The following is a 461373-nucleotide window of genomic DNA, read 5'->3' as shown; positions in this document are numbered from 1 at the left end:
GCGTGAGGAACTCGTTGACGTGGCCGAGTTCCTGCGCGTTGATGCCGTGCCACATCCCCGTGTAGAGGACCTTGGTCAGCTTCACATGGGAACGGCACCAGGCCAGCGAGTACTCGACCTTGTCCGGTGTGATCACCGGATCCTGCTGGTCCCTTCCCCAGAAGAGCTGCAGTGTGCCGTCGAGCTGGTCGTCCTTGAAGTAGTCGTCCCCGGCAGCGTCCACCACGAAGCCGGAGAGCCCGACGACGGCGGCGAAGTCGCCGGGGCGGTGCCGGGCGAGGGTCGTCGCCAACGCCATGCCCATGGAGAACCCGAGAAGCGTCACGCTGCGGAAGGTGCCGCGGACCCCGTCGAGCCAGCCAAGGACGTAATCGGCGGCCGCCTTCACAGCATCAACGCTGTATTCGATCGACGCCGTCAGCGGGAACCAGGAGTATCCGGCCCCTGCCGGCAGCGGGGCGCGGATCGCCGCCACCGTGAATTCGGGCGGCAGCATCGACGCGAGGCCGAACAGGTCCTCCTCGTTCGCGCCGTAACCGTGGAAGAGCACCAGCAGATCGGTGCCCTCACGCTCGGATTCGGGCCGGGACCAGAGAACAGTGGGCTCAGTGTCAGGAATCTTCGCAGCCATGAGCCCATTCTCGCATACCAAAACTTGAAGATTAAAGTAATTGCCGCCATGAACCTACGGTGGCGTAGCCAGCCGCCCCGGGTGGAGGATGAAGCAGTGAGTGAGCTGCGTATCAACAGTACCGATGAGGAGATTGCCTCCCCTGGCCACCCGTGGAACCGCTACGTCGCCCTGGGCGACTCGTTCACCGAGGGCATCGGCGACCCCGAGCCCACCAGCCCGGGCGGCCACCGGGGCTGGGCGGACCGCGTCGCAGAGGAGCTCAGCCGCGGCCACGGCGATTTTGCGTACGCCAACCTGGCAATCCGCGGCAGGCTGCTGCAGCAGATCCTCGACGAGCAGCTCGCCCCGGCGCTGGCCCTGAAACCGGACCTGGTGTCGCTCTCCGCCGGAGGAAACGATTTGATCCGGCCCGGCGGCGATCCTGACATTCTTGCCGCCAAACTGGATCCCGCCGTGGAGGAACTCACCCGCGGCGGCGCGACAGTCCTGCTCTTCAACGGCCCCGACATCCGGGACACCCCCGTGCTGGGCCGGATCCGCGGCAAAACCGCCATCTACAACGAGAACCTGCGCATCATCGCCGCGCGGCACGACGCCGTGATCGCGGACATGTGGGCGCTGCGCGAGCTCATGGATCCGCGGATGTGGGCCAGCGACAGGCTCCATTTCTCCCCGCTCGGCCACCACACGATCGCCGCGATGGCCCTGGATTCGCTGAACGTACCGCACACCCTCGAGCCGCTGCAGCCCAAGCCTCTGCCTGCGCGTCCTTGGCGCGAAGCGCGCGCCGAGGATTTGGTCTGGGCCCGCGAATTCTTCGTCCCCTGGGTGGTCCGCCGCATCCGCCGCCGGTCCTCCGGCGACGGAATCCTGCCCAAGCGGCCGACAGCGGGGCCCGTGTTCGGTCCCGGAATGCCGCCCGGCGCCGGGGTATAGGCCCCGGCCGGCCGGCCTGCGCGGGGGGCGGCTAAGCCGTGAACACGGCCCGGCGCAGGGCCGGCCCGAGCTGGCCGATCTCGGTCAGGAACCCGTCGTGGCCGATCGCGGCGTCGATCCTGTGCACCTCGACGGCTCCCGGCAGGGCCCGTGCCAGCTCCTCGGACTGCTCCGGGAAGTACAGCCTGTCCGAGTTCACCGCGGCGAGGAAGAACTCCGCCTTGGTGCCGGCGAGCGCCTGCGGCAGGCCTCCGCGTCCGCGTCCCAGGTCGTGGCTCATCAGCGCCTCGGTGATGGCGAGGTAGCTGTTGGCGTCGAACCGGTCCACCAGCTTGCGGGCCTGGTGGTCCAGGTAGCTCTCCACCTGGTACCGGCCGCGGGCGGCGAGCGCCGGTGCCTCGAGCGGGTTCTCGGCTCCCTGCGCCCGCCGCCCGAAGCGAAAGGACAGCTCGGGCTCGGAGCGGTAGCTCAGATGGGCGATCCGGCGCGCCAGCCCCAGCCCGGCCTCGGGCTGCGGGCCGCCGTAGTAATCGCCGTCGGCGAAGTGCGGATCCTGCCGGATGGCAAGGATCTGGGCCTGCGCCAGCGCGATCTGCTCCGCAGTGCTGTACCCGCCGATGGCGACCGCGACGCAGTGCCGCACCCGGCCCGGATGAATGACCGCCCATTCCAGGGCGCGCGCGCCGCCCATCGAGCCGCCGACGACGGCGTGCCAGCGGCGGATGCCGAGCCTGTCCGCCAGCCGGGCCTCGGCGCGAACCGAGTCCCGGATCGTGACCAGCGGGAAGCGCGACCCCCACGGAGCGCCGTCCGGGTCCGGCGAGGCCGGCCCGGTGCTGCCGTAGCAGCCGCCGACGATGTTCGGCGCGACGACGAAATACTTGTTCGTGTCCACGGGCATACCGGGCCCCACCAGCGTCTCCCACCAGCCGGGCTCGTCGGTGTCGCCCTGGGTCACGTGCGTGCTGCCGGTCAGCGCGTGCTCGATGAGCACCGCGTTGGATGCGTCGGCGTTGAGCGTGCCCCAGGTTTCGAAGGCCAGCTCAACCTCCGGCAGCGCTCCACCGGCCTCGAGCTGCAGCGAGCCGATGCCGATCGTGCGCAGGTGGCCGTCGGTGCCGGCGTTGGCCCGTGCGGGGGCCGGGTCCGCCTGCTGGATGGCGCCGGCGGGGTGGTGCAGGCCGTACAAGCGGTGCGTTGCGTGCGTCAACTCCACGGTCACCTTCGCTCAGGCTCCCTTGGCCGCCCGGAATCCGGCTTCCAGGTCGGCGATGATGTCGTCGATGTTCTCAATACCCACGGCCAGCCGGACCAAGCCGGGCGCGACGCCGGCGATTTCCTGCTGCTCGGCGGTCAGCTGGCTGTGGGTGGTCGACGCCGGGTGGATCACCAGCGAGCGAACGTCGCCAATGTTGGCCACGTGCGAATGCAGTTCGAGGCCGTCCACGAAGCGCTTGCCCGCCTCGAGGCCGCCGGCAATGTGGAACGCGATAACGGCCCCGGTCCCGCGCGGACCGTACTTGCGGCCGCGCTCGTACCAGCGGCTGGACGGAAGCCCGGCGTAGGCGACCGCCTCGACGTCGTCGTGCGCCTCCAGCCATTCCGCAACCTTCTGCGCGTTGGCCACGTGGCGCTCCACGCGCAGGCTGAGTGTCTCCAGGCCCTGGGCGATCAGGAACGCGTTGAACGGGGCAACGGCTGAACCGAGGTCGCGCAGCAACTGCACCCGCGCCTTGAGGATGTAGGACAGGTTCGCGCCCAGCGCGCCGCCCTCCCCCAGGTCCCGCGCGTACACCAGGCCGTTGTAGCTCGGATCCGGGGTGTTGAAGCCCGGGAACTTGGCCGCGTCCTTGCCGAAGTCGAACTTGCCCGAGTCCACGATCACGCCGGCGATCGCAGTGCCGTGGCCGCCGAGGTACTTCGTGGCCGAGTGCACGACGATGTCCGCGCCCCACTCGATCGGCCGGATCAGGTAGGGAGTGGCCAGCGTGTTGTCCACGATCAGCGGCACCCCGGCGTCGTGCGCGACGGCGGAGATGCCCTCGATGTCCAGCACGTCCTGGCGCGGGTTGGAGACGACCTCGCCGAAGAAAAGCTTGGTGTTCGGCCGGACCGCCTCCCGCCACTGCTCGAGGTTGTCGGGGTCCGCCACGAAGGTGACCTCGACGCCGAGCTTGCGCAGCGTGTGGGCCAGCAGGTTGTAGGTGCCTCCGTACAGGCTCGGGCTCGCGACGACGTGGTCCCCGGCCTCCGCAATGTTCAGGATCGCGAAGGTGGCGGCAGCCTGGCCGGACGCGAGCAGCAACGCGCCCACGCCCCCTTCGAGGTTGGCGATGCGCTGCTCCACCACGTCCTGCGTGGGGTTGCCGATGCGTGTGTAGATGGGCGCCAGTTCAGCGAGGGCGAAACGGTTGGCGGCGCTCTCCGCGCTCGGGAAAACGAACGACGTCGTCTGGTAGATCGGCAGGGCACGAGCGCCGGTTTCGGCGTCGGCCGTCTGGCCTGCGTGGATCTGGCGGGTTTCGAAGGACCAGGCATTGGACATTGTCGACTCCTATTTTCAGGGGCCCACGTGTCCATGGTCAGCCGTCAGGCCCGCGCTTGCCGTCCGCCGGGTGGCGGAAAGCCAGGTCCTCACCCGGGGCACCCCGCCGCGGCGGAGGGTTGCCGGCCAGTAAGCCGGGGCTTGTTACTGGCACTCATGACCTAGGTCTAGTGTTGGGTACTGTGGCCGATTCGCGCAAACAATATGACGCAAACATGACGAGCTCCGGCGCAGCGCTCGACGCTGCACCGCCGGAGGAGGGCAAGAAGTCCAGCACCGTGACTGTGGTGTTGGCGCTGGCAGCCAACCTCGCCATCGCCGTCGCCAAGACCGTCGCGTCGCTGCTCACCGGCTCAGCCTCAATGACGGCCGAGGCCGCCCACTCCTGGGCCGACGCCGGCAACGAAGTCTTCCTGGTGGTGGCCGACAAGCGCTCGCGCAAGCCCCGGGACAAGAACCACCCGCTGGGTTACGGCCGCGAGGCGTACGTCTGGTCCATGTTCGCCGCCTTCGGCCTGTTCACTGCCGGGGCCGTCGTGTCGATCATGCACGGCATCCAAGGCCTCATTGCGCCCGAACCTGCCCAGGATTTCCTCATCGCCTACATCGTGCTGGGCATCGCATTCGTGCTGGAGGGGGTCTCCTTCACCCAGGCGCTGCGCGAGGCCCGCTCCACCGCGGCGCGCTACCGCCGACACACCCTCGACTTCGTGGTGCGGGGGTCCAATCCCACCTTGCGTGCGGTGTTCGCCGAGGACGCGGCCGCCCTGGTGGGCCTGCTGATCGCCGTCGCCGGCATCGCGGCCCACCAGCTCACCGGGTCTCCGGTGCCGGACGCGATCGGCTCGATCCTCGTGGGCCTGCTGCTGGGCGTCATCGCGGTCGTCCTCATTGAACAGAACCGTCGCTTCCTGGTCGGCCAAAAGCCCGATGACGAAATTGAACAGCTCGCCGTGGAGGAACTGCTCACCCACCCCGAAATCGAACGGGTCACCTACCTGCATCTGGAGTTCATCGGCCCGGGCAAACTCTTCCTGGTCGCCGCCGTGGACATGACCGGCAACCAGCCCGAGGATGAGGTCGCGGTGGCGCTGCGCCGGGTGGAGAAGGAGATCGAGGAAAAGCACCTGATTGAAGAGGCCGTGCTGACCTTGTCGACCCCGGATCAGCCCACGCTGGGCTCGCGATCAGGCGCCAAATCAGGCTCCTCACGCGGTTAGGCAACCCTAAGTCGAGTTGCAGATCACAAAGTGCAAGGATGGGCCCATGCGCATGGATCACGTTTCTTACGCCTGTGAAAACGACGGCCTGGCCGCCACAACTGAGCGTATTTCGTCTGCCCTCGGCATCGAGGCAGTGAAGGGCGGGGTACACCCCCGCTTCGGCACCCGCAATATGATCATCCCGCTCACGGACCACCACTACGTTGAGGTAGTAGAGGTTCTTGACCACCCCGCATCGGACAAGGCCCCCTTCGGACAGGCTGTCCGGGCCCGCTCCCAGGCGGGCGGCGGCTGGATGGGCTGGTGCGTCGAAGTTGACGACCTGGGCCCGTTCGAGCAGCGCCTCGGCAGGTCCTCCGTCCCGGGCAACCGGAAGTTCCCCGACGGCCAGGAACTGGTCTGGAAGCAGATCGGCATCAAGGGCCTCATCGCCGATCCGCAGGTCCCCTACATGCTCAAGTGGGAGGGCGACCCGGCCCTGCACCCGTCCAATGCCCGGCCGAGCGACGTCCGCCTGGCCAAGCTGACGATCGCCGGGTCCGCCGAGCGGGTCACCGAGTGGCTTGGTGAGCCGGTGGAGAAGCCGCTGGAGGACGTGTCCGTGGAGTGGGTATCCCCGAAGGGCACCCCCGGCATCATGTCCGTGACCTTCGAAAGCCCTCGCGGAACCGTCACGATCTAGTCCCCTTACGTGTCGTCAAACGGCGCCCGGTCCCCGCGGACCGCGGCGCCGTCTGCGTTAACGGCGCGCCCTGCACCCGCGCCGTCACGCGCAGGCCGCGCCACAGGCATCCAGCCTGGGCCGTGCGGCGGCCCGCCTGCGTTGCGCCACCCGACGGCCCGGGCGGAAGACAACAGCAGCAGCCGCGCGAATGGCGCTGCCCGTGCTGCGGGCGCGGCTGGCCGCGGCGCGGAAGCGCGCCTCCTGGGCGGCACCGGCGGCCAGTGCGGCAGTGAGTTCGGCGCGGTGCTGACCGTCCAGGCGGAGCAGATCTTCCGCTGACAAGAGGTTCACGACACTTTCCCTTCCTTATTGACGATGATCGATAAAGAGGAGTCTGCCGCGCTCATCGATGACTGTCAATATCTACGGACATCAATACTGGGCCCCGGTACCCGGCGTCCCCAAAACAGGTAGTCACCCCTCGTGCCCCTGGCCGATGAGGGCCATACTCTAGGGACCGGTGGCCGGTCTGTGGACATCGCCTTTCGCCCGGACCGCCGAACCGGACACGCTCAGAGGGGGCAATAGTGACCCGTGGCAGTGCTGCAGCCAGGACCAGCGCACGACAACGACGGATAACCGCGGGAGCAGCCGCCTGCCTCATAGCCGGTTCGGCGCTGCTGGTGCCCGCCAGTGCCCTCCCGCGGACGCTTGAGGGTGAGAGGCATGCTTCCCTGCCGCCGGCTTCCCTTCCCCGGGTTTCCCTTCCCGACCCGCGGGTCAGCGCCCGGGCCTTTGTGCCGGACACGCGTCCTTTTGTGCGCATCGAGAGCCCGGTTGCCCGCCCCGGCACGCGCTCCGGCACCAGCCCGGCCATCCGCGCTTCCATCGCCGTCGGCACACTCAGCACCACGCTGTCGTCGATCGTGGCGAATGCCTACGAGGGCCTCGGACATACGTATGTGTGGGGCGGGACCAGCCCCTCCGACGGCTGGGACTGCTCGGGGTTCGTGCAGTGGGCATACGCTTTGGCCGGGATCGACCTTCCCCGCACGGAACAGTGGGAGGCGCTCACCCGGACCAGCACCCCCTCTCCCGGGGACCTCGTGGTGCAGAATCCTGACGGCCCCGGTCACTGGTCCCATGTGGGGATCTACGTGGGCGACGGCATGATGATCAGCGCCCTGAACCCGTCGGTGGGCACTGTGCTGTTGCCGACCTGGGCCACCGGAACCTCCGCCTACTTCACACTGGGCCAGCCCGGCGCCTCCGTCCCGGTCAACGCCGGCCCTCTCGGCGTCGCACCCGTGCTTCCGCCCTTCATCCCGGCAGATCCCGCACCCGAAGCGCCCGCACCCGAAGCGCCCGCACCGGCACCGCCGGCACCGGTGCCGCCACGGCCCGCCGTCGCCGCACCGGCACCGACGCAGATCCGGAAGCCGGCTCCGGTCCCCGCCGCGACGCCCACACCGACCGCGACGCCCACCGCTACCCGCACACCTTCTCCCACCCCGACGCCTGCTCCCAGCACTCCGGCAACGCCGTCGCCCACCGCGACGCCCACGCCTGAGCCCACGTCCCCGACCGCCCCCGCCACGCCGTCGCCCACCGCGACGCCCACGCCGTCGCCAACCGCGACGCCCACGCCGTCGCCAACAGCGGCGCCCACGCCGTCCCCGACCTCCCCCGCCACACCGACGCCGTCCCCGACCAGCGCGGCGCCGCAAACCGCCGCCGGTGCAGCCGAGGCCCTTGTGCCGGTACTGGGAGCACCCGCCACCGCGGCGGACGCGGCCCCGTCCGCTGTCGCCGCCGCCTTGCGCAGCGCCGGAGTCGTCGCAGGGAGCGTCCGGCGGATGGGGACCACAGGCGGCGTCGCCTACTTTGCAGGAGCGACGGCGGCCGGGGAGCTCTGCCTGGCCGCTGGTTCCGCGGCAGGAGTACAGCTTGGCTGCGCCGGCCTCGACGAGTTCGGCACGGCGGGCCTGCGACTGAGCGGAGACGGCGACGTGCCCGGGGCATGGCTGAAACCGGCGGCCCTGCCGCTCAGCGAGGAGCAGGCAAGCCGCTGGACAGCCCTCTCGGCCAGCTTCCTCGTCCGGAATTGAAGGAGAAGGATCAGCCGAGACCGATCGCCTTGCCGAACAATGAGAAGCCGACAAAGGCGACGATGTCCAGCAGGGCATGAGCAATCACCAGCGGCATGACCCGACGGGTGCGGGTGTACACCCAGGCGAAGACCACGCCCATGACGGCGTTCCCCACGAACGGCCCGAACCCTTGGTACAGGTGGTAACTGCCGCGCAGCAGGGCACTGACGAGGATCACCGCCGGCATCCGCAGCCCGAAGCGCGGCAGCCGGTCCAGCAGGTAGGCCACCACGATGACCTCCTCGACGATGCCGTGCCGCACCGCCGAGAGGATCAGCACCGGCACAGTCCACCAGTAAGCGTCCAAGGCGCTGGGGATGATCGAGGTCGTGATGCCCAGCGCCCTGCCGACGGCGTACAGGCCCAGGGACGGGATGCCAATCAGGGCAGCCAGCCCGAGGCCGCGCAGGCTGTCCGAACCAGGACGCTCGAAGGTGAACCCGAACTTCCTGAAGCCGTTGACACCTCCGGAGGCGAGGAGGAAGAAGACCAGCGCCACGGGCACCAGGGCGAAGAAGATCCCCAGCAGCTGGTACATCAAGTCAAAGTACTCGCGGGTGCTTTGCGGCTGGTTGAGCGTCGAGGTGGCCTGCCCGAGCGGGCCGCGGGTCATCTTCTCTGCCAGCTGCACCACGGAGTAGACGGCCGACTGCCCGAGCGAGAGGCCCAGCACGATCAGCACCTCGGTGCGCAGCCTCGTCCGGGCGGCGGTGTCCACAGTCATGGCACCATTCTGCCGCGCCTCAGATCCCCAGTTTTGCCAACGACTCCCGCAGGGCCCCGGCCGAGCGGTGCAGCGCCTCCGTCTCCGCCTCGTCCAGCGTCATTTCCACCACGGAATGCACCCCGCGCGCCCCGACCACGCTCGGCGCCGACAGGGCCACATCAGTGATCCCGTACTCGCCCTGCAGCATGGTGGAGACCGGCAGGACGGCATTCTCCGCCCGCAGCATCGCCTCCACAATCCGCGCGCCGGCCAGTCCGATGGCGTAGTTGGTGGCACCCTTGCCGGCGATCACCTTGTACGCGGCGTTGGTCACCTCGCTGGCCACCGAGCCGAGGTAGTCCTCGGTGAAGACCCTCTCCCCCGCAACCTTCCACTCACGGATGGGCACCGGCCCGATGGAGGCGTTGGACCAGACGGGGAACTCGGTGTCGCCGTGCTCACCGATGATGGAGGCATGCACGCTGGAGGTGGAGACCCCGCCGCGCCGGGCCAGCAGCCAGCGCAGCCGGGACGTGTCGAGCACGGTGCCGGAGGAGAGCACGCGGGAGGCGGGCAGTCCCGAAATCCGGCGCGCCGCCACCGTCAGCACGTCGCACGGGTTGGTCACCAGGACATACACCGCGTCCGGGGCCTGCTCCAGCAGGCGGGGCAGCAGGTCTTCGAGGATGCGCACGTTGGTGCCCGCCAGGTCCAGGCGCGTCTGTCCGGGGGCCTGTTTGGCGCCTGCAGTGATGACGACGACGTCGGCCCCGGCCATCGTCGTTATGTCCCCGCCTCCGGTGATGCCTGACGACGCGGAAAACTGGGTGCCGTGCGCCAAGTCGAGCACCTCGGCCTCGGCCTTGGCCGCGTTGACGTCGTAGAGAGCCACCTCGTGGGCCGAGCCGCGGATCAGCGCAGCATAGGCGAGCGACGTGCCGACGCTGCCCGCCCCGACGACGGCGAGCTTGGAGCCCGCGCGCGGCTCCCAGCTGTCGGCCGCTTGCGGTTCCTGCTGTCCTGGCATGCTCATGGCTGGCCCTCCGTGTGCTGGATTCTGCTGTGCCGGGCTTCCGCCTGCCGGATCGGCGCTGCGTGTGCCGGCTTGGTCCGCGGTGCCTAAGCGCACTATAGGTGAGGCCGGGCCGCAGCAGAAGGGAATTCGGGCTCAGGCGACGCGTTCTCCTGCGCGCCAGACAGCGGCCGTCAGCGGCACGCCTGGACGGTACGCCAAATGGGTGGCGGACGGAGCCCGCAGCAGCTGCAGGTCCGCCCGGTGGCCGACGGCGAGGGAACCGACCGCGCCGGATCCGGCGTGCACGCCGAGGGCCAGCGCCCCGCCGTAGGTCGCGGCCCGGACGGCCTCGTGCACGCTCAGGCCCATCTGCAGCACCGCGGTCGTGACGCAGAAGTTCATGGACGTGGTGTAGGACGTGCCGGGATTGCAGTTCGAGGCGAGTGCCACCGGAACCCCGGCGTCGAGCAGGCGCCGCCCTGGCGCCAGCGGCTGCCGGGTTGAGAGGTCGCAGGCGGGCAGGCAGGTCGCCACCGTGCCCTGCCTGCCGGAGCCGGTAGCCGGATCCCAGCCGTGCCAGCTTGCGGCGAGCGCGGCCACATCCTCGTCGGAGAGGAAGTTCACGTGATCCACGCTGGCGGCGCCGAATTCCACCGCGAGCCGGGCCCCGGCGCCGGGGCCGAGCTGGTTGCCGTGGACCCGCAGGCCGAGCCCGGCCTCGCGGCAGGCGGCGAGCACGCGCCGGGACTGGTCCTCGCTGAAGGCCCCCTGCTCGCAGAACACGTCCGCCCACCGGGCGTAGGGTTTGACCGCTTCGAGCATCGGCCCGCAGACCAGGTCCAGGTACTCGTCCGCGTCCGCTCCCGGCGGCACCAGGTGCGCCCCGAGGTAAGTCACCTGCTCCACCAGCCCGGCGGCCACGCGGGCGCTGCGCTGTTCGTCGGCCACGGTGAGCCCGTACCCGGTCTTCGTTTCCAGGTAGGTCGTGCCCTGGGCCTGTGCCTCGGCGACCCGGGCGCGGAGCAGGTCCGCCAGCTCCTGGTCCGAGGCGGCGCGCGTGGCCTGGGTGGTGACGGCAATTCCTCCGGCCGCGTAGCTCTCCCCCGCCATCCGCGCTTCGAACTCGGCTGTGCGGTCCCCCGCGAACACGAGATGGGAGTGCGAGTCCACCCATCCGGGGAGCACCGCCCCGCCGCCGGCGTCGAACCGGTTGTCGGCTGCGGGCGCCTCCCCGGCGGGGCCGATCCAGGCGACGCGCCCGTGCTCGACGACGACGGCGGCCCCGTGCAGGACGCGGTGCTCCAGGTCCTGCGTCATCAGTTCGCCGATGTTGGTGATCAGCAGTGACGCCGGCGCTTCCGGTAGGGGGGTCATGGAGCTCCTTGGGCGGGAAGGGCGAATGGGGCCGCTTCCAAGTAAACCGCGTACGGGTGCCGGGGCCGGCACAGACAAGCAGGGCCGGTGTCCGGCATTCCGGACACCGGCCCCGCTTGAGGAACCTGCGCGATGACGATCGCAGCTGCTACATCTGGGTGAAGGCAGCGGTCGCCGGGTCCGCGCCGATCCGGTTCCCGGATTCGAGGGCGGTGATGCTCGCCAGTTCGTCGCTGGTCAGCGTCAGCGCGGCCGCGGCAAGGTTCTGGCGCATGCGCCCGGAGTCCGCGGACTTCGGGATCACGATGTTGCCGGTGCCGAGGTGCCAGGCCAGCACGATCTGGGCCGGTGTTGCGTCGTACTTCGCCGCCAGCTCGGTGACGGCGTCAGCCGAGAGGTCCGCGCCCTGCCCCAGCGGACTGTATGCCTCCACCGCGATGCCGTGCGTGCGGCTCTTGGCCGCCACAGCTTCCTGCTGGAGTGTCGGGTGCAGCTCAATCTGGTTGACGGCGGGCACCACGGACGCGTCAGCCAGCAGGGTCTCGAGGTGGTCCTCAAGGAAGTTGGAGACGCCGATCGCCCGGACGGCACCCTCGGCCTGCAGCTTCTCCATTGCCTTCCACGCGTCGACGTACAGGCCCGCGGAGGGGACGGGCCAGTGGATCAGGTAGAGGTCCACGACATCCAGGCGGAGCGCCTTGCGGCTGTTCTCGAACGCTTCAGCGGCGGTGGCCTGCTCGCCGTTGCGGAGCTTGGTGGTGATGAACAGGTCCTCGCGCGGAATGCCGGAGGCCGCGATGGCAGCGCCGACGCCTGCTTCGTTGCGGTAGGCGGCCGCAGTATCGATGTGCCGGTAACCGGCTTCCAGAGCGTCCTCGACGACCTTCTGGGTTTCCCCCGGCGGGACCTGGAAGACTCCGAAGCCGAGCTGCGGGATGGAGACGCCGTTGTTCAACGTCAGTTCCGGGACGGTCACATTGGGCGAAGCGGACATGGCGGCCTCTTTCCGGGTTGTGGTTCACTTGATGCGGTTTGGCCGCCGACGGCGGCCTTGGTCCCAGCCTAGGCACTCGCCGTCTCGCCCGCAGGCAGCCAGGCTCTCCCACCGGATCCTAGGACCAGCAGTCCTACCCTCGGTCTAGGTTGCACCCCGCGGACCGGGCAGAATGAAGGCCATGGGTCAGAGCGCAGAATTTGGACGATTCCTCAAAGCGATGCGGGCGCGGCTCACCCCCGAGGATGCCGGCGTCGTCGACGTGCCCGGCGCCCGGCGGGTGCCGGGGCTGCGGCGGGAGGAGATCGCCCAGCTGGCCGGAGTCAGCACGGACTATTACACGCGGCTTGAACAGGGCCGGCACATCCACCCCTCACGGGCGGTCCTGGAATCCGTGGCGCGGGCGCTGCGGCTCGATGCCGGCGAGCGCGCCCACATGATGGACCTGCTGCAGAACTGCGCCGGCACCACCAAGACGCCCACCCCCGCCCAGCGCGTCCGGCCGGCCCTGCGCCAGCTGCTCGACGCCGTCGGCGATGTCCCGGCCCTGGTGCTTGGGCGGCGCACCGACGTGCTGGCCGCGAACCGGATGGCCGGGCTGCTGTTCGCGGACTTCCCGGCGATGGCAGCGCAGGAACGCAACCTGACCCGCTGGCTGATCCTCGAGCCGGAGGCCCGCACATTGTTCCGGGACTGGAAGACGGTGGCAGCCGATGCCGCCGGAGCGCTGCGGGTCGACGTCGGCCGGCACCCCGACGACCCGCAGGCCAGCCAGCTGGTGGGCGAACTCGCCGTGCACAGCGAGCACTTCCGGCACTGGTGGGCCGGCCACCGCGTCGCCTCGCGCGCGGCAGGAACGGTCCGCCTGCACCATCCGGTGGTCGGCGACATCGAGCTGGATTTCGAGAACCTCTCGCTGCCCGACGACGCCGACCAGAGCCTGCGCATCTACTCGACCAAGCCGGGCTCGCCTTCCAGCGACGCCCTGAAGCTGCTCAGCAGCTGGGACGGGGACGCCTCCGGGCCGTCCTCGGCCGAGCGCAAGGCCCTCCCGGAGGACATCGTCGGCCGCTGACGCCACCCACCGCATCTGCAGGACCAACGCCTCTGCTGGATCAACGACTCTGCTGGACCAACGACTCTGCTGGATCAACGACAAGGAAGTTACTGACATGCAGTACACCCATCTGGGCCGTTCCGGCCTGAGCGTCTCCCGTCTCTGCCTCGGCACCATGAACTTCGGGCCGCAGACCGAGGAAGCCGCCGCCCACTCGATCATGGATTCGGCGCACGACGCCGGCATCAACTTCTTTGACACGGCCAACGTGTACGGCGGCGTGGAGCACCGCGGCTGGACCGAGGAAATCATCGGCCGCTGGTTCGCCAAAGGAGGCGAGCGCCGCGAGAAGACGGTGCTGGCCACCAAGCTGTACGGCACGATGACGGACCGGCCGAACGAGTCGAAGCTCTCGGCGCTGAACATCCGCCGCGCGCTGGACGCCAGCCTCAAGCGGCTTCAGACGGATTACATCGACATCTACCAGTTCCACCACATCGACCGGAACACCCCGTGGGATGAAATCTGGCAGGCCATCGAGGTGGCCGTCCAGCAGGGCAAGATCCTCTACTCCGGCAGCAGCAACTTCGCCGGCTGGCACATCGCGCAGGCCCAGGCGGCCGCCGCGCGGCGCAACTACACCGGGCTGGTCAGCGAACAGTCCATCTACAACCTGCTGACCCGCAGCGTCGAACTGGAAGTCATTCCGGCTGCCCAGGAATTCGGGCTCGGCCTGATCCCGTGGTCCCCGCTGCACGGCGGCCTGCTGGGCGGTGTGCTGCGGAAGGAGCGCGAAGGCGTCCGCCGCACCGAGGGCCGCGCCGCGGAAACCCTCAAGACGCACCGGGAGCAGATTGAGCAGTACGAGGACTTCGCCGCCGAACTCGGCCACGAGCCCGGCGACGTCGGCCTCGCCTGGCTGCTGCACCAGCCCGCGGTGACGGCGCCGATCGTCGGCCCGCGCACGCAGGAACAGCTCGACGCGGCGCTCCGCGCCCTCGACGTGCGGCTCGACGAGGACGCGCTCAAGCGCCTGGATGCGATCTTCCCCGGCCACCGCACCGCCCCCGAAGACTACGCCTGGTGAGCGCCGTGGGAGCGAGCATCCTGTTCGTCGGGGGCACCGGCGTCATCAGCGCCGCGTGCGTCGAACACGCCATCGAGCACGGGCACCGGCTGACCATCCTCAACCGCGGGAAATCCGCGCAGCATCCGGTGCCGGACGGCGCGGAGCTGATCACCGCGGACGTGCGCGACGCGGCCGCCGTCCGCGACGCCCTGCGCGGCCGCGAGTTCGACGCCGTCGCCGATTTCCTCTCCTTCACGCCGGACCAGGTTCAGGCGGGGATCGGGCACTTCAGCGGCCGGACCGGCCAGTACGTGTTCATCAGCTCCGCCTCCGCGTACCAGAAGCCGCCGGGCCGGGTGCCGGTGCTGGAGTCGACGCCGCTGCGCAACCCGTTCTGGCAGTACTCGCGGGACAAGATCGCCTGCGAGGACCTGCTGCTGGAGGCGTACCGCCGCGATGGCTTCCCCGCCACCATCGTGCGGCCCTCGCACACCTACGACCGGACGAAGATCCCGCTGCTGGGCGGCTGGACGGATATCCACCGGATGCGCGAAGGTGTCCCTGTGGTGGTGCACGGCGACGGGACGTCACTGTGGACGCTGACCCACAGCCGGGACTTCGCCAAGGCCTTCACCGGCCTGCTCGCTCGCCCGCAAGCCATCGGCGAGGCCTACACGATCACCTCGGACGAGTACCTGCCGTGGGATGCCATCTACCGGATCTTCGCGCAGGCGGCCGGCGCGCCGGAGCCCGAACTGGTGCACGTCGCCTCGGACACCATTGCGGCGGCGGACCCTGAGCGGGGGCCGGGCCTGGTCGGGGACAAGGCGCACTCGGTCATCTTCGACAACACGAAGATCAAGTCCCTGGTCCCGGATTATGCCGCCACGATCCCCTTCGCTGAGGGAGCGCGCGAGATCGTCCAGTGGTACGAGCAGCACCCCGAGGAACAGGCGGTGGACAAGGGGTTCATGGAGCTCAGCGACCGGCTGGTGTCCTGGGCCCGCCGCCCGGTCTAGGGGGTTCCGCTCAGCGGTGCCGGGGAGCGAGGGCCGCGGCGACCTCGTCGGTGCCGTCCGACTCGCCGAGGATGAGTCCGGTCGCGAGGTCGGCCATCGCCGCCGAAGTCTGGATCCCGTAACCGCCCTGCCCGGCGAGCCAGAAGAAGCCCGGCGCTTCCTGATCGAATCCGACCACGGGCAGCCCGTCCGCCGGGGTGGTGCGCAGTCCCGTCCAGGCCCGGCGGATTCCGCTGATGCCCAGCGTCGTCACGCGGTTCAGCCGGGCCACCAGCTTCTCCACATCACCCGGGAAGGGCCGGGCGTCCTCGGCGATGCTGGGCACGGACTCGCACGGCGAGATGAGCAGGTCGGTGCCATCCGGGCGGTAGTAGAACGAGTCGTCGGCCGCTGCGATCATCGGACCTGCCGGATCCGCCGGACGGGCGGTCGCCGCGATGGCGGCGGTGCGGCGGTGCGGCTGCAGGCCCTGGTTTTCGACGCCGAAGAGCACCGCGAGCGGGTCCGCCCATGCCCCGGCGGCGTCCACCACGGTGCCGGCGGTGATCCCGAGCTGTCCAGCCCCGACGCTCCACCCGGCACCGGTGCGCTGCGCGGTGTGCACGGGACTTCCGCGGTGAATGGCCGCCCCGGCCTGCACGGCCTGCCGCTCGTAGTAGCCCAGCAGCTCCGGGACCTTCACCTCCAGCGCCGAACCGTCGAGGCAGGCCGCTTCGAAGGAGCCCGGGGCCAGGTCCGGGCTGAGCCGCAGCGCCTCCGCGTGCGTGAGCGGAGCAAGGAAGCTGTTCGCTGCGGTCAGCGCCGCCACCTGCTGCCCGGAGCCGATGAAGATGAGCGGCCGCGGGCTCAGAATGTCCAGGCCCGCGGCCGCCTTCAACCCCTGGACCCGGGCGATGGTGCGCCGGGTCAGTTCCTTCACCGGTCCGGGACCGTAGCTGGGCTGCATCTGCCGGGCCGAACGGGATGAGGTGTGGTAGGCCAGCTCCGCCTCGGCCTCAACGAGCATCACCGAGCAGCGGCCGGCCAGCACGGACGCCAGGGACAGCCCGGCGATCCCGCCGCCGACGATCAGCACATCGCAGTTCATGCCCCAAGCTTCCTTCCCCCGGCTCCCTGCTGGCAACAAAGAGCCGGGGGAAGGCCTCGGTGCGCTTACGTGGTCAGCCGGAGGGTACGGATCTCCCACGGCTCCAAGGTGAAGCGGTACCGGCCGGCAGCGCGCTCGGCGGCGATCTCCTCCCCGCGCAGGTCCACCGTGGCGACGGAGCTGAAGGCCCCCTCCAGGACGACGTCCCCGGCAGTGTCCGAGAGCAGGACGACGCGCGCTTCCACCGCCGGGCCCGCCGGCCTCAGGCTCGTGACCGCGACGTCCGTTCCGGCCACCCGCAGGCCACTGCGCGGTTCCGGAAGGGCGCTGTTCCGTTCCGCCGTGCCGCGGAAAACAAGCGGCTCAGCATTGAACTGCTCGGCCTGGCGCACTGCCCCGGCGTCCTTGTAGCCGCGGGAGGAGGCCGCGACGGCCAGTTCCACGTCCACCAGGGTGCCGGGTTCCTGCCCGCCCGGGATCGGGATCTCCGAGGCGGCGGGCTCGTCCCGGAGCGGGTGCACATTGACACTGATCGACCCCACCGCGCGCACCAGGGTCAGGGCCAGTTCCTTCCCGTCGACCACGTCGTACTCCGTGGCCTCGCGGACAAGGACCGTCGCCGGCCCGGCGGACACGAAGCTGTAGGCGGGGAAGGTCGGCAGCGGGAATTCGCCGCCGCCGCCTTCGGCCGTCAGGCCGCGCGTCGTCACCGAGAACTGCCCTTCCGACGCCGATGAGGTCACCGCCTCGGGCAACGGGACGTGCAGCCGCAGCCGGTGGTCCGCGGCAGCGTTGGTGAACTGGACGCGCAGCCGCACGAACGGTTCGCCCTGCCGCAGCTCAACGAAGGTGTTGGTGCGCACTTCGGCCGTTTCGGTGCTGCGCAGGTCCGGGTCAGGGCCCAGGGCGACCGGCCACCGGTAGCTTCGGCTCACCACGGCCAGCGCGCGGACCGGGCCGGATTCGAGGATCCGCACCTCGGTCTCCTCCGGCTCCTCCACCAGCAGGTCCGCCGCCGGGGGCCCGTAGTTGTAGCTGTCGCCGCGGTCCCCGCCGTCGACGAGGCGGCCGATGCCGCGAAGGACCGTGCCGTCCTGCCCGGTGAGGTTCACTGTGCCGTCGTCAAGGATCTCGGCGGAGACGAGTCCGTTGTGCAGGACGCGCCCTTGGACACGGGTTCCCTCCCGTTCCGGCCGTGCCGGGCCCTGAAAGACACGGAACGGCGTGGTCCCCATGGCCGCCACGGGCACGCTGACCAGCACCTTGCGCCGCGGCTGGGCTTGGATCCGGACCTTCCAGTCGCCGGGGTGGTGCTCGACGGCGGCCTCCAGTTCGGTTCGGAACACCGCGACGTCGAACTGCTCCGATGACGGTACCTCGGCCACGTCGAATTCCACCCCGTGCGGGGTCACCCGGTACCCGTCGATCAGCTGGCCGAAGAGTTCCCGCCCGTGGATCCGGTTCAGCATCCGCTCCACCAGGACGCCGGAGTCCATCGATTCGTCGCCGAGCAGGGTCGGTGCCTCCCCGATCTCCTGCACCGGCAGGCGCGCGCCGTCCGCAGTCTCCGCGAGGACCGCGGCGACCGGGTCAGGGGCCGGGACCTGGAGTTCGACCGTCATGGTCCGGTCCGTCGTGAGCGTGTTGACCGCGACGTAGGAATCGCTGGGCACCTTCACCGCCAGGCTCCGGCCGACCTCGTCCCGGACGGCCCGCGCGATCTGGGCGGCCTCCTGCAGCCGCGCCTCGACCTGTTCGACGGTCTCGTCGGTACCGGAGCCGACCACCGAGTCGTGCGCGGTGGATTCGATGATGCGGCGCCAGGACATCCGGAAATAGGGGTCGAGGCCCTGCTGGCCGTGCTCGGCGGCCAGCCTCTCGGCGTCGAGCACCGTCCGCTCGGCCCGGGCCATGGCGATCTTCAGGTTCCTCCTGATCGAGAACACGCCGGGGAGAATGTTTCCCCGGTGGTGGGAGCGCAGTTCGCCCCGGACGGTGGCCAGCGGAGCCTCCGGGTCGAACTGGCCCAGGTATTCCTCGAGGGTGTTGACCGCGATGGGCCCGTGGACGCCGTCGAAGCGGCGCACGTGCTCCATCAGCCGGGGATCCGGCGCCATATGGTCGGTGCCCACCATGCCCAGGATCTGCTCGCCGTGGTACCGGGTGTCGGTGTCCTGGCGGTACTGCGCAATGTTCTGCGGGATGTGCTCGGGGATGGCCAGGATGTCCAGCGCGCTTCCGTACCCGTCAAAGAGGTATTCGGTGCGCACGGCAGAGCCGTCCGGAGCTTCCCACCGGAAGGCGTGCTCGGTCACGCTGGAGGGAACACCGCGCCACAGGCACGCGTGCCGGATGCCCGCGCGCCGGAGGATCTGGGGCATCTGGGCCACATGGCCGAACATGTCCGGGAGGTAGCCCACGTCCATGTGCCCGCCGAGGGCATCCGCACCCGCCATCCCCATCTGCAGGTTCCGCACAATGGTTTCGCCGGAGCAGAGGAATTCGTCCAGCAGGATCTGCCAGGGGCCCAGGGCCAGCTGGCCCCGGGCCACCATGTCCCTGACCCGCTTCTCGTTCTCGGGGCGGACTTCAAGGTAGTCCTCGATGGCGGCCGTCTGCCCGTCCAGCGTGAAACGGAACCGGGGGTCCGCTTCGGCCGTGGCGAGCACGGCGTCGAACATCTGGACCAGTTTGAACCGGAAGACCTGGAACGGCTCGTACCATTCGCGGTCCCAGTGCGTGTGCGGCACCAACGCGATGCCGGGGTCGTTTTCGGGGTTCACAGCTCGGAAGCCTCTCCGTTGATGGTGGTGCCCAGGGACCGTGCGAGGGCGCGGGCAATGAGCTGGCCCACCTGCACATCCGCGTAGCCCTCCGCGATGCCGGTGGGCGCGGGGACTCCGTCCCGGACCAGCGCGTGGAAGGCGGCGAGTTCGAGTTCGAAGGCCTCGGTCACTTCCCGCAGGGTCCGCCGGGACTCGCCGTCGCCGGCCTTCTCGGTCAGGCGCAGCGTGGTGGGGGCGTTGAGCAGGTAGGGGACGGTGAACCCGAGTTCGGCGGAGCCGCGCGTGTGGTGCATGGTCAGCGTCTCCCGGTAGGCCGGGTAGTCGGCCAGGAAATGCCAGTTCAGGTGAACCCGGGCGCCCTCGCCGATGGTGCCGCTGATTTCCAGCGAGCCCGGGTTGTCCTGCTGCGCCCAGTAGTGTGCGGCGTCGACCGTGCGCACCGGGCCGAACAGCGAACGCAGCAGCGCAATATCGTGGATGAGGCTTCCCAGCACCACGTTCGCGTAGAGCTTGCGCAGCTGGGCGGGCGCGTCCGCCCCCAGGGCCGCATCCAGGCACCGCTGGTCGGCGGCCAGCAGCGGCTCCAGCACCTCGCCCGGGATGTCCCCGGCCGGCGGACGGAGGTTGGCATAGGCAAGCTGGGATTCCCCGCTCGGGTGCAGGACCTCGACGTTGACGTACCGGATGTCTTCCGGCGCCGGCATGCACGCCTTCAGCGCACGCGTCGCCGGGTCGTACTCCTTCATATAGCCAAGCAGCAGCATCGGCCGGCCCTGCTCGGCCTCGGCCTTGCGCAACGCATCGATCTCGCCCAGCGAGAACGCGAGAGGCTTCTCGCAGAAGACGGCCACCCCCGCCTCGATGGCTTCCAGCGCCGCGGCCCCGTGCGAGCCGGAGGTCAGCAGGACGACGCCGTCCAGCGACTCCTGCGCGAGCATCTCCCCGAGGCTGCCGTAGCGGTGGACGTCCGGGACGCCGAACTGGGTGCCGACCTGGGCCAGCAGGGAGGGTGAAAGGTCCGCCACCGCTGCCAGTTCGAACAAGTCCCAGCGGCGCTGGATCAGGGGCAGGTGGACGGACTGGGCGACCGCGCCAAGCCCGGCGACGCCGATCCGCAGCGGCGCGCTCACGGGATCCACCGCCGCAGGGCCTCGCGGTTGGCGGCGTGGTCCCGGTCAGTGGAGTCGATGGTCTCCCCCGCTGCCGGGATCTTGTCCTGTTCCAGGACGAGCCAGCCGTCAAAGCCGGCGGCCAGCAGCTCATCCATGAAAGTCTCCAGGTCCAGGTCCCCCTCCCCGAGCGGAACGAAGGCTTTCCCTGCCCAGACGGCGCGCATGTCGCCCTTGTCCCGGACGACGGCGTTCAGCACGTCGACGCGGGCGTCCTTGATGTGCACGTGGTTGATGCGTGCGCCCCACTGCCGCAGCCCGGTCAAGGGATCACCGCCGCCGAGGATGAGGTGGCCGGTGTCCAGGGTGATGCCGACGTCGGTGCAGGCCAGGAAGCGGTCGATTTCCTCGGGTGTCTCGACGAAGGTGCAGGCGTGATGGTGGAAGGTGGGCTCCAGGCCGCGGCTGCGCACCAGGCCGGCCGCCGTTTCCATGTTGCGCGCGAAGGCGTCCCAGCCGCGGTCGTCCAGCCCCAGGCCGGGGCCGCCCCCCGGGTTGGCCCGGCGGCTCTGCGAGCCGCTGTCGGCGAGCGTCGGCTTGGGCGGCCGCGCCGGATCGACCGGGACAGCCTCGACGAAGTTGTCCAGGGCTTCCTGCAACACCGGCAGCGCCCGCGCGAAGGCGTCGTCGTCGCTGAAGGGCAGGTCCACCCAGCCGCCAGCGAGCGCCAGGCCGTAGCGGCGCAGCCGCTCGCGCAGTTCCTCGTCCCGGCCCAGGAACCCGATGGGTCCCAGGTCGACGCCGCTGTAGCCGCGGCGCTGCAGGACCTCGCACAATTCGTCGGGACCAGGCAGGACGGCGCCCTCCGCTGGTCCAAGTTCAAAGACGCCGAAGCTCACGGGGGCGCCAGCAAGGGAAATCATGCCGTCTCCATTTCAATGTTGTTCAGGTTGTTCAAAGTGTTCAGTGGCTTTTTCATTGGCACAGCGCTTCATTGACAGAGGGCTTCATTGACAGAGGGCTTCATTGACAGAGGGCGAGGACCGCGCGGTCGGCGGTCTCCAGCCGGTAGGGCCCTGCTGCGGCGGCTTCCACGGATTCGCGCGCGCTGCGGATGACGCGGCGGCGGCCTTCGAAATCCACCAGCAGCGCCCCTTCCGCGTCGATGGCCACCAGCTCGCCGTCGACCCGCAGCAGTACCGGCGCGCCGGTCCCCATGCTCAGGGCAGTCCGGCCGGCGGCCATCGCGGCCAGCAGGGCTTCTTCACCCGGTTCCTCGGCTGCCACCCAGGTGGTCGGCAGGCCGGGCGGGTGGCCGCCGGACTCGCGGTGGAAGTCTCCGCCGCCCAGCGGGATGGTGTCGGTGCCCCAGGCGTTCCACCAGGCCCAGATGCTCGTATCCGCGAGGTCCGGGAGCCAACTTTCATGCATGATTTCGGCGTGCGAGGGCTTGCGGGCCAGCGGCCACTGCCAGGAGCAGTCGCCGGAGACCGGATGGTTGATGGACAGGAAGCCGCCGCGCGTTTCGGTCTGCGTGACCCACTGGTCCGGGTGCTGCCTGAAGTCGACCCAGCCGATCCGGCCGTACGCGTTGGCGTGGCCCCGCGCCGTGGTGACTTCCTGCCCGGGGAGCAGGGAAATCCCGTAGGCCGCGCCGACGCCTGCCAGGTGCGGGTGGTGGCTGACCGTGTTGTGGTCCGTCACCGCCAGGAAGTCCAGGCCGCGGCCCGCCGCGCAGGCGGCCAGCTGGGGCAGGCTGAGGGCTCCGTCCGAGTGCAGGCTGTGGGCGTGGCAGTCCCCGGCGAACCACGTCAGCCCGGGGGCCGCCGGCAGCTGGCGGCGGGTGCTGGCGGGCACCGTCCCGGCCGGACGGCCGGCCGCCGGCTCGGGCTCCACCGGCCCGGTGGCCGGCGTGTTGATCCTCAGCTGCACCCGGACGCCCTCGGCCGGAACCTTGTGCAGCCCGAGAACCACCTTCCATTCGCCGTCTTCGAGCTCACCGGGGCAGTAGCCACCCGACGCCGCCTCCGGCGTGATCACGAAGCGGCTCTTCGCGCCCCCGGACCAGCCGCGCCAGCCCGCGGCGCCCATGCAGCCGAGATCGATGACGGCGCGCGAGGTGTCGTAGTCCAGCAGGACCTCGACCGAGCGCGCCGCGGCCAGTTCGAACGGCACCTCGAGGTAGGGCGTGGCCGCCCTGTCCTCGGGGGTGAGCGTCCTGACGATGTCCACGCTCAGTCCCCGATCCGCAGGCCTTCGGAGTCGAACAGCAGGGTGCGCCGCGGTTCGGAGGTCACCCAGACGGACGTCCCGATGGCGGGTTCGAAGTCCTCGCCCACCACCACCTGGACGTCCTGGTCGTGGCCGTCGAGCTGGACGGTGAGCAGCACCGCGGCCCCCAGGTTCTCCGAGACGGTGACGGATCCTGCGAGCGAGCCGGCCTTCGTCGACGTCGCGACGTCCAGGTATTCGGGCCGGGCGCCCCAGGTGACGGTCTGTCCCTCCCCGGCCAGCCCGGCGGCGCTCTGCGGCAGCGGAACGGCGGAGTTGCCGATCTGCACCTGGCCGTCCCGGACGGTTCCTTCCAGCAGGTTCATGGGGGTGGATCCGACGAAGGAGGCGACGAAGGTGTTGGCGGGGCGCTGGAACACTTCGCGGGGCGTGCCCAGCTGCTGCAGCTTCCCGGAGCGCATCACGGCGATGCGGTCCGCCAGCGCGAGCGCCTCGGCCTGGTCGTGCGTGACGAAGACGGTGGTGACGCCCAGGTCCAGCTGCAGTTTCTTCAGGAATGTCCGGGCCTCCAGGCGCAGCCGCGCGTCGAGGTTCGAGAGCGGCTCGTCGAACAGGAACACGTCCGGCCGGCTGCTCACCGCGCGGGCCAGGGCCACGCGCTGCTGCTGTCCCCCGGAGAGCTGGCCGGGCCGGCGCTCGAGGAGGCCCTGCAGGGAGAGCTTGCCGCCGACATCCTCGGCGCTGGTGCGGCGTTCCTGCTTGGAGACCTTCTGGATCTTCAGCGGGTACGAAATGTTGTCAGCGATCGACATGTGCGGGAACAGCGCGTAGTCCTGGAACACCATCGCGACGCGGCGCTGGCCCGGCTCCAGGTTGGTGACCTCCCGGTCCCCGATCCGGATGCTGCCCGACGTGGACTTCTCCAGGCCCGCGATCGTGCGCAGGAGGGTGGTCTTTCCGCAGCCGGAGGGGCCGAGCAGGGCGAAGAATTCGCCGTCGTTGATGGTCACGTCCATTTCGTCGACCCCGCGGACCCCGCCCGGATACTCCTTGACGAGGGAGTTCGTGGTGATGCTGGCCATTAGCTTTTGATACCTCCATGGAAGCGGAATCCGTAGCGCCGGTTGACGAAGAAGTACATGGCGATCACGGGAACAGAAAAGAGCAGGGAGAAGGCGGAGATGAGCGCCAGGTTCGGCTGGCCGCCTTCGGTGTAGAAGGTGTACATCACGACGGCGGCCGGGGATTTCGACGGCGAGCGCAGCAGGATGTACGGAACGAGGAAGTTGCCCCACACCTGCACGACGGCCCATACCGCGATGGTGGCCAGGCCCGGCCGTGCCAGCGGGATGACGACATCCCAGAGGATCCGCAGCGGCCGGGCGCCGTAGAGGCGGGCGGACTCCTCGTAGGACTTCGGGGTCGAGTCCATGAAGTCCTTGAGGATGAAGATGACGGTGGGCAGGATGCCGCCGCTGAGGACGAGGATCACCCCGAACTGGGAGTCGATCAGCCCGAGCTTGACCATCAGCAGGAAGGTCGGAACCATCGCCGCCGTGCCGGTGATGATCGAGGAGAGCAGCAGCAGTGTGTACAGCAGCACGTCCCGGCCCGGAATCCGTACCCGGGAAAGCGAATAGGAGGCGAGCGAACCCAGGACCAGGACCAGGACCATCGACCCCAGCGCCAGGATCAGGGAGTTGCCCAGGGAACCGATGGCGTTGGGGTTCGCCAGCAGGACCTTGAAGTTGTTGAAGGTGAACTCCGGCAGCTTCACATTCAGGCTCGGGTGCGCGTCGAAGGGCGCGAACACCAGCCACAGGACCGGGATCACGAAGAAGGCCAGCACCAGGGCGGTGAACACCGTCTTGCCCATGAGGCCGAGGAAGTGCCCCAGCATGTTGCGGCCTTCCCTTGCCGGGGTGGCACCTCGCTGTTCCGCGGTCATGATTTCCTCTCCTTGAGCAGGCGCAGGTACACGGTGGCAATGACGAGGTTGATGACGATCATGATGAGCGAGATCGCCGCGCCCTGTCCGAGCGCGCCGTCGTTCAGCGCCAGCCGGTAGATGAAAATCGGAAGGATGTTGGAGCGGTCGTCCGGGCCGCCCGCGGTCAGCAGGTACGGGGTGAAGGTGTTGAACGTCCACAGCGTGATCAGCAGCGTGTTGGTCAGGGCATGCCCGCGGATGTGCGGGAAGACCACGTCCCGCAGCTGCGCCCAGGTGCCCGCGCCGACCATCCGGGCGCTCTCCATCTGTGACGGAGGCACCGAGGCCAGCGCCGAGCTGAACAGCAGCATCGAGAACGCCGTGCCCACCCAGGTGTTGAAGACGATGATGCTCTGCAGCGGGTACTGCAGCAGCCAGGCCATGTGGCCTGTCGACAGCATCGCGTTCAAGGTGCCGTTGCTGCGGTCCAGCAGTGCGTACCAGAGGAAGGTCGTGACCGAGCTGGGGATGATCCAGGCCAGGAGCACGAAGAACTCCACGACGGCGCGCACCGGCTTCCTGACCCGGGTCATCGTCCAGGCGATGCTGAAGCCGAGGACGGACTGGCCGACCACAGCGGAGGCGAAGACAAAGACAATGGTCAGCCCGAGCGAGTTCAGGAACCGGTCATCGGAGAGGGCGTTGATGTAGTTGTCCAGCCCGACGAATTTGGGGTTGCGGGCGGCGGAGCCGCTGAGCCGGAAATTGGTGACCCCGAGGTAGAGCGTCCAGAGCGCGGGGAAGACGAGGAAGACCGAGATCAGCAGCAGGGCCGGCGCCAGGAACGCGGTGGCCCTGGCCTTTCCGAGGCCCGCCACGTCGCCGTCGTCGGCCACTTTCTTCTTCCTGGCCGGCCGGCCTGCGGCCGCCGAAACGGCGGCCGCAGGGGTTGACTTCAGTTCGTCACTTGGAGATCTTGTCGCTACCACCGACGATTCCTTCCAAGGCCTTTTCGTATCCGCTTCCAGCGTCCTGTGCCGACTTTCCGGAGGCAACCTCACCGGTGGCCTTCTGCAGCGCGGCCGACACCTGGGTGTAGTCCGGCAGGGCAGGGCGGTAGGCAGTGATCGGGAGGACTTCGGTGGAGATGAACTTCAGGAGCGGGTCAGAGGACAGGATCTCGGCGTTGACGTCGTCGCGGGCGGAGATCTGCGGGTTGGACCCGATCCGGGCCTTGATGGCGTCGGCCGAGCTCATGAACTGCAGCAGCTCCCACGCCTGCTGCGGGTACTTGGTCTTCGGATTGATGACCTCCGCGGACCCGCCGGACATGCTGACGAACCCTGCACCGTTGGGGCCCTTGCCTGCGGATTCGGCAGGAATCTTGGCCCAGCCGACCGTGGAATCCCGGTCGGCCATCGGGTCGATGCCGGTCTTCGGGTTGATCACCGAGCGCCAAAGGTAGTCGCTTTCGATCAGGATGCCGAGCTTGTTCTGCGAGAACTCCTGGAAGGACTTGTCCCGGCCCTTCGCGTCCTGCTGCAGCAGCGGGTCGCCGAGCTTCTCCGGCCCGTACACCTTGGAGTAGAAGTTCAGGACGTCCTGGACCTGCTGGCTGTCGCCCTGCCACTTCCCGTCCTTGTAGATGGACTGCCCGGTGCCCTGCAGCAGCGGCAGGAACCCCTGCATGGTCGCCGCCTCGCCCATGGCGGTTCCGGCGTTGATCTGCAGCGGCGTCACGCCCTGGAGGCTCTTGAGCTTGCGGGCGGCGTCCAGGATGTCGTTCCAGCTCTTTGGCTGCCAGTCGGAGGGAAGGCCGGCCTGGGCGAAGAGCTTCTTGTTGAAGTACACCACCCGGCCGTCGGTTCCGTCCGGCACGCCGTACAGGTTGCCGTCGTAGGTGGTGACCTGCTGGACGGCGGGCTTGATCTGCTTCCAGCCGTCCCACTGCTGGACTTTGTCCTTGCCGACGACGTCGTTGAGCGGCTTGATGTAGCCCGCATCGGCGAACTCGCCCAACCAGATGCCGTCGACCGCCACGACGTCGGCGCCTTGGCCGGTGGACAGGTCCAGGGAGATCTTCGTCTTGTAGGCCTCGTCGTCGACGCCGTTGGGCTGGAAGTTCACTTTGGCGTTGACGCCCTTGGCCTTCTCCGCCTCCTCGAACTTGGGGATCACGTAATTAGTGATCCAGTCCGCACCCGCTGCGTTCTTTCCGCCGGAAATCTCGTTGCCGGTGATGGTCAGGGTGACGTCCTTGGCATCCCCGTTTTGGTTGGCGTTCGAAGCGCCGGAGTCCGAGCCGCCGCAGGCCGTCAGGGCCACAGCGCCCATCAGCAGACCCGCCGTTGCAGCAATAATTCTCTTCCCAGTCATATCAGGGTTCCCCTGGAGTGAAGGCTCCGCGAAGCGAAGCATGATCGGTAGATTGTCCGCACTTACTAACAATGTCGTGTGACGCAAGCCACTATAACAACGACAGGATAGACTTAGTCAACTTAGTTGAGTTAGGGGGTCCCATGTCGCGTGGGTCAAATCTTGAACGGGTCGGCACGTTCAACCAGGCCGTCATCCTGGACATCGTCCGGCGGTCGGACAGCGGCGTCAGCCGCGTCGAGCTCGTCCAAGCCACGGGGCTCTCCACCCAGACGGTTTCCAACATCGTGCGCAAGCTGCTCGACCTGGGATTGATCAACGAGACGGGCAAGGTGTCCGGCGGCACGGGCAAACCGCGGACAGTGCTCAACATCGACCCGAACAGCAGATACGCCGTCGGAATCCACCTCGACCCCTCGGTCATGACCTTCGTCCTGCTGGATCTGTCCGGGACCGTGGTGGCCCGCTCGCATGTGTCGGTCCAGGCTGTGGCGGACCCGGAACGGACCATCCAGAAGATGGCCACAGCGATGAGCGGCCTGATCGAGGAGGCGGAAGTGCCCCGGGAGCGGGTGCTCGGCGTCGGGATCGCCGCACCGGGGCCGATCGATCTTCAACGCGGGGTGGTGGTCGGCCCTCCCCTGCTGACCGGCTGGGACCGCGTGGAGCTGCGCGAATCCCTGGGCGCCGCCACGGGTTTTCCGGTGTTCCTGGACAAGGATTCAACGGCCGCCACGCACGCCGAGCTGTGGATCAGCGAGAACCCGTCCGCGCAGAACTTCGCCTTCATCTATCTGGGAACGGGCCTCGGGGCGGGCCTGGTGGCCGACGGGGCGGTAGTGCGCGGCTCCTCGAACAACGTCGGGGAGATCGGGCATATTGCCACCGGCCCCGGCGGCGCGAAGTGCAGCTGCGGCCGGAACGGGTGCGTCGGGGTGTCGATCATGCCGGTCCATCTCGTGCGCGAGGCAGTGGCACGCGGGGTGATCGACGGCTCGTTCGACGACGCCGACCTGCAGGGAATTGCCGCCCGGTTCCGCCAGCTCGCGGACCAGGCGGACCGCGGCGACACCCGCGCCGCGCGGATCCTCGACGGCGCAGCCGCCAGGCTGGCGCGCGCGGTCGAGGACGTCGCGAACCTGATGGACGCGGACCGGATAGTCTTTGGCGGCCCGTCCTGGTCACCGGTCAGCAAGCGCTACCTGGGAATCCTGCGCTCGGCGCTGGCCACGCGGCTGGCGGTGGGTTCGATTCACCAGGTGGAGCTCGTGGGCTCGGTCCTCGGGGAGGACATCGCCGCCATCGGTGCCGGCTGCCTCGTTTTGGACCACGTGCTGTCCCCGCGGCCCGGCGGCCTGCTGCTGGAAAAGCAGTCCGGGAGCGCAGCCGCGGCCCACTAAATCATTCAAATGGATTTAGTCAGCCGGCTTTGTCCTCGATGTCGGTCACGGAGATCATCTCCACGCCTTTCACCAGGTTGAGCGAGATGACCGAGTTCTCGACCGCGCGGGGCGAGCCGGTCAGCTTCAGCACGATGTCCTGGTGCCGGATGCCCTGCTCGCCGCTGCCCCGGCCAAAGAGGTCCGTCCGCATTTCGAGGTCGCTGACCTTCAGCCCGTGTTCGGCGATCGTCATGATGATGTGCCGCAGCACGCCCTGCCCGTCGACGTAGCGGATCATCAGCGCCCGTCTGGACGTGCGGGAGTGCGGCATTCTGCGGGTGAGCGGGCCGATGCCCATCGTGACGAGCAGGTAGGCAACGACGACGCCGGGAGCGACCACGAACATCCCCGCGCCGGCCGCCATGCCAACGGCAGCGACGAGCCAGACGCTGGCTGCGGTCGTCAGGCCCCGGACGGTGTCGCGGCGGACGAAGATCAGCCCGGCGCCGATGAAGCCGATGCCGGAGACCACCTGTGCCGCCACCCGCGAACCGTCCACGGAGTAGCCTGCCAGCCGGAGTGTGTCGTCGAAACCATACTTGGAAATGACCATGAACAGGGCCGCGCCCATCCCCACCAGGGTGTGCGTGCGAAGGCCCGCGGATTTCTGGTGGAACTCCCGCTCGAGTCCGATCACCATTGAGAGCACCACGGCCAGGCCGATGTGAATCAGGTAGTAGGACTCGGGTTGCACCGGCTTCCCCTTTCGCTGCTCATGGTGTCGCTGCTCACCGTGCCGGGACGGGCCGGTACTTGAGGATCGCGGTGCCGCCCTCGTCGCCGTCGTCGGGCGCCACCCAGAGCAGCGGCACGCCCCCGGCATCGGTCAGGGCAAACGGGTTGCGGGTGAGGACATGGCCGGCGCGCGAATACAGCGGGAGCGGGAATTCCGCGGCGACGCGGCCGCCGGCGGCGTCGACCAGGCCGATCCCGCCGAGCTCGAACGGGCCGGACGGCCCCGGCAGGATCTTGATGCCGCCGCAGGCCACCATGCCCCCGCCGATCGACTGGCAGTCCTGGTAGTCAATGAAGGAGTGGGGGTTCGGCCAGCGGCCCACCTCGTGCCCGTCCGCCGTCCAGGTCCGGAACGCGCGGGTGCCCCAGCTGCCGCCGTGCACCAGGCCGGTTTCCGGGTCCCGGGTGACCCAGCCGACGTGATCGTCCACCCGGAAGCGCTCCCTCGGTTCGAGGGTGTCGGCATCGACCGCGTAGATCATGCTGCGGCCGCCGGGCCGGTACTCGGCCACCGGGACCCACACCGCCGAGCCGTCGAAGTCGATGCCGCCCGGGTGGTAGAGGTCGCCGCTGCCGAGGCACACGTCGTCCAGGAGCGTTCCCGCGGTGTCGAGGACGAACAGATGGGCCGTTCCGCGTCCGGGCGTGCGGCCCCCGGCAGCCGTCTTCCGCGGGGCCTCGGCTACCTCAACGGAGGAAAGGAAGATCCGGTCTCCGGCAATCGCGATTCCTTGCGGATGGTGGGTCGGAAAGCTCAACGGCATCGTGCCCGCCGGCTCCCAGTCCGTCGCAGGGCTGAGCGCATCGAGCAGGTCTGCCGCGGCCCTCACGTCTCGTTCCGGATGCCCGCGCGCCACAAGGTGTACAGCTCCTCGGCAACCCCCGGTGCCGCGGCGAGGATCCCGCCCTGGGCGGGAAACAGGTTCTCGTTGCCGTCTTCGTCGAGCACCACTCCCCCGGCCTCGCGCACGATCAGCGCGGCCGCCAGGTGGTCCATCGGACCGAAGGACCCGATGACGGCGCCTGCACCTCTGCCGGCAGCGATGCCTGCCAGGGTGAGTGTTCCCGACCCCATGATCCGCAGCGTCGCATGCCGGCGGCCGGCCTGCTCGAGCAGACTGAGCATGCCCGGCCAGGGCAGGTGCTGGGCAAGTTCGGTGAGCACTACTGCGCCTGCGAGCGAGGTGAACGGCTCCCGTCCCTGGTCGATCCGGAGTTCTGCCCCGTCCCGCCGGGCACCGTGGCCCGCGACGGCTTCGAGGATTTCGCCGCGCCATGGGTCCGCGACGACGGCCGCATACGGGGTGCGGTCGACCGCCAGTGCCAGTGAGAACGCCGTCCACGGAACTCCGTTGGCCAGGTTGGTTGTCCCGTCCACCGGGTCGAGGTACCAGCACGGGACGCCCTTGACGGCGGCTCCGCCGTATTCCTCGCCAACGAAGGCATGGCCGGGGAAGCGAGCCTCGACCACTTCCCTGACGTGACGCTCGACAGCCAGGTCCACCGCGGTCACCAGGTCCGCCTCGTTGGCCTTCGTGGAGATGGTGCCGCGCTCCGCGGTCCGGGTGAAATCGACGGCCCATTCGGCGAGCTCGCGCATCGTCAGGTGTGCCTCGAAGAGCTCCTCCCCGGTCAGCCGGCCCGGCGGCTCCGGCGCGTCCCAGGCCCCGGGGCCGGCGTCGACCGTGCGCTGCAGCAGGCCCAGCCTGTTCGTGGTGACCGCGTCCGCCCCGAGGCGGAGCACCCACTGCATGTCCGCTTCATCGTCCACCGTCCAGCAGGAGACCCGGTAGCCGGCGTCATGGATCGCTTCCACCATGCCCTCGCTCAGCACGACGTACTCGGAGTTGACGAACTCGGGCCGGAGCTCATTGAGCAGCTCGCGCGGAGGTGCCACCCGCCGGTTCCACGGGAGCCAGATCCGGGCGTCCCCGTCGACGGACCGGATGGTGCGCATCGCGTCGATGTGCCCGCACCAGGCGACGTCGGCGCCGGTGGCCTGCACGACGGCGGCAGCAGCCGCGGCAGGTGCGGCTTCGTCCATGTCGATGAGCAGCGTTGATCCGGACCCGCGCAGGAGCTCCAGGGCCTCGCTCAGGAGCGGGATCGTGTCCGTGCCGGAACCGAGCCCGGCCAGCTGTGCGTACGTCTGCGCGGAGACCAGTTCGTCCCGGCCCCACAGCCGCAGCAGCGAGGCGTCATGCAGCAGGACGACCTGCCCGTCGGCGGTGACGCGGACGTCCACCTCCACGAAGTCGGCGCCGGCGTCTCTGGCCGACTCGATGGCGGCGAGAGTGTTCTCCCGGTACTTCTCCGAGTCCCCGCGGTGCGCGGTGACGCAGGCCAGGCGTTCGGGGGCCCTGCGCAGCGCGCCCATCAGGCCTGTCCCCCGTTCACAGGCTGGTCGGCGTCCACGCGCTGGTCGCCGCGGAAGGTCATGGCACGGGTGATCAGTGCGTGGCCCGCCTCCCCGACTGCCGGGGACTCGCCGGAGGCGAAGCTGCGCAGCAGCGCGTCTTCGCGGCGCAGGAACAGTTCCTGGAAATGCCCCCGGGGCACGACCCTTTCGACCACCGCCGGAAGGGAGCCGGGTACGGGCTCGCGGGAGAACTTCACATCCTCCGGGCGGACCCCCACGACGTCGGAACCGTCGCTGATCCGCCCGTCCCGGTAGCTTCCCTCAAACCGGTTCAGGCTGCCGACGAACGTGGCCACGAACTCGGTGCGCGGCCTGGCGTAAAGGTCGGCGGGTGTGCTGAACTGCTCAATCTTCCCGGCGTTCATCACCGCGATCCTGTCCGAAATGGACATCGCTTCTTCCTGGTCGTGCGTCACGATGACCGTGGTGATCCCCAGCCGCTGCTGGATGCCGCGGATGTCCTCACGGACCTTGACCCGCAGCTTCGCGTCGAGGTTGCTCAAGGGTTCGTCGAGCAGCAGCAGCTGCGGTTCCTGCACCAGGGCCCGCGCGAGCGCCACCCGCTGCTGTTCACCGCCGGAAATCCGCGCCGGTCGGGACTGCTTGTGGTGCAGGAGGTTCACCAGCTCCAGCACAGCGTCCACCCGCTCCTCGATCTCCTTCTTCGGCCGCTTGCGCAGCTTGAGCGGGAACGCGACGTTCTTGAAGACGGTCATGTGCGGCCACAAGGCGTAGTTCTGGAAGACCATCGCGCTGGGCCGTTTCTCGGCCCCGAGGTGGGAGACCTCGCGCCCGTTGACCTGGATGGAACCGCCGTCGGGGTCCAGGAAGCCTGCGATCATCCGCAACGTGGTCGTCTTGCCGCAGCCGGAGGGACCGAGCAGCGAGACCAGCTCGCCCTCGTTGACCTGCAGGTCCAGATTGTCGATGATCGTCCGCCCGCCCAGGACCTTGTGCAGCCCGCGGACGGTCAGGCCTTCCCCGGATGCGGCGCGGTTCCCACCGTCGCCGGCGGGGGCTCCGCCGAGTGCGGGTTCTGTCGTTGTGCTCACTTCGGTCTCGTCTCGTGTGGAAAACAGCGTCATTTGATCTGGAAGCCTTCGGCGAGGTGGCCGCCGGCAATGTGCTTGTGGGCCGCCGTCATCAGGGCCACTGACGGAATCGCCAGCAGGATGGAGAACACGGCCGCCACCTGGTTCGGATAGTTCAGCACCAGGCTGTACATCTGGGTCGGCATGGTCATGAAGACCGGGGCGCCCACCAGGTACGTGCCCTGCGCCTCGTCGAAGGAGGCCAGGAAGGACATCACCATCGCCACCAGGATGCCGGGGAAGGCCATCGGGAGGGTGACGGAGGTGAGCACCCTCAGCTTCGATGCGCCGGCGTCGCGCGCTGCCTCCTCCAGGCTGCGCGGCACTGCCGCGAAGGCAGCGGCCGGGATCCAGGTCATGAACACGACGGTGCCCAGGATGTGGATGATCAGGACGCCGGTGATGGTGTTCATCAGGTTCAGTGCGTAGAACAGGGAGGCGATGGTGACGAACAGCCCCATCTTCGGGAACGCGTTGGTGGCGAAAAGTCCGATGAGGAAGGTCCTCCTCCCCCAGAACTCGTGGCGCGCGAAAGCGTAGGCCGCGGGCAGGCAGATGATCGAGGAAAGAAGCACTGTCATCGGCGCGAAGAACAGGGAGTTCTGCACGGCCACACCCAGCGACTTGTCGCTGAGCACAACCTGCCACCACCGCATCGTCCACGACGACGGCAGCAGGTTCGGATAGCTCCAGCTCTCCGAGAAGGCGTGCAGGCCAAGCCAGACCAGCGGCCCGATAATGAAGATGGTCATTAGCAGCACGAACAGGCCCACCAGGAGCATCACGGCCGGCCCGGGTCCGCTCTTCCGGCGGCGGGGCGTCACGGTCGCCGTCATGCTTTCCCCTGTTCCTTGGCCGAACGGAAGTTCGCCCAGACATAGAGCGCCGCGAGTCCGGAGGCGATCACGAAGACAGCGAAGGCCATCACCACGGACTGCTGCGGCTGGTTGAAGGACGAGAAGTAGTTGGACATGTCCACGCCTAGCATGTTCGGCGAGTTCGGCCCCAGGAAGTACGGCACGGTGAACGAGCCGACCACGCCGATCGCGGTGAACGTCGTCGCGATGATGATCGGGATGAACGCCATCGGGACGATCACGGACAGCACGATCCGCACGAACCCGGCGCCGGCGTCGCGCGCGGCCTCGATCATCGCGTCCGGAACGGCCTGCAGCCCGGAGGTGATCATCAGCGTGGCGAAGGGCAGCGAGGTCCAGACGGAGCCGATGATCACGGCGACCATGGTGAAGGACCACACCGGGAACTCGACGCCGAGGTGGGCGAAGAAGCTGCGCATGAAGCCGTCACCGGAGTAGAACGTCAGGATGGCCCACGAGGAGATCACCACCGGGATGAACAGCGGAACGATCGCGAGCCCCGAGAGCAGCCGGGCGATCCTGCCGCCGCGCAGTTTCAGGAACAGCCCGATGCCAAGAGCGAGGCTGATCACGAGGACGGTCGCCAGCACCGTCACCAGCACGGTGACGCCCAGGTCCGTCAGGAACCGCTGGTTGGAGAAGACCTCCTGGTAGGCAGCGAGGGTGCCGAAGCCGCTGGTGCTCTCGTGCACGTTCTGGCCGATGATGGCGACCGTGTGGTTCAGGCCGCCGGTGAAGCCGAGGCTGAACCCCAGGGCCAGCACAATCGGAAATCCGACGAAGACGAGGATCAGCAGCACCGGCGGCAGCGCCAGCAGGAACCCGACCGGCCGGAACGTCCGGCGCTTGCGCACCGAGGTCGTTCCGGCGTCGGCCGTACGCTCAGGGAGCGTGACTGTCACTGGCCCGGGACCTTCTGGTCCCACAGGTTGTTGATGTCCTTGCCCATCTGGTCGTAGTAGCCCTTGCGCAGGTTGTTGGTGTCGGCGTTCTTGAACTTGGCCTTCACCTCGGACGGGAGCTTGTCGAGCGAGATGGCCGGGAACCCGGAGATCTGCTTGACGATGGCAGCCTGGGCGTCAGGGGTGAGCACGAAGTTCGCGAGCTTCAGGGCCGCTTCCTGGCGGGGCGAGCTGGCGGGGATGCCGAGATAGGCGGCGCCGCCGGTGAAGGACGGGTCGGAGATCTGCGTGACGTCAACCGAGTCGGGGATCTGTCCGTTGGTCTTGCCCGTGATGAACTGGTCCGACCAGACGGGAGCCATCGAGATCTGGCCGCTGGCCAGCAGGTCCAGCGTCTGCTGGTTGCCGTTGGGGTACACACCCTTCTGGTAGACGTACGGGTTCAGCGACTTGAGGGTCGCGAAGCCCTGGTCCCAGTAGCTCTCGAGATCCTTCTCGTAGCCGACGGTCATCTTCTGCCGGGCATCGGCGGGAACGTACTTGTCCAGCACTGTCGCGACGAAGGCGCCGCCGGAGCCGCCGGACTTCGGCGAGTTATAGGTGAACTTACCCGGGTGGGCCTTGATCCATGCCAGGAGATCGTCGAGGGTCTTCGGGGGCGTGGGTACCGTCTTCGTGTCGTACGCCAGCAGCACCGCCGAGCCGCGGTAGGGAATGCCGCCGCTGCCTCCGGCCTTCACCACATCGGCCGGGATATCCGAGAGGGCGGAAATGGAGGACGGGCTGACCGGGGTGAGCAGGTTGGCGGCCGAAGCCTTGGCCACGAAACCGGCATCCACCAGGTCGAAGCCCGGGTCCTGCTTTTGTTCATGGGCACTGGTCAGTTTGGCGAGCGTCTGTGCGTCGTGTTCGCCGTGCAGATCGATGTTGATCTTCACGCTGTAGCCGGGGTTCGCCTTTTCAAAGGCGGGGACGAGGGCCTTCTCCCAGAGGTTCTGGACGTTGGCATCGCCGCTGATGAAGACGGTGACGGTCTTGGAATCGGAGCCACCGCCGTTGCCTTGGGACGCGGCGGTGCTGCTCTGCGCACACCCCGTCGTTGTCAGTGCGGCCGCGGCGACGACGGCGGCGGCCGGGATGAGACGCTTGAGTACCACGTGGATTCCTTACGCAGAAGTGAGTTGGATCACGCAATCCCGAGGGATTGCACCGATGGTACAAGTCAGACCTACTGATGTAAATATGTCCTGACGTTCTAATGAACTCGGAGTTACGGCCAGGCGAAGCGACGACGGCTGCGCGCGGTCCGCGGGCAGCCGTCGAAGACGCGTTCACGCGCCAAAGGTTTCAGCGTCCTTCCAAGGCCGCCCGGCTGGCAGTGAAGGCCTGCACGCAGGCTTCGACGTCGTCGGCGCTGTGGGCCGCCGAAAGCTGGACCCGGATGCGGGCCGCGCCGCGGGGCACCACCGGGAAGCTGAACGCCGTGACATACACGCCGTGCTCGAGCATCGCCTCGGCCATCCTGCCCGCGAGTACGGCGTCGCCGAACATCACCGGGATGATGGCGTGTTCGCCGTCGAGCAGATCGAAGCCCTCCTCCGTCATCCGCCGGCGGAAGAGCGCGGCGTTGGCGCGCAGCGTCTCCCTCAACTCCCCGCTTCCCGCTACGAGGTCCAGCGCCTTCAGCGTCGCTGCGGCGATGGCCGGGGCGAGGCTGTTCGAGAAAAGGTAGGGCCGCGCCTTCTGTCGGAGCATGGCGATGACCTCCGCACGGCCTGAGACGTAGCCTCCCGAGGCCCCGCCGAGCGCCTTGCCGAAGGTGCCGGTGTAGATGTCCACGCGGTCGGAAACGCCGGCGTCTTCGGGTGTGCCCGCTCCGGTGGCCCCGATGAAGCCGACGGCGTGCGAGTCATCGACCATGACCATGGCGTCGTACTTCTCGGCCAGCTCGCAGATCTGCCTCAGCGGCGCGAAGTAGCCGTCCATGGAGAAGACGCCGTCGGTGACCACCAGCTTGCGCCGGGCTCCGGAGGCTTCCTTCAGGCGCTCCTCGAGTTCGGCCATGTCCCGGTTGGCGTACCGGAACCGCCGGGCCTTGCTGAGCCGGATGCCGTCGATGATGGAGGCGTGGTTCAGCGCATCGGAGATCACCGCGTCCTCGGCGCCGAGCAGGGATTCGAAGACCCCGCCGTTGGCGTCGAAGCAGGAGGAAAAAAGAATCGTATCCTCGGTGCCGAGGAAAGCCGAGACCCGGGACTCAAGCTCCAGGTGCACGTCCTGGGTGCCGCAGATGAAGCGCACCGAGGCCATGCCGAAGCCGCGCTCGTCCATCGCGTGCTTGGCCGCCCGGATGATCTCCGGGTGGTCGGCCAGGCCCAGGTAGTTGTTGGCACAGAAGTTCAGCACCTCCTTCGCCGGGCCGTTGCCCGCGACGGAACCGGCGGAGATGTGGCTGGACTGCGGGGAGGTGATCCGCCGCTCGGCCTTGAACAGGCCGGAACTGCGCAGTTCCTCCAGCTCGCCGGCCAGCTGGGTCTTGATTGCTGAGTACATCTCTCTCCTGCCCTAGATTTCTGTCCAGTCGAGCACAACCTTGCCGCCGACGCCCTGCCGCGCCAGGTCGAAGCCGCGCTCCCATTCCGCTGCCGGCAGCTTGTCGGTGACCACGCTGGAGACCGCCGCGTGCAGCCGCGCGTCGGACTGCAGGATGGCACTCATCGCGTTCCAGGTCTCGAACATTTCGCGGCCGTAGATGCCCTTCAACGTGAGCATGTGCGTGACCACAATGCCCCAGTCGATGTCGACGGGCGACGACGGCAGGCCCAGCATCGCAATCCGGCCGCCGTGGTTCATGTTCCTGATCATGTCGGGCAGCGCGGCCGGATGCCCGGACATTTCCATGCCGACGTCGAACCCCTCCTTCATGCCGAGGCTGCGCTGGGCTTCGCTGACCGACGTCGTGCCGACGTTGATGGCCAGGTCCGCTCCCATGGTGCGGGCCAGGGCGAGCCGGGGCTCGCTGACATCGGTGATCACAATGAAACGGGCGCCGGCGTGGCGGGCGACGGCGACCGCCATCAACCCGATGGGCCCGGCGCCGGTGATCAGCACGTCCTCGCCCACGAGCCGGAAGGTCAGGGCGGTGTGCACGGCGTTGCCGAACGGGTCGAAGATGGCGCCCAGCTCCGGGGTGATGGCCTCATGGTGGACCCAGACGTTGCTTTCCGGGAGCACGACGTACTCGGCGAACGCGCCGTCCCGCTGGACGCCCACGGAAACCGTGTGGATGCACAGTTGTCGGCGGCCGGCCCGGCAGTTGCGGCACAGGCCGCAGACGATGTGGCCCTCCCCGGAGACCATGTCCCCCACCGTGACGTTGCGGACTTCGTCTCCGGTTGCGGCCACCTCGCCGTAGAACTCGTGGCCGGGGATGACGGGGGGCGTGAGCATGGCCTGCGCGGCCTTGTCCCAGGACTGGATGTGCAGGTCGGTGCCGCAGATTCCGGTGGTGATGACCCGGATCAGCACGTCCGCGGGGCCGGGTTGCGGCACCGGACGGTCGACCAGTTCGAGGCCGGCCTGTGGGCCGGACTTGTAGAGCGCCTTCACTCGTGGCTTCCTTTCAGCGCGTCGTTGCGCTGGGGTTTCGGTACCGGCCCGCTGAGTGACCGGTCGGTCAGTTCAACCATAAGGGTTGGGCGGTACCATCGGCTCATGAAGCCGTTCCTGCTGCTCGCGTGCCGCCCCGAGGACGCCGCCGGCGATGACGAGTACCGGGCGTTCCTCGAGTACGGCGGTCTGCATGAGCGGGACCTGCACCGGGTGCGGATGGAGGCCGGCCCCGTGCCGGAACTGGACCTGGACCGCTACAGCGGCGTCTTCCTCGGCGGCAGCCCGTTCAATTCCAGCGACCCCGAGGAGCGCAAGTCCGCCGTGCAGCGCCGTGTCGAGGCGGAACTGGGCGCGGTGCTGGACCGCCTGGTACAGCTGGATTTCCCGTTCCTGGGCGCGTGCTACGGCATCGGCTCGCTCGGGCGGCACCAGGGCGCCGTGGTGGACCGCACCTTCGGTGAACCGATCGGGGCGGTCGAGGTGACAGTGAGCGCCGCCGGCCGCGAGGATCCGCTGCTGCGCGGGCTTCCGGCGTCCTTTCCTGCTTTCGTGGGGCACAAGGAGGCCGTCCGGCAGCTGCCGGCCCACGCCGTCGTACTTGCTTCTTCGGCCGCATGCCCGGTGCAGATGTTCCGGGTCCGGCAGAACCTGTACGCCACCCAGTTCCACCCCGAACTGGACGTGGAAGGCATCCTCACCCGGATCGACGTGTACCGGCATGCAGGGTACTTCCCGCCGGAAGAGGCTGATGCGCTCAAGGAGTCGCTGCGGCCGCTCGAGGTGGAGGTGCCGAAACGGATCCTCTCAGCATTCGTGGCCCGCTACGGGAGGTAACGGGCCACGGGAATGCCATTGGTGCCGAAGGCGTCAGGAGGAGAAGACTCCCGGCAGGGCACTCGGTGAGGGCGACGGCGACTGCTGTTGCTGCTGATCGTCCGAGTCCCCGTCCTGGCGGTGCATGCCGCGCATGCCGCCCATGCCGTGCCGGCCCTGGGCGTTCTGGCCGAATCCGCCGAGCTTGCCGTCCACGATGTTCGTGGCGGTGACGCCGCTGCCGGACTTGTCGCCGACGATGCGGACCTCGTCGCCGGACTTCAGGTCCGACGCCGAGACCTTGGCGGGCCGCTGCGAGGACGTGGTGTCGACCTTGCGGATGACGGTCTTGTCGTTGATCGCATAGGTCTGGCTGAACCCGTCAGCGCTTTTGACAGTGATCGAGGTGCTGCTGACGGCGTCGACCGTGCCCTTCTGGAGCAGGACCGTGACGTAGCTGCCGTTGCGCTGGACCACGAACTCGCCGTGCAGGGCGTTCATCATGCCGCGCAGGCCCTTCATCGGCCCGCGCATGCCGTTCTGCTGGCCGGGCGTGGCCGACGGCGAGGGCGAGGGTGTGGCGGTGTTGGTGGCGGCGAAGACCGCGGCCGCGCCGGCGCCGGAGAGGGCGACGGTGACGCCCCCGGCAATGAGCAGTGTGCGCAGGCGCCGGTTCTTCGGAGCCTCCGGGCTGTTCAGAGGTGACATTGACGACATTGAAAAATCCTTTCGCAGTGCCCCAGGGTGCCGGCTGTATCACGCCGACATCTCGATTGTGGGGTCCGTACCTGTGGCGGCCCTGTGAAACACCTCAAGAACTCCCGGCGGACTGCGGCGGGGCCGGGGGCGGACCACATGCGCGACTTTGCAGGCCCCGGAGACGCCGGCGGGCCGCCCCTTTGGGAAAGGACGGCCCGCGGTGCGCCTGTGAGGGCTGACTGAGGTGCTAAACGCCGAGGCGCTCCAGGATGAGCTCCCGGACGCGGCCGGCGTCGGCCTGGCCCTTGGTCGCCTTCATGACGCCGCCCACAATCGCTCCGATTGCCTGCACCTTTCCGCCGCGGATCTTGTCCGCGACGTCCGGCTGGGCGGCCAGCGCGGCGTCGATCGCCTCGAGCAGCGCGCCGTCGTCGGACACCACGGCCAGGCCGCGCTTGTCCACGACCTCTGCGGGGGTGCCTTCGCCGGCGAGGACGCCGTCGAGCACCTCGCGGGCCAGCTTGTCGTTGATCTTGCCGGACTCGATCAGCCGGTTCAGGTCCACGATGGTCTGCGGGCTGACGCCCAGATCCGCCGGGTCCACTTCGGCCAGCTTGGCGCGGCGGGCGATCTCGCCCATCCACCACTTGCGGGCGACGGCGGCCGTCGTGCCGGCGGCGATGGTTTCCTCGATCTCGTCCAGCACGCCGGCGTTGACGACGTCGCGGAACTCCAGGTCGGAGTAGCCCCAGGCTTCCTTCAGCCGCTTGCGGCGCTCGGCCGGCGGCTCGGGCAGCTGGGCGCGCAGTTCCTCGACCCATTCCCGGGACGCCACGACCGGAACCAGGTCCGGTTCCGGGAAGTACCGGTAGTCGTCCGCGTCGGACTTGGGCCGCCCCGCCGTGGTGGAGCGGGTGTCCTCGTGCCAGTGCCGGGTCTCCTGCACCACGGGCTCGCCGGAGTCCAGCACGGCCGCGTGCCGCTGGATCTCGTACCGGACCGCGTGCTCGACGGCGCGCAGAGAGTTCACGTTCTTGGTCTCCGAGCGGATCCCGAAACGCTCCTGGCCGTGCGGGCGCAGCGACACGTTGGCGTCGCAGCGCACGTTGCCGCGTTCCATCCGCGCGTCGGACACGCCGAGGTTCTTGACGATCTCACGGATCGCCGCGACGTACGCCTTGGCCAGCTCCGGAGCCCGCCGGCCCGCGCCCTCGATGGGCTTGGTGACGATCTCGACCAGCGGGACGCCGGCACGGTTGTAGTCCACCAGCGAGAATTCGGCGCCCTGGATGCGCCCGGTGGCCCCGCCCATGTGGGTCAGCTTGCCGGCGTCCTCCTCCATGTGCGCGCGCTCGATGGCGACCGTGAAGACGGTGCCGTCCTCCAGTTCGATGTCGATCGAACCGTCGTAGGCGATCGGCTCGTCGTACTGCGAGGTCTGGAAGTTCTTCGGGGTGTCCGGGTAGAAGTAGTTCTTCCGGGCGAAGTGGCTCTTGTCGGCGATCTTGCAGCCCAGGGCCAGGCCGATCTTGATCGAGGACTCGACGGCGGTCTTGTTCACCACGGGCAGGACGCCGGGCAGTCCCAGGTCCACCTCGTTGACGTTGGTGTTCGGCTCGTCGCCGAAGACGTTCGGCGCAGAGGAGAACATCTTGGTCCTGGTGTTCAGCTCGACGTGCACCTCGAAGCCCAGGACAGGGTCGTACTTCTCCATGGCTTCATCGAAGGACAGAATCTGATCGCTCATCAGCGCGAACCTCCCAGCACGGGGGCCTGGGCCAGCAGCGGGCCGCCCCACTTTTCCTCAAGCAGTGATTCCAGCACGGCGCCCACCCGGTACAGGCGGGCATCCTCGCGGGCCGGGGCGAGCAACTGCACGCCCACCGGCAGGCCGTCTTCCTCGGCGAGGCCGCCGGGCAGCGACAGTCCGGGCACGCCGGCCATGTTCGCGGGGATGGTCGCGACGTCGTTCAGGTACATCGCCAGCGGATCATCCAGCTTCTCCCCCAGCTTGAACGCCGTGGTCGGCGCGGTCGGGGAAATCAGCACGTCGGCCTGCGCGAACGCGGCGTCGAAATCGCGCTGGATGAGCGTGCGGACCTTCTGCGCCGAGCCGTAGTACGCGTCGTAGTAGCCGGCGGAGAGGGCGTAGGTGCCCAGGATGATCCGGCGCTTGACCTCGTCGCCGAAGCCGGCGGCGCGGGTGGCACCCATGACGCGCTCGATGGTCATCGGCCCGTCCTCGGGCAGGACCCGCAGGCCGTACCGGACGCCGTCGAACTTTGCCAGGTTGGAGGACGCCTCGGAGGGCATGATCAGGTAGTAGGCGCCGAGGGCGTGCTCGAAGTTCGGGCAGGAGACCTCGACGATCTCGGCCCCGGCGCCGCGCAGCAGCTCCAGCGCCTCGGCGAAGCGTGCCTGCACGCCGGGCTGGTAGCCCTCCCCGCCGAGTTCCTTCACGACGCCGATCCGCAGGCCCTTCACGTCCCCGCGCTTGGCGGCTTCGACGAGGCTGCCCACCGGATCCGGCAGGGAGGTCGAGTCGAACGGGTCGTGGCCGCCGATGACTTCATGCAGCAGCGCCGAATCCAGCACCGACCGGGAGACCGGGCCGATCTGGTCCAGCGAGGACGCCATCGCGATCGCGCCGTAACGGGACACGCCGCCGTAGGTCGGCTTCACGCCCACCGTGCCGGTGACGGCGCCCGGCTGGCGGATGGAGCCGCCGGTGTCCGTGCCCAGCGCCAGCGGCGCTTCGAAGGCCGCGACGGCGGCAGCGGACCCGCCGCCGGAGCCGCCGGGGATGCGGTCCAGGTCCCACGGGTTGCGGGTGGGGCCGAAGGCGGAGTGTTCGGTGGAGGAGCCCATGGCGAACTCGTCCAGGTTGGTCTTGCCCAGGATGGGCATCCGGGCGGCGCGCAGCTTCTTCACGACCGTGGCGTCGTACGGGCTGTGCCAGCCCTCGAGGATCTTCGAGCCGGCGGTGGTGGGCTGGCCGACGGTGACGATGAGGTCCTTGACCGCGATCGGCACCCCGGCGAGGGCGTGCAGTTGCTCGCCCGCCGCGCGGGACTTGTCCACGCCGGCCGCGACGGCCAGCGCTTCCTCGGTGTTCACGTGCAGGAACGCGTTCACGTCCCCGTCGACGTCGGCGATCCGGTCCAGGTGGGCCTGGGTGACCTCGACGGCGGACACCTCGCCCGCGGCCAGCTTCGCAGCCAGGACCGCGGCGGAATTCTTGATCAGTTCAGACATGCTCGCGCCTTACTCCTCATCCAGGATTGCGGGGACCTTGAAGCGGCCGTCCTCGGAGTCCGGCGCCCCGGAGAGTGCCTGCTCGGCGGTCAGGGTGTGGCCGACCACGTCCTCGCGGAAGACGTTGCTCAACGGGATCGGGTGCGAGGTGGCCGGCACGTCGTCCCCGGCCACGGCGCTGACAGCCTTGACTGCGTCCACGATGACGGCCAGTTCGCCCGCCATCCTGTCCAGTTCGGCGTCGCCCATGTCGATGTGAGCCAGCCGTGCGAGGTGCACGACGTCCTCACGGTTGATTTCAGCCATGAATCTCCCCTGGAAGGTGAATCGGAAAGTGGGTTCCCCGCTAGTCTACCGGCGCCCCGGTGCGCCGTTTCGCGGGCGTGCGCCGTCGTCGTCGTCCTCGCGGCCCCGCGACTGTGCAGAACATGCCGCCTCCAGGGCCGCCGAGGCGTCATTGTGTGCAAACCCGCGGGCCTTGGGCGCTCCGATCTTCACGCCAGGAGGCGAAACCGGCTGAAGCCAGGGCTTCGCGTGCGAAGGGCCTGTTTCTCCTCCCCTGCCGAAGACTCTCCAGCTCAGAGCGCGAGGCGGAAGACGAGCAGCCTGATGTCCGTGCCCGGCACCAGCCAGTCGCGTTCGGGCACGCGGTCAAAGCCCAGGGTTTCGTAGAGCCGGTGGGCCCGCACCATGTCCGTCCCGCTGGTGAGGGACACAGCGCAGATGCCTTCGGTGCTGCGGGCATGGTCGACGACGGCGTCCACCAGCGCCCGGCCGATCCCGCCGCGCTGCACGGCCGGGTCCACCGCGAGCATGCGGAATTCGACCTCGTCCCCGCGCGCAATGTCCGCGTACGGGTTTCCGGCCGTGACGACGGTGACCGATCCGGCGACGGCTCCGTCCGCCTCGGCCACCCAGACATCCGCCACCGCGGCCCGGCTGGCCACGTCCTGCAGGTGCTGCATGTAGGGGTGCTCGGCGCTCTCGAAGTACCCGGCCGCGAGGTAGGCGTCCCGGGTCAGGCGGGCGACGTCGTCGAAGTCGGCGGCGGAGGCAGGGCGGATCAGGACATGCGGGGAGGAGGTCATCGGGACAATTCGTTCGAGGTTGCGGCGGGGCGTCACTGCCAGCGGGCGTCGGCCGAGCCGGTGCCGCGTGCGGGCAAATGCCATTCAATCCTAGTGCCCGCGAAGTGCACCGGCGGTTCCAGCCTCAGGGCCGGCCCCCAGGCCGTCTCCTCCGGCGTCGAGCGGAAGCTGGCCGCCGGAGGCACCGAGGTGCCGTCGTCCAGGCCGGCGCCGTGAACGGCGAGCAGCTCCGTGGCGGTTCGCGCAAGGGACAGCCTGGCCTGGAACACACGGCCGCCGAGCCGGGCGCTCCACGCGTTCAGGGCCGCGGCGGCCAGCAGGTGCCCGGTCGCATGGTCCAGCGCCTGCACCGGCAGCGGCCGGGGCACAGCGGAGACGGTGGCGCGCATGCCGGCGTCAGCGATGCCGCTGCTCATCTGCACGAGCGAGTCGAATCCGCGGCGGTCCGCCCACGGCCCCGTCCACCCGTACGCGTTCAGCGACAGGTTCACCAGCCCGGGGTGCCGTTCGGCGAGCTCGTCGTCGCCGAAACCGAGGCGGTCCAACGCCGAGGGCCGGTAGCCGTGCACCAAGATGTCCGCCTCCGCGAGCAGCCCGGAGAAAATCTCCCTGTCCCCGGGAACGGTCAGGTCCAGCCTGGCGCAGCGCTTGCCGAGGGTGGTGTCCGGTTCGATCGAGGGCTCGGACCAGCCGGGCGGGTCGATGCGCAGCACGTCCGCCCCGAGACCGGCGAGGAACCTGGTCGCAACGGGCCCGGCCAGCACGCGCGTCAGGTCAAGCACCTTCACCCCCCTCAGCGGCCGCTCGGGAGTGCCGGTGGCGGCCCGGGGCTCCCGCGGCGCGCGTTCGCGCCAGTGGACCAGCGGCTCGGAGGCGACGGCGGAGCCCTGCGGGTGGGCCCTCCACTGGGCCTTCGTGAGCATTCGCGCGGCGCAGCCCCCCGCGGCCACGACGGCCTCCTCGAGATCCTTCGCCCGCCAACGCGCGACGACGTCGGCAACCTCCGTCCGCGACGCGGTGTCGGCCGGCAGGCCAAGCGCCGCCAGCGCGGCGCGGCGGTGGTGCGCGGCATTGGTGTGCAGCCGGATCCAGCCGCCCGACGTCGGGTAGTCCCCCGCCAGCGCATCCCATGCGGGCGGCACCTTCCAGCCCTGCGGGATCAGGCTCGTGCCGAACCAGTGCGCGGTCAGTCCGCGGTCGACCGTCACCGCTGCCGGCGCGGCTCCCAGCGCCCGGGCCAGCGCGGCCGCTGCGAGACCGGCCGTGCCGACGGATGCTGAGCAAAAGTCAGCCACTGGGAACACCGACGGCAGCACGGTCGTGCCTTCGATGAGCAAGTAGCCGGCGTCATTCGGGTGTCCGCCGGTCGCCTCGACCCAGCGTTCCACCCAGTCGCGGACGACGTCGTCTCTGCGCGGATTCATCGGCTTCCCTCCGGACTGCCGGTTCTCCGGCGTGGTGGTCAGGCGCTGCGCCAGTACTGGCTACCGTCAGGATCCCGCTGCAGGAAGCCGAAATCAACAAGTGCCCGCCGCAGGGTGGGCACGTCGGTGGTCACCGTGGCGAGCAGCCGGTTCACCCACGCCTCGTCCAGGACCTCCTCGGCGCCGAAGAGCCGCACGGCCAGATGCCCAAAGAGCTCGTCCCGGTCCTCCTGCTTGCGCGGAATGCCCAGGATGCGCCCGTCGTGGAAAAACCTGTCCACGCCGGCCGGCTTTGGCCGCGCGGAGGCCGCCAGGACCTCCTTGAACATGCCGGGTGCGACCCGGTACCCGTCCTCGGCGTGCTCCAGCAGGCCGACGGCAGCGAGCTTGCGCAGCTCAGTGTCCCCGGCACCGCCGTAAATGCCCAGCACCCATTCGGCGTACACCTGGCGGAGGCGGTCGTTGGCCAGGGCCGCGAAAACCTGCTGCCAGGCCACCGTCATCGAACGGCCTCCCGGAGGCGCGCCTCCAGATCCGGGGCGCAGGCCATCAGCCACGAGTTGAGCCGCTGCTCGTCGCGCTCCTCCTCGGGCAGGCTCGGGTCGAGCACCGGACGCCACACGGCGGCGCCGGCCTCCTCAGCGATCAGGGCCCCGGCGGCGAAGTCGTGTTCATTGAGGCCGCGTTCGATGTAGGCGTCATGCGTGCCGTCCGCCACCAGGCACAGGTCCAGGGCGGCTGAACCGAGGCGGCGCAGGTCCCCGAACCCTTCCATCAGCCGCGGCAGCTGACGGTACTGCCCCACCCGGGTGGCCGGATCGTAGGAGAGGCCGGTGGCCAGGATCTTGCCCCGGCGCCCCGGCTCCGGACCGGTCAGCCGGCGCACTCCGGACCTGGATTCGCACCAGGCCCCGCCGCCGCGCACCGCCCAGTAGCGCCTGCCGAGGACCGGCGCCTGGACCACCCCGGCCAGCCATTCGCCGTCCTCCGTGACCGCGGCGACCGACGTGCAGTAATACGCGATGTCGCGGATGAAGTTGGTGGTGCCGTCCAGCGGGTCCACCGACCAGCGGACCCCGGAGGATCCCTCCGCGACTGTGGTTCCCAGTTCCTCCCCGGTAACCGAGTCGTGCGGACGGCGCTCTGCCAGCACGGCCCGCACCGCTTTCTCGGCGGCGACATCGAATTCAGTGACCCAGTCGCTGTCCGAAGCCTTGTTGCTCGCCGCCAGGGCGCCTTCCGGCCTGCCCTGCAGGACCGCGGCTCCCGCGGCCGCCGCCTCCGTGGCCACCGCGAGCAGTTCCTGCAGGAGCCCGTTCCCGGCGCTCATTCCGCCTCCTCCGCCGGCACGGCATCCTCCGCCGGCACGGCGTCCTCCGCCGGCACGGCATCCTCCGCAGTCGGGGCTTCCCCGCCCGGCAGCTCTTCCTCCGCGGGCACCGCTTCCTCCGTCACCGGGCCCTCCGCGAGCAGGCGGGCGAAGCCGGCCTCGTCCAGGACCGGAATGCCCAGTTGTTCGGCCTTGTCCAGCTTGGTGCCGGCGTTCTCCCCTGCCACCACGTAATCCGTGTTCCTGGAGACGGATCCGGCCGCCTTGCCGCCGCGGGTGATGATCGCTTCCTTCGCCTCGTCCCGGCTGTAGTTCTCCAGGCTTCCGGTGACGACGACGGTCAGGCCCTCCAGGGTGCGCGGAGTGCTCTCGTCCACTTCGTCGCGCATCCGCACGCCGGCGGCGGCCCAGCGGTCCACGATCTCGCGGTGCCAGTCCTCGGCAAACCATTTGACCAGGGCGGCCGCGATGGTGGGTCCGACGCCGTCGACCTCGGCGAGCTGCTGCTCGCTGGCGGCCCGGATGGCGTCCATGGAGCCGAACGCCGTCGCCAGGGCGCGCGACGCCGTCGGGCCGACATGCCGGATGGACAACGCCACCAGCACGCGCCAGAGCGGCTGCGACTTGGCTTTTTCGAGCTCCTGGAACAGCTTGACCGTGGTGGCTGTCGGCTCGGAGGGCTTCTTGGCGGTGCCCTTGGTGTAGAAGTACGGCACCAGCTCGAACTGGCCCGTCGGGACACCCTTGGCCTTCTTCTCCCGCTCGATGCGCACCCCGGCGAGATCCTCCGGGGTGAGGTCGAACACCGCGGCTTCGGAAGTCAGCGGCGGGGTGGCGGGCTCGGCCGGCTGGGTCAGCGCGATGGCTGCCTCCCAGCCGAGCGCTTCGATGTCGAAGGCGCCGCGGGATGCCAGGTGGAACACGCGCTCGCGCAGCTGCGACGGGCAGGAACGGGAGTTGGGGCAGCGGATGTCCACGTCCCCTTCCTTGGCGGGTGCGAGCTTGGTGCCGCAGGCCGGGCAGTGCGTGGGCATCACGAAGTCCCGCACCGGCGGGTCCTGCTGGTCCCGCAGCGCGACGACGGGACCGACGATCTCGGGGATCACGTCGCCTGCCTTGCGCAGCACCACGATGTCGCCGATTTTCACACCCTTGGCCTTGACCACCTCCTGGTTGTGAAGGGTGGCCATCTCCACCGTCGAGCCGGCCACCTTCACCGGTTCCATCAGGCCGTACGGGGTGACCCTGCCGGTCCGGCCGACGTTGACCCGGATGTCCAGCAGCTTGGTGTTGACCTCTTCCGGCGGGTACTTGTAGGCAACCGCCCACCGCGGCACCCGGGACGTGTAGCCCAGGGCCCGCTGAGTGGCGAAACTGTCCACCTTCACCACGATCCCGTCGATCTCGTGGAGCAGGTCGTGCCGGTGCGTGCCGTAGTGCGCGATGAACTCGAGCACCTCGTCGAGGTCCGGCAGCACCTTGTAGTACGGGCTGGTGGGCAGGCCCCACTCCTTCAGGTACGCATAGGTCTGCGACTGGGTGGCCGGTTCCAGCCCGTCGCGCGCGCCGATGCCGTGCACGTACATGCTCAGCGGGCGCTGTGCCGTGACGGCCGGGTCCTTCTGCCGCAGCGACCCGGCGGCGGCGTTGCGGGGGTTGGCGAACGGCGCCTTGCCCGCCTCCACCATCGTCTCGTTCAGCTGCAGGAACGCCTTCGAGGGAATGAACACCTCTCCGCGGACTTCCACCTCCGCGGGCACGTTCCCGCCGGTGAGCTGCTGCGGGATGTCCTTGATGGTGAGCGCGTTGTGGGTGATGTCCTCACCTGTGGTCCCGTCGCCGCGGGTGGCCGCACGGACCAGCTTGCCCTCGCGGTAGAGCAGGTTCACCGCCAGGCCGTCGATCTTCAGCTCCGTCAGCCATCGCAGGCCGCCGTCGTCGCCCACCTTCGCCACGGATGCCTCGGCCTTGCGAACCCAGGCCTCGAGCTCCTCCAGCGAGAAAACGTCCTCAAGGCTGTACATGCGCTGCAGGTGCTGCACCGGTGCGAACGCCGCGGAGACCTCCCCGCCGACCTCCTGGGTGGGCGAGTCGTTGGCGACCAGCTCCGGGTGCAAACCTTCGATTTCCTCGAGCCGGCGGTAGAGGGCGTCGTATTCGGCATCGGAGATCAGCGGCTGGTCCTCGCCGTAATAGGCGAAACGGTGCTTGCGCACCTCTTCGACGAGGCCCTCGTATTCCTCCCGCAGAGCCTCGGGCGGCGGGGTGCCCTCCACCCGCTCGGACTTGCGGGCCGCCGCGATGCCGGCCTTCCTGGATTCGTTCGCCTCTTTGACTGTGCTCACAGTCCTATCTTGCCTCACACCCCCGACGGGGCGGGGGGCTCAGTAGGTGCGCGCGCCCCGCCGCCGCAGTCCCATGGCCAGGGTGATGGCGCCGGCCCCCAGGATGACGACGGCACCGAGGATGAGCGCGACGAGACCGACCGGTCCGGTCTGGAACGCCCCCATTCTGTTGTTCAGTGAGGCCTGCACGGCGGCATTCTGACTCGGATCTGCGCCCTGCGGGGTGGTCCAGCCGGAACCGGCCGTGAAGCTCGACGTCGGCAGGCCGTAGGTCGGGGCCATGACGGGAGCCACAGTGGGTGGGACATCAGTGGCCGGCGCCGTGGGAGCCGGCGCGGCGGTCGTCGCCTGCGGTTGTGCGGGTTGCGGCGCGGGGGCGGGTGCGACCGGCGCCTGGACCGGCGCCGGTGGCTGGGCCGGCGCGGCCGCGGTGGTTGAGGGCGCCGGAGCAGGTGCGCTCACCGGGGCCGGGGCCGGCGACGTCGGGGCGGGGCTGGCAGGAGCCACTGCCGGCGTCGGCGACTCCACAGCGTAGCCCGGGGCGGCGCCCAGCATCGCACAGGCGGCGAAGGCTGCGGTGCCTGCCGCGGCGGCGAAAGCGACGCGGGCGCGCGCAAATGCGGTCATCCGGACCTCCGGGACTTCTGTGGGTCGTAACATGTCAGACTTCTGGCGAAAGTTTGGTACACCCGCCTGCGGTTTGCAAAATCCGGATGTGCCTCCCGGGGCACAAAGCCTCTTCCCCGGCGACCCGGCGGACGGTTGGCTGGGGCCATGGCTGAGGAAGTTCCGGTCCGGCTGGAGGGCCTGACGAAGCGGTTCGGGGGCACCACCGCGCTCGACGGCGTGAGCCTGTCCATCGGGGCCGGTGAGGTGTTCGGCTATCTTGGCCCCAACGGCGCCGGCAAGACCACCACGATCCGTCTGCTGATGGGGATGCTGCGTCCGACGGCGGGCCGGGCGCAGGTGTTCGGGCTGGACGGCTGGGACCGCGCCGTGGAGGTCCACCGGCTGGTCGGCTATGTTCCGGGCGAACCCGTGCTGTACGACCGGCTGACCGGCCACCAGCACGTCCGGTATTTCTCCCGGCTCCGTGGCCGCGACGACGCCGCCCGAGCCGCGGCGCTGGCCGGCCGGCTGGAGCTGGACCTGGCCAGGCCGGCGAAAGCCCTCTCCCGAGGCAACCGGCAGAAGCTCGCAGTGGTCCTCGCCCTCATGTCCGAGCCCCGGCTCCTGATCCTGGACGAGCCCACCAGCGGCTTGGACCCGCTGGTGCAGCAGGTGTTCCAGACCCTCCTCCGCGAGCACACCGGCCGCGGCGGCACCGTGCTGTTCTCCTCCCATGTGCTCGGTGAAGTCCAGCGCGTGGCGGACCGGATCGGCGTCGTGCGCCGCGGAAGGCTGATTGCGGTGGAACGGTTGCAGGAGCTGAGCGCGAAGTCCCTGCACCGTGTGCGGGCTACCTTCACCGATGACGTTTCGGCGGCGGACTTCGGCGGTATCGCCGGGGTGCGGGACCTCGCCGTCAACGACCACACCCTCACCTGCAGCGCCCCGCAGACGTCCCTCGACGCCCTGCTCAAGCGCGTCAGCTCCCGTTCCGTGGATGACTTCGAATGCGCCGAGGCCGAGCTGGAGGAGACTTTCCTGACCTACTACGGGACCGGGGCGGACCATGCTGGCTAACGTGTTCCTGAAGACCCTCCACGACCAGCGCCGCAGCCTGCCCGCCTGGATCATCGCCGTCGCGCTCCTGGTGGCGACCTACGTGGCGCTCTGGCCCAGCATCAAGGGCCAGCCCTCCATGAACGAGTTCCTGGCGCAGATGCCCGAGGCATTCCGGTCCCTGTTCGCGACGTCCGGGGCGGACATGTCGACGCCGGTGGGCTACATCCAGATCGAACTGATGTCCTTCATGGCGCCGATCGTCGTGCTGATCTACACCATCGGAGCCGGGTCCGGCGCCGTGGCCGGCGAAGAGGACCGGCACACGATGGAGATGCTGTTGGCCAACCCCGTGGGCCGGACCGCCGTCGTGCTGGAGAAATTCGCCGCGATGGTGGTGGGATCCGCCCTGATCGCCGTTTTCACCGGGGCCTCGCTAGTGCTCGAAGGCGCCCTGGCGGACATGAGCCTGCCCGCAGGCAATGTCGCAGCGGCGATGGTCCACCTGTGCCTGCTCGGGCTGGTCTTCGGCTCGCTGGCCCTCGCACTCTCCGCCTGGACCGGGCGGACCGGCATCAGCAAGGGCGTCCCGGCGGCAGCTGCGATCGTGGGTTACATCGTCAACGGCCTGGCCCCGCTGGTTGACTGGCTGAAGCCGTCGCAGAAGATCTCGCCGTTCTATCAGTACATTGGCCACGATCCGCTGCGTGCAGGATTGTCCTGGGGCAGCATCGGGATCGCGGCGGCCACCGTGGCCGTGCTGGTGGGCGCGGCCGTCGTCGGCTTCCGGCGCCGTGACGTTGGCGCCTGAGCCCCGCCCCTAGCCCTGCGGCAGCAGGCCGCGGATTGTGTTCTGGACCAGCTCGACGTCGGTCGCTTCGGTCTCGGGCACGACGGTCCAGTACACGCCGGCGTCGGCCTTGTTCAGCCGCAGGCTCTCGGCTGTGTCGGCGTTGTGCCCGGCGTAGAACAACCGGAAGAGCCGCTGCCCGTCCCCGCTCTCACCGACTGCCGTGATCCGGAAGGGCTGGCCCTGCCAGCGGCAGGTGGCGTTGAGCTCGAACAGATCGTCCAGCTCTCCGACCGGAACTTCCCGCCGCCAGCAGCCGCGGCCGGTGCGGGTAAAGCCCGTCACCCCTGCGGGTGGTTCGCTGAGGGCGGCCAGGACGACGGCGGTGTTGTCCTTGACCGGGTCGGCGCTGAAGCGGTACCCGTCCCAGACCGCCACCCAGCCCATGATGATCTCCGGGATGTTCTCCCGCGGCGCGTCCAGCGGGGCGCCTTCGACGACGGCCCAGCCGGCTGCGACGTCCCGGTAGACGGCCAGCAGCTCCTCGGGGTGATCCGTCCTGATCCGCCACAGCTCGGCCCCGGCGGGAATGCGCGCCTCGTCAAGGAAGTACAGCGGGGCCACGCCGTCGCCGTTCCATGTAGTGAATCCGGTGCCCGTGAAGGGCGGACGGTCCACGAACTCCGGCGTGACCGGCGCGTGAAGGTAGATCGCCGGAGGCTCGCTGAAGCGCAGGACGTCCAGGTACTCGGGCTGCACGCCAGCCCACGGGGAACCGGGGAACCCAAGTCCATGAGCCTGGAAGAGCGCAGCCGGCGTCATGGCGCCGCGCACGTCCGAAGCGTTCAGGACGAATCCCGAGACCGTGTCCCGGTTGCCTTCGACCAGCATCGACACCTGCGCCGGGCTCAACGCCTTCTGGAAAATCATCAAGTTCCTCACCTAGTCCTGGACCTAGTCAACCATGCTCATCACCGATGGTGCGGGGCCCCCGGCAGCGCGAACGGAGCGATCTCGTCCCGGATCCCGGTCAGCCCGGCGAAGGCGATGCCGCCGTATAGGAAGCCTTGGATCGAGGAGCTACCACGGGAGGGGGAGTTCTTCCATTTCCTGTCGGACATCTGAAATCTCTGCCCATGGCAGGACGCCCACCACGGATCGGCCGCGGTCCCACGGGGGCATGGTCCTGGCGGCCTTGCACGACCCAAGTGCCCCGACAAATCACGGTAACCGGGGAATCAATCTCCGAGCGGGGAACTTTTCGCCAGTACACGTCCGGGATGGGAAATTCGCGGTGGCTGCTTACCTTTTCGAATCCCTCAGGGGCGTTCTCCCCATGGTGTTTGAGGACGACGGTTCCGTCCGCTTGGACCGGCCCCAATTCGTACTCTGCGCCCCGCCAACGGCCGTACGCTCCCTGCAGCCGGGTGCCGTCAGGAAGACGCATGTGCCTGCCCGGCCGGAGGATTCACCACGGCAGCGGCTCTTCCTTCATTTCCTGGCGGACGTCGGAGAGCTCAGCCCACGGCAGGAGGCCCGTTACGCTGCGCCCGCGGTCCGATGTCTCCAGGCGCGGAGCACCTCCGGCCTCAATCAGGTCCGCAAGTTCCTGGCCACCGCCCCAGGTCATGACCGTGCCGTCCTCGACATACTTGCCAAGAAGGAATTCAAACCCGTGCCACATCCCTTTGGTGGTGACTCGAACGTAGCGTTCAATCTCATCCCGCGCGATCTGCCGGCGGAAGGTGGACAACCCCGAACGGGGGTCGTACGAGCCGGGGCGGGTTTCCCAGCCCTGCGGCGCGTGACCGGCTTCGCGGTACTCAAGCCACACGTCGGTGCCGATCCTGTAATACTCGTACAAGGTCCCCCGCCACTGCAGGTAGCCGCCGGACGCCCAGGTATCGCCGGGGTGACGGATAAACTCCTCAAGCTCTTCCGGCTCCGACGATGCCGCCTGCTCCGGCGTCAACGGCGGTACGGCGCGCAGTCTAGTCAACTGAGCTCAACACCCTTCTCCACTCGCCGGCTTTACCGAAATTCCGGTCGAAAATCCCGACCAGGACTTCCCGTCCGGACTTGTTGATCTCCCACATTTCAGCGCCGTGCTGGAAGAAAGCGCCCCCATCCACCTTATATTCCGGGACCAGGGGCGCGTGGTCCACGGTGCTCCCGGTAAAGCCATGGCCCATGTTCGGGGTGTAGTCGAGGCCGGGGTGACCGGGCGCAAAGTCCGAGCCGCCAGGCGCTTTGACATCGACGCCGCGCCTGGCCAGTTCATCGAGGAGGCGCTGGTCCGCGACGCGGAAAGTGTTCACGTCGTCGGTCCGGAACCGAATGGCGTACACGGGATTCTCGTTGTCCGGCCGGAAGGAGCGCTGGTCAACGGGCACGTGGTTCTCGTAGTCGAGCCGCAGGCCGTCGTGGACCTCGGCCGGCGTCGTCAAAGCTGACGTGTGGTCCGCCTTGCTGACGTAGCCGCCAGCACTGCGCCGGTACTTGTTGTTGAGGTCGAACATCGACAAGGCGCCACGGTGATGGGTGATCTTCTGCATGATCGTCCCCGCGTCCGGGGCCGGGATGGAACGGCGCACTTCCAGCAGAGCCCGCAGGTCGGAAGTGGACAGGTTTTCCGCCTCGTGCCCGACGACGCCGCGCAGCCAGTTCTCGTCCTTGCCGACGGCGTGGAGGCCGCCGCGCAGGTCCTCCATGGCTGTGTGCCCGGGCAGCTTGTCCAGGGACGTAGTCACCTCGAAGGTGGTGCCGTCGCGGAACACAACCTGGCCGGGAGCCCCGGAAGCATCGCGGACGAGCCGTCCCGCGCGGTTGTCCACTGGATCCGCTCCGTGCGGTTCCGTGGACTTGGGGTCCTCACCATGCGGGTCCGCCGAATGCGAGGCCTCGTTGTGGTGCGCTGCGTCCGGGTGGTGCACGGGGGCGTTCTGCTCAGGGGCGTGCTGCTCAGGAGCGTGCTCGGCGGCGTGCCGGGGACGGGCGTCATCCGGTGCGTGGTGCGCGGCAGCTGCCGGGCGCCCGGGTGCGTGTTCCGGCGCATCGTGGATCGGCCCGTGCGCCGGGACGGAGCCGGCGGGCTTGGGTGCCTCGGCGTCGAACCGTGACACATGGGGACGGGAAGCGAAGTGTTCCGCGGTGGAGACCGGACTCATCCGCGGGGCGCCGGCGAAAGCGGGCTCCCGGATGAGGCCGGTTTCGCCCAGGTAGTGCTCGACCTTCGCCGGCAGCGCGCCGACCTTCCCGATGACGGTCCTGCCGGCGTCGGTCACGATGGTGATGGACTTGATCTTCAGCGACTGGCCGATGTCGATCGCCTTGACAGTGAGACCGGCCGCCTTGGTGATCTTCGCAGCGTTGAGCACCTCGGCGACCTTGCCCGAAGCGTTGCCGATCTCCGCAACCTTGCCCGCGATCGAGCCGGTCTTGGCGACGGCACCGCCGCCGGCGGTGAGCAGGATGGTGGCCAGGTCGAAGCTGGTGGCTCCGGCGGCGTACGCCGGATCCCGCTTCCAGTCATCCCAGTGGATCGCGGCCTTGCCGACGGCGAGCAGCTCGGTGCCGGCCTTGTCCACGATGTCTGAGTGGCCGGTCGCCCGCAGGGCAATCTGCGCCACCGGGGAGCTGACGATCGCCACGTTGAAGGCCAGCTTTCCCAACCCCGTCCACGTCGCCTTGAAGGTGTCCATGTCGGTGACGTTCACCATGTTCCAAAGACCCGACACGGTGCCCGTGATGCCGCTCCAGACGCCCTTGCCGAAGGAGGAGATGCCGTCCCACGCGTCGCGGTACCAGGGTTTATCCCACTCGGTGGGCTTGCCCCACGGAATGTTCCCCTCGGCGGCAGCGGAGTTCAACTGCTCTTTCGTGTAGCCGTAGGCGATCTGCCCGGCCTTGGGCCCTTCCTGCGTGGTGAGCACGTAGGTGGGGCCGCCGTAAACGCCGTTGATCGCGTTCGCGCAGTCGCGCTGGGCTGCCGTCAGGTCCGCGTACAGCCCGTCGAGGCCGTCGATGATCCCCTGTTCCTCGGCCACCAGGTCCTGGTCGTCGTCCCAGTCGTCGCGGGAGCGGCCGGCGATCTTCGACTCAAAGGACGCGGCGCTGGCTTTGATGTCGTTGAGCCGGATCTTGAGCGTGTCGACCACGTGGGCGTAGGCGTCGGTCGCCGTCTTGACGGCGGCGACGTCGTCCTGGAGGTCCTGGGCCGCGGAGGTGACCGGGACGAACGCGCTGAAGACGATCTCGTCCCCCGGCGCCGAGTACACGCCTGCACTTTTGAGCTTGTTCCAGCTCGCGGAGGAGGCGTGCGCGGCGGTGTGGATCTTGCCGGCGGTTGCCTTCAGGGCCGTGCCGGCGCTGCGGACGGTTTCGGGGTCCGGCAGGTTCTCTTCGAATTTCGCGATGTCGTAGGTCATCGGACCCGGCTGCTTCCCGGACCGGAGGCCACGGGCTCGGGCGCGTCGTCCGCCTTGGCCTGCGCGGCTTTGGCCGCCGACTGCCGTGCCGTCGCCGACATGTGCTGGTCTGCCGAGGTGAGGATGCGCAGCACCTCGTTGACGGCGTTCACCGCGTTTCCGGTGCGCCCGGCGACGTTGCTCATGGCGGGCTGGAAGGCCTTGCCGGAGACACCCTGCAGCGCGGTGCCGACGGGTTCGGCTTTGGTCGCTTCAGCCAGCGCCTGGATGTTCTCGCCGAAAGTCTGGAACAGTTCCTGGTAGGACTGCAGCTTCGGGTTCACTTCGTTGAGCACGCCGACGACGGCGCTGGTGGACACGTCAAACGACACGGTCTTCCTTCCTCGGGCCGGCCGGAGGGGCCGGGGGGCTGCTAGCCGATGTTCTGGACCGCGGTGCGGGCCTTCTGGCCGGCGCTGGCGGCGGTCTGGTCATTCAGGTCCAGCGTCTGCCGGATCAGGGCGATGATGTTCTTCACTTCGCCGGCGGCGCTCTTCCAGCGGTTCTCCACCACCTGGTACTCGTCCGAGACGCCGTCGGCCTGGTAGTCGGCCATCGCGGCTGCGACGGCCTTCTCGCGCTCGGCGATCAGCGCCTCAAGCTGGCCGATGGTGGACTGGATGTCCGACTGGACGGAACTGGAAACGGACGTGTCATACGAAATGCGGTCCACGGTAGGTCCTCTCAACGTTCGCGGCCGGCGCGGCCGCAGCTAACGGAATGCGGGAAAGTGTGTTGCTCTAGCGACGGGACTTGAAGTCCGCGGCGCTGAAGTCCGCCTGGCCCTGGGTCTGCGAGGCGTTGTCCGCGGACTCCTGGTCACCGGTCTGGAAGGCGGTGTTCATGTCACCCTGGCCCTGGAGGATGGCGGCGAGCGCGCTGTTGAGCTCGTTGGCCACCTCGTCCGCACGGTGCTTGAACTCGTCGAACTTGGCGCGGCCTTGGCCGTTGAACTTGCCTTCCAGCGGCGCGACGTCGTTGACCAGCTTGCGGACAAGCTGCCCGAGGTCCTGGTTGGACGTGCCGGTCTGCTGGGTCAGTGTGGACAGGGTCTGTGCGCCCATGTCGAATTTCATCGGTGCCACCTTCATAATCGCTGCGGGTCGGGCCGGCGGCATGAAGGAGAAGCAGGGTCCAGGCGTTCCCCCAACTGCCGGTATATCCATCGAACAGCACGCGGCCAAGCAGGGCAACCGCCTCTGATGGGGAGTTCTACCCATCAGAGGCGGCCCCGGAGGCGGCGGAGGAAGCGCAATTGATGTAAGGATATGGAGCGGAACATGTTCAGGAAGGGGGCCTGCGTGCCGAACGACTACGACAATCAGCTGATCGAATCCGTGGCTGTGCGCCGCGGCAGGCTAACCACCGCGCTGCTCTACGGCAGCAACCCCTTGCAGCGCCGCTGGCAGGACAGCGTACGGCTGTTCCTTTTCAGCGTCGCCGTCGCGGCCCTGATTGCCGCAGTGTGCGTGGGCTATTCCTTCATCAGCAACCTGTTGGCACAGCAGCACCAGCAGCAACAAAGGAGCCCGTCGTCCTTGGAACAGACACACCGTCCCGGCGAGGATCCGCTGAGCGCGGCCCGGACAGGGGCTTGAGCCTGATGGCCTTCGCTTTCACCAGGGTGACCCTGCTCGGATCGAGCCGGCATCTGGACCTGCTGCTGCCCTCGGAACAGCCGGTGGGCCTGCTCGTGCCCCAGATCCTCAACCTGCTGCAGGACAGCCCGCGCCAGGAGGTGGCGGAAAAGGTCCTCGTCACCTCGGCCGGCGACCCGCTCGATGCCGGCGCCACGCTGCAGGAGGCCGGCGTCCTCGACGGCGCGGTGCTGACCCTGTTCAACGCCGCCGATGCTCCCCCGCCGCCGGTGATCTACGACGTCACGGACGCCGTCGTCGAGGAAGCCGACGCGGTCGCCGGCCGCTGGGCCGACCGTTACCGCCGGGCAACCGCCGCAACCGTCGCCGCCGCCTCGCTCGCGGGCGCCTCCTGCATCCTGCTCGGTCTTGCCGGGGCGCAGGCCTGGTGGCTGCTGCTCGCGCTCGGGGTGCTGTTCCTGGCGGCCGGCGCCGCAAGCGGACGCAGCTTCCCGGCGCTGGGCCGCTCCCTGATCGGCGCCGGCTGGCTCACCAGTCTCGGCGGCACCCTCCAGCTGGCCGCGCCGGGACCGGAAAAGGCGATCCTCATTGCGGCATTGAGCACCGTTGCCCTGGCGGCGCTGGGCCTCGCCGCGCGCCGGCCGCGGCCGCTCTTCAGCGCCGCGTCCATCCTCGCTCTGCTCACCGCCCTCTGGGCAGTGACCGCGCTGCTGGCCGGCGACGGTCCGAGGTCAGGCGGGGTGGCCGCACTGCTCAGCATCCTGGTCCTGGGCCTGCTGCCGCGCATGGCGCTCTCCAGCTCCGGCTTGGCGGCACTGGACGACCGCCGCGCGAACGGGGGCCTGCCCGGCCGTGTTGACGCGCTCACCGCCATCCAGTCCGCACACCGCAGCCTCACCTTGGGCACCGTGCTGTGCGCCGCATCGATTGCCATCGGCCTGCTGCTGCTCTCCGGCGGCGCCGGGGCGCGCGCCTGGAGCCTGCCGCTCCTGCTGGCCCTCACCCTGGCGACGGCGCTGCGGGCCCGTGCGTTCCCGCTGGCCGCCGAGCGGCTGAGCCTCTACGCCGCCGCCGGCGCCGGGACGGTCGGGCTCGCCCTGGCGCTGCCAGCGTTCCTTCCGGCGCTGCCCTGGCTGCCCGCTGTCCTGCTGGTCCTGCTCGCGGCCGGCATGATGACGGCGATGCAGCTGGATCTGCCGGACCATGTCAGCGCCAGGTTCCGGCTGCTGGCCAACCGGCTGGAGAGCGTGGCCGTCCTGGCGTCGGTTCCGCTGCTGATCGGCATGTTCGGTGTCTTCGCCCAGCTGGTTCGAAGCTTCGGGTGAGGCCCGAAAGACAGGAAAAGGACAGCCATGACTGATCCGTGGAGCTCCCCGCCACCCCGCCGGCAGGACCTGCGCGCTTCGCGCGGCGCGGCCGGCACCGGTGTGGCCGACGATGGTTTCGAATCCGGCAGCGACCGGCTGCGCCGCGTGCTGCGGACCAGGCCGGCCGAACCCCGGGGCACGGTGCTGCTGCGCTCGCTCGCGGGCACCTTCCGGTCCGACGAGTACCCGCAGTTGCTGGCGGAGGCGGCAGCCGGCGCCCAGATCCCCGTCACCACCGGGCGTCGGATCGCCGTGCTCGGCACCCGCGGAGGCTCGGGACGCACCACGGTGACGGCCCTGCTCGCCCGGGTTTACGCGTCGCTGCGGCAGGACGGCGTCGCCGCCGTTGACGCGACCTTCGGCCGTGGCACCCTGGGCCTGCGCCTGGGCCTGGACGCCCTGCCGGACGTGCGGGACGTTTCCGCGGCGCTGGGAGGGCGGCTGCCCGCCGACAGGGCCGAGCTCGGACGGCTGCTCGCGGCCGCCGAGGACAATCTCTGGGCCGCCGGAAGCGGCCCGGGCTCGGAGCCGTTCCTGCCCGAGGTGAGCAGTGCTCTCTCCCGCTACTGCCCGATCACCGTCGTCGACGCCGGCAGCCCCCTGACGGCCGGAGGCATCCTCGCCACCGCGCACGCCGCTGTCTTCGTGGCCCCCGCCAGCGTCGCCGGCTTGGCCGATGCGCGGTGGCACGCCCGCGCCTGGGCAGCCGACCCGCAGCGCGCCCGCATCCCGCTGCTGACCGTCCTGGGCGCCACCGACGCGGCGTCGCCCTTCAACGCCGCTGCCGAGGCTCGCAGGCTGGAGCGCGAGGGCACGCCGGCGATGCCGTTGAGCTACGACCGGCACCTGGCCGGCGGCGTCGAACTCGACCCGTCATTGCTTTCCCGCGCCGTGCGTTTGGAAGCGACCGGGCTTGCTGCCGGCGTGCTGCGCGCGGCGGCAGGCACCCGATGAGCGTCAAACTCGTCCACCGGCCCGCGCGGACCACCGCCCCGGACCGGCAGCTGGAGCCCTTCACCCTCGACGCGCCGCCGCCGATGGAAAAAGGCAAGGGCGGCATGAACATGATGTCGTTGGTCCCCCTGCTCGGGGCCGGCGTCTCGATGACCGTCATGATGCTCTTCCGCGGCTCGAGCCTGGCGGCCATCGGCGCGCTCATGATGATCGTCACGGTCCTGGCGTCGATTGTGATGCTGCTCAGCCAGCGGGGCCGCCAGGGCCGGGTGCGCCGGGAACAGCGCGAGAACTACCTGGACTACCTTGAACGCTCCCGCGCCCAGCTGCGCCGCGAGGAGCAGCAGGCCGCACGCGTGGCACGGGTCGGCAGTCCCCCGCCGGGCGCGCTCTTCGACATCGTCCGCAACCCGCAGCGGCTCTGGGAGCGCCGGCGCGCCAACGAGGACTTCCTCGAGGTTCGGCTGGGCACCGGCGCCCGGAAAGCGCGGGACATCCGCGTCGCCGACGCCGGATCGGCGCTGCAGCAGGGTGACGCGTTCATGACCACCGAGCTGGAGATCCTCAAGCGCCGCTATGAATCCTCCCCGGACCTTCCGGTCACGGTGCCGCTGGACTCGGCCGGGACCGTGAGCGTCGTGGGCTCGCGCAGCTTCGTGCTCGCCGTCGCCCGGAACCTGGTGCTGCAGTCCTGCGCCTTCCACTCCCCGGAGGACCTGCACCTGGCGCTGGCCGCCGGCGAGGACAGCCGCACCGACTGGGAGTGGGCCGGCTGGCTGCCGCACCTGGCCGACCAGCGCCGGACCCACAAAACGGGACCGGTTCGCCGCTTCGCCCGCAGCGTGGACGAGCTCTCCGACCTGCTCGCCGAGGACCTGCACTCCCGCTCCACCCAGGCAGCGGAAGCCCGGAAGAACTACCTCGCCGGCGGCGTCGGCAACAGCCTGCCCCGGCTGCTGGCGGTCTCCGACAGCTACGGCGCCCTCCCTGCCGCGCTGCACATCCCTGACCAGCAGACGGCCGCCGGTGCCCTGGGCATCACCACCGTGTACCTCGTCGCCGACCGCGGCCAGGAACCGGGCGAGGTGTCCCTGCGCATCACCGAGGACGACGACGGCGGCTTCCTGCTGGAGAACTACCGGCAGGACCCGCTCGCCCCGGTCCGCGAACGCGGCACGCTCGACGAGCTTCCGGTCGCCACGGCTGCCGCCCTGGCCCGCGAGCTGGCGCCGCTGCGGCTCTCCCCCGACTCCCTCGAACACGACAGCGCCGCCAGCTCCGTGGGCTTCCTGGACATGCTCGGCCTCTCGCCGCAGCTGGACGCCGCCGACATCCGCCGGCTGTGGCAGCCGCGCAGCGAAGTCGACTTCCTCCGGGTGCCGCTCGGCCCGGACGACCGCGGCCGGCCCGCGATGCTGGACTTGAAGGAATCCGCCCAGTTCGGCATGGGCCCGCACGGGCTCTGCGTGGGGGCCACCGGCTCCGGCAAGAGCGAGATGCTGCGCAGCCTCGTCCTCGGGCTGCTGGCCACCCACTCCCCCGATGTGCTGGCCATGGTGCTCGTGGACTACAAGGGCGGCGCCACCTTCGCCCCCTTCGCCGGGGCGCCGCAGGTGGCCGGGGTCATCACCAACCTTTCCGACGACGTCAGCCTGATTGAACGCGTCTACGCCAGCCTTGCCGGCGAAATCCAGCGCCGCCAGGAAGTGCTCAAGGCCGCCGGCAACCTGGCGAACATCACGGACTACCAGCTGCACCGCCGGGAGGCCGAGGCCCGCGGCGAGGACCTGCCGCCGCTGCCCCACCTCGTCGTCATCGTCGACGAATTCGGCGAACTGCTCACCGCGCGCCCGGACTTCATCGAGCTGTTCCTCTCGATCGGCCGCATCGGCCGGTCCATCGGCGTCCACCTGCTGCTCTCCAGCCAGCGGATCGAGGGCGGCAAACTGCGCGGGTTGGAAACCTACCTGTCCTACCGGATCGGCCTGCGCACGCTCTCCGAATCCGAGAGCCGAACCGTGCTGGACACCCCGGACGCCTTCCACCTCCCGCCGGTGCCCGGCTTCGGCTACCTGAAGGTGGACACCACCACCTACACCCGGTTCAAGGCCGGGTACGTGTCCGGCCCCTTGGAATCACTCGAGGAGCCGGAGGACGAGCCCGAGGAGCAGCCCGAAGTCCTGCCGGCACCGCGCTACGCCGCCACCCTGGAAGATGCCGCCACCGCCGCGCGCCGCGCCGCCCCGCTGTCGACGGCGGCTTCCCAGCGCACCACCGGTCCAACGGTGCTCTCCACGCTGATGGAGACCCTTTCGGCCTTCCCCCGCTCGGTGGAACCGATCTGGCTCCCGCCGCTGCCGCGCGGGGCGGCGCTGGACACGGTGGCCGAAGCCCCGCTGACCACGAGCCAGGGCATCCGGCTGCCCGCCGGCGGCAACCTCCGGGTGCCGGTCGGCCTGCTGGATGACCCGGCGCGCCAATGGCAGGGTGTCTGGGAGCTGGACCTGACGAGCGCCGGGGGCAATGTCGCGATCACCGGCGGCCCGCACTCGGGCAAGAGCACAGCGCTGCGCACCATCGCGGCCAGCCTGGCGCTCACGCACAGCCCGGCCGAAGTGGGCATCTACGCGGTGGACCTGCTCGGCAGCTCGCTGCTCCCGCTCGAAGGCCTGCCGCACGTCGGTGGCGTCGCGGTGCGCACGAACCGCGAAGTGGTCCGGCGCACGGTCGAGGAAATCATGGGCATGCTGCGCCAGCGGGAGGAGCTGTTCGAGCGCTACAACGTCGACTCGCTGCCGACCCTGCGCCGGTTGTGCGCCCAGGGCCGGATCCCGGAGCTGGGCAGCGCCGACGTCGTGCTGCTCCTGGACGGCTACGGCCAGCTCGCGGACGAGTTCGAGGACATCGAAAAGACCGTCCACGCGCTGATCTCCCGCGGCGGCGGCTACGGCATCCACGTGATCGCGACCTCCACCCGGATGAACGAGGTCCGCATCGCCCAGCAGAGCTTCTTCGGCACCCGCATTGAACTGCGGCTGGGCGACCCGGCCGAATCCGCCCACGGGCGCAAGCTCGCCGAGAGCATCAGCGCCGAGCGTCCCGGCCGGGCGTTGACCGAGCGGAAGCTGCTGGGCCACTTCGCCCTGCCGCGGATCGACGGCGACGACGACCCCGACACCGCGGTGCAGGGCCTGCGTGACCTGGTGGCCGCCGTCGCCGCGTCCACGGACTCCCGCGCCATGCAGGTCCGTGTGCTGCCGCCGCTGGTGCCTGCCGGCTCCGGGAACGGTGCCTCGCGGCGCGGCATGCTGCCGCTGGGGCTGCGAGAAACGGATCTGGGCACCGAACAGCTGGACCTGGAGGGCCGCGACCGGCACCTGGTGGTGCTCGGCGACGACGGCTGCGGCAAGACCAACCTGCTGCGCACGGTGATCCGCAACCTCACCGAGCAGTACGCGTCCGAGGACCTTGTCTTCGCCGTCTTCGACCCCCGCCGCACCCTGGCCGACGAGGTCCCGGACGCCTACCTCGGCGGCCATGCCACCAGCGCCGCGCGGGCCGAGCAGCTCGCCACGGCCGTCGCCGGGGAACTGGCCGAGCGGGTGTCCGATCCGCAGAAGGCCGCCGCGGCGCCGAAGGTTGTGCTGCTCATCGACGACTACGACATCCTCACCGCCGGCGGCTCGTCGCCGCTGGGCCGGCTGACGCAGTACCTCCCGCTCGGGGCCGAGATCGGCCTGCACGCCGTCCTCACCCGCCGGGTCCGCGGAGCCAGCCGCGGGCTGTACGAGGCGTTCTTCACGGCGTTGCGCGACTCGGGCAGCACCGGCCTGCTGATGTCCGGCGACCGGTCGGAGGGCGCACTGATCAACGGTGCCCGCGCGCGGCTGCTGCCCCCGGGCCGCGCCCAGCTGCTGCAGGCGGGGCGCCCGGCCGAGACGGTGCAGCTGTTCTTCAACGAGCCGGCGGCCGAGCCGGGCCGGGACCTGGACCGTGGCCGGAGGGTGGAGGCGCAATGAGCGCAGACTGGACCATCGCCTGCGCGCGGGAACCGCGCCAGGAGCTGATTCTCGGGTCCGTGGCCGCCGTGATGCCTGAGCACTACGTGCGCGAGAGCACGGACGGGCTGCTGCTGGAAATCCTCGACGGCGGCGGCGACGACGGCGGCGGGAGCACGGTGATTGCCATTGAGCTGCCGCGGCTGGTACGGGTCGCTGCGGAGCTGGACCGTCTGCTGCACGGGGCTACGGTCACTGCCCCCGCCGGCGGAACCGTGCCGCTGGCCCTCACCGCTGACGCCGGCGCTGAGGCGCGGGAGCAGCCGGTGTGGTGGCTGGACCTGCATGCCACGGCCCCGGCGGCCGGTCCGCTGGCGGACACACTCGCGCATACGATCGCCGGAACCTGCGACGGCGCGGTCGTCGGCCCGCGCGGGGAGGCCTGAGATGACCGAACCGGTCTTCGATTTCGCCAGCGGGAGCACCGCCGTCCTGTTCCAGGACAAAGAGACTGCCTACCGCTCCAGCTGGACCGCCCGGGCCTGCGCCGTGGCCGCCGAGTCCGGCCGGGAGTTCGCGCTCCTCACGCCCGGCGACGCCGCGCTGACCCTGCCGCTGGCGGACATGCTCAGCCAGCCCGGGCGCCGCTGGCTCGCCACCCAGCCGGACGGCACCTTTTTCGACGGGTTCACCGGACAGGTTGTCGAGTGGGACGGCGAGACATTCCGCGGCGTTGACAGGCTGGCGGAGGAGTTCCTGCAGTCCCCCGCCCGGCCGGACGGCATGATGCATGTGCGCGCCGAGACGGTGCACCCGGCAAGCCTGGGCGCGCGCATCGGTGTGCTCGCCGAGCGCGCCTTCCGCGAAGTAACCGGCAGCGCGCCGGCGGGCTGGGGCCTGCACGAGCCGGCCACCGAGCCGTGGGACCCCGCCGCTGTGACAGCGTTTTGCTTCGACCGGGCCCCCTCCGACGCCTCGCTCGTCGTCGTCGGCGCCCCGCGTCCCGGCACGGAGGCGGCGTCGGTCGGGGTCCTGACCGTGCGCCGCACCGCCAGCGGCGTCCACGAGTCCCTGGAGCTGCTGGCCGAAGCGGTGGATCCGCTCGACGCCGCGCAGCTGGACTCCTTCGGTGCGGCCATGCACGCCGCCCGGGCCCGGACGGCCCTGCTGGGGCATGCCCTCGGCTTCCGGCGTCTGGCCCGGCCGGCCCGGTTCACCGGCGTGTCCGTGCCCGGCTGCGCCGTCTTCGGACCGGAGACGCTGAAAGCCTGCGGCGCGCCCGAGGCGCTCGGGGAAGCCGGCGCGCGGTCCCGGCTGCTCGGCGTCGCCCCGCACCAGTCGCTCCTGGTCAGGTACCCGCAGGAACCCGTGCCCGGGGAACCGCACCCGCTGGAGGATTACGCGCGGCTGGTTCAGGTGCTCTCCGGACGCTAGGCGTACTCCTCCGCCAGGGGAGGTGAAACAGCGGTTTCAGGCGCGAAGGCGGCTGTTTCGCGCGTTTTACCTCCCGGCGCGGAGACCCGAGCGGCGCAGTCACACGTCGGGAGGATCCGCGCGCGGAGCTGGCTGCGGCGTGAAGGAGACTTTGGCCCCTGCCTGCGGGTCGCCCGGCAGGGGATGCTGAAGGAAATCGCTCATGGCCGTCGAGGACATCCGGGAGGTGACATGGCGCGACTGAGCATCCTGGACCGTTTCCGGCCGGCCGGCGCTCCCGGTTCGGCCGGGCCGGCCGGAGTGCCCGCTTCCGACGTGCAGGGCCCCGAAGCCGAACTGGCACCGGTGTTCGCCGCGCTGGAGGCCGACGTCGCGGCCTGCACGGCCACGGTCGAGCAAGCGCGCCAAAAGGCGGAGGATGACGTTGCCCGCGCCCACGCGGAGGCGGCCGCGGTCGTGGCCCGGGCCCTGCTCAACGCAAACGCCGAACGCGCGAATGCAGCCGCCCGCATCAAAACGGCTGCCCTCGACCGCGATGCGCGGGTGCTTGCGCAGGCACGCCAGGAAGCGGCAAAGCTGGAACGGTCCGGCAGGGCGGGCATACCCGCCGTCGTCGATCAAGTCCTCGAGTCGCTGATGGCTCCGGAAAGCACCGGCCTGCCATGAAAGCGGACTGGGTCGCCGCCTCCGTGCGGGCGCGCTCCATGGCGCAGCGTCGTTCGGGGGCCGGGACGGCCCGCGCGATTGCGGCGCTTCCGACGTTGGAGAGCGCTGTCGCAGCCCTGCACGGGTCGAGCTACGCGGACCGGCTCAGCGGAACGGCGGGACTGGGTGCTGCCGAGCGAGCCATTCAAGAGGCCGTCCTCTGGCAACTGCGGGTGCTCGCGGGCTGGCTCCCGGCGTCGGGCACGGCTCTTGCGCGGGCGGCGGCGGGGACCTTCGAAATTGAGAACATCACGGGACTGGCCCGCCGACTCGCCGACGGAACCCTGTCCGGGGAGCCCTTCCAGCTGGGCGCCCTGGCGACCGCATGGACCCGTGTGCGCGAGGCGGCCTCGGCGGATGAACTCGTTTCCGTCCTGCGCACCACGGCTTGGGGCGACGTGGGCACGGCGCAGAGCGGTACGCTCAGGGACGCCCTGACGGTGTCCTGGGCCCGTCGCTTGGCGGCCGTGGCCCCCTCGGCGCGGCCGTGGTGCGACGCCGTATGCGTCCTCACGGCGGCACGGGCGCTAATGGTGGATTCCCACCTGCCGTCGGCGCCGGTCCTGCATCATCTGCGGCCGGTCCTTGGCAGCGCCTGGGAGTCCGCCAGCACCCTCGCCGGCTTTTCCGACGCCCTCCCGCCGTCCCTGCGGAAGGTGGTCCTCGGAATCGACTCCCCGCAGGAGCTTTGGCGCGCCGAAGCCCGCCTGCGCGCTTCCGTACAGGCAGCGGGCTTCCGGCTGCTCCGGGCGTCGATGCCGGGACCGGACGTCGTGCTGGGGGCGATTGCCATCCTGTCCGTCGACGCGTGGCGCCTCTGCGCCGCACTGGCTGCCGCTGCCGCGGGAGCAGGGGGCAGCGAGGTGCTCGATGCGGCGGCTTGAGGCACCGGGACCGGTCCGGATGGAGCGGGTTGCCCTGGTGGTGCGCGAACCGGACCTGCGCCGCCTTCTCACCGAACTGGCACGCAGCGCCGCCGTCGAACTGGATCTTCCCTACGAGCCCGGACACGGCGCGGACGAACTGGACAAAGCAGCCGGGGCCGCCGTCGTCTCCGGTCCGTCGGCCGCCTTGGCGGGGTGGATGCCCCGGCACGAGGTCCCGGCCCTTGCAGCAACCCTGGCCCCGATGGGAGCCGCTGTCGCCCCGCTGCCCCGGCCGCGCTGGGTCCAGCCCCCGACGTTGCTCGGCGGGAGCCCCAGGTCGGTTGCCCGAACGTTGGTGGATACCTACGGGACGGTTCCCTACGCCGATCTGGATCCTTCCCGTCTGGCCGGGGTGGCGTATGTGCTCATGTTCGGCATGATGTTCGGCGACGTCGGCCACGGCGCCGTCTTGCTGGCCGCCGGGCTGCTGATCCGGGGCGGCCGCATCAGGATACTGGCCAGGCTTCAGAAAACCTGGCTTTTCGTCAGCGGAGCAGGGCTGGCCGCCATGGTGTTCGGGGCCCTGTACGGAGAAGCCTTCGGCCCTACAGGACTTGTGCCCGTCCTGTGGCTGGAGCCTTTGGCGGACCCGGTGCCGCTGCTGCTGGCAGCCCTGGGTGTGGGGGCCTTCCTGCTTGCCGGCGCGTACGCGTACGGCACCATCAACCGGATCAGGGAAGGAGGCTGGGGCTACGCCCTCTACGCCCGCTCCGGAATCGCCGGCTCCTTGTTGTTCCTCGCCGTCGCACTCCTCGTCTGGGGGCTCGGAACGGACACCGGACTGCTGACCGCAGCCGCCACGGTGGTCTCTCTCGCCGCGCTGGTCTTCATCTTCATCGGCCTTTTTGTCGAAGCCGGAGGAGGAGGCACGGGCGTCTTCCAAGCCCTCATCGAACTGGTCGATACGGTCATCCGTCTGGGCTCCAACCTCGTCTCCTTTGCCCGCCTCGCCGCCTTCGGCCTGACGCACGCCGCCCTGCTGACCGTGGTCTGGAATGGAACGACGGCGCTGTGGGCTCCGGATTGGCGCGCGGGCGCCGCCGTCCTGCTCTTCGTGGCGGGCAATGCCGTGACCTTCGCGCTCGAAGCATTGGTGGCAGGGATCCAGGCCTTGCGCCTTGAGTATTACGAACTGTTTTCGCGCATTTTCCAGTCCGAGGGGCGTCCGTTCAAACCGTGGTCGCCGGAGCTCGCCCCCGGCGCGGACCCGGGGCCCGCGCTTCCGGGCACCCGTTCCGCGCCGTTGGCTGAAAGGCATGCACCGTGAATCTCTGGCTTGCCGCCGTCCCCGCTTTCCTTCTTACTGCCGCCGGGACCATCTTCCTCGTCAAGCGCCGGAAGAGGTCCGCACTGAAACTCCTCGCGGCCCTCAATCTGCTGCTGATGGGGGGAGCACTGATCTTGTTGACCGGAGCGTTGGCCGCCGGCCCGGCTGCGGCCGCAGGGGCTGGCGCGGCCCTCCCTCCGGCGCCGGCCCAAACGCCCGCGGGTGCCGGCGGCTCGGCCCTGATCGCTGCGGCCATCGCGGTGGCCGGGTCCTCGATCGGGGCTGCGTTCGCCGTCGCGTACACCGGGTCGGCTGCCCTCGCTGCGATGAGTGAACGCCCGGAACTATTCGGTCGGGCGATGGTGGTGGTCGGGCTGGCGGAAGGGATCGCCATCTATGGACTGATCATTGCGATCATCCTTATCGGCAGGGCGTGAGGGAGGAGCAGCGGAGATGACGGCGGCGATCGCGGCGATCGGCGAGCAGGCCGTGCTGGACGGTTTCCGGCTCGCCGGCGTCGGCGTCTTCGCGGGGTCCACCACCGAGGATTTCCTGCGGGCATGGACCGCGCTGCCCGCGGGCACGACCGTCGTCATCCTCACCCCGGCTTCCGCGCATGCGTTGGAGTCAGTGGCGGCCGACCCACGCTCCCCGCTGACGGTGGTGCTACCCTCATGACCGCTCTAGCTCCGGAAGCCAATGCCGCTTTGGAACCGGTCCGCAAGGCGCTCCGGGCGGCGGCAGAGGAGGAGGCCGCCGGGATCCGCAGTGCCGCGCGCCGGGTGGCGGACAAGGAGCTGGAAGCGGCGCGGACCGAAGCAGCGCGGATCCTCGCCACGGCGGCCGCCGAGGGCGAGGCCGCCGCCGCAGCCGAGGCCGCTGCACGCTCGGCGCGGGCGCGCCGGCAGGCCCACGAACTGGTCCTGGGTGCCCGCACGGCAGTCCGGGTGGAACTGCGCCGCCGGGTGCGGGAAGCGGCAGCCGGGCTCGCCGAGGACCCGCGCTACCCGGAACTGATGACACGGTTGAGGGAGAAGTGCCACGAACTGCTGGGGCCAGACGCCGTGGTGTCCGAGAGCCCTGAGGGAGGCGTGGTCGCCGTCGCGGGTGCACGTCGGCTCGATCTGACCCTCCCGGTGTTGGCGGAGTTGAGGTTGGACTCACTGCCCGAGGCAGGTGCGCAGTGGAGCGCATAGCAGGCGGCCGCGACGGGGCGATCGTGCGCGTCAGCGGTCCACTGGTAGAAGTCGAGGGTGCCAAGGACCTCTCGATGCTCGAACTGCTCGCCCTGGGACCCCGGAGCATCAGCGCTGAGACGGTGGCGATCGCCGGAACACGCGCCACGCTGCAAGCGTACGAATACACCGGCGGTTTGAAGGCCGGCGACCGCGCGGCGCCGACCGGCGGTCAGCTGTCAGCGCTATTGGGCCCCGGGCTGCTCGGCCAGGTTTTCGACGGGCTGATGCGTCCGCTGTCGTCGGCACCGCTGTGGCTAACGCCCGAGCGGGCGGAGTCAGCCGCTGAACCGACCGTGCTGACAAGGGAGTGGACTTTCAGGCCGGAGGCATCGACCGGTACCCGTGTGGGCACCGGCGACGTGCTGGGCACCGTGCCGGAGTCAGGGGCGGTGGTCCATCGGGTCCTGGTACCGGCGGGAGTGTCCGGGGAGCTCAGCTGGTTGGCGGCGGAATGCCGGGTCCATGTGCTCGATACGGTGGCTGTGGTGGACGGCCGCAACGTGTCTCTGGCCGAGCCCTGCCCGGTGCGCAGGCCCCGGCCTTTCCGGTCCAGGCTCAGCGACACGGTGCCGCTGCACACAGGTCAGCGGGTGCTGGACCTGATGTTCCCGGTGGCGAGGGGAGCCGCTGCCGCTGTTCCGGGCGGCTTTGGGACCGGCAAAACGATGATGCTGCAGCAAATCGCAAAGTGGAGCGACGCCGACGTGATCGTCTATGTGGGCTGCGGTGAGCGAGGCAACGAAATGGCGGATGTCCTCGACGGGCTCTCGCAGCTCGAGGACGGGCGCACCGGCGGGAAGCTCATCGACCGGACCGTCATCATCGCCAACACATCCAACATGCCGATGATGGCGCGCGAGGCGAGTATCTTCACCGGGATCACGGTGGCTGAGTACTACCGCGACATGGGATACAACGCCGTCGTGATCGCTGATTCGACCTCGCGCTGGGCTGAAGCGCTGCGCGAGTTCGCCAACCGCAATGGTGACCTTCCCGCCGAGGAGGGCTATCCCGCGAACCTCGCCTCCGAACTCGCTGCCTTCTACGAGCGTGCGGGCCGGGTGACGACGCTCGGTGGAACAACGGCGTCCGTGACCGTCATCGGCGCTGTCTCGCCGCCGGGCGGCGACATGACCGAACCCGTGACGACAGACTCCCAACGGTTCGTTCGGTGCCTCTGGACCCTCGACCGTGATTTGGCCTATTCCCGGCACTATCCCGCGGTGAGCTGGACGGGCTCCTTCGCCCGGGACGCGGACGCCGTTGGCTCCTGGCACGCCGCCAACGGAGATCCAGGCTGGGCTGGGCGCCGGGCGAGGGCCGCCGCCCTCCTGGCGGAGTCGGACCGGCTGGCTGAACTGGCGGACATCATCGGGGCCTCGTCGTTGCCAGGTCACGAGCGGGTGGCTCTGCTCGGAGGCCGCCTGCTGCGGGACGGCGTACTGATGCAGAACGCGCTGAGCCCAAATGACGGGTTCTGCTCCGCGGGAAAGGGCGCGGCGCTGCTGGACCTCGTGCTCGACGTCGTCGACGCCTGCCAGGCGCTGGTGGCGCGGGGAGTGGCAGCCACCACCATCGAACAAACCGACCTCGGCCCGGTCCTGCGGGCCCGGGAGGATGCGGGACCCGCGGATGCGGCCGCTGTCAGGGCGCGGCGGGACGAAGTGCTCAAGGCGCTGGAGGTGCTGCGGTGAGCCCGGCGGCCGTCCCCGGGTCCCCGGATGGCGCACCCGGACCGTGGTTGCGGGACATCGCCGCGCAGGTTTCCCACGGCGACGTCCGGGAGCTCCGCGGCCCCCTGCTCATTGCCGGCAGCGCCGAGGGTGTCGGGTGGGACGAGTTCGCCACTGTCGACCTGGACGGCGGGGAGCAGCGCCACGGCCTGGTCCTGGAAGTGGACCGGGACCTCGTTACCTTGCAGGTGCTTGAAAGCACCGACGGCATGTCTTTGGGCGGGATCGGGATCCGCTTCCAAGGGAGGCCGCTTCACCTCCAGGTAGGGACGGGATGGCTTGGCCGGGTCTGCAACGGCCGTGGCGAACCGCTCGACGGCGGTCCGCCGGTGGCGGGCACGGACCTGCGTCCGGTCAGCGGCTGGCCGCTGAATCCGGTCCGGAGGGAACCCCCGCAGGAGCCCGTCCTGACGGGCATCTCCGTCATCGACGCTCTGACAACCTTGGTCCGGGGGCAAAAGCTCCCAATCTTCTCGGTGCCGGGCCTGCCGCACCTGACAGTGGCCACGCAGATTGCGGCGCAGGCCACATCGAGCGGCCAGTCCTTCCGGGTGGTCTTCGCAGCCATGGGTCTGACCCATGCCGACATCGCTTATGTCCGGGACCGCCTCGAAGAGCGCTCCGCCGCGGAGGAACTGGTCCTGCTCCTTAATGCGGCCGATGACCCGGTCATCGAACGGATCCTCACGCCGCGGATTGCGCTGACTGTTGCCGAGTACCTCGCCTACACCGAAGGGCACGATGTCCTCGTGATCATGTCAGACATGACCAGCTACGCCGAAGCCGTCCGTGAAGTTTCGGCGGCACGGCGGGAGATCCCGGCGCGGCGCGGCTATCCCGGCTACCTGTACAGCGACCTGGCGACCCTGTACGAGCGTTGCGGTCGCATCAAGGACCACGACGGCTCGGTGACGATAGTGCCGGTGCTGACGATGCCGGCCGGGGACATCACGCACCCCGTACCGGACCTGACCGGCTACATCACTGAAGGACAAATTGTCCTGGCACCGGAAATCGACGCGCGGGGGGTCTACCCGCCGGTGGACGTCCTCTCCTCGCTTTCCCGGCTGATGCGCAGCGGCGCGGGAACAGGCCGGACCCGCGAAGACCATCTGGATGTTGCTGCCCAGGTGCTTGCCGCGCTGGCGCGCGCCCGTCAGGCGGCGGAACTGGCTGAGTTGGTGGGCGCGGCCGCCCTGAGCGAAACCGACCGCAGCTACATCGCCTACCAGGACATGGTGGAGAAGGAGCTCTTCAACCAAGGACAGGCCGAGCTCAGATCCCTTGAGGACACACTTGGACGGGCGTGGGCGGCCTTGGCAGCCCTCCCGGAGCAGGAGCTGACCATGCTGTCGACTGCCCTGCTGGCCCGTTACCTTCCGCGTCAGGCCGACCGGCCATGACCAGCACGGGCCGGGCAGGCAAAGTCCGGGTGGAACGCCGGCTGGCCACGGCCCGCCACGGGGCGCGGCTGCTGGACCGCAAGCAGCGCATCCTGGCGGACGAGCTGGAGCGCCTTCAGCTTCAGTCAGAGCTGTCCCGCACCGAGTGGGAGGATCTGGCCCGCGACGCTGCGTGCTGGCTGCGGCGGGCAGCGGCGTTGGATGGTGCCGCGAGGGTGACAGCCGCTGCCCCGCCGGAGGCCGCCGAGGTCCGGATCCGCTGGGGCGGGGCCATGGGTGTGGCCTATCCGCAGGACCCCGAGTGCCAACTTCCTCCGCTGCACCGGAGCGGAGGAAGCTCGGCTTTGTCCTACGTGGCCGCGGTCCACCGCAAAGCCCTCGAAGCGGGTGTGCGGTACGCCGTCGTCCGGCGCGCCGAAATGTTGCTGACGGCCGAACTTGCGGCAACCCGCACCCGCCAGCGGGCAGTGGAAGAGCGCTGGATCCCGCGGCTGGAAGACGAACTGCGGGGCATCCGGCGCCAGCTCGACGCCCAGGAACTGGAAGAAAACCTGCGGCTGCGCTGGGCCGCCGACCGCAACCCCGCCGGGCCGGGCAGTCCCGGCGTTCCCAGGATTCCGGAGACCTCCAGGACTCCCCCGGCGGAAGGATTGTCATGAGCGAGGTCGTCCTCGTCGCGGTGAATGATTCGCGGGCAGCTTTCCGCGCCGCCGAAGTCGCCGTCGACTACGCGCGCAGACTCGGCGCCCGCTTGCGGGTGGTGACGGTCCAGGACCCGGCCGCGCTGGTCAAACACCCGGGCGCCATCGACCCGGCAACTCTGGCCCGGCACACCGGCCTGGCCGCCGACGCAGCGCACAGCCATGTGGCGGCTCTGGCAGCCGGGGCCGGGGTGGAAGCGTCATTCGTCCAGCGCTCCGGGCGCGTGGCCGCCGAAATTTTGGCCGAGGCTCGTGCGGTAGAGGCGTCCTTGATCGTCATCGCCCTGGTGGACCGCCCGGGCGCAGCCACGCCGTATATCGGCAGCCACACCCTGCGCGTCCTGGAATTCTCCAGTGTCCCCGTGCTGGTTGTGCCGATTCGGGAGCCCTAAGGGCACGCCGTCACGCTCCAGCAGACGGCGTACTCCTGCGCCCGGGGAGGTGAAACAGCGGTTTCAAGCGCGAAGGCGGCTGTTTCGCGCGTTTTACCTCCCGGCGCGGAGACCCGAACGGCGCAGCCCCAGCCTACGCGTCGTCGTCGTCCGCAACGGCGTCCAGCAGGGGCAGGTCATCCGCGGTGACCAGGTGCGAGGTGATGGCGTGCTCCACCAGCCGGGCGCGGCGGTTGGTGGCGAGCTTGCCGCCGGCTCCGCGCAGGCCGGCGACGCCGACCCGGTCCAGCTTGTCGCAGACGTTGTCGAGCTTGCGGTTGAAGCGCGTCAGCGGCCACCCGAGCCGTTTGGCGGCCTGCGCCGAGGACGGGATGGTGCTGAAGCCGGTGCCGCCGCGGCGCAGCACGGGCTCGGCGAGGGCGACGATGATCGCCTTCTGGCTCGGGGTGAAGACAACCGGTCCGATCGTGGTCGCCCCTGCACTGTCCGTTTCGCGCGGGTCGTGCCGGAAGGCCGGCGTGCGCACGTGCACCGCGAAGTCATAGGTGGTCGGCCCGGCGGTGAACACAATGTTGGTGTGCCCGAACACCAGCGGAAGCCGCGCCCCGGGTGCGAGCCAGGCCTGCATGCCGCCGGAGCCGTCCGCCACAGTCGCCGAGATCCGGCTGCCGACGTTGGAGAGCCACCAGATGCCGTCGTACTTGTCGATCTGCAGGAATTTCCGGTGCAGGTAGGGGTTGTCGTCGATTTCGAGGTCGCCCTCGCGGCCGATGGTGAAGGGGGCCCCCTCGGTTGGTTCGTGCCATTCGCCGCAGAAGTCGATGGCGAGGTCGCCGCCCGCGCCCGGCTGCCCTGTCAGGCCGGTCATGTCCGTCATGTCAGTCCTCTGTTCCCCGTCCATCAGCCCAGGCATTTCCGGGGCGGGTCCGCGGAGGCCTGGCCGTCCGCGCGGCGCAGCTGCACCTCGAGGCAGGTCCGCCCATCGGAGGCCTGCGGCACGGTCACGGTCGTCTTCTCCAGCGTCTTGTACGGCCCGTCTTTCCCGTCGGCGGTCACCGTGCGGACCATGTACTTGTCGCCCGGCTTCGGTGCCGGGTTCTTCCAGCTGAACACCACCGTCCCCGCTGCTCCTGTTCGGGCGGTAAGCCCGCTCACCTCGGGGATGAAGCCGCCGGCGTCGAGCGCGTCGGCGGGCGCCCTGCTGATGGTCACGGCAGGCCGGACCGGAGGGGCAGCCTGCGGCGAAAGGACGACGACGGCGGCTCCGGCGGCGGCGAGCACCGCGGCACCGGCGGCGACGGCCGGCCAGATCCTGCGCCGCCGGCCCTGCGGACGGTCACGGGTCGGCTCCGCGTCCGGGACCGTGGTGGTGCCCTCTGCGGGGTGGGCGCCGGCGCGGAGGTCGCGCAGCGGACGGGTGGGCGCGTCGGGATCGATCGTGAGCACGTCACGGACCTTGGTGGCCTCGGCGTCCTCGTCCTCCCCCACGTCCTCCGGGCGGCTGTCGTCGATGACCTCGAAGCTCGTCACCGGGTAGTTCAGTTCCGCCTGGATGCGCTGCAGGGCCAGTGCGAAGGCGCGCGCGGAGGGGTAGCGCGATGCCGGGTCTTTCGCCATCGTTGCGGCCAGCGCCGCCTCCAGCGAGGACGGGACGTCCGGACGCCCGAGCTGCGGCAGCGCCGTCGTCGTGATCCGGGAGATCAGGGCGCGCTGCGAGTTGTCTCCGCCGGGCAGCACGAACGGCGAGCGGCCGGCCAGCAGGGTGTAGAGCGTGGCGCCGAGGGCCCACACGTCCATCCGGACCCCGTCGCGGCCGGTGCCGGTGAAGGCTTCCGGCGGCGACCACGGGATCGACATGCCCGTGTCCGTGTCCGGTTCGGCGTCGGTGGTGCCGGAAATGCCGAAGTCGGTCAGGGCCGGCCTGTTGTAGTCGGTGACAAGGATGTTCGCGGGTTTGATGTCCCGGTGCGCGATCCCGGCGCGGTGCGCGGTCTCGACGGCACCGGCGACCTGCACCCCGATGGCCAGCACCTCGTCGACGCCGAACCGTTCACGGCGGTAGCGCACATCCAGGCTTGGCCGCGAGCAGTACTCCATGGCCAGGTAGGAGTGCCCGTCCGGGGTGATCTCGGCTTCGAAGATCGTCACGATGTACGGGTGGGAGGACAGCTGGGCCATCAGGTTGGCCTCGGACTCGAACCGTCGCCGCGCGTCCGCGGTCTTCAGGTCCGCCGCGAGCACCTTGACGGCCACCAGACGGCGGGGCCGTTCCTGCTCGTACAGATAGACGTCCGCGAACCCGCCCGAACCAAGCGACCGGACGAAGGTGAAGCCCGGCAGCTGAGGGGGCGGGGCGGACGCGCGCCTGGGGCTCACGGGACGCCTTCGAACCGGACGGTCACGTTGTCGCCGAGGTCGACCACGTCGCCGTCGAGGATCATGGCGGTTTCGCCGTGCCCGAGGCGCCGCGGTGGCTGTCCGTGGCGGACCAGGACGGTGCCGTTGGTGGACTTGAGGTCGCTGACCAGCACGTGCCAGCCGTCGAGGGCAATCTGCAGGTGGGACCGGGAGATGTCGCCGCTGGCGCTGGGCACCTGGACGAGCCGGGGCATGCCGCTGCCCTGCACGCGGGCGACAGCGGGCTGCCGGCCGACGATGACGGACCGGTCCAGGCCGATGCGTTCGCCGGTGGAGAGCACGATGCTGCCGAGAGCGGGCCGCTTCATCTGGTGGGGCGTTTCCTCCAAGGTGCTGCCGCAGACGAAGCACGCGGCGGCCACCGGCGGGTTCGCATGGCCTCGCAGGCAGGCCTTGGCGAGCACCACCGGACCGGTCGGCAGCGGACCAGCACCCGCCGGTGCCGGTGCTGCCGCGGCGGACGGGAGTTCGCTCCGCAGGATGGTGTCCCCGTCGTGGTCCCCCGCCGGCTCCGGCGCTGGTCCCGGCTCCGAACCGGGTGCGGGCGTGGACTCCGGGCCGGGTGTCGCCCGGCGCAGCCAGGGCACGGCGTCGATCAGGCTGGGGGCCGTTGCCGGCGTTGCCGGGGCCACCGGCTCCACCCGCGGCGCGGGGGCCGGCGCGCGTTCCGGCGCGGCTTCGGTGGCCAAGGCCGGTGACGGTTCCGGGATGATCGTCCGGTCCAGGTCCTCGCCCGGAGCGATGGTGTCCTCGGTCCAGGAGCCGGGTTCCGGCTCAGCGACGGGTGCAGGCACGGCGGCCGCCCGCGGCGCGGGCGCCCGTTCCGGGACCGGCGTGGGCAGCGGAGCAGGCCCAAGCGCAGGCGCCGCCTCGCCGCCAGCTGCGGTCCCCAGGCTCACCTCGAGGCCGGACAGCCGCACCACGCCCTCCAGCAGCGGAAGCCGCACGCCGTCGCCGGAAGCGGGCGTCCCCAGGGCCAGCGCCAGGCGCTGCTGGTCCGCGAGCAGTCGTTCGCTCCAGGTTGCCACCCGTTCGCCGCTGACCTGTGTCTCCGTGCCGTCGACGGCGCGGCAATTCAGCACCAGCGGCCCGCGGAGCAGCACGTGCATCTCCCTGGAGAGGCCCAGGATGGCAAACGAGGGCAGCGCCGTAATGTCGGCCCCCAACGCCGTGGTCAGCGCCCCGAGGGCCGCGGGGACCCCGCGGGCTTCCTGCAGCGAGTTCCAGATGCGTTCGACGGCGGCGTGGTCGGAGCCCGGGGGCAGCACGACGGCGATCCCGGAGCGGACGATGCCGAGCCAGTCTCCCGGGCGGTAGCTCAGAGCGACCATGTCCGGCCTCCTGCCGTGCCGTTCGAGCCTTGCTGCGGGCTCCTGAGGCCGCGCGGCAGCGTGTCGGAATCGGCTTCGTCGTCCTCGGCGGGAGCCGTCACCTCGGAGCTCCGGTGCACGCCGGGACCGGCCGCGTCCACAACGATGACCGTGATGTTGTCCCGGCCGCCGGAGCGCAGCGCGGCTTGGACGAGCTCCTCGCAGGCGCGGCCGGCGTCGTGCACTTCGGCGAGGATCCGGGCGATCTCCTCGTCCGGCACCTCCGAGGTCAGCCCGTCGGAGCAGATGAGGATGCGGTCCCCGTCCTCGACCGGGTTGAGCCAGAAGTCCGCCTCGGCGTCGCTGCCGGTGCCGAGGGCGCGGGTGACAACGTGCCGGCGCGGATGCACCAGGGCCTGCGCCGGCGTAATGCGGCCCAGGTCCACCAGCTCCTGGACCTCGGAGTGGTCAACCGTGATCTGCTCCAGTCCCCCGCCGCGCAGCCGGTAGCAGCGCGAGTCGCCGACGTTGAAGAACAGCCAGTACGGGTTGCCGCTCTCCTCCACCAGCACCACCCCGGTCACGGTGGTTCCGGCGCGCGAGCCGGTGGCCTCGCGGATGGACGCGTCCCCGGCGGCGAGGGCCAGCGCAACGTCCTCGGCACGGGTGTGCCCGGTGAGCAGCGCGCTGGCGGCGAGGGCCTCCACGCAGAGCCGGCTGGCGACCTCGCCGGCCTCGTGGCCGCCCATCCCGTCCGCCACGGCGAAAAGCGGATTCCGGGCGAGCAGCGAGTCCTCGTTGATCAGGCGGCGGAGTCCTCGGTCGGTGGCGGTGCCGAAGCGCAGTTCGATGCGGCCGGGCGTCGCGGCTTGTTGTTTCATGCGCGGCCCACCAGGAAGTGCCGGTCCCCGAAGTGCACGGTCGAGCCGTTGACCGCCAGTGACGGGCTGTCGGCGGCCAGGGCGGTGCGCACACCGTCCGGGGTGGTGATGGCGCTGCCGTTGGTGGAGTTGCGGTCCGTGACCCACAGTCCGGACGGGTCGGCCTGCAGGTGGAGGTGGGTCTTGGACACGGAGCGGCCCATGTCGGCGTAGTCGATCAGCTGCGCCACGTCCTCGCCCGGGGCCGCGGCGGGGTTCCGGCCGAGCAGCGCACTGCCGGTGATCTGCACCCGCGAGCCGTCGTCGAAGGCCGCCAGCCAGGCGGTGTCCGCGGCAGGCCGGGCCATCCGGGTCGCCTGCAGGTCATCATCAGGGTGGGCAGCCGCGTGCGGCGCGGGAGAGGAGGGCACGGGGGCTGCCTGGGCCGAGGACCAGCCGGCGGGCGACGGCGGCTGCACCGGCGCGTAGGCAGGTTCCCGACGGGACTCATCGAGTGGCTCGTCCTGGAGCTCGTCCTGGGGCGCGAAGCTTTGCGGCCCGTACAGCCCGCCGGTGGTCAGCGGGTCACGGCCGGCCTTGACGTCGCAGACCAGCGTGCGGGCCACCTTGTCGTGCCAGCCCTGCCGCTGTCCGTTCCGGTCCCACAGGTTGGACACCAGGACGACGGCGGGTCCGGCCACCGGAACAACGCCGGCAACCGCGAGGATCAGCCCGCGCAGGAAGACAGCGGCCCAACCCGGCACCTGGCCGGCTTCGTTGGTGGTCCGCAGCCCGAGGGCCAGGTTGCCGGGGGTCTTGCCGTGGGTGGCCTCCCAGCCCCACAGCCAGATGCCGTAAGCGCCGGCCAGGACCAGTCCGGCCACCAGCCACAGCAGCAGCGCGCCAACGGAGTCCGCGGCCGAAGCCAGCAACAGGCAGATGGCCCACACGGCAAGGGCAGGCAGCACATCGATCACCTTGGCGGCCAGCCGCTTGCCCGCGGAGGCGCTGACCAGTTTGAGATTAGTCGGCACTGGGACGGTCCATCCTGTTCTCCCGGGTCCCGGCGGCCTTCGGTGTTCCCGTCCTACGGGCAGATGATTCCACCCTACGAAGGTACCCTGCCGGTTTCGCCAGCGGCGAGGCTCCACGCCGGGCAAGTCTGCTTCGGGCGTCCAGCAGCAGCGAACGCGGCGAGAAGCGCGCCCGCTGGCGCTGCCACCAGCCCACGGAGTTGCGCAGTTCGGCCAGCGAGGAATCAACGTCGTTCCAGTAGGCGTCGATCTCCTCCTCCGTCGGGTGGCCCGCCCCGAAAATGGACGCATCAGCGCGGTGTGCCAGCGCCGTCGCCGACTGCCGGCTCGGCGGGAAGGCGGTCCCGATGGCGGCCGCGGTTTCCCGCCGCGTGCCCTTCGGGTCCAGCCCGGCGCCCATGTCCGTGGCCAGGCTGAACAGTTCCTTCCAGCCCCCGCCGAGGCGCTGGGCGGGGTGGCCCTCGGCGTACCGCCGGCGCCGGCGCCGGAGCTTCAGGAACACGATCAGCAGCAGCGGCAGCGCAACCACCGCCACCGGCACGAGGGCGATTCCGATCGCGGCCAGGATCGGGCCCCAGAAGAGCCACGGGTCCTGGCGCTGCTTGTCGGCGTCCAGCGCGTCCGGCGCGGAATCAGGCGGCAGCTGCGCCGGTTCCTGCGCAGGGGGCGGCGGCTGCAGCACCTGCGGCTTCGGGGTGGAACGGGGTTCCGGGTCCGGCGGGGTGGGCACGTTGTCCTTGTCCGGCGTCGGGTTGAAGGCCACCCAGCCGGCCTTGTCGAAGTCCACCTCAACCCAGGCGTGCACATCCTTGCCCTTGATCTGGACGGTGGGGGCGCCGTTGGCCGGGTCTTTGGGGTCCGGGTAAAAGCCCATCACCACGCGGGCCGGGATGCCCAGCTCCCGTGCCATCAGGGCCATCGCAACGGCGTACTGCTCGTCGTCGCCGACCATTTCCTTGCCTGTCAGCAGCGCCTTGATCCGGGCCGCCGTGTGGCCGGAGAGGCTGCGGACCTGCCCCTGCTCGACCAGGCCGTTGCTGAACTTGCCGAATTTCTGCAGGTACCGTTCGAGTGCGCGCACCCGGTCGATGGGCGTGCCGGCGTTGGCCACCAGGTCCGCGGCCTTGGTGTCCACGACCTGGGGCACGTTATCCGGCTTGGGCAGCGACACCGAGGCGAAGTCGTACTGGGCCAGCTGCGAGTCCTTGTACCGGGCGGGCTCCTCGACGTTGACGGTGTAGTTTTCCGGCGCGCTGACGCCGTTCACGCTCAGGGCGGTGTCGCTGCCGGAGTTGAAGAACAGGCCCTTGGCGGCGGAATCCTCCGCGTCCGCGAAGCCGAAGCCGCGGGCGATGTGCGCGCCCGGCAGCCAGACGCCCTGGTAGCCCTGGATACTGACCTTCAGCTGGTAGCTCTGCCCCGAGCCGGAGTCCGCGCCGCCGGCGAGGGCCCGCGCGTCCCCGACCGGCGCGAAGCTGCCGGATCCGGAGTTGTCGCTGACGTTGTAGACGGTGCCGTCGTAGGCGTCCATCGCAGCAAGCCTGACCCTGCCGTCCTTCGGCAGGCCGGAGACGGTGAACAGCACGTCGTCCTTGCGGTCCTTGACGTACTGCCGGAAGCTCATCAGCGGGCTCGGGTAGTCCTGGATGTCGAACGGCGGGTCGATCGTGTCCCTGAGCACGCGCCGGTCATCCCCCGCGCTGAGGGCCGGGCCCGCGGCCATCGCAGCGGCCGCGGAGACGACAAGGATGCCCGCGCCGAACCCGAGCCGCCGAAGGCTACGCGCGCGGTCCGGCCGCGGCCCGGAGGCACCGGCGAGGGCTGGCTGCCGGCGGGCGGTCTCGCGGCGGTAGGCCAGCCATGCGACCAGGCCGGCCGCGGTGAGCGCGCCGCGCGGGACGGCCCAGAAGGCCTCGCTGGTGCCGAAGGCGATGCCGGCCACAAAGAGGGCCAGCACCGGCAGCGCCGCCCAGTAGGGGTGCCGGGCCCGCCAGGCCAGCGTCCCGGCCACCAGTGCGCACAGCAGGGACGCCAGGAACGGGACCACCAGCATGCCGCCGGACACCCCGACCGGCGCGGCGACGGTCAGCAGGTCCTTCCACGAAGTGACAATGCCGGCCAGGAGCAGCCGCAGCGAAACCAGCGAGGGCAGCACTCCGAACAGCGCTTCCCGCGGAGCCGCGAGCGCGCTGCCGAACAGCAGGTAAGCCGCCGCGGCGGTGCCGGCGGTGGCGGCCGCGCCGAAGCGGCGCCGCGCGGCGAGGGCGGCGACACCCAGGCCGAGCAGGATGCCGCCGGCGCCGGCCAGAAGGTAGCGCGGGTCGGACCCGAAGGTCGGTGCGAATCCGAGCAGCCCGGTGGCCAGCAGCAGCGCGAGCACGGCGGCGTCGAGCAGGGCCCCTGATGCTTCCCGGAGGGCTGGGCGGCCGGCTCGCGGGCGCCGGGGTGCGGGAGCGCTCATGCCGCAGCCTTCCGCAGCACTGCTCCGAGTTCGCGCAGGTCCCCGACGGTGAGCACGTTCAGGTCCGCGATGGCGGACCTTGCAGCACGCGCACCGGACTCGCAGCGAACGGCGAAGCAGCGGACCCCCGGCGGCACCGACGCCGCGCAGCTGCGCAGCTGCGCGGGAGTGACGTGGCTGCCGACGACGAAGAACACCACCGAGGCGTTCGGCACCGCGTCGCTGAGGTTCCGGGCGACGTCGACGGCGCCCGCACGCATCGCGGCCCCTTCGAGCCGGGTCAGGTCATCGAGCAGGTTCCTGCCGGAACTGCAGCGCAGCGGCCCGCGCTGGGTCATCGCGCTCAGTTCCCGCTGCTCACTGATCGCCTGCCGCCCGATGGAGCCGGCCACGGAGACAGCCAGCTCGAAGGAGTCCTCGCCGTCATATTCGTCGGTGTTGGTGGACAAGGCGATGGCCAGGTGCGCGCGCCGCGTCTCCTCGAACTGGCGGACCATGAGCTTGCCGGTGCGCGCCGTCGTCTTCCAGTGGATGTGGCGGCGGTCGTCCCCCGGCACGTAGTCGCGCAGCGCGTGGAAGGATACGTCCGCGCTGGAGAGCTCGGTCGTGGGCAGGCCCTCCAGGTCACGGATGAACCCGGCGGCGGAACCCGCCAGCGCCGTGGTGCGCGGGTGGACATACAGGTCGGTCGGTTCGGTCCAGAGCATCTGGCGGCGCAGCAGGTGCAGCGGGTCCGCCCGGACCGAGCGCACCGGGCCGACGACGATCACGGCGCGGCGGGCGGTGGGGATGGTGAAGAGGTCCTCGTGCACCTGTCCGGGCTTCATCCGCGGCAGGTGGAACACCGCCGTCGCACCGCCCACCGGCAGCTCAAGCGACGCGGGCAGCAGGGCCTTGGCGGAGGCGTTCGCGACGCTGATGCTGCCCACGGCCCGCTCCCCCACGGCCACCCGGCTGCGGGCAAGGTCCAGGTCGACTCCGTAGGCGGAGCGGCCCACAATGAACCCGGCCGCCATCAGCAGGAGCAGGGCCGCGGCGAGGGCGGCAACCTGCGCTTCTTCCCAGCCGTAGCTCGACCCCAGGACCCAGAGCACAAGGGCGCCCCCGGCCACCATCCAGCCGAGCGGGCTGACAATCCCGAGGACAGGCACCGCGAACCGGCGGTAGAGGGCAGCGGCCCGGGCCGCGGCGGGCTCGAGGGACAGCCGAGCCACCTTCACTGACTCGGACAGCAGGGATGCCATTCCTAGGCGGACGCGCGCTGCTGCGGCGCCGCGACGTCGGCCAGGATCCGCGCCAGCACGGCCTCCGGGGTGGCGCCGGAAAACTCGGCCTCCGGGTCCATGACGAACCTGTGGGTCCAGACCACGGGGGCGAGCTCCTTGACGTCGTCGGGCAGCACGTAGTTCCGGGCCTGCGAGGCGGCCCAGACCTTGGCGGCCCGGACCATCGCCAGGGCGCCGCGGACGCTCACGCCCAGCCGCGTCTCGGGCGCCTGGCGGGTCTGGGCGCACAGCCGGGAGATGTACTCCAGGACGGCGGTGTCCACGTGGGTGCCGGCAGCCAGGTCCGCCATGTCCGCCACCGCTTGCGTGGTGATGACAGGGCTGAGCTCCCGGGAACGGTCCCGGACGGTGGCGCCGGAGAGCAGCGCCACCGTCGACTCGTGGTCCGGGTAGCCGATCGACGTCTTGACCAGGAACCGGTCCAGCTGTGCCTCCGGCAGCCGGTAGGTGCCGGCCTGCTCGATCGGGTTCTGGGTGGCGAGCACCATGAAGGGCCGCCCTGCTTCGTAGGTGGTGCCGTCCACGGTGACCCGGGATTCCTCCATGACTTCCAGCAGCGCCGACTGGGTCTTCGGCGAGGCGCGGTTGATTTCGTCGGCGAGCACGATGTTGGCGAAGATCGGGCCCTTGTGGAACTCGAACTGCTGGGTGCGCTGGTCGTAGATCGTCACGCCGGTCACGTCCGAAGGCAGCAGGTCCGGGGTGAACTGGATGCGGGAGTCGGAGCCCTGGACCGTGGCAGCGAGGGCGCGGGCGAGCGAGGTCTTCCCGGTGCCGGGGGCGTCCTCGAAGAGCACGTGGCCCTCGGCGAGCATGGCCATCAGGGTCAGCCGGACCACGTGGGCCTTGCCCAGCACGGCGTGGCCGACGTTGGCGACGAGCTTCTCGAACGTGTCCGCGAACCACGCAGCCTGCTCTGCGGTCATTGCCATGGGTTGGTGTTCCTTACTGTGTGGGTGGGTGCGGGGAGGCTCGACGGCGGTATGCGGCGGTGGCTGTCAGCCGCAGCCGATGGCCGGCCCGTTGACGTCCACGGTATCCGTCCGGACCCAGCGGCTGCTCTGCGGCCCGCTGGTCATGTGGTACCACGGCGTGTTGTTGGAGCCGAAGATGTGCGAGCACCTGTCGATGTCGACCCAGCCGTCCGCGTAGTCGAGCCAGTGGCCGCCCAGGTTGTTGTTTCCGCCGGGCGACGGGTAGCCGTCGCAGGTCGCGTTGGGTGGCGGCGTGTAGGCTCCGTCGCTGCCGTTGGTGGTGCAGGAGTGCCACGTGCCCGCCTGGACCCGGACCGTCGTCTTCGGCGGCGGCGGCTTGGAGCCGCTGCTGGCGGTGGCCGAGGCAATCGGCCCGGCGGTGCCGACCGAGTTGATGTTCTGCACGTCCAGCCGGTGGGTCGTGGAGTAGTCGCCGGTCCCGAAAGTCCGGCTGCCGGAGGAGTTCACCGACTCCCAGGCGCCGCCGTCGAACCGGATCCGGGTGCTGGCGATGTCCCGGTTCGAGGGTGCGGACCACGAGAAGCTCACCGACTGCTGCCCGCTGCCGCCGTTGGAGCCGGAGACGCCGGGCTGGCCGGGGTTGCCGTAGGGCCGGGTGGCGGCACTCGGACTGCTGGCGTCCCCGGTGAGCGAGCTCGCCGCGGAGTGCGCCGTGATCGTGATGCGCGTTGCGGTGCCGTTGGTGAAGCCGCCGATCACGCCGCCGCCGGCCGGTATGGGCCCGGACTGCCCAGTGGTGGCGATGTAGCTGTAGCTGATCTCGGCGGCGGTGGCGCCGTTGCGCTGGCTGGCCGTGAGCGGCTGGAAGGTGACATCGAGCTCGTGCCCGCTGGCTCCCGTGTTGGCCGGCGTCGCTGTCGGAGTCCCCACCGTGCCGGGCTTGCCGCTGGCCCGCAGCGCCGCGGACTGCGGGCTGTCCGGGCCGTTGCCGGCCTTGTTCTCGGCCGAGACGGTGAACGTGTAGCTGGACTCCGAATTCGGCGCCGTCACCGTGGTCGTGGTGGCGTTGCCGGGCACGTCGACCCGGTCCACGACGGCGCCGCCGCGGAGCACCTTCACGTGGTAGGTCTTGATCGGGTCGCCGTTGATGAAAGGCTGTGTCCAGTTCACCTGGATCTGGCTCTGCGACCCCACGGAGGACACCGAAGCCGCCGTCGGCGCCGCCGGCCTGCCGGGCAGCCCGGCAGGAGTGTCAGCGGCCGAATACGCGCTGAAATCCGACGGCGTCGGAGCGTCGTTGCTGGCCTGCACCCGCACCTTGTACGCCACACCGTTCTGCAGCCCGGTCCAGCTGTAGCTGTTGCCGGTGACCTTGTTGCGCGCCGCGACGCCGTCCGGGGCCGGCGGTGAGAGTTCGAGGTTGTAGTTCTTCACCGGGGACCCGGCGCTGCGCGGCGTGGTCCAGGTGACGGCCAGGCTCTTGTCCCCGGCCTTGACGGTCGGGGCGGCCGGGGTGTCGGGCTTGACGTCGGGGCGCACCTGGTTGGAACTGACGGAAGCCGGCGAAGTGCCGACAGCGTTCGTGGCGGTGACAGTGAAGGTGTAGGGCACGTTGTTGGTCAAGCCGGTCAGGGTGCAGGTGGTGGCGGCGCAGTCCTGCCGGAACCCGTTGCTTCCCTGGACGGTGTACTTCGTGATCGGCGAGCCGTTGTCCGCCGGCGGCTGCCACGTCAGTACCGCCGACTGGTCACGGACGTCGCTGGCCCGGGGCGCGGAAGGAGCGTCGGGCTTGCCCTTGACGGTCAGCCGGATCCGGCCGTCGGCGCGGCGCAGCGGGTCCCCTGTCTTATCTTCCACGGTGTACCGGACCACCATGACCCCTGTGTAGCTCTCGGCCGGGGTGACGCTGACCGAGGATCCGGAGACGCTTGGGGCTCCGGTGGTGTTGCCGGTTTCGACCTGCGCGCTGACGATCTTCAGCGCCGATTCCGGGAACGGGTTGAAGTCGTTTGCGAGGACATTCACCGTCTCGGTGCGGCCCGCGTGCGCGTCGGCGACGACGTCGTCGTTGGCCACCGGCAGCGGCTTGTTCGAGGCGACAACTGTCAGGTTGACCGTCGCCTTGGCCTCGTTGCGTCCGTCGGAGACCTTCAGCGGCACGCTCGCCCGGGTCCCCACCGCGGCGGCATCATTGGCCGTGGCCCGCAGTGTGCTGCCGTCGAGGGAGAGCCCGAACCCGGCCGGCCGGGCGCCGTCGAAGTCGAACTTCAACGTGTCGCCCTGGTCCGGGTCGGTGGCCAGCGCGGACAGGTCCAGGGTGGCCGGTTCGCCCTTGGGCACGTCGAGTTCGCTGCCTTGGAACACCGGCGGGTGGTTGGCATTCGGGTCCGGGATGACCTTGGTGAGGATGGTCAGGGTGGACTTGAGCCCGGCGTTGTCGTCCGGGCCGGTGCCGTCGGTGACTTCGAATGTCACCGAGCCGGGTCCGGCGTAGTCCGGCAGCGCCCGGTAGGTCAGCGCTGTCCCGTTGGCGGCGATGACGTCGGTGGCCGAACCGCCGATCACCTTGATCCGGTCGGCCTGGGTCAGCCGGGGGCTGCGGCCCTGCCGCACGACGACGTAGTCGTTCAGGTTCAGCGTCACGGCCTGCCCGGCCTTGACCTCCACCGGTCCCGACTTGGAGAGCGTCGGGTACTGCTGGCCCTTGCCCGGGACCCAGATCACTGCGGTCGCGTCCAGGTTGTCGATGTCCGTCACCGTGTACGGGATCAGCTGCGGCTGGTCCGTGAGCGTGACGATCACGTTGCCGCTGCCGCCCGCGCGGGCCGTCTGCGGGTTGCCGGGGAAGCTGATTTTCAGCTGGTCCGTGGTGCCGTCCGGGTCCTCATCGTTCTTGAGCACGGGCACGTCCACAGCGGTCTTGCCCAGTGTTTCGGCTTCGGTGACATGGTCGTCCCGGGCGATCGGGGCGCGCAGCGGCGCGTTCGGGCTGACCGTGACCCGCAGGCTGGCCTTCGCGGGCGCCTTCTTGCTGTCGTGGATCGTGTAGCCGATGGTCTCGGTGCCCTCCGCCGACGGGGCGGTGAACACCACCCGGCCCTGGTCGCTGGCGTGCGCGCCCAGCTCCGGCTTGGCCGTGAAGCCGTTGGTGCTGAGGCTGATCGGGTCCCCGTCCGGGTCGCTGTCATTGGAGAGCACGTCGGCGGCCACCTGGCGGCCCGGCCGGACCGTCAGGAAGTCATCGACCGCGAGCGGCTTCTGGTTGACCTCCTCGGCGGGGGCGATGCCGACGACGACGGTGGCGGTGTTTTCCGCGCCGATTCGGTCCCGCACGCGGTACGTGAAGGTGTCCGTGCCGGAGGTCCCCGCTGCCGCGGTGTAGTCAATGAAGCCGCTGCCGGCCACGGCGGTGCCCATCGACGGCGCCTGGTCCACGCCGACGAGCTGCACCGAGTCGCCGTCGGGATCGATCCCGTCCAGCGGCACCGGCACGCGCACGCTCATGCCGGCGACGACGCGGCCGGTGAGGTTCTTCGGCTGCGGGCGGGAGTTGTGTTCGTCGTCGCGGGGCAGGATGTGGATGGTGACCTGCGCGGAGTCCTTCTGGCCCGACTCGTTGAGCACGTTGTAGACGCCGTAGACCGTCTTCGGGGTGTTCCCGGCGATGAAGCGCAGCGTGTTCTCGGCCGCGAACAGCCGCCCGTCCGCCCCGTCGACGGGCTGCGGCAGGGTCCGGTCCAGGGTGAGCTTGCCGCCGTTGGGGTCGGTGTCGTTGCCGAGCACGTCAATGGTGGCGACGTCGTTGACCCGGACGTTGATCTCGTCCGGTTTGGCCTGCGGGGGCCGCAGCTTCCCAGGGGCGGGCACGACCGCGATCGAAATGTCCCCCGTGGCGGAGGCGGTGCCGTTGGAGACGGTGTACTTCATGGACAGCTGGCCGGACGCGCCATTGGCGTCGGAGATCCGGACGACGTCGTGGTCGATCAGGGTGGCGGTGAACGGTGAGCCGGGCGGCACCGAAATGGACTGCGCCACCAGCACCCCGCCAGACGGGTCGGTGTCGTTGCCCAGCACGTCAACCAAGGTGCTTCCGCCGGCCGGGAGCAGCGCGACGTCGCGCACCGCCACGGGCGCGCCGTCCTCCTTGCCGGAGACGACGTCGACCCGGATCAGGCCGGTGGTGCTGGCCGGGCCGTTGGTGACCAGATAGGTCAGGTAGTGCGCTCCGACGGTGCCGGAGCGGAAAGTGAGGGTCTGCGAGTCAGCGTTCAGGGCCGTCTCAGCGTTCGGGTCCTGTGCCACCTGGGCCAGCCGGAGCGCCCCGGCGTTGGGATCGATGTCGTTCTTGAGCGGATTGATGACCAGGTCCTGGCCGGCGACGGCGGTCACGTGGTCGGCGTTGGCAACCGGGGCGAGCGCGCCGTCGGCCCGCACGTCGACGTAGACCTTGCCCTCGGCGCTGGCCGTCCCGTCCGAGACAGTGACCGTCACCGTGCGCCGGCCGGGTTTGCCGCCGCCGTCCTGGAAGGTGAGCAGCCCGTCCGGCCGGGTCTTGACCTCGTCCTGAGGATTGTCCGAGCGGGCGGACACCAGGAACATGTCATCCCCCTCCGCGTCGGCCCAGTCGGAGAGGATGTTCTGGCTCAGCGACTTGCCGGACTGCAGCGTGAACTTGGTGTCGCGCTTTTGCTTCGGCGCGGTGTTCTGTTCCGGCGGGATGACATTCAGTGACACCTGCGCCGTCCCTGTGCCGCCCCGGCCGTCGCTGGCCGTGTACCGGAACGCATCCGAGCCGGACTTGCCTGCCGGGACAGTGATCTGGAAGCCGGTCCCGCCGTAGACCTGCTGCAGGCTGCCGATCCCCGGGCCGTCACCGGCCACAGCGGTGGTGAGCAGGTCCCCGTCCGGGTCCGAGTCGTTGTCGAGGACCGGCAGCAGCGTGGTCTTGCCCGCACGGACGCCGTAGCTGTCCGGCTTGACCTCCGGCGGCCGGTTCGGCTTGGTCCGGTCCGGGAGCGTGGTCTGGTTGGTCTGGTCCGCCGATTCCTTGTCCTGCAGCTTGTCCGACTTGTCCGTCGGGGGAATCACGTCATCCCAGTTGTTCACCAGCTGCAGGTTCTGGTTGACCATCCACACGTTGCCGCTGTTGACGTCGTTGAGCACGACCACGCTGCGGTTGACCCGGAACACGAGCGAGGAGCGGGCCGAGGCCGAGGGGATGTCGGCTTTCTTGTTGTCCGCGCTGTTGAGGCAGTCGCGCACGTACTTGTTGGAGCCGGACCAGGCCGCGTGCACGCAGCCGTCCTGCTGCACAGGTGCCGTCGTCACGCCGGAGGCACCGACGTCGACCCTCGTCGCCGCGCTGCCGTCCAGAGGCTGCTTGAGCAGCGCCGACCGGGTGGCGACGGCCACGAAGGAGCTTTCCGGGCCGCTCTGCTGCAGCCGCGCGTCCGCGGCGTTGTCCACGTGGACCGTCCTGCCACCGGGAAGGTAGAGGGTGCCGGTGCCCGGGTCGAGCAGCACGGGCTTGCTGCCGACGACGGCCAGCTGCGGGTTGGAGGCGCCCTTGAGCCCTTCCAGGGTGCTCACGTCCTGGCCGGCGACGGCACCGCTTGCGTCCACGCGGGTGGCCCGGAGCTCGCCGGTCTTCACGTCCGCGCTGTAGATCACGTCGTTCTTCCCGACGGTGACCGCCGAACCCGGAGAAACGGATGCCACCGGGTCGGAAGCCTGCTCGCTGAACGAGCCCAGGGTGTCGGGTGTGGCCGCCCAGACCTTGCCGCGGGAGCGGTCCGAGATGGCGAGCAGGTCGGTGCCAAAGGACACCTCCGCGGAGCCGGGCAGCTTCTTGTCCGAGGTGAGCTTCACGTCCGGCACGTCGATCGGGTTGAGGATGGCCGAGGCCTGGTCGTCCATGAAGACGGTGCCGGCGTTCTGCAGCACGTCGAACGAGTTGCTCGCCGGAAGGACCGCGCCGTCGAGGACCTTGGACTGATAGTTCAGGTGGCCGATCGCGTTGTTGGTCTTGCTGGTGACCCAGACGCCGCCGTCGTTGAGGTCGACCTGGGCCGTCTTGAAACCCGGATACATGATGGCGCCGGCGACGAGGACGGCTCCGACGGCTGAGAAAGCGGTCGCGGACAGAGCGGTCCGCTGGCGCTTTCCGAGACCGCGCATGGAAAAGAGTCGTCTCACAGTGGATATTCCCCCGGCTGTACTGCTGCCCCCGTGTGCCCCCGCAATGGCGGCCACGGGCCAGTCTACGGAAAAGCGGCGCCGGGTGCGATGGGGAGATCTCCCCGGGCCCGATCCAAGAGGCCCGTCTCCAGGCGCGCCGTATGCAGGCGGCCGGCCTAGTCGAAGACCAGCCCTGCGCCGCGGCCGCGGGTGAGCCGGTACGGGTGGATCTCGCCGAACCCGCGGACCATCTGCACCTCCTGCGGGACCAGGACGAACCGCTCGTCCTGGCTCAGCGAGGCCGCCGTCACGCCGTCCACCAGGACCGTCCCGGGTTCGGCGAGCGCCGTCAGCCGGGCCGCCAGGTTCACGGTGGGGCCGTAAATGTCGCCCAGCCGGGACAGCACGCGGCCCCAGACCATGGAGACGCGCGCATCCGGCAGCAGCTCGTCCTCCGCCATCGCCTCGGCGAGCGCGAGCGAAATCTCCGCCCCCGCCACCGGGGTCTCGCAGTTGAAGAGCACTTCGTCGCCGACCGTCTTCACCAGGCGGCCGCCGCCGATCGAAATGATTTCGGCGCACTTGTTCTCGAAGCGCTGCACCAGCTGGGCCAGCGTCTTTTCGTTCATCCGGCGGGAGAGGCTGGTGTAGGAGACCAGGTCCGCGAAGCCGACGGCGCGGGCCAGCGGCAGCGGAGCGTCGTCCTCGTCGCCTTCGCGTCCCTCGGCGCTGGCCTCGAGGCCGGCCTGGGCGCGGACGGCCAGTCGCTGCACGCCGGCGCTGAGCTGGCGGCGCCAGGAGTAGACCAGCATCTTCTCCAGCGGCTCCACGAGCTCCGGCAGCTCCTCGACGAGTTTCTTGCGGGCGACGGCGTCGGGAATCCCGCGCTGGACCACCATGTCCTCGACCAGCGCCTCCACCTGCCAGACCACCATGCGGTCCGTCATCTGGCCGACGGCGCGGGTCACGGAGATGGCCGCTTCCTCGGTGAGCTTGCCCTCGCGGACCAGGTTGATCACTGTGGTCAGCGCCTCCAGGTCGGTCTCGGTGAACGCGACGTCGTCGTCGCCGAGGTTCGGGAAGCCCATGGCGCGCCAGAGTTTGCGGGCCGAGAGCAGCGAGACCCCGGCCGCCGCCGCGACCTCGCGGCGCTTGAGCGTGCGTTCGCCGCCGAGCAGCCGGGCTTCGAGTTCCCGCGCGGCACGGCGTTCATTGGTGGCCCGTTCGCTGGAGCCGCGCACGCCGGCCCCGGGCTCCGCGCTGCCGGACGCCGCGGGCGGTTGCTGGTGTGGTTGCTGGGGCGGTTGCTGGTCTGACAGGTTGGGCGCCAGGTCGGCCGGCATGCCGGACCGGCCCGATTGCTGCTCCGTCACTGTGCTTCGCCTCCCGTCCTGTTCCATGCGCTCTCCCCCGGGCCCTGCCGCCCGTCCGGGCCCTGCCGCCAGTCCGGGCCCTGCCGCCCGTCCGGGCCTGGGCCCTCGAACGGGCCGGCCGCGCCGTACCCATCAAACATAGCCGTCTGCGGCAGGTCCTCGATCGCCTCGACCGCAATGGCGCGGAACCTGTCGACTTCGGGGACGTCGGCGAGCACGCTGGACCCCTCGGCGCCGAGATCCATGACGAGATTCCCGCTGCGCAGGAACCGCTGCAGCAGGCTCTGCCGGCAGTCCAGGCTGCGCACCGCCGCGAGCGGGTACTGCTGCTCCGAGCGGCGCAGCAGCCCGCGGCGGGCAATCAGCCGCCGGCTGGTGAGCAGATAGCGCGTCCCGGCCCACTCCAGCAGCCGGCGCAGGCAGAAGAACAACAGCACCAGCACGGTGGCCGCCAGCAGCGCCAGGGTCAGGCTGTCGCGCGCATCAGCCAGGGCCGGGGCGGTCGCGGCCAGGTCCTTGCGGCGCAGCAGCGCAGCCGCGTAGGCACACAGCGCCGGGGCGAGCACGAACACCACGGAGGGCCAGACGAGCGAGCGGCCCTGCGGGCGGGTGACAACGATCGTTTGCTCCCCGGGAAGGAGGGCTCTACGCATCGCTGCCGTTGCCGCCGTCGTGCCGCCGCAGGTGGATGACGTCCCCGGCAGTGACGGTGTGCTCGCGGCCGGCGGCGTCCACGATCCGGAGCGCCCCCTCGTCGTCGAGCCGGTCCGCGATGCCGATGAGCTGGTGGTCCCCGGGCAGCTGGGCGCGGACGCTCTGGCCGAGGGTGACCATCACCTCGGTGACCCGGTGCTTCAGCGACGGGCCGCCGTCCAGACCAGCCGTTGCGTCGCCGTCGGCGCGGCAGAACGCCCGGTAGAGCCGGCTGAACTCGTGCAGATAGGCGTCAAGCAGCGCGGTACGGTCCAGCCGGGGAGCGGCTCCGGCCCCGGCGGAAACTTCCGCGAGCTCCGCACGCAGCGAGGTGGCAGTGGGCACCGGCAGGTCCGCAGGGGCGACGTCGACATTCAGCCCGGTGCCGACGACGACGGGCGGCAGGCCGTCGGCTCCGGCAGGACCGAGCTGGGCGAGGATGCCTGCCAGCTTGCGGTCCCCCACCAGAACGTCGTTGGGCCACTTCAGGGCCGCCGTGACCCCGGCAACGGACTCGACAGCAGCCACGGCCGCCAGCGCGGCGAGCAGGGAGAGCCAGGCGTAGGCGCGTACCGGCAGCGCGGCCCCGCCCGGGCCGGCCGGACGCAGCAGCACGCTGACGAGCATTGCGGAGCGGGCCGGAGCGGTCCAGGACCGGTCGAGCCTGCCGCGGCCGTGGGCCTGGTACTCGGCGGCAAGCACGCTCAGGTCGGGATAGGCGTCGGCGCCCTCGGCCGCGGCGCGCACCAGGTCCGCGTTGGTGGAATCCGTCTCCGCGACAACGTCAAGACGCGCAACGCCGTCCGGTCCGAGCACTCCGGAGCGGAGCCGGTCGAGGTCGAGGGGTGCGCGGGATTCCATAGCAACGATCTTAGCGATCCGTGCTGTGTCCCGGCCGGGAAGCGCGGGCGGGGCCGACTCTGCCCCGCCGAGCCCGAGCGGCCAGTTGCGGCGGCCTCCCGCGCCGGAAGGGCGCCACAACTGGCCGCTCGCGCTTCGGGGTCCGCAGTGCGCGGCGGGGCCGGGTCGCCAACTTTGCCCGCGCATGGGCCGCGGACCCGCCTCCGCGCCGGTGCAGGCGGCTCCTGGACCCGGCCCGCGGGCAGGATTGGCGGCGGACCCGCGCGTCAGCCCCGCAACCCGTCAGCCCCGCCTGGGCGCCCGGCAACCCGCCGCCCGCGCTCTCGTCAGAGGAAGATGTCCGGCAGCAGCCGGTCCTCGGGCGCGCCGTTCGAGTAGCCGCTGAAGTCGGTGACCCCTTCCTCCCGCAGCACCTGCTCATCAGTGAAGAAGTTGCCGCTGCAGTCCCGGCTGGGCCGGGTCAGGACGGCGTGCGCGGCGTCGGCCATGATTTCCGGGCTGCGGGAGGCGCGCACCAAATCGCTGCCGCCAGGCATGGCGCGGATGGCCGCCGTGTCGATCAGTGTGCAGGGCCAGAGCGAGTTGACCGCGACGCCGTCCTCCTTCAGTTCCTCGGCCAGGCCGAGAGTGGTCAGGCTCATGCCGTATTTGGCCATCGTGTAGCCCAGGTGCAGGCCGGCCCAGTGCGGGGTCAGGTTCAACGGCGGCGAGAGGGTGAGGATGTGCGGGTTGGCGGCCGCCTTGAGCGCATCGAGGCTGAACTTGGAGAGCATGAAGGTGCCGCGCACGTTGATGTCCGCCATCAGGTCGTACCGCTTCATGCTCAGGTCCGGTGTCCTGGACAGGTCGATCGCCGAGGCGTTGTTGACCACGATGTCGATGCCGCCGAAATGTTCGACGGCGGCTTGCACGGCTGCCGCCACATCCTCGTCCCGCCGGACGTCCCCGACCACCGGCAGCGCCTGGCCGCCGAGGTCGGACAGCGTCCGCGCCGCGGTGAAGACGGTCCCCTCCAGTGTCGGGTGCGGCTCGGCTGTCTTGGCCAGCAGCACGATGTTCGCGCCGTCGCGGGCCGCGCGGGAGGCAATGGCCAGCCCGATTCCCCGGCTGCCGCCGGACATCAACAAGGTTTTGCCGTGCAGGGACCGGCCGGCGTCATCGCTGGAGTTCATGGCAACAGGGTAGCCGAATCTTGTTACTCGCCGGTAACAAAGCGGCAGACCGGGCGCCCCGCGGCCGCGCGGGAGATAACCAGCCGCAGGGGAAATTGTGGACTTCCTACAACCTCGGCCGCGGAAGCCGTCATTAGACTGGGCAATACGCTCCCGGCTTTGTGTGAAACCTACTTAAGTGCGGAAGCAGCCGACAGCCGCCACGAGTACCGGAGACCAGATGAGCATCGATTCGAGCATTGATCTGCAGACGACGGCCGGCAAGATCGCCGACTTCCGCCGCCGGCAGGCACAGGCCGAGCAGCCCTCCGGGCCCGAGGCGGTCCAGAAGCAGCACGCCCGCGGCAAGAACACCGCCCGCGAGCGCATCGACCTGCTGGTGGACCCGGGCTCGTTCGTCGAATTCGATGCCCTCGCGGTGCACCGCTCCACCGCCTTCGGGATGGAGAAGAAGAAGCCCTTGGGCGACGGCGTCGTCTCCGGCTACGGCACCGTCGACGGGCGCCTGGTGGCCCTCTACAGCCAGGACTTCAGCGTCTACGGCGGTTCGCTGAGCCAGGTCAACGGCGAGAAGATCGTCAAGGTGCAGGAGTTCGCGCTGCGCAACGGCTGCCCGGTGGTGGGCATCAACGACGGCGGCGGCGCCCGCATCCAGGAGGGCGTGGCCTCGCTGGCCATGTTCGCCGACATCTTCCGCAACAACGTGCACGCCTCCGGCGTCGTCCCGCAGATTTCGCTGATCATGGGCCCGTGCGCCGGCGGCGCTGCCTACTCCCCCGCCCTCACCGACTACGTGGTGATGGTGGACAAGACCTCGCACATGTTCATCACCGGCCCGGACGTGATCAAGACGGTCACCGGCGAGGACGTGGACATGGAAACGCTCGGCGGCGCCCGGCAGCACAACTCGACCACCGGAACGTCGACCTACCTCGCCGTCGACGAGGCGGACGCGATCGAGTTCGTCCGCGAACTACTGGACTTCCTGCCCTCGAACAACCTGGCCGAAGCCCCCGTGGCCGAGCACGCGCAGGAACCGGAGCCCACCGACGAGGACGAGGCCCTCGATGCGCTGATCCCGGACTCGGCCAACCAGCCCTACGACATGCGCACCGTGATCGAAGCCGTGGTCGACGACGGGCACTTCCTTGAGATGCAGTCCCTCTACGCGCCGAACGTGATCATCGGCTACGGCCGGGTCGAGGGCCACACCGTGGGCGTGGTGGCCAACCAGCCCATCCAGTTCGCCGGCACGCTGGACATCGCCGCCTCGGAGAAGGCAGCCCGGTTCGTCCGGCACTGCGATGCCTTCAACATCCCGATCATCACCCTGGTGGACGTGCCCGGCTTCCTCCCCGGCAAGGACCAGGAGTTCCAGGGCATCATCCGCCGCGGCGCGAAGCTGCTCTACGCCTACGCCGAGGCCACTGTGCCCAAGCTGACCGTCATCACCCGCAAGGCCTACGGCGGCGCCTACATCGTGATGGGCTCCAAGAAGCTCGGCGCCGACATCAACCTCGCCTGGCCGACGGCGCAGATCGGCGTCATGGGTGCCCAGGGTGCCGTGAACATCCTCTACCGCCGCGAACTGGCCGCTGTCGCGGAGGCCGGCGGGGACGTCGAAGCCAAGCGCGCCGAGGTCATCCGGCAGTACGAGCAGGAGCTGCTCAACCCGTACCAGGCCGCGCAGCTGGGCTATGTGGACGCCGTCATCGCCCCGTCCGAGACGCGCCTGCAGCTGGTCAAGGGCCTGCGCGCCCTGCGCGACAAGCGCCTGGTGACGCCCGCCAAGAAGCACGGGAACATCCCGCTGTGAGCGCCGCGGCAGAACTTCCCGCGGCAGCGGACGGGAACACCCGGGCCGCTGCCGGCACCACCCCGGACCCGGCCCTGTTTTCCGTGGTCAAGGGCAACCCGGCGGAGGAGGAACTCGCGGCGCTGGCCGCCGTCGTGCTCTCCCTGGCCGCCGAGGAAGAGGGGGCACCGGCCCCCGCCTCCAGCCGGCACTGGGTCCGGCGCCGGCAGCTGCGACTCGCCCCCGTTCCGGGGCCCGGTGCTTGGCGGCGCGGCCTGTATTAGGGTCGACAGGGTGACTAACAACACCTCCCAACGGGCGCAGACCGCCATCGACGCCGTCGCTGACGCCCACACCGAAACCCTGCTGCAGCTCGACCCGGGCTTTGCCACCACCCTCGGCCTGCCCGGCCGCGAGACCGAATACAAGGACTACTCCCCCGCGGGGTACCTCGCCCTGGCCGAGGCCACCCGGGAGACGCTGGACCGGCTGGAGGACCTGGCGCCCGTCGACGACGTCGACCGGGTCACCCTCGACGCGATGCGCGAGCGGCTCGGCCTCTCGCTGGAGATCCACGAGGCCGGCCTGGACCTGATGGACCTGAACAACATCGCCTCGCCGGCCCAGGACATTCGCGCCATCTTCGACCTGATGCCCACCGACACCCCCGAGCAGTGGCGCCACATCGCCGGGCGCCTGCACAACGTGCCCGACGCCGTCTCCGGCTACATCATCTCGCTGCGCTCCGCCAAGGAGCGCGGGATGGTGGCCGCCCGGCGGCAGGTGAACATCGTCATCGAGCAGACCGGCAAGTACGCCGAGGACGGCGGGTTCTTCGACAAGTTCACCGCCGGAGCCACCGCCGGCGGTGAGGCCCTCCCGGAGGATCTGCAGGCAACGCTGCGCGCCGGATCCGCGGCTGCCCGGGACGCCTACGCCCGGTTGAGCAGCTTCCTCGCCGAGGAACTGCTCCCGGCTGCACCCGAAGCGGACGCCGCCGGGCGGGAGCGGTACGCACTGATGTCCCGCGAGTTCCTCGGCAGCGCCGTCGACCTCGAAGAGACCTACCAGTGGGGCATCGAAGAGCTGGACCGCATCATCGCCGAGCAGGAAGCGGTCGCGCAGGAAATCAAGGACGGCGCCACCGTGGAAGAGGCGATGGCGGTGCTCGACGCCGACCCGGCCCGCCAGCTGCACGGCACCGACGCGCTGCGTGACTGGATGCAGGGCCTGTCCGACAAGGCGGTCGCGGATCTGGCCGGCGTGCACTTCGAGATCCCCGAGATCATGCGCCGCCTCGAGTGCCGCATTGCCCCGACCGACGAGGGCGGCATCTACTACACCGGCCCGAGCGACGACTTCAGCCGCCCCGGCCGCATGTGGTGGTCCGTGCCCGCCGGCGAGGACTCGTTCACCACGTGGCGGGAAACCACCACGGTGTACCACGAGGGCGTCCCGGGCCACCACCTGCAGGTGGCGACGGCGACCTACCAGCGCGGGTTGCTGAACAACTGGCGCCGCAACGCCATCTGGGTCTCCGGCCAGGGCGAGGGCTGGGCGCTGTACGCCGAGCGCCTGATGGACGAGCTCGGCTACCTCTCGGACCCGGGCGACCGGATGGGCATGCTGGACGGCCAGCGCATGCGCGCGGCCCGCGTCGTGTTCGACATCGGCATGCACCTGGGCCTCGAAATGCCGGAGCGCTGGGGTTCCGGCGTGTGGACGGCCGACGCCGGCTACGAGTTCCTGCGCAAGAACATCGCGATCAGCGAGGGCCAGCTGAAGTTCGAGTTCACCCGGTACCTCGGCTGGCCGGGGCAGGCGCCGTCGTACAAGGTCGGACAGCGGCTGTGGGAGCAGATCCGCGACGAGGTGCGCAGCCGCGAAGGCGACGCGTTCGACATCAAGGCCTTCCACACCAAGGCTCTGAACCTGGGCTCGGTCGGACTGGACACACTCAAGCGGGCCCTGCTCGGCTGGGACTGACCCCGGCGCTCCGGAACCCCGTCGAACGGCCGCTAACGGCGACTTCGCCCCGCGAAAGGTCGCCGTTAGCGGCCGTTCGCGCGTCCGTGTGACCGGATCCACAGAACACTTTGTTGCCCTCAGTGCAAGATTGCACTTAGTGTAGGAATATGCAAGACGTCCGCGAACCCGCCGCCCCCCTGTCGCGGCGGGAGCAGAACAAGGCCGCCACCCGCGAAGCAATCGCCGACGCCGCGCTGGGCCTGCTGCGCAGCAAGGGCCCGGGCGGCTTCACCGTCGAGGAAATCGCCGAAGCGGCGGGCATCTCCCGCCGGACCTTCTTCAACTACTTCCCGAGCGCCGAAGCGGCCATCGCGAGCATCACCGAAAGCTTCCTCGACACCGCCATCACCCAGTTCCTGGACCGGCCCGACGGCGAACCGCTCCTCGAGTCCGCCCAGCAGGCCCTGATCGCCCTGGCCGACCCGATGCACCTGGCCGCCACCGCCGAAGTGTTCAGCCTCACCCGCAACGAGCCCCAGATGTCCCGTTTCCAGCTCGAGGCGTGGGACAACTGCACCTCGCGGGTCATCGACGCCGCGCGGCACCGGCTGGGCCCGGGCCCGGACCCGGATGAGCTCTACCTGCGCTCCCTCGTCGGCGCGGTCATGGCCTGCGGCCGCGCCGCCATGGACGTCTGGTTCAGCCGGTACGGCCCGGACGTGAGCCCCGCATCCCTGAAGAACCTGCGCCAGCTCCTGATCGACTCCATCGGCCATCTGCGCGACGGCTTCGCCCGCTAACAGCCGCGCACCCGCCGGCACCCGACTCCCACACCCCCCTCCCGCCACAACCCTCCCGGAAAGCACCTCATGGCTACCCTGCTCTACCGCCTCGGCCGCTTCGCGTACGACCGCCGCTGGCTCGTCCTCTCCGTCTGGATCGTCGTCATCCTCGCCGTGGGCGGCTCGGCCGCCGCGTTCCACGGCGCCATGACCAACACCTTCCAGATCCCCGGCACCGAGACGCAGCGCATGCTCGACAAGCTCAAGGCGGACCTGCCCTCCTCCGCTGGCGGCAGCGCCAGCATCGTCTTCGAATCGCCCGACGCCGCCATGACGGCCGGGCAGAAGCAGGCCGTCAGCGACGCCCTCGCCAAAATCAAGAAGCTCGACGGCGTCCAGAACGTCACGGATCCGTTCGCCGCCCAGGCCCAGCTCGACGGCGCGGCCCCCAAGCTCGCCAACGCCCGCAAGCAGCTCGACGCCGGCCAGGCGCAGCTGGACGCAGGCAAGCAGCAGCTCGCCGCGGCCGCCTCGCAGCTCGCGGCCAGCAAGGCCCAGCTCGACGACGGGCAGGCCCGTCTGGATGCCCAGAAGCAGGCCCTCGCCGCCCAAGGCGTGCCCGACGCCATGATCAGCCAGGCCACAGCCGGTGCCCAGGCGCAGCTCGACGCCGGCCGCGCCCAGCTCGCCGCGGGACAGGCCAAGTACGACGCCGGCAAAAAACAGTCGGATGAAGGTGCCGCCAAGCTCGCCCAGGCGAAGACGGACCTCGCCTTCGGGGAACGGCAGGCCAAAGCCACCGAGGGCCTGCGCTTCGTCTCCACCGACGGCAAGGCCGCCATCGCGAGCATCCAGTTCACAAAGTCCACCGATGCCCTGACGCCGGAGCTGCGCAAGCAGGTGCAGGACCTCGCCGGCCAGGTCCCGGGAGTGCAGGCCCACGCCAGCAAGGAACTCACCCAGGACATCTCGTCCCTGTTCGGCACCTCCGAGGGCATCGGCGTCGCCGTGGCCGCCATCGTGCTGCTCGTCATGCTCGGTACCCTGGTCGCCGCCGGCCTGCCGCTGCTGATGGCGCTGGCCGGCGTCGCGGTCGGCGTGGGCGGCACGTTCGCCCTGACCGGCGTCATCCAGATGAGCTCCACCACCCCGATGCTCGGCCTCATGCTCGGCCTGGCCGTGGGCATCGACTACTCGCTCTTCATCGTCAACCGGCACCGCACCCAGCTGCTGCACGGGATGGATCCGCGCGAATCGGTGGCCCGCGCCACCGGCACGTCCGGCAACGCCGTGCTCTTCGCCGGCCTGACGGTCATCATCGCCCTGGCCGCCCTGGTGGTCCCCGGCCTGCCGTTCCTCGCCGTCATGGGCATCGCTGCCGCCGCGACCGTCGCCGTCGCCGTGCTCATCGCGATCACCCTGCTGCCGGCCCTGCTCGGTTTCGCCGGGCGCCGCATCATCTCCAAGCGCCGCTGGGCGAAGGCGGACGCCGAGAACGCCCGGGCGGGCCACGAAGAGGACGAGGCCCGCCAGGACCTCGCCAAGGCCCAGCGCGGCTGGGGCGCCTGGGTCACCCGCCACCCGGCGGTCGCGCTCATCGCCTCCGTCGTGCTGCTCGGGGCGCTCGCCCTGCCGGCGTCCCAGCTCCGGCTGGCGCTGCCCGACGGCGGCTCCGAGCCCGTGGACTCCAGCGCCTTCAAGGCCTATGACGCCACGGGCAAGTACTTCGGCCAGGGCATGACCGGGCCGATCGTCGTCGTCGGGGAACTGCCGGCAGGCCTGGACGCCACCGCAGCGAAGACCAAGCAGCTCGACGTCGCGGATGAGCTGCGCTCGGTTCCCGGCGTGACCGCCGCCGTGCCGGTCGCCCTGAGCAACGACCGCCGGACCGCCGTCTTCCAGGTGATCCCGACCGACGGCCCCGCCAGCGCGAGCACCGTGCAGGTGGTCCACGACATCAGGGCCAAGGGCGCCCAGATCCAGTCCGGGACGGGAGTAGCCATCGGCCTCACCGGCCAGACCGCGGCCAACGTGGACGTCTCCACCAAGCTCGCGGACGCGCTGCCGCCGTACCTGGCGATCGTCGTCGGGCTCTCCCTCGTGCTCCTGCTGCTCGTGTTCCGCTCGATCCTGGTGCCGCTGCTGGCCACCGGCGGGTTCCTGCTCTCGCTCGGCGCGGCCTTCGGGTCCGTCGTGGCGGTGTACCAGTGGGGCTGGCTGGGCCAGGTGTTCGATGTGCCCCACCCGGGTGCTGTGCTGAGCTTCCTGCCGATCCTGCTCATCGGCATCCTGTTCGGCCTCGCCATGGACTACCAGGTGTTCATCACCTCCGGCATCCGCGAGGCCTGGGTGCACGGCCAGGAGGCGCATCTGGCGGTCCGCACCGGCTTCAGCCACGCCGCGCGCGTGGTCACCGCCGCCGCGATCATCATGGTGAGCGTGTTCGCCGGGTTCATCTTCAGCCACCTCACGATGATCCGGCCGCTGGGCTTCGCCCTCGCGCTCGGCGTGCTGCTCGACGCATTCGTGGTGCGCATGACCCTGGTCCCGGCCGTCATGCGGCTGCTCGGGAAGGGCGCCTGGTGGCTGCCGCGCTGGCTGGACCGCCTGCTGCCGGATCTGGACATCGAAGGTGCCAAGTTGGCGGCTCCCGCGGCTCCCCAGCAGCAGGCCGAACCGGCCGGCATGGCCGGGGCGGGCGCGGTGCGCCGCCGCTAGGATCACCACCTGCGGACACTCCGGGGTCCGGCCGCTACACTGTGATGCAGCCCACGTCGTCCGTGGGCTGCATCCGTGCATCTGCCATGAGGACACGTATGACGCCACCGCACCTCCGGCCCCCGGGCGGCCTGACCTCACCTGCCCTGCAGCGCCGCGCCTTCGCGGCGCACGACGCCCTCGACTCCGGCGGCACGCCCGACGGCGCCCTGCGCGAGGTCGTGAAGCAGTCCTGGGAGCGGTCGCTGCGGCACTTGTCGGGCCCGGAAGCGGCGGTGGCCCCCTTGGTGTTCGACGCCGGCGACCTGGAGGCGTACCGCAGCAGCCATCCGCTCGCCGCTGTCATGCCGGTGATCCAGCGCCTGTTGGTGGCGCCCAGCTACGAGAGCGGGCTGCTGGTGGCGGTCGGCGACGAGAACGGCCGGCTGCTGTGGGTGGACGGGGACGCCGCGCTGCGCCGCAAAGCCGAAGGGATGCTCTTCGTTTCCGGCGCGGACTGGTCCGAACACGCGGTGGGAACCAGCGCGCCCGGCACCGCACTGGCCCTCGACGCGAGCGTGCAGATCGCAGGTGCGGAGCACTTCAGCCGCAGCGTGCACCCGTGGAGCTGCACCGCTGTTCCGCTGCATGACCCGGATTCCGGATCCGTGCTCGGCGTCGTCGACATCACCGGCACCGAGGACGCCGTCGCCCTGCACACCCTGTCCCTGGTGGAGGCGACCGTTGCGGCGGCCGAGGCGCAGCTGCGGGTGCACCGGCTGCAGGACCGTACCAGGCCGGCCCGGCGCTCCGCCGGGCGTTCCGCGGATCCGGGGCGCCGGCTGTACCGCAACAGTCTGCAGATCCTTGGCCGCGAGCAGGGCGTGGTGAACCTGGCTGGCCGTTCGGTGGCCCTCAGCGAGCGCCATGCCGAGCTGCTGACCCTGCTGGCGCTGAACCCGTCGGGCCTGAGCGCGGAGGAACTCGCCGCGATGGTCTATCCGGGCGAGGCCGCGGTCGCGACCGTCCGGGCCGAGATGGTCCGGCTGCGCAAGCTGCTCCAGCGTTACGACGCCGCCGCGGTGCCCGATTCCCGGCCCTACCGGCTGCCGCAGGAACTCGTGGTGGATGCCCAGCAGGTGCTCAGCTACCTCAGCCGCGGCGCGCACCGGCTGGCGCTGAACATCTACCGCGGCGAGGTGTTGCCGCGCTCGGAGGCACCCGCCGTCGTCCGCTACCGCGAGAAGGTCAGCGCCCAGCTGCGCGAAGCCATTGTCGGCGACGCCGGCGTGGACGTGCTGCTGCAGTACCTGCAGCTGCCCGAAGCCGAGAACGACGCCGAGGCCTGGCGGGAGGCGCTCCGGCTGCTGCCGGCCCGGTCCCCGCGCCGCGTCGCCGTCGTCACCGAGCTCGAACGGCTCGAGGCCGAACTGCGCTGAGGCCGCTACGGCCGGGCCGCAGCGATGGCAACCTGGACCGCCGCGATAGCAGCCTGGACCGCCGCGATAGGAGCCCGGACCCAGGTGAGGGAAATTCCGCTAACCGGCGTCCGGGCTGCCAACGCGACCGCGGCCCGGCGCGCTCGCAACGTGGATGCAACGTTGCGGCTCCTAGCATGCAGACATGGACGACGACGTCCTGTGATGCTGAAGGAGCACGAACAATGACTGTTTACGCCCAGCCCGGCCAGCCCGACTCGAAGGCGACCTTCAAGAGCCGCTACGAGAACTGGATCGGCGGCGAATGGGTGGCCCCGGTTAAGGGCCAGTACTTCGAAAATGTCACTCCCGTCACCGGCAAGGCCTTCTGCGAGGTCGCCCGCGGCACCGCCGAAGACATCGAGCTCGCGCTCGACGCCGCGCACAAGGCGGCCCCGGCCTGGGGCAAAACCTCCGTCGCGGAGCGCGCCCTGATCCTGAACCGCATCGCGGACCGGATCGAGGAGAACCTGGAGATGCTCGCCGTCGCCGAGACCTGGGACAACGGCAAGCCCATCCGCGAGACCCTCGCCGCGGACCTGCCCCTGGCTGTGGACCACTTCCGCTACTTCGCCGGCGCCATCCGCGCCCAGGAGGGCGGCATCTCGCAGATCGACGACGACACCACCGCCTACCACTTCCACGAGCCGCTCGGCGTCGTCGGCCAGATCATCCCGTGGAACTTCCCGCTGCTGATGGCCACCTGGAAGCTCGCCCCCGCACTGGCGGCCGGCAACGCCGTCGTGCTCAAGCCCGCCGAGCAGACGCCGGCCTCGATCCTGGTGCTGATGGAACTCATCGGGGACCTGCTCCCCGCCGGCGTGCTCAACGTGGTCAACGGCTTCGGGGTTGAAGCGGGCAAGCCGCTGGCCTCCTCCAGCCGGATCCGCAAGATCGCCTTCACCGGCGAGACCACCACCGGCCGGCTGATCATGCAGTACGCGAGCCAGAACCTGATCCCGGTGACCCTGGAGCTGGGCGGCAAGAGCCCGAACATCTTCTTCGCCGACGTCGCCGATGCCAAGGACAGCTTCTACGACAAGGCGCTCGAGGGCTTCAACCTGTTCGCACTGAACCAGGGCGAGGTCTGCACCTGCCCGTCGCGGGCACTGATCCAGGAGTCCATCTACGACTCCTTCATGGCGGACGCACTGGCGCGCACCGCGCAGATCAAGCAAGGGAACCCCTTGGACACGGACACCATGGTCGGTGCGCAGGCCTCCAACGACCAGCTGGAGAAGATCCTCTCCTACATCGACATCGGCAAGCAGGAAGGCGCCAGGATCCTCACCGGCGGCGCCCGGGCGGAGTTCGACGGCGACCTCGCCGAGGGCTTCTACGTCCAGCCGACGGTGTTCGAGGGCAAGAACTCGATGCGGATCTTCCAGGAGGAAATCTTCGGCCCGGTGGTGTCCGTGGCGACCTTCGCCGACTACGCGGAGGCCCTGCACACGGCCAACGACACCCTCTACGGGCTCGGCGCCGGCGTCTGGTCCCGCAACGGGAACGTCGCCTACCGGGCAGGCCGCGACATCCAGGCCGGCCGGGTATGGGTGAACAATTACCACGCATACCCCGCGCATGCGGCCTTCGGCGGCTACAAGTCCTCCGGCATCGGCCGCGAGAACCACGGCATGATGCTGGACCACTACCAGCAGACGAAGAACCTGCTGGTGAGCTACTCCGAGTCCAAGCTCGGCTTCTTCTAAACGGGGGCCGGCCGATGATCCAGGCAGCAGCAACGGTCCCGGGCGAGGACTTCTCCCGGGTTGCCCTCAGCGACAGCGCGGTGGAGCTCCTGCGGAAGCTCTGGGACCAGCACGGGCCGCTGATGTTCCACCAGTCCGGAGGCTGCTGCGACGGCTCCTCGCCGATGTGCTACCCGGCCGGGGACTTCCTCACCGGCGACGCCGACGTCCTGCTGGGACTGTTCGACATCGCCGGTGAGGGATCGCCGGAGCCGATGCCGATCGAGTTCTGGATGTCGCGGGAGCAGTTCGCCTACTGGAGCCACACGCACCTGACCGTGGATGTGGTCCAGGGGCGGGGCAGCGGCTTCTCGGTGGAAGCGCCGGAGGGCAAGCGGTTCCTGATCCGGTCCGCCCTGATGGAGGCCTGGGCCTGAACCCGGGCCGCCCCGTCCGCGCCCGGGCACGGCGCGGGCGGGGCTAGGGTGGAGGCGTGACATCGCTGATTCTCGCCTCCGCCTCCCCCGCCCGCACGAAGCTCCTCACCGACGCCGGGATCGGCCACACCGTCCTGGTCTCCGACGTCGACGAGGACGCCGTCACCGCCCGCTACGGGGTCACGGACCCGCACGACATGTCCTTGCTGCTGGCACGGGCCAAGGCCGAGGCCGTCGCGGCGCTGCCGGAAGCCCGGGGCAGCCTCGTCCTCGGCTGCGACTCGGTCTTCGAATTCGACGGCAAACCCTACGGCAAGCCCTACACCGCGGAGGTCGCGCGCGAGCGGATCAGTATGATGAGCGGCAACGCCGGTGTGCTGCACACCGGCCACTGGCTGATTGACGCGCGGGGCGGCGGCACCGGAGCCACGATCGGGGCGGTGGCCAGTGCCTCCGTGCATTTCGCGGCCATGACGCCGGCCGAAATCGACGCTTACGTCGCCACCGGCGAGCCGTTGCAGGTCGCCGGATCCTTCACCATCGACTCGCTCGGCGGGGCCTTCATCTCCCGCGTCGACGGCGACCCGCACACCGTTGTGGGCCTGAGCGTGTTCACGTTGCGCGGCCTGCTCGGCCAGATCGATCTGGACATCACCTCGCTCTGGGCCTGACCCGGCCGGTTTGTAGCATCCCTACAAAAAACCGGGCCATCACACGCGGAAAACAGCATTCGACTGAGCGAAACCCTCACATCCGCAGTAGGCTCCGAAGTGATACGAAGGAGCTTCCGTGACCAGTCCCGATTCCCGCAAAACCATCTCCAAGGTCCTGATCGCCAACCGCGGCGAGATCGCCGTGCGCGTCATCCGCGCCGCCCGGGACGAGGGCCTCGCCTCCGTCGCGGTGTACGCCGACCCGGACCGGGATGCGCTGCACGTCCGCCTCGCCGACGAGGCCTATGCGCTGGGGGGCAGCACCGCGGCTGAGTCCTACCTGGTGATGGATAAGATCCTCGACGCCGCCGCCCGCTCCGGCGCCGACGCCATCCACCCCGGTTACGGCTTCCTTTCCGAGAACGCCGAGTTCGCCGCCAAGGTCATCGACGCCGGCCTGACCTGGATCGGACCTTCCCCCGACTCGATCGCCGCCCTGGGCGACAAGGTCCGCGCCCGCCACATCGCCGAAAAAGTCGGTGCTCCGCTCGTTCCCGGCACCGCGGACCCGGTGCAAAGCACCCAGGAGGTCCTCGACTTCGCCGACCAGTTCGGTCTGCCGCTGGCGATCAAGGCGGCCTTCGGCGGCGGCGGGCGCGGCATCAAGGTGGCCCGCACCCGGGAGGAAATCCCCGAACTGTACGACTCCGCGGTGCGTGAAGCGACGGCCGCCTTCGGCCGCGGCGAGTGCTTCATCGAACGCTTCCTGGACGCCCCCCGGCACGTGGAGACCCAGTGCCTCGCCGACGCGTACGGCAACGTCGTCGTTGTTTCCACCCGCGACTGCTCGCTGCAGCGCCGGAACCAGAAGCTGGTCGAGGAGGCTCCCGCGCCCTTCCTGACTGAGGAGCAGAACCGCCGCCTGTACGAGTCCTCGAAGGCGATCCTGAAGGAAGCCCGCTACCAGGGCGCCGGAACCTGTGAATTCCTCGTCGGCCAGGACGGCACGATCTCCTTCCTCGAGGTGAACACGCGCCTGCAGGTGGAGCACCCGGTCTCGGAGGAAGTCACCGGCCTGGACCTGGTGCGCGAGCAGTTCCGGCTGGCCCGCGGCGAGGAGCTCGGCTACGGGGACCCGGAAGTCCGCGGCCACTCGTTCGAGTTCCGCATCAACGGCGAGGACCCGGGACGCAACTTCCTGCCCCAGCCCGGCAGCGTCGAGACCCTCAAGCTTCCCTCCGGCCCCGGCGTGCGCGTGGACTCCGGTATCGAGGAAGGCGAGGTGGTGGGCGGCAACTTCGACTCCATGCTTGCCAAGCTGATCGTCACCGGCGCCACCCGTGAGCAGGCGCTGCAACGCGCCTCCCGCGCCCTGTCCGAGATGCAGATCGAGGGCATGCCCACGGTGCTGCCGTTCCACCGCGCCGTCGTCGTCGACCCGGCGTTCGCCCCGGAGGACGGCCGGCCGTTCAGCATCCATACGCGCTGGATCGAGACGGGCTTCGTCAACGACCTGCCGGCCTGGTCCGCAGCCGGCGCCCTGGCCGCTGCCGCCGAGGACGGCGAGCGCCAGCGGGTGACGGTCGAGGTCGGCGGCAAGCGGCTCGAGGTCGTGCTGCCCGCGGGCCTGGGCAGCGGCCTCTCCCGCGGCGGGGCGAAGGGTCCGAAGGCCAAGAAGGCCCGGGGCCGCAACGCGGTCGCTGCGGCTGCCGGGGGTGATGCCTTGGCCTCCCCCATGCAGGGCACGATCGTGAAGGTGGCCGTTGCCAACGGGGACCTCGTGGTGGAAGGGGACCTGATCGTGGTGCTCGAGGCCATGAAGATGGAGCAGCCGCTCACCGCGCACAAGGCCGGCACTGTCACCGGCCTGACCGCGAACCCCGGGGACACGGTGTCCGCCGGAGCGGCCATCGTGCTGATCGAGGACTAAGCGCCCCCAACTATGCCCGCGGACCCCGTCCCGGAGCCGGTGTAACCGGCCCGAGGCGGGGTCCGCCGCCCGTTAACGGGCAGAGTTGGCGAAGGAGTGGCTCAGGCCACGTTCGAGACGTAGTCCTGGTTCTTGGTCTCCTTGGTGAAGAACAGCGCCACCAGCGTGATGACTGCCATCGCACTCAGGTAGGCGCCCACCAGCCAGGTGCTGCCGCCGGCCAGCGTCCACAGCCAGACGGCGATGAACGGGGCCACGGCCGCGCCGAGGATGCTGGAGAGGTTGTAGGCCACCGCCGAACCCGTGTAACGGACGTTGGTCGGGAACAGCTCCGGCAGCAGGGCCCCCATCGGACCGAAGGTCAGGCCCATCAGGGTGAACCCGATGATCAGCAGCGCCATGGTGCCGACGACGCCTGCGCTGAACAGCGGCACGAACAGCAGGCCGAACACCAGGATGCCCGCGGTGATCCAGAGCAGCGACTTGCGGCGGCCGTACTTCTCGGCCAGCGGGCCGGCGACGAGGGTGAAGATGCCGAAGAACACAACCCCCACGATCAGCATGATCAGGAAGTCGTTGCGGCTGTAGCCCAGGCCCGGCACGAAGGCCGCCGGGTTGAACGCCTTGCCGGCCTTCGCGGCAGCCTTGGCGGCGGCACCGGCCGTGGCCGGTGTGGTCCCGTAGGTGAGCGTGAACGTGGTCATCAGGTAGAAGAGCACGTAGGTCGCCAGCATGATGAAGGTGCCTAGGATCAGCGGGCGCCAGCTGGTCTTGAAGACACGGCCGACGGGGAGCTTGGTGACCTCGCCGGCGTCGATGACCTTCTGGAAGGCGGGGGTTTCGACCAGCTTGAGCCGGACGTACAGCCCGATGGCCACCATGACGGCACTGAGCAGGAACGGCACGCGCCAGCCCCACGCCGCGAACTCGGCAGCGCTGAGCGAAGCGTTGAGCAGCAGGAACAGCAGGTTGGCAATGATGAAGCCGATCGGCGCACCGAGCTGCGGGAACGTGCCGTAGATGGCGCGCTTGCCCGCCGGGGCGTTCTCGGTGGCGAGCAGGGCCGCGCCGCTCCACTCGCCGCCAAGGGCCAGGCCCTGGGCGAAGCGCAGCAGCACCAGCAGTGCCGGCGCGAGGAAGGTCCAGCCCGAGATCTGGGCAGTCGGCAGGCAGCCGATCAGGAAGGTCGCGATGCCCATGGTCAGCAGCGAGGAGACGAGGGTGCCCTTGCGGCCGACGCGGTCGCCGAAGTGGCCGAAGAGGATCGACCCGAGCGGGCGGGCGATGAAGGCCACCCCGAAGACGGCGAACGAGCTCAGCAGCTGCGTGGTGTCGTCGGCGCCGGGGAAGAAGAGCTTGGGGAAGACGAGTACCGCCGCGGTGGCGTAGACGTAGAAGTCATAGAACTCGATGGAGGTGCCAATGAGGCTCGCCACGATCACGCGCCCCCGCGAGTTTGCGGAAACGGCGTCGACCCCCTTTGGCGACACAAGTGTAGACATGAATCAAACGGCTTTCCCTGGGCGGGGGCGCGCGAACAGGAGCCCCCGGGTGCGAAAATGAATGATCCCAGTCTAGTTCCCGCCGTCCATTGAATGGACAAACGTGTTCACAATGCGGACACCCCTTGAGGTGTCAGCTGTGCACGTGCAGGCGCCTCGATGCCTCCGCGATCGAGCCGCTCAGCGACGGGTACACCGTGAAGGTGCTGGCGACGTCGTCGACGTGCATCTTGTGCGTCACGGCCAGGGCCAGCGGGAAGATCAGTTCGGAGGCGCCGGGGCCGACGACGACGCCGCCGATCACAGTGCCGGAGCCCTTGCGGGCAATGATCTTGACGAAACCGTCCTTGACGTTGCGCATCTTGGCGCGGGCGTTGGTCTTCAGGGAAAGCTTGACGATGTCACCCTGGTACTTGCCCGCCAGCACGTCCGCCTCGGAGACGCCGACGGAGGCAATCTCGGGGGAAGTGAAGATGTTCGAGGCGACCTGGTTCAGCTTCAGCGGCTTGACGGCGTCACCCAGCAGGTGGGCCATGGCGATGCGGCCCTGCATGGCCGCCACCGAGGCGAGCGCAAGCACTCCGGTGCAGTCCCCCGCCGCGTAGATGTTCGGCGCAGTGGTGCGCGAGACGCCGTCGACTTTGATGTGCCCGGACTCGCTCACCGCGACCCCGGCCTCCTCCAGCCCGATGCCGTGGGTGTTCGGAATCGATCCCACGCAGACCAGGCAGTGGCTGCCGGCCACCTGGCGGCCGTCCGAAAGCGTGACCAGCACTCCGTCGTCGGTGCGCTCGACTCCTTCGGCGCGGGAACGCGAGAGCACCCGCATGCCGCGGCGTTCGAAGACTTCCTCCAGGACCTTTGCGGCGTCAGTGTCCGAGCCGGGAAGCACCTGGTCGCGGCTGGACACCAGGGTGACTTTGGACCCGAGTCCGTTGTACGCGGAGGCGAATTCGGCGCCGGTCACGCCGGAACCGATGACGATCAGGTCGGTGGGAAGTTCATCCAGGTCGTAGATCTGGGTCCAGTTCAGGATCCGTTCGCCGTCCGGCCGCGCCATGGGCAGTTCCCGCGGGTGCGCCCCCACGGAGAGCAGCACGGCGTCGGCGTCGACCGTGCGTGTGCCGTCGGCGGTGACGACCTCGATCGTGTTGCTGTCCAGCAGCCGGCCGCTGCCCAGGATGATCTCCACCCCGACGCGCTCAAGGCCGGCGCGGATGTCCGCGGACTGTTCGCGGGCCAGGCCCAGCAGGCGGGAATTGACGACCTTCAGGTCCGCGCGCATGGTCGGCTGGGCGTCGGAATCGCCGTCGCCGTCGACGTCGAAGCGGACACCGAGGTCGCTGGACTCCGCGGCGCGGGTCATCGAGTCCGCGGTGGCGATCAGCGTCTTGGAGGGGACGACGTCGGTGAGCACTGCCGAACCGCCCAGGCCGGCGCGTTCGATGATGGTGACCTTGGCCCCGAGGGACGCCGCGACCATGGCCGCTTCATAGCCGCCCGGGCCACCCCCGAGAACAGCAATCCGGAGGGCGTTGAAATCAAGTTGGCTCGTCACAGTAGCCAATTCTCGCCCATGGAGGCGGCAGGTTCCAAAGACGGGTAGGTTGTTGGCGTGACTTCAGAACCCTCCGCCATGTCAGAGCCCTTCGCCCTCGCCGAAGCCGCCGCCGAGTTCATCTCCAACGAGACCGGCGTGGACGTGCACGACGTCGCCCTGGTGCTCGGTTCCGGGTGGGCCGCGGCCGCGGACCTGATCGGCCAGACGACGGCCAGCATTCCGGCAACCGACATCCCCGGCTTCACGCCCCCGGGAGTGCAGGGACACATCGGCACCGTCCGTTCGGTGCTGACCAAGGAGGGCAAACGCGCGCTCGTGCTCGGCGCCCGCACGCACTACTACGAGGGCCGCGGCGTCCGCTCCGTGGTGCACGGGGTCCGGACCGCCGCCGCCTGCGGGGCCACCGCCATAGTGCTCACCAACGGCTGCGGCAGCACGCACGAAGAGGTCCGCCCGGGCACCCCCGTGCTGATCAAGGACCACCTGAACTTCACCGGGGTCTCCCCGCTGGAAGGGGCGACCTTCGTGGACCTGACCGACCTCTATTCGCCGCGCATCCGCGACATTGCGCGCCGGGTGGACCCGACGCTGGGCGAGGGCGTCTACGCGCAGTTCCCCGGCCCGCACTACGAAACGCCCGCCGAGGTGCGGATGGCCCGGACCCTCGGCGCGGACCTGGTGGGCATGTCCACCGTGCTCGAAGCCATCGCCGCCCGGCACGCCGGCCTGGAGGTCTTCGGCATGTCGCTGGTGACCAACCTCGGGGCCGGCATCAGCTCACAGCCCCTCAGCCACGCCGAGGTGCTCGAGGCGGGGCAGGCCGCGGGACCGCGGATCTCACGGCTGCTGGCGGAGATCATCGCCGGGATCTGAAACTCCTCGAGCCCCTGCGGACGATAGGTTTGTTCCATGACCCTTTCCGGCACGGACCTTAGCCAGCTGCTCGACACGGCCGCCCGGTGGGCCGCCGAGGACCCCGATCCGGCGACAGCCGCCCAGCTCACCGACCTGATTGAGCGCGGCAAGGGCGCCGGATCCGACGCCGCGGCGGCCCGGCAGGAGATCGCCGACAGCTTCGCTGGCACCTTGCAGTTCGGCACGGCCGGCCTGCGCGCGGCCCTCGGCCCGGGCCCTAACCGGATGAACCGCGTGGTGGTGCGGCGCACCGCGGCAGGGCTGGCGGCCTTCCTGCTGGCGCGCGCCGGCGGGGACTACACGCCGCGGATCGTGGTCGGCTACGACGCCCGGCACAACTCGGATGTCTTCGCGCGCGAAAGCGCCGCCATCTTCGCCGCCGCCGGCCTGGAGACCTTCTTGCTGCCCTCGGCCCTGCCCACCCCGGTGCTGGCCTACGCCGTCCGCGCGCTCGAGTGCGACGGCGGCGTGATGGTCACCGCCAGCCACAACCCGCCGCAGGACAACGGCTACAAGGTATACCTGGGTGGCAGGGCGGTCGAGGAGAGCGGCCGCGGCGCGCAGATTGTGCCCCCGTACGACGAGGAGATCGCTGCGCAGATCGACTCGGTGCCCGATCTGGCCGGGATCGAGCTCGCTGATTCGGGCTGGACGGTGCCGGGTCCGGAGTTGGAGCAGCAGTACATCGCCTCGGTGGCCGCACTGGCCAAACCGGCGCAGTTTCCGGCGCGGGACCTGAAGATCGTGCTCACGCCGATGCACGGCGTCGGCGGCAGCACCGCCCGGCAGGTGCTCGCCGCCGCCGGCTTCGACGACGTCACCCTGGTCACCGCGCAGGCCGAGCCCGATCCCGACTTCCCCACCGTCAGCTTCCCGAACCCGGAGGAGCCCGGGGCCCTGGACCTGGCGCTGCGCACGGCCGAGGAAACGGGCGCGGACCTGGTGCTCGCCAACGACCCCGACGCCGACCGCGCGGCGGTGGCCGCGAAGGACCCGGAGACCGGAGCCTGGCGGATGCTGCGCGGTGACGAGGTGGGCGCACTGCTCGGCGTGCACGCCGCGGCGCGGCTCGCGGACGACGGCGCTGCCGACGGCGTCTTCGCGAATTCCATCGTGTCCTCGCGGCTGCTCGAACGCATCGCGGCCGCGCACGGTTACGGCCATCAGCAGACGCTGACAGGGTTCAAGTGGATTGCCCGTGTGCCCGGGCTTCGATACGGCTACGAGGAGGCCCTGGGCTACTGCGTGGCACCGGACCTGGTCCGGGACAAGGACGGCATCTCCGCCGCCCTCCTGGTGGCGGAGGCGGCCGCGGCGGCGAAGGCTGCGGGGCGCACCCTGTTCCACACCCTGGATGACCTGGCCCTGCAGCACGGCCTGCACGCGAGCGACCAGCTCAGCGTCCGGGTGGCGGACCTGGGCCTGCTGGACGCGATGATGAACCGTCTGCGGGAGCACCCGCCGGCCGCCTTCGCCGGATCCGCGGTGGACGCGCAGACCGACTTGGCGCACGGCAGCCCGCAGCTGCCGCCCACGGACGGCCTGCTCTACCTGACCAAGGACGAGACCCGGGTGATCATCCGCCCGAGCGGCACCGAGCCGAAGCTCAAGTGCTACCTCGAAGTGATCCGGCCGGTGGGATCCGCTGCCGAGCTGCCGCAGGTCCGCGCCGAGGCCCGGTCCGCGCTGGACGCGGTGCTGGACGACGTGCGGGAGTGCCTGGGCCTGTAGCGGCACACCGGACGCGGCGGCGCCTCAGAGACTGCTTCGTCCGTCACGTCGGAATCGTCACGATCACGGGCCCGACGGCGCTCACTGGCAACCTCACCGTGAGACCACCGTCGGTCTTCTCAAGAGCCGCATCCTGTTCGGCAGGGATCCTGGCGGCATTGAGATCGAATCGAGCGGAACTCACCCTGAGGTCTGCTTCGGTCCGGCCCTCGCTGGCACAGACGAAGGCGACCAAGCCCTCCGGCCGCTCTAGCCATCGAATCCAGGGCTCATCGGACGGTGATGCGACATCTGCCGCGACCGGGCGCGCTCCCACCAGGTACTCCTTCCCCTTTGCCATCCACCGCCCAAGCTCGGTCAGGGAGCGGCGCTGGATGTCGGGAATCGTCCCGTCGGCCTTGGGCCCGACGTTCAGGAGGAAGTGGCCGCCACGGGAGACGACATCGACGAGGTGCTGGGCCAGCCGGTGCCCGCTGAGGGACTGCTCGGGGCCCTCGACCTGGTTGTAGCCGAAGGAAAAGCCGATCCCGCGGCAGTTCTCCCAGCGGGGCTCGCCCTCGTTCTGGCCCATGTGCTCGTACTCACTGGTGGCGTAGTCGTGGTGGGTCCCCTCACCCCAGCGGTCGTTGACGAGGCCCTCCGGCTGGGCCGAGTAGAAGTGCTGGAAGAGCCGGCCCAGCCCGTGGGCGCCGAAGTGCTTTCCACCGTCCGGCCAGTTGATGTCGTTCCAAAGGATGTCGGGCCGGTAGCGGTCAACGAGATCCCGGAGGTGCTCGTAGGCATAAGCTGCGTACTCGGTGTCCTGCGGACGGGCGCCGTGGACGCTGGCGAAGGTGGTGTGCGGCGGGAAGGGACGCACATGCCAGTCGAGGCCCCCTGAGTAGTAGACCCCGAAACGCATCCCCTCTTGCCGGACGGATCGTCCGATGTCCTCGATCAGGTCGCGCCGCGGGCCCCTGTGGACGGTATTTCGGGTACCCGTCCCGGGGGCGTCCCAGAGCGCGATTCCGTCATGGTGTTTGCTGGTCGGGATCACATAGTCGGCGCCGGCGCTGCGAAAGAGCCGGGCCCAATCGTCCGGATCGAAGCGCTCTGCCTTCCACTCGTCGAGGAAGGCGTCGTAGTCCTGTCCGCCGTGGACCGCCCTGTGGTGCTGCTGAGCCGGACTCCCTTCGATGCGGATGGTGTTGCAGTACCACTCGGCGTAGGGGTTGTGGGCGAACCACCGCCCGTCGCTGATGGTTCCGAGCGCTCCGATCGGTTCGGCCCAGGCAGGGACTGAGTAGGCCCCCCAGTGGATGAAGATGCCGAATGGCGCCTTCTCGAACCACTGCGGGACCGGCCTGCTGAATTCGCCCCATTGCCCGGGGACAGAGGTGTCAGTCATGATGCTCTTCTCTCGCGTGAATGACCATAGTCGCCAGATCCCGGGCACTCATCGGGTGACAGGGATCCAGACCCGCATCGCACCCGGATCGCCGTTGCCCCACGTGGCATAGGGGCGCAGACGCAGCATCGTGCGCTCCGCGGGCGGCCGTGTGCCTCCCCTCGGCGCATACAGCGCACCGGTGCCGCCCTCCCTGACCGCGCCGGCTGCCGCGAGTACCGGCCCCAGCTCAGTCGTGGTCTCCGTCTCGGCGAGGGGCTCCTCGAGGTCGAGGGTCGCGCGGTCGACGTCGGCGGTGTTGTCGCGTTGCTCGAGACAGTAGACGACGGGCCCCCGCCGCGCGGCGACGCAGCCGCGGATCGCGTCGATCCTTTCATCGGGAACCAGCACCTGCGGCGTCAGGTCGAAGTCGAGCACGACGACGGTGCCCGCCGCGAGCGCGCCCTCGAGCCGGAGCCACCCGTCGGTGGGTTCGACGTCGACGGCCGAGCCGTTGACGAGGGTGTTCACTCCCGAACACCAGCCCGGGACACGCAGGGCGAGCGCGCCCACCGGAGCGCCGACGGGGTACGACCCTCTCGTGGCCTCGATGACGGTGATCCGCACCCTTCCGTCGACGGGGTATTCCGTGTCCACGTCCACCACGCAACGCATGCCCTCCATCTCCGCCTCGATCCGCGAGCGCGTGTACTGCACGAGCTGGAGTTCGTCGCCGCGCACCCCCGCGAGATAGCCCTCAAGGCTTGCGAACGTGCGCATGAGATTCGGCGGGCAGCAGGCGCAGTAGTACCAGCCCAGCCGAGTGGCGGCCGCTTCCTCCTGCACGGAGAGGTGGTCCGCGCGCAGCTGCAGGGGGTTGCTGTAGAAGAAGGCGTCGCCGGATTCGGCCAGGCCGTCTGCGACCACGTTGTAGAGGGCGGTCTCGAAGAAGTCGGCGTACTTCGCGCCCCCGGTGGCCAGGTACATCCTCCAGGCCCAGTGCATGGCCGCGATACCCGCGCAGGTCTCCGCGTAGGCCCGGTCGCTGGGCAGCTCGTATGCGTCGCCGAACGCCTCGTCCCGATGCCGGGATCCGCTGCCTCCTGTGACATAGCTGCGGCGGGAGACCATGTCGTCCCACTGGGTCTCGAGGGCCGCGAGCAGTGTGGCGTCGCCCGTCTCCAGGTAGACGTCGGCCGCACCGCTGTTGAGATAGATAGCCCGCACGGCGTGGCCGCGCATGACCTCCGTGTCCCGCACAGGTGTGTCGTCCTGGTAGTAGACCTTCCCGAAGACGCCGTCGCCGAGCCATCCCCTGCCGCGCCGGTCGATGAAGGCAACAGCGGTGTTGAGATACTCCTTCTTCTCCGTGAGGCGGTAGAGCTCGACGAGCGCGTACTCGATCTCCGGGTGGCCCGGGTACACCGGTGACTCCGGTCCCCCGAACTCGCGCACGATGAGGTCGGCGAAGCGGGTCGCCACTTGGAGCAGGCGGTCGTCGCCGAGCGAACGGGCGGACGCCACGGCGGCCTGGATCAGATGGCCCGCGCAGTACAGTTCGTGGCCGAACGCGAAGTCTGTCCAGCGCTCGCGCACCGTGGCGTGGTCACGGCGTGGGGTCCGGTCCGCGTCAGCTGTCTGGTACGCGGAGTTGAGGTACCCGCTCTCTTCCTGAGCCTCCTGAAGGAGCGTGACTGTGTCGTCGTAGAAGAGGTGCAGAGCGTCGTCGCCGCCGTGTCCCAGCTCCCAGGCGATCGCCTCCAGCGTCTTGTACACGTCACTGTCGGCGAAGACCAGGCCGCGGAACGGCGCGTCCGACTGCCCGGCTGCACGGCGCAGGTTGTCGAGGTTCCCGACCGCCTCAAGCCGGTCGATGCCATGCGGGATCGTGCGCTCCTTGTTGCGCAGCTGCCAGCGGCCGAGCACCCCGTCGCCGAGGGCTGTTCCCTGGTTGAGCGGTGCCACGACGCCGAAGGCGGTAGCGGCCACCGGTGCAGCGGTCAGGGGGCGGGGGGTCGTGTGCATCGTATCTCCCTTCCCGGCCCTTGCGGGGCCGGGGTCGTTCGTCGAGGTCAGGCATTGTGCCCGGGGGTGGGACGGGCGAGGCAGGCTTCCCGTGGAACGCCAACCGTCGCGGTCAGCTCCCGTTGTCTGCTGGCATCGCATGCCTCCGCGTCCTGCACGCCTTCAATCGGAACGGCAGAAGCGCCCCGTCGACTCTCATGCAAGGCTCTGTTCGGAACGCTTCGACTGCTCGCCTACTCGGGTCCTCGCCGACGCCGAGCCCCAGGACCGAAGCGCCTCGCGCACGTCGTCGCGACGCTCGCTCACGAGGGCTGCACGGTAGGCGTCCTCGAGCACGCCGGCCAGCTCCACGGTGCGCCCGGTCGCAGCGGAGAGCACGGCGGCCTCGACCATCGCGAGGCTGTGGACGTTGGAGTGCACGTCACCGGAGGGGGTTTCGCCCGTGCGCAGGGCCGAGACGAACTCGTCGAGCGCTCCCGCGATCTCCGGGCGGATCGCCGGCACCTCGCCGATCTCCGAACGGTTTGCGGGCACCTCCCCCGCCGGGGCGCCGCCGTCATCGGCATGGGCGACGTCGGGATCGCCGTCGCCGTCCCACACCGCCGTGCCGCGGGCCCCGCTGACACGCCAGCTCCCGTTCCACGAGGTCTCAAGCCCGGGACTGCACCAACTACCGGCGTACGCATACCGCGTCCCGCCCTCGAACGTGAAGATCGCGTTGGCCGCAGCGTCGCCGCGGTACCAGCTCCAAGATGGGTTGAAGGTGCGGCAGTCCACGCTGACGGGATCGGCGTCAAGCAGGTAACGCACGGCGTCGAAGGCGTGGATCGCCATGTCCACGAGCAGGGGGTGCTCCATCTCGTCCCGGAAACCGCCGAAGTGCGGAGCCTTGAAGAACTCGGTGGTGACGATGCCGATGTCGCCGAGCGTCGCCGTCATACTCTTCAACTTGGCCAAGGCCGGGTAGTACCTGCGGGACTGGCTCGTCATGAGCAGCTGCCCGGACACTTCCTCCGTCGCGATAAGCGAGAGCGTCTCAGCGACCGTCGGGGCGATCGGCTTCTCGCACAGCACGGGCAGCCCGGCCATGAGCGCCTCGGTGTTGACCGCATGGTGCGCAGGCGGCACGGTCACGTCAACGACTGCCTGCGCCCCGGACTGAGCGGCGACCGTGGTGAGCGAGTCGCCGACCACGACGTCGAGCCCATTCTCGGTGGCCGCGCGATGCGCGAGGTCGAGGTCGAGGTCCACCAGACCGACGAGGCGCACGGTGGGCGTGCCCAGGATTGTCCTCAGCCACGCGCGGCCCATGTTTCCTGCCCCGACGAGGACGAGGCGAAGCGGTCCGTCGTCCGGCACCGGAGCGAACGAGCCCATCAACGCTCGACCCTGTCGCGCATCGCACCCTGGTAGCCGTGGCCGTTGAAGAAGTCGCCGGTCTCGTAGCGCAGCAAGACCGGCATCTCCCGCTTCTGGCGATCGCTGGCCGCCCATTGGACGCCGTTGGCGAGGACCCGCCGCACGTCCCTGTGGTGGTACACCGGGTAGTCCTGGTCGCCCGGGCTGAAATAGAAGATCTTCCCGTAGCCGCGCCGGAACGTGATGCCGCTGCGGAAGACCTCGCCGCCGGAGAACGAGCTGATGAAGACGATCTCGTCCGGTCTCGGGATGTCGAACTGCTCGCCGTACATCTCCTGCTGCGGGATGTCGATCGGGTGCGGGACGCCTTGGGAGATCGGGTGGGTCGGATCGACCGTCCACACGAGCTCGCGGTCGTTTTCGCTGCGCCAGCGCAGCGTGCAGGTGGTGCCCATGAGCTTCTGGAAGATCTTCGACCAGTGCCCGGAGTGCAGCACCACCAGACCCATGCCCTCAAGCACGTGCCGGTGCACGCGTTCGACCACCTCGTCGGAGACCTCGGCGTGCGCCGCATGGCCCCACCAGGTCAGGACGTCCGTCTGCGCAAGGCGTTCCTCGCTGAGACCGTGCTCGGGGTCGTCCAGCAGCGCGGTGGTGACACTGACCCGCTCGCCGAGATTCTCCTCGATTCCCTCCTTGATGGCGTTGTGCATGCCGGCCGGGTAGATCTCGGCCACGCGCGGTTCCGCCTGCTCATGCCGGTTCTCTCCCCAGACGACGACGCGCAATGGTTGTCCATCCGTGTTATTCATGGTGTCTCCTTCTGTCTGACGGTTGCCTGTTTCCGCACCCGGCGGAACTACTTGACGGCGCCGCCGAGCGCGCCGGCCGCAATGTACTTCTGTGCGATGACGAGCAGCACCCCCGCCGGGATGGATGCGATCACCGCCGTCGCCATGACCGGTCCCCACTGGGACACGTTGGCGCCGAGATAGTTGTAGATGCCCAAGGTGATCGGGCGGACGTCCGGGGTGCTGGTCAACGTCAGGGCGAACAGAAAATCCCCCCAAGCCCCGAGGAAGGCGAACAGCGCCGCCGTGATGATCGCGTTCTTGCTGATCGGCAGAACGATCGAGACGAACGCGCGGAAGTTGTTCGCGCCGTCGACCAGGGCCGCCTCGACGAGGGTCGACGGGATTGAGGTCATGAAGGCGCGCATCAGCAGTATCGAGAACGGGATCTGCGCCGCGCTGTCCGCCAGGATCAGGCCGATGTACGAGTTCAGCAGGCCGAGGCTGTTGAAGAGCGTGTAGAGCGCATTCGCGATCACGATCGTCGGGATCATCTGCGTGATGAGCAGAACGAACACGAATCCGGTCATCCCCCTCATCTTGAACCGTGCCAGCCCGTACGCGGCGGGCGTAGCGACGGCCAGGGTCAGCACGACGGTGCTCACCGAGACGATGAGGCTCGTTAGGAGGTTCCCGCTTTGTTGTTCGAAGGCGGCCTGGTAGCCCGCGAATGTGGGATGGATCGGGAACCAGTCCGTGTTCACCGCGCCCGAATTCGCCTGCAGGCTGCTGTTGATCATCCAGTAGACCGGGAAGACCATGATGGCCAGGAAGACGACCCCCAGCACGGTCATGGGCCATTTCCGCGAGGGCCGGTTGCGGTCCTTTCGCACCGCGCCCGGCGCGTGGATCGGTTGCGTCGCCGTCGTCATTCGTCGACCTCCTTACGGGTCATCGAGAGGTACACCAGGGCGAAGACGAGCGAGACGGCGATCAGCAGGTTGCTGACTGCGGCGCCCTGGCCGAACAGGAACTGCACGAACGAGCTCTGGTACGCCCACGTCGCAAGCGTCTGCGTCGAATTGGCCGGTCCCCCGCCCGTAAGGCCGAGGATGATGTCCACCACCTTGAGCGTGTAGACGACGCCGAGGACGACGACGACCCCCACCACCGAGCGGATGCTCGGCCACGTGATGTACCGGAATGCCTTCCACCCCACCGCACCGTCCAGCGACGCCGCTTCGTAGAGTTCCTCCGGCACGGCCTGCAGGCCGCTGTACAGGATGGTGGTGTTGAACGGGATTCCGAGCCAGATGTTCACGCCGATCACGGCGACCAGCGCCAGGCTGGGGCTCACGAGCCACGGCACCGGGCTGATGCCGAAGAGGCCGAGGAACTGGTTGAGCGCTCCGGAGCCCTGGTCCAGGATCCACTTCCACACCGCCGCGGACGCAATGAGCGGAAGCAGCCAGGGCAGGAGCAGGAGCGAGCGGAGGAACCCGCCGAGCGGGAAGTGCCGCTTGAAGAACAGCGCGAGCACGAGGCCGATCGCGAACTGGCACACAATCGAGCCCACCGTGAACAGCGCGGTGTTGAGCACCGTCGTCGTGAACAAGGGGCTCGTGAAGACATGCACGTAGTTCGCGAAGCCGACCCACGGTGCCTCGCCGGTGTAGAAGGTGGTGGTCGTGTAGTCCTGCAGCGACATCATCACGTTCTGCACGATGGGGTAGCCGAAGAAGACCAGCACGAAGAGGACGGCCGGCGCGACGAAGAGCCACCGGGCCACGTAGCGCCCGATGCGGGGCTTGCGCCGCGGCTCGGTCCCGCCGCTGACCGTGCGGCGGCGCCCTCGGTCGAGGCGGCTGTCCACCGGGGTCATATCACTCACTGAGGTCATGTCACGCTCCTTTGCGGATCGGGTACCGGGGGCGGGAGAGCCCGCCCCCGGGGGCCCGCTCTACTTGTTCTGCGCCTGTGCCTGCTGGAGGGCGTCCGCCGGCGAGGCCTTGCCCGTCAGGGCGTCCTGGACTGCCGTGTAGATGGCGGTCGCAGCCGTGGGCCACTTCGAGCCGAGTTCCGCCGTGCGCGCGCGAGCCGTCTTCACCGTCTTGACGAAAGACTCCACCTGCGGGTGGGACTTCGCCCAGTCAGCTGCCGCCGCTTCCTGGGCCGGGACGTTGCCCGAGACCCCTGCGATCTTCACCTGCATCGCCGGCGTGTTCATGCAATCGACGAACTTGGCCGCCAGGCCCATCTTCGTCTTGTCGCCGGTCTGCGGGACGTTGAAGGTCTCGCCGCCGAGCGGGGAGACGATCTGCTGGTCGCCCGTGCGGGTCGGGATCGGCACGCTCGCGAAGTTCAGACCCTTCTTGGCGTTGAGCGCGGGCAGCTGCCACGGGCCGTTGATCATCATGGCGGCCTTGCCGGCGAGGAACTGGTTGTTGACATCCTGCTGGCTCCACGTGACCGAGCTCTTCGACATCGAGCCGTCGTTCTGGAGGTCGACGTCGAGCTGGAGCGCCTGCCGGGCACCCGGGCTGTCCAAGCTCTTCTCGTCGCCGCCGTTAGTCCAGAAGAACGGCAGGAACTGCCACGTCCCCTCGTAGGTGTTGATGTTGCTCATCGCGAAGCCGTAGACGCCCTTGCCCGGATCGGTGAGCTTGGACGCGTCCGTCTTGAGCTCGTCCCACGTCTTGGGAGGCGTGATGCCGGCGGCCTTGAGCATGTCAACGTTGTAGTACAGGGCGATCGAGTTGATCACTGGCGCCAGGCCGTAGAGCTGGCCGTTGTACGTGCCCGCATTCACGACCGAGGGAACATCACCGGCCGGCGCGCTGACGCCGAAGTCCTTCAGTGGCGCGAGCGCGCCAGTCGCGGCGATCTGCTGCACGTCCGGGTTGTCGAGCATCAGGACGTCGGGCAGGGTCCTCGACGAAGCCTGCTGCAGGACCTTCGCGATCAGCGCCGCGCCGGCCACATGCACTGGATTCACGTTCACGCCGACCTGCGCCGCACAGTCCTTGTAGAGCGGATCGTACGTGGCGGTGTAATAGTCCTCGACCGTCAGCGTCTGCTTCCCGCCCGAGGCGGCGCTGGATCCCGATGAGCAGGCAGCCAGCGCGAGGGCGACCGATGCCGCTCCGGCGAGCGCCGCGACGACGCGTGAATTCTTCACAGAAAGCTCCTTTGCTTCGTTGCTGAAGTTCAAGGGGTGTCCCGCCTACCGAGTGCCTCCTCCGGAACTGAGCCGAAGTCGGCAAAGGCGGACGCCCCCTTGAGGTGTTCTCGTGTTCCGCGCGGCGGGCCGCTCGGGGTTGGACTATCAGAAGAGAAAATTGGTCAAGCGCTTTACCGAACTTTCCAAGAACCCTAGGGCCTTGGTGCCGGTGAATGGTTGTAATCCTCGTCACAGGCGCGGGGCCAAGTCAAGCGCTTTACCAAAATAAGTGAAATACTGTCCCCAGGAGCGGCGCGAAACAGCGCGGCCGAAGCAGCGGAAGAGGCCGGATCATGGTCACCATGCAGGACGTGGCAGCTCGGGCGAACGTCTCGATCGCGACGGTCTCATTCGTGGTCAACGGCACCAAACCGGTCTCTCAGCAGACCCGGGAACGGATCACCAAGGCGATCGAGGAACTCGGCTACCGCCGCAACGCCATGGCCAGGGCACTGGCCAGCAGGAAGTCGCGGACCATCGCTCTGATCTATCCGCTCCTGGAGCACCACAACCATCACAGCTTCGTCGCCTCGGCAGCAGCCGCAGCCGAGGAACGCGAATACCATCTCGTGCTCTGGCCCATCCACAGCGGCAACGCGACGGCAGAAATCGCATCCCTGGTCCAGACGGGAATGGCCGACGGGGTCCTCCTGATGGAGGTGCAGCTCGAGGACGAACGCGTGAACTATCTTCAGCAAGCCAAAGCACCGTTCGCGCTCATCGGGCGCACCCGCGAGCTGACCGGCATCGACTATGTCGACATTGACTTCGAGCATTCAACCGAGACCGCGATCGAGCGTCTCGCCGCGCTCGGCCACACGAACATCGCCCTCGTCATCGAGGACTTCAGTCGAACTCCGCTCGCCCAGTACAGCCCCCCGGTCAGGGTCGAGGAGGTATTCCGCACCGTCATGTCAACCAAGAGGCTGAGCGGAACTGTATTCCGTGTCTCGCACGACACCTCGGCGATGATGTCGCTGGCGGATGACATCTTGGGGACTGACCCGGAAACCACGGCGATCATCGCGATGCACGACGAAGCGGCGCTCGCCCTCGTGATGGCACTGCCAGAGCGAGGCATGCAAATACCGCAGGATATCTCGATCGTCGGCATCGCCTCGGCAACGACCATAGGTGCGGTAATGCATCCGCCGCTCACCACTTACGAGGCACCGGGCGCTGCGCTCGGCAGACTCGCTGCCGAGGCACTGATCGCCAGGCTCGAGGGCGGAGGCGGTCCGCCCACGCAAGTGCTTGTCCCATGCCCTCCTCACCTGGGGGCTTCCGTTGGTCCTGCCCCTTCGCAGGCACGCATTGAGGCGAAGGCCGAGGCAGCAGACTCGCCGTGATTGCCGGTAACCTCCGAGGGCGGCGGAGCAGGTCCCTCCCGGAGCTCAAGGACCTGCCGGCGATCCTGCCCGGTTCGGCGACGATCCTGCCCGGTTCGGCGACACTGACGCGTCCGCGGTCAAGCTTCGGGCATCACCAGGGTCATGCCGCCGCCTCCGCCTCCGCTCCCAGGGAAACCTGGATCCACCCGTCGGCCAGGCGCACGGCGAAGGTGGGCAGCCGCAGGGACGGGTCGGTGTAACACTCCCCTGTCGCCAAATCGTAGACCTGCTTGTGCAGCGGCGAGGCAATCGTGGGCCGGTCGCCCCGGGAGCCGACGATGCCGCGCGCCATCACTGCCGCCGCCGTGGCGGGATCGCGCTGGTCGACCGCGTAAACCTCAGGACCCGCCAGCTTGAACAGCGCCACCTGCACGCCGTCCACCAGGGCGGCCTCTCCCCACGAGTCTTCGAGGTCCTCGGTCCGGCAGACCCGGTGCCACAGCCGGGGTGCGCCCACGCCGAACGGTTGGTGCGCAGCGCGTCCCCAGGGCGTCGTCTCAGTCAAGGTCTCCGTCATTGTGCTGCCTTTCCGCGAGGTTGCCGGCTTTCCGCGAGGGTGCCGGTCTCCGCGAGGGTGCCGGCATGCTCCAACGCTAGGAGCCGGATGTTTCACCGCTGTCGGGAGGCAGTTTCGGGTCGGTAAAGAACACCTCACACGCCGCCGGGGCTCGTCCGTGAGCGAAGTTAATGGGAGGTTACCTCGCCGAAATGTGGGCGAAACGGCCGATTCCTAGGCTGGACGCACACGCTGACCGACGTGAAAGGCAACGGCCATGGCGATTCACCCTGTTTCTTCACCGCCCCCGGAGGGCACCCGCAGAATTGTGGTGGTGGGCGGCGGTCCGGCCGCGCACCGCTTCGTGGACGCCCTGGGCGCCCGGGACGGCGCCGGCAGCTTCGAGATCACGGTGCTTTCCGAGGAAGAGTGGTTCCCGTACGACCGGGTCGCGCTCTCCTCGGCTCTGGCCGGGGAAAAGGACCTCACCCTCGGCGCGCCCGGGTTCTGGGACCGGCCGGGCGTACTGCTGCGTTCCGGCCAGCGCGTCACCGCGGTGGACCCCGGGGGCCGCCGGGTGCGCACCGCTGCCGGCGAGACCGTCCCCTATGACGAACTGGTGCTCGCCACCGGTTCCGACGCCGCGCGGCCGCCGGTGCCCGGAGCGGATTTGTGCCGTGTTTACCGGACGCTCGACGACGTGCGGCAACTGGCCGCCGATGTGCCGCGGCTCGCGGCGGAACTCGGCAGGCGCCCCCGCGCCGTCGTCGTCGGCGGAGGCCTGCTGGGGCTGGAAGCGGCCGGCGGTCTGCAGAAGCTCGGCGCCGACTCCGCCGTCGTCCATTCCGGCAAGTGGCTCATGTCGGCCCAGCTCGACGAGGGTGCCGGGCAGGCCCTCGGCCGGCTGATCGAGGCGCAGGACATCACGCTGCATCTTGGTGTCCGGCCCAGCGCCTTCCACTTCGACGGACCCTCCGACGGGCCCTCCGGCGGGAAGGGAACGGGAGCACGGGCGACCGGGGTGGACCTGACCGACGGCTCCCGGCTGGACGCTGATCTGGTGGTCCTGGCCATCGGCATCACCGCCCGCGACGAGCTCGCCCGCGACACCGGCCTGGCCGTGGGCCCGCGCGGAGGCGTGGTGATCGACGCCGGCTGCGCCACCTCCGCCCCGCACATCTGGGCGATCGGCGAGGTCGCGAACTTCGACGGCCAGTGCGTGGGCCTCGTCGCCCCGGCCAACACGATGGCCGAGGTCTGCGTGGACCGGCTGCTCGGCGGCAGCGCGACCTTCCCCGGCTTCGACACCGCCACCAAGCTCAAGCTCTCCGGCGTCGACGTCGCCAGCTTCGGCGACGCCTTCGGGGCCACGGAACACTGCCTGGAGATTGTCTACGCGGACCCGGCGCGCGGGCTCTACCAGAAGATCGTCACCACCCGCGACGCCCGGACCCTGCTCGGCGGCATCTTCGTCGGCGACGCCGGCCCGTACACGACGCTGCGGCCTTTCCTCGGCCGCGAACTCGCCGCCGAGCCCGGGGCCTACCTCTCCGCTGCGGGGGGTGAGGCGCCGGAAACCGACCTGCCGGACGACGCGATCCTGTGCTCCTGCAACAACGTCGCCGTCGGCGGCATCCGGGACACGATCCACGCCGCCGGCAGCTGCGAGGGGGAGGCGCCGGTGCAGGACCTGGCGGCGCTGAAAGACTGTACCCGCGCCGGCACCCAATGCGGCTCCTGCGTGCCGATGCTCAAGAAGCTGCTCGAAACCGAACTGACCAGGTCCGGCATCGCCGTCTCCAAGGCCCTCTGCGAGCACTTCCCGATGTCCCGGCCCGAACTCTTCGAAGCCGTCCGTGTCCTGGAACTGTCGTCCTTCGAGGACATCCTGGCCCGCTTCGGCACCGGCGAGGTGGCCACGGCCGGCCGCGGCTGCGACATCTGCAAGCCCGTGGTCGCCTCCATCCTGGCCAGCCAGCGCAACGAGTACGTGCTCGACGCCGGCCGCGGGGCGCTGCAGGACACCAACGACCGTGCCTTGGCGAACATGCAGAAGAACGGCACCTATTCGGTGGTGCCGCGCATCCCCGGCGGCGAGATCACCCCGGAGAAGCTGGCCGTGATCGCCGCCGTCGCGCAGAAGTACAGCCTGTACACCAAGATCACCGGCGGCCAGCGCATCGACCTCTTTGGCGCGCGGCTGGAGCAGCTGCCGGAGATCTGGAAGGAACTCGTCGACGCCGGCATGGAGTCCGGGCAGGCCTACGGCAAGAGCCTGCGCACGGTGAAGAGCTGCGTCGGTTCCACCTGGTGCCGCTACGGCGTGCAGGATTCGGTGGGCATGGCGGTGCAGCTGGAGCTGCGCTACCGCGGCCTGCGCAGCCCGCACAAACTCAAGGTCGGCGTCTCCGGCTGCGCCCGCGAATGCGCCGAGGCCCGGGGCAAGGATGTCGGCGTCATCGCCACCGCGGACGGCTGGAACCTGTACGTCGGGGGCAACGGCGGTGCCACGCCGGCCCACGCCCAGCTGCTGGCCAAGGACCTGGATGACGAGACGCTCGTCCGGTACATCGACCGCTACTTCATGTACTACATCCGCACGGCCGACCGGCTGCAGCGCACGGCCCGCTGGCAGGAAGAGCTCGACGGCGGCCTGGACCACGTCAGGGACGTCATCGTCAATGACTCCCTCGGCATCGCCGCGGACCTCGAAGCGGCCATGGCCCGGCACGTGGACAGCTACGAGGACGAATGGGCAGCCACGCTTAAGGATCCCGAGCGGTTGCGCCGTTTCCGGTCCTTCGTCAACGCCCCGGACGAGGCCGATCCGACCATTGTCAGCGTCCTGGAGCGCGGGCAGCCCCGGCCCGCCACCGCCGAAGAATCCGCCGCCGGCCCGGTGCACCTGAGCGGCCCCGTCATCCCCGTCCGAAAGGCCTGACCGATGCAGCTGACCCTTGACCTCACCGGCCGCAGAGTGCTTGTCGCCGGCTCTCCCGCGGCCGCCCGACGCGCCGTGCGCCGGTACCTCGCCGCGGGTGCGGCCGTGGCGGAGATCGGCGCGCCTGCCGGGTTGCGGCCGGACCAGCTCGACGGGACCGCTTTGGTGTCCCTTGTCGATGACGGGCAGGACTGGGCCCCGCTGGCGGCGCGCTGCGCCCGGGCAGGCATCCCGGCGACCCGCGAAGCCGCCGCTGCCCCGGGAGGCGCGGTCACCCTGGTGGGAGGGGGCCCCGGCACCGACAAGCTGCTGACGGCCGCGGCCCTCGACGCGCTGCGGGAGGCCGACGTCGTCCTGTTCGACCGGCTCGCCCCGCACGCGAACCTGGACCGGCTCGCCCCCGGTGCCGAGCTGGTCGACGTCGGCAAGCGTCCGGGCCACCACCCCCTGGGCCAAAGCGCCATCGAGGACCTGATGGTCGCCCGCGCGAAGGCCGGGGATCATGTGGTGCGGCTCAAGGGCGGGGACCCGTTCGTCTTCGGCCGGGGCGGCGAGGAAGTGGACCGCTGCCGCTCCGAGGGCCTGCCCGTGACCGTCGTCTCCGGCGTCACGAGCGCCATCTCGGTGCCCGCGGCGGCCGGCATTCCCGTGACCTACCGCGGCGTGAGCCACCTGTTCACGGTTGTCTCGGGCCACGCACCGCTGACCGACGACGAGCACCGGCACCTGGCTGGCCTCGGCGGCACGATCGTGGTGCTGATGGGGGTCAACACGCTGCCGGACCTCACCGCGGGGCTGCGCCGCTCGGGGATGCGGCCGGACATGCCGGTGGGGATCATCGAGCGGGGCTACAGTGACTCGCAGCGGACCACCGTTTCCACCCTGGGAGGCATCGTCACGGCCGCCGGCGCCGCGCGCTGCAAGTCCCCCGCGGTGCTGGTCGTCGGCGACGTCGTCCGGCAGGCGGCGGGCTCGGAGCTGCGGACGCTGGCCGATACGCTGGCCGCATCATGACCATCCCTGCGAAGCGTTCCGTCGAGGACTTCAGCACCAGCCAGCTGGCCGGCTTCAGGATCGGCGTCACGTCCGACCGGCGCTCCGAGGACCTGATCCTGGCCCTTGAGCGCCGGGGAGCCTCGGTGCTGCACGCTCCGGCCTTGAAAATTGCCCCCGTCGAGGAGGACATCCAACTGGTTGCGGACACGCGTGCCGTCATCACCGACCTTCCGGACATCACGGTCGTCACCACGGCCTACGGCATGCGCCGCTGGCTCGAGGGCGCCGACGCGGCCGGACTCGGCGACGCGCTGGTCCGCGCGCTCGACGCCTCCTGGATCTACGTCCGCGGGCCCAAGGCGCGTGGCGCTGTGCGCGCGGCGGGCCTGAGCGACGTCGCCATCAGCGACGACGAACGCACCTCCACCCTCGTGGACATGCTCCTCGAAGAGGGCGTCGCCGGGCGCACGATCGCCTTCCAGCAGCACGGCTACACCGACGCCAGCCAGCTCGCGCGGCTGCGCGGCGCCGGGGCGAAGGTGCTCACTGTCACCCCCTACCGGTGGGTGAAGCCCGAGGGAGCCGAGCGGCTGCCACGGCTGATCGAGGCGGTCTGCGCCAGGCAGCTGGACGTGGTGACCTTCACCAGCGCCCCGGCGGTCGATGCACTGTGGAGCACCGCGCACGAAATGGGCTGCTACGACGCGCTGGTCGCCGCGATGCGCGCCGACGTCGTCCCCGCAGCGGTGGGCCCGGTCACTGCGCGGCCGCTGCAGGACGCGGGGCTGGCCCCGATCATCCCGGCGCGGTTCCGGATGGGCGCCCTGATCCGGCTGGTGTGCGAGCACCTCACGCTCCATCAGGTGCGGCGGGTCGAGACCGCCAGCGGGCTCCTGGAACTGCGCGGACGGTCCGTGATGCTCAACGGAGTCTCGGCCGACATGGCGCCCACCGCGATGGCCCTGCTGCGGGCGCTGGTGGATGCGGACGGGACGGTGCTCCCCCGGGCGGCACTCCAGCAGTTCCTGCCCGAAGCCCCCGGCGAGCACGCCCTCGATATGGCGATCAGCCGGCTGCGGCAGTCGCTGCCGGACCCGCGCCTTGTGGCCACAGTGATCAAACGGGGCTACCGGCTGAACGTGTGAAGGCGCGGGCGCCGGGCGGCTGGTTCCTAGCCCTCCGCGGGCACCGCGGGGTGCGCTGCGAGGTGCGCGGAGTGGCCGGCCGCGAGGTGGTCTTCCATAGCCTGGAACTGCTCCATCGCGCGGCTGCACTCGGCGCGGTGGTCGGGGGTGACGTTGTCATTCACGGTCCGGCGGAGCCAGGACGAAAGGGAGCGGGCGGAATTGGTGGGTACTGACATTGCGGTGCCTCCGGCGTCGTCGTTGACGGGATTGTTCCCTGCAGGATCCGCTCGGCGGGGACAGGTGCTGAAGGTACCGCTCCCCGCCGTCGCGAAGCTGTGCCTTCGACAGTAGGGGGCCGTTGCTTGAACCCTCAACACTTTGTGAGCAAGCTCGCAGGGCCGCCCCGGCGCGGAAAGGATGTGTGACAAGATGTTGCTTTCCCCCGATCCCGGGCCCGCAAAGCCGGAAAGGACCGTCATGTCGGAAATCCCGAACATCGCCTCCTACATCGACCACACCCTGCTGAAGCCGGAAGCCAGCGAGCAGGACGTGCTCACGCTCTGCGCCGAAGCCGCGCAGTACAAGTTCAAGTCGGTGTGCGTGAATCCGGTGTGGGTCAAGACGGCGCACAACGCCCTGCGCGGCACCGGCGTGCTGACCTGCGCCGTCGCCGGTTTCCCGCTGGGAGCGACGCCCACCGACGTGAAGGTCTTCGAGGCGCGCGGGGCGAACCTCGACGGCGCGGACGAAGTGGACATGGTCATCAACATTGCGGCGGCCCGGGCCGGGGACAAGGGCGCATTGGTCGATGACATCCGTGCCGTGGCGGAAGCCGTGCACGCGGGGCGGGCGATCCTGAAGGTGATCATCGAAACGGCGCTGCTCACCGACGAGCAAAAGGTCCTGGCATGCGAGGCCGCGGTCGAGGCGGGGGCGGACTTCGTCAAGACGTCCACCGGCTTCAACGGCGGGGGCGCCACCGTCGAGGACGTGGCCCTGATGCGCCGCACTGTCGGCCCGTTGCTCGGGGTGAAAGCCTCCGGCGGCGTGCGGTCCCTGGCCGACGCACAAGCTATGATTGCGGCAGGAGCAACCCGCATCGGCGCCAGTTCAGGGGTAGCGATCGTGAAGGGCCTTGAAGGCACTTCCTCGTACTGAAGCTGAGCCCAGAACTTCAGGAGGAACCTTGTCCAAGCACCCGGTATCTGATGGTGAAAACAACGTCGTCGTCAGCGCAGTGCTCTTCATTCTCTGCTTCGGCATCTTCGCCGCGGGCCTGTACGCCCTCTCCTTCATGACGTTGAGCAACCCGTGGCCGATGGCCGTCTGCCTGGCCTGCGCCTTCGTGGCTTTCGCCCTGCCGCAGCACGTCCTTGGCTGGCTGGACCGCGGCGAGCGGTAAGCCCCGCCGCGCACCCGCCTGTGCGCCAACTCTGCCCGCGGACCCCGTCCCGGAGCCGGTCACACCGGCCCGGAACGGGGTCCGCGGGCCGTTAACGGGCAGGGTTGGCGCCGGGCAGGGCTGCGCGGATCACCCGTGCGCCGGTTGCGCGAGCGCTTCCCGGACGCAGGCCAGGACATAACCGGACCGCGCCATCACCATTTCGAACGTGAAGCGCAGCACGGGCAGCCCTGCGCAGGTCAGCGAGTTCCACCGCAGCCGGTCCCGCCGATAGTCCTCGCGGGCGGAGTGGAACTCGAACCCGTCCAGCTCCACCACGACCCTGCCCTCCACCAGCAGGTCCACGTGGCCGACGCCGGGGAAATACACCTGGGACTGCACGCTGTACCCCGCCTCCATGAGCAGCCAGCGCGCGACCGTCTCCAGCAGTGACTGCGCCTGCGGGTCAATAAGCCGCGCGATGTTCCTGCCGGCCGGAAAGTCGAGCGCCCGCGACATTCCCGCCGCACTGAGCAGCCCCTTGGCTACACATGACTCCGCGATGACGAGTGCTTCCAAAGCGGGCAAGCAGTGCGCGGCCTGCCGCACCGTCTCGGGGACGTCCACGATTCGGGGCGTCCTGCCGGTCCCGTCATGCCGGTGCGGTACGAGGCTTCCCTGGCGGCCGCGGCGGACCAGCAGGTGCGGTACCTCCGGTTCGCGCAGGAGCCACAGGCCGTGCGCCCGGGCCGAGCTGAGGCAGGTCAGGCTGCCGGGCGTCACGCAGGCAGCGAGGTGGTCAGCAGGCGCGTCGGGCAGCGCGAAGCAGCCGTAGGCCGGCCGCAGCACCTGCCCCCGTTCGCAGGCGCGCCGCAGCTCAGACCGTGAGGCGCCTGCGGCCAACAGCTCACCGAGGCGTGCTGCACCGTGGAGTTGACGCAGGATCTCGACCACCATGAGCCCACCTTGGACCGCGATGGCTTCCGCCCGCACGGGCCCGGCTCAGCATGTTGCCGGCGGCAGCCGCGGCTGACCCTGTGGAGGACGCTAGCCGGCGCCCCGGTGCGCCAACTCTGCCCGCGGACCCCGTCCCGGAGCCGGTCACACCGGCCCGGAACGGGGTCCGCGGGCCGTTAACGGGCAGAGTTGGCGCCGGGCAGAGTTGGCGTCAGCCCTTGGCGAGGACTGCGTCCACGAGCTTGACCAGCTCGGGGGCCGAGCCGGGCGTGACGGCGGCGCCCATCTTGATGGCGCTCGCTCCGAGGGTGCTCTTGGAGCCGGAAACCACCAGGGTGGTCACCTTGTCGCCCGTGGGCGTGGTCTGGGTGATCAGCACCCCGGCGGAGTGGTCCCCGCTCGTCGTGACCGCCAGCGGCTGGACATGCGCCTTGAGGGTCATCCCGCCGGCCTGGACGGTGAAGTTGGAGCACTTGCTGTACATGCCGGCCATCTTGGTCGTGTTACCGGCAAGCAGCGCCGGCGACTTGGCCCCCACAGCCGAGACGACGGTCAGCGTCTCTTCCTTCATGGAGATGCTCTCGCCCGCGGCATAGGTCGTCCCTTCGGGGATGCCGTTATTGTTGGCGGCGAGGTCGGCGCAGGCGGCCGGCGTGACGACGGCGTTCTGCCGCAGCTCCTTGGCCTTGACCAGGCCCTGGTCGATCTGCGCGGCGGGCATGACCGTCATGGGCTGCCCGTTCGCGTCCTCGAGCTCAGTGATGATCGCCGCGAGCTGTTTGTTCGTGTAGGTCTTCACCGGCGTCGGTGTCGGCGTCGGAGTGGCCGCGGGCTTGGGTGTGGAATCGGTGGCGGCTTTCGTGCTGGCCCAAACGGATGCGGCGTTGCCGGTCGCTGCCCCGCCCGCGCATCCCGTCAGTGCCAGCGCTGCGGACAGCAGGATCCCTGCCGACACGTGCTTCTTGTTCAATTGTGGTCCCCCGGTTCCAGATGCAGCTGCCGGACCCCAGGCCGGCTCCCCCGCGCGTACATGACGGTTGAAACAGTAAACGATCCGGGGCGGAACGTCTGCAGATGGCTCGCGACCCGCCCGGCTACTCCTTGAAAATCGCGTCGATGACGCCCTGCGCCCATTGCAGCACCTCGGCGTCCGCCAGGTCGCGGCCGCCGATCCGGGAGGTCTTCGGCTTCGGGATCAGCACTGCGTTCAGCGCGGGCTTGACCGAGGAGCCCGGGTACATCCGGTTCAGGCGCATCGTCTTGGACTCCGGCAGTGCCGCCGGGGCGAACTTGATGAAGTTGCCCTGCAGCGCCACGTCGGTCAGACCGGCCGAGCGCGCCTGGACCCGGAACCGGGCGACGGCGATCAGGTTCACCACCGGGGCCGGCGGCTCGCCGTAGCGGTCCACCAACTCCGCCAGCACCTCGTCGATGGCCTCGTCCGTGTGGGCCGAGGCCAGCTTGCGGTAGGCCTCCAGGCGCAGCCGCTCCCCCGGAACATAGTCGTGCGGCAGGTGGGCGTTGACCGGCAGCTCGATCTTCATCTCCGCCGCCTTCTCCTCGGCCTCGCCGCGGTAGTCCGCCACGGCCTCGCCGACGAGCCGGATGTACAGGTCGAAACCGACCCCCTGGATGTGCCCGGACTGTTCCCCGCCGAGCAGGTTGCCGGCCCCCCGGATCTCAAGGTCCTTCATGGCCAGCTGCATGCCGGCGCCGAGCTCGTTGTGCGCCGCGACCGCCTTGAGCCGCTCCAGCGCCACCTCGCCCAGGGGTTTCTCGGACGGGAAGAGGAAGTAGGCGTAGGCCCGCTCGCGGCCGCGGCCGACACGCCCGCGCAGCTGGTGCAGCTGGGACAGACCGTACTTGTCCGCGCCGTCGACAATCAACGTGTTGGCGTTGGAAATATCCAGCCCTGTCTCGATGATGGTCGTGCAGACCAGCACATCGAATCGCTTCTCCCAGAAGTCCACGATGATCTGCTCCAGGCGCGCTTCGCTCATCTGCCCGTGGGCGACCTCCACGCGCGCCTCGGGCACCAGTTCGCGGATCTTCGCGGCCGTGCGCTCGATGGTGCTGACCCGGTTGTGCACGAAGAACACCTGGCCTTCGCGCATGAGTTCCCGGCGGATCGCGGCGGACGTCTGCTTGTCCGTGTACGGCCCGACGTAGGTCAGCACCGGGTGCCGTTCCTCCGGCGGGGTGGCCAGGGTGGAGGTCTCGCGGATGCCGGTGAGCGACATCTCCAGGGTGCGCGGAATCGGCGTCGCACTCATCGCCAGCACGTCCACGTTGGTGCGCATCTTCTTCAGCGCCTCCTTGTGCTCGACGCCGAAGCGCTGCTCCTCGTCCACGATGACCAGGCCCAGGTCCTTGAACTGCACCTCCTTGGAGAGCAGTCGGTGGGTGCCGATGGCGACGTCGACGGCGCCGTTCTTGACGCCCTCGGAGGTTTCCTTCGCTTCGGCCGCGGTCTGGAAGCGCGAGAGCGGCTTCACCCGCACCGGGAACCCGGAGAACCTTTCGCTGAACGTCTCGTAGTGCTGCTGGGCGAGCAGCGTCGTCGGCACCAGCACGGCAACCTGCTTGCCGTCCTGCACGGCCTTGAACGCGGCGCGGACCGCGATCTCGGTCTTGCCGTAGCCGACGTCGCCGGAGACCAGGCGATCCATCGGGATTTCCTTCTCCATGTCCGCCTTGACCTCGTTGATGGTCGTCAACTGGTCCGGCGTCTCCACGTAGGGGAAGGCTTCCTCAAGCTCGCGCTGCCACGGCGTGTCCGGTCCGAAGGCGTGCCCGCGCGAAGCCATCCGGGCCGAGTAGAGGCGGATGAGCTCACCGGCAATCTCCTTGACGGCCTTGCGCGCCTGGCTCTTGGTCTTGGCCCAGTCCGAGCCGCCCATCTTGCTCAGCGACGGCGTGTCCCCGCCCACGTAGCGGGTCACCTGGTCCAGCTGGTCGGTCGGAACGAACAGCCGGTCCCCCGGGGCGCCGCGCTTGGACGGCGCGTATTCGAGCACCAGGTACTCGCGGACCTGCTTGGCCTGGCCGGCGCCGGTGGAGCGCTGGATCAGCTCCACGAACCGGCCGATGCCGTGCTGCTCGTGCACCACGAAGTCCCCGGCCTGCAGCTGCAGCGGGTCGACGGCGTTGCGCCGCTTGGAGGGCATCCTCCGCATGTCCTTGGTGGACCCCGGGGAGGTGCGGCCGAGCAGGTCCGCTTCGGTGAGCAGCCCCAGCTTCAGGCCGTCCAGCACGAAGCCGCGGCCCGCGGCGGCGGTGGTCACCTCGATGATGCCCGGCTGCGGCAGCTCCTCCAGCGAGTCGACCCGCGCGGCCGGAATGTCGGCGTCGTGGAAGAGTTCGGCCAGGCGCTGCGCCGGTCCGGGTCCGTCCGTGGCCACGACCAGGCGCCACTGGTCGCGCACCCGGGAGCCGATGAAGTCCAGCATCTCGCCCACGTCGCCCTGGTAGCCGCGCGGCTCGCGGGCGGCGATGGTGAGAACGTCGACGTCGAGGACCAGTTCGTCGTCGGGGTTCAGCGAGGTGATGGACCACCAGCCCACCTTGTTCTCGGCCGCGGTGGCCCGGGTCTGCGCCAGCGTACGGAAACTGGCCGCCTCGAGGTCCACACCGGCAAGGTCCAGCGGCGCGGAGCCGCCGTCGGAGGCGGTGGACCAGGCCGCTTCGAGGAATTCCTCGTTGGTCGCGGTGAGGTCGTGGGCCCGGGTGCGCACCTTTTCGGGCTCGATCACGACGGCGAGCGAGCCTTCGGGGAACTGGGCGAGGAAGGGTTCCATCGAGTCCACCAGGGCGGGGGCGAGCGACTCCATCCCCTCGACGGCGATGCCGCCGGCGATCTTCTCCAGCATCGATGCCGCAGCCGGCCACTCGTGCTGCAGCTTCGCCGCGCGGGACATGACCGACGGGGTGATCAGCAGTTCGCGGCAGGGCGGCGCGTAGAGCTCCGTCGGGTGCTTGAGGCCGGGAGAGGACAGCGAGCGCTGGTCGGCGACGGCGAACCAGCGCATCTGCTCCACCTCGTCGCCAAAGAAGTCGATGCGGACCGGGTGGTCCTCAGTCGGCGGGAACACGTCGAGGATGCCGCCGCGGACGGCGAACTCGCCCCGGTGGGTCACCATGTCCACGCGGGCGTAGGCGGCAGCGGCGAGGCGGCGCACCAGGTCGCTGAACTCGACGTCGTCGCCGACCTTCACGGACACCGGTTCAAGGTCACCGAGCCCCTTGACCAAGGGCTGGACGACGGCGCGCACCGGTGCGACGACGACCTGCAGCGGCGAGCCTTCCGGGTGGGTGAGCCGGCGCAGCACGGCCAGGCGCCGGCCGACGGTGTCCGAGCGGGGCGAGAGCCGCTCGTGCGGGAGGGTCTCCCAGCTGGGGAACTCCGCGACGGCGTCGGCGGGGAGGTAGCAGCGCAGGGAGTCCACGAGATCTTCGGCTTCGCGGCCGGTCGCGGTCACCGCCAGGACGACGCCGCCGCCGGACTCCTGCAGGCCCGCAGCCATTTCCGCGAGCAGCACCGGGCGCATTCCGGACGGCGCGCCGACCTGCAGTTCGTCGCTGCGGCCGCCGAACGGCCTCGAGGCCTGTTCACGGACCCGGGAGAACGAGGTGTCCTGCTCCAGCGCGCGCCGCAGACCATTCAGACTCATGACAAACTCCCTCAGCCCCGTCAGGGCACAACACGAATACCCGAAGTTCTGCCAGAACCCCGGGATTACGCTTCCACTTTAGGCTTCCCGGCGCCCGGCCTCCAACCGCACGGCGGTCTTTTCGGCGTTGCTAAGCTGGCTGAACAAGCGCGTCCGACGGCGCGGTTCCGCCACCGTGGAGGAGGAGACCGGAGATGCCTGTGGAGGGAAATCCCGCGGAAAACCGGGGCTCAAGGACGGTACTCGTCACCGGCGCGACCGGGTACATCGGCGGCCGGCTCGTGCCCCGGCTGCTCGAGGCCGGTTTCCGGGTGAAGGTCCTCGTTCGCTCCCCGCGCAAAATAGCCGACGTCCCCTGGCACGACGAGGTGGAGGTCATCGAGGACCGGCTCGACGACGAGGAGGCGCTGCGCGGCGCCCTCGACGGGGTGGACACCTTCTACTACCTTGTCCACTCAATGGCCTCCGGGAGCGGCTTCGAGCAGAAGGAATCCGCGATGGCCCGCATCGCCGCCTCCGCCGCCAAGGCAGCCGGAGTCCGGCGGATCGTCTACCTGGGCGGGCTGCACCCGCAGAACGTCGGGCTTTCCACGCACATGCGCTCGCGCACCGCCGTCGGCGACATCTTCCTTGCCAGCGGCGTGGACTCGGTGGTCTTCCAGGCCGGCGTCGTCATCGGGTCCGGCTCGGCATCGTTCGAGATGATCCGGCACCTGGCCGAGACGCTGCCGTTCATGCCGGCGCCGAGCTGGGTGCGGAACCGGATCGAGCCGATCGCCGTCCGCGACGTGCTGTACTACCTCGTCCGCGCTGCCGGGCTCGAGGAACCGCTGAACCGGACCTTCGACATCGGGTCCCGGGAGGTGCTCACCTACGCACAGATGATGAAGGAGTACGCCGCCGAGGCCGGGCTCCCCCGCCGGCCGGTGTGGGCGCTGCCGATTCCCGCCCCGCGCCTGGCCGGACTCTGGGTCGCGCTGGTCACGCCCATTCCGCTGTCCATGTCGCTGCCGCTGGTCGAGTCGCTGCAGCAGGACGCCGTCGCCGCGGAGCACGACGTCGACCGTTACATCCCGCAGCCCGACGGCGGCCTCACCCCGTACCGCCGGGCCGTGGCGCTCGCGCTGGACAAGGAACGCGACGGGCAGGTCGAGACCACCTGGGCCAACGCTGCGGGGCTCTCCCCGGAGGCCAATCCGCTGCCCAGCGACCCGCAGTGGGCCGGGCACAAGGTCTATGTGGACGAGCGCACCTACCGCTCTTCGGTGGAGGCCAGGTACGTCTGGGAGGTGATCGAGGGCATCGGCGGCCGGAACGGCTGGTATTCGCTCCCGCTGGCCTGGGAGGTGCGCGGCTGGCTGGACAAGATCACCGGCGGCGCGGGACTGATGCGCGGCCGCCGGCACCCGCGTCACCTGAACGAGGGTGAAGTGGTCGACTGGTGGCGCGTGGAGCGCATTGACCGGGGCAGGCTGCTGCGCCTGCACGCCGAGATGCGGGCGCCCGGACGGGCCTGGCTGGAACTGTCCGTCGAGCCCTCCGGCAGCGGCAGCATCTACCACCAGCGGGCCATCTTTTTCCCCAAGGGCCTTAGCGGCCGGCTCTACTGGCTGGGCGTGCTGCCCTTCCACAGCATCATCTTCCCGGCCATGTCCCGCAACATCGCCGCGGCGGCCAAGGCACTGGCCGACGATAGGATGGAAGGCGCACCATCCCAAGACCCGGAGGAATTATGGCCCTGAGCGCTACCACCACACTGACCGCCGACGTCCAGCGAGTGACCGAAGTTTTCGTCAACGAGGACTTCCTGCGCCAAACGTCCGAGCACGTTGGCGGCCGGCTCGAATCGGTGGCTGTGGACGGCGACACCGCCGGCGCCTTCAGCACCACAGTGGTCCGCACCCTGCCCACCACGCGCCTGCCCGAGATCGCCCGCAAGTTCGTCGGGGAGGAACTCAAAGTCACCCAGGTGGAGAAGTGGGAGGCGCCCGCAGCGGACGGTTCCCGCACCACCCACATCAGCCTGAAGGTCGCTGGCGCCCCGCTGGACGTCGCGGCCGTGCAGCGCCTGGTGCCCGAGGGCGGCAGCACCCGCGTGGACCTCGAAGGCAACGTCAGCTCGTCCGTGCCGTTCCTGGGCGGGAAGATCGCCGAGGCCGCCGAGCCCATGGTCGGCAAGGCCCTGAACATCCAGTCCCAGCAGGCGCAGGCCTGGCTCGACGGGCACTGAGCCATGCAGCTGCCCGTCGCACTGTCCCTGGTGCTCATCCTCGCCGGCGTCTGGTCGCTGGTCGTCTGGCCGCCGTTCCTGCGCCGCGTCCTCAAGGACCCTCGCGCCCGGGACGAGTCCGGCAAGCCGACCCGGTTCATGACCGTGCACATCATGCTCGTGAGCATTTCGATGGTGCTCGGCCTGGCAACCGCCGTCGTCGGCCTGCGGACCCTGTTCGCCTAAGCCGCCTGGCTGAACCGCGTGGCTGAACCGCCGGGCTGAACCGCCGGGGTCCCTTATGGGACCGCGGCGCGAATCTACGGATGATGCCGTCTCGGACCCCTCCGAGGCGGCATCATCCGTCACGTCGCGGAATGCGGTGCGGCGGCTCAGGGACGACGACGTCGTTGGGACGACTGGACCTTCGCCTGGGGAGGCAGAACCGCCCGCACAGGCCCCTTCGCGCGCGGAACCGCCGCTTCACCTCCCCCGGCGCAGAACCAGCCCGCCAACCCTGCGCGAATCTACAGATCATGCCGCCCAGGGCAGTCGCGGAGCGCCCCCTCACCGGCCGGGGCCGGCCGGATAGACTGGTACCAGGTGAGCCGGGAAGTCTGGTCGGCACGACCATCAGCAACCCCTGGACCCGGAGGGCCTCCGTGAACCACCTGCGCATCTTCAGCCGCTCCAGCTACCCCGAGCATCTGCGCATCACCGAAATCCTCCGCAAGGAAACCGTCGGCGGCGCCCTGCTGCTCGCTGCCACGCTCGCTGCCCTGGTCTGGGCGAATTCGCCCTGGGCCGCAGGTTATACCGCGCTGCGGGACCTGCGGTTCGGCAGCGCCGCCCTGCATCTGGACCTCAGCGTGGGCGAATGGGCCGCGGACGGCCTGCTGGCAATCTTCTTCTTCGTTGCGGGCCTCGAACTCAAGCGCGAGTTCGTCGCCGGGGACCTGCGCAAACCCAGCCGCGCGGTCGTCCCGGTCGCCGCGGCCGCCGGCGGCGTCGTACTCCCGGCAGTGCTCTACGTGCTGGTCAACCTCGGCGCGGGCGGCGCGGTGCTGAAGGGCTGGGCCATCCCGACGGCCACCGACATTGCGTTCGCCCTGGCCGTCCTCGCCGTGATCAGCACCCATCTGCCGACGGCACTGCGCACCTTCCTGCTCACCCTCGCCGTGGTGGATGACCTGATCGCCATCGCGATCATCGCGTTCTTCTACTCCAGCGGCGTGCAGCCCGGCCTCCTCGCGCTCGCTTTCCTCCCGCTGGGCCTGTTCACCTGGCTGGTGCAGAAGCGGGTGCGCAGCTGGTACCTGCTGCTGCCGCTCGCCTTTGCCACATGGGCGCTGGTGCACGCCTCCGGTATCCACGCGACCGTCGCCGGGGTGCTGCTGGGCTTCGCCGTGCCGGTGCTGCGCAGCCGGAAAGCCGGGGGTCCGGAGGCCGGGCCCGGCCTCGCCGAGCATTTCGAGCACCGGTTCCGTCCGCTCTCCGCCGGCGTGGCGGTGCCGGTTTTCGCCTTCTTCTCGGCCGGCGTCGCGCTGGGCGGCGCGTCCGGTTTGGGCGCCGCGCTGGCGGACCCGGCCGCTGCCGGCATTGTGCTGGCCCTGGTCGCGGGCAAGCCCCTCGGCGTTTTCGGCGCGACCTTCCTCGTCACGAAGACCACCCGTGCCTCGCTGGACGAGGGCCTCGCCTGGGTCGACGTCGCGGGGCTGGCCCTGCTGGCCGGGGTGGGTTTCACCGTGTCGCTGCTGATCTCCGAACTCAGCTTCGGCACCGGATCCGCACACGGGGAGCACGCCAAGCTCGCGATCCTGGGCGGTTCGCTGGCCGCGGCCTTGGTCGCCGCCGTCGTCCTGCGGATCCGCAACCGGCACTACCGCCAGGTCGAGGAACTCGAATTGCGCGATTCCGACGGCGACGGCGTGCCGGACGTCTTCGAGGAGCGCTGAGATTCCCTCATCCCGCGGCGGCGGCACGCACCGCCGGTCCGCGCGCGAGCAGGTCGCGGTAGAGCCGCAGGTGGTCGCGGACCATCCGGGTTGCTGTGAACCGCTCCTCCACGGCCGCACGGCAGGCCCGACGGTCCAGCCGTGCCGCGCGCGGCAGCACGGCAGCCAGAGTGTCGAGATCCGCTGAGAGGTAGCCGGTGACGCCGTCGTCGACGATCTCGGGGGCCGCACCGCGGGGCGTGCCGACCACGGGAGTTCCCGCGGCGAGCGATTCGATCATCACCAAGCCGAACGGCTCAGCCCACTGGATCGGGTTCAGCAGCGCGACGGCACCGCCCAGCAGCGCGTACTTCTCGGCGGCCGTGACCTCTCCGCACAGCTCCACATCCGGCCCGAGCATCGGTTTGATGACGTTCGCGAAGTACTCGAGTTCGGTGCGTTCGCGCATCTTGGTGGCGATTTTCAGCGGGATGCCGGCGGCGCGCGCGATGCGGATGGCCTCCGCCGGGCCCTTATCCGGGTTCATCCGGCCCAGGAAGCACACGTAGCCTCCGCGCCCGTCGCCCACCGGCACATCCGAGATGTCGAGGCCATGGTGGATCACCCGGGCAAAGTCGATCGCCGGCGCGTTCGCGGCCTGGTTGCGCGAGATGGCGACGACTGCGGTCTCCTGCGCGGCGACGCGGTAGATCTCGGCCAGGTCCGGCGTCAGCAGGTTGTGCACGGTGGTTACCACCGGGGTCGCACGCGGCCGGTAGAGGTACAGCGGCCCGGCGAGCGTGTGGTCGTGGATCAGATCGACGCCGTCGAGGGCGCGGTAGGCGCGGATCACGTGGTGCAACTCGGAGCGCGTCCACCCCAGCAGGTCGGCGTCGGCCCGCTCCAGCCCGGGCACCTGCGGCACCGGGCAGCGGCTGTCCGCTGCGGCCGCGAGCAGCACCTGGTGGCCCGCGTCGGCAAAGCCGCGGGCCAGCAGGTCCACGACGGATTCGGTGCCGCCGTAGCCTGTCGGAGGCACCGGGAACCACGGCGGCGCAATGAGCCCGATCCGCATCTCAGCGGCCGCCCGTCCTTGCCCCTGGGCCGCCGTCCGAGTCGGTGGCGAGCACCTTCGGCAGCGCCGGACGCGGTTCGTGGCGCAGGGCGACCCCTGGGGGCAGCCCCTCAACATTGAGCTGCCCGTTGGAAACGCTAAGGCACAGCCGCGAATGGGCGAGGAGCAGGTTGTCCGCCCGGAAGTTCCCGAATTCGCGCGGCAGCACCGGCGCCAGCCAGACCTCGTGGTGGGTCAGCAACGGGTCGAAACGGAGCAGCGAGCGGATGAGCTGGATGGGTGCGGCCGAAGCCCAGGCCTGCGGCGAGCACGACGTCGGGTACGGCACCGGCTCCCCGTAGGTCTCCCTGTCGAAGCCGCAGAACAGCTCGGGCAGCTGGCCGTCGAAATGCGCGGCGGCGGCAAAGAGCCCCGTCGCTATCTTGCGTGCGTCTTCGACGAAGCCGTACCGCATCAGGCCCGCGGCAATGAGGGCATTGTCGTGCGGCCACACGGACCCGTTGTGGTAGCTCACCGGATTGTAGGCGCCCATGTTGCTGGCGAGCGTCCTGACCCCCCAGCCGGTGAACATCTGGGGGGACATCAGCATTGCCGCCACCGAGCCGGCCTTGTCCTCGTCGATAAGCCCGGTCCACAGACAGTGACCGATGTTGGATGCGCACGAGTCGACCTGCCGTTTGTCCTTGTCAAGGGCGGTGGCGAAGCAGCCCTTGTCCTCCATCCAGAAGTCCTTGTTGAACTTTTCCTTGAACGCCGCGGCTCTGTCCGCCCACTCAGCTGCACGCACAGTGTCGCCCTCGGTCTGGGCGAGCAGGCCGCGGGAGATGTAGGCGGCGTAGACGTAGCCCTGGACTTCGCTCAGCGCAATCGGCGGCGCGGCCAGGGTACCGTCGGCGAAGTTGATGCCGTCCCACGAGTCCTTCCAGCCCTGGTTGATCAGGCCGTGCTCGTTGGCGCGCAGGTATTCGACAAAGCCGTCTCCGTCCCGGTCCCCGTAGTCGCGGATCCAGTCCAGTGCGCGGTCCGCGTGCGGCAGCAGCGCCCGCCGCGTTTCCTCGGCCAGGCCCCACCGGTTCAGCTCGCCGAGTACGGCGACGAAGAGAGGTGTCGCGTCCGCCGTGCCGTAGTAGGCCTTTCCCTCGCCCAGGGTGACACCGGCGTCGAGGCCGAGACGCACCTCGTGCAGGATCCTTCCCGGTTCCTCCTCGGAGGCGTTGTCCACCTTCTCTCCCTGCATCTCCGCCAGCGTCTGCAGGGTACCCGTAGCCAGGGAGGGGTCGATCGCCAGCGCCATGTAGGAGGACAGCAGCGAGTCCCGGCCGAAGAGTGCCATGAACCAGGGCGCTCCGGCGGCGACCACCACCCGGTCGGGATGGTCCGGGTCGAAGATCCGCAGGCCGCCGAGATCCTCGGAGCTGCGGCCCAGCACCATCTGCACGGCCTTGTCGTCGAGGGTCAGCTGCGGGATGTGTTCCTCCCAGGCTTCATGCCGGCGGACTGCTTCCCGTTCCAGGACCTTCTTTTCGTGCGAGAACGGCTCCGCCGGCTTCTTGTCCTGCACCAGAGGAGTCACGATGATCGTCGTCGACCACCGACCGCGGGCCGGGATGGACACATGAAAGGTGAGCGAATGTTCGTCGATGTCCGCGTCCGGTGCCTGAATCACCACCGACCGTTTATGGACCCGCCGCACCGCCTCAATGCGCAGTTCGCCTTTACCCACCGTCCGCGTCAGATGGACCGGCGTGACATGCCGGCCGCCTTTGACGTCGAAAAGGTCCGCGAAGTCCGCGTCGAGCGTCACTGTCAGGACGAACTCGGCATGGCCCCGGGAGTAGTTGCGCACGCCGATCTCGTCCAGCAGTCCGGCCCCGATGTGCCGCTCATGCTCGACCACCAGCGGGTTGTCGGCGCGGTCGTCCATGTGCTGGGCCCTGCCAAGGAAGACGGCCCGGAAGGGCTCCTCCGTCCGGGCGCTGAGCGGTTCGAGGGGCTGGCCGTCAATGGTAAGCCGCCAGCGGGAGATGATGCGGGTGTCCTGGTAGAAGACGCCCTGCGGCTGCCCCGGCTGGATGTCACCGCTGTGCGAGGAAATGCAGAAGGAGGCGCCCTGAACCACTGTCACTGCCCCGAGCCCGGCTGAGCCGGCACCCGTGTCCATGTTCCATCCAGTCATTGCTCCGCTTTCAGCCGGGACCTGTGCGGGAGTGCAACGCGGCCCCGGCTCCGGCGCTTCCTGCCTGTGGACGATCATGTGCAGGAGCGCGGACGGGCGGCTAGGGGCGAACGGCCCTGCCCCGCCCTGCCGGCGGGTGTCCGGCGCCGGCTTCGGGCGCCGGCTTCGGTCAGTGCGCGAGCCGGTAGCCGACGCCGCGCACGGTCTCCAGCCAGCGCGGGCTCTTCGGATCGTCGCCGAGTTTGCGGCGCAGGTTGCCCAGATGCGCCTCGACAGCCCGTTCGTCCATGGTGCTCACCCAGGAGCGGGAGTCCTCGGGTTCACCGCGGAGCGCGCGCACCAGGTGGATGCGGGTGCGCACCTCCCGTCCTGACTCGAGCAGGCAGCGGAGCAGGTCGAATTCCGTGCGGGTCAGCTCCACCGGCCGGCCGTCCACGGTCGTGGCATAGCCGGCGGCGTCGAGTTCGAGCCCGCGGTGCCGGATCAGCGCGCAGTGGGTCCCCGAGGCTGGGGCGTCGGAAGCTGCTGCCGCGCCGCGCGGGCGCCGCTGCAGGCTCTGTACCCGTGCCCGCAGCTCCGCGGGGCGGAAGGGTTTGGTCAGGTAGTCATCGGCCCCGCTCTGCAGGCCGAGCAGGACGTCCAGTTCCTCCCCGCGGGCGGAGAGCATCAGGATGTAGGCGTCGCTGAAGGTCCTGATCCTTCGGCTGACTTCCAGCCCGTCAATGTCCGGGAGGCCGACGTCGAGCGTGACGACGGTGGGCCGCTCGCTGCGGGCAAGCTCCACCCCTTCGGTGCCGCTGCCGGCGGAGCTGACCTGGAAGCCGGCCTGGCCGAGCACCAGGCCCACCAACTGGCGGATCTCGGGATCGTCCTCGACCACGACGGCGACCGGCCGCTGTCCGTGTGCTGCCGCGGGACTGGACATCCGAAGCATTCCTTCAGCCTCCCTGCTGCGCCCTGGCAATTTCCTCCAGTGTGGGCGCGCGGACTCAAGGTAGCGTCCGGTTTCGGCTCAGGAATGGCTCAACTTCGCGCCGGGCGTCAGGGGGCCAGCTGGTAGCCGACGCCGCGCACGGTCTTGAGCCAGCGCGGCGAGCGGGAGTTGTCGCCAAGCTTGCGCCGCAGGTTGGCCATGTGCACCTCGATGGTGCGCTCGTCGGCCTCGCTGATGTAGCCGCCCGTGTCGTACTCTTCCATGCGCAGCCGGCGGACCAGGTCCGCCTTCGTGCGCACCACCTTCCCGCTCTCCATCAAGGCCTGGAGCAGGTCGAACTCAGTGCGGGTGAGGTCCAGTTCCTGGCCCTGCACCATGGCGGTGCGGGTTCCTCCGTTGAGCACCAGGCCATTGTGTTCCAGGCTCCCCGGCTCGGGGGCGCTGGCCCGGGGTTCCGCGGGGTCGGCGGCGGCGACGGCGGCCGGTACGTCGCTGCCCACGGCCACCGAGCCGCGGGGCCTGCGCAGCATCGCCGCCACCCGGGCGCGCAGTTCGCGCGGCCGGAACGGCTTGGTCAGGTAGTCGTCCGCGCCCGATTCCAGGCCCATCAGGGTGTCCAGTTCCTCGGCACGGGCGGTGAGCATGATGATGTAGCTGTCGCTGAACAGGCGGATCCGCCGTGCCACTTCAAAACCGTCGATGTCCGGCAGGCCGAGGTCCAGTGTCACCACACTGGGATTGTGCTCGCGGACAGCTTCCACGCCGTCCTCGCCGCTGTCCACGGCATGGACCTGGAAACCCGATTGGGTGAGCACGACATTGATCAGGTCACGTATGTCCTTGTCGTCCTCGATGATGACAGCAATACGCCGAGTGTCCATCCCCTACCTAACTCCCCGAAATACCAAGCCCCAGCCCCGGTTCGGGCACATTCCGCAGTATACCTGCGGCATATAATGACGGAATCCAATAGGCGCATATCGTTTTGGCCTCAACGCCGCGGGCTGGGGGAAGGTTCGTGAACATGGGATGTCGCACCGCTGCTCGTTGGTGCCGTGGCTAGCGTCGCGGGGCGTCCGGCTCTCTCGACGCATTTCTACCAGCTCGGGTTACAGGCAAAGGTCGTTCTGAGCCAGCTCCCGCTGCTTGCCACGAGTATCGTCGCTGCCGGCATCTCCGGACTGATCCACCCGCCGTCGCTCTTCTCGCCCGGGATCCAGTGGGGCCTGGCCCTGCAGATCCTGCTGCTGATCCCGTGCGCGGCCATCCCTTGGCGGCGGCTGCCGCGCGGCAGCTTCCTGGCCGTACCGGTGCTGGACTTCGTCTCGGTCGCGCTGCTGCGCGAGGGCGTGGTCCCCGCGATGATGGGCGTCGGCCTGCTGGCCGTCTTCCCCGTCGTCTGGCTGGCCGGGTCGAACATCGCCCCGCGGACCGCTGTCGCCGCCGGCGGCCTGCTCACCCTCGCCACGGTCTGGGTGCCCCTTTTCCTCAGCGGCACGGCCACGTTCGATGACCTGGCCCGGCCGTTCCTCGTCCCGCTGATCATGGTCGGGGTGGGGATTTCCGCCCAGGTGGTCACCTCGAGCATGGAGGCCCAGCGCACCGCCCTGGAAGAGAAGGACCAGGCGCTGACTGACGCCCTGGACGCGAGCCGGCGCCGCGAGCAGCTGCTGGATGCGATTGTCGACACGGTCGGCGTCGGCCTGCTCGCCGTCGACGACCACGGCCACGACATCCTGATGAACCGGCAGCAACGCAAGTTCCACGCCCTGGCCGCCCCCGACGGCGTCCCGGACCCGAACGAAACGCAGCTGATGATCTTCGAGGCGGACCGTGCTTCGGTGATTGCGGCCGAGGAACGCCCGGTGCGCCGTGCGGTGCTGGGCGAAACCTTCGCGGACCGGCTGATCTGGCTCGGGAGCGGGACGGACCAGCGGGCCGTGTCCGTGTCGGCGAAGCCCTTCCGGGACGACTCGGGAAACTTCGCAGGCTCCGTCGTCACCTTCTCGGACGTGACGGACCTGGTGACGGCGCTGTCGATGAAGGATGACTTCGTCTCGAACATCTCGCATGAACTGCGTACGCCCCTTACTTCGATCCTGGGATACCTGGGCCTGGCGCTGGACGAGTCGCCGCTGCTGCCGGTGGAGGTGGTCCAGTACCTGAAGGTGGCCGAACGCAACGCCGAACGGCTGCTGGACCTGGTCTCGGACCTGCTCTCGATCGCCTCGCACCAGATGGGCATCCAGCCCCGGCGCACGGACCTTGCGGAGCTGATCCTGCTCAGCATCGATTCCGCGGCGCCCCGGGCGGCGGAGAACAACGTTCGGATCGAGAACCTGGCTACGGAACCGCTGACAGCCTGGCTCGACGGGGCGCGCATCGGCCAGGTGCTCGACAACCTGCTCTCCAACGCGATCAAGTATTCGCCCGACGGCGGCACTGTCAGCGTCCGCGCCTGGACCGGCCCCGGGACGGTGTCCTTCGAGGTCTCGGACACGGGCATGGGCATGGACGAAGCCGAGCAGGCCCAGGCCTTCACCAAGTTCTTCAGGTCCGGGGCTGTGCGGCGGACCGCCATTCCCGGTGTTGGGCTGGGCCTGTTGATCACCAAAACGATCGTCGAAAGCCACGGCGGCAGCATTGAGCTCAGGAGTGCCCGGGGCGTGGGGACCACCTTCACTGTTACGCTGCCGGCGGGCGCACCTGAAGGTGACGCCGACGGCGACGGCGGCACACACCCGCTCCAGGTTCCGGCCGCCAGCGACGGCGGACGGTGAGGGCCGCTGCGCGGCGGCTGCTGCCGCTGGGGCTCTACCTGGCGGCTCTCGCGGTCATCGCCTATTGGCCCACGCACGTGGACGCCCCGGTCCGCGGCCAGCTGTTCGCCGTGCTGCACCTCCTGCACCTGGACGGCGTGCCGGGTTTCATTGACTATGCCTTCGTCGAGTCCCTGGCCAACGTGCTGCTCTTCGTTCCGCTGGGCGCCTGGGCCGGCTGGCTTCCGCGGCGGCCGCGGCCGCTGGCACCGGCGCTCGCAGGGCTGGCGGTCTCCTGCCTGATCGAGGCGGGCCAACTGCTGTTCCTGTCCGGGCGCACCGCATCCTGGGCGGATGTGGCTGCGAACGTCGCCGGCGCCGTCGTCGGCGGCACGGCGGTCTACGCGCTCCGCCGGGCCCGCGACGGAAACCCGGCCCGCGCGGCCGTAGAGACGGACCGCTGACAGGTCAGCCGGACGCGCCGCCGGAGGCCCTGCCTACTGCGTCCTCGGCAGCGACCCAGGCGAGCATGGCGCACTTCACGCGGGCGGCATAACGGGATACCCCTGCGAACGCGGCGGCCTCGGCGAGGACCTCCTCATCCGGCTCGATTTTGCCGCGGGAGCGCATCATTTCCCGGAAGGCGCCTGCGAGGACACCGAATTCCGCGAGTTCCATCCCCTCGGCGAGATCCGACAGCACTGAGGCGGAGGCCATCGAGATCGCACAGCCCGCGCCGTCCCACCGGAGTTGCCGGATGCGGCCGCCCTCCACGACGGCCCGGAGCGTGATCTCGTCCCCGCAGACCGGGTTGAGCTGGTGGGACACCGCCTCGGCGCCGGCGGGCGCCGGCGTGTCCAGTCCGCTTCCGTGGCGGGCCTTGGAGTGGTCCAGGATGATCTGCTGGTACAGCGCGTCCAGCCCGCTCATTCGCCGGCCCGGAAATAGCCGCGCACCTCGGACACCGCGGCGAGGAAGGCATCGATCTCCGCGGTGGTGTTGTAGAGGTAGGTGCTCGCACGGGTGGTCGCAGTCAGCCCGAGACGGCGATGCAACGGCTGGGCGCAGTGATGGCCGACCCGCACCGCGATCCCCCGGTCGTCGAGGAACTGGCCGACGTCATGCGCGTGCACGCCGGCGACGTCGAAGGCCGCGAGGCCGATGCGCTCCTGCCCGGGGGCCGGGCCGAGGACCCTGACGCCGTCGATGGCAGACAGCCCCTCCACGAGGCGCCGTCCGAGAGCGGTCTCCCAGGCGTGGATGCGCTCCATGCCTGTCTCCCGGAGGTAGTTCACGGCTGCGGCAAGCGCGATAGCCTGCGAAATGCGCTGGGTGCCGGCTTCGAAGCGCTGGGGGGCCGGAAGGTAGCCGGCACCCTCCATGGTGACCTTGGTGATCATCGACCCTCCGGTCAGGAACGGCGGCAGCGCATCAAGGAGCTCCTGCCGGCCGTACAGCGCTCCGATGCCGGTGGGCCCAAGCATCTTATGGCCGGAGAAGACGGCGAAGTCGACGTCGAGCGCTTTGACGTCGAGCGGCAGGTGCGGGGCGGACTGGCAGGCGTCGAGCACCACCAGCGCGCCGGCCCCGCGGGCCAGCGCCACGAGTTCAGGGACCGGGTTCACCGTCCCCAGCACGTTCGAGGCATGGGTGAAGGCGAGGATTTTGGTACGAGGGCCGATGATGGCCGCCGCCTCTTCCATACGGAGCGCACCGTCGTCGTCGACCGGGATGTAGCGGAACGTAGCACCCGTGCGCGCAGCCAGCTCCTGCCACGGGATGAGATTGGCGTGGTGCTCCATCTCGGTGGCAACGATCTCGTCTCCGGGCGCGAGAGCGAACCGCGCGGCGGCCTCGCCGCCGCGGCCCAGCGACGCGTTCGAGAAGGAGTAGGCCAGCAGGTTGACCGCCTCGGTGGCGTTGGAGGTCCAGACAATTTCCTCGTAGCGGGCGCCGACGAAGGCGGCCACGGCCTGCCGCGCATCCTCGAAAGCCTCGGTCGCTTCCACGGCGAGGTGGTGTGCGCCGCGGTGGACGGCGGCGTTGCGCTGCTCGTAGAACTCCTGTTCGGCTTCCAGCACGCTGAGCGGGTTCTGGGAGGTAGCGCCGGAGTCCAGATAGATCAACGGCCTTCCGTTGACCTCCCGGCCCAAAACGGGGAAGTCGTTGCGGATGCGCAGCACTTCGGCGTCATCCAGGGAATCAGCGGAACGCCGCAAGGCGGCTGGGATGCTGGCCACGGCCACGGCAACAACTCCTTAGGGCCGCGGGGTGCGGCAGGGAAAAATCCTGCCACCCATTTTACCTGCTCGGCTTTACCTGTTCGGCCCGCGCGCATCCTGCCGCGCTGCAGCGGGCTCAACTGCGCCAGGAGAGCCGGATCCCCGCTTCGCGTTCGAGCGCCCGGTCAAAGGGGTCGAAATAGTCCTCCAAGTCCCGCCGAAGCGCAGGATCCAGCGGTTCGCGCGGCTGTGCATTCCACACGCCCACCTTCTCCGGCTGCCACGACGGCAGGCCGAGCCAGCGCTGGATGGCGGCGAATTCCTCGTGCGGCGCGGCAAAGAAGCGGTTGGCATCGACCAGGTAAAGGCGCTCCGGGCCCACCAGCCGGTGGATCTGGAGAACCTGGTCTATGTACCGGCTGCGGCCCAAGTAGGAGTGGTGCCGGTGGGAGTAGCTTTGGTACCCCGGTTCTTCCAGCATCCGTTCGACCTCTCCGGCCAGCCGCGCGGGTTCCAGGTCCAGGGCCCGTTCGAAGGATTCAGTCTCGAATCCCCTGTTGAACTCATGGCGGTGGGCCGAGTAGGCGCGGTCCACCGGCTCACGCAGCATCATCAAGAGCTTGACCTCGGGCAGGTCCGCGGCCAGCCGCCGCACCGCCAGCGGGTGGTACGAGTAGTACCCGCTGCTTTCGAAGGTCACCGCCCCGGCCGGGCGCTGCCGGGCCAGCGGGAAGTGGCCCTGGTACCAGCGCATGCCCCGGTCGTAGTTCACGTCGAAGTAGCCGATGCCCTTGCTTGCCGTGGGGCGCAGCACCGCGGGGTGGCTGGAGAGCATCCGGTACAGCGTGGTGGTGCCGCTGCGCTGCGCGCCGATGATGATGACGGAGGGCAGCATGCGCAGCGGAGCGCTCACCGTCCCCCACCATTCAACGCCTTGTCGGGCCGCGTCGAGGACGGGGTCCGGGGCGTTGGCACCCGCCCAGCGGGTCAGCGTGCGCAGCCCGCTAGCCACGGACTGCTCCGCCCGGACGGGCAGCAACGGACTGCAGTACCTGGAGCATGATCAGGCTCTTCTCTCTGATGGCGTCCCCTCCGGGACCTTCGGCCCCGCGCAGGTAGCGCAAAGTGATGGAACACAGGTAGGCGTTCGCAAGCAGGGCGTCCGCCGAACCTGGTTCCTCGAAACGCGGGGCGCCGGCCCGCAGGCCCGCGAGGACGGTGCCGGTTGTGGCGCCCCGCACCCGCACCAGCGTGTTCAGTGCGTAATGGACCGCATCCAGCCCGACCGGCACTCCGAGTTCGAAGCGTTCCCAATCCCACAGCTGCAGCTTGCCGCGCCGCACCGCCATGTTCCACGGCGTGCAGTCGCCGTGCCAGGCACCGGCGTTGACAGGTACGGCGCCGAAGCGCCGCCCGGTGCGGTCGAGGGCGTCGGTGAACGCGGCGCGCAGGCCGGAGTCGCCCAGCTCCTGCGCGCCGTAGCGCAGAGCCGCCCAGAACGGCGTTTGCTCCAGTGGCATCCGGCCGGCGGGAAAAGCCGCCGACAGTTCCTGCAGCGCGGCCGAACGGAGCCTCCGGAACCGCTCGCCCCCGGCCTGCGGGCCGGTCGGCAGGACGGACATGACGAGCACCGTCATGTCTCGCCAGCTACCGACGGAGATCAGCTCGGGGACCGCCAAAGTGGCAAACTGATCCCTGCTGAGGGTGCGCAGAGCCTCCGCCTCCCGGCCGACATGCTCCGCTGCCGTCGCCGAATCCCCCACCTTGACGAAGGCCAACGGCCGGCCGCGGCCGTCGAAGGCCTCCAGCACCGGTTTGCGGTTCGCGCGGACGGGGCCGATGGTCAGGCTCACACTAACCGGCTGGCCGAGGATCCCGCCCAGGTAGGCGCCAATGTCCCGGGCGCCGGGGGCCCCGCCCGGCGACGAGGGCCGCACCATGACCCTGTCCGGCAGCAGCGTCTGCCCGGCCCGCGCGGCCAGGCCCGCCGAGAGCACGAGCCGCTGCGCTGTCTCGCGGGCCGAGATCGCCGCGCTGTACCGGCGAAGGGAGGCAGCCGCCGCTGCTGCCGGACGGGCGGGGATGAGCATCCGGGGGGCGCGGGCGCTGGGCACCACGAGGAATTCGGTACCCCCCTCATGCCCGCCTCCGCCCCTGCAGAGGGCGGCTCCCCCGGAATCCGGCCACAAGTCACTGACCGTGCCCAGGAGCGGTCTCATCGGTCCGGCTGTCGTTGCCGCCGGGTGCTGCAGTGTCATGGGTGCGCTCGATTCGCTGTCGGGGAGCAAGTTGCCGGGACGGGAGCCGCGGACTGCCCGGGCTGCTGGGGGGCGGCGGCCTGGTCCAGGATCGCTTGGAACTCGTTGCGCTTGGTGCCGCTGCCGAGTTCCCAGGAGTTGCCGTTGGAGTTGAGGCTGCTGTCGAAGTAGGTGAACGCGACGCCGCCGGTGCGGCGCATCGCGGTGTAGGACTGTTCGAGCCAGCCGGGGTCGGCGGTGGCCGCGTCGTCGGTCAGGCCGGTTTCAGCCAGACCCCAGGCGGTGTGATGAGCACCGGCGAAGGCGGAGATTTGCGGGAAATAGGTCTGCCCCAGGTCCAGCATCGTCGTGTTCGCCTGGCCGTCCTTGAGGCTGCCGAACTCGTTGTAGATATCGAACCCCAGCAGGTCCACCATGCCGTCGCCGGGCCAGAGCGCTCCGAGGCTGAACTGCGGGTCGCCGTGGAACTGGTGCCAGCCGGTCAGAATCATGGTGAAGGCCACGTTCTGCGAGCCCTGGTGGACCATGGGGGCAAGGTGGCGCTGCATGGCGACCCAGTCGCCAATCTGGCCGTCCCCCTCGGGTTCATGATGGAAGGCAATCCAGACAGGCCCACGCAGGGCCGCGAGCCTGTCGACCAGGCTGGAGGCCCAAGCGTCGCCGTCGCCGTCGGCCATGCGCCGCCAGTCGTAGGGGAGCTTGAAGCTCAACCAGGGGATCCTGCCGGCCGAAATATCCTGCCGGGCTGCCGTCACCGCCTTGTCGACGCCGTTTGGTCCCCAGAAAGTGCGGCGGATCTGCAGGGTCTTGCCGAGGGCGGTCTCCAAGGGAGCCGGGTCGCTGTTCCCGCCGACGGCGGCGCCCACCAGCACGCCGCAGGCGGGTATTCCGCGGGAACTGGCCGCGCAGGGCGCCGAAGCCGGTGCCGGTGCGGACGCAGCGGCGGTGGCCGGCGGGCAGGTGACGGTCGCGGCCGAGCCGGGAAGCGCGGCGGCGAGCAGCACCAGGCCCGCGGCGAGCAGTGCGGCCGCCCTGCCGCGTCCCGTCCGCGGGGCGTCGGGACTGGTCTTCGGACTCATCCGGCGGCCGCCAGCGGGACCGTGACAGAGCCGGGCACCACATCGAAACGGCCGCCAGAGCCGCGGAACCGGCCGATGATGCCGGCGATGAACGCGGAATCCTTGGCCCGCAGCTTGTAGGAGGCCCCCCGCCCGTCGCGGATCATCGAGACGAATTCGGCGATTTCGTAGCGCAGACCGTCGCCGGCGTAGGGGAACCGCAGTTCCTGGTTCCGGCTCGGGTCCTCGAACCGCACGAGGACATCGGTGGTCTTCCACCACGGCGCCGGGACGTAAATGCTGCCCCCGGTGCCGCTGATGTTCAGGTGGCCTTCGCTTTTGGCGCCGATGGCCACCGTGGCGGAGGCGATGGCGGAGGGGTAGCGGAAGCTGATCCTGGTGAACCCGTCCACGCCTTCATCGAGCCCGAACGAGTCGAAACTGACCGTGTCAGGGGCACAATCGAGGATCTTGGAGATGGCCAACAGCGGGTAGCTGGCCAGCTCCGTCACGCTCCCGCCGTAGGGCGGCGCGAGTTCGGGCGCGCCGGGGAGTGCGAGTTTCGTGAAGGTCGCATCCACGCACTGGATCCGGCCGATCACCCCGCTGCGGGCCAGGGCGACGAGCCGGATGAAGCCCGGGCAGTAGGCCGTCTTGATGGCTTCCAGCAGTACCAGGCCGCGCTCTTCGGCAAGCGCGTAAAGATAGCAACTCTCCTCCGCGGACAGGGTGAAGGGCTTCTCGCAGAGCACGTGCACGCCGCTCTCCAGCGCCTGCTTCGCCTGCTCGAAGTGCTGCTCGTTCGGCCCGCACAGGTACACGGCGTCGACGGTCGCCAGCAGGTCGCCGTAATCGGCGCAGGCACGGGGGATGCCGTTCCGCTCCGCGAAGGTCCGGGCCTGCTGCGGGTCGGAACCGGCGACCGCTTCAAGCTCCAGTCCGCTCACGCGCAGGGCCTCCGCAACGAACCGGTCGGCGATGCTGCCGGTCCCGGCGATCCCGAGCCGCGTGATGCCCAGAGTCTCGGCCCTCAGCTGCGTGCTGGAAACGCCGGCGGTGCGCTCGAGGTAGACGACGCGGCAGTAGTCCGCGAGGTAGTCGAACTTGCCTTCCCAGTCCGAGCCGATGGCGAAGATCGCCGCGCCGTATTGCTGGATGTCGTTGACCTTTTGGCCGTCATAGTCCTCGATGATGATCTCGTCGGCCAGGCCGGTGGCCTGGACCTTGGAGATGCGGACCATGAGGCTGTCGCGGACGTTCAGCTTGCCCCGGTTGGCGTCGAACTGGTCGCTGGTGACCCCGACGATGAGGTGGTCCCCCAGCGCCTTGGCGCGCCGCAGCAGCCGCAGGTGGCCCTCGTGCAGCAGGTCGAAAGTGCCGTAGGTGATGACCTTGACCGGCTTGTCGTTCTCTTTCATCGTCCCCCTCGTTTCCGTTTGGTGCCGCTAGCGGCAGGGCAGTGAGCCGGCCAGCTTCTGGAGAGTGGTGATTCCCGGCCGGGCGGACGCGTCCGGGGCGGTGCGGGAATCGGCAGCCGCGGAGGCAGCTGTGCTCCATTGGCGGCGCACGTCGCTGATGCCGCTCACCACCGGGGCGAGGGCTGCGTCGCTGCGGGCCAGCGCTTCGACGTTGGCCGAGAATTCGTCCAGGCCGCCCAGCAGGTCCGGCAGCCCGTCCGGACCCGCCTTGCTGCCGGCCGCGCTGAACGAAATCAGCGTGCGGCGCACCGACGCGCAGGTTGAGACGGTATGCGGCGGGACAGCTGCGGCCTTCGCTCCCCCGGCCGCCGACTTGTCCCCGGCCGCCGACCCCGAGGCTGCCCCGGACGCCGCCGAAGGCTGCCCCGGGGCCGTCCCGGAGGTCCGGGCCGGGAGGGTGGGGGCCGCCCCGCCGGACACAGGGACAACGGCGCCAGCGGCGGCCGGGGGCTGCTCGGGAGCAGCGGAGGCGAGCCAGGCTCCCCCGGAGGCTGTAGCAGCGACCACCAACGCCACGGCGACTGCAGTGCGGTTCCTACCCATGATCTGCCTTCCTTGCTCTTCTTTCCTGGCTGGCATCTTTCCCGGCTGGCACTTTCCTGGCTGGCACTGCCGGTCGCGGCTACGAACCCGGCTGCAGGACGATGCTCCACAGCGCGACCTTGGCGGACGCCGTGCCGAGGGTGGCGGCGAGATTTCCTGCGGCGCCGGCGCTCACCGGGGCGGTGTCCCCGAACGCCGTGACGAGCTGGCCGCCGCCGGTCCCTCCGGTGGTGCCCCGGACGGTAACCCGCGGGTCAAGCGTCCAGCTGTCATCCACGCTGGTCTTGTCCGCCCAGAAGGAGACCAGCGTGCTGCCGGCCGCCGGCACCGTGACCTGCGGGGTGGAATGGGATGTGCCCAGCGTCTGGTCAATGGCCGAAGCCGAGGTGGCGAGCCAGTTCGGCCCGGTGATGCCGTGGTAGGCGGCGAGCTGGAGCGAGACTTTGGCGATCGCACTCAATGGCACGGTCAGGGCTTTGCCCGCGTCCCCGGCCGCGGCTGTCTTCACCCAGAGCACGGTCTGCATCGTCCCTGCCGCCTTGCTGTCCACAAGCCGCCAGCCAGTGACGCCGGTCGGGTCGGCCGCCGTGCTCGACGTCGTATTCACCGTGGCGATCAGGAGCAAGGCGTCGCCGGCCGCCACATCGGATGGCACGGTGACGGTTGGCGCAGTGCTGTTGACGTTGGTCTGCGCCCCGGAGCGGAAGCTCACGGCTGCCGCGGACGGCGCCGCGACCGTCACTGCCTGCGACGTTGTTCCGGTGGCTCCGGCGTCGTCGGTCGCGGTCAGCTTCACCGTGTAGGTGCCCGCCGCTGCGTAACTGTGCGAGGCCTTCACCCCCGTTGCCTTTGCTCCGTCACCGAAGTCCCAGGCGTAGGCCGCCACGGTCCCGTCCGCGTCGGTGGAAGCGGAGCCGTCGACGTCGACGCTCAGACCGGCCGTGGACGCTGAAAACTTGGCCGTTGGTGCCTGGTTTGCCGCCGGAGCCGTGACGCTCACCGTTTTGGTGAGGGCGCCGGTGGCCCCGGCGTCGTCGGTGACGGTGAGGGTGACCTGGTAGGACCCGGCCGCGCTGTAGCTGTGCGAGGCGGTCGCCCCTTGGCCGGTGGCGCCGTCGCCGAACTTCCACGCGTAGGCACTGACCGTGCCGTCGCTGTCACTGGAGCCGGTGCCGTCGAACTGCACCGCGAGGTCCTTGGCTGAGGCGGTGAAGGAGGCCGTGGGCGCACTGTTGGCCGCCCGGTCGGAGACCGTGACCTGGCGGGACACCGTCCCCGTGCCGCCGCGGTTGTCGGTGACCTTCAGCGTGACGGTGTATGTCCCTGCCGCTGCGTAGCTGTGCGAGGCAAGCACCCCGGTTCCGGTGGTGCCGTCTCCGAACGTCCAAGCATAGGAGGAGATCGTGCCGTCCGTGTCTGTGGATGCCGAGCCGTCGGCCTGCACGTCCAGGTACGAGCCGGCGGTGCTGAATGCTGCCGTCGGAGCGCTGTTCGTGCCGGCCCCGAGGTTGTAGTGCTCGGCGACGGTATCGGCACTGAGCGCGTAGGGGTACACAGCCGCTTCGTCGAGGACGCCGGAGATATACGGCGTCGTGACGTTCGCCCAGGCCTTGTCCCCGCCAACGCGCCAGTAGCCGGTGTAGTTCTGCGCCGCCGTCGTGCTGTTCTGACCGGCAAGGGCGCCGTCCACGTACAGCCGCATGCCCGCCGAGGACTGGGTGGCGACGACGTGGTGCCATGCGCCGTTGTTGTACGCCTTCGCTGTGGTGACGAGCACCCGGCTACCGGTATAGACGCCGAACACCAGGGTGCCGTCGTTCTGCATGTACACCTTCCGGTCGTGGGTTGTGGAGGTGCCGGTGGCCGCGTTGCCGAAGGAGATGAGTTCCCCGCCTGTCTTCGTGGTGGTCTTGAACCAGATTTCCGTGCTGTACACCGTCGGGTTCACGAAGCTGCTGTTGCTGGAAACGAGGCCGTTGGACCCGTTGAACGTGCCGGCTGTGTCTGACACCCCGGCCAGCGCCCCGGCGGTGCCGAGGGTCACCCCGCTGCGGTACGTGCCGGGCTTGTTCGAGGCGCTGGAGTCAGCCGCCGCGGTCCCGCTTTTCTCGCCCAGCCGCCAGTACAGCGTGGGCGAGATGTTGTAGACAGCACTGCCGTACGCGTCCGACGGCGCCACGGTTCCGGTGGCGGTGAGGTCGTTGCTGATCCGCACCACCCGTGCCGTCGAGGCACTGCGGCCCTTGGCATCGGTCAGGGTCAGCTTCACGGTGTACGTCCCCAGCGCCGCGTAGGCATGGCTGGCGGTCCGGCCTGAGGCCTTGGCGCCGTCACCGAAGTCCCAGGCGAAGGAGCTCAGCGGCGCGCTGGCCGTGGACGACGTCGCATCCACCGCGAGGGTACGCGAGGACAGCGAGGAGGTGAAGGCTGCCGAGGGGTCCGAAGCAGTTGCGGGTCCCGGCTTGGTCGGCCCGGCGAAGAGGAACGCATCGCGCGCACTCCAGTTGATGCCGTCGACGGAGGCGCCCGAGACGGTGGCCCGGGTGCCGGCCGACGGGAGGCCGGACGCGGAGTCCCAGGCCCAGCGGCTGAGGGTTCCGGTGCTGTCGCCCACGTACAGCGTGCTGCCGGAGAGGAAGAGCGAGCGCACCGCCCGCCAGTCCAAGCCGGACAGATTGGCACCCGCGGTGTAGCGCTCCGCGCCGACAATCGTGGCCTGGGTGCCGTAGTACCGGTAGTACAGGTGCCCGTCGTTCTGCAGCGTGAAGTAGATGCGGGAGGTGGCCGGGTCGTAGAACAGACCGGTCATCTGCTTCATCTCACTGGCGAACGCGGTGAGCCCGTTAAGGTTGATCGTGGTCTGGGCCCCCAGGGTCGTCCCGTCGAAGGACTGCATCCGGAAGGTCCCGTCCGCGTGGGCCGTGAAGAGGTTGCCGTCAATCATGAACGCTCCCCTGGTGTCGGAGAAGCTCTGGCCCACGTTCATGGTGCGCGAGGCGGTGACCGCGGCACCTGAGAAGCTGCGCTTCACCAAAGAGGTGGAAGTTACCGCGGCGCCGCTGTCATCCTTCGCCGCGCCCACCACGTAGACGTCCGCCGGCAGGCTCCCGGAGTTGTCCAGCGGCAGGTTGGTGCCCCCGCCAACCGGCATGAAGGCCATCCGTCCGTGGTACTGGTAGTTCGAGATCCGGTCCGTGTCGCTGCCGATCCACAGCCCGGTGTCGGTGGCCACAAAGGAGTAGACGCCGACGCCGCGGGTGCGGCCCGGATTCCAGGCCAGCGGCAGGCCGGTCCGCGGGTCGAGCGCGGCGAGCCCCTCGCGTTCGACGGCCCCGGGGCCGACGGCGTCGCCGATGAAGGGGTTGTTCAGATAGCTGAAGTGGCCGCCAATGTAGACGGCGGTGTTGGTGACCGCCACCCGGTTGGTGGTGTCGCCGCCGGTGTAGTCGACCCACTTGGGCTGCAGGCTGCCGCCGGTGGCCTTGAGGTCCCAGGCGGAGGCCGCGTCGCACATGGTGCCCGCGTAGTAGGCGCCGGTCGCGACGATCACGAAGTACGTGCCGTCCGGCGAGATGCTGATGTCCCGCACGTAGCTGTCAAAGGACGTGGCGTGGCAAAGCGGAACGAACCGCTCGGTGGACCAGTTCGCCACCGAGGTGGGCGATGTCGTCAGGTCCGCAACGAAGACCTGGGTGCGGGAGAGGCCGTTGACCGAGGTGAAGTTGCCGATGGCGACCATCTTGCTGCCGTCGGCCGTGATGTCCGCCCGCATGATCGACAGGGCCCCGCCGTTGCGGGGACCGCTCAGGTCCAGCCGCACATCGGGGAGCACCACACCGGTGGCGGGGTCCAGCCCCGCGAAGGACGTCTGCGGTTTGCCGTTGACGTTCAGGAACCGCCCGGTGACGTAGAGCTTGCCGTTGCTGAGCATCACTTGGTTGACCCGGCCGTCAAAGGCGTTGACGGCGAAGGAGGGGTCCCGCTGCCCGGTTGTCACATCGATCTTGGCCACTCCGCGGACCGTTTCCCCGTTGAGGCTGGAGAAGCCGCCGGCGATCCAGACGGTCTTCCCGTCCCCGGTAGCTTCCACATCCATCAGCTCGCCGTTGACGGCCGGAGCGAAGGAAGTGATCTCACCGGTGGAGAACTTGAAGGCGAAGATGTTCGTGCGCGGGATCTCGGTGGTGTCGGCAGCGGTCCGGACGGTGGTGAAGTTGCCGACGACCACGACGATGTCGCCCACCTGCGCGAACCCGGACACGTAGCCGTCGAGCACATGCGGCGTCGTCCTGATCGGGTTGTCGCTGACCACCACGGACTGCGTCCCTTGCTGAACCGCCGAGGCCGGAGGGGGAGCCGCCGCCAGGAAGCCTGCCGCGAGCGCGAGCGCCACGACCAGGTAGAGCCACCTCGCCGGGCCGTTCCGCAGCAATGCAGGAGGGAATATGGTCGAGCCAGCAGCGCCTGATAATTCACTCCGGAAAGGCTTCACTTTTCCTTCTTTCCGAGCCGCATTTCCCCCACTGAGGTATTTCTGGAGGAAATTCCAATGGAATATGTGCGCGCCCCCCGACGTGCGGATGAATGCAGTATGCCGGGCCACAAAAGGCCCGGAAACAAGTAGTTCTACGTGTAGGGAGGTGGTACCGGAATGGCTAGAGTCAGTCCCATTCCCCCGACAACCCGTGCCGGGGAGCAGGTTTTATCCGGTCTTGTGAATCCACCCAGGGGGATGTCAGCCTATGTTGACCATCGCGCCGCCCCAGCCTCTTCCCGCGCTGCGTTCGGCAGGCGGCCGGCCGCCGCGGTCAGCCGCACGGCGTGCGGCGTGGCCCGTTGTCGTCCTTTTCGCCGGATACCCGCTGTGGTGGCTGCTGGGCGTTGCCTCCTTCCTGCCGCTGGTCCTGGCCGTGCCGATGCTCGTGCAGCTCGTGCGCAACGGACGGATCCGCGTCCCGAAAGGCATGGGCTGGTGGCTGCTGTTCCTGGTCTGGGTCGTCGCAAGCGCCGCCATGCTGTGGACCGACGCGCCGGGGGCGGAGCCCGGCTCCACGCCGGACCGTCTCACGGTCTTCCTCTACCGCCTGGCGTGGTACGGAGCGTGCACTGTCGCCATGCTGTGGGTCGGGAACCTCAGCGAGGAGGAGGCCCCGTCGCGGCGGATTGCGCGCCTGCTGGGTTGGATGTTTGTCGTCACCGTGGCCGGCGGACTGCTCGGGGTCCTCGCCCCGAAGTTCGAGCTGACCTCCCTGATGGAATCGTTGCTGCCGGCCTCGCTGCGGAGCAACGGCTTCGTGCAGACCCTCACGCACCCGTCCGCCGCCACCCTGACAACCTTCCTCGGCCGCGAGGAGTACCGTCCGATCGCGCCGTTCGATTTTGCGAACTCCTGGGGCAGCAACCTCTCGATGTTCCTCCCGTTCTTCCTGCTCTCCTGGTTCGGCAAAGGTGCCGGGTGGCGGCGGTTCGCAGCTCCGTTCGTACTGGCCGTCTCGGTGGTGCCGATCGTCTATTCCATGAACCGCGGTCTCTGGGCATCGCTGGCGGTAGGTGCCGTGTTCGTCCTCGTCCGGCTTGCCTCCAGAGGCAACCGCCAGGCGCTCCTCGTCGTCATCGCAGCCCTGGGCCTCGCATTTGCCGCTTTCCTTGCGAGCCCGCTGGCCTCGCTCTCCTCGGACACCTTGGACAGCGCGCACAGCAACGACCGGCGCGGCGAGCTGCTGGTCAGGACGGTCCAAAGCACGTTGGACGGCTCACCTGTGCTCGGCTTCGGCAGCACCCGGAACGTCCAAGGCAGTTTCGCCTCCATCGCCGGAGGCTCCACGCCGGACTGCCCGGCCTGCGCGGTACCGCCGCTGGGGACCCAGGGCCACCTGTGGATGGTGATTTTCTCGCAGGGTCTGGTGGGGGCCGTGTTCTTCCTGGCCTTCCTGTTTGTCCGGGCGAAAACCCACTGGCGTTCCCGCACCCCGCTGGAAGCCGCCGGTTTCACCCTGCTGCTCTTCTTCGCCCTGCAGATGTTCATTTACGACACACTGGGCCTGCCGCTGTACACCATCATGCTGGGCCTTGGACTGATCTGGCGCGACCAGCAGCGCCGGCAGGGACCGGCTGCCTCCCGCTGCCTTGCCTCGCTGCTGCGCCCGGTACGCCGGTTCGCGCCCTTGCTGTTGGCCGGAGCGGTTGCCGGCGGCGGCGCCGGGGCCGCGCAGGCCGCCGCCGAGCCAACCACGTACGCGGCGCAGGCGACCCTGCTGCTTCCGCCCTCGCCCGTGTATCTCTATTCCGACGGCACCGAGAACCTGCGCGCCTCAGAGACCACCGTGGACACCGAAGCGGCATTGGTGCTCTCCGGCACGGCCCTGGCCAGGACGGCGTCGAGCGTGGGCCTGGGCGATCCCGGCGTCATTGCGGCACGGACAACGATCACGGCCGAGGCAACCACCCGGGTCATCAACCTCACCTACACGGACGCCAACCCGACCCGTGCGCGCGCTGTGGTGGACGCGTTGGCCAACTCGTATCTGTCGGTCCGAAGCGCGGATCTTACCCAGCGCCGCGACCACGTACTGACCGCCCTGCGCGAGCAGCTCGCTGGAATGCAGGCCTTCGACAGCACCCTCGTCCTCGACGTCGCCTCCGGCGACGCCGTGCGTGCCTTGCGCTTGCCGGACGCCTCCACCCTCGTGATGGACCAGATTGACAAGCTGTCCCTCGCGCCGAGCTCGGCCGGCGAGATCATCCGGGCCGCGCAGGTCACGCCGGTACGCAACCAGGCCGAGGTCAATATCGCTTCCGGGGCCCTGATGGGATTCCTGCTGGTGCTCACGGCAGCACTGGCTGCCGGCAAAATCCGCGCCCGATCACGTTTCCGTCTGCTTCGGTCGGCCATACCCCTGCACAGAAAGGTCTCCACAAGATCATGAACAACCCAACTCCCTATCTGGGCGTCCCGGACCCGGCGCCCGCGCCGCGCAGCAGCAGCCGGCCGGGGTTCTTTACCGCGTCCCTGCGCCGGTGGTGGCCGCTGCTGCTCGTCGGCCTGCTCGGCGGGGGCCTCGCGGGCTCCGGCGTGGCTGGCGGGATCACCGACACCCACTCGGCAAGCGCACTGATCCTGCTCAATCCCCTCGACGGCAACCCCTTCTACCCGAGCACGCGCGGCGAGCAGTTGGTAAACCTCGCGAGCGAATCGCAGGTGCTGCGGTCCAACGACGTGGCCAAGGCTGTCATTGCGGCTGCCGCCCCGGGGGCGAGCCAGAACGACCTCCTGAACGCGGTGACGGTCACCAACCCGACCAACACGCAGCTGCTCCAGGTGCACTACACGGACCCATCCACTGACGTCGCCGTCAAGCGCGCTCAGGCGTTTGCCGACGCTTACCTGACCTACCGCCGCAACCGGGCTGCTGCGTCGGTGGCCAACCAGGTCAAAGGCATCCAGGCCGAGGTGACCAAGTACGACCAGGAGCTGACCGCGCTGACCGCCCAACTGGTCAAAGCCCGCCCGGGGACCGCGCAGGCCGGGATGCTGAACGTGCAGGTCCAGTCGGTCGGCTCGCGCATCAGCCAGCTGAATGCGCAGATCAGCAACATCTCTTCCACCTCGCTCGACGCCGGGCACGTGGTGACCCCGGCCCAGGCCGACAAGGACAGCCTCGTCGGGCCGAAGCAAATCATCCTTGCCGCCGGGTTGACGCTCGGGCTGCTTCTGGCCGCGGGGCTGATCTTCCTGCTCTCCGGCACCCGGGCACGGGTCCGCTCCGGCCGCGAACTGCAGGCTATGGGTCTGCCGGCCTGGGCCGTGCTGCGCCGGCAACCGGATCCTTCCGACCTCCGGCTCCCCGTTGAATCCTCCCTTGACGAGGCAGCCCTGGCGCTGCGCGGGCAGCTGCTCGCCGCCCTGCGCCGACGCGCCGGCCATACAGTTCTGCTCGTGCCGGCCAGCCGGGCCGCAGCGGCTCCCGCGACCGCGGTACCGCTCGCCCGGTCCCTCGCCGCTGCCAACATCCGGACCATCCTGGTGGACACCACCGGAACTCTCCGGACCCCTGACGGGACCAGCGCGCCCGGCTTCGCGGACCTTCTCCAAGGCCGTGCCGGCCTGGCGGAGATCCTCGAGCCGGTCGCCCCGGGGCTGCAGGTCGTGGCGGCCGGCGCGTCCCTACGCCAAGCCCCGGGCATGCTGGACTCCCCGCGGACGGCCGCACTGCTGGAGGAGCTGTCCGGCCGCTGCGATGTGCTGCTCATCGCCTCCCGCCCGGTACAGTCGCCCGGCGTGCGCTCACTCGCGGCCGCGTCCGGGGCGGCCATGCTGGAGGTGGTTCGCGGCGGCACGCGCCGCCGCGAGGCCCAGGACAGCCTGCGCGCCTTCCAGGAGGCCTCCGCAGAAGTGCTGGGTGCCGTCATAGTCAAGGTCAACCGCTGGGCCGGCTGGCCAACGGCGAAGCCGGCACGCGCAGTGCGCACCGCCGGAAAGCCCGCCGCCGCCGCGACCGTGAAGGAACCGGCCAAGGCCTCGACGGCCCTGAGCGGAAGCGAACGTGCCTGAGCGGCTGAGCACGGCCACAGCCGACGCCCAGCTTGGCCGGATCGCCCGCAGCGGCTCACTGAACCTTCTGGGCGCGGCGATAGCCTCCATCGGCGGCTTCGTGCTCGTCGTTGTGGTGACCGACCGGTTCAGCCAGCCGGTCGCCGGCATGCTGTTCTCCGCCACCTCCGTGTTCCTGGTGCTGCTCGGCGCCGCGACACTGGGCACGGAGGGCGGGATGGCGCGGTTCCTGCTGCGGTACGAGGCCACGGGGAGGGACGCCGACATCCCCGAGTGCGTGCGTGTGGCCCGCCGTCCGGTGCTGGCGGCCAGCTGCGTGCTCGCTCTCGGCACGGCGGTGCTCTCCCCTTGGCTGGCCCCGCTGATCGGCCTCAACCATCCCAGCGGTCCGCTTATCCTGGTGCTGCTCGCCCTCCTGCTGCCGGTGGCCGCGCTGGGTGATTTCTCGCTGGGCGCGGCACGGGGGTTCGGCAGTGTCCGTAGCACCGTCCTGCTCGACAAGCTGCTCCGCCCCTCCCTGCAGCCAGTGGCGGCGCTCTTGGTGGCGCTCACCGGTGGTGGAATTGTCGGACTTACTGTCGGCTGGGCCGTCCCGTACGCGCTGGCCGGCCTGCTGTCCGCCTGGATCCTGCAGCGAATGCTCCGGCGGCGCGGCGCCGGAGCACCTCCCGTCACGGACCGCGCCGAACTGCGCCGCGAATTCTGGAGCTTCACCTGGCCCCGCGGACTGGCCCGGCTCTCCCAGATTCTCCTGCAGCGGGCGGACATCGTTCTCGTCGCGTCCCTGCTCTCTGTCCGCGACGCGGCGATCTACACGGCGGCCACCCGGTTTGTCGCCCTCGGCCAGCTCGGGGGCAACGCCATACAGCAGGTCCTGCAGCCGCGTTTCAGCCAGATGCTCGCCAGGAACCAGCAGGCGGAGGCCGGGCATATCTTCAAAATCTCCACGGCGTGGAACATGGCCGTCGCCTGGCCGATCTACCTCGTCACCGCCGGCGCGAGCGGGCTCTACCTGCTGATGTTCGGCGCCCGCTACAACGGCGCCGAGGCCGCGTCGGTCGTGGTGATCATGAGCGTCGCCATGCTGCTCGCGGTCGCCGCCGGACCGCTGGACACCCTGCTGCTCATGGCCGGCGGCAGCAGGACAAGTCTCTGGATCTCCCTGTCGGCCCTCGGCATCGACGTCCTCGGGTGCCTGCTGCTCCTTCCGGTGATCGGGCTCCCGGGCGCAGCCCTGGCCTGGGCGCTCTCGGTCCTGGTCAAGAACATCGCCACCTTCATCTGCGTCCGTTCCTCGTTGGCAATGAACCCGCTCAGCAGGGCCGCCGGCATCGTTGCCGGGGCCGCCTGCCTCTGCTTCGGAGCACCGGCCCTGATGCTTTCCCTGCTGCACCAGAAGGAGCCGCTGCTCTTCGCGGCCGTGCTCTCGCTCGGTGCCGCCGCCTACGCCGGCGCCCTATGGCTGGGGCGCCGTCCGCTGGAGCTCAAAGCACTGCGCGCACTCAGGAGCGGCACCCGCCGCCCGGAACCCGAAGGAGCCTGAACCATGCACACCCCTACCGTCATGTTCGAGAGCTGGCGGGGCCGCTACGCGGACAACCCGCGCGCAATCTCCGAGGAACTCTCCATACTGCGGCCGGAGCTTCGCCAGATCTGGGTCGCCGAGGAAACAACCGAACTGCCGGCCGGCGTCGAACGGGTGCGCCGGCACTCGCCGGAATATTTTGCACGGCTCTTGAGCTGCGACTTCCTGATTACCAATGACATTGTGAGCAAGCATTTGGTAAAAGGACCACGCGTTACCTATTTGCAGACCTGGCATGGAACTCCACTAAAAACCATGGGATTCGATGAGCACATGGCGCAATATCCCGGCGCGGCCGCCCATATGAAAAGAATGGTGCGGGATGTCAAGAAATGGGATTACCTGCTTTCCGCGAGCCCCGAGTGTTCCGGGCTCCTCCGCAGTGCCTTCCATTACGGCGGGCCCATCCTGGAAACCGGCTATCCGCGCAACGACATTCTGAATTCTCCGCAAGCCGGGGCGATCCGTCGGACGGTGCGGAGCCGGCTGGGGCTGGAGTCCGGACAACAAGTGGTGCTCTACGCGCCGACGTGGCGGGACAACTCGGTCGGGGCCGGCGGCATCGTCGACCCAGGAGCGCTCGACGTCGGTCTGCTCCGGCAGCTGCTGCCCGCAGGCACCGTGCTGCTGAACCGGCTGCACAGCGTTGTGCAGGCACGGCAGGGCAGCGACGACGGCTTCCTGCGCGATGTCAGCAACTACCCCGACATCGCCGAGCTGTACCTGGCCGCGGACGTCCTGGTCTCCGACTACTCCTCGGCCGTCTACGATTTCGCCGTGACCGGAAAGCCCATCGTGCTCTTCGCCTACGACCTGGCCGGCTACCGCGACGATGTGCGGGGCATGTACTTCGACTACGACCAGTGGGCACCCGGGCCGGTGGTCGCGGACACCGAGGCGCTAGCCGACGTCCTCACCGACGCGGCGGCCCATCAGCTCCGCTTGCGGGACCGCTACGACGGGTTCGTGCAGCGGTTCTGTCCGAATGAAGACGGCAAGGCGTCGCGCCGCGTGATCGAGGCGGTCTTCTAGACGGCAAAGGGGGTGCAGGGAACACGCGGGATGCGCTCCCTGCACCGCTCAAATACCCTTACCGTGCCGGTGCAGGGCGGTCATGACCGCTGCAGGTGAGACCCAGCCGGTGGCAACCCCGAGAGCCAGGAAAGCCCGCGGTTCCAGCGGGTTGCGGCGGATCGCGGAGGCGGCCCACCGGCAGGCTTCACGGCGGCTGGCCTGGGCAGCGTGCGCGAACGCGATCTGCCCGCGGATCCGCGCCGAGCCAGCCCGGACCGATTCGAACTCCGGATATTTCGCCAGCACATCAGCCAAGCCTGCGGACATCGTCTGCCAGCGCTGGAAGAAGAAAGACTGCGCGCCCCACCGTACGGTCACCCAGGGTTCCGGCACATGGGCGATAGGTGCCCGCCGGGCGGCACGCAGCAGGAACTCGTAATCCTCCCCGAATCCCCCTGGCACTGCCTCATCCACCAGACCGAACCCGTTGTGCGCGGCCTCCCGGCGGAACAGGAAGGTGGAGGGGTGCAGTTCGGTGTGCCGGTCCCGCAGCAGGTCTGCGAAGGTCACCGTGTGTCGTCGGAGGACGCGGTCGTGGCGGCGCCCGTCGTGCAGCACGGTGATGCCGCAGGTGGCGAAGTCCGCCGAAGGGTCCTCCTCGAGCCTGCTGACCTGCGCCGCGAGTTTGCCCGGGGACCAGACATCGTCGTCGTCGCAGAACGCGATGTACTCTCCCGCAGCCTCCTCGATCCCCGAGTTGCGAGCCCCTGCGAGCCCCGGCCGCCGCCCGTTGGCCAGGACGCGGACGGCCCGGTCCTGCGCGCTCAACTCCAGCGAAAAGTCTGGGTCGGACTGGTCGTGCACGACGAGCACTTCGATGCGGCCCGCATACGTCTGGGCCAGCACGGAACGCACGGCCTCGCACAGCAGGGCGGGCCGGTCGCGGGTGGCGATGACTACGCTGACCGTTGGACGCCGGGCTGGGACACCAGGCTGTGCTGCCCGGCCGGTCCGGGCCCCCGTGCCACCTGCGGGCCTGGCAGATCCAGTGAATTCCATGCTTCCTCCAACCTCCGGGATGTTTGCAGGGGCCTGTCACGCAGCAGCGCCGCGGAGACGTGCGCGTGCGGCACACCGCGCTGGCGCAGCGCTTCGAAAGCCAGCGGGCGCAGCGCCCGTCCGAGCGGGTCCGCGACGTCGTCGAGCCAGAGCACCCGCAGGTCGATTTCGCGGTTATGGGACAGGGCGCAGGCACGCAACAGGTCATCGCCCACGTCGACGACGACGTCAGCTCCGGAGACTTCGCGAGCGGCCCGGTAGAGAGCCTGGTAGTACGCGGTGTAGGCGGCCAGTTCCAAGCGGCGGGCGGGCGGCTCGACGGGCAGCAGGCTGCCCCAACGGCCCCGCGGCGCTTCGACTGCCCGCCGAGCCCCCTCGAGCCGGTCCGGGTCGACGTCGCGCCAGCCGCCGAAGGCCACCTTGCCCACGGCTTCCCAGAATTCGCACTCCACCAGGCTCTCCCCGCAGGCGCAGCCGGTGGCGGAAGGCCCGGTCCGCCACAGCCCGCGGACGTCGCCCAGCACGGCGGTCCCCTCCCGGCGCGCCACCGCGGCGGCGAGGCTCTGGCGCGCACCGGCGTCCGCGGCCCCCGCGAACAGCACCACAGGCGCACCCTCCGACGCCTTGTTCCCGCCGGACCGGTGCTTGTGCAGCAGCCGGGTCAGGTGCAGGACCGCGTCATCAGCATCTCCCGCGCCGCAGGGGTGTTCCAGCCGCGTGCCCGCCTTCCGCTCCGCACAGAGCGCGACCCGGGCCTCCAGTTCCTGCACGGACTCGACACAGACGACGAGTGAACGCTGCCCTGACCAGCGCGCGAAGCGCTGCTGATGGTCATCGACGTGCTCTCCCAGCCGGGGGTCCCGGGCCAGGACAAGCGGCAGGTGGCCGCTGGCGCGTGCCCCTGAAATGGTGGCGGGGCCGCCATGGCTCACGACGATGTCGCTTCCGGACATCAGCGCCGCGAGGTCCGCCGGCCCGAGGAAGGCCACACCGCTGGCTACGCGGGGCGCAGGGCTGTGCCCGTGCTGGACGACCACATCGTCCTGCGGGTTCCGGGCGGCCCAGGTGTCGGCCCAGTCCACGGCCCGCTGGAACGGGTGGTGGTCGGTCCCGACCAGGACGGCGATGGTGCGTCCGGCGCGGGCGTTCACAGCAGCCTCCCCACGAGGTGCGCGTCCCGGTACAGGCCGAGCTGGTCCTCCCACTGCACGCACATCAGGTCCGTGAAGGGCCGGCAAAGCCGCCCGGTCATCGTCGGGCTCTCGACCCGGTCAAAAACTTCAATGTAGATCGTAGTAGCCTCCTGGAGCCGGCCGAGGGCAAAGAACGGCAGGGCGCTCCCGGCCCCGGTGCTTACGACCACGGTGGGCCGGAACCTCCGGACCAGGCCCGCAGCGAGCGCGGTATTGCGCAACAGGTTCGGGACGTTGCGGGTCGTGGGCGAGTGGACCCAGGACACATCCGGCTCGTCCGCGAGCGCGTATTCGGCGTCCGGCGTCCGGAACGTCGCCCATGCCCGCTCGTGCCGGGACCACCAGGGGCGCAGCGACAGCAGTTGCGCCAGATGTCCCCCGCTCGAACCCACCAGCAGGATCCGTTCGCCGCCGGGCGCCGGCAGTTGCGTGGTCATTGTCCCTCCTCCGCCTCGTGCTGGGTGCTGGGTCGTGTCAGGCCTGCAGGATCATTCCTGCGCCAACCGTGTCGTGCGTCTGCTCGTCGATCAGGACGAAGCCGCCGGTCTCCCGGTTGCGCCGGTACTCATCCGCCAGCAGCGGCGTGGTGGTGCGCAGCCGGACCCGGCCGATCGAGTTCAGGCCCAGCTGTGAACTGTCCGCGTTGCGGTGAAGCGTGTTGACATCGAGTTCGTACTGGATGTCCTGCACCAGCGCCCGCGCGCTGCGGGTGGTGTGTTTGACCGCGAGTTTCAGGCCCGGCCGCAGCGGGCTCTCGCTCATCCAGGCCACCATCGCATCGATGTCCTGGCTGACCTTGGGCTGGTTGTGCGGCCGGCAAATCATGTCGCCTCGGGAGATATCCAGGTCATCCTCCAGCCGCACGGTGACGGCCATCGGGGCGTAGGCCTCCTCCACCGGCCCGTCGGCCGTGTCGATCGAAACGATCCGGCTCGGCAGCCCGCTCGGCAGCACCACGACGTCATCGCCCGGGCGCATCACGCCGCCGGCGACCCGTCCCGCGTACCCGCGGTAATCGGGGTACTCCCGGTCATGCGGGCGGATCACGTACTGGACCGGGAAGCGGCCGTCGACCAGGTTCCGGTCACTGGCAATGTGGACGTGTTCGAGGTGGTGCAGCAGCGACGCGCCCTCGTACCACGGCATATTGGGCGACCGGTCAACGACGTTGTCACCGTTGAGTGCCGAGACAGGGATCACTGTCAGGTCCGCAATCTGCAGTTTTGCGGCGAATTCGGAGAACTCGGCCCGGATGGCCTGGAAAGCCTCCTCGGAGTAGCCCACCAGGTCCATTTTGTTCACGGCGAGCACCAGATGGGGAACCTGCAGCAGCGAGGCCAGGAAGGCGTGCCGCCGGCTCTGCTCCTTCAGTCCCGTCCGGGCGTCGACCAGCACGATCGCCAGGTCCGCAGTGGACGCGCCGGTGACCATGTTCCGGGTGTACTGCAGGTGTCCCGGGGTGTCAGCGATGATGAATTTGCGCACCGCGGTGGCGAAGTAGCGGTAGGCGACGTCGATGGTGATGCCCTGTTCCCGTTCGGCGCGCAGGCCGTCGGTGAGCAGGGCGAGTTCGGTGTACCCGGCGCCCATGTCGCGGCTGGCCCGCTCCACTCCGGCAAGCTGGTCGCTCAGGACAGCCTTGGAGTCATACAGCAGCCGGCCGATCAGTGTGCTCTTGCCGTCGTCGACCGACCCGGCCGTGGCAAAACGAAGGAGGTCCATCAGAAGTAGCCTTCTTTCTTCCTGTCTTCCATGGCGGCCTCGCTCACCCGGTCATCGCCGCGGGTTGCTCCGCGTTCGGTGACCGTGGTGGAAGCGATCTCGGCCAGGACGAGGTCGACGGTGGTGGCCTCGGAACGGACAGCGGCGGTGAGCGTGGCATCGCCGACCGTGCGGTAACGCACGGACTCCACGAACGTCTTCTCCCCGTCGGCGGGCCGACAGAGGTCGTTGACGGCGAACAGCATGCCGTGGCGTTCGAAGACTTCCCGGCGCTGCGCGTAGTAGAGGTCCGGCACCTCGATGCCCTCGGCCGCGATGTATTTCCAGATGTCCAGTTCGGTCCAGTTCGACAGCGGGAACACCCGCATGCTTTCGCCGACGCGCACCTTGGCGTTGTAGAGGTTCCACAGTTCGGGCCGCTGCCGTTTCGGGTCCCACTGGCCGAACTCGTCACGGAACGAGAACACCCGTTCCTTGGCCCGTGATTTCTCTTCGTCGCGGCGGGCGCCCCCGAGCAGCGCGTTGAATCCGTGCTTGTCCGCTGTCTCCAGCAGGACGGGGGTCTGGATCCTGTTGCGGGAGCCGTTGGGTTCCTCCCGGACGACGCCGCGGTCGATCGCCTCCTGCACGGAGCCGACCACGAGATTCAGCCCAAGGTCGGCCACCACGCGGTCGCGGAAGTCGAGCACCTCCGGGAAATTGTGCCCGGTGTCGATGTGGAGTACCTGGAAGGGTATCCCGGCGGGGGCGAAGGCCTTGCGCGCCAGATGGAGCATGACGATCGAGTCCTTGCCCCCCGAGAACATCAGGGCCGGCCGTTCCACCTCCGCGGCGACTTCGCGGATGATATAGATCGCCTCGGACTCGAGCACCTTCAGGTGGGACAGCGTGCCCCGGGTCGTCTCCGCCATCTCAGTCTCCCGTCTTCCGGGCTGCGGCTTCGCTGAGCCGGGCCCTCTTGATGGTTTCCAGCAACCTGTCGCGCAGTTCCGGGCGGCAGACCAGCAGGTCCGGCAGGTACGGATCCGGCTGGTTGTACCGCGGCGCAGTGCCGTCGAGCCGGCTCACGTGCAGCCCCGCGGAGCGGGCCACGACCACAGGCGCCGCGGAGTCCCATTCGTACTGGCCGCCGTCGTGCAGGTAGCCGTCGACCTCTCCGCTGGCGACCGCGCAGACTTTGTATCCGGCAGAGCCCATCGGGATCAACTCGGCGCCGAGGTGCGCGGCCACGGTCTCGGCGATGCGCGGCGGCCGGCTCCGTGACACCGCCAGCCGGATCTTCCGGCCCGTGGACCGCGCCGGCGGCTGGGCGGGTGCTCCGCACACCAGCCCCAGCCGGGGCAGTGCCACCGCCCCGGCTGTAAGGTTGCCGCCTGACCACAGGGCCACATGCACCCCCCAGTCGCGGCGGCCTTCGGAAAACTCGCGCGTTCCATCCAATGGGTCAATGATCCAGACGCGTTTCGCGGACAGCCGCCTCGGGTCGTCCGCGGCTTCCTCAGAAAGCACCGAATCCTGCGGCCGGGTCCGGGCCAGGGCCTTGCGCAGGTATTCCTGCGATTTCCTGTCCCCCTCCGCTCCGAGACCGGCCGGCTCGCGGCCCTCGCCGGCCCGCAGGACGGCGGACTGGATCTTGAGCAGGCTCTCCCCGGCCTTGCGGGCGAGAGCCTCGGCGAGCTGCTGGTCGGTCAGGCCGCCTGCGGCGAGCGTGCCCAGTCTGTTCAGGAGGATCATTGCTTTCCGTTCCTAGTAGGCGCCGACGGGGTTCGTGAGCATTCTGGCGGTGCGCCACATGATCATGATGTCGCCGGTCAGGGACCAGTTTTCGACGTAGTACAGGTCAAGCCGGACGCTCTCGCGCCAGCTCAGTTCGGAGCGGCCGCTCGTCTGCCAGAGGCCTGTCAGGCCCGGCTTGATGTAGAGCCTGCGGTGCACATGGCTCTTGTATCCGTCCACCTCGCGCTGCAGTGGCGGCCGCGGCCCGACCAGGCTCATGTCGCCGACCAGCACATTCCACAGCTGCGGCAGTTCGTCGAGGGAGTACCGCCGCATCCAGGTGCCGACCTTGGTCACCCGGGGATCGTCGCGCATCTTGAACAGCACCCCCGCGCCTTCGTTCTGCGCCAGCAGGCCCGCGAGGTTGTCTTCTGCGTGGTCCACCATGGAGCGGAACTTCAGCATCCGGAAGGGCTCGCCGTCGCGGCCCACGCGTTCCTGCCGGAAGAGCACAGGCCCGGGGCTGTCGCGTTTGACCATTATGGCCAGGACAAGGAACAGCGGGGCCAGCGCGACGAGCGCGACGCCGGAGAGCACGATGTCGGTCAGACGCTTCAAGGCGTGCTTCGCCCCGGAGTACTGCGGCAACTCCACGTGCATCAGCGGCAGGCCTTCCACCGGTCGGGAATGGATGCGCGGGCCGGCAACGTTGGTCAGGCCGGTTGCCAGGACCAGTTCGGTGCCGGTCTCCTCCAGAAGCCAGCCAAGTTTGCGGATATACGAGCTGCCGCCCTTGAGCGGGCCTGCCACGATGACGGCATCGACCCCCGTGGTGCGCACGGCGTCGATGACCGAGTGGGCAGTGCAGACGACCGGGACCTGCCGAGCTCCCACGGCCAGGCTCAGTCTCGGGTCACCGGCCGGCAGCGCCGCACCCACCACCTCATAGGCGGCTCCGGATTTCTTGTCGATCTGGTTGATCACGTACGCGGCGTCCTTGCGGTTTCCGAGCACGATCACGCGGGAAAGGTAGTGGCCTTTCACCCGCTGGCGGGTGAGCCACTGGCGTAGCGCCCAACGTGAACCGAGCAAGCCCGACACCCCTAGCGGGAATGCCAAGGCAAAGAAGCCCCGCGCGACGTCGACCTTGAAGACCAGGCACACGATGCCGAGCACCCCGAGGACGGTGACGGTGGCGTTGACCACCCGTTTGTACTCGTCCGACCCGATGCCCACGACGCGGATGTCCCGGCTGCGGTAGGCGCCGAGGGCAAGCATCCAGACTGCGGCGATGACCACCGACATCACCGGGTATGCGATGCCCCACCCTCTGACGGGCGCATCGAGCTCGTGGAGACCGAAGCGGCCCACTTGGGCCGTGGCCACCGCAGCGATCAGGACTACGGCGTCGCTGAAGCCCAGCAGCCGCCGGTAGCGCCAGGCCCAGGCGAGCCCGGGCTTGACCGCTGTCCGCCGGCTGGTCCGGGACCGGGCCGGCGCGAAGCCGATGACCGGGCGTTCGAGCCGGGCTCCGACCGTCGCCTCCAGTCCGGTCATCGCTGGTCACCGGGGCGGAAGGCGGAGAAGGAGGGGCCGGCGACGGCTGGGGGGGAAGTCTCGGTCTCAGAAGACTCCACCGTCGCCGGTCCCGTACGGGGGGCCTGGCCGCCGAAGCGCCAGGCGTGCAGCACTGCTGCGGCATTGGTCAACATTCGAGGTGTGGCTTCATCACTCATCGGGGAGATCCGTTTCTTACCGTCGTATGGACTCAATACAAGGAGCGTAGGATCCGGAAAAGTCCGGCGCGTGAGTGGGTGCTACCCGACTTCCCGGCGCCGACTCTCCACTTTCCCGCAGCGGCTACTTGCCCGGCTCCTGCACGGATGCGGGTGCCTACTTGTTCGCGGGCCGCCGCCCTGTCGCGGGGCTGCCGATTACGCTGTGCCATGATGTCCGGCCGTGGCAGACTCGCGCCCATGGAGCTCACCATGGGTCTGGCAGCCTTCGGAGTCGGGATCGTCGTCGGTTTGACCGGCATGGGAGGTGGCGCGCTCATGACACCGGTCCTCGTCCTCTTCTTTGGCGTCCCGCCGCTCAGCGCGGTGTCCAGTGACCTGCTGGCAAGCGCCGTGATGAAGCCCGTGGGGTCCGCCGTGCATCTGCGCCACGGCACGGTGAACCTCGGCCTCGTCAAATGGCTGGCCCTGGGTTCGGTTCCCTCCGCTTTTTCGGCCGTGCTGCTTCTCAAACTGGCCGCGCCGGGAGAGGCGGTGCAGGAGCTGATCCAGGCGGGGCTTGGAGCAGCCCTGCTGCTGACGGTGGTGCTGCTGGCCGTCCGGGCGTACCTGCGCCTGGCCGACAGGGCACGTCGGCGCGACGGAAGCGTCCCGCGGCACCGCCTGTGCCGGCCCGCGGCCGCCGTGCGCCGCCTGCCCACGGTCCTGCTGGGCGTGCTTGGAGGCGCTTTTGTCGGCCTCACCTCCGTGGGGTCCGGGTCGATCATGATCATCGGGTTGATGCTGCTCTACCCGGGGCTCAAGGCCGGCCAGCTGGTCGGCACCGATCTCCTGCAGGCGGTTCCGCTGGTGGCCTCCGCCGCCGCCGGGCATGCCCTGTTTGGCGACCTGAACCTCGCTGTCACCGTGCCGTTAGTGATCGGCGGCATTCCCGGAGTCTTCCTCGGCGCCCAGCTCTCGGCTCGGATGCCGGGCGGCTTCGTGCGGCGCGCGCTGGCCCTCGTCCTGCTGGCGTCTGCGCTGAAAATGCTCGGCGTCGGCAACCTTTCGACGGTGCTGGTGCTGCTTGCCGCGCTGCTGGTGGGGACGCCGGTCTGGATGCAGCTTCGCCGCCGCCTTGGCTTCCCTGCCCTGGCCGGGCGACTCCTGCCGCGTCTGCTGCCCCTGCGGGTGGCGGCCGCTCCGCGGACGGGAGCGGACTCATGAGCTCACCCGGTCCCGCCTCGGAGCCGTTGGCGCTGCTGCGTCCGGCGCTGGCCCTGCAGCCGGCTGCCCTCGACGAGCTGGAACTGCTGCTCGGCGGCCTGTACTCCCCTGCGGACGGTTACTGCCTGCCAGCGCAGACGCCGGCGGGCTGGCCGGCACGGTTCACCCTCGAGGTACCGCTGCCGCTGGCCGCTGAGGCACTGCGCCACGGCGCGCTCGAACTGACCGACGCCGACGGCACGCCGCTCGCGGCCCTGGCGGTGCGGACCAGCGCCCCTGGCGGTCCGGACACCCTTTTCCTCGCCGGGCCGCTGAGTCCCTTGCAGCCCGCCGAACACCCGCCGGCGCGAACCCTGCGCCTGACCCGGCCGGTCGCCGCGGAAAACGGCGGACCGCTCGTCGTCGCGGCGTTCCGCGCGGAACCCTCCGCCGCCGCCATGGCGGCCGCCCTCACGTCGGCCGCCGGCGCCACGCTGCTGCTGGTGGCCGTCGTGCCGAGCCAGCGGCCGGGAGGCAACGCCGCGTCCGGGCTGCTGGCCGCCCTGCAGCGCTGCGCGGCGGAAGTGCCAGGCGCCCGCGTGGGCTTGCTGGTCGAACCTGTGGACCCGCGCGGCCCGCAGCCGGACGGAGGGCTTACCCGTTACGCGTTGGAGCGTCTCGGCGGCCGCACGGTGCTTGAGTTCAGCCCTGCCACGGACGCCGGTGCCGGGTCCGGTCCCGCCTGGGGTAGCCGGGGCCGGGAGGCATCCCGCCTGCAGCGGGCCGAGGGGCTCGTCGTTTTCTTCACCGGGTTGTCCGGCGCCGGCAAATCGACCGTCGCCCGCGCCCTTGCAGAGCGTTTGCAAGACGCCGACCCGCGCGCGGTCATTTTGCTCGACGGCGACGACGTGCGCCGTCTGCTCTCCTCCGAGCTGGGCTTCTCGCCGGCGGACAGAGACCTCAACGTGCGCCGTATCGCCTGGGTGGCAGCTGCCGTCGCGCGTTCCGGGGGAATTGCCATCTGCGCACCGATCGCCCCTCACGAGGCGACCAGGGCGCAGGCCCGGCTGATGGCCGAAGACAGCGGGACCTTCGTGTTGGTGCATGTCTCTACCCCTCTAGAGGTGTGCGAGGGACGGGACCGCAAGGGCCTCTACGCCAAAGCCCGGGCGGGCCTGCTCACCAGCTTCACGGGAATCGATGCTCCCTACGAGGTTCCGACGGATGCCGACCTGATGCTCGATACGGCCTCCATGCCGGTAGACGCCGCGGTGGATGCGGTCCTGGCGCTGCTGGCGCGGCGCTCCAGAGCTTAGCTCGGGCCAGCGGCGCGGGGGCAGCAGCGGCGCCCCGGAGGGAAGACGACTAGGCCGCGCCTGGGATCCCCGGGTTGCCATTCAAGTGGGACGCGGTCAGATCCTCGCGGCGGTTGATGCCCAGCTTGGAGAAGATACGGTAGAGATGGCCTTCGACGGTCCTCAAGGAAAGCGAGAGGCGTTCGGCCACTTCCCGGTTGGCGGCCCCGTTGAGCACAAGCGTGGCGATGTCCGTTTCGCGGCGGGTAAGCCGCGAGGTCTCCTGCGGCAGGGCGAGGAATGCGGTGGCGATCCCCTCGAGGCCCGGGCGCAACTGCTGCAACCGCTGCGAGGCAGCGCGCAGCTCGCGCCGGACGGAACCGGCCTGGAGATACCGCATCGCGTGCGCGGCGCACTCCGCCGCCACGAGAGGGTACCCGGCGTCGGCGGCGTCATCTCCGGTGCGCAGCAGTGCCGCGGGGTCGCGGTCCATGACGGCATGGGCGTAGTCGTTGAGCACCCCCTGGTAGCGGCCCTCGAGCCGCTTGGAGAGTTCCGCCAGACCCTCCCAGGCACCCTGCGCGCCGAGGCGGATCTCCAGCATGGCGATGTCCAGCGCGGCTGCCGGCAGGCCGTGACCAAGGGCTTCCTCGCGCAGCCTGCCCAGGCTTTCGAGTGTGAGGGAAACACTGTTCACCGCAGCCCCGGCCGCCAGCACGTGGGCCCTCGCCAGCAGATGCAGTTGCCGGCGTCCCGCGGCCGGCAGTTCCAGGAAGCCGGCGGTGTAGCGCTCGGTGAGGTCCCGCCGCCCCAGCAGCGATGCCGCGTAGGCCGCGGCGGATACGGCAAAGGGCTCGAGCTGGGCCAGATCGGAACACCGCAGCGCCTCGACTGCCACCACCAGTTTCTCCAACGCGGCACGCATCAGGCCGCGGCGGAGGTCCGCGAGCGCCTCCAGCAACTGGACCGTCCCGCCAAAACACACAAGGCTCAGCGGAGCCCGGTGCAGGTATCCGTCCAGCACCGCATCAAGTTCACTGAATCTCCCGGACTGCAGCAAGGAGAACGCGTGGCTGACGAGGACGCATTCGTCCTCCAGCCCTGCCGGGTCGGGGTGCTCGCCCAGCAGCTCCAGTGCCCTTTCGCTGGCTGCCGCGCCGGCGTCACAGCGGCCCGCGGACGTCAGTCCTTCCGCCAGCAGTGTCAGGGCAAGAACCCGGAACACGCTGTGCGGGCCCGCAACGAGCCGCTCGAGCCCTTCTTCAGCCTCCTGGTAGCGTCCGTCCAGCGCGAGTGCCTGCAGGTCAAAGACGGCGGCGGCGGATTCCGCTGCCGCGGCCGCCGCCACGTCGCCGGCCGCGGCGCACCGGCCCGCGGCCTGCTTCCAAGCCGCTGCGGCCAGCCTGAGCTCGCCGGGATCAGTCCCCTCGCGCAGGGCCACCCGGAGCCCGAGCAGGGCGCTTGCCTCAATCGTGGAAGGATCGGCAGCCGTCGAGGGAAGGCCGTGCAGCATCGCCGCCGCCTGGGCGCAGTCGCCGCGGTAGAAGTCCGCGCGCGCAAGCTCGACCCGTGCCGCCGCGGCGCCTTCCGGCGAGCAGACCAGCCCTGCCGCCCGCTTCGCCAGGCCGGTGTCAAAGAGCCGGTTGGCCTCCCGCGCAGCGCGGAGCAGGAGGGCTTCAGGCAAGATGGACCCGCCATCGAGCGACCAGGCGACGTAGCGCACGAGCGCGGGGCCGGTGAGCGTGCCGGTGTCGATGAGGGCACTCACCTGCCGGTGAAGGGCGAGGCTGCGGCCGGCGGGCACCAGCAGGCGGATCACCTCGGCATAGAGCGGGCAGTGCAGCGCCACCTGCCGCTCCGGCCCGGCAGAAACCTTGATCAGGCCGGCTTCCTCCAGGCTGTCGACAGCGCCGGGGCTGCCGGCGGCCAGCAACACCGAGAGCTGGACCGGCTCGGCCAGGGCTGCCGTCTCGAGGACCTCGATTTCGTCCTCCCCGAGCCGGAGGAGCTGCTCGCGGACCAGGTCGAGCAGGAAAGGGTTGACCGCCGGCCGGTGGTCAACGAGGATCCACACCCCGTTGGTTTCCCTGAGCCTGCCGAGCCTGCGGGCTTCGGACAGGTACGCGAGCAGGAACATCGGGTTGCCGCCGGCGGCATGGTGCAGCAACGCGGCGGAAGCGCGCAGCAGGGGGCCGCCAAGGACCTGTTCGCACAGTTCCCGGCTCTGCGCAGCGCCCAGCGGTGCCAGGTCGTAGCGCGCGAGCAGGCCGTCCCGCCACAGCGAGAGCAAAGCGGCCGGGGGCCCGGGCTGCGGCCGCGCGAGGGCAAGCAGGCGCACTCCCCCGGTCGCGACAAGCTGGGCGACGGCGCCGGCACTTCCTTCGTCCAGGTCGTGCGCGTCATCGATCACCAGGAGGGCTTCCTCGCCGTCGGCCAGTTCGGCGCGCAGATGTTCCAGCAGGGCGCCGGTCACGTGCCAGCCTGAGAGCGGTGCCTCAGCGGGCAGCGAGTCGAGGAACGGGGCGAGCGCCCCGAAGGGGACCGACGCGAGCGAGCGGCTGGTGGAGATCCGGAACGCTTTGAGCCTGGGCCCGAGCTCAGCCAGGGCCGCGCGCGCCAGGCCGGTCTTGCCCAGCCCCGCGTCCCCGATCACCAGCGTCCCCAGAACGCCGTCGGTGAGCAGGCTGCCGGCGACAGCGTCCAGCGCGTCCGCCCGGCCAACCGGGACAGGTCCGCGCGGGCGATGCTCCCCTTCCGGGTTCATGAGGCCAGGACCTCCCGCAGTTCCGCCCGGCTCGTGATGTTGAGCTTGCCGTAGATCTTGTACAGGTGGCCCTCCACCGTGCGCACCGACACGTTCATCTTCGCAGCGATGGCCCTGTTGCTGGCTCCGGAGATCACATCGGCGGCCACTTCCAACTCGCGTGCCGTCAGGATCTGGATGTCACCGTGGAGCAGGTCCACCCCGCCGCAGCGGCGGGCACTGGCCTGCAGGAACTGCCGTGCGGTGTGGAGGGTGTCCCGGTCCCCGGTTTCCTTGGCCATGTCCGCCGTCGCCCGGGCGATGTCGCCGGCGAACCCGTCATCGGCGAGGACCGTTGCCGTCTGGAGCGCCCTCAGCAGCTGCCCGGGGTTGGAGTTTTCCAGCCCCGAGGCGTACAGGAGGCAGATCTGGGCGAAGTGTCCCTGGTTTTCGTGCGCGACGCCGGCGAGCCGGGCCACCCATTCCAGTCCGCCCAGCCGGACGGCCCCGCTGAGCAGGCGCAGTTCCTGGGCTATCGCGCCCCGCTCCCGCGCGGCGTCGGCCTGTGCGACGAGCCTTTCGATGGCCAGCTCCCGCGACGCCAGTTCGGCCGAGGCGAGGGTGGCGAAATACCGGGCGGTGCTGCGGACCAGCCAGCTGGCGTGTCCGCCGCAGCGCTTGAATTCGCCCAGACAGTCCAGCGAGAGGTTCTTCTCGCCGGCCAGAGCGTACGCGTACCCGGCGGCCGCGGTCGCCAGCAGCAACGAGCCGTCCGGGTCGGTCACCCGCAGCTGGCTGACTGCTGGCCGCAGGTGTTCCAACGCCCGTTCAGCGTTGCCTCGGTAGGCCTGCAGGACGCCTTCCCACAGCTGGTTGGCGGTGGCCTGGCGCAGGTCGGCGACGCCCGCGCTCCCGGCCCCCGCCGCGAGTGATCTGTCGCACTGTTCCCAGATGCCGGTGGTCAGGAAGGCGGTGAACAGCCGTGCCTGGACCTCGTGGCGGGTGTGCGGAAGGACCTCGGGGCGTTCGAGCTGGACGGACAGGTCGACGGCGAGCCGCTCGGCTTTGCCCTGCAGTCCCGAGATCGCCCACGTTTCGAAGAGCAGCGCGCCGGCGCGCAGCCGGATGTCGGCCGTGCAGCCCCTGGTGAAGAGGGTGAAGAGTCCGTCCTCGATGTCCGTGTAGCGGCCCTGGTAGGCGGCGAGTTCGAGCCCGGCGAGCTGCAGGAGGCTGGTGCCCTCGTCCTGCCCGTCGACCGGCCCGGCGCCGCGCTCCTCCGCGCCGGGGCCGGCCAGGGCCGAAGCGGCGTCCCGCCATCCCTCCGTGCTGGCGCGCAGCAGGCGGCTCCGCAGGATCCGCAGCTGGACCGCGTCCAGTGCCGTACCGCCACCGGCACGCTCGGCGTGGGCGAGCACGTTGGCCGCCGCCGCGTTCTCCCCCACGGCCAGCAGAGCCGCTGCCTTTTCCACCAGCGCCGCGGCAGGCTGGTCCTGCCCCGGCACGGCGGCCAGGAAGCGCAGCGCGTTGCGGGGCTCGTCGAGGCGGTTTGCCAGCCGCGCCGCGGTGATCAGCGTCTCGGCGTCGAGCTCCACGGCGCAGTCGAGCGCGCAGGAAGTCAGTGCCAGCGTGCCGACCGCCGGGACGGCAGCGCTGCCCATGGCCTCCATAAGTCCTTCGCGCAGCTCCTGCCGGCGGCCCGGAGGGATCTGGCCCCTGATCACCTCGGCAGTCAGGCTCCGCTTCACGCGGACGAGCGGAGGCGCCGTGCGTTCGACCTGCAGCAGCCCCTTGGTCTGCAGCGAGTCGACTGCCCGGCGGTCCGTGCTTTGCAGCAGCAGCTCCAGCGGCAGGGCCTGCGACAGCGCCGCTGTTTCCAAGGCACGCTTTTCCGAGAGGGAGAGCTGGCCGAGAGTGGCCATCACTGTGTGCACAATCTGCGGGCTGTGCACCAAGGTGCCGGCCAGGACCCAGACCCCCTGCTCGTCGACGAGCGTGCGCGCATCCACCTGGGCCTGCAGCAGCATCTTCAGCAACAGCGGGTTGCCCGAACTCGCGTCCCACAGCGCCTGCGCGGCGGCCCGAGACACCGGAGCGCCCAAATGTGCGGCAAGCCAGTCCGTGGTTTCGGCCAGATCAAAGGGGCCGACATCGATGCGGGTGAGCAGACCGTCGCGCCACAGGCTCATGAGCTCGCCGCGGACCTTGGGCAGGTCCTCGCAGACGGCAAGCAAGGTGACCGTGCCGGCGATGACCAGCTGCCGCAGGGCCATCGCCCCGAGGTCGTCGAGCTGCTGGGCGTTGTCCACGAACAGGATGACCTGCTTGCCGTTGCCGCGGGCCTGGAGTTGTTTGGTCAGTGCGCGCATCAGCAGGACGGGCTGTTCGAAAACTTCCGGGCTGGCCCCCTGCAGGAGCGACCGGAGGGCCCCGTAGCTCAGGCCGGAAACGGCGGAGCTGCCATGGACACGCACCACCGCTGCCTTATCGGAGGCCTGTTCCAGGGCCCGCAGCGCCAGGGAGGTCTTGCCGACGCCGGCCGGTCCAACCAGGATGGCCCCGCGGCCACGCTGCCGGCCCACGGCCTCGATGAGTTCTTCGACCAGCGCTGCCCGGCCGACGAACGGCCCCCGGGCGTAGGAGGCGGTCATGACCGAACCCCGTCCTGCAGCGGACGGTCAAAGTGAGACCGACAATGAGACCTGGCAAACATGTGAATTCCTCCCCCGGTATGCAATTGAAGTACGCGGATCCTTTCGGCGCCGTCAGCACTTTCCCAGTAGCTCCAACCTAGGTTTGGGTATGCGGGGCGGGCACGAGTAAGCGGTACTCGACTTCCTTGGGCGGGGCCGTCCGCCAACTCTCGGGCGGTACGCAGTTTCGTGGGACCGGACTACTTGGTTCCTGCCGGCCGCTTCAGGCCATACGCGCGATGGACAGCGGAAAGTACTTGGCTTCGCCGCAGAAGCCGCAAACTACCCGAAACCACCGGAGGTAACCGGCGAGTAGGTAGCCGCCAGGCACAGCCCGGCGGGCTTCAGCCCCGAAACACGTCCTGCAGCTGCTCGCGCCGGTTCACGCCCAGCTTGGCGTAGCTGCGGTACAGATGCCCTTCGACCGTGCGTACGGACACATGGAGGGTGGCGGCAATCTCCCGGTCGGTGAGGCCGTCGACGGCAAGGGATACGATGTCGCGCTCGCGGTCCGTCAGCACGGTGACCGGTCCCGGAGTCACACCGTTGGCCGCGGGCGCAGGGGCAGCTCCCTTGCTCCTGCGCATCTGGCGCTCACCGGCCTTGTCGCCGGCTCTGCGCATCGCTGTTGCTGCCTTGTCGTAGCACCGTGTGGCGGCCGCGGCCAGACCGAGTTCCTGGAAGCCGGCCGCGGCCCGCGCATAGGCTGTACCGTCGTCGAGCCGCAGTGCCTCGGCATACGCGCGCCAGGCTGCCGCCCACCGGCCTTCGAGCAGCGGAGCGAGTTCCAGCAACCCCGGCGCCGCTTCGTCGTCACCGCACTCGAGGCGCAGCACGAGTGCCTGCATCCGGAGTCCGGCCCGGTCCGGCCCGCGGCATTCCTCGGCGAGCCGCCCCAGTTCCGCGAGCCCCCGGCCGTCCCCGTGGAGCCCTTCGGTGCCGGCCGCGACCAGTATCCGGGCCAGCATCCGCTGGTACAGGGGGCCGAGCTGGTTCCGGCTCTCGTAAGCTTCCAGCGCCGCAGCAGAGGCGGAGGCGGCGTCCAATCCGGAGGCCGCGTCCGGTCCGGAGGCCGCGGCGAGGAACTCCATCGACGCAGTCAGCGCACACAGCTGCAGCGGATCGTTCAGTTTGAGGGACTCCAGCGCCGGTCCGAGCATCCGCTCTGCTTCTGCCGTCCTGCCCTGCCGAAGCAGCAGGAATCCCCGTGCCGCGAGGACGCCGCCTCCGAACGGGAGCAGCCCGTACCCGGAGGTCGAAGAATACGAGTCGAGGGCAGCGGCAGCCGTTTCCCACTCACCGCAGAGGGCGAGCGCCGCGACATACCGGATCAGCAGGAACTCCCGGTGAAAGAAGAGATCCTGCTCCTCGTCAGCGAGGCGGTCAAGGCCCGCCGCGGCTTCCCGCGCGGCGCTCTCAGCCTTCCCCGCCGCAAGAAGCCGTTCGGCCTCCAGCGCATGCAGGAACGACGGGGCGGGTGCGGGTCCCGGACGCCCTTCCGCAGGACGCTGGCCGTCCAGCCGTGCCCCCAACCCGGCGTAGTCCCCCTGCAGGGACAGGGCAAGCATCTCCAGTTCGGCAGCGCGGCGGCTCACCGAACGGCTCATCCGTGCCTCGGAGCCCGGGTGCGACCTGGCGAGGCGCTCACCGGCGGCGGCCAGCGCGGCCGCATCGGCGGCGATCTCCCCCGGCCCGTCGCCCAGTGCCGTGCGGGTCGCTCCCCACAGCAAGGTGCCCGTGAGCAGTTCCTGCACATCATTGCCACGACCGAAATCGTGCTTGAGGACACTCGCGGCCTCCTCGTAGCGGCCGGCGTTGTAATGCACCCGCGCCATGACCGTACGGGCGCATTTGCGCAGCCCCGGATCCCTGACGAGCCGGGCCGCGCGGGCCGCCAGCTCGTCGTCGAACATTTTGGCCGCCTCGATGGAGGCGCTCAGCAGCTGCTTGTCCGCGACCTCGACCCCGCATTCGAGCGACCAGGCGACCATCCGCATCATACTCTCCGCTGTGCGGGGCTCGTGCCCGATCCGCGATAACAGGCGCTGGCGCAGTTCCAGGCTGCGGGAGGCCGAGACCAGCGTCCGCAGTGCCTCCCCGTGGACGGGGTACCTCGGCCGAAGGACGGGGTCGGGCTCGTATGCCGCCACGGCGAGGTGGCTGTCGAGCAAGGCATCGACGACGTCGTGGCCCATCAGTTCCTCGACCGCCTCGCGCGGCGCCGGCTCGGCGAGCGCGACCATGCAGAGCGCCTCCCGTTCCGCCTGGGCAAGTCCACGCCACTGCTCCTCGACCGCCACGGACGGTCCTGTGCCGTCCAGCCTGCCGCCCAGCAGCCACACTCCGTTGCGCCGGAAGAGCGCTCCGGTCGCGGCCGCTGCGTCCATCAGCTGCAGGGCGTACAGCGGATTTCCGCCGGAGGCACGGCGCAGCAGCTGGCTGATGCTGGGCAGTACCGGGCCGCCAAGGTGCTGCTCGGCGAGTTGGTGGACGGCCTCCCAATCCAACGGACCGAGGTCGATCCGCTGCGCTGTTCCTTCGGCCCACAGCTGGAGCACCGCAGCCGGCATGCCGGGCCGGGGTCGCGCCGCGCCGACAAAGCGGACCCAGTTCGCCCCGACCAGGTCGACGATGAGCGCAGCTGTTGCCTCATCGAGGTCGTGGGCATCATCAACGAGCAGCAGCACCGGTTGACCTTTCAGGTGCCCGGTTCGGTCAATCCACGCTCGTACCGCCCGAAGAACTGCAACCGGAGAGGTCACCTCTTCCGGGCGGAGGCCGCTGAGGTACGGTGCGAGGACACCGTACGGCACATCGGACAGGGACGGACTTGCGTTCACGCTCATCGTCGGCATCCGCCCGGAGAGCCGCGCTGCCAATGTCCGGAGGATCGTGGATTTTCCGATGCCGGGTTCGCCGATGAGGAACACCGCTGAGCGGGCCGATCGTGCAGCAGCCGCGGCTGCTGCCGCGAGCGCGCTGTCCCTGCCGACTATGTGTTGTTCGGCCATTTCCTTTGTCGCTGCCTTTCATACCACCGCTGTGGCACACCCCAATGAAAGAGTCACACGAGACCGGCAAGGCTGCTTCTCGACGTTACCCCCAGCTTGGTGAAGACTTGGTAGAGGTGTCCCTCGACCGTTCGGACGGAAAGGCCAAGGCGCGCCGCGATTTCCTTGTTTGGCACGCCGTTGCTTGCCAACAGTGCCACCTGCCGTTCCCGCTCGGACAGGACCGGAGCGCTGACGCTGGGGGTGACCGGCAGGCGCGGAATGCTCGCGGTGAGCCGGTCAAGCCGCGCCTGCGCTGCCTTGCCCGACACGGCGTCCCCCGCTTCCCGGGCAAAATCGACCGCCAATGCAGCGCAGCGTGCCTCCACCGCCTCCAGTTCCATGGACCGTGCCATTTCGGCTGCTTCGAGGAGCCTGCGGGGCCGCCGTGTCCTGCTGCCCTCGGCGATGGTGCGCGAAAGCTCGGCGAGCGGGCCCTGGCGGCGTGCGGCGACCTCCTCGAGGAGACGGAACTCCTCGTCGTTGCCGGGGATGCTCATGCCCAGCAGGGAGATACCTGCGGTCGTCACGCGCCCGTGCCCGAGGTCTTCCTGTGCGGCGGCCCACAACAGCGTGCGGCCTGACGCGTCCCCCAGCCAACGCAGCGCCATCGCTTCACAGAACATGGTGATTGACATCATCTGCCACTGCCTTGGGCGCGGCGTGCCGGCGAGCAATTCCAGGTACTTGTACGCCTGGCTCGCCTCACCGGTCTGCGCGTAGGCGAAGGCCGTGGCCGCGTAGGCGGTCGCGAGGCGGGTTCTGGCGGGCCTGCCCTCAAGCTGGGCGACGGCCGACTGCAGGTGTTCCAACGCACGCGCGCCCTGCCCCGCATAGACCAAAGCCAGGCCGGTGTAGGTCTCCGCGGCTCCTCCGGAACGGGCCAGCCTCGCCAGTTTTCCTTCCCAGGCCTGCTGGACCAGGTCCAGGCAGGCACGCCACCGTCCGGCGAGCAGCAGGGCGAAGTAGTACTGGCTCACGAGGGCGTGCCGGCTGTGTGGGCCGGTGTGGCGGAAGCCGGCCTCCGCCGTCAACCGTGCGGCCAGGTCCAGGGCATCGAGCTCCCGGCCGCATACGGACCGGGCGCCGACAAGGAGCGCCCCGCACTGGTACCGCAGGTCTTCCTCCGCCAGCCGGCCCGACGCAAGAGCATCTTCCAAGGGGCCCAGCACCGCCTGATAGTCCCCCTGAAAGCAGCGCTCGGCGAATGCCAGTACCTCGAGCCTGGCCGCGGCCCGGCGGGTGGCGGCGGCTTCCACTTCGCCTGGACGGTCCCTTTCAGCGACAAGTCCCCGGGCCCGAGCCAGGCAGTCTGCGGGAGAGCGCGGGGGCGACTCGACGGCGTGGTCGATCTCGCATCTGTCCGCGACATAGCGAACAAGGTCGTCGGTTTCCGCCTGTTCCACGAGAGTTGCCGGGATCTCGTCGAGGTGCGCCCGTGCCTCGTCAGGCCTTTCCAGGAGCAGGCAGGCTTCGGCCTTGAGCAGCTGGCCGGTGAACCATTCGCCGTCGTCGCGCCTGATGGCCTCCACGCAGCTGAGCACCGCTTCCGGCAGCGGCATGGAAGCGGCGGCGTGGCCGGCCGCGAGCGCCAGGGCGGGGCGAAGGGGCAACCGGCAGTCCAGCGTCCGCAGCGCGTAATCAACCAGTTGGCGGCCGCTCGGCGGGACCGTCCCGTCACCGTCGGGGCGGGATAACCGCGCTGAGAGGGCGCGCCGACGGTGCACCGGAATCCAGCCTCGCACGGCGTCGGCGAAGAGCGGGTCGGCCAGCGAGGCGCAGCCTCGCGCTCCGTTTTCCACCTGGACGGTGCCGTTGTCTTCGAGTTCGGCAACGACGTCTGCCCTGGACAGCACGACGAGCTCGTGGAGCGGGACGTGCCGGCCCACGGCCAGCAGCTCGATCACGTCCTGCGCCTCCGGGCTCTCGCGGTTCAACCGGACGCGGAGCAGGTCATCCAGCGCGGACCGGTCGAGGGCGGCCTCGCGCAGCATCCAGATGCCGCCGGTGCACACGAGGTTCCCGGCCGCGCGCTGGTCTTCGGCCAGGGCACGGAGGTAGACCGGGTTGCCGCCGGATGCGGCGTGCAGGGCGCTGACGGCGCTGGCGGACACGGAGGAGCCCAGCAGCGACCGCAGCATCGCGCCGGCGCGTTCCACTCCGGGGTTCTGCAGGGTGATGGTCGCGAACCGCCCTTCCCGCAATCGCCGGAGGAACTCGGGGGCGAGGCTGCGCACCGACGAGGTGACCAGAACGACTTTCGCCGTTCCGGTTGCCACCAGGTGCACGAGCACCCCGACGCTGAAGTGGTCCAGGGCAGAGGCATCGTCCACGACGAGGACGGCGGACTTCCCTGCCGCGTCCTCCTGGATCAGCCTGGCCATTGCGTGCAGGACCGCCGTCGGGGAATCGGTGCTGTCACCGGGTAGCCTGGCCAGCAGGAAGCCAAGGGGTCCGTAATCAAGAGGGACACCGAGCAGATTCGCGTGCAGGTGCACCGTGTGGAAACCGGCGCCGAGGGTGTCCACGAGGGCCGAGGCGAAAAGGGATTTTCCGGCACCGTGCATACCGACAACCGCGACCCCCGACATTCCGCGTGCCTCCAGAAGCCGGATGGCGTGATCCAGTTCGTCCGCCCACCCCAGGCCGGCCCAGCCGGCCGCCGACTGTGGCGCAGGCAGACTGCCGGCGCCGGGAGCCCTGGAAGCGGGCAACGCGGAGTCACGTGCTGTCATCTGTGCCGCCCCTCGCACGAGTAACGGCTGCCATGGCGAACGCAGCCGTTTCCACAGAGTACTTCCGCGCACCGCGATGCGTAAGGGCTGGTACCGCATTGGCACTTCCCAACCGGTGGGGCGGCGGGCCGGGGCCGGCGGGAAACTGCGGCTTGGGGGCGGCTCAGCCCGGGAAGACGTCCTGCAGTTGCTCGCGCCGGTTCACGCCGAGCTTGGCGTAGCTGCGGTACAGATGCCCTTCGACGGTGCGCACGGAGACCATCAGCCGGTCCGCGATCTGCCTGTCCGAAAGCCCCTCCACCGCAAGGGTCACAATGTCGCGCTCCCGCTTGGTCAGCTGGTCGGGCACCGGACGGGCAGGGGCTTGCCTGCCGTCAGTTTCGAGGCCAAGCTCATCATCGTAGCTGCGGCGCATAGTCTCGGCGGTCCGGGCGCGGGCACGGTCCCCGTCGGCCTCAAAGGCCTCGGCGGCCTGCAGATAGCATTCCCGGGCGGCATGAGTCATGTGCACGGCTGCCAACGCCTCCGCAGCCTCCATGAACAGTTCCCCGTCACCGGCTGCCAACGCTCCGGCGTACTTGTGCCATGCTCCGGCCCGTTCCCCTTCGACGGCGGCGGTGACCTGAAGCAGGCGGTCCAGCTGGCTCAGGTCGCCCAGGTCCACGCAGGTGCACAGGATCTGGAGCTCCAGCCCGCTCAGGCCCCAGCGCTGCGCTTCCGGCAGCAGCGCGTGCAGTTTGTCCAGGCCGCGGCCGTCCCCGTGCAGGCGTTCTTCTCCGGCTGCTACGAAGGTTGCGGCGACGGCCCGCGTGTAGCGGGCGCCGGCATCCTCGGTAGCGGTGAAATCCTCCAAGTAGGCCAGGGCCTGCTCCTGTTCGCCCAATGTTGCCGCCGCGTAGAACGCCATGGCGGCGCTGAGCGAGAACAGGTGCTGCGGGTCGTTCAGGCGCAGGGCCTCCAGCGCGGGCCCCAGCAGACGCAGGGCTTCGGCCACCTTGCCTTGGCGCAGCAGAATCAGGCCCTTGGCTGAGTTGACGCTGCCGCCGAAAAGGATCAGGCCCAGGCTCGAGGACGCGGTGTACCGGGCGAGAGCCGTCTCCGCTGCTTCCCAGTCACCGGCTTCGATGGCGGCGCTGAGGTAGCGCACGAGGATGAATTCCGAGAAGAAGAAGAGTTCGTCGTTGCCCTCGGGCAACAGTTCCCAGGCCCGGAGGGCAAGCGCCTGCGCCTGGACGGCACGGCCGGAGGCGAGCAGCACCTCGGATTCCATCACGTAGCAGAAGATGCGCGTCTCCACCGGCCTTTCGTCGGCGGTGCCGACAGGGACCGAGAGCTCCTCGAGCTTACGGGTCAGGGCAGCGTAGTCACCTTCCAGCGAGAGCGCCATCAGTTCGACCAGGTCGCTGCGCTGGTGCGCCTTGGCGACGATGTCGTCGGGCAGGCCGGAGCCCAGCGTCCGCTCCGGGGCGACTGCCTGGCGCAGGGCGGCGGCGTCGGCCGCGATCTGTTCGTGGCTGTGTCCGAGGGCCGTCCGCGTCGCGGCCCAGAGCAGGCTGCCGGTCAGCACCCCGCTCAGGTCCGCCTCCGCGGAGAAGTTGTGCTCCAGCAGTTCCCCGGCTTCCCGGTAGCGGCCGATGTTGTAGTACGCCCTGGCCATCACGGCCCGCGCCTGGGTCAGCAGGCCGGGGTCCCTGACCATGGAAGCCGCCTTGAGGGCAAGGTCGTTCTGGAACAGCTTGCTGGCCAGCCACGCCGCCTTCAGCAACGGCCCGTCCGCTACCTCAACCCCGCATTCCAGTGACCAGCTGACCATCCGCAGCAGCCCTTCGGCCGATTTGGGCTCGGAATCCATGTGGGCAAGCAGGCGCTGGCGCAGCTGCAGGCTTCGCGACGCGGAGACCAGGTGGCGCAGAGCCTCCCCGTACATCGGGTGCCAGAGCCGGAGCACCGTTTCGGCTTCCTCGCTGACCGAGACCAGCTGATTGTCCACGAGGGACTGCACCAGGTCCGAGCCCACCATGCGTTCGATCAGCGACGCCGGCACCGGTTCGGCCAGCGCGATCAGGCTCAGCGCTTCCCGCTCCTCGGGCGGCCGGCGCAGCAACTGGTTCTTCAGCACATCAGCCAGGCCCCTGCCCTGGGTGACCACCGGACCGGTGAGCAGCCAGACATCGTGCGACCGGACGAGGTTGGCGGAGGCTTGGGCTTCCTCCAGCAGGCACTCCAGGTACAGCGGGTTCCCTCCGGAGACACCGGCGAAGAACTGCGAAACGCTCGGCAGCAACACGCCGTCGAGCCTGGCGGTGACGAAGTCCTGCACCTGGTCCGGGGAGAGCGGGGCGAGGTCGAAGCGCTGTGCCAGGCCGTCGTACCAGAGCTGCAGCATGGAGTCCGGGAGGCCGGGCCTGGTCCGGGATGCGGCCACCAGCCGGGCCCAGTTGGCACTGACGAGTTCGACGATCACTGCCGCCGACGCCGGGTCCAGGTCGTGCGCGTCGTCGACCACGAGCAGCGGGGGCTTGTCGCTGGCGCGGTCCCTGTCGAACCGGGCCCAGAACGCCCTCAGCACCGCGACCGGGGAGTCCGCCTCTTCCACCGGCAGATCAGCCAGATACGGCGAGAGCACCCCGTAGGGCACCTGGGCCAGGGAGGAGCTACCGTGGATGCGCACGATGCTCGCCTCACCCGCCAGTTCCTCCGCCAGCGCACCCAGGACCGAGGACTTGCCGATGCCGGCGTCGCCGACGACGAACACGGCAGCCGTCGACGGGCTGCGGATGGCCTGCAGCGCGCCGGAAAGGACATCCTCACGCCCGATGAGCTGTGGCATCGCACCCCCTGGTTTCAGACAAGATCGACAAGATCGCTCCGCGAGGCCACGCCCAGCTTGGTGAACACCTGGTACAGGTGGCCCTCGACCGTCCGGATCGACACGCCGATCTGGGCGGCGATCTCCTTGTTGGAGCTGCCGCGGCCTGCCAGCCGGGCGACCTGGCGTTCGCGGGCCGTCAGCAGCGGCGCGCCCGTCCGCGGCGCGACGGGCAGGGCCGGCATCACACGGCTCAGGGCGTCCAGCCGCGTCTGGGCAACGCGCGCCGACGCCACATCGCCGGCGTCGCGGGCATAGTCGACCGCGAGCGCCATGCAGCGCGCCTCGACAGCGTCAAGGCTCAGTGCGCGCGCCGCCTCCCCCGCCTCCAGGAGCACCTTGGCCTTCTTGGTCCGGCTCCCCAGCGCCACCAGCCTGCCCAGCTCGGCAAGCGGCCCCTGCCGGTGGGCGGCCACTTCCTCGATCAGCCGGAATTCCTCCTCGGTGCCCGGCACGGTGGCGCCCAGCAGGCTGATGCCCGCCGTCGTCCAGCGGCCCGCGTCGATGTCCTGCCGGGCCGAGGCCAGCAGGCGCGCCTTCGCAGCGGGGTCCCCCAGCCAGCGGCGCGCCATCGCACCGCAAAAAGAGGCAGCCGACTGCGTCTGCCAGCTGGTCGGCCCCGGCGAGGCCACCATCAGTTCGAGGTACTTGTACGCCTGTGCGTGGTTGCCGGTCTGCGCGTACGCGAAAGCCGTGGCCGCGTACGCGACGATGAGAATGTTGCGGGTAGGACGCAGCTCGAGCTGGGCGATGCCGGAGAGCAGCGGGCCGAGCGCCTGCTGTCCCCTGCCCGCGTACACGTAGGTGAGCCCGAGCGACATTTCCGCGACCCCGCCGAAGAACTGGAGCCTGCCGGCGCTGTCCTCGAGGGCATTCTGCAGGATTGCCACGCATTGCTGCCACCTGCCGGTGAGCATGAGCGCCGCGAAATACTGGCCGAGGAACTCGTCGTACAGCTGGTCCAGCTCTGGTTCGTCCTTGAGGACGGCCCCGATCTCCGCGGCCAGCGCCAGGGCATCCATCTCCCTGCCCGTGATGCACCAACCGCCGATCAGGGCGATGCCGCACCGGAGCCGGAACTCTTCGTCCGTTTCCCCCGGTTCCTGGTACGCGCGCTCCAGCCGCGGGACGGCGGCGGCGTAGTCGCCGACGAAGCACAGGTAGTCCAGTTCCGCTAGTTCAAGCGCGTTCCGGGCGTGCAGCAGCTTCCCGGAGTCGACGGTTCCGGCCTCATCCAGGCACTCCGCCATCCGCAGACGCGCATTGTGCAGCAGCGCCGGGATGGACTCGCTGCTGTCGGGGATCCAGCTCAGCACCCGGCAGCGGATGACCACATAGTCCACGTAATCGCAGTCGGGAAGGCCAGTGGGACGGATAACCATCGCCTCATCCAGCACGGACAACGCCTCACGCGGCTGTTCGAGCAGGAGCAGCGCCTCGGCGCGGCGCAGCTGGGCCGGGAACCATTCGGCCGCCGAGGCATCAATGGATTCGGCGTGCTTGATCGCCAGTGCGGGGCTGAGCAGCCGCACGGCGGCTTCGACGGCGGCGAGGGCCAGCTCGGGGCTGACCTCCACGCCGCAGTCCTGGCTCCATGCGACATAGCCGAGCAAATCCCTGTCGGACATCGTCTCCGGGGAGAGCTCCGCGGCGCCCAGCAGCCGGGCAAAGAGTTCCCGTCGCCGCGGCGTCGGGAGCCAGCCGCGGACGGCGTCCCCGAAGTACGGTTCGCGCAGCGACACCCAGTGCCGGTCGCTGTGGTCGACGACGATCGTACCCTCATCCTCCATATCGGCGACGATGTCTGCTCCGTAGAGCATGGCCAGCTCGTTGAGCGAGACGTGCCGGGCGAGGGAGAGCATCTCGATGACTTCGCGTGCCTCGGGGGCTTGCCGCGCCCACCTCCCGCGGAACAGCTCCTCCACTCCGCCGCTGTTGTGCTGGGCAATCGGCTCCCGCAGGGTCCAGACTGAGCCCTTCAGCGCAAGGTTGCCGCCGCCCTGTTCCCGCACGACCAGGGACTGCAGGTAGAAAGGGTTCCCCCCGGAGGCCGTGTGCAGGCCGGCGGCGGTTCCCGCCGAAACCGGGCCGCCGAGGATCGCTGAGAGCACCTGCTTCGTCTGTTCGAGGCTGAGGTTGTGCAACGTGACGGACCCGAGCTGGCCTTCCTGCAGCAGCCAGTGGAAGTCAGGGGGGAGGTCCGCCGTGTTCTGGCACAGTGCCACCATCTTCGCGGAGCGCGTCAGCAGCAGGTGCATGACGACGCCGGTGCTCATCTCGTCCAGGGAGCCCGCGTTGTCGACGACGAGCACGACCGGCCGGTCACCGGCGTCGGCTTTGAGCAGGGCCGCCACCCCGTGCAGGACGGCTGTAGGGGAATCCGCGGAGCCGCGGGGCAGACGCGCGAGCAGGAAGCCCAGTCCGCCGTAGGGGGTGTTGGCTGTTGCCGACGAATTGCGCAGATGCAGGACCAGGTGCGTGGCGCCGAGGTCGGTGACCAGCGCACCGGCCATCGAGGACTTGCCCACGCCGGCGTCGCCGGTGATCACAACCCCGGCTTTGGACGGGTCGTTCAGGATGCTTTTGGCGAGGTCTTTTTCTGTTTCGCGCGCAAGAACGGACCAGTTGTGCCGGTCCGCCGCTGTTCCGCGGCCAGTGCCGGCCGTCCCTTGGGCTGCAGACGGAGTGGAGACCGCAGCCGTATTGAAGACCATATGTGCTCGACCCCTTGCACGTTGACCCAACCGGACGCCCCATGTCCGGCTGTTCCGCTTACCTTACCCATAAACCCCTGCGCAGCGGGAGGGTTGTTGCGGGAAAGGTTTGCCGGCGTCACGCGCCAGGGCCTCAGGCCCTGCTGGAGTGGAACTTCTGCTGCGTGGCCTGGAGTCCGTCCGTGATCAGCGCCTCGACGGCGTCCGCAGCCTCCGAGATGAGGAAGGGCAGGTCCTTCTTTTCGGCCGCCGCGAAGTCCTTCAGCACGAAGGTTGCGGCATCCATGCGGCCCGGAGGCCTGCCGACGCCGACGCGAACGCGGTGGTAGTCCTTGGTACCCAGCGCTTTGCTGATGTCGCGCAGGCCGTTGTGGCCGCCTTCGCCGCCGCCGAGCTTGAGCCGCACCTCGTTGAACGGGATGTCCAGCTCGTCGTGTACCGCGATGACGTTTGCGGCGGGGATGTCGAAGAATCGGGCCAGCCCTGCTGTGGGACCGCCCGATAGGTTCATGTACGTCAGAGGCTTCGCGAGCACCAGTTTGGGGCCGCCGATGCCCAGCCGGGCCTCGAGCACCTGGGCCCGCGCCTTGTGGGCCTTGAAGGTCCCTCCGAGCCGGGACGCCAGTTCGTCCAGGACCATCTGGCCGATGTTGTGCCGGTTATGACTGTAGTCGGGCCCGGGGTTCCCGAGCCCGACTACCAGCCAGGTGTTGCTCATGCGAGAGTGCCGACTACTGTCTATTACTCGGCGGGGGCCTCTTCGGCTGCTTTGGCAGCCTCTTCACCCTCAGCGGCCTCTGCGCCCTCAGCCGCGGGGGCTTCCTCGCCGAGGTCGGCGACAACGGGCTCGGAGACGTTCACGATCATCGTCTCGGCGTCGACCAGCAGGCTCACGCCGCTGGGGAGCTTGATGTCCGAAGCGTGGAGGTGCTGGCCGGGGGTGCGGCCTTCGACGTCGACCTCGAGGTGTGCGGGCACGTGCGTCGCCTCGGCCTCGACCGAGATGGTGGCGGCTTCCTGGGTGGCGACTGCGGTGGCGTCGACCTCGCCGGTGACGACGACGGGCACGTCAACCGTGACCTTCTCGCCGCGGCGGACGGTCAGCAGGTCAACGTGCTCGATGATCTGCAGGACCGGGTCACGCTGGACGTCCTTGACGAGCGCCAGGTGCTCCTCGCCGTCGACGTTCAGGGTCAGCAGGGCGTTGGCCGCACGGACCGCAATCATGGTCTGGTGGCCCGGCAGGTTCACGTGCAGGGGCTCTGCGCCGTGGCCGTAGATGACCGCGGGGATCTGGTGCGCGCGGCGGGCACGGCGGGCAGCGCCCTTGCCGAACTCGGTGCGCAGCTGGGCGTCAAGTTTGTGGTCAGCCATGGTTACTCCTCAGTGTTGCTTCGCTGGCAGCAAGGGCGCAGGTCCGGAACCGACCATCCACGCCATACGTGAAGGAGTTGCAGACCCAGTCGATAACGGAGCCGTCAGTGGACGGTGTCAGTCTCCCTCGCCAAGGTATCCGGAACAGTCTACCAGCCCGGCGGAGCACTTTCGCGCGGGGCCGGGGCTGCCGCCAGGCGCCCCGATGTCTCATTCCGCCAAAAAATAAGTAAACTTATCAAATAGTCTTGCGCACCCCTGTAGCGGCTTTATAGCGTCGAAACAGGGCCAGGCACAGGTCTGTCAGTGAAGGCAATCCCGAAGGAGAGTCAAATGGCAACGGTTACTGAATCCATCGATGTCCAGGTTCCGGTTTCGACCGCGTACAACCAGTGGACCCAGTTCGAGTCCTTCCCGCACTTCATGAACGGCGTTGAATCCATCACGCAGCAGGACGCGACGCATTCGCACTGGAAGACCAAAGTGGGCGGCGTCGAGCGAGAGTTCGACACCGAGATCACCGAGCAGCACCCTGATGAGCGGGTCGCGTGGAAGAGCACCGACGGCAAGGACCACGCCGGCGTCGTGACGTTCCACCGGCTCGGGGACAGCAGCACGCGGGTGACCGTGCAGCTGGACTGGCACCCGGAAACCTTCACCGAGAAGGTGGGTGCCGTGGTGGGCGCCGACGACCGCCAGGTGAAGTCGGACCTGACGCGGTTCAAGGAGTTCATCGAGAGCCAGGGCAGCGAGACCGGGGCGTGGCGCGGCGACGTAAGCGCACCCGGGCAGTAGCGCCTGGCTGTAGCGCCGAACCTGCTTCGGCATGACCGGGAGGGCCCGGCCGGAAACGGCCGGGCCCTCTTCGCGTCCGCCGTCAGGCAGTTTCGGAACGCAGGTAGTCCGCGAATCCGCCTCGGGCCCGCCCGTGCAGCCGCCCGGACGTCCGCACCCGGCAGCCGTCGGTGGCCCGCCAGACGGCGCCGAGCCGCTTCGCGGCGGCCACCAGCGCCCGGTCCTCGCCGTGCGCGAGAGGCTGGAAGCCGCCGGACCTGAGGTAGAGGTCCCCGCGGATGCCCAGGTTCGCCCCGAAAACGTGGCTGTGCCCGTCCGCAAGCTCGTGGGTCGACAGCCATACGGCGAGACGTGCCTGGTCGAGATCGGCCGGGTCCGGTTCCACGGTACCGGCCATCAGCTCGACGCCCGCGGCGGCGAGCGCTGCCTGGTGCACGAGCCAGTTGGCGGGGACCACACTGTCGGCATCGGTGTTGGCCAGCCACAGTCCCGCTGGGGGGAACGGTTCCTCGAGCGCGATCCGCGCCCCCAGTGCCCGCGCGGCACCGGCGCTGCCGGCCTCCACGCGCAGCGCCTTCGCTCCGGGTGAGGCGGCGACGGCGGCGGCGGACCCGTCGTCGCACTCGTCGAGGACCACCGTCACGCTGACCCTGACCGCAGGTTCAACCGCTGCCAGCTGCTCGCGGGCCCGGCGGACCGAGGCCAGGCAGCGCGGCAGCAGCTCCTCCTCGTTCCGGGCAGGGATCACCACGCTGATCGCGGCGGGGAGGGCAGCCTTCGGCGCGGGGGGTTGCCTCACAGCAGCCCCTCCGCACGGGCGACCGATATCGCCGGAGGCCGGACGAACACCTCGAGCAGGAAGTCTTCCTCCTCGTGCCGGGCCAGCAGCTCCAAGCCCGCCTCCGTGCTGAGCCGGCGGTGCACGTCGTCCCCGTCCAGCGGCCAGCCATGCACCGGATGCCGCCAGTGGCAGGCCACCAGCACTCCGTCCCGGGCGAGCGCGGCCAGGCAGCGCCGCACGAAGGCATCGAGTTGCTCCGCCGAGTAGTAGTACCCCACCTCTGAGGCGACGATCAGGTCGAAGGTCCCCGCCGGCCACTCCCCCGGTGTCTGAAGCCGCTCGAGCACGACGTTGGGCGTCCCCTCCAGCCGCCGGGCGGCATGCGTCAGTGCCTGCGCGCTGACGTCGACGGCGGTCAGCCGGTCGGTACGGGCCGCCAGCTCCCGGGTCAGCACCCCTACGGAGCAGCCCACCTCGAGGCCGGAGGCGAAACGTTCGCGCGGCAGGATGGCCAGAGTCAACGCCCGTTTGCGCTGTTCGTACCAGCTGGTGGTGTACCGCCAAGGGTCGTCGCTGCCGGCATGCAGCTGGTCGAAGACACCGGCCGCGTCCGGCACGGTTCCGGGCTGCGGCACGGTTTCCTCAACGCCGGACCATGCTGTCTCAGTGACGATCTCCCCGGGGAAGACCTCCGCAGTGGAAACCTGTCCGGGGAAGACCTCCTCGATGAAGACCTCGAAGGGCCGCTCGAAGTGCTCCTGCATGGCGCGGCTGAGCAGTGCTTCGTCCCCGGGCCGGTCCGAAAGCGGTTCAGTCTGGCTGACGTGGCGGGCCAGCGCCACCCGCTTCGCTGCCAGGGCCGCCGGCGGCAGGTCCAGCCGCCGGCACCGGTCCCACGGCACCTCCTGGGCGCCGGGGGTCCCCCAATGCCAGAGCCACACCGGATACTCCAGCAGCCGCGCTCCGGTGTCCGCCGCCACCCGTGCCGCGATCGCCCCGGCCGCGTCGTGGTCGGTGTGGCCGTCAGCTCGCCACGGCGCGGCCAGCAGCAGCCCGTTCTTTCCGCGGACGAGGGCCCGGAGGGCGGCCTCAGCCTCCGCCGCGTGGCCAGCGAGGCGCCCGTCCGGCAGCTCCAGCAGGTGAACGGCCGCCCCCGGCGCCGCCGCGGCCACTGCCGCGGCCACTTCGGCCCGGCGGACAGCGGCCAGCTCGGCAGGCGTCCGGGTCGGAGATGCGGGGTGGGAGGCCTCGCCGTTGGTGGCCACCACGACGTCGACGGCACTCCCGGCGGCTGCCGCGGCGGCCAGCAGGCCTCCGGCACCGAGCGACTCGTCGTCCGGATGGGCAGCGAACAGCACCAGATGCCGCACGCCAGCGAGGTCAAGCGGCGGCAAACCGTCCAGGCCTCCGTCGGCGAGCCATGCCGCCTCCGGCGTGCCGGCGTCGAGGTGGCTGAAACTCACCATGGTGTTGTTCCGCGGGCCAGGAGTGCCTGGCCCAGCGCCGCACGGTCGCGCTCCGCGTGGTCCTGGCGGACGTAGAGCTGCAGGTCGGCGACCCGCCGGGCGTGCGCGGCTTCGAACGCCAGCGGTGCCGGGCCGAGCGCGTGCGCCACCTGGGCGAGCACTTCCTCGGCGGCGGCGGCCACCACGGCGCGGACCCGGTGTGCCAGCAGCGCGCCCTCGGAGGCCGCGGCTTCCCCGGCATCCACGAGTCGGGCGGCCTCCAGCAAGGCACAGCGGGCTGAGGCCAGGGCCGCATCGACGGCGCCCAGCTGGAACAGGCCGATCTGGTCCGGGTGGCTGGTGCTGTACTTCTGCCAGAGCCGGCGCGCGACCCCGACGGCACCTCCGTACCAGACGGCGGCGACGCCGATCCCGCCCCAGGCGAAGCCCGGCCGGTCGAGGTACCAGCCGTCCGGTCCGACGGGTACGGCCGGGACGCCGTCAAACCTCACTGGCCCGCTGGCGATTCCGGCCAGCCCGTGGGCGGCCCAGTTCCCCGGCCGGACCTCCACTCCCGGCCCGCGCAGGCGGACGGCGAAGGCGCGCCGACGGGTATCGCCCGTGTGGGCAGTGACCACGGCGTGCGACAAGTGGGCAGCGAGCGAGCACCAGGGCTTGACGCCGTCGAGGCGCCAGCCGGTGTCGGTCAGCGTGGCCTCCAAGCGAAGGTCCGGCGCCTCGGCGGCGAAGACGCCCCAACTGCTGGCCGCGTCTTCCTCCAGGCTGGAGAAATCCATCGGCCCGGCTTGGCGCAGGATGGCGAGCGCATCCAGATGCGGCTCGACCACGCGGGCGACGCTCAGGTCCGCGGCGGCAATGGTGGCCAGCTGCTCCCAGAGCAGCTGCGTGTACCCCTCGCCGGGCGGAGGCGCGGTCAGCCCCAGCTCCACCGCCAGGTCCAGCGCTCCGGGCAGGAATGCCTCGGCGTCAGCCCGCGGATCGGGGGCCAGGGCCACGGCCCTGTCCCCGAGGCCGTCGAGGAAGTCCCGGTCAACGGTGGCGCCGCCCAGCAGGACCGCGCCCGCTCTTTCGGCGCCGCCGGGGCCGTGCTGTTCCCGCGCGGGGATTCCGATGCTCATAAGCGCTAAGGCTACTGAGTAAATCCCCGCCGTCGAAACCCGTCCCCCGGCGCGCCGCTCCCGCTAGGTCAGCTCGCGCCGTCGAACAGGCTGGTGACGGACCCGTCGTCGAACACCTCGCGGATCGCGCGGGCGATCAGCGGGGCGATGGAAAGCACGGTCAGCTGCGGGAACCGCTTCTCCGCAGGGATGGGGAGCGTGTTGGTGACCACGACCTCCCGGGCCCCGGACTCGGAGAGCGTGCGGGCCGCCGGGTCCGAGAACACCGCGTGCGTCGCTGCGATGATGACGTCCTTCGCGCCGGCGCTCTTGAGCACCTGGACGGCGCCGGCGATGGTGCCGCCGGTGTCGATCATGTCGTCGATCAGCACGCAGGTGCGGCCCTCGATCTGGCCGACGACCTGCTTCGAGACAGCCTTGTTCGGCACGGTCAGGTCCCGGCTCTTGTGCACGAACGCCAGCGGGGCGCCCCCGAGGCGCTCGGCCCACTGCTCGGCCACCCGCACCCGGCCGGTGTCCGGCGAGACGACGGTGATGTTGTCCGCATCCACGCGGGTGCGGATGTAGTCCGCCAGCAGCGGGATCGCCATCAGATGGTCCACCGGTCCGTCGAAGAAGCCCTGGATCTGCGCGGTGTGCAGGTCCACGGACATCAGCCGGTTGGCGCCGGCGGTCTTGTACAGGTCCGCCACCAGGCGGGCGGAGATCGGTTCGCGGCCGCGGCCCTTCTTGTCCTGGCGGGCGTAAGGGTAGAACGGGGAAACCACGGTGATCCGCTTCGCAGACGCCCGCTTGAGCGAGTCGATCATGATCAGCTGTTCCATCAGCCAGTTGTTCAGCGGCGCCGGGTGGGCCTGGATCACGAACGCGTCGGTGCCGCGCACGCTCTCGGCGGCGCGCACGTAGATCTCGCCGTTGGCGAAGTCGTAGGCGTTGATGGGCAACAGTTCGGTGCCCAGGTCCTTGGCGATTTGTTCGGCCAGTTCGGGGTGTGCCCGGCCGGCGGCCAGAACCAGCTTCTTTTCGCCGTGTGCCGTGATTTCGCTCATGAAGGATCGCTTTCTAAGGAGATATCGTCGGTCGCTGAAGCTTTTTCGGCCGCGGTGGCGGCGGGGGTGCCGGGCCGGTTGGCAAGAACCCAGCCGTCCAGGTTGCGCTGCGGCGCCACATTGATGGCGAGCGCGCCGGCGGGGACGTCCTTGCGGATCACAGTGCCGGCACCGCTGTAGGCGCCGTCGCCGATGGTGACAGGGGCGACATACATGTTGTCGCTGCCCATCCGCACGTGGGACCCGACGGTGGTGTGGTGCTTGTTCACGCCGTCGTAGTTCACGAAGACGGACGCAGCCCCGATGTTGGAGTCCTCGCCGATGGTGGCGTCGCCGACGTAGCTCAGGTGCGGCACCTTGGAGCGGGCGCCGATGTGTGCGTTCTTGGTCTCCACGAAGGTGCCGATCTTGCCCGCCTCGCCCAGCACGGTGCCGGGGCGCAGGAAGGCGAAGGGTCCGACCGTGGCCCGCGGCCCGATGACGGCGCCGGAGCCGTGCGTCCTGACGACCTCGGCGCCTTCACCGATCTGGACGTCCGTCAGGGTGGTGTCCGGGCCGACGACGGCGTCGCGCGCCACCGTGGTGCGGCCCTTGAGCTGCGTGCCCGGCAGCAGCGTGACGTCCTCGGCCAGTTCGACTGTCGATTCGATCCAGGTGGTGGCCGGGTCGACCACCGTGACGCCCGCGCGCATCCACTTCTGCACGATCCGGCGGTTGTGCTCGGCTCCGAGGGCGGCCAGTTGCACGCGGTCGTTCGCGCCTTCGACCTGCCAGCGGTCTTCGGTGGCGACGGCGGCGACCCGGCCGCCCTCGTCCCGCGCCAGTGCCAGCACGTCCGTGAGGTACTTCTCGCCCTGCACGTTCTCGGTCGTGACCTTGGCGAGCGCACGGCGGAGCACGTCAGCCTCGAACGCGTAGATCCCGGAGTTGACCTCGTTGATGCCGCGCTCGTCGTCGGTGGCGTCCTTGTGTTCGCGGATCCCGGTCACCGTGCCGTCCCCGGCGCGCAGGATCCGGCCGTAGCCCGTGGCGTCCTCGAGGATGGCGGTGAGCACCGTCACCGCGTTGCCCGCTGCCTGGTGGCTGCCGACGAGTTCCTCGAGCAGTTCACTGGTCAGCAGCGGGACGTCGCCATACGTGACGACGACGGTGCCCTGCACGGGAGCTCCGGCGTCGAGCGCCTCAAGCGCGACCTCGACCGCGCGGCCGGTGCCGGGGACGTCGTCCTGGTCCACGATGATCGCCTCCGGGTCCAGCGCCGCGACGTGCTCGGCCACCTGGTCCCGTTCGTGGCGGACCGTGACGGCGAGTTTGGCCGGCTCCAGGCCGCGGGCGGCTTCGAGGGCGTGGGCGATCATCGACCGGCCGCCCAGCGGGTGCAGGATCTTGGGGGTGCGGGACTTCATCCGGGTCCCGGCCCCGGCTGCCAGCACGATCACCGCGGCTGTCTCGACACTGACTGAGGTCATGAAAAGGGCACTCCTCGCTCGGTCCAGACCGGAAAACACGCGTGTCCGGCCGCGGGGGACTTGGTCTGCCACCCGCCCGGCACCGCTCGGCGCCGGCGATTGACAGTTCCGCCCATAGGATTCGAACCTATACTCCACGGCTCCAAAGGCCGGGGTGCTGCCGTTACACCAGAGCGGACCGTGCCTGCAGACGGTCGCCCGCACGCACAAAAAACTAGTTTGCCATGCGGCCGCGGCAGGGCGCGACTTGGCAGGACCCCCCGGAGACTGTGATGGGGCATGATGGAGGGGTGACTACAACTGCTCGCGCCGCGGTGGGCCCGGTCCGCTTGCGGATGACGGGCGTCCAGCGCCGCACCCAGTTGATCCAGGTTTCCCGGGGGCTGTTCGCGATCCGCGGTCTCGACGGCACCACCATCGAGGACATTGCCGCCGCTGCCGGTGTCTCCAAGCCGGTCATCTATGAGCACTTCGGCTCCAAGGAAGGCCTGTTCCGGCAGGTCGTGGACGAAGAATTCCACATTCTGCTCGCGGCCATCACCGGCGCGCTGGCGGAGGAGGCCGGCCCGCGGGTGCTGCTCGAGCGCGCCGCCCTGGCGCTGCTGACCTACATCGAGGACCGGACCGACGGGTTCAGGATCCTGATGCGCGACGCTCCGCCCTCGCAGCCGGAAACCGCCTTTTCCACGCTGCTGTCGAAGGTTGCGGCACGGGTAGAGCACATCCTCTCCGACGAGTTCGCCCGCCGCGGCTTCAGCGCCGACGACGGTGCGATGTACGCGCAGATGCTGGTCGGCATGGTGGCGATGACCGGGCAGTGGTGGCTGGACAGCCGCGCGCCGGACAAGCACGCCGTCGCGGCCCATCTGGTGAACCTGGCCTGGAACGGCCTGACGGGGCTGAAGCAGAACCCCCGCCTGCGGTCCTTGACGGACTAGTCCGCACCGACCGGTGGCGCGCTCCGGATAGGAAACCGGACCGCCGATAGGGAAATTTCGCTCACGCCGGTCCGGGTTGCCAACGCGCGAGTCCGGGTTGCCAACGCGCCGGTCCGGGATGCCAACGGCCTGCCCCTACTCGAGGAACTCGGACGCGGCCAGCCACTCCTCCTCGAGCTGTTCCTGCTCCGTTCCGAGCTTCTGCAGCTTCGTGTTCAGCTCCGCGAGGACCTCGAAGTCAGGACCGCCCGCGGCGTTCGTGGCCTCGGCCATCTGCGCCTGCAGCCGGTCCGCCTGTTGGCTGAGCTTGCCCAGTTGGCGTTCAATCCGGGTCAGGTCCTTGCGGGCTTCGCGCTTCTGCGCTTCCGAGCTTCCACCGCTCGCCGCTCCTGCCCCGCTCCCTGCAGCCGCCGGAGCCTGGGCAGCCGCCGGGGACGAGCCCGCCGACTGCAGCGCCGCCTTGCGTAGTTCCAGGTACTGGTCCACGCCGCCCGGAAGGTCCCGCAGCTTCCCGTCCCCGAGCAGCGCCATCTGGTGGTCGGTGACACGCTCCAGCAGGTAGCGGTCGTGCGAGACCACGACGAGCGTCCCGGGCCAGCCGTCCAGCACGTCCTCCACGGCGGCCAGTGTGTCCGTGTCCAGGTCGTTGGTCGGCTCGTCGAGCATCAGCACGTTCGGCTCGCCCACGAGCAGGCGCAGCAGCTGCAGCCGGCGCCGTTCACCGCCGGAGAGGTCGCGGACCGGGGTCCACTGCCGCTGGTTGCTGAAGCCGAGCTGCTCCACCAGCTGGCCGGCTGAGAGCTCCCGGCCGCCGACGGAGAACACCCGCTTCTCGCGTTCGATCACCTCGATGACCCGCAGGTCGGCAACGTCGTCGAGTTCGCGCACTTCCTGGCTGAGCACGGCGGTCTGCACGGTCTTGCCGCGCTTCATCCGGCCCGACGTCGGCGCGATCTCCGAATTGAGCAGGCGCAGCAGGGTGGTTTTGCCGGCACCGTTGACGCCGACCAGGCCCAGCCGCTCCCCCGGCGCCAGCCGCAGGGTGATGTTCTTGAAGATGGGCCCCCCGTCGCCGAGCTGGAGGGTCACGTTCTCCAGGTCCAGCACATCCTTGCCCAGGCGCGCCGTCGCCATCTTGCTCAGCGCCAGGCTGTCACGCGGTTCGGGGACGTCGGAGATCAGCTCGTTGGCCGCCTCGATCCGGAACTTGGGCTTCGAGGTCCGCGCCGGCGCACCGCGGCGCAGCCAGGCCAGCTCCTTCTTGATCAGGTTCTGCCGCTTACCCTCGACGACGGCGGCCATCCGGTCTCGTTCGGCGCGGGCGAGCACATAGGCCGCGTAGCCGCCGTCGAACGGTTCGACGATGCCGTCATGGACTTCCCAGGTGCGGTTGCAGACCTCGTCGAGGAACCAGCGGTCGTGCGTGACGACGAGCAGGCCGCCGTCGGCGGGCCGCCAGCGCGTCGTCAGATGCTCGGCGAGCCAGGCCACGCCCTCGACGTCGAGGTGGTTCGTCGGCTCGTCGAGCATCACCACGTCGTGCGGCTGGATGAGCAGTTTGGCCAGGGCCACGCGGCGGCGCTGGCCGCCGGAGAGCGAACTGACGACGGCGTGCCAGTCGACGTCCTCCACGAGGCCGCCCATGATGTCGCGGATGGCGGGGTTCGCCGCCCATTCGTGGTCTGCCGCGTCGCCGACGATCGCCCGGCCGACGCTGAGGTCGCCGTCGAGCACGTCCGACTGGTCCAGGAAGCCGACATTGACGTCGCGGCGCTTGGTCACGCGCCCGGAGTCGGGGGTGGACCGGCCGGCGAGCAGGCGCATGAGGGTCGATTTTCCGTCACCGTTGCGGCCGACGACGCCGATCCGGTCCCCTTCCTCGAGACCGAGGGTGACGCCGTCGAGGACGGTGCGGGTCGCGAACGAAACGGTCAGGTTCTCACCGCCGAGCAGGTGTGCCACGGAAACAACTCTCTGGTTTTGGTGCGTGGAAAGGAACTACAGAAGCGTATCGGAGATGATCTTCGCCCCCTGCACGGGCCCGTGGACAGCGAGCGCTTCCACGCCCTCGGCGCCGAGCCGGTCCACCAGGTCCATGGCGGCTTCGTCGTCGGCGGCCAGCACCGCGACTGTGGGGCCGGAGCCCGAGACGATGGCGGCGAGCGCCCCGGCGCGTTCGACCTGTTCCAAGGTGGCGCGCAGGCCCGGCGCCAGATGCAGTGCGGCCGGCTGCAGGTCGTTCACCAGCGCGTCGCCAAGCACGCCCGCGTCGCCGGCGCGCATCGCCTTGAGCACCTGCGGGTCCACTTCCGTCGGCGCATCGGGCTCGATGCCCTGCTCGCGGCGCAGCCGGTCCAGGGTGCGGTAGACCTCCGGCGTGGAGAGGCCGTACGCGGCGGGCACCAGCACCCAGTTCAGCCTGGTCTTGGCCAGCGCCGGGGTGAGCCGGTCCCCGGTTCCGAGGCCGACGGCGGTGCCGCCGAGCAGTGCGAAGGGCACGTCCGCGCCCAGCTCCGATGCCAGGTGTGCCAGCTCCTCGCGGGACAGCCCGCTGTTCCAGAGCGCGTCGCAGGCCAGCAGCGTTGCCGCCGCGTCCGCGGAGCCGCCGCCCATGCCGCCCGCGACCGGGACGCGTTTGGTGATCTCCAGATGCACCCCGCTGGGATGCTCGGTCACTTCCGCCATGAGCGCCGCGGCGCGGTAGGTGAGATTGCGGTGGTCCAGCGGCATGTCGAGTCCGGACAGGTCGAGCGTGCTGCGGCTGTCCAGGCCCACGGTGATGCCGGGTTCTTCGGTGGAGGTGGCAGCGACCTCCTCGTACAGGGAGACCGCGAGGTAGACGCTCGCCACCGAGTGGTAGCCGTCCTCGCGCAGCGGGCCGACGCGGAAGGAGACGTTGATTTTGCCCGGGGCACGCACGCGCACCGTCCTGGCGGTGAACTTCTCCCGTGCTGCGCTCATGGTTACCAACTTAGAGGACGCCCTCGGAGCCCACCAAGCTGCCCGGCGGCTGTGACGGCCGCGTCAGAGCGCGGCGTGGAGGCTGAGCCGGGCCGCGGCGATGCGGGCGAAATCCTCGATCGCGAGGACCTCGCCGCGGGCCGTGGGGTCCACGCCTGCGGCCCGCAGGCACTCCTCGGCCGCCGGCGCGGAGCCCGCCCAGCGGGCCAGGGCTGCCCGCAAGGTCTTGCGGCGCTGGGCGAAGGCGGCATCAATGACGGCGAAGACCTCAGCACGGGACGCCTTGGTGACGGGGGGTTCCCGGCGGGTGAAGGCCACCAGGCCGGAGGCGATCTTGGGCGCGGGCCAGAAGACATTCATGCCGATGACGCCGGCCTTGCGCATGCTGCTGTACCAGGCGGCTTTGACGGAGGGCACCCCGTAGACCCGCGATCCCGGCCCCGCTGCGAGCCGGTCCGCCACTTCGTCCTGGACCATGACCAGGCCGTGGCGCAGCGAGGGGAAGTGTTCGAGCAGGTGCAGCACCACGGGCACGGCCACGTTGTAGGGCAGGTTGGCGACCAGCGCGGCCGGTTCCTGCGGCAGGCTGGTGACCTTGAGCGCGTCCGCAAGCACGACGTCGAGATGGCCGGCGAGGTCGGGCCGCCATTCCGCCACGGTGGCCGGTAGCCGGGCCGCGAGCGCCGGGTCGATTTCGACCGCGACGACGGATTTCGCGGCGTCCAGCAGGCCCAGCGTGAGCGAACCCAGGCCCGGGCCCACTTCCAGGACCGTCTCCTCCGGATCGACCGCGGCAGCGGCCACGATGCGGCGGATGGTGTTTCCGTCAATCACGAAGTTCTGCCCCAGCGTCTTCGTGGGGCGGATCCCCAGTTCCTCAGCGAGGCGTCGGATGTCGGCGGCGCCAAGCAGCGGCCTGGGGGCGTCGGCTGAGGAAGTCACTGCTCCATGGTAGCCGCAGGCCGGGCGGCGCTCCTGCGCCGCCCGGCCTGTTGACGGGACCGGTCTTTCCCTGAGGAGGCTGCGCCGTTCCTTAGGAGGCAGCGCCGGCGCAGCCCCACGGGCCGAGCCCTCGCTGGGCGTAGACGCGGTTGGCGACGGCGATCTGCTGTTCCCTGCTGGCCAAGTCGGCGCGGGGGGCGTAGCTGCCCCCGCCCGCACCGAGCCAGGTCTGGTTGTCGAACTGCAGGCCGCCGTAGTAGCCGTTGCCGCTGTTGATGTGCCAGTTGCCGCTGGATTCGCACTGGGCGATCTTGTCCCACATGGCCGCGTTCATGACGGCCGGGGCTGCCGCGCCGCCCTTGCTGGCGGTCGGGTCCGGGGTGGTGGCGGCCGGACGGTCCTTGGTGCCGACGGTGACCTTCTTGGTCACGGGCTGGACAGTCACCGTCTCGGACGCGAGAGTGCGGCTGACTTCGCGGCCGTCGACGCGGACCACGGTGTAGGTCTTGGCAACCTTGCCGGGGACACCTGCCTGGGTGACCTTCTGCTCGTCCTTGAACAGGTCGGGGCTCTGGGTGGTCTCGGTCTGGAATGCCACGTCCTCGGTGACGGTGGCGGTCTTTGAGGTGTCGACGCGGGAAACCTTGATCACCATTTCGTCGATCACGGGGGCCGAGGCCGGCTGCGACACCCGGTCAGTGGCGCCGAGGCTGATGCCGGCGTCGTGCAGCACCTGGCCGACGCTGAGGGCGGTGGTGGTCTTGGCGAGGCTCTTGCCGTCCACGACGACGCGGACGTCCTTCGGGGTGGTGATCGCGACGAAGCTTCCGGTCGCTGCCAGCTGCATGTCGCGCGGCGCCGAGACAACGGCCCGCGGCGCCACGCGCAACTCGCTGACGAGGCCGCCGACGGTGGCCGAGGTGGTCTCCACCTGGCGGCTGGCCCCGTTGAGGCTGACGGTCACCTTCTTGACGGTGTTCACCTGGATGACGGCGCCGGGCGCGACGTTGGCGTCAAGCGCCGGGCTGACCCGGTCCGCGGACCTGAGGTCCACGTTGGCGGTGCGGAGTACCTGGTCGACAGTTCCGCCGAATGTCTGTACCGAACTGACCTGGCCGTCGACATTGACGGTGACGGTCTTGCTGTTGCCCACGAAGGCCACGAGACCCATCACGAGAGCCAGGAGAACCACTGCCTGCCCGGCAATTTTGACGACGCTCGGCTTTCCGCCGGAGGTGAATAAGTTGACCACTATGACCCGTACCTACTAGAGCATCCGGGCACGGGGATAACGCATCGACCCCGCCGCGGAACCGGCCGAAGCCGTGCCGCAGCGGATGGGTGCGCCGCCAACTCCTGTTTTCGGGCGCGCCCATCCGCCTGCGGTTTCCCGCTGCGAACGGCACTCCCGGGGCACGTGGAACTGCGAACAAACCGCGCCCGAAACCGGAGTGAAATTACCCGGTGGCCTTCCCCGACCCCGGCTAATAGTTATCTACCGTAACCGAAATGTGATAATTCGACCAACACGTAGTCGCACCGGGTGGACAGCCGGTCAGCTCCAGTTGCCGTAGGCGCGCTCGGTGTTCGCGGCAATCCGGGCCCCCAGTTCGGCGAGGTCGGCCCCCGCGAGTTCGGCCATCGCACGGACCGTGTAGGGCACCATGTAGGACGCGTTTGGCCTGCCGCGGTACGGGTGGGGTGTGAGGAACGGCGCGTCGGTTTCGACCAGGACCAGTTCCGGATCGGCCACGGCGAGCGCCTCGCGCAGGTTCGCGGCGTTCTTGAAGGTGAGGGTGCCGGCGAAGGACATGAACCAGCCGTTCGCGTTGCAGAGCCGGGCCAGTTCCGCGTCGCCGGAGAAACAGTGGAAGACCACCCGCTCCGGCGAGGCCTCCTCGCGCAGGACGCGGACGACGTCGTCGTGGGCGTCGCGGTCGTGGATCTGCACGGTCAGCCCAAGCCGCCTGGCAATGTCGAGGTGCCGCCGGAAGCTGTACTGCTGGCGTTCGACGCCTTCGGCCGGAGTGCGGAAGTAGTCCAGGCCTGTCTCGCCGATGGCGCGCACCCGGGGGTGGGCCGCGAGCACCTCGATCTCGGCAAGCGCCTCCTCCAACTCGCCGGCCGCAGCCAGTTCCGGCGCTTCGTTCGGGTGCAGGGCCACTGCCCCGAGCAGCCGCCGGTCCAGGTCGAGGGCCTCGACGGTGAAGCGGGAGGAGGCCAGGTCGCAGCCGACCTGCACCGCGCCTTGGATGCCGACGGCCTCCGCCGCATCGAGCGCATCCTTGACGGACACGGAAACCAGCCCGTCCCGGAAGTCCAGGTGGGTGTGGTTGTCCATCACCGGCACCGGCAGCGGCTCCGGAGCAGGCGGGTAGTCGAGGTTGCGGCGGCGGCCGTCCACGTCCTTGCTGCCGCGCGCCGCGCCGTCGCCCGCGTGCGCCGCACCCTCCGCGGGGTCGGGCTGTCGGCGGTAGGCGGCGGGGGCGGGATGGTGGCTCATGTCTCCAGCCTAGGTCCCTGCGGCGGGCACCCGGGAACTCTCTGCGGCGGGACGGAGTTCTGCTAGTAATCTTGGATCATCCGGCGGGACTGGAGCCCCGGCGGAGGTGCGGTTGCCGCTGTGCGGCTGCCGACTGTGGCGGAAGGCTTCCGATGGATTTTCAGAACCGCATGACCCTCCCCGAGGAGCTTGACGAGCCCGCGCAGCCGGCGCCTGCCGCCCGCCCGGCGGCGCTGACGCCGCAGGACTTCCTCCGCGCCAGCGAGCGGGTGCTTTCGGTGATCAACACGGTCATCGACGGCAAGCCCGAGGCGGCGCGGCTGGCCCTGACCGTCCTGCTGGGACAGGGCCACTTGCTCGTGGAGGATGTGCCCGGCGTAGGCAAGACCATGCTCGCCAAGAGCCTTGCCCGGGCCATCGACTGCTCCGTCAGCCGGATCCAGTTCACTCCGGACCTGCTCCCCTCCGACGTCACCGGCGTCTCCGTTTACAACCAGGCCTCGCGGCAGTTCGAATTCCGGCCCGGAGCCGTGTTCGCGAACATCGTCATCGGCGACGAAATCAACCGGGCGTCGGCAAAGACCCAGTCCGCGCTGCTCGAATGCATGGAGGAGCACCAGGTCACGGTCGACGGCGTTTCCTACCCGCTGTCCGAACCCTTCATGGTCGTTGCCACCCAGAATCCGATCGAGATGGAAGGCACCTATCCCCTGCCGGAGGCGCAGCGGGACCGCTTCATGGCCCGGATTTCCATGGGCTACCCGGACGCCGCCTCGGAGATGGAAATGCTGCAGACGCACCAGTCCGTCAGCCCGCTGGAGGCGGTGCATCCCGTGGTCTCCGCGGCGGAGGTCGCCGCAATGATAGGCGCGGTGCAGGGAATCTTCGTCTCGCAGGCGGTCAAGGAATACATCGTGTCCCTTGGCCGCGCGACCCGGGAGGATCCGCAGGTCCGGCTCGGCGCCAGTCCGCGGGCCATGCTGCAGCTGCTGCGGGCGGCCAAGGCAGGGTCGGCGCTGGCCGGCCGGGACTACGTGCTGCCCGACGACGTCATGGACGTGGCGGACCCGGTCCTGGCGCACCGGCTCCTGCTGAACCGCCGGGCCGCCGGGGCCGGCGAGACGCCGTCGTCGGTGCTCGCAGCGATCCTGGCCAGGCTCCCTGTAGCCGCCGGAGACGGGCAACGCTCCTTCGGCGGCCGGTAGGACGGCGGCCGTGGACCCGGCAGCCAGGCTGGCAGCCACCGCGCTGACGCCGCGGGGCTGGGGGGTTGCGGCTTCGGGCGTGCTCTTCCTGCTCCTCGCCCAGGTGATGGGCAGGCGCGACCTGCTCAGCCTGGGTCTGTTCCTCATCGTCCTTCCGCTGCTGGCACTCGCCGGGCTGCGGCTGCTCAAGCCGCGGTTCAGTGTCTTGCGCGAATTCGTCCCGCCGGGGGTGCAGACCGGCGAACAGGCCGTGGTCCACCTGACCGTCAGCGGGCCGGCCGGTCCTGGGGGCCGGGTGCTGCTGGAGGACCGCCTGCCCGCCCGGTTCGGCCCCGGGGCGGTGTTCGGCTACCCGTCGCGTTCCAGCGGCCGCGGCGGCCCCAGCCGTTACAGCTACCGGCTGACTTCGGACCGGCGCGGGCTCTTCCCGATCGGCCCCGTCACCGCCGAGTTCACCGACCCGTTCGGCCTGTGCCGGCACCGGCATGCCCTCGCCGGGACGGACACCTTGACGGTCACGCCCGCGGCCGTCGAGCTGCCGGCCAACGCGCTGACAGGTGCGCGCAGCAGCGACGGCACGTCCCCGACCCGGCTGCGAGCCACGCCGAGCGACGACGACGTGATGACCAGGGAGTACCGGCACGGGGACCCGATGCGGCGCGTGCACTGGGCGGCGACAGCCCGGCAGGGGAATCTGATGGTGCGGCAGGAGGAATCGGTGACGACGCCGGAGGCCGTCCTCATCCTCGACCAGCGCTTCCACGCGTACTCCTCCGGCTTCGCCGCGGCGTTCGGTGCGGGCGGCCAGGACGGGGAGAACCACCCGCCGCAGCTGACGAGCGAAAGGTTCGAGTGGGCCGTGACCGCAGCCGTGTCCGTGGCGACGCACCTCCTCGACCGGGGCTACACGCTGCGGCTGCTGGACACACACGCGCTGCCGGGGCTGTCCCGTTCGGTGTCTGCCTCCGCGCCGGACGCCGAGGAATTCGACGGGCCCGCGGGGTTGCAGGCCATCCGGGAGGGCTTGGCGGCGCTTGAGCTCCGCGACCCGCCGCATCCCCGCCACGGCACCGGGGCGGGACCCGAGACCGGCAGGGGAACCGCCTTCGACGAGGAACTGCTGAACAAGCTCGCGGTCCACCGGCACCGCGGCCCGCTCCTGGCCATCCTCGGCCAGCTGTCCGACGCCGACGCCCGGTTGCTCGCTGCGGCCGCGGACACCGGTGCGAATGCGTTCGCACTGGTGGTCTCCGAACATGGCACCGAAGCACAGTCCGCCGTCGACGTCCTGCGCCACGCCGGGTGGAAGGCGGCCGCCGTGAGCCCGCGAACACCGCTTCGGGCAGCCTGGTCTTCGCTCGATGCGCCATTGCCGCCGCCTCCCCCGCGGCGGGGCCGGCGGTGACGGCCACCGCCACCCGGCAGGGCGCCGCAGGCCCAGCCGGGGCGGGGTTAAGCGGCGGTCCGGGCGGCGGGTCCCCCGGCGCCGGGACCATGCCGTGGGTGATGGCCGGAGCCGTTTTCTGCGCGGTTGCGGGCAGCTCCCTGGCGCTCAACGGGGTGTTCCGCGGGTGGGCGTGGCTGCCGGCGGGCCTGGTCACGACCGGCGGCGTGCTGGCGGCGGGAGCATTCGCACGCAGCCTGCGGGCGCCGGCCGCCGTCGTCCACCTGGTCCAGGCAGCCGCCCTCGCCTGCCTGCTAAGCACTCAGTTCCTGCGTTCACACAGCCTGCTCGGCTTCATTCCCGTCCCTGACACCGTTACCGCCCTGGGTCCCCTGCTCGGCCGGGCCCGCGACACCTTGGTGGGCGAGACGGCGCCGGTGCAGCCGAACGCAGCCATCGTGCTGGCGGCCTGCGCCGGGCTGGGTGCGGTGGCCATTCTCACAGAGGCCCTCGCGGTCTCGCTGCAGCTGCCGGCCCTGTCCGGCACGGGCATCCTGGCGGTGCTGGTGGTGCCGGCGCTGGTGAAGCCGGAGAGCGCCGGGCCGCTCGGCTTCGCTGCTGGCGCCGCGGGTTTCCTGTTGATCCTCGCCTGCAGCCAGTGGTATGCCGGCGGCACGCCGGGAAGGCCGGGCCTGTCGGCGCAGCGGTCCCTGGCCGGAGGCCAGGCCGGCCGTGCCGCACTCACCGGCACCGCCGCGCTGGCCGTCACCGTCCTGCTCACCGCCGTCGTGCCCGGCTTCACGACCGGCACCTTTCCGCAGGGGTCGCGCTTCAACCCGTGGGGCTCGGCCACCGGCCTTAACCCCATGATCGCGCTCGGCAACGACCTGCGCGAAGCAAGCGGCCAAAGCAGGATGACCTACGCGACCGACGCCACAACCCCGCTCTACCTGCGGGCGGTGACCTTGGATGACTTCGAGGGAAGCGTCTGGCAGCCGACACCCCGGGACGACCAGCGGCAGCTGGGCGTGGGCCGGATGGGTTTTGACGTGCTGGGTCCCGGCCAGTCCGGCAAGACGACGACCACCCGCATCGACTCGGGCGATTTCAGCAGCCCCTGGCTGCCGGTCCCCTACGCCCCGGTCAGCGTCCTGGGCCTGGACGGCAAATGGACCTGGGATCCGGAGACGCTGTCCATCAAGGGCGAGGACACCAACTCCGCAGGCCAGAATTACCTGGTGCGCAGCGTCACCCCGGACCTCGGGCCGGCAGCGCTGGCGGCGGCGGCGGACCCGCCGCGCAGCAACCTGGACCGGCAGTTCCTGGCCCTGCCGCCGGTTCCGGACATCATCAAGTCCACCGAAAACTCCGTGGCCGGCGGCGCCCGCACACCCTATGAGAAGGCCCTTGCCATCCAGCGCTTCCTGCGCTCCGGGGACTTCACCTACTCCGAGCAGGCACCGGTCGACGGCGGGTACGACGGCAGCGGCATGGACGTGATCGCCAAATTCCTGCAGGCCAAGAGCGGCTACTGCGTGCATTTCGCGTCCACGATGGCGGTCATGGCCCGGCTGGCCGGCATCCCGAGCCGGATCGCCGTGGGCTACGCCCCCGGGGAACCCACCGGCAGGACCGTTCCTTCCGAAGACGGCGTCAAGCTCACCGAGTACCAGGTCGACTCCCGCGACGCGCACGCGTGGCCTGAGCTGTACTTCGAGGGCCTCGGCTGGGTTCCGTTCGAGCCGACGCCCTCGCGGGGGGCCGTCCCCGACTATGCCGTGACCGACTCGCCGCAGCGGCCGGGACGGACGTCGGCCGACAGCCTGGATCCGCGGCAGGCGCCCAGCGGCGCAGCGGCCGCCCCCAGCGCGAAGCCGACGACGCCGGCCGCGGCCGCCCCGGCACCGGCTCAGCCTGCACGGGGCACCGACTGGCTGCCCGCCGCGGCCGGGCTGCTGCTGGCCGGCCTGCTGGCAGCGGCCCCGGCAGCAAGCCGCGCTGCCCTGCGGCGCCGGCGGTCGGGACGGCCCGGGGGTGCAGCGCCGTGGGACGAACTGACCGACCTGGCGGCGGATTACGGTTCGCCGCCCTTGGCCAGCGAGACGCCGCGGCGGTTCGCCGGCCGCCTGCTGCGCGGCGCAGCCGGGCCGCAGGCGGCGACGGACGCGGTGGCCGCGTCGCCAGGGATGCCTGGGCCGGCAGGGGCGCCGGCCGAGGCTGAGGCCGCCCTTGGACGCCTGGCGAGGCGCTATGAGGAGACCGCCTACGGCCGTCCCGGGCCGGAGAGCGGCGGCGCAGACGAAGCCCGGCGCGAGGAAGCCCGGCGCGACCTCTCCGCGGTGCGCAGCGCGTTGCGCGGGCGGGCGCCCCTGCTGCAGCGCGTGCGCGCCGTCGTCCTGCCGGCGTCGATCTTCTCCCGCTGGGGCGCCTGGCTGCGCCACCCGCTGCGGCGACGTCGGCGCGGGCACACCGGCCACTCCGGTTGGCACGCCCGGTAAGCAGAGTCCGGTGAGCACAACCCGGTGAGCACAAAGGACCGGCGATAGGGAGATTTCCCTATCGCCGGTCCAGGTTGCTAACGCCGACGCGCTGACGCGCCGCCGGCAGTCTGCCTAGCCGACCGGGCTGTCGGTGTACGGGTCGGCGATGCCGATGTACTGCGTGTACAGGTACTCCTCGATGCCTTCGAGCCCGCCCTCGCGGCCCAGGCCGGACTGCTTCACGCCGCCGAACGGAGCGGCCGCGTTGGACACGACGCCGGCGTTCAGGCCGAGCATGCCGGTCTCAAGCCGCTCGCCCATCCGGAGCCCGCGGTTCAGGTCCTTGGTGAACACGTACGCCACGAGCCCGTACTCGGTGTCGTTGGCCAGGCGCACAGCCTCGTCCTCGGTCGAGAAGGTCACGATCGGCGCGACCGGGCCAAAGATCTCTTCCTTCAGGATCCGCGAACCCGCAGCGACACCGGTCAGCACGGTCGGCTGGTAGAAGTAGCCCGGACCGTCCACCGGGGCGCCGCCGATCACCGCGGTCGCGCCGTTGCCGAGCGCGTCCGAGACGAGGTCGTGCACCTTGTCTCGGCTCTTGCCGTCGATGAGCGGACCCACCTTGGTCTCATCCTCGGTTCCGCGGCCGGTCGGCATGTCCGCCATCTTCGCGGCGAACTTGCGCCCGAACTCCTCCGCCACGGATTCGTGCACGATAAAGCGGTTCGCGGCCGTGCAGGCCTCGCCCATGTTCCGCAGCTTCGCGAGCATCGCGCCGGTCACGGCGGCGTCCAGGTCAGCGTCCTCGAACACCACGAAGGGGGCGTTGCCGCCGAGCTCCATCGAGGTCCGCAGCACGTTGCCGGCCGCCGCCTCCAGCAGGCTGCGCCCCACCGGCGTCGACCCGGTGAAGGAGAGCTTGCGCAGCCGCTCGTCCTTGATCAGCGGCCCGGTCACGCCGCCCGCGTCACGGGTGTGCACGACGTTGAGCACGCCGTCGGGCAGCCCCGCCTCCTGCATGACGGCCGCGAACAGCGACGACGTCAGCGGGGTCAGGTTGGCCGGCTTCAGCACCATCGTGCAGCCGGCGGCCACTGCCGGGGCAATCTTGCGCGTCGCCATCGCCAGCGGGAAGTTCCACGGGGTGATCAGCAGGCAGGGCCCCACCGGCTTCTTGTTCACCAGCAGCCGGGACTTGCCGTCCGGGGACACCGAGTACCGGCCGAAAGCCCGTACGGCCTCCTCGGAGAACCAGCGCAGGAACTCCGCTCCGTAGGTCACTTCGCCGCGGGCCTCTGTCAGGGGCTTGCCCATCTCAAGGGTCATCAGGAGGGCGAAATCATCCGCGCGTTCCGTCACCAGCTCGAACGCCCGGCGCAGGATCTCCCCGCGCTCCCGCGGGGCCGTCCGCGCCCACGACTCCTGGGCCGCCGCAGCGGCGTCCAGCGCCGCCGCCCCGTCCTCGGGGCCGGCGTCGGCGATCGTCAGCAGCGTCTTGCCGGTCGAGGGGTCCTCGACGTCGAAGGTGCCGCCCGCTGCAGCCGGGCGCCACTGGCCCCCGATCAACAACCCGGTCGGTACTGATGCTAGAAGTTCGCTCTCGCGCTCGGTCGTCACCGACATTGCTGCCTCCACGGTTCGTCGTTGAAAAATCTTGCTGCGCGGCGTGCGGATTGCGGCCCGCCGATTGAGGCCACGCTATCCCCGTGCGCGGAGCAGTGTCCATGCAAGGCTGCACGACGGGACCCCCGCTCTGCTGTGCAGCAGTACAAACGGTCGGGGCAGCGGCCGGGTGCCGGTCACCGGGCGGCGAGCACCGCAGCGTACAGCTCCCGCTTGCTCAGCCGCTTGTCCTCGGCCACGGCGGCCACGGCCTCCTTCAGCCGGGCGCCCTGCGCAACGAGGGCGTTGACAGCCTCCACGTGGTCCTCGGGCCGGTCCGGCACTGCTTCCGGCGCACCGGCGACGACGACGGCGATCTCACCCCGGACCTCGGAACTTTCCGCCCAGCCCAGCAGCTCCTGCAGCGGTCCGCGCAGCACCTCCTCGTGCAGCTTGGTCAGTTCCCTGGCAACGGCCGCGCGCCGGTCCGGGCCGAAAGCCTCGTGCAGCGCGCGCAGCATCGGCTCCAGCCGGTGCGGGGCCTCGAAGAACACCATCGTGCGGCGTTCGGCGGCGAGTTCCTTCAGCCGGCCGGCCCGCTCGCCCGCCTTCCGCGGCAGGAACCCTTCGAAGCAGAAACGGTCCGTAGGCAGGCCTGAGAGGGCGAGAGCTGTGAGCACGGCCGAGGGACCGGGCACGGCGGTGACGACCAGCCCCGCCTCCACCGCTGCCTCGACCAGGCGGAACCCGGGGTCGGAGACTGCCGGCATGCCGGCGTCGGTAACCATGAGCAAGGTGCTCCCGCCGCCGACCAGCCCGAGCAGATCCGCTGTCCGGGAGGCTTCGTTGTGCTCGTGGTAGCTGATGATCCGGCCGCCGACGGTGATGCCAAGGGCTTGGACGAGACGGTGCAGGCGCCGGGTGTCCTCCGCGGCGACGACGTCGGCGGTTTGCAGCAACTCGACCAGGCGCGGCGACGCGTCCCCGATGTTCCCGATCGGGGTGGCCGCCAGGACGATGCGGCCTTCCCCGTCCTGGCCGGGCGCCGGCAGCACCTGCCCTGTCATTGTCTCGTCGGTCTCCTGCGGGCCTGCGCTGCTCTCATCCACTCCCCCAGCCTAATCGCCGCGGACGGCCCGGGCGCGGGCGGTAGCATGGCAAGCGTGAGCCCAGCCGCCCCCCGCCCTGTTGCCGTTGCCGAGGCGCCCGTGAACGACGGCGGACGGGAGCCGCAGTGGCTCCGCGATCCTGCGGAGGCCGTCACGGCGGAGGCTCTGCGTCGCCGCCTGACCGGCCCGCTTGCCAGCTGGCGCGACTATCCGCCGTCGCTGCGCCTCTGGTACTGGCTGACGCCGGTGCTGACCGCAGTCATCGGCGGGATCCTGCGTTTCGTCCGCCTCGGCGACCCGCACAGCCTGGTGTTCGATGAGACGTACTACGTCAAGGATGCCTACTCGTACTTGATTAGCGGCTACGAGCGGAACTGGCCGGACAAGGCCAATGACGCGTTCAACGCCGGGGACCCTTCGGTCATCCTGAGCACCCCCGAATACGTCGTCCATCCGCCCGTCGGCAAGTGGATGATCGCCTTCGGCATGGCGCTGTTCGGCCCCACCAACACGTTCGGCTGGCGCTTCTCGGCCGCCCTGACCGGGACGCTCTCAATCCTGCTGGTGGCGTTGATCGCGCAGAAGATGCTCGGATCCGTCACGTTGGGCGGAGTGGCCGGGCTGCTGACCGCCGTCGAGGGCCACCACCTCGTGATGTCGCGCACCTCGCTGCTGGACATCTTCCTGATGTTCTGGGTGCTGGCGGCGTTCGGCGCGCTGCTGCTGGACCGCGACGACGGACGGCGGCGGCTCGCCGCCAGAGTCAGCAGGGCCGCCGGCGCCCCTGGGGCCCTGCTGAGCGGGCCGTGGCTGTGGTTCCGCCCGTGGCGCCTGGCCGCCGGCGTGTGCCTGGGCCTCGCCGTCGGCACCAAATGGTCCGGGCTGTTCTTCCTGGCCGGCTTCGGTCTGCTGACCGTGTTCTGGGACCTGGGCGCCCGCCGGGCCGCGGGGATCAGGCACTGGGCCGGCGGCGGCGTCCTCAAGGACGGCCTGCCTGCCTTCCTGAGCATCGTGCCGACCACTGCCGTCGTCTACCTCCTCACCTGGACCGGCTGGTTCCTTTCGAGCAACGCCTATGACCGGCATTGGGCGGAGAGCAACCCGTCCGCGGCCTGGGGGTGGATCCCCAATTCGCTGCGGTCGTTGTGGCACTACCATCTCTCCGCCTACAACTTCCACACCGGTCTCAGCGCCGACCACCCGTACAAGGCCAACGCCTGGACCTGGCTGGTGATGGGCAGGCCCACGTCGTTCTACTACGAATCCCCGAAGCCGGGCCAGGACTCCTGCACCTTCAGCGGCTGCACGGAGGCGATCCTCTCCGTCGGCAACCCGGTGATCTGGTGGAGCGCCGCCGCCGCACTTGTCGTGCTGCTGTTCTGGTGGGTCGGACGGCGGGACTGGCGCGCCGGCGCGATCCTGGCCGCCGTGGCAGCCGGCTACCTTCCCTGGTTCCTCTACCCGCAGCGGACCACGTTCTTCTTCTACGCCATCGCCTTCGAGCCGTTCCTGGTGCTGGCGCTCGTGTTCTGCCTCGGGCTGGTCCTGGGCCGGCCAGCGGACCCGCCGGGACGCCGGCAGGCGGGCGTTCTCGTCGTCGGCCTGTTCGTGGTCGCAGCCCTCGTCTGTGCCGCGTTCTTCCTGCCGATCTGGACGGCGGAACCGATCACCTACAACGAGTGGCGCCTGCGCATGTGGATGCCGAGCTGGATCTGACGGCGGCAGGAGCTGTCCCACGGGCTACGATGCTGTCGGGGGGACGCCGGGAGAAAGCGAGTACAGGGTGAGGGAAGCCGCGACGGAGCTGCTGGTCGATCTGGACCCGCGGAGCAATGTCACCGACCTGCTGCGGGACCAGCGCCGGAAGGATCCGGAGCACGCCCTCTATGCGCGGAAGGTGCCCGGAGGCTGGGACACGGTGACTGCGGCCCGCTTCGAGGACCGGGTGCGTGCCGTGGCCCGGGGCCTGATCGCAGCCGGCCTCGTCCCCGGCGGCACGGTCGCCGTCATGTCCCGGACACGCTTCGAGTGGACCCTGGTGGATTTCGCGATCTGGTACGCCGGCGGTGTCACCGTTCCCGTCTATGAGACCTCCTCGCGCAGCCAGGTCTCGTGGATTTTGTCCGATTCGGGAGCGAAGATCGTCCTGGTGGAAGACGAGGCAAAGCGGGACCTGGTGCGGGAAGCTTCCGGCACCGCCGACGGCCCCGGCCCGTCCATCTGGAGCATGACGGAAAGCGCGGACGGCGCGGATCTGGCCAGCCTTGAAGCTTCCGGCGCCGGTGTTGATGACGACGCCCTGGAGCGCGCGCGCTCCGCAGCCGGGCTGGCCGACGTCGCCTCGCTGGTCTACACGTCCGGGACCACCGGCCGGCCCAAGGGCTGCGAGATCACCCACGGCAACTTCGCACTCGTGGCCCGCAACACGATCCTGTTCCTGCCCGAGATCCTCGACCGGCCGGACACGCGGACCCTGATGTTCCTGCCGCTGGCCCACGTGCTGGCCCGCGCGGTGCAGGTGATCTGCCTGGCCGCGGGAACCACCGTCGCCCACGCGGCGTCCGCGGCGGAACTGATTGAAGACCTCGGCACCTTCAAGCCCACCTTCCTGCTGGCGGTCCCGCGCGTCTTTGAAAAGGTCTACGCGACCGCGCAGCAGAACGCCGAAGAAGCCGGCAAGGGCCGGGTGTTCGAACTCGCCGCGCGCACGGCGATCGACTATTCCAAGGCCTTGGACGCCGCTGCGCGCGGCACCGGCCGGGGGCCCGGGCCGTTGCTGCGGATCCGGCACGCACTTTTTGACCGGCTGGTGTTCGCCCGGGTCCGTGCGGCCTTTGGCGGGGACCTGCAGCACATCGTGTCCGGCGCCAGCGCGCTCAACCCGCGCGAGGCACATTTCTTCCGCGGTGCAGGGCTCATCCTGCTGGAGGGCTACGGGCTGACCGAGTCCACGGCACCGTGCACCGCCAACACCCCGAGCCATACCAAGGTCGGCACCGTCGGGATCCCGATGCCGGGCACCACCATCCGGGTCGCGGCCGACGGCGAGGTGCTGGTGAAGGGCATCGGCATTTTCCGGGGGTACCACCGCAACGATGCCGCCAATGCTGAGGCCTTCGCGGACGGCTTCTTCCGCACCGGCGACCTCGGGGAGCTCGACGAAGACGGTTTCCTCACCATCACGGGCCGCAAGAAGGACCTGCTGGTCACTGCGGGCGGCAAGAACGTCGCGCCCGGGCCGCTGGAGGAGAAGCTGCGCGAGAGCCGGCTGGTTTCGCAGGCCGTCGTCGTCGGCGAGGGTCGCCCGTTCGTCGGGGCCCTGCTGACGCTGGACCCTGACGGCCTCGCCGCCTGGTGCCGGGCGCGGAAGACCGCAGTGCTCACCCCCGCGCAAGCCGCCGCGTCCCCCCAGGTGCTGGCGGAACTGCAGGGCGCCGTCGATGCAGCCAACGAACTCGTCTCGCGCGCCGAAGGGATCCGCAAGTTCCGCGTGCTGGACACGGATTTCACCGTCGAATCGGGCCTCCTCACGCCGTCCCTGAAGCTCAAGCGGGCCAGCGTGCTGGAAGCCTACGCCGACGACGTCGAGGGCCTCTACGCGAAGTAGCCCGGCCCCGAGCGGGGCCGGGCTGTTTCCGGGCTCAGGCCGGGCTCAGGCCGAGCGCCGGGCCGCCTTCGGGTTGCGGGAGCGGGCGCTGCGTTCGCGGCGGCGACGCGTGGGCCAGGTGAGCACGATGGTCAGCAGCGACACCAGCAGGACGAGCACGCCGATTACCAGACCGGCGTCCATCCAGAACTGCCCCGGGTAGAGCCGGATGAGCGCGTCGTCGAGGTAGAAGGTCCAGGTCCCCTGGGCGAAGAAGAGCCGGTGCAGGTCCGTGAAGAACTGTTCCCAGCCGATGAAGCCGAGCACGCCGAGCAGGAGCACGATCAGCAAGGTGGCGATCGCTCCGCCGAAGAGGCCGCGGCGCACTCCCCCGTTGCTGCGGCGCAGCAGGTAGATGATGATGATGACGGCCGCGACCAGCAGCACGGTGCCGGCCAGGAAGGTGGTGCCGATGACCGACTTTACATCCGCCATATGGCTGACTTCGCCCTGCGTGAAGAGCTGCTTGCCGTCCGTTCCGACCAGGTCGCCGAGGTAGCGCGGGCCGGCGAAGTTGACCAGGTAGTCCACCCCGTAGGAGCCGTAGGTCATCCGGTCATCGAGGCTGAAACCGTAACTGTCCGAGGGGAACCCGGGCCGGTGGTATTCCACCCAGAGGAACAGCGGCGTGGTGACGGCGCGGATGGCACCGATGATGGTGAGCAGCGGGAAGAACACCGCAAGCAGCACCTGCATCACCCGGGGCAGCACAGGCCGGGCCTGGGCGGCCTGGTCGCGTTCGGCGGCACGCCGTTGGCTTTCCTCCGCCGGCGGGCGGACCGAGAGCATGCTGGTCGGCGTCGGATCTTCCGCGCCGGTGTCTTCCACCGCGGACGCCCCCGCAGCGGGGGCTTGCTGGGCTGCTTCATCCTTCGCGGGCTCGTCTTTGGCGAGCTTGTCCGTCGCTGGGGCTACCGGCGCAGCATCTTCCTCGGCGCGGACCGGTTCGGAGGCCTCGGCGCGGGCAGCCCCCTCAGCAGCAGGAGCTTGTCGACTGGCAGCAGCCTCCTCGCGTCGGCCGCGCGGCTTCATCCATTCGAAGGCCGGTTCGTCATCCTCGGTGGCCTCCGCGGCCAGCTCGGGGTTTTCCGGCTTCTTCTCGCTCACAGCTCTGTCACTTCCGTCGTCGTCGCACCCGCACGGCGGATGCAGGGAACATCTGCTTCGAGGTTACCGGCTGCGCGGCCGCCAGCGGCTGCGCCACCCCGGGCAGCCCGGTTCAGGACGCCGCGAGCGTGCTGCCGGTGTCGCGGGCGGCGAGGTCCCCGCGGTGCCCTGCCGCGACCGCGCGCCTGCCCAGCAGCACGGTGTAGGCCCAATAGGCCGCGAGCACTGTGACGCCGATGCCGATCTTCGCCCAGACCGGCAGCGCGCTCGGCGTCACGAAGCCCTCCACGAGTCCGGACACGAACAGCACCAGGACCAGTCCGAGGGCCACTGTCACCATGGAACGGCCCTCCTGGGCCAGGGCGTCCAGTCGTTTGCGTCGCCCCGGCGACACCCAGGCCCAGAACAGCGACAGTCCGGCGGCCCCCGCCACGAAGACCGCCGTCAGCTCCAGCAGCCCGTGCGGCAGGATGTAGCTGAAAAACACGTCGAGCTTGCCGGACGAGGCGAAAAACCCGGCCGCCAGGCCGCTGTTCTGCGCGTTCGAGTAGAGCACCATCGGCACGAACAGGCCCGTCACGCCGAACGCGACCTCCTGCGCCGCCACCCACGCGTTGTTCGTCCACACCGCGCCGGCGAAAGACGCCGCCGGATTCTCGGAGTAGTAGTTGATGAAGTCCTCGTTCACGTACCGGCGTATCCGCGCGTCGCCGCCGAGCGCGGGGATCACCTCCGGCGTCGAGGCGACCCACACCGCATACAGGACTCCGACCACGGTGAAGGCCGCCCCGATGGTGAGGGTGAGCCAGCGCAGCCGGTAGAACGCCGCGGGCAGGGAGAACAGGAAGAAGACGGCCAAGTCCTCGAGGACATTGGAGCGCGCGCCGGTGAAGCGCACCCGGGCGCGGGCGAGCCGGGTGGACAGCGACGCAGAGAGCGGGCTTTCGGGGGCCAGCGAGCGGACCGTGGACAGGTGGGCGGACGCGAGCTGGTAGAGCCGGAGCATTTCGTCCGCTTCGGCCCCGGTCAACCGGCGGCGCGACGCGAGGGCGTCCAAACGGTCCCACTCGGGCCGGTGCACGGCGGTGAAGGCGTCGAGGTCCACGCCCTTACCCTAGCGGCCTGCACCCACCCGCGTCCCGCTAGACTTGGCCCACATTCGCCGGAGGACCTGCCGGAGGGATCAGGGGGAGTTCATGAGCGCGATGGTGACCGGCGAGGCCGTGGTCCTGGAGCTGCGGCCCGCGTCGTTCGCGCTGCGCGGCGTCGGCCTGCTGATCGATGTGGCGGCCCAGGTACTCGTCGCCGTGCTGCTCTTCCTCGGCATTGGGACGGTGCCGAATCTGCTGGACCGTGCCGCGGGCCGCATCCTGGTCCTGCTGAGCCTGGTGCTCGTCTTCGTCGCCGTCCCCGTCGCGGTGGAGACGGCGAGCAGGGGCAAGTCGCTGGGAAAGCTCGTGATGGGGCTGCGTGTTGTGCGCGACGACGGCGGTGCGCTGCGCTTCCGGCACGCCCTGATTCGCGCCCTGGTCGGCGTCTTCGAGATTTACCTGATGGCGGGGGCGGTGGCGTTCATCGTGTCGCTGCTCAATGACCGCTCCAAGCGCCTCGGGGACATGCTCGCCGGAACCTATTCGATGCGCGAGCGCGTGCCCGCGGCCCCGGCGCCGCTGGCCCCTGCGCCGGCCTTCCTGGCCGGGTGGGTAACCAGCGCGGACCTCGGCCGGCTCCCCGACGGCACTGCACGGCGGGTGCAGTCCTTCCTCAGGCAGGGACCGCAACTGGCACCCGCTTCACGTGATCTGCTGGCTGCCGAACTCGTCTCCGAGGTTGCCTCCTTCGTGGCCCCGCCGCCGCCGGCGGGCACGCCCGCCGGCGCGTTCCTTGCGGCAGTCATGGCCGAGCGGCGCGACCGCGACTACCGCCGGCTGCTGTCGCGCCGGGATGCAGCAGCCCGCACCGGGGAGCGGCTGCGGCGGCTGCCCTTCGGGCTGGAATGAACCGTCCGCGGGTGCCGTAGAGTGCGGGGTTGAACTGTTTGACCAATCCGGGGGGATGCGGTGCGTGCGATCTTGCTGGGCGGTACCGGTGCCATGGGCGGCGCGACCGCTCAACGGCTCGCTCTTGCGGGCTGGGACGTGGAAGTCACCGGGCGCCAACGCTCGGGCATGCCGGACGAGCTCTTGCGGGCAGGGGTCCGCTTCCACCGGCTGGACCGGACGGACACCCGCGGTGTTGCAGGGTTGATCGGCGGCGGCGCTGACCTGATCGTCGATCTCGTCGCCTACAAGGCCGCAGACGTCCGCGCGCTCCTTCCGGCGATGGCGTCCGCGGCCAGTCTCGTGCTGGTGTCCAGCCGCGCCGTGTACGTCGACGACGCCGGCCGTCACATCAACGGCGACGAGCCTCCCCGGTTCCGCAGACCGGCCCGTGAGGACTCCTGCACGGTGCCGCCGGCTGCCGACGAGGTCGATCCTTTCACCCGCGAGGGGTACGCGCCCTGCAAGGTCGCCGCCGAACGGGTAGCGCTTGATTCAGGGCTTCCGGTCACCGTGCTCAGGCCGTCGAAAGTGCACGGCAGATGGGCACGGAACCCCCGCACCAAGGATTTCGTCGGGCGGATGTTCGCCGGCGAGCAAACGGTGGCACTCGCCGATGCGGACGCCGTCGACCACCTCTCTGCCGCAGCAAACGTCGCCGCGCTCATCGAAACGGTTGCCGCCCACCCCGGGCGGCGGATCCTGAACTCCGCCGACCCGGACACCCCCACCGCCGAGGAGATCGTCCGCGCCATCGCAGCCGAGCTTCAGTGGCACGGCACAATCGAGCATGTGCCCGGCGGTTCCGGGCGCGGCCACCACCCATGGCGCACCTCGTTGACTTTGGACACCACCGCCGCCCGGGACCTTGGATATCAGCCGGTGGGCAACGCCTTGGACCTGCTCATCGACGAAGTCCGCTGGGTCCTGGGCGGACGTTCACCGGTCGCGGGTTGATCCCGCCGCTGGCCGAACCGCGACGCCCCCTACGGCGCGCACTCGAAGAGGACTAGCTCGGACCTACCCTCGTCAGCGTTCACGCCGTGAATCTGCGGCAGCCGGGCAATCGGGCGGAATCCCATGGCCTCATGCATGCGGATCGAAGCCGCGTTGTGCTCGTTGGCGAAGTAGTAGGCGCGGGCCGATCGTTCCTTGATCCAGTCGAGCCTTGCCCTGGTGAGGTGCGACCCGACACCCTGCCGGCGAAAAGCCGGCAGCACGAGGACTCCCCCAAGATAGTGTCCGGCCGGCGCTGTCCCGTCGGGTTCCGGATAAAAATGGGTCTTGGCGATGCCGACAATCCGGTTCCCTTGGAGGGCCACGAGTACTGTCCGGCCTGTCTGCGGAGCAAGCGCCTCCTTCGTCCAGGGAGCACGCCCGGCAGCGTTGCAGACATCTGCTGCCTGGGCCAGGTCAGCGGGGGTCGCTTCGCGGAGCTTCATGCGCACAGCCTACTGCCGGCGTAGGGTGTGGAACTGTGGGGACCAGGACAGCGGACGTGTACCGCAGCTTTGCCGAGATCGAGGCGAGAAACGTGTCGCCGGTCTTCCACGAATGGGCCAGCGCAGTCGCAGCGGATCCCCAGGTCCTGGCGTTGATTGAGGCGCTGCCGCCCACCAAGCGTCAGCCGAATCTTGTCTTCGCGGCCGCCCGCTTCCTGGGCGCTCCGGCCGGCCCGTATCCGGTATTCCGGTGCTGGCTGCTGGAGCACTGGGCCCGGACGGACCGCGTGATCCGGGAACGGTCGACGCAGACCAACGAAGCCGGACGCTGCGCGGTTCTGCTGCCGGTGCTCAGCAGGCTGGAAGGGCCGCTGGCGCTCATTGAGGCAGGCGCATCGGCGGGGCTGTGTCTCTACCCGGACCGCTACAGCTACCGCTACGGCGCCGGCGGCCGCATTGTCGCCCTCGACCCGGCCGGCGGCCCGAGTCCTGTCAGGCTCGCCTGCCGCATCGACGAGGGCAGCGTCCCGGATTCCATCCCCGACGTCGTCTGGCGCTCCGGCGTCGACCTGAACCCCGTCGACGTGCGCAGGCCCGCCGAGCTCCGCTGGCTGGAGGCCTTGGTCTGGCCCGAGCACGACGAACGCCGGCGCCGCTTGCACGCCGCGGCAAACCTGGTCGCCGCGGCACCGCCGCGGCTGGTGCGGGGCGACCTGGTGGAGACCGTCATGGAACTCGTGCAGGGCGCGCCGCCCGGCGCCCGGGTCGTGGTGTTCCACAGCGCTGTGCTCGTCTACCTCGAACCTGAACGACGTGCACGGTTCGTCGACGTCATGCGTTCCCTGCCCGAGGTCACCTGGATCAGCAACGAAGGCGAACGCGTACTCCCCCGGATCACCGAACTGGTCAAAGTCCCTGTCAACGGGCGCACCATCCTCTCCGTCAACGGTGTCCCGGCTGCGCTCGTCGGTCCCCACGGTCAAAGTTACGAAGCGCTCTGACCCGTTCCGCAGCACATCAGCAGCACGCCAGCGGCCACCCTTCAGCACACCGGCGGGAATAACCGGCCGGCCGGATCAGCGCTTGGCGTACTGCGCCCAGGGGATGTTCCAGTCCCCGAAGCCGTCTGTGTGGTCCGCGTAGTCGCCCTTGGTGTTGACTACCTTGACGACGTCGCCCACGCCCATGTGGTTGAACACCCAGCCGGCGCCCTGCGCGCTCATGCCGATGCAGCCGTGGGAGAGGTTGATGACCCCGAGGTACGGCAGTGCGGTGTCCGTGGCCTGGTGGATGAACTCGCCGCTCCAGGTCAGGCGGGTGGCGTAGTTGACGTCCAGTTCACCGTAGTTGGCGGGGTCCCCGGGCTTGAGGCCGATGGTCGCCGCGACGAAGTGCGCCTTGCGCTGGTGCCCCATCAGCACCAGGTATCCGCGGGCGGAGGGGAACCGCTTGTCCCCCATCGTGACCGGCCAGCTGCCCGCCGGCTTGTCGTTGATGCTCACGGTCATCTTCATCGCCGTGGCGTCCGCAATGGCGACCTTCTTGTCCCCGATCGGGATGCTGATGGTCTTGTTGAAGTTGCCGATCTGGCCGCCGCCGAAGTCGACGCCGAACAGGTTCATCGCGACGGTGATCGTGCTGTGCGCGGCCCAGAAGTCCTTCGCCCGGTAGCGGACCTTTTTGTCGCTGTACCAGTGGAAGGCGCCGGCCTGGTGCGACGTCGTCGTGATTTTGATGGCCTTCTCCACGGCTGCCTTGTTCGTCACCGGCTCGCTGAAGTTGATCTCGATGGGCTGGGCCACCCCGACCTGCTGGCCGTCCTGCGGGTAGATGGCCGCATCAGCTTCGTACAGCGTGGGCACTGTCTGGAAGGTCTCGGTCTTCTTGGTTTCGCGGCCCGCGCCGTCCACGGCGGTGAAGTTCCAGGTGTAGGTGGCGTTGAAGGCAAGCGGACCCTTGGCGGTCCAGGTCGAGCCGTCCGCGCTGGTGGTGCCCTGCACCTCGGTGCCGTCGTCGGCCACCAGGCTCACGTTGGTGATTTTGCCGCCGGCGGCCTTCGCCTCCACCGGCAGTGCCGGGTTGACGTGCTGGGCCCCGTCGACGGGCGTGGCGCCGATCTGCACGGGCTTGACCACGGGGGCGGCGAATCCGGGGACCGCCCGGGCAGGAGCTGAAGCCTCGGATCCGATCGGGCTGCGCGCCCAGGAGGGCGCTGTGGCCACGCCAATGCCGCCGGCGAGCACGAGCGCTCCGGCCGCGACGAGCGCGCCGATCTTCCATCGGGTTCGGGTTGTCTTCTCAGCCATACTGTCTCCGCCTCGGTGCCCGCGGGCATCCCCCCACACTGGGCGCAGCCGCTGTGACTGCCCTTTAATTTTACGGCACCCGGGACGCCGCCCCGCGGCGGGGCGCGTTGCAGTGCGGCAACATTATGCTGCAGGTCTTCCGGTGGTGTCCGGGGAGCCGCGCGGACGCGGCTCCCCGGCCCCGAAGCCTAGTAGCGGTAGTGGTCGGCCTTGTACGGACCGGCGACGTCGACGTCGAGGTATTCCGCCTGCGACTTGCTCAGCTCCGTAAGTTCGACGCCGAGGGCCGCCAGGTGCAGCCGGGCCACCTTCTCGTCGAGGAGCTTGGGCAGCACGTAGACCTGCTTCTTGTACTCGCCGGTGCCGTGCTTGGTGAACAGTTCGATCTGCGCGATCGTCTGGTTCGCGAAGGAGTTGCTCATCACGAACGACGGGTGGCCGGTGGCGTTGCCGAGGTTGAGCAGGCGCCCCTCCGAGAGGACGATGATGGACCGGCTGCTCTCTCCCGTGGCCGGGTCCTCCTCGAAGACCCATTCGTGCACCTGCGGCTTGATCTCGACCTTCTTGACGCCGGGAATGCGCGCCAGGCCAGCGATGTCGATCTCGTTGTCGAAGTGGCCGATGTTGCCCACGATCGCCTTGTTCTTCATGCCGAGCATGTGCTCGGCCATGATGACGTCCTTGTTGCCCGTGGTGGTGATGAAGATGTCGCCCTGGTCCAGCACCGATTCGAGCCGCGCCACCTGGTAGCCGTCCATCGCGGCCTGCAGCGCGCAGATCGGGTCGATCTCGGTGACGATCACACGCGAGCCCTGGCCGCGCAGAGCCTCCGCCGCGCCCTTGCCGACGTCGCCGTAGCCGCAGACGACGGCGACCTTGCCGCCCATCAGGACGTCGGTGGCCCGGTTGATGCCGTCCGGCAGCGAATGCCGGATGCCGTACTTGTTGTCGAACTTGCTCTTGGTGACCGAATCGTTGACGTTAATCGCGGGGAACAGCAGCTTGCCCTGTTCGGCGAGCTGGTAGAGGCGGTGCACGCCCGTCGTCGTCTCTTCGGTGACGCCCTGGATGCCCTCGGCGATGCGGGTCCACCGCCGGGGGTCCTCGGCCAGGCTGCGGCGGAGCACGTCGAGAATGATCCGGTACTCCTCCGGGTCCTCCGCGGAGGCCTGCGGGACCGCGCCCGCTGCCTCGAACTCGACGCCCTTGTGCAGCAGCAGGGTCGCGTCGCCGCCGTCGTCGAGGATCATGTTCGGGCCCAGCGAGGGGTCTTCGTCGGCGCCCGGCCAGGTCAGGATCTGCTGCGCGGTCCACCAGTATTCTTCCAGCGTCTCGCCCTTCCAGGCGAAGACCGGCACACCGGCCGGCTCCTCGACGGTGCCGGTGCCGACCACGATGGCAGCCGCGGCCTCGTTCTGGGTGGAGAAAATGTTGCAGGACGCCCAGCGGACCTCGGCTCCGAGCGCCGTCAGCGTCTCGATCAGCACGGCGGTCTGCACGGTCATGTGCAGCGAACCGGCGATCCGGGCGCCCTTGAGCGGCTGGCTCGCGCCGAACTCGGCGCGCAGGGACATCAGCCCGGGCATCTCGTGCTCGGCCAGGCGGATCTGGTGGCGGCCGGCCTCGGCCAGCGACAGGTCGGCGACCTTGTAATCAAACGTCATCGGGAGTCCTTCCGGAACGGTGTGCAGCTGGTGGTAGTGCTGGCCTGATGGTGCTGGGGCCCTGTTGGTACTGGGGCCCTGTTGGTACGGGGGCGGAGCCTAGGAACGGGGCGCGGGGGAGCCCGCGCCGTCGTGCTGATCGGATCCGGCGTCGGCCGCGGAGTCCAGCACCTCCGGCGCCAGCAGCAGCGGGATGCCGTCCTCGATGCGGTAGCGCGGGATGCTGCCGTCCGGCCCGGGGACTGTCGCAACGAGGTCGTCGCCGTCCACGGCCAGCGGCGCGCCCGTGACGGGGCAGCGGAGGACGGCGAGCAGCTCCGGGCTGAGGTGAGGCATGGGATGGGCTCCTAGGCGGCTGGTTCGGGTGCGGCGTGCGCCCTCCAAGCCTAACGCGCGGCCGCGATGATAGCGGCCAGGGCGGCTCCGGGGCCCAGACGCGGTGCAGCGGGCCCGGGGGGTCAGGAAGGTTCGCGCAGCACGCGCAGGTGGCCGCGGCGCGGCCCGGCCGAACCGGCGGGAGGCTCGAGCGAGCCCTTCGGTTCGCGCTGCACCGGTTCCGGGTCGCTGCCCGCCGACGCCGCCTCGCGCACTGCGTCGGCGAGGGCCAGCAGGTCGTCCGGACCGGGGCCGGGCGGAGTCGAGGGCATGGCCAGCCGGAGCACCTCCCAGCCGCGGGGCACGGTCAGGCGGCCGGCATGTTCGGCGCACAGGTCGTAGCAGTGCGGCTCCGCGTACGTGGCCAGCGGTCCCAGCACTGCCGTGGAGTCCGCGTACACATACGTCAGCGTGGCCACGGCCGCTTGGCGGCAGGCTGATCGCGAACATTGACGTATGGCTCCCACGACAGTCCAGATTACCGCCTTGGCGGCCACCGGCCCGGCATTGGCCGGCCGGACGGCCTGCGTGGCGCCCCGGAGCAGTGGCCGCTCTCGCCCGCAGCGGTCCCGGGCATTAGAGTTCTTGTTATGCAGTTACCGCAGAACGGACCCTCCTTCACGGTCCGGCTGACGGCCGCCGGGGGTCGCGGACAGGCAGCGCGCAGCTTCAGGGCGCGGCACCGGGACCGGCACGGCCGCGGGCTGCGCGGGGAGCTCCTGCCGCCCACTTTGCCGGGATACCGGACGCGGATGGACAAGTTCGATGACCTGGTGACGGACTCGGCGGAGCGGCTGCACGATCTGCAGGGCGCGGCTTTGGATGCGGTGCAGTTCGCCGTGGAGGAGATTCCGCCGGCGCTTGAGGAACTTGTCGCCTCCGGGCAGCGGGCGCCGCTGGGCGCTCACCGCCGCGGCACCCCGTCCACCGTGACGGTGTACCGCAGGCCCGTGGAGCAGGCTGCGCTCGGGCCGGAGGACCTCCGGGAACTGGTGCACGACGTCGTGGTGGAGCAGACAGCCGAGCTGCTCGGCGTTGCCCCGGAAACCCTGGACCCGATTTACCGCCGCAGCGACCGCTGAGCGGCCGCCGCCCTCAGAAGCCGACAGTGACCGGGATGCTGCTCTGCCCTGTCGCCGCCGGCGGGAGCCCGAGCACGGAAATCCCCTGCTGGCCGCCGCCGGTGAGCACCTGTGCGCCGTAGGCCGCCGCTCCGCTCGCGGAGACGATGAACCCGGCCACGTCCTTGCCGCCGGCCGCGGCAGTGTCCACGACCGCGGTGGTTCCTGCCTGCAGGTTCAGCGTGCGCGCGTCGCCCAGTGAGCCGTTCGAGGCCACCGGCACCAGGCTGATCTTCGACTGCCCGTCGGGGGCTCCGAACACCAGCCGGGAATCCAGGCCCTGGGGCACCGGCACCAGGTGCTGCGCGCCGAGGCGGACGCCGTTGGCAGAGACGGCGAAGTCCACGGACGCGTCGGACTTCGTCCCGCGCACCACGCGTGCCGCCGCGGTGATGGCCGTGTCCGACTTGACCGCCACGGTGTAGGTGCCGGCCGGAACCCCGGTGAGCGGCAGTTCGGACACGGCGCCGGCCGGCGCCCGGAAGACTCCCCCGCCGGGCAGCGGCTGCTGGCCGTTCTGCCCGTAGAGGCGCACCTCGACGACGGCGTCGCTGGCGCCGGGGACGGCTACCTGCAGCGCCGCGGCCGCGTCGGCAAAGCCGTCCTTGCCGCGCAGGGCATCCGCTGTTGCGGGCGCCTGCAGGTCCAGGCCGCTGAGCACCTGGCTCAGGGCGGGCTGCGCCGCCGGTTCAATGAATTCGACGCCGCCTGGCGCCAGCCCGCGCAGCACGCTTTGCTGGATCGTCGCGGTGACGGGGCCGCCGCTGCTCTTGAGCCGCACGGCCAGCTTCTGCTGGTTCGCAGCCAGGCCGGCGAGCACGATCGACCGGGTGCTGCCCGGGGAGACGAGCAGTCCGCGGCTTCCGGCGGCTTCGACGACGCCCTTGTCCCCGAACAGGTCCAGGTTGACTGTCGCCGGCGTCGGCGAGGCGTTGGTGATGTTGAGGATGGCGGTCCGTCCGACGGTGGTGCTGGCTCCCACCAGCCACAGGTCGTTCGAGGGCTGCTGGCAGCCCGCCGCGGCGAGGCCCCGCAGGTCCCCGTCGGTCGCCGAGTAGCGCATCAGGGCCGCTGCCGCCGGCTGTTCGCCGTCCTGCTGGTCGGCGGTGAGCATCATGGTGCCGCTGGCCGGAAGGGAGCGCACGACGGCGGCCTTCTGACTGGGCGGTCCGGCCGCCGGGGCGGCGCCGGCCGCGGGAGGGCTGGCCAGCGTCGCGGCCGGGCTGCCGGCCCCCATCCGCGTGATCCGGCTGCCCGGCAGCACGCCGGTGTCGTTGCTGAGCACCAGCGCGCTCAGGGCGCTGCTGGCCGTGGTCGAATCCGGGCTGAACTGCGGGTCGGTGCCGCTGACGGACCCTTCCAGCAGCCGGGCCGGCTGCGGGCACACTCCCACGGACCGGCCTGCCGGGACGGCCGCGGACGGTGCCGGGAACGAGGGCGCCGCCGGGGGTGCGGCAAGCGAGCCGGCTGCGACCAGGGCGGTTGCCGCCACTGCAATTGCCGCTCCGGCGAGCACACCCAGGACAGCGGTGCTGCCCGGGGCCTTGCGGAGCCGGGAACGCTGGCGTTCGCCGGCGGGGCGGTCCGCCGGCGTCGTCGTCTTCTCAGACATGTGCACCTTCCCTGCGCAGGGCGCCTTCGTCGCGTGAGATGCCCGACCGCCGGCGCCGGGCCCGCAGCGGGACGGCGAGCAGGACGGTCAGCCCCAGCACGATGATCTGCAGGGCTGCCAGCCACGGTGCCCAGTCGCTGTCATGCCTGACCTCCAGATGACCGCCCGAGGCGGGCACCGTGAAGGACTGGGCCCATCCGCTGGTGGTGGAGGTCAATTTGCGTCCGTTGAGGTACGCGGCCCAGCCCCGGTCGGAGCGCTCGGCAAGCACCAGTTGGCGGCCCTCCGGACCGCGCGGCACGGTGGTGTCGATGTCGGTCAGCTCCGAGTTGATCCCGGCCAGGGTCCGGCCCTGGCTGTCCACCAGGCGGGCGCGGTACACCGCGTCCGGGGTCTTGACCCCGTCGGCAGCGGGCGGCGTGACGCGCCAGAGCCAGCCGGCGTCGGTCTGGCCGATGGAGTCAAGGCCTGGCACCGAGTCGATGCGGCCGGCCAGGAGTTCCGCGGCCGTGTTGGAGTGCTGCAGCACCACGAAGCCTGCGCCGAGCCGCTCGAGGCTGGCCCGCGGGTCAACGCCGGTAGCCGCGACCACGGTGGCGACGGCGCTGCGCAGGTCCGTGGTGGCCGCGTCATCCGGGGCGACCTTTTCGGCCCCCGGTGCGCCGGTGATGCCGCGTGCGGCCGCAATCGCCGAGAGCCTGTCCAGCGTGGTGCCCGCGCCGCGCATCAGCGCGGAGGTCACGGCGCCGTCGTCGTCGACGCTGAGCACGAGGCTGCGGCTCTGCTCCGGGCCGGTGCCGCGGTCCGTGGCAGTGGCAGGAAGGGTGCGCTGCGGGCCCGGACCCACCACGCGGGCGGTGCCGAGGCCGGCAGCGCCCCGTGCGGCCTGCGCCGAGCCGTCCGGCTGGAGGGCGGCGGCCGGGGTGCCCGGGTCGGTGAGGTTGCGCGCGGTGTAGAGAGCTGTGCCCAGGGCCGGAACGAGGGCCAGCACCGCGGCCACGACGACGACAGCGGCGCGCACCGCGGGCTGCGCCGCGCGTCCCCCGCGGCGGCCGGCAAGGCGGCGCAGCAGTTCATCAGCCCCGGCCACGGCGGCCGCCAGCAGGGCGAAGCACGCCAGCGAGACAGCCGGTCCGGGGAACGGGGCGACCAGGGTGTTGCCCGTCTGGGCTGCCGGGACGCGGCCCGCCAGCCAGCCTGCGGCGAGGGCGAGCAGCGCCACGAGCCAGAATCCGCGGGCAAGCCACGCCCAGCGGCCGGGCACGAACAGCGCCACCGCGGCTGCCAGCACGAGCGGTCCGCCGAGCACGAGGGCTGCGGCCAGCGCCCAGGCGCCGCCGGAGGGCAGGGCGCCCAGGCCGGTGATCCCGGCAGCGGCGTCGAACCGGACGGGTTGCCCCAGCAACTGCTCCCACAGGGGCGCGGGGTTGAACGGCAGCGGGACTCCCGGATCAGCGAGAAGCGCCCGCGGAGTCTGCAGCGCGGAAAGGACGAACGGCAGCAGCAGGGCTGCCCCCGGCAGCAGGGACCACCAAAGGGTCTTGGCCCGGCGCGGCATCAGGGCTGTCACTGCCAGCACTGCCAGCACGGCCACCGGGAAAAGCAGCGGCGAACACGCGGCCAGCGCGGCCAGCGCGAGACCGGCGGCAGCCGCCGCGGTCCAGGAGGGGACGCCGTTCGTGCCGGGCTTCGCCGGCCGCTCCGCGCCCCTGCGCTCAGCCGGTTCCGCTGCCTGGGCCCCGGCTGCGCCCTTGGCCAGTCCCAGCGCCCGGATCATCCCCAGGACGACGGCGGGGATGAGCAGGTGCGCAAGCACGGCACCCAGCCGGCCCTGCCCGAGGGCCACCTGCAGCGACGGTGCCGCTGCCCAGGCCAGCGCAGCCACGAAGCGCGGCCAGCGGCGGCGGGTCAGCGACGCCGCGACAAACCACGCACCCAGGCCCGCGAGCGGAAGAGCGAGCAGCAGGGTCCAGATGACGGCCAGTGACGCGTTGCCGAAGCCGAGCACTCCGAGCAGCCAGAGGACGTAGTCGAAAGGGTCGCCGTGGCCGGCGAAGCCTGGCCCGAGGCTGATCCACCAAGCGGAGGCGTTGTGCCAGATCTCGCCCAGGCTGTCCGAGACGGGAAGCAGGGCGCCTCCGGTGGCGGCCTCGGCGCCAAACAGGCGGGAGAAGGAAATCAGCGACGCAGCGAGCAGCAGCAGGGCAGAGACCAGGGCGCCGGTGCCGGCCCAGCCGCGCTCGGCGGTGGCGAGAGCGGCGAAGTCATCGGTGGAGTCGCCGCTGGGCTCGAATCCGCGGCTGTCGCTGCCGGAGCCGTCCCCGACGACGTCCTCGGGTGCCAGGGATTCGAGCAGCGAACGCCGGTGCGCCCAGACGTCGCGCCGGGAGGTGCGCAGGGCGCGCGGGACGCTGCGCGAGACGGTGCGGGTCCGGGCCGCGCTGCGCCGTGACCGCCAGAGCGCGGCCGGGCGCAGCAGGGCCGCCACCGTGGCGACCAACTGGGTGGCCCCGTAGCCCGGGTCCTTGGCGAGCACCGTGAGGACGAAGCGGAGCAGGCTGCCCAGCAGGGCGCCAAGGGCAAGGAACGGCACCTGCCAGAACGGGGCATGCTTCAGCCGCAGGTGCACCTGGGCCTGGCGCCCAGCCGCCGCGTTGCCCAGGGCCCGGGGCCGGTGGGCCGCGTGGAACATCCGGGCGCCGGGCACCACGACGACGCGGTTGCCCGCGAGCCGGTTGCGCCAGCACAGGTCGACGTCGTCGCCCACTCCCGGGACGGCCGGGTCGAAGCCCTTGAGGGCTTCCCAGACGTCCCGGCGCACCAGCATGCCGGCGCTGTTCACGGCGAACATGTCGCTACGGCCGTCGTACTGGCCCTGGTCCAGTTCGTCGAGGTCGATCAGGGTGACGCGTTCGGCCCAGCGGCTCACGGAGAGCCCCACGTCAATCAGCCGGCGCGGCTCGTCCCAGTCCAACTGCTTGCAGCCCGCGATCGTCACCGAGGGGGCGCGCTCGACGGCGTGAAGCAGTTCCGCCAGCGCCTCGGGGTCCGGGGCGGCGTCGTCGTGCAGCAGCCAGATCCAGTCCCCGGAGGCATCCCCTTCCCGCGAGGCAGGCGTCAGGGACGCCAGGCCGGCCTTGACAGCGCCGCCGAAACCTCCCCGTGCCGGGGACAACCGGAGGACGCGCTCCTCGCCCAGCGCCCCTGCGAGCAGGTCGTAGGAACTGTCCGAGGAGTCGGCGTCGATCCCGGCCACCGCGTCGGGCGCCCGGGTTTGGGCGGCAAGTGCCGCCAGTGTTCTGGGGAGATACTGCGCGCCGTCATGGGCAACCAGGACAGCGGTAACGCGTACTTGCTGAAGAATCAGACCGCTCGCTTCCGCAACCGGCGACGTTCGCGCTCGGACAGGCCGCCCCAGATCCCGAAGCGCTCATCGTTCGAGAGTGCGTACTCCAGGCATTCGGAACGGACGTTGCAGGCCGCGCAGACCTTTTTCGCGTCCCGGGTGGAGCCGCCCTTCTCCGGGAAGAATGCCTCGGGGTCCGTCTGGGCGCACAGCGCGTCGCTTTGCCAGCCGAGTTCACCCTCGTCGTCAAAATCGTTGCCGCCGGGAAGTCCGATCCAGACCGGCTGTGCCGGGCGCTGGTCGGCGACGAGGTCCATCGGGGCGTCCTCGATGCCGCTCAGGTCGGAAAGAGCAGTGGTTTCGAGTGCCTCGTGGGCTGCCAGGAAGGCGGTGGCCTGGTCGTCCAGCGTCCGCTGCGTGTCCTCGTTGAAGCGGCGGGCGGCGGACGGGTCTGCCGGGTCAACGTACCAGTCGCTCGGCACCCCCCGGGAACCGTACTGTGCCGACGCTTGCGCAGCCACGCTGGAAACTTGCTGAACCCTCTCCGCTTGTCCCATGCCACCCCTCCATGTGCTTGGATCAAAACCGTAATTGTTGGATCGAGTAACCACCGCGTTGTTGACCGCTAACCCGGGACCTTCGATACCTAATTACACGCGTGTAAGACTCTCTGAGTCAAGCGGCGGCGGGAATCTTATCGAGTTACTTTCCGGTCCGCCCGGCACGCCACGCGCGTGTTTTGAAGACTATTGTTCGGCGTGTCCCTGCCGCGCCGCAGGTCAGGCCGTTTCGGCCTATGCGGCGCGTGGCAGGATGGGTCTATGCCAACCCCCGTTTCCCGCCTGATGGCGGACCTGCGTTCCATCAATCCCACCTCGCCGCGGCTGACGTGGTACGGCCCGAACGGCGAGCGCGTGGAGCTTTCCGGCCGGGTCCTGGACAACTGGGTGGCCAAGACGGCGAACCTGATGGTGGACGAGCTCGACGCCGGTCCCGGCACCTCCGTCCGGCTGGCCCTGCCGGCCCACTGGCGGTCGCTGGTGTGGGCACTGGCGGTTTGGCAAGCCGGAGGCACTGTCGTGCTCGGACCCGCGGAATCGGACATCGACGTCACGGACCAGCCCGCGGATTCGGCGGGGCGGACCACCGCAGCAGTGGCCCTGGGTGCACTGCAGATGTCCTGGCCCGGGGCACTTCCGGCAGGGGTGATTGATTACGCGGCCGAAGTCCGCGCGCACGGCGACGTGTTCGTGCCGTTCGACGAACCTTTTGCATCCGACGCTGCGCTGCTCGACGGCGAGGCCCTGCTGGACGGCGAAGCCGCCGCCAGCTTCGAGGACCTTGGCGGGAGCTACCCCCGCGCCGCCGCCCACGGCAGCAGGCTGCTCATCAGGGCCGGCGACGGGCTGGCGGCGGCACTGCCGCTGGCGCTGGGCGCCTGGCTGGCCGGCGGCTCCGTTGTGCTGGTCCACCCCGAGGTGGAGGTCAGCGAGCGGCTCCTCGCCAGCGAACAAATCAGCCGTTCGGGCGCCGCGGACTGACCACGGCGCCGGCGTGCGCCTTGCTCCTGATGAAGGTCCTGTCCTCGTCGGAGAGCGCTGCTTCCCCGTGCGGCCCGGTCTGGCCGTCCACTTTGGTGGCGCGCCCGATCGCCGCAACCACAGAGGGCGGCAACAGCACGCAGCCCGGATTGCTGACAAGCCACTGCTGGGTGGCGCCGTCGAGCTGGTCCCACTGTTCCTTGATACGCATGAGCTTCCTGGCCCCCATCGGTTCCCGTTCGGTCGTGTCTTGTGGTGGGTGTTCGCTGCCGCTGCGCTATGGACGCCGGCCGCCCGCGAGACGGCGGCTGCCGGCAGCCTCTGCCCCGGACCGGCGCCTCGGCCGTGCCAGGAAGGCCAGCACCGCTGTTGCCTGCGCCAGCGCGGCGGGCGGCGAACCCAGCGGGTAGTACCAGCGGCGGCCGCCAAACCGCACCGAGCGCCTGGTCCCGCCGGATCCTGAGGGAGCTTCGTGCAGCCAGGGCCCGCAGTCCTCCACGCGCGGACGGGGCGCCACAGGCAAACGCGGCGCCTGGCGCCCGCGGTCGGCCTGCTTCATGCCCACAGGCCGCCCGACGATCGTGCCGCATCCTGCAGCCATCCTGTCCGGCCGAAGGCGGACGGGTGCGCGCGCATTGCCGCCGCCCGCGCAGCGGCCGCAGCGGGCGCCGACTGCCTGCCCTTGATCAGGAACAGGCCGCCGTTGTGCGTGCCCAGGTCGATGAACCCCTCGTCCCCGCGGAGGGCGATCGCGAATACTTCCGTGCCCAGGAACGAGGCGACATAGGCCCGCACGCTGCGACGCAGCTCCCGGTCCCCCGGCGAGGGCGCCGCGGAGAGGACCAGGTCCGGGACCTGGTCGCAACCGCCGATCCGTTCGAAGCTAACCGTCAGCCGGCCCTCCGCCGCCGACCGCCCCGACCCGGCGGGAACGGCGCTGTTCCCGCCGGCGGCTCCGGGTCCGTTGCGCCGCTCCCGGCGCTCCGACAGCTGTTCGGTCATTATCGTCTCCCGTCCCGAGGCTCCCCCAGCCTGCGGCGCCCCGGCTCTGCGCTCGTTCCGGCTTTTCCCGACCTCCACCCTCCCGCAGCAGCGCGTCGGCAGGTAGGGACTTTCGGCCCGGTGGTGCCAGGACTCCCGCAGCGGCCGAGGGGACTTCCGGCCCTAGCCGCCCCCAGGACCGCCTTGCAGGCTGGAAGCGAGCTGGACCCGGCCGGTGGCCGGGAGGAACACGCACTTCAGAACGGTGCGGCCGCCGCCGGCCGGCGCCGCCCGGCGGAGAGGAACGAGGCCGCCGGTGCATGCGTGGTGGGTAGGGACTCCAGGCCCGATGGCGACGGACCCTCTGGCCTCCGGGGAAAGACCGGACCCGGTTCCCGGCCCCGGGGAACTGCTGCTGGCGGTGTCCGTCTGCGGGGTGTGCCGCACGGACCTGCACCTCGCCGAAGGAGACCTGGCCCCGCACCGTCCCGGCACCGTCCCGGGCCACGAGATCGTCGGGAGCGTGGTGGCGCTGGGTCCGGGCTGCCGGCGGTTCAAGCTCGGCGAGCGCGTCGGCGCCGCGTGGCTCGGCGGAACCTGCGGATCCTGCAGGTTCTGCCGGCGCGGCACCGAAAATCTGTGCCTCGCACCCGTGTTCACCGGCTGGGACCGTGACGGCGGCTACGCCGAACTGGCCGTGACCGCGGAGGCCTTCGCCTACCGGCTCCCCGATGCCTTCGGCGACGAGCAGGCCGCGCCCCTGCTCTGTGCCGGCATCATCGGCTTCCGGGCCCTGCAGCGGGCCGCGCTGCCCCCGGGCGGCCGGCTCGGCATCTACGGTTTCGGAGCCTCTGCCCACCTCACCGCCCAGCTGGCCCTGCACGCCGGCGCCTCGGTCAGCGTGATGACCCGTTCGGCGTCCGCACGCCGGCTCGCCGAGGAGCTGGGCGCGGAGTTCACCGGCGGCGCCCAGGACGCGCCGCCGCAGCCGCTGGACTCCGCCATACTGTTCGCCCCCGCCGGGGACCTGGTGCCGGCCGCGCTGCGCGCGCTGGACCGGGGCGGCACGCTCGCAGTCGCCGGGATCCACCTCTCGGAAGTGCCGGCGCTGGACTATGCCCGCGAGCTGTTCCAGGAACGCCAGCTCCGCAGCGTCACGGCGAACACCCGGGCCGACGGGGAACAGTTCCTGCAGATCGCGGCCCGGATCGGGCTGCGCCCCGCCACCACGGTTTATCCTCTCGCGGAGGCTGACCGGGCGCTGCGGGACCTGGCTGAGGACCGGATCACGGGCGCAGCGGTGCTCCGCGTCTCCGCGTCGGCCCGGCACTAAGCCATGGCCGCCGCCCAGCCTGGTACCTCAACCTACGGTGTTTCCGGCCTCAGCTCCGCCGAGGCCGCCGAGCTGCTCGCCGCCGTGGGCCCGAACCAGCTGGCCCGGGTCCGTCCGGTCCCCCGCTGGCGCAAACTGATGGCCGAGCTGACGCATTTTTTCGCCCTGATGCTGTGGATCGCGGCCGGGCTGGCTTTCGTGGCGGGCATGCCGCAGCTGGGCATCGCCGTCATCGTGGTGGTGCTGGTCAACGGGGTCTTCGCCTACATTCAGGAAGAGCGCGCCGAACGGGCGTCCGTGAAGCTGCGCGAGCTGCTTCCGTCCGAGGTGCTGGTGCGCAGGGACGGCCGGGTGCAGCGGGCCGACGCCGCCACTGTCGTTCCCGGCGACGTCGTCGTCTTGGCAGCGGGTGACAGGATCCCCGCCGACCTGCATTTCGCCGTTGCCGCCAACTGTTCGGTGGACGAGTCAATGCTCACCGGCGAAAGCGAGCCGATCGCAAAGAAAGCCTCCGACGCCGCCTGGGGTGGCACTTTCCTGGTCAACGGCGAGGCCGAGGGTGTCGTCTCCGCCACCGGCAGCCGGACGCGCCTGGCCGAAATTGCGACCCTGACCACGAACGTCCGGCCGCCGCAAAGCCCGTTGAACACGGAGCTGCGGCGGATCGTGCGCATCACGGCGGCGCTGGCGCTCGGCGTCGGCGGGGTGTTCTTCGTGTTGTCACTGCTCGTCGGCATCTCCTGGCGCGACGCGTTTCTGTTCGCGATCGGCGTCGCCGTCGCCCTCGTCCCCGAGGGGCTGCTGCCGACGGTCACCCTGTCGCTGGCCATGGGCGCCCAGCGGATGGCCGGCAGGAAGGCCCTGGTCCGCCATCTTCAGGCGGTTGAGACCCTCGGCTCCACAACGTTCATCTGCACCGACAAGACCGGCACCCTGACGCAGAACAGGATGAGCGCCGTCGAGGTGTGGACCCCAGCGGGCAAGGTCGCCGTCCAAGGCACGGGGTATGAGCCATCTGCCCGCGTCGCCGGCAGCAGCGAGGCCGTTGAACTGGCGCGCAGGCTCAGCATTGCCGCCACCCAGGCATCGCAAGGCAGGATCGTGCAGCAGGACGGGCTCTGGGCCGCGCTCGGTGACCCGATGGAGGCCGCCCTCGACGCCCTCGCCCACCGCCTGGCCCGTGAGGCCGCCCCCCTGCCGCCCAAGCCCGGGATGCGCTTCGCCTTCGACCCGCGACGTCGGCGCGAGTCCGTGATCGTGGGCCCGATGCTGTGGACGAAAGGGGCGCCGGAGTCGGTGCTGCCGCTCTGCCGCCTGCCGGCTGCGGGCAGACCGGACGGGGAGGGCGTACAGGACGGCGCTGTCGAAGCCCTGGAGGAGATGGCCGCCCGCGGGCTGCGGGTGCTGGCGGTCGCGGAACGCCGGCTCCCGGATGAACTGGCGGCCGGCGGCACTGCCCTCACCCCGGAGGTCATCGAACAGGACCTGACCCTGCTGGGGCTCATCGGCCTGCATGACCCTCCGCGGCCTTCCGCCGCCGCGGCGCTCCGGGCGGCGCGGGCCGCCGGCATCCGGGTGGCCATGATCACCGGCGACCACCCCGCCACCGCCGCGGCCATTGCCCGCGAGACCGGGCTGCTCGGCACAGACGAAATGGTGCTCGAAGGCGGTTCATTGCCCGCCGACGACCAGATCCTTGGTGCCATGCTGGACCGCGATGGGGTGGTGGTGAGCCGGGTCTCTCCGGAGCAGAAACTTCGGGTGGCCCGCGTACTGCAGGAACGCGGCCACGTTCTGGCGATGACCGGCGACGGCGTCAACGACGGACCGGCACTCCAGGAGGCGGACATTGGCGTCGCGATGGGCCTCTCCGGCACGGACGTGGCCCGCGAATCGGCCGACCTGGTGCTGCTCGACGACGATTTCGCCACTATCGTTGTGGCCGTCGAACAGGGCCGGGCCACCTACGCCAACATCCGCCGTTTCCTCACTTACCACCTCACCGACAATGTTGCGGAGCTCACGCCGTTCGTGATCTGGGCCCTATCCGGCGGCCAGTTCCCGCTGGCCCTCGGTGTGCTGCAAATCCTCTGCCTGGACATCGGCACGGATCTGCTGCCGGCGCTCGCCTTGGGCGCTGAGCGGCCCGGAAAGGGCGTGCTGAAGCGGCCGCCCGAGCGCCGGCACCTGATGGACAAGGCGCTTATGGTCCGAGTCTTCGGCATCCTCGGTCCAACCGAGGCGGTGCTGGAGATGATCGCCTTCATCGTCGTCCTCTGGGTGGCAGGCTGGCGGCCCGGGCAGTCCTTTCCTGGCCCGGAGGTGCTGCTGGGCGCATCCGGGGCGGCCTTCACTGCCGTCGTCCTGGGCCAGATGGCGAATGCCTTCGCCTGCCGCAGTGCCACGGTGCCGCCGTGGCGGCTTGGCTGGCTGAGCAACAGGCTGCTGCTCTGGGCCGTGCTGTTCGAACTGGCCGCGCTCACCGCGTTCCTCGACATTGGCCCCCTGGCCGCCGTCCTGGGCCAGGCCCCTCCCCCGCCGCCCGGGCTGGTGGTCGCCGCACTAGCGGTCCCCGCTGTGCTGGCAGCCGACTACCTGAACAAATCCTTCCGGCGGCGCCGGCTCTCATCCTGAAGGCGGCCCGGGCAGCTCGAAGTCGTGTTCCTCGCCGGGCCCGATCCGCGCCTCCGCTGGCCCCACCCTCACCCGCACCGGCGCAGCCGTGCCCGGGGCCGCCGTGATCCGCAGCCGTCCGTGTTCGAGCGTGACGTCGAGCAACTGGTCGCGGTAGCGCAACTGGAAGGACACCCCGCGCAGCCCGGCGGGCATCCGCGGCGTGAAGACCAGCGCGTCGTGAGTCATTCGCATCCCGGCGAACGTGCGCTGGATGACGTCGATGGTGCCAGCCATGGCGCCAAGGTGGATTCCGGTCGAGGTGGTGCCGCCCTGGGTGTCATCCAGGTCCGCATCCAGGGCCTCCCGAAAAGTCTTCCAGGCAAGCTCCGGATCCCGGCTGGCGAGCACCGAAGCATGCGCTACCCGGCTCAATGTGGAGCCATGGGCGGTGCGCGCGAGATAGAAGTCGACCGTACGGGCCAGTTGTTCCGGCGTCACCGTATAGTCCATCCGGTCCAGCAGGGAGATCAGATGCTCCTCGCCGAACACGTACAGCAGCATCAGCACATCCGCTTGTTTGGCCATCTGATAGCGGTTGGCACTGTCGCCCTCGGCTTCGAGGATCAGGTCGAGCCGTTCAAGCTTGCCGTAGTTGCGCCGGTACCGGTCCCAGTCCAGTTCCTGCAGCCGGCCGTAGCCTTCGAACTGGCTGATGACGCCGTCGCCGTGGAACGGTACGAACATCCGTCGGCTCAGGTGTTCCCAGCGGTCCAGTTCGGAGGAGCCGATCCGCAACCGGTCCCGCAGGTCCTCCCGGTCATGGCCCTGGATCAGGTCAAGGATGTGCACCGCACGGCCGCAGGTCCAGGCGGCAAGCACGTTGGTGTAGGCGTTGTCGTTCAGCCCCTGCCCGGGACTTTCCGGGTAGCCGTCGTGGTACTCGTCAGGGCCCATCACCCCGCGCAGGTGGAACCGGTCCGTTTCCGGATCGTGCTCGGCCAGCGAGATGAACAGCCTGGCGACTTCGACGATCAGCTCAGCCCCGTGCTGCAGCAGCCAGAGCCGGTCCTCCGTCGCCTCGAAGTACTGCCAGGCGTTGTAGGCCACCGCGAGCCCCACGTGCCGTTGCAGCCGGGAGTGGTCCGGCACCCAGTGCCCGGACCGCGGGTTGAACAGCCAGAGCGGCGTCTCCTCGGTTCCGTCGCTCCCGCTTTGCCAGGGAAACTGGGCTCCGTCGAGTCCCAGGGCCTGCGCCGCGTCGCGTGCGGCGTCGAGCCGGCGCCACCGGTAGTCCAGCAGCGCCCGCGACACCGACGGCAGCCTCGAAGTCACCAGCGGCAGGACGAACAGCTCATCCCAGAAGACATGCCCCCGGTACCCCTCGCCGTGCAGCCCGCGCGCAGGAACACCGGCGTCGAGTTCGGCGGTGTGCACCGTAAGGGTCTGGAGCAAATGGAAGACATGCAGGTTCAAAATAAGCTGGTTCTGAGGGCCGGCGTCGAGCTCGACGACGAAAAACTGCCAAAGCCGCCGCCATTCCGACGCGTGCGCTGCCAGGACTTCGCCGAAACGTTCCGGGCTCCGGGCCAGGACGGCGAGCGCCCCGGAGCGCGGGGACGACGTGGCCCAGTCCCTGGACGTCATCAGCGCCACGGTCTTGTCGACCACCAGCGGCACCCCGTCCTCAAGCTCCACCTCGAACCTCCGCCAGTAGCGGCCTTCCTCTTCCTCGGCCACGCCGACGGCGGGCCGGGAGAGCACCGTGCGCACGGCGGCGGCGATCCGGATGTGGCTCTGGCTCGTCTGCACGTCGACGGTCTGAATGCCGTCCTCGGACACCGCGGCGCCCAGGGTACTCAGGTGCCGGATGGCCAGCAGCGCGTCTTCGCGCACGTTCAGGTTCGCCACGTCGGTGTCGATGCCGCTGCGCAGGCTCACCGGCCCGTGCCAGCCGCGGGCGGTCAGGGTGGTTTCCAGGGCGGCAAGGTGCGGGTCCGCCATCGACACCACACGCCGCTGCCGCACCTCCAGCTCCTGGCCGGCGTCGTCGACCAGGAGAACATGGCGGTGCAGCACCGCCTGCCGCAGATCCAGTTCACGCCGCTCCTGGCGGAACTTCAGGCCACCCTCGGACCACCAGCGGCCGCCGCCGATCCGCACATCGAACACCAGCCAGTTGGGCACGTTGACCATGTGCTCGTCCTCAACCCGCTGGCCCTGGATGATGCTGACCAGCCGGTTATAAACGCCGGCCAGATACGTTCCCGGGTAGTGCAGCGCCCCCGCCCGGCTTTCCGGAGCGGTGCCCCGCGTGCCCAGATACCCGTTGCCGAGCGTGGTCAGCGCCTCGCGGTGGGCCTCGTGCGCCGGCTCGAAGCCCTCGTAAACGAGCAGCCAGGGGTCGGTGAGCACGAGGCCGATGTCGAATTCGCTGACGTCGCCGAGCACCTGGTGGGCTCCGGCGGCTTCCATTTCGGCCCGCAGCGCGGCCCTGTCGATGCCGACGACGAGTCCGAAACCGCCGCGGTGCGCGGCCAGCACCCCGGGCACCGAGTCCTCGAGCACGGCCACCTGGGCCGGGGGCAGCGCGAGCCGGCGAGCCGCTTCGAGGAACAGTGCGGGGTCCGGTTTGCCCGGCAGGCCGAGCTCGGCGGCCGTCACGCCGTCGATGACGATGTCGAAGACGCCCTCAAGGTGCGCGGCGGCCAGCACCGCCGCGGCGTTGCGGCTGGCGGTGACGAGCACCACCGGCACCTGGCCGGCACGCAGCCTGTCCAGCATCTCGATCGTGCCGGGAAACGTGCGCACGCCGTGCAGGCGCAGCCGGTCCAGGAACAACTCGTTCTTGCGGGCGCCGAGGCCGGCCACGGTCCACTCCGCGGAGGAGTCCCCAGGCGAACCTTCCGGCAGCACGACGCCGCGCGACTGCAGGAAGGTGCGCACGCCGTCCTCCCGGGTCCGGCCGTCCACGAACCGGCGGTAGTCCTCGGCGGTGAACGCGCCCAGCCGCGCCGTCGCCGGCAGCCGGGGATCCTGCAGCACGTCGTCGAAAAGCTGCCTCCAGGTCTCCGCGTGCACCTCGGCAGTGTCCGTGACGACCCCGTCGAGGTCGAAGATCACTGCCGCGAACGGCGATAGCGTTCCGGCGACCGTGGGCGACGTTGCCCGGGCAGGCGCGGCTCCCCCGGCCCCCGGTGCACCGCCGGCTGGTGCACTCTCCGCTCCTCGCATCCGCAACCGCCTTTCGCCCACCAGCCAACACCGGCCGGGCGGCCCGCTCAAGTGCCTTTGGACCCGCCGGCGGGACCTTCGGACCTAGCGGGGCCGACCGCCGTGACAGCAGGCTGGGGGCATGAATGAATCCTCGCCGGGCCGGGCCGGCCGTGTCGTCGTCGGCGTGGACGGGTCCGAGTACTCGACGGCCGCGCTGCGGATGGCTGGGCGGATGGCTGCCGCGCTCGGGGCGCCCCTGACCGCGGTAACGTGCTGGAGCTTGTCGGATTTCTATATTTCCGGCTACCTGCCGGTCGGCAATGATGCGATGAAGAACCAACTCGAGGACGAGGCGCGGCGTCAGGTGGACCTGGCGCTGGAGCGCGCCTTCGGCGAGGACAGGCCGAAGGACCTCGACGTCGACGTGAGGTACGGCTCGACGGCGAAGATCCTCATCGAAGAGAGCCGCGGGGCGCAGCTGCTGGTCGTGGGACGGCGCGGCAGCGGCGGTTTCCTGGGCCAGACGATCGGCTCGGTCAGCGCCGCGTGCGCAGCACACGCCCACTGCCCGGTGCTGGTGGTCGGCGGCGATCAGTCCGAGGGAGATTAGCCGGTTCGCCGCCTCGTTCGGGTGCTGATTACGGGAGCTGGCTACTCGGTGGGCCGGACCGGCAGCGGGTCGGAGGCGCCCGCGGGGGCCTCCGGAGCGGCCGGATGGGCAGCTGTTGCCTGCTGGCCGGTGCGGTGGTGTTCGATCAGTTCGCCGTCGTGCGCAAAAGCAGGCTCTTCGTCGAGTTCCTTGCGGAAGACCCAGAACCGGTAGGCGAAAAAGCGGAAGATCGTGCCGAGCACCAGGCCGACAATGCTGCCGGCGACGAAGCTGGACGTCTGGTCGTTGAGGCCGAGCACGTAGTTGGTGAACCAGACGCAGGCCGCGGCAATGCCAAGGCCGATGCCGTTCATGATCACGAAGAGCACCAGCTCGCGCACAGCGGAGGCACGGCGGCGGTGGCGGAAGGTCCAGTAGCGGTTGGCCACCCAGGAGAAGATCGTGGCGACGATACCGGCGACGACCTTGGACTTGACGTGGCTTCCCTGCATCGGGCCGCTCATCATCCACAGGAAGATGCCGCTGTCGATCACAAAGGCAACCCCGCCGACGACGCCGAACTTGGCTACTTCGCGCCAGAAGAGTGAGGCGAGACCGCGGATGCGCTCTGCAAGTGCGTTAATCATGACCCTCCACGGTCCATCAGTGCCCGGAACCGGGACAGCTGTCGATTTTACCGCGCACAGCTGGGAGATCGCCACGCCGGGACGCGAATGCGGCGCGCATCACGTGCCGGCGGCCGCCGAAACTGCCGCGGAAACACCCGCCACTTCGCAGATCACGCCGCCTCCGCAGCGGTTGAGCCGTCATGAGCTGCGAAGTCGCGCACCGGCCGGGTAGGGCGGCGACCAGCGAATTCACGGACCCGTTCGGTAGGCTGACCCTTGTGACTTTTCCAGTAATCGGTGTTGTCGGAGGCGGCCAGCTGGCCCGGATGATGGCCCCGGCCGCCACAGCGCTAGGGTTCGAGCTGCGTGTGCTGGCCGAGACGCCGGAGGTGTCCGCTGTCTCGGCCGTCGCCACCTCCGTGGTCGGCGACTACACGGACTTGGCGACCCTGCGCCGGTTCGCGGAGGGCCTGGACGTGCTCACCTTCGACCACGAGCATGTCCCCACCGCCCACCTGCATGCCCTGCTGGCCGACGGCGTCAACGTCCAGCCCGGCCCGGACGCCCTCGTGCACGCCCAGGACAAGCTGGTGATGCGGGAAGCGATCGACAGGCTCGGCCTGCCCAACCCGCGCTGGTCCGCCGTCGGGTCCGTACAGGAACTCCTCGCCTTCGGCGACGCCATCGGCTGGCCGGTGGTGCTCAAGACCCCGCGCGGAGGGTACGACGGCAAGGGCGTGAAGATCATCGACGGTCCGGCGGAAGCCGCCGAGCGGGGCACCGCGGAATGGTTCGAGCAGATGAGCCCGCTGCTGGCCGAAGAGAAGGTGGACTTCAGCCGCGAACTCTCCGCGCTGGTGGCCCGCACCCCGAGCGGGCAGGCACGTGCCTGGCCGGTTGTCCACTCGATCCAGGTGGACGGGGTCTGCGACGAGGTCATCGCCCCGGCGCCGGGCATCGCTGTCGAGGTCGCCGCGGCCGCCGAAGAAGCCGCGCTGCGGATCGCCGCGGAGCTCGGGGTCACAGGCGTGATGGCGGCGGAACTGTTCGAGACGCCGGGGCACGGCGCCGGCTTCCTGGTCAACGAACTCGCGATGCGCCCGCACAACACCGGGCACTGGACCATGGACGGCGCGGTCACCGGCCAGTTCGAGCAGCACCTTCGCGCCGTGCTGGACCTGCCGCTGGGGGCCACCGACGCGCTGGGCGCCGTCGTCGTGATGAAGAACTTCCTGGGCGGCGCCAACACCGACCTGTTCAGCGCCTACCCGCAGGCGCTCGCCGCCGATCCCGCCGCCAAGGTCCACTGCTACGGCAAGTCCGTCCGGCCGGGGCGCAAGATCGGCCACATCAATATCGTCGGGTCCGCCGCCGATGAAGCGGACGAGGTGCGGCGCCGCGCGTCCACCGTCGCCGCGATCATCCGCGACGGCCACCGCCCGAACGCCGAGGAGGCACCATGACCACTCCCCCGACAGCTGCACCCCTGGTCGGCATCGTGATGGGCTCCGACTCGGACTGGAACGTCATGGAGGCGGCCGCCGAAGCGCTGGCTGAGTTCTCCGTGCCCTTCGAAGTCGACGTGGTCTCCGCCCACCGGATGCCCGCCGAAATGATCAGCTACGGCCAGCAGGCCCACACCCGCGGGCTGCGCGCCATCATCGCCGGGGCCGGCGGTGCCGCGCACCTGCCCGGCATGCTCGCTGCGGTCACCCCGCTGCCCGTCATCGGCGTTCCGGTGCCGTTGAAGACCCTCGACGGCATGGACTCGCTGCTGTCCATCGTGCAGATGCCCGCCGGCGTCCCGGTGGCCACGGTGTCGATCGGCGGTGCCCGCAACGCCGGCCTGCTCGCCGTGCGGATGCTCGCCAGCGGCACGGACGAGACAGCGGCCGAGCTGCAGGCCGCGCTGCTGGAGTTCTCGGACGAGCTGCGCGCCACGGCCACCCGCAAGGGTCACGCCCTGCGCGCGAAGGTCCGTGATGTGTTCGCGGACTCCGTTCCCGCGGCCGACGCCTAGGCCGCGGACAGGACCTGACCATGAGCACTTCCAAACCGCGGACCGGCAGCTCCCCCCGGTTCACTGACCCGATGCGGCACCCGCAGGACTCGCCGCTTCCGGTGCGCACCAAGCGGGCCTTCACGCTGCTGCTGCTGACCCTGGTGATGCCGGGCAGCGCCCAGATCGTGGCCGGCGACCGCCGGTTCGGTCGCCGGATCCTGCGTGTCACCCTCACCGTCTGGGCGCTGGTGCTGGCCGCGCTGGCCGCCTACCTGCTCAAGCGCAGCCTGGTGTTCTCCGTGCTGACCAACCCGTGGCTTTCGCTGGTGCTGATCGTGGTGCTCGCCGCCCTCGCCGTGGGCTGGGCGATCGTATTCCTGAACACGCTGCGCATCATCCGGCCGCGGCTGCTCGCCCCGGGGGCCCGGCCCGTCGTCGGCGCCGCCCTGGCCTTGCTGCTGGTGCTCACCAGCGGCAGCCTGGGCTACGCCGCCTACCTGCTCAACGTGGGCCGCAACGCCATCGGCAACATCTTCGCCACCGGGCCGTCGCTGGAACCGGTGGACGGCCGGTACAATTTCCTGGTCATGGGCGGCGACGCCGGCGCGGACCGCGTCGGCCGGCGGCCGGACAGCATCATCGTCGTCAGCGTGGACGCCCAGACGGGCCAGGCAGTCACGATCAGCATTCCCCGCAACTTCCAGAACGCGCAGTTCCCGGCCAACTCGCCGCTGCACAAGGTGTACCCGGACGGTTACAACTGCGGCGACAACTGCATCATCAACTTCCTCTACACAACGGTCACCGAGAAGTACAAGGACCTCTACCCGGGCAAGGACGACCCGGGCGCCCAGGCCATGATGGACGCCGCCAGCGGCACGCTCGGCATCAAGGTGCAGTCTTACATCCTGGTCGACATGGCCGGGTTCTCGAAGATCATCGATGCGATGGGCGGGGTGACGATCAACGCCGGCGGCTGGGTGCCGATCAGCGGCGCCAACATCGCCGGAACCGACCAGCACGAGCCCCCGGTAGGGTGGATTGCCCCCGGGAAACAGACCCTGGATGGCTACCACGCCCTCTGGTATGCCCGCTCCCGCGAGTACGTGACGGACTACGCCCGCAGCCAGCGGCAGCAGTGCATCCAGCAGGCGATGGTCAAGCAGATGGATCCGGCCACCCTGCTGACGAAGTTCGAAGCCATCGCCAACGCCGGGCAGAAGGTCATCGAGTCCGATGTGTCCTCGGCCCAGCTGGGCAGCTTCGTGGACCTGGCCCTGAAGACCAAGCAGCACCCGGTGGAGCGGCTGACCCTGGGTCCTCCGGACTTCGATGTGAACTTCTCCACCTACCCGGACTTCGACAAGATCCACGCCAAGGTCCAGGCCCTGCTGCATCCGGCCCCTGCCAAGGCCCCGGCGGCCCCGGCCGCTCCCGGCTCGTCGTCCGCGGGCTCGTCGTCCGCGGGCAGCCAGCCCGCGCAGGCTCCCGCCGGCGGAAACCAGCAGCCGGCGGCCCCGGCGCAGCCCGCCGCACCGCAGCAGCCGGCCCAGTCCGGGCCGCCCCTGACGGCCGATTACCTGCAGGGCCTTGCCAAGGCCGGCGACACGACGACCTTGGTGTCGCTGCTCGCCAACAACGGCAACTGCACCCCCGGCTAACGAGCAAAGGACTACTCCGTGTACAGGCTTGAGAATGTGCTGCGCCCCTACGCCTGGGGCTCGACGACGGCGATCGCCGAACTCTTCGGCCGCGAGCCCTCCGGGAAACCCGAGGCCGAGCTGTGGATCGGCGCACACCCCGGGGCGCCGTCGACGGCTCTGCTGCTTGACGGCAGCCGCCAGCCGCTCGACGAGCTGATTGCCGCCGACACAGCCACCACCCTCGGCGCGGAGTCCGTCGCAGCGTTCGGCGGCCGGCTGCCGTACCTGGCCAAGGTCCTCGCGGCCGGCTCGGCGCTGTCCCTGCAGGTGCACCCCACGCTGGAACAGGCACGTGCCGGCTACGCAGCCGAGGAGGCCGCCGGCGTCCCCCGCGAGGCCGCGCACCGCAACTACAAGGACGACAACCACAAGCCGGAGATGATCTTCGCGCTCAGCGACTTCGAGGCACTCTGCGGGTTCCGTGCGCCGGAGGAGTCGGCCGACGTCCTCGCCGCCGCAGCAGCACTGATCGCCGCCACCGGCGCAGCAGTCCCGGAGGTGCTGTCCGGGCTGATTGAGGGCCTCCGCGGGACGGCCACGGAAGAAGAGCGGCTCCGCAACGCTTTCGAGTCGCTCCTCGCGGGCGGAAGCACCGTCGCCGACGCCGTCCAGGCCGCGGCAGCCGCCGCGCGCAACAGCACCCCGGAGGGACCCTACGCGCGGGAGTTCGCCACCGTCGCCGAGCTGGACGCCGAGTACCCGGGCGACCCGGGCGTGCTCGTCTCCCTGCTGCTCAACCGGGCGTCGCTGCAGCCCGGCGAGGCGCTCTACCTGCCGGCCGGCAACATCCACGCCTACCTCAGCGGCCTGGGCGTTGAGGTCATGGCCTCGTCCGACAACGTACTGCGCGGCGGCCTGACCCCGAAGCACGTCGACGTGCCGGAGCTGATGCGCACGGTGCAGTTTGCCGCCCTTGGCCTGCCACTGGTGGAGGCAGACCGCTCCGAACTCGGGCAGGAGATCTACCGGCCCCCGTTCAGGGAGTTCCAGCTCCAGCGCATCGAACTCGCGCCCGGGGACGCCCCTGTCCCGGTGGCGCAGAACGGACCGCTCGTGGTGCTCACCGTCGCGGGAACGGTCGTGCTGGACTCGCCCCGGTCGGACCTGCGCCTTGAGCGCGGGGACAGCGCCTTCGTGCCGGCGTCGGAAGCTCCCGTCAATGCCCACCCCGTGGCCGGCGCGGACTCGACCGCCGTCGCCTTCGCTGTGACGACGGCCGTTCCGGGACCGGCGGCGCGATAGGGATGGAACACTTCCTGCAAAGCGAACCCTGGGCGCGGCTCCAGGAGTCCCTCGGCAAGACGGTGCACCGGGAAACCGGCCCGGGCTTCAGCTACCTGGCCATCGAGGAGAAGAACCCCGCCGGCCGTTTCCTGTACGTCCCCTACGGTCCGGTGGCCAAGGACCCCGCCGCGCTCGACGCCGCGCTGGCGTCGCTGACGGCCCTGGCCCGGGAGCGCAAGGCATCGTTCGTGCGGGTGGAACCGGTCGACGCCGGGATCAGCGCGGAGGAGGCCGACGCCGTGCTCGGCGCACGCGGACTCGTCCGGGCCCCGCGCAACCAGCAGCCGGAGCTGACCTGGGTGATCGACCTGGACCGCGAGGCCAAGGAGATCCTGGCCGGCATGAAGCCGACCAACCGCAACCTGTACCGCAACATCCACAAGAAGGGCGTCACCTTCCGTGTCTCGCAGGACCCCGAGGAGATCGGCATCCTGCTGGAGTTCCTGCACCAGACCGCGGCCCGCTCCGGCTTCAAGCCGCAGAGCGACGACTACCTGGCGAAGGTGGCCCGCTCGCTGATGCCCGCCGGCGCGGCGTCGCTGTTCATCGCGGAACTCGAAGGAACCCCTATTGCGGCGGCCCTCGCCTACGACTCGGCGGACACCCGCACCTACGCCCATGCCGCGATCGACGATGCGCACCGCAAGCTCAGCGCCGGCATCCCGCTGCTGGTGACCCTGATCGTGGACGCCAAGGAAAAGGGCCTGGCGGCGGTGGATCTGTGGGGCATCGCCCCCGAGGGCCAGCCCGGGCACAAGTGGGCAGGGTTCACCGCGTTCAAGAAGTCCTTCGGCGGCCGCGAGGTCGCCTACCCCGGCACCTGGGATCTTCCCGTCCACCGGGCCGTCTATGGCGCCTACCAGCTGGCCCGGCACGGCGCCCAGACTGCCCGGAAGGCGCTGGCGGCCGGCCGGAAGGCCCTCGGCGGTCTCCGGAAGCTGCGGGCCCGGGCGCGCTGACCGAAGCCTTTCGGCGAACGGCCAGTTGTGGCGGGCTCCACGCAGCGGAGCCCGCCACAACTGGCCGCTCGCGTTGAAGCCCGCTCCGGAGGGCTACTCCCCTGCGGAGTCTTCCCCGGCGGCGGTCGCGCGCTTCTGCGCTTCGTAGGCGCTGGCCACCATGTCCTCCACGGAGTGCCGCATCCGCCAGTCCAGGTCGCGGGCGGCCAGGGTTCCGTCGGCCACGATCCGGTCCGGGTCGCCCGGCCGGCGCGGGGCCGCCTCGGGTTCGAAGTCGATGCCGGTGACCTTGGCCACCGCTGTCATGATCTGGCGCACCGAAAGCCCGTCCCCGGACCCGAGGTTGTAGACCCGTTCGAGGGTCCGGCCCTCGGCCAGGGCCCGCGCCGCCGCGACGTGCGAGGCCGCGAGGTCCGAGACGTGCACGTAGTCGCGCACGCAGGTGCCGTCGGGGGTGTTGTAGTCCGTGCCGTAGATCTTCGGCGTCTTCCCGCCGGTCAGGGCACGCAGCACGATCGGGAACAGGTTGTGCGGGCTGGTGTCGTACAGCTCGGGCGAGCCGGAGCCGACGACGTTGAAGTAGCGCAGCGACGTGTGCTTCAGGCCCCGGGCGCGGCCCTGGTCCCGGATCAGCCATTCGCCGATCAGCTTGCTCTCACCGTACGGGGACTCGGGCGTGGTGGCCGTGTCCTCGGTGACCAGGTCCACCCGGGGAGTGCCGTAGGTGGCCGCCGAGGATGAAAAGACAAGCTTGTCCACGTCGGCCAGTTCCATCGCCTTGAGCAGGTTCGCGGTTCCGGTGACGTTCTGCTCGTAGGTGAGCAGGGGCTCCTTCACGGACACCCCGGCGTACTTGAACCCGGCCAGGTGGATGACGCCGGTGACCTCATGGTCGCGCAGGGTGCGGGCCACCAGGTCGACGTCGAGGATGCTCCCCTGCACCAGCGGCACCTCCGGCGGCACGAAGCCGCGGTGGCCGCTGGCGAGCGAATCGATCACCACCGGCTGCATCTGCGCTTCACTGAGCGCCTTCACCACATGGGAACCGATGTATCCTGCACCGCCAGTCACGAGCCACGTCATGGCTCCACCTTAGCGAACCGGGCCGCCGCCCGGGCAGCCGCTCAGACCTGGCGGGCGTAACCTTCCCACTTGCTGGCGTGGTGCTCGGCGTCGACGAAGCGGACGGTGCCGGACTTGGAGCGCATCACGATGGACTGGGTGTAGACCTTGTCCTTCTTGTAGCGCACCCCCTGCAGCAGGTCGCCGTCGGTGATGCCGGTGGCGGCGAAGTAGCAGTTGTCGCTGGTGACCAGGTCGTTGGTGGAGAGCACCCGGTCCAGGTCGTGGCCGGCGTCGAGGGCCTTCTGCTTCTCCTCGTCGCTGGTGGGCCAGAGGCGGCCCTGGATCACGCCGCCGAGGGTCTTGATGGCGCACGCCGCGACGATGCCTTCCGGGGTGCCGCCGATGCCCATCAGTGCGTCGACGCCGGTTCCCTCGCGGGCGGCGGCGATCGCGCCGGCGACGTCGCCGTCCATGATGAACTTGGTGCGCGCTCCGGCGGCGCGGATCTCCTCGACCAGCGGCCGGTGCCGGTCACGGTCCAGGATCATCACGTTGAGCTGGTTGACCTTCACGCCCTTGGCCTTGGCGATCAGGTGCAGGTTCTGCTTGACCGGCAGGCGCAGGTCCACCATGTCGGCGGCCTCCGGGCCGGTGACGAGCTTCTCCATGTAGAACACCGCCGACGGGTCGAACATCGAGCCCCGCTCGGCGACGGCGAGCACGGCCAGCGCGTTGTTGATACCCAGGGCGGTGAGCCGGGTGCCGTCGATCGGGTCCACCGCGACGTCGACCTCGGGACCGGACCCGTCGCCCACCCGTTCGCCGTTGAACAGCATGGGGGCTTCGTCCTTTTCGCCCTCGCCGATGACGACGACGCCGTTGAAGTGCACGGTGGAGAGGAAGGAACGCATCGCGTCCACGGCGGCGCCGTCGGCCTTGTTCTTGTCGCCGAAGCCCACCCAGTGGCCGCCGGCGATGGCCGCGGCTTCGGTCACGCGGACCAGTTCGAGGGCCAGGTTCCGGTCCGGTTCGTCCAGGCCCACCGCCAGCGACGACGACAAAGTGGAGTAGTTGTTGGTTGCGCCAGATGCTTTTGCCACGAAAACCTCATCCTCGAGTGTGTAGGACGGACCCGCTCGCACTCGAGCGGAAGAACCTCTTGCCTCGATCATAGTTTGCGCGGCCGCGAAGATGAGAAGCTGTGACGAATAGGACACTATAGATGGGTGAGCAATACGCAGCAAGACCCCTCCGCCCCGCCGGTTAAGCCCGTCATTCCCGCCGCGGCGGCCAAGCGGGCCAATGCGTCCGTCATCGGGATGGTCATTTCCGTCGCCGTCACAATTGCGGTCCTGCTGCCGGTGGTGCTGCTCAACGCGGTCCCCAAGGCCGACACCCTGCGCGCCCCCGTCGACGTCGCCGCGGTGGCCGGCCAGGCCCGCGAGACCGCCGGTTTCGTCCCCGCGGCTCCCTCCCTGCCCCCGGGCTGGAGCGCGAACTATGCGCGCTGGAACGAGGGCAGCAGCGACGGCGTGCCCAACTGGGAAGTCGGCTACGCCACGGCAGCCACCCAGTTCATTTCGCTCACCCAGACGAAGAAGGCAAACCCGACCTGGCTGAGCCAGCGCACGAGCCTGGCGCCGGTGACCGGCATCCGCACCGCCGGCGGCCACGACTGGGAGCTGCGGGACAAGCCCGGGGCGGATAAGTCGCTGATCCTGAACTACAGGGGCACCACCCTGGTGCTGTCGGGCAGCGCCGACCTGAAGGAATTCGACGTTCTCGCCGCCGCCGTCATCGCCAGTGTCGACGCCGGTTCCCGCGTAACGCAGTCAGCGACAGCGCCGGCCACCCCGTAAAGTAAGGAGGGTGACTACTCGACTCAGCCCCTCCGAAGCCTGGCAGCGACTGCGCGAAGGCAACGCCCGTTTCGTCTCCGGCGAATCGCTCCATCCGAACCAGGACGCTTCCCGGCGCAACGCCCTGGTGAACGAGCAGCATCCGTTCGCCGTCATCTTCGGCTGCGCCGACTCCCGCCTGGCGGCTGAGATCATCTTCGACCTCGGGCTCGGCGACGCCTTCGTCGTCCGCACCGCCGGGCAGGTGATCGACGACGCTGTCCTCGGCTCGCTCGAGTACAGCATTGCCGTGCTCGGCACTCCCCTCATCGTCGTACTCGGCCACGACAGCTGCGGCGCCGTGACCGCCACGAAGAACGCCGTCGAGACCGGGGAGATGCCGGCCGGCTACATCCGCGACCTGGTGGAGCGGATCACGCCGTCGGTCCTCAGCGCCATGCGCGAGGACAAGACGGAGGTCAACGACATGATGGTCGAACACGTGAAGGAGACCGCCCGCCGGCTGGTCGACAGTTCCCGGGTGATTTCCGACGCCGTGGATGATTCCTCGGTGGCCGTGCTCGGCGTCGCCTACCGGCTCGAAGAGGGCCGCGCGGAGCTCGTCTCAGGATTTGGCGCGCTCTGAGGCTGGGGCAAGAATGGGAGCATGACTTCCACTTCTGAGCAAGAATCCGTCGATTACAGGATCGAACACGACACCATGGGTGAGGTCCGCGTTCCCGTGAACGCGCTGTACCGGGCCCAGACCCAGCGCGCGGTGGAGAACTTCCCGATCTCCGGCGCGCGGCTGGAGCGCGCCCACATCGAGGCCCTCGCCCGGATCAAGAAGGCCGCCGCCACCGCCAACGCCGAACTCGGTGTGCTCGACAATGACGTCGCACGCGCCATCGAAGCCGCGGCCGAAGAGGTCGCCTCCGGCCGGCACGACGCGGACTTCCCGATCGACGTGTACCAGACGGGCTCCGGCACCTCCTCGAACATGAACACCAATGAGGTCATCGCCACGCTGGCAGGCAACGCCTCGGGCCTGTCGGTGCACCCGAACGACCACGTCAACGCGTCCCAGTCCTCCAACGACGTCTTCCCGACGTCGGTGCACGTCGCGGCGACGTCGGCGTTGATCAACAACCTGATCCCGGCGCTGGAGCACCTCGCCGCTTCGCTGGAGCGCAAGCGCGACGAGTTCGCGACCGTCGTCAAGTCCGGCCGCACCCACCTGATGGATGCCACCCCGGTCACCCTCGGCCAGGAGTTCGGCGGGTACGCCGCGCAGGTCCGCTACGGCATCGAGCGGGTCAAGGCCGCGCTGCCCCGCGTCGCCGAGGTGCCGCTGGGCGGCACCGCCGTCGGCACCGGCATCAACACCCCCAAGGGTTTCTCCGAGCGGGTCATCGAACTGCTCGCGCAGGACACGGGGCTGCCGCTGACCGAAGCGCGGGACCACTTCGAGGCCCAGGCCAACCGCGACGGCCTCGTCGAGGCGTCAGGCGCGCTGCGCTCGATCGCCGTGTCGCTGACGAAGATCAACAACGACCTGCGTTGGATGGGCTCCGGCCCGAACACCGGCCTGGGCGAGCTGGCGATCCCGGACCTGCAGCCGGGCTCGTCGATCATGCCCGGCAAGGTCAACCCGGTGGTGCCGGAGGCCGTGCTCATGGTCTGCGCGCGCGTCATCGGCAACGACGCCACCGTGGCCTGGGCCGGCGCCTCGGGCTCCTTCGAGCTCAACGTCGCCATCCCGGTGATGGCCTCGAGCCTGCTGGAATCCATCCGCCTGCTCGCCAACTCCAGCCGGGTGCTCGCGGACAAGACCATCGACGGCCTGACCGCAAACGTCGAGCGCGCCCGGTTCCTGGCCGAAGCGTCGCCGTCGATCGTGACCCCGCTGAACAAGGTGATCGGCTACGAGGCTGCCGCCAAGGTCGCCAAGCACTCCGTGGCCAAGGGCCTGACCGTGCGCGAAGCCGTGATTGACCTCGGCTTCGTCGAGCGCGGCGAACTCACCGAGGAGCAGCTCGACAAGGCCCTGGACGTGCTGTCCATGACCCGCCCGGGCCTCTAAGGCCTCCCTCTCCCGCCCTCCCGCCGAGCGGCCAGTTAAGGCGACGTTTTCCGCGTCGATCCCGCCTTAACTGGCCGCTCGGCGCGTTAACGGGTGCCTCGGCGTGTTAACGGGCGCAGCGCCAGCACCCGGCGCACCTTGTCCACCGCCGGACGGCCGTCCTCGAGCATGTCCTCCCGGCCGATCCTCACGATCAACCATCCCGCGCGGTGCGCCCGGGCCTCGCGGGCAATATCCTTCAAGTACTGCTCCTCGCTGCCGTGGTGGGCGCCGTCGTACTCGACGCCGACCTGCTGTTCCCGGTACGCCAGGTCGGGCCAGAGCACCTCGGTGCCGGCCGGATCCCTCACCGCCACGTTCAGTTCCGGCTCGGGCAGGCCGGCACGCACCAGGGCCAGCCGCAGCATCGACTCCGGCGGCGAATCGGCGCCCACCCGCACCTCGCCCAGGGCCAGGCGCGCCCGCGCCACGCCGCGGCGCCCCGGGTTGCGGATGACGACGTCGTGCAGGTCCCGCGGGCACGCGAGCGCCACTTTGGGCGGCCCGAACCCGCGCACGTGGGCACACACGACGGCGTCCCCCGCCGCGATCAGGTCATCGAACTGCAGGACGGCGGCCAGGTCCAGCCAGGTCCGCGCCGGAGATGTCAGCCGCAGCCCCTCGAGCATCCGGACGTCATCCGGCGCCAGCGTCAGGCGGTGGCCGGTGAAGCCGTCCCGGCGCGGGCGGTTCGACTGCGGGCCGCGGGCCAGGTGCACCTCGCCGGCCCGTTCCGCGTACCCGGGGACCGGGATTCCCCATAGCCGCGCCGCCGTGGTGTGCGAGAAGACGAACGCCGGGGTCCAGCCGGGCGAGTCCTGCCAACCCGGCCGCCGAAAGCAGGTCGAGGTTCCGCGGCAGCCGCACGCCCCGGGTCGGGACGGCCAGATCGGAGGCCCGGCTCCGGCTCCGGCTCACGCCGGCGGCGTCAGGTTCGGCGAGCGCGAACGAGCGGGCGGAGAGTGCAGGCGGCAGCGGCGAGTAGCGAGGCATGCGCCCATGCTGGCCGACGGCGCGGCCCGCGGACGGGTTATCCACACCGCGGCGGGTTACGAGGGGGGCGAAAGGGCGCTAACGGCGGCCTCGGGTGCGCGGAGGCCGCCGTAACTGGCCGTTCGGCCGGGGCAGTAGCGCATGCTGAAGCCTGCGGACGACTACTCGGGACGCGCGAAGTGCGGCACGCCGTCGGACGCGAGAGCGCGCCGCAGCGTGTGCAGGTGCGACGGCGGCAGGTCCGGCAGGTCCTCCGGCGCGAACCACCCGACGGCGAGCGACTCGTCGTCGTTCACCCTCGCGTCCCCGCTGACGTGGCGGCACAGGAAGGTCAGGTCCAGGAACTGCGCCCTGTCGCCGTTCGGGAACTTCATCGGCTCCTGCGAGTTCACGGACACCAGGTGAAGCACCTCCGCCACGACAGCCGTTTCCTCGTACACCTCACGCAGCATGCCCACGGCCGGCTGCTCCCCGGGCTCGAGCATGCCCGTGATCAGAGTCCAGCGCCCGTTGTCCGCCCGCTGGCCCAGCAGCACGCGCCCGGCGTCGTCAAGGACAACCGCGGTCACCCCCGGAAGCCACAGCAGGTCGTGCCCGACCTTGCGTCGGAGCTCGAGGACAAAATCAGGTGTGGGCATGCTCACCAGCCTAAGCCGGTCCGCCCCTGCGGGCGTGTGCATAGACTGGCCATGGGCAAGACCGTCCTGCGGAACCGCGGACGGAACAGCAGAGGGAACACAACCCGCAAGGAGGCCCCCGATGGCCAAGGACCTGGCAACTCAGCTCATCGAGCAGCTCCAGGCGGCCGGCGTGCGCCGCATCTACGGCATTGTTGGCGACAGCCTCAACCCGCTGGTCGACGCCGTCCGGCAGACCGGCGGCTCAGCCAAGGGGGGCATCGACTGGGTCCACGTCCGGCATGAGGAGGCGGCAGCCTTCGCCGCGGCCGCCGAAGCCCAGCTCACCGGCCGGCTCGCCGTCTGCGCGGGCTCCTGCGGCCCAGGAAACCTGCACCTGATCAACGGCCTCTACGACGCGAACCGCACCGGCGCCCCCGTGCTGGCCATCGCCTCGCACATTCCGAGCAAGCAGATCGGCTCCGGTTTCTTCCAGGAGACCCACCCGGACCGCATTTTCAACGAGTGCTCGGTCTACTCCGAACTCATCAGCACCCCCGTCCAGGCGCCGCGGGTCATGCACAGCGCCATCCAGCACGCCGTCGGCCTCGGCGGCGTCAGCGTCGTCACCATCCCCGGGGACCTGGCCGGCATGGAGGCGACAGCGTCGACGCCGCACACCGCCCCCTTCGTGCGCGGCACGCTGGTGCCGGACGAGGCCTCGGTGCGCGCCCTCGCCGACGCGATCAACGACGCCGGCAAGGTCGCCATCTTCGCGGGGGCCGGCGTCGAGGGTGCACACGACGAGGTCATCGCCCTCGCCGAGACCATCGGCGCGCCGGTGGGCCACTCGCTGCGAGGCAAGGACTTCATCCAGTACGACAACCCGTTCGACATCGGCATGACAGGCCTGCTCGGCTACGGCGCGGCGGCCGCCGGCATCGAGGGCGCGGACCTGCTGCTCCTGCTGGGCACCGACTTCCCCTACGACCAGTTCCTGCCCGAGGGTGTGCGGACGGCGCAGGTGGACCGCGCGCCGCAGCACCTGGGCCGGCGGACCGACGTCGACCTGGCGGTGCACGGGGACGTGTTGCCCACGTTGATGGCGCTGCTGCCGCTGCTCAAGCGCAAGCGGTCCCGCAGGTTCCTCGACCAAATGCTCAAGAAGCACGACCGGCTGATGAACAAGTCGGTCGGGGCGTACACGCGCAAGGCGGAGAAGCTCACGCCCATCCACCCGGAGTACGCGGCCTCGATCCTCGACCAGGTGGCCGACGACGACGCGGTGTTCACCGCTGACACGGGCATGTGCAACGTGTGGACCGCCCGGTACATCAACCCGCTCGGCACCCGCCGGCTGATCGGCTCCTACCTGCATGGCTCGATGGCCAACGCCCTGCCGCACGCGATCGGCGCGCAGTTCGCCTACCCGGGCCGCCAGGTGATCTCGGTCTCGGGCGACGGCGGCCTCTCGATGCTCCTCGGCGAGCTGCTCACCGCCGCCGCCTACAAGCTCCCGCTGAACGTGGTGGTCTTCAACAACTCCACGCTGGGCATGGTGAAGCTGGAGATGCTCGTCGACGGGCTCCCCGACTTCGGCGTCGACGTTCCGCAGGCGAACTACGCCGCCGTCGCCCAGGCCATGGGGTTCCACGCCGTGCGGGTGACCGACCCGTCCCGCATCGAGGCGGCCTACCGCGAGGCGTTCGCGCACCCCGGGCCGTCGCTGGTGGAGCTGATCACCGACCCGCGGGCCCTGTCGATCCCGCCGAAGGTGACCGGCAGCCAGGTCTTCGGGTTCGCCACGGCGATGTCCAAGGTGGTGCTCAACGGCGGCGCCGGCGAGGCTGTGAGCATGGCGCGGAGCAACATCCGCAACGTGCCGCGGCGCTGAGCCCTGCAGCAGGTCTAGCCGACGGCGAGCACGCCCACCGCCCCGAGCAGCATGAACGGCCCGAACGGGATGGCACTTTTCAGGCTGCCCCGGCGCGCGGCAACGAGCAGGACGCCCCAGAGCCCGCCCAGCAGGAAGGCGGCCATCGTTGCCCAGAGCAGCCCGGACAGGCCGGTGTAGCCCAGGTACATGCCCAGCACCCCGGCGAGCTTCACATCGCCGTAGCCCAGACCCGGCGGGTGGATGAAACGGATCACGAAGTAGAACACCCAGAGGGCGGCCGCGCCCACCGCCACGCGCAGGGCCGCGCCGCCGTCGGCCGAGGCCCAGCAGGCCCCCAGCAGCAGCACCCCGGCCACGGCGTAGGACGGCAGCACGATCCGGTTGGGCAGCAGGTGGCTGCGGATGTCGATCACTGCCAGCCGGGCGGCGACGACGAGCAGGTACAGGCAGGCAGCCAGCAGCAGCCAGAACGCCGCCGGCGCCTGGTCCCACAGGTTCCCCAGCCGCCAGATCATGATCGAATGCTACCCGGCCGCCCCCGCCGCACGGCCGCAGCCCCGCGGCAGCTGTGGACAAACCCGGGCCGGAGCGCGCGAACGGCCGGTAACGGCGCGATCCCGCGCCGGGAGCCCGCCGTTACCGGCCGTTCGGCAGAGGGGGACTAGATTTCGGCGCCCTCCAGCAGATCCGTGACCAGGGCCGCGATCGGCGAACGCTCCGACCGGGTCAGCGTGATGTGCCCGAACAGCGGGTGACCCTTGAGCGTTTCGACGACGGCCGCGATCCCGTCGTGCCGGCCCACCCGCAGGTTGTCGCGCTGGGCGACATCGTGGGTGAGCACCACTTTCGAGTTCTGGCCGATGCGGCTGAGCACCGTCAGCAGCACGTTCTTCTCCAGCGACTGGGCCTCGTCCACGATCACGAACGAGTCGTGCAGCGAACGGCCCCGAATGTGGGTCAGCGGGAGCACCTCGAGCATCCCGCGGTCCATCACCTCCTCCACCACCTCCTGGGAGACCAGCGCCCCGAGGGTGTCGAATACCGCCTGCGCCCACGGGTTCATCTTCTCGTTCTCGCTGCCCGGCAGGTAGCCCAGCTCCTGGCCGCCGACGGCGTACAGCGGCCGGAACACCACGACCTTGCGGTGCTCGCGGCGTTCGAGGACGGCTTCAAGCCCGGCGCAGAGCGCCAGCGCGGACTTGCCGGTGCCGGCCCGCCCGCCAAGGGAGACGATGCCCACCTCCGGGTCCATCAGCAGGTCGATCGCCAGGCGCTGCTCCGCGGACCGTCCGTGCAGGCCGAACACGTCCCTGTCGCCCTTCACCAGGCGCACCTGCTTGTCCGCGCCGACGCGGCCCAGCGCCGAGCCGCGGTTGGAGAGCAGCACGAGCGAGGTATTCGCGGGCAGCTCCGCGGCGGCCGGGATGAACACCGGTTCGTGCGCGTACAGCTGCGCCACGTCCTGTTCGAGCACGTCCAGTTCGGCCATCCCGGTGTACCCGGAGTCCTTGACCAGCTCGTTGCGGTACTCGTCCGCCTTCAGGCCCATCGCGGACGCCTTCACGCGCATCGGCAGGTCCTTGGACACCACCGTCACGTCGCGGCCCTCGTTGGCGAGGTTCTTGGCGACGGCCAGGATCCGGCTGTCATTGTCCCCGCCCCGGAATCCCGCCGGCAGCACCTCGGGCGAAATGTGGTTCAGCTCCACGCGCAGCGATCCGCCCTCTTCCCCGAGAGGGATCGCCTGGTTCAGCCCGCCGTGCTCCACCCGCAGGTCATCGAGCAGGCGCAGCGCCTTCCGCGCAAAGTAACCCAGCTCCGGATCGTGCCGCTTGCCCTCAAGTTCGGTGATGACGACGACGGGCAGGATCACCTCATGTTCGGCGAAGCGCAGCACCGCCCGCGGATCGGAGAGCAGCACGGAGGTGTCCAGGATGAAGCTTTGGCCGTGTGTTCGGGCCCGCGGAGCGCCCTTGGCGCGAGAGGTAGCAACTGATTCGACTTCAGACTTGGCCACATCGACTCCAGCCCCGGGCGTGCGCCCGGACTCGTATAGGTGAGGCGGTCCGGCCAGCAAGGGCCGGGCAGGCCCCCCAAGTATGCTGCGCACTCGTGCGCGTCATCGCTGGCCTCCCGGTCAGCCGGCAATGGACCGGCTGATAGCACAGAGGCTACGCCCGGTGGTCCCCGCGCATCAGGAGTGGCCGGGTGTGTCGGAGATTAAAACCGGGTGAACGGTTCAGGAGCCAAAACGCCGCTGGCGGCCGGCGTAATCACGCAGCGCACGGAGGAAGTCCACGCGCCGGAAGTCCGGCCAGAGCGCCTCGCAGAAGTAGAACTCGCTGTACGCGCTCTGCCACATCATGAACCCGGACAGGCGCTGCTCCCCGGAGGTCCTGATCACCAGGTCCGGGTCCGGCAGCCCGCGGGTGTACAGGTAGCGGGAGATGTCGTCGACGCTCAGGTCCCGGGCGAGCTCGGAGATGTCCCGGCCCTCGGCGATGGCGTCCTGCAGCAGCTCGCGGACGGCGTCGACGATTTCCCGGCGGCCGCCGTAGCCGACGGCGACATTGACGTGCAGCCCGCAGCGGTCCGCCGTCGCGGCCGCCAGGGAAGCGAGCTTGTCCGAGAGGTAGTCCGGCAGCAGTTCGGGGGCGCCCATCGGGTGCACCCGGATCCCGCGGTCCTCGCCGAGCCGGTCGAGCGTGTTGGCAATGATCCCCATGAGTTCTTCGAGTTCGTCGCTGGAACGGCTCATGTTGTCCGTGGAGAGCATGTAGAGCGTGACGATCTCGACGCCAAGCTCCTCGCACCAGCCCAGGAACTCCAGGATCTTGTCAGCTCCGGCCTGGTGCCCGTGCCGGGTCGGCGCGCCGGAGAGCTTGGCCCAGCGCCTGTTGCCGTCGACCATCACGCCGATGTGCCGGGGGATCCTGTCCCGGTTCAGGGTGCGCAGGAGCTTTCGCTCGTAGAACCCGTAGAGCAGCCCGGGCAGTCTCATGGGACGAAAGTCACCTGGCTTCCTGCGCGAGGGCGGCAGGGCGCCGCCGGAGATGGTCGCCTCCTACGCTACCGCTCCTGCCGCGCCGTGCCGACAACCGGCCGCCGTTTCGCCGTCCGCCACCAACCTACCAGCCAGTAACTTACCGCTCCGTAAGTTAGAATCGGAGGCATGACGAGCCCGAGTCACGGGGAACCCGCCTCCCCGCCCCACCGCGACGGTCCGGTCGAATCAGCCGTCGAGAAGATCGCCGACGCCCTCCAACTCAAGCCGAGCTGGCGCGGCTGGATCCATACGGGAGCCACTCCGCTCGCGCTGGCCGCGGGAATCGTGCTGATCGTGCTGGCTCCGACGGCAGCCACGAAGCTTGCCTCCGCTGTCTACGCGCTCACCGCGCTGCTGCTCTTCGGCGTGTCCGCCGTGTACCACCGCGGAAACTGGAAGCCCCGCACCAAAGCCGTCCTCAAGCGGCTGGACCACTCGAACATCATGCTGCTCATTGCGGGCACCTACACGCCGCTGGCCTGGACGCTCCTGGACCGCCCCCAGGCGACGGCCCTGCTGTGGCTGATCTGGACCGGAGCCGTCCTCGGGGTGCTGTTCCGGGTCGTGTGGGTGCACGCTCCACGGTGGCTGTATGTGCCCATCTACGTGGCCTTGGGCTGCGCCGCGCTGTTCTACCTTCCCGACTTCTTCGCCGCGAATGCGGCGGCCGCCGTGCTGATCTGCGCCGGGGGTGCTCTCTACATCGCCGGCGCGGTCTTCTACGGCATCAAGCGGCCCAACTTCAGCCGGCACTTCGGATTCCATGAGCTCTTCCATGCCTTCACCGTGGCGGCCTTTGCCTGCCACTACGCCGCGATCCTGGTGGCCGTTCTGGCAATCCGCGGCTAGGCCGGCCCGGCGGCGAGCTGCTCGGCCAGTTCCGCCGGGGACCTGGCCGGCAGGCGGCAGACCATCCCGCGGCACAGGTAGGCGGCCGCCGGTCCCGCCGGAAAGCGGTCCCGCAGCAGCGGCACGGTTCCCTGGCCCGGCTCCCCCACCGCGAGCACCATCCCGGGCGACGGCGACAGGCGGCCGACCTGCGCGAGCGCGTCCCGTTCGGGCCCGGGCACGCCGACCACCGCCAGCTGCAGGGGGCCGGCCGCGGCTGCTTCGGCGACGGCGAGCGCCCAGCCGGCCACGCGCGGAGCCTCAGCGGCCAGAGCCGGCACGAAGGCCAGCAACTGCAGCGCCAGCCCGGCGTCGTCGGCCGAACCGCTGTAGGCCGCCCGGGTGAGCAGGACGCCGGCGAAAACGGCGGCGCCGCTCGGGGTGGCATTGTCGAAGACGTCGAGCGAATGGTCCGATCCCTGCGCGTTGGCCACCTGCTCCGCGGCGGACTCGACGTCGGCCAGCCCGTCCGCGCGCAGGAAGCGGGCGCGCGCAGCCTGCACGATCTCCTCCGCCCGCCGGTAGTAGCTTTCGTCGCCGCACGCGGCGTACAGCGCATAGAAACCCTCGGCGGTGAACGCATAGTCCTCCAGCAGCCCCGCTACGCCGCGGGCAGTGCCGGTGTGGGAGATCCGGGTGAGCTGACCGGGCCCTGCGTTGCCGGGGGTGACGTGCACGTCCCAAAGGTAGTCCGCTGCCTCCCGCGCAGCGGCGACGAGGTCCGGCCGGCCCAGGACCGCGCCCGCGTCGGCGAGGGCGGCGACGGCGAGGCCGTTCCAGCCCGCCACGACCTTCTCATCCCGCTCCGGCTGCGGCCTGGCGGACCGGGCTGCACGCAGCCGCGGCCGTGCCCTGCGCCAGAGTTCGTCCTCGGCGGCTGTGCGGGCGCGTCCCGGGTGCAGCGCGGATCCGGTCTCCGTCACCGTCCCGCGCGCCCGGATGTTCATCAGGTCCGCAACCGCTTCGCCGTCGTCGCCCAGTTCACTCACGAGCTCCCCGGGGCTCCACAGGTAGGTGCCGCCCTCGGTGTGCACCCCGTCGGTGACGGTGTCGGCGTCGAGCGAGGACGCGAAGGCCCCGCCGGGCAGCCGCAGGCCGGCGAGCAGCCAGTCGGCGGTCATGCCGGCTGCTTCAGCCGCTTCCGCGGGCGGCAACCAGTCCCCCGCGTCCTCCAGCCGCAGCCAGTGGGCCAGAACCCTCAGCAGCTGGGCGTTGTCGTAGAGCATCTTCTCGAAGTGCGGAACGGACCAGTCCCGGGTGACGGAGTAGCGCGCGAAGCCTCCTTCGAGCTGGTCGAACAGCGCCGATCGGACCATCGCGGCCAGCGTCCGGCCCGCAAGGCCGGCGGCCTCCCCCGCAGTCTCGGCGGTCCCGGCCGCGTGCCGGACCAGGAACTCCAGCACGGGCGACGGCGGGAACTTGGGTGCCCCGCCCAGGCCTCCGAAGGCCGTGTCCTCGGTGGAGGCCAGGGACCGCACCGCTGCCTCCAGCGTGTCCGGGCCGATGACCGGCGGCGGTGCGTTGTGGTCCACGGCCAGGCGGACCTGGCGGGCTCCAAGGCCGCGGGCGAGGTCGGCGGCGCTGCGTTCGACGGCGTCGCGCCGCTCGGTCCACGCTTCGGTGACGGCTTCGAGCACCATGCGGAACGAGGGCCGGCCGGGCATCGGCCGGGGCGGAAAGTAGGTGCCGGCATGGAAGGGCCGGCCTTCCGGGGTCAGGAAGACGCTCATCGGCCAGCCGCCCTCGCCGCTGATGGCCTGGGTGGCGGCCATGTAGGCCGCATCGACGTCGGGGCGCTCCTCACGGTCCACCTTGACGGCGACGAACCGGGCGTTGAGGTAGGCAGCGGTTTCCGGGTCCTCGAAGGACTCCGCGGCCATCACATGGCACCAGTGGCAGGCCGCGTACCCGATCGAGAGGAACACGGGCACGTCCCGCGCCTTGGCAAGCGCGAAGGCGGCGTCGCCAAAGGGCTGCCAGTGCACCGGGTTGTTCCGGTGCTGGCGCAGGTAGGCGGAGGGTTCCCCGCTAAGGGCGTTGGCTGGTTCCGGAGCCATCGCGATGTTCCGCGCCGTGGCCCGTGGCCCGCGCCTGCTCTCCGGGTGCACCGGCTTCGCCGCTTTCGCCCGCGTTGTCGGTTTCACCGGTTTCACCGGCTTCACCGGCTTCACCGGCTTCACCGAGGAGGTTCTGCTCTTCCAGGACCTGCGCCTGGTAGCGCACGCGCCGGATCCGCTTGCTCATCGAGCGGATCAGGAACACCACCGCGAGGGCAAGGAAGAAAATGACGATGAACCCCAGGAACCCGGGGCTTACCTGGTCGTCGGTCAGGCCCGGTCGCAGGGACGGCGCGGGTGAGGGGGTGGCGGCAGCCAGGGCGGTGAGCAGATGCACGATCAATCTTTCGTTCGGCGGAGCAGCAGGAGCGTCCCCGTCCTCCTATCGTATGCCCGCGAACAGGTCCGTCTCGGGCAGTTCGGTGCGCACCCGGGATTCGATGAGGCTGTAGTCCTCCCAGGGCCACACGTCGCGCTGCATCTGCGTGGAGACGGCGAAGAAGAAGCCCTCCGGGTCCACCTGCGTGCGGTGCGAGCGCAGCGCCTCGTCCCGCTGTTCGAAGAAGTCCCCGCAAGTGATCTGGGTGGTCGTCGCGTGCAGCGGCCGCGGCGGCTGGTGCCCCTCGGCGTCGGCTTCCTGCCACGCTGCCAGCCGCTCGGCATACGGCGAATCCAGGCCGGACGCCAGCAGCGCCTCGTGCAGGGCGCGGAAGCGCTCCGGGTTGAAGGCACGGTCGTAATAGAGCTTCAACGGCTCCCAGGCGTCGCCCAGGTCCCGGTACCGGCCCGGGTCGCCGGCCGCACTGAAGGCCTCGACGGCCACCTTGTGGGCCATGATGTGGTCCGGATGCGGGTAGCCCCCGTTCTCGTCGTAACTGACCATCACGTGCGGGCGGAACTCCCGCACCAGCTTCACCAGCGGCGCGGCCGCGCGCTCCAGCGGCTGCAGGGCGAAGCAGCCGGCGGGCAGCGGCGGCAGCGGATCCCCCTCGGGCAGCCCTGAGTCGTGGAAGCCGAGCCACCGCTGCTCGATCCCGAGCACGCCGGCCGCACGAGCCATTTCGTGCCGGCGCAGCCCGGCCAGGTCCCGGAGCGCGTGCGGGTGGTCCTCCATCGCGGCGTTCAGGATGCTTCCGCGCTCCCCGCCCGTGCAACTGGCGACCATGACCTTCACCCCGGCGGCCGCGTAGCTGGCCATCGTGGCCGCGCCCTTGCTGGACTCGTCGTCCGGGTGGGCATGCACGGCCAGCAGGCGCAGCGGTGTATCGGCCCCGGTTTGAGCGCTAGACAATGAAGATTCCTCCCGGATGCGGTGCAGTGCAGCCTGCCCCGGCGGCAGGGCTGCGTCGATGGTGGCGATAAACTGGAAGCTGCCCTGCCGGAAAACCATTGGGACACCGTGACCGCCACCGAACCATCAGCTGAGACCAGCCTAGCCAATCGCTACGGCGGCCAGAAGCGCGCGCTCTCCCGCCGCGGCACCCTTCTGCTCATCGGGGCGGCCCTGGCGGTGGCGGTGGGACTGCTGGCGTGGTTCGGCATCAGCTCGTCGATCAACAGTGTCAGCTTCAAGGACACCGGCTACAAGGTCGTGGACCCGACGGCCACGGACGTGGAGTTCCAGGTCACCAAGGACGCCGGAAGCACCGCCAAGTGCGCGGTGAAGGCGATGGACGAGGCGTTCGCCGTCGTCGGCTGGAAGGTCGTCACGATCGGCCCCGACGCTCCGGGAGCGGGCCCTACAACCAACCACCAGGTGCGGCTGCGGACCGAATCGCTGGCCGTCTCGGGCATGGTCGACAGATGCTGGATCGACGCCGGAGCATCCTGACGGCGAGCGGGCAGCGCCGCGCGGAGCGCCGACCTCTTGGGTTTCCCGCGCTGATTGACTACACTTGATCAATACCTTCGCCCCGCTTAGTTGGTTGCTGCAACCGGAATCCAGGGAAGAGCAGCCGGACTGAGGCGGGGTGTTTGCTTGTGTGGCGCTGGTGCAGAAACCCGGCGTCCGCAAACAACAGCCGAGGTGACCGGCAACGCCGGCCGCCGCAGTACCTAAGAGGAGAAGTCCGTGTCGACCACCAACAGCGCGCCTGTAGTCTGGCTCACCCACGAAGCTTTTGACCGCCTGAAGGCGGAACTGGATGAACTCTCCGGGCCTGGCCGCGCCGACGTCGTCAAGAAGATTGAGCAGGCCCGTTCCGAGGGTGACCTGAAGGAAAACGGCGGCTACCACGCGGCCAAGGAGGAGCAGGGCAAGATCGAGGCCCGCATCCGGCACCTCACCGAGCTGCTCCGCGACGCCCACGTGGGCGAGGCGCCCGCTGACGACGGCATCGTCGAGCCCGGCATGCTCGTCGTGGCGAAGATCGCCGGGGATGAAACCACCTTCCTGCTGGGAAGCCGCGAAGTCGCCGGCGATTCGGACCTGGATGTCTTCAGCGAGAAGTCGCCGCTCGGCACTGCCATCCACGGCCACAAGGCCGGGGACAAGCTCAGCTACACCGCTCCGAACGGCAAGGAAATTGCGGTGGAGATCATCTCCGCCAAGCCCTACCAGGGCTGAGCCCCGCGTTTCCGGAGCGCCCGGACAGCCCCCGTGGTTGTCCGGGCGCTCCTGCGTTCAGGGCGTGTTCCGGGTGCGCGAGAGGCCAGTTGCGGTGGGCTTGCGCGCAGGAAGCCCGCCGCGACTGGCCTCTCGGTCCCGGCCCCTTCAGGAAACCGGCCCCTTCAGGGAAGCAGGCTCCGGCCTGCGCGCTCCCGGGTGACGACGGCTGCCGCCACTCCCCCGAGTGCACCCCCCAGATGCGCCTGCCAGGAGATCGGACGCCCATCCACGGGCAGCAGCCCGAGCAGGATGCCGCCGTAGAACAGCAACAACGCTGCGGAGAGCAGGATCTGCTGCCAGCTCCGGTTCAGGAACCCGCGCAGCAGCAGGAAGCTGAACAGGCCGAAGTCGACGCCGGAGATGCCGACCGTCAGGCCGGTGCCGATCAGCCAGACCAAGGTGCCCGAACACACCCAGCTCAGTGCCAGGCACGTCGCGAAGGCCCGGCGGCCGGCCAGGAACACCAGGTAGCCGAAGACCAGCAGCGGCAGGGTGTTGGCCCCCAGGTGGGCCCAGTCGACATGGACCAGCGGGGCGCTGAGGATGTCGGGGAGGCTCGAAGCCACCCGCGGCCGGATCCCCAGCAGCCACTCGAGCTGGAACCCCACCGCGAGGTGGACGAGCTGGACGAGGTACAGCAGCGCGGCCAGGCCTCCGACCACCCATGCGCCCGCCGCCGCGTGGGCCCGCGTCAGCACGGGTGGCTGCACGGGTGTGCCCTTAGTGCACCACAACGGGCTGGAACCCCTCGGCCCGCAGGTTGTTCAGCACCTGCTCGCAGTGTTCGTGGCCTTTGGTTTCCATGTTGATGGTGATGGCCACGTCGCCCATGCTGATCGCGCCGCCCACCCTGGTGTGGTCCACGCCGGTCACGTTGGCGTCGGACTCGGCGATGATGCGCGAGATGGTGGCCAGTGAGCCCGGCCGGTCGTCGAGGAGCATCCTGACCGTCATGTACCGCCCTGCCGCCGAAAGACCGCGCTGGATGACCTTGAGCATGAGCATCGGGTCGATGTTGCCGCCGGAGAGGATCACCGCGGTCGTGCCCGGGTTCTCGATCTTGCCCTCCATCAGGGCGGCCACGCCCACGGCGCCGGCCGGCTCGACCACCATCTTGCTGCGCTCCAGCAGGAAGATCAGGGCACGGGCGAGCGCGTCCTCGCTGACGGTGACGACATCGTCGACCAGCTCGCGGATAATCGAGAACGGCAGCTGGCCGGGACGGCCGACGGCGATGCCGTCCGCCATCGTGGAGACGCGCTGCAGCGGGACCAGGGCATCGGCCGCCAGCGAGGGCGGGTAGGCGGCGGCGTTCTCGGCCTGCACGCCGATGACCCGGATTTCGCGCCCGAGCTCGCAGGCCTTGGCCTTGACCGCGACGGCGACACCGGCGAGCAGCCCGCCGCCGCCCACGCCCATGATCACCGTGTCGACATTCGGGATCTGTTCGAGGATTTCCAGGCCGATGGTCCCTTGGCCGGCGACGACGTCGACGTTGTCGAAGGGGTGCACGAACACCGCGCCGGTTTCGTCGGCATAGCGCTGCGCCTCGGCGAGCGCCTCGTCCACGTTGTGCCCGTGCAGCACCACCTCGGCACCGTGGCCGCGCGTCGCCGCCAGCTTGGGCAGCGCGACGCCCAGAGGCATGTAGATGCGCGCCTTGATGCCAAGCCGGGCCGCGGCCACCGCAACGCCCTGGGCGTGGTTGCCGGCCGAGGCGGCCACCACTCCGCGCGCCCGCTCCTCGGGGGTGAGCTTGGCCATCCGGACGTAAGCGCCGCGGACCTTGAACGAGCCGGCGCGCTGCAGGTTCTCGCACTTGAGGAACACATCGGAGCCCACCATCCGGCCCAGCGCCCGGGAGACCTCCACGGGGGTCTTTTCGATGATGCCGTCCAGGAGGGTGCGTGCTTCGAGCACGTTTTCCACCGTGACGGGAAGGGTATCGAGGACGGTCACTGTTCGGTCTCCTTGGGTGTGGCAAGCGTGGCAGGTTCGAGGCCGTCCCCGTCCCCGTGGGGGTCCGGTTCGTGCTCCCAGCCGCGGGCGGCAATATAACGGGTGGCGGAGTTCGCGACGGCCAGCAGCGGCACCGCGAACAAGGCGCCGGGAATCCCGGCGAGGTATGAGCCGGCGGCCACCGCGAAGATGACGGCCACCGGGTGCAGCCGCACGGCGCGTCCCATGACCAGCGGCTGCAGCAGGTGGCCTTCGGCCTGCTGGACGATCAGCACGACGCCGAGCATCAGCAGCGCATTCACCCAGCCGTTCGAGACCAGGGCCAGCAGCACGGCCACCGCCCCGGTCACCAGCGCCCCCACCACCGGTATGAAGGAGCCCAGCAGCACCAGCACACCGAGCGGCAGGGCCAGCGGCACACCCAGCAGGGCAGCGCCCACGCCGATTCCGAGGGCGTCGACGGCGGCGACGAGAAACTGGATCCGCACGTAGCTGACCATCGAGGCCCAGCCCTTGCGGCCGGCGCCGTCGACAGCGGGCCGGGCGCGCCGGGGCATCAGCCGGACCAGGAAGGCCCAGATCCGCTCGCCCTCGAGGAGGAAGAAAATCAGGGAGAACAGCGCCAGCAGGGTGCCGGCTGCGAAGTGCCCGGCGGTGCTGCCGAAGCTGAGCGCGCCGGTGAGGATGCTGTCGCTGTTGCTCTGCAGGGCCTTGGTGGCGTCCTGCACGTATTTGTCGATCTGGTCCGCGGTCAGATGCAGCGGGCCATCGGAGAGCCAGCGCTGCACCTGCTGGATCCCGGTGAGGGCCTCGTCCCAGAGTTCGCTGAACCCGACGGCCAGCTGGCGGCCCACCAGGGCGAGCGCGCCGAGCACGACGCTGATCATGCCGAGTTCCGCGATCGCGACGGCGAGGCCCCGGGGCACCTTGCGGGCCCTGAGCCACTGCACGAAGGGACGCAGCAGGCCGGCCAGCAGCGCGGCGACCATCAGGGGAATCAGCAGGAAGCTGACCCGGGAAAGCAGCCAGACGAGAGCTCCTCCGACGAGGAGGATCGCCCCCAGCCGCCAGGCCCACTCCGCAGCGACGCGGATCCCGTACGGCATCTCCGCCACGACGTCGCGCCGGACCACCGGAGGCCGCGGGGCGGCGGGGTGTTCCGGACGGGCCTGGGGTTCCATGACTTAATACTTCACCAGCGGCCGTTATTTGAGAAACCGTGTCGGCCGCAGGCGGCTCAGCCCAGGTCCGCTTCGATCCCCCAGCGGAACGTGAAGCTCGCCCCGGGGTCCAGCCAGCGCAGGCCGAGGCCGGAGTTGAACGCGTCAGCGGGCCCGGTCATCGGCTCCAGGGCGACGGCGCGGCGGCGGCCGGGGAACGTGTCCGTGACGAAGACCTGCACGAAGCCGCAGCTCGCGTCGGCCCAAAGCGTGACCGACCGGCCGTCATCGGCGGCGAGCACGTGCCGGACGGGGCCGCGGTCGAAGTCCAGTCCGGTGTAGGCGGCGTCGAGGAGCAGGTCCCCGATCCGCCGCCCCGCAGAGAGGTCGTGGCCGGCGTCCACCGGAACCGGGGCTCCGGGGATTTTCTGCTCGTCAGCCGGAAGATAGGAGCGGGCCCGGACGGTCAGCGTCAAGTCGGAGCTGTCCAGCTCACCGATCCGCAGGTAGGGGTGTGCACCGAGCACGAACGGCGCCCGCGCGGTGGACAGGTTGTGAAGGGTTTGCTCCACCTGCAGGGCGGACGGGCCGGTGAGCGCGTAGCGCACCCGGTGCCGAAGCCGGAACGGATAGCCGTGCTGCGGAAACACCGTCGCCTCGAGTTCCACAGCATCCGCGCTGCGGCTGACAAGCTGGTACCCGGTGTTGCGCAGCAGCCCGTGCGTCGCGTTGCCCCGGGCCGGCTCGGTGAGATCCAGCTGCTGGACCTTGCCGTCCAGGGTCCAGCGGCCGTCCCTGATCCGGTTGGCCCAGGGTGCGAGCGTGATGCCGGCAGCGCCCGGCGGGAGCTCGCTGTCCGGGTAGCTTTCCGTCAGGTCCACGCCGTCGACGCTGAAACGGCGCAGACCCGCGGCCAGTTCGACGACGACCGCACGGGCACCGCCCCTCCGGAGGACATACTGGGTGCCGGTGGCACAGCCTTCATCGGTCATGGCTCAAAGCTACCGTTCCGCGACACCGTCGGCTAATGTTATATTTTGTTCGAATCTATGAGTTTTTGAGTGAATCTGGGGGTGAGGTCGTGCTGGCACCGGAACGCCAGGGCAGGATCCTGCGCGAACTCGAGCGCCGCGAAGCCATTAGGGTCACCGAGGTGGCCGCCGCACTGCAGGTGTCCGAGATGACCGTGCGCCGCGACATTGATGCGCTGGACGCGCGGGGCCTGCTGCGCCGGGTGCATGGCGGAGCCGCCCGGCAGGCCGGGCTGAGTGCCGCCGAACCCGGCTTCCTCGTGAAGGCGGACAGGGAGCGCGAGGCCAAGGCCGCCATCGCCGCCGCGGCGGTCGGGCTGCTCAGCCCGGGAATGACGGTCTTCCTCACCGGCGGGACCACGACGTACCAACTGGCCCAACTGCTCGACCGCGTGCCGGGCCTGACGGTGATCACCAACTCGCTCAAAGTGGCGGAGGCAATCCAACTCGCCGGCGGCTCGACCAAGGTGGTCATCACCGGCGGCGAACGCACTCCCTCGGAAGCGCTCGCCGGACCGGTGGCCACCGCCACCGTGCGCCGGCTGCACGCGGACCTGTGCATCATGGGCGTGCACGGCATCTCCCCGGACCGCGGCCTGAGCACCCCCAACCTCGCCGAGGCTGACACCAACGAAGCCATGGCATCCGCCGCCGACCGCCTGATGGTGCTCGCTGACAAGACCAAGCTCGGCGTCGTGTCCCTGGCGGCCATCTGCCCGCTCTCCGCGGTGGACGTGCTGGTCACGGACGCCTCGGCGGACGACTCCGAGCTCAAGCCTTACCGTGCCGCCATCGCTTCCGTCGTGGTGGCCCCGTTGCACGCCTCCAACCCGCAAAGGAAGCCATGAGCAGCATGACCAGCGCCCGCCTCGCCGACGGCCGGGAGATCCTCTACTTCGACGACGGCGCGCCGGTGCCCCGGGGGGCCGAGGACCGGCGGCCGCTGCCGGAACGGCCCGAGAGCGGCGAGATCCGCTTCGACGCCCTCACCGGGGAGTGGGTGGCGGTGGCGGCCCACCGGCAGACCCGAACCTACCTGCCCCCGGCGGACCAGTGCCCGCTGTGCCCGACGACCGAGGCGAACCCGTCCGAGATCCCGGCCTCGGACTACGACGTGGTGGTGTTCGAGAACCGTTTCCCCTCACTCGGACCTGCCGTGGGCCCCGCCCCGGCAGACCCGGAGTGGGGCACCCTCGCGCCGGCCACGGGGCGCTGCGAGGTCGTCGCGTTCACGCCGGACCACACCGGATCCTTCGCGGGGCTGGGTGTCCGGCGGGCCCGGACCGTGATCGACGCCTGGGCCCAGCGCACCGAAGCGCTCAGTGCCCTTCCGGGCGTCCAGCAGGTCTTCCCCTTCGAGAACCGGGGCGCGCAGATCGGCGTCACCCTTCACCACCCGCACGGCCAGATTTACGCCTACCCGTACGTCACGCCCCGCGGCGCGGTGATGGCAGCCGCGGCAGGCCGGTTCTTCGATGCCGCCGACGGCAGGCAGACGCTGACCGGATCGATGCTGGCTGCCGAGCGCGCGGACGGCAGCCGCATGGTCCTTGAAGGGACCCACTTCAGCGCATACGTGCCCTTCGCTGCCCGCTGGCCGCTGGAAGTCCACCTCGTGCCGCACCGTCAGGTGCCGGACCTCGCCGGGCTCAGCGGCGAGGAGCGCGACGAACTGGCCGAGGTCTACCTGGACCTGCTCGGCCGCTTCGATGCGCTCTACAGCACGCCCACGCCGTACATCTCGGCCTGGCACCAGGCTCCGGTGGCCCCTGCCCTGCGCCAGGCCGGCTACCTCCACCTGCAGCTCACCTCGCCCCGGCGGGCGGAGGACAAGCTGAAGTTCCTCGCCGGCTCCGAAGCCGCGATGGGCGCCTTCATCAACGACACCACCCCCGAACAGGTGGCGGCACGGCTGCGCGACGTCGCGCCCGGCCGCCCGGAAAGCGACCGCACATGACCAGCCCGCTCAGCACCGCCGATCTGCAGGCAGCCTTCCGGGAGCGATTCGGCTCCGACCCCGACGGCGTCTGGGCCGCCCCCGGCAGGGTGAACCTGATCGGCGAGCACACCGACTACAACGAGGGCTTCGTGCTGCCGTTCGCCATCGGCATGTCCGCCCGCGTCGCAGTGTCGCTGCGGACGGACCGCACCGTGCGCGTCGTATCGACCTTCGGCAACCACGGGGTCGTTTCCACCGATCTGAACAAGCTCAGCGCCGCCGACGCCAAGGGATGGACCAAGTATCCGCTCGGCGTCGTCTGGGCATTCACCGAGGCCGGCGTGGACGTGCCGGGGTTCGACCTGCTCCTCGACTCTGATGTGCCCCTCGGTGCCGGCTTGTCATCCTCGCACGCCATCGAATGCGCCGTCGCCACGGCCCTGAATGACCTGTGCGCGGCGGACTTGCCGGTGGAGCGGCTGGTGCTGCTCACCCAGCGCGCCGAGAATTTCTTCGTGGGCGCCCCGACCGGCATCATGGACCAGTCGGCCTCCCTGCGCGGACGCGAGGGCGCCGCGGTGTTCCTGGACTGCCGGGACCAGCACGCCGAGCTGGTCCCGCTGGCTCTGGCCGAGAACGGACTGGCCATCCTGGTCATCGACACCAAGGTCTCGCATTCGCACAGCACCGGCGGCTACGCCTCGCGCCGCGCGTCGTGTGAACTCGGCGCCGAAGTGATGGGCGTCAAGGCGCTGCGCGACCTCACCCTGGATGACCTCGCCGAGGCCGCGGGCCTGCTCGACGAGGAGACCTTCCGCCGCGTCCGCCACGTCGTCACCGAAGACGCGCGCGTCCTGGACACCGTCGAGACGCTCCGAGACAAGGGCCCTGCCGACATCGGGGCGCTCCTGGACGCCAGCCACGCATCGATGCGGGATGACTTCGAAATCTCCTGCGCCGAACTCGATCTGGCCGTGGAGACCGCCCGCGGGGCCGGTGCGATCGGCGCCCGGATGACCGGCGGCGGCTTCGGCGGAGCCGCCATAGCCCTCATCCCGGTTGAGCAGGAGGCGCCGGTACGTGCGGCGGTCGCTGACGCGTTCCGCGCCGCGGGCTACAAGGAACCGGACATCTTCACCGTAACCCCCGCCGAAGGAGCCCGGCGCGTGATCTAGCCACTGGCCCGGCAGTACAAGCCCGGCGTAGGTTGGAGCCTGCCGGACGCGCCGCCCGGCACCGCACAGCGAGGGGACAGCCGATGGACGCCGCCGCGACGATCCTGCAGCACTACGAGTCGATCCGGCCCGGGCAGGAGGAGTTCTACAAGGACCTGCACCAACATCCGGAACTCTCGCATCAGGAACACCGCACGGCTGCGGCCGTGGCGCGCAGCCTGGCCTCGGACGGCTTCCGGGTGGAAACCGGCATCGGCGCAACCGGTGTCGCGGCGGTGCTCGGGAACGGTCCGGGGCCCACCGTGCTGCTGCGGGCCGATATGGACGCGCTGCCGATGCAGGAGCGGACCGGCGCGGGCTACGCGAGCACTGCTGTTGCGGCGGATAGCTCCGGTGCCCAGGTTCCGGTGATGCATGCGTGCGGCCACGACGTCCATGTGGCGTGCCTGCTGGCGGCCTCGCAGTTGCTGGCCCGGCACCGGGAGCAGTGGAGCGGCACCCTGGTGGCGCTGTTCCAGCCGGCCGAGGAGGCCGGCGACGGCGCGCAGTCCATGGTCGAGGACGGCCTGTTCGGGCGCATCCCGGCCCCCGACGTCGCGCTGGCCCAGCATGTCCTTCCGGGGCCGGCAGGGAGCGTCTTCACACGCACAGGCCCCGTCTATTCCGGCGCCGACAGCGTACGCATCACGGTGTACGGCCGCGGCGGGCACGGTTCGATGCCGCAAAACACCGTGGACCCGGTGGTGCTGGCCGCCATGATCATCCTCCGGCTCCAGACGGTCATCTCCCGGGAGACCCCGCCCACCGAACCTGCCGTCCTCACCGTCGGGAGCGTGCAGGCCGGGAGCAAGAGCAACATCATCTCCGACCGGGCCGTGCTGGAACTGAACCTTCGCACGTACACCGAGGCGTCCCGGGATCGGATCCTCGAGGCCGTCCGGCGCATCGTCCGCGCCGAGTGCGCCGCCAGCGGCAGCCCCTCCGAGCCGGACTTTGAAATTTTCGACAGCTACCCGCTCACCGTCAACGACGACGCCGCCACCGCACGCGTGGCCGCCGCCTTCCGGAGCTTTTTCGGTGACCGCGCGGGCACGCTGGAACTGCAGACCGCCAGCGAAGACTTCAGCGACATTCCGCGGGCAGGGAAGATCCCCTATACGTACTGGGCCATCGGCGGGACCGACCCCGCCGCCTACCAGGCCGCTGCCCTGGCCGGGAGGCTCCTGGAGGACATCCCGGCGAACCACTCCCCCATGTTCCTGCCCGCCCTGCAGCCGACCCTGCGGACCGGAACCGAAGCGCTTGTCGCGGCGGCCCTGGCATGGCTCGGAACGGCAAGCTGAACGGCGGCTGTCAGTCGTTTCCGCGCAGGATGGCCAGCAGGCGCAGGATTTCCACGTACAGCCACACCAGCGTGACCGTCAGGCCGAAAGCTGCGGTCCAGGCGTAGCGGGCTGGGACGCCGTTGCGCACGCCGTCCTCAATGGAGGTGAAGTCAACGATCAAGGAGAACGCCGCCAGCCCGACCGCCAGCAGGCCGATCACTACGCCGAAGGGAATGTGAGTGCCGGGAATGTCCATGCCGCGCAGCCCCCACGGGTCCTGCACCACACCGAAAATCTGCAGGCCGAGATTGATCAGCGAGAAGACCAGGTAGCCGACGAGAGCGATCATGAAGAACTTCATCGCCCGCGGCGTCGCACGGACCTTGCCGCTGCGGAACAGCAGGAGGGTGACGGCGAAGACTGACAGCGAGCCGACCACGGCCTGCAGGGCGATGCCCGGGAGGCGCGCCTCGAGGAACGAGGACAGACCACCGATGAACAGTCCCTCGAGTCCGGCGTAGGCCAGGATCAGAGCCGCAACGGGCTCCCGCTTGAAGGAGTTCACCAGGCCAAGCACCAGGCCGCCGATCATCCCGACCAGTGCCAGCGCCGGGAACATCCAGCCGACGCCTGCGCCCACGAGGAGCACGGCGAGGGTTCCGATGGTCCTGACGATGACATCGTCGTACGTCATGCGGCCCGTCTCGGCGGGGCCTGCCGACGGACGGTTGTAGAGGTCCTGAAGCTGCTCCGCGCTCACATAGCCCTGCTGCGCGGTCGCCAGCGCTGAGGATTCCGCCTGCCGCTGGGGCTGGCGGAACGCCTTGTTGTTCCTGAATACGGGGTTCCCACCAAGTGCCATGCGAGTGTCCTCCTGAGTCGGGGGGCAGAATGTTCGTTCAGCCTACCAACAGGCACGTGCGGGAGAGCCGGAAAGTTCCGCTGCGGCGCCGGAGGCCGGCGCGGGAGCCGCAGGCTGCCCGCGCGCGCGTGATATCATTGACGGCCGCCGGGGTCAAGCTAGAATGGAAGTACTCCCGATCAGCGGAGTACGAACCTACTAGGAGGTCGGTTCCCATGAAGAAATGGACGCGGTGGCAGGACTACGCAGTTGCAGTTGTCGGCCTGTACACGGCGCTCTCAACTCTGTGGACAGCCCAAGCCGGCATGTCCTCCGTCCTGATGGTCACCTTCGGCGTCCTGCTCCTTGCCGGCGGCCTCATCAACCTGGCGATGCCGGGAACACCCTGGGTCGAGTACGGACAGGCGGTTGTTGCCGTGCTGCTCTTCATCTCCCCTTGGCTCGGGTCCTACACCAGCCAGACAGGCGCGGCCTGGACATCCTGGATCGCCGGGGCGATCTGCGTGGTCGCCACCGGCCTGGCCATCAGGCCCAGCAACGAGGCGCACCACGAACATGTGCGCATGTCGCACTGAGGCACCGGTGGGCTAAGGCAAGACAGGCCTGGCCCGGCTAACGCCGGAGCCGGCAGCAGAGGCGGCCAGCGTGCCGCCTCTGCTGCTGTCCGCGACTATGCTGGACCGGTGAATTCCGCCGACTCCTCCCCTGGAACCTCCCTGCCGCTGCGCATGCTGCACGACCGCCTCCTCGTCAAGCTCGACCAGGAAGGCAGCGAGCGGCGCTCTGCTTCCGGCATCGTCATCCCTGCCACTGCTGCGCTCGGGAAGCGGCTCGCATGGGCCGACGTCGTGGCCGCGGGCCCGAACGTGCGGCAGGTGTCCGTCGGGGACCGCGTCCTGTTCGATCCCGAGGACCGCTCGGAGGTGGAGGTCTCCGGACAGGACTACCTCCTGCTGCGCGAACGCGACGTGCATGCCGTGGCGCGCCCGGACGACGCCGGGCACGACGTCGGCCTCTACCTCTGACGCGCGCGCCCCTGGCGGGCGCGCCAGCCGTTACGCGAATGGGATCTGCGCAGGACCGCTGAAGCGGCCGGCGGGGCGTCCCCGCGCTGTAACATGAGCGACACAATACGAGATTAGGATCACAGCGCATCTCGTAAACAGTGTTCGCGACGGGTGCAACGACGCTCCCGGAACCCCCATGTGGAGGTTATAACTTGAGAACTACCCGGAATTTTCTCCGGTCGCTTCTGCGGCATTCCGGCATGGTAGCGGCGCTCTTCGCCGTGACCGTCTCGATGCTTTTGGCGGCCCCGGCAGCCGAGGCCGCCCCGACCCCCTCACCCGCACCGACGGGCAGCCAGCAAAACTATCCGAATTCCATCAGCGGCCTGCTGCGCAACAACGGGGTCCCGCTGAAGGGCGTGAAGATCACCGCCAAGGGCAACGGGTTCGAAGGCTCCGCGACCTCCGCCGCCAACGGCAGCTGGTCCATCGGGGTCCCCACCCAGGGCACCTACACCGTCGAGCTGGACACCGGGACGCTGCCCCAGGGCGTGAAGCTGGCCGAAGGCGAGAAGAACCCCCGCGAGGTGAGCTTCAGCAACACCTCCAACGTCAGCACTCTCTTCGTGTTCGGCCAAGGCATTGTGGTCCAGAAGGTCGATATTTTCAGCCAGGTGCCCGAACGCCTGGTCGCGGGCCTGAGCTTCGGGCTGCTGCTCGCGCTCGCCGCCGTGGGGCTTTCGCTGATCTTCGGCACCACGGGCCTGACGAACTTCGCACACGGGGAGATGGTCACCCTCGGCGCAGTCCTGGTCTTCGGGCTCAGCGCCGCCGGACTGCCGTTCTGGATCTGCATCATCCTGGCCCTGATCGGCGGCGGGCTGTGGGGCTACCTGCAGGACGCGGCCCTGTGGCGGCCCCTGCGGCAACGCGGGACGGGCCTGGTCCCGATGATGATCGTGAGCATCGGGCTTGCGCTGGCCGTGCGCTACATCATCCTCTACAACTTCGGCGGAGCCACCCAGCAGCTGCCCTACTCGCAGAGCCCCCAGGTGAACTTCGGAAGCTTCGCCGTCTCGCAAAACACCCTGGTATCGCTGGCGGTGAGCCTCGTGGTGCTGCTCGGGGTGGCGTTCCTGCTGCTGCGCACCCGCGTCGGCAAGGCCACGCGCGCCGTCGCCGACAACCCCGCGCTCGCCGCGGCGTCCGGCATCGACGTGGACAACGTCATCCGGATCGTGTGGACCGTCGGCGGTGTGCTGGCAGCCCTCGGCGGCATCCTCTGGGCCTACTACCGGCCCGGCGTCACGTTCGACATGGGCCAGCAGATCCTGCTGCTCATCTTTGCCGGCGTCACTTTGGGCGGCCTCGGCACGGTCTTCGGCGCCCTGGTGGGCTCGCTGATCGTCGGCGTGCTGGTCGAATTGAGCACCCTGTGGCTCGACGCGGACCTGAAGTACGTCGGCGCGCTGGCCATCATGATCATCGTTCTTCTCTTCCGGCCCCAGGGCATCCTGGGCCGCCGTGAGCGCGTGGGATAAGGAGCAGCACCAATGAATTTCCTCGACATTCTCGGCGGCGCCCTGGGCGAGATGCTCAGTCCGACGACGGCGGCCTACGCGCTCGCCGCCCTCGGCCTCGCCGTCCACTTCGGCTACTCCGGCCTGCTGAACTTCGGGCAGGCCGGCTTCATGGCCGTCGGCGCGTACGCCTTCGCCGTCTCGACCCTGCAGTGGCACGTGCCCTTCATCGTCGGCCTGCTGATCGCCGTCGTGTGCGCTGTCATTTTCGCCTTCATCCTCGGCATCCCGACCCTGCGGCTGCGGGCGGACTATCTGGCCATCGTGACCATCGCAGCGGCCGAAATCCTGCGCTACATCGTCACCACCAACAAGCTGACCCCGCTGACCGGCTCGGCCAACGGCCTGGCCGCCTTCGAGGGCGGGTTCTTCGACCTCAACCCCTTCCCGCCGGGCACCTACCCGCTGGGGATGAGCAACCGCGATTTCTTCGTCCGCGTTGTCGGCTGGGTCGTCGTCGCGCTCGCCTGCCTCGTGGTCTGGCTGCTGATGCGCAGCCCGTGGGGGCGGGTGCTCAAGGGCATCCGCGAGGATGAGAACGCCGTCCGCTCGCTGGGCAAGAACGTCTACGCCTACAAGATGCAGGCCCTGGTCATCGGCGGCGTGCTCGGCGCCCTGGCCGGCATGGTCTTCACGCTCCCCCGCGGCGCCGTCCAGCCGGCCAACTACGGCACGGAGCTGACGTTCTTCCTCTACACCTGCCTGCTGCTCGGCGGCATGGCCACCATCCTCGGACCGGTGATCGGGGCGATGATCTTCTGGGCGGTGCTCTCGCTGACCCAGGGCATCCTCTACGGCCTCATCGAGTCCGGCACGGTGACGTTCATCAACACGGTCCAGGCCGGCCAGCTGCGCTACATCCTGGTCGGCGTCGCGTTGATGCTGCTGATGATCTTCCGGCCGCAGGGCGTGCTGGGCAACAAGAAGGAGCTGGCGTTCGCATGAGCACAGGCAGCACTGAGTACAGCGCCACCGGGCGCCACGCCGCAGAGGAGCCGGTGGACTACATGACCGACTCCCGGGAGATCGCCGACGGCGAGGCGGCCCCGGGCTGCAGGAAACGGGACCCGATCGTCGTCGCGGATAACGTCACCCGCGCCTTCGGCGGCATGAACGCCGTCGACGTCGAGCACCTGGAAATCCCCCGGCACAAGATCACCGCTCTGATCGGGCCCAACGGCGCGGGCAAGACGACGCTGTTCAACCTGCTCACGGGCTTCGACACCCCGAACTCGGGCAGCTGGACGTTCGAAGGCCGCAGCCTGCAGGGGGTGTCCTCCTACAAGGTTGCCCGCATGGGCATGGTCCGCACCTTCCAGCTAACCAAGGTAATGGGGAAGCTGACGGTGATGGAGAACATGCGGCTCGGGGCCACCCAGCAGCCCGGCGAGCGGCTCTCCCGGGCTCTGTTCAAGGGCATCTGGGGCTCCAGGGAGAAGGAAATCACCGAGCAGGCGGACCGGCTGCTGGAGAAGTTCAAGCTCGACGCGAAGAAGGACGACTACGCCGCGTCGCTCTCCGGCGGCCAGCGCAAGCTGCTCGAGATGGCGCGCGCGCTGATGGTCAAGCCCAAGCTGGTGATGCTGGACGAGCCGATGGCCGGTGTGAACCCGGCCCTGACGCAGTCCCTGCTGGACCACATCAAGAACCTCAAGGCCGAAGGCATGACGGTGCTCTTCGTGGAGCACGACATGCACATGGTGCGCCACATCGCAGACTGGGTTGTGGTGATGGCCGAAGGCAAGGTCGTGGCGGAAGGCCCTCCCGGCGAGGTGATGAAGAACCCGGCCGTGATTGACGCCTACCTCGGGGCGCACCACGACGTGGACCTGGGCGACGCGCAGGGCATCAAGGAACTCGAGGCGGAACTGGAAGCCGACGATGAATCCATCGCCGGCACCGAGGATGCCGGCATCCTCAGCAAGATCAAGGAAGAGGAGGCACCATGAGCGAGCCCACCAGCGCGGCCCCCGCGGAGGCCGTCGTCACGGTCACCGACCTGGTGGCCGGTTACCTGCCCGGAGTGAACATCCTCAACGGCTGCAGCATCGAGGCCCGCCAGGGCGAGCTGATCGGCATCATCGGGCCCAACGGCGCCGGCAAGTCCACACTGCTCAAGGCCATGTTCGGATTGGTGAAGGTGCACTCGGGCACCGTCGTCGTCCGGGGCAAGAACCTGACAGGGCTCAAGGCGAACAAGCTGGTCAGCCAGGGCATCGGGTTCGTGCCGCAGACCAACAACGTGTTCGCCAGCCTCACCATCGAGGAGAACATGCAGATGGGCCTGTTTCAGCGGCCCAAGGTCTTCAAGGAGCGCTTCGACTTCGTCACCGACCTGTTCCCCGAACTGGCCAAGCGGCGGTCGCAGCGGGCCGGCTCGCTCTCCGGCGGTGAACGGCAGATGGTGGCCATGGGCCGGGCACTGATGATGGACCCGGCTGTGCTGCTGCTCGACGAGCCCTCGGCCGGCCTGTCCCCCGTCAAGCAGGACGAGACGTTCCTGCGGGTGCACGAGATCAACCGGGCCGGTGTCTGCGTGATCATGGTCGAACAGAACGCCCGGCGCTGCCTGCAGATCTGCGACCGCGGGTACGTGCTGGACCAGGGCAAGGACGCGTACACCGGCACCGGACGCGAGCTGATGAACGACCCGAAGGTCATCCAGCTCTACCTGGGCACCCTCGCCGACACCGCGTAGCGGCCGGGCCGGACGGCACCGGCCGGGCCCGGGCCCGGACACAGCAGCGGGCCCCGGCAGAAGCCGGGGCCCGCACTGGTGTTCCGATCAGAGCTTGCCGAATTCTTCCTTCAGCGGCTGCGGAACGTTCTTGTCGTCGTACTTGTAGATGCCGATGTACGCCTCCGACGGGTCTCCGTTATCCGCAAACGTGATGGGACCGGACTTGCCGTCGTAGTCGATGTCCTTGCCCTGGCGCAGCAGCGTCACGCAGGTGGGGAAGCTGTTGCACTTCTCGCCGCCCTCGGACACGTCCTTCAGGTGCTTGGCAATGTCCACGCCCTTGGTGCTCTTGGCCTCTTCGGAGGCAAGCGCGATCAGGTTCGCGGCGTCGTACGATTCACCGGCGTAGTTCCAGTTCTTCAAGGTCGGGTCGACCGTCAGCAGCTGCTTCTTGAAGTCGTCCTTGGCGAACGTGCCAGGGTTGGTGCCCTGCGCACCGGTGAGGCTGCCGGGCTTGAGGTCCTTGCTGTAGTCGGCGAGGTTGCCGTCCACGAAGAACAGCTGCTCCGGCTTGATGCCCTTGGCGAGCAGCAGCGGGATGATCTGCTTGGCCTCGTCGAAGGTCAGCAGGCCGATGGCGTCCGGCTTGGCCGCCACGATGGCGTCCACCTGGCTGGAGAACTGCGAATCACCGGTGTTGTACATCTGCTCCGCGACAACCTTGCCGCCGGCCGCAGTGAACGCTTCCTTCACGTTTTTCTGCAGCCCGGTGCCGTAGGGGTCGTTGAGCACGATCATGCCCAGGGTCTGCGCGCCGCAGCTGGCCATGTAGTTGCCCAGGACCTTGCCTTGCAGCACGTCCGAGGGGGCGTCGCGCCAGTACAGGCCCTTGTCGTCCCACGTGCTGAAGTCCGGGGAGGTGTTGGCCGGGGAGAACTGCACGACGCCGGCACCGGTGATCTGGTTGATCACGGTCTTGGACACGCCGGAGGACGCCGCACCAATGATGGCACCGACGCCCTGGCCGAGCAGGTTGGTGACGGACTGGGTGGCAATGTCCGTCTTGGTGTCGCCGGAGTCGCGGTTGATCAGCTGAACCGGCTTGCCCAGGACGCCGCCGGCAGCGTTGATCTCCTTGACCGCCAGATTCACGCCCGCGATTTCGGGCGGGCCGAGGTAGGCGAGGTTGCCCGTCGTGGGCAGAAGCGTGCCGAGCTTCAGCGGGGTGTCGGTCGTCGTGGCCGACGGCGGTACTGCTCCGGCACTGGTGGCAGCCTGGCTGGCCGTCGCCGAACCGCCCCCGGTGGGGCAGGCCAGGGCCGCCGGTGCGGCAGAGCCACCGCTCGCACCGCCGCTCGCTCCGCCCGAACTCGACGGCGCCGAACTGCTGCCGCCGCAGGCCGAAGCGAAAAGTGCAACGCCCAGGCCGAGAGCCGCAAGCTTCGCTGCCCGGGGCGCCGCAATTTGTGTTGCAGTCATCTATTTGTCTCCTCGATCGAAAGGTCCGCGAACCTTTGATGCGATCACCAGGGATTCCTGATTAGAAGAAAAAATAGCCCATTAGTGAACCGAAAATAAGTCCATCAGGTCACATCCTTGTAACTACTACCCCCGGGTAGAAAAACGATCCCGAAGACGGTGCCCCAGCAGGGACTCGAACCCTGACTGAGCAGATTTTAAGTCTGCTGCCTCTGCCGATTGGGCTACTGGGGCGTGCCGGCGCCGCAGCGCGGGCATCGCGACCAGCTTAGTTGATCCGTCCGGGGCCTCAGGGGTCCAGCTCCGCCTACAGGTCCTCGAAGGGTGCGGCGTAGCGGAACCTGCCTGCCGCCGCAGGCCCTCCGGAAAGCTCCAGGGCCATGAAGTGCTCCCCCCACCGCGGATCCGGTGCCTCGATGCCCAGGCTGCGGGCGTCGGCGAAACCGAACCGGTGATAGTACGCGGGGCTTCCAAGCAGGCAGATGATCCGCTCCCCCGCGGACCGGCCCGCGGCGATGACGCCGCGCATCAAGGCGGAGCCGACGCCGGCGCCTTGGCGTGCGGGGTCGACCGCCAACGGACCCAGGCCCAGCGCGGGCACCGTGCCGATCCAGCCCCGGGTGCAGATGACATGGCCGATGACCGCACCGTCCTGTTCAGCCAGCAGGGACAGGTGCGCCAAATAGCCCGGGTCCTCGAAGAGCGCGCGGAGCATGCCTGCCTCAACGGGCTCGCCGCCTGCCGGGCTTCCGAAGGCCCGGCTCACGACGTCGAGGACGGCGGGCCGGTCGGCCAGCGTCTCGGGACGGATGAGCATGTCCCGGAGTCTAACCGGCAGGGGCGTCAGGGATGGACCTTGAGGGCGTTAAGCGCCGACGGCGGCCCCTCGCCAGGAGGGACCGCCGTCGGCGATGATGCCGCTTGCTGCAGGGCTACTTGGTGGACGCCGGCTTCGGAGCCGGCGCGGCAGCGGCCTCGAAGGAGGCGCGCGGCTGGTCCAGGTCGAGCAGCTGCGTGGTGTCGCGGCCGGCGACCAGCGCGCCGAACCAGTCCATCAGGACGCGGATCTTGCGCTCGACGGTCGGGATCGCCATGCCGTGGTAGCCGCGGTGCGCCACCCAGGCGGGGGCACCCTTCAGGCCGACACCCATGATGTTCGCGACGCCCTTCCACTGGCCGAAGCCAGCGACAGCGCCGAGGTTCTTGTGCTTGTAGTCCACGAGCGGCTCGTTGTTGCGGGCAGCCCACAGGTTCTTGGCGAGGCGCTTGGCCTGGCGCAGTGCGTGCTGGGCATTGGGAACGCAGAAGCCCTGCACGCCGCCGCCGGTCAGGTCCGGCACGGCCGCGACGTCGCCGGCAGCCCAGGCGTTCTCGATGGGGCCGTCGTCACCGGTGATGCGCAGGTCCGCACCGACGCGGACGCGGCCGCGCGGATCGATCGGGAAGTCGGTGGAGCGGACCATCGGGTTCGCCTGCACGCCGGCGGTCCAGATCAGGGTGTCGGTGTCGAACTCCCCTGCCGGAGCCTTGTCCGGCATGCTGATCAGCTTCAGGTGGCTGTCGGTGGCGTCCGCGAGGGAAGTGTTCAGCAGGACCTCGATGCCGCGGCTTTCCAGGTGCTTGACAACCCACTTGGCCTGCTCTTCGGTCACCTCGGGCATGATCCGGCCCATGGCCTCAATCAGGACGAAGCGGATCTCGCTCTGGTCCACGCGCGGGTTCTGGGCAACGGCCTTGCGGACCATGTCCTCGAGCTCGGCGATCGTTTCGATGCCCGCGAAGCCGCCGCCGACGACGACGAAGGTCAGGGCGCGCTGACGCTCGCCCGGTTCGGTCGATACGGCTGCGACCTCGAGGCGCTCCAGCACCCGGTTGCGCAGTGCGACGGCTTCTTCAATGTTCTTCAGGCCAATGCCGTTCTCGGCCAGGCCCGGGATCGGGAAGGTGCGGGTGATGGCGCCGGCACCCACCACGACGTCGACGTAATCGAGTTCGAACGGCGCGGAGCCGTCCACCGGCGCGATGACGGCTTTGCGGTTCGCGTGGTCGATGGCCGTGACCCGGCCGTTGATGAGTTCGGTCTGGCGGAGGTGGCGGCGGTGCGAGACGACCGCGTGGCGGGCCTCGATGTTTCCACCGGCAACTTCGGGCAGGAACGGCTGGTACGTCATGTAGGGCAGCGGGTCGACCAGGGTCACAATGCCGCCGGTCTGGGCGATCTTCTTTTGGAGGCCCAGGGCGGTGTAGAGGCCGACGTAGCCGCCGCCGACGACGAGCACGCGCGGGCGGTCAGAGTACTGGAGATTGGAAGCCATGCCTGCCATCATAGCGAACTTTGTGAAAGTTTTCACGAGTCCTCCCAAAGTTTTTCAGAGGCTCCGTAAACACGCGCTGCAGGTACCTCAGGCGCCGGTCTTCGATCCCGCCTTCGCCTGCCCTGCCGCGGCCGAGTGGCTCCCGTGCCGGCCCTCCTCCCCGCCGAGGCGCCGGGAGGCCCGGGCCAAGTGGACGGCGGCCCCGGCCAGGACGGCCAGCAGCAGGGCGCCGGAACCGAGCACCGCGGTCATCGGCACGGCTTCGTCCAGCCCGGCGGGCTGCGCCGCCACCGGCACGGTCGGCTCCGGGAGGGTGGGAGCCGGGGCCGCCGGGGCCTGGCCCTTGCTGGTGGGGGTTGCCGTGATGGAACCGCGGCGGTGCACCCGGATCCACTCGGCAATGGAGCCCAACGGGTTCTGGGTCACCACCGGCACCTTGGCCTTCAGGGCAGCCTCGACATTGAGGATGCCGAAACCGTAGATGGGGTCCTGGCCCGGGGCACCGGCGTCCTTGGCGGTGGAAATGATGCGGTTGATCACCTGCGCGGCCGACATGTCCGGCCACTTGGAACGGATCAGGGCCGCTACGCCGGAAACCAGCGGGGCCGCCCCCGATGTGCCGGACCAGTCCGCGTACCGGCCGCCCGGGAGGCCGCCGACGAGTTTTTCGGCCGGCGCGGCCACGCCGATGCTGATGCCCTGCGACGAGGAGTCCCAGCTGGCTTTGCCCTGCCGGTCCAGGCCCGCCACCGTCAGCACGCCGGGGATCGTGGCCGGAGCCCCGACCTGGGTCATGCCGACGCCGCGGTTTCCGGCCGCGGCGACGATCACGACGTCCTTCTGCTCCGCGTAGAGAAAGGCATCGTCCCAGCTGGTCGGCCATTCCGTCGACGAGCTGCCCAGCGACATGTTGATGACCTTGGCTCCGTGGTCGACCGCCCAACGGACGGCTTCCGGGATCTGGGCGTCCACGCTCTTGCCGGAGGGGTTGGGTGAGCCGAGCCACGCGGAGACGGAAAGGATCTGCGCCTCCGGAGCGACGCCGATGACGCCGTCCGGTCCGGCTCCGACGGTACCGGGCTTCGGCTTGTCGCTGCCGGCCGCGTGGCCGCGCCCGGCGAGCAGCGTGGCGACGAGGGTGCCGTGTTCGGGCGTCTGGCCAATGCCCTTCGTGCCGTTGGCCGAGCCGGAACCGGAGACGTCATAGCCGCCGGTGACGGCACCCTTGAGGTCCTGGTGGCTGGCGTCGATGCCGCTGTCGATGACGGCGACCTTGACCCCGGCGCCCCTTGAGACAGTCCATGCCTTGGTCACGCCGTAGCTGGAAAGCCAGTACTCGCGGTCGCGGATGTCGTCCGCATGTGCAGCCGGTGCGGTACCGAGGCCGAGCAGCACGCTGCCGGCCAGCAGCGCCGCGGCCAGCAGGCCGGACAGGGCACGGTTGTGCCAGGAAGACGTCGTCATTGTGATCCCATCACCGTTGGTTCCCCGCGCCTCACGGGCGCGGTGCCGGTCCCCTATGAACGCGCTACGCTCAGGGCAATTCCGTCAAGAATATCGTGTTCGCTCGTGGTGGCCCCGGCCACGCGGCCGCCGCTGGCCGCCTCGACACGTTTCAGCACGCGCCGCCAGATCAGTGCTCCGGCCCCGATGACGTCCACCCGGCCGGGGTGCATGTAGGGCAGCGCAGCGCGCTGGTCCCGCGTCATTTCCAGCAGTTCGGTGCAGGCACGGGCGACGGTCGCGCCGTCGAGACTCGTACCGTGGATGCGCGCCGGATCGTAGGCGGCCAGGCGCAGCGCGTGCGCCGTGATCGTTGTGACGCTGCCCGCCACGCCGACCAGCACCGCGGCTTCGCCAAGCGGCACCGCCTGCTCCACGAGGTCCAGGGCGGCGTCGACGTCGGCCTCCGCAGCGGCAACCTGCTCGGCCGTGGGCGGGTCGGCGGCGAGGTGGCGCTCCGTGAGCCGCACACACCCGATGTCGACCGAGCGGGCGGCGCGCACGCCGGCCCTGTCGCCCAGCACGAACTCGGTGCTGCCCCCGCCGAGGTCGACCACCAGCACCGGTGACGGGCCGTCCGCCGGCAGCACGCTGGCGGCACCGGCGAAGGACAGTGCCGCTTCCTCGTCGCCGCTGATCACTTCGGGCTCGACGCCGAGCCGCTCCCGGATGCCGTCCACGAACACCTGGCGGTTCTCCGCGTCGCGCGTCGCCGACGTCGCCACGAACCGGACGGCCTCGGCACCGCGGTCACGGATCAGTCCGGCGTATTCCTCGGCCGCAGCAAAGGTGCGCTGGAGGGCTTCGTCGGCGAGCCGGCCGGTGGCGTCGACACCCTGGCCAAGCCGGACCACCTTCATCAGGCGCTCAACGTCGGCCAGGGCGCCGTCGAGCGGATCCGCGATGAGCAGCCGGATCGAATTTGTCCCGCAGTCGATTCCTGCCACCCGCGTCATGACTGTCGTTCTCCTGCCTGGTCTGCTTCCTCCTGGGCGGCCGCCTTGGCCTCGAGGTGCTTCACGTGCCGGCTCAGGTCCTTGGAGGGAACCGGCCCCTGGGTGTCCCACGCGCCGTCGCAGTTGCAGCGGTCTCTTGTCCACCACTCGGCGATGGCGGCCAGCGCCTCGTCCCCGAGCGGGTTGACGCCGGGCCCGGCAGCCAGTGAGTGCCCGACCAGCACGTGCAGGCATTTCACCCGGGTGGGCATTCCGCCGGCCGAGATGCCGTCGATTTCCGGGACGGGCCCGGTGCCGGCACGCTCGCCGATGTCCCGGCGGGCCGTGAGGTAGGCGTCGTGGGCCGCGCGGTAGGCGGCGGCCAACTCGTCGTCGGATCCGAGCCGTTCGCTCATCTCGGCCATCACACCGGCGGCTTCGAGCCGCGACACTGCAGCTGTGATGACCGGGTGCGTGAGGTAGAACGTTGTGGGGAACGGGATGCCGTTGCCCAGCCGCGGTGCGGTGGCGGCGACGAGCGGATTGCCGCAGACGCAGCGGGCCGGAATCTCGACCACATCGCGGACCGGGCGGCCGAGCTGCCGGCTGAGGACCTCGAGGTCCTGTGCCGTCGGGATTCGGGGATCGGCCGCGGTTCCGGCTCCGGGCATGCCGGACCTCCTAGGTACTTCCGTCGTTCAAGGGCAAGCCGCGGCCAAGGCAAGGTCGCGGCGGTAGGTCTCCAAGCCTAGCGCGAGGGGCCCCGACCGCGAAGCGGGCGGGGTAGCGCGACGGCGCTAGCGCGAGGGGCCCCGACCGCGAAGCGGGCGGGGTAGCGCGACGGCGCTAGCGCGGGCTGGCGTCAGTCCTTGGCCGAGCGCTGGATCGACTGCCACAGCGCATCCACCCACGGCAGGTTGGACGGGTTCATGGCCGTCCCCTTCGGCGCAGGCGCAGCGGGCGCAGCGTCGCCGCCGAACACCCAGTAGCCGGTCTCGCCGGGCATCACCATGTTGATCCGGTCCCGGGCCTGCTGGCGGACGAAGGCCGGGTCGCTCCACCGGGTCACCTGCGTCTGGAGGCTCTGCTGCTCAGCCTGTTTGTTTCTGATGTCATCCTGCAGGGCTGAGATTTCGGCGCGCTGCTCGATATAGACGCGCACGGTGGGCGCGAGCAGGACGGTGATGGAGATCAGAACGACGGCGAGGGCAAGCATCCGGCCGGAAAAGGCCTTGGCCGGAACGGGGGTGTTGCCCTCGTCGGACTGCCGTGACCGCGTTCCCCCGAGGAGCCGGGCTGCCGAGTCCCGGACGGTGCCGGCTCGGACTGCCGCGTCCCGCGCTGCGGACCGGAGGCCGTCTGTGCGGCCGGCCGGCGGCGGAGCATCCTCGTTCCCACCGGCCGCGGTGGCTGCGCCGTCGACGGGCGTGGGGGCTTTGCCGCCACCGGCGTCCGGGGTGTGCGAGCCGAACCGGGGCCGCAGGATCTCCGCGCCGTCAGTTGCCCTGGGGTGGTCCGCCGGGGCCTTGGCGCCGGCGGCTGAGGCGCGGGGCACATTCGGGCGGCGGGTCGGCATGGAACTCCTGGTGTGCTGGTCGGCCGGCGGAGACCGGCCCGTTAAACGGGCCGGTGGCTATGGTCTTTCAACCATAGCCACCGGACGTGCCTTACTTGGCGGTGAAACGCGGGAAGGCGCTCAACCCGGCGTAGCGTGCCGCGTCGTCGAGCTCCTCTTCGATGCGCAGCAGCTGGTTGTACTTCGCCACGCGCTCGGAACGGGCCGGGGCACCCGTCTTGATCTGTCCGGCGTTGGTGGCCACGCAGATGTCGGCGATGGTGGTGTCCTCGGTCTCGCCGGATCGGTGCGAGGTGATGGTGGTGTAACCGGCGCGCTGGGCCAGGGACACGGCGTCGAGCGTCTCGGTGAGCGAACCGATCTGGTTGACCTTGACCAGCAGCGAGTTGGCCGTCTTGGCGGTGATGCCGCGCTGCAGGCGCTCCGGGTTGGTGACGAAGAGGTCATCTCCCACGAGCTGCACCTTGTCACCGAGGCTTGCGGTCAGCTTGGCCCAGCCCTCCCAGTCGTCCTCGTCCAGCGGGTCCTCGATCGAGACCAGCGGGTAGTCGCGGACCAGTTCTTCGTAGTAGGCGCTCATTTCCTCGGCGGAGACCTGCTTGCCCTCGAAGTTGTACTTGCCGTTTTCGTAGAACTCGGACGAGGCCACGTCCAGGGCCAGGGCGATGTCGGCTCCCGGGGTGTAGCCGGCCTTGCGGATGGCGTCCTGGATGAGGTCCAGCGCGGCACGGTTGGACGGCAGGTTCGGCGCGAAGCCGCCTTCGTCGCCGAGGCCGGTGGACAGGCCCTGCTCCTTGAGCACGGACTTCAGCGCGTGGTAGACCTCGACGCCCCAGCGCAGGCCTTCGGAGAAGGTGGACGCGCCGAGCGGCACCACCATGAATTCCTGGATGTCGACGTCGGAGTCGGCGTGCGAGCCGCCGTTGAGGATGTTCATCAGCGGTACCGGCAGCACGTGGGCGTTCGGGCCGCCCAGGTAGCGGTACAGGGGCAGGTCCGCGGACTCGGCGGCGGCGCTGGCGACGGCGAGGGAGACACCCAGGATCGCGTTGGCGCCGAGGTTGGCCTTGTTCGGGGTGCCGTCGAGGTCGCGCATGGTCTGGTCGATCAGTCGCTGGTCGGTGGCGTCGAGGCCCTCGAGTGCCGGAGCGATCTGGTCGATCACGGCATTGACGGCCTGGCTGACGCCCTTGCCCAGGTAACGGTTCTTCTCGCCGTCACGGCGTTCGACGGCCTCGAAGGCGCCGGTGGAGGCGCCGGAGGGAACCGCAGCGCGGCCGATGGACCCGTCGTCCAGGCCGACCTCGACCTCGACCGTGGGGTTGCCGCGGGAGTCAAGGATTTCACGCGCGTGAATGGCTTCGATAAGCGCCATGGAAGTGCTCCTGTTCATTCGAACTTGAAGGGAACTATGGGTGGAAAATCCGGGGAGGACGGGTTTGGGGGTCCTGAGGCCTAAGCCTACCGAATCGGGCCGCCGCGCGGGCTTTGTGTCCGGCCGGCCGCCGGCGGTGTCAGGCCTTCGCCTCGCCCGCGCCGCCGCCGGGCAGCCGCGCCAGTTCCGCCTCGCTCATGCCGGTCGCCTCGCTAACCTCCGCCGGCGTGCCGACGCCTGCGGAGAGCACCGCGGCTGCAGCCTCATGGAGGGCGATTCGTGCCGCATCAAGCTGGAGTTGCAGGGTTTCGATGTCCGCTGCCATCGCCCAAAGGCTGGACAGTTCAGCTTTCACGGTTCGTACCTTCCCGAAGAGCAGTGGTGCGCGCCGGCGGTCCGCGCGGCGAAGGCCCGGCACAAGCAGGGCTCTTGTGCATCATACCGAGGGCGACGGGAGGCCCTGCGAGTTGACGCGTAGGTTTTTTCCTACATATAGTGCGGGGGTGCGCCCGCTGAACGACCCCTCACCGACGGATCTGCTCTTCGGCGCGCTGGCCCATCCGGTGCGGCGCCGGATCCTCGACGTGCTGCTTGCCGGTGACCGCACCGCGCAGGAGATCGCCGATGGCTTCGACCTCGCCCGGCCCAGTGTCGCGGAGCATCTTTCCGCCCTCAAACGGGCCGGACTCGTGCGCTCCGTGAGGGACGGGCGGTTCCAGCGGTACAGCATCACCCCATCCCCCCTGCACGAGGTCCACGCCTGGCTCCAGCCGTACGAGCGGTTCTGGCGCGAGCGGACGGCCGGCCTCGGGCAGCTCCTCGACGACCTCAGACAGGATTCTCCGTGACCTCTTCGCTCCCGGCCGCCACCGGCGCCATCGTGATCGAGCAGTACTATCCGCACCCGCCGTCCGCCGTCTGGGAGGCCATGACCACTCCGGAGCTGATGGAGCGCTGGCTGATGAAGACCGAGGGCTTCCGCCCGGTGCCCGGAACCCGCTTCAGCATGCAGGGCAGGCCGATCGAGGCGGCGAACTTCTCCGGCCTCGTCGCCTGCACCGTGCTGGAAGCGGAGGAAGGCACAAAGCTGAGCATGACCTGGGACGACGCCCTCGCCGAGCGGCCCACCGGCTGGGTGGTGACCTGGGAGCTGACCGCCGAAGGCGAGGGAACGAGGCTGCTGCTCACGCACAGCGGATTCGATCCGGACGACGCCTCGCAGCAGCTGCCACGCACCATCATGAGCGGCGGCTGGGGCCACATCGTCACCGCGCTCGGCCGGGTCCTCGACACCGCGACGGCCGGTGAGGAACGGGCCGCGGAGGACTAGTCTGTCCCCATGTCAGGAACCCAGACCCCGTCCGGCGGGGATTCCTCCGCCAGGCTTACCGCGACTGTGAACGGCATCGTCCAAGGCGTCGGCTTCCGCTTCTGGACGCTGCTGCGGGCCGAAGACCTTGGCCTGACCGGCGACGTGCGCAACCAGAGCGACGGGACCGTCCGGCTGGTGGCCGAAGGGCCGCGGCCGGTGCTCGCCGAGTTGCTCGAAACCCTGCGCTCGGGCCAGACGCCGGGAGACGTCGACTTCGTGGAAGCAGAGTTCAGCGAGGCGACCGGCGAATTCCGGCGCTTCAACCTGCACTAGCGCGGCGCCGCCGCGGCGGGTCCGGCCGCGGTCCTAGCTGCCGGCCTGGAAGCGGCGGACGGCGTCGCGCAGCGCCCGCTCGGCGTCGAAGCCGAGGGCCTGGGCCTGCACGCTGAGCCCGAGCAGCAGCTCCCCCAGCGCCGCCTCGTCCGCCGGCTCCGGCACCGCGGCCGGCTCCGGCAGCCTGAGGCCGGCCCGGCGCGCGCGGTCGAGGCTCTTGCGCGCCAGGGCCAGGGCCGGCAGGGATGCAGGCAGGCCCAGGAACGGCGAGTCGTCCCCGGAGCGCTCGGTCTTCTTCACCTCGTGCCAGCGCAGCTCGATTTCCTCCACCGTGGCGGGGAAGCTGTCCTGCAGGCTGCCGTCGGGCCGGAAGACATGCGGATTGCGCCGCACCATCTTCTCCGCAAGCCCGGAGGCCACGTCGTCGAAGCTGAAGCGTCCGGCTTCCTCGGCGAGCCGGGCGTGCAGCACCACCTGCAGCAGGACGTCGCCCAGCTCCCCCTTGATGTCGTCCCCGCGGCCGCCCTCGATGGCCTCGACCAGCTCGTAGGACTCCTCCACGAGGTACTCCACCAGCGACTCGTGGGTCAGCGCCGCCATCCACGGGCAGTGCCCGCGCAGGAGGGCGATGACCTCCACGAGCCGGTCAACGCTGCTCACCGCGCGTTCTGGTAGGCCTCGGTGATCAGGTCTGCCAGGGCTTCGCGCTCCTCCAGCGGCAGGAAGGCTGCTTCCGCGGCGTTCAGGGTCAGCGCCAGCAGGTCGTCGAGGTCGTACTCGAAGGCCTCCACCAGCAGCTCGAATTCGTCGGTCAGGCTCACCCCGCTCATCAGCCGGTTGTCGGTGTTCACGGTGACCCGGAAGCCGGTCTGGTAGAGCAGGTCGATCGGGTGGTCCTCCACGGTGTCACCAAAGGCTTCGATGGCGCCGGTCTGCAGGTTCGACGACGGGCACAGCTCCAGCGCGATTCCCCGGTCCCGCACCCAGGCCGCGAGGTGGCCGAGGGTGACCAGGCCGACGTCGTTCTGGTTTGCCTCATCGGTGGTGAACTCGACTTGGATGTCTTCGGCGATCCGCACGCCGTGTCCCAGCCGCAGCGCCCGTCCGTGCACCAGGGCGTCCTGGATGCTCTCCAGCCCGGCGGCCTCGCCGGCGTGGACGGTGGCCGGGAAGTTATTCTCGGCCAGATAGGTGAAGGCGTCCTTGAAGCGGGAGGGCAGGAACCCGTCCTCGGCGCCGGCGATGTCGAAGCCGACGGCGCCCTTGTCCCGGTGGCGGACGGCCAGTTCGGCGATTTCCTGGCCGCGGTCCGCATGCCGCATCGCCGTGATCAGCTGACCCACCTGGATCTGGCGGCCCGAGGCGGTCACTTCCTCGACGCCGGCTTCCAGGCCCTCCTGCACGGCCTCGACCACCTCGTCCAGGCTCAGGCCCTTCTGCAGGTGCTGCTCCGGAGCCCAGCGCACTTCACCGTAGACGACGCCGTCATCGGCCAGATCGAGGACGAACTCCTTCGCGACGCGGAACAGGCCCTCACGGGTCTGCATCACGGCGATGGTGTGGTCGAAGGTTTCCAGGTAGCGCGGCAACGACCCGGAGTCGGCCGATTCGCGGAACCACTCCCCCAGCGCCACCGGGTCCGTGGAGGGCAGGGTGTGCCCGACGGCTTCGGCGAGTTCGATGATGGTGGCCGGCCGGAGCCCGCCGTCAAGGTGGTCGTGCAGGGAAACCTTGGGCAGGCTGCGGATGTCGAAGTCGGACGCGGACGCTGGGGAGAACTCGAGTTCAGTCACGGACCCAACTCTAGAGAGACGGGCAGGGAGATTGCCAGTTGTCCGCCGCCTCCGCGTCGCGGTCCGCGGCCGAAGACGTGAAGCCCTAAAGCTTGCCCTGCGGGGCGACGTCCTTCACCGGCGCGGACGGGGTGCCCGTCCCCGACGGGGTGCCCGTCCCGGCCGCGGTGGCGCGTTCGGCCGCCTTGGCCAGCTTCCGGTCGTGCCAGCGGTGCACGAACTGCATTGCGTGGTCGATGATGAAGCCGATGACAATGGCGAACACGATGGCGATGGCCGCCCCCAGCAGCGGGTGCTGGTGGACCCAGTGCCCGGCAACGGTACCGATGCCCCAGGAGTAGCCCACCCAGGTGAGGGCGGCGAACACGTCCAGCACGAAGAACCGCCGGTGCGGGTACCCTGTTGCGCCGGCGGTGAAGTTGACCGCCACGCGGCCCACCGGGACGTACCGGGCGGTGAAGATCAGCATGGCCCCGCGCTTGTCCAGTTCGTACCGCGCCCAGTGCAGTGCCTTGGCCGATCTGGGCCTGCGCATCCACTTGAAGCGCGTCGTGCCGATCCGGTGTCCCAGCAGGTACGCGACGTTGTCCCCGGCCACCGCGCCGACCGCGCCGGCGAGCATGGTCAGCCAGATGTTCGGCTGGCCCGACATCACCGAGACGGCCGCCAGCGCGACGATCAGCGTCTCGCTGGGCAGCACCGGGAAGAAGCCGTCGATGAAGCAGAAAGCGAGCAGCACAGGGTAGATCCACCACGCCCCGGCGGCGTGCAGGATCATGTGGTTCAGAAATTCCACGCGCTGTGCTCCTCGTACCTGTTCTCAGTGGGGATAAGTTTCCCACGGCGGGGGCTCCGGCGCCATCGAAATCCGCGCCCGGGAGCCGAAACCCTCCCATGGGACAACGGACGGGCCCTCCCGTTGGTTTCCCGCCGCTCAGGCGATCCTGTCGATGATCAGCTGCTGGGCCGGGCGGTCGCCTTCGGGTCCGATGACGACGTCGCCCTCGAGGGCTTCCTTCGCCCGGTCGAAGCGCTCCGGGGTGTCGGTGAGCAGGGTCATCAGAGGTTCCCCGGCGCGCACCAGCGCACCCGGCTTGGCATGCAGCCGCACGCCCGCGCCCGCCTGCACCACGTCCTCCTTGCGGGCCCTGCCGGCACCCAGCCGCCAGGCCGCGACACCGACCGAGAGGGCATCCAGCTCCAGCAGGACACCGTCCGCCGGCGCATACACGGTCTCGGATTCGCGTGCCACCGGCAGCGCCGCCTCCGGATCGCCGCCCTGGGCGGCGATCATCCGGCGCCAGACGTCCATCGCCCGGCCGTCCTTGAGCGCCGCCGCGGGATCGGCGTCGTGCACGCCGGCGCCGGCGAGCATCTCCTCGGCGAGGCGCACGGTGAGTTCGACGACATCCTCCGGGCCGCCGCCGGCGAGTACCTCAAGGGATTCCTCGACCTCGATGGCGTTGCCCGCGGTCAGCCCGAGCGGTGTGTTCATGTTGGTCAGCAGGGCCACCGTCCTGACCCCGGCGTCGCTGCCCAGACCCACCATGGTCTCCGCCAGTTCGCGGGCACGCGCTTCGTCCTTCATGAAGGCGCCGCTGCCCACCTTTACGTCGAGCACCAGTGAGCCGGTGCCCTCGGCGATCTTCTTGCTCATGATCGACGACGCGATCAGCGGGATGGCCTCGACCGTGCCGGTGACGTCCCGCAGCGCATAGAGCTTCTTGTCCGCGGGTGCCAGGCCCGCGCCGGCCGCGCAGATGACCGCGCCGACATCGGCGAGCTGGCGCATCATTTCCTCGTTCGAGAGCGCCGCGCGCCAGCCCGGGATGGACTCGAGCTTGTCCAGGGTGCCGCCGGTGTGGCCCAGCCCGCGGCCGGAGAGCTGCGGCACGGCGACACCGAACACGGCGACCAGCGGCGCCAGCGGCAGGGTGATCTTGTCCCCCACACCGCCGGTGGAGTGCTTGTCCGTCGTGGCCTTGCCCAGCGAGGAGAAGTCCATCCGCTCGCCGGAGTTGATCATTGCCGTCGTCCAGCGGGAAATCTCGGCCCGGCTCATGCCGTTGAGCAGGATGGCCATGTTCAGCGCGGCCATCTGCTCGTCCGCGATCACGCCGCGGGTGTACGCGTCGATGGTCCAGTCGATCTGCTCCGGGCTCAGCGTGCCCTTGTCCCGCTTGGTGCGGATGATGTCGACGGCGTCGAACGATTCTGTCATCAGTCTTCCTTAGAGGTTCTGGGGGCCGAAGGCGTCCGGCAGCACTTCGTCCATGGTGCGGACGCCGCTCACGGTCAGCAGCACCATGCCGGGTGCGCGGTGTTCGTACAGCAGCTGCCGGCACCGCCCGCAGGGCATGAGCACGTTTCCCTTGCCGTCCACGCAGGCGAAGGCGACCAGCCGGCCGCCCCCGCCCATGTGCAGGGCGGACACCAGGGAGCATTCGGCGCAGAGCGTCAGCCCGTAGGAGGCGTTTTCGACGTTGCAGCCGGAGACGATGATGCCGTCCTCGGTGAGCGCCGCGGCACCCACCGGGAAGTTGGAGTAGGGGGCGTAGGCCCGGGACATGGCTTCCCGCGCAGCGCCGGTCAGGAGGTCCCAGTCGATCTCTGGCATGCGCTCAACCCTTGACATACGGGATGCCGTCCGCGGCCGGCGGCCGGGAGCGCCCCACCAGCCCGGCGACGGCGAAGATGGTCACCGCGTAGGGCAGCATCGCCATGAATTGGCTGGGCACCGGGGTGCCGATGATGGTGAGCAGGCTCTGCAGGTTGTCGGCGAAGCCGAACAGCAGGGCGGCGAGGAAGGCCCCGATGGGGTTCCACCGGCCGAAGATCAAGGCTGCCAGGGCGATGAACCCGCGGCCTCCGGAGATGTCCTTGGTGAAGCTGTCCACGGCCACGAGGGTGAAGAAGGAACCGCCGACGCCTGCGATGGCGCCCCCGAGGATCACGTTCCAGAACCGGATGCGGTTGACCTTGATGCCGACGGTGTCCGCCGCCTGCGGGTGTTCGCCGACGGCGCGGACGCGCAGACCCCACTTGGTCTTGAACAGGCCGAACCAGACGGCGGCCACGGCGATGTACATCAGGTAGCCCACCACCGACTGGCGGAACAGGATCGGCCCGATGATCGGGATGGCGGAGAGGAACGGGATCTCGATGATCGGCAGCCTGCCCGGGGCGTTGAAGTGCTCCGGGTCCCGGGTCAACACCGTGGAGAACAGGTAGCCGGTCAGCCCGGAGATCAGCACGTTGAGCACCACGCCCACGATGATCTGGTTCACGACGTACTTGATGCTGAAGATCGCGAGGATCAGGGACACCAGCGCCCCGGCGACGGCGGCGCCCAGCAGGCCCACGTACACGCTGCCGGTGACGGTGGAGAGCACCGCTGCGGTGAAGGCCCCGCCGAGAAGCTGGCCCTCGATGGCGATGTTCACCACGCCGGCCCGTTCGCAGAGCACGCCGGAAAGGGAACCGAACACCAGCGGGACGGCCAGGGTCACGGAACCGGCAATCAGGCCGGCCAGCGAGATGCTCGTGGTCCGAGCGCCGGCCACCACCCAGATCAGGAACCCGACGACGAACAGGGCCCCGAAGACGATCGGCACCCAGGCCGGAAGCTTTGCCGCGGCGCGGGCGAGGTAGACCGAGTAGCCGGCCAAGGCCAGCATCGCCAGCGCGCACACCCAGCCGCCCGCCACGCCGGAGACGGTCAGCGCGGGCAGCTGCAGCAGGTCACGGTCCGTTGAGATGCCGAAGGTGGCCGAAGCGCCCGGGGCCATGGAGCCGAAGACCACCAGCGCTGCCACGGCCACGACGCTGAGCGTCACCGGCACCTTCCAGCTGACCGGCTTGTCCACGGCCGCGGCCTTGGGGGACGTGGGGGTGAGTGTGGTTGCGCTCATGCCGCGCCTGCTCCCTCTGCAGCGGCAACCGCCGCCTTCTTGGTCTTCTTCTTGCGCGGGTTCAGGCCGAACACCGCGCGCACCAGGGGCGGCGCCGCGATGAAGAGCACGATCAGGGACTGGACCACGAGCACGATGTCGATCGGCGTGCCGGTGTCCGCCTGCATCGCGGTTCCGCCGGCCCGGAAGGCCCCGAACAGCAGGCCCGCCCAGAACGTGCCCCACGGCGAGGAGCGGCCCAGCAGGGCGACGGTGATCGCGTCAAAGCCAAAGGTCGCCGCGACGCCGCCGGAAAGCACCTTCTCGGTGCCGGCGACCTGGGCCACGCCGGCGAGCCCGGCGAGGGCGCCCGCGATGGCCATCACGAGGATGTAGCCCTTGGAGACGTTGATGCCGGCGGTCCGGGCAGCGCTGGGGTTGGCCCCGACCGCGCGGAACTCGAAGCCCACTGTCGAGCGGTTCAGCAGCCACCAGACGAAGACGGTGGCTGCGACGGCGACCAGGAAGCCCCAATGCAGCCGGAACTGCTCCCCCATCACCAACGGGTAGAGCGCGCTTTGGTCCAGCAGCGGCGAAATCGGGTTCGTGTTGCCCGGCCGCTGGAACGCCGGGGTGGTGAGCAGGAACAGCAGCAGGAACTGGGCGATGTAGTTGAGCATGATCGTCACGATCACCTCGTGCGCCCCGGTGCGCGCCTTCAGCAGGCCCACGACACCGCCCCAGACCGCGCCGCCGAGCAGGCCACCGACGATCACGAGCGCCAGGTGCAGGCCCACCGGCGGGTGCCAGGTGAAGCCGACCCAGCCGGCGAAGGTGGCGCCGATGATGATCTGCCCCTGGGCACCGATGTTGAACAGGCCGGCGCGGAAGGCCAGGGCGACGCCCAGGCCGGCGCAGATCAGCGGGGTGGCCACGGTGAGGGTCTCGGTGATCGGGTAGATCATGCCCTCGAAGGTCTGCGCGTTCGGGTTGAAGATCGAGCCCTGGAAGAGCGCGACGTAGGCACCGGACGCGGCGGTCCAGATCGCCGAGAGGGTGTCGGAGGGCCGGGCGAAGAAGTACGTGGCGGCGGCGCCGACCTTCTCGTCAGTGACGGCGATCAGGACTCCGCCGAGCACGATCGCGAGCACGACGGAGAGGAACGCCACCAGCGAGTTGCCGGTGAAGATCTGCCGCAGCAGGGACCCTCCCCCGTCGTGGCCCAGGTCCCCGCCCTGGCTGGCCACCGGCACCGGCGACGGCGGGATGCGGCCGTCCGCGGTGGCCAGGGCGGTGTCCGTGGCGGTATCCGCCGCTGTCTGCTCGGCGGCAGGTTCGGTGTTGAGGTTCTCAGGCATGTCCGCCTCCATCATGGCGCTCGGTGGTCGGGGTGGCGGCGGTCTCGTGCAGCCCGGCGGCGTTGCCGGCTTCCTCCGGCGGGATGCCGGCCATCATGAGCCCGAGCACGTCGCGGGAGGTGTTCCCCGGCACGATGCCGACCAGGCGGCCTCGGTAGAGCACGGCGATGCGGTCCGCGAGTTCGAGGACCTCGTCCAGTTCCGTCGAGACGATCATGACGGGGGTGCCGTGGTCCCGCTCGGCGATGACGCGCTTGTGCACGAACTCGATGGAGCCGACGTCGAGCCCGCGGGTAGGCTGGGAGGCGATGAAGAGGCGCAGCGGCCGGGAGAGCTCCCGGGCCAGCACCACCTTCTGCTGATTTCCGCCGGACAGGGTGCCGACGGCGGCCGTCACGGACGGCGTGCGCACGTCGAATTCGGAGATTTTCTTTTCCGCGTGGGCCGCGATGACGGAGGGCTTCAAGCCAATGCCCTTGGCGAAGGGCGCGCGGTCGTACCGGTCCAGGATCATGTTCTCCGCGATCGAGAACGCCCCGACCAGTCCGTCGACCTGCCGGTCCTCGGGAACGAAGCCGACGCCGGCGTCGAGCACCTGCTTGACGCTGCGGCCCAGCAGTTCCTTCCCGTCGAGCTTCACGGAGCCGCGCGCGTGCGGCTGGAGGCCCAGCACCGCCTCGGTCAGTTCCGTCTGCCCGTTGCCCTGCACGCCGGCGATGGCGAGCACCTCGCCCTGGGCGATATCGAAGGAGAGGTCATCCACCACGTGCTGGCCGTTGTGGTCGGTGACGGTGAGGTTCCGCACTGCGAAGGTCGCTTCCCCTGGCCGGGCCGGGGCCTTCTCCAGCGAGAGATTGACCGCACGGCCGACCATGGCGGAGGCCAGCTCGGTGGCGGACGCGCTTGGGTCAGCCGAGCCGACGACCTTGCCGCGGCGGATGACGGTGATCGTGTCCGAGATGGCCTTGACCTCGCGCAGCTTGTGCGAGATGAAGACCACCGAAGTGCCGTTGGTTTTGAGCTGGCGGATGATGTCCAGCAGCTCGTCGGTTTCCTGCGGGGTGAGCACGGCCGTCGGCTCGTCGAGAATCAGCACCTTGGCATCGCGGACGAGCGCCTTGATGATCTCCACCCGCTGCTGCACGCCGACAGGCAGGTCCTCGACAAGGGCGTCGGGATCGACGTCGAACCCGTATTTGTCGGAGATCTCCTTGATTTTGCGTCGTGTGGTGTCCAGGTCGAGCCGGCCGGCGCCCTTGGTGGTTTCGTTGCCGAGCGCGACGTTTTCGACCACCGTGAAGACGGGAATCAGCATGAAGTGCTGGTGGACCATGCCGATGCCGGCAGCCATCGCGTCCCCGGGGCCCTTGAAGACGACAGGTTCGTCGTCGACCAGGATCTGGCCTTCCGTGGGGTCATAGAGCCCGTAGAGGACGTTCATCAGAGTCGATTTGCCGGCGCCGTTTTCGCCGAGCAAACAGTGGACCTGGCCAGGTTCGACCAACAGGTCAATGTGGTCGTTGGCCACCAGGGAACCGAAGGTTTTGGTGATCCCCTTGAGTTCGAGTTTCAAGCTATCAACCGATCTCGTCGATGGATGGAGTCGCTCCCCAAGGCTAAGGCCAGCCTAGTGAAGCAAAAAACAGGCCGCCAGTGCCCGAAGCTGTGGCACTGGCGGCGCTGTCTTGCTGTTGCTGGTTACTGCTGCTGCGGGCTCGAAGGCGACTGCACCTTCACGGCACCGGAGATGATGTCCTTCTTCAGCTGGTCGAGTTCGCTCTTGGTGCCGGCGTCGATCTTGCTGTCGAAGTCGTGGAACGGAGCGAGGGCGACGCCGCCGTTGGCGAGGGTGCCGACGTACGGGGTCTTGGAGAACTTGCCGTCCTTGTCCTGCTTGATGACGGTTTCCACGGCGTCGGTCATGGTCTTCTGCACGGACGTCATGATGACGTCCTTGTACTCCGGCGCGGTCAGGTAGCCGTCCGAGTCAACCCAGATGAGCTTGTCCGTCGCGCCTTTGGCGTTGGCTTCCTTGATGGCCGCTGCGGCGCCGCCTCCAACCGGGCCGGCCACGGGCAGGATGACGTCCGCACCCTGGTCCAGGAAGCCCTGGGTGAGGACCTTGCCCTTGTCGACCTGCTTGAAGTCGCCGACGAAGGTGCCGTCCTTCTTGTCCTTGTCCCAGCCGAGGACCTGGACGGACTTGGACTTCTTCTGGTTGTAGTACTTCACGCCGTCGGCAAAGCCGTCCATGAAGATGGTGACCGTCGGGATGTTGAGGCCGCCGAAGGTGGCCACCTTGCCGGTCTTGGACTCCGCCGCAGCCAGGTACCCGGCCAGGAACGCCGCCTGAGCGGTGTCGTAGACGATCGGCTTGACGTTGTCCGGGAACTTCGGATCGATGTAGTCGACGATCGCGAAGTGGCTCTTGGGGTTGGCGGTCGCGATTTCTTTGGTGGCGTCGCCCAGCAGGAAGCCGACGGTGACGGTCAGCTTGCAGTTGGCCTGGACCATGGAGCGCAGGTTGGGGCCGTAGTCCGTGTCCGCCTTGGACTGGACGTGCTTCTCCTGGATGCCCAGCTCGGTCGAGGCCTTCTTCAGGCCTTCGTACGTGGACTGGTTGAACGACTTGTCGTCGAACCCACCGGAGTCGGAGACCATGCAGGCGGTGTAGTCGCTGGCCGACGCACTGGCGCTGCCGGTCGACGTCGGGGCGGCGCCGCACGCGGTGAGCATCAGCGCGGTGGCACTGATCGCTGCAGCGCCGGCAACGGTACGGCGCTGGAGCGCGCGCAGTGAGTTCTTCAATGTACCTCCAGGGGAATGGGCGGCTCCGTGAGTGAACGGGCCGTATGAGGTTAATTTAGTGGCCCGGGCCGCAGCTCGCTAACACGGAAGCCACCGTAGAGGCACATTGTTGAATATTTGTTACCAAGGAGTAAATCAAGCAGCAACCGGATGCCGGACGGCCGCCTCCGGCTGCTGCCTGGAACTCCCGCCGGCCTAGCCGACGCGGACGACCATCTTTCCGGTGTTGGCGCCCTTGAGCATGTCGATGAACGCCTGCGGGGCGTTTTCGAGCCCCTCGACGACTGTCTCGTCGAACCGGACGGTCCCGGAGGAGAGCCAGCCGGCCATCTTCTGCGCGAATTCCCCGGCGAGGTGCCGGTAGCTGCCCACCAGGAAACCGCGCAGCGTGAGCTGCTTGCCGATGGCGGTGGCCAGGTTCCGCGGGGCGGCCGGCGCCTCGGTGCTGTTGTACTGGGCGATGGCACCGCACAGCGCAATCCGTCCGCCGGGCTTCATCACAGCGATGGCGGCTTCGAGGTGGTCCCCGCCGACGTTGTCGAAGTACACGTCGATCCCCTCCGGTGCGGCCTGCCGCAGCTGATCCTTGACGGGCCCGTCGTGGTAGTTGAAAGCGGCGTCGAAGCCGAGCTCGAGCAGCCGCGCGACCTTCGCGTCGGACCCGGCGCTGCCGATGACCCGCTTCGCTCCCGAGGCCTTGGCGATCTGGCCGACGAGCGAGCCGACCGCGCCGGCGGCGCCGGAGACGAACACGGTATCCCCCGGCTGGAATGCGGCAACCTCGGTCAGGCCCGCATAGGCCGTGAGGCCGGTCATGCCCAGCGCGCCGAGGAAGGCCGAGGCCGGGGCGAGGGAGGTGTCCGCGATACTCGTGGCAGCGGCGTCCACCACCGCGTACTCGCGCCAGCCCAGGAAGTGAACGACGACGTCGCCGACGGCACGGTCCGCGGACCGGCTCGCGATCACTTCTCCGACGGCGCCGCCCTCCATCGGCGCGTCCAGCGCGAACGGTGCCGAATAGGACTCGACGTCGTTCATCCGCCCGCGCATGTAGGGATCAACGGAGATGAACAGGTTCCGGACCAGGACCTGCCCCTCGGCCAGTCCGGGCACGGGTGCCTCCGCCAGGCGGAAATCCGCGTCAGTCGGCCAGCCGACCGGACGGGCTGCGAGCTGGATTTCCCGGCCGGTGGCAGGCAGGGAGGTAGTCGTGGTGCTCATGCTGAGACCTCTTTCAGTTCGAGGGCGACGGCGATGTTTCCGCGCGTCGCGTTGGAATACGGGCAAATCCGGTGTGCCTCGCCGAGCAGTTCCTCGGCGTCCGGGCGGAGGACGGCGGGCAGGGCGACCTGCAGCGTGACCCCCAGCCCGTAGCCGCCCGCGGGGCCTTCCTCCTCGGCCAGGGAACCGAGGCGCACCTGCGCGGTCACTTCCGAACCCGAGACGTCGAGCCGGCGCCGGCGTCCGGCCAGGCGCAGCGCTGAATGGAAGCAGGCGGCGTAGCCGGCGGCGAAGAGCTGCTCGGGGTTGGTGCCCTCCCCGCTGCCGCCGAGCTCCCGGCCGTCCGGCGTGCTGGCTCGGCCGTTGCGTCCGTCCCCGGTGGCCACGGCGGTGGCGGTGTAAAGAGTCTTCATGAAGGGTCCTTTGCTGGGGAGGAGGGTGCCTGGGAGGAGGTGGTCGGCCCGGAGGCCGCTTCAAGGGCCGCGTTGAGCCGAACCAGTGTGCCGTGCAGCTGCTCCAGTTCCGCCGGGGACAGGCCGGCGGCATCGGCGAGGCGCTGCGGCACGGCGGCGGCGCGCTCCTGCAGCTGCCGGCCCTGGTCGGTGAGTTCGACCAGGACGCGCCGCTCGTCCTCGGCACTGCGCCGGCGCAGGACTATCCCGTGGGCTTCGAGCCGTTTCAGCAGGGGCGACAGGGTGCCGGAGTCCAGGCCCAGCTTCTCCCCCAGTTCGCGCACCGTGAGGGCATCCTGTTCCCAGAGCACCAGCAGCACAAGGTACTGCGGGTAGGTCAGGCCGAGCTCCTCGAGCAGCGGCCGGTACACGGCAGTGGCGGCTTTGGACGCCGAATACAGCGCGAAGCATACCTGGCGTCCCAGCGTCGGCTTTTCTGTCACACCGAAAGCTTACGGCGCAATTCAATTGCGCACAACTCAAATGACAGCCAAGCGGCGCACTCCCGCCGCGGCTGCGCGCTAGTGCAGGTCGCGCAGGCTCCGCAGGGCGGCTGCTGTCATGACCTGCACCCCGACGGCGAGGGCGCGCTCGTCCAGCACGTAGTCGCCGCGGTGCAGGTCGTAGGTTTCGCCGCCCGGCGTGCGGGTGCCGAGCCGCATCATGGAGCCGGGGATCTCGCGCAGGAACCAGGCGAAATCCTCCCCGCCCATGGACTGCGGGGTCAGCACCACGGCGTCCTCGCCCAGTTCGGCGCGCGCGGCGGCCTCGATGATCGCCGTTTCGTGCTCGGAGTTCACGACCGGGGGGACGCCGCGAATGTGCTCGAGGTCCACTTCGACGCCGAAGGGCGCCGCCACCTGCTTGACCACTTCATCGAGCAGTTCGCCGGCCGAATGCCACGCGTCGGCGTCCAGGCAGCGCATGGTGCCGGCCATGTAGCCGGTGGCCGGGATCGCGTTCGGGGCCGACCCTGCCTGGATCTGGCCCCAGACCACGGATACTGCGCTGCGGACATCGATGCGGCGGGACAGCACGGCGGGGACGTTGACAGCGATTTCGGCCAGCGCGAAGACCAGGTCCTCGGTCAGGTGCGGGCGAGAGGTGTGGCCGCCCCGGCCGGTGAGTTCAATCCGGACCGTGTCGGAGGCCGAGGTGATCGCCCCGATGCGGGTGCCGACATGCCCGACGTCGATCCGGGGGTCGCAGTGCAGGGCCATGATGCGCGGAACGCCGTCGAGCACGCCCTGTTCGATGCAATCCAACGCGCCGCCGGGCATAGTCTCCTCGGCGGGCTGGAAGATGATCCGCACGGTGCCGCCTAGCGGCCGTTCCTCGTGCATGTCGGCCAGGATCAGCGCCGCACCGAGCATCGTCGTGGTGTGCACGTCGTGGCCGCAGGCGTGGGTCACGCCGTGGTTCTTCGAGGCGAACGGCAGCCCCGTTTCCTCCAGGATGGGAAGCGCGTCGATGTCGCCGCGCAGCGCTGTCGCGACCGGGCCGGACCCGATGTCGACGAACAGGCCGGTGTTCTCCAGCCGCTGCGGTTTCAGGCCTGCCGCTTCCAGCGCGTCCACCAGTTTGTCCGTGGTGCGGAACTCCTTGTGCGAGAGTTCCGGATGGGCGTGCAGGTCCCGTCGGAACGCGGTCAGCGCCGGCAGGAGGGCTTCCAGCCGCGGGCCGATGGCGGGTGTCGGGTTGCTTTCACCGGTGTAGTTGCGCACCGGTCCAGTCTAGGCCGCGATCGCGTCGGGCTAGAGCACGTCCACGTCGCCGCTGGCCTTGAGCGCGTCAACGGTACCCTTGACCTTCTGTGCGTGTTCCTTGGTGGTGACCAGCAGGGCGTCGGGCGTGTCGACGACAACGACGTCCTGGATGCCGATCAGCGCGATCACCCGTTTGGTGTCCGAGACGACGATGCCGCTGGCGCCCTCGGCGAAGACGCGGGCGCCCTCCCCCAGCACGGTCAGGTTCCGGTTTTCACGGGCGTTGTGCAGCCGGCCGATGGCGGCGAAGTCCCCGACGTCGTCCCAGCTGAAGGTGGCCGGAATGACCGCAACGTCGCCGGCGTCCGCGGCGGGCTCCGCCACGGCGTAGTCGATGGCGATCTTCGGAAGGGTCGGCCACACGCGGTCGGTGACCTCCTTGCGGCGCGGAGTGTCCCAGGCCTGCGCGATTTCGGTCAGCCCGGCGTGAAGCTCCGGCTGGTTGCGTTCCAGGTGAGCCAGCAGCAGGGCAACCGGCGCCACGAACATACCGGCATTCCAGAGGTACTCTCCGCTGGAGACGTAACCCAGAGCGACTTCCTCGGTCGGCTTCTCCACGAACTCGCGGACCGCGAGGGCGCTCGGAGCGCCGTCGACGTCCAGGCCCTCCCCGGTGCGGATGTAGCCGAACCCGGTGGACGGATGCGTCGGCTTGATGCCGATGGTCACGATCTTGCCGGTGGCGGCCGTGAAGATGGCCTCGCGGACGGCCTCCCGGAAGTCCTCCTCCGGACTGATCACATGGTCCGCCGCGAAGGAGCCCATGATGATGCCTGGATCGCGCTCGTGCAGGATGGCAGCAGCCAGGCCGATCGCAGCCGCGGAATCCTTGGGTTCGCTTTCAAGCACCAGGTCGGAGTCGCTGAGCTCGGGGAGCTGGCGGCAGACCGCCGCCATGTGCGCTTCGCCCGTGACGACCAGCACCCGGTTCCCGGCCAGCGGACCGAGCCGGTCGTACGTCGCGCGCAGCAACGTGCTGCCGGAGCCGGTCAGGTCGTGCAGGAACTTCGGCGCCGCGGCGCGCGAGAGCGGCCACAGCCGGGTACCGACGCCTCCGGCCGGAATCACCGCGTGGAAACGGTCCAGAACGGCCCGTGCTTCGGGGGTTTGCTCAGTACTCATCGGCTTCACTCTAACGGACAGGACCTTTCGCGGCCCGGGACGCGGGCCGGCAGTGAGATAAGCGTCACAGCCTACGGCAGCGCTGGCCGGGGATCGGGGAATCAAATTGAACTAAGCTGTCAGCGAAGCCTAGATTGGGTTCAAACAACGAGTCTCTCTTGCAACGGCGTAACTCTCGTGTGGTTCTCATGCTGGCGCCCAAGAGACACAGGGAGGTTATACAGTGCCGACAAAACCAGCTGGCACCCTGTACCGCGGCCGTGAAGGCATGTGGTCCTGGGTCGGACACCGGATCACCGGTGTCGTGATCTTTTTCTTCTTGTTGGTGCACGTGCTCGACACGTCCCTGGTGCGCGTCTCCCCCGAGGTCTACACCTCGGTCATCGGCGCCTACAAGAACCCGGTCATGGGCCTGGGCGAGTTCGGCCTCGTCGCCGCGATCGTCTTCCACGCCTTCAACGGCCTGCGGATCATCGCGATCGACTTCTGGAAGAGCGGCCCCAAGTACCAGCGCCAGATGCTCTGGGCCGTCCTGATCGTCTGGGTCATCGTCGTCGCCGCCTTCGGCGTCCGCCACCTCTCCATCGTCTTCGGAGGGCACTAAGCCATGTCAGCAACCATTGAAACCCCGCGCTCGGGCCGGATCGCCCCTCAGTACCGCCGCTCCAAGGGCAACGGCGGCAGCTTCGAGATGATCGCCTGGCTGTTCATGCGCCTCTCCGGCATCGTCCTGGTGGTGCTGATCTTCGGCCACCTGTTCGTGAACCTCATGGTCGGCCAGGGCATCCACGCCATCGACTTCGGCTTCGTGGCCGGCAAGTGGGCCAGCCCGTTCTGGCAGGTGTGGGACCTGGCCATGCTGTGGCTGGCCATGCTGCACGGCAGCAACGGCGTGCGCACCATCATCAACGACTACGCCGAGCGCAACGCGACCCGGATGTGGCTCAAGGGCATCCTGTATGCCGCGGCCGCCGTCATCGTCATCCTGGGCACCCTGGTGATCTTCACCTTCAACCCGTGCCCGGTGGTCAACGGCGTCCCGCTCCCCGGCGGCTTCTGCCCAGCCCCGTAACCGAACCCTCCGGGGCCAGCTCCCCGGACACTGTCACTGAAGTCTGAGAGAAAGAGCACCCCGGATGCAGGTCCATAAGTACGACGTCGTCATTGTCGGTGCCGGCGGCGCCGGCATGCGCGCCGCCATTGAATCCGGCCAGCGCGCGCGAACCGCTGTACTGACCAAGCTCTACCCCACCCGCTCCCACACCGGCGCGGCCCAGGGCGGCATGTGCGCCGCCCTGGCGAACGTCGAGGAAGACAACTGGGAGTGGCACACCTTCGACACCATCAAGGGCGGCGACTACCTGGTTGACCAGGACGCCGCCGAGGTGATGGCCAAGGAAGCCATCGACGCGGTGCTCGATCTGGAAAAGATGGGCCTGCCGTTCAACCGCACGCCCGAGGGCCGGATCGACCAGCGCCGTTTCGGCGGCCACACCCGCGACCACGGCAAGGCTCCGGTGCGCCGGGCCTGCTACGCGGCGGACCGCACCGGCCACATGATCCTGCAGACGCTCTACCAAAACTGCGTCAAGCACCAGGTCGAGTTCTACAACGAGTACTACGTGCTGGACCTGCTCACGGTCGAGGACGTCGTCGACGGCAAGCCGCAGAAGCGCGTGGCCGGCGTGGTCTCCTACGACCTCGCCAGCGGCGAACTGCACGTCTTCCAGGCCAAGTCCGTGGTCTTCGCCTCCGGCGGTGCCGGCAAGGTCTTCAAGACGACCTCAAACGCGCACACCCTCACCGGCGACGGAATGGGCATCGCGTTCCGCCGCGGCATCCCCCTCGAGGACATGGAGTTCTTCCAGTTCCACCCGACCGGCCTCGCCGGCCTGGGCATTCTGCTCTCCGAAGCCGCCCGCGGCGAGGGCGCGATCCTGCGCAACTCCGAGGGCGAGCGTTTCATGGAGCGCTACGCCCCGACCATCAAGGACCTCGCCCCCCGTGACATCGTGGCCCGCTCGATGGCCAATGAAGTCCGTGAGGGACGCGGCTGCGGTCCGAACAAGGACTATGTGCTGCTGGACCTGACCCACCTGGAACCGGCACACATCGACGCCAAGCTCCCGGACATCACCGAGTTCGCCCGCACCTATCTGGGCGTGGAGCCCTACACGGAGCCGGTGCCGGTGTTCCCGACGGCGCACTACGCCATGGGCGGCATCCCCACGAACATCAACGCCGAGGTGCTGCAGGACAACGACACCGTCGTTCCCGGCCTGTACGCTGCCGGCGAGGTGGCGTGCGTGTCCGTGCACGGCTCGAACCGCCTGGGCACCAACTCGCTGCTGGACATCAACGTGTTCGGCAAGCGCGCCGGCATCGCCGCGGCCGAGTACGCCAAGACGGCCGATTTCGTGGAGCTGCCGGAGGATCCGGAGGCCTACACGGTCCAGCTGCTCGAGCACGTGCGCAGCTCCGACGGCGGGGAGCGGGTGGCCGCGATCCGCAAGGACCTGCAGGACACCATGGACGCCAACATGCAGGTGTTCCGCTCCAAGGAGACCCTGGAGCAGGCGCTGGCCGACATCGCAGCACTGGAGGAGCGCTACCAGCGCATCACCGTGCAGGACAAGGGCAAGCGCTTCAACCTGGACCTGCTCGAAGCCGTTGAGCTGGGCTTCCTGCTGGACCTGGCCAAGGTCATGACCGTGGCCGCGCTGCACCGCGAAGAGTCCCGCGGCGGCCACTACCGCGAGGACTTCCCGGACCGCGACGACGAGAACTTCATGAAGCACTCGATGGCTTACAAGGACGAGGCGGCGACGAGTGAAAGCGTGGCGGGCATCCGGCTGGACACCAAGCCCGTCATTTTCACCCGCTACGAGCCGATGGTGAGGAAGTACTGATGACTACAGAAATGGCAGAGCCGGCTTCGAGGATCGACCTGGCTCCCGGTATCGGCGGCGGCGGAGAGATCCCCAGCTTCGACATCACCCTGCGGGTGCGGCGCTACAACCCCGAGGTCTCCGCAGAGCCGGCCTGGGACGAGTTCTCGCTGACCATGTACGGCACCGACCGGGTGCTGGATGCGCTGCACAAGGTCAAGTGGGAGCAGGACGGCACGCTCTCGTTCCGCCGTTCCTGCGCCCACGGCGTGTGCGGCTCCGATGCCATGCGCATCAACGGCCGCAACCGGCTGGCCTGCAAGACGCTGCTGAAGGACCTGGACACGTCCAAGCCCATCATCGTGGAGCCGATCAAGGGCCTGCCGGTGGAGAAGGACCTGATCGTGGACATGGAGCCGTTCTTCCAGTCCTACCGCGAGATCATGCCGTTCCTGATCAGCAAGGGCCACGAGCCGACCAAGGAGCGCCTGCAGTCCGCCGAAGAGCGTGAGCGCTTCGACGACACCACCAAGTGCATCCTGTGCGCCGCCTGCACCTCCTCCTGCCCGGTCTTCTGGACCGACGGACAGTACTTCGGACCGGCTGCGATCGTGAACGCCCACCGCTTCATTTTCGACAGCCGCGACGACGCCGGGGACATGCGCCTGGAGATCCTCAACGACAAGGAAGGCGTGTGGCGCTGCCGCACCGTCTTCAACTGCACCGACGCCTGCCCCCGCGGCATCCAGGTCACCAAGGCCATCTCCGAAGTCAAGCAGGCCATCCTGAACCGCAAGATCTAGCACCACCAGCAAGCAACGAAGGGCGCCTCCCCACCGGGGAGGCGCCCTTCGTGCGTCTGAGCGGGCGAAGGGGACGGATTCCCAGGTTTGGCGGCCATCCATGGGGCACGAGCGGGCGAAGGGGGCGGGTTCCCGGGTTCGGCGGGCATCTGTGGGCAGGAACCCGCCCCCCTTTGCCCGCGACGCCGCGACGAAAAGCTACCCGCCGAACGGGAGTTCTTCGCGCAGCTGCCAGACGCCGTCGTCGTCGTGCTCGTACAGCCCCATGCTCCTGACCTCGAAGCTGCGCCGGTACTCCTCGAGCCGCTCCTCAGCCTCGTCCATGCTGCGCTCCCCCACGTCGTGCGCCACCGTCACATGCGGGTGGTAGGGGAAGGGAAGGTCGCGTTCCAGCGGGCCGGTTTGCAGCTTCTCATGCAGCCGGACGCAGTGTTCGAAGCCCTCGGTCACCTTCACGAAGACCACGGGCGAGACCGGCCGGAAGGAGCCCGTTCCGCTGATCGTGACGGAGAAAGGCCGTTGCGCACGGGCCACTTCGCGCACGTGCTCCACGGTGGCTTCCCAGTCCGTTGCCGGCGTGGTGGTGACGAGGGTGATGTGCGCCGGGACGATGCCGGCCATCGGGTCCCCGAACGATTCCCGCCACTGCTGCAGCTCCTGCGCCACCGGGTCCGGAAAGCCGATGATGACGCCGACGCACAGGTTTCCCTCAGGCCGCTCCTGCTGGGCAGCAGCCAGCGACCGGCTGCCGCCGGGCGCATTCCGGTTCACGGTCTTGAGGAAGCCTGGCTGGCACATGCGCCTAGAAGCCCCCGGCCAGGGGCAGGAAGCCCATCTTCTCGAAAGCGTCCTTGAAGGTGACGGACGCAATCTCGCGGGCGCGTTTAGCGCCGTGGGCGAGGATCCTGTCCAGTTCCGCCGGGTCAGCGAGCAGTTCGTTGGTGCGGTCCCGCAGCGGCGTGATGAAGCTGGTGACCAATTCGGCGAGGTCCACCTTCAGGTGGCCGTACATCCTGCCCTCGTAGTCCGCCTCGAGCTGCGGAATGGTCCGTCCGCTGAGCGTGGAGTGGATGGTGAGCAGATTGGAGATGCCCGGCTTGTTCTCGCGGTCGAAGCGGATCTCCGTTCCGGCGTCGGTCACCGCTGACTTGATCTTCTTCGCCGTGACCTTTGGGTCGTCCAGCAGCTGGATCAGCCCGTTCGGGGATTCCGCCGACTTGGACATCTTCGCCGTCGGGTTCTGCAGGTCGTAGATCTTCGCGGTTTCCTTCACGATCATGCCCTCGGGCACCACGAAAGTTTCGCCGAAACGGTGGTTGAACCGCTGCGCGAGCGTCCTGGTCAGTTCCAGATGCTGGCGCTGGTCCTCCCCCACCGGCACCAACCCGGCCTGGTAGAGCAGGATGTCCGCGGCCATCAAGGTGGGGTAGGCAAAAAGCCCCACGGTGGCGGCGTCGTTGCCGTAGCGCTGCGTCTTGTCCTTGAACTGGGTCATCCGGGAGGCTTCACCGAAGCCGGTGATGCAGTTCAGCGCCCAGGCCAGCTGCGCGTGCTCGGGCACATGGGACTGGACGAAGAGGGTGGACTTTTCCGGGTCGATGCCTGCGGCGATGTACTGCGCGGCGGTGACGCGGGTCCGGTGCGCGAGCTCCTCGGGCCGGTAGTCGACCGTGACCGCGTGCAGGTCGGGAATGAAGTAGACCGTCTCGTAGTCGTCCTGCATCTGCACCCAGTTACGCACCGCGCCGATGTAGTTCCCCAGGTGGAGCGAGTCCGCCGAGGGCTGGGCTCCGGAAACAACGCGCGGCTTCTGTGCAGCGGGGTCAGTGACGGTCATAATCCAATACTCTCAAATCTTCGTCGTGCTCGCGGCGGTCACAGCTGGTAGTCCACGACCAGCGGTGCGTGGTCGGAGAACCGCGTGTCCCAGGACGGCGCCCGGTCCACCACGGCCGTGCGGGCGGCGGCGGCCAGGTCCGGCGTGGCCATCTGGTAGTCGATGCGCCAGCCCGTGTCGTTGTCGAAGGCCTGCCCGCGCCAGGACCACCAGGTGTAGGGGCCGTCGACGTCGCCGGCGAGGCTGCGGGCGACATCGACCCAACCCAGGTCGCCGAAGAACCGGTCGAAGTAGGCGCGCTCCTCCGGCAGGAAGCCGGCGCGTTTGACGTTGCCCTTCCAGTTCCTGATGTCCAGGGTGGTGTGCCCGACGTTCAGGTCGCCGACGACGAGTGCGTGGTCCGCGACGACCCTCAGGTCCGGCAGGCGCTTGAGCATCACGTCGAGGAAGCGGTACTTGTCGTCCTGCTTGGGCGTGCCGACCGAGCCTGAGTGCACGTACGCGCTGACCACTGTCAGCAGCGAGCGGCCGAGGTCATAGTCGGCTTCGACCCAGCGGCCGGTGGTGGCGAAGTAGTCGTCGCCTATGCCGACCCGGGTGGCGACCGGCCGGCGGCGCGAGGCGATGGCCACGCCGGCGCGGCCCTTGGCTTCGGCTTCGGCGTGCAGGATGTGCCATTCGTCGCCGAGCAGCTCATGCACGACGGCGTCCGGTGCGCGCACCTCCTGCAGGCAGAGAATGTCGACGTCGCGCGGGGCGAGCCACTCGGCCATGCCGCGCTTATAGGCGGCGCGCAGTCCGTTCACGTTGACGGTGGCCACGCGCAGCGAATTTGGCGCCTTTTCCAATGCCGGGATCACCCGATCAACCTTACCCGTTGGCGGGGGTCAGCCGACGACGGTTCCGCTGACCGGGCCGCCGTCGTCATCCTTGAGCATGGCCATCGCATTGGAGGCGGTGATCTGGATGGTTTCCAGTGCCCGGTCGACCGTTTCGCGGTCCGCCTGGCCGCCGAGCTGCTCCGAAATCACCCGGGCCTGGACCTGCACGATCTTGAAGCTGTGTTCGAGCTTCTGGTCGCGGATGCCGGCCTCGCGGGTCACGGACTCGTCGACCAGCTGGGTGGTTCCAGCCGTCGCGCCGCCGATGCCGGCCGCCTGCCGGAAGCTCTGCTGCATGCCGGCCAGCTGCGCGGCTCCGGCCTTGGCCGCGCGGCGGATGCCGACGACGACGATCACGGACAGCGCCAGCCAGCCCGCCGCGATGATCGCGATGAACCAGCCGAGGACGTCGTTGTGGTTGGCCGCGAACACCAGCGCGACCAGGAAGACCAGTGCCAGCACGCCCACGCTGATGCCGGTGGAGGCGCCGAAGAGCCCTCCGCGGCGGCGGGTGCCTGTCGATTCGGAACCAAGAGACTGCATGGCTCCATTCTCGCAGACCTGCACCCCTCCCCCGGCGGCTTCGTCTCCGGGCGAAACCGGCCGTTCGCGCGGCCCCCCGAGGCCGCCGCGGCCGTCTCAGCGGAGGAAGAGCCGGCGCAGCCTTCCGGTCGTGAGGATCATGCCCAGCGCGATCATGACGAGGTAGTAGAGCACGTGCAGGGCGGTGGCCGTGCTGAAGGACCCCACGCTGATTTCGCGCAGCAGCTCCACCCCGTGCCAGAGCGGCATCGCCTGGATCAGCCACTGGATGTAGGTCGGGTAGACGCTGAGCGGATAGAACGTGGCGCTGAAGAGGAACATCGGCAGCATCACGAAGTTGATCCAGTCCATCTGCTGGAAGGTCTTCATGAAGCTGGTGATGCCCATGCCGAAGCTGGCGAACCCGAAAGCGATCAGCACCGACGCCGGTATCATCAGCACCGCCCACGGCGTGGTGATCAGCCCCATCACGCCCATCACGGCGGTGAACCCGGTCGCGTACATGAGCCCGCGGAGCAGCGCCAGCAGGATCTCGCCGAGCGCGACGTCGAGCGGGCCCAGCGAGGTGTAGAGCATCCCCTGGTACAGCTTGGCGAAGTTCATCTTGAAGAAGACGTTCCAGGTCGAGTCGTACACCGCGCCGTTCATCGCGGATACGGCCAGCAGCGCCGGTGCGATGTAGGCGGCGTAGGAGATCACGGTGCCGCCGGGGCCCTGGACCGTGCCGACGATCGCGCCCAGGCCCACGCCCATCGAGATCAGGTACAGGACCGGCTCGAAGAACCCGGAGAGCATGACCATCCAGTTGCTGCTCTTTGTCGCCATCAGCCCGCGGGCGACAACGGCGCGCACGTTGCGGGAATAGAGCGGACCGAAGGTGCGGCTGCGGGCCGCTTCGGTGACGCTGCGCCCTGCGGTCATGACGCTCATGAGCCCATCCTTTTCGCGAACTGGCGCTTGGTCAGGATCCAGCCGGCCACGGCGAGGGCTACCAGGAAGAGCAGGTGCACGGCCGTGACCGCGGGCGGCTCCTGGTATCCGTAGGTGGCCATCCGGCCGAGCTCGGTCCCGTGCCAGATCGGCGAGATCCATCCCACCCAGCGCACGCCCAGCGGCAGGGTCTCCAGCGGGAAGAAGGTGCCGGAGAACAGGAACAGGGGCATCACGATGAAGCGCATGACCATGGCGAACTGGCCCTTGTCGTTCTTGATGGACGCCGCGTAGGCCATCAAGGGCAGGCCGAAGGAGAGGCCGGCCAGGGTGGCGACCGGCACCGACAGCCAGCCCCAGCCGCTCGGCGAGGCGCCGAAGAGTGCCACCACCGCGAAGTAGATGGCGGACTGCAGCAGGAAGCGGACGGTCACGGCGATGATCTGTCCGGCGGCGATCTGTTCGGGGGTCAGCGGCGAGGCGTGCGGACCGTAGTAGACCCGGCGCCACTTGAAGCCGTCCATCACCGGGAAGGTGAACTCGTTCGCCGCCGCCATGACCGCCGCCGAGATCAGCAGCGCGGGCGCGATGAAGGCCAGGTAGCTGACGCCGCCGAAGCCGGCCGCGCCGCGGGTGTCCACCAGCGTGGCCAGGCCGACGCCCATCGCGAACAGGTAGGCGACCGGCTGGCCGACGCCGTACATCACGATGGTCCAGCCGTACCCCTTCATCACCCGGAGCACCTGTTCGGCATAGTAGAAGGCCCCCCACCGGCGGGCGCGGGCCGCCGAGACGGCCGGCGAGTGGGCGCGGCGCGGGGCGCCGGGCGCGGCCGTTCCCGTCAGGGCTGCTTGCTCAGTCAACAAGGCTCCTGCCGGTCAGGCGCAGGAACACGTCCTCCAGGCTGGAGCGGCGCACCAGCGACGTGAGCGGGTGCAGGCCGCGCGCGTGGACCTGTTCGAGGGCTGCTTCGCCGTCGTGGGCGTAGACCAGCACCCGGTCCGGCAGCGTCTCGAGCCGTTCGCCGATGCCCTCCAGCTCAGCCCCGACCGTCGCGTTGCGTTCGGAGCCGAACCGGAGTTCGAGCACCTCGCGGGTGGAGTACTCGCGGATCAGGGACGCAGGCGAGCCCTCGGCCATGATCCGGCCCTTGTCCACGACGATCAGCCGGTCGCAGAGCTGCTCGGCTTCGTCCATGTAATGAGTGGTGAGGATCAGCGTCGTGCCCGCCTCCTTGAGCCGGAACAGCCGGTCCCAGAGGATGTGCCGGGCCTGCGGGTCCAGCCCGGTCGTGGGCTCGTCCAGCAGCAGGATGCTCGGCTCGTTGATCAGGGACCGGGCGATGGTCAGACGCCGCTTCATCCCGCCGGAGAGTGCGTCCACCTTCGCCTTGGCCTTGTCGGTGAGCTGGGCGAACTCGAGGAGCTCGTCGGCGCGGGGCTTGAGGTAGCTCATCGGCAAACCGAAGTAGCGGCCGTAGACCAGCAGGTTGTCGCGGACCTTGAGCTCCTCGTCCAGGTTGTCCTGCTGCGGCACCACGCCGAGGTGGGCGCGGACCTCCGGCCCGTGCTGCTCCGGGTCCAGGCCCATGATGCTCAGGCTGCCGGAGGTCCGCTGGGAGACGCCCCCGATCATCCGCATGGTGGTCGATTTGCCGGCTCCGTTGGGCCCGAGCAGCCCGAAGGACTCGCCCGCCGGGACATGGAAGGAAATGTCGTCGACGGCGGTGAAGTCGCCGTACTTCTTGGTCAGGTTGGTGGCGCTGATGACGTAGCGCTGCGAATGATCATGTGAATCGTCGTTGGACACTCCGCTCACGCTAGTACAAACCTTCGAAACTGGTAAGGGCCTCGGAAGGCGTGTTCCGGCGCCGCGCCGCCGACATCGCGGGGGTCCCCGGGGCCGCCGCGTAGGCTGTTCGCCATGCCCGCCACTGATGCTGAGCCCGCTGCCGATGTCCTCGACGCCCTCGTCGCCGCCCTGCCAGGCAGGGTGTTCACCGACGAGGAATCACTCGAGCGGTGCCGGCGGGACCGCTCCGGCCATGTGGCGGACGGCACGCCGTTGGCGGAGGTGCGGGCGCGCTCGGTCGCCGATGTGCAGGCGGCCTGCCGGATCGCCTCGGCGTCCGGCACCCCGCTGATCACCCGCGGCGCCGGCACCGGCCTGGCCTGCGGCGGCCTCGCCGGCTCCGGGGCCATCGTGCTCTCCACCATGGAGATGGACGCAGTGCTGGAGGTTTCGGCGGCGAACCAGACCGCCGTCGTCGAACCCGGCATCCTTAACGGGGACCTGAACCGCATCCTGACCGGCTACGGCCTGTGGTGGGCGCCGGATCCGGCCAGCAAGGACATCTCGACCGTGGGCGGAAACATCGCCACCAACGCCGGGGGCCTGCTCTGCGCGAAGTACGGCGTCACCCGGGAGGCGGTGCTCGCCCTGAAGGTGGTGCTCGCGGACGGCCGGCTACTCAGCGTCGGCCACCGGTCCGTCAAGGGGGTCACCGGCTATGACCTGTGCGCCCTGATGGTCGGCTCCGAGGGCACCCTGGGCGTGATCGTCGAGTGCACGCTGCGGCTGCGCCCGCTGCCGGCCAGCCCGGTGGCAACCATCGGCGCCTTCTTCCCCTCGGTCGACGTCGCCGCTGCCGCCGCCTCGCGCGTCACCGCCTCCGGGGTGCAGCCGGCGGTGATGGAGCTGATGGACCGCGCCACGCTGGAGTGCGTCAGCCGCCATACCGGAGTGGACCTGGTTTCCAAGGGGAACTCGTATCTGCTGATCCAGTGCGACGGCGCGGCGGCCCTCACCGAAGCGGAGGCGCTGCTCGCCGTCGTCGGCGCCACCGCCACGGCCGCGGAACTGACCACCGACCCCGAGGAGTCCGAGCGGCTGCTCGCCGTGCGCCGCCAGGCGTTCCCCTCACTTGAGCCCCTCGGGACGATCCTGGTGGAGGACATCGCCGTCCCGCGGGACCAGCTGGCGGCGGCCTTCGGCAAGATCGGCGAGCTGGAGCAGCGCTACGGCATGCTGATCCCGACCGTCTGCCATGCGGGAGACGGGAACCTGCACCCCAATTTCGTCTTCCAGGGGGACACGGTGCCGGAGGTCATTTGGGAGGCGGCGGGCGAGCTGTTCAGTTTCGCGATCTCGGTCGGCGGCACCCTTTCCGGCGAGCACGGGATCGGCGTGCTCAAACAGCGCTGGCTCGCGGAGGAACTCGGGGACCTGCAGTGGGGGCTGCAGCGGCAGATCAAGGCGCTCTTCGACCCGGCAGGAATCCTCAACCCTGGCACCATGTTCGACCGGTGACGTCCGGGGGCTCCGCGGCTTAAACGCCAGCGACTCTGCAGCTCATGCCGCCTCCGATGCACTGGAAGCGGCATGAGCTGCAAAGTCGCGTGATGCGGGTGCTGCCTGGATCAGACGATGATGCCAGCCTGGCGTTCGGCCGCTTCGACCACGTTGGCCAGCAGCATGGCGCGCGTCATCGGTCCGACACCGCCCGGGTTCGGCGAGATCCAGCCGGCCACCTCGGAGACCGCGGGTTCGACGTCCCCCACGATCCGGGACTTGCCGGTCTCCTCGTCGATCTCGCGGCTGACGCCGACGTCGAGCACGATCGCGCCGTCCTTGACGTCCTCGGCCTTGATCATGTGCGGGAACCCTGCCGCCGCGACGATCACGTCCGCCTGCTGGATCAGTTCCTCCGGGTTGAGCGTGCCGGTGTGCACCAGGGTGACAGTGGCGTTGATGGTGCGCCGGGTCAGCAGCAGCCCCAGCGGCCGGCCCACTGTGACGCCGCGGCCGATGACGACGACGTGCTTGCCGTTGAGCGAGATGCCGTGGCGCAGCAGCAGCTCCACAATGCCGTGCGGGGTGCACGGCAGGGGCGCGTCAATGTGCGACTCGACGTTCAGCACCAGCCGGCCGAGGTTGGTCGGGTGCAGCCCGTCCGCGTCCTTGGCCGGGTCCATCCGTTCGAGGATCGCGTTGGTGTTGATGTGCTCCGGCAACGGAAGCTGCACGATATAGCCGGTGCACTCCGGGTCCGCGTTGAGCTCGTCGATGACCTGCTCGAGCTCCGCCTGGGTGATCGACTCCGGGAGGTCGCGGCGGATGGAGTTCATCCCGACCTCGGCGCAGTCGTTGTGCTTGCCGTTCACATACCACTTGCTGCCGGGGTCCTCCCCCACCAGCACGGTGCCCAGGCCAGGCACGATGCCCTTGTCCTTGAGTACCTTCACCCGCTCGGCCAGTTCGTGCTTGATCTGCTTGGCGGTCAGTTTGCCGTCAAGGATCCGCGCGGCCACCGGGGTGCCGTAGGGAGTCTTTTCACGCTCGGGATGCAGGGTCATTGGGTCACCACTCCTCATGTCCGGGGTACAGCGGGAAATCGTTGGCCAGCTTGTCCACCCGCGCCCGCAGCGCGTCGACGTCGGCGCCGCCCTTGAGCGCCGCGGCGATGATCTCGGCGACCTCGGTGAACTCGTTGGCGCCGAAGCCGCGGGTTGCCAGCGCCGGCGTGCCGATGCGCAGGCCGGAGGTGACCATCGGCGGGCGGGGGTCGAACGGGACCGCGTTGCGGTTCACGGTGATGCCGACGCTGTGCAGCAGGTCCTCGGCCTGCTGGCCGTCGAGCTTGGAGTTGCGCAGGTCCACCAGGAGCAGGTGCACGTCGGTGCCGCCGGTGAGCACGGACACGCCGGCTTCGGCGACGTCGGCCTGGTTCAGCCGGTCGGCGATGATCTTCGCGCCCTCGAGCACGCGTTCCTGGCGTTCGCGGAACTCGGCCGAACCGGCAATCTTGAACGCGACGGCCTTGGCGGCGATGACGTGCATGAGCGGGCCGCCCTGCTGGCCGGGGAAGACGTTGGAGTTGAGCTTCTTGCCGAACTCCTGCTTGGCCAGGATCACGCCGGAACGGGGGCCGGCAAGGGTTTTGTGCACAGTGGAGGTGACCACGTGCGAGTGCGGGACCGGGCTCGGGTGCAGTCCCGCGGCGACCAGGCCGGCGAAGTGCGCCATGTCGGTCCACAGGTACGCGCCGACTTCGTCCGCGATGGAGCGGAACGCTTCGAAGTCCAGGTGGCGGGGGTAGGCCGACCAGCCGGCGATGATGACGTTGGGCCGCTCGGCGAGGGCCTGCTCGCGCAGCTTGTCCATGTCGACGCGGAAGGTGTCTTCCTCGACCTGGTAGGCGGCGACCTGGTAGAGCTTTCCGGAGAAGTTCAGCTTCATTCCGTGCGTCAGGTGGCCGCCGTGGGCGAGGGAGAGGCCAAGGATCTTGTCGCCCGGGTTGATCAGCGCCGAGAGCGCGGCGGCGTTGGCCTGCGCACCGGCGTGCGGCTGAACGTTGGCGTACTCGGCGCCGAAGAGGGCCTTGACCCGGTCGATCGCCAGGTTCTCGGCAATGTCGACGTACTCGCAGCCGCCGTAGTAGCGCCGGCCGGGGTAGCCCTCGGCGTACTTGTTGGTGAGGACCGATCCTTGGGCCTCGAGGACGGCACGCGGGGCGAAGTTCTCCGAGGCGATCATTTCCAGCGTGTTGCGCTGGCGGCCGAGTTCCTGGTCGAGGACGGCTGCGATCTCCGGATCCACTTCGGAGAGGGGCAGGTTGGTGACGGTGTTGGCAGATACAGTGTTGGCGGACACAAAGATCTCCTGGCTTGGCGAAGCATTCGGTTACAGGTCAGGCTACCGGCTGGGCTCCACGGCACGCACCGTGGTTCCACCATCCGGGTACCCCGGAAATCCGGCAAAAACTTGACCCTCGGCCCAGGCGTACGATCCGTGGTCTTCACTCTGCGCCGCTTCCCGGTGGTGGCCCACCTAACGCCAGTTGCGGCAGTCCCCAGCGTAGCCGAACCGGCGCGGCGCGCTCCAGTGCCGAACGAACCGTGACGGCGTCGCCAACCTCACGTTCCGGGCCGGAATAGCGCACCGGCGGCGCCCGTTCCAGCAGACGGAGAACACAGGAGGCGCGAGGAATGTTCGATGTCGTGGTGATCGGAGCCGGCCAGGCAGGGCTGGCGGCTGCCTACCACCTGCGGCGCCGCGGCTTGAGGCCCGGCATCGACGTCCTGGCCCTCGACGCCAACACCGGTCCCGGCGGTGCGTGGCGGCATCGCTGGGACTCGCTCACTTTCGACGCCGCCCACGCCATCCACGATCTGCCGGGCCTGCCGCTGGGCACGCCGGACCCGGCCGAACCGGCGTCGGCCGTCGTCTCGCGGTACTACGGCGAGTACGAGCGGGAGTTCGGGCTGCAGGTGCTGCGGCCGTTCACTGTCACCTCGGTCAGTTCCCCGGATGGCCCCGGCGGACCCCTGCTGGTGTCCGGCCACGGCGACGACGGCGACCGGGAGTGGCGGGCGCGGCTGGTGATCAGCGGCACCGGAACCTGGGACAAGCCGTACTGGCCGTACTACCCCGGCCGGGAGCTGTTCCTTGGCCGCCAGCTGCACACGCACGACTTCCGCTCCGCCGAGGAATTCGCCGGGCAACACGTCATCGTCGTCGGCGGGGGCACCTCCGCCGCCCAGTTCCTGCTGCAGCTGCACGAGGCAGGCGCCGCCACCACGTGGGCTACCCGCCGGCCGCCTCTGTTCACCGAGCGCAGCTTTGGCGCCGAGTGGGGTCGCGACGTCGAGCGCCGGGTCGGCGAGCGCACTGCTGCCGGCCTTCCTCCGTTGAGCGTCGTCTCCGCGACCGGCCTGCCGCTGACGGCGCAGTACCGGGCCGGAATCGACGCGGGCGTGCTGGTTTCGCACGGGATGTTCGACCGGATTACGCCCGAGGGCGTCCACTACCCGGACGGGACCGAGGTCCGCGCCGACGTGATCCTCTGGGCCACCGGGTTCCGGGCTTCGCTGGACCATCTGGTGCCCCTGCGCCTTCGTGAGGCCGGCGGCGGGATCCGGATGGACGGCATCGCCGTCGCCCGCGACCCGCGGGTGTTGCTGGTGGGCTACGGCCCGTCCGCGTCGACCCTCGGCGCGACCAGGGCCGGGCGGGCCGCGGCGCTGGCCGCGCTGTCACGGCTAAGGGAGGCTGCCGGTGCCGGGGCGGCCAGGGCTGCCGGTGGCGTCCCGGCCGGGGCTGCCGGTGCCGGGGCAGCGCGGGCTTCGCGGTAGCCTTAGACGCGTGCCTGAACCAGTCTCCACCGGCCTTTCCGCCAGCTACGCCCTGACCCTTTCCTGCGCCGACCAGCCCGGCATCGTCCACGCGGTCTCGGGCGCGCTGCTGGCTGCGGAGGGGAACATCACCGAGTCCCAGCAGTACGGCAGCCCGGACAGCGGGCGTTTCTTCATGCGCGTGGAGGTGGCGACCGCTCAGCCGGCAGCCGAACTGCAGGCGCATCTGGCGCCGGTCGCCCAAGCGTTCGACATGGACTGGCAGCTGAACCCGGTCGGCGCCCCCGTCCGGACCCTGGTGATGTGCTCCAAGGACGCGCACTGCCTCAATGATCTGCTGTTCCAGCAGCGTTCCGGCACCCTGCCGATCGAAATCCCCGCCATCGTGTCCAACCATCAGGACCTGGCCGAACTGGCGTCCTTCTACGGGGTGCCTTTCCACCACATCCCGGTGACGGCGGAGAGCAAGCCCGAAGCCGAGGAAGCGCTGCGGCGGCTGATCGAGGAGCACGACATCGAACTGGTCGTCCTCGCGCGCTACATGCAGATCCTCAGCGACGATCTGTGCCGTGACCTCACCGGCAAGGCGATCAACATCCATCACTCGTTCCTGCCCTCCTTCAAGGGTGCGCGGCCCTACGCCCAGGCCCATGCCCGCGGGGTGAAGTTGATCGGTGCCACCGCCCACTACGTCACAGGCGATCTGGATGAGGGACCGATCATCGAGCAGGAAGTGATCCGGGTGGACCACGCCCACACCCCTGAGCGGCTCGCCGCCCTCGGTCGCAGCGTCGAAGGCCGCACCCTGGTACAGGCCGTCCAGTGGCACGCCGAACACCGCGTGCTGCTCGACGGGCGCCGCACCATCGTGTTCAACTAGGCCGCCGCGTACGGGAGCGCCCGCTGCCCCGCAGCCGCCGAAGCGGGCCCGGCCCGCGGCAACCCGGCCTGGGCCAGGACGGCCGCCAGGCCGGCCGACTGCGACGCCGTTTCCCAGGTCCAGCGGACCACCCGGAGACCAAGGGCACGCAGCCGGTCCTCCCGTTCCTTTTCGGCGATGACGACTTCGGACGGCGTCCGCCCCCTCAGATACTCGGACTTCATGTACTTCACGCGGCCGTCGAACTCCCCCACCAGGCCGACGTCGGGCCAGTAGAAGTCGGTGTCGGCCACGTGCCCGAGCCTGTCCTGGAACCGGTGCTGAAGCTCGGGCGCCGGAAAGCCCAGCTGCGCCATCCGCACCCTGCTGATCGATTCACCCGGGGACATGGCGCGGCCGTCAGCGAAGGCCAGCAGTTTGTCCGCCTTCCTGCGCTGCGCACCGCTCGTGAGCAGATCAGCCGCGGACTGCAGCTCGTCCGGCAGGACAACCCTGCCCTTCCTGTCTTCCGCCGGCAGCGGCTCGCTGTTCAGGAGCCTGTCCAGAATGGCGATTGCCCAGTGGATGGGTTGCCCGAGCGCGACGGTGAGGGCCGTCTCAACCTTGTCCGTCACCGCCGCGCCACCGATCCAGGTGCACGGGAGCCCGTCAAGGAGCCGCACCCGGCGAACCACGCCGTTCGAGCTGCGCCTGCCGGTGCCCCGCGGGACGGCAACGAAAACCTCGGACGGCACGGAGGGAAGCGGAAGGCCCCAGAGAATTGCCGCGCTCTCCCCCGCGAACGTGGGCACGGCCTTGGCCGTGGCGGAAACCGCCGCGAGCCTCGCCCGGTACCTGGTGACGCCGTCGAGCGCCGCCCAGGCTTCGGCGTCGGCGTACTGACCATGCCGGAGCCTCACCAGTTCCAAGGACAGCGCCCGGCGGGCGAGCTGGCGTGGCCACTGCTCCTCATCAGGCCGGCTGGCAGCACTGAGAATCGGAAGGGGCGGCGGCGTCGTCGAAATGCTCATCGCCCCACTGTGCGTCCTGCCACGCGGGGTGGCCACCGCTGCTCGAGCCGATGTGCATCGTTGGCACTTCGGCCTTGCTGCGGAGGGAGAGTGGAGGCGGAGAGGACGCCGGGGCCTGCCGAGTGCCGTTAGCAAGGTGGACCGCGGATAGGGGAATTCCCCTATCCGCGGTCCAGGTTCCTCACCGCGGTGTCCAGGTTGCTCACCGGGGTGTCCAGGTTGCTAACTCAGCCGTCCGGATTGCTCACGCGACCCGAGCCCCGACGGAACTTGCCGAGCCCCACGCCGCCCCAAGATCCGCCCTCAGTCCAGCCGGATGGGCCCCAGCTCGTCGAGCAGGTCCCCCGGGCCCAGGTTCTCCGGCGCTGACGAGCCGCCCAGGTGCTGCACCACTCCCCAGACGGCGTTGAGGCCGGTGGTGACGGCGCCTTCGGCCCAGCCTGCGGTGAAGGAGATGTCGTCCCCGGCCAGGAAGATGCCGCGCTGGTGCTCGGGCAGCCCGTCCTGCTTGAAGTGGCTGAAAAGCCGCTGCTGGTAGCGGTAATGGCCGGGCAGGTTGGCCTTGAACGCACCCATGAAATTGGGGTCGGCCTCCCAGGAGACGGTGATCGGCTGGCCGATGATGTGGCTGGCGATGTCCACCCCGGGATAGATCTGGCGCAGCGAATGCAGCATCAGTTCCACCCGCTCCTCCGCCGAAAGCGCCAGCCACTTCAGCGCGTCGTCGTTCCAGGTGTAGGAGAGCAGGATCAGCGCCGGCTTGTCCGGCCCGTCGTCGAGCAGGTACGTCGCCCGGTTGAGCCGGTCCGTCAGCGTCATGGAAAGGACGTCGCGCCCGGTGGCCGGATCGATGTCCTTCCAGAACGGCCGGTCCACCATCACGAACGTCTTCGAGGACTGCATGTAGTGCGAGCGCTCGATGGCGGTCCACATCTCGGGCGCGAACAGCGACTCCTGCGTGTGGATGCGGGTGGAGAGCAGCCACGACTGGCAGGTGGTGACGACGGCGCGGTATTTCGCGGCACGCCCCCAGCGCTCCTGCACGAGCAGGTCCCCGTCCGCGCCGCGGGCGATCCGGGCGACCGCTCCGCGGGGTGCGCCGCCGTGCAGCGAGGACAGCGAGGTGCCCTCGGGCCAGTGCACCATGCCCGACGGCGCGTGGTTCCACAGTGCCTCGGGCAGCCGCTGGGCGCCCCCGACGATCCGGCGGTGCCCGTCGTCGGCGTCGGTGTAGACCACGCGCAGGATCTCCAGGATCGAGTTGGGAAAGTCCGTGTCCCAGCCGCCGGTGCCGAAGCCGACCTGGCCGAACGCCTCGCGGTGCGCGAAGCCGGCTTCCTTGAAGGACTTGCTCTCGGCAATGAAGCCGTAGAAGGTCTTCTCATCCAGCTCGGGCAGCAATGCGTTCCAGAGTTCCTTGATCCGCGCCGTGTCGCGGGACCTGATCGCTTCCTGCATCTCGGCGAAGGCGGCGCCGTCGTTCACGGCGGCCTTCCAGGCATCGGCCACCTCCGTGAAGAACGCGGGCAGGTCCGCCGCGGTGCGCGCGTAATACGACTGGCCCTTGAGCTCGATCACGGTGCTCGGCGTGACGTCGGCGAGCGGATTCGGGAACGCCAGCGTCGGCAGGCCCAGCAAATCCAGGTAGTGGTAGAAGGCGCGGCCGGAGACCGGGAACCGCATCCCGCCCAGGTCGGCGACGACGTCGGGCGCGGACGGGAAGCTGGCCGTGCGCAGTCTTCCGCCGATCCGGTCCGACTCGTAAATGACCGGCCGCAGCCCGAGCTTCATCAGCTCATAGGCGGTCACCAGCCCGGAGAGCCCCGCGCCGACGACGGCGACCTCGGTGCCGTGCAGTTCCTCCGGCACCGAACCCAGCCCGGCGGGGTGCTGCAGGTACCGGTCGTAGCTGAACGGAAAATCCGGATTCAGCATCGTGACGGGAGCCCCGGTGTCCTCCGACGGAAGTTCTGTTGCAACGGTCATGCCTGCCCTGCTTTCACTTCATCGCGCCCGGTGTCGGCGGCGCTGTCCACTGCCAGTCCACGGTATTCCTGCTCCCCGAGCGCCGCCAGCCGTGAGTGCCGGCGGCCGTACCCGAGGTAGGCGGCCACGCCGACCAGCATCCAGATCCCGAAGACGACCCAGGTGGATCCTCCGAGGTTCGCCATCAGGAACGCGCACATCAGCGCCCCGAGCACCGGGGTGACCGGGTAGAAGGGCACCCGGTAGCTGCGGGCGAGTTCGGGCCGGGTCCGGCGCAGGTGGATGACCGCGATGTTCACGAGGGCGAAGGCGAACAGCGTGCCGATGCTGGTTGCGTCCGCGAGCTCCCCGAGCGGGATCAGCCCGGCGGTGAGGGCGACGACGACGCCGGCGATCAGCGTTCCGGCCACCGGGGTGCCGGTCCGGCGCGAGACCCTGCCGAACACCTGCGGCACCAGACCATCCCGGGACATCGAGAGCAGGATGCGGATCTGCCCGTAGAGCACGGTCAGCACGACGCTCGCAATGGCCAGGACGGCTCCGACGGCGAACGCGAAGGCAATCCAGGGCTGCCGGGTGATTTCCTCCATGATCTGCACGAGCGCGGCCTCGGTCCCGCTGAACCAGGTCCAGTCACGGGCGCCGATGGCCGCGACGGCCACCAGCACGTAGAGCGAGGTGATGATCACCATGGAGAGCAGGATGGCGCGCGGCAGGTCGCGCTGCGGATTGCGCGCCTCTTCGCCGGCAGTGGAGGCGGCGTCGAACCCGATGTAGGAGAAGAACACCCGGGAAGCGGCGGCCGAGACGCCCGCAGCGCCCATGGGCATCAGCGGTTCGAAGTGGCCGGCGTTGAAGGCGGAGAACGCGACGGCGCAGAAGAACAGCAGAATCACGATCTTCAGGCCCACGATCGCGGTGTTGACCCGGGCGCTCTCCTTGGCGCCGCGGACCAGCAGCACCATCGCGAGCAGCACGATGACGGTGGCGGGGACGTTGAACACACCGCCGTCCGGGCCGGGCGGCTGGCTGAGCGCATCCGGCAGCGCCGCACCGAAAGCGGCGAGGGCCTGGTTGACGTACTGTCCGGCCCCGACGGCGACGGCGGCCACGGAGACGGCATACTCCAGCACCAGGCACCAGCCGCAGATCCAGGCCATGCCCTCGCCCAGGGTGGCGTAGGTGTAGGAGTAGCTGGATCCCGCGACCGGGACCAGGCCTGCCATTTCGGCGTAGGAGACGGCCGAAAAGAGCGCAGCAACGCCGGCAATGACGAAGGAGATCCAGATCGCGGGTCCGGCCACGGGCACCGAATCGCCCAGCACGACCAGGATGCCCGTGCCGAGGGTGGCGCCGACGCTGATCATGGTCAGGTGCAGGACCCCGAAGCTGCGGACCAGCGAGCGCCCGTCGGAACCGGTGCCGGCCTCACTGGTGAGCTGGGCCAGCGGCTTGCGCCGGGCGAGCTGGCTGCCCAGCCGGGGCCTGGCGTGCGGGGCAGCACCATCGGGTGCGGGGAGGATGCCGGAGCCGGCCAGGCCCCGGTCCGGCCGGGAAGTTTGCACAGGAGCAGTCATCGTTGACGTCCAATCGTGAGTAGGGGCGGATTCCCGTGCTCCACGCTAGGCTGTGAGGCAGCTCTCAGGTCGGTGCATTTTGGCCTACTCTTGGCAGTCATGGGACAGATTGCACCACCGGAGCCGGAGAGCCGGCTGAGCTTTGTCACGCTTACCCAGTTCCTGGCGAGCCTGCCGCCGGGCCCGAACATCCTGTACGACGCCGACGACCGTTCGCTACTGCGCTGGGTGGAGCCGAGCGAACTCGAGGACCCGACGCCGTACCTGCTCGACGGCGAATTCGTGCTCACCGCCGGGCTGCCGTTCGTCGGCGAAGGCGGCAGCCCGGAGCGCGTGGACGCCTATGTGCGCAGGCTCGTCGGCGCCAAGGTCTGCGCCCTCGGGTTCGGCCTCACGCCCTACCACGACGCGGTGCCGGCGGCTCTCGTCGAGGCCTGCCGGAAGCACCGCCTCACGCTCGTGGAGGTTCCGCCGTCGGTGCCGTTCGCCGCCGTCGGCCTGGCCTTCGCACAGCTGCTCGAGTCGGACAGCGCCAAGGCATTCCGCCAGCTCGCCGAGGCGAACCGGCAGCTGATGCGGGCCGTCCTCTCCCGCCGGCCTGAACACGAACTGCTGGCGGCACTGGTGCAGCGCGTGCCGTCCTGGGCCGTCCTGATCGGCGCCGACGGCAAAGTCCGGGCGAGGGCCGGGAGCGCCGGGCTCGAGGCGTCGGCGCTGGGACCGCTGGCGGCGCGCCTCCTCTCCGGCAGCGGGCCGCGGGTGGAGATCGAGACCTTTGACCTTCCGGGGGCCCGGCAGGTCATCGGCCATCCGCTGCGCAGCGCCCGGGACGACAACCTCGGCGCCTTGCTGATCGGCGGCGAGGACCGGCTGACGCCGGCGCAGAACAGCGTGGTGTCGGCCGCCGTCGGGCTGCTGGAACTCCTCGCGCGCCAGCGAACGAGCGGCTCGCTGGCCCCGGGTCAGCTCGCCACGGCGCTGCTGCTGCACCCGGACCGGGACGGCGGCGGCATGAGCGCCGCGCTGCAGGACCTGCTCTGGCAGAGCCTCGGCGCCGGCCGTGCAGGTCCGGTCCGCGTGGTCCAGGGCGTGAAGGTCGAAGCCCCGGCGTGGCCGGCGGGAGACAGTCCGGTGCGCGAGCTCCTGCAGTGGCGGCGCCTCTTCGACACAAAGCTGGTTGAAATGACCGGCTACGGCTTCGCGGCCGTCACCCGCCTGAAAGTCGACGACGGCGTGCTGGCCGAGGCGGAGAAGCTGGGCTGGCGGCTGGTGGTCAGCGAGGCCGTCACGGCAGGGAAGCTGCCGGAGGCCTACCGCCAGGTGAGCGCGCTGCGGGCGCGGGCAGCCGCCACCCGCGAGAGCCTGCGGATCGAGGAGCTGAGCTGGACTGCCACGGGCCTGATCGGCCGGGAGGCGGGCAGCATGCTGGCCTCGAGGCTGTTCGCACCGCTGGAGGGCCTGGACGAGGACCGGCGGCAGCACCTGACCGAGGTGCTCCGGGCCTGGCTGGGCCACAACGGCAGCTGGGACGCGACCGCGAAGGCCCTGGGCCTGCACCGCAACAGCGTGCGCCGCCAGATCTCCCTGGCCGCGGAGCTGCTTGGCGCGGACTTGAACGACACGCAGACCCGGACGGACCTGTGGATCGGCCTGCAGTACCTGCCGTAGCCGGCCCGTCCGGCCTCAGCCGCGGGGCTGCTGCTCCCACCGGCGGTACAGCTCCGGCCGGCGTTCCCTGAGGTACGGCACCCGACCGCGCGCCGCGGCCGCGGCGTGCGGATCGACGCTGGCGAAGAGCAGTTCGTCGGCCGGACCGGCCTGTGCCAGCAGTTCGCCTTCCGGCCCGACGACGACGCTGCCGCCGAGGAAGTGCTCACCTTCTTCCGTGCCGCTGTGGTTCGCGTAGCCGATCACCAGCTGGCTCTCGAGCGCCCGGGCGCGCACCAGCACCTGCGGGACGGACTCGAAACCGTCCGCGAGCGCAGTCGGCACCAGCAGCAGCTCGGCGCCCCGGTCGGCGGCGGCCCGCACGGCTTCCGGGAATTCGACGTCGTAGCAGACCAGCAGCGCTGTCCTGACCCCGTTCCATTCCGCCACTGCGGGGGGCTCCTCGGCCGGGACGAAGGCCGCGCGCTCCTCGGAGCCGAACAGGTGCACCTTGGCATACTCGAGCACCGTCCGCCCGCCGCTGTCCACCAGCGTGGCGGTGATCCGCCACCGGCCGTCCGGACCCACCGCGGGCAGCGAATACACCAACGCGATCCGGTGGTCCCGGGCGATACCGGCCAGCCGCGCCGCCAGCTCGGGCAGCAGCTGGGGGTCCAGTTCGGCGCGGACCCGCGCCGGGGCGTAGCCCACGGGAAACAGCTCCGGGGTCAGCAGCAGTTCGGCGCCCGCCTCCGCGGCGGCCGCTGCCGAGGCAGCGATCCGGCGCAGATTCTCCTCCGGCTCCAGCACCGCCGCCTCTGCCTGCAGCACAGCCAACAGCATGCAATCCCGTCCCTTCAGTCACGGCCCCGTCCCGGTCCCCCGCGGGCGCCGGCTCCGGCGCCTTGCCCCAGCGTAGTCCGGCCGCCGGGGACCGGTACGGGCAAAACATCCCGGCGCAGCTACGCCGGGGACGAATGGCCACACCGGGTTCCTCCGCGTCCATGGCAGCGCCCGGCTAGGCTGGGCCCATGGCACACCTTCATCCCTTCAACGGCGCCGCTCCCCGCGTGGACGCGAGCGCTTTCCTGGCTCCCACCGCGACCCTCATCGGCGACGCCCGGCTGGCCGAAGAGGCCAGCGCGTTCTACGGCGTCGTCGTGCGCGCCGACACCGCCGCCATCTCGGTGGGCGCCGGCAGCAACCTGCAGGACAATGTGGTGCTGCACGCGGACCCCGATTTCCCCGCCACCGTCGGAGCCGGCGTCAGTATCGGCCACGGCGCCGTCGTCCACGGCTGCACGGTCGAGGACGACTGCCTGATCGGCATGGGCGCCACCGTGCTCAATGGAGCAGTGATCGGGGCCGGGTCGCTGGTGGCGGCGGGGGCCGTCGTCCTGGAGGGCACCGTCATCCCGCCGCGTTCCCTCGTCGCAGGGGTGCCGGCGAAGGTACGCCGGCAGCTCACGGACGAGGAGTTCGCGGGCGTCCAGGCCAACGCGGCCCACTACCGCCGCCTCGCCCGCGAACACAAGGCCGTGCACGGGGCCTGACGCCCGAGAGGCGGCGGAGTATCCTTCCCGTCATGACCGAGGCTGCTGCTTCCCTGACCGGCTGGCTTCTGGACTCCGACCCGGCTCTGCGCTGGCCGGTGGAACGTGACCTGGCCGGTGCGGCAACCGAGGTTTGGCAGGCCACACGCGCCCGGGTCGCCACCGAAGGCTTCGGCGCCCGCCTGCTCGCCCTGCAGGAGCCGGACGGCGAATGGGCCGGGGGCGCCTACTTCCCCGCAGACTTCGACTTCCAGGGCCCGGAGGCAGCGCCGGGAGCCGGCCAGCCGTGGACCGCCACCACCTGGGTCCTGAACACGCTCCGGGAGTGGGGCCTGGACGCCGGCGCCCTCGCCGGCACGGCCGGCCGCCTCGAGGCCAACAGCCGGTGGGAATACGAGAACCTGCCGTACTGGACCGGCGAAGTCGACGCCTGCATCAACGCCTACACCCTCGCCAACGGTGCCTGGCTCGGCGCTGACGTCTCGGCGCTCGCGGACTGGTTCCTCGCGCGCCGGATGGACGACGGCGGGTGGAACTGCGAGTGGGTCAACGGCTCCACCCGCTCCTCCTTCCATTCCACCCTCAACGCCCTGCAGGGCCTGCTCTACTACGAGGCCGCCACCGGAGGCAGCGACCCGCTGCGGGGCGCCCGCAAGAGCGCCGAGGAATATCTGCTTACGCGCCGCCTCCTCTACCGCCGCTCGACGGGCGCCGAAGTCGGCCCGTGGGCCGCCGTCTTCGCCTACCCGTTCCGCTGGCAGTACAGCGCCCTGCGGGCCGTGAACTACTTCCGCGCTGCGGCGCTCCACGACGGCAACCCGCCGGATGAGCGCCTCGAAGCGGCCGTCGGCGTGATCCGCGAAGCCCGCCGGCCGGACGGCACCTGGCTCCAGGAGCACCGCTTCCCGGGCCGCGCCTGGTTCGAGGTCGACGTCCCGCCGGGGGAACCGTCCAAATGGCTCACCTTCCACGCCGCCCGGGCCCTGGCGTGGTGGGACGCCGGCAGCTGATGCACGCCTGCCCCTGAGCCGTTCTTCAGCCTGCCTTGAGCTGTTCCTGAGCTTTCGCACGCATAGAGAGGGTTAATGTAGCAGCGCCGTGTTGCGTTAACTTCTTGACCTCAAGCAGCAAATGATGCACGCTTCTTCCTATGACCGCTGACACGCGCTCGACGACGAGCCGGCACCGCAACCCTGGATCGCAGACAGCCCTGCGCCACCTGAACCAGCAGCGGATCATCGAGACCCTTCTGAGTACCGGCCCGTCCACGCAGGCGGAACTTTCCCGGCAAACGGGCCTGTCCACGGCCACCGTGTCGAACATCGTGCGCGTGATGGCCGAGAGCGGCCTCGTCTCCACTTCCCCGACCACCAGTTCGGGCCGCCGCGCCCTGTCGGTGACGCTCAACAGCAACGGTGCCGTCGCCGTCGGCATCGACTTCGGCCGGCGGCATGTCCGCGTCGCGCTGGCCAACCTCGGCTACCAGTCCCTCGCCGAACGGGCCGTCGCGCTTCCACTCGGACACAGGGCCAGCGAAGGCATCGAGGCCGCGGCCGAACTGCTCGACACGCTGCTCGACGAAACCGGCATCAGCCGCTCGGCGCTGATCGGCGCCGGCGCCGGCATCCCGGGCCCCATCGACCGGCGCAGCGGCACCGTCGTGCAGGGCGCCATCCTGCCCGAGTGGGTCGGCATCAACATCCTCCAGGAGCTGGAGCACCGGCTGCAGATGCCGGTCTACGTGGACAACGACGCCAACCTCGGCGCCCTTGCGGAGGTCACCTGGGGGCCGCACAACGCGGCGAGCAACCTGATCTTCGTGAAGATCGGCACCGGCATCGGCGCGGGCCTGATCCTCAACGGCGCCCCGTACTACGGCAACATCGGCATCACCGGCGAAATCGGGCACGCCACCATCGCCGAGCACGGCCTCGTCTGCCGCTGCGGGAACCGCGGCTGCCTGGAAACCGTCGCCTCGACCTCGATCATGATTGAGCTCCTCAGCCGCGGCACGCCGTCGCCAATCTCGGTGGAGGACATCGTGCGGCAGGCGCGGCAGGGCGACGCCGCGACCCTGCGCGTGATCGACGACGCCGGCCTCGCCATCGGCCGGGCGCTAGGCAACGTCGCAAACCTGATCAACCCGGAAGTCATCGTTGTCGGAGGCCCGCTGGCGGACATCGGCGACGCCTTCCTCGACCCCATCCGGCGGGGCCTGCAGCGCCATGCTGTGCCCATGGTCGGCGAAACAACCCTGGTGGCGATGTCCTCGCTGGGAGAACGGGCGGAGGCGCTCGGGGCCGCCGCCCTCGTCTTCCAGCACACCGGCATCCGCCGTTGATAAATCCGGCCGTTACCGAGTCGTTGCGTTAAAGACTTGACGACAACGCCGCGGCATTGTTTACTTTTCTGCAGGCGGAAATCGCCTGGAAGTTTGACGGACAGCGTAGTCACCCTGGAGGCGGAGTGAACGACCCAGTAATCCTCGAGATGCGATCGATCACCAAGGAATTTCCCGGGGTGAAAGCACTCTCTGATGTCTCGCTCACGGTCAAGGCCGGCGAGATCCACGCGATCTGCGGCGAAAACGGCGCCGGCAAGTCGACCCTCATGAAGGTCCTCTCCGGGGTGTACCCGCACGGGACCTACGACGGGCAGATCATTTTCCAAGGCTCCGAGGTCCAGTTCAAGGACATCCGTTCCTCCGAGCACGCCGGCATCGTCATCATCCACCAGGAGCTGGCGCTGATCCCCGAGCTGTCGATCACCGAGAACATCTTCCTCGGCAATGAGCCCGTCAAGCGCGGGGTCATCGACTGGTCCGAAGCCCGCGTCCGGGCCACCGAGCTGCTGGCCCGCGTGGGCCTGCGCGACGATCCGGACATTGCGATCAAGAACATCGGCGTCGGCAAGCAGCAGCTGGTCGAGATCGCCAAGGCGCTGAACAAGTCCGTGAAGCTGCTGATCCTGGACGAGCCCACCGCTGCACTGAACGAGGAGGACTCCCAGCATCTGCTGGACCTGCTCCTCGGGCTGAAGGCCAGGGGCATCACCTGCATCATGATTTCGCACAAGCTCAACGAGATCGAGCAGATCGCCGACTCCATCACCATCATCCGCGACGGCAAGACGATCGAGACGCTCGACGTCAAGGCGCAGGGCGTGGATGAGGACCGGATCATCAAGGGCATGGTCGGTCGCACCATGGAATCGCGGTTCCCGGACCACGAGCCCACGATCGGTGAGACCTTCTTCGAAGTGAAGAACTGGACCGTCCGGCACCCGCAGGTCGCCGAGCGCCTGGTCTGCAAGAACGAATCGTTCTTCGTCCGCCGCGGCGAGATCGTCGGCTTCGCCGGGCTCATGGGGGCCGGGCGCACCGAACTGGCCCGCTCGATTTTCGGCCGGTCGTACGGCAACTTCGTGCGCGGGCAGATCATCAAGGACGGCAAGGAAATCACGCTCAAGAACGTCAGCCAGGCCATCGAAGCCGGCCTGGGCTACGTCACTGAGGACCGCAAGGTGCTGGGCCTGAACCTGCTCGACGACATCAAAGCCACCACCGTGTCGGCGGCGCTGAAGAAAATCACCCACGGCATCGTCGTCGACGACAACGAGGAATTCCTGGTCGCGGAGAAGTACCGCAAGTCACTGCGCACCAAGGCTCCGACCGTCAACGAGGGCGTCTCGAAGCTCTCCGGCGGCAACCAGCAGAAGGTGGTGCTGGCGAAATGGATGTTCACCGACCCGGACCTGCTCATCCTGGACGAGCCCACCCGCGGCATCGACGTCGGCGCCAAGTACGAGATCTACGGGATCATCCAGCAGCTGGCGAACCAGGGCAAGGGCGTGATCGTCATTTCCTCGGAACTGCCCGAGCTGCTCGGCCTCTCCGACCGGATCTACACCATCTTCGAAGGCTCCATCACCGGGGTACTGGACAAGAACGAAGCCAGCCAGGAAAGCCTGATGAAACTCATGACCGCGGCGAAGAAGTCCGCCTGACCACCGCCTGATCTTTGAAGGACAAAACACAATGAACGCTCTCAAACAATTATTTGGCGGCAACTCCCGCCAGTTCGGGATGATCTTCGCCCTGATTGCCTTGGTGGTGCTGTTCCAGATCCTCACGGGCGGACTCACCCTCACCCCGGACAACGTCATCAACCTCTTCAACGGCAACGCCTACATCCTGATCCTGGCCATCGGCATGGTGCTGGTCATCATCGCCGGCCACATCGACCTCTCGGTCGGCTCGGTGGCCGCGTTCGCCGGCATCGTCGTCGCCATCACGATGCGCGACTGGAACCTGCCGTGGTACGCCGGGCTGCTGATCGGCCTGGTCCTCGGCGCGCTGATCGGCGCATGGCAGGGCTTCTGGGTGGCCTACGTCGGCATCCCCGCCTTCATCGTCACCCTGGCCGGCATGCTGCTCTTCCGCGGCGCCAACCAGTTCGTGGGCAAGTCCAACACCGTCCCGGTCCCCTCCGATTTCCAGGTCCTCGGCGCCGGCTACCTGCCCGAGGTCGGTCCTGACACCGGGTACAACAACCTGACCCTGCTCATCGGCATCCTGCTCGTCGTCGCCCTGATCTGGGGCGAGATCCGCCGCCGCCGCAACTACGCCAAGATCGGCGCGGAGACCCCGCCGGCGTGGGTTTCGGTGGTCAAGATGATCCTGATCAGCGCAGCGGTGCTCTACGCGACGTACCTGTTCGCCACGGGGCGTCCCGGCACGTCCTTCCCGATCCCGGGCCTGATCCTGGCCGTGCTGGTCGTGATCTACAGCTTCGTCTCACTCCGCACCGTCGTCGGCCGGCACGTCTACGCGGTCGGCGGCAACCGGCACGCCGCGGAGCTCTCCGGCGTGCAGTCCAAGAAGATCAACTTCCTGGTGATGATGAACATGTCGATCCTGGCCGCCCTGGCCGGCATGATCTTCGTCGGCCGCTCCAGCGCCTCCGGCCCGTTCGACGGCGTGGGCTGGGAACTCGACGCAATTGCCGCCGTGTTTATCGGTGGCGCAGCTGTCACCGGCGGCGTGGGAACCGTCGTCGGCTCCATTATTGGTGGTCTGGTTATGGCCGTGCTGAACAACGGCCTTCAGCTGCTCGGCGTTGGCGCCGACCTGACCCAGATCATCAAAGGCCTTGTCCTCCTCGCAGCCGTCGCCTTCGACGTCTACAACAAGAGCCAGGGCCGCAAATCGATCATTGGTCTTCTGATGAGCAACTTCGGTTCCAGCAGCAAGAGCGAAACCACTGATACGACTGAAGTGATCTCCAAAGAGGCCTGAAAAGGCAGTGTTGCCGACCAGGCGGGCGCCCGCACCGGGCGCCCGCGGAAGTCTCCTACGAAAAGAAAGTGAATGACAATGCTGAACATTGGCAAAAAAGCTAAATCAGTTGCAGCCATTGCCGCGATCGCAGCGGTCGCCCTGACCGCGTGCGGCCGCTCCGAGAGCACCAGCGCCGGCGCGTCGGGCGGAGCCAAGGGCTTCGACAAGAGCTCGCTGATCGGTGTCGCCCTGCCGCAGAAGACCTCCGAGAACTGGGTCCTGGCGGAAAAGCTGTTCAACGACGGTCTGTCCAGCGCCGGCTACAAGGCTGACGTGCAGTTCGCCAACGGTGGCGTGTCGGAGCAGCAGAACCAGATTTCCTCCATGGTCACCAAGGGCGCCAAGGTCATCATCGTCGGCGCCATCGACGGTTCGCAGCTGGGCACCCAGCTGAAGCAGGCCAAGGATGCCGGCGCCACCGTCATCGCCTATGACCGCCTGGTCAAAAACACCGACGCGGTGGACTACTACGTCGCCTACGACAACTTCAAGGTTGGCGTGCTGCAGGGCCAGGCCCTGCTGGACGGCATGAAGGCCAAGAAGGCGTCCGGCCCGTACAACATCGAACTGTTTGCCGGCTCCCCCGACGACGCCAACGCCAAGGTGTTCTTCGACGGCGCCATGAGCGTCCTGCAGCCGAAGATCGACGACGGCACCCTGAAGGTCGTTTCCGGCCAGAAGAGCTTCGAGCAGGCCGTTACCCAGGGCTGGAAGGCTGAGAACGCCCAGAAGCGCATGGACACCCTGCTGGCGGGCAACTACAACAGCACCCCGCTCGACGGCGTCCTCTCCCCGAACGACACCCTGGCCCGTGCGATCCTGACCTCGGTCAAGGCCGCCGGCAAGCCGACCCCGATCGTCACCGGCCAGGACTCCGAGGTCGAGTCCGTCAAGTCCATCATGGCGGGCCAGCAGTACTCCACCATCAACAAGGACACCCGCAAGCTGGTCGAGCACGCCATCACCATGGTGAACGACCTGCAGGCCGGAAAGACCCCGGAGACCAACGACACCAAGTCCTACAACAACGGTGTCAAGGTTGTCCCGGCGTTCCTGCTGCCGCCGGTCATCGTGACCAAGGCCAACGCCAAGGAAGCGTACGCGAACGACCCGACGCTGTCCCAGTACACCAAGTAGCACCAGCACACCAAGTAGCACCAGCACGTAAAAAGGACCGGTCCCCGCACGGGGGCCGGTCCTTTTGCCTGTGCGGGCGCAGGCCTCCGTGCTCCTACGCCGCGCCCTCGGATTCCACGGGCAAGCCCGCCAGCCGCCACTCCAGCATCCCGTCCTGCAGCCGGCGGCCGGCGCGTCCGTGCGCCCGGAGCACGTCAAGCGCGTCATAGGCGAGCACGCAGTAGGCGCCGCGGCAGTAGGCGCCGCGGCAGTAGGCGACGACGTCGGCACGCTCGGGCAGTTCCGAGATGCGCGCGGCGAGTTCATCGAGGGGAATCGAGACGGCACCCGGGATGTGGGCGGCGCGGTACTCCTCCCCCGGACGCACATCGAGCACTGTGACGGCGCCGGCTTGGGCCCTGGCCAGCAATTCCTCGCGGGTGAGCTCCTCCCCGCGTTCCCCGTGCGGGCCGCCCAGCCCGAGGTAGGCGGCGCGCTTCAGTTCCACATCCGCCACCCGGTCGCGGGCGACCGAGCGCAGCATGCTGTACAGCCGCAGCACGTCCGGGCCGGCGACGTCGTAATGGATCCGTGTGCCCTCCCGGCGCGTCGTCACGAGCCCGGCCTGGCGCAGGCTCTGCAGGTGGGCGGAGGCGGTGCTCAGGCCGAGGCCTGCGGCAGCCGCCAGGGCTTCCACGCTGCGCTCCCCCTGGCTGAGCAGGTCCAGCAGCTCGAGCCGCTTGCCGCTGCCCAGGGCCTTGCCCACCCGCGCGAACTCCTCGAACAGTGCGGACTTCCCGGCCCGGTCTCCCATGCGCTCCTCCATGACTCCGTGCAATACTGGAACAACAGTATTCCATGTTTCTTTGGAATACCAGATGTCCGGACAACCGGCACGGAAGGAATGACATGGAATTGCGGGGCCGCCCCATCACGCTCGGTCTGCGCCAGAACCTTGCCCAGTTCGTCCTCCTGGTCTCGGTGAACGCGCTGGTCGGCGGCACCTTGGGACAGGAACGCACCGTGCTGCCGCTGCTGGCCGGGCAGGTCTTCCACCTCGACCAGTACACCAGCGCCCTGACCTACATCCTGGCCTTCGGCCTCGCCAAGGCCGGCATGAACTATTTCGCCGGCACGCTCTCGGACCGCTACGGACGCAAACCCGTCCTCGTGGCCGGCTGGCTGGTCGCCATCCCGGTGCCGCTGCTGCTGATCTTCGGACCGTCCTGGGGGTGGATCGTGGCCGCCAACGTGGTCCTGGGCATCAGCCAAGGGCTGACGTGGTCCACCACCGTGGTGATGAAAATGGACCTCGTCGGGCCGTCCCGCCGGGGCCTGGCCATGGGCCTGAATGAGGCCGCCGGCTACCTCGGCGTCGCCGGCACCGCTCTCGCCACCGGCTACATCGCCGCGGGCTACGGCCTGCGCCCGGGGCCGTTCCTGCTCGGCGCCGCCTACATTGCGCTCGGCCTCGGCCTGTCCGTGCTCGCCGTGCGGGAGACCCGCCACCACGTGGCGCTGGAAGCGGCCAACCACACCGCTGCCCACGCCCAAGCCGGCGCCGGCCTGAGCACCCGCGAAATCTTCACGCTGACCAGCTTCCGGGACAAGTCGCTCTCCTCGGTCAGCCAGGCCGGCATGGTGAACAACCTCAACGACGGCCTCGCCTGGGGCCTGTTCCCGGTGCTCTTCGCCTCCGCGGGCCTGTCGGTGGGCCGGATCGGCATCCTCGCCGCGGTCTACCCGGCGGTCTGGGGCGCGGGGCAGCTGGTCACCGGCGCGCTCTCGGACCGGATCGGACGCAAGGGCCTGATCGTAGGAGGCATGCTCGTCCAGGCCGCCGGCCTGACGATGACGGCCTTCGGCACCGGCTTCGGCCTGTGGCTCGTCGCCGCCGTCCTGCTGGGCGCCGGCACCGCCATGGTCTACCCGACGCTGCTGGCCGCCATCGGCGACGTCGCCCATCCGCAGTGGCGGGCCCGCTCGGTCGGCATCTACCGGCTCTGGCGCGACGGGGGCTTCGCGGTCGGCGCCCTGCTCGCCGGCCTGGTCGCCGACGCCTTCGGCATCCCGGCGGCGATAGCCGTCGTCGCAGCACTCACCGCCGCCTCCGGGCTGCTCGTCGCCGTGCGCATGCGCGGCAACGACCACACCTGACACTATGGTTCCCATGACCCCGCCGTTCATCGTCCCGCCGGCCCTGCTCTCCTCCGCGGACCCGGATCCGCTCGCCGCCACCGGCCGGCCGCTGCGCTGGGGCGTGGTGGCCACCGGCCGGATTGCCGGCACCGTCACCACGGATCTGGCCCTGCTGCCGGATGCTGTGCTGCACGCCGTCAGCTCCCGCGAGGCGCGCCGCGCCCGGGCGTTCGCGGACCGCTTCGGTTTCACCGCGTGGTACGCCGACGACGAGGCCGCCTCCGGTTACGAGAAGCTGGTGGAGGACCCGGACGTGGACGTCGTCTACATCGCCACGCCGCATGCCCAGCACCACGCTGTCGCGAAGGCCGCCCTCCGGTCCGGCAAGCACGTGCTGTGCGAAAAGGCGTTCACCATCAACACCCGGGAGGCCACCGAACTGGCGGAGCTGGCCCGCGCCAATAACCTCTTCCTGATGGAGGCGGTGTGGAGCCGCTTCCTGCCCAGCATGAACCGCGCGTGGGAAATCGCCGCCTCCGGCGAGATCGGCACCGTGCAGTGGGTCAGCGCCGACCTGGGCTTCCCGGCCCCGCCGGATCCGGCGGCGCGCATCTGGGCCCCGAAGGACGGCGGCGGCGCGCTGCTGGACCTGACCGTCTACCCGCTGCTGTGGGCGTGGGGAACGCTCGGGCTCCCGCAGTCCGTCACCGCCGTCGGCACTCTCACCGGCGACGGCGTCGACGCCCAGAACGCCCTCGTCCTCGGGTACTCCTCAGGCGCGCAGGCGCAGCTCACCTCGTCCCTGCTGGCGCACTCACCGCGCACCGCCGTCGTCTGCGGCAGCGAGGGCTGGCTGCGGGCGGACGGGTCCATCAACAACCCCTCGGAACTCTCGGTCCGGATCGGCTGGGGCGACGTGCGCACCGAGTCCTTCGACGTCGTCGGCCGCGGCTACGTCCACGAACTGCGGGAAGTCACCCGCTGCATCCAGCAGGGCCTGACGGAAAGCCCGACGATGCCGCTGGAGGACTCGCTTGACACGATGCGGCTCTTCGACGGGATCCGGGCCCAGCTCGGCGTGCACTATCCCGGCGACCGGCGCTGACGCCGTCGGTTCGAACCGCAAGCCCCTGTTGCCCGGCCGCGCCACTGCCGTACACTGGCGCTTACTGCACATGAGTTCGGCAAAACCGCTGGGGGTGCGCCATGAACGAACACCACTCTGCCCTGCTCCATCTCGAGGAGGAGGAGGCCACTTGTACCCTGCCCGCCGGGCAGGGAACGATGGTGATCCGCACCTGGTCCGAGGAAGGGCACGAGCAGCCTTTCAGGGCCAGGCTGACTTTCTCGGACGCCGGTGACGAAGGACAATCGGTCATCGTCACAGCCGATCCCGAGCAGGTCCTGGCGGCCGTGCGCGCATGGCTCGCGCAGGGCCTCCGTTAAGGGCGCCTGCCGTCCTGCCTCCCGCCCCCGTACGGCGGGAGGACTTTAGTCCATAGACACCGCAACGCCCTCTCGCCATGCTGAAATGCGGGGAAAAGCCCACCCGGGCAGCCCCGCCGGCCCGACGAAAGCATCGGTGCTGCCTGCTTCGGCAGGGGGCACCGGGAATGAACAGGGGGCATGCGTGGACGCAATCCTGAGCCCGGCTTGGGAACTCAGCCTGTTGGGATTCTGGCAGCTCACGCGCACCGGCGTGCCGGTCGACGTGGGAGCCCGCCAGCAGCGCTTGATCGCCGCCCTGGCCCTGCTGGGGCCCCGCTCCCGCCAGTTCATCGCCGGCCTGCTCTGGCCGGACAGCCCGGAGGCGCAGGCGGCAGGGAGCCTGCGCACCAGCCTGTTCCGCATTTCCCACCAGCTGCCGCTCCTGCTGCACTGCACTCCGGCTTCGCTCAGCCTCGCCGACGGCGTGCGCGTTGACTTCCGCGAGGTGCGGCAGCTGATCGCGTCCGTGCAGAACGGCCACGCGCAGCCGCCGGAGCACAGCATCGACGTTCTGCAGGCAGCGGACCTGTTGCCCGGTTGGTACGAAGACTGGGTGATGTTCGAGCAGGAGCGCCTGCAGTTGCTGCGCCTGGACGCGCTGGAAACCATGGCCGCCCGCTTCCTTGACGCCGGTGACGTCCCCCGCGCCATCGAAGCCGCCCGGGTGGCCGCCTCGATCGAACCGCTGCGCGAAAGCGCCCAGCAGCTTCTGGCCCGCAGCCACCTGCGGGCCGGCAACCAGGCGGCCGCAATCCGCAGCTTCCAGCAGTTCCGGCTCCGCCTGCAGCGCGAGCTCGGGGTAGCGCCTTCGCGCAGCTTCGCGGACCTTTTGAACGTGCCATCCTCCGCCGCTCCGGCCCAGTAGAGCCTCCCCGGGTCCCTTCTCCGGCCCGGGTATCCGCCGGGAGCCACCGGCAAACCCACGAAAAGAGGCACGTCATGCGCGGCAGGATCCTGATCAGTACCTTCAGCGTGCTTGCGCTGGTTGCGGCGATGTTGCTGGCCGGGGCGTGGACGCCCGGGCCGGCCGCCACCGCCGCCACCGCGGCGGGCTCCATCCCGGAGGCACGCGACCTCCCGTACCTTGACCGGGTGGAAACCGCCTCCACGGCTGTGCCGACCGCCGCCGGTCCGGTGCGGGCGGACAGTGCGCAGGAGAGCGCTCGCACGCACGGCAAAGCGGTGGCGGTCTCTGTCGCCACCAGCAACTGCAACGGCTGCTCGGCCACAGCCACCACATTCCAGGTCGTCTACAACGGCGGCAGCGACGTTGCCGCCGACAATTCCGCCACCGCGTCGTCCAGCTGCTCAGGCTGCTCCTCCTCGGCCGTGTCGGTCCAGCTGGTGGTGGCGCGCCACGGCCGGCTCACGGTCAACAACCGGGCGCTGGCGCTGAACACGCGCTGCACCAGGTGCAGCACGACGGCGGCTGCCCTGCAGTTCGTGATCGCCGGAGGCAGCCGCCGCGACCTGTCGGAGCGGGCCGAAGCCCTGATCGCCCAGCTGCAGCGGCAGCTGGCGGACCGGCTCAACCAGGCGCGCAAGGCGTCGCCGCAGCTGCGCCTGGCTGAGCCCAACGCCCAACGCCTCGCCGACGACACCGCCGCCCGGCTGCAGAAGATCATCCTCCCCGATCTTGGCGCCGGCACGGTGCAGCGCGCGGTGGACGTCAAGCTCGGGTAGCTGCGGCGCGCCCAACGGTCGTTGCGGTAATGCGGGGGTAACGGCGCTGTAACAGTCCGCCCTATTTACTGTGGAGATCGTTTGCGAAGGCAATCGATTGGAGAAATCAAAGGAGGTGAATATCAAATGGAGAAATTGACCATCGCGGAACTTGCGGACGAAAACGTCGAATTGCTTCCCTCCCGGGAAACTCTCGCTGTGGGCCATGCGAACTGGGCCCAGATCGTTGCCTCGAATTCGTCCAGCGCAGTGAACGCGCTCACGCTGCTGTCTCAGGCGAACAGCGCCGCTGTCCAAACCATCGCCCTGTCACAGCAGTGAGACCGGGCCGGACTGCCGGTCGGGCCTGCCGACCGGCAGCATCGAAAGGACGTGCGCCATGACGGCACCACCCGTCCTCTGCTCGGCGGACCTCGATGCAGAGTCCGCCCTGCTGCTACCGGCACGCGAAACGATGTCGTTGGACTTCACCATCGATGTCGCGCCGGTCGTTGGCGTGAACCTCGCGTTCGCCATCAATGCAGCAACCATCGGTTCCACGGCCAACGCCGCCGCTTTGCAGCATCTCGCTTCGATGCGGTAGGCCCCGGCCGCGGGCCAGGATCGCGGGCACGGCACGCTTCGGCGCGGCGTGCCCGCGATTCCCCACTCCCCCGGACGTGCGGACAAAGGCAGACACCGTGGACTTCGCCTCCCTTGAGCCGGCCCCGGCCCCGCCGCGGGAACAGCGGTGGCGGCTGGCCGAGGGCGTGTCCTTCCTCGGCCCGCTGAACGGTTCCGGGCTCGCAGCGGAGAAGTTCCTGATCCGCCGGCCAGACGGCCAGATCGTCCAGGTGTCAGCGCTTCTCCAGCTGATCCTCACCGCGACCGCGGAACACCGCCTCCCGGCGGACCAGGCTGCGCACGTCACCCGCACCTGCGGCCGGGAGCTCCCGGTCGAGCTGCTCGGCCAGGTCATCGAGCGCAAACTGCGCCCGCTCGGCCTCGTCCACGACGCCGCGGAGGACTCCGGTGCGGACCGCGCAGCACCGCCGATGGCCGCACCGCTGCTCGCCCTTCGGCTCAAGGGGACCCTGCTGCCGGCGGCGGCCAGCCGCCGGGCCGCCGCCGTGCTGGCCCCGCTGTACAACCCACCCGTCGTCGTCGCCGTGGCAGGCGGCCTGCTGCTGCTGGACGGGACCCTGCTGACCTCAAGCGACCTGCTGGCGGCCTTCGGCCAGATCCTGCTGACCCCGGCCCTGCTCCTGGGGCTGTTCGTGCTGATGATGGCAGGGGCGCTGGTGCACGAGCTCGGTCATGCCGCCGCCTGCTGTTACGGCGGGGCGCGGCCGGGTGTCATCGGCTTCGGGGTGTATCTGGTCTTCCCGGCGTTCTTCACCGACGTCACCGACTCCTACCGGCTGGGCCGGGCCGGCCGGCTGCGCACCGACCTGGGCGGCCTGTACTTCAACGCCTTGTGCGTGCTGGCCGCCGGCACCGGTTACCTGCTCACCGGCAGCGGCGTGCTCCTGCTGTTCGTTTTCGCCACCCAGGTCCAGATGCTGCAGCAGCTGCCGCCGACAGTGCGGCTGGATGGCTACTTCGTTCTCTCCGACCTCGCCGGGGTCCCGGATCTCTTTGCCCGGGTGGGGCCCGTGGTCCGCAGCCTGCGCCCGGGCGCGGCCCCTGATCCGCGGGTGCTGGAGCTGCGTCCGGCTTCCCGGCGCATCGTGACGGCCTGGGTACTGACCGTCATCCCGTCCCTGTTCCTGCTCCTGGGCTGGCTGCTGTGGAACCTGCCGCTGCTCGCCGGGCAGACCGCGGCCGCGCTCAGCGCGCATGCGCGCCTGTTCGCGGCCGCGGTGAACGCGGCCCATCCACTCGAGGCAGTGTTGTCCGCGCTGTCGATGGTGCTGCTGCTGCTTCCGGTGGCCGGCATAGCGGTCATCCTGCAGCAGCTTGGCGCCGGAGTGCTGCGGCTGGTCCGCGCCCGGCTCTGGGTGTCGGGCTGGGTGCCTCGGCAGGCCGAGCCGCGGCGCTTCCCGGCGGGCAAGCACTGGAACTGGGCAGCACTGCCGGAGGCCGCGACGGCGGTGCCCGTCCAGCTGCGCCGGGGCCCGGCGCACCTGCGGCGGAACCCCGGAGCGCGCGCGTACCTCAGGTCCGCGCTGCTGCCCCGGACGTCCGGCCGCACGCGACGAACGCCCTGACAACGACGGCGGCCCCGGCCCTCGGAGCGAGGGTCGGGGCCGCCGTCGTGTCGGCATACCGCGGCTAGACGGCCAGGCGTGCCTTCAGGTTCTCGTCCAGCGCGCCGAGGAAGTCCTCGGTGGTCAGCCATTCCTGGTCCGGACCCACGAGCAGGGCCAGGTCCTTGGTCATCTTGCCGGACTCGACGGTCTTCACGACGACGTCTTCCAGGGTCTCGGCGAAGTTGACGACATCCGGGGTGTTGTCCAGCTTGCCGCGGTGCATCAGGCCGCGGGTCCACGCGTAGATCGAGGCGATCGGGTTGGTGGAGGTGGGCTTGCCCTGCTGGTGCTGGCGGTAGTGCCGGGTCACCGTGCCGTGGGCGGCCTCGGCCTCGACGGTTTTGCCGTCCGGGGTCATCAGCACGGAGGTCATCAGGCCGAGCGAGCCGAAGCCCTGGGCCACGGTGTCGGACTGAACGTCGCCGTCGTAGTTCTTGCAGGCCCAGACGTAGCCGCCCTCCCACTTCATGGCGGAAGCCACCATGTCGTCGATGAGCCGGTGCTCGTAGGTCAGGCCGGCGGCGTCGAACTGGTCCTTGAACTCGTTGTCGAACACCTCCTGGAAGATGTCCTTGAACTGGCCGTCGTAGGCCTTGAGGATGGTGTTCTTGGTGGACAGGTACACCGGGTACTTGCGCTGCAGGCCGTAGGCGAACGAGGCGCGGGCAAAGTCGCGGATCGAGTCGTTGAAGTTGTACATGCCCATGGCGACGCCGCCGTTCTCGGGGAACGTGACGACTTCCTGCTTGATTTCCTCCGAGCCGTCGGCCGGCGTGAAGGTCAGGGTCAGGGTGCCGGCGCCGGGAACCTTGAAGTTGGTGGCGCGGTACTGGTCACCGAACGCGTGGCGCCCGATGATGATCGGCTTGTTCCAGCCCGGCACCAGGCGCGGGATGTTGGAGATGATGATGGGCTCGCGGAAGACGACGCCGCCCAGGATGTTGCGGATGGTCCCGTTCGGGGAAACCCACATCTTCTTCAGGCCGAATTCCTCGACGCGCGCCTCGTCCGGAGTGATTGTCGCGCACTTGACGCCGACGTTGTGCTCCTTGATGGCGTTCGCGGCGTCAACGGTGACCTGGTCGTCGGTGGCGTCGCGGTTCTGGATGGACAGATCGAAGTACTTCAGGTCCACATCCAGGTACGGGTGGATCAGACGGTCCTTGATGAACTGCCAGATGATACGGGTCATCTCGTCGCCGTCGAGCTCTACGACGGAGCCGACGACCTTGATCTTTTCAGACACGCGGTCTCCTTGTGCTTCCGGGGCCGCCGATTGTTCCCATGGCCCCTGTGTTTACGGGGATTTCTCCAGACCCAACTATGCCACAGCGGTTTGCGGCCTCACGAAACGCTGCTAGTCCGAGGCGATGACGGAGAAAACGAGCAGGCCTGCGGCGCCCAGGGCGAGCAGGACGACGTCGAACAGCTTGCCGCGGGCCGCGAAGGGCTCCGCCTCGGGGCGGCCCATGCCCCGCAGCACCGCCAGCAGCACCAGCAGCGCGGCCAGCAGCCGGCTGGCCGCGCGGAAATTCACCGTCACGGCCAGCACGACGACGAGCGCCAGCACCGGCACGACCACCCAGAACAGGCGCCGCCCGGGAGCGAAGGGGCCCCGACCGCCCGGCGTGGACCCCTTGGGGGCCGGCGCGTTCGATCGGGTCATGCCCTCGACTTTAGTGGAAGAAATGCCGGGCACCCGTGAGGTACATGGTCACGCCCGCGGCCTTGGCGGCCTCGATGACCTCTTCGTCCCGGACGGAGCCTCCCGGCTGCACGACGGCGCGCACCCCGGCGTCCAGCAGCACCTGCAGGCCGTCCGCGAAGGGGAAGAACGCGTCGGACGCGGCGACCGACCCCTTGGCACGGTCCGTGTCCCCGCCGAGAGTGCGGGCCCTGTCCACGGCCAGGTGGCAGGAATCCACCCGGTTGACCTGGCCCATGCCGACGCCCACCGAGGCGCCGTTGTTGGCCAGCAGGATGCCGTTGGACTTCACCGCGCGCAGCGCCGTCCAGGCGAACTTCAGGTCCGCGAGCGTGGCCTCGTCGGCCGCCTCGCCGGCAGCGAGCGTCCAGTTCGCCGCGTCGTCGCCCTCGGCGTCGAGACGGTCCGCGGTCTGGGCGAGCATGCCGCCGGAAACCTGCCGGAACTCGACGGCCTCGCGGCCGTAGCCGTCCGGCAGGGTGAGCAGCCGGATGTTCTTCTTGGCGGAGAGGATCTCCACCGCTTCGGGCTCGAACGCCGGGGCGATGACGACCTCGGTGAAGATGCCGGCGACCGTGCGTGCCATGCCGGCGGTGACCGTGCGGTTCGCCGCGATGACGCCGCCGAAGGCCGAGACCGGATCGCAGGCGTGCGCCTTGGCATGCGCGTCGGCGATCGGGTCCTCGGCGTCCGGCGCCGCCACCGCGATGCCGCAGGGGTTGGCGTGCTTGATGATCGCCACGGCGGGCTCGTCGAAGTCGAAGGCGGCGCGCAACGCGGCGTCGGCGTCCACGTAGTTGTTGTAACTCATCGCCTTGCCGTGCAGCTGGTCCGCCTGGGCGATGCCGGGAAGGGCCTGCTGGTCCACGTACAGCGCGGCCTGCTGGTGCGGGTTCTCGCCGTAGCGCAGCACCTCGGCACGTTCGAGCGCCACCCCGGCGTAGGCCGGCCAGAAGCCTTCTTCCTGCGCCAGTTCCTTGGCGGTCCACGCCGCCACCGCGTTGTCGTACGCGGCGGTGTGGGCGAACGCGAGCGCGGCGAGCCGGCGTCGGGCAGCCAGGTCGAAGCCGCCCGAGGACGCAGCGGCGACCACGTCACCGTAGCTGGCCGGGTCCACGACCACTGCCACGGAGGCGTGGTTCTTCGCGGCGGCGCGCACCATGGAGGGGCCGCCGATGTCGATCTGCTCGACGACGTCGTCCTGGCCGGCGCCGGACTTCACGGTGTCCACGAACGGGTAAAGGTTCACGATCACCAGGTCGAAGGGCTCGATGTCGAGGTCCTTGAGCTGGGCGACGTGGTCATCGCGCCGGCGGTCGGCGAGGATGCCGGCGTGGATCCGCGGGTGCAGCGTCTTCACGCGCCCGTCGAGGGTTTCGGGGAACCCGGTGATCTCGGCGACCTCGGTGACCGGAACGTTCGCGGCGGCGATGGCCTTCGCGGTGGACCCCGTGGAGACGATGGTGACCCCGGCCCGGTGCAGCCCGGTGGCGAGATCCTCCAGCCCGGTCTTGTCGTACACCGAGATCAAAGCCCGGCGGATGGGAACACGGTCAAGGGACGTCAAGCTCACGGAAGTCTCCAGAGGTCGCTTTGGTGGGATAGGGCTAGTTTAGGCCACCGGGGCTTTGCGGGCCGCGGCGAGGTCCTTCAAGGTCTGCACCAGCAGCCGGCGTTCGACGACTTTGATGCGTTCGTGCAGCGCTTCCTCGGTGTCGTCCGGTTCCACCGTGACAGCCTCCTGGGCGATGATCGGGCCCGTGTCCACGCCGGTGTCGGCGTAGTGCACGGTGCAGCCGGTCACCTTCACCCCGTAGGCGAGGGCATCCCGGACACCGTGGGCGCCCGGAAAGGCGGGCAGCAGCGCCGGGTGGGTGTTGATGTACCGGTTCTCGAAGGTGGCGATGAAGTGCTCGTCGACGATCCTCATGAAACCGGAGGAGACCACCAGGTCCGGCGCGTAGCTGAGCACCTTCGCCGTCAGGGCGGCGTTCCACTCGGACCGGACCGTGTAGTCCTTGAAATCCACCACGAACGTCTCCAGGCCCGCGGCGGCGGAGCGCTCGACGCCGTAGGTCCCCTTCCGGTCGGCACCGACGGCGGCGATCTGCACGTCCAGCTCTCCGGCGGCCACGGCGTCGATGATCGCCTGCAGGTTCGATCCGGTGCCGGAAACGAGGACAACTATGCGCATCCCACCACCTTAACGTTCGCCCGTCCTCTACCCTTAATCCTCGTGGAGGAGAACGGAACAAAGCTCAAGGCCAGCGGGCGGCCGAGCGGCACCGAGGTGGACAGGGCCCGGCGGCTGCTGTGGATCTTCGTCGCCGTCGTCCTGGCCGGTTTCGCCGTTGCCCGGTTGAACCTGCCCTGGAGCGCCGCTGCCCTCGGCTTCGGCGCGGCGGGCATTGTGCTGGGGATCCTTACGGCCGTGCGGATCCACCGGCTCCGGCTGCCGCGGGCGCTCTTCATCGCGGTGGCGTTAGGACTGGGGGCCTCGGTCATGCTGTTCCTCGCCGGCCTCGGGCTCATCGTCTTCTGGCCCGTGTTCCAGGACTACCAGAACTGCATGGACTCGGCGCTGACCGAGCAAGCCAAGGACGCCTGCATGCAGCAGTATCAGGAGACGTTCAAGGAGCTCACCGGTGTGGTCTCACCCTGAACCCGGGGGCCTGCGCATCCTGCACCTGAGCGACACCCACCTGCTCGCCGGAGGCGCCCTGCACGCCGGGACCGTCGACACGGTCAGCGCCCTGCGGACCTTGCTCGCGTCGCTGCAGCACCTGGACCGGTTCGATCTGCTCGTCGCCTCCGGGGATGTGTCCGACGACGGATCCGCCGCCTCGTACCGCACCGCGCGGGACCTGCTGGAGGACTTCGCGCGCCCGCGCGGTGCCCGCGTGGTGTTCGCCATGGGCAACCATGACGAACGCACCGGTTTCCGCAGCGTGCTCGGCAACGGCCACCCCGGCTCCGCCCCGGAGCCGGCGGGCACGGGCCCGGTCTGCGGAGTGAGCACCGTCGCGGGCTACCGGATCATCAGCGTGGACAGCTCGGTGCCGGGCCGCACCCACGGGCTGGTGGAGCAGCAGCATCTGGCCTGGCTCCGCGGCCGGCTCGCCCGGCCGTCGGAGCGCGGCACGGTGCTGGTCGTGCACCATCCGCCGGTGGAACCTCTCACCCCGCTGCATCACGGGATCGACCTGCAGAACCGCGCGGAGCTGGTTGCCGCCCTCGCCGGCAGCGATGTCCGGCTGGTGCTCTCCGGGCATTATCACCACCATCTGGCCGATGCGGTGGAGCCGTCCGGCCGCCCGGTTCCCGTCGTCGTGACCGCCGGTGTGGTGAACGTGAACGATGTGCTGGCCGCGCCGGGGCACGAGCGGGCGCTCGCCACCAGCGGCGCCGCTGCGGTGACCCTGCGGGCCGACGGCCGGGTGCGGGTGGCGCCGCTGCGGCTGGAAAGCGCGCGGCCGGTCTTCGACCTCGATCCTGCCGGGGTGGAGGAGCTCAGCCGGCGGATCCGGGCCTGACCCGCTCGAGCCACGGCGCGAAGGCGCAGCCGATGACGGCCCCGATGGCTACCTCGGCGCCCACCCAGACCGCGGTGGCCAGGAAGTCCGGCCCGACGTCGGTCAGCCGGCCGATGCCCGCGGAACCGTGCGAGAGCCACGCTGCCGCCCCGGCCAGCACAGCGGCCACCGCGCCAATGAACAGTCCCAGCGCGAGTGTGGAGGCCGCGGCAGTGAACCAGCGGGCTTTGATCTTGATCGCCAGCCACTCGTCAAAGTGGTTCTCGCCTTCGCGGATGAACCACCAGCCGGCGAGCACGCCCGCCAGCACCGGAAGCACGACACCGACCAGCCCGTAGTCCATCCTGCCGGCCGGAATGGCCCCGAGGACCGGGACGGCGGGAAGCGGCCCGACCGCCGTCACCAGCGGCCCGCTGACCGAACCGGCACCGAGCGTGATGCCCGCGCCCGAGGCCCAGGACAGCGTCCAGACCACCAGATTGGGAATGAAGCCCAGCTGCGCGATGGTCAGCACCGCCCCGCCGACGGCACCGGCCCCCAGACCCTCGTAGACCGCCGTCATGTCCGACCAGTGCAGCGCCAGGTCCGCCGCCAGCAGCACCCCGGAAAGGGCGAGGGCCGCGACCACGGCAAGGGCCCCGGCCCGCAGCGCGGACCACACGTAGGAGCCGGCCCAGCGCGAATGCTGGCTCGTCCGCGCCACCCAGGCGGCGGCGTCGACCCCGATCAGGCGCCCCCAGGCCCCCGCCTCGCGCCGGCTGCCGAAGACCAGCCCCAACCCGACCGGCACCAGCGGCACCACTGCCGCCGCGGCCAGGTTCGCGCTGACGTCCGGCCCCGAACAGAAGTAGGCCGTTGCCGCGCCCGCCGCCGCATAGACAGCGCCCGCGCCCAGCAGCGCCTGCCAGAGCTGGTCCGTGTAGGAGGCCTTGGCGAGCCTGCGGCCTGCACGCCAGGACAGCAGGAACGGAATGAGGGTCAAACCCAGCGGAATCAGGCTGAGCAGGCCGGACCCGGGACGCCCGGACGCTCCGGCGCCGGGGCCCAGTTCCAGCGGAACGGCGTGGATCAGCAGCCAGGCCTGGCCTGCGAGCCGGGCCAGCGAGTCCATTGTCCGGTTGGAGAATCCGTCCGCTATCCACACCCCTGCGAGCGGAACCATCGCCAGCAGCGCGGAGATCACGGCCGCCTGCGCCGCTTCGAGGCCTCCCTGGAGCCACAGGGGCATCGGAAGGCCGCGCTGTCCGGTCTGGTCCGCTTTGAGTTTCATCGCTATCTATCGTGCCACGCACCCCCGCGGCGGCGAGGGAAGGCTGGCCCGGCGGCTGTTCACCGAACCTTAAGCGCGCCGACACCTGTGCCTCCCCCCGCCGCCAACCGGCGGAGCGAGCGTGGAGGCGTGAGGATCGCAATCGTTGCCGAGTCATTCCTGCCGCACATGAACGGCGTCACCCATTCGCTGCTGCAGGTGCTCGCGCATCTGTCCGGGCGCGGCGACGAGGTGCTCGTCCTCGCACCCTCCAGCACCGAGCCGGGCGCCCCGGACCGGGTGGACGGCGCTCCCGTGCGGCGGCTGCCGTCCTTCGCGTTCAGTGCCTACCCGAACGTGCGCATCGCCGCGGGCTCCGTCGGCCGGGTCCGGCGCATCCTCGCCGGGTTCCGGCCCGACGTCGTGCACCTCGCTTCGCCGTTCATCCTGGGCTGGCGCGCGGTCCAGGCGGCCGAGCAGCTCGGGATCCCTTCGGTGGCCGTCTACCAGACCGAGGTCCCGGCCTACGCGGCCCGGTACGGGCTGCCCTTCCTGGAGAACATGCTCTGGCAGCGGGTCGAAAACATCCATCTGGCGGCCACCCGCACCTTGGCGCCCTCCACCTTCGCGGTGAACCAGCTCAAGGGCCGCGGCATCGGCCGGGTGCACCTGTGGCGGCGGGGCGTGGATGCGGTGCGCTTCGATCCGGCCAACCGGGACCGGCAGTGGCGGGCGGCGGTTGCCCCTGCCGGTGAGCGGATCGTCGGCTACGTCGGCCGGCTCGCCGCGGAGAAACAGGTGGAGGACCTTGCCGCGCTGGCAGGGCTGCCCGGCACGCGGCTGGTCATCGTCGGCGAGGGCCCGCAGCGTGCCGCCCTCGAGGCCGCCCTGCCCGGCGCCGTGTTCACCGGCTTCCTCGGCGGCGCGGAACTGGCGGCCGTCGTCGCCAGCCTGGACCTCTTCGTGCATCCCGGGGAGTCGGAAACGTTCTGCCAGACCATCCAGGAGGCCATGGCCTCGGGCGTGCCGGTGGTCGCGACAGGCCGCGGCGGCCCGCTGGACCTGGTGTCCTCGTCCCGGACCGGGTGGCTTTACCCGCCCGGAGACCTGGCGCAGCTCCGCAGCTACGTGCAGGACCTCACCGGCGACGACGCGAAGCGCGCCGCGTTCGGCGCGGCCGCCCGCAAGGCGGTGCTCGGGCGCACCTGGGGAGCGGTATGCGAACAGCTGAGCGGGCATTACGAGGCCGCCATCAACGACTATGCGAAGGCAAGGAACCGGGTATGAAGATTTCCGTCATCGGCTGCGGCTATCTGGGAGCGGTGCACGCCGCAACCCTCGCGTCCATGGGCCACAGCGTCACCGGCATCGACACGGACCCGGCGAAGGTCGCCCGGCTGGGCCAGGGCACAGCACCCTTCTACGAGAGGGGTCTGGAGGACCTGCTCCGGCACGGCCGGGACACCGGGCTGCTGGCATTCTCCACGGACATCGCGGCGGCCGCCGGGGCCGACGTGCACTTCCTGTGCGTGGGGACGCCGCAGGCCAAGACCAGCGACGCGGCCGACCTGGGCTTCCTCGTCTCGGCGGTCACCGGCCTGCTGCCGCACCTCAAGCCCGGCGCCGCCGTCATCGGCAAGTCCACGGTGCCGGTTGGCACGGTGGACATGGTGGCCGGCCTGCTGGCCGAACGGCCGGACGTAATCGTGGGCTGGAACCCGGAGTTCCTGCGGCAGGGAACCGCGGTGAAGGACTCCCTGGTCCCGGACCGCCTGGTCTACGGGGTGCCGGCGGACGGCGGAGGCGTCACCCGGGCACTGGATGAGGTGTACGCGCCGCTGCTGCACAACGGGGTGCCGCGGATCGTCACCGATTTCGCGACGGCGGAACTGATCAAGTCCGCCTCGAACGCGTTCCTCGCCACGAAGGTCTCCTTCATCAACGCCATGGCCGAGCTGTGCGACGCCGCGGGGGCCGACGTCGTCGCCCTCGGCGAAGCGATGGGCCTGGACCCGCGGATCGGCGCACGCTACCTGCACGCCGGGGCCGGCTTCGGGGGCGGCTGCCTGCCCAAGGACATCCGCTCGCTGCGCACCCAGGCCCGCGCCCTCGGCGTGGAGTCGGTGGATGAGTGGATGAGCGTGGTGGACGCCGTGAACACCGGCCAGCGCGACCGGACCGTGAGGATCGCCGCGGACCTGTGCGGCGGCGAGCTGGCCGGCCGCCAGATTACCATCCTCGGAGCAGCCTTCAAGCCCGACACCGACGACATCCGCGACTCCCCTGCCCTGGACGTCGCGCTGCGGCTCGCCGAGCAGGGGGCAGCCGTGGTGGTGACGGACCCCAAGGCGGTGAACAGCGCGTGGGTGCGCTACCCGCAGCTGCGGTTCGAGGCCTCCGCGGCGCGCGCCCTGCACGGCGCCGAACTCGTGGTGTTGATGACCGAATGGGACGAGTTCAGCCGGCTGGACCCGCATCTGGCCGGAGACCGCGTGCGTCTGCGCACCATCCTGGATGCCCGCAACGCCCTGGATGCCCCGGCGTGGCGTGCTGCGGGCTGGACCTACCGGGGACTCGGCCGGAGTGCCGCGCTGCCGGAGGACGCCGTCCCCGCGTCCACGGCGCAGTCCCCGTCAGTTCCCTCCTCTCCACGCCCGTTGCTCCCACTCGGCGGCCAAACGCCGCAGCGGCTGGAAATCTGACAGCGCTGCTGAGGCCCGCGCGACGCTGAGCGCCTCCTCGGCAAAGCGGCGCCGGTCGCCCGTCCGCGTTCCGGCGGATGAGCCGCACCGGACCGTCGGCTGCGCGCTCCATCACCTCGTTCGGCTTCCGGAGGAATTCGGTCAACGTCACCGGGGTCCCCATAAGTGCCTCCCTTGTCCGCAGCCCGCTTCCGAAACTGGCTCCCAGGACCGACGCTAGCTTCCTTCGGGGCAGACAATCTTCGCGGCCTGCCCCGATCTGCAGCGCAGACGGCGCTAGAGGCACTGTGCAGGGCTAGTGGCCCAGGATTCCCGGTACTCCTCTTTGAAAAGCTCTGAGGAACATCTGAGCTTTTCACGAAGGCGCACATCATGAGACCGCCGCCGGAGCCCGGTTGCGGGCCAGCCGTATCATGAAGGTAAGTACCGCCTAGCCCGCTTACCCCCTGGAGGATCCCATTACCGACGTGTCCGCTGCCCACGATGTTTATTTCGGCGCCCAAGCGCCTGACGAAGAACCGGAGCTTCCGGAAGTAACATCGCCGGCCGCCGTCGCGCGGTTTGAAAACAGGCCGGACGTGATCCGGGTCAAGGGCCGCTACGCCTTGGTCAACAAGGACAGGACACCGCACCAGGCGATGGTGGAGGACCTGCTGTTCATCCGGGACGCGCTGGACGAGGCAGGGATCGAATACCTGCTGGTGCGCGGCAACGACGAGCGGCCGGTGATCGCCATCAACTGGAAGCAGCGCAAACAGCTGCGCGTGGCACTCGCCGCCGCCTGCGTCAACGAGCCGTTCTACTCCCAGACTGTCGATGCGAAGAAGAAGACCGCCCTGCTGGTCGCCGACGGGCAGCTGGTCAAGAGCGGCAAGGAGCGCATCCTGCGCCTCTACCGGCGCCGCGTCGAACCCAACGGGGGCCTCAGCTACGGGCCGTCCGCCGGCATCCAGGTCGAGCTCTGGGCCTTCGAGGGCGACCAGCTGGTGCTGCCCATCGAAAACTCGCTCACCCGGCGCACGCTGCTGGCGCAGGATGCTGTACGTGGCACCGTCGAGCGCTTCGGCCGCAGCTGGCCGACCATCGAGAACATGTTCGCTGACCACGCCACGGACATCGACTTCGAGATCGACATCGTTTTCTCCTGGGTGGATGGCTCCTCCCCCGAGTACCAGGCTGCCCGGGCCCAGCGGATGCAGGGCGTCAAGGTCGGCGCGGGCGACGACCACGAGGCGCGCTTCCGGCAGATCAACGAGCTCAAGTACGCGTTGCGTTCGGTCTACATGTTCGCGCCCTGGATCCGCCGCATCTTCATCGCCACGGACTCCAATCCGCCGCAGTGGCTGGCGGACCACCCCGCCGTGACGATCGTGCGGAGCGAGGAATTCTTCGCCGACCCCTCGGTGCTCCCGACGCACAATTCGCAGGCGGTCGAGTGCCAGCTGCACCACATCGAGGGCCTGTCCGAGCACTTCCTCTACTCCAACGACGACATGTTCTTCGGCCGGCCGGTGGGCCCGGACGTGTTCTTCTCCCCGGGCGGGGTCACCAAGTTCATCGAAGCCACCACCCGGATCGGCCTGGGCGAGAACGACGAGGAGCGCAGCGGCTTCGAGAATGCCGCCCGGGTGAACCGCAAGCTGCTCAAGGGCCGTTTCGGCCGGATCACCACCCGTCACCTGGAGCACTGCGCCGCACCGCTGCGCCGGAGCGTGATGGCGGAAATGGAGCGGGAGTTCCCGGCCGAGTTCGCCGCCACCGCCGCCAGCACCTTCCGCGCCGCCCACAACATTTCCGTGACCAACTCGCTGTACCACTACTACTCCCTGCTCACCGGCCGGGCCGTGACCCAGACCAACGCGCGTGTGAAGTACGTCGACACAACCTTCAGGTCCGGGCTGAACTACCTGAAGCGGCTGCTGTCGAAGCGGAACATGGATTTCTTCTGCCTCAACGACGGCAGCTTCCCGGAGGTCCCCGCGGAGGAACGCGCCGAACTGGTCACCGACTTCCTGGAAAAGTACTTCCCGATCAAGGCCCCCTGGGAGAAATGACCATGACGACGGCACGGCCCGTGGTGTTCGCCATCGTCGGCAACGGCTGGCGGGCGGAGTTCTTCCTCCGCGTAGCCCAGGCCCTGCCCGAGCGGTTCCGCGTGGCCGGCGTCGTCACCCGCCGCGCGGAGGCGGGCGAGGCCATCACGAAGCGGTACTCCGTGCCGGCCTTCCGCTCCCTGGACGACGTCGTGCGGGCCGGCTCGCCTGAATTCGCGGTGGTCTCGGTGGCTAGGCACGCCGCGCCCGGACTGATCCGCGACGTCGCCGAACTGGGCCTTCCGGTACTCACCGAGACCCCTCCCGCGGCGGAACTGCCGGAGCTGTACGCTCTGAACCGCCTGACCCAGTACGGTGCGCGCATCCAGGTCGCCGAGCAGTACCACCTGCAGCCGCTGCTCGCCGCCCAGCTGCGCATCGCCGGCTCGGGCCGGCTCGGCGAGGTGTCGCTGGCCCAGGTCTCGGCCTGCCACGACTACCACGGCATCAGCCTGATCCGCCGGCTGCTCGGGGTGGGGTACGAGGATGCCGTGATCACTGCCAAGGAGTACGAGTTCCCGGTCGCGGCCGGCCCCAGCCGTCACGGGGAAGCCGAAGCGGAGGCCACCGTCGCGGAGCGGCAGACCATTGCGCAACTGGACTTCGGCGGCCGGCTGGGCGTCTACGACTGGACGAGCGAGCAATACTACTCCCTGGTCCGCTCCCGCAGCGTGCTGGTCCGCGGCAGCAGGGGCGAAATCCGCGATACCGAGGTGCGCTACCTGCAGGACTACAGGACCCAGATGCGGCACAGCATCCGCCGGCTCAACGCGGGCGAAAACGGCAACCTGCAGGGCTACTACCTCAAGGGCCTGGTCGCCGGGGACGAGTGGCTGTACCACAACAGCTTCGTTCCTGCCCGGCTCAACGACGACGAGCTTGCGATTGCCGACCTGCTGGAGAAGATGTCGCACTACGCCGCCGGCGGCCCGGACGTCTACAGCCTGGCCGAGGCATCACAGGACCACTACCTGCAGCTGATGGTCCGGAAGGCGGCCGGGACCGGCGCGGCCGTCCGCACCGAGCCGCAGCCCTGGGCGTGACCGTGGTGCCGCGCCGGCACAAGCTCCGCGCGGCTACTTCGACGTGAGCTGATTGAGCCCCGGCTCGGCGCGCCCGGGGGCCCGGTCCGGAAGCGACGGGACGCGGATGCCCGCCTCGGCTATCCGCCTCCGGGTTTCCTGGGCCCCGACATGCTCCCCAACGGTGGGAAAGTTACCCAGCGGGACCACCGAGCTCACGACCGTGTGGTCATAGACGTGGACCATGTTGAACGACTGCGCCCCGTCCTGCGGCCGGGTATGTCCGGCCGGAATGTTCAGGTCCTGCGTGTAGCAGGTCGCCGAGGCCACCGAGACCGGGATACCGGCGAAAGTCGCCGTCGTCGTGTAGTGCAGGTGCCCGGCGATGATGGTGCGCACATCGGAGCCCCAAAGGACGTCGGCGAGCGGCTGCTGGTCCCGGAGTTCGACCAGCACTGCCAGGTCCAGCACGCTGGGGACCGGCGGGTGGTGCATGGCCAGGATCGTGCCGTCCGGCGCAGGGTCCTTCAGTTCGTCCGCCAGCCACTGCAGCTGCGCCGGGCTGATCTCTCCGTGGTGGTAGCCGGGAACCGTTGAGTCGAGAGTGATGATTCGCAGGCCGTTGATGTCGTAGCTGCGGTCCACGGGTTCGGTTCCCGCTTCCTCCCCCAGCAGCAGGCTGCGGAAGTTGGCGCGGTCGTCATGGTTGCCCATCGCCCAGATCAGCTCCGTGCCCATCGCCTCCGCGGCGGGCTGGACGATGCCGGTCAGCCGCTTGTACGCCTCGGCCTCGCCGCGGTCGGCGAGGTCGCCGGTGAACACGATCGCTTCGGGTTTGTTGCCGGATTCGAGCAGCTCGTCGAAGAGCCTGCGCAGGTTTCCTTCGCTGTCGACGGCCCCGTACAAGGGTTCCGGACCACCCACCAGATGGGTGTCGCTGAGATGCAATATGAAATGACGCGGCCGGGGATATTCGGCCGGAATGTAATTCATTTGGACCTTCTTGTTTGGGAGGAGTTGGACTCCGCTTTCCCTCTCATTAGGACTCATCAAAGCATAGACCAGTTGAACCGCCGGTAAACAATTGCCCTATGTCGCAAAACGGCCGGATACCTACTGTTGACAGACGGGCGGTGACAATTCAGGGCGCCCGGCGTAGGTTCGGACACGTGACCGAACAGCAGCCGTACAGCGTCGCAGCCGACTACGACGGGTTCCAGCTGAGGCTCTACCCGGAGCACCTCGTGGCGGAGGTCGAGGTGCGCAACACCTTCGAAGACGCCGCGAACCGGGCCTTCCGTTCACTGGCCGGGTACATCCGGGGCGGCAACGCGGCCGGAACCCGGATCGCCATGACAGCCCCCGTTCTCCAGGACGGCACAGCGAAGGAAAACCGCTACCGGGTGTCGTTCGTCCTGCCGGCGTCGGTCTCCGAGCGCTCTGCGCCCGCCCCTGCCGACCCGCAGGTCCAGGTGCGGTCCGTTCCGGAGGGCTACGCGGCCGCACTGCGGTTTTCCGGCCGGTGGAGCCAGCAGATCTTCGAGGAACGCGCGCGCCAGCTGGCGGCGGCGGTGGCCGCGGCCGGGCTGACTCCGGTCGGGCCGCCGCGGTTCGCCCGCTACGACCCGCCGTTCAAACCGTGGTTCCTGCGCCGGAACGAGGTGCTGGTGTCCGTCCGGGACCCGGAAACAGCCAACCCCGCAGCCGATGAGCCCGCTGCCCAGTGAGAGGATGACACCATGACGATTGAGCAGAGCGGCACGCACCCCGTTCAACCCGCCCCCGTTGCCGTCCAGCCTGCTGTTCAGCCGGCGAAGGACTGGTTTGCCAGTGCGGTGGTGTACCAGGTGTATCCGCGCAGTTTCGCCGACTCGAACGGGGACGGCATCGGGGACCTGCAGGGCATCATCGGCAAGCTGGACTACCTGAAGAAGCTCGGCGTGGACGTGCTCTGGCTCTCCCCGATCTACACTTCCCCGCAGGACGACAACGGGTACGACATCAGCAACTACCAGGACATCGACCCGATCTTCGGGTCCCTGGCGGACCTGCAGGAACTCACCGAAGGCCTGCACGCGCGCGGAATGAAACTCGTCATGGACCTGGTCGTGAACCACACCTCCGACGAACACCCCTGGTTCGTGCAGTCCCGTTCCTCCAAGGACAACCCCAAACGCGACTGGTACTGGTGGCGGCCGGCCCGCCCCGGGACCGCGCCCGGCACCCCGGGGGCCGAACCGAACAACTGGGGATCCGCGTTCTCCGGCCCGGCCTGGGACTACGACGAGGCCACCGGCGAGTATTACCTGCACCTGTTCTCGAAGAAGCAGCCGGACCTGAACTGGGAGAACCCTGAGGTCCGCGCCGCCGTGTACGAGATGATGAACTGGTGGCTGGACCGCGGCGTGGACGGCTTCCGGATGGACGTCATCAACTTCATTTCCAAGGACACCGCCCTGCCCGACGGTGTCAAAGCCGAGGGCAAGCTCTACGGCGACGGCAGCCCGCACTACATGTCCGGCCCCCGCATCCACGAGTTCCTGCACGAAATGCACCAGGCCGTGTTCGCGCACCGCACCGGGCCGCTGCTGACCGTCGGGGAAATGCCCGGCGTCACCGTCGAGGACGCGGTCCTGTTCACGGACCCCGCCCGCGAGGAAGTGAACATGGTCTTCCAGTTCGAGCATGTCGGCCTGGACCACGGCGAGGGCAGCAAGTGGCGGCCGCGGAAACTGCGGCTGACCGATCTGAAGGCCTCCCTCGCGCGCTGGCAGGACGGGCTGGCCGAACGCGGCTGGAACAGCCTCTACTGGGGCAACCACGACCAGGCCCGCGCCGTCTCCCGGTTCGGCGACGACAGCCCCGAATACCGCGAACTGTCCGCGAAGATGCTCGCCGGTATCCTGCACCTGCACCGCGGCACCCCGTACGTGTACCAGGGCGAGGAACTGGGCATGACCAACATGAGCTTCGGCGCGATCAGCGACTACCGCGACATCGAAGTGCTCAACCACCACCGCGAAGCCACCACCCACCTCGGCCACACCGACGCCGAAGTCCTCGCCGCCCTCGCCCCCCTCAACCGCGACAACGCCCGCACCCCCGTTCAATGGGACGCCACCCGGCATGGCGGGTTCACCACCGGCTCGCCCTGGATTGCAGTGAACCCGAACGCGAACCACATCAACGCCGCCGCCCAGGTCGACGACCCGGACTCCGTCTACAGCTTTTACCGCAAAGTCATCGAACTCCGCCACGCGGACCCGGTCATCTCCCACGGCGGCTTCACCATGCTGCTGCCCCAGGACGAGCACGTCTATTCCTACCTGCGCACCCTGCCCGAAATCGAAATGCTCGTCCTGGGCAACTTCTCCGCCACCGAACACACCGTTGACGTCGGCGACAACACCTGGAGCAAAGCCGAGCAGATTCTCGGCAACTACCCCCATGACGCCAGCCTCACCCTCCGGCCCTGGGAGCTGAAAGTCTTCCGCCGCCTGCGGTAGGCCTACGGTGTCGGCGTGCCGCCGTTGACGTTGAGCGTCTCCCCGAGCACATAGCTGGATTCGGGCGAGGCGAGGAACACGTAGGCGGGCGCCAGTTCCGTGGGCTGCCCGGCACGGCCGAGGGGTGTGCTCTGCCCGAACTCCGGGAGGGCTTCTTTCGGTTGGCCGTCGCTGACCTGCAGCGGGGTCCAGAAGGGTCCGGGCGCGACGGCGTTGACGCGGATGCCGCGCGGCGCCAGCTGCTGGGCCAGCCCTTTCGTGAAGTTGTTGATACCGGCCTTGGTCGTGGCGTAGTCGATCAGCGTGGGCGACGGGTTGTAGGCCTGCACCGACGTCGTGTTGATGATGGTCGAGCCGGGCGCCAAGTGCGGGAGCGCGGCCTTGGTGATCCAGAACATGGCGTACAGGTTCGTCTTCAGCGTGTGGTCGAACTGTTCGTCGCTGAGGTCCTCGAGCTTGTCGACGGCGAGCTGCTTGCCCGCATTGTTCACCAGGATGTCCAGTCCGCCCAGCTCCTCCACCGCCCGCTGCACCAGCTCGCGGCACATAGCGGAGTCCTTCAAATCGCCGGGGATGCGCACGGCCTTGCGCCCGGCCTCCTCGATCACCCGGCTGACGTGCTGCGCGTCTTCCTCCTCCTCGGGCAGGTAGGACAGGGTGACGTCGGCGCCCTCGCGGGCATAGGCGATGGCCACGGCCGCTCCGATACCCGAGTCAGCGCCCGTGATCAGCGCCCTGCGGCCCTCCAGCCGGCCGGTCCCCCGGTAGGACTGCTCACCCCGGTCCGTCTGCGGCTCGAGAGTCTTGTCCAGTCCCGGTTCGGGCTGGTCCTGCTTCGGCGGCGAGATCTGCGGGTAGCGCTTGGTCGGATCCTGAAATGTGTACTGGTCGTTGCCCACGGAATGCTCCGATCGCTAGGGGTTTGAACAGCCGCTTCCGGCACACCGAAAAGCTAAGCCTGCTTATTACCCTAGGTGGCCCACCCCGGGCTTTCAACCCTGTCAGCTGCGCCCGCGGCGCCATTCATCGATCTCCGCGAACAGCCCGCGGCGCCGCTCTTCGGTGATGAACGCGCTGCGCACGGAGTTGACGGCAAGCGCGGCGAGCTGCTCGTCGGTGAACCCGAACAGCTCGGTGAGCTGGCGAAAGTTCTCGTCGATGTACCCGCCGAAGTAGGCCGGGTCATCCGAGTTCACCGAAACATTCAGCCCGCGGCCCAGCATCCGCGGCAGCGGATGGCGGGCAAGGGTGTCCACGGCGCGGAGCCGGACATTCGACAGGGGGCAGACGGTCAACGGCACCTGCTCGGCCACCAGCCTCTCCACCAGCTCCTCGTCCTCGAGGCAGCGGATGCCGTGATCGATCCGCGCAACCTGGAGCAGATCCAGCGCCTCCCGGATGTACTCGGGCGGCCCCTCCTCCCCCGCGTGCGCCACGCACTCCAGGCCCGCCTCCCGTGCCCGGTCGTACAGCGCCACGAAGTCCCGGGGCGGGTGGCCCACCTCCGCGGAATCCAGCCCGATGCCGGTGATCGGAGCGTTCATCGCCAGCAGCTGCTCGAGCACCTCCAGGGCATCCTCGGCCGGCTCGTCCCGCAGGAACGCAGCAATCAGAACCGTGCTCACCCCGAACTCCTCCTCGCTCTCCCCCAGAGCCGAAGCCAGGCCGTTCACGCACGTCTCCAGCGGCACGCCGCGGGAGACGTGCGCCTGCGGATCGAACATGATCTCCGCATGCCGCACCCCTGCTGCCGCCGCCCTCGCCAGGTACGCCCGGGCAAGATCCGTGAAGTCCCGCTCCGTGCGCAGCACCGCCATGTTCGCGTAGTAGAGATCCAGGAAGGACTGCAGGTCCCCGAACTCATACTGCCGCTCCAGCTCGGCGAGGTCCGCGTAGGGAAGCTCGACGCCATTGCGCTCCGCGAGCACGAAGATCAGCCCGGGTTCGAGTGTCCCTTCGATGTGCAGATGCAATTCGACGACGGGCAGCCGGTCCATGATCGGGTCCTCCAGTTTTCGGCGGTCACGGGACTTCCCAGCCTAGTACGGGCCGCCGCACAGCCGCTCGGCGCAATTTCTGCGCAATTCGGCGGACTGTTACCGAGTGTGATTGACACCACGCACCGCGCCGACTCTAAGATGGACCGAGGCGTTGTTAGCGCTCACAACATTTGTCTTCGCAGGGATCGTTCGCACCCGACCGCAGCCCTTCACCCCACCGGCACGGTGGCTGAAGGGCGCGGAGCGACATCCTCGACAAGGACGTCAGATGCAATCGAAGGAAACAGAGTGAAACTGAAGAAGCTCGTTGTCGGCGTCGCTGCCGTCAGCATGGCCCTTTCCCTTGCTGCCTGTGGAAGCCGTGGCGGCAACGCCAGCTCCGGGGGCGGCGACAACAGCGGAGCCTTGGTCGGCATTGCGATGCCCACCAAGACTTCTGAGCGCTGGATCAAGGACGGCGACGCCATCAAGGCCTCGCTCGAAAAGCTCGGTTACAAGACCGACCTCGAATACGGCGACGATAAGATCCCGCAGCAGGTCCAGCAGATCAGCAACATGATCACCAAGGGCGCCAAGGTCCTGATCATCGCTTCAATCGACGGCACCGCCCTGAGCGACCAGCTCGACAACGCAGCCAAGGCCGGCATCAAGGTCATCGCCTACGACCGCCTGATCAACGGCAATAAGAACGTGGACTACTACACCACGTTCGATAACGAAAAGGTCGGCGTCCAGCAGGCCACCTCCCTGCTCACCGGCCTGGGCATCCTGGACAAGGACGGCAAGGAAACCGGAAAGAAGGGCCCGTTCAACGTCGAGCTCTTTGCCGGCAGCCCGGACGACAACAACGCCACTTTCTTCTACAACGGCGCCATGAAGACGCTGAAGAAGTACATTGACGACGGCACGCTGGTGGTCAAGAGCGGCCAGACCGGTTTCACCCAGATCGCCACGCTGCGCTGGGACCCCGCCACGGCCCAGAAGCGCATGCAGAACCTGATCGCCAGCACGTACTCCGGCGGCGCCAAGGTCCAAGGCATCCTCTCGCCCTACGATGGCCTGTCCATCGGCATCATCTCGGCGCTGACCGCCTCGGGCTACTCGACGTCGAACCTGCCTGTGATCACCGGTCAGGACGCGGAGGCTGCCTCGGTGAAATCGATCATCGCCGGCCAGCAGTACTCGACGATCTTCAAGGACACCCGCGAACTCGGCAAGCAGGCCGTGACCATGGCCGATGACGTGCTCAAGGGCAAGACCCCGGAGGTCAACGACACCAAGAGCTACGACAACAAGGCCAAAATCGTCCCCACGTTCCTGCTCCAGCCGCAGGTCGTCACCAAGGACAACTACCAGAAGGTCCTCGTCGACAGCGGCTACTACAAAGAGTCGGACCTGAAGTAGTCCCACCCTGAACCGTGGTGGTGGCGGCCCTGCGCTGCCACCACCACATTTCTGAGATCCACTGCGTGAAAAACGCGAGAACCAGGACCTGACGTGACGACGAATATTCTCGAGATGCGCGGCATCACCAAGACGTTCCCGGGGGTCAAGGCCCTCCAGGATGTTTCCCTCGAAGTCCAGCGCGGCCATGTGCACGCGATCTGCGGCGAGAACGGGGCTGGCAAATCAACGCTCATGAAGGTGCTCTCCGGGGTGTACCCCGCAGGCACCTACGAGGGCGAAATCCACTTCGAAAACGAACTCTGCGAATTCAAGGACATCAAGGGCTCCGAGGCCGCAGGCATTGTCATCATCCACCAGGAGCTCGCCCTGAGCCCCTACCTTTCCATCGCCGAGAACATCTTCCTCGGCAACGAACAGGCCAGGAACGGCTTCGTGGACTGGAACCGCACCAACCTGGAGGCCTCGAAGCTGCTCGCCCGCGTCGGGCTCAATGACAACCCGATCACCAAAATCACAGATCTGGGCGTGGGCAAGCAGCAGCTGGTCGAAATCGCCAAGGCGCTCTCCAAGCGGGTCAAGCTGCTCATCCTCGATGAGCCGACGGCGGCCCTGAACGACGAGGACTCCGCTCACCTGCTCGGCCTGATCAAACACCTGCAGGGCCAAGGCATCACCTCAATCATCATCAGCCACAAGCTCAACGAGATCAAAGCGATCGCGGACAAGGTAACCATCATCCGCGACGGCCGGACGATCGAGACCCTGGACATGCACGCCGACGAGATCTCCGAGGAGCGCATCATCAAGGGGATGGTGGGCCGCGACCTCGACCAGCGCTACCCCGACCATACGCCGACCATCGGCGCGGAACTGCTGCGGGTGGAGGACTGGACCGTGCACCACCCGGTGGACCAGAGCCGGCAGGTCGTCAAGAATGCCAGCTTCAACGTCCGCGCCGGCGAGATCGTGGGCATCGCGGGCCTGATGGGCGCCGGCCGCACCGAACTGGCGATGAGCATCTTCGGCCACAGCTACGGCACCAAGATCAGCGGCCGGGTCTACAAGAACGGCCAGGAGATCAAGACCAACACCGTGTCCGCGGCAATCAAGCACGGCATCGCCTACGCCACCGAGGACCGCAAGCACTACGGACTGAACCTGTTGGACAACATCATGCGCAACGTCTCCGGCGCCGCGCTGGACAAGCTCTCCCGCTGGGGATGGGTGGACAGCAACAAGGAGAACCTGGTCGCCGAAGGCTACCGCCGCAGCATGAAAATCAAGGCGGCCACGGTCGCCGCCGTCACCGGCAAGCTCTCCGGCGGCAACCAGCAAAAGGTCGTCCTGTCCAAGTGGATGTTCGCCAACCCCGACGTGCTGATCCTGGACGAACCGACCCGAGGAATCGACGTCGGCGCCAAGTATGAGATCTACACGATCATCAACCAGCTGGCCGACGAGGGTAAAGGCATTGTCGTCATCTCCTCCGAGCTGCCCGAACTGCTGGGCATCTGCGACCGGATCTACACCCTCTCCGAGGGCCGGATCACCGCCAACGTTCCGCGGGAAAAGGCCACTGCCGAGTACCTGATGCAATACATGACCCAAGAAAAGGAAGCCTGATGCTCGCGCTTCGCTCCGCACTGCATTACCTGGCCGGCCAGCTGCGCCAGGTCGGCCTGTTCATTGCCCTGATCGTGATCATCCTGTTCTTCCAGGTCACCACGAACGGCATCACGCTCGCGCCGATAAACGTCTCGAACCTGATCGTCCAGAACAGCTACATCCTCATCCTGGCCATCGGCATGGTCATGGTAATCATCGCAGGCCACATCGACCTCTCGGTCGGCTCCGTGGTGGCCTTCGTCGGCGCCATGTCCGGCGTCATGATCACCCAGTGGGGACTGCCTTGGTGGCTGGCCATCATTTTCTGCCTGGCCATCGGGGCCCTGGTGGGCATGTGGCAGGGCTTCTGGATCGCCTACTTCGGCATCCCCGCCTTCATCGTGACCCTGGCCGGCATGCTCACGTTCCGCGGCCTGACCCAAATCGCCCTGCAGAATCAGCAGATCTCACCGTTCCCGGATTCGTTCCGGTCCCTCGGCAGCGGCTTCCTTCCGGACCTGGGCGGCGGCACCTCGGCCCTTGAGCCGCTGACCGTGATCATCGGCGTCATCGCGACGGTCGCCCTCGTGGCTCAGGACCTGCGCCAGCGCGCGGCCCGTCGCAAGCACAACCTCGAGGACGAGCCGTTCGCGTGGTTCCTGGCCAAGATGATCTTCACCGCACTGCTGATCCTGCTGATCACGTACCTGCTGGCCGGGTACCGTGGCACCCCGATCGTGCTCATCGTGCTGGGCCTGCTCACTGTCGTCTACTCGGCGGTGATGGCCAACTCGGTCTGGGGTCGGCATATCTACGCGATCGGTGGCAACCGGTTCGCAGCCGAGCTCTCCGGCGTCAAGGTCAAGCGCGTCACATTCACCCTGTTCGTGAACATGGGCATCCTAGCGGCGCTGGCCGGCCTGGTCTTCACGGCACAGCTCAACCTGGCCAACCCGAAGGCCGGCGACGGATTCGAGCTCGACGCGATCGCGGCGGTCTTCATCGGCGGGGCGGCGGTGACCGGCGGCATCGGGACTGTGATGGGGGCGATCATCGGTGGTCTGATCATCGGCATCCTCAACAACGGCATGTCCATCCTCGGTGTCGGCACCGAGTACCAGCAGCTCATCAAGGGCCTGGTGCTGCTTGCCGCCGTGGCGTTCGACGTCTTCAACAAGCGCCGAGCGGCCAGCTCCACCAAGTAACCCCCGGCAGGCACCCCCCGGCACAACCGAAGGGGCAGTTTCCGTACGGAAGCCGCCCCTTCTGCGTTGTTGTGCGCTACTCGAGTTCCGGGACGAGCAGGGTCCGCAGGTCCAGCCGGCGCAGCACCCGGTCGGCGGATTCCGGGTCGACGCCGGGCTCGGTGCGCGCCGCCACCACTTCCTGGCGCGCGGCGTCGAGCGCCAGCGTCTGGACGGCGATGACATGCTCCCGGCGCTGCTGCAGACGCTCGCGCAGCGCCTCGTCCATGCTTTCCTCTTCGGCCAGGTCGTCGTGCAGGTGCAGCAACCGGCGCTTGACCCGGTCCACCGTGTCCTTGCTCAGCCCTTCCAGCAGCCGGGACTCGCGCAGGGCTCCCATCGCCGCGCCCTGCGCCCGCCGGGCCAGCACCAGCTCGGCCTCGCGTTCCACCTCCGGGGACTCGGCTGCACCGAGCGCGCGCATCAGGAAAGGCAGCGTCAAGCCCGGCAGCACCAGGGTCACCAGCAACACCGCGCAGGCCATCAGGATGATCTCGCTGCGGCCCGGGAAAGGAGTTCCGTCGTCGAGCGTCACGGGCAGTGCGAGCGCCAAGGCCAGCGTCGCCAGCCCGCGCATGCCGCACCACGTCAGAATGGTCACGTCCTTCACCGACGACGGCGGGGTGCCCGCGGCACGGCGCCGGTTCACCGGGATCAGCAGCGCCAGCCAGAGGGCGCGGACCAGGACGACCAGCACGCACACGACGGCGGCGGGTCCGAGAAGCCCGACGATGGTTGCCCCCTCCGTGTGGATGACCTGGCGCATCTCCAGGCCCACCAGCCCGAAGGCGACTCCTGTCACCAGCAGCTCCACCACGTCCCAGAAGGCGCGGCCGGTGATCCGCTCCTCGGCGGCCTGCGGCCGGGCGTTGCGCCGGACCTCGAGGGCAGTGACCACGACGGCGACCACACCGGAAGCGTGCAGTTCCTCGGCCGCAATGTACACCGCGAACGGCACCACCAGGGTGGTGGCGCTGCGCGCAATCGGCGAGGTGATGAAGCGCGCAGAGTTCTTCGTCAGCCAGCCCATGGCCAGTCCGAGCAGGACGGCGGCAGCGGCGCCGAGCACGAACTGGCCGGCCACGGCGGGGCCGATGTTCCGGCCCGCGAGCGCGGCAGCGGCGGCGGCCTGGAAGATGACGATTGCTGCCGCGTCGTTGAACAGCCCCTCGCTTTGCAGCACGGAGGTGAGCCGACGGGGCATGTGCACCTTGGCGGCAATGGACTCCACCGCCACCGGGTCCGGCGGAGCGACCATGGCCCCGAGCGCGACGGCCGCCGGGATCCCGATGCTGGGCACCAGCAGCCACGCCGCGGAGGCGACGACGACGGTGGTCACGACGACGAGGGCGATGGCCAGCAGCACGATCGTCCTCCACCGCACCCGGAAGACGGACCAGGATGTCTTCTGGGCCGTGGCGAAGAGCAGCGGGGGCAGGAACAGCGGGAGGATCAGTTCGGGTTCGATGTGGATCGCAGGGAAGCCCGGCAGGAAGGCAATCGCCGCCGCGAGGATGACCATCAGCACCGGGTAGGGCAGCCGGACCCGGTCCCCGAGGCCCACGGCCAGCACCGTGACGAGCATCAGACCGACGATGAGTGCCAGGTATTCCATGTACTCCCCCATGTTCGTGTCCCTCTACGCTACCGGCCCCGCGACCGGGCCGGGCGGGCCGGTCAGGTCTTGGCCGGCCGCCAGAAAAGCGTGAGCACCAGTGCCGCCGCACCGAGCAGCAGCATCACCAGCACCATGCGGCCCCAGTTCGCCGGTGTCACCCCGGTGCCGTAGAAGAGGCCGATCAGCACCGTGGCAGTGATCGCGCCCAGGTAGCGGCAGGTCTGGAAGATCCCGGCTGCCACGCCCCTGTCCTGCGGACGGGTCGAGGCGTACATGCCCTGGCTCGAGGCGATGCTGACCATGCTGTAGGGCACGCCCATCAGGGCGGTGACGGCGAGCACCAGCACAACGCCGGCGGACTGGGTGAGCAGCCACAGCACCCCCGAGGCGGCCGTGAGCGCGATGACGCCGATGATGAGCACCCGGCGGACGCTGTACCGGTCGATCGCGCGCGCGGCGAACGGCGTGACCAGCACCGAGATGGCCGCGAGCGGCAGCATCAGCACGCCCACGACGCCGGCGCTGTAGCCGGCGGACTGCTGCAGCAGCTGCGGCAGCCCGAAGAACGCGAAGTAGTACACGCCGTTGAAGACGGCGAAGCACACGTAGATCAGCAGCAGCGGCCGGTTGCGGCCCAGCAGCCGCAGGTCCAGGAACGGCGGGCTGAACCGCAGCTCCCGCACTGCGAACAGCACGCCCAGCACCACCGAGCCGGCCAGCAGCAGCCAGCGGTAGCCCGGCGCGACATTCAGCAGGGCCATCAGCAGCAGCACCAGCGAGCCGACGAAGGCGAGGATGCCCGGCACGTCCGAGTCCCGCACCAGGGTCCCCACCCTCCCCTGTTCGCGCGGCCCGTCCGCCGGTGCCACCCGGCGCACGGCGACCAGCGCGGCCAACGCCAGCGGCACGTTGATGAGGAACAGGGCCTGCCAGCCGACGAGGCTCACCAGCACGCCGCCGACGACGGGCCCGACAGCGGCCCCGGCCGTGTTGGCCATTTGGATCCGGCTCAGCGGCCGCGTGGAGCTCACCTTTGCGGCCCGGCTCAGTGCGGAGACCATGACGACGGCGCTCGGGTACGCCGTCGCCGTGCCGATACCCATGAAGACGCGGGCCACGCACAGCAGCGCGAAGTTCGGCGAGAGCGGCGCCAGCGCACAGGTGACGGCCACCAGGCCCATCCCCAGAGTGAACAGGCGCCGCGGGCCGAACCTGTCGGCCAGGCGTCCCATCAGCGGCTGCGCGGCGGCGGAGGTGAGGTAGAACGAGGTGATTACCCAGGTGACGGTGGCGACGTCCAGCCCGAAATCGCCGCGCAGCACTACGAGGGCGACGGCGATCATCGAGGAGTTCAGCGGATTGAGGGTGGTGCCCAGGCTCAGCGCTGCGGTCGCGAGCCCGGTGCCGGATGTCTTAGTCACACGGTCCAGTCTTGCGCATTGGATAGGGCAAAAAGCCCCGCCCCACCGCTTGTCCCCGGCAGTAGACTGGGAAACAGCTGTAACGCGGCACACATTCCAGCTGTCGATCTGCAATCCGGAGCGACCCACCGTGCAGCTCGAAAGGCTGAGGAAATGACCACTGGCACCGTCAAATGGTTCAACGCCGAAAAGGGATTCGGCTTCATCGCGCCCGATGACCACTCCAAGGATGTCTTCGCCCACCAGTCCGCCATCCTGGCCAAGGGCTTCCGCACCCTGGAGGAGAACCAGAAGGTCGAGTTCGACATTGTCGAGGGGCCGAAGGGTCCGCAGGCGACGAACATCCGCGCCCTCTAGTCCTTGCCCCTGTAATCCTTGACAGAGCCCCTGCCGGAGGACGAGGAACGGCTGCGGCACTGCGCTGCGGCCGTTTTCGGCTGGAAGAACCTCCGCGAGGGACAGCTCGCGGGCATCGCCGCCCTGCTGCGCGGCCGCGATGTGCTGGCCGTGATGCCCACCGGGTACGGGAAGTCCGCGATTTACCAGCTCGCCGCCCTGGAACTGCCGCGCGCCGCCGTCGTCGTCTCCCCGCTGATCGCGCTGCAGGAGGACCAGCTGAAAGAGCTGCTGACGGCGCTCGGCCCGGACGCCGCCGTGGCCGTCAGCTCCGCCCATTCCGACACCGAGCAGCAGCACGCGTGGCGCCTGATGGAAACGGGCCGCGCGAAGTTCCTGTTCCTCGCCCCCGAGCAGTTGGCCAAGGACGCGACGGTCAACAGGCTCGCGGCTGCGCGGATCTCCCTGTTCGTGGTCGACGAAGCGCACTGCGTTTCCGCGTGGGGCCACGACTTTCGGCCGGACTACCTGCGCCTCGGCAGCGTCCGCGCGCGGCTCGGGAACCCGCCGGTGGCGGCGCTGACGGCCACCGCCGCGCCGCCCGTCCGGGAGGAAATCATCGAAAGGCTGGGCATGGACCAGCCGCTGCTGCTCGTGCACGGGTTCGACCGGCCGAACATCCGGCTGGAGGTTTCGCGCCACCACCGGGACAAGGACAAGCGCCGGGCCGTGGTCGAGCAGGTCGCTTCGCTGTCCGGCCCCGGGCTGGTCTACGCTGCCACGCGGCGGGACACCGGCAAATACGCGGCCGCCCTCTCGGCCCGGGGAGTGCGGGCGGCCTCCTACCACGCGGGCCGGCCTGCGGCGGATCGCCAGCGCGTGCACGAGCGGTTCCTCGCCGGCAACCTGGACGTCGTCGTCGCCACCACGGCTTTCGGGATGGGGATCGACAAACATGACGTGCGCTTCGTGGTGCACGCCGACATTCCCGAGTCCCTCGACAGCTACTACCAGGAGATCGGCCGCGCCGGCCGCGACGGCGGAGCTGCCCTCGCCGTGCTGCACTACCGCTCGGAGGACCTGGGCCTCCGGCACTTCTTCGCTTCGCGTCCTGCCGATGAGACTTCCCTGAACCAGGCGCTGGAGGCCCTGCATGCAGCGCCCGGACCGCTCGACGGCGCGGCGTTGGCCGCCGCCACCGGCCTGCCGCCGCGCAGGGTCACCGGCTTGCTGAACCTGCTCCAGGACACCGGCTGCCTCGATGCCCGGGCCGGGCGGGTACGGCTGGCAGCGAACGCCGACCCGCACCGGGTTGCGGCCCGAGCCGTCGAGCTCGCCGCGGCCAGAGTGCGGGTGGACCGCTCCCGGGTTGACATGATGCGGGCGTACGCGGAGACGGATGCCTGCCGACGCCGGTTCCTGCTGGGCTACTTTGGCGAGGAACTGCCCGCCCCTTGTGGCAACTGCGACACCTGCAGCGACGGCCGGGCCTACCGGGAGGCGGCCCACGACGATGCCTCGGACCCGTTTCCGCTGCAGACCCGCGTCCTGCACCCGCAGTGGGGACCCGGCGTCGTCATGCGGCACGAAGAGGACGCCCTGACGGTCCTGTTCGACCTGGAAGGCTACAAGACGCTCTCCCGCCGCGCCGTGCGTGAGCGCCATCTGCTGACCCGGACCGGCTGACGCCGACTCGGACTACGTGGTCGCAGCGCCTCCGCGCGCGTCCTTCGGAAGGACGGTCTTATAGACGATCGCCGAGGCCACGTCCCGCACCTTGACGTTGGTGCTCATCGACATGTTGCTCAGCAGCGTGAATGCTTCGTCGGCGTCGCAGCGGTGCTCGGCCATCAGGATTCCCTTGGCCTGGTCGATCACTGCCCGCGATGTCAGCGCCTCGCGCAACTGCTCGGCCTCGCGCTGGGTGGCCCGGTGCAGCGACGCATGGGCAGTGGCAGTGGCCGCGGCCTCCGCGAACCGACGCGCGTCCTCCTGGCTGTTGTTGCCCACGGCGCCGCTGCGGATGTAGTCGATCGCCCGCACCAGGTCCGAACGGAGTTCGGTCACGTCCTCGACGTGGTGCAGGATACCGACCAGTTCGCCGCGGCGGTTGAAGACCGGACCGTTGGAAATGCTCCAGTACCGTTCCTGGAATTCGGGCGAGCCCGGCCCGGTCTGGATGTCGTAACGCTGGACCCACATGCTATCGCTGCGGCCGGTCTCCAGCACGCGGACGAACGACGCCGCGACATTGCGGTTGCCGTCGTCCTGGGCGTCGTTTGGTGCGCCCGGGAAATGCCGAAGGAGTTCCGTTCCGAGCAGGGCCTCCCGGGACTTGTGGGAAATCCGCAGATACGCATGGTTCACCTCGCACACCACGAGGTCCGTGTCCAGCAACACCTGCGGGGTGTCCATCGCTTGGAACACGTCCGAAATAGATGCGTCCTCGAGGATGTCCTCGGACCCGGCGCGGGTCAGTTCCCCGCCCACCGGCGCACCGCCGTCGATACCGCTCATTGTCTCCGTCCTGGCCAGTCATTGCGCCAGGGCAAGTCCAGTACCTCAGGAAGGCGACGCCACGGCGAAGGACCTAGCGTCTTAAGCCCCTGATTGCTAAATATCCTAATAGACCCGCGGAGCTTTCCTGAATTTTGCCTGAATGCGCCGCCAAACTGGTCAGGGTCGCGCCCATCCCGTGTCGCGGTTGAACCGCGCCACGAGCATGCCGCTGCCGGTGGACGCCGAGTCGTCCGGGTCCTCGAACAGCCGCGCCTCCGCGGTTCGGCTTCGGCTGAGGATCTGCTCGGCTTCGGTCTTGGCTCCCTCCAGGTTCGCGCCGGGGACGCTGGCGCGCACCGGCATCCCTTGGCCCGTTCCCGACGGCGCCCGGACCGGCAACGGGTCGCCCGCGTGGGCGTCCCCGGGCGGCAGCGCGAAGCCGTCCTCCTTGGCGGTGGCCTCCGTGTATTCGAGATAGAACCCCATCGACTCCCTTTCCTCGTTCCTGGCCTATCACCCTGCCTGGAACCTAGCCCGCCCGCCGCCGGCTGCGATAGGTACCTTCGGCGCTTTTCCTCCGCGATTTCCGGGCCGGCCTCCGCGCCTGCTAGACAGAATGCTATGCAGGATCTGTTCAGCTCCGCCGTGCCGTTGCTCGCAATTCTCGTCGCCGTCGCGGCCGGACTTATCCTGTCCTGGCTGATCCGGAAACTGGTGCTGCGGCTCAACCGGCGCGTGACCGCGCTGCGCGACACTTCGCGGATCGCGCGGGTGCCGCTGCGCCTGACACTGTGCCTCGTGGCCGTGCGGATCGCCCTCATCGCCACAACCAACGATTCGCCGTGGAGGCAGACCGCGGACCACGCCCTGCTGCTGGCGCTGATCGCCTCCATCGGCTGGCTCGCCGTCGCCGTCCTGCTCATCGTCGAGGCGCTCATGCTCGCGCACTACAGCGTGGACATGGCGGACAACCGGAGGGCGCGGCGGCTGCGGACACAGACGATCATGGCCCGTCGGATCGGGGTCGCACTCATCGTCGTGCTGGCCCTTGGTAGCGCCCTTTTGACCTTCCCGGCAGTGCGGGCGCTGGGCGCCGGGCTGCTCGCCTCGGCCGGCGTCATCTCGATCGTTGCCGGTCTGGCAGCCCAGACCTCGCTCGTCAACGTCTTCGCCGGCCTCCAGCTCGCCTTCACCGACGCCATCCGCGTGGACGACGTCGTCGTCGTGCAGAAGGAGTGGGGCCGGATCGAAGAGATCACCCTGACCTACGTGGTGGTGCACATCTGGGACGACCGCCGGCTCATCCTGCCGTCGACGTTCTTCACCACCACCCCGTTCGAGAACTGGACGCGACGCCAGTCGGCTGTGATGGGCACCGTCGAATTCGATCTGGACTGGCGCGCCCCAATCGAAGACATGCGGGACGAACTCCGGGCGGTTCTGGACTCCACCGAACTGTGGGACAAGCGGGTGGGGATTTTGCAGGTGACGGACGCAACCGGCGGATACGTCCGGGTCCGGATTTTGGTCAGCGCGGCGGACAGCGGCTCACTGTTCGACCTGCGCTGCCTGATCCGGGAATCCCTCGTCACCTGCCTGCAGACCGAGCACCCCGAGGCCCTTCCGCACACGCGGTGGGAGCGCGTGCCTCCGCCCGCGCAGTCTGTTCCGGCCGGCGAGGACCAGGCCCTTCCCGGCTCCGCGGCACGGCGGGTGGCCCGGCGCCCCGCGGACCCGCACGAATCGCAGCTGTTCACCGGCTCGGTGGAGGCGGTTGAGCGGTCGAAGGCGTTCACCGGACCAGGCGAAGCGGTTTTCGAGGAGCGGGACCGGAACCTGGCCCGGGAGAAGGACGGCTCCGGGGACTGACGCGGACCGCCGTTGCTGCACCGGCGGGTAGTGCGCCGCGGCGGCGGCAGGTGCAGAATATGGCCAAGGTTCCCGCGGGGAGATCTCCGGGGCCAGCCGGAGGCCGGGGCCAGTCTGGAGGCACGTCCAATGTCGCACGTGAAGCCCGCACCTTGCTGCAGTATCGCTCCCCCGGACATCCTTGCCCGGCTCGCCGCCGAAGGAACCCCCGAGCAACGCGCCGCCGCCATCCGCGCCCTCGGACCGTCGTCGGCCTTCCGAGCCCAACGTGCCCTCATTGGACGGCTCGGCCGTGAGCTCAACCTCGGGGCTGCACAGCTGGGCGGCCTGGCACTTGCCACCGGGCGCAAACTCACTGCCTACGACAACCAACGCCAGGGGCGGTATTTCCTGCCCGGAGTCAAGGTCCGCGGCACGGATGACCCGCCCGCGGCCGACGAGGCCGCCAACCAGGCCTTCGACGGCAGCGGCACCACCTACGACTTCTACCGGACGGTGCTCGGCCGCAACTCCGTCGACGACGCCGGCATGGAGCTGGTCTCCTCGGTGCACTACGGCGTCGGCTACGACAACGCCTTCTGGAACGGCGTGCAGATGGTCTACGGCGACGGCAGCGGCACGATCTTCCGCACCGGTGCGCTGACGAAGGCGATCGACGTCATCGGCCATGAACTCACCCACGGCGTCACTCAGTACACGGCCGGGCTCGTCTACAGCAAGCAGCCAGGGGCGCTGAACGAGTCCTTCTCCGACGTCTTCGGCTCGCTGGTGAAGCAGTACAGCCTCAACCAGACCGCCGACGAGGCCGACTGGCTCATCGGCGAAGGCACCCTCGTGCCCGAACTCGGCGGCGCGCTGCGCTCCATGAGCAATCCAGGCACCGCCTATCCCGGGGACAGCCAGCCCGCACATATGAAGGACTACAAGGACCTTCCTGACGACAACGACCCGAAGAACGACAGCGGCGGCGTCCACATCAATTCGGGCATTCCGAACCGCGCCTTCTACCTGGCGGCGTTGGCGCTGGGCGGCCATGCCTGGGATGTGGCCGGCAAGATCTGGTACAAGGCGCTGACGCAGCATCTGAAGCCGGACACCCAGTTCGCCGAGGCAGCGCAGATGACCGTGGACGTCGCGCAGGACATCAGCGCGAAAGCACGCAAGGCGGTCAAGGCCGCGTGGAAGGAAGTAGGGGTGCTGTGAAGCTCATTGTCCGGCGCGGCGGCGGCCTGGCCGGGATGGTCAGGCGCACCGATCTCGACGCGGCGGTGCTGGCCGAGGAGCCGGCGCGGGACTTCGCAGTCATGGTGGAACGCGCGCAACTGCGGGGCGCGGGGCCGGCGGGCGCGGAGCCGACAGCCGGGTCAGCTGCGGGCGGGCGCTGGCCGGATGCGCTCAGTTACGAGGTTCAGCTCGACGACGACGACGGCGCCAGCCACAGCCACTCCTACACGGATCCGACCCTCCCTCCCGATGTGGCGCGCCTGCTCCAGTGGCTGGACGGGCGGCCGGAGCGGACCGACTCGGTGGAACGCTAACGCTGTAGTGCCGGTGCATCGCGGACGGTGAGGGAGTAACGTGGCACGGACCAACCGATCGACCAAGGATCCGGACAACGGGCTGAGTGTGAAGAAGGTGACGGCATGAGCGTCGGAGACAAGTTCGAAGCCATGGGAGACAAGCTCAAGGGCAAGGCCGAAGAGGCTGTCGGCAAGCTCACGGATGACAAGTCCAAGATTGCCGAAGGCAAGGCCAATCAGTTCAAAGGCAGCGCGGAGGACAAGGTCGCCGACATCAAGGCGCACTTGAACGACACAGCCGCAGAGAACCAGGTGGATGACACCGAGGGCGGCGGCCGCCAGGTCTGATCCCCGGAGCAGATTCCGCGGCCAGCAGATCCCGTCTCGGCTAGGTCCGGGGCGGGATCTGCTGCAGTGACCAGGTGTTGCCGTCAGGGTCACTGAAGTAGACGAACATTCCCCACGGCTGAACGTCGATGTCGCTTGCTTCCACCCCGTTGTCGAGCAGATGACGTTGGGCCGCAGCCGCGTCCTCCACCACCATTTGGAGGCCGCGTTGCGTTCCTGGCTTCATGTCGGTGATCCCGGTGCCGATCACGATGGAACAGGCCGATCCCGGCGGTGTGAGCTGCACGAACCGGAGTTCTTCATTGACCTGGTAGTCGTGATCGTCGGTGAAACCTATTTGGTTCACATAGAAGGATTTTGCCCGGTCCACATCCGTCACGGGCACAGGAACAAGCTCGAGCTTCCACTCCATGCGCTCAATCTAGCCGCGATCAGATCGGGCGGAAAGGGCCAGAGGGCGTGAAGCCGGTTCCGCCTTGCCACAGATGGCATATCCGTTTCGAAAACCTCTGATAATCCTCTGATCTTCGCCGTCCAGCAGACGGCCCGGCTGTGCCCGCGGGCGTTCGATGCCCGGGTGTCAGATCCGGAAGTCAGATCCGGAAGTAGGTGTTGCGTCCGGGGGTTTGGGTGGGGTCGAGTTCCGGTGGCGGTGTCCACCAGGGGATGCCGTCGCGGAGGCTGATGCGCCAGCGTTCCTTGTGGAGCAAGTGGTGGTGGTAGGCGCAGGCCAGGGCCGCGTTGTTGATCCCGGTGGGGCCGCCGCGGGACCACCACTGGACGTGGTGGGCTTCGCACCAGGCGGCCGGGACGGTGCAGCCGGGGGCGGTGCACCCGCCGTCCCTGGCAACCAAGGCTTTGCGCTGGTGCGGCGCGAACGCCCGCGCGGACCGTCCGACGTCCAGGACCTGGCCCTGGCCGCCGAGCACGACGGGCAGCACCTCCGCGTCACAGGCGATCCGGCGGGCGCTGCGGGCGGTGACGGGGCCGGTGAACACGCACCTCCCCGCACCCCCGCCTGTCCCGCCGTCGTTTCTGCCGTCCCCGTGTGCCTGGTGATTGGTGGTGAGGTCGTTGAGCAGGTCCTGGTAGCCGATGGTGACCATGACCTGCGGGCGCAGGCCCCCGGTGGCGGGCAGACCCCCGGCGGCCAGCGCCGCCTGGCAGCCGGCGACCAGCCCGTCGAGGAGCTGCTGGGCCCGGGACCGGCGGTCAAACACCCCCGGCACACCCGCACCCGCAGGGTCGTCGTTTCCGCCGCTGCCGCCTTCGACGCCACGTTGTGCCGCTTCGCCGGTGGTGGTTCTGGGGTTGGTGGCGGTGTGGATGACGGTGGTGATCTGTTCGTACTGCTCGTCGGTGGCGAAGATCTCCAGGTGGTGCAGGCCGCGGTGCCGGCGGCGCAGGAACAACCCCTGCCGGTGCCGCAGCTCCTCCTCGGAGGGTTCGGGGCCGTCCTGGTCGATCGCCGCGACCCAGCGTTGGGCGGTGCGGACCAGGAAGTCCTGGTCGTTGAGGGCGGCGGTGGCGGTCAGGTCCTGTTCCATCCGTGCGGCGGTCTCGGGCGGGCAGAGCCCGCGGACGTGGTCCAGGGCGTGGGTGATGGTTCCGGCGGCCTTGCCGGAGACGGTGCCGGCGGCCAGTTCCGCGCCGAGGTGTTCGTGCACCGGCGGGACCGGTTCCCCGGTCAGGCCCGTGCGGGGCAGCAGGACCGCGGCCTGGGCCAGCCGGCGGCGCGCTTCGGCGATACTAATCCGCAGCCGGGCGCGCAGGAACTCCGCGGCTGAACGGTACTCCTCGAACACGGCCGCCTCCGGGGCCGTCTCCGGGGGCTGGTCCGCGGGCTGCACCAGCGCCCCTGCAGTGCGGGCTTGGCGGTGGGCGCGTTCCACGGCCCGGGCCGCGGCCAACTGGAGGTACTCGACCGTGCGGGAGAGTTCCTCCACCGCCGCAGCGAGCACCACTGCCTCCCCGGCGCCCAGCAGCTCCGCGGCCGCGGACGCGTCCCCGGCAGCGGCCCGCAGCCAGGCCGCCGCCGCAGCCACCTCCGCGCACACACCTGCCCCCGGACCGCCAGCCACGCCCACGCTCGGGCCCGCGTCACCGGCCGGCCCCGGAACGGAACCGGGAACCGGGGTGGTAGGCGGCGGAACGGTAATGACCTCCATGGCCTCACTCTTCCACCTGGCTCTGACAATTCCGGCGCACCGTCCGGCCCCGGGCGCCGGGCAGACCGACGTCCGCCCCGAACCCGGCGCTTGCGCGGCTTGCTTAGGGTGGAGGGAACAATGGTGAACTCTGCAGGAGGCGAAAATGGCCCACAAGTTTTCAGTGGGCGACAAGGTGCGGTGGAACTCCGAAGCGGGCGTGATCGAGGGCCACGTCACCAAGGTCCATACCAAAGACGTCGAATTCCGGGGCCGCACGCGGCACTGCAGCGAGGACGATCCGCAGTACGAGGTCGAGAGCGACAAGACGGGCCACTTGGCGATGCACAAGGAAGGCGCGCTCACCCGCAAATAGCACTTCTCAGCAGGCTGCCTTAACGCTGTCTCCGTCAGCGAGCAGGCGGCCGAGCTTGCCGAAGGACGAACTCCATCCCTCGACGGCACCGTCCCAGTTCGGAGTGCCGACGAGCATCCGGTGGTCCACCGTCATGAGCGTCCCTCCGTCGACGTCGCGGAACATGATTCTCAGGACAGACTCGAAGGGGACCAGCTCGGAGGGTTGTTCCATCAACTCGATCAGCCGGGGTTTCTTGATGCGCGTGAACCGGCTGTGGCTCGTGAATTCGCCGCAGCCGTCCTTCAGCACCATGGTGGCCTTCCAGGCTCCGCCAACCCAAGGCTCGATTTGGATGGAGGCCCGCGGGGTATCCACCGCCTCCGGGCCCCACCAGCGCGCGAGCTGGTCCGGGTCGGTCCAGGCGTCAAAGACGGCGTGGCTGGGTGCGTCGAGGCGCCAACTGAGGGTGAGAGTGTCGCCGTCGACAAGGACTACGCTGTCTGCCTTCTGCGATTCAACGGACATTGGGGGTCTCCCTGATGCGCTGGGATGGTGGGCCCGGGATGCGGGATACCGCCGAATGTACTCCCGGGGCGCCGTTGTCAATAGGTAGGCGCGCGGCCCGTTGGACCCTTGACGGCACTTTCCGCCGGGGCGTAAACCGGACCGGTCACCTCTAAGCTCCGCGCCAAAGAAGGCGGCCCTGGCCGCCCCCGAACCGATCGGCGGACCGGTGCCCGGCACGGTGACTTTCTCCCCTAACCGCGCCATTGGGAACGCCCTAGCGTGGAAGCAGAACAAGCCCTCCTCCCCAGCCTGGAGTTGCCGCCATGAAGTCAACAAAGTCGAGCATCACCTTGGGTGTGGTCCTGATCGCGGCGGGCGTGCTGCTCCTGCTCGATGTCCTCGGCGTCGTCAACGGGGCCTCGCTGATCTGGCCGGTCATCTTCGGCGCTGCCGGAGTCTCCTTCCTCGCCCTGTTCTTCCGCAGCCGCGACAACTGGTGGGCAGCCATCCCCGGCTTCGTCTTCGCCGGCCTGGCCGTGGTCACCGCTTGGGGCATCCTGCTGCCGACGTCGGCGCAAGGGTGGGGCGGTTCACTCTTCTTCCTCTTCCTCGGCGGCGGCTTCATGGCGGTGTACCTGCGTGAGCGGGGAAACTGGTGGGCACTGATTCCGGCCGGCGTCCTCTGGACGCTCGCCGTGGTCACGGCAATCCCCGCCGAGTCCGGCGGCATGGTGGTGCCAGCAGTCCTGTTCCTGGGTATCGCCGCCACCTTCGCTGCACTGACCGCGGTGCCGGTGCGCACCGGGAAAGGTCCGGACGGGCACATCATCACGCACATGAAATGGCCGCTGTTCCCGGCCGTCATCCTTGGCGTGATGGGACTGCTGTTCGCCGTGCAGGCAACCGCGCTGCTGAGCGGTCTGAACCTGGTGGTCCCGGTGGTGCTGGTGCTCGGCGGCGCCTACCTCGTGGTGTTCTCCCTGCGAAACCGGCGTCCGGGCGAGATCCATAAAGCGCATCGCGGCGGCCATCTGCCGCTTGACGGCCACACCGGGTAGGCCGCCGAATTCGGTCGCTTGCCCGCGAAATCCGGGCGGAATCCGAGCGATGTCCAAGGGGTGGACGGGACTTGAATGTGACATCGACCATGCATAAGTGACACCATTTTGTCAGTGAGTACCAAACAAGCAACACCTCTTAGCGCCGCTCCGGCCCCCGAAAGAACCTTCCTGGGGCAGCCCCGGATGCTGGCAAATCTGTTCAGTGTTGAGCTGTGGGAGCGCTTTTCTTACTACGGGATGCAGGGCATCCTCCTGATCTACATGTACTACGCGGCCACCGAAGGCGGCCTCGGCATCAGCAAGGGAATCGCGGCGGGGATCGTCGGCGCCTACGGCGGCGGGGTGTACCTTTCCACGATTCTCGGGGCGTGGGTCGCGGACCGGTTGCTCGGGTCCGAGCGCGTGCTGTTCTACAGCGCCGTGCTGATCATGGCCGGGCATGTGTCCCTGGCCCTGATCCCCGGCGTGGCCGGCCTGGGCGTCGGCCTGGTCCTGATCGCCGTCGGCAGCGGCGGCCTCAAGGCGAACGCGACGTCGCTGGTCGGCACCCTCTACGCGGAGGGCGACGAGCGGCGCGACGCGGGATTCTCCATCTTCTATATGGGCATCAACATCGGCGCGCTGATCGGGCCGCTGCTGACCGGCCTGCTGCAGACCACCCTCGGATTCCACTTCGGGTTCGGGCTGGCTGCTGTCGGCATGGCCATCGGCCTCACCCAGTACGCGCTGACGCGCAAGAACCTGCCCGAGGCCTCGCACCGGATCGAGAACCCGCTGCCGAAGGAGCAGTACCGGAAGTGGGCCGGGATCGCCGTCGCCGCCGTCGTGCTGATCGCGGCGGCCGTTGCGACCGGGCTGATCAACCCCGGCAACCTGGCGACTGTCGTCGTAGGCCTGACGATCATCGCTGCCGTGGCCTACTTCGCCGTCATCCTCAGCAGCAAGAAGATCACCGCCGTCGAACGCCGCCGCGTGTACGCGTTCATCCCGCTGTTCATTGCGAGCGCCGCGTTCTGGAGCCTGTACCAGCAGCAGTTCACCGTTGTGACGATCTACTCGGACGAGCGCCTGAACCGCAGCCTCTTCGGCTGGGAGATGCCCGTCTCCTGGGTCCAGTCGATCAACCCGGTCTTCATCATCCTGCTTGCCGGCGTCTTCGCGGCCATGTGGACCAAGCTGGGCAAGCGCCAGCCGTCGACGCCGATGAAGTTCACCCTCGCGCTGGTGATCATGGGCGCCGCGTTCCTGATGTTCCTGCCGATGGCCGGCACGGGCAAGAACGCCACTCCGGTGCTGTGGCTGACGCTCATCCTGCTGGTCTTCACCGTCGCGGAACTGCTGCTCTCCCCCGTGGGGCTGTCGCTGGCGACCAAGCTGGCCCCGCAGGTGTTCCGGACCCAGATGGTGGCCCTGTTCTTCCTCTCGGTGGCGCTCGGCTCGGCCATGTCCGGTGTGCTGGCGGACTCCTACTCGCCCAGCACCGAGGGCGCGTACTTCGGCATGATCGGCGGCGCGTCGATCGTGCTCGGCGTCCTGCTGTTCTTCGCCACCAAGCCCATCCGCAAGTTGATGAGCGGCGTCCACTAGGACCCGCACCGCCTCCCCGACCCCGGGGCGCCCTCCCGCCCGGGAGGTGAAACCAGCCAAAAGGGCCCCTTCGCGCGCGAAGGGGCCCTTTCACCTCCCGGAAGGGAGAGCAGCGGCTGATTCCTCCGGTAGCGATCACGGCCGTCCGCGCGGCCCGCACCGACCTACCATGAATGTGGGCGCCTTATCTTGGCGGCGCCCGTGAAGGAGCAGGAACACAGTGGGAACGCGCAGCAGGGCCTTGGTGCTCGGAGGCGGCGGCTACACCGGCATTGCCTGGGAAACCGGCCTGATCTTCGGCCTGACCGAGCTCGGCATCCCGCTTGGTGACGCCGAATTGATGGTCGGCACGTCCGCCGGCTCGGCGGTGTCTGCGCAGCTGCGCATGGGCACCCCGATTGAAGAGCTGTTCGACGCCGAACAGCGCGGCCCCTCCGTCAAGCTGGACGCCGCGTTTGGCGCCCGTTACCTGACCGCCGTCTACGGCGCTCACCTCATGCCCGGGCCGGACCATTCCATCGCGCGGCGCATCGGGAAGGCCGCCCTGCGCGCAGTCACCATGACCGAGGAGGAGCGCCGGAGCGCCTTTGCGGCCCACGCCTCCATCACAGACTGGCCGCAGGAGCCTTTGCTCATTCCCGCGTTCGACGCTGTCTCCGGCCAGCGGCGCGTGTTCGACAGGACCAGCGGGGTGCACCTGATCGACGCCGTCGCCGCCAGTTGCGCCGTGCCCACAGTCCTGCCGCCCATGACCATTGCGGGGGAACGCTATATCGACGGCGGTGCCCTGTCCTCCATCAACGCGGACCTGGCCGCCGGGCACGACGCGGTGCTCGTCCTGGCACCCACGACGTTCGCCCTCAAGCGGAAATGGAAGGCCGAAGCCCAGGTGGCGGCGCTGGGCGGCGGGGTCCGCTCCGTCGTTGTCTCGCCGGACAGGGAAGCACGGCAGGCACTGGGCCGGAACTCCCTCGATGCCAACCGCACGGCCGCGTCCGCCGAGGCCGGACGCCGGCAGGCCCGAACGGTCGCCGACGCCGTCGCGCACCTCTGGTCCTGACCGCGCACCACGCGCCGCGAACCATGCGCTCCGGGGAACGCTTCGGAATAGAAATGCTAAGCATGCTGTTCAACCCGGTATGACGACCGAACATGAAGACACTCGGAAGACTCCCGCAACCATTGATCTGAAGGACCTCGGGACGGTGCACCGTCTCGGGTTCGGCGCGATGCGCATCGTCGGTGACGGCGTGTGGGGCGAGCCGGCGGACCGCAAGGCCGCCGTCGACGTCGTCCGCAGGGCCGTGGAGCTGGGCGTGGACTTCATCGACACTGCTGATTCGTACGGCCCGAACATCAGCGAAGAGATCATCGCCGAAGCCCTCCACCCTTACCCCGAAGGCGTCCGGATCGCCACGAAGGTCGGGTTCACCCGCACCGGCCCGAACCAGTGGGTGCCGGTCGGCCGCGCCGAATACCTGCGCCAGCAGACCGAGCTGAGCCTGCGCAAGCTCAAGGTTGACGCCCTGGACCTGCTGCAGCTGCACCGGATCGATCCCAAGGTCGACGCCGAGGAGCAGTTCGGCGTGCTGAGCGACCTGCAGCGAGAAGGCAAGGTCAAGGCGCTGGGCCTCTCCGAAGTGAGCGTGGACCAGCTGAAGGCCGCGGAGCAGTTCTTCACCGTCTCCACAGTGCAGAACCGCTACAACCTGACGGACCGCAAGTCCGAGGACGTGCTGGACTACGCCACGGAAAACGGCATCGGGTTCATTCCGTGGGCCCCGATCTCCGCCGGCGACCTGGCCAAGCCGGGCGGTCCGCTCGATGAAGCCGCGAAGCGGCTGGGTGCGACGACGTCGCAGGTTGCCCTCGTGTGGCTGCTGCGTCGCTCCCCCGTGATGATGCCGATTCCCGGCACCGGCTCCGTCAAGCACCTTGAGGAGAACATGGGCGCCGCCGGCCTGGTCATCGACGACGCCACCTTCACCGAACTCGAAAACGCGCGCTGAGCGCGTCCCTGCAGCTTTCCCAACCCCCAATTTCAAGGAGTAATCCCATGGCAAACATCCTGATGGTCCTCTCGGCCGCCGATTCCCTCACCATGCGCGACGGTAGCGAGCACCCCACCGGCTACTGGGCCGAGGAACTCGTCGAATCGCACCGCACCCTGCTCGAGGCCGGGCACACGGTCTCCATCGCGACGCCCGGCGGCCGCAAGCCCACGGTGGACCAGGTCAGCCTCGCGCCCGAGTCGGCCGGGAGCCAGGAGAAGGCGGACAGGTTCCGCGCCTACATCGACTCCATTGACGCCGAGCTGTCCTCACCCTTGGTGCTCGCTGAGGCGAAGGCAACAGACTACGACGCCGTCGTCATGCCCGGCGGCCACGGGCCCATGGCCGACCTTTTCCAGGACGCGGACCTCGGCCGCCTGCTGGTCGAGACGGACCAGGCCGGCAAGATCGTTGCCCCGTTCTGCCACGGTCCGGCAGCGCTACTCAGCGCGAAGGACGGATCCGGCGCGTTTGCCTTCGCCGGCCGCCGGCTCACCGTGTTCAGCGACGATGAGGAACTCGGCGGGGGCACCGGCCCGAACACTCCTTGGTTCGTCGAGGATGTGCTGCGGGAGAAGGGCGCCGTCATCGAGAACGGTGCCGCGTGGACCAGCAACGTCGTCCGCGACCGCAACCTGATCAGCGGCCAGAACCCGCAGTCCAGCGAGGCCGTGGCCAAGGAAGTCATCAAGGCCCTGGCGGAGTAGTCTCCAGCCGGCCGCGCCGGCCCGCGGGCTCGTAGCGCTTCGTGGCCTGCGCGGCCGCAAGCTGCCGGCGCAGGTCGGCCAGGCGCGGCTGCCGGCCGGTGGCGCCGGCGGCACGGGCCTGGACCAGAAGGTTTCCCAGGGCCGTGGCCTCGACGGGTCCGGCGACGACGGGCAGCCCGGTGGCCTCGGCGGTGAGGCGGCAGAGCAGTTCGTTCTGCGATCCGCCACCCACGATGTGCACGACGTTCACCGGGTGCCCGGAAAGCCGGACGGCGTCCCCCAGCGTGCGGGCGTAGCCCTCGGCGAGGCTGTCGAGGATGCAGCGCACGACGGCGGCCGGCTCGCCCGGCAGCTGCCCGCCATGCCCGCGGACGGCCGCGCGGATCCTGTCCGGCATGGTGCCAGGCGGGATGAAGACGGGGTCGTCCGCATTGATCCGCGGGCCGCCGGGCGGCAGGGCGGCGGCCTCGTCGAGCAGCCGGTCCAGGTGCAGGCTGAGACCCTCGTGGGCCCACGCGCGCAGCGACTCCTGCAACAGCCACAGCCCGCCGACGTTGCGCAGGTACCGGATGGTCCCGTCCACACCGCGTTCGTTGGTGAAGTTCGCCGCCCGGCTCGCCTCGGTGAGCACCGGGTGGCCGAGCTCTACCCCCACCAGGGACCACGTGCCTGAGGAAATGTAGGCGAACCCCGGCTCGGTGGCAGGAACCGCGACCACGGCCGAGGCCGTGTCATGCGACCCGACCGCCACCACCGTGGTCCCGGCATCGAGGCCGGTGCGTTCGGCGACCTCCGGGAGCAGTGCTCCGAGGGTTTCTCCGGGCTGGATGAGTGGCGGGAAGAGCTTTTTGGGCAGTCCGAGGGGGCCGAAGAATTCAGTGGCCCACTCGCCCGCAACGGCGTCAACCAGTCCCGTGGTGGAGGCGTTGGTGGCCTCGGTGCGCCGCTGGCCGGTCAGCCGGAAGGCGATCAAGTCCGGGATGAGCAGCGCCTGCTTGCCGGAGAGGTCCTTTTCACAGGCGAGCTGATAGATCGTGTTGAACTGCAGGAACTGGATCCCCGTGGCGGCATACAGCCGCGCCGGGTCCAGCCTGGCGTGCACGCCGGCGACGGCGGCACGGCTGCGCTCGTCGCGGTAGCTGAACGGGACGGCGGTCAGTTTCCCGGCTTCGTCGACCAGACCGTAGTCGACCGCCCAGGTGTCGACCCCGATGCTGACGATGTGCTCGCCGGCCGCCGTGGCATGCTCGCCTGCGGCCCGCAGGCCGGTCAGGATCTCCTCCATCAGGGCCTCGAAGTCCCAGCGCAGCGCGCCGTCGATCCGGCTGACTCCGTTAGGGAACCGGTGCACAATGTCCACCTCGATGTTGCCCCCGCGCAGCCGGCCGAGGATGACGCGCCCCGAGGAGGCCCCGACATCGACGGCGGCGAACACGCCCCCGTCCGCAGCGGCGCCGGTCATCGCAGGAAGGCGGCTGCGACGCCGGCATCGACCGGGACGTGCAGGCCCGTGGTGTGCGACAGTTCCGCCGACGTCAACACCGCGGCCGCGTTCGCCACCGTCTCCGGCAGGACCTCGCGCTTGAGCAGGGTGCGCTGCGCGTAGTACTCACCCAGCTTCTCCTCCTCGACGCCGTAGACCGCCGCCCGCTTGGCGCCCCAGCCTCCGGCGAAGATGCCCGAGCCGCGCACCACGCCGTCCGGGTTGATGCCGTTGACCCGCACCCCGTACTCGCCCAGTTCGGCAGCGAGGAGCCGCACCTGGTGCGCCTGGTCCGCTTTGGTTGCCGAGTAGGCGATGTTGTTGGGCCCGGCGAACACGGAGTTCTTCGAGGAGATGTAGATGATGTCCCCGCCCATCTCCTGCGCGATCATCACCTTCGCGGCCGCTTTGGAGACCAGGAAGGAGCCCTTGGCCATCACGTCGTGCTGCAGGTCCCAGTCCTTTTCGGTGGTCTCCAGCAGCGGCTTGGAGATGGACAGGCCGGCGTTGTTCACCACCAGGTCGAGGCCGCCGAAGGCCAGCACCGCGGCGTCGACCGCGGCCTGCACCTGCTCCTCGCGGGTCACGTCCGCCTGGATGCCGACGGCGGTGTCCGGGCCCCCGAGGTCCGCCGCGACCTGCTGTGCGTTCTCGAGGTTCAGGTCCGCGATCACGACGCAGGCCCCCTCGGCGGCCAGCCGGGTGGCGATAGCCTTGCCGATGCCGGAGGCAGCCCCGGTGACCAGCGCCACGCGGGTGGCGTGCGACTTGGGCCTGGGCAGCCGGGCCAGCTTGGCTTCCTCCAGCGCCCAGTACTCGATCCGGAACTTCTCGGCTTCTTCGATCGGCTCGTAGCGGGAGATCGCCTCTGCCCCGCGCATCACGTTGATCGCGTTCAGGTAGAACTCCCCGGCGACGCGGGCTGTCTGCTTGTTGGTTCCGTAGGAGAACATGCCCACTCCCGGGACCAGCACGATCGCCGGGTCCGCCCCGCGCATCGCCGGGGAATCCGCGTCCGCGTGCCGCCGGTAGTAGCCGGCGTAGTCCTCGCGGTAGGCGGCGTGCAGTTCCTTCAGCCGGGCAACGGATTCCTCCAGGGACGCCGACGCCGGCAGGTCCAGCACCAGAGGCTTGACCTTGGTGCGCAGGAAGTGGTCCGGGCAGCTCGTACCCAACGCAGCCAGGCGTGGATGCTCCGCGGATTCGAGGAACTCCAGCACTGCCGGAGCATCGGTGAAGTGGCTGACCTGGGCTTTGTCCGTGGAAGCAAGCCCGCGGATCACGGGGGCCAGCGCTGCAGCCTTCGCGCGCCGCTCGGCTTCCGGCAGCGCGCCGAAGCCCGGCAGTTTCGCACCGAACGGTTCGGGCCTTCCGTGCTGGGCGATGTACTGCTCGGCGGTCTCGATGATCCAGCGCGAATTCGCCTCCGCTTCGTCGCTGGTGGCGCCCCAGGCGGTGATGCCGTGGCCACCCAGGATGGTGCCGACGGCGTCGGGGTTGGCAGCCTTGATGGCAGCGATGTCGAGGCCGAGCTGGAATCCGGGTCGGCGCCACGGCACCCACACCACCTTGCCGCCGAAGATCTCCTTCGTCAGCGCCTCGCCATCGGCCGCCGTCGCCACCGCGATGCCCGAGTCCGGGTGCAGATGGTCCACATGCGCGGCGTCGACCAGCCCGTGCATCGCGGTGTCGATCGACGGCGCGGCCCCGCCCTTGCCGTGCAGGGTGTAGTCGAAGGCCGCAACCATCTCGTCCTCGCGCTCGACGCCAGGGTAGACGTTCTGCAGGGCACGGAGCCTGTCCAGCCGCAGCACGGCCAGGCCCTCCTCCCCCAGAGTGCCGAGATCCCCGCCGGAGCCCTTCACCCAGAGCAGCTCCACGTCCTCGCCGGTGACAGGGTCCGTAGCGGTGCACTTGGCCGAGGTATTGCCGCCGGCGTAATTGGTGTTGCGCTTGTCCGCGCCGAGCCGGTTGGAACGGGCCAGCAGCTCCTGGACTGTCGTGTTCGTCATCGCCCCTACGCTCCCCAACCGGCCTGGGCCCCGCCGACGCGTTCTTCGTTGATCTGCTTCTGGTAACCGCTGGCCTTGTAGGCGGCCATCGGATCCGCCGGCAGGCCACGCGACTCGCGCCAGTCAGCCAGAGCCGGGCGCACGTCGGTGTAGAACGCGTCGGAGAAGATGCCGTTCGCGGCCAGGACATCCCCGGCGCGCTGGGCCTCTGCCAGCGCCTCCGTGTCCACCAGCAGGGCCCGGGCCGTCATCTCCTGCACGTTGAGCACCGAGCGGATCTGGCCCGGGATCTTCTCCTCGAGGTTGTGGCACTGGTCCAGCATCAGGGCGACGCCGGAGTCCTTGCCGAAGCCGCCGCCCCGGATCACCTCATACAGGATCCGGAACAGCTGGTACGGGTCCGCTGCCCCGACGATCAGGTCGTCGTCCGCGTAGAAGCGGGAGTTGAAGTCGAAGGAGCCGAGCTTCCCGAGCCGCAGCAGCTGCGCGACGATGAACTCGATGTTCGTGCCGGGGGCATGGTGGCCGGTATCAAGGCAAACCATGGCCTTGTCCCCCAGCGCCAGCGTCTGCGCGTAGGAGGTGCCCCAGTCCGGGACGTCGGTGTGGTAGAAGGCCGGTTCGAAGAACTTGTACTCGAGCACCAGCCGCTGGTCTTCGCCCAGACGGTCGTAGATCTGCCGGAGCGAGTCCGCCAGCCGGTCCTGCCGGCGCCGGATGTCGTCCTGTCCCGGGTAGTTGGTGCCGTCCGCGAGCCAGATCTTCAGGTCCCGCGACCCGGCGGCGTCCATGATGTCGATGCATTCGAGGTGATGGTCGATCGCCTTCTGCCGCACGGCGTCGTCCGAATGCGTGAGGCTGCCGAACTTGTAGATCTCGTCCTGGAAGGTGTTCGAGTTGATCGTGCCAAGCCCGACGCCGAGGCCCGCCGCGTACTCACGCAGCGCGGCGTAGTCCTCGACCTTGTCCCAAGGGATGTGCAGGGCCACAGTCGGGGCCAGGCCTGTCAGTTCGTGGACCTTGGCCGCGTCCTGCAGCTTCTCCCGTACCGTGCGCGGGGTTCCGGGCGTGCCGAAGACCTTGAACCGGGTCCCGGAGTTGCCATATGCCCAGGACGGGACCTCGATAGCCAGCTCGGAGAGCCGGCTCAGGGCGGTGGCCATTTCGGTCATGGATTGCTCCTTCGGTGCGGCGCGATGAGGGCGGCCGGCGGATGCACGACGCGGGTGCAGACACCCGGTCGACTTGTTGAATCGTTTCACTGTGACGTTTCAACGATATCCTTGCAGAAATGGGGCGTCAAGGCTTTGAGCGCCAGACGGGAAGGGGTCAGGATGAACGGACAATCGGTGAGCGTGAAGGACGTGGCCCAGCGGGCCAACGTCGCCGTCGGGACCGTCTCCAACGTGCTCAACCATCCCGAACGCGTGGCCGAGGAGAAACGGAAGCGTGTGCTCGCCGCGATCCGGGAACTCGGCTTCGTGCGCAATGACGCCGCCCGGCAACTCAGGGCCGGGCGCAGCCGGACCATCGGCCTGATCGTGCTCGACGTCGGCAACCCGTTCTTCACCTCGGTCGCCCGCGCGGCCGAGGACGCGGCCGCCGAAACGGGCAGCGCCGTCGTCCTCGGCAACAGCGGGCAGGACGAAGACCGCGAAAGTCATTACATCGATTTGTTCGAAGAACAGCGCGTGCAGGGCCTGCTCATTTCCCCCGTGGGCGATGTCAGCGACCGCGTCATGGCGCTGCGCGACCGCGGTGTGCCGGCCGTACTGGTGGACCGGATTGCCGATCCGACCCTGTTCAGCTCCGTATCCGTGGATGACACCGTCGGAGGTTACCTTGCGGCTCGGCACCTGCTGGAGCTGGGCCGGCGACGGCTGGCCTTCATTGGCGGCCCGGACAGCATCAGACAGGTGCATGACCGGAGGTTGGGCGCGGAGCGAGCGGTCGCGGAGACCCCGGGCGCGGGCATGGAAGTCTTCGAAGAGAAGGAGCTGACCGTGCTCGCTGGGCGCGCTGCGGGTGACCGGCTGGCGGCCCGCAGCAAGGCAGAGCGGCCGGACGGCATCTTCTGCGCCAACGACCTGCTGGCACTGGGAGTCATGCAGTCACTGACGATGCTCCGCGACCTCAGGATCCCGGATGATGTGGCCCTCATCGGCTACGACGACATCGATTTCGCCTCCTCGGCCGTTGTCCCGCTCTCCTCCATCCGGCAGCCCACGCGCCTGTTGGGCCAAACCGCCGTCGAGCTCCTGGCCGAGGAAATCAGCCACCCCGACAAGCACCGGCAGGTCGTCTACGAACCCGAACTGGTCGCACGGGCTAGCACCGTCGGCGCTTAAGAGCATCCGACGCAAGACCGGCACGCTGAACTGCGGGCCGCGAGACTGAATCGTTACAGGGGGGTATTGACGCCCAACCCATGCTCCTCTACCTTGAGTTGAAGCGTTTCAATGCGATCCGAAACCCGCGGAGGCACAACGCTAAATACGAGGAGGTATTTCATGTTTGCTCGACGGACGGCATCCCGCATTGCTGCCATCATCGGAGGCACAGCAATGCTGGCTGCAACCCTGGCCGCCTGTGGCTCTGCAAGCGGGTCCGGATCAACGACGATTTCGCTGCTTGCAGGCGGCAATGACCCCGTCAACACAAAATTCGCGAACGATCTGGCCACCGCCTTCCAGAAGGAAAACCCGTCGATCACCGTGAAGGTTGAGACGCGACCCGGCGGCACGGACGGCGACAACCTCATCAAGACGCGGCTTTCCACCGGCGAAATGAACGACGTCTTTCTGTACAACTCCGGTTCCCTTTTCCAGGCGCTCCACCCGGACAGCCAGCTCCAGCCCCTCACGGACGAGCCCTGGGCCAAAGATCTTACCGACGACTTCAAGAAGACCGTCAGCACGGACAAGGGCCTGTACGGCGCTCCGTGGGGAACCACGTTTGACGGCGGCATCATGTACAACAAGAAGGTCTACGCGAAGCTCGGGCTGTCGGTGCCGAAGACGTGGGACGAATTCATCAGCAACAGCGAGAAGATCAAGGCGGCCGGGATCACCCCGGTGATCCAGTCCTACGGTGACACCTGGACCTCGCAGCTGTTCGTCCTCGCCGATTTCGCCAACATCAGCGCCCAGAATCCGAACTGGGCGAGTGACTACACGAACAACAAAGCGAAGTATTCGAACCCGCCTGCCCTGGCCGGTTTCACTCACACGCGGGAAATCTTCGACAAGGGCCTCATGAACAAGGACTATGCTTCCTTGACCAACGTGAACGCGCTGAAGATGCTCGCGACCGGCAAGGGTGCGCAGTACCCCATGATCACCTCCGTGATCGGCAACGTTGTGCAGAGCAACCCCGACCAGGTGAACGACATCGGCTACTTCGCGATGCCGGCCGACTCGGGCGACCCCCACGCGACCGTCTGGGCGGCATTCGGCGCCTACATTCCGAAGTCCACGACGGATGACAAGCTCGCGGCCGCGAAGAAGCTGGTTGCCTTCATCAACTCCGCCAAGGGCTGCGACATCCAGAACAGCGTGGGCACTCCGGCCGGCCCGTTCGCGACCAGTGCCTGCAAGGTCCCGGACAGCGCCCCGGCCCTGGTCAAGGACGAACTCAAGTACCAGGACGCGAAGAAAACAGGCCTCGCGCTGGAGTTCCTCTCGCCGATCAAGGGCCCGAACCTGGAGAAGATCCTCATCCAGGTCGGCTCGGGCATCTCCACCGACAAGGAGGGGGCGGCACTCTACGACCAGGACGTGAAGGCGCAAGCCCAGCAACTCGGCATCAAGGGCTGGTAGGTCCGCCGGACAAACCCATCGGACGCCTGGCGTCCGAGCGCGGGGCCGGCTGCCCGGTCGGCCCCGCGCCTGCACCACAGCACTGAACTCAATGAGGAGTAAACATGTCGACTGCTAATGCCGCGACCGCAAGACGAGCGGCCGACATCGTCGCCCAAGAGCCGGCCGCGAGGAAACGGAGACCGATCAAGTCGTTCTATCCGACCTGGTTCTTCCTTCCAGCGATCGTGTTGTATGTCGTCTTCTTCGTCATTCCCTCGTTCTCGTCGTTCTACTTCTCCCTGACTCGCTGGTCACTGTTCGACGCGCAGTTCATCGGGTTTGAGAACTTCGTGCAGTTCTTCAGGGACCCTCAGCTCTACACGAGCTTCATCCACACCTTGATCTATGCGGCCCTTACCTCAGGTTCCAAGGTCATCCTCGGCTTCTTCCTCGCGCTGCTGCTCACCAGCCCGATCCTCGGCCGCGGGTACCTCCGCGCCGTCATATTTTTCCCTGTGCTGCTCTCCACGATCGGTGTCGGGATCATGTTCAAGTCTTTGCTCGATCCGTTCCACGGCATGGTGAATGCAGTTCTCGGCTTCTTCGGGCTGCCTCAACCGGGCTGGTTCACCGATCCCAACCTCGCCCTCTATACGATCGCGGGAGTTGATATTTGGAAGGGCGTCGGCATCGCGACCCTCATCTTCATGGCCGGCATTGTCGCGATCCCCAACGAGTACTTCGAGGCGGCGCGGATCGACGGGGCCAGCTCGTGGAAAACGATTCGACTGATTACGATCCCTCTCTCCAAAGGGGCGACGGCGACCGTCATCATTCTCTCCCTGATCGGTGGCCTCCGATCGTTTGACATCATCTGGGCCACCACCGGTGGCGGTCCCGGCTTCACCAGCGACGTGCTCGCCTCCGTGATCTACAAGCAGTACCAGGCCGGCTTTTACGGCCTCTCCACCGCCGGCAACGTGGTGCTCTTCCTGCTGGTCACGGTGATCATGGTGCCCCTCTCCTATTTCCTCAACCGAAAGCCGGTGGAACTGTGACGCCCAAACGCACCAGGGTTTGGATTGTCGGCGTTGTCGCAATCGTCGTGTCCTTCGTCGTCTTCCTCGTCCCGTTTGCCTTCGTCCTGCTGCAAGCCGCCAAGACCCCGGCCGAGGCCTCGAACCTCGCCTTCTCCTGGCCCACGGACTGGCAGTTCTTTCCAAACCTGTTGGAAACCCTGAAATCGAATGACGGCGTGCTGTGGCGGGCAATCCTGAACAGCTCGATCCTGACAATCGTTTCGGTGGCGCTGATGGTGGTCGTCTCGGCAATGGCCGGGTACGTTCTCGCGCGCAAGAAAAGCAAATGGGGTCCGCTCGTCAACTTCTTCGTCCTCGCCGGCCTCATCGTTCCGCCCGCAGTGGTCCCCACCATCTGGGTGCTTAAGGGTCTGAAGCTCTTCGGAACCATGCCAGGGATGATCCTGATCGAGGCAACCTTCGGACTCTCCTTCTGTATCCTGTTGTTCCGCGCGTTCGTCGGCAACATCCCGCGCGAACTCGACGAAGCAGCCGTGCTCGACGGCGCCGGACCTGTCCGCCTTTTTCTCCGGGTCGTGCTGCCGCTCCTGCGCCCCGTGGTGGTGACGGTGATCGTGGTGCAGTCCGTCTTCGTCTTCAACGATTTCGCTGGCCCGCTCTACTTCCTCCCCGGAAACCACAACGTGACTGTGCAGCTCGCGCTCTACACCTTTTCCGGCCAGAACCTGAGCTTCTACAACCTCCTGTTCATGGCGATTTTCCTCATCACCATCCCGCCCCTCCTCGCTTACATCTTCTTCAACAGGCAGATCGTCGCCGGCATGACCAGCGGCGCTGTCAAAGGCTGATACCCCGTGACCCGGAACGAATCCATTGGAGATATATCTATGAACTGGCAAGCCCGCATGATCACCGCCGCCGAGGACTTCAACGGAGCACCCCTGCTGCGGCGTGAATTTGTCCTCGAAGAAGGCCACGGCGCCGTCGCACGCGCCACGCTGACACTCACCGCGCTCGGTGTCGTCGAAGCGTGGCTGAACGGACGCCCGGTGTCCGAGGATCTGTTGACGCCGGGATGGAGCAGCTACGAGTGGCGGCTCCGGTACGCTACCTATGACGTCACCCAGCTCGTGGATAACACCAGCGTCCTGGGATTGGCGCTCGGAAACGGCTGGTTCCGCGGCCGTCTGACCTGGATGGGGGGCTCCGGATTTTACGGCGACAAACTCGGCGCGTTCGCCCAGCTGGAGGTGACATTCGAAGACGGCACGACCCAGGTCGTCGGCACGGATGATACGTGGAGCTCAGGACCGAGCGCTGTGCTCGCGAACGACCTCTACGACGGCGAGACCATCGACGGGCGCCTTGTGGACGATTCGTGGAAGCAACCCGCTTTTGCCGGCGAGGGCTGGAAGGGCGTAGAGCCGCTCGATTTCGACGCAGCCAGGCTCACGCCGTATGTCGGTCCGGCCGTGAAGCGCTGGGCGGAGCTGCCCGTCAAAGAAATCACCACGTCGCCCTCGGGGAAGACGTTGGTGGACTTTGGCCAGAATCTCGTCGGCTGGATCAAGATCCGTGCGCACGGGCCCGCGGGGACGGAGATAACCGTCCGGCATGCGGAGGTTCTCGAAGGCGGCGAGCTCGGCACCCGGCCGCTTCGAAGCGCTCTCGCCACCGACAAATTCATCCTGAGCGGCGGCGAGGATGTGTTCGAACCGACCTTCACCTTCCATGGATTCCGCTATGCGGAAATCACCGGCTGGCCGGGCGAGCTGGTACCGGACAGCCTCACTGCTGTCGCCGTCGGCTCCGACCTCAAGCGGATCGGCACGTTCCGCACATCGGACCCCACGCTCAACCAGTTCCACGAGAACGTGGTGTGGGGAATGCGGGGCAACTTCGTCGATGTGCCCACGGACTGCCCCCAACGTGACGAGCGCCTTGGCTGGACGGGTGATATCGCGGCCTTCGCGCCGACCGCAGCCTTTCTCTATGACGTGGACGCGTTCCTCAGTGACTGGCTTATCGACCTGGCACTTGAGCAAGAGCACCACGACGGCATCGTCGGCTTCGTCATTCCCGACGTGCTGAAGTACCTCGACAAGCCGACGACCTTCGGCCCGGTGGAGTCCACGGCAATCTGGAGCGATGCGTCGGTGTGGGTCCCCTGGGCTCTCTACCAGGCGTACGGCGACGAGGACGTGCTGCGCAGGCAATTCGATTCGATGGCCTCCCATGTCCGACGCGTGAGGTCGCTGCTGTCGCCCTCCGGCGTATGGGACGGGAACTTTCAGTTCGGAGACTGGCTCGACCCCGACGCGCCGCCGGAAGACCCGGCGAAGGCCAAGGCGGACAAGGGCGTCGTTGCGACCGCATGCGCCTACCGCAGCGCAAAACTCGTGGCTGCAACGTCAGCGCTGCTCGGTCTGACTGCTGAGCAAGCGGAATTCGAACAACTTGCCTCCGACCTGCGCTCCGCGTTCAACACGAACTATGTGCGCGACGGCGTAGTGCACAGCGACTGCGCCACCGTCTATGCGCTGGCGATCGTGTTCGAACTGCTCGATGCAGCCGACGAAAAAGCCGCCGGCGAGCGGCTCGCCGAACTATCTGCGGCGGCGGGCTATCGCATCTCGACCGGCTTCGCGGGTACGCCGTTCATCACCGACGCGCTCACCAAGACCGGTCACGTTGAAGACGCCTACCGGCTGCTTCTGGAGCGCGAATGCCCATCGTGGTTGTACCCGGTAACGATGGGGGCGACGACGGTATGGGAGCGCTGGGATTCGATGCTTCCGGACGGAACCATCAACCCGGGCGAGATGACATCGTTCAACCACTATGCCCTCGGCGCGGTGGCTGATTGGATGCACCGGGTCGTAGGCGGAATTTCGCCCCTCACCCCCGGTTACGCCTCTGTGTTGATCGCGCCGCTGCCCGGCGGCGGTCTCACCGAGGCGGAGACGGCCCTCGAAACCCCGCACGGACGCATTGCCGTGCGGTGGGAGCTCGAGGGAGATCAGCTAACGGTCGAGGCTGACGTCCCCTCCGGGATCACTGGCATCCTTCGTTTGCCCGGTCAGGACGACCGTCCGCTCTCGGCCGGCCACCTGACCGAGAAAGTGACCATCGTCCCGGCGGTCACCGCGCCCCAGCGCTGAACCTCAGTACTGGTAAGAAGGAGGGCCCCCCGCCCAGTGGAGCTGTCCGGCTCACCTACTGTGCGCCCGGGGCCCTCCTTCCGTCAAACTCCTCACGGCGAGCCCAGGGACCCGGGGACCCCGCACGAACTGAAAGCTCAGACTCGGCGGCTGTGCCGGGCGCGCTGGTCTTCGAGGTTGAAGATCTCCGGAACCCGCACGAAGCCCTGGTCCGGCTGCTGCCCGGGGTCCGAGAACAGCGCGGCCATCTCCTTCTGCCAGCGGGCGTTGACCTCTTCGAGCTGCATCAGCGCGAGGCTGGCATCGAAGTCGTCGCATTCGAGGTAGCCGATCAGGAGCCCGTCATCGGCGAGGAACAGCGAGTAGTTCCGCCAGCCCGTGCGGTGCAGCGCCTCGAGCATCTCCGGCCACACCTCCGCGTGCCGTTGGCGGTATTCCTCGAGCCGGCTGGGGTCCACCGAGGAGCGCAGACACACGCGCATCAGCGGCCTCGGGGTGTGAGTCGTTTCAGGAGCATGGGCGACACGCTATGGGAGAGCCGTGCGCAGGTCAACGGAGGGATCGGCGAGGCCCGCACTGACTTCCACCCTCTCCACGGCGCTGGCGACCCTGACGGTTCATGCAAGGGGCGTTACGGGGGTGACGGTGAACCGCTCCGCCAGAAGGTCCGGCGACACGGCGACAAAGTCTCGAGTATGGGCCTGCTCGTTGTGCGCGTCGAGGTCCGTTTGGCGGCGCCAGCCCTCGATGAGGACGAACCGGCTGCCGTCGTCGAACACGGTGTACTGCAGGCAGCCCTCGTCGTCCCGGCTGGCACCTTGGAGCTCTGCGAGAGCCTTGCGCAGGTCCTGCGCTCGTCCGGGTGCGGGCGTGAACACCGGCATCAACCAAACCTCGGGGGTCCGGCGATCAGGAAAGTCAGTCATGGTTGGTCCTAGGGGGTTGGTGGGGGCGCCGGTGCGGGGCGCCCCCACGTTTGGGGGGCTTAGTCCGCTATCGAGGGAACGTCGACCCACACTTCCTTTTCCGCTGATTCGACTATCGCATCGTCAATCAGGGCGGTCTGGTAACCGTCGGCGAAGTTCGGGCTCACGCTGCCGCCCTCCGCTATGGCCTTGAAGAAGTCGTGCGCCTCGATGATCTTTGTTTCGCCGTAGCCGATACCCAACGCCGGGATCGGCCACAGACCGTCGCCGTATGGGTGTGCCGGACCGGTGTAGACCGTCCGGAAGCCACGGCGGTCGTCGCCGTCGCTTGCGAAGCACACCTGGAGTTCGTCACGGCGCTCGTAGTTGAAGACGATGCTGCCCTCGGTGCCGTGAATCTCGAAGGTAATGAAGTTGTTGCGGCCCCACCCATTGCGGGTCGCCTCGATTGACCCGACGGCTCCGCTGGCGAAGCGGATCATGGTCATGACCTCGTCGTCCACGTCGACGTCGGCTCGGGGCCCGTCGCCGCCTCGCACGTTGCCGAGGGCGTCCGCGCCGCCGGACTGCAGCGGCCGGTCCGGGATCCAGGTCGAGAGGATCGAGTTGACGGAGGAGAACTCGCCCACCAGGTAGCGCGCCATGTCAATCACGTGGGTGGCGATGTCGCCCAGTGCGCCGGAGCCCGCCACGGATTTCTGGAAGCGCCAGGAGAGCGGTGAGTTCGGATCCGCGCTCCAGTCCTGGAGGTAGGTACCACGGAAGTTGAGGATGCGCCCGATCGCTCCTTCCTCGATGTACTTCTTCGCCAGGGCGACGGCGGGCGTCCGGCGGTAGTTGAACGCGACCATGTGCACGATGCCGGCGTCCTTCACCGCGTCGTACATCGCCTTGGACTCGTCGCCGGTGCGGGCCAGAGGCTTCTCGCAAATGATGTGCTTGCCGGCCTCGGCTGCCGCAATGGCGATCTCGGCGTGGAGGTGGTTCGGCGTGGCGATGTCGACGACGTCGATGTTCGGGTCGTCGATGATGCGCCGCCAGTCCGAGGTGGAGTTCTCGAAGCCGAAGCGGCTTGCGGCTTCGGCGGCGAGCTGGTCGTTCGCTTCGGCGATGGTGTGGCGGATCGGCATGGCCGGCGCGGGCCAGAAGAACATGGGCATCGCGGAGTAAGCCAGAGAGTGGGCCTTGCCCATGAAGCCGCCTCCGATGAGGCCGACGTTGAGATTTTTCATGATGGTGTTCCTTTGCTGTAGAGGTCCCGGTCAGGCGAGGAGACCGGTGAGGTACCTGTGGCTGATTTCGGCGGCCGCGCGGGGATCGCCGTCGTATTCGTCAAGTTCGACCATGAGCCAGCTGTCATAGCCGCTCTCCTTGATGGCGGCGACAATGTCAGGGAAGTCGAGTTCGCCCTGCCCCAGGGGCAGGAAGGCGAACGGATCCTTGCGGAAGTCCTTCAGGTGGACGTGGCGGATCCGGTCAGGGTACTTGCGGATCATGGCAGCCGGGTCGGCCCCGCCGGCTGCGAGGTGGGCCGTATCCGGGCAGAAGCCGATGCGGGTGAGGGCCATGAGCCGCTCCAGTTCCTCCGGGCCCTCGACGATCGTGCTCAGGTGCGGGTGGTAGCTGGCAGAGAGGCCGAAGCTCTCAGCAACATCGGTGACCTGGTCCAGCGCCGCCCCGAGCCGCGCGTAGTCTTCCCCCTGGGTTCCGGAGGCGCGCTGCGCGCCGCCGCCGACCACCAGCCGCTCAGCTCCGAACGCCGCGGCCAGTTCGGCCGACCGGCGAATGCGGTGCATTTCATCGGGCAGGATGTCGGCGTAGATGAAATTCGCGCCGGTGTAGACACTCACCAGTGAAACGCCCGCGGTGTCCAGAATGCCGCGCAGCTCTTCGGGCCTGTCTGCGTATTCGGCGAGGTTTCCGTCGAACATTTCCACGCCGGCGTAACCGGCAGAGGCAATGTCCAGGACCGCTTTGTCCATGGGACCGTGTGTGAGGTAGAAGAGGTCCTTGACGCTCGTAACCCCGGTGGGGTGGCCGACGACGCCTCCCCAGGTAATCGAACAATATCCAAGTTTCATAACTGTTGCCTTTCAAGCGAGGAGGAGTGGGTTGCCGCCCGGATGCGGGAGGTGTTGTGCACATCTACCCAGCCTTCACCGGCGGCGGAGGTGATGAGCGCCTCGGTGATGAGCGCCGCGCGCAGCCCGTCCCGGAACGTTGGAAGGCCCTCGGGGACCTCGTGCCGGACGGCTGAATAGACGTCGCCAACGAAGGCGTTGAAGCTGTCCTGGTAACCGTGCGGGTGTCCGGCTGGCAGCCGCGCGTAGCGCCTGCCGGCCGGCGTGGTAAGAGTGTCCGGACCGCTGGCGATGCGGGTGTTCGCACCGGTCCTGCCGATCCACAGGGTGTCCGGCTGCTCCTGGTCGAAGCTGAAAGAGGCTTCCGTCCCGTCGAAGGAAAACCACAGCCGGTTCTTCCTGCCGGGCGTGACCTGACTGACGACCAGCGACCCTGCCGCGCCGCGGTCGGTTTCGAAGAGCAGGGCGGCGCCGTCTTCGGTGCCGACCTCTTCGAGCAATCCTGCGCCTCGGCGCTGGTTGAACGCACGGGAGGTTTTCGCGACGAGTCGGGTGATTCGGTGGCCGGTAACGAACTCCATCAGGTCGCACCAGTGCACTCCGATGTCACCAAAGGCCCGGGACGCACCGCCCACTCCCGGATCAACACGCCAGTTGGTGGTGCCCGCACCGGCCAGCCAGTCCTGCAGGTAAGAACCATGCAGCAGCCAGAGGCGGCCGGCTTCTTCCTCGGCGAGCCTGCCGCGTGCTTCCCGGACCACCGGGTAAAACCGGTACACAAACGGCACCGCTGCGACGGTCCCGGCCCGTTCCGCCATTTCCGTCAGGTCCCTGGCATCCGCGGCCGTGGTTGCAAGTGGCTTTTCACAGACCACCGCCTTCCCCTCCGAGATCGCTTTCCTCGCGAGGTCGGCGTGGCTGGCGTTCGGAGTGCAAATATGAACCACGTCCACGTCGTCCCTGGCAATCAGGCTCTCCGGCGACTCGGCAACTGTTTCTGCGCCGAGTCTGCCAGCTGCCGCTTCCGCGCCCGCCGTACTGCGGCTGGCGACGGCGCTGACCGTACCCCCGGCAGCACGGACGGCGTGCGCGTGGACCGACCCCATGAACCCGGCACCGATGATTCCGGACCGGAGCTTGCGGCTCATCGTTACTTCTTTCGGGCCAGGGCGACGGCGAGGATGATGATGCAGCCGCGGACGACCTGCTGCTGGCTGCTGTCCAGCCCGGCCAGGATCAGTCCGTTGTTGATCAAACCGATCAGCAACGATCCGAACAGTGTCCCGATGACCGTGCCGCTGCCGCCGAACAGGCTGGTTCCGCCGAGAATGACCGCAGCGATAGCGGAAAGCTCGTCCCCGGTACCCCACTGGAATCGTCCGGACTGGAGGCGGCCGGCATAGAGCATGCCCGCAATGCTCGCGACGACACCGGAAATCAGCAGGACCTGGAATTTGATTCGCTTGGTGTTGATACCAGTGAAATCCGCGGCCGTGCGGTTTCCGCCCGTCGCCAGGACCTGACGGCCGAACTTTGTGCGCGACAGAACAATCGCGCCGATGACCACAGCTACCGCCGACCACAGCACCAACCCGGGGATCGGGCCGAGGTTTCCTGAGCCGAAGATGGTGTTGAAAGTGTCATCGAGGATCGGCTGCGGCGCGGATGCGGTGATCCATTGCGCAGCACCTGCGGCAATTCCGAGCATACCCAGAGTCACCAGGAAGGAAGGGATTCCCAGCAGGCTCACCAAGGAGCCGTTGACTGCGCCGACAACGACGCCGACGGCGAGCCCCGCGAGGACACCGGGCACGAGGCCCCAGTGCGAAATTGCCATGGCAGCCGCAACACTCGACAGCCCTGCAGTTGAACCCACGCTCAGATCAATCTCGGCGCAGGCGATGACGTATGTCATGCCGACGGCGATGACCGTGATGGTTGCCGTTTGGCGGAAGATATTCAGCAGGTTGTTCGCGGAAAGGAACCCCTCGTCCCGGAGAAGGACAGCGAAGAAAATGAAGACGACGACGAAACCGATGTAGATGACGTATCGCCGCCAGTCGAGTTCCCTCAGCACACCGCCGAAGTTGTTGTGCGAAGCGGTGACGTCACCGGTTCCTATTGCGCTTGTCTTGCTCATGGTCAGACTCCCTGGACTGCAAGTTGGAGAGATTCCTCATCAGCAATTTCGCTGCGAGGCATGTCACGGATAACAGACCCGTCTTTTAGGACGAGTACGCGGTCGCTGACCGCCAGTAACTCGGGGTATTCCGAAGAGATGACAATGACCGCTTTGCCGGCGCTGGCAAGATCGCGGATCATGTCGAGGATTTCGCTCTTAGTGCCGATATCGACGCCCGCGGTCGGCTCATCGAGGATCAACACATCCGGGTCGGTGCCGAGCCACTTCGCCAGGACGACCTTCTGCTGGTTGCCACCCGAGAGCAGCCGGACAGGACGGTTCGGGTGGGCGACCTTGACGGCAAATTTCTTGATCAGCGACGATGACAGGGTCTTTCCGGCGCTGACGTCGAGGAGGGGGCCCTTTTCGATCGTGCCCAACAGAGGCAGCAACAGATTGTCGCGGACTGAGTGCTCAAGGACCAGCCCCTGGGCGCGCCGGTCTTCGGGGATGAGGGCGAGGCCGGCTGCGATGGCCTGCCGCGGCGTGGAGATATTGATCTTCTTGCCCCGCAGCGTGATTTCACCGCTCACCGCCCGGTCAATGCCGAAGAGCACCCGCGCCAGTTCCGTCCGCCCGCTTCCCATCAAACCGGCCAGGCCAAGGATTTCCCCAGCCCGAAGAGTGAAGGAGACATCGCGGACCCTAGGTCCGGCGTTCAAGCCCCGCACCTGAAGAAGTGGGGCTCCTTCCTCTCCAGTGCGGGACCGTTCGCGGTAGGCAAGCTGGCCCTCGATCTTCTTCCCGACGATTCCCTCGACGATCTGTTCCGGGGTCACGTTGGTCAGAGGCTCGGTAAGGAGGCGTCGCCCGTCGCGGAGGATAGTGATCCTGTCGGCGATCCGGTACACCTCGTCCATGCGGTGCGAGATGTAGATGATGGAGATGCCGCGCTTCTTCAACCGTTCGATCAGGTCAAAGAGGGCCTCGGTCTCGTGCTTTGCCAGGCTCGCCGTCGGCTCGTCCATGATCAGGACCTGGGCATTCTGCGAGAGCGCCTTGGCGATTTCGGTCAACTGCCAGTACGCAGTTCCCAGGCGCGAGACTTGGGCTCGAGGGTCGACCTTCACCTCCATGTCGGCGAAGATCTCCTTCGCGCGCCGCACGGCGCCTCGGTCATCAATGAGCCCGGCACGGCCGAGCGGTTCGGCTGCCAGAAAGATGTTCTGCGCAACACTCAAACTGGGCACGAGGCTGAATTCCTGGAAGACCATTCCGATGCCGGCTGTTTTTGCATCCTGGATGGAGTTGATCCTCACCGGCTTGCCGTCAATCAGGATCTCGCCGCCGTCGGCCTGGTACACGCCTTGGAGAATTTTCATTAGCGTGGACTTGCCGGCGCCGTTGCCTCCAGCCAGCGCGTGCACCTCTCCCTTCTTCACTTCGAAGTCCACTTCGTTGAGGACGTTGACCCCGTTGAAGCTCTTCGAAATGGCGCGCATCTCGACGACGTTGTCTGAGACTGTTCCTGTGTTCATGAGAACCTGCCTTTCCCGGGCGGAGGCGCGGACACCTCCGCCCGACGGGGTGCTGCTACTTCTTGTAGGAGTCCTGGAGGTCCTTGGGGGCATCCTCGTGGTAGACCTGCTTCCACGCGTCCAGGACGTTTGAGTGATCCACGGGCAGCGCGCTCAGGGCAACGTAGGCGGGAGCCTTCTTGCCGATCAGCGCTCCCGCCGCCAGGCGGGCCTCCGTGACACCTTGATCGAACGGCACCTGGGCCCCGAGCCCGACGATGAGTTCGTTCTTGGCCAGCGCAATGGCAACGTTCTTGCCGAGGTCCTCCGTCGCAATTTTCAGATCCTGCCGCCCGGCTGCCCGGGCTGCTGCCATGACTCCTTCGGCCGGAACGTCCCAGACAGCCCAAATCCCGGACAAATCGGCGTGCTTGCTCAGCATGGCGTTTGCGGCCGCCTGAGCGTCACCGGCGAAGTCGGGCCCTGCGATGCCTTTCTCCTCAACGATCTTGATATCCGGGTAGTCCTTGGTGATCGTTTCCTTGAAACCCTGGTAGCGCTGCTTGGTGACAAAGAAGTCTGCCTGGTGGAAGATCACGCCGATCGTTCCCTTGCCGCCAAGGGCCTTGGCCATTTCGTGCGCGGAGACGACGCCGTTGCCATAGTTGTCAGCCGACACCGCCGCGACATAGTCCTTGCCCGCCGTCATTCCCTGGGGAACGTTGTCCATGAAGACCAGCTTCGTTCCGGCCTCGGAGACCTTCTTGTAAGCGGAGGATGTGGCAACCGGGTCGGTGGGGATGGACACAACGATGTTCGGTTTCTGGGTCATGACCGTCTCGAGGTCGGAAACCTGCTTGTCCGGTTTGAAGTTTGCGTCCGTCGTGGCAATGACGTTCACTCCCAGCCGTGCGAATTCGCTCTTCAATCCCGCGATCTGAGCCGTGGCCCAGTCATTGCCTCCGTAATGCATGACGATCGCAGCCTTAGCCCCAAGGGCCTTGACCTTGGCAACCTCGTCGGGTGTCAAGTTGGCAACCGACGCCGGGGACGGCGTTTCGCCGTTGGGCCCCTTGCTCAGAACCTGGCCTTTGATTTGCTGCAGGGCCTGTTCAGCCTTTTGTGAGACTCCGGTGTCCTGGCCTCCCGTACTGGCAGACGTTGAGCTGCAGGCTGCTACGGACAGCGACAGAGCTGCGGCAGCCGCGAGAAGGGTTGTCCTGCGGATCATGATGTTCTCCGGTCCTTTCGGGAAGGGATGGTGATGAGGTTGTGCCGTGGGAAGGAGTCCGGACGGCTTGGAAGCGGGTGCGAAGGAATTGCCAGCTAATAAGGAATTCAGGCGAGGGCTACAGCCAAGGCCGGGGGGACGGGCGACAGGATGAGCTTGCCGGCCATCGAGGCTGCGCGGATGACGGCAGCCTTGTCGGAGGCGCTCAGAAGCGTCTCCGCGTGCGGTTTGTCGAGGAAGAGTCCCAGAGCACAGGGACGGAAGTCGGCGTCGACCCGTCTAACTGCGTCGGCGGCCGCCTTGGCCATGCCTCCGCGCAGTTCCGACGCGAATCCCTCCAACGTTCCGACCGGTGCCGGGGCTCCTGAGTTATCGACGGCGACTATCAGGCTGGCCCAGATGTCGTTGTCGGCAAAGACACCGACGACTGCCGAGGAACCCTCAGGCACGAAAGCCCGGATAGCTCGAGCGACCTCATCAGCCGCTCCCCCAGCGTGCGCCAGAAGTTCTTCGAGTCGTGCCCGCTGCACCTGCCCGATGCCGGAAAGCGCAGCTTCCGAACCGAGAGCGAGGGCTTGCACGAGGTTGACGTCCATTCCCTCACTCCTTCCTCTTCGTTGAGTTCGATCAGCTCCGTGATCGTTTACGGTGAATCTATCGTGAACGATCACGTAAGATGTGTCAAGGGTCACAGCAAATTTAGGAACGGTCCTTTCCTTCCCCGGACCGGGGCCCTTCGGCATAGCCGAAAAGAGGGGTGGTACAGGTGCGCGACCACGTAAGGTTGAGCACGCAGCTCCCGGCAACAGAGGAGAGATCGTGACAGAAGCAGCGACTCGCAGCGGTTCCGGTGCGGCGGCCTCTGCGCCTCCCTCCCGCCGCAAGCCGAACATCAACGATGTGGCCCGCATGGCAGGGGTGTCCTATGGCACGGTTTCCCGGGTCCTGAACGATGCACCGGATGTCAGCGCGGCAACCCGCGAACGGGTGCTTCAGATCATCAAAGACATCGGCTACCGGCGCAGCCGGACGGCCACCGCCCTCGTGACCAGCCGCTCAACGGCGATCGGGATCCTCACTGACGAGTCCCCGCGGTTCGGCCCCGTCGGCACACTCATGGCCCTTGAGAAGGTGGCCAGGCAAAAGGGCTACTCGACGAACGTCATTACAGTCGAGGCACCGTACGACGTGTCTGTCCAGAAGGCACTCGATTCCCTTGACGACCTCGGCGTAGACGGCATCATTGTGATCGCGCCGCTTGTGGCGATGGCGGCGGCGGTCTGGAATGCCTCGGTCCGCGTGCCGGTCGAGATGATCGCGGCCGGAGCTTCTTCGACGCCGAATGTCTTCACGTACTCGGAAAACCAGGAACTGGGCGCCAGGATGGCCACGCAACACCTCGTTGACCTCGGTCACACTGACATCGCCCACGTGGCCGGCTCCATGGACTGGTTCGACGGGCGCGTGCGCAAACGCGGGTGGGAGGCCGCACTCCGCGACGCCGGCTTGGCCCCCCGTTTGTGTCTGGAGGGCGACTGGAGCCCCAAGTGGGCCTACGAGACGGGGCTCCGCCTTGTGAAGGAACACAAGGTGCCGCAGGCCATCTTCGCGGCCAGCGACCACACCGCCCTCGGGCTCATCCGCGCGTTCGCGGAAAACGGCGTCCGCGTTCCGGAGGATGTGAGCATTGTGGGCTTCGATGACATCGAAGGGTCGGACTATTTCCTGCCACCGCTGACCACCGTCCGCCAGGATTTCACTGCCTTGGCGAACATGAGCACGGAAGTACTTCTCGGCGCCATCGAGCACCGGGAGGTGGACCGCACGCCGATCGAGCCGATTCTGGTGAAGCGCAGCAGCGCCGGACCGGCCCAGGCCAACCGACCGCCTCACGGAGAGCTGGGTGAAAACGGGGCCTGCGACCGTTAGTCCTTCCGGCTCCTCGTCCAGCGCAGCGCCGACAGCAGGAGTCCCAGCAGCATTGCGTCGATCGTGATGAGAGCAGCCATCAGGTAGGCCCACCCAATCATCATGCGGCAGACACCTCCCCTCGTCCTTCGGGTCCGTTGCGGACGGCGGGAAGGCGACGGCGGGGTAAAGGAACCATGCAGGGCCTCCGGCCGAGACCATGCCATGCTCAAAGGGCTGCCTGGAACGAACTCCCCCAGCGAGTTCAGGCGGTGGCCCATTCTCGCCTGACCGCACGGCAGCCAGTCAACACGTAGTCACTGCTACGGCCCCGGGGCTGGGCTGGGCATCGCCACGGACGGCGCTGCAAGCGTTCGTCTCCAAGCCACAAAGTAACAAACAGGTCACAACGAATGCGGCGCAATTGACAGCGCTGTCACCGTGAGGCTTAGATCACATTCATGACTGACAACGCTGTCGAACTGACGGTCCCATCCGGCGCTCCGAAGCCGGCATCGGCGCGCCTTTCTGATGTGGCAGCGCACGCCGGCGTGTCGACAAAGACGGTCTCGCGGGTGGTAAACAACGAACCGAATGTCCGGCCTCAGGTCCGGGAGCGAGTCATGCGTTCTGTCTCTGCCTTGGGTTACCGCCCGAACGCGGCGGCACGAGCTCTGGTGACCCAACGCACCCACCAAATTGGTCTCATCACAACCGCGAGTTCGCTGTACGGCCCGACAGCGGGGCTGTTCAGCCTTGAGCAAGCGGCCTGGAAGGCTGGCTACGCTTTGACGCTCTCAACCGTAAGAGAGCCCTCCGAGCCTGAGCTTGAAGAAGCGATCCACTACCTTTTGGCGCGCGGTGTCGAGGGTGTCGTCATTTCCGGCGCCACCGGAGTTCTCCACTTGGCTCCGTCTGCCTTTGCCGGCCTACCTGTTGTCTCTAGCAGCCCGGTCAGCGACGGCGCACCGAACCATGTGGTGGTGGACACAGACCAACCTATGGGGGCCCGAAGTGCCGTGCATCATCTGCATGCCTTGGGCCACCGTCGGATTGCCCACATCGCCGGGCCGCTCAGTTGGCATGCAGCCGTGCAGCGCCGCGACGGTTGGCTCCAGGGAATGGAGGACGTAGGCCTCGAGCCGGGCCCGGTCCTCGAAGGCGATTGGTCTGCGAAATCCGGATACGAGGCAGCGCTCAGACTCAATCGAGCTGAAGCGACTGCCGTATTCATCGCCAACGACCACATGGCGATGGGCGCTGTTCGCGCCTTTACCGAGAAAGGCAGCCACGTGCCTGGTGATATGTCGGTCGTCGGCTTCGACGACGTTCCCGAGGCTGCCTACCAGATGGTGCCCCTCACAACCGTGCGCCAGGATTTTGCGGCCGGCGCGGAACGTTCTGTCCGTGAGCTGGTTCGGCTGATCGAAGGCCAGACTGTCGAGAACCGGAGCGTTTCCCTTCCCACCGAACTCATCATCCGCTCATCCACCGCGCCCGTCGCTGCCATGGATACTGCCTGAGCCCCGCTAACTCCCGCGGGAGGGAACATCGCGCATGTTTCCGGGCGCAGCGGCGCGCCGGCCCCGCGGGCAATGCCGCCCCGTCATCACACCGCTTCGAAAGAAAGTAGACATCATGACACGCGAGATCTCCCGTCGTTCGATCTTGGCCGCAATTCCTCTTGCTGCCCTCGGTGTTAGCGCTCTCACCGCCTGCGGCAACGGCGCCCCGGCTGCCGCAGGCGGCCCGGCCTCACCCGTCTCCCAGTCCGACATCGACGCGGCCATGAAGAAAGACACCAAGTTGACGTTCTGGACCTGGGTGCCGGACATCCAGAAAGAAGTCAACCTCTTCCAGGCAAAGTACCCTGCGGTCAAGGTGGAGGTCGTCAATGTCGGACAGGGCGGGGCGCATTACCAGAAGCTGCGCGCGGCGATCCAGGCTGGGAAGGGCGCCCCTGACGTGGTGCAGATGGAGTTCGACAAGCTGCCTTCGTTCACCCTCACCGACAGCCTCATGGACCTCACGCCCTACGGCATTGGAGATTTGAAATCCGACTACCCCGGCTGGGTCTGGGGCGGGGTGACACCTGGTGGCAAAGGAATCTACGGCGTGCCGCAGGACACCGGCCCCATGGGAATGCTCTACCGCGAAGATTTGTTCGCTGCGGCCGGAGTCACTGTGCCCAAGACGTGGGACGATTTCGCGGCGGCCGTCACGGCGTATCGCGGCAAGAATGCGTCGAGCATGCTCACCAACTGGGCACCGAGTTCTGAAGCGAACATGCTGGCCCTCTTCTGGCAGGCCGGTGGGCGCCCCTTCTCCTTTGACGGCACGAAAAGCGTCAAAATCAACCTCACCGGAGACGCCGGGTGCAAGAAAGTCACCGCCTATTGGAATGATTTGTTCCGGTCCGGCAATATCGGCAACGAGCCCGACTTTGCGGATGCCTGGTACCAGGCGTTGAACAACGGCAAGTACGCGGCGTGGCTCACCGGCGCGTGGGGTCCGGTCTTCCTGCAGGGAACCGCAAAAAGCACGGCCGGGAAATGGCGCGTGGCACCCCTGCCACAGTGGGATAGCTCCAGCCCTGCGAGCGGCAACTACGGTGGCTCCACCGACGCGGTGCTGAAGACCAGCCAGAACCCGATTGCGGCGGCTATGCTCGCCCGTTTCATCAATACGGACGAAAAAGCGGCACTCACCCTGGCAAATGAGCAGTTCCTCTTCCCGCCGTCGACGAAGACACTCAACAACCCGGCCTTCTCTGATGCCTCTGCCAGCTTCTACGGAGGCCAGAAGGTCAATAAGGAATTTACGGACATTTCCAGGACCGTTCAGGAAGGGTTCCAGTTCCTGCCCTTTAACGATTACGCCGCCACCAGTTACGACAAAACCATGGGCAAAGCGATCGGCGACCGAGGCGATCTGAACGCAGCATTGTCTGCTTGGCAGGACGACCTCGTGCAGTACGCCAAGGGACAGGGATTCACCATTGCAAGCTGAGACCGTGACCCAGCAAACGAGGCCGCCTCTCCAGAGGAAGACGGCCAACGTCGCCAAGCGGCGCCAGTACGCGGCGGCCTACACGTTGTCCATGCCGTTCATGGTCGTCTTCATCTTGATGATCGCCGTCCCGCTGATCTACGCGGGCTATCTGTCCTTCTTCAAGAAGCAGCTCATCGGGGGTGTCTCCTTCGTCGGTCTCGACAATTACGGGCGTGCCCTGACCGATCCGTCCTTCCTCGGCGGTGTCGGCCGAATGGCGCTGTTCCTTGTCGTCCAGGTTCCGGTCATGCTCGGCCTCTCCCTCCTCTTTGCACTCGTCCTGGACAGCGGGATGCTGCGCCTGCAACGGTTCATCCGCCTGGGAGTATTTCTGCCCTATGCCATTCCCAGCGTGATAGCGACCTTGATGTGGGGCTACCTGTACGGGAAAGATTTTGGGCCTTTTGCACAATTGGCCAAGGCCCTCGGTCTGCCGGCGCCAGACTTCCTCGCCGGCGGCAACGTCCTGTTCTCGATCATGAATATCGTCACTTGGGGATTCGTCGGGTACAACATGATCGTCATGTACGCGGCCCTGCGATCGATTCCGGCTGAACTGTACGAAGCCGCGCGCGTGGACGGTGCCAGCGAATGGAGAGTGGCCTGGTCCATAAAAATCCCCGCCATACGAGGCGCGTTGCTACTCACCACGATCTTCTCGGTCATCGGGTCGTTCCAGCTCTTCAATGAACCGAACCTCCTGCGCGTGATCGCACCCGCGGCCATCGGCCAGGATTACACGCCCAACATGTACGCGTATCAGCTCTCCTTTGTGAATCAGGACTCCAACTATGCAGCCGCCATTGCCTTCCTGCTGGGGATCGTGATCATGGCGGTCAGCTATGTGGTCCAGCTGACCGCCAACAGGAAGGAGAAGGAATCATGACGGCCACGCTCACCGACCAGGTTGTGACGCGGGTCAGGGCGGACAGCCTGCCGCGGCGCAGACGTTCCGGCAAGAGTGCTCTCCTGACCGTCCTCATGCTGCTGTGTCTTGTCTATTTCCTGTTGCCGATCTTCTGGCTTGTGGTTGCGTCCACGAAGGCAAACGAGGATCTGTTTAGCAGTTTCGGACTCTGGTTTTCCAGGATGAATCTGCTTCAAAATCTGCACGACGTCTTCACCTTCCAGAATGGGGTCTTCGGCCATTGGATGCTCAATAGCCTCGTTTATGCGATTGTCAGCGGCTTCGGTGCATCCGCACTGGCCACCGCGGCCGGGTACGCCTTCGCAAAGTACAGATTCCCGGGCGGGAACGCGATGTTCACCGTCGTGCTCGGAGCCGTCATGATTCCGATGACGGCGCTGGCCATCCCCACCTACCTGCTCTTCGCCGGCGCGAACCTGACCAATACTCCATGGGCAGTGATCCTGCCCTCGCTGGTCAGTCCTTTCGGTGTGTATCTCATGAGGGTCTACGCCACCGACGCAGTCCCGGACTCTCTGATCGAGGCAGCACGCGTCGACGGTGCCGGGGAGATGCGGATCTTCGTACAAATCGTTCTGCGGCTTCTCGTGCCCGGCTCTGTCACTGTGCTGCTCTTTACACTCGTGGCCAGCTGGAACAACTATTTTCTGCCCCTGATCATGCTCAACAGCCCCGAACTGTTCCCGCTGCCGGTCGGGCTGGCGCAGTGGCAAGCGGCGTCCGCCGCCGGTTCAGGCTCCCAGGCGCTCTTCTCCACAGTCATCACCGGATCCCTTGTCTCAGTGCTGCCGCTCATGGCCGCCTTCCTTTTCCTCCAGCGCTACTGGCAGTCCGGTCTCGGTACCGGTGCCGTCAAAGCCTGACACAGCCTCCCCCTCCTCGATGAAAGTAAAAATTCATGTCTGAACGACCTCGCAAAGTGCTTTTCGGCGCAGCCTACTATCACGAATACCAGCCTTCTCCTCGCCTTCAGGAGGATCTGGACCTGATGGCGGCTGCCAACATGACCGTCATCCGCGTTGGGGAATCGACTTGGTCTCAATGGGAGCCAGAGGACGGACGCTTCGACTTGGAGTGGATGACACCCGTGCTCGACGGCGCCCATGAGCGCGGTATCTCGGTGATCCTTGGCACCCCCACTTATGCAATTCCAATGTGGCTTGCCCGCCGCTATCCGGAAATCGCCGGGGAGCCGAAGACCGGTCACCCGCTGGGGTGGGGGGCTCGCCAGGAAGTTGATTACACCCATCCGGCGTTCAAATTCCACGCCGAACGCGTCATCCGCAAAATCATCGGACGCTTCGCCTCGCATCCGGCCGTGATCGGATACCAAGTGGACAATGAGCCGGGTCTTCTCTCGTTCCACAACCGGGGCGTCTTCCAGCGCTTCACCGACGAACTCCGGCACCGGTACGGAACTGTGGAAAACCTCAACAAGGAATGGGGGCTTGTTTACTGGTCACACCAGCTCTCCACCTGGGCCGACCTCTGGACGCCCGATAACAACGCCCAACCCCAGTACGACCTGGCATGGCGGCAGTTCCAAGCGAAGCTCACCACCGAATACCTTGCTTGGCAGGCATCAATCGTGCGTGAATACTCGACGCCCGATCAGTTCGTCACCACGTGCATCGCCTACGACCGCCCCTCGCAGCACGACGAGGACATGACGCGGTCCTTCGACATCACCGCAGGCAACCCCTATTACGCAATGCAGGATGCCTTCGGGGTTCCCTACAGCAGTGGCGGCGCACCACAGGGCTGGGCTACCTCCGGGGCCTGGACCCTGTTCCAGAGCGGTGACCGGATGTACTCATCAAAGCAAGCACCCTTCCTGGTCACGGAAACCAATGCCGGCGCCATTGGAGGCTCGGCCATGCAATACCCCGCCTACGATGGCCAATGGCGGCAGGCCGCCTATGCGCTCATCTCACGGGGCGCGGAAATGATCGAATACTGGCACTGGGCCACGAACCATTACGGTGCCGAAACCTACTGGATTGGCGTCCTCCCCCACGATCAGAAGCCCGGTCGGGTATACCGTGAACTCGCCCGCCTGGGCAAGGAGCTGGAGACGGCAGGTAGCGCGCTGACCGGTCTCACGCCAGACGCCCGCATCGGAATGATCTACTCCAACGACTCCAAATGGGCCCTCGCCGGACAGCCGTGCTTCCTCCTGGAACCTCCTATGACAGGAGATGAACGCTCTTACCAAAAGATCTTCGAAGCCTTCTACCGCGGCGCGCACAACGCCGGAGCACCGGTACGGATCCTCCACGACACCCAGATCGCCGGGCCGGAAGGCGCTATTCTCAACCCGGCGGAGGTCGCCAAGGAGCTGCCCGTGATCATCGCAGCCGGTCTGTACATCGCCGACGACAGCCTGTTGGACTGGCTGTCCGCCTACGCACGCGCAGGCGGACACTTGGTGCTCGGGATGCGCACCGCATACGCCGACCACGAAGCCAGAGCCCGGCTCGACGTCAAGCCCGCCAAATTGGACGCCGGAGTCACCTACCAGGAGTTCTCGCAGATCAACGTCCCACTGGAAATCGAAGCGACCGGAGTGCTTCGCCTCTCCCCCCAGGCCCGCGCCACCCGCTGGGTCGATTATCTGGAGCCCGGGGAGGCAACCGTGCTCGCCCGCTACAAGCATCCCCAGTTTGGCCAGTACGCCGCCGTCACCACAGTTGAGACAGGAGCCGGCCGGATCACCACCATAGGGACGCTGCCCGAGGACACTCTCGCCGCCGACATCATCCACTGGCTCGTCCCTGAAAAAGCGACCTACTGGAGCGAACTGCCCGCCAGCGTCACAGCCCACTCAGCAACCGCCGCGGACGGCGCCCGGATCCATTTCCTGCACAACTGGGGCTGGGACCCGGTTACCACCGCTGCGCCGGTACCGATGTGCGACGTCCTCGACCCGGAGCTCGCGAGCCTCGAAAAGGTCGAACTGGGCCCATGGGACGTCCGGGTGCTGCGGGAAGACAAGGGTGACCAATCCGCCCATTCCTGACCCTGCCTTCCCGCCGGGCAGCAAGGAACCGTTCCCCAGTGCCCGGCGGCGGCACAGGGGAACGGCCCCTGGGTCTTCCCGCGTCCATCTTTCCGTTCCGGCCAGCATTGAAGGACCTCCATGAATCCCCACAATAAATCAGCGTCTCCGATGACCGCCCTCACCCGGCGGCTCGGTTCTTCCGGTCAGCCTGCGATTGCCTTCGGCGCCGATTACAACCCCGAGCAGTGGCCGGAAGAAACCTGGGCCGAGGATGTCAGGCTGATGCGTGAAGCGGGCGTGAACCTGGTTAGTGTCGGGATTTTCAGCTGGGCCCGGATTGAACCACGCGAAGGCACCTACGTGTTCGACTGGCTCGACCGCGTCATTGATCTGCTGCACGCACACGGCATCAAAGTCGATCTGGCCAACGCAACCGCCTCTCCCCCGCCGTGGTTCAGCCATACCTATCCGCAGTCTCTTCCGGTCCGGGAGGACGGCGTGAAAATCAGTTACGGCTCACGCCAGGCTTTCGCGGCTTCAAGCCCCGAGTACCGGCGAGCCGCCGCCGCGCTCACCGAGCAGATCGCAAACAGGTATGCTTCCCATCCTGCTGTGGTGATGTGGCACATCCACAACGAATACGGGTGCCACAACCAGCCCGACTATTCCGACGGCGCCGCCGCAGGGTTCCGCGGATGGCTGCACCGACGATACGGAAACCTGGAAGCGCTCAATGCCGCGTGGGGAACGGCCTTCTGGTCCCAGCGCTATGACAGCTGGGACGAGATCATCCCGCCGCGTACCTCCGGAACCTGGGTAAACCCGACCCAGCAGCTGGACTTCGCCCGGTATTCGTCGGACGAACTGCTGGAGTGTTACATGGCGGAAGCCGCCATCATCCGGCGGCAGTCCACCCACCCGCTGACCACCAACTTCATGGGCTTCAACATGGGGCTCCACCAACCCGTGGACTACTGGCGATGGTCCCAGCACATGGACATCGTCTCCAACGACCACTATCTGCGGGCCGAAGACAGCAGAAGCTTCCAAGACCTCGCCATGGCCGCGGACCTGACACGAGGGTGGGCCGCGGGTAAGCCATGGCTACTGATGGAACACTCCACCTCGGCCGTGAACTGGCAACCGCGAAACATTGCCAAGGCTCCCGGCGAAATGCTCCGCAACACGTTGCAGCACATCGCGCGCGGCGCTGACGGGACATTGTTCTTCCAATGGCGCGCGTCCAAGGCCGGGGCCGAAAAATTCCACTCCGGAATGCTCCCCCACACCGGAACAGACACGAAAATTTGGCGCGAAGTGTGCGAACTCGGCCGCACCCTCCAGGCCCTGGGCGAAGTAACCGGGTCCGTCGTCGGCGGCCCCGACGGCGCGGTAGAAGTCGCAATCCTGCACGACACTGACGCCCGCTGGGCGTCGGAACTCGACTCGCACCCCAGCGTAGATGCCTCCAGCCTGCACGAAACCCGCCGCTGGCACGATGCGTTCTACCGCCGGGGAATTACCACTGACTTTTGTCAAAGCACCGACGATCTATCGCAGTACAAATTGGTCATCGCCCCCATGCTGTATCTTCTGACCGACGAAGGGGTCCGGAACCTCCACCGCTACGTCGAGTCCGGCGGCAGCCTGGTGGTGACCTACTTTTCCGGCATCGCCGACGAGAACGATCACATTCGGCTCGGCAGCTACCCCGGTGCTTTCAGCGGGCTGCTCGGGGTCCATATCGAAGAATTCTTCCCCCTGCCGGAAGCCCAAAGCATTGAGCTGAGCAGATTCGGTGCCGGATCAATCTGGACCGAACTCGGCCGACCGACAGTCGCTGAGGTCCTGTCAACCGTGGCTGGAGGACCGGTGCAGGGCTCACCAGCGGTCACCCGCAACACCTACGGCGACGGGCGGTCCTACTACGTGAGCACGAGCCTTCAAGTCGAAGGCATGGACGAGCTCCTCCAAGTTCTCTGCGCCGACGCCGGAGTCAGCCCGATGCTGGCGGACCCCGCTCCCGGCGTCGAAGTGGTGCGCCGCTGCAAAGATGAGCAGACGTGGACGTTCTTCATCAACCACAACGATGAGGACGTCCGTATCCCCGCCGCAGGACACGAACTCCTCACCAGTCAGGACCTGCAAGGAACCCTGCATCTAAAAGCCGGCAGCGTAGCGGTAGTCCGTTTACCCGCAGCAGCGAGCGAGCTGTGAGTCAACGCCGCTGCCTGTGCAGCCGGTGGGGGAACCCGATAAGGGATAGCAGCGGTAGAGGGCTCTGATCTTGAAACAGAAGGAGGAAACGGGTTCAGAGCGCCAACATCCACGCATAGCGGACGTGGCGAGGCTGGCTGGCGTATCTGGTTCAACGGTTCGCAGAGCCCTTAAACAGCCCTATGCCCTTACGCCATCCACCCTCGCCAGAGTGCAAGCCGTACTCGATGACTTGCGTGCCACGTCCGCCTCAGCCCATCACAGAGCGGCGGACTCGTTGGTGCCAGCCACGAGGCCGGCGCCAAGGCCGGCCCCGACACCGGGAACCCGCGTTCAGGTGCAACGCGGGCACCGCACCATCAGGGGGACCGTTGATGAATGCATGCCCGACGGCACAATGTTGTGGATCTGGCAGGACCACGGTCACGGGCGGCTCCTCATCGATCCCCACGAAGACCGGATAGTCGCCGTGTCGGAACCCTCCCCAAACCAGCCATAGCGCGTATGCCCTGGTCGATCCGACGCGCCGCACCGACTTCACTTAGGAAGACGCGGCACTGGAAGAGGCGCCGGCAGCACGCACCTGACCGATCGATGCTTCGTGGCCTGGTTTCCCGCAGCCCCTCAGGCGTGCGGCAGCACCAGTTCGGCGTACCGGTCCTTCATGGCGGCGAGCACCTGGTGCCCGTCGGCGTCCCAGATCTGCTGGTTGAAGATTTCCACCTCGATGTCGCCGGTGTAGCCGGCGTCGCGGACCCAGCCGGTGATCGTCGCGAAGTCGATGACGCCGTCGCCCATCATGCCGCGCGAGAGCAGGGCATCGGCGGCGATGGGCAGGTTGAAGTCGCAGACCTGGTAGGACGCGATCCGCCCTTCCCTTCCGGCGCGGGCGATCTGTTCCTGCAGCTGCGGGTCCCACCAGACGTGGAAGGTGTCCACCGCGACGCCGACGGCGGACGCCGGGTAGGGCGCGGCGAGGTCCAGGGCCTGGCCCAGCGTGGAGATCAGTGCCCGGTCCGCCGCGTACATCGGGTGCAGCGGCTCGAGGACCAGCCGGATGCCGTGGTCCGCGGCGAAGGGCACGAGCTCGCCAAGCCTGTCCGCGACGCGCTGCCGGGCGGCCACGATGTCCTTTTCCCCGGGAGCCAGCCCGCCAACGACGAGGAACAACTCCGAGGTGCCGAGCGTCTCTGCCTCGACGACGGCGGCTTTGTTGTCCTCCAACGCCGCCCGCTGCCCCTCGGGGTCGGCCGCGGTGAGGAACCCGCCGCGGCAGAGCGAGGAGACGCGCAGGCCCGCATCGCGGATCATCTTCGCGGCGTTCTCCAGGCCCGCTTCGGCCACCCGGTCCCGCCAGGGTCCGACGGCGGGAATGCCGGCGGCGACGCACCCGGCGACTGCCTGTTCCAGGGTCCATCTTTTCGTGGTGGCTGTGTTCAGCGACAGGCGCGACAGGTCGCTCATCGGGCCGCGCCGTTCACGCCGAGCCACGCCTGCATCCGGGCGGCGGCGAGGTCCGGGTCCTTGAGCAGCCCGGCCTTGTCCGCGAGCCGGAACAGCTCGGACAGATGCAGCACCGAGCGGCCCGCGTGCAGGCCGCCCACCATCTGGAAGCCCGGCTGCGCGCCGTTCAGCCAGGACAGGAACGCGACTCCGGTCTTGTAGAAATACGTCGGCGCCTGGAAGATGTGCCGGCCGAGCGTCTCGGTGGACTTGAGCAGCTCGTAGCCGCGCCGGTCCTCCCCCGCCTCATAGGCCTGCAGGGCGGCCGACGCCACGGGGGCGATCGCCGCGAAGATGCCCAGCAGTGCGTCCGAGTGGTGCGTCCCGTCGCCCTGGATGAGCTGCGGGTAGTTGAAGTCGTCCCCGGTGTAGAGCCGCACGCCGGCCGGCAGCGCCTGCCGCAGCCGGATTTCGTGGTCGGCGTCCAGCAGCGAGACCTTCACGCCGTCGACCTTGTCCGGGTAGGCGCGGATCAGCTGCAGGAACGTCTCCGTGGCTGCTTCGACGTCGTCCGAGCCCCAGTAGCCGGCGAGGGCACGATCGAACATGGTGCCCAGCCAGTGCAGGATGACCGGCCGGTCGGCCTCCGCCAGCAGCGCCGAGTAGACCCGCAGGTAGTCCTCGGGCCCGCGCGCCGCCTGGGCCAGAGCACGGGAGGCCATCAGGATCACCGTGGCGCCGGAGGAGGCGACGACGTCGGCCTGCTCCCGGTAGGCGGCCAGCACGGTGTCGAGTGCCCGCGAGGAGGCCGGGTTGAAGACGGCCGGGTCCAGCTGGTCCGTGCCGGCGCCGCAGGCCAGGTCCCCGCCGGCCGCGGCAGCCTCCTTGGCCGAGCGCTTGATCAGCTCCTGCGTGGCGCCCCAGTCCAGGCCCATCCCGCGCTGCGCGGTGTCCATCGCGTCGGCGACACCGAGCCCGTAGGACCAGAGTTCATGGCGAAAAGCCAGGGTGGAATCCCAGTCGATGACGGCGGGCGCACCGGCCACGTTCTCCGCGGTGACCGACGGGACGACGTGCGCCGCAGCGTAGGCGCGGCGTGCCGTGAACGCAGCCGCGGGCCGTTCCCACGCCGTCGCGGGCTGCGGTTCGTAGTGTTCGAAGGAGCCGTCCGGGAGCGGCAGGTGCAGGCTCACAGCTGGAGCTCCGGGATGTCGAGCGTGCGCCGCTCGGCCGAGGAGCGCAGGCCCAGTTCGGCGAGCTGGACGCCGCGCGCTGCGGAGAGCAGGCCGAAGCGGTGCTCGCGGCCGGCAACGACGTCGCGCAGGAACTCTTCCCACTGCAGCTTGAAGCCGTTGTCCAGGTCCGCGTTGGCCGGCACCTCCAGCCATTGGCTGCGGAAGGATTCGGTCACCGGCAGGTCCGGGTTCCACACCGGTTTCGGGGTATGTGCGCGCTGCTGCGCAACGCACTTGTTCAGCCCGGCGACGGCGGAGCCGTGGGTGCCGTCGACCTGAAACTCGACGAGCTCGTCCCGATACACGCGCACTGCCCAGGATGAGTTGATCTGGGCGAGTACCGGGTCCCCGGCAGGGGTTTCCAGCTCGAAGATGCCGTAGGCGGCGTCGTCCGCGGTGGCGGCGTAGGCGTTGCCGTTCTCGTCCCACCGGACCGGGATGTGGGTGACGGTGTTGGCGCTGACGCTCTTGACGGTGCCGATGATCCCCTCGAGGACGTAGTTCCAGTGGCAGAACATGTCCGTGGCCATTCCGCCGCCGTCTTCCTTGCGGTAGTTCCAGGAGGGACGCTGGGCGGACTGGTGCTCGCCCTCGAACACCCAGTAGCCGAACTCGCCGCGCAGCGAGAGGATGCGGCCGAAGAAGCCCTCGTCCACCAGCCGGCGGAGCTTGACCAGGCCCGGAAGGTAGAGCTTGTCGTGCACGACGCCGGCGGTCACGCCCGCTTCCTTGCCCAGCCGGGCCAGTTCCACGGCCTCTTCGAGCGTCTCGGCGGTCGGCTTTTCGGTGTAGATGTGCTTGCCCGCCGCCATCGCCTTCTTCAGGGTGGCCGCACGCAGGTTGGTCATCGACGCGTCGAACACGATGTCCACGGTCGGGTCCTCGATGATGCCGTCCAGGTCGGTGGTCCACTCGGCCACCTTGTGCAGCTCGGCGAGCTCGCACAGCTTCTCCTCATTGCGGCCCACCAGGATGGGCTCCACGGCCACCTTCGTCCCGTCCTCGAGCGTCAGCCCCGAGTCCCGCAGCGGAAGGATGGAGCGCAGCAGGTGCTGCCGGTACCCCATCCGTCCGGTGATGCCGTTCATGCCGATCCGCAGCGTCTTCGTCGTCGAAGCGTGTCCGGTGCCCATACTTGTCTCCGTTTGTGCCGGGCCCGTTGCCGGGCCTTTCTGAGTGTCGGAAAGCGCATTCCGCTTCGTCCCATGGTGCCGCAGCAGGGCGCCGATGGCAAGCGCATTCCAATACCCCTGTCCGGGTGCGATAATGGCAGCAACTCTCGACCCCGGAGGTAACGTGCCCGCGAGCACCCTGCAGCAAGTCGCCGCCCTGGCCGGCGTTTCCCCGGCCACCGCCTCCCGCGTCCTCAACGGCTCCTCGCGGCGCCCCGGCCCCGAGGTCTCCGAACGAGTCCGGCAGGCCGCCCTCGAACTCGGCTACGTCCCCAACGCCCAGGCGCAGGCCCTGGCGCGCTCGAGCACCGGCCTGCTCGGTCTCGTGGTCCACGACATCTCGGATCCGTACTTCTCGAGCATCGCCCGCGGGGTGCAGGACGCCTCCCGTGAGCGGAACAAGGTGACGCTGCTGGCCAGCACCGGCGGTACGCCCCTGGAGGAGCAGGCCGCGGTCGCCACGTTCGCGGCGCGCCGGGCGGACGCGATCATCATTGCCGGAACCCGAACGAAGGCGCCCGGCCAGGAGGAGGACAACCGTCTGCTGGCCAAGGAGATCGAACGCTACTGCGCCAACGGGGGAAGGGTCGTGTCCATCGGCCAGCCCGTGGTCGGCGCGGAGCCCCGGAAGAACCTGGGCAGCGTCCGGGTCCCGAACGCCGAACTCGCCGGGCTGCTGGCGCGGCGGCTGGTGGAGGCCGGGCACCGGAACTTCCTGGTGCTCGCCGGTCCGGAGGGACTCACGACCTCGGACGAACGGCTGGCCGGCTTCCAGGAGGGGCTGGCGGCCGCCGGAGCCGGACCGGCGCAGGTACACCGGACCGCTTTCAACCGCGACGGCGGCTATGCGGCTGCGCTGCGGCTGGCAGAAGCGGGCGACGCTGGAAAGGACGGACCCACCCGCGGCGACGCGCGCCCCTGCGTCTTCGCGGTCAACGACGTGATGGCCATCGGCGCGATTGCCGGTTTCCGCCAGGCCGGCCTGTACGTCCCGGAGGACCTGGCGGTGGCGGGCTTCGATGACATTGAGACGCTCCGGGACTTCCTTCCCGCGCTGAGCACGGTCCGCCTCCCCTTGGCCGACATCGGCCGCCGCGCGGTCGAAGCCGCCCTGAACGGAGCGGACGACGACGGCGCCGGCCCGGTGCACGGCGAAGTGGTGCTGCGCCGGAGCACCGATCTCTAGCGGGTGATGACCACGTCGAGCCTGCGCGGGCCGTGGACTCCCTCAACCCGCTCGAGTTCAATGTCGCTGGTGGCGCTCGGACCACTGATCATGGTCAGCGGGCGCGTGCCCTCGATCCGGCGCAGCGCCTCGGGCAGGATGCCGGCGATGTCCGCGGCGCGCACCACACACAGGTGGTGGTCCGGGACCAGGCTGATGGCCCGGCGGCCCTGGTTGGGGCTGCCGTCCAGGATGATCGTGCCGGTCTCGGCGACGGCGACGGCGCTGGCCGTCACCACGGCGTCGACGGCGTCGAGCTCAGTGACAGCCAGGGGGGCCGCGGCCGAGTCGACCCGTACGTCGCCGTCGTCGAACCCGGCCAGCCACCCGCCGTCGAGCCCTTCCGGCACCACGACGCTCGACGCGCCGGCGAGCAGCCCGGCGAGGGTTGCGGGCAGCTCGGCCTCGGGCACCACGACGACCTGCGCCTTGTAGTCAATCAGGCGGTCCACCAGCAGCTCGACCAGTTCGTCTTCCCCGAGGCCGGAGTCCTGCCGGTACCCGCGCGGGATCTCCGGCGCCTCCGGGGTGTCCTGGAGGGCGGACCGGATCCGGGCGAGGATGTCGTCGCGGGCGCTCATGCCTGCTCCCCTTCAGTCTTGTGGGTGTCGGTCTTGTGTTCCGTGGCTTTGTGTTCCGTGGCCCACCAGCTGCGGAACGACTCGGACGGCGGCGCCGGAATGTCCCGGCTCTGCGTCCAGCCGCCGGCGATGCCGGGCAGCTTGGTGATCTTCTTGTCCGGACCGGCGGCGAGCCGGCCCAGCGGCAGGCCCTTTTCCACGAGTCCGAGCCGCTTGCCGGAGGACAGCGCCCAGGACGCTGCCTTCATGCCGACGTCCATCTGGCTGGGCAGCTTCTTCTTGCCGCGCTTGCTGTCCACGTCCACGCTGCGCAGGTGCACGAGGATGTCCGGGATGTTGATCTTCACCGGGCACGCGTCGTAGCACGCGCCGCAGAGCGAGGACGCATAGGGCAGGGAGCTGTTTTCCTCGGATTCGATGCCGGTGAGCAGCGGGGAGAGGATGGCGCCGATCGGCCCGGGGTAGGTGGAGCCGTAGGCGTGGCCGCCGGTGCGCTCGTACACCGGGCACACGTTCATGCAGGCGCTGCAGCGGATGCAGTGCAGGGCCGAGCGGCCCATTTCGTCCGCGAGCGCCGCGCTGCGGCCGTTGTCGAGCAGCACCAGGTGCACATTCTGCGGCCCGTCGCCCTCGGTGACGCCGGTCCACAGCGAGGTGTACGGGTTCATCCGCTCCCCGGTCGAGGAGCGCGGGAGCAGCTGCATGAACACCTCGAGGTCCTGCCAGCCCGGCAGCAGCTTCTCCACGCCCATCACCGTGATCAGCGTTTCCGGCAGCGTGAGGCACATGCGGCCGTTACCCTCGGACTCGACGACGGCGAGAGTGCCCGAGTCCGCGAGCGCGAAGTTGGCGCCGGAGACGGCCACCTTGGCGGTGAGGAACTTCCGGCGCAGGTGCGCCCGCGCCGCCATGGCCAGAACCGCGGGGGTGTCCGTCAGCTCCGGGTCCGCGCCGGGCATCTCCCGCAGGAAGATGTCGCGGATCTCGGTGCGGTTCTTGTGGATGGCGGGGACCAGGATGTGGCTGGGCTTGTCGTGGTCGAGCTGGACGATCAGCTCGGCGAGGTCCGTCTCGAATGCGGCGATGCCCTGCTCTTCGAGGTACTCGTTCAGGCCGATTTCCTGCGTGGCCATGGACTTGACCTTGACGACTTCGGTCTCGCCGGTCGCACGCACCAGTCCGGCCACGATCTCGTTGGCCTCGGCGGCGTCGCGGGCCCAGTGGATCACGCCGCCGCCGCCCGTGAAGTTTGCTTCGAACTCCTCCAGCAGCTCCGGCAGCCGCGCCATGACGGACTGCTTGATGGCGCTGCCGGCATCGCGCAGCTGCTCCCAGTCCGGCAGCTCGGAGACCACCTTGAGCCGCTTGTCGCGGATGGTGTGGGTCGCGTGGCCAAGGTTGGCGCGCAGCTGCGCATTGCCGAGCTCCCGGTGCGCGGCCTTGGGGAAGGATTCGGCGGCGTGCAGGTTGCCGGAGCCGAAGACCGGCAGCGAGGGCATGCCCAGGAAGGTCGAGCTCATCGTGCCGCCCTTCCGGTGGAGACGCGCACGTCCCCGGTGACGGAGACCGGGGATTCCTCGGTGCTGGCGAGGATTTCGGCCAAGTGCAAGGTAGTGATGCTGCTCCCCTGCCGCGAGAGGCCGCCGCCGATGTGCATCAGGCAGGACGCGTCCCCGCCGGTGCACAGTTCCGCGCCGGTGGCTGCGATGTTGGCGGCCTTGTCCGCCAGCATCGCGGAGGAGACGTCCGCGTTTTTCATCGAGAACGTGCCGCCGAACCCGCAGCACTGGTCCGCCTCGGGCAGGTCCGCCAGCTCGATCCCGCGGACGCTGCGCAGCAGCTGCGCCTGCCGGTCCCCCAGCCGCAGCAGCCGCATGCCGTGACAGCTGGGGTGGTAGGTGACCCGGTGCGGGAAGTAGGAACCGAGCTGGGCGCCGGCATCGGTCACGCCGAGCACATCCACCAGCAGCTCGGAGAGCTCGTAGGTCCGGGCGCCGACGGCGGTGGCCCGGGCCTCCAGCGCGGCGTCGCCGCAGGAGCGGGCGACCATCGGGTGCTGGTGCTTGACGGAGGCGACGCAGGAACCGGACGGTGCGACGGCGACGTCGTACTCCTCCGCTTCGAAGGCCGCCACATGATTGGCGACGACGGGCACGGCTTCCTTCAGGTAGCCGCTGTTGACGTGCATCTGTCCGCAGCATGCCTGGCCCGCCGGGAACACGACGTCGTGCCCCAGCCGCTCCAGGAGGCGCACGGTGGCCCGGGCTGTCCGCGGGTACATGGCATCCACGATGCAGGTGGCGAAGAGAGCGATTCTCATGGCAGCCTTCCGGCCGGATTTGGATGTGGTCTGACCATAGTAGACCACGTGACGGCCACCACTTCCAACACCCTGCCACTCCGTGAGGCCGGTCACAAGACCACTGAGATCTGCGCTACACTTCCGTGGTCCGACCATTGTGGTCAGACCATCACTTGCTCGTCTCAGTCGTTGTCTCAACGTGGAGGAACTCCGTGGACCACTTCACCCCCAGCACCAACCCGGTGCTGAACAGCGTGGCCTGGTCGGCCATCGTCGGCCTGCTGCCGCTGCTCACCTTCTTCGTCCTGCTGGCCTTCGTGAGGGCGAAGGCCCACGTCGCCGGCGCCTTCGCCCTGGTGGTCGCGCTGGTGGTCGGCATCGTCGCGTTCCACATGCCCCCGGCCCTGGCGGTGCTGTCCGCGTCGCAGGGCGGCGTCTTCGGCGCGTTCCCCGTGCTGTGGATCGTGGTCATGGCGGTCTGGCTCTACCAGGTCACCGTCCTCAGCGGCCGCTTCGAGGACCTGCGCCGGGTCTTCGACGTGATCGGCGGCGGCGACGTCCGACTGCAGGCGGTGCTCATCGCGTTCTGCTTCGGCGGACTGCTCGAGGCCCTCGCCGGGTTCGGCGCCCCGGTGGCGATCACCGCGACCATGCTGCTCGCCCTCGGGCTGCCCCCGCTGCGCGCCGCGGCCGCCGTCCTCGTGGCGAACACCGCTCCGGTGGCCTTCGGCGCGATGGCCATCCCGATCACCACCGCCGCAGGGCTGACCGGGCTGCACGCCACCGACATCGGCTCGATCGTCGGCCGCCAGGCCCCGCTGCTGGCGACCTTCGTGCCGCTGGTCCTGCTCTTCATCCTGGACGGCCGCAAGGGCCTCAGGGACTGCTGGCCCGCCGGGCTCGCCGTCGGCTTCTCCTTCGCACTGACCCAGTTCCTCTGCTCGAACTTCTTCTCCTACGAACTCAGCGACATCGTCGCCTCGCTCGCCGGGCTCGGCGCCGCGGTCCTGTTCTTCCGCGTCTGGTCCCCCAACGGCAGCGCGGCGGCCCGTGAGCGGATGGGTGCGGCGCTCGCCGCCTCCGGCGCCGGCAGCGCGTCGGTTTCCGGCGGCTCCCACGCGGCCGGCACCGGCAGCGTGGCCGTCGCCGAACGGACCGCCCCGGACGGCCTCACGCCCTCGCGCACCTGGCTGGCCCTGTTCCCGTACTTCCTCGTGATCGTGGTCTTCGGCGTCGCCAAGCTCTGGAAGCTCGGGGTGGACCTGCCCGCGTTCCTGGCGGCGACGGACGTGAAGATCCCGTGGCCGATCCTGCACGACGCGTTGGTGAACGGCGAGGGCAAGCCGGTGTCCTCGACCGTGTACGTCTTCCAGTGGCTTTCCAGCCCCGGCACCCTGCTGCTGATCACCGGCCTGATCGTCGCGGCGGTGTACGCCAAGCACGACGACGGCGGCCGTTTCCGCCTCACCGTCGGCGACGCGGTGCTGGAAATCTGGCGGACCATCGTGAAGATGCGCTGGGCGGGCCTGACGATCGTCACGGTGCTGGCACTGGCCTACGTGATGAACAATTCCGGCCAGACCGTCTCGATCGGCACCTGGCTGGCCGGCACCGGCAGCTTCTTCGCCTTCCTCTCCCCCGTGCTGGGCTGGCTGGGCACCGCCGTGACCGGATCGGACACCTCCGCCAACGCGCTGTTCGCCAAGCTGCAGCAGACCGCAGGGATCAAGGCCGGCATCGACCCGAACCTGCTGGTCGCGGCCAACACCTCCGGCGGAGTCGTCGGCAAGCTGATCAGCCCGCAGAACCTCGCCATCGCCGCCACGGCGGTCAACCTTGACGGCCAGGAATCGGTGATTCTGCGTAAGGTAATCGGGTGGAGCGCGGCTCTGCTGCTGGTGCTGTGCACCCTGGCGTTCCTGCAGTCCACCCCCGTCCTGGGCTGGATGCTGCCCTAGCGTCCCGCTCGTCTCGTCCGGCCGTGTGCGGGCCGGCACCCCGGCCCGCACAGCCAGGCCCGATCCGGAAGGAACCACCCGTGGCAACCGATGAAGCAGGAGCTGCGCCCCGGCGCCGCACCTACGATGCGCTCCTGCAGGACATCGAAGCGGACCTGCGTTCGGGCAGGATCAAGCTCGGCGACCGGTTGCCCGGCGAACGTACCCTGGCGGAAAGCTACGGCATCTCCAGAGCCTCGGTGCGCGAGGCCATCCGGATCCTCGACGCGATGGGCGTGCTGCGCAGCTCGGTGGGCTCCGGCCCCACCTCGGGTGCCATTGTCATCTCCGATCCCTCCGCGGGCCTGTCCTCCGCGCTGCGCCTGCATGTGGCCAGCAGCCGGCTGCCGGTGGCCGACATCGTCCAGACCCGCATCCTGCTGGAAACCTGGGCCGCCGAAACCGGGGCCCAGCGCAGCGACGCTGCCGCCGAAGCCGAACTGGAGCAGGCGGGCAAGCTGCTGCTGGCCATGGACGAGCCCGGCCTGGACCGCGATACCTTCCACGAGCTGGACGCCCGCTTCCATGTCGCGCTCAGCTCGCTGGCCGGAAACGCCGTCATCGCCACCATGATGGAGTCCTTGAGCGGCTCCATCGTCGGCTACGTCAGGGATGCCGTGGACACCATTGACGGGTGGGGCGGCGTGCTCGAGGCGCTGCGCGAGCAGCACCACGGCATCTTCGACGCGGTCCAGGCGCACGACGGCACCCTCGCCGCCCGCCTGCTGCGCGAACACATCGAGTGGTTTTACCGGCAGGCGCAGGACGCCACCGCCGGCCACGCCACGCACTGACGCAACCTTTGGAGCACGCATGACCATCACCGCCCCCGCCACCGAAGCGCCGCTGTTCGACCAGCTGGGACTGGACACCATCAGCACCCGGGACCTGGACCGCCGGGCCATGGCGCACGATGCCTCCCATTACCTGCTCATCCCGCAGGCCGTTGCCACTCCCCGCACCGCATCCGACGTGGGCGCGCTGCTGCGGCGGAGCCGGGAACTGAACATCCCGGCCACGTTCCGCTCCGGCGGCACCAGCCTCTCCGGCCAGGCGGTCAGCGACAGCCTGCTGATCAACACCCGCCAGCACTTCCGCGGCATCGAGGTGCTCGACGGCGGCGCGCGGGTCCGCGTGCAGCCCGGCGCCACCGTGCGGAGCGTCAACGCCCGGCTGGCCGCCTTCGGTCGCAAGCTCGGCCCGGACCCGGCCAGCGAGATCGCCTGCACGGTCGGCGGCGTCATCGCCAACAACTCCTCCGGCATGGCCTGCGGCACCGAGTTCAACACATACCGCACGCTCGAGTCGATGGTCCTGGTGCTGCCCTCCGGCACAGTCCTGGACACCGCCGACGCGGACGCGGACGAGCAGCTCCGGCAGCAGGAGCCGGACCTCTTCGAGGGCCTGCTGCGACTGCGCCGCCGCGTCACCGGCAACCCGGAGTCGGTGCGCATCATCACCTCCCTGTTCTCGATGAAAAACACCATGGGCTACGGGGTGAACTCCTTCCTCGACTACGCGAGCCCGGCGCAGATCCTGATGCACCTGATGATCGGCAGCGAGGGCACCCTCGGCTTCGTGGCCGAGGCGACCTTCCGCACGGTCGAGGTGAAACCCGCCGTCGCCACCGGGCTGCTGGTCTTCAACACGCTCGAAGCCGCGACGGCCGCCCTGCCGGACCTGGTCGCCTCGGGGCTGGCGACCATCGAACTGATGGACTCCGCCTCCCTGCGCGTCGCACAGCGGGCCTCCGACGCCCCGGCCGCGATCCGGTCCCTGCCCGTCACCGGGCACGCGGCGCTGCTGGTGGAGCACCAGGGCACCGACCCCGCCGAGCTCTCCTTCAAGCGGGAAAGCTCGAAGCCGCTGTTCGACGCGCTGGACCTCGCCGCACCCTTCGCCATGACCGCCGATGCGAAGGAACGTGCGGCGCTCTGGCATGTGCGCAAGGGCCTCTACACCACGGTGGCCGGGGCGCGGCCTTCGGGCACCAACGCACTGCTGGAGGACATTGTCGTGCCCGTGCCGGCCCTGGCCGGCACCTGCGCGGAGCTGACCAGGCTGTTCGGCGCGCACCGGTACGAGGAGTCTGTGATCTTCGGCCACGCCAAGGACGGCAACGTGCACTTCATGCTCAACGAGCGCTTCGACGACCCGGCCCAGCTGCTGCGCTACCAGGCCTTCACGGACGACATGGTGGACCTGGTCCTCGGGGCCGGCGGCTCGCTCAAGGCCGAGCACGGCACCGGCCGGATCATGGCCCCCTTCGTCCGCCGGCAGTACGGCGATGAACTCTATTCGGTTATGCAGGAAATCAAGCAGCTGATTGATCCCGCCCATCTTCTCAACCCCGGAGTCCTGCTCGCCGAGGAGCCGCTCTCCTATGTGGAGAACCTGAAGGTTGCGCCCACGGTGGAGGAGGAAGTGGACCGCTGTGTCGAGTGCGGGTACTGCGAACCGGTCTGCCCGAGCAAGGACATCACGCTCACTCCGCGCCAGCGCATCGTGCTGCGGCGCGAAATGGCCGCTGCCGAACAGCGCGGAGACCACGCCCTGGCGGAGCGGCTGCGCAAGGACTACGACTACGACGGCGTGCAGACCTGCGCGGCGGACGGCATGTGCGTGACCGCCTGCCCGGTGCTCATCAACACCGGCGACCTGGTCCGCCGGCTCCGGAAGGAGAACGCGAACGCCGTCGCCGAGGCCGGCTGGAAGACGGCCGCTGCGAGCTGGGGCGCGGTTACCACGGGCGGCGGGCTGGCCCTCACGGTCGCCAAGTCCGTGCCCGCCCCGCTGGCCAAGGCTGCGACCTCCGTGGGGCGCGCGCTGCTGGGGTCCGAGACGGTTCCCGCCTACGACTCCGTGCTGCCCGCCGGCGGATCGAAGCGGAAGCCGCGCCGGGATCCCGACAGCGTGGCGGTCTTCTTCCCGGCCTGCATCGGGACTATGTTCGGACCGGCGGACGCCGGCAGCCCGGCGGACGCCGGCTCCGGCAAAACCCCCGGCCGCGGCAAGGGCTCCATGCAGGCCTTCCTGGACCTCTGCGAGCGGGCACGCGTCGGCGTCACCGTGCCCGAGGGCATTGAAAGCCTCTGCTGCGGCACCCCGTGGAAGTCGAAGGGCTTCTCGCGGGGCTACGCCGCCATGTCCGCGAAGGTGCTGGACGGGCTGTACGAGGCCAGCGGGCAGGGAGCCTTGCCCGTGGTCTGCGACGCGGCGTCGTGCACCGAGGGCCTGGAGACCATGAAGCGGCTCGCCCTGGAGGACAGCGAGCGGTACGCCGGGCTGCGCTTCGTGGACTCAGTGGAGTTCGTGCACCGGGCCGTGCTGCCGCACCTGAACGTCACTACGCCGCTGGAGTCCCTCGCCCTGCACCCGACGTGCTCGTCCACGCAACTGGGCACGAACGACGCCCTGATGGACATCGCCCGGACCGTAACGGACGACGTCTTCGTGCCGCTGAACTGGGGCTGCTGCGCCTTCGCCGGGGACCGCGGGCTGCTGCACCCGGAGCTGACCGAGTCGGCCACGGACAAGCAGGCACGGGAGATCAACGAGCGGGAGTTCGCCGCGTACGCCTCCACCAACCGCACCTGCGAACTCGGCATGTCGAAGGCCACCGGACATTCCTACCGGCATCTGCTGGAAGTGCTGGAGGAAGCCACCCGTCCCGCTGAGGCAAGCCCCGCCGCGGCCGGGCCAGCGGCCGGAGGCCCCGCGCGGTGACGGCGGCCGGGCGGCTGACCACACCGGGCCCGGACGACGACGCCGGCATCCCCGGCTACCTGCGTGCCCTGGGCCTCCCGGGATTGGCCGACATCCATGTGCATTTCCTCCCGGAGGCGATGCTGCGCAAGGTCTGGGCCTACTTCGACGCTGCCGAGGAAACCTACGGCCGCGCCTGGCCGATCACGTACCGGTTGAGCGAGCAGGAGCGCTTGGAGCGGCTGCGCAGGTTCGGGCTCAGGGCCATTCCCGCGCTCTCCTATCCGCACAAGCCGGGCATGGCGGAATGGCTGAACGCCTGGAGCCTTGACTTCGCCCGCCGCACGCCCGGCGCGCTGCGCTGCGCGACGCTGTACCCGGAGCCCGGCGCCGGGGAGTATGTCCGGCGGGCGCTCGACGACGGCGCCCAGCTGTTCAAGATGCACGTCCAGGTGGGCCGGTTCGCCCCGCATGACCCGCTGCTGGACGAGGCCTGGACCGAACTGGAAAACGCCGGCGTGCCGGTCGTCATCCATGTGGGGTCTGCGCCGCTGTCCGGGAAGTTCACCGGTCCGGATCACCTGCGGCGGCTGCTCGAGAAGCACCCGCGGCTCGTCCTCGTCGTCGCCCACATGGGGATGCCCGAATACGACGCGTTTGCCGACCTCGTGGAGGAGCACCCCGGCGTCCACCTGGACACCACCATGGTGGGCACCGACTTCACCAACCAGTTCGCCCCGCTGCCCGGCAGCTACCTCGAACGGCTGCCGGCGCTGCGCTCGCGCATCATCCTCGGCTCGGACTTCCCGAACATCCCCTACCCGTACGCACACCAGCTGCAGGCGCTGGCCCGGCTGGACCTCGGCGACGACTGGATGCGCGCCGTGCTGTGGGACAACGGCGCCCGCCTGCTCGGCCTCGACTGACCCACTCGACCAACCGGCCCGGCCAGCCGCCCCGGCTAGCCGTAAAGCCGGGCCGCGGCGGCGAGCAGGCGGTCGTCGTCGTGCAGGTTGCCCACGAGCTGCACGCCCACCGGGAGCCCGGACGGGCCGGTGAGCAGCGGAAGCGAGACCGTCGGGCAGCCGAGCAGCGTCCAGGACCGGCAGAACAGCGGGTCCCCGGTTCCCTCCTCGGCCAGCGGTGCCTCGCCCTTGACCGCGGGGACGACGAGCGCGTCGATGCCATCGAAGACGGAGGCAAGCTCCTCCCGGCAGGCCTCGGCGAGCTCCAGTGCCTGCCGGTACTCGTGCTCGGGAATCCGCGCGCCGCGCTTGAGCAGCTCAGTCAGCTTCTCGCTCACCAGCGGCCAATTGTCCTCGCAGCGCGGGCCCAGGTTCCGGGCGGCTTCATACTCCATCACGGTGTTTTGCGCCGCGGTCAGGCCATCGAAATTCCCGGGAAGCTCGACGCCGACCGCGTCGATCCCCTTCCCGCGCAGGCTCTGCTTCAGCCCCTCGATGCCGTCCCGGGTGTACTGCTCGGCCTGGTCCCATTCGACCGGCCGGGCGAATCCGAGCCGCAGCGGTTCCGTCGATTCTTCGGACGCAGAAGCCGATGCCCCCGCGCGCAGCACGTCGAAGACCACGGCGACGTCCGCCACGCTGCGCGCCAGCAGGCCGACCGTGTCCAGCGTCTCGCTCACCAGCAGCACGCCCTCGCGGTCGACGGCACCGAAGGTCGGCTTGAAGCCGACGATGCCGCAGAACGACGCCGGCCGGGTGACCGAGCCGGCGGTCTGGGTGCCGAGGGCGACCGGGAGCAGGCCCGCGCCCACGGCCGCTGCCGATCCGCTGGACGAGCCTCCCGGCGTCCGCGCCGGATCGAGCGGGTTGCGGGTGGGGCCGGCCTGGAACAGGGCGAACTCGGTCGTGACGGTCTTGCCGACCGGCAGGGCCCCGGCGTCGCGCAGGATCCTGACGACGGCGGCGTCCCGCCCGGGCCGGTGGCCGCGGTAGATCGCGGAGCCGTACTCGGCGGGCAGGTCGGCGGTGTCGATGAGGTCCTTGACGCCTACCGGAAGCCCGCGGAGCGGCAGGCCCTCCGCGCCGGGGTCGTCCAGCCGGCGGGCCGTGCGCCGTACGAGCTCCTCATCGAGGTGCGCGAAGGCCCTGAGTTCCGGCTCCCGTTCCCGGATCGCGGCCAGGCAGGACTCGGCGACGTCGGAGACGCTTCGGCCGGACGCGACGGCCGTGAGGACCTCCGACGCCGGCGGCTCAACCCGCTCAGACATGCGGCATGATCAGCATCGCGACGCCGAAGATGACGAAGCCGACCAGGAACGCCGCCACGGTGTACCCCATGACCTTGCGCACGCTGAGCTTGGCGATGGCGAGCACCGGCAGCAGCCAGAACGGCTGGATCATGTTCGCTACGGCCTCGCCCGCGGCGACGGACATGGACACCTTGCCCAGGTAAGCCGGCGAGCTCTGGCCCAGCTGGCGGGCGGCCTCGACGGCGATGGGGCCCTGGACGCCCCAGTGGCCGCCGCCGGAGGGCACGAAGAGCGAGATGATGATGGAGCCGAGGAAGTTCAGGAACGGCAGTGTCGCCGTCGTCGCGCCGGCCACGATCGAGGCGGAGATGACCGCCTGCAGCGGCTTGCTGTGCGCGTCCGGGGCGTAGGCGAGCAGGCCCACGATGCCGCCGTACAGCGGGTACTGCAGCAGCAGCGGTCCGCAGGTCTTGGCCGCTTCGGTGAAGGAGCGGATGAAGCGGATCGGGGTGCCGTGCAGCAGGGCCGCGAGGATGGTGAAGAGCATCACCATGGAGGAGATGTTCAGGTTGAAGCCGCTGATCACGAAGTAGGCCGCGCCGGCGAGGAAGAGCAGGACGTTGAGGATCCAGAGTCCCTCGAGCCGGTCGGCGAAGGACCGGCGGACGCCCTCCGGCCGTGCCTCGGCGGCTCCCGTACCGGCTGCGTCCGCGCCGAGCAGCGCCTCGCGGTCGACGTCGTCGGTGGCGTGCGGGGCCATCTTCCAGATCAGCAGCGCCAGCGCCGCGATGGCGACCAGTACGGTCACCCAGCTGTAGGGCTGGAGGATCGTCAGGTCCAGCGGCACCAGCTGGTGGGTCGCGGTGAAGATGACGTTCAGCTTGCTGGTCGGGTCCGTGTTGGCCAGCGCGATGGAGCTGGAGAAACCGTTGGTCCAGAGCATGTAGCCCATGTACCCGGCGGCGATCATGTAGCCGAAGTTGGCCTTGTCGAGCCGCGCGAAGATCCGCCGGCCGAGCAGCGCGCCCACCACCAGGCCCAGGCCCCAGTTGAGGATGTTCGCCACGGCGGCCGCGCCGAAGCACATCAGGGCGCCTTCGATCTGGTTCCGCGGCTTGGAAGCCAGCCAGATCAGGCCCCGCTTCACGGCAGGGGCCTCGGCCAGGGTGTAGCCGCTGACCAGGATCAGCACCATCTGCAGCGCGAAGGTGAAGATGTTGTTGGTGCCCCAGACGCCCTGGTACCAGCTCGTCAGGATGCCCGCGCCGGATGCGTTCGGCACCCAGAGCAGGATCATCACGACCACAAGCAGGGTCAGGATGACGGCGAACAGGAACGGATCCGGCATGAACCGCTCGACGTAGCGGACACAGAGGTCGGTGAAACGCTGGATGGGGCTCTTCCGCGGAGCCGCGACGCTGGTGGCGCCGTGGGCCTCGGTCTTCGGTGTGCTGGACATGACTTCCTCAAGGTTCGGGGCCGGCACTGTCCCTTCGCTTCAGCTTCTTTGGTGCTGGGACTTCGGTGGCCGACGTTCGGGAACTTACCACCGAGTAGGAGTCTGTCCGGGGCGCAACGCCGGTTATTCGACCGTCAGCTCACCCATCCGGCCCCAGCCTTCGGCGGCGATCTTCTCGCTGATGATGTGCGGGGTCTCTACCAACGCCTGCGGCATGTCCTGCATGGCCTTGGTGAAGTGATCGCTGTTGACGTGCGCCTCGGCGGCGTCGTCCTTGAATGCCTCGACCAGCACGAACTCGTTGGGGTTGTCCACGCTGCGGGACCAGTCGAACCAGAGGTTGCCCGGCTCGCGGCGGGTGGCTTCGGTGAAGTCGCGGGTGAGGTCCAGCCACCGGTCGGACCAGTCGGGCTTGACGTTGAACTTGACGACGATGAAGATCATCTGGCTTCTGCCTTCCAGGGTTCGCGTGTGCTGCATCTTCCGCTTCCTGTCTATCACGGGCGCGCAGCCTGCCTAGACTGGCAGCACGGCGTCCGCCTCCACCAGGCGCCTACCTCAACGAACGGGGAATCACGATGACCGTACTGATCGCGGGCTGCGGGGATCTGGGCACCGAAGCCGGGCTGCGCTTCGCGGCCGCCGGGCACCGGGTGGTCGGCTGGCGGCGCAGTCCGGGGAAGCTCCCGCCCCAGCTCGAAGGGGTCGCGGCGGACCTGACCGCGGAGCTGCCGCCGGTTCCGGCGGACACGGACATCGTCGTCGTCTCCCCGGCGGCCGGCGAGCGCAGCGAAGAGGTCTACCAGGCCACCTATGTGGACGGGCTGCGCAACGTGCTCGACGCCCTTGAGCGCGACGGCGTGCAGCCGCGGCGGGTGCTCTTCGTCTCCTCGACAGCTGTGTACGGGGAAGCCGACGGCGGCTGGGTGGACGAGCAGTCCCCCGCCGAGCCTGCCTCGCCGACCGGCCGGATCATCCGCCGGGCCGAGGACCTGCTCCACGAGCGCGTGCCGGGTTCGACAGTGCTGCGGCTGGCGGGCATCTACGGTCCGGGCCGGACCCGGCTGATCGACCAGGTCCGCAACGGGACCGCCGAGCTGCCCGCGGCGCCGCAGTTCACCAACCGGATCCACCGCGACGACGCCGCGGCCGCGATCGTGCACCTGGCCACGGCGGTCCAGGAGCCGGCTCCGGTGTGCATCGGGGTGGACTCGGAGCCGGCGGACCTGCGGGACGTGCTGCTGTTCCTCGCCGGCGAGCTTGGCCTCCCGGAGCCTCCCACAGCGGACCGGGAATCCGCCCGCGGCGGGGCGAAGCGCTGCGCCAACGCCCTGCTGCTTAGTACAGGGTTCAGCTTCGAGTTTCCGACCTACCGGGAGGGCTACCGGGCCATCCTGGCTGGCCGCGGCGAGCGGCACCCGTAGCTGCCTGCGCGGCCTCCGCCGCCAACTCTGCCCGCGGACGGGCTGCGGGCGCGCTCCAAGAGCCCTCACGGTCCCGGTCCGGAGGCAACGGCGGGCAGAGTTGGCGGGACCTCCCCGCGAAGTAAGGCCTGCGCGGCTACCCGAGGGTCGGGTCGAGCTGTTCCTTGACCATGTCCTCGCTGCGCTCCCAAAGCTGCCTGGCGATCTCCGGGTTGGAGGCGACCTTGTTCGCCCGGGCGACCTTGCGCTTGGCGTAGTACTCGCCGGGGATCCAGTCCTTGAACGGTTCGGCCGTCGCCAGCCAGAGCAGCGTGTCCGCACCCTGTTCGGGGGTGAGCATCAGCCGGCGCAGCACCGAGTTGTAAGCGTGGCGCATCGGGCTGGTCGAATCGGCCGAGAAGTTGGTGGCCACGCCGCCGGGGTGGAACGCCGCCGTCGTGATCCCCTCCGAAGCGAACCGGCGGTGCAGTTCCTTGGTGAAGAGGATGTTGGCGAGCTTGCTATCCCCGTAGGCCTTGTTCGGCGAGTACTTGCGTTCGGCGTCGAGGTCGTCGATGTCGAACCGCGCGAAGATCACGTTGGCGACGCTGGAGGTGTTGATGACCCGCGCCTTGCTCTGCACCAGCGTGTCCATCAGCAGGTTGGTGAGCAGGAACGGCGCGAGGTGGTTCACCTGGAAGGTCTTTTCGTGCCCGTCCACGGTCAGCTGCCGCTCCCCCATGATGCCGCCGGCGTTGTTGGCGAGCACGTCGATCCGCGGGTACTTCTCCTTCAGCGCCGCGGCGAGCTCCCGGACCTGCGCGAGCTCGGCGAAGTCGGAGACGAAGTGCTCCGCCCCCAGTTCGTCGGCAATCCGCTTGGTCTTTTCCGCGGAGCGGCCGACGACGACGACCTTCTCGCCGAAGCGGGTGAACACCCGCGCCGCCGCAGCCCCGATCCCGTCGCTGGCTCCGGTGATGACAATCGTGCGCTCGCTCATGGGTCCGTCCTTCATCGGGTCATGGTTACCGCTGGGTAGAACGGCGGGGCGGCCCCCGTTGTTCCACCGGCGGTCCGCCGTCCGCGCGCTGAGGACATCACTCTCGATTTCCTCCCCGTTCTCGGTTAGGTTGGCCGCGGAAGCCCAGCATCGAAGGAGATCAGCATGAGCACCGACGCCACGCCCGCGGACGCCGCAGCTGCACCCGCACCCGCTCCCTGGCAGGAACGCATCGTTCCCGGGCGGTTCGAGGGCCGCACGGTCATCGTCACCGGCGCGGGTTCCGGCATCGGGCTGGCGACGGCCCTGCGGGTGGCGCGCGAGGGCGGCCGCGTCGTCGCGGCGGACGTGAGCCAGGAACGGCTCGACGCACTCGTCCGCGAGCACAGTGACCTGGACCTGGTGCCGGTCGCCGGGGACATTTCGTCCGAGGAGGTCGTCGCCGAGGTGGTCGCCGCGGCCGGCGGACGGGTGGACGGGCTCGCGAACATCGCCGGCATCATGGACAGCTTCGCCCCGGTCCACGAACTCGACGACGCGACCTGGGAGCGGGTCATGCGGGTTAACGTCACCGCCATCATCCGGCTTACCCGCGCCGTCGTGCCGCTGATGCTCGACGCCGGCCACGGCTCCGTGGTCAACGTTTCCTCCGAGGCGGGCATCCGCGGTTCCGCCGCCGGCGTCGCCTACACGGCGTCCAAGCACGCCGTCGTCGGCATCACCCGGAACTCCGCCGTGATGTACGGCCCGCGCGGGCTGCGGTTCAACACCGTCGCCCCCGGCGCGACGATCACCAACATCGAGGCGCATTTCGCCTCTGAGCTCGCCGCCCAGCGCCTCGGCCCGTTCATGCAGGCCAACGTCGGCACGCCCGCCCAAGCCGCCGAGCTCGCCGCGTCCATCACGTTCCTGCTCAGTGACGACGGCACCAACGTCAACGGCGTCGTCCTGCCCTCCGACGGCGGCTGGAACGCGATCTGAGCGGGCTCACGCCGGTCCAGGCCCTCGCGGGTTCAAGGCCGTCCGGCAGAATGGAAGCATGACCCTCACAACGTTCGCGCTTATCCGCCACGGCCAGACCGACTGGAACGCGCAGCGCCGGCTGCAGGGCTCCTCCGACATTCCGCTCAACGATATCGGCCGCGGCCAGGCCCGGGACGCTGTCGCCGCCCTTACCGGTTACGAGTGGGACGCGGTCGTGTCTTCCCCGCTCGTCCGGGCCGCGGAGACGGCGGACCTGATCGCCGCCGGGCTTGGGACCAGCGTCGCACGCAGGGTTCCGGAGCTGACCGAGCGGGACTTCGGCCCGGCCGAGGGCATGCAGGACGGGCCCGAGCTCGACAAGATGCGCATCCCCGGCGGCTTCCGCGGCGCCGAGAGCGAGGACGAAGCCGCGGACCGCGGCCTCGCCGCCCTGGAAGCCCTCGCGGAGGAGTTCCGCGGGCAGCGGCTCCTCGTCGTCACGCACGGAACGCTGATCCGCGTCAGCCTGAGCCGCGCCGTCGGCCGTAAACTGCAGAGCATCGACAACGCAGTGCTGAACCTCGCGCACCACCACGCCGTCGAGGGCTGGCAACTGGAGTACTTAAACGGCGAACCGGTCACCACCTTCTCGCGGGGGTGACCGGTTCGCAGCAGCTTTCGAAAGCCGGAGCCGCTGAGCGGCAGGCGTCTACGCGTCGACGACGATCGCGGTGATCAGCGGCTTGCGGCGGTAGGTGCGCTGCATCCAGCGTTCCACTGTGGACTCGATCAGGGACTCGACCTGCTCCACCGAGTGGTTGCGCGGCAGGCTGCCCAGCGCCCGCTCGACCGCCTGGACGGCCGGAGTGAAGTCGTCCGGTTCGTGCACGAAGCCGCGGACGAAGAACTCCGGGTCCTCGGCCAGCTTGGCCGTATCCGGATCGACGATTGCCAGGATGGTGATGAGCCCCTCCTCCGCCAGCCGGCGCCGATCCTCCAGCGACTCCTCGGTGGCGCCGCCGACGGTCTGCCCGTCGACGAACACGTAGCCGGCCTGGACCTTGCCGGAGATGACCGCCTTGCCGTTCTGCAGGTCCACGGCCACGCCGTCCTCGCCGATGATGACCTGGTCCGGGTTCACGCCGGTCTTGATGGCGATGTCGCCGTTGGCGATGAGGTGGCGGTACTCCCCGTGCACCGGCATGACGTTGCGCGGCTTGACCACGTTGTAGCAGTACGCGAGCTCGCCCGCACTGGCGTGGCCGGAGACGTGCACCTTCGCGTTGCCCTTGTGCACCACATTGGCGCCGAGGCGGGTCAGGTCGTTGATCAGCCGGTAGATGGCGCTCTCATTGCCGGGGATCAGCGAGCTGGCCAGCAGTACGGTGTCGCCGTCGCCCACCTCGATCTCGTGGTCGTGGTTCGCGATCCGGGCCAGCGCCGCCATCGGCTCGCCCTGCGAACCGGTGCAGATCAGCACCACTTTCTTGTCCGGCATCTTCTGCGCGGCCTTGAAGTCGATCAGGATGCCGCGCGGCACGTTCAGGTAGCCCAGTTCGCGGGCAATGCCCATGTTGCGGACCATCGAGCGGCCCACGAAGGCGACCTTGCGGCCGTGCCGGTGCGCGGCGTCCATGACCTGCTGGATGCGGTGCACGTGGCTGGCGAAGCTGGAGACGACGATCTTGCGCTGCGATGTGCGGAAGACGGTGTCGATCGCCGGGGCCAGATCCTCTTCGGAGATGGTGAACCCGGGCACCTCGGCGTTGGTCGAGTCGGTCAGGAACAGGTCCACGCCCTCGACGCCGAGCCGCGCGAAACCGGCCAGGTCGGTGATGCGGGCGTCCATCGGGAACTGGTCCATTTTGAAGTCGCCGGTGTGCAGGACAGTGCCCGCGGATGTCTTGATCGCGACGGCGAGACCGTCCGGGATGGAGTGGTTGACCGCGAAGAACTCCAGGTTGAACGGCCCGAAGCCCTTGCTGGTGCCCTCCTTGACCTGGACCAGGCGCGGGTTGATGTTGTGTTCCTTCATCTTGGCCTTGACGAAGGCCAGGGTGAGCTTGGAACCGACCACCGGGATGTCACGGCGTTCGCGCAGCAGGTACGGGACACCGCCGATGTGGTCCTCGTGGCCGTGCGTCAGGACGAGGGCGACGACGTCGTCGAGCCGGTCGCGGATGGAGGTGAAGTCCGGGAGGATCACGTCGATGCCGGGCTGGTGCTCCTCGGGGAACAGCACGCCACAGTCCACAATGACGAGCTTGCCGCCGAATTCGAACACCGTCATGTTGCGGCCGATTTCGCCGAGACCTCCCAGCGCCACCACCCTCATGGCGCCCTTCGCGAGGGCGGGCGGGGCGGACTCGTGCTGCTGAGGTTGCTTCAAAGATTCACTTTCGTAGGTGGTCATCAGCCGGCTCAGCCTGCGGAGCATTTTCCGGGCGAGGCGTAAGGCTGTCTCAGCCATTGTTTCATGAACCCGCGCAAAAGGCGGCGGCGGGGTTCGGGGGCTTCCCTGTCCGGGCTGCCCTGTGCTGCTGCCCGGCGTCCGCCCCGGGAGGTAAAACTGCGGATTCGGGCCCCTTCGCGCTTCAAACCCCGGTTTTACCTCCCCAGGCGGAGGGAGCTGCCGGCAGTTGGCTGCCCAGCAACGGAATCCACTGCCGTTTCAGTCAGCCGCTAGTGCTAATTCAGCAGAAGTCGACCGAAACGACAGCAGCAGACGGGTGGACCAGCGAACGGGGTCAATCAGCGGCGGCACTTCGCCATGGCTTCGTAACTTCGGTGGGCAACCGGACACGAACCATGGCGGTATACCGGCGTGACCGCCCGCTTCACCGCCCGGACAGGATGGACTGCTCTGCGCACTGACCTCGGCACGAAACGCCTCGAAAAAAACCCCATGACCTCTCCCGAAACCTAAATGCCCCAAGCATGGATTCACATCGGCCGATCATCAAGACCTAAATTTCGGCTGCCTTGCGCTTCACCAGCGGTTCTCGTGTGACAATTTGCTGGACGCTACTAGCTGGGGAAAGCTGAGCGGGTCCTCCAAAGGTCGATCTCCGCAAAACCCCATGCCAGGCGCGCAAAGGTCAACAGCATTGGATATCTGGGGGTTAGGTCGATGACGACCAAAAAGAACTGTCTTCTCGCGGCGCTCGCAGTCGCCGCAGTCACGGTCACCGCGGGGTGCGGCTCTGCGTCAACAAACGCTTCGCCCGTTGGCGCCTCACCGGTCAGCGCAGCTTCGACAGTCGAAACGCCGAACGAATCTCCTTCCGCCACGGAAACACCCACGCCCACCGAGACGCCGGCAGTCGTGACGTACCGCGACGAGGTGAAGACAGAAGTCGTGGCGTTTGCGAAGCGTTCCCAGTCCGATCCGAACCTGGACAAGGGCCGGACCGCACTGCTCGTGGCAGGAGTGGCAGGCCAGCGCAAGCTCACTTACAAGGTGACCCTGACGAACGGCGTCGAGTCGGACCGGAAGCTCGTCAGCAACGTGGTCGTGCGCAACCCAGTGGCGCAGGTAACCGGCGTTGGCACCTACGTCGCACCGCCGCCGGCTCCGCCCGCCCCAGCACCCGTGCCCGCAGCTGCACCCGCGCCGGCACCGGCCCCGTCAGGCTGCGACCCCAACTACGCCGGCGCCTGCGTTCCGATCGCGTCCGACGTCGATTGCGCCGGCGGTAGCGGAAACGGCCCCGCCTATGTAGCCGGCCCGGTCCGCGTCATCGGGGTGGACATCTATCACCTTGATGGCAATCACGACGGCATCGGCTGCAACTAACGAACGGCCGCCCATCACACGGCCAAACACGAGAAAGGAACGCCTGTGGGACTCATCTTTCGCAGAACAAAGAAGCTCGGAAAGAACACACGCCTGAACGTTTCGAAGAGCGGCGTCTCGGTGTCGCGCAAAGCGGGACCGATCACCCTCAACAGCCGGGGACGCATCACGATCCGTCTCGGCAAGGGCATTTCCTGGCGTCTCTAGAAGAGACGCATAGCGGAATCCGCTGCCGTTTCAGTCAACCGCCAGTGCTAATTCAGCAGCGGTTGACGAAACGACAGCGGATCCCAGTTAGCGCGAGGGTGCGCCGGGGCCTACTTGCGGACCAGGGTCACCCAGGTGAAGCCGCCGGCGGCAACGGTGACGCGGCCGGAGTGGTCGGCGCCGTTGCTGTCAGCTCCCGCAGCCACGGGCCGGCCCGAGCTGTCGAAGGCTTCCTGCTGCAGCTTGTAGCCCTGCGGGACGTCGACCTTCCGGACGGTCGCACCGGGCGCGGCGCTGACGTACAGAGTGGAGTCCCCGCCGGAGCCGGTAACCGACACCGAGGAAACCTGCGGCTGGAGCAGCAGGGCGTCGATGGACGCAGGTCCGTTGGAACGCCCGACGACGGCGGTTGCCCCTGCGGGCAGCGCGCGGTCCAGCGCGAACGGGTAGAGGATGCCGGGGGCACCGGTGATGCCCTGGGCTCCGGCGCCGCCGTTCGGGGTCGTCCCGAGCATGGCGGAACCAAGCTTTGTGCTGGCACTCCACGCCGTGCTCCCGGCCGGTTCAACACCCTGGTTCACGATCGGGTACACGTTCCGCGGCTGGTCAGCCGCCGGCACCGGCACGGTCACGGACCCACCCGCATCGAGTGCAACGTACGCGCCGCCGGAGATGTTGGCCTCCCCGGTCCACGCCGAAGCGGGCTTCACCACAGTGCCGCCCGAGACAGCCCCGGACTCGGCCTCCACGACCTTCAGCCCGTCCGTGCCAAGGGTGCGGTTGATGCCCAGGGCCTTGGCCTTCAGCTCGGGGTTCGCGTCCAGCGCGAGCATGGTCAGCAGCGAGTGGATCGTCGATTCGGCGCCCGAGTTGGGATTGACCCGGCCGTCCGTCTCAATACCGTCGATCGCGGTGCCGGTCGCCGGGTTGTACGCCGGCTTGCCGCTGCGGTTGGCGCCGAAGAACCAGCCGGCGGTGACCGCAGCGACGTCCAGCAGCCCGGGAGCGTGCGCGGCCTTGGCGGTGTCCACGAGCCCTTCGACCCGCGAGTCCACGCCGTAGGCAATCTGTGCCTCGCCCGGCGTCGGGCTCCACGCGTTGTCCGGGCCCCCGGCGGCGAGCAACTGCGGGGTGAACCTGGCCGTGTCCTTGACGGCGGCGGTCAGCAGGTCCGGCCGGTGCAGCACCGATGACGCGGTGGCGACGGCGGCCGGAGCCATCCCGCCCCAGGCGTGCCACAGCGTGCGGGACTGGTTCCACGGCAGGATCGCGCCGAACGGCCACTGCTGCGTGTCGCCGGAGGACATGTCCGCGATGCCCTCGGTGAGCTTGCGCAGCGCCTCCTCCGCGGCGTCGTCGCCCGGGGCGGCGGCGGAGTACGCGGCGAGCCCGAGCACGGCTTCGGAGGAAGCGTCTGCGCCGCCGGTGATCAGCCACGCCGGCACCTTGGCGCCGTCGGCGACGTCGAACTGGCCGTACTTGGCCAGCGACTGCTTGTTCAGCGCGGCAACGGAGAGGTGCAGCCGCTCCTGCAGGAACGCGGCGAACTGCGGGTCCGCGGACTTGAAGGCCGCGTACCCCTCCCCCAGCGCCCAGACGGTGCGGGCGAGCCAGTAGGACTCGGCCGAGTCACTCGGATCCGGCAGCTCCTTCGGCTCGGCGCTGGGGGTCAGGGTGCCGTCCGCCTGCTGCCAGAGCACCACGTTGCCGGCATTCGGGCCGGTGGAGGTCTGCAGGTAGGTCAGCTCGCGCAGCACCTCGAACGCGTGGTCGCGGCTGGCGGCGGAGCCGGTCTGCTGCCAGTGCCGCAGGTAGACGACGGCGGTGCGGGCAATGTCGTCCGCGTTGAAGGCGCCCTGGCTGTAGTAGCCGGTGGCCGGGTCCTTGCTGCCGCCGCCGACGCGGGTGTAGCTGCCGTCGGCGTTCTTGTTGGCGTAGGTCCACGGCGCCATGGCCGAGGGGCGGCTGTCCAACTGGTACGTGGTGTGCCCGTCCACCGGCTTGAGCGGGACGGTGTCCAGCAGGAAGTTCAGGTGGGAGAGGTTGGTCAACGGCGCCGCGACGTCCGGCACCGACGGCAACGCGGGCGACGACGGCGGCGCGGCTGGCCGCGGGGGCGCGGCGGCTGCCGGGCCGGCTCCTGCACCGGCCAGGAGGATCGCCAGGGCGGCGGCTGCGGCCACCGGGGTTGAGGTGTGGCGGAAACGGACATCGTTGTGCGTCATTGCTGGCTCCTATAAAGGGGTGTGAGACCGAACCAACCCCGTTCCGGACCAACGCCCCCGCGGATTGCGAGGGCACCGGCCCGGAACGGAGGACTTGCAGAACGGGTGCCGCTACACCCGCTCGAGCTTGGCGACGCCGATCTTGGAATCGGCCATGCCGTAGAACACGAACAGCGTCCCGTCGACCTCCTCGATGGCGGTCGGGAAGACCACGTTCGGAACGATGCCGTCCCGCTCGTCCTCCGTGTCGGCGGAGAGCAGCGGCTCGCTCGTGCGGGATGTGACCCGCCACGGCTCCTCGGCGTCGAGGATCATGGCGGCCGCGCTGTAGTTGACGTTCTTCTGCTGCGCGACGCCGTGGACGAGCTGGCCGGTGACGCCGTGGTAGAGGAGCAGCCAGCCTTCGTCGACCCGGATCGGGGCGGGGCCGCTGCCGATCTTGGTCTGCTCGAACGCCGCCTCGGGCCACGCCACCACGCGGTGCTTGCTCCACCGGGCCAGGGCCTTGACGTCCTTCCGGACGTCCTCGACGGGGATGAAGCTGATCCAGATGCTGGGCCGTTCGTCCGGGAGCCCGGCCGGCGGCATGGGGACCTCGCCCGGGCGGACGTCCTGCAGGTCCCAGACTGGCCGGTGCAGGACGGCGAAGCTGGGCACGCCCTCGGGGTCGCGCACGACCTCGGGGAAGAACACCGCGTCCTTGTTCGGGTACAGGCCCAGGTCGACGTCGATCTCCGCGTCGTCGTCGTACGCGAAGCTCACGGGCCCGAGCCGGCGCCAGGAGCGCTCGTCCTCGGAGACAGCGAGCGCGGTGCGGGGGCCGAGCGGCCCGTACGCCACGTACGTCATGACGTTCAGCCCGAGCTCGGGGATGAAGGTGACGCGCGGGTCCTCGACGCCGGCGTTCTGCGCGCCGTGCTCCCAGCTGCGGTCCGGGGCCATCAGCACGCCCTCGCGGGCCACGCTCACGGGCACGCCGTCGGCGACCTTGATCTCGGCGAGGCCGATGCGGGAGACGTTCTGCGCGGCCACGAGCCGGGGCAGCAGGTAGAGGGTGCCGTCGGCTCCGCGCACCGTCGCCGGGTTCAGCACGCCCTCCGCTTCCAGCTCGTTGCCGGGCTCGGGGGACATGATCACCCCGGCTCGGGTCAGGGCGAAGGGGAAGGTTGGGGAAGTCATGGGTTCTCCAGGTAAGTCGAGAGGGAAGTGAGAAGGAGTCAGTGTTCGGAGCGGTACAGGTAGAGCTCGCGTTCGCCGGCCGGGGCGTCCCAGCCCTGCGCAAAGGTCCACCGGCCCTCGTAGCGGATCAGGCCGCCCCAGGCGAGCGAGCCGCCGCGGTGCAGGGCGGTCTGCGTGAACGGGTCATCGAGCGAGTAGAGGGCCTGAGCGGCGGCGAACTTGCCGTCGCGGTCGCCGTAGAAGAAGTCGAGCACCAGCTGGTCACCGACGACGACGGCGCAGGCCACCTCGTGCAGCGAGCCCAGCGACGAGACGTCCAGGTAGGGCTGCTCGGCGAAGTCCCACTGCTCCATGTCGCGGGAGCGGCCTACGACGAACTTTCCGTCGCAGCCCTCCGAGAGGAACATCAGGTACTCGCCGCCGATCTTCACCGCCTCGCCGGTGCTGTCCGTGGGGATCACGGCGCCCTTGGCCCAGAGGTGGGAGACCTCGTGCGGCACGGCCAGTCCGCGCTTCTCCCAGTGGATCAGGTCGTCGGAGACGGCGACGTTGATGTCGCAGCCCACCTCGCCCAGCGGCCAGCCGGGCGACGGATACTTGTCCGCCTCGGCGGTCCCTTCGAGCGGCCAGATGCCGTTGTAGAAGAGGTAGTAGCGCCCGTTGGCCGAGTAGACCTTGGGGTCTTCGACGCCGAGCAGCTCGTTGTCCAGCGTCGGGTAGACGACGGGATTGTCGCCGTCGGCCCAGCCCTGGCCGGGGGTGTAGACCGCCGTCCCGATGCGGCTCTCCAGGCTCTCCTTCTTGGGCGAGGCCCGGTAGAAGAGGTGGAGCCGCCCGTCGCGCTCGATCAGGCTCGGGTTGAAGATGGAGGAGCTCGCCCAGCCGATGCCGGTCGGGTCCGGCCATTGGCCCGCGAGCTTGAAGGTGAGTGCCGGGTCCTTCCGGAACGGGCCGACGGCCCACTCCGGGCTGTCGTCCCAGTTGGCGGAGAACTGGTCGGTGGAGAGCGCGTCAGTGGTGGCGTTGGTGTGGCGCAGGGCGCGGTCGAGGCCGTCCTGCAGCGCAGCCGTGGAGAGGGGGTGCATGGGTCCTTCCGGGGATCAGCCCTTTACGCTGGAGCCGATATTGGTGGAAATGAATTGACGTTGGAAGAAGATGAACAGGGCGACGGCGGGCGCCGCGAGCACGCAGGCACCGGCCAGGATCGCGCCGAACGGGTTGGCCGCCGTGGCGGCGATGTTGGAGATGTAGTTCGCCAGGGACACCGCCAGCGGCTGCAGGGCCTGGTCCTTGGTGACCAGGAACGGCCAGAGGAACTCGTTCCACGGACCGATAAAGGTCAGCAGGATCGCCGTAACGATGGCCGGCCGCACCAGCGGAATCGCGATCTGCCACAGGATCCGCAGCTCGCTCGCCCCGTCGATCCGGGCCGCCTCGAACAGGGTCGAGGGCAGCTGCATGAAGTACTGCCGGAAGACGAACACCGCGGTGGAGTTGATCGCGAACGGCAGGATCATGCCCAGGTAGCTGTCCCCGAGCCCGTAGTCGCGCACGATCATCACGTACAGCGGGATCAGCAGCAGCTGGAACGGGACCATCTGCACCAGCAGCAGCATCCCGAACACCACGCCCCGGCCGCGGAACTGCATCTGCGCCAGCGCGTAGCCCACCAGCAGCCCGAAGACCACGGTGAAGAGGATGACCCCGCCGGTGAAGATGCCGGAGTTCACCAGGCCCTGCAGCAGGTTGATCGAGTTGTTGATGTTCGTGTAGTTCGCCCCGGTGAGGTTGCCGGGGCTGGGGAACGCGCCGGCCACGGTGGTGTCCGGGCTGGTCTGCAGCGAGCCGATGAACATGTAGTAGAAGGGGAAGAGGAACACGAAGGCTCCGACGGCGAGCAGCAGGAAGCTGCCTACGCCCAGCCGGCGGCGCTTCTCCACTTGGCCGGCCCCTTGGGAGGCGTTGCTGCCAGTGGCGTTGCTGCCGGCATTGTTGCCGCCGGCGGCCTTGGCTGCGGCCCGATCAGTCCTGGCGGTCTTGATGGTGGCCATCTCAGTCCTCCTTTCCGCCGACGAGGCGTTTCTGGATCAGGGCGATCAGCAGCACGCCGATCACCAGCACCACGCCCAGCGCGGCGGCAACGTCGGGGTTCCCCTGCAGGATCCCCTTCTGGTACATCAGGAACACGGGCGACGCCGAGGCGCCGTCGGGCCCGCCGCCCCCGGTGAGCAGGTAGGGCTCCGTGAACAGGTTGGCGCCGGTGATGGTGGCCAGCAGCGTGACCAGCACGGTGGCGGAGCGGACGCCCGGAACGGTAATGTTCCAGAACTGCACCCACTTGTTGCCGCCGTCCACGGACGCGGATTCATACAGCTCGTCCGGGATGTTCTGCAGCGCGGCCAGGTAGAGCAGGATGAAGAACCCCAGCTGCTTCCAGGTTACGTACAGCGCCACGGTCGGCATGGCCAGCCAGTTGTTCACCAGCCAGGACGGGTTCGGCGCCAGCGGCCCGAGCAGCGAGTTGACCAAGCCGCCCTGCTGGAACAGGAACAGCCAGACACCGACGACGGCGACGCTCGCCGTTACGTACGGCACGTAGTAGCTGACCCGGAAAAACGTGCGCAGCTTCTGCACCCGGTTCAGCGCATTCGCCAGGACCAAGGACAGGCCCACGGTCAGCGGCACGTTGATGATCAGGAAGATGCCGATGTTCAGGAAGGAACGCTGCACCGCCGGGTCCGAGAGGATGGTGACGTAGTTGTCGAAGCCGACGAACGGCCGCGGCACCTGCACGCCGGGGGCGGTGAAGAAGAACTGGTGGAACGAGATCCAGACGGCGTAGCCGAGCGGGAAGGCCAGGACGCCGAGCACGTAGATCACGTACGGGGCGCTGAACAGCAGGCCCAGGGGCTGGCGGCCCAGGAAGCTGGTGCGCTTCCTGGTGCCGCTGGCCGTGGTGGAGCGTAATGACATGGGGATCACCCGTTACTTCTGGGCTGCCAGCTGGTCGATCTTGTCGGCAGCAGACTTGAACGCGTCGTCGATGCCCTGGTTGCCGAAGATGACCGACTTGTTCCACGCGTCGCGGAAGGTCTGCCAGATCTGCACGGCGGTGGTCAGCTGGGGCACCTCAACGGTGCGGCCGGCCTGGTCAGCGAAAGTCTTGTACATCGGGTTCTTGGCGAAGTAGTCCGAGTAGACGGTGGTCAGGTCCTTGCGCATCGGCATCTGGCCGGTCTCGGAGAGCAGCTTGCCGTCCTCGTCCTTGCTCGTGGCGAACTTCAGCACGTCCCACGCGGTGCCCTGGTTCTTGCAGGCCGAGTAGATGGCGACGTTCTTCGCGTCGGAGAAGGTGTAGGACTTGTCCTGCTTCTGGGCGCCCGGGATCGGGACCGCACCGAAGTTGACCTTGCCCTTGTAGGCGGCGATGGCCCACGGGCCGGCGAGGGCCATGGCGGACTTGCCCTCGGCGAAGGAGTCACCCTGGTAGGTCTCCTTGGAGGCCAGGTTCTCCTTGTAGAGGGTCTGGAACATCTGGGCGACCTGCTTGCCCTGGTCCGTGTTGAAGGTGGCCTTGCCGTCCTTGATCAGCGGGGTGCCCTGGGTGTTGGCCGCGTAGAACGGGTAGAAGTCGAACCAGGACTGGAAGTAGTCGCTTGCCGGGGAGGGCCAGATGGCCTTCTGCGCGGCGCCGGACTTCACCAGCGTGCGGGCGGCGTCCACCAGCTCGGACTCGGTGCCCAGCTTCGGGTTCGCCGGGTCCAGGCCGGCCTTCTTGAACAGGTCCTTGTTGTAGAAGAGGACCACGGGGTTGGACTTCCACGGCAGCTGGTAGGTCTTGCCGTCCGCGGACTTGTACTGGTCCGCCAGGTCACCGGTGCGGTCCTTGATGTACTGCGCGCCGTCCGGGAAGGAATCCAGGGCCACCAGGCCGCCCTGGCGCTGGAACTGCGGCACCGCGACCGGGGCGGTGTTGAACACCAGGCAGGGCGCGTTGCCGGCGGTGATTGCTGCGCCGATAGTTTCCTCGGAGCTCTTGCCGGCGGGGATTTCCTGCGCGTCGATCTTCTGGTCCGGGTGCGTGGAGTTCCACGACGCCACCATTTCCTTGCCCCACTTCACCTCGGACTCGTTGTTCGAGTACCAGATCTTGATGGGGCCCTTGGCGGTGAGGGCCGAGCTCGCACTGCTCGAGCCGGCGCCGCCGCCGCAGGCAGCCAGGCCGGTTCCCATGACCGCGATGGCGGCCATGGACAGCAGCCGGATGGTGGTTGTGCGCTTCATTGCGTCTCCTGTGTTGAGGGGATTCGGTAGATGGAAGTTGTTGGTTCTTAGGTCCGGGCCGGACCGGTGGATGCGCGCACCACGAGCTGCGGCGGCGCGAGTTCAATGTCTTCGCCGTTGTGGGTGCCGTCGAGCTGGCTGAGCAGCACCAGGGCGGCGGCCCTCCCCCAGCGCAGCGGGTCAGCGGCGATCGTGGTCAGCGGCGGGTTCAGGTACTGGGCGAACTCGGCGTTGTCGTAGCCGGTGATGGACAGGTCCCCCGGCACGTTCAGCCCGCGGGCCTGAGCGAAGGACTGACCGGCGGTGGCCATCAGGTCGTTCGCGTAGACGATGGCCGTGGGCGGGTCCTGCCGTGCGAGCAGCTGTTCGGTGGCGGCCACTCCCCCGGGCGCGGTGAAGTCCGCTTCGACGAACAGGTCCGCTTGGAGGCCGGCCTTGGTCAGAGCGGCTTCCCAGGCGTGGCGGCGGCTGCGGCCGTGGATGTAGGCCTGTGATCCGCCAATGTGGGCAATGCGCTTGTGGCCGAGACCGATCAGGTGCTCGACGGCGGCCGTGATCCCGTCCGTGTCGTCCATGCAGACCGCGGGGAACGGGGACGGCATCTCCGGGCGGTTCAGCGTCACGGCAGGCAGCTTCAGGTCCTGCAGCAGTCCGATCCGCGAATCGTCGTGGCGCACGTCCGTGAGGATCACGCCGTCCACCCGGCCGCCGTCGGCGAGCTTGCGGTAGGCCCGTTCCTCCGCGCCGGGAGCCGTCGCGACCGTGAGCACGAGCGTGTACTCGTGCTCGGCCAGTGTGGTCTCGATGCCCGCGATGAACGCCGGGAAGAACGGGTCCGACCCCAGCAGCTTCGGGTTGCGGGCAATCACCAGGCCCAGAGCGTAGGACTTGGATGACTTCAGGCCCCGGGCACGCAGGCTCGGAGTCCAGCCAAGGGCCTTCGCCGCCTCGAGGATCCGCTGCCGCGTTTCCTCGCCGACGCCGGGCTGGCCGTTGAGCGCCAGGGAGACCGCTCCCTTGCTCACCCCCGCCGCGCTCGCGACGTCGCTGATCGTGACTGCCATCGGTGTTCCTTGCTGAGATTTCGGACCCCGATCCAGTGATCTCAATCACTAAACCGGTTTAGCTTCCATTACTAAACCGGTTTAGCTGCCGATTGTCAAGCAGACCCGGGACAGCTCGCGACCAGCGCCGCCGGGGGCCAGATCAGTGCAAGCCCCGGTAGGGTCATCTCTGAGGCGTCGACGACGACGAGGGACCCTGCCCGCTGCTTGAAGATCGCGCTCGTTCACATGCGCGGCGAACCGCGATAGGGCTGTGACGAGCAAGCTCGCGTTCTCGACGCGCCGTTCGAAAGGAAGATACCGATGAAAACCCGTCTCCATGACGAATCCCGAAACGTATACGAGGCGCTCGACATCTTCCGGGAGGTATCGCTTCACGGGCTAAAATCGAGCTTCCTGCCAGCTGAGGATCCCGACGCCAAGCGTGTCTGGACCGCGGACTCGGCTGCCAGCCTGATGCGCTGCTTCGTCGAGAGCCCGGACGAGAGCAACCGGTCATTTCTCGAAAAGCTCGCCGATCAGCTCAGCGGGCTGCCTCGGGGAGCGGGCCAGCTCTTCGAGGAGCTCGCGTGGCTGCATTTCGTCGTGGCAACCCCCGCGAAGCTGAGATACGCCTCCAAGCGTAGACTGCTTGATGATATTGGAGCGATGACCCACGCCAGCGGTCCGACGGGCATCTTCGACGAGGCACTGCGTGAAGGGCTCGTCGCGCCGGGCACGGCGTTCTTCACCCGGCGCCCGAACCAGTTGTGGCTCCTCGTGCGCTTCGCTGCCCGTTGGACCACTGCGACGGCCGACGAGCGCATGCTCTGGCTCTCTGACCCACGAGCCTTTCGGGAGATGGTCTTCGGCCTGGACGGCGTCGCCGATCAGACGCAACGTCACGCGCTGCTCCACCTCATTCATCCGGACGCTTTCGAAGACACCGTCAGCCAGTATCACAAGCACGCCCTCGCCGCCCTCTCAGAACCCGGCGAGATCGGAACCAACGATGACGAGACGATCGCGAACATCCGCACGCGGCTTGCGAAGGACCACGGCAACGACTTCTCGTTCTACAGCCCGGAGATTCGCGCCCTCTGGCAGCCCGACGAGCGTCCTGCTCCCGCAGATGCCCACTCTGACACGGCGCCGGCGCACGAGGTCGATGTCGACGAACCCGAAGCCGCTATGCGCAGCGCTTGGCTGATTCGCGGCGCGGGCGGCAAGAAGGTGCCCGAATGGCTCGAGCAAGGAATCTGCGCCATCTATTACTCGGACTCGTTCCCATTTTCGCTGGCTCAGGGCATGAGCCGCGAGGAACTGCGGGCACTCTCCGAGGAGGCTGGCACCGACACCACGACCGGCGGCTACAACGCCGAGCTCGGTCAGGTCTGGCGGTTCGTCAACAAGATCGAGGTCGGCGACTACGTCGTCACCGTCAACGGATCGGACGTCTATCTCGGCGTCGTCGACTCCGCACCCAGGGATCGCAGCACGCGCACCCGGATCGAGACGATCAGAGCGGTCGAGTGGCTCAACGCGGGCCAGCCGATCCAACGAGGGGCGATCGCGCCGAGCCTCCAGTCGAAGATGAAGACGCTGCTCACCGTCAGCCTCATCACGTCCGAGATCGACGAACTGGAGCGTTGGGTCACCGGCCACACGTGGGACGAGCCGGCCGCACCCCCCAACATTCGCGAACTCGCCCTACCGCCCGCAACCGCCGAGCTCGCGCGCGATCTGCTCCTTCCCCAGCAGTGGCTGACCGACGTCATCGAACTTCTCGAGGAGAAGAAGCAGTTGGTCCTCTACGGGCCGCCTGGCACCGGCAAGACGTTCCTCGCGCAAGCCCTCGCCGACCATTTCACAGCCGGCGGAGGCGGGGCATCCGAGACCGTACAGTTCCATCCCTCGTATTCGTACGAAGATTTCTTCGAGGGCTACCGGCCCGCCCCTAGCGCCACAGGCACCGTCGAGTTCCAGATCAAGCCCGGACCGCTGCGCCGGATCGCCGAGGCAGCGTCTGCCGCCCCCGATACGCCGCATTTGCTGATCATCGACGAAATCAACCGGGCGAATCTCGCTAAGGTGTTCGGCGAGCTGTACTTCCTGCTCGAATACCGCGACCGACCGATCAGCCTCCAGTACTCCGAGCTCGAGTTCACACTCCCCGCCAACCTGTTCATCATCGGCACCATGAACACAGCCGACCGCTCCATCGCCCTCGTCGACGCGGCAATGCGACGTCGTTTCTATTTCCTGGAGATGGCCCCCTCGGTGCCCCCGGTCAGTGAGGTACTCGCCAAGTGGCTCGCCCGACACGAAATGCCCGATGCTCCCGCCCGACTGCTCGCCGAACTCAATCGACGGCTCGGTGACCCGGATGCCGCGATCGGCCCCAGCTACCTCATGAACAAGTCGGTCATGGATCCTGGACGACTCGAACGCGTCTGGGCGCACGCGATCGTCCCGCTGCTCGAGGAACGCTTCTACGGAACCGGCGAAGACCTCAAACGGTACTCACTCAGCGCCGTTCGTGCCGCGATCGACAGCGCGGCGAATGAGGATTGAGCTGGCCGAGTGGGAAAGCGCCGGGGACCTCGATCTTTCCCCCGCTGTAATCCAGCAGCTCGCGCGCTCATCCGCATTCAGGATCGGCCCAGACCCTGCCCATCCAAACCGTTGGACCCTCTCCGCGAAGCAGCACGTCGGCATCACCTGCATCGACGATCTCGAAGTGCGCGTCCGTCCGAAGGTACGACCGGATCGGCTGATCGAGCTGCTCGTCACCTCACTCGACCGGATTGCCTGGGACCATCGCGACGTCGCGTGGGCGGCATCGGACGAGCTCATCGCCACGATTGCCGGCGCATTCCTCGCAACGGCCGAACGGGCACTCAACGGCGGCATCCTCCAGGGGTACCTGACCGAAGAAGCTGACCTCTACGCCGTTCGCGGACGCATCAACCTCAGCCGTCAGATAGCCCGAAACCCCGGCCTGCCCCTCCCCATCGCCGTGACTTACGACGAGTACACGACCGATATCCTCGAGAACCAGCTGCTCGCCGGGGCCGGGCGACTGCTCCTCCGACTTCCCGGGCTAACGAGCTCGCTCCAACTCCAACTCAGACGCCTCGAGTATCGGCTGCTCGAAGTCACTCCGATCCGGCCTTCGCCGACTCCGCCTTCGGTTCAATGGACCCGGCTCAATTTGCGCTACCGCCCAGCAGTAACGCTCGCGCGCATCATCCTCAAATGGGGCGCCCTCGACTTCGAGGACGAGGGCTCGACGAACGCGGCCGCCTTCATCGTCGACATGAATCAAGTCTTCGAGGATGTCGTCGGACACGGTATCCGCGGAGCGCTCGGATCCACACTCACCGTCGACCTGCAGGTTGGTGACTATCTCGACGCGCACCGACAGGTCCCGATCCGCCCGGACATCGTCATTCGCGACGGCTCCCGGGTGATCGCCGTCGCTGATGTCAAGTACAAGCAGGTCGCCCAGAAAGGAGTCTCGAGCGACGACGTCTTCCAGGCGGTCGCGTATGCGACTCGTCATGGCCTGCCCGAGTGCACCCTTGTCTACCCCGAACGACCACCCATCGGGCGACTCGAAGTAGGCAACGTCACGATCTCGCTCGCAGCAATCGAGCTCAATCAGGCTCATGCCCAACGAACTGCATCGATCCGTGCCCTCGCGGATCGGCTAAAACGTGCATCTCTACTCCGTTCAGGGAGCTCCTCCGCACAATGACAACCGACTTTCTGGGAATTACCCGCGCCGTGTGCGCCGACGAATTAGGCCCAAATCAAAGTGGTCTCGCAGTCCGCACACGCCTGGCCGACTCGACGGGAAACCGATAGCTCCTCGTGACGCTGTACGCCGGACAGAGTAGGACCATCGCCACGTTTCTTTACCGACTCGTAAGCGAGCTCATCCGAAGGTCAGGGTTGAGTACACCTCATGACGTCGGATCCACATCGGAAAAGCTGTCAGAACAGGGTTGATAATCCTCTTTGTTGATACAGACCGCGAAGACAACCTAAAGCCCACGCAGCGGCCAGGCGACAAAGGCATCGATGGAATCGTCTGGCAGGACGCCCTTGGTTTGACCGAGTCTATCTGCGGGCTAAGCGCTAATCCGAGGGAAACAATGTCGGCGCTCCCGAAGTACAGGCGTTCAGTGGTGCATTGGGCCAGTTCCGTGCGACCAGGGGCATCTTCATCACTTCTTCGACATTCGCGACGGGTACTCCCGCGTTCGCACGAGACACCGCGCACTACACATTGATTCTTATCGATGGGCAGCGGCTTACATCGCTCATGTTCGACTACGGCGTGGGCATCCAAATCGATCGAACTGTGATCGTGAAGAAGCTGGATCAGGATTTCTTCGATAGCCTCTAGGAGAACGAGAGGGCGCTCAGCACAATCAGGTGACCTTCGGGAATCTGGATCTATCAGGCCGTCGCGGCACAAGCCTGGACGTATGAGCCGCACCGCGATGAGGGAGAACTTCACGACGGCGCCCGAGCGCCCCTCCCGGAGGACGCGTGCGCCTGACTTGAGGACACCCTCCCAGTACCACCTGGCGAATTTCCTTGAGCAGACGAATTGCTTCACACACCAGCACATTGCCCAACGGCTGCTACTGAACCGCATGCGCATGGTGCTGGACAAGCCTGTTGCTCGCCGCGGTCGCACAACAGAGGTGCCATGATGGCGGCAGATGTGACTGCCCTCCCAGCGGAAGTGTGTGAGCGAGTATTGGTAGTGCTACTGCGCCACCGCAGCAGCCGTCGCGAACACATCGCCCGGCATGGGCCGGTGCAGCCTCCAGGTGATCCCAATCGGCTTCTCGCCGGCATGCCGCACGTAGTCGACCTGCCCCAGACAGGTGTACGGCACGGTAAGTCCCGTCTCGTCGTCGGCGGTATCGCGGGTAAAAAGGAGGATGTGCGACCCGTGCGCATTCCGGTCTAGATACCTGCGGCCGGTCGGACTCGACGTGGACGTCGCGTTCTGCGACTCCCAGTGGAACAGCTCAGGGCTGATCGCGTAGTCCTTGTACATCGTGGTGGCTGAGTGGTTCTTGTCGTCCTTGTTGAGGGTCACGAAGAACGCGTCGGTGGAGCTTTGCGGGCACCAGGCGACGCCCTCTCGATGCTTCACGTTCTTGCCTGTCTCCAGGGAACCGTATCCAAGCGCGGCAAGCACCTCTTCCCGCCGGTAGGTGGCGTGTGTCAGCAGGGGAATGTGCTGCAGGCCGGCGCCAAGGCTCTTGGCGGCGTGAGATGACCGGTCGGCACCGAGATTCACGAGCTGCTGGATCTCCTGACAGACGTAGCGGTAGGCGCGCAGGTGATCGAGCCCGTCGTCGTAAGTGGCAAACCCGCCCGCGTCGTCCCACAGTGTGTAGAAGAGCATCCGGGCGAAGGTCTGCTCCCGTGGACCGAGGTCGGCGTAGCGCGGCGCGTCTTCCTCGACCAGCATTGAGTAGGCCTCAGCCCGTTCCTTGTCGTCCACATGGATGAGCGCGGCCATGCGCGCGAGCAGGCGGCTTTCCCCGGCGTCGGACAGTTCTGCCAACTTGCCGCGGATGGCGGCTTCGGCGGGCGAGAACCCCTCGATCAGCCGTGCCTGGCGCAGGTAACCCGTCCAGGAGTCACGCGTGGAGCGGTAGATGGTCTTCACGTCGTTGCCGGACTTCGCCAGGTAAACCTCAAGCTGAGTCTCCGCTTGTGACGCGATATCACTGACCAGCTGCGGCCGGCTGAAGCGCAGCTGTGCCTTGATGTTCTCCAGGACCACTTGCTGAGCCACCCTGTCCAGGACGATCTGCGAGCCCGACGGTAGGAACGGGAACTCGTCCTCCACGGCCTTCTCCAGCTCTTTACGTCCGTAGCCGGTCAAGGCCCGATAGCGCAGATCGAAGCGGAACTCGCGCCTCTGCTGGCCGATGAAGTCCAGGACGGTGAGGACGGCTTTGTCATCAGCCCGGCGCAGCCCGCGGCCGAGCTGCTGCAGGAACACCGTCGCACTCTGCGTCGGGCGCAGCAGAAGTATCGTGTCGACTTGCGGCAGGTCCAGTCCTTCATTGAAGAGATCAACCGCGAAGATGCAGTTAATCTCTTTGTTGCGGAGACGTGCGAGCGCAAGGGCCCGTTCCGCATCATCGGTGCCCCCGTCGACGGCAACAGAGACGATCCCCGCGCGGTTGAAGACTTCCGCCATGTAGCGGGCGTGCTGCACGGAGACGCAGAACCCGATGGCCCGCATGTGCTCGGTGCTTGTTACCTTGTCCCGAAGTTCTCGGATCACCTTTGCGGCGCGGGCATCGTTACCGGTGTAGAGGCGGTCAAGCTGGGCGGTGTCGTAAGTGCCACGTTTCCACTCGAGTCGGCTGAGGTCCACATCATCTGAAACGCCGAAGTAGTGGAAGGGGACAAGCAGATCGGCATCCAACGCATCCCAGAGCCTCAGCTCGCTGGCGGTCCGTCCCCCAAAGAACTGGTTAGCGACGTTCACTCCATCACCGCGTTCCGGGGTCGCTGTAAGCCCCAACAGTTCCTGCGGCCGAAGATGATCGAGCAGCCTGCGGTACGTGGGCGCCATGGCGTGGTGGAACTCGTCGATCACGACGACGTCGAAGAAATCCGGCGCGACGTCCTCAATGCCAAGGGCGGCAAGGGACTGCACGGAGGCGAAGAGGTGCTTCCATTCGCGGGGCTTATGCTCACCGACGAGGAGTTCCCCGAACGCGCCGTCCTGCATAACGTCGCGGTAGGTGCGCAGGGCTTGTTTGAGGATCTCCTGGCGATGGGCGACGAAGAGGAGCTTCAGGTCCCGGCCTGCCGCATCGCGCAGGCGTTTGTAGTCCAGGGCGGCGATCACGGTCTTGCCCGTGCCAGTTGCAGCCACGAGCAGATTCCTCCGGTAGCCCTTCTGCCGCTCGGCCTCCAGATCCTCCAGCATCTCGGTCTGATGCAGAAACGGCTCCACCTCCAGGCCTGTCGCAGCATCAGGGGCTGCGGTGCGGCGTCCACCGTTCCGCTCAAGAGCCGCATCAAGCTTCTCGCCGTCGCGGTCCGGATCGTAGCTCTGGAACGCTCGCTGCTCCCAGTAGCTGTCAAAGGTGACCTCGAATTTTTCCAGCAGTGCCGGCGTCGCCACAGAGCTCAGACGCACGTTCCATTCAAGGCCGTCCAGCAGGGCCGCCTGGCTGAGGTTTGAACTCCCGACATAGGCGGTGTCGAAGCCCGTGTCGCGGCGAAAGAGCCAGGCCTTGGCGTGCAACCGCGTTGCCTGGGTCTCATAACTGATCTTCACCTCCGCGCGGTAGCGCCTGACGAGCTCGTCGATCGCCCGCCGCTCCGTCGCACCCATATACGTCGTGGTGATGACCCGGAACCTCGCCCCCCGTTCCGCGAGCCCCTCGAGAGCCGGCTCGAGGAGGCGCAGTCCGGTCCAGCGGACGAACGCGCACAGCAGGTCTACGGTGTTGGCAGACTCGATCTCGGCTCTCAGCTCGGCAGCTAGGTTGGGGTCGTCCTTGCTGTTGGTGAGCAGGGCAGAATCGCTGAGCTTTGTTGTGGGCCGGCGGAGCTGTCGGCGTTTGAGCGCGTCCGGTTTATAGAGGGACTGAAGCTGGGTGGGGCCGGGGGCGATTCGGTCTCCTGCGTTCAGGTCCTGGAGCAGCTTGTTCGCGAGGGCTACGCGTTCCGTGGGCTTGGCCGCGGTCAAGGCACGCCGGACGGCGTCGGCGACATGGCGGGAGAGAACGTCCGGGGTGTCTTCATCATGAACGCCCGCGAATACTGGTTGAAGTCCTGCGTCGACGTACAGCTGTGTGCCCAGCGCATCCGTGTTTAGAAGTTCGTACAAGCCCTCAGGCAGCTGCTCCGCCGCCCCTCCCCCAATGAAGTTATCCACTGCGCCAGGGTATTGGGCTGGAACGACAATCGTCGAATGGAAACGGCCGTGTCAGCAGCAGTGAAACCTGCTGCCGATGATGAGCACCGGGCAACGCCACGCTCTGATCAGACGAGTCTGGTTGCGGTCGGAAACCTCTCTCGTCGTGTCGCTGTACTCAAAGAGATAGCTTGCTACTAATCTCTGAAAGTCATTCATTTCTACTCCGTTGGGGGAATTAATTTGTCTAAGCCAAAGCGCGCTCAACCTCTCGTGGTCGTGGGCATCCTGCTCCAGTTTCTCGGTACCCTGGTCCTGACATTCGCCCTGCCTGCGTCCTTCAGCTACTACTCGGGAAGCAAAGCAATCGTGTGGGTATTCATCGGTGCCATCGTCCTCCTGACTGGGCTTATCGTTCTGCTAGTCGGCGTCAGCCGCGCCGTCGGAGGCATCGATTATCTCGTCAGCGTCTCTGCCGACCCGGTGTCCGGAGTCGAAGGACGTGCCCAAGAAGGCAAGCTCCTGGCTAGCCAGGAGTAGATGGGGGAGGTCTCGGCGAAGCGAAAGCCATTGCCGAGACCTTCGAGCCACCTGCTGCTTCAGGCGGCAATCCCCTACCACTGGCACGGGCGCAGGATTCCGCATTCGGCCCAAGTTGCACAGCCGCACGCCTTCTACCCTCCTGGTTGTCCACCATTTACAAGAGACGGGGGACCGGGGGCTCGGGCCGGCGCATGTTCGCGCTATGTCTGCTAGTTTGCCGAAGTTCTTGGAGTGGACCCACCGCTGACAACTAATTTGACGAGGCTGACAACGGCCAACGGACGTCCTTGTCGACGGGTGGTTTCAGGATATGGGAATGCCCGTCGGAGATTGCGAAGACGCGTTTATAGATGTAGCTGCCGATGAAGGCATTAAGCTGGTCAGATACAAGCAGCCCTGGTTGAATCAGCGGGGCCACTTCGACCTAAGTTCGTCTTAGACTTGGTCATCGTGATCCACAAGAAGGGCGGCCTTCCCCGGGGCCCAGGAGCTTCGCGGGGACGCGGGCCGCTCCGAGGACTCGCCCCCGCTTGGTGACAAACTGCATGCCAGAGCGCATGAGCTCGGCAAATAGGCCATTTTGTGCCCATTCTTGACGCAAATCGAGCCAATCGTTCCCGAACGTTTGGTGAAGCCGTGCCCGACGCAGCGCACGTTCCTCCAAACTTTTTCAACGACTCAGGACCGACAGTACCCCAATTCACGCGGCAACAATATAGGATTTTGCTGATATTTCCACGGCACACACAGTGCCGTTCTGTTGGGGGAACATGTATTCGTTATCGGTGGCAGCTGCGCAAACGTCGGCATCGGTCGGGTTGGTCGATCACCTCTAGCGCCATCTTGTGTCGAAGCTTGTAGACCGATTCCCTGACAATCGCCGATCCGGCCGAGTCATATCGCCTCTTCCAAGGCACACAGCTCTGCCCTCTCACGACGGGGCAAGCGAGCCCAGTCCCATTCCTATCTTCCGAGGAGATTCCCATGCTCAATGAAGTCGACCAGGCGGCAGCCGACGTGCGTGACGACGCACCTTCCGCGGCTTCTCCCACCATCGAGGATGCTGGTAAACGAGCGGACCCCGAGCCTGATGCTCTGGCGCCGGTCGAACCTGACGTCACCGACATCCCCGTGAAGGTCTGCAGCAAGTGCAGTGTGCAGACCCGGACGGTCGGCAACTTTTGCCCCAACTGCGGTGCCGCGTACATCAGTCGTAAACCCCGGCTGAGAATGACGAAGCGCACAGCGTTCATTTCGCTGGCCGTAGTCGTGTTCGTTGCTATCTTTGCGGCCATTGGGCTTGGTATCCAGCACAACAACGAGCTGAAGGCGCAGCAAGATGCTGCGTCTGCCGCAGCGGAAGCTTCAGCATCCGCGTCCGCTTCCGCTTCTGCGGAAGCTTCGGCGTCCGCCGCGGCAAAAGAAGCGTCGGATGAAGCGGCCCGGGACCTGCGCAAAAGCTACGTGTCGGCCCTCGAAGCGTCAATCGTCAAGGATGCGAAGTCTCGCGTGACCGACGGAACCCTGGACGGCCCTATCCTTTCGGCCTCGTGCACACCCTTGGGCGGGGGCTCAGTGGATGACCTCACCTCACTGACCGGCACTTTTGAGTGCATCGCGGTCAACAAGAAGAACAGTGACGGGTCGGCCTCGGGTTATCGCTTTTCAGCCACCATCGATTGGAACGAGGGCAGCTACAGCTGGCATCTCGGAAGTTAGTACAACTTCTGTGTCGTGGCCGCGAGCCCGCAGCCACGACGCAGAAGTAAACCGAGCGCACTTCGACAAGGCCGGACGCGCTTGACGCACAGCCGCGCGGTCGTCGTTTCTCCGCCGCCACGCGGCAGCGAACTGGGCGAGCAACTACCGAATCGGCAGGATGCACGTGCACAGCGGGTGAAAACGAACTTCCCCTAACGCCGTGCGGGCGATAGTTGTCGGACGAGAGTAGAGCCTCGGGGTTCCGAAAAGGGAAGAGGCCGGGGTGAGACCCGGCCTCCATGTGCGTAATTGCCTATCGAGCAAAGCCAAATTTGTTCAGAGCCGCCATGTGAGCCCCTTGCCGAGGCGGATCGTAATCCTGCCCCGGCTGTTGACGGTGACGGGCCCAGCTTTACGGGATACTGAAACGCCGCTCTTGGAAAAGTTCAGCTTGGTGTTCTTCCCAAGCTTCTTGGTACGGCGAAAAATGAGTCCCAACTACTTGCCTCTCTGCGAATGTTTACGCGAGTTGAATGCGCACGAAATTTTGGGCGAAGGTACAGACCGGTTACTTGTACCAGACCGAGACGCCCCCGTGGTGGGAGCAAGTTCCGCGATGCGTGGCTGAGAAAGACAACGTTCCATCTACGCAGAGCGCTGTGGCGCCACTCGTGTTCTGCTGTGCCGCCGCAGCCTGATCAGCAGCCTGCTGTGCCGCCGCCGCCTGATCAGCTGCCCGCTGTGCCACCGCCGCCTGATCAGCAGCCTGCTGAGCCTCGGCAGCTGCCTTCGCCTCGGCCGCCTTCTGTGCGGCCGCCTGCTTCTGAATCGCGGCGGCTTTGGCAGCCGCCGCCTTCTCAGCGGCCGCCTTTTCTGCTTGAGCCTTAAGCGCCACAAGCTGAGCAACGACCCGCTTAGAGTCCGATTCCGCGAGCCAGATCAGGGCCCCCGCCTGGTCCTTGGTGCATACGAGCGCCGTTCCTTCAAAGGATTCGGTCGCGCCCTCGGACTCACAGGTGGTGCCGACTGGACTCGCCTCAGACGGGGTCGGAGTGGCTGTGGTTGGGTCCCCAGGTAGGAGTCCAGTGTTTGTGTGAGTTTCGTGTCCGAGAATGGACACAGGAGGAAATTCACGAATCATGGTACGCAGACACACCCCGGATCAGGTCATCGCCAAGGTCCGGCAGGGCCAGAAAATGCTCAATGACGGGCGCCCGATGGTCGAGGTCATCAAGGAGCTCCAGGTCACCG

392 protein-coding genes, 2 tRNA genes, 1 pseudogene and 1 riboswitch (1 of these 396 only partly in view) are annotated in these 461373 nt (G+C 68.9%); of the genes and pseudogenes, 170 read left to right on the top strand and 225 right to left on the bottom strand.

Going from position 1 to position 461373, the window contains the following annotated elements; genetic code table 11:
* Positions 1-631, bottom strand: partial view of an alpha/beta hydrolase gene (locus tag KIH31_RS08315; protein WP_214426611.1) — the 5' portion only. Its footprint begins 20 nt before the window's first position; the window shows 631 of its 651 coding nt (coding positions 1-631); the start codon lies at positions 629-631; the stop codon falls past the left edge of the window.
* 96 nt (positions 632-727) lie between these two features.
* On the opposite strand from KIH31_RS08315, the gene KIH31_RS08310 reads away from it, so the two are divergent.
* Positions 728-1570: an SGNH/GDSL hydrolase family protein gene (locus tag KIH31_RS08310; RefSeq protein WP_307857587.1), complete on the top strand. Its 843-nt coding sequence runs from the start codon at positions 728-730 to the stop codon at positions 1568-1570.
* 31 nt (positions 1571-1601) lie between these two features.
* Here the strand turns inward: KIH31_RS08310 and KIH31_RS08305 are convergent, their stop codons facing one another.
* Both KIH31_RS08305 and KIH31_RS08300 read right to left on the bottom strand, forming a co-directional pair.
* Positions 1602-2675 (bottom strand): homoserine O-acetyltransferase, encoded by a 1074-nt coding sequence (locus KIH31_RS08305; protein WP_250545750.1) that lies wholly within the window; start codon positions 2673-2675, stop codon positions 1602-1604.
* A gap of 123 nt (positions 2676-2798) precedes the next feature.
* Positions 2799-4115 (bottom strand): bifunctional o-acetylhomoserine/o-acetylserine sulfhydrylase, encoded by a 1317-nt coding sequence (locus KIH31_RS08300; RefSeq protein WP_214426609.1) that lies wholly within the window; start codon positions 4113-4115, stop codon positions 2799-2801.
* A gap of 47 nt (positions 4116-4162) precedes the next feature.
* A riboswitch (SAM riboswitch) is annotated at positions 4163-4277 on the bottom strand.
* Between the two features lie 53 nt (positions 4278-4330).
* Between KIH31_RS08300 and KIH31_RS08295 the strand changes: the two genes are divergently transcribed.
* The gene (locus tag KIH31_RS08295; RefSeq protein WP_214426608.1) at positions 4331-5335 is read left to right on the top strand and encodes a cation diffusion facilitator family transporter; all 1005 of its coding nucleotides are present in this window, start codon (positions 4331-4333) and stop codon (positions 5333-5335) included.
* Between the two features lie 46 nt (positions 5336-5381).
* Positions 5382-6020 (top strand): VOC family protein, encoded by a 639-nt coding sequence (locus KIH31_RS08290; protein ID WP_214426607.1) that lies wholly within the window; start codon positions 5382-5384, stop codon positions 6018-6020.
* Between the two features lie 84 nt (positions 6021-6104).
* Here the strand turns inward: KIH31_RS08290 and KIH31_RS08285 are convergent, their stop codons facing one another.
* Positions 6105-6353 carry a hypothetical protein gene (locus KIH31_RS08285; RefSeq protein ID WP_214426606.1) on the bottom strand — a complete coding sequence of 83 codons (249 nt, stop codon included), beginning with the start codon at positions 6351-6353 and terminating at the stop codon, positions 6105-6107.
* A gap of 467 nt (positions 6354-6820) precedes the next feature.
* Here KIH31_RS08285 and KIH31_RS18105 point away from each other — a divergent pair, with 467 nt between their 5' ends.
* Entirely contained in the window at positions 6821-8110 is a 1290-nt protein-coding gene (locus KIH31_RS18105; RefSeq protein WP_307857586.1) for a C40 family peptidase, read from the top strand.
* A gap of 10 nt (positions 8111-8120) precedes the next feature.
* Here KIH31_RS18105 and KIH31_RS08275 read toward each other — a convergent pair whose 3' ends face one another.
* The 4 genes from KIH31_RS08275 to KIH31_RS08260 all read right to left on the bottom strand — a co-directional run bounded on the left by KIH31_RS08275 (position 8121) and on the right by KIH31_RS08260 (position 12241).
* A complete protein-coding gene (locus KIH31_RS08275; protein WP_250545662.1) occupies positions 8121-8876 on the bottom strand; it encodes a type II CAAX endopeptidase family protein in 756 nt (251 codons plus the stop codon).
* A 19-nt stretch (positions 8877-8895) separates the two neighbouring features.
* Positions 8896-9891, bottom strand: a complete 996-nt coding sequence (locus tag KIH31_RS08270) for an L-lactate dehydrogenase (protein WP_250545661.1) — start codon at positions 9889-9891, stop codon at positions 8896-8898.
* A 135-nt stretch (positions 9892-10026) separates the two neighbouring features.
* On the bottom strand, positions 10027-11247 hold the full coding sequence (gene hutI, locus KIH31_RS08265; RefSeq protein WP_214426605.1) for an imidazolonepropionase: 1221 nt from the start codon (positions 11245-11247) through the stop codon (positions 10027-10029).
* A 148-nt stretch (positions 11248-11395) separates the two neighbouring features.
* Entirely contained in the window at positions 11396-12241 is an 846-nt protein-coding gene (locus KIH31_RS08260) for an aldo/keto reductase (protein ID WP_214426604.1), read from the bottom strand.
* A gap of 181 nt (positions 12242-12422) precedes the next feature.
* On the opposite strand from KIH31_RS08260, the gene KIH31_RS08255 reads away from it, so the two are divergent.
* From KIH31_RS08255 to KIH31_RS08245, 3 genes are all read left to right on the top strand, one after another.
* Positions 12423-13316 carry a helix-turn-helix transcriptional regulator gene (locus KIH31_RS08255; protein ID WP_214426603.1) on the top strand — a complete coding sequence of 298 codons (894 nt, stop codon included), beginning with the start codon at positions 12423-12425 and terminating at the stop codon, positions 13314-13316.
* Positions 13317-13413: 97 nt separating this feature from the next.
* A complete protein-coding gene (locus tag KIH31_RS08250; protein WP_214426602.1) occupies positions 13414-14385 on the top strand; it encodes an aldo/keto reductase in 972 nt (323 codons plus the stop codon).
* A complete protein-coding gene (locus KIH31_RS08245; protein WP_307857585.1) occupies positions 14382-15386 on the top strand; it encodes an SDR family oxidoreductase in 1005 nt (334 codons plus the stop codon). The genes KIH31_RS08250 and KIH31_RS08245 overlap by 4 nt, the downstream gene beginning before the upstream one ends.
* 10 nt (positions 15387-15396) lie before the next feature.
* Here the strand turns inward: KIH31_RS08245 and KIH31_RS08240 are convergent, their stop codons facing one another.
* The 9 genes from KIH31_RS08240 to KIH31_RS08200 all read right to left on the bottom strand — a co-directional run bounded on the left by KIH31_RS08240 (position 15397) and on the right by KIH31_RS08200 (position 26906).
* Entirely contained in the window at positions 15397-16473 is a 1077-nt protein-coding gene (locus KIH31_RS08240; protein ID WP_214426601.1) for an FAD-binding oxidoreductase, read from the bottom strand.
* A 65-nt stretch (positions 16474-16538) separates the two neighbouring features.
* The gene (locus KIH31_RS08235) at positions 16539-19256 is read right to left on the bottom strand and encodes a hypothetical protein (RefSeq protein ID WP_214426600.1); all 2718 of its coding nucleotides are present in this window, start codon (positions 19254-19256) and stop codon (positions 16539-16541) included.
* On the bottom strand, positions 19253-20389 hold the full coding sequence (locus tag KIH31_RS08230; RefSeq protein WP_214426599.1) for a Gfo/Idh/MocA family protein: 1137 nt from the start codon (positions 20387-20389) through the stop codon (positions 19253-19255). The genes KIH31_RS08235 and KIH31_RS08230 overlap by 4 nt, the downstream gene beginning before the upstream one ends.
* A complete protein-coding gene (locus KIH31_RS08225) occupies positions 20386-21291 on the bottom strand; it encodes a TIM barrel protein (protein WP_214426598.1) in 906 nt (301 codons plus the stop codon). Before KIH31_RS08225 ends, KIH31_RS08230 begins: the two co-directional genes overlap by 4 nt.
* Positions 21292-21391: 100 nt before the next feature.
* Positions 21392-22600 carry a CehA/McbA family metallohydrolase gene (locus tag KIH31_RS08220; protein ID WP_214426597.1) on the bottom strand — a complete coding sequence of 403 codons (1209 nt, stop codon included), beginning with the start codon at positions 22598-22600 and terminating at the stop codon, positions 21392-21394.
* Between the two features lie 2 nt (positions 22601-22602).
* Positions 22603-23682, bottom strand: a complete 1080-nt coding sequence (locus KIH31_RS08215; RefSeq protein ID WP_214426596.1) for an ABC transporter ATP-binding protein — start codon at positions 23680-23682, stop codon at positions 22603-22605.
* Positions 23682-24548: a carbohydrate ABC transporter permease gene (locus tag KIH31_RS08210; RefSeq protein WP_214426595.1), complete on the bottom strand. Its 867-nt coding sequence runs from the start codon at positions 24546-24548 to the stop codon at positions 23682-23684. Before KIH31_RS08210 ends, KIH31_RS08215 begins: the two co-directional genes overlap by 1 nt.
* The gene (locus KIH31_RS08205) at positions 24545-25519 is read right to left on the bottom strand and encodes a sugar ABC transporter permease (RefSeq protein WP_307857584.1); all 975 of its coding nucleotides are present in this window, start codon (positions 25517-25519) and stop codon (positions 24545-24547) included. Before KIH31_RS08205 ends, KIH31_RS08210 begins: the two co-directional genes overlap by 4 nt.
* Positions 25494-26906 carry an extracellular solute-binding protein gene (locus tag KIH31_RS08200; protein WP_214426594.1) on the bottom strand — a complete coding sequence of 471 codons (1413 nt, stop codon included), beginning with the start codon at positions 26904-26906 and terminating at the stop codon, positions 25494-25496. Before KIH31_RS08200 ends, KIH31_RS08205 begins: the two co-directional genes overlap by 26 nt.
* Positions 26907-27049: 143 nt before the next feature.
* Here KIH31_RS08200 and KIH31_RS08195 point away from each other — a divergent pair, with 143 nt between their 5' ends.
* Positions 27050-28306: an ROK family transcriptional regulator gene (locus KIH31_RS08195; RefSeq protein ID WP_214426593.1), complete on the top strand. Its 1257-nt coding sequence runs from the start codon at positions 27050-27052 to the stop codon at positions 28304-28306.
* 19 nt (positions 28307-28325) lie between these two features.
* Here the strand turns inward: KIH31_RS08195 and KIH31_RS08190 are convergent, their stop codons facing one another.
* The 9 genes from KIH31_RS08190 to tdh form a co-directional block, all read right to left on the bottom strand.
* On the bottom strand, positions 28326-29042 hold the full coding sequence (locus tag KIH31_RS08190) for an MgtC/SapB family protein (RefSeq protein ID WP_307857583.1): 717 nt from the start codon (positions 29040-29042) through the stop codon (positions 28326-28328).
* A 34-nt stretch (positions 29043-29076) separates the two neighbouring features.
* On the bottom strand, positions 29077-29913 hold the full coding sequence (locus KIH31_RS08185; protein WP_214426591.1) for a DUF6454 family protein: 837 nt from the start codon (positions 29911-29913) through the stop codon (positions 29077-29079).
* Positions 29910-31460 (bottom strand): inositol monophosphatase family protein, encoded by a 1551-nt coding sequence (locus KIH31_RS18100; RefSeq protein ID WP_250545660.1) that lies wholly within the window; start codon positions 31458-31460, stop codon positions 29910-29912. The genes KIH31_RS08185 and KIH31_RS18100 overlap by 4 nt, the downstream gene beginning before the upstream one ends.
* The gene (locus KIH31_RS08170; protein WP_307857582.1) at positions 31460-32554 is read right to left on the bottom strand and encodes an ABC transporter ATP-binding protein; all 1095 of its coding nucleotides are present in this window, start codon (positions 32552-32554) and stop codon (positions 31460-31462) included. Before KIH31_RS08170 ends, KIH31_RS18100 begins: the two co-directional genes overlap by 1 nt.
* A gap of 29 nt (positions 32555-32583) precedes the next feature.
* Positions 32584-33429, bottom strand: coding sequence for an ABC transporter permease (locus KIH31_RS08165; protein WP_250545659.1), 846 nt, complete (start codon positions 33427-33429; stop codon positions 32584-32586).
* Positions 33426-34373: a sugar ABC transporter permease gene (locus KIH31_RS08160; RefSeq protein WP_307857581.1), complete on the bottom strand. Its 948-nt coding sequence runs from the start codon at positions 34371-34373 to the stop codon at positions 33426-33428. Before KIH31_RS08160 ends, KIH31_RS08165 begins: the two co-directional genes overlap by 4 nt.
* A complete protein-coding gene (locus KIH31_RS08155; protein WP_214426589.1) occupies positions 34370-35530 on the bottom strand; it encodes an extracellular solute-binding protein in 1161 nt (386 codons plus the stop codon). Before KIH31_RS08155 ends, KIH31_RS08160 begins: the two co-directional genes overlap by 4 nt.
* A 190-nt stretch (positions 35531-35720) precedes the next feature.
* Positions 35721-36926, bottom strand: a complete 1206-nt coding sequence (locus KIH31_RS08150) for a glycine C-acetyltransferase (protein ID WP_214426588.1) — start codon at positions 36924-36926, stop codon at positions 35721-35723.
* A gap of 12 nt (positions 36927-36938) precedes the next feature.
* Positions 36939-37982, bottom strand: coding sequence for an L-threonine 3-dehydrogenase (tdh, locus tag KIH31_RS08145; RefSeq protein WP_214426587.1), 1044 nt, complete (start codon positions 37980-37982; stop codon positions 36939-36941).
* 105 nt (positions 37983-38087) lie between these two features.
* On the opposite strand from tdh, the gene KIH31_RS08140 reads away from it, so the two are divergent.
* On the top strand, positions 38088-38819 hold the full coding sequence (locus KIH31_RS08140; RefSeq protein ID WP_214426586.1) for a glutamine amidotransferase: 732 nt from the start codon (positions 38088-38090) through the stop codon (positions 38817-38819).
* A 33-nt stretch (positions 38820-38852) separates the two neighbouring features.
* Here KIH31_RS08140 and KIH31_RS08135 read toward each other — a convergent pair whose 3' ends face one another.
* The 10 genes from KIH31_RS08135 to KIH31_RS08090 all read right to left on the bottom strand — a co-directional run bounded on the left by KIH31_RS08135 (position 38853) and on the right by KIH31_RS08090 (position 49566).
* The gene (locus KIH31_RS08135) at positions 38853-39506 is read right to left on the bottom strand and encodes a DUF5666 domain-containing protein (protein ID WP_214426585.1); all 654 of its coding nucleotides are present in this window, start codon (positions 39504-39506) and stop codon (positions 38853-38855) included.
* 238 nt (positions 39507-39744) lie between these two features.
* Entirely contained in the window at positions 39745-41244 is a 1500-nt protein-coding gene (gene gatB / locus KIH31_RS08130) for an Asp-tRNA(Asn)/Glu-tRNA(Gln) amidotransferase subunit GatB (RefSeq protein WP_214426584.1), read from the bottom strand.
* The gene (gatA, locus tag KIH31_RS08125) at positions 41244-42752 is read right to left on the bottom strand and encodes an Asp-tRNA(Asn)/Glu-tRNA(Gln) amidotransferase subunit GatA (protein ID WP_214426583.1); all 1509 of its coding nucleotides are present in this window, start codon (positions 42750-42752) and stop codon (positions 41244-41246) included. The genes gatB and gatA overlap by 1 nt, the downstream gene beginning before the upstream one ends.
* Positions 42753-42761: 9 nt before the next feature.
* Entirely contained in the window at positions 42762-43058 is a 297-nt protein-coding gene (gene gatC / locus KIH31_RS08120) for an Asp-tRNA(Asn)/Glu-tRNA(Gln) amidotransferase subunit GatC (protein ID WP_214426582.1), read from the bottom strand.
* 272 nt (positions 43059-43330) lie between these two features.
* Positions 43331-43840: a GNAT family N-acetyltransferase gene (locus KIH31_RS08115; protein WP_214426811.1), complete on the bottom strand. Its 510-nt coding sequence runs from the start codon at positions 43838-43840 to the stop codon at positions 43331-43333.
* Positions 43841-43872: 32 nt separating this feature from the next.
* On the bottom strand, positions 43873-45264 hold the full coding sequence (locus tag KIH31_RS08110) for a CoA transferase (RefSeq protein ID WP_214426581.1): 1392 nt from the start codon (positions 45262-45264) through the stop codon (positions 43873-43875).
* Positions 45265-45302: 38 nt separating this feature from the next.
* Positions 45303-45767 carry a DUF2087 domain-containing protein gene (locus KIH31_RS08105; RefSeq protein ID WP_214426580.1) on the bottom strand — a complete coding sequence of 155 codons (465 nt, stop codon included), beginning with the start codon at positions 45765-45767 and terminating at the stop codon, positions 45303-45305.
* Positions 45764-46594 carry an inositol monophosphatase family protein gene (locus KIH31_RS08100; protein ID WP_214426579.1) on the bottom strand — a complete coding sequence of 277 codons (831 nt, stop codon included), beginning with the start codon at positions 46592-46594 and terminating at the stop codon, positions 45764-45766. The genes KIH31_RS08105 and KIH31_RS08100 overlap by 4 nt, the downstream gene beginning before the upstream one ends.
* Positions 46591-48897, bottom strand: a complete 2307-nt coding sequence (gene ligA / locus KIH31_RS08095; protein WP_307857597.1) for an NAD-dependent DNA ligase LigA — start codon at positions 48895-48897, stop codon at positions 46591-46593. Before ligA ends, KIH31_RS08100 begins: the two co-directional genes overlap by 4 nt.
* Before the next feature lie 81 nt (positions 48898-48978).
* Entirely contained in the window at positions 48979-49566 is a 588-nt protein-coding gene (locus KIH31_RS08090; RefSeq protein ID WP_214426577.1) for a hypothetical protein, read from the bottom strand.
* Positions 49567-49713: 147 nt separating this feature from the next.
* On the opposite strand from KIH31_RS08090, the gene KIH31_RS08085 reads away from it, so the two are divergent.
* The gene (locus tag KIH31_RS08085; protein ID WP_214426576.1) at positions 49714-50625 is read left to right on the top strand and encodes an ABC transporter ATP-binding protein; all 912 of its coding nucleotides are present in this window, start codon (positions 49714-49716) and stop codon (positions 50623-50625) included.
* Entirely contained in the window at positions 50615-51415 is an 801-nt protein-coding gene (locus KIH31_RS08080; protein WP_214426575.1) for an ABC transporter permease subunit, read from the top strand. Before KIH31_RS08085 ends, KIH31_RS08080 begins: the two co-directional genes overlap by 11 nt.
* Positions 51416-51424: 9 nt before the next feature.
* Here the strand turns inward: KIH31_RS08080 and KIH31_RS08075 are convergent, their stop codons facing one another.
* The 7 genes from KIH31_RS08075 to KIH31_RS08045 all read right to left on the bottom strand — a co-directional run bounded on the left by KIH31_RS08075 (position 51425) and on the right by KIH31_RS08045 (position 56936).
* Complete coding sequence (locus tag KIH31_RS08075; RefSeq protein WP_214426574.1) at positions 51425-52324, bottom strand: hypothetical protein; 900 nt, start codon at positions 52322-52324, stop codon at positions 51425-51427.
* Positions 52325-52365: 41 nt separating this feature from the next.
* A complete protein-coding gene (locus KIH31_RS08070; RefSeq protein WP_214426573.1) occupies positions 52366-52515 on the bottom strand; it encodes a hypothetical protein in 150 nt (49 codons plus the stop codon).
* A gap of 347 nt (positions 52516-52862) precedes the next feature.
* A complete protein-coding gene (locus tag KIH31_RS08065) occupies positions 52863-53393 on the bottom strand; it encodes a hypothetical protein (protein WP_214426572.1) in 531 nt (176 codons plus the stop codon).
* Positions 53386-55821 (bottom strand): hypothetical protein, encoded by a 2436-nt coding sequence (locus KIH31_RS08060; RefSeq protein WP_214426571.1) that lies wholly within the window; start codon positions 55819-55821, stop codon positions 53386-53388. The genes KIH31_RS08065 and KIH31_RS08060 overlap by 8 nt, the downstream gene beginning before the upstream one ends.
* On the bottom strand, positions 55818-56192 hold the full coding sequence (locus KIH31_RS08055; protein ID WP_214426570.1) for a DUF6507 family protein: 375 nt from the start codon (positions 56190-56192) through the stop codon (positions 55818-55820). Before KIH31_RS08055 ends, KIH31_RS08060 begins: the two co-directional genes overlap by 4 nt.
* Before the next feature lie 41 nt (positions 56193-56233).
* Entirely contained in the window at positions 56234-56533 is a 300-nt protein-coding gene (locus KIH31_RS08050) for a pore-forming ESAT-6 family protein (RefSeq protein WP_214426569.1), read from the bottom strand.
* A gap of 67 nt (positions 56534-56600) precedes the next feature.
* Positions 56601-56936: a WXG100 family type VII secretion target gene (locus tag KIH31_RS08045; protein WP_214426568.1), complete on the bottom strand. Its 336-nt coding sequence runs from the start codon at positions 56934-56936 to the stop codon at positions 56601-56603.
* Positions 56937-57140: 204 nt separating this feature from the next.
* On the opposite strand from KIH31_RS08045, the gene KIH31_RS08040 reads away from it, so the two are divergent.
* The 16 genes from KIH31_RS08040 to KIH31_RS07965 all read left to right on the top strand — a co-directional run bounded on the left by KIH31_RS08040 (position 57141) and on the right by KIH31_RS07965 (position 73576).
* Positions 57141-57458 carry a hypothetical protein gene (locus tag KIH31_RS08040; RefSeq protein ID WP_214426567.1) on the top strand — a complete coding sequence of 106 codons (318 nt, stop codon included), beginning with the start codon at positions 57141-57143 and terminating at the stop codon, positions 57456-57458.
* Between the two features lie 5 nt (positions 57459-57463).
* Positions 57464-58783, top strand: coding sequence for a type VII secretion integral membrane protein EccD (gene eccD / locus KIH31_RS08035; RefSeq protein WP_214426566.1), 1320 nt, complete (start codon positions 57464-57466; stop codon positions 58781-58783).
* 27 nt (positions 58784-58810) lie between these two features.
* Positions 58811-59779 carry a hypothetical protein gene (locus tag KIH31_RS08030; RefSeq protein ID WP_214426565.1) on the top strand — a complete coding sequence of 323 codons (969 nt, stop codon included), beginning with the start codon at positions 58811-58813 and terminating at the stop codon, positions 59777-59779.
* The gene (gene eccCa, locus KIH31_RS08025; protein ID WP_214426564.1) at positions 59776-63798 is read left to right on the top strand and encodes a type VII secretion protein EccCa; all 4023 of its coding nucleotides are present in this window, start codon (positions 59776-59778) and stop codon (positions 63796-63798) included. Before KIH31_RS08030 ends, eccCa begins: the two co-directional genes overlap by 4 nt.
* The gene (locus KIH31_RS08020; RefSeq protein ID WP_214426563.1) at positions 63795-64223 is read left to right on the top strand and encodes a hypothetical protein; all 429 of its coding nucleotides are present in this window, start codon (positions 63795-63797) and stop codon (positions 64221-64223) included. Before eccCa ends, KIH31_RS08020 begins: the two co-directional genes overlap by 4 nt.
* 1 nt (position 64224) lies before the next feature.
* A complete protein-coding gene (locus tag KIH31_RS08015) occupies positions 64225-65211 on the top strand; it encodes a DUF6177 family protein (RefSeq protein ID WP_214426562.1) in 987 nt (328 codons plus the stop codon).
* A gap of 231 nt (positions 65212-65442) precedes the next feature.
* Positions 65443-65877, top strand: coding sequence for a hypothetical protein (locus tag KIH31_RS08010; RefSeq protein WP_214426561.1), 435 nt, complete (start codon positions 65443-65445; stop codon positions 65875-65877).
* On the top strand, positions 65874-66800 hold the full coding sequence (locus KIH31_RS08005; RefSeq protein WP_214426560.1) for a hypothetical protein: 927 nt from the start codon (positions 65874-65876) through the stop codon (positions 66798-66800). The genes KIH31_RS08010 and KIH31_RS08005 overlap by 4 nt, the downstream gene beginning before the upstream one ends.
* The gene (locus KIH31_RS08000; protein WP_214426559.1) at positions 66787-68109 is read left to right on the top strand and encodes a V-type ATPase 116kDa subunit family protein; all 1323 of its coding nucleotides are present in this window, start codon (positions 66787-66789) and stop codon (positions 68107-68109) included. Before KIH31_RS08005 ends, KIH31_RS08000 begins: the two co-directional genes overlap by 14 nt.
* Positions 68106-68546: an ATP synthase subunit C gene (locus KIH31_RS07995; protein WP_214426558.1), complete on the top strand. Its 441-nt coding sequence runs from the start codon at positions 68106-68108 to the stop codon at positions 68544-68546. The genes KIH31_RS08000 and KIH31_RS07995 overlap by 4 nt, the downstream gene beginning before the upstream one ends.
* 16 nt (positions 68547-68562) lie before the next feature.
* Positions 68563-68787 (top strand): V-type ATP synthase subunit F, encoded by a 225-nt coding sequence (locus KIH31_RS07990; protein ID WP_214426557.1) that lies wholly within the window; start codon positions 68563-68565, stop codon positions 68785-68787.
* A complete protein-coding gene (locus KIH31_RS07985; protein WP_214426556.1) occupies positions 68784-69305 on the top strand; it encodes a V-type ATP synthase subunit E family protein in 522 nt (173 codons plus the stop codon). The genes KIH31_RS07990 and KIH31_RS07985 overlap by 4 nt, the downstream gene beginning before the upstream one ends.
* Entirely contained in the window at positions 69293-71041 is a 1749-nt protein-coding gene (locus KIH31_RS07980; protein ID WP_214426555.1) for a V-type ATP synthase subunit A, read from the top strand. Before KIH31_RS07985 ends, KIH31_RS07980 begins: the two co-directional genes overlap by 13 nt.
* Entirely contained in the window at positions 71038-72483 is a 1446-nt protein-coding gene (locus KIH31_RS07975) for a V-type ATP synthase subunit B (protein ID WP_214426554.1), read from the top strand. The genes KIH31_RS07980 and KIH31_RS07975 overlap by 4 nt, the downstream gene beginning before the upstream one ends.
* Entirely contained in the window at positions 72480-73142 is a 663-nt protein-coding gene (locus tag KIH31_RS07970) for a V-type ATP synthase subunit D (protein ID WP_214426553.1), read from the top strand. The genes KIH31_RS07975 and KIH31_RS07970 overlap by 4 nt, the downstream gene beginning before the upstream one ends.
* The gene (locus tag KIH31_RS07965; RefSeq protein ID WP_214426552.1) at positions 73139-73576 is read left to right on the top strand and encodes a universal stress protein; all 438 of its coding nucleotides are present in this window, start codon (positions 73139-73141) and stop codon (positions 73574-73576) included. Before KIH31_RS07970 ends, KIH31_RS07965 begins: the two co-directional genes overlap by 4 nt.
* Positions 73577-73709: 133 nt before the next feature.
* On the opposite strand, the gene KIH31_RS07960 is transcribed toward KIH31_RS07965, so the two are convergent.
* The 13 genes from KIH31_RS07960 to KIH31_RS07900 form a co-directional block, all read right to left on the bottom strand.
* Positions 73710-74453 carry a hypothetical protein gene (locus tag KIH31_RS07960; protein ID WP_250545657.1) on the bottom strand — a complete coding sequence of 248 codons (744 nt, stop codon included), beginning with the start codon at positions 74451-74453 and terminating at the stop codon, positions 73710-73712.
* Between the two features lie 23 nt (positions 74454-74476).
* Positions 74477-75952 (bottom strand): serine/threonine-protein kinase, encoded by a 1476-nt coding sequence (locus KIH31_RS07955; protein ID WP_214426551.1) that lies wholly within the window; start codon positions 75950-75952, stop codon positions 74477-74479.
* Positions 75949-77325, bottom strand: coding sequence for an FHA domain-containing protein (locus KIH31_RS07950; RefSeq protein ID WP_214426550.1), 1377 nt, complete (start codon positions 77323-77325; stop codon positions 75949-75951). Before KIH31_RS07950 ends, KIH31_RS07955 begins: the two co-directional genes overlap by 4 nt.
* Entirely contained in the window at positions 77313-78185 is an 873-nt protein-coding gene (locus tag KIH31_RS07945; RefSeq protein ID WP_214426549.1) for a PP2C family serine/threonine-protein phosphatase, read from the bottom strand. The genes KIH31_RS07950 and KIH31_RS07945 overlap by 13 nt, the downstream gene beginning before the upstream one ends.
* Entirely contained in the window at positions 78182-79198 is a 1017-nt protein-coding gene (locus KIH31_RS07940; protein ID WP_214426548.1) for an RDD family protein, read from the bottom strand. Before KIH31_RS07940 ends, KIH31_RS07945 begins: the two co-directional genes overlap by 4 nt.
* A complete protein-coding gene (locus KIH31_RS07935; protein WP_250545656.1) occupies positions 79188-81659 on the bottom strand; it encodes a transglutaminaseTgpA domain-containing protein in 2472 nt (823 codons plus the stop codon). Before KIH31_RS07935 ends, KIH31_RS07940 begins: the two co-directional genes overlap by 11 nt.
* Positions 81656-82903 carry a DUF58 domain-containing protein gene (locus KIH31_RS07930; RefSeq protein WP_214426547.1) on the bottom strand — a complete coding sequence of 416 codons (1248 nt, stop codon included), beginning with the start codon at positions 82901-82903 and terminating at the stop codon, positions 81656-81658. The genes KIH31_RS07935 and KIH31_RS07930 overlap by 4 nt, the downstream gene beginning before the upstream one ends.
* A gap of 2 nt (positions 82904-82905) precedes the next feature.
* Positions 82906-83877, bottom strand: coding sequence for a MoxR family ATPase (locus tag KIH31_RS07925; protein ID WP_214426546.1), 972 nt, complete (start codon positions 83875-83877; stop codon positions 82906-82908).
* 66 nt (positions 83878-83943) lie between these two features.
* Complete coding sequence (locus KIH31_RS07920; RefSeq protein ID WP_214426545.1) at positions 83944-90057, bottom strand: Ig-like domain-containing protein; 6114 nt, start codon at positions 90055-90057, stop codon at positions 83944-83946.
* A gap of 176 nt (positions 90058-90233) precedes the next feature.
* The gene (locus KIH31_RS07915; RefSeq protein ID WP_307857580.1) at positions 90234-91430 is read right to left on the bottom strand and encodes an adenylate/guanylate cyclase domain-containing protein; all 1197 of its coding nucleotides are present in this window, start codon (positions 91428-91430) and stop codon (positions 90234-90236) included.
* Positions 91427-92083 (bottom strand): PH domain-containing protein, encoded by a 657-nt coding sequence (locus KIH31_RS07910; protein WP_214426544.1) that lies wholly within the window; start codon positions 92081-92083, stop codon positions 91427-91429. The genes KIH31_RS07915 and KIH31_RS07910 overlap by 4 nt, the downstream gene beginning before the upstream one ends.
* Positions 92076-92984 carry a biotin--[acetyl-CoA-carboxylase] ligase gene (locus tag KIH31_RS07905; protein WP_214426543.1) on the bottom strand — a complete coding sequence of 303 codons (909 nt, stop codon included), beginning with the start codon at positions 92982-92984 and terminating at the stop codon, positions 92076-92078. The genes KIH31_RS07910 and KIH31_RS07905 overlap by 8 nt, the downstream gene beginning before the upstream one ends.
* A gap of 326 nt (positions 92985-93310) precedes the next feature.
* Positions 93311-94156, bottom strand: coding sequence for an NAD(P)-dependent oxidoreductase (locus tag KIH31_RS07900; RefSeq protein WP_214426542.1), 846 nt, complete (start codon positions 94154-94156; stop codon positions 93311-93313).
* Between the two features lie 220 nt (positions 94157-94376).
* On the opposite strand from KIH31_RS07900, the gene KIH31_RS07895 reads away from it, so the two are divergent.
* From KIH31_RS07895 to KIH31_RS07850, 10 genes are all read left to right on the top strand, one after another.
* Positions 94377-95972 (top strand): acyl-CoA carboxylase subunit beta, encoded by a 1596-nt coding sequence (locus tag KIH31_RS07895; RefSeq protein WP_214426541.1) that lies wholly within the window; start codon positions 94377-94379, stop codon positions 95970-95972.
* The gene (locus KIH31_RS07890) at positions 95969-96235 is read left to right on the top strand and encodes an acyl-CoA carboxylase epsilon subunit (protein WP_374224861.1); all 267 of its coding nucleotides are present in this window, start codon (positions 95969-95971) and stop codon (positions 96233-96235) included. Before KIH31_RS07895 ends, KIH31_RS07890 begins: the two co-directional genes overlap by 4 nt.
* A 10-nt stretch (positions 96236-96245) precedes the next feature.
* A complete protein-coding gene (locus KIH31_RS07885; RefSeq protein WP_214426540.1) occupies positions 96246-97937 on the top strand; it encodes a DUF885 domain-containing protein in 1692 nt (563 codons plus the stop codon).
* A 149-nt stretch (positions 97938-98086) separates the two neighbouring features.
* Positions 98087-98719, top strand: a complete 633-nt coding sequence (locus tag KIH31_RS07880) for a TetR/AcrR family transcriptional regulator (RefSeq protein WP_214426539.1) — start codon at positions 98087-98089, stop codon at positions 98717-98719.
* Between the two features lie 69 nt (positions 98720-98788).
* Complete coding sequence (locus KIH31_RS07875) at positions 98789-101419, top strand: MMPL family transporter (RefSeq protein WP_214426538.1); 2631 nt, start codon at positions 98789-98791, stop codon at positions 101417-101419.
* Between the two features lie 98 nt (positions 101420-101517).
* On the top strand, positions 101518-102837 hold the full coding sequence (locus KIH31_RS07870; protein ID WP_214426537.1) for a GAF domain-containing protein: 1320 nt from the start codon (positions 101518-101520) through the stop codon (positions 102835-102837).
* 224 nt (positions 102838-103061) lie between these two features.
* The gene (adh, locus tag KIH31_RS07865; protein WP_214426536.1) at positions 103062-104585 is read left to right on the top strand and encodes an aldehyde dehydrogenase; all 1524 of its coding nucleotides are present in this window, start codon (positions 103062-103064) and stop codon (positions 104583-104585) included.
* Between the two features lie 14 nt (positions 104586-104599).
* The gene (locus KIH31_RS07860; RefSeq protein ID WP_214426535.1) at positions 104600-105001 is read left to right on the top strand and encodes a DUF779 domain-containing protein; all 402 of its coding nucleotides are present in this window, start codon (positions 104600-104602) and stop codon (positions 104999-105001) included.
* Positions 105002-105057: 56 nt separating this feature from the next.
* Positions 105058-105672, top strand: coding sequence for a nucleoside triphosphate pyrophosphatase (locus KIH31_RS07855; protein WP_214426534.1), 615 nt, complete (start codon positions 105058-105060; stop codon positions 105670-105672).
* 118 nt (positions 105673-105790) lie between these two features.
* Positions 105791-107584: a biotin carboxylase N-terminal domain-containing protein gene (locus KIH31_RS07850; RefSeq protein WP_214426533.1), complete on the top strand. Its 1794-nt coding sequence runs from the start codon at positions 105791-105793 to the stop codon at positions 107582-107584.
* Between the two features lie 101 nt (positions 107585-107685).
* Here KIH31_RS07850 and KIH31_RS07845 read toward each other — a convergent pair whose 3' ends face one another.
* Positions 107686-109086: an MFS transporter gene (locus KIH31_RS07845; protein WP_214426532.1), complete on the bottom strand. Its 1401-nt coding sequence runs from the start codon at positions 109084-109086 to the stop codon at positions 107686-107688.
* Positions 109087-109219: 133 nt separating this feature from the next.
* On the bottom strand, positions 109220-110644 hold the full coding sequence (locus KIH31_RS07840) for an NAD(P)H-quinone dehydrogenase (protein ID WP_214426531.1): 1425 nt from the start codon (positions 110642-110644) through the stop codon (positions 109220-109222).
* A gap of 78 nt (positions 110645-110722) precedes the next feature.
* On the opposite strand from KIH31_RS07840, the gene KIH31_RS07835 reads away from it, so the two are divergent.
* Positions 110723-111520 carry a purine-nucleoside phosphorylase gene (locus KIH31_RS07835; RefSeq protein WP_214426806.1) on the top strand — a complete coding sequence of 266 codons (798 nt, stop codon included), beginning with the start codon at positions 110723-110725 and terminating at the stop codon, positions 111518-111520.
* 36 nt (positions 111521-111556) lie between these two features.
* A complete protein-coding gene (locus KIH31_RS07830) occupies positions 111557-113293 on the top strand; it encodes a phospho-sugar mutase (protein ID WP_214426530.1) in 1737 nt (578 codons plus the stop codon).
* Between the two features lie 43 nt (positions 113294-113336).
* Here the strand turns inward: KIH31_RS07830 and KIH31_RS07825 are convergent, their stop codons facing one another.
* The 7 genes from KIH31_RS07825 to KIH31_RS07795 form a co-directional block, all read right to left on the bottom strand.
* Complete coding sequence (locus KIH31_RS07825; RefSeq protein ID WP_214426529.1) at positions 113337-114680, bottom strand: alpha-L-fucosidase; 1344 nt, start codon at positions 114678-114680, stop codon at positions 113337-113339.
* Positions 114681-114728: 48 nt separating this feature from the next.
* A complete protein-coding gene (locus KIH31_RS07820) occupies positions 114729-116684 on the bottom strand; it encodes a glycoside hydrolase family 127 protein (RefSeq protein WP_214426528.1) in 1956 nt (651 codons plus the stop codon).
* 195 nt (positions 116685-116879) lie between these two features.
* A complete protein-coding gene (locus KIH31_RS07815; RefSeq protein ID WP_214426527.1) occupies positions 116880-118061 on the bottom strand; it encodes a Gfo/Idh/MocA family protein in 1182 nt (393 codons plus the stop codon).
* The gene (locus KIH31_RS07810; protein ID WP_214426526.1) at positions 118061-118855 is read right to left on the bottom strand and encodes a ThuA domain-containing protein; all 795 of its coding nucleotides are present in this window, start codon (positions 118853-118855) and stop codon (positions 118061-118063) included. The genes KIH31_RS07815 and KIH31_RS07810 overlap by 1 nt, the downstream gene beginning before the upstream one ends.
* Positions 118856-118902: 47 nt before the next feature.
* Positions 118903-119766, bottom strand: a complete 864-nt coding sequence (locus KIH31_RS07805; protein WP_214426525.1) for a carbohydrate ABC transporter permease — start codon at positions 119764-119766, stop codon at positions 118903-118905.
* Positions 119763-120734 (bottom strand): carbohydrate ABC transporter permease, encoded by a 972-nt coding sequence (locus tag KIH31_RS07800; protein ID WP_214426524.1) that lies wholly within the window; start codon positions 120732-120734, stop codon positions 119763-119765. Before KIH31_RS07800 ends, KIH31_RS07805 begins: the two co-directional genes overlap by 4 nt.
* Positions 120735-120794: 60 nt before the next feature.
* Positions 120795-122012, bottom strand: coding sequence for a sugar ABC transporter substrate-binding protein (locus tag KIH31_RS07795; protein WP_214426523.1), 1218 nt, complete (start codon positions 122010-122012; stop codon positions 120795-120797).
* A 353-nt stretch (positions 122013-122365) separates the two neighbouring features.
* On the opposite strand from KIH31_RS07795, the gene KIH31_RS07790 reads away from it, so the two are divergent.
* Entirely contained in the window at positions 122366-123403 is a 1038-nt protein-coding gene (locus KIH31_RS07790; RefSeq protein ID WP_214426522.1) for a LacI family DNA-binding transcriptional regulator, read from the top strand.
* A gap of 142 nt (positions 123404-123545) precedes the next feature.
* On the opposite strand, the gene nirD is transcribed toward KIH31_RS07790, so the two are convergent.
* Positions 123546-123962 carry a nitrite reductase small subunit NirD gene (nirD, locus tag KIH31_RS07785; RefSeq protein ID WP_214426521.1) on the bottom strand — a complete coding sequence of 139 codons (417 nt, stop codon included), beginning with the start codon at positions 123960-123962 and terminating at the stop codon, positions 123546-123548.
* Positions 123963-124218: 256 nt separating this feature from the next.
* On the opposite strand from nirD, the gene nirB reads away from it, so the two are divergent.
* The 3 genes from nirB to KIH31_RS07770 are packed head-to-tail and all read left to right on the top strand — an operon-like array spanning position 124219 to position 129023.
* Positions 124219-126882: a nitrite reductase large subunit NirB gene (nirB, locus tag KIH31_RS07780; RefSeq protein ID WP_214426520.1), complete on the top strand. Its 2664-nt coding sequence runs from the start codon at positions 124219-124221 to the stop codon at positions 126880-126882.
* A 3-nt stretch (positions 126883-126885) separates the two neighbouring features.
* Positions 126886-127896 carry a uroporphyrinogen-III C-methyltransferase gene (gene cobA, locus KIH31_RS07775; protein WP_214426519.1) on the top strand — a complete coding sequence of 337 codons (1011 nt, stop codon included), beginning with the start codon at positions 126886-126888 and terminating at the stop codon, positions 127894-127896.
* On the top strand, positions 127893-129023 hold the full coding sequence (locus KIH31_RS07770; RefSeq protein WP_214426518.1) for a uroporphyrinogen-III synthase: 1131 nt from the start codon (positions 127893-127895) through the stop codon (positions 129021-129023). Before cobA ends, KIH31_RS07770 begins: the two co-directional genes overlap by 4 nt.
* A 26-nt stretch (positions 129024-129049) precedes the next feature.
* On the opposite strand, the gene KIH31_RS07765 is transcribed toward KIH31_RS07770, so the two are convergent.
* Positions 129050-129241: a hypothetical protein gene (locus tag KIH31_RS07765; RefSeq protein ID WP_214426517.1), complete on the bottom strand. Its 192-nt coding sequence runs from the start codon at positions 129239-129241 to the stop codon at positions 129050-129052.
* Positions 129242-129482: 241 nt separating this feature from the next.
* Between KIH31_RS07765 and deoC the strand changes: the two genes are divergently transcribed.
* On the top strand, positions 129483-130163 hold the full coding sequence (gene deoC / locus KIH31_RS07760; protein ID WP_214426516.1) for a deoxyribose-phosphate aldolase: 681 nt from the start codon (positions 129483-129485) through the stop codon (positions 130161-130163).
* 28 nt (positions 130164-130191) lie between these two features.
* On the top strand, positions 130192-130407 hold the full coding sequence (locus KIH31_RS07755; RefSeq protein ID WP_214426515.1) for a hypothetical protein: 216 nt from the start codon (positions 130192-130194) through the stop codon (positions 130405-130407).
* Between the two features lie 129 nt (positions 130408-130536).
* Here the strand turns inward: KIH31_RS07755 and KIH31_RS07750 are convergent, their stop codons facing one another.
* The 3 genes from KIH31_RS07750 to mfd form a co-directional block, all read right to left on the bottom strand.
* Positions 130537-131343, bottom strand: a complete 807-nt coding sequence (locus KIH31_RS07750; RefSeq protein ID WP_214426514.1) for a type IV toxin-antitoxin system AbiEi family antitoxin domain-containing protein — start codon at positions 131341-131343, stop codon at positions 130537-130539.
* A 211-nt stretch (positions 131344-131554) separates the two neighbouring features.
* Positions 131555-132313: a hypothetical protein gene (locus KIH31_RS07745; protein WP_214426513.1), complete on the bottom strand. Its 759-nt coding sequence runs from the start codon at positions 132311-132313 to the stop codon at positions 131555-131557.
* Between the two features lie 124 nt (positions 132314-132437).
* Positions 132438-136013 (bottom strand): transcription-repair coupling factor, encoded by a 3576-nt coding sequence (mfd, locus tag KIH31_RS07740; RefSeq protein WP_214426512.1) that lies wholly within the window; start codon positions 136011-136013, stop codon positions 132438-132440.
* A gap of 194 nt (positions 136014-136207) precedes the next feature.
* Here mfd and KIH31_RS07735 point away from each other — a divergent pair, with 194 nt between their 5' ends.
* The 4 genes from KIH31_RS07735 (at position 136208) to nhaA (ending at position 140177) form a co-directional block, all read left to right on the top strand.
* On the top strand, positions 136208-137755 hold the full coding sequence (locus tag KIH31_RS07735; protein ID WP_214426511.1) for an SDR family oxidoreductase: 1548 nt from the start codon (positions 136208-136210) through the stop codon (positions 137753-137755).
* Positions 137746-138243: a DUF2505 domain-containing protein gene (locus tag KIH31_RS07730; RefSeq protein ID WP_214426510.1), complete on the top strand. Its 498-nt coding sequence runs from the start codon at positions 137746-137748 to the stop codon at positions 138241-138243. The genes KIH31_RS07735 and KIH31_RS07730 overlap by 10 nt, the downstream gene beginning before the upstream one ends.
* 3 nt (positions 138244-138246) lie before the next feature.
* Positions 138247-138468: an SCO4848 family membrane protein gene (locus KIH31_RS07725; protein WP_214426509.1), complete on the top strand. Its 222-nt coding sequence runs from the start codon at positions 138247-138249 to the stop codon at positions 138466-138468.
* A 416-nt stretch (positions 138469-138884) separates the two neighbouring features.
* Positions 138885-140177 carry a Na+/H+ antiporter NhaA gene (nhaA, locus tag KIH31_RS07720; protein WP_307857579.1) on the top strand — a complete coding sequence of 431 codons (1293 nt, stop codon included), beginning with the start codon at positions 138885-138887 and terminating at the stop codon, positions 140175-140177.
* A gap of 7 nt (positions 140178-140184) precedes the next feature.
* Here the strand turns inward: nhaA and KIH31_RS07715 are convergent, their stop codons facing one another.
* The 4 genes from KIH31_RS07715 to KIH31_RS07700 all read right to left on the bottom strand — a co-directional run bounded on the left by KIH31_RS07715 (position 140185) and on the right by KIH31_RS07700 (position 145222).
* Entirely contained in the window at positions 140185-141231 is a 1047-nt protein-coding gene (locus tag KIH31_RS07715; RefSeq protein ID WP_214426507.1) for a glycosyltransferase family 4 protein, read from the bottom strand.
* A gap of 1 nt (position 141232) precedes the next feature.
* Positions 141233-143407 (bottom strand): glycogen debranching N-terminal domain-containing protein, encoded by a 2175-nt coding sequence (locus tag KIH31_RS07710; RefSeq protein WP_214426506.1) that lies wholly within the window; start codon positions 143405-143407, stop codon positions 141233-141235.
* A 169-nt stretch (positions 143408-143576) separates the two neighbouring features.
* Positions 143577-144332: a response regulator transcription factor gene (locus KIH31_RS07705; RefSeq protein ID WP_214426505.1), complete on the bottom strand. Its 756-nt coding sequence runs from the start codon at positions 144330-144332 to the stop codon at positions 143577-143579.
* Positions 144333-144448: 116 nt separating this feature from the next.
* Entirely contained in the window at positions 144449-145222 is a 774-nt protein-coding gene (locus KIH31_RS07700; RefSeq protein ID WP_214426504.1) for a response regulator transcription factor, read from the bottom strand.
* Between the two features lie 174 nt (positions 145223-145396).
* Between KIH31_RS07700 and KIH31_RS07695 the strand changes: the two genes are divergently transcribed.
* Both KIH31_RS07695 and KIH31_RS07690 read left to right on the top strand, forming a co-directional pair.
* Positions 145397-147121: an ATP-binding protein gene (locus tag KIH31_RS07695; RefSeq protein ID WP_307857578.1), complete on the top strand. Its 1725-nt coding sequence runs from the start codon at positions 145397-145399 to the stop codon at positions 147119-147121.
* On the top strand, positions 147118-147564 hold the full coding sequence (locus KIH31_RS07690; protein ID WP_214426503.1) for a VanZ family protein: 447 nt from the start codon (positions 147118-147120) through the stop codon (positions 147562-147564). Before KIH31_RS07695 ends, KIH31_RS07690 begins: the two co-directional genes overlap by 4 nt.
* Before the next feature lie 4 nt (positions 147565-147568).
* On the opposite strand, the gene sufU is transcribed toward KIH31_RS07690, so the two are convergent.
* The 8 genes from sufU to KIH31_RS07650 form a co-directional block, all read right to left on the bottom strand.
* Positions 147569-148030 (bottom strand): Fe-S cluster assembly sulfur transfer protein SufU, encoded by a 462-nt coding sequence (gene sufU / locus KIH31_RS07685; RefSeq protein WP_214426502.1) that lies wholly within the window; start codon positions 148028-148030, stop codon positions 147569-147571.
* A complete protein-coding gene (locus KIH31_RS07680; RefSeq protein WP_214426501.1) occupies positions 148027-149346 on the bottom strand; it encodes a cysteine desulfurase in 1320 nt (439 codons plus the stop codon). Before KIH31_RS07680 ends, sufU begins: the two co-directional genes overlap by 4 nt.
* A gap of 112 nt (positions 149347-149458) precedes the next feature.
* On the bottom strand, positions 149459-150334 hold the full coding sequence (locus KIH31_RS07675; RefSeq protein WP_307857577.1) for a sulfotransferase: 876 nt from the start codon (positions 150332-150334) through the stop codon (positions 149459-149461).
* Positions 150327-151439, bottom strand: a complete 1113-nt coding sequence (locus KIH31_RS07670) for a phosphotransferase (protein WP_214426500.1) — start codon at positions 151437-151439, stop codon at positions 150327-150329. The genes KIH31_RS07675 and KIH31_RS07670 overlap by 8 nt, the downstream gene beginning before the upstream one ends.
* A 137-nt stretch (positions 151440-151576) precedes the next feature.
* Positions 151577-152659, bottom strand: a complete 1083-nt coding sequence (locus KIH31_RS07665) for a hypothetical protein (protein WP_214426499.1) — start codon at positions 152657-152659, stop codon at positions 151577-151579.
* The gene (locus KIH31_RS07660) at positions 152656-154056 is read right to left on the bottom strand and encodes a Gfo/Idh/MocA family oxidoreductase (RefSeq protein ID WP_214426498.1); all 1401 of its coding nucleotides are present in this window, start codon (positions 154054-154056) and stop codon (positions 152656-152658) included. Before KIH31_RS07660 ends, KIH31_RS07665 begins: the two co-directional genes overlap by 4 nt.
* Positions 154057-154083: 27 nt before the next feature.
* Positions 154084-154659, bottom strand: a complete 576-nt coding sequence (locus KIH31_RS07655) for a hypothetical protein (protein ID WP_214426497.1) — start codon at positions 154657-154659, stop codon at positions 154084-154086.
* Positions 154660-154738: 79 nt separating this feature from the next.
* A complete protein-coding gene (locus KIH31_RS07650; RefSeq protein WP_214426496.1) occupies positions 154739-159091 on the bottom strand; it encodes a PKD domain-containing protein in 4353 nt (1450 codons plus the stop codon).
* Positions 159092-159401: 310 nt separating this feature from the next.
* On the opposite strand from KIH31_RS07650, the gene KIH31_RS07645 reads away from it, so the two are divergent.
* The 4 genes from KIH31_RS07645 to KIH31_RS07630 are packed head-to-tail and all read left to right on the top strand — an operon-like array spanning position 159402 to position 165827.
* Positions 159402-161585 (top strand): hypothetical protein, encoded by a 2184-nt coding sequence (locus KIH31_RS07645; protein WP_214426495.1) that lies wholly within the window; start codon positions 159402-159404, stop codon positions 161583-161585.
* A complete protein-coding gene (locus KIH31_RS07640) occupies positions 161582-163210 on the top strand; it encodes a hypothetical protein (protein WP_214426494.1) in 1629 nt (542 codons plus the stop codon). Before KIH31_RS07645 ends, KIH31_RS07640 begins: the two co-directional genes overlap by 4 nt.
* Entirely contained in the window at positions 163203-164753 is a 1551-nt protein-coding gene (locus KIH31_RS07635; protein WP_214426493.1) for a lipopolysaccharide biosynthesis protein, read from the top strand. The genes KIH31_RS07640 and KIH31_RS07635 overlap by 8 nt, the downstream gene beginning before the upstream one ends.
* A 3-nt stretch (positions 164754-164756) precedes the next feature.
* On the top strand, positions 164757-165827 hold the full coding sequence (locus KIH31_RS07630; RefSeq protein ID WP_214426492.1) for a CDP-glycerol glycerophosphotransferase family protein: 1071 nt from the start codon (positions 164757-164759) through the stop codon (positions 165825-165827).
* A 48-nt stretch (positions 165828-165875) separates the two neighbouring features.
* Here the strand turns inward: KIH31_RS07630 and KIH31_RS07625 are convergent, their stop codons facing one another.
* From KIH31_RS07625 to KIH31_RS07595, 7 genes are read right to left on the bottom strand one after another with little or no spacing between them, the layout of a single operon-like run.
* Complete coding sequence (locus tag KIH31_RS07625) at positions 165876-166868, bottom strand: glycosyltransferase family A protein (protein WP_250545655.1); 993 nt, start codon at positions 166866-166868, stop codon at positions 165876-165878.
* Positions 166766-168019, bottom strand: a complete 1254-nt coding sequence (locus KIH31_RS07620; protein WP_214426490.1) for a glycosyltransferase — start codon at positions 168017-168019, stop codon at positions 166766-166768. The genes KIH31_RS07625 and KIH31_RS07620 overlap by 103 nt, the downstream gene beginning before the upstream one ends.
* Positions 168016-168498 carry a UDP-N-acetylglucosamine--LPS N-acetylglucosamine transferase gene (locus KIH31_RS07615; protein WP_214426489.1) on the bottom strand — a complete coding sequence of 161 codons (483 nt, stop codon included), beginning with the start codon at positions 168496-168498 and terminating at the stop codon, positions 168016-168018. The genes KIH31_RS07620 and KIH31_RS07615 overlap by 4 nt, the downstream gene beginning before the upstream one ends.
* A gap of 37 nt (positions 168499-168535) precedes the next feature.
* On the bottom strand, positions 168536-169783 hold the full coding sequence (locus tag KIH31_RS07610; protein WP_214426488.1) for a sulfate adenylyltransferase subunit 1: 1248 nt from the start codon (positions 169781-169783) through the stop codon (positions 168536-168538).
* Positions 169783-170694 (bottom strand): sulfate adenylyltransferase subunit CysD, encoded by a 912-nt coding sequence (gene cysD / locus KIH31_RS07605; protein WP_214426487.1) that lies wholly within the window; start codon positions 170692-170694, stop codon positions 169783-169785. The genes KIH31_RS07610 and cysD overlap by 1 nt, the downstream gene beginning before the upstream one ends.
* 1 nt (position 170695) lies before the next feature.
* On the bottom strand, positions 170696-171517 hold the full coding sequence (locus KIH31_RS07600) for a 3'(2'),5'-bisphosphate nucleotidase CysQ (RefSeq protein ID WP_214426486.1): 822 nt from the start codon (positions 171515-171517) through the stop codon (positions 170696-170698).
* A 12-nt stretch (positions 171518-171529) separates the two neighbouring features.
* On the bottom strand, positions 171530-173056 hold the full coding sequence (locus tag KIH31_RS07595; protein ID WP_214426485.1) for a sugar transferase: 1527 nt from the start codon (positions 173054-173056) through the stop codon (positions 171530-171532).
* A 419-nt stretch (positions 173057-173475) separates the two neighbouring features.
* Here KIH31_RS07595 and KIH31_RS07590 point away from each other — a divergent pair, with 419 nt between their 5' ends.
* Positions 173476-174441 (top strand): sulfite exporter TauE/SafE family protein, encoded by a 966-nt coding sequence (locus tag KIH31_RS07590; RefSeq protein WP_250545653.1) that lies wholly within the window; start codon positions 173476-173478, stop codon positions 174439-174441.
* Positions 174438-175736, top strand: a complete 1299-nt coding sequence (cysC, locus tag KIH31_RS07585; protein WP_214426484.1) for an adenylyl-sulfate kinase — start codon at positions 174438-174440, stop codon at positions 175734-175736. Before KIH31_RS07590 ends, cysC begins: the two co-directional genes overlap by 4 nt.
* A 49-nt stretch (positions 175737-175785) precedes the next feature.
* Here the strand turns inward: cysC and KIH31_RS07580 are convergent, their stop codons facing one another.
* From KIH31_RS07580 to KIH31_RS07545, 8 genes are all read right to left on the bottom strand, one after another.
* Positions 175786-178479 carry a LuxR C-terminal-related transcriptional regulator gene (locus KIH31_RS07580; protein WP_214426483.1) on the bottom strand — a complete coding sequence of 898 codons (2694 nt, stop codon included), beginning with the start codon at positions 178477-178479 and terminating at the stop codon, positions 175786-175788.
* On the bottom strand, positions 178476-181106 hold the full coding sequence (locus KIH31_RS07575) for a helix-turn-helix transcriptional regulator (protein WP_214426482.1): 2631 nt from the start codon (positions 181104-181106) through the stop codon (positions 178476-178478). Before KIH31_RS07575 ends, KIH31_RS07580 begins: the two co-directional genes overlap by 4 nt.
* 386 nt (positions 181107-181492) lie before the next feature.
* The gene (locus tag KIH31_RS07570; RefSeq protein ID WP_214426481.1) at positions 181493-184159 is read right to left on the bottom strand and encodes a LuxR C-terminal-related transcriptional regulator; all 2667 of its coding nucleotides are present in this window, start codon (positions 184157-184159) and stop codon (positions 181493-181495) included.
* A gap of 53 nt (positions 184160-184212) precedes the next feature.
* Complete coding sequence (locus KIH31_RS07565; RefSeq protein ID WP_214426480.1) at positions 184213-186789, bottom strand: LuxR family transcriptional regulator; 2577 nt, start codon at positions 186787-186789, stop codon at positions 184213-184215.
* A gap of 307 nt (positions 186790-187096) precedes the next feature.
* A complete protein-coding gene (locus KIH31_RS07560; protein WP_214426479.1) occupies positions 187097-189763 on the bottom strand; it encodes an AAA family ATPase in 2667 nt (888 codons plus the stop codon).
* A gap of 14 nt (positions 189764-189777) precedes the next feature.
* A complete protein-coding gene (locus KIH31_RS07555; protein WP_214426478.1) occupies positions 189778-192516 on the bottom strand; it encodes a LuxR C-terminal-related transcriptional regulator in 2739 nt (912 codons plus the stop codon).
* A 133-nt stretch (positions 192517-192649) separates the two neighbouring features.
* Positions 192650-193234, bottom strand: coding sequence for an aminoacyl-tRNA hydrolase (gene pth / locus KIH31_RS07550; RefSeq protein ID WP_214426477.1), 585 nt, complete (start codon positions 193232-193234; stop codon positions 192650-192652).
* Between the two features lie 23 nt (positions 193235-193257).
* The gene (locus tag KIH31_RS07545) at positions 193258-193890 is read right to left on the bottom strand and encodes a 50S ribosomal protein L25/general stress protein Ctc (protein WP_214426476.1); all 633 of its coding nucleotides are present in this window, start codon (positions 193888-193890) and stop codon (positions 193258-193260) included.
* Positions 193891-194223: 333 nt separating this feature from the next.
* Here KIH31_RS07545 and KIH31_RS07540 point away from each other — a divergent pair, with 333 nt between their 5' ends.
* Positions 194224-194685 carry an SRPBCC family protein gene (locus KIH31_RS07540; RefSeq protein WP_214426475.1) on the top strand — a complete coding sequence of 154 codons (462 nt, stop codon included), beginning with the start codon at positions 194224-194226 and terminating at the stop codon, positions 194683-194685.
* 82 nt (positions 194686-194767) lie between these two features.
* On the opposite strand, the gene KIH31_RS07535 is transcribed toward KIH31_RS07540, so the two are convergent.
* The 6 genes from KIH31_RS07535 to KIH31_RS07510 all read right to left on the bottom strand — a co-directional run bounded on the left by KIH31_RS07535 (position 194768) and on the right by KIH31_RS07510 (position 200746).
* Positions 194768-195484, bottom strand: coding sequence for a glycosyltransferase family 2 protein (locus tag KIH31_RS07535; protein ID WP_214426474.1), 717 nt, complete (start codon positions 195482-195484; stop codon positions 194768-194770).
* Positions 195481-196932 (bottom strand): class I SAM-dependent methyltransferase, encoded by a 1452-nt coding sequence (locus tag KIH31_RS07530; protein WP_214426473.1) that lies wholly within the window; start codon positions 196930-196932, stop codon positions 195481-195483. Before KIH31_RS07530 ends, KIH31_RS07535 begins: the two co-directional genes overlap by 4 nt.
* Positions 196926-198050: an acyl-CoA dehydrogenase gene (locus tag KIH31_RS07525; RefSeq protein WP_214426472.1), complete on the bottom strand. Its 1125-nt coding sequence runs from the start codon at positions 198048-198050 to the stop codon at positions 196926-196928. The genes KIH31_RS07530 and KIH31_RS07525 overlap by 7 nt, the downstream gene beginning before the upstream one ends.
* A 68-nt stretch (positions 198051-198118) precedes the next feature.
* A complete protein-coding gene (locus KIH31_RS07520) occupies positions 198119-199099 on the bottom strand; it encodes a ribose-phosphate diphosphokinase (RefSeq protein ID WP_214426471.1) in 981 nt (326 codons plus the stop codon).
* The gene (gene glmU, locus KIH31_RS07515) at positions 199096-200568 is read right to left on the bottom strand and encodes a bifunctional UDP-N-acetylglucosamine diphosphorylase/glucosamine-1-phosphate N-acetyltransferase GlmU (RefSeq protein WP_214426470.1); all 1473 of its coding nucleotides are present in this window, start codon (positions 200566-200568) and stop codon (positions 199096-199098) included. Before glmU ends, KIH31_RS07520 begins: the two co-directional genes overlap by 4 nt.
* Before the next feature lie 106 nt (positions 200569-200674).
* Positions 200675-200746, bottom strand: a tRNA-Gln gene (locus tag KIH31_RS07510).
* 94 nt (positions 200747-200840) lie between these two features.
* Here KIH31_RS07510 and KIH31_RS07505 point away from each other — a divergent pair.
* Entirely contained in the window at positions 200841-201506 is a 666-nt protein-coding gene (locus KIH31_RS07505) for a TetR/AcrR family transcriptional regulator (protein ID WP_374224860.1), read from the top strand.
* A gap of 135 nt (positions 201507-201641) precedes the next feature.
* Here KIH31_RS07505 and KIH31_RS07500 read toward each other — a convergent pair whose 3' ends face one another.
* The 5 genes from KIH31_RS07500 to KIH31_RS07480 all read right to left on the bottom strand — a co-directional run bounded on the left by KIH31_RS07500 (position 201642) and on the right by KIH31_RS07480 (position 207912).
* A complete protein-coding gene (locus KIH31_RS07500; protein WP_214426469.1) occupies positions 201642-203468 on the bottom strand; it encodes an ABC-F family ATP-binding cassette domain-containing protein in 1827 nt (608 codons plus the stop codon).
* Between the two features lie 36 nt (positions 203469-203504).
* Positions 203505-204467: a 4-(cytidine 5'-diphospho)-2-C-methyl-D-erythritol kinase gene (locus KIH31_RS07495; protein WP_214426468.1), complete on the bottom strand. Its 963-nt coding sequence runs from the start codon at positions 204465-204467 to the stop codon at positions 203505-203507.
* 63 nt (positions 204468-204530) lie between these two features.
* Positions 204531-205409: a 16S rRNA (adenine(1518)-N(6)/adenine(1519)-N(6))-dimethyltransferase RsmA gene (gene rsmA / locus KIH31_RS07490; protein ID WP_214426467.1), complete on the bottom strand. Its 879-nt coding sequence runs from the start codon at positions 205407-205409 to the stop codon at positions 204531-204533.
* A gap of 91 nt (positions 205410-205500) precedes the next feature.
* Entirely contained in the window at positions 205501-206661 is a 1161-nt protein-coding gene (locus KIH31_RS18300) for a resuscitation-promoting factor (protein WP_214426466.1), read from the bottom strand.
* Positions 206662-206964: 303 nt separating this feature from the next.
* Positions 206965-207912, bottom strand: coding sequence for a TatD family hydrolase (locus tag KIH31_RS07480; RefSeq protein WP_214426465.1), 948 nt, complete (start codon positions 207910-207912; stop codon positions 206965-206967).
* 152 nt (positions 207913-208064) lie between these two features.
* Between KIH31_RS07480 and KIH31_RS07475 the strand changes: the two genes are divergently transcribed.
* From KIH31_RS07475 to KIH31_RS07465, 3 genes are all read left to right on the top strand, one after another.
* A complete protein-coding gene (locus tag KIH31_RS07475) occupies positions 208065-209117 on the top strand; it encodes a MoxR family ATPase (RefSeq protein WP_214426464.1) in 1053 nt (350 codons plus the stop codon).
* Positions 209118-209127: 10 nt separating this feature from the next.
* Positions 209128-210522 (top strand): DUF58 domain-containing protein, encoded by a 1395-nt coding sequence (locus tag KIH31_RS07470; protein WP_307857576.1) that lies wholly within the window; start codon positions 209128-209130, stop codon positions 210520-210522.
* Between the two features lie 101 nt (positions 210523-210623).
* A complete protein-coding gene (locus KIH31_RS07465; protein ID WP_214426463.1) occupies positions 210624-212999 on the top strand; it encodes a DUF3488 and transglutaminase-like domain-containing protein in 2376 nt (791 codons plus the stop codon).
* 114 nt (positions 213000-213113) lie between these two features.
* Here KIH31_RS07465 and KIH31_RS07460 read toward each other — a convergent pair whose 3' ends face one another.
* Both KIH31_RS07460 and rsmI read right to left on the bottom strand, forming a co-directional pair.
* A complete protein-coding gene (locus KIH31_RS07460) occupies positions 213114-214607 on the bottom strand; it encodes an NAD-dependent succinate-semialdehyde dehydrogenase (RefSeq protein ID WP_214426462.1) in 1494 nt (497 codons plus the stop codon).
* Positions 214608-214783: 176 nt separating this feature from the next.
* Complete coding sequence (gene rsmI / locus KIH31_RS07455) at positions 214784-215653, bottom strand: 16S rRNA (cytidine(1402)-2'-O)-methyltransferase (protein ID WP_214426800.1); 870 nt, start codon at positions 215651-215653, stop codon at positions 214784-214786.
* Between the two features lie 87 nt (positions 215654-215740).
* Between rsmI and KIH31_RS07450 the strand changes: the two genes are divergently transcribed.
* Together KIH31_RS07450 and KIH31_RS07445 are read left to right on the top strand one after the other, a co-directional pair.
* Positions 215741-217411, top strand: coding sequence for a phospholipid carrier-dependent glycosyltransferase (locus tag KIH31_RS07450; protein WP_214426461.1), 1671 nt, complete (start codon positions 215741-215743; stop codon positions 217409-217411).
* 67 nt (positions 217412-217478) lie between these two features.
* A complete protein-coding gene (locus KIH31_RS07445; protein WP_214426460.1) occupies positions 217479-219302 on the top strand; it encodes a long-chain fatty acid--CoA ligase in 1824 nt (607 codons plus the stop codon).
* A 45-nt stretch (positions 219303-219347) separates the two neighbouring features.
* On the opposite strand, the gene KIH31_RS07440 is transcribed toward KIH31_RS07445, so the two are convergent.
* Both KIH31_RS07440 and KIH31_RS07435 read right to left on the bottom strand, forming a co-directional pair.
* Positions 219348-220448: a TIGR01906 family membrane protein gene (locus tag KIH31_RS07440; protein ID WP_307857575.1), complete on the bottom strand. Its 1101-nt coding sequence runs from the start codon at positions 220446-220448 to the stop codon at positions 219348-219350.
* A 112-nt stretch (positions 220449-220560) separates the two neighbouring features.
* Entirely contained in the window at positions 220561-221553 is a 993-nt protein-coding gene (locus KIH31_RS07435) for a stage II sporulation protein M (protein ID WP_214426459.1), read from the bottom strand.
* 91 nt (positions 221554-221644) lie between these two features.
* On the opposite strand from KIH31_RS07435, the gene KIH31_RS07430 reads away from it, so the two are divergent.
* Together KIH31_RS07430 and KIH31_RS07425 are read left to right on the top strand one after the other, a co-directional pair.
* Positions 221645-222448: an RDD family protein gene (locus tag KIH31_RS07430; protein ID WP_214426458.1), complete on the top strand. Its 804-nt coding sequence runs from the start codon at positions 221645-221647 to the stop codon at positions 222446-222448.
* Between the two features lie 60 nt (positions 222449-222508).
* On the top strand, positions 222509-223444 hold the full coding sequence (locus KIH31_RS07425; protein ID WP_307857574.1) for an NAD-dependent epimerase/dehydratase family protein: 936 nt from the start codon (positions 222509-222511) through the stop codon (positions 223442-223444).
* Between the two features lie 29 nt (positions 223445-223473).
* On the opposite strand, the gene KIH31_RS07420 is transcribed toward KIH31_RS07425, so the two are convergent.
* A complete protein-coding gene (locus KIH31_RS07420) occupies positions 223474-223929 on the bottom strand; it encodes a GNAT family N-acetyltransferase (protein WP_214426457.1) in 456 nt (151 codons plus the stop codon).
* A 35-nt stretch (positions 223930-223964) separates the two neighbouring features.
* Between KIH31_RS07420 and KIH31_RS07415 the strand changes: the two genes are divergently transcribed.
* Entirely contained in the window at positions 223965-224930 is a 966-nt protein-coding gene (locus tag KIH31_RS07415; protein ID WP_214426456.1) for a DUF2332 domain-containing protein, read from the top strand.
* A gap of 75 nt (positions 224931-225005) precedes the next feature.
* Here KIH31_RS07415 and KIH31_RS07410 read toward each other — a convergent pair whose 3' ends face one another.
* The 4 genes from KIH31_RS07410 to KIH31_RS07395 form a co-directional block, all read right to left on the bottom strand.
* A complete protein-coding gene (locus KIH31_RS07410) occupies positions 225006-226235 on the bottom strand; it encodes an Ig-like domain-containing protein (RefSeq protein ID WP_214426455.1) in 1230 nt (409 codons plus the stop codon).
* Positions 226236-226423: 188 nt separating this feature from the next.
* Positions 226424-227899 carry an adenosylhomocysteinase gene (gene ahcY, locus KIH31_RS07405; RefSeq protein WP_214426454.1) on the bottom strand — a complete coding sequence of 492 codons (1476 nt, stop codon included), beginning with the start codon at positions 227897-227899 and terminating at the stop codon, positions 226424-226426.
* Between the two features lie 99 nt (positions 227900-227998).
* A complete protein-coding gene (locus KIH31_RS07400; RefSeq protein WP_214426453.1) occupies positions 227999-228235 on the bottom strand; it encodes a Trm112 family protein in 237 nt (78 codons plus the stop codon).
* A gap of 122 nt (positions 228236-228357) precedes the next feature.
* Positions 228358-228741 carry a DUF3499 domain-containing protein gene (locus KIH31_RS07395; protein ID WP_214426452.1) on the bottom strand — a complete coding sequence of 128 codons (384 nt, stop codon included), beginning with the start codon at positions 228739-228741 and terminating at the stop codon, positions 228358-228360.
* Positions 228742-228864: 123 nt separating this feature from the next.
* Between KIH31_RS07395 and KIH31_RS07390 the strand changes: the two genes are divergently transcribed.
* Positions 228865-229356, top strand: a complete 492-nt coding sequence (locus KIH31_RS07390) for a metallopeptidase family protein (protein ID WP_214426451.1) — start codon at positions 228865-228867, stop codon at positions 229354-229356.
* Between the two features lie 13 nt (positions 229357-229369).
* On the opposite strand, the gene KIH31_RS07385 is transcribed toward KIH31_RS07390, so the two are convergent.
* The 3 genes from KIH31_RS07385 to KIH31_RS18085 are packed head-to-tail and all read right to left on the bottom strand — an operon-like array spanning position 229370 to position 234910.
* Positions 229370-231007, bottom strand: a complete 1638-nt coding sequence (locus KIH31_RS07385) for a DUF5719 family protein (RefSeq protein ID WP_214426450.1) — start codon at positions 231005-231007, stop codon at positions 229370-229372.
* Entirely contained in the window at positions 231000-234341 is a 3342-nt protein-coding gene (locus KIH31_RS07380) for a glycosyltransferase family 2 protein (RefSeq protein WP_214426796.1), read from the bottom strand. Before KIH31_RS07380 ends, KIH31_RS07385 begins: the two co-directional genes overlap by 8 nt.
* A 29-nt stretch (positions 234342-234370) precedes the next feature.
* Positions 234371-234910, bottom strand: a complete 540-nt coding sequence (locus KIH31_RS18085) for a WhiB family transcriptional regulator (protein ID WP_250545652.1) — start codon at positions 234908-234910, stop codon at positions 234371-234373.
* Positions 234911-235174: 264 nt separating this feature from the next.
* Here KIH31_RS18085 and KIH31_RS07370 point away from each other — a divergent pair, with 264 nt between their 5' ends.
* The gene (locus KIH31_RS07370; RefSeq protein WP_214426449.1) at positions 235175-235894 is read left to right on the top strand and encodes a TIGR03089 family protein; all 720 of its coding nucleotides are present in this window, start codon (positions 235175-235177) and stop codon (positions 235892-235894) included.
* Here KIH31_RS07370 and KIH31_RS07365 read toward each other — a convergent pair.
* On the bottom strand, positions 235869-236105 hold the full coding sequence (locus tag KIH31_RS07365) for a hypothetical protein (protein WP_214426448.1): 237 nt from the start codon (positions 236103-236105) through the stop codon (positions 235869-235871). The genes KIH31_RS07370 and KIH31_RS07365 overlap by 26 nt on opposite strands.
* A 344-nt stretch (positions 236106-236449) precedes the next feature.
* On the bottom strand, positions 236450-236896 hold the full coding sequence (locus tag KIH31_RS07360; RefSeq protein ID WP_214426447.1) for a hypothetical protein: 447 nt from the start codon (positions 236894-236896) through the stop codon (positions 236450-236452).
* Positions 236897-237110: 214 nt separating this feature from the next.
* On the opposite strand from KIH31_RS07360, the gene KIH31_RS07355 reads away from it, so the two are divergent.
* Together KIH31_RS07355 and KIH31_RS07350 are read left to right on the top strand one after the other, a co-directional pair.
* Positions 237111-238208 (top strand): zinc-dependent alcohol dehydrogenase family protein, encoded by a 1098-nt coding sequence (locus KIH31_RS07355; RefSeq protein WP_374224859.1) that lies wholly within the window; start codon positions 237111-237113, stop codon positions 238206-238208.
* A gap of 3 nt (positions 238209-238211) precedes the next feature.
* Positions 238212-240842, top strand: a complete 2631-nt coding sequence (locus tag KIH31_RS07350; RefSeq protein WP_214426445.1) for a cation-transporting P-type ATPase — start codon at positions 238212-238214, stop codon at positions 240840-240842.
* On the opposite strand, the gene KIH31_RS07345 is transcribed toward KIH31_RS07350, so the two are convergent.
* Positions 240834-244055 carry an HAD-IA family hydrolase gene (locus KIH31_RS07345; RefSeq protein WP_214426444.1) on the bottom strand — a complete coding sequence of 1074 codons (3222 nt, stop codon included), beginning with the start codon at positions 244053-244055 and terminating at the stop codon, positions 240834-240836. The two genes, KIH31_RS07350 and KIH31_RS07345, sit on opposite strands and share 9 nt — an antisense overlap.
* Before the next feature lie 121 nt (positions 244056-244176).
* Here KIH31_RS07345 and KIH31_RS07340 point away from each other — a divergent pair, with 121 nt between their 5' ends.
* Positions 244177-244647 (top strand): universal stress protein, encoded by a 471-nt coding sequence (locus tag KIH31_RS07340; protein ID WP_214426443.1) that lies wholly within the window; start codon positions 244177-244179, stop codon positions 244645-244647.
* A gap of 41 nt (positions 244648-244688) precedes the next feature.
* Here KIH31_RS07340 and KIH31_RS07335 read toward each other — a convergent pair whose 3' ends face one another.
* Positions 244689-245273 (bottom strand): GtrA family protein, encoded by a 585-nt coding sequence (locus tag KIH31_RS07335; RefSeq protein ID WP_214426442.1) that lies wholly within the window; start codon positions 245271-245273, stop codon positions 244689-244691.
* A 260-nt stretch (positions 245274-245533) separates the two neighbouring features.
* Here KIH31_RS07335 and KIH31_RS07330 point away from each other — a divergent pair, with 260 nt between their 5' ends.
* From KIH31_RS07330 to KIH31_RS07310, 5 genes are read left to right on the top strand one after another with little or no spacing between them, the layout of a single operon-like run.
* Positions 245534-246718, top strand: coding sequence for a 5-(carboxyamino)imidazole ribonucleotide synthase (locus KIH31_RS07330; protein WP_374224858.1), 1185 nt, complete (start codon positions 245534-245536; stop codon positions 246716-246718).
* Positions 246715-247275 (top strand): 5-(carboxyamino)imidazole ribonucleotide mutase, encoded by a 561-nt coding sequence (gene purE, locus KIH31_RS07325; RefSeq protein ID WP_214426440.1) that lies wholly within the window; start codon positions 246715-246717, stop codon positions 247273-247275. Before KIH31_RS07330 ends, purE begins: the two co-directional genes overlap by 4 nt.
* Positions 247276-247295: 20 nt before the next feature.
* A complete protein-coding gene (locus KIH31_RS07320) occupies positions 247296-248918 on the top strand; it encodes an LCP family protein (protein WP_214426439.1) in 1623 nt (540 codons plus the stop codon).
* An 18-nt stretch (positions 248919-248936) separates the two neighbouring features.
* Entirely contained in the window at positions 248937-250202 is a 1266-nt protein-coding gene (gene manA, locus KIH31_RS07315; protein WP_214426438.1) for a mannose-6-phosphate isomerase, class I, read from the top strand.
* 2 nt (positions 250203-250204) lie between these two features.
* A complete protein-coding gene (locus KIH31_RS07310) occupies positions 250205-251203 on the top strand; it encodes a peptidoglycan bridge formation glycyltransferase FemA/FemB family protein (protein ID WP_214426437.1) in 999 nt (332 codons plus the stop codon).
* Between the two features lie 93 nt (positions 251204-251296).
* Here the strand turns inward: KIH31_RS07310 and galE are convergent, their stop codons facing one another.
* Positions 251297-252286 carry a UDP-glucose 4-epimerase GalE gene (gene galE / locus KIH31_RS07305; RefSeq protein ID WP_214426436.1) on the bottom strand — a complete coding sequence of 330 codons (990 nt, stop codon included), beginning with the start codon at positions 252284-252286 and terminating at the stop codon, positions 251297-251299.
* A 41-nt stretch (positions 252287-252327) separates the two neighbouring features.
* A complete protein-coding gene (glpX, locus tag KIH31_RS07300; RefSeq protein ID WP_214426435.1) occupies positions 252328-253368 on the bottom strand; it encodes a class II fructose-bisphosphatase in 1041 nt (346 codons plus the stop codon).
* Positions 253369-253494: 126 nt separating this feature from the next.
* Between glpX and KIH31_RS07295 the strand changes: the two genes are divergently transcribed.
* From KIH31_RS07295 to KIH31_RS07285, 3 genes are read left to right on the top strand one after another with little or no spacing between them, the layout of a single operon-like run.
* The gene (locus KIH31_RS07295; protein WP_307857573.1) at positions 253495-254127 is read left to right on the top strand and encodes a DUF4245 domain-containing protein; all 633 of its coding nucleotides are present in this window, start codon (positions 253495-253497) and stop codon (positions 254125-254127) included.
* A 10-nt stretch (positions 254128-254137) separates the two neighbouring features.
* The gene (locus KIH31_RS07290) at positions 254138-254752 is read left to right on the top strand and encodes a carbonic anhydrase (RefSeq protein ID WP_214426434.1); all 615 of its coding nucleotides are present in this window, start codon (positions 254138-254140) and stop codon (positions 254750-254752) included.
* 21 nt (positions 254753-254773) lie between these two features.
* Entirely contained in the window at positions 254774-256189 is a 1416-nt protein-coding gene (locus KIH31_RS07285; protein WP_214426433.1) for a class II fumarate hydratase, read from the top strand.
* An 86-nt stretch (positions 256190-256275) separates the two neighbouring features.
* Here KIH31_RS07285 and KIH31_RS07280 read toward each other — a convergent pair whose 3' ends face one another.
* Together KIH31_RS07280 and KIH31_RS07275 are read right to left on the bottom strand one after the other, a co-directional pair.
* Positions 256276-256947 carry an endonuclease domain-containing protein gene (locus KIH31_RS07280; RefSeq protein WP_214426432.1) on the bottom strand — a complete coding sequence of 224 codons (672 nt, stop codon included), beginning with the start codon at positions 256945-256947 and terminating at the stop codon, positions 256276-256278.
* Positions 256948-257382: 435 nt separating this feature from the next.
* A complete protein-coding gene (locus tag KIH31_RS07275) occupies positions 257383-257859 on the bottom strand; it encodes an NUDIX domain-containing protein (RefSeq protein WP_214426431.1) in 477 nt (158 codons plus the stop codon).
* 121 nt (positions 257860-257980) lie between these two features.
* Between KIH31_RS07275 and KIH31_RS07270 the strand changes: the two genes are divergently transcribed.
* Positions 257981-259732, top strand: coding sequence for a pyruvate dehydrogenase (locus tag KIH31_RS07270; protein WP_214426430.1), 1752 nt, complete (start codon positions 257981-257983; stop codon positions 259730-259732).
* 14 nt (positions 259733-259746) lie between these two features.
* Here the strand turns inward: KIH31_RS07270 and KIH31_RS07265 are convergent, their stop codons facing one another.
* The 3 genes from KIH31_RS07265 to KIH31_RS07255 form a co-directional block, all read right to left on the bottom strand.
* Positions 259747-260250, bottom strand: a complete 504-nt coding sequence (locus KIH31_RS07265; protein WP_214426429.1) for an A24 family peptidase — start codon at positions 260248-260250, stop codon at positions 259747-259749.
* A gap of 146 nt (positions 260251-260396) precedes the next feature.
* Positions 260397-261671: a PhoH family protein gene (locus KIH31_RS07260; protein WP_214426794.1), complete on the bottom strand. Its 1275-nt coding sequence runs from the start codon at positions 261669-261671 to the stop codon at positions 260397-260399.
* Between the two features lie 303 nt (positions 261672-261974).
* Entirely contained in the window at positions 261975-262736 is a 762-nt protein-coding gene (locus KIH31_RS07255; protein WP_214426428.1) for an isoprenyl transferase, read from the bottom strand.
* Positions 262737-262907: 171 nt separating this feature from the next.
* On the opposite strand from KIH31_RS07255, the gene KIH31_RS07250 reads away from it, so the two are divergent.
* On the top strand, positions 262908-263630 hold the full coding sequence (locus tag KIH31_RS07250) for a hemolysin III family protein (RefSeq protein WP_214426427.1): 723 nt from the start codon (positions 262908-262910) through the stop codon (positions 263628-263630).
* Here the strand turns inward: KIH31_RS07250 and KIH31_RS07245 are convergent.
* The 3 genes from KIH31_RS07245 to mca are packed head-to-tail and all read right to left on the bottom strand — an operon-like array spanning position 263627 to position 267116.
* Positions 263627-265726 carry a thioredoxin domain-containing protein gene (locus tag KIH31_RS07245; protein ID WP_214426426.1) on the bottom strand — a complete coding sequence of 700 codons (2100 nt, stop codon included), beginning with the start codon at positions 265724-265726 and terminating at the stop codon, positions 263627-263629. The two genes, KIH31_RS07250 and KIH31_RS07245, sit on opposite strands and share 4 nt — an antisense overlap.
* Positions 265698-266063, bottom strand: coding sequence for a hypothetical protein (locus tag KIH31_RS07240; protein ID WP_214426425.1), 366 nt, complete (start codon positions 266061-266063; stop codon positions 265698-265700). Before KIH31_RS07240 ends, KIH31_RS07245 begins: the two co-directional genes overlap by 29 nt.
* Positions 266064-266108: 45 nt before the next feature.
* Positions 266109-267116 carry a mycothiol conjugate amidase Mca gene (gene mca, locus KIH31_RS07235; RefSeq protein WP_214426424.1) on the bottom strand — a complete coding sequence of 336 codons (1008 nt, stop codon included), beginning with the start codon at positions 267114-267116 and terminating at the stop codon, positions 266109-266111.
* A gap of 9 nt (positions 267117-267125) precedes the next feature.
* On the opposite strand from mca, the gene KIH31_RS07230 reads away from it, so the two are divergent.
* Together KIH31_RS07230 and greA are read left to right on the top strand one after the other, a co-directional pair.
* Entirely contained in the window at positions 267126-267557 is a 432-nt protein-coding gene (locus KIH31_RS07230) for a DUF4307 domain-containing protein (protein WP_307857572.1), read from the top strand.
* 240 nt (positions 267558-267797) lie between these two features.
* Positions 267798-268292: a transcription elongation factor GreA gene (gene greA, locus KIH31_RS07225; RefSeq protein ID WP_214426423.1), complete on the top strand. Its 495-nt coding sequence runs from the start codon at positions 267798-267800 to the stop codon at positions 268290-268292.
* A 164-nt stretch (positions 268293-268456) separates the two neighbouring features.
* Here the strand turns inward: greA and KIH31_RS07220 are convergent, their stop codons facing one another.
* The 4 genes from KIH31_RS07220 to KIH31_RS07205 are packed head-to-tail and all read right to left on the bottom strand — an operon-like array spanning position 268457 to position 272445.
* The gene (locus tag KIH31_RS07220) at positions 268457-269044 is read right to left on the bottom strand and encodes a rhomboid family intramembrane serine protease (protein WP_214426422.1); all 588 of its coding nucleotides are present in this window, start codon (positions 269042-269044) and stop codon (positions 268457-268459) included.
* A 10-nt stretch (positions 269045-269054) separates the two neighbouring features.
* Positions 269055-270293, bottom strand: a complete 1239-nt coding sequence (ilvA, locus tag KIH31_RS07215; protein WP_214426421.1) for a threonine ammonia-lyase — start codon at positions 270291-270293, stop codon at positions 269055-269057.
* On the bottom strand, positions 270290-271474 hold the full coding sequence (locus KIH31_RS07210) for an AI-2E family transporter (protein WP_214426420.1): 1185 nt from the start codon (positions 271472-271474) through the stop codon (positions 270290-270292). The genes ilvA and KIH31_RS07210 overlap by 4 nt, the downstream gene beginning before the upstream one ends.
* Before the next feature lie 56 nt (positions 271475-271530).
* Positions 271531-272445 carry an aldose 1-epimerase family protein gene (locus KIH31_RS07205; protein WP_214426419.1) on the bottom strand — a complete coding sequence of 305 codons (915 nt, stop codon included), beginning with the start codon at positions 272443-272445 and terminating at the stop codon, positions 271531-271533.
* 65 nt (positions 272446-272510) lie between these two features.
* Between KIH31_RS07205 and KIH31_RS07200 the strand changes: the two genes are divergently transcribed.
* From KIH31_RS07200 to KIH31_RS07185, 4 genes are all read left to right on the top strand, one after another.
* Positions 272511-273332, top strand: a complete 822-nt coding sequence (locus KIH31_RS07200) for a DeoR/GlpR family DNA-binding transcription regulator (protein WP_250545649.1) — start codon at positions 272511-272513, stop codon at positions 273330-273332.
* Complete coding sequence (gene galT / locus KIH31_RS07195) at positions 273329-274441, top strand: galactose-1-phosphate uridylyltransferase (protein ID WP_214426417.1); 1113 nt, start codon at positions 273329-273331, stop codon at positions 274439-274441. The genes KIH31_RS07200 and galT overlap by 4 nt, the downstream gene beginning before the upstream one ends.
* Positions 274438-275598 (top strand): galactokinase, encoded by a 1161-nt coding sequence (gene galK / locus KIH31_RS07190; RefSeq protein WP_214426416.1) that lies wholly within the window; start codon positions 274438-274440, stop codon positions 275596-275598. Before galT ends, galK begins: the two co-directional genes overlap by 4 nt.
* Before the next feature lie 83 nt (positions 275599-275681).
* The gene (locus tag KIH31_RS07185; RefSeq protein WP_214426415.1) at positions 275682-276941 is read left to right on the top strand and encodes an amidohydrolase; all 1260 of its coding nucleotides are present in this window, start codon (positions 275682-275684) and stop codon (positions 276939-276941) included.
* A gap of 10 nt (positions 276942-276951) precedes the next feature.
* On the opposite strand, the gene KIH31_RS07180 is transcribed toward KIH31_RS07185, so the two are convergent.
* Positions 276952-277785: a Bax inhibitor-1/YccA family protein gene (locus tag KIH31_RS07180; protein ID WP_214426414.1), complete on the bottom strand. Its 834-nt coding sequence runs from the start codon at positions 277783-277785 to the stop codon at positions 276952-276954.
* A gap of 215 nt (positions 277786-278000) precedes the next feature.
* Here KIH31_RS07180 and KIH31_RS07175 point away from each other — a divergent pair, with 215 nt between their 5' ends.
* The 6 genes from KIH31_RS07175 to KIH31_RS07150 all read left to right on the top strand — a co-directional run bounded on the left by KIH31_RS07175 (position 278001) and on the right by KIH31_RS07150 (position 283070).
* Complete coding sequence (locus KIH31_RS07175) at positions 278001-278360, top strand: SPW repeat protein (RefSeq protein ID WP_214426413.1); 360 nt, start codon at positions 278001-278003, stop codon at positions 278358-278360.
* A gap of 153 nt (positions 278361-278513) precedes the next feature.
* Positions 278514-278810 (top strand): co-chaperone GroES, encoded by a 297-nt coding sequence (locus KIH31_RS07170; RefSeq protein WP_214426792.1) that lies wholly within the window; start codon positions 278514-278516, stop codon positions 278808-278810.
* A gap of 242 nt (positions 278811-279052) precedes the next feature.
* On the top strand, positions 279053-280333 hold the full coding sequence (locus KIH31_RS07165; RefSeq protein WP_214426412.1) for a branched-chain amino acid ABC transporter permease: 1281 nt from the start codon (positions 279053-279055) through the stop codon (positions 280331-280333).
* A 12-nt stretch (positions 280334-280345) separates the two neighbouring features.
* Positions 280346-281317, top strand: a complete 972-nt coding sequence (locus KIH31_RS07160) for a branched-chain amino acid ABC transporter permease (protein WP_214426411.1) — start codon at positions 280346-280348, stop codon at positions 281315-281317.
* Positions 281314-282321, top strand: a complete 1008-nt coding sequence (locus KIH31_RS07155) for an ABC transporter ATP-binding protein (protein ID WP_250545648.1) — start codon at positions 281314-281316, stop codon at positions 282319-282321. Before KIH31_RS07160 ends, KIH31_RS07155 begins: the two co-directional genes overlap by 4 nt.
* A complete protein-coding gene (locus KIH31_RS07150; RefSeq protein ID WP_214426410.1) occupies positions 282318-283070 on the top strand; it encodes an ABC transporter ATP-binding protein in 753 nt (250 codons plus the stop codon). Before KIH31_RS07155 ends, KIH31_RS07150 begins: the two co-directional genes overlap by 4 nt.
* A gap of 87 nt (positions 283071-283157) precedes the next feature.
* Here the strand turns inward: KIH31_RS07150 and KIH31_RS07145 are convergent, their stop codons facing one another.
* The 10 genes from KIH31_RS07145 to KIH31_RS07100 all read right to left on the bottom strand — a co-directional run bounded on the left by KIH31_RS07145 (position 283158) and on the right by KIH31_RS07100 (position 292590).
* Positions 283158-284531 carry an ABC transporter substrate-binding protein gene (locus KIH31_RS07145; protein ID WP_214426409.1) on the bottom strand — a complete coding sequence of 458 codons (1374 nt, stop codon included), beginning with the start codon at positions 284529-284531 and terminating at the stop codon, positions 283158-283160.
* Between the two features lie 160 nt (positions 284532-284691).
* Positions 284692-284765 (bottom strand) — tRNA-Leu (locus tag KIH31_RS07140).
* Between the two features lie 73 nt (positions 284766-284838).
* A complete protein-coding gene (locus KIH31_RS07135; protein WP_214426408.1) occupies positions 284839-285348 on the bottom strand; it encodes a GNAT family N-acetyltransferase in 510 nt (169 codons plus the stop codon).
* 115 nt (positions 285349-285463) lie between these two features.
* Positions 285464-286846 carry an NAD(P)/FAD-dependent oxidoreductase gene (locus KIH31_RS07130; RefSeq protein WP_214426407.1) on the bottom strand — a complete coding sequence of 461 codons (1383 nt, stop codon included), beginning with the start codon at positions 286844-286846 and terminating at the stop codon, positions 285464-285466.
* A gap of 87 nt (positions 286847-286933) precedes the next feature.
* A complete protein-coding gene (locus tag KIH31_RS07125; protein WP_214426406.1) occupies positions 286934-288310 on the bottom strand; it encodes a S8 family serine peptidase in 1377 nt (458 codons plus the stop codon).
* Between the two features lie 53 nt (positions 288311-288363).
* Positions 288364-289305, bottom strand: a complete 942-nt coding sequence (locus KIH31_RS07120) for a Ppx/GppA phosphatase family protein (RefSeq protein ID WP_214426405.1) — start codon at positions 289303-289305, stop codon at positions 288364-288366.
* Positions 289302-289955, bottom strand: coding sequence for a DUF501 domain-containing protein (locus tag KIH31_RS07115; protein WP_214426404.1), 654 nt, complete (start codon positions 289953-289955; stop codon positions 289302-289304). The genes KIH31_RS07120 and KIH31_RS07115 overlap by 4 nt, the downstream gene beginning before the upstream one ends.
* 191 nt (positions 289956-290146) lie before the next feature.
* Entirely contained in the window at positions 290147-290860 is a 714-nt protein-coding gene (locus tag KIH31_RS07110; protein ID WP_214426403.1) for a septum formation initiator family protein, read from the bottom strand.
* Positions 290861-290951: 91 nt separating this feature from the next.
* Positions 290952-292235, bottom strand: coding sequence for a phosphopyruvate hydratase (eno, locus tag KIH31_RS07105; RefSeq protein ID WP_214426402.1), 1284 nt, complete (start codon positions 292233-292235; stop codon positions 290952-290954).
* Between the two features lie 139 nt (positions 292236-292374).
* Positions 292375-292590, bottom strand: coding sequence for a hypothetical protein (locus tag KIH31_RS07100; protein WP_214426838.1), 216 nt, complete (start codon positions 292588-292590; stop codon positions 292375-292377).
* Between the two features lie 148 nt (positions 292591-292738).
* Here KIH31_RS07100 and KIH31_RS18080 point away from each other — a divergent pair, with 148 nt between their 5' ends.
* Genes KIH31_RS18080 through KIH31_RS07085 form a run of 3 tightly spaced genes read left to right on the top strand, consistent with a single transcriptional unit; the run spans position 292739 to position 293880 of the window.
* Positions 292739-293083, top strand: a complete 345-nt coding sequence (locus KIH31_RS18080) for a metalloregulator ArsR/SmtB family transcription factor (RefSeq protein ID WP_307857571.1) — start codon at positions 292739-292741, stop codon at positions 293081-293083.
* The gene (locus tag KIH31_RS07090) at positions 293080-293565 is read left to right on the top strand and encodes an SRPBCC domain-containing protein (protein WP_214426400.1); all 486 of its coding nucleotides are present in this window, start codon (positions 293080-293082) and stop codon (positions 293563-293565) included. Before KIH31_RS18080 ends, KIH31_RS07090 begins: the two co-directional genes overlap by 4 nt.
* A 9-nt stretch (positions 293566-293574) precedes the next feature.
* Positions 293575-293880 carry an acylphosphatase gene (locus KIH31_RS07085; RefSeq protein ID WP_214426399.1) on the top strand — a complete coding sequence of 102 codons (306 nt, stop codon included), beginning with the start codon at positions 293575-293577 and terminating at the stop codon, positions 293878-293880.
* 33 nt (positions 293881-293913) lie between these two features.
* Here the strand turns inward: KIH31_RS07085 and KIH31_RS07080 are convergent, their stop codons facing one another.
* From KIH31_RS07080 to KIH31_RS07015, 14 genes are all read right to left on the bottom strand, one after another.
* Positions 293914-294540, bottom strand: a complete 627-nt coding sequence (locus KIH31_RS07080; protein ID WP_374224857.1) for a MazG nucleotide pyrophosphohydrolase domain-containing protein — start codon at positions 294538-294540, stop codon at positions 293914-293916.
* On the bottom strand, positions 294537-295673 hold the full coding sequence (locus tag KIH31_RS07075; protein WP_214426398.1) for an adenosine deaminase: 1137 nt from the start codon (positions 295671-295673) through the stop codon (positions 294537-294539). Before KIH31_RS07075 ends, KIH31_RS07080 begins: the two co-directional genes overlap by 4 nt.
* An 85-nt stretch (positions 295674-295758) precedes the next feature.
* Positions 295759-296469, bottom strand: coding sequence for a DedA family protein (locus KIH31_RS07070; protein ID WP_214426397.1), 711 nt, complete (start codon positions 296467-296469; stop codon positions 295759-295761).
* Between the two features lie 138 nt (positions 296470-296607).
* On the bottom strand, positions 296608-297894 hold the full coding sequence (locus tag KIH31_RS07065; protein WP_214426396.1) for a thymidine phosphorylase: 1287 nt from the start codon (positions 297892-297894) through the stop codon (positions 296608-296610).
* A gap of 9 nt (positions 297895-297903) precedes the next feature.
* Positions 297904-298290 (bottom strand): cytidine deaminase, encoded by a 387-nt coding sequence (locus KIH31_RS07060; RefSeq protein WP_214426395.1) that lies wholly within the window; start codon positions 298288-298290, stop codon positions 297904-297906.
* Positions 298291-298294: 4 nt separating this feature from the next.
* Complete coding sequence (locus KIH31_RS07055; protein WP_214426394.1) at positions 298295-299584, bottom strand: ABC transporter permease; 1290 nt, start codon at positions 299582-299584, stop codon at positions 298295-298297.
* Entirely contained in the window at positions 299581-300921 is a 1341-nt protein-coding gene (locus KIH31_RS07050) for an ABC transporter permease (RefSeq protein WP_214426393.1), read from the bottom strand. Before KIH31_RS07050 ends, KIH31_RS07055 begins: the two co-directional genes overlap by 4 nt.
* Positions 300914-302494, bottom strand: a complete 1581-nt coding sequence (locus tag KIH31_RS07045) for an ABC transporter ATP-binding protein (RefSeq protein ID WP_214426392.1) — start codon at positions 302492-302494, stop codon at positions 300914-300916. The genes KIH31_RS07050 and KIH31_RS07045 overlap by 8 nt, the downstream gene beginning before the upstream one ends.
* Positions 302495-302619: 125 nt before the next feature.
* Positions 302620-303729: a BMP family protein gene (locus KIH31_RS07040; protein WP_250545647.1), complete on the bottom strand. Its 1110-nt coding sequence runs from the start codon at positions 303727-303729 to the stop codon at positions 302620-302622.
* A gap of 195 nt (positions 303730-303924) precedes the next feature.
* Complete coding sequence (locus KIH31_RS07035; protein ID WP_214426391.1) at positions 303925-304950, bottom strand: NADP-dependent oxidoreductase; 1026 nt, start codon at positions 304948-304950, stop codon at positions 303925-303927.
* Positions 304947-305363 carry an Ohr family peroxiredoxin gene (locus tag KIH31_RS07030; RefSeq protein ID WP_214426390.1) on the bottom strand — a complete coding sequence of 139 codons (417 nt, stop codon included), beginning with the start codon at positions 305361-305363 and terminating at the stop codon, positions 304947-304949. Before KIH31_RS07030 ends, KIH31_RS07035 begins: the two co-directional genes overlap by 4 nt.
* On the bottom strand, positions 305360-305845 hold the full coding sequence (locus KIH31_RS07025; protein ID WP_214426389.1) for a MarR family winged helix-turn-helix transcriptional regulator: 486 nt from the start codon (positions 305843-305845) through the stop codon (positions 305360-305362). The genes KIH31_RS07030 and KIH31_RS07025 overlap by 4 nt, the downstream gene beginning before the upstream one ends.
* Before the next feature lie 78 nt (positions 305846-305923).
* Positions 305924-307126 (bottom strand): amidohydrolase, encoded by a 1203-nt coding sequence (locus KIH31_RS07020; RefSeq protein ID WP_214426388.1) that lies wholly within the window; start codon positions 307124-307126, stop codon positions 305924-305926.
* 30 nt (positions 307127-307156) lie between these two features.
* A complete protein-coding gene (locus KIH31_RS07015) occupies positions 307157-308290 on the bottom strand; it encodes a mannose-1-phosphate guanylyltransferase (RefSeq protein ID WP_214426387.1) in 1134 nt (377 codons plus the stop codon).
* A gap of 223 nt (positions 308291-308513) precedes the next feature.
* Between KIH31_RS07015 and sdhC the strand changes: the two genes are divergently transcribed.
* The 4 genes from sdhC (at position 308514) to KIH31_RS06995 (ending at position 311981) form a co-directional block, all read left to right on the top strand.
* The gene (gene sdhC, locus KIH31_RS07010) at positions 308514-308894 is read left to right on the top strand and encodes a succinate dehydrogenase, cytochrome b556 subunit (RefSeq protein WP_214426386.1); all 381 of its coding nucleotides are present in this window, start codon (positions 308514-308516) and stop codon (positions 308892-308894) included.
* Between the two features lie 3 nt (positions 308895-308897).
* Entirely contained in the window at positions 308898-309362 is a 465-nt protein-coding gene (locus tag KIH31_RS07005; protein WP_214426385.1) for a succinate dehydrogenase hydrophobic membrane anchor subunit, read from the top strand.
* 64 nt (positions 309363-309426) lie between these two features.
* Positions 309427-311199, top strand: coding sequence for a succinate dehydrogenase flavoprotein subunit (sdhA, locus tag KIH31_RS07000; protein WP_214426384.1), 1773 nt, complete (start codon positions 309427-309429; stop codon positions 311197-311199).
* Positions 311199-311981, top strand: a complete 783-nt coding sequence (locus KIH31_RS06995) for a succinate dehydrogenase iron-sulfur subunit (RefSeq protein WP_214426383.1) — start codon at positions 311199-311201, stop codon at positions 311979-311981. The genes sdhA and KIH31_RS06995 overlap by 1 nt, the downstream gene beginning before the upstream one ends.
* Before the next feature lie 198 nt (positions 311982-312179).
* On the opposite strand, the gene KIH31_RS06990 is transcribed toward KIH31_RS06995, so the two are convergent.
* The 7 genes from KIH31_RS06990 to KIH31_RS06960 all read right to left on the bottom strand — a co-directional run bounded on the left by KIH31_RS06990 (position 312180) and on the right by KIH31_RS06960 (position 317990).
* The gene (locus KIH31_RS06990) at positions 312180-312779 is read right to left on the bottom strand and encodes a 2'-5' RNA ligase family protein (protein WP_214426382.1); all 600 of its coding nucleotides are present in this window, start codon (positions 312777-312779) and stop codon (positions 312180-312182) included.
* Between the two features lie 4 nt (positions 312780-312783).
* Entirely contained in the window at positions 312784-313818 is a 1035-nt protein-coding gene (gene trpS / locus KIH31_RS06985; RefSeq protein WP_214426381.1) for a tryptophan--tRNA ligase, read from the bottom strand.
* 38 nt (positions 313819-313856) lie between these two features.
* Positions 313857-314678 carry an exodeoxyribonuclease III gene (locus KIH31_RS06980; protein ID WP_214426380.1) on the bottom strand — a complete coding sequence of 274 codons (822 nt, stop codon included), beginning with the start codon at positions 314676-314678 and terminating at the stop codon, positions 313857-313859.
* Positions 314679-314705: 27 nt separating this feature from the next.
* A complete protein-coding gene (locus KIH31_RS06975; RefSeq protein ID WP_214426379.1) occupies positions 314706-315242 on the bottom strand; it encodes a hypothetical protein in 537 nt (178 codons plus the stop codon).
* A gap of 96 nt (positions 315243-315338) precedes the next feature.
* Positions 315339-316172, bottom strand: coding sequence for an ABC transporter permease (locus KIH31_RS06970; protein ID WP_214426378.1), 834 nt, complete (start codon positions 316170-316172; stop codon positions 315339-315341).
* A complete protein-coding gene (locus KIH31_RS06965; protein WP_214426377.1) occupies positions 316169-317035 on the bottom strand; it encodes an ABC transporter permease in 867 nt (288 codons plus the stop codon). The genes KIH31_RS06970 and KIH31_RS06965 overlap by 4 nt, the downstream gene beginning before the upstream one ends.
* Complete coding sequence (locus KIH31_RS06960; RefSeq protein ID WP_307857570.1) at positions 317028-317990, bottom strand: ATP-binding cassette domain-containing protein; 963 nt, start codon at positions 317988-317990, stop codon at positions 317028-317030. The genes KIH31_RS06965 and KIH31_RS06960 overlap by 8 nt, the downstream gene beginning before the upstream one ends.
* 105 nt (positions 317991-318095) lie before the next feature.
* Here KIH31_RS06960 and KIH31_RS06955 point away from each other — a divergent pair, with 105 nt between their 5' ends.
* Positions 318096-319481: an FAD-binding oxidoreductase gene (locus KIH31_RS06955; protein WP_214426376.1), complete on the top strand. Its 1386-nt coding sequence runs from the start codon at positions 318096-318098 to the stop codon at positions 319479-319481.
* Between the two features lie 110 nt (positions 319482-319591).
* On the opposite strand, the gene KIH31_RS06950 is transcribed toward KIH31_RS06955, so the two are convergent.
* A complete protein-coding gene (locus tag KIH31_RS06950; RefSeq protein ID WP_214426787.1) occupies positions 319592-320482 on the bottom strand; it encodes a bifunctional methylenetetrahydrofolate dehydrogenase/methenyltetrahydrofolate cyclohydrolase in 891 nt (296 codons plus the stop codon).
* A 49-nt stretch (positions 320483-320531) separates the two neighbouring features.
* Positions 320532-321824 (bottom strand): serine hydroxymethyltransferase, encoded by a 1293-nt coding sequence (gene glyA, locus KIH31_RS06945; protein WP_374224856.1) that lies wholly within the window; start codon positions 321822-321824, stop codon positions 320532-320534.
* Positions 321825-322159: 335 nt separating this feature from the next.
* Between glyA and KIH31_RS06940 the strand changes: the two genes are divergently transcribed.
* Together KIH31_RS06940 and purU are read left to right on the top strand one after the other, a co-directional pair.
* Entirely contained in the window at positions 322160-323305 is a 1146-nt protein-coding gene (locus KIH31_RS06940; RefSeq protein WP_214426375.1) for an FAD-dependent oxidoreductase, read from the top strand.
* A gap of 10 nt (positions 323306-323315) precedes the next feature.
* The gene (purU, locus tag KIH31_RS06935) at positions 323316-324185 is read left to right on the top strand and encodes a formyltetrahydrofolate deformylase (protein WP_214426374.1); all 870 of its coding nucleotides are present in this window, start codon (positions 323316-323318) and stop codon (positions 324183-324185) included.
* On the opposite strand, the gene KIH31_RS06930 is transcribed toward purU, so the two are convergent.
* The 3 genes from KIH31_RS06930 to KIH31_RS06920 form a co-directional block, all read right to left on the bottom strand.
* The gene (locus KIH31_RS06930; protein WP_214426373.1) at positions 324182-325195 is read right to left on the bottom strand and encodes a hypothetical protein; all 1014 of its coding nucleotides are present in this window, start codon (positions 325193-325195) and stop codon (positions 324182-324184) included. The two genes, purU and KIH31_RS06930, sit on opposite strands and share 4 nt — an antisense overlap.
* Positions 325196-325498: 303 nt before the next feature.
* Positions 325499-327181, bottom strand: coding sequence for an NAD(P)/FAD-dependent oxidoreductase (locus tag KIH31_RS06925; RefSeq protein WP_214426372.1), 1683 nt, complete (start codon positions 327179-327181; stop codon positions 325499-325501).
* Positions 327178-328758, bottom strand: a complete 1581-nt coding sequence (locus KIH31_RS06920; RefSeq protein WP_214426371.1) for an amino acid permease — start codon at positions 328756-328758, stop codon at positions 327178-327180. The genes KIH31_RS06925 and KIH31_RS06920 overlap by 4 nt, the downstream gene beginning before the upstream one ends.
* Before the next feature lie 99 nt (positions 328759-328857).
* Here KIH31_RS06920 and KIH31_RS06915 point away from each other — a divergent pair, with 99 nt between their 5' ends.
* Positions 328858-330426: a PucR family transcriptional regulator gene (locus KIH31_RS06915; RefSeq protein WP_214426370.1), complete on the top strand. Its 1569-nt coding sequence runs from the start codon at positions 328858-328860 to the stop codon at positions 330424-330426.
* 15 nt (positions 330427-330441) lie between these two features.
* On the opposite strand, the gene KIH31_RS06910 is transcribed toward KIH31_RS06915, so the two are convergent.
* A complete protein-coding gene (locus KIH31_RS06910) occupies positions 330442-331248 on the bottom strand; it encodes a nitrilase-related carbon-nitrogen hydrolase (RefSeq protein WP_214426369.1) in 807 nt (268 codons plus the stop codon).
* A gap of 188 nt (positions 331249-331436) precedes the next feature.
* Between KIH31_RS06910 and KIH31_RS06905 the strand changes: the two genes are divergently transcribed.
* The 6 genes from KIH31_RS06905 to KIH31_RS06880 all read left to right on the top strand — a co-directional run bounded on the left by KIH31_RS06905 (position 331437) and on the right by KIH31_RS06880 (position 338433).
* Positions 331437-331958 carry a gamma carbonic anhydrase family protein gene (locus tag KIH31_RS06905; RefSeq protein ID WP_214426368.1) on the top strand — a complete coding sequence of 174 codons (522 nt, stop codon included), beginning with the start codon at positions 331437-331439 and terminating at the stop codon, positions 331956-331958.
* Between the two features lie 32 nt (positions 331959-331990).
* Positions 331991-332968: a squalene cyclase gene (locus tag KIH31_RS06900; RefSeq protein WP_214426367.1), complete on the top strand. Its 978-nt coding sequence runs from the start codon at positions 331991-331993 to the stop codon at positions 332966-332968.
* Between the two features lie 140 nt (positions 332969-333108).
* The gene (locus KIH31_RS06895; RefSeq protein ID WP_214426366.1) at positions 333109-334299 is read left to right on the top strand and encodes an ROK family transcriptional regulator; all 1191 of its coding nucleotides are present in this window, start codon (positions 333109-333111) and stop codon (positions 334297-334299) included.
* Between the two features lie 149 nt (positions 334300-334448).
* On the top strand, positions 334449-335963 hold the full coding sequence (gene mmsA, locus KIH31_RS06890; RefSeq protein ID WP_214426785.1) for a multiple monosaccharide ABC transporter ATP-binding protein: 1515 nt from the start codon (positions 334449-334451) through the stop codon (positions 335961-335963).
* 31 nt (positions 335964-335994) lie between these two features.
* Positions 335995-337254, top strand: coding sequence for a multiple monosaccharide ABC transporter permease (gene mmsB, locus KIH31_RS06885; protein WP_214426365.1), 1260 nt, complete (start codon positions 335995-335997; stop codon positions 337252-337254).
* A gap of 78 nt (positions 337255-337332) precedes the next feature.
* Positions 337333-338433 carry a sugar-binding protein gene (locus KIH31_RS06880; protein ID WP_214426784.1) on the top strand — a complete coding sequence of 367 codons (1101 nt, stop codon included), beginning with the start codon at positions 337333-337335 and terminating at the stop codon, positions 338431-338433.
* A gap of 94 nt (positions 338434-338527) precedes the next feature.
* Here the strand turns inward: KIH31_RS06880 and KIH31_RS06875 are convergent, their stop codons facing one another.
* Positions 338528-339226 carry a metalloregulator ArsR/SmtB family transcription factor gene (locus tag KIH31_RS06875; protein ID WP_214426364.1) on the bottom strand — a complete coding sequence of 233 codons (699 nt, stop codon included), beginning with the start codon at positions 339224-339226 and terminating at the stop codon, positions 338528-338530.
* 95 nt (positions 339227-339321) lie between these two features.
* On the opposite strand from KIH31_RS06875, the gene KIH31_RS06870 reads away from it, so the two are divergent.
* The 8 genes from KIH31_RS06870 (at position 339322) to KIH31_RS06835 (ending at position 345911) form a co-directional block, all read left to right on the top strand.
* Entirely contained in the window at positions 339322-340569 is a 1248-nt protein-coding gene (locus KIH31_RS06870; RefSeq protein ID WP_214426363.1) for an MFS transporter, read from the top strand.
* 13 nt (positions 340570-340582) lie between these two features.
* Positions 340583-341656 (top strand): Gfo/Idh/MocA family protein, encoded by a 1074-nt coding sequence (locus tag KIH31_RS06865; RefSeq protein WP_214426362.1) that lies wholly within the window; start codon positions 340583-340585, stop codon positions 341654-341656.
* A 101-nt stretch (positions 341657-341757) separates the two neighbouring features.
* On the top strand, positions 341758-341997 hold the full coding sequence (locus KIH31_RS06860; RefSeq protein WP_214426361.1) for a hypothetical protein: 240 nt from the start codon (positions 341758-341760) through the stop codon (positions 341995-341997).
* Positions 341998-342181: 184 nt separating this feature from the next.
* Positions 342182-342904, top strand: a complete 723-nt coding sequence (locus KIH31_RS18390) for a bacterial transcriptional activator domain-containing protein (protein ID WP_214426360.1) — start codon at positions 342182-342184, stop codon at positions 342902-342904.
* Positions 342905-342978: 74 nt separating this feature from the next.
* Positions 342979-343722 carry a hypothetical protein gene (locus tag KIH31_RS06850; RefSeq protein WP_214426359.1) on the top strand — a complete coding sequence of 248 codons (744 nt, stop codon included), beginning with the start codon at positions 342979-342981 and terminating at the stop codon, positions 343720-343722.
* 126 nt (positions 343723-343848) lie between these two features.
* Entirely contained in the window at positions 343849-344043 is a 195-nt protein-coding gene (locus KIH31_RS06845) for a hypothetical protein (protein WP_214426358.1), read from the top strand.
* Between the two features lie 58 nt (positions 344044-344101).
* Entirely contained in the window at positions 344102-344305 is a 204-nt protein-coding gene (locus KIH31_RS06840) for a hypothetical protein (protein WP_214426357.1), read from the top strand.
* Between the two features lie 97 nt (positions 344306-344402).
* Entirely contained in the window at positions 344403-345911 is a 1509-nt protein-coding gene (locus KIH31_RS06835) for a hypothetical protein (protein WP_214426356.1), read from the top strand.
* Positions 345912-345975: 64 nt separating this feature from the next.
* Here the strand turns inward: KIH31_RS06835 and KIH31_RS06830 are convergent, their stop codons facing one another.
* The 4 genes from KIH31_RS06830 to purN form a co-directional block, all read right to left on the bottom strand.
* Positions 345976-347199 carry an NADP-dependent isocitrate dehydrogenase gene (locus KIH31_RS06830; protein WP_214426355.1) on the bottom strand — a complete coding sequence of 408 codons (1224 nt, stop codon included), beginning with the start codon at positions 347197-347199 and terminating at the stop codon, positions 345976-345978.
* A 111-nt stretch (positions 347200-347310) separates the two neighbouring features.
* Complete coding sequence (locus tag KIH31_RS06825; protein ID WP_214426354.1) at positions 347311-347619, bottom strand: hypothetical protein; 309 nt, start codon at positions 347617-347619, stop codon at positions 347311-347313.
* Between the two features lie 10 nt (positions 347620-347629).
* Positions 347630-349231: a bifunctional phosphoribosylaminoimidazolecarboxamide formyltransferase/IMP cyclohydrolase gene (gene purH, locus KIH31_RS06820; protein ID WP_214426353.1), complete on the bottom strand. Its 1602-nt coding sequence runs from the start codon at positions 349229-349231 to the stop codon at positions 347630-347632.
* Between the two features lie 39 nt (positions 349232-349270).
* Positions 349271-349852, bottom strand: a complete 582-nt coding sequence (purN, locus tag KIH31_RS06815) for a phosphoribosylglycinamide formyltransferase (RefSeq protein ID WP_214426352.1) — start codon at positions 349850-349852, stop codon at positions 349271-349273.
* Between the two features lie 42 nt (positions 349853-349894).
* Between purN and KIH31_RS06810 the strand changes: the two genes are divergently transcribed.
* Both KIH31_RS06810 and KIH31_RS06805 read left to right on the top strand, forming a co-directional pair.
* Positions 349895-350320, top strand: coding sequence for a hypothetical protein (locus KIH31_RS06810; RefSeq protein ID WP_214426351.1), 426 nt, complete (start codon positions 349895-349897; stop codon positions 350318-350320).
* Positions 350304-351191: a metallophosphoesterase gene (locus KIH31_RS06805; RefSeq protein WP_214426350.1), complete on the top strand. Its 888-nt coding sequence runs from the start codon at positions 350304-350306 to the stop codon at positions 351189-351191. The genes KIH31_RS06810 and KIH31_RS06805 overlap by 17 nt, the downstream gene beginning before the upstream one ends.
* Here KIH31_RS06805 and KIH31_RS06800 read toward each other — a convergent pair.
* The gene (locus KIH31_RS06800; RefSeq protein ID WP_214426349.1) at positions 351169-352461 is read right to left on the bottom strand and encodes a DUF6350 family protein; all 1293 of its coding nucleotides are present in this window, start codon (positions 352459-352461) and stop codon (positions 351169-351171) included. The two genes, KIH31_RS06805 and KIH31_RS06800, sit on opposite strands and share 23 nt — an antisense overlap.
* A 129-nt stretch (positions 352462-352590) precedes the next feature.
* Between KIH31_RS06800 and KIH31_RS06795 the strand changes: the two genes are divergently transcribed.
* From KIH31_RS06795 to KIH31_RS06780, 4 genes are all read left to right on the top strand, one after another.
* Positions 352591-353727 (top strand): glycosyltransferase family 1 protein, encoded by a 1137-nt coding sequence (locus tag KIH31_RS06795; protein ID WP_214426348.1) that lies wholly within the window; start codon positions 352591-352593, stop codon positions 353725-353727.
* Positions 353724-355142 carry a UDP-glucose/GDP-mannose dehydrogenase family protein gene (locus KIH31_RS06790; protein WP_214426347.1) on the top strand — a complete coding sequence of 473 codons (1419 nt, stop codon included), beginning with the start codon at positions 353724-353726 and terminating at the stop codon, positions 355140-355142. The genes KIH31_RS06795 and KIH31_RS06790 overlap by 4 nt, the downstream gene beginning before the upstream one ends.
* A 467-nt stretch (positions 355143-355609) precedes the next feature.
* Positions 355610-357196 (top strand): stealth family protein, encoded by a 1587-nt coding sequence (locus KIH31_RS06785; protein WP_214426346.1) that lies wholly within the window; start codon positions 355610-355612, stop codon positions 357194-357196.
* Positions 357197-357198: 2 nt separating this feature from the next.
* A complete protein-coding gene (locus KIH31_RS06780) occupies positions 357199-358278 on the top strand; it encodes a Gfo/Idh/MocA family protein (protein WP_250545645.1) in 1080 nt (359 codons plus the stop codon).
* A 33-nt stretch (positions 358279-358311) separates the two neighbouring features.
* On the opposite strand, the gene KIH31_RS06775 is transcribed toward KIH31_RS06780, so the two are convergent.
* Entirely contained in the window at positions 358312-359250 is a 939-nt protein-coding gene (locus tag KIH31_RS06775; protein ID WP_214426344.1) for a phosphodiesterase, read from the bottom strand.
* 176 nt (positions 359251-359426) lie between these two features.
* Between KIH31_RS06775 and KIH31_RS06770 the strand changes: the two genes are divergently transcribed.
* Both KIH31_RS06770 and KIH31_RS06765 read left to right on the top strand, forming a co-directional pair.
* A complete protein-coding gene (locus KIH31_RS06770) occupies positions 359427-359984 on the top strand; it encodes a heme-binding protein (protein ID WP_214426343.1) in 558 nt (185 codons plus the stop codon).
* Positions 359985-359996: 12 nt separating this feature from the next.
* Positions 359997-361763: an alpha-glucosidase gene (locus KIH31_RS06765; RefSeq protein ID WP_214426342.1), complete on the top strand. Its 1767-nt coding sequence runs from the start codon at positions 359997-359999 to the stop codon at positions 361761-361763.
* Between the two features lie 2 nt (positions 361764-361765).
* Here the strand turns inward: KIH31_RS06765 and KIH31_RS06760 are convergent, their stop codons facing one another.
* The gene (locus tag KIH31_RS06760) at positions 361766-362662 is read right to left on the bottom strand and encodes an SDR family oxidoreductase (RefSeq protein WP_214426341.1); all 897 of its coding nucleotides are present in this window, start codon (positions 362660-362662) and stop codon (positions 361766-361768) included.
* 102 nt (positions 362663-362764) lie between these two features.
* Positions 362765-363760, bottom strand: a complete 996-nt coding sequence (locus tag KIH31_RS06755) for an adenosine deaminase (protein WP_214426340.1) — start codon at positions 363758-363760, stop codon at positions 362765-362767.
* Positions 363761-364051: 291 nt separating this feature from the next.
* Here KIH31_RS06755 and chvE point away from each other — a divergent pair, with 291 nt between their 5' ends.
* The 3 genes from chvE (at position 364052) to mmsB (KIH31_RS06740) (ending at position 367980) form a co-directional block, all read left to right on the top strand.
* Positions 364052-365167, top strand: a complete 1116-nt coding sequence (chvE, locus tag KIH31_RS06750) for a multiple monosaccharide ABC transporter substrate-binding protein (RefSeq protein WP_374224855.1) — start codon at positions 364052-364054, stop codon at positions 365165-365167.
* A gap of 114 nt (positions 365168-365281) precedes the next feature.
* Positions 365282-366793: a multiple monosaccharide ABC transporter ATP-binding protein gene (mmsA, locus tag KIH31_RS06745; protein WP_250545684.1), complete on the top strand. Its 1512-nt coding sequence runs from the start codon at positions 365282-365284 to the stop codon at positions 366791-366793.
* On the top strand, positions 366793-367980 hold the full coding sequence (mmsB, locus tag KIH31_RS06740; protein WP_214426338.1) for a multiple monosaccharide ABC transporter permease: 1188 nt from the start codon (positions 366793-366795) through the stop codon (positions 367978-367980). The genes mmsA (KIH31_RS06745) and mmsB (KIH31_RS06740) overlap by 1 nt, the downstream gene beginning before the upstream one ends.
* A gap of 76 nt (positions 367981-368056) precedes the next feature.
* Here the strand turns inward: mmsB (KIH31_RS06740) and KIH31_RS06735 are convergent, their stop codons facing one another.
* Both KIH31_RS06735 and KIH31_RS06730 read right to left on the bottom strand, forming a co-directional pair.
* Entirely contained in the window at positions 368057-369634 is a 1578-nt protein-coding gene (locus KIH31_RS06735) for a Na+/H+ antiporter (protein WP_214426782.1), read from the bottom strand.
* 62 nt (positions 369635-369696) lie between these two features.
* A complete protein-coding gene (locus KIH31_RS06730; protein WP_214426337.1) occupies positions 369697-371058 on the bottom strand; it encodes an MFS transporter in 1362 nt (453 codons plus the stop codon).
* 153 nt (positions 371059-371211) lie between these two features.
* Between KIH31_RS06730 and KIH31_RS06725 the strand changes: the two genes are divergently transcribed.
* Both KIH31_RS06725 and KIH31_RS06720 read left to right on the top strand, forming a co-directional pair.
* Complete coding sequence (locus KIH31_RS06725; RefSeq protein WP_214426336.1) at positions 371212-371415, top strand: cold-shock protein; 204 nt, start codon at positions 371212-371214, stop codon at positions 371413-371415.
* 18 nt (positions 371416-371433) lie between these two features.
* A complete protein-coding gene (locus KIH31_RS06720) occupies positions 371434-373080 on the top strand; it encodes an ATP-dependent DNA helicase RecQ (RefSeq protein ID WP_374224854.1) in 1647 nt (548 codons plus the stop codon).
* Between the two features lie 12 nt (positions 373081-373092).
* On the opposite strand, the gene KIH31_RS06715 is transcribed toward KIH31_RS06720, so the two are convergent.
* Positions 373093-373911 (bottom strand): ANTAR domain-containing protein, encoded by an 819-nt coding sequence (locus KIH31_RS06715; protein WP_214426335.1) that lies wholly within the window; start codon positions 373909-373911, stop codon positions 373093-373095.
* 159 nt (positions 373912-374070) lie between these two features.
* Positions 374071-374379, bottom strand: a complete 309-nt coding sequence (locus KIH31_RS06710) for a hypothetical protein (RefSeq protein WP_214426334.1) — start codon at positions 374377-374379, stop codon at positions 374071-374073.
* 135 nt (positions 374380-374514) lie between these two features.
* Here KIH31_RS06710 and KIH31_RS06705 point away from each other — a divergent pair, with 135 nt between their 5' ends.
* The 4 genes from KIH31_RS06705 (at position 374515) to KIH31_RS06690 (ending at position 377630) form a co-directional block, all read left to right on the top strand.
* On the top strand, positions 374515-375762 hold the full coding sequence (locus tag KIH31_RS06705; protein WP_214426333.1) for a mechanosensitive ion channel family protein: 1248 nt from the start codon (positions 374515-374517) through the stop codon (positions 375760-375762).
* A 129-nt stretch (positions 375763-375891) separates the two neighbouring features.
* A complete protein-coding gene (locus tag KIH31_RS06700; RefSeq protein WP_214426332.1) occupies positions 375892-376965 on the top strand; it encodes a M4 family metallopeptidase in 1074 nt (357 codons plus the stop codon).
* On the top strand, positions 376962-377300 hold the full coding sequence (locus KIH31_RS06695; protein ID WP_214426331.1) for a protealysin inhibitor emfourin: 339 nt from the start codon (positions 376962-376964) through the stop codon (positions 377298-377300). The genes KIH31_RS06700 and KIH31_RS06695 overlap by 4 nt, the downstream gene beginning before the upstream one ends.
* A 105-nt stretch (positions 377301-377405) precedes the next feature.
* Positions 377406-377630, top strand: a complete 225-nt coding sequence (locus KIH31_RS06690) for a CsbD family protein (RefSeq protein WP_214426330.1) — start codon at positions 377406-377408, stop codon at positions 377628-377630.
* 40 nt (positions 377631-377670) lie between these two features.
* Here KIH31_RS06690 and KIH31_RS06685 read toward each other — a convergent pair whose 3' ends face one another.
* Together KIH31_RS06685 and KIH31_RS06680 are read right to left on the bottom strand one after the other, a co-directional pair.
* Positions 377671-378042 (bottom strand): VOC family protein, encoded by a 372-nt coding sequence (locus tag KIH31_RS06685; protein WP_214426329.1) that lies wholly within the window; start codon positions 378040-378042, stop codon positions 377671-377673.
* A 181-nt stretch (positions 378043-378223) separates the two neighbouring features.
* Positions 378224-379798 (bottom strand): HNH endonuclease signature motif containing protein, encoded by a 1575-nt coding sequence (locus KIH31_RS06680; RefSeq protein ID WP_214426328.1) that lies wholly within the window; start codon positions 379796-379798, stop codon positions 378224-378226.
* Positions 379799-379943: 145 nt separating this feature from the next.
* Here KIH31_RS06680 and KIH31_RS06675 point away from each other — a divergent pair, with 145 nt between their 5' ends.
* The gene (locus KIH31_RS06675) at positions 379944-380153 is read left to right on the top strand and encodes a DUF2945 domain-containing protein (protein WP_214426327.1); all 210 of its coding nucleotides are present in this window, start codon (positions 379944-379946) and stop codon (positions 380151-380153) included.
* A 6-nt stretch (positions 380154-380159) separates the two neighbouring features.
* On the opposite strand, the gene KIH31_RS06670 is transcribed toward KIH31_RS06675, so the two are convergent.
* Positions 380160-380660, bottom strand: a complete 501-nt coding sequence (locus KIH31_RS06670; protein WP_214426326.1) for an SRPBCC domain-containing protein — start codon at positions 380658-380660, stop codon at positions 380160-380162.
* A gap of 305 nt (positions 380661-380965) precedes the next feature.
* Here KIH31_RS06670 and KIH31_RS06665 point away from each other — a divergent pair, with 305 nt between their 5' ends.
* The 5 genes from KIH31_RS06665 (at position 380966) to KIH31_RS06645 (ending at position 386048) form a co-directional block, all read left to right on the top strand.
* Positions 380966-381700, top strand: coding sequence for a hypothetical protein (locus KIH31_RS06665; RefSeq protein WP_214426325.1), 735 nt, complete (start codon positions 380966-380968; stop codon positions 381698-381700).
* A 105-nt stretch (positions 381701-381805) separates the two neighbouring features.
* The gene (locus tag KIH31_RS06660; RefSeq protein ID WP_374224865.1) at positions 381806-383290 is read left to right on the top strand and encodes a peptide MFS transporter; all 1485 of its coding nucleotides are present in this window, start codon (positions 381806-381808) and stop codon (positions 383288-383290) included.
* 220 nt (positions 383291-383510) lie between these two features.
* Entirely contained in the window at positions 383511-384350 is an 840-nt protein-coding gene (locus KIH31_RS06655) for a patatin-like phospholipase family protein (protein WP_214426324.1), read from the top strand.
* A gap of 79 nt (positions 384351-384429) precedes the next feature.
* The gene (locus KIH31_RS06650) at positions 384430-385299 is read left to right on the top strand and encodes an aldo/keto reductase (RefSeq protein WP_214426323.1); all 870 of its coding nucleotides are present in this window, start codon (positions 384430-384432) and stop codon (positions 385297-385299) included.
* A gap of 47 nt (positions 385300-385346) precedes the next feature.
* Positions 385347-386048 carry a type 1 glutamine amidotransferase domain-containing protein gene (locus tag KIH31_RS06645; RefSeq protein WP_214426322.1) on the top strand — a complete coding sequence of 234 codons (702 nt, stop codon included), beginning with the start codon at positions 385347-385349 and terminating at the stop codon, positions 386046-386048.
* On the opposite strand, the gene KIH31_RS06640 is transcribed toward KIH31_RS06645, so the two are convergent.
* The 3 genes from KIH31_RS06640 to rhaI are packed head-to-tail and all read right to left on the bottom strand — an operon-like array spanning position 386029 to position 390715.
* On the bottom strand, positions 386029-387510 hold the full coding sequence (locus KIH31_RS06640; protein WP_214426321.1) for a rhamnulokinase family protein: 1482 nt from the start codon (positions 387508-387510) through the stop codon (positions 386029-386031). The two genes, KIH31_RS06645 and KIH31_RS06640, sit on opposite strands and share 20 nt — an antisense overlap.
* The gene (locus tag KIH31_RS06635) at positions 387507-389543 is read right to left on the bottom strand and encodes a bifunctional aldolase/short-chain dehydrogenase (protein ID WP_214426320.1); all 2037 of its coding nucleotides are present in this window, start codon (positions 389541-389543) and stop codon (positions 387507-387509) included. The genes KIH31_RS06640 and KIH31_RS06635 overlap by 4 nt, the downstream gene beginning before the upstream one ends.
* Before the next feature lie 5 nt (positions 389544-389548).
* A complete protein-coding gene (gene rhaI / locus KIH31_RS06630) occupies positions 389549-390715 on the bottom strand; it encodes an L-rhamnose isomerase (protein ID WP_214426319.1) in 1167 nt (388 codons plus the stop codon).
* 162 nt (positions 390716-390877) lie between these two features.
* Here rhaI and KIH31_RS06625 point away from each other — a divergent pair, with 162 nt between their 5' ends.
* The 5 genes from KIH31_RS06625 to KIH31_RS06605 all read left to right on the top strand — a co-directional run bounded on the left by KIH31_RS06625 (position 390878) and on the right by KIH31_RS06605 (position 397544).
* The gene (locus KIH31_RS06625) at positions 390878-391891 is read left to right on the top strand and encodes a LacI family DNA-binding transcriptional regulator (protein WP_214426318.1); all 1014 of its coding nucleotides are present in this window, start codon (positions 390878-390880) and stop codon (positions 391889-391891) included.
* A 216-nt stretch (positions 391892-392107) separates the two neighbouring features.
* A complete protein-coding gene (locus KIH31_RS06620; RefSeq protein ID WP_250545643.1) occupies positions 392108-393361 on the top strand; it encodes an ABC transporter substrate-binding protein in 1254 nt (417 codons plus the stop codon).
* A 104-nt stretch (positions 393362-393465) separates the two neighbouring features.
* Entirely contained in the window at positions 393466-394401 is a 936-nt protein-coding gene (locus tag KIH31_RS06615) for a carbohydrate ABC transporter permease (RefSeq protein ID WP_214426316.1), read from the top strand.
* On the top strand, positions 394398-395231 hold the full coding sequence (locus tag KIH31_RS06610) for a carbohydrate ABC transporter permease (protein WP_214426315.1): 834 nt from the start codon (positions 394398-394400) through the stop codon (positions 395229-395231). The genes KIH31_RS06615 and KIH31_RS06610 overlap by 4 nt, the downstream gene beginning before the upstream one ends.
* A gap of 39 nt (positions 395232-395270) precedes the next feature.
* Complete coding sequence (locus KIH31_RS06605; RefSeq protein ID WP_250545642.1) at positions 395271-397544, top strand: alpha-L-rhamnosidase; 2274 nt, start codon at positions 395271-395273, stop codon at positions 397542-397544.
* Positions 397545-397681: 137 nt separating this feature from the next.
* On the opposite strand, the gene KIH31_RS06600 is transcribed toward KIH31_RS06605, so the two are convergent.
* The 9 genes from KIH31_RS06600 to KIH31_RS06560 form a co-directional block, all read right to left on the bottom strand.
* On the bottom strand, positions 397682-398026 hold the full coding sequence (locus tag KIH31_RS06600) for an L-rhamnose mutarotase (RefSeq protein ID WP_214426314.1): 345 nt from the start codon (positions 398024-398026) through the stop codon (positions 397682-397684).
* A gap of 135 nt (positions 398027-398161) precedes the next feature.
* Complete coding sequence (locus KIH31_RS06595; protein ID WP_250545641.1) at positions 398162-398470, bottom strand: putative quinol monooxygenase; 309 nt, start codon at positions 398468-398470, stop codon at positions 398162-398164.
* Positions 398471-398529: 59 nt separating this feature from the next.
* Entirely contained in the window at positions 398530-399702 is a 1173-nt protein-coding gene (locus tag KIH31_RS06590) for a Gfo/Idh/MocA family protein (RefSeq protein ID WP_214426313.1), read from the bottom strand.
* A gap of 30 nt (positions 399703-399732) precedes the next feature.
* Complete coding sequence (locus tag KIH31_RS06585) at positions 399733-400551, bottom strand: sugar phosphate isomerase/epimerase (RefSeq protein WP_214426312.1); 819 nt, start codon at positions 400549-400551, stop codon at positions 399733-399735.
* A complete protein-coding gene (locus tag KIH31_RS06580) occupies positions 400548-401699 on the bottom strand; it encodes a Gfo/Idh/MocA family protein (RefSeq protein WP_214426311.1) in 1152 nt (383 codons plus the stop codon). Before KIH31_RS06580 ends, KIH31_RS06585 begins: the two co-directional genes overlap by 4 nt.
* A 2-nt stretch (positions 401700-401701) precedes the next feature.
* Positions 401702-402691, bottom strand: coding sequence for an ABC transporter permease (locus KIH31_RS06575; protein WP_214426310.1), 990 nt, complete (start codon positions 402689-402691; stop codon positions 401702-401704).
* A 2-nt stretch (positions 402692-402693) separates the two neighbouring features.
* A complete protein-coding gene (locus KIH31_RS06570; RefSeq protein WP_250545640.1) occupies positions 402694-404175 on the bottom strand; it encodes a sugar ABC transporter ATP-binding protein in 1482 nt (493 codons plus the stop codon).
* Positions 404176-404266: 91 nt separating this feature from the next.
* Positions 404267-405220 (bottom strand): substrate-binding domain-containing protein, encoded by a 954-nt coding sequence (locus KIH31_RS06565; RefSeq protein WP_250545639.1) that lies wholly within the window; start codon positions 405218-405220, stop codon positions 404267-404269.
* Between the two features lie 308 nt (positions 405221-405528).
* Positions 405529-406017: a hypothetical protein gene (locus tag KIH31_RS06560; RefSeq protein ID WP_214426308.1), complete on the bottom strand. Its 489-nt coding sequence runs from the start codon at positions 406015-406017 to the stop codon at positions 405529-405531.
* Between the two features lie 223 nt (positions 406018-406240).
* Between KIH31_RS06560 and KIH31_RS06555 the strand changes: the two genes are divergently transcribed.
* The 8 genes from KIH31_RS06555 (at position 406241) to KIH31_RS18475 (ending at position 417025) form a co-directional block, all read left to right on the top strand.
* Positions 406241-407350: a LacI family DNA-binding transcriptional regulator gene (locus tag KIH31_RS06555; protein WP_307857569.1), complete on the top strand. Its 1110-nt coding sequence runs from the start codon at positions 406241-406243 to the stop codon at positions 407348-407350.
* 440 nt (positions 407351-407790) lie between these two features.
* Positions 407791-408852, top strand: coding sequence for a LacI family DNA-binding transcriptional regulator (locus tag KIH31_RS06550; protein WP_214426307.1), 1062 nt, complete (start codon positions 407791-407793; stop codon positions 408850-408852).
* 115 nt (positions 408853-408967) lie between these two features.
* Positions 408968-410338, top strand: coding sequence for an ABC transporter substrate-binding protein (locus tag KIH31_RS06545; RefSeq protein WP_214426306.1), 1371 nt, complete (start codon positions 408968-408970; stop codon positions 410336-410338).
* 4 nt (positions 410339-410342) lie between these two features.
* Positions 410343-411266: a sugar ABC transporter permease gene (locus KIH31_RS06540; protein WP_307857568.1), complete on the top strand. Its 924-nt coding sequence runs from the start codon at positions 410343-410345 to the stop codon at positions 411264-411266.
* A complete protein-coding gene (locus KIH31_RS06535; protein WP_214426305.1) occupies positions 411263-412171 on the top strand; it encodes a carbohydrate ABC transporter permease in 909 nt (302 codons plus the stop codon). Before KIH31_RS06540 ends, KIH31_RS06535 begins: the two co-directional genes overlap by 4 nt.
* A 35-nt stretch (positions 412172-412206) precedes the next feature.
* Entirely contained in the window at positions 412207-414327 is a 2121-nt protein-coding gene (locus KIH31_RS06530) for a beta-galactosidase (RefSeq protein ID WP_214426304.1), read from the top strand.
* A gap of 120 nt (positions 414328-414447) precedes the next feature.
* The gene (locus KIH31_RS06525; RefSeq protein ID WP_214426303.1) at positions 414448-416526 is read left to right on the top strand and encodes a beta-galactosidase; all 2079 of its coding nucleotides are present in this window, start codon (positions 414448-414450) and stop codon (positions 416524-416526) included.
* Positions 416527-416650: 124 nt separating this feature from the next.
* Entirely contained in the window at positions 416651-417025 is a 375-nt protein-coding gene (locus KIH31_RS18475) for a hypothetical protein (protein WP_374224864.1), read from the top strand.
* 125 nt (positions 417026-417150) lie between these two features.
* Here KIH31_RS18475 and KIH31_RS06515 read toward each other — a convergent pair whose 3' ends face one another.
* From KIH31_RS06515 to KIH31_RS06505, 3 genes are read right to left on the bottom strand one after another with little or no spacing between them, the layout of a single operon-like run.
* A complete protein-coding gene (locus tag KIH31_RS06515; protein WP_214426301.1) occupies positions 417151-417990 on the bottom strand; it encodes a sugar phosphate isomerase/epimerase in 840 nt (279 codons plus the stop codon).
* On the bottom strand, positions 417987-419162 hold the full coding sequence (locus KIH31_RS06510; RefSeq protein ID WP_214426300.1) for a dihydrodipicolinate synthase family protein: 1176 nt from the start codon (positions 419160-419162) through the stop codon (positions 417987-417989). Before KIH31_RS06510 ends, KIH31_RS06515 begins: the two co-directional genes overlap by 4 nt.
* The gene (locus tag KIH31_RS06505; protein WP_214426299.1) at positions 419159-420337 is read right to left on the bottom strand and encodes a Gfo/Idh/MocA family protein; all 1179 of its coding nucleotides are present in this window, start codon (positions 420335-420337) and stop codon (positions 419159-419161) included. The genes KIH31_RS06510 and KIH31_RS06505 overlap by 4 nt, the downstream gene beginning before the upstream one ends.
* Before the next feature lie 163 nt (positions 420338-420500).
* On the opposite strand from KIH31_RS06505, the gene KIH31_RS06500 reads away from it, so the two are divergent.
* Complete coding sequence (locus tag KIH31_RS06500) at positions 420501-421562, top strand: LacI family DNA-binding transcriptional regulator (protein WP_214426774.1); 1062 nt, start codon at positions 420501-420503, stop codon at positions 421560-421562.
* Here KIH31_RS06500 and KIH31_RS06495 read toward each other — a convergent pair.
* Genes KIH31_RS06495 through KIH31_RS06485 form a run of 3 tightly spaced genes read right to left on the bottom strand, consistent with a single transcriptional unit; the run spans position 421559 to position 424502 of the window.
* Positions 421559-422182 carry an LUD domain-containing protein gene (locus KIH31_RS06495; protein WP_214426298.1) on the bottom strand — a complete coding sequence of 208 codons (624 nt, stop codon included), beginning with the start codon at positions 422180-422182 and terminating at the stop codon, positions 421559-421561. The two genes, KIH31_RS06500 and KIH31_RS06495, sit on opposite strands and share 4 nt — an antisense overlap.
* Positions 422179-423702, bottom strand: coding sequence for a LutB/LldF family L-lactate oxidation iron-sulfur protein (locus KIH31_RS06490; RefSeq protein ID WP_214426297.1), 1524 nt, complete (start codon positions 423700-423702; stop codon positions 422179-422181). Before KIH31_RS06490 ends, KIH31_RS06495 begins: the two co-directional genes overlap by 4 nt.
* On the bottom strand, positions 423699-424502 hold the full coding sequence (locus KIH31_RS06485; protein WP_214426296.1) for a (Fe-S)-binding protein: 804 nt from the start codon (positions 424500-424502) through the stop codon (positions 423699-423701). The genes KIH31_RS06490 and KIH31_RS06485 overlap by 4 nt, the downstream gene beginning before the upstream one ends.
* 194 nt (positions 424503-424696) lie before the next feature.
* On the opposite strand from KIH31_RS06485, the gene KIH31_RS06480 reads away from it, so the two are divergent.
* The 4 genes from KIH31_RS06480 (at position 424697) to KIH31_RS06465 (ending at position 431112) form a co-directional block, all read left to right on the top strand.
* Complete coding sequence (locus KIH31_RS06480; RefSeq protein ID WP_214426295.1) at positions 424697-426442, top strand: L-lactate permease; 1746 nt, start codon at positions 424697-424699, stop codon at positions 426440-426442.
* A gap of 80 nt (positions 426443-426522) precedes the next feature.
* Positions 426523-427275, top strand: a complete 753-nt coding sequence (locus KIH31_RS06475) for a FadR/GntR family transcriptional regulator (RefSeq protein ID WP_214426294.1) — start codon at positions 426523-426525, stop codon at positions 427273-427275.
* 19 nt (positions 427276-427294) lie between these two features.
* A complete protein-coding gene (locus tag KIH31_RS06470) occupies positions 427295-430207 on the top strand; it encodes an FAD-binding and (Fe-S)-binding domain-containing protein (RefSeq protein ID WP_214426293.1) in 2913 nt (970 codons plus the stop codon).
* Positions 430204-431112, top strand: coding sequence for an amidohydrolase family protein (locus tag KIH31_RS06465; protein WP_307857567.1), 909 nt, complete (start codon positions 430204-430206; stop codon positions 431110-431112). Before KIH31_RS06470 ends, KIH31_RS06465 begins: the two co-directional genes overlap by 4 nt.
* Before the next feature lie 35 nt (positions 431113-431147).
* On the opposite strand, the gene KIH31_RS06460 is transcribed toward KIH31_RS06465, so the two are convergent.
* From KIH31_RS06460 to KIH31_RS06450, 3 genes are all read right to left on the bottom strand, one after another.
* Positions 431148-432419, bottom strand: coding sequence for an amidase (locus KIH31_RS06460; protein WP_214426292.1), 1272 nt, complete (start codon positions 432417-432419; stop codon positions 431148-431150).
* A complete protein-coding gene (locus KIH31_RS06455) occupies positions 432412-433860 on the bottom strand; it encodes a TIGR00366 family protein (protein WP_214426291.1) in 1449 nt (482 codons plus the stop codon). The genes KIH31_RS06460 and KIH31_RS06455 overlap by 8 nt, the downstream gene beginning before the upstream one ends.
* A 123-nt stretch (positions 433861-433983) precedes the next feature.
* Positions 433984-434304: a putative quinol monooxygenase gene (locus KIH31_RS06450; RefSeq protein ID WP_214426772.1), complete on the bottom strand. Its 321-nt coding sequence runs from the start codon at positions 434302-434304 to the stop codon at positions 433984-433986.
* A gap of 134 nt (positions 434305-434438) precedes the next feature.
* Here KIH31_RS06450 and KIH31_RS06445 point away from each other — a divergent pair, with 134 nt between their 5' ends.
* Positions 434439-435284 (top strand): SDR family oxidoreductase, encoded by an 846-nt coding sequence (locus KIH31_RS06445; protein ID WP_214426290.1) that lies wholly within the window; start codon positions 434439-434441, stop codon positions 435282-435284.
* 136 nt (positions 435285-435420) lie between these two features.
* On the opposite strand, the gene KIH31_RS06440 is transcribed toward KIH31_RS06445, so the two are convergent.
* Positions 435421-436263, bottom strand: a complete 843-nt coding sequence (locus KIH31_RS06440) for an SDR family oxidoreductase (protein WP_214426289.1) — start codon at positions 436261-436263, stop codon at positions 435421-435423.
* A gap of 165 nt (positions 436264-436428) precedes the next feature.
* Here KIH31_RS06440 and KIH31_RS06435 point away from each other — a divergent pair, with 165 nt between their 5' ends.
* Entirely contained in the window at positions 436429-437244 is an 816-nt protein-coding gene (locus tag KIH31_RS06435; RefSeq protein ID WP_214426288.1) for an SDR family NAD(P)-dependent oxidoreductase, read from the top strand.
* 58 nt (positions 437245-437302) lie between these two features.
* The gene (locus tag KIH31_RS06430) at positions 437303-437887 is read left to right on the top strand and encodes a histidine phosphatase family protein (RefSeq protein WP_214426287.1); all 585 of its coding nucleotides are present in this window, start codon (positions 437303-437305) and stop codon (positions 437885-437887) included.
* Positions 437888-437935: 48 nt separating this feature from the next.
* On the opposite strand, the gene KIH31_RS06425 is transcribed toward KIH31_RS06430, so the two are convergent.
* Entirely contained in the window at positions 437936-439561 is a 1626-nt protein-coding gene (locus tag KIH31_RS06425; RefSeq protein WP_214426771.1) for a ribonuclease J, read from the bottom strand.
* Positions 439562-440356: 795 nt separating this feature from the next.
* Between KIH31_RS06425 and KIH31_RS06420 the strand changes: the two genes are divergently transcribed.
* Positions 440357-441022, top strand: a complete 666-nt coding sequence (locus tag KIH31_RS06420; protein WP_214426286.1) for a G5 domain-containing protein — start codon at positions 440357-440359, stop codon at positions 441020-441022.
* A gap of 45 nt (positions 441023-441067) precedes the next feature.
* Positions 441068-441229 (top strand): DUF4236 domain-containing protein, encoded by a 162-nt coding sequence (locus KIH31_RS06415; protein ID WP_214426285.1) that lies wholly within the window; start codon positions 441068-441070, stop codon positions 441227-441229.
* Positions 441230-441339: 110 nt separating this feature from the next.
* Here KIH31_RS06415 and KIH31_RS06410 read toward each other — a convergent pair whose 3' ends face one another.
* From KIH31_RS06410 to KIH31_RS06380, 7 genes are all read right to left on the bottom strand, one after another.
* Entirely contained in the window at positions 441340-443454 is a 2115-nt protein-coding gene (locus tag KIH31_RS06410) for a hypothetical protein (RefSeq protein ID WP_214426284.1), read from the bottom strand.
* A gap of 111 nt (positions 443455-443565) precedes the next feature.
* The gene (locus KIH31_RS06405) at positions 443566-444633 is read right to left on the bottom strand and encodes a glycosidase (protein ID WP_214426283.1); all 1068 of its coding nucleotides are present in this window, start codon (positions 444631-444633) and stop codon (positions 443566-443568) included.
* 38 nt (positions 444634-444671) lie between these two features.
* Positions 444672-445718, bottom strand: coding sequence for a hypothetical protein (locus KIH31_RS06400; RefSeq protein WP_214426282.1), 1047 nt, complete (start codon positions 445716-445718; stop codon positions 444672-444674).
* Between the two features lie 15 nt (positions 445719-445733).
* The gene (locus tag KIH31_RS06395) at positions 445734-446684 is read right to left on the bottom strand and encodes a carbohydrate ABC transporter permease (protein ID WP_374224853.1); all 951 of its coding nucleotides are present in this window, start codon (positions 446682-446684) and stop codon (positions 445734-445736) included.
* A 1-nt stretch (position 446685) separates the two neighbouring features.
* Positions 446686-447606, bottom strand: a complete 921-nt coding sequence (locus KIH31_RS06390; RefSeq protein WP_214426281.1) for a carbohydrate ABC transporter permease — start codon at positions 447604-447606, stop codon at positions 446686-446688.
* 12 nt (positions 447607-447618) lie between these two features.
* Positions 447619-448917, bottom strand: a complete 1299-nt coding sequence (locus KIH31_RS06385) for an extracellular solute-binding protein (protein ID WP_214426280.1) — start codon at positions 448915-448917, stop codon at positions 447619-447621.
* A gap of 47 nt (positions 448918-448964) precedes the next feature.
* On the bottom strand, positions 448965-449981 hold the full coding sequence (locus KIH31_RS06380) for a LacI family DNA-binding transcriptional regulator (protein ID WP_214426279.1): 1017 nt from the start codon (positions 449979-449981) through the stop codon (positions 448965-448967).
* 303 nt (positions 449982-450284) lie between these two features.
* On the opposite strand from KIH31_RS06380, the gene KIH31_RS06375 reads away from it, so the two are divergent.
* The 3 genes and pseudogenes from KIH31_RS06375 to KIH31_RS18470 all read left to right on the top strand — a co-directional run.
* Positions 450285-452534, top strand: coding sequence for an McrB family protein (locus KIH31_RS06375; RefSeq protein ID WP_214426278.1), 2250 nt, complete (start codon positions 450285-450287; stop codon positions 452532-452534).
* Positions 452524-453720 carry an McrC family protein gene (locus KIH31_RS06370; RefSeq protein WP_214426277.1) on the top strand — a complete coding sequence of 399 codons (1197 nt, stop codon included), beginning with the start codon at positions 452524-452526 and terminating at the stop codon, positions 453718-453720. Before KIH31_RS06375 ends, KIH31_RS06370 begins: the two co-directional genes overlap by 11 nt.
* Positions 453721-454128: 408 nt before the next feature.
* A pseudogene (locus KIH31_RS18470) lies at positions 454129-454374 on the top strand (restriction endonuclease); the annotation flags it as partial.
* A gap of 369 nt (positions 454375-454743) precedes the next feature.
* Here the strand turns inward: KIH31_RS18470 and KIH31_RS06360 are convergent.
* The gene (locus KIH31_RS06360; protein WP_214426276.1) at positions 454744-457899 is read right to left on the bottom strand and encodes a DUF3427 domain-containing protein; all 3156 of its coding nucleotides are present in this window, start codon (positions 457897-457899) and stop codon (positions 454744-454746) included.
* A gap of 258 nt (positions 457900-458157) precedes the next feature.
* Here KIH31_RS06360 and KIH31_RS06355 point away from each other — a divergent pair, with 258 nt between their 5' ends.
* Both KIH31_RS06355 and KIH31_RS06350 read left to right on the top strand, forming a co-directional pair.
* A complete protein-coding gene (locus KIH31_RS06355) occupies positions 458158-458418 on the top strand; it encodes a hypothetical protein (protein ID WP_214426275.1) in 261 nt (86 codons plus the stop codon).
* A 987-nt stretch (positions 458419-459405) separates the two neighbouring features.
* Positions 459406-460140: a hypothetical protein gene (locus tag KIH31_RS06350; RefSeq protein ID WP_214426274.1), complete on the top strand. Its 735-nt coding sequence runs from the start codon at positions 459406-459408 to the stop codon at positions 460138-460140.
* 318 nt (positions 460141-460458) lie between these two features.
* On the opposite strand, the gene KIH31_RS06345 is transcribed toward KIH31_RS06350, so the two are convergent.
* Together KIH31_RS06345 and KIH31_RS18385 are read right to left on the bottom strand one after the other, a co-directional pair.
* Positions 460459-460620, bottom strand: a complete 162-nt coding sequence (locus KIH31_RS06345; protein WP_214426273.1) for a DUF4236 domain-containing protein — start codon at positions 460618-460620, stop codon at positions 460459-460461.
* A 70-nt stretch (positions 460621-460690) separates the two neighbouring features.
* Positions 460691-461017: a DUF3761 domain-containing protein gene (locus KIH31_RS18385; RefSeq protein WP_307857566.1), complete on the bottom strand. Its 327-nt coding sequence runs from the start codon at positions 461015-461017 to the stop codon at positions 460691-460693.
* Between the last annotated feature and the right edge of the window lie 356 nt (positions 461018-461373).

The sequence above is a fragment of the Paenarthrobacter sp. DKR-5 genome (genome assembly GCF_018531425.1).
GTDB lineage: Bacteria > Actinomycetota > Actinomycetes > Actinomycetales > Micrococcaceae > DKR-5.
The sequence above is the reverse complement of the archived record's forward strand: the minus strand, read 5'-3'. Positions and strand labels throughout refer to the sequence as shown.

Bases quoted from the DNA above. Each gene is read 5' to 3' on its own strand.
- KIH31_RS08300 (WP_214426609.1), bottom strand. From the start codon at position 4,115: ATGTCCAATGCCTGGTCCTTCGAAACCCGCCAGATCCACGCAGGCCAG.
- KIH31_RS08295 (WP_214426608.1), top strand. From the start codon at position 4,331: ATGACGAGCTCCGGCGCAGCGCTCGACGCTGCACCGCCGGAGGAGGGC.
- KIH31_RS08290 (WP_214426607.1), top strand. From the start codon at position 5,382: ATGCGCATGGATCACGTTTCTTACGCCTGTGAAAACGACGGCCTGGCC.
- KIH31_RS08275 (WP_250545662.1), bottom strand. From the start codon at position 8,876: ATGACTGTGGACACCGCCGCCCGGACGAGGCTGCGCACCGAGGTGCTG.
- KIH31_RS08270 (WP_250545661.1), bottom strand. From the start codon at position 9,891: ATGAGCATGCCAGGACAGCAGGAACCGCAAGCGGCCGACAGCTGGGAG.
- hutI (WP_214426605.1), bottom strand. From the start codon at position 11,247: ATGACCCCCCTACCGGAAGCGCCGGCGTCACTGCTGATCACCAACATC.
- KIH31_RS08260 (WP_214426604.1), bottom strand. From the start codon at position 12,241: ATGTCCGCTTCGCCCAATGTGACCGTCCCGGAACTGACGTTGAACAAC.
- KIH31_RS08255 (WP_214426603.1), top strand. From the start codon at position 12,423: ATGGGTCAGAGCGCAGAATTTGGACGATTCCTCAAAGCGATGCGGGCG.
- KIH31_RS08250 (WP_214426602.1), top strand. From the start codon at position 13,414: ATGCAGTACACCCATCTGGGCCGTTCCGGCCTGAGCGTCTCCCGTCTC.
- KIH31_RS08240 (WP_214426601.1), bottom strand. From the start codon at position 16,473: ATGAACTGCGATGTGCTGATCGTCGGCGGCGGGATCGCCGGGCTGTCC.
- KIH31_RS08225 (WP_214426598.1), bottom strand. From the start codon at position 21,291: ATGATTTCCCTTGCTGGCGCCCCCGTGAGCTTCGGCGTCTTTGAACTT.
- KIH31_RS08215 (WP_214426596.1), bottom strand. From the start codon at position 23,682: ATGGCCAGCATCACCACGAACTCCCTCGTCAAGGAGTATCCGGGCGGG.
- KIH31_RS08210 (WP_214426595.1), bottom strand. From the start codon at position 24,548: ATGACCGCGGAACAGCGAGGTGCCACCCCGGCAAGGGAAGGCCGCAAC.
- KIH31_RS08200 (WP_214426594.1), bottom strand. From the start codon at position 26,906: ATGACTGGGAAGAGAATTATTGCTGCAACGGCGGGTCTGCTGATGGGC.
- KIH31_RS08195 (WP_214426593.1), top strand. From the start codon at position 27,050: ATGTCGCGTGGGTCAAATCTTGAACGGGTCGGCACGTTCAACCAGGCC.
- KIH31_RS18100 (WP_250545660.1), bottom strand. From the start codon at position 31,460: ATGGGCGCGCTGCGCAGGGCCCCCGAACGCCTGGCCTGCGTCACCGCG.
- KIH31_RS08165 (WP_250545659.1), bottom strand. From the start codon at position 33,429: ATGACGGCGACCGTGACGCCCCGCCGCCGGAAGAGCGGACCCGGGCCG.
- KIH31_RS08150 (WP_214426588.1), bottom strand. From the start codon at position 36,926: ATGTACTCAGCAATCAAGACCCAGCTGGCCGGCGAGCTGGAGGAACTG.
- KIH31_RS08140 (WP_214426586.1), top strand. From the start codon at position 38,088: ATGAAGCCGTTCCTGCTGCTCGCGTGCCGCCCCGAGGACGCCGCCGGC.
- KIH31_RS08135 (WP_214426585.1), bottom strand. From the start codon at position 39,506: ATGTCACCTCTGAACAGCCCGGAGGCTCCGAAGAACCGGCGCCTGCGC.
- gatB (WP_214426584.1), bottom strand. From the start codon at position 41,244: ATGAGCGATCAGATTCTGTCCTTCGATGAAGCCATGGAGAAGTACGAC.
- gatA (WP_214426583.1), bottom strand. From the start codon at position 42,752: ATGTCTGAACTGATCAAGAATTCCGCCGCGGTCCTGGCTGCGAAGCTG.
- gatC (WP_214426582.1), bottom strand. From the start codon at position 43,058: ATGGCTGAAATCAACCGTGAGGACGTCGTGCACCTCGCACGGCTGGCT.
- KIH31_RS08115 (WP_214426811.1), bottom strand. From the start codon at position 43,840: ATGACCTCCTCCCCGCATGTCCTGATCCGCCCTGCCTCCGCCGCCGAC.
- KIH31_RS08110 (WP_214426581.1), bottom strand. From the start codon at position 45,264: ATGAATCCGCGCAGAGACGACGTCGTCCGCGACTGGGTGGAACGCTGG.
- KIH31_RS08105 (WP_214426580.1), bottom strand. From the start codon at position 45,767: ATGACGGTGGCCTGGCAGCAGGTTTTCGCGGCCCTGGCCAACGACCGC.
- KIH31_RS08100 (WP_214426579.1), bottom strand. From the start codon at position 46,594: ATGAGCGCCGGGAACGGGCTCCTGCAGGAACTGCTCGCGGTGGCCACG.
- KIH31_RS08090 (WP_214426577.1), bottom strand. From the start codon at position 49,566: ATGACCGCATTTGCGCGCGCCCGCGTCGCTTTCGCCGCCGCGGCAGGC.
- KIH31_RS08085 (WP_214426576.1), top strand. From the start codon at position 49,714: ATGGCTGAGGAAGTTCCGGTCCGGCTGGAGGGCCTGACGAAGCGGTTC.
- KIH31_RS08080 (WP_214426575.1), top strand. From the start codon at position 50,615: ATGCTGGCTAACGTGTTCCTGAAGACCCTCCACGACCAGCGCCGCAGC.
- KIH31_RS08075 (WP_214426574.1), bottom strand. From the start codon at position 52,324: ATGATTTTCCAGAAGGCGTTGAGCCCGGCGCAGGTGTCGATGCTGGTC.
- KIH31_RS08070 (WP_214426573.1), bottom strand. From the start codon at position 52,515: ATGTCCGACAGGAAATGGAAGAACTCCCCCTCCCGTGGTAGCTCCTCG.
- KIH31_RS08060 (WP_214426571.1), bottom strand. From the start codon at position 55,821: ATGACCTACGACATCGCGAAATTCGAAGAGAACCTGCCGGACCCCGAA.
- KIH31_RS08045 (WP_214426568.1), bottom strand. From the start codon at position 56,936: ATGAAATTCGACATGGGCGCACAGACCCTGTCCACACTGACCCAGCAG.
- KIH31_RS08040 (WP_214426567.1), top strand. From the start codon at position 57,141: ATGTTCAGGAAGGGGGCCTGCGTGCCGAACGACTACGACAATCAGCTG.
- eccD (WP_214426566.1), top strand. From the start codon at position 57,464: ATGGCCTTCGCTTTCACCAGGGTGACCCTGCTCGGATCGAGCCGGCAT.
- KIH31_RS08030 (WP_214426565.1), top strand. From the start codon at position 58,811: ATGACTGATCCGTGGAGCTCCCCGCCACCCCGCCGGCAGGACCTGCGC.
- eccCa (WP_214426564.1), top strand. From the start codon at position 59,776: ATGAGCGTCAAACTCGTCCACCGGCCCGCGCGGACCACCGCCCCGGAC.
- KIH31_RS08020 (WP_214426563.1), top strand. From the start codon at position 63,795: ATGAGCGCAGACTGGACCATCGCCTGCGCGCGGGAACCGCGCCAGGAG.
- KIH31_RS08015 (WP_214426562.1), top strand. From the start codon at position 64,225: ATGACCGAACCGGTCTTCGATTTCGCCAGCGGGAGCACCGCCGTCCTG.
- KIH31_RS08010 (WP_214426561.1), top strand. From the start codon at position 65,443: ATGGCGCGACTGAGCATCCTGGACCGTTTCCGGCCGGCCGGCGCTCCC.
- KIH31_RS08005 (WP_214426560.1), top strand. From the start codon at position 65,874: ATGAAAGCGGACTGGGTCGCCGCCTCCGTGCGGGCGCGCTCCATGGCG.
- KIH31_RS08000 (WP_214426559.1), top strand. From the start codon at position 66,787: ATGCGGCGGCTTGAGGCACCGGGACCGGTCCGGATGGAGCGGGTTGCC.
- KIH31_RS07990 (WP_214426557.1), top strand. From the start codon at position 68,563: ATGACGGCGGCGATCGCGGCGATCGGCGAGCAGGCCGTGCTGGACGGT.
- KIH31_RS07985 (WP_214426556.1), top strand. From the start codon at position 68,784: ATGACCGCTCTAGCTCCGGAAGCCAATGCCGCTTTGGAACCGGTCCGC.
- KIH31_RS07970 (WP_214426553.1), top strand. From the start codon at position 72,480: ATGACCAGCACGGGCCGGGCAGGCAAAGTCCGGGTGGAACGCCGGCTG.
- KIH31_RS07965 (WP_214426552.1), top strand. From the start codon at position 73,139: ATGAGCGAGGTCGTCCTCGTCGCGGTGAATGATTCGCGGGCAGCTTTC.
- KIH31_RS07960 (WP_250545657.1), bottom strand. From the start codon at position 74,453: ATGACGGACATGACCGGCCTGACAGGGCAGCCGGGCGCGGGCGGCGAC.
- KIH31_RS07950 (WP_214426550.1), bottom strand. From the start codon at position 77,325: ATGGTCGCTCTGAGCTACCGCCCGGGAGACTGGCTCGGCATCGTCCGC.
- KIH31_RS07945 (WP_214426549.1), bottom strand. From the start codon at position 78,185: ATGAAACAACAAGCCGCGACGCCCGGCCGCATCGAACTGCGCTTCGGC.
- KIH31_RS07935 (WP_250545656.1), bottom strand. From the start codon at position 81,659: ATGAGCGCTCCCGCACCCCGGCGCCCGCGAGCCGGCCGCCCAGCCCTC.
- KIH31_RS07930 (WP_214426547.1), bottom strand. From the start codon at position 82,903: ATGGCATCCCTGCTGTCCGAGTCAGTGAAGGTGGCTCGGCTGTCCCTC.
- KIH31_RS07925 (WP_214426546.1), bottom strand. From the start codon at position 83,877: ATGGCAATGACCGCAGAGCAGGCTGCGTGGTTCGCGGACACGTTCGAG.
- KIH31_RS07920 (WP_214426545.1), bottom strand. From the start codon at position 90,057: ATGCGCGGTCTCGGAAAGCGCCAGCGGACCGCTCTGTCCGCGACCGCT.
- KIH31_RS07910 (WP_214426544.1), bottom strand. From the start codon at position 92,083: ATGCGTAGAGCCCTCCTTCCCGGGGAGCAAACGATCGTTGTCACCCGC.
- KIH31_RS07905 (WP_214426543.1), bottom strand. From the start codon at position 92,984: ATGGAATCCCGCGCACCCCTCGACCTCGACCGGCTCCGCTCCGGAGTG.
- KIH31_RS07900 (WP_214426542.1), bottom strand. From the start codon at position 94,156: ATGAACTCCAGCGATGACGCCGGCCGGTCCCTGCACGGCAAAACCTTG.
- KIH31_RS07895 (WP_214426541.1), top strand. From the start codon at position 94,377: ATGAGCATCGATTCGAGCATTGATCTGCAGACGACGGCCGGCAAGATC.
- KIH31_RS07880 (WP_214426539.1), top strand. From the start codon at position 98,087: ATGCAAGACGTCCGCGAACCCGCCGCCCCCCTGTCGCGGCGGGAGCAG.
- KIH31_RS07875 (WP_214426538.1), top strand. From the start codon at position 98,789: ATGGCTACCCTGCTCTACCGCCTCGGCCGCTTCGCGTACGACCGCCGC.
- KIH31_RS07870 (WP_214426537.1), top strand. From the start codon at position 101,518: ATGACGCCACCGCACCTCCGGCCCCCGGGCGGCCTGACCTCACCTGCC.
- adh (WP_214426536.1), top strand. From the start codon at position 103,062: ATGACTGTTTACGCCCAGCCCGGCCAGCCCGACTCGAAGGCGACCTTC.
- KIH31_RS07860 (WP_214426535.1), top strand. From the start codon at position 104,600: ATGATCCAGGCAGCAGCAACGGTCCCGGGCGAGGACTTCTCCCGGGTT.
- KIH31_RS07845 (WP_214426532.1), bottom strand. From the start codon at position 109,086: ATGTCTACACTTGTGTCGCCAAAGGGGGTCGACGCCGTTTCCGCAAAC.
- KIH31_RS07835 (WP_214426806.1), top strand. From the start codon at position 110,723: ATGTCAGAGCCCTTCGCCCTCGCCGAAGCCGCCGCCGAGTTCATCTCC.
- KIH31_RS07830 (WP_214426530.1), top strand. From the start codon at position 111,557: ATGACCCTTTCCGGCACGGACCTTAGCCAGCTGCTCGACACGGCCGCC.
- KIH31_RS07825 (WP_214426529.1), bottom strand. From the start codon at position 114,680: ATGACTGACACCTCTGTCCCCGGGCAATGGGGCGAATTCAGCAGGCCG.
- KIH31_RS07820 (WP_214426528.1), bottom strand. From the start codon at position 116,684: ATGCACACGACCCCCCGCCCCCTGACCGCTGCACCGGTGGCCGCTACC.
- KIH31_RS07815 (WP_214426527.1), bottom strand. From the start codon at position 118,061: ATGGGCTCGTTCGCTCCGGTGCCGGACGACGGACCGCTTCGCCTCGTC.
- KIH31_RS07810 (WP_214426526.1), bottom strand. From the start codon at position 118,855: ATGAATAACACGGATGGACAACCATTGCGCGTCGTCGTCTGGGGAGAG.
- KIH31_RS07805 (WP_214426525.1), bottom strand. From the start codon at position 119,766: ATGACGACGGCGACGCAACCGATCCACGCGCCGGGCGCGGTGCGAAAG.
- KIH31_RS07800 (WP_214426524.1), bottom strand. From the start codon at position 120,734: ATGACCTCAGTGAGTGATATGACCCCGGTGGACAGCCGCCTCGACCGA.
- nirD (WP_214426521.1), bottom strand. From the start codon at position 123,962: ATGACGGAGACCTTGACTGAGACGACGCCCTGGGGACGCGCTGCGCAC.
- nirB (WP_214426520.1), top strand. From the start codon at position 124,219: ATGGCGATTCACCCTGTTTCTTCACCGCCCCCGGAGGGCACCCGCAGA.
- cobA (WP_214426519.1), top strand. From the start codon at position 126,886: ATGCAGCTGACCCTTGACCTCACCGGCCGCAGAGTGCTTGTCGCCGGC.
- KIH31_RS07770 (WP_214426518.1), top strand. From the start codon at position 127,893: ATGACCATCCCTGCGAAGCGTTCCGTCGAGGACTTCAGCACCAGCCAG.
- KIH31_RS07765 (WP_214426517.1), bottom strand. From the start codon at position 129,241: ATGTCAGTACCCACCAATTCCGCCCGCTCCCTTTCGTCCTGGCTCCGC.
- deoC (WP_214426516.1), top strand. From the start codon at position 129,483: ATGTCGGAAATCCCGAACATCGCCTCCTACATCGACCACACCCTGCTG.
- KIH31_RS07750 (WP_214426514.1), bottom strand. From the start codon at position 131,343: ATGGTGGTCGAGATCCTGCGTCAACTCCACGGTGCAGCACGCCTCGGT.
- mfd (WP_214426512.1), bottom strand. From the start codon at position 136,013: ATGAGTCTGAATGGTCTGCGGCGCGCGCTGGAGCAGGACACCTCGTTC.
- KIH31_RS07735 (WP_214426511.1), top strand. From the start codon at position 136,208: ATGCCTGTGGAGGGAAATCCCGCGGAAAACCGGGGCTCAAGGACGGTA.
- KIH31_RS07730 (WP_214426510.1), top strand. From the start codon at position 137,746: ATGGCCCTGAGCGCTACCACCACACTGACCGCCGACGTCCAGCGAGTG.
- KIH31_RS07725 (WP_214426509.1), top strand. From the start codon at position 138,247: ATGCAGCTGCCCGTCGCACTGTCCCTGGTGCTCATCCTCGCCGGCGTC.
- KIH31_RS07715 (WP_214426507.1), bottom strand. From the start codon at position 141,231: ATGCGGATCGGGCTCATTGCGCCGCCGTGGTTCCCGGTGCCTCCGACA.
- KIH31_RS07710 (WP_214426506.1), bottom strand. From the start codon at position 143,407: ATGACTGGATGGAACATGGACACGGGTGCCGGCTCAGCCGGGCTCGGG.
- KIH31_RS07705 (WP_214426505.1), bottom strand. From the start codon at position 144,332: ATGTCCAGTCCCGCGGCAGCACACGGACAGCGGCCGGTCGCCGTCGTG.
- KIH31_RS07700 (WP_214426504.1), bottom strand. From the start codon at position 145,222: ATGGACACTCGGCGTATTGCTGTCATCATCGAGGACGACAAGGACATA.
- sufU (WP_214426502.1), bottom strand. From the start codon at position 148,030: ATGAGCGGGCTGGACGCGCTGTACCAGCAGATCATCCTGGACCACTCC.
- KIH31_RS07665 (WP_214426499.1), bottom strand. From the start codon at position 152,659: ATGAGTCCGAAGACCAGTCCCGACGCCCCGCGGACGGGACGCGGCAGG.
- KIH31_RS07660 (WP_214426498.1), bottom strand. From the start codon at position 154,056: ATGAAAGAGAACGACAAGCCGGTCAAGGTCATCACCTACGGCACTTTC.
- KIH31_RS07655 (WP_214426497.1), bottom strand. From the start codon at position 154,659: ATGGGTAGGAACCGCACTGCAGTCGCCGTGGCGTTGGTGGTCGCTGCT.
- KIH31_RS07645 (WP_214426495.1), top strand. From the start codon at position 159,402: ATGTTGACCATCGCGCCGCCCCAGCCTCTTCCCGCGCTGCGTTCGGCA.
- KIH31_RS07640 (WP_214426494.1), top strand. From the start codon at position 161,582: ATGAACAACCCAACTCCCTATCTGGGCGTCCCGGACCCGGCGCCCGCG.
- KIH31_RS07630 (WP_214426492.1), top strand. From the start codon at position 164,757: ATGCACACCCCTACCGTCATGTTCGAGAGCTGGCGGGGCCGCTACGCG.
- KIH31_RS07625 (WP_250545655.1), bottom strand. From the start codon at position 166,868: ATGGAATTCACTGGATCTGCCAGGCCCGCAGGTGGCACGGGGGCCCGG.
- KIH31_RS07615 (WP_214426489.1), bottom strand. From the start codon at position 168,498: ATGACCACGCAACTGCCGGCGCCCGGCGGCGAACGGATCCTGCTGGTG.
- KIH31_RS07610 (WP_214426488.1), bottom strand. From the start codon at position 169,783: ATGGACCTCCTTCGTTTTGCCACGGCCGGGTCGGTCGACGACGGCAAG.
- cysD (WP_214426487.1), bottom strand. From the start codon at position 170,694: ATGGCGGAGACGACCCGGGGCACGCTGTCCCACCTGAAGGTGCTCGAG.
- KIH31_RS07600 (WP_214426486.1), bottom strand. From the start codon at position 171,517: ATGATCCTCCTGAACAGACTGGGCACGCTCGCCGCAGGCGGCCTGACC.
- KIH31_RS07595 (WP_214426485.1), bottom strand. From the start codon at position 173,056: ATGACCGGACTGGAGGCGACGGTCGGAGCCCGGCTCGAACGCCCGGTC.
- KIH31_RS07590 (WP_250545653.1), top strand. From the start codon at position 173,476: ATGGAGCTCACCATGGGTCTGGCAGCCTTCGGAGTCGGGATCGTCGTC.
- cysC (WP_214426484.1), top strand. From the start codon at position 174,438: ATGAGCTCACCCGGTCCCGCCTCGGAGCCGTTGGCGCTGCTGCGTCCG.
- KIH31_RS07580 (WP_214426483.1), bottom strand. From the start codon at position 178,479: ATGAACCCGGAAGGGGAGCATCGCCCGCGCGGACCTGTCCCGGTTGGC.
- KIH31_RS07575 (WP_214426482.1), bottom strand. From the start codon at position 181,106: ATGACCGCCTCCTACGCCCGGGGGCCGTTCGTCGGCCGGGCAGCGCTG.
- KIH31_RS07570 (WP_214426481.1), bottom strand. From the start codon at position 184,159: ATGGCCGAACAACACATAGTCGGCAGGGACAGCGCGCTCGCGGCAGCA.
- KIH31_RS07565 (WP_214426480.1), bottom strand. From the start codon at position 186,789: ATGTCGGGGGTCGCGGTTGTCGGTATGCACGGTGCCGGAAAATCCCTT.
- KIH31_RS07560 (WP_214426479.1), bottom strand. From the start codon at position 189,763: ATGCCACAGCTCATCGGGCGTGAGGATGTCCTTTCCGGCGCGCTGCAG.
- KIH31_RS07555 (WP_214426478.1), bottom strand. From the start codon at position 192,516: ATGGTCTTCAATACGGCTGCGGTCTCCACTCCGTCTGCAGCCCAAGGG.
- pth (WP_214426477.1), bottom strand. From the start codon at position 193,234: ATGAGCAACACCTGGCTGGTAGTCGGGCTCGGGAACCCCGGGCCCGAC.
- KIH31_RS07545 (WP_214426476.1), bottom strand. From the start codon at position 193,890: ATGGCTGACCACAAACTTGACGCCCAGCTGCGCACCGAGTTCGGCAAG.
- KIH31_RS07540 (WP_214426475.1), top strand. From the start codon at position 194,224: ATGGCAACGGTTACTGAATCCATCGATGTCCAGGTTCCGGTTTCGACC.
- KIH31_RS07530 (WP_214426473.1), bottom strand. From the start codon at position 196,932: ATGGTGAGTTTCAGCCACCTCGACGCCGGCACGCCGGAGGCGGCATGG.
- KIH31_RS07525 (WP_214426472.1), bottom strand. From the start codon at position 198,050: ATGAGCATCGGAATCCCCGCGCGGGAACAGCACGGCCCCGGCGGCGCC.
- KIH31_RS07520 (WP_214426471.1), bottom strand. From the start codon at position 199,099: ATGAGCGAAATCACGGCACACGGCGAAAAGAAGCTGGTTCTGGCCGCC.
- glmU (WP_214426470.1), bottom strand. From the start codon at position 200,568: ATGACCTCAGTCAGTGTCGAGACAGCCGCGGTGATCGTGCTGGCAGCC.
- KIH31_RS07505 (WP_374224860.1), top strand. From the start codon at position 200,841: ATGGGGCATGATGGAGGGGTGACTACAACTGCTCGCGCCGCGGTGGGC.
- KIH31_RS07495 (WP_214426468.1), bottom strand. From the start codon at position 204,467: ATGAGCGCAGCACGGGAGAAGTTCACCGCCAGGACGGTGCGCGTGCGT.
- KIH31_RS07480 (WP_214426465.1), bottom strand. From the start codon at position 207,912: ATGAGCCACCATCCCGCCCCCGCCGCCTACCGCCGACAGCCCGACCCC.
- KIH31_RS07475 (WP_214426464.1), top strand. From the start codon at position 208,065: ATGGATTTTCAGAACCGCATGACCCTCCCCGAGGAGCTTGACGAGCCC.
- KIH31_RS07465 (WP_214426463.1), top strand. From the start codon at position 210,624: ATGGCCGGAGCCGTTTTCTGCGCGGTTGCGGGCAGCTCCCTGGCGCTC.
- KIH31_RS07460 (WP_214426462.1), bottom strand. From the start codon at position 214,607: ATGTCGGTGACGACCGAGCGCGAGAGCGAACTTCTAGCATCAGTACCG.
- rsmI (WP_214426800.1), bottom strand. From the start codon at position 215,653: ATGACAGGGCAGGTGCTGCCGGCGCCCGGCCAGGACGGGGAAGGCCGC.
- KIH31_RS07450 (WP_214426461.1), top strand. From the start codon at position 215,741: ATGGCAAGCGTGAGCCCAGCCGCCCCCCGCCCTGTTGCCGTTGCCGAG.
- KIH31_RS07430 (WP_214426458.1), top strand. From the start codon at position 221,645: ATGAGCGCGATGGTGACCGGCGAGGCCGTGGTCCTGGAGCTGCGGCCC.
- KIH31_RS07420 (WP_214426457.1), bottom strand. From the start codon at position 223,929: ATGAAGCTCCGCGAAGCGACCCCCGCTGACCTGGCCCAGGCAGCAGAT.
- KIH31_RS07410 (WP_214426455.1), bottom strand. From the start codon at position 226,235: ATGGCTGAGAAGACAACCCGAACCCGATGGAAGATCGGCGCGCTCGTC.
- ahcY (WP_214426454.1), bottom strand. From the start codon at position 227,899: ATGACGTTTGATTACAAGGTCGCCGACCTGTCGCTGGCCGAGGCCGGC.
- KIH31_RS07400 (WP_214426453.1), bottom strand. From the start codon at position 228,235: ATGCCTCACCTCAGCCCGGAGCTGCTCGCCGTCCTCCGCTGCCCCGTC.
- KIH31_RS07390 (WP_214426451.1), top strand. From the start codon at position 228,865: ATGCAGTTACCGCAGAACGGACCCTCCTTCACGGTCCGGCTGACGGCC.
- KIH31_RS07385 (WP_214426450.1), bottom strand. From the start codon at position 231,007: ATGTCTGAGAAGACGACGACGCCGGCGGACCGCCCCGCCGGCGAACGC.
- KIH31_RS18085 (WP_250545652.1), bottom strand. From the start codon at position 234,910: ATGGGACAAGCGGAGAGGGTTCAGCAAGTTTCCAGCGTGGCTGCGCAA.
- KIH31_RS07370 (WP_214426449.1), top strand. From the start codon at position 235,175: ATGCCAACCCCCGTTTCCCGCCTGATGGCGGACCTGCGTTCCATCAAT.
- KIH31_RS07365 (WP_214426448.1), bottom strand. From the start codon at position 236,105: ATGCGTATCAAGGAACAGTGGGACCAGCTCGACGGCGCCACCCAGCAG.
- KIH31_RS07360 (WP_214426447.1), bottom strand. From the start codon at position 236,896: ATGACCGAACAGCTGTCGGAGCGCCGGGAGCGGCGCAACGGACCCGGA.
- KIH31_RS07350 (WP_214426445.1), top strand. From the start codon at position 238,212: ATGGCCGCCGCCCAGCCTGGTACCTCAACCTACGGTGTTTCCGGCCTC.
- KIH31_RS07345 (WP_214426444.1), bottom strand. From the start codon at position 244,055: ATGCGAGGAGCGGAGAGTGCACCAGCCGGCGGTGCACCGGGGGCCGGG.
- KIH31_RS07340 (WP_214426443.1), top strand. From the start codon at position 244,177: ATGAATGAATCCTCGCCGGGCCGGGCCGGCCGTGTCGTCGTCGGCGTG.
- KIH31_RS07335 (WP_214426442.1), bottom strand. From the start codon at position 245,273: ATGATTAACGCACTTGCAGAGCGCATCCGCGGTCTCGCCTCACTCTTC.
- purE (WP_214426440.1), top strand. From the start codon at position 246,715: ATGACCACTCCCCCGACAGCTGCACCCCTGGTCGGCATCGTGATGGGC.
- KIH31_RS07320 (WP_214426439.1), top strand. From the start codon at position 247,296: ATGAGCACTTCCAAACCGCGGACCGGCAGCTCCCCCCGGTTCACTGAC.
- KIH31_RS07310 (WP_214426437.1), top strand. From the start codon at position 250,205: ATGGAACACTTCCTGCAAAGCGAACCCTGGGCGCGGCTCCAGGAGTCC.
- galE (WP_214426436.1), bottom strand. From the start codon at position 252,286: ATGACGTGGCTCGTGACTGGCGGTGCAGGATACATCGGTTCCCATGTG.
- KIH31_RS07285 (WP_214426433.1), top strand. From the start codon at position 254,774: ATGACTTCCACTTCTGAGCAAGAATCCGTCGATTACAGGATCGAACAC.
- KIH31_RS07275 (WP_214426431.1), bottom strand. From the start codon at position 257,859: ATGCCCACACCTGATTTTGTCCTCGAGCTCCGACGCAAGGTCGGGCAC.
- KIH31_RS07270 (WP_214426430.1), top strand. From the start codon at position 257,981: ATGGCCAAGGACCTGGCAACTCAGCTCATCGAGCAGCTCCAGGCGGCC.
- KIH31_RS07265 (WP_214426429.1), bottom strand. From the start codon at position 260,250: ATGATCTGGCGGCTGGGGAACCTGTGGGACCAGGCGCCGGCGGCGTTC.
- KIH31_RS07255 (WP_214426428.1), bottom strand. From the start codon at position 262,736: ATGAGACTGCCCGGGCTGCTCTACGGGTTCTACGAGCGAAAGCTCCTG.
- KIH31_RS07250 (WP_214426427.1), top strand. From the start codon at position 262,908: ATGACGAGCCCGAGTCACGGGGAACCCGCCTCCCCGCCCCACCGCGAC.
- KIH31_RS07245 (WP_214426426.1), bottom strand. From the start codon at position 265,726: ATGGCTCCGGAACCAGCCAACGCCCTTAGCGGGGAACCCTCCGCCTAC.
- mca (WP_214426424.1), bottom strand. From the start codon at position 267,116: ATGGTTTTCCGGCAGGGCAGCTTCCAGTTTATCGCCACCATCGACGCA.
- KIH31_RS07210 (WP_214426420.1), bottom strand. From the start codon at position 271,474: ATGGAACCCCAGGCCCGTCCGGAACACCCCGCCGCCCCGCGGCCTCCG.
- KIH31_RS07205 (WP_214426419.1), bottom strand. From the start codon at position 272,445: ATGACCGATGAAGGCTGTGCCACCGGCACCCAGTATGTCCTCCGGAGG.
- galT (WP_214426417.1), top strand. From the start codon at position 273,329: ATGAGCAGCATGACCAGCGCCCGCCTCGCCGACGGCCGGGAGATCCTC.
- galK (WP_214426416.1), top strand. From the start codon at position 274,438: ATGACCAGCCCGCTCAGCACCGCCGATCTGCAGGCAGCCTTCCGGGAG.
- KIH31_RS07185 (WP_214426415.1), top strand. From the start codon at position 275,682: ATGGACGCCGCCGCGACGATCCTGCAGCACTACGAGTCGATCCGGCCC.
- KIH31_RS07180 (WP_214426414.1), bottom strand. From the start codon at position 277,785: ATGGCACTTGGTGGGAACCCCGTATTCAGGAACAACAAGGCGTTCCGC.
- KIH31_RS07175 (WP_214426413.1), top strand. From the start codon at position 278,001: ATGAAGAAATGGACGCGGTGGCAGGACTACGCAGTTGCAGTTGTCGGC.
- KIH31_RS07170 (WP_214426792.1), top strand. From the start codon at position 278,514: ATGCTGCACGACCGCCTCCTCGTCAAGCTCGACCAGGAAGGCAGCGAG.
- KIH31_RS07165 (WP_214426412.1), top strand. From the start codon at position 279,053: ATGGTAGCGGCGCTCTTCGCCGTGACCGTCTCGATGCTTTTGGCGGCC.
- KIH31_RS07160 (WP_214426411.1), top strand. From the start codon at position 280,346: ATGAATTTCCTCGACATTCTCGGCGGCGCCCTGGGCGAGATGCTCAGT.
- KIH31_RS07155 (WP_250545648.1), top strand. From the start codon at position 281,314: ATGAGCACAGGCAGCACTGAGTACAGCGCCACCGGGCGCCACGCCGCA.
- KIH31_RS07150 (WP_214426410.1), top strand. From the start codon at position 282,318: ATGAGCGAGCCCACCAGCGCGGCCCCCGCGGAGGCCGTCGTCACGGTC.
- KIH31_RS07145 (WP_214426409.1), bottom strand. From the start codon at position 284,531: ATGACTGCAACACAAATTGCGGCGCCCCGGGCAGCGAAGCTTGCGGCT.
- KIH31_RS07135 (WP_214426408.1), bottom strand. From the start codon at position 285,348: ATGCTCATCCGTCCCGAGACGCTGGCCGACCGGCCCGCCGTCCTCGAC.
- KIH31_RS07130 (WP_214426407.1), bottom strand. From the start codon at position 286,846: ATGGCTTCCAATCTCCAGTACTCTGACCGCCCGCGCGTGCTCGTCGTC.
- KIH31_RS07125 (WP_214426406.1), bottom strand. From the start codon at position 288,310: ATGACGACGTCTTCCTGGCACAACCGTGCCCTGTCCGGCCTGCTGGCC.
- KIH31_RS07120 (WP_214426405.1), bottom strand. From the start codon at position 289,305: ATGACGCGGGTGGCAGGAATCGACTGCGGGACAAATTCGATCCGGCTG.
- KIH31_RS07115 (WP_214426404.1), bottom strand. From the start codon at position 289,955: ATGCCCGGAGCCGGAACCGCGGCCGATCCCCGAATCCCGACGGCACAG.
- KIH31_RS07110 (WP_214426403.1), bottom strand. From the start codon at position 290,860: ATGCCGACCCGCCGCCCGAATGTGCCCCGCGCCTCAGCCGCCGGCGCC.
- eno (WP_214426402.1), bottom strand. From the start codon at position 292,235: ATGGCGCTTATCGAAGCCATTCACGCGCGTGAAATCCTTGACTCCCGC.
- KIH31_RS07085 (WP_214426399.1), top strand. From the start codon at position 293,575: ATGTCAGGAACCCAGACCCCGTCCGGCGGGGATTCCTCCGCCAGGCTT.
- KIH31_RS07065 (WP_214426396.1), bottom strand. From the start codon at position 297,894: ATGACAGAATCGTTCGACGCCGTCGACATCATCCGCACCAAGCGGGAC.
- KIH31_RS07060 (WP_214426395.1), bottom strand. From the start codon at position 298,290: ATGCCAGAGATCGACTGGGACCTCCTGACCGGCGCTGCGCGGGAAGCC.
- KIH31_RS07055 (WP_214426394.1), bottom strand. From the start codon at position 299,584: ATGAGCGCAACCACACTCACCCCCACGTCCCCCAAGGCCGCGGCCGTG.
- KIH31_RS07050 (WP_214426393.1), bottom strand. From the start codon at position 300,921: ATGCCTGAGAACCTCAACACCGAACCTGCCGCCGAGCAGACAGCGGCG.
- KIH31_RS07035 (WP_214426391.1), bottom strand. From the start codon at position 304,950: ATGAGCACCACGACTACCTCCCTGCCTGCCACCGGCCGGGAAATCCAG.
- KIH31_RS07030 (WP_214426390.1), bottom strand. From the start codon at position 305,363: ATGAAGACTCTTTACACCGCCACCGCCGTGGCCACCGGGGACGGACGC.
- KIH31_RS07015 (WP_214426387.1), bottom strand. From the start codon at position 308,290: ATGAGTACTGAGCAAACCCCCGAAGCACGGGCCGTTCTGGACCGTTTC.
- KIH31_RS07005 (WP_214426385.1), top strand. From the start codon at position 308,898: ATGTCAGCAACCATTGAAACCCCGCGCTCGGGCCGGATCGCCCCTCAG.
- sdhA (WP_214426384.1), top strand. From the start codon at position 309,427: ATGCAGGTCCATAAGTACGACGTCGTCATTGTCGGTGCCGGCGGCGCC.
- KIH31_RS06995 (WP_214426383.1), top strand. From the start codon at position 311,199: ATGACTACAGAAATGGCAGAGCCGGCTTCGAGGATCGACCTGGCTCCC.
- KIH31_RS06990 (WP_214426382.1), bottom strand. From the start codon at position 312,779: ATGTGCCAGCCAGGCTTCCTCAAGACCGTGAACCGGAATGCGCCCGGC.
- trpS (WP_214426381.1), bottom strand. From the start codon at position 313,818: ATGACCGTCACTGACCCCGCTGCACAGAAGCCGCGCGTTGTTTCCGGA.
- KIH31_RS06975 (WP_214426379.1), bottom strand. From the start codon at position 315,242: ATGCAGTCTCTTGGTTCCGAATCGACAGGCACCCGCCGCCGCGGAGGG.
- KIH31_RS06970 (WP_214426378.1), bottom strand. From the start codon at position 316,172: ATGAGCGTCATGACCGCAGGGCGCAGCGTCACCGAAGCGGCCCGCAGC.
- KIH31_RS06955 (WP_214426376.1), top strand. From the start codon at position 318,096: ATGCCCGCCACTGATGCTGAGCCCGCTGCCGATGTCCTCGACGCCCTC.
- KIH31_RS06940 (WP_214426375.1), top strand. From the start codon at position 322,160: ATGTTCGATGTCGTGGTGATCGGAGCCGGCCAGGCAGGGCTGGCGGCT.
- KIH31_RS06930 (WP_214426373.1), bottom strand. From the start codon at position 325,195: ATGAGCATTTCGACGACGCCGCCGCCCCTTCCGATTCTCAGTGCTGCC.
- KIH31_RS06925 (WP_214426372.1), bottom strand. From the start codon at position 327,181: ATGACCGTTGCAACAGAACTTCCGTCGGAGGACACCGGGGCTCCCGTC.
- KIH31_RS06920 (WP_214426371.1), bottom strand. From the start codon at position 328,758: ATGACTGCTCCTGTGCAAACTTCCCGGCCGGACCGGGGCCTGGCCGGC.
- KIH31_RS06915 (WP_214426370.1), top strand. From the start codon at position 328,858: ATGGGACAGATTGCACCACCGGAGCCGGAGAGCCGGCTGAGCTTTGTC.
- KIH31_RS06910 (WP_214426369.1), bottom strand. From the start codon at position 331,248: ATGCTGTTGGCTGTGCTGCAGGCAGAGGCGGCGGTGCTGGAGCCGGAG.
- KIH31_RS06905 (WP_214426368.1), top strand. From the start codon at position 331,437: ATGGCACACCTTCATCCCTTCAACGGCGCCGCTCCCCGCGTGGACGCG.
- KIH31_RS06900 (WP_214426367.1), top strand. From the start codon at position 331,991: ATGACCGAGGCTGCTGCTTCCCTGACCGGCTGGCTTCTGGACTCCGAC.
- KIH31_RS06895 (WP_214426366.1), top strand. From the start codon at position 333,109: ATGACCGCTGACACGCGCTCGACGACGAGCCGGCACCGCAACCCTGGA.
- mmsA (WP_214426785.1), top strand. From the start codon at position 334,449: ATGCGATCGATCACCAAGGAATTTCCCGGGGTGAAAGCACTCTCTGAT.
- mmsB (WP_214426365.1), top strand. From the start codon at position 335,995: ATGAACGCTCTCAAACAATTATTTGGCGGCAACTCCCGCCAGTTCGGG.
- KIH31_RS06880 (WP_214426784.1), top strand. From the start codon at position 337,333: ATGCTGAACATTGGCAAAAAAGCTAAATCAGTTGCAGCCATTGCCGCG.
- KIH31_RS06875 (WP_214426364.1), bottom strand. From the start codon at position 339,226: ATGGGAGACCGGGCCGGGAAGTCCGCACTGTTCGAGGAGTTCGCGCGG.
- KIH31_RS06870 (WP_214426363.1), top strand. From the start codon at position 339,322: ATGGAATTGCGGGGCCGCCCCATCACGCTCGGTCTGCGCCAGAACCTT.
- KIH31_RS06865 (WP_214426362.1), top strand. From the start codon at position 340,583: ATGACCCCGCCGTTCATCGTCCCGCCGGCCCTGCTCTCCTCCGCGGAC.
- KIH31_RS06860 (WP_214426361.1), top strand. From the start codon at position 341,758: ATGAACGAACACCACTCTGCCCTGCTCCATCTCGAGGAGGAGGAGGCC.
- KIH31_RS06850 (WP_214426359.1), top strand. From the start codon at position 342,979: ATGCGCGGCAGGATCCTGATCAGTACCTTCAGCGTGCTTGCGCTGGTT.
- KIH31_RS06845 (WP_214426358.1), top strand. From the start codon at position 343,849: ATGGAGAAATTGACCATCGCGGAACTTGCGGACGAAAACGTCGAATTG.
- KIH31_RS06840 (WP_214426357.1), top strand. From the start codon at position 344,102: ATGACGGCACCACCCGTCCTCTGCTCGGCGGACCTCGATGCAGAGTCC.
- KIH31_RS06825 (WP_214426354.1), bottom strand. From the start codon at position 347,619: ATGACCCGATCGAACGCGCCGGCCCCCAAGGGGTCCACGCCGGGCGGT.
- purN (WP_214426352.1), bottom strand. From the start codon at position 349,852: ATGCGCATAGTTGTCCTCGTTTCCGGCACCGGATCGAACCTGCAGGCG.
- KIH31_RS06800 (WP_214426349.1), bottom strand. From the start codon at position 352,461: ATGAAACTCAAAGCGGACCAGACCGGACAGCGCGGCCTTCCGATGCCC.
- KIH31_RS06790 (WP_214426347.1), top strand. From the start codon at position 353,724: ATGAAGATTTCCGTCATCGGCTGCGGCTATCTGGGAGCGGTGCACGCC.
- KIH31_RS06780 (WP_250545645.1), top strand. From the start codon at position 357,199: ATGACGACGGCACGGCCCGTGGTGTTCGCCATCGTCGGCAACGGCTGG.
- KIH31_RS06775 (WP_214426344.1), bottom strand. From the start codon at position 359,250: ATGAATTACATTCCGGCCGAATATCCCCGGCCGCGTCATTTCATATTG.
- KIH31_RS06765 (WP_214426342.1), top strand. From the start codon at position 359,997: ATGACGATTGAGCAGAGCGGCACGCACCCCGTTCAACCCGCCCCCGTT.
- KIH31_RS06755 (WP_214426340.1), bottom strand. From the start codon at position 363,760: ATGGACCGGCTGCCCGTCGTCGAATTGCATCTGCACATCGAAGGGACA.
- mmsA (WP_250545684.1), top strand. From the start codon at position 365,282: ATGCGCGGCATCACCAAGACGTTCCCGGGGGTCAAGGCCCTCCAGGAT.
- mmsB (WP_214426338.1), top strand. From the start codon at position 366,793: ATGCTCGCGCTTCGCTCCGCACTGCATTACCTGGCCGGCCAGCTGCGC.
- KIH31_RS06735 (WP_214426782.1), bottom strand. From the start codon at position 369,634: ATGGAATACCTGGCACTCATCGTCGGTCTGATGCTCGTCACGGTGCTG.
- KIH31_RS06725 (WP_214426336.1), top strand. From the start codon at position 371,212: ATGACCACTGGCACCGTCAAATGGTTCAACGCCGAAAAGGGATTCGGC.
- KIH31_RS06715 (WP_214426335.1), bottom strand. From the start codon at position 373,911: ATGAGCGGTATCGACGGCGGTGCGCCGGTGGGCGGGGAACTGACCCGC.
- KIH31_RS06710 (WP_214426334.1), bottom strand. From the start codon at position 374,379: ATGGGGTTCTATCTCGAATACACGGAGGCCACCGCCAAGGAGGACGGC.
- KIH31_RS06705 (WP_214426333.1), top strand. From the start codon at position 374,515: ATGCAGGATCTGTTCAGCTCCGCCGTGCCGTTGCTCGCAATTCTCGTC.
- KIH31_RS06700 (WP_214426332.1), top strand. From the start codon at position 375,892: ATGTCGCACGTGAAGCCCGCACCTTGCTGCAGTATCGCTCCCCCGGAC.
- KIH31_RS06690 (WP_214426330.1), top strand. From the start codon at position 377,406: ATGAGCGTCGGAGACAAGTTCGAAGCCATGGGAGACAAGCTCAAGGGC.
- KIH31_RS06685 (WP_214426329.1), bottom strand. From the start codon at position 378,042: ATGGAGTGGAAGCTCGAGCTTGTTCCTGTGCCCGTGACGGATGTGGAC.
- KIH31_RS06680 (WP_214426328.1), bottom strand. From the start codon at position 379,798: ATGGAGGTCATTACCGTTCCGCCGCCTACCACCCCGGTTCCCGGTTCC.
- KIH31_RS06675 (WP_214426327.1), top strand. From the start codon at position 379,944: ATGGCCCACAAGTTTTCAGTGGGCGACAAGGTGCGGTGGAACTCCGAA.
- KIH31_RS06670 (WP_214426326.1), bottom strand. From the start codon at position 380,660: ATGTCCGTTGAATCGCAGAAGGCAGACAGCGTAGTCCTTGTCGACGGC.
- KIH31_RS06665 (WP_214426325.1), top strand. From the start codon at position 380,966: ATGAAGTCAACAAAGTCGAGCATCACCTTGGGTGTGGTCCTGATCGCG.
- KIH31_RS06650 (WP_214426323.1), top strand. From the start codon at position 384,430: ATGACGACCGAACATGAAGACACTCGGAAGACTCCCGCAACCATTGAT.
- KIH31_RS06645 (WP_214426322.1), top strand. From the start codon at position 385,347: ATGGCAAACATCCTGATGGTCCTCTCGGCCGCCGATTCCCTCACCATG.
- KIH31_RS06640 (WP_214426321.1), bottom strand. From the start codon at position 387,510: ATGACCGGCGCCGCTGCGGACGGGGGCGTGTTCGCCGCCGTCGATGTC.
- KIH31_RS06635 (WP_214426320.1), bottom strand. From the start codon at position 389,543: ATGACGAACACGACAGTCCAGGAGCTGCTGGCCCGTTCCAACCGGCTC.
- rhaI (WP_214426319.1), bottom strand. From the start codon at position 390,715: ATGACCGAAATGGCCACCGCCCTGAGCCGGCTCTCCGAGCTGGCTATC.
- KIH31_RS06625 (WP_214426318.1), top strand. From the start codon at position 390,878: ATGAACGGACAATCGGTGAGCGTGAAGGACGTGGCCCAGCGGGCCAAC.
- KIH31_RS06620 (WP_250545643.1), top strand. From the start codon at position 392,108: ATGCTGGCTGCAACCCTGGCCGCCTGTGGCTCTGCAAGCGGGTCCGGA.
- KIH31_RS06615 (WP_214426316.1), top strand. From the start codon at position 393,466: ATGTCGACTGCTAATGCCGCGACCGCAAGACGAGCGGCCGACATCGTC.
- KIH31_RS06605 (WP_250545642.1), top strand. From the start codon at position 395,271: ATGAACTGGCAAGCCCGCATGATCACCGCCGCCGAGGACTTCAACGGA.
- KIH31_RS06600 (WP_214426314.1), bottom strand. From the start codon at position 398,026: ATGCGCGTGTGTCTGCGCTCCTCGGTGGACCCCAGCCGGCTCGAGGAA.
- KIH31_RS06595 (WP_250545641.1), bottom strand. From the start codon at position 398,470: ATGACTGACTTTCCTGATCGCCGGACCCCCGAGGTTTGGTTGATGCCG.
- KIH31_RS06590 (WP_214426313.1), bottom strand. From the start codon at position 399,702: ATGAAAAATCTCAACGTCGGCCTCATCGGAGGCGGCTTCATGGGCAAG.
- KIH31_RS06585 (WP_214426312.1), bottom strand. From the start codon at position 400,551: ATGAAACTTGGATATTGTTCGATTACCTGGGGAGGCGTCGTCGGCCAC.
- KIH31_RS06580 (WP_214426311.1), bottom strand. From the start codon at position 401,699: ATGAGCCGCAAGCTCCGGTCCGGAATCATCGGTGCCGGGTTCATGGGG.
- KIH31_RS06575 (WP_214426310.1), bottom strand. From the start codon at position 402,691: ATGAGCAAGACAAGCGCAATAGGAACCGGTGACGTCACCGCTTCGCAC.
- KIH31_RS06570 (WP_250545640.1), bottom strand. From the start codon at position 404,175: ATGCGCGCCATTTCGAAGAGCTTCAACGGGGTCAACGTCCTCAACGAA.
- KIH31_RS06560 (WP_214426308.1), bottom strand. From the start codon at position 406,017: ATGGACGTCAACCTCGTGCAAGCCCTCGCTCTCGGTTCGGAAGCTGCG.
- KIH31_RS06550 (WP_214426307.1), top strand. From the start codon at position 407,791: ATGACTGACAACGCTGTCGAACTGACGGTCCCATCCGGCGCTCCGAAG.
- KIH31_RS06545 (WP_214426306.1), top strand. From the start codon at position 408,968: ATGACACGCGAGATCTCCCGTCGTTCGATCTTGGCCGCAATTCCTCTT.
- KIH31_RS06535 (WP_214426305.1), top strand. From the start codon at position 411,263: ATGACGGCCACGCTCACCGACCAGGTTGTGACGCGGGTCAGGGCGGAC.
- KIH31_RS06530 (WP_214426304.1), top strand. From the start codon at position 412,207: ATGTCTGAACGACCTCGCAAAGTGCTTTTCGGCGCAGCCTACTATCAC.
- KIH31_RS06525 (WP_214426303.1), top strand. From the start codon at position 414,448: ATGAATCCCCACAATAAATCAGCGTCTCCGATGACCGCCCTCACCCGG.
- KIH31_RS06515 (WP_214426301.1), bottom strand. From the start codon at position 417,990: ATGAGCGACCTGTCGCGCCTGTCGCTGAACACAGCCACCACGAAAAGA.
- KIH31_RS06505 (WP_214426299.1), bottom strand. From the start codon at position 420,337: ATGGGCACCGGACACGCTTCGACGACGAAGACGCTGCGGATCGGCATG.
- KIH31_RS06495 (WP_214426298.1), bottom strand. From the start codon at position 422,182: ATGAGCGCCCGCGACGACATCCTCGCCCGGATCCGGTCCGCCCTCCAG.
- KIH31_RS06490 (WP_214426297.1), bottom strand. From the start codon at position 423,702: ATGAGCTCGACCTTCCTGGGCATGCCCTCGCTGCCGGTCTTCGGCTCC.
- KIH31_RS06485 (WP_214426296.1), bottom strand. From the start codon at position 424,502: ATGAGAATCGCTCTCTTCGCCACCTGCATCGTGGATGCCATGTACCCG.
- KIH31_RS06470 (WP_214426293.1), top strand. From the start codon at position 427,295: ATGACCATCACCGCCCCCGCCACCGAAGCGCCGCTGTTCGACCAGCTG.
- KIH31_RS06460 (WP_214426292.1), bottom strand. From the start codon at position 432,419: ATGTCTGAGCGGGTTGAGCCGCCGGCGTCGGAGGTCCTCACGGCCGTC.
- KIH31_RS06455 (WP_214426291.1), bottom strand. From the start codon at position 433,860: ATGTCCAGCACACCGAAGACCGAGGCCCACGGCGCCACCAGCGTCGCG.
- KIH31_RS06450 (WP_214426772.1), bottom strand. From the start codon at position 434,304: ATGATCTTCATCGTCGTCAAGTTCAACGTCAAGCCCGACTGGTCCGAC.
- KIH31_RS06445 (WP_214426290.1), top strand. From the start codon at position 434,439: ATGACCGTACTGATCGCGGGCTGCGGGGATCTGGGCACCGAAGCCGGG.
- KIH31_RS06440 (WP_214426289.1), bottom strand. From the start codon at position 436,263: ATGAGCGAGCGCACGATTGTCATCACCGGAGCCAGCGACGGGATCGGG.
- KIH31_RS06435 (WP_214426288.1), top strand. From the start codon at position 436,429: ATGAGCACCGACGCCACGCCCGCGGACGCCGCAGCTGCACCCGCACCC.
- KIH31_RS06430 (WP_214426287.1), top strand. From the start codon at position 437,303: ATGACCCTCACAACGTTCGCGCTTATCCGCCACGGCCAGACCGACTGG.
- KIH31_RS06425 (WP_214426771.1), bottom strand. From the start codon at position 439,561: ATGAGGGTGGTGGCGCTGGGAGGTCTCGGCGAAATCGGCCGCAACATG.
- KIH31_RS06420 (WP_214426286.1), top strand. From the start codon at position 440,357: ATGACGACCAAAAAGAACTGTCTTCTCGCGGCGCTCGCAGTCGCCGCA.
- KIH31_RS06410 (WP_214426284.1), bottom strand. From the start codon at position 443,454: ATGACGCACAACGATGTCCGTTTCCGCCACACCTCAACCCCGGTGGCC.
- KIH31_RS06405 (WP_214426283.1), bottom strand. From the start codon at position 444,633: ATGACTTCCCCAACCTTCCCCTTCGCCCTGACCCGAGCCGGGGTGATC.
- KIH31_RS06400 (WP_214426282.1), bottom strand. From the start codon at position 445,718: ATGCACCCCCTCTCCACGGCTGCGCTGCAGGACGGCCTCGACCGCGCC.
- KIH31_RS06395 (WP_374224853.1), bottom strand. From the start codon at position 446,684: ATGGCCACCATCAAGACCGCCAGGACTGATCGGGCCGCAGCCAAGGCC.
- KIH31_RS06390 (WP_214426281.1), bottom strand. From the start codon at position 447,606: ATGTCATTACGCTCCACCACGGCCAGCGGCACCAGGAAGCGCACCAGC.
- KIH31_RS06385 (WP_214426280.1), bottom strand. From the start codon at position 448,917: ATGAAGCGCACAACCACCATCCGGCTGCTGTCCATGGCCGCCATCGCG.
- KIH31_RS06380 (WP_214426279.1), bottom strand. From the start codon at position 449,981: ATGGCAGTCACGATCAGCGACGTCGCGAGCGCGGCGGGGGTGAGCAAG.
- KIH31_RS06375 (WP_214426278.1), top strand. From the start codon at position 450,285: ATGAAAACCCGTCTCCATGACGAATCCCGAAACGTATACGAGGCGCTC.
- KIH31_RS06370 (WP_214426277.1), top strand. From the start codon at position 452,524: ATGAGGATTGAGCTGGCCGAGTGGGAAAGCGCCGGGGACCTCGATCTT.
- KIH31_RS06350 (WP_214426274.1), top strand. From the start codon at position 459,406: ATGCTCAATGAAGTCGACCAGGCGGCAGCCGACGTGCGTGACGACGCA.